The sequence below is a fragment of the Liberibacter crescens BT-1 genome (genome assembly GCF_000325745.1).
In the GTDB taxonomy this organism is placed as follows: domain Bacteria; phylum Pseudomonadota; class Alphaproteobacteria; order Rhizobiales; family Rhizobiaceae; genus Liberibacter; species Liberibacter crescens.
In genome coordinates this window covers 330,001-791,373 of sequence record NC_019907.1, presented here as the reverse complement: position 1 = coordinate 791,373, position 461,373 = coordinate 330,001, and the positions used below count along the sequence as shown (strand labels likewise).

Genomic DNA, 461,373 nt, shown 5'->3' with positions numbered 1-461,373 from the left:
GGGGAACGCATGGTAAGACAACAACAACTTCATTAATTGCAGCCTTACTGGATGCAGGTCGTATGGATCCGACTGTCATTAATGGTGGTATTATTAATGCTTATGGCACGAATACCAGAATGGGAGAAGGTAAATGGATGGTTGTTGAAGCTGATGAATCCGATGGAAGTTTCTTGAAATTGCCTGCTGATGTTGTCGTAATAACGAATATTGACCCAGAGCATCTTGATTATTACGGTGATTTTAATGCGGTTCGTGTAGCTTTTCGCCAATTTGTTGAAAATATCCCATTTTATGGTTTTGCAGTGATGTGTCTGGATCATCCAGAAGTAAAAAAAATTATTCATTGTGTTGAAGATCGTAAAATCATTACTTATGGTCAAGATCCTCAAGCTGATGTATGTTTTTCTAATATACGTATGAGTGCTGGTCATTCTGTTTTTGATATAAAAATTCGTCATCAGAAAGATCAGGAGTTTTTGTACCTTAAAGACCTTGTTTTACCTATGTTAGGGCGTCATAATATTTCAAATGCTGCTGCTGCTATTGCAGTAGCGAACAAGCTTGGTATTTCATCGGAAGATGTTATCAAAGGGTTTTCAATGTTTGAGGGAGTTCGACGAAGGTTTACTCTTGTTGGGCTTTGGGAAGGTGTGTATATTTTTGATGATTATGGACATCATCCAGTAGAGATAGAAGCAGTCCTTAAAGCTGCTCGTGAGGTTTGTAATGGCAAAATTATTGTTATTCATCAACCGCATCGCTATTCTCGTCTTTCCAATCTTTTAAATGAATTTTCTTCTTGTTTTATGAATGCTGACATTGTTTTTATTGCACCAGTTTATGCGGCAGGAGAAGAAGCTATTGAAGGAATAAATTCTGAAGAATTAGTAAGGAATATTGCTAAACATGGACATGAAAATGTCCATTATTTAAGTTCATTTTCTTTTCTTATTCCTAAAATAGTTGATATTGCTAAACCTGGAGATTTTGTTATATTTCTTGGTGCAGGCAATATTACTCAATGGACTACATCTCTGGTTAAAGGGCTTGAGACTTTTACCATGCAAAGTGTATCGTGTGATATATGAATCGTCATCAATGGATTGAACAGTTTAATACTCACTTCAAGACATTACGAGGTAAGCTTATAGAGAATGTTTCTATGAATAAGTTTACCTGGTTTCGTACGGGTGGTCATGCTGATTTAATGTTTCAACCTTATGATATTGATGATCTTGAATCATTTTTAAAGCTTCTTTCTCCAGAAACGCCTTTGACTGTTATTGGTTTTGGTTCAAATATTCTTGTACGGGATGGTGGTATTTCTGGTATTGTTTTAAGACTTTCAACGCATGGTTTTGGTTGGGCAAGGGTAGAGGATAATTGTCGTATTGTTGCTGGTACAAGCTGTTCAGGGAAATACATTGCTCATTTGGCTTTGAATCATAATATTGGAGGATTACATTTTTTTTGTGGAATTCCAGGTTCTATTGGAGGTATCGTCTTTATGAATGCTGGTGCCAATGGCAGAGAAACTTCTGAGTTTGTTGTTGAAGTTCATGCTATGGATCGCAAAGGATGTCGGCATGTTTTCTCTAATGATGATATGGGTTATGGATATCGTCATTGTAAAATGAGTGATGAGTTTATATTTACACATGTCGTATTTGAAGGTTATCCAGAAGATCAAGCGATCATTCGTCAAACTATGGATGAGGTATTGCATCATCGTGAAGTTGTTCAGCCAATAAAAGAAAAACCGGAGGGTCTACATTTAAGAATCCTTTAGGGCATTGTGCATGGAAATTGATTGATCAGGCTGGATGTCGTGGTTTAATGATTGGTGGAGCACAAATATCAGAATTACACTGTAATTTTATGATTAATACAGGAGATGCCACGGCATATGATCTTGAGTGCCTTGGTGAAGTTGTTCGTAAAAGAGTTTTAAACTCTTCAGGGGTAGATCTTGAGTGGGAAATAAAACGCTTGGGTTCTTTTGTACCTAATCATGTTATGAGCAAATTTTTTGCATAGGAAGATAGATGAAAGCTTTGCTTGTTATTGATCTCCAAAATTCTTTTATTTCTGGTGGAAGCCTTCCGGTTCCTGACGGCGAATCAATAATACCCATTGTTAACAGTTTAATAGAAAAAGGCGGCTACGACATTATTGTGGCGTCACAGGATTGGCATCCTCCTCATCATGGTTCATTTGCTTCTCAACATCCAGGGAAACAACCTTTTCAGATAGGCGAACTTTCAGGTAAACCGCAAATGCTTTGGCCAGACCATTGTATTGCAGGGAGTTTTGATTCAGAACTCAGCTCATCTCTTAACATTAAGAAAATTGATTATATCCAAAAAAAAGGTCAAAATCCCTTCGTTGATAGCTATTCCGCATTTGCCGATGCAGAAGGAGTTTCAACAGGTCTTGCTGATTATTTGATTTCAAAGAAAATAACACAACTTGATTTATGTGGCCTTGCCATTGACTATTGTGTAAAATTTTCAGCGCTTGATGCTGTTAAAAAGCTTCCCACAATAAAAGTCTTCTTCATTAAAGATGCGAGTCGTGGTATTAGTGATAAAGGCACACAAGCTGCTATTCAAGAAATGCATGAGAGTGGAGTAGAAATTATCAATACTCGCGATAGAATCAAGACGATATGAAATATTTTAAGAAATTTTATACGATTACATAAAAAAGGGAGCATACATGAATATGCTTTCAATTGCTGATGAAAAATGGTTTCATTCTCCTGAATTAACGCAGCTTCTTAGATTATTGAATACCCAAGGAGGAACAGCTCGTATAGTAGGAGGAGCTATTCGGGATAGTTTAATGAATCTGGAAGTCAAGGATATTGATATAGCCACAACTCTTTCCCCTAAAGATGTTATGCAACGTGCTCAAAAGGCTGGTTTGAAAGCTATACCAATCGGTATCAGTCATGGTACAGTGAAAGTGTTCTCTCATAAAAGAATATTTGATGTTACAACTTTAAGAAATGATCTTGTCACTGATGGTCGACATGCTCAAGTTGTTTTTATTGATGATTGGTCTATTGATGCCCATAGAAGAGACTTCACAATAAATGCTTTATATGCTGATTGTGATGGTAGAATCATTGATCTTGTAAATGGTTTGGCTGATATTCAAACTCGTACTGTACGATTTATTGGTAATGCAGATGAGCGTATTTCTGAAGATTATTTGCGAATACTTCGATTTTTTCGTTTTTTTGCGCATTATGGAGGAAAACGACCTGACTTTGTGGGGTTGCGTGCAGCAATACGTGCTAAAAATAACCTGAAAAAGCTTTCTGCTGAACGGATTTGGCTAGAAATGAAAAAGCTATTGGAAGCCGCTAATCCTGTTCAATCTATTTTTTGGATGTGTCGTAGTGGTATTGCAGAAAACATTATACCTGAAAGTAGAAGTTTCCTTATAAAGGATCACTTGATAAGGCTTATCGCTGAAGAACATAAATTCGGTTGGCAACCTGATCCGCTTTTAAGATTGGCCGCTATCATTCCTTCTCATGATGTTGTGAGGGTTACAGAACTTGCAAAAAGACTGCGTTTTTCTTCTAAAGAAAAGGTATATCTTTTTTTATGTCAACAACCTGTTACTATTACTCAAAACACCTCTATTACAGAGCTGAATAAATTACTGTATCAGCATGGTAAACATGTTATTGCAGCAAAATTGAAAATATTTCTGGCAACAACTGCTGTTCCTTTGAATGATAAAGATAAGGCTAGAATAATCTTTCTTTTAGAAGAAACTTTAAAGTGGGTAAAACCTGTTTTTCCTTTAAAAGGCAGTGATATATTGGCATTTGGGATTTTACCTGGAAAAAAAGTAGGAGAAAGTCTTTCTTTCCTGACAGAAGTTTGGATAGATTCAAATTTTCAGCTCTCACGTGAAGATCTTTTAAAATATGCTCATGATTTTAATATCTTTAAAAGATAAAGCAGCAGACTGCGTAAAGATTTTTTGGTTATTTGCATTCTAGAGTTGTAACTCTCCCTTTCTAACCCTAGATTGTCTCTTCAAGTGAAACTATTAACCGGTTGGATTTCACCAAAATCTTGTAGTAATTCCCAAATAGACGCTGGTTGGATTTAATCTCTAATCAAGCTCACCGCTTTCAACTTGTTTGAGCAGCGTAGGAATGTGAGGTCCATATTCAACCTTTTCACGTCCTGAACGAATGCCACTGCCGACTTTGCGGGCTTCGGCTGAATACAGTGTTTTGGCCCGGATTATCTCGTAGCTGTAGCCTCGTCCTAAACGATTCGATATTTTGATCAAACCATTTAGCCCTTCGGTATAGTTATTAGTAATGCGTAATGGTGCATCCCAATAGGCGAAAATGTCGTCGTAATGATTGTGAACCGTTTTCACCAATTTTCTGAAAGGCTCCATGCTTTTATCTGGTAAGCTGTTTTTCCACGCTTCAAAAGCATGTTTAGCCTGTTGTTTATCTGGCTCGTCATAGATGGCAAAAAAGCTTTCTTTGAAGTCATAAGCAACAGCGAGTGCCGGGATCTTTTCGTGAACGATTGCCAACGCTTCTTGTTCTGCCGGGGTCAGGTTGTTTGGGCGTTTCAATGTCATCCAGCGAATTGACTTTTTGACTTTAATCCGTTCATCTTTGCTCAGTTGAGCCTGATACTTTTTACGCTCTTCTTCCAATGCCTCAGACGCCATTTTCACTACGTGAAACTTATTGATCACCAGCTTGGCGTTGGGGAGAAATTCAGAAAAAGAGTGCTTGAATGGGCGCCACATATCCGTGCAAACCCACTCTACCTTTTCACGGTCAGGCAGCGCCCTAAAGAACGGCTTCAGATGATCCTGAGTACGCAGTTCCAGCACTTCAAACACGTTGTTTGTCGCAAGGTTGGTAATGACGCAACGATAACCGCCCGCGAGGTTCACCTCGTCAATCCCCATGATAACCGGGGTTTCGTAGCGAACGGTCTGCTCAAGCTGCTGAATCAGGTCATGAGCGATATTTTTAACCGTATTGACCGCAACGCCGGTTTGATCAGCCAGCGCACGAAAGGTCATACCAAGACACTGTTGCCGGATAACGTCCACCAGACGCCGGGTTGCCCGACGTTTATCATCCAGAAAACTCATCTCCTGCATGAACATTTTCCCGCAACTTTCACACCGAAAGCGCGGTCTCTGAACTTCAAGGCGAACGGGCCGCATATGAAGTGGTGTATCCGAAAACTTGTTTTTTCGGGTGCCGTGCTTGTGCATCGGAATTTTGCAAGCCGTGCATACTGGCGTAGCGGTATCATCAGCCTCTGCGACAATAATGAGCGCCTTGCTCTCCGTGTACATATCGACAGGCTTGATGCCCGGCAAATTTAATAGATCGAGCATCCGGTTAGTCCGCGTCCAGGTCTATGTTTGTAGCGCCACGCAGCAGGTCATAAATCACATCGACCAGAGCTGACATACCCTGTCGGTCGGATTTAAGCACTTGCGTAGCAAGTTTCTGATGGCTGGAAAGAGCACGAACCACAGCCTGTTGCACCGCTCCGGGCAGGTTGCCTTTCATGGCCTGCTCGCGGGTGTTGCTTTCCACCTGGGCCATTACCACATCACTTTCGCCAGTAATTGAGGAAATCTGATTGACGAAGGCCACCTGATCCTGAATCGGGGTAGCTTCACCAAACAGGCTGTTGAGCCGTTCGATAATCTCTTTGACGAATTTCGGCTTGTCACCTGCGACGCCACCGCCTCCTGCACCTGTAGGTTTCAGTACCGGGGCTTCACCTTCGTCCTCGGTTTTGTCCTGGCGAGCATTGATGTCAAAGCCGGTGAGCACCAGACCGGTCAAATCCACGATTTCCGGTGCTTCATGCAGTAGGCGTTTTTGCAGCAGCTTGGCAAAGGCAGCGAAGTTCTCCAGCTCAGGGTCGCCAAAATCAATCAGTTGGGCGATATAGGAATAGGTACGACAGAAATGCCCCAAATCCGACTTGAAGCCTATCAGCGTCTTGATCTGCTTGGCGTATTCGTCCTGATGGTGCTCGGCAGACTTCATGCCCGCTTCGTCGCCCTTGGCGTAAGCCTTCTCAAAGGCAGCTTCCCAGGTAGCCATGCCATCGCGGAGCATTTTCAACTTGTCATTGTACAAGGCAGTCGCCCCAGCGGTAGCGGCGTACAGCGCTTTGTGCTGCGGAGATTGGGTATGGGTGATGTCGCGGATCGTCTTGAAACGGGCTTCCTTGAACGCGGCCAAGTCCTTCTCGTCATACAGGTCATGTTCGTCCAGACGCGCCTTGATCTCATAGACCACGTTAAGGTCTTGAATTTCATCAATGTGGGCGCCGTTGTCGTAGGTAGCAAAGGCTTTGCGCACGTTTTCCGGGTCGTTTACGAAGTCGATGATAAATACCTCATCCTTGCCCGGTGCGATCCGATTCAGGCGAGCGAAGGTCTGCACGATCTCCACATGGTTGGCGATCTTCTTGTCGACATACATAGCGACCAGCTTGGGCTGGTCAAAGCCGGTCTGGAACTTGTCGGTCACCAATATTACCCGGTACTCAGGACGGTCAAAGGCAAAGCGCAGATCCTGACCGTGCAAGTCCGGGTTCATGCTCTGCTCGGTGAATACATCATTCTCATCAACGATGAATACATCATTATTGAACTCACCATCGTCCTGGTGTATCACCTGCTTGCCGGTCATCTTGCCAGAGAAGGCTATAAGTGAGTGAATAAAGCCGTATTCGCTATGCTGTTCTATATAGCGATCAAACGCCTTCTTGTAGCGAATAGCTGCAGCACGGGAGCTGGTCACCACCATCGCTTTGGCCTTGCCATCCAGCCGGTGGGCGACGTTCTTGGTGAAGTGCTCGACGATAAACTGCACCTTCTGGGTCACATTGGTGGGGTGCAGGGACATCCACTGTGCCAGAGCGCGTTTTGCCGCCTTGCCGCTTACCCGCTTGCTGTCCTCAACCTGCTTGGAGAGGTTGAAGGCCGTTTTGTAGGGCACATAGCCTTTCAGCACATCGAGAATGAACTTCTCTTCGATGGCCTGACGCATGGTGTACAGGTGAAAGGCTTTCGGCGGGTTATCGTCCGAGGCCGGTTGGCTCGGATCGATCGGACGACCAAACAGCATCAGGGTGGAATGCTTTGGTGTACCGGTAAAAGCGAAGTAGCTGATATTGTTCGGGCGAGCGCGGGACTTTTGCAGTTGCTCCAGTAGCTCATCCACCGTCATGGTAGACATCTTGCCTTGCCCACTCATCCCCAACGCTGCTTGTAGCTTGGCAGCGGTAGAGCCGGTCTGCGAGTTGTGCGCCTCATCAATGATCACGGCGAAGTTTTTCCCCTTCAGAGCCTTGTCGGTGATGATGGCTTCCATTGCGTAAGGGAAGGTCTGGATTGTGACAATGACAATCGGCGTACCAGCCAACAGAGCTTCCGAGAGCTGATTGCTCTTGGGCTTGGACGACTTTTGCCGGTCAATAGCGGCGATCACACCAAACTGGTGGTCAATCTGCTTCACCGCGTCCTGAAGTTGCCCATCGAGTACGTTGCGGTCGGTGACGATAATCACACTGTTAAATACGGCATCGCCATTGTCTTCACGCAGCTTCACCAAATCATGGGCCGTCCAGGAAATGGTGCTGGTTTTACCCGAACCGGCGCTGTGATCACACAGGTAGGTCATACCTGTGCCGTTCTGGCGGGCATCGGCCAGCATCTGGTTCACTGCCGTCCACTGGTGGAAGCGTGGGAAAATCAGGGTCTCTTTCTTCAACCAGTTTCCCTGAATATCCACCACGTCCTTTTTCTCGATGTAGACAAAGCTATGGAAAATCCGTAGCCAGGCATCCGGCTGGCAGACCGACTCCCAGAAGTACGCTACCGGATATTCCTGGTTACCGTCCGGCTTGATGTCGCCGGGCGGGTTGCCTGCATGGACGGTCCCGCTTTCGTCCTTGCGCCCCTTGTTGAACGGCAGGAAGAAGGTGTTTTCCCCGTCCAGCTTGGTTGCCATCATGATTTCGGAATCCGACATAGCGAAATGCACCACCGCACCACGCTTGAAGGCCAGCAATGGCTCCCGACGTTTGGTCTTGGAGTCATATGGTAGGCGGTCATTGCGGTATTGATCCATGGCGGCTTCGCAGGACTGGGTGAAGTCAGTCTTCAATTCGACCGTAGCCACAGGCAGGCCATTGATAAACAGCACCAGATCAATGGCAAATTCCTGCGCCGGGTGATATTTCAGCTCGGGCACCACGCGCAGGATATTAGCCTGATAGCGCTCAATGATCAATGCATTGCGCTGGTCTTCCGGCGCGGCCTCGGTCATCTCGATCAAGCCACAACCGGCAATAGAGAATCCCTGGCGCAGCACCTTAATGGTACCTTGCTTTTCCAGCGCCTTAACCAGCCGCGCTATCAGCACTTCAAGGGTCTTGGCTCCATTGAGCCGTTCCAGCTTGTCCCACTTTTCCTGCTGGCCGCTGGTTTTGATCCAGCTTTCCAGGTCTTCGGGGTACACCGCCCGCTCAGTGTCATAGAACTTTGTATCACCGAGCTTCCAACCCTGGTCTACCAGACGGTCGATGATGTATTGCTGGAAGTGTTTTTCCTGATGTGCTGATGCTCGCATTTATTGTTCTCCTCGCAAATCAATCTGGCCGGTCACAGCGGCAGTAATAAAGGCGGCGCGGCGTTCTTTGAGCAGAGTGATACTTTGCTCCGTTTTGCCAATCAGCGCATCAATCCGGGCGGTTTCGCGGTCGAGGGTGGCTGCGATGGCGGCTTGTTCAACTAGTGGAGGATAAGCCATTAGGTGCGCCCCCAACGAGGTTTGAGTCATGCTAGGCAACGCTGTATTTGTTGAGTAGTACAAGAAGGGAATGGTAGTGGCCGCGTAATAACAAAATTTTCCATTTGCATTGGGCAATATTTTTGTCCAATAGATAGTATCTACTGTCCAGAATTTATCATTCACATACATAGGGCGATCAATCGTACCCTTCCTGCCGAGCAACACCGATTCACCTTCGTGCATGTAATTTGAGGCATATGCGAATTGCCCCCCTGATCCATAAACAGGGTAGCCTTCATCCGTTTCAATCGCTTTGTGGTCACTACCATTCTGAATTGAAACTAGCCTCTTAAGTTGAGCTATTTTCCAATGTTCCGGCACCTGCCCAATCCACTCAACGCCGGAATCCTTGTACGCAGGATACGCTTTGTACTGGCTCATTCGCTTGCCACCTCTGCCAATAATTCGGCAATCTCGGCTTCTACCTGCTTCAAGTCTTCGTCAATGGCGTGCAGCTTGCGCGGCGGCTGATACTGGTAGAAGAAACGGTTGAAGTTGATCTCATAACCGACCCGGCCTAGTTGACCATCTCGGGTATCGGTAAAGCTCTCGTCCAGATAGGCGTCCGGGACGTAGGGCAGCACCTCGCGGGCGAAGTAGTCCTTGATGCTTTCCAGATAGGGGACGTTCTCGTAATCGGTCAAATCGGTGTCGGGCACCAGATTCCTATTGGCATCGGTGACTGGTTCGGCTTCAGGGGATTTGTGACCAAAGGCATTGATCAGCGCAGTGATCAAGGTCTTGTTAGCTTTAACTTTGAGTGTATTGGCCTTGTCAGACTTGATAGCACCCCTGGCGAAAGTTTCTGCCCAGCCATAGGTCTGCGTTTGTCCGAGCAGAGGCTTGAGGGCTTCCTGCCAGAATTCTTTATGCTCGTCAGAGAGCTTAACCCAAGCGGCTTCAGATTCAAGGCGCTTCATGCCTGCGTTATCCAGCTCCAGCGTCATGCGTAGCGGGCGCAGCACCTTGATGCGACGATAGCCAAAGGTTCGATAGTCCAGCATCCGGGAAAGCTCATTGGTTTCCCCAGCGGCGTAGACCTCCAAAATCTGGGCTCGTTGGTCATCACTGACAATGCGGCGTTTTTTACCTTCGTTACGGATTGAAGTCCACAGGTCAGTGGCGTTGATCAACTGCACCTTGCCCTTACGCTCCTCCGGTTTCTTGTTAGACAGAATCCACAGATAGGTAGCGATATTGGTACGGAAGAACAGATCCGTTGGCAGCGCCACAATGGCTTCAATCAGGTCGTTTTCCAGCAACCAACGACGAATTTCCGATTCACCAGAAGCTGCTCCACCATTGAACAGCGGTGAGCCGGATAACACGATAGCGGCACGGCCACCGCCATTGATCGGCAGTTCCAGCTTGCTGGCGAGGTGCATCAAAAACAGCATAGAGCTATCGCTGATCTTCGGCAGGCCTGGCCCGAAGCGGCCTAGTTCGCCTTTTTCATACTCATCCTCGACGGCTTTTTTGTCCTTCTCCCATTTCTTGCCGAAAGGCGGATTGGACAAGCAGTAATGGAAGCGCTCACCGGCAAACTTATCGTTGGAAAGCGTGCTGCCTTGCCAGATATTTTTGGACAGGTCACGTCCCGGATCGGACTCTAGACGGCGAATCAGCATACCTGCGACACAAACGGCATGGGTTTCCGGCTCCAGCTCTTGCCCATGCGGAACCAGTACCGGGGGAATCTTGTAATGACTGCCATAATCGGCAACGTGATTCATCGCATCAGTCAGGAATCCACCAGTACCGCATGTCGGGTCATACAATGTACGGATCAGGCCGGGATTCTCTTCAAACAAGGCATTGTCAGGGTCAAGCAACAGCGCTGTGGCAAGATGCACGATGTCACGAGGCGTCATGAAATCTTCCGCGCCTTCATTGACCTCTGCGCCAAAGCGCCTAATCAGCTGTTCATAGATGTTGCTCATCACGCGGTCTGGAACCACATCGGGATGCAGATCGATAGCTGCGAAATTTTTGCAAATAGTATAGAGGAGCCCGACTTTATCTAAGCGTACAACCGTGTTAAAAAACTCGAATTCTTCAAAAATTGCTCTAGCGTTATCCGAAAAAAGAGCGATGTAACCTTCAAGGTTGCGTCGTGTCTTAGTACTACCAAGTGTTGAAAGAGAATATTCGGAAGTGTTGTAGAAGGGATAACCAGCCGTCTGGCGGAGAATCGTATCAAGCTCAATGCCCGAATCCCTGTAAGATAGATAAGCGTTTCTGACATCCTCCCGCGTTGACTCTAAGGCGCACTCCAATCTGCGCAGCAACGTGAATGGCAGAATAATCTTGCCGAAATCTGTGTGTTTAAAGTCACCCCAAAGGTCTTCCGCATTCTTCCAGATAAAATCAGCTTGTGATGCAGCCGAACCTGCGAACTCTGTCATTTTGATATCCAACCATATTTTGCACAAAGCGGTATCTTATGTATGATGTGCCTGTCAACCAATTTGTGCACAAAACAGAACGGATTTCATTTTAATCTATTTTTGATGTTCCAACCTCAGAATGCAAATAGCCGATTTTGAACTTCGCATGCGTGTTCTGAGGAGCCTGGGTATGCCCTTATAGTGATTCTAATGAGCAAATAATTCTCATTGATACTATCAATTTTCTATAAAAACTGGATAATATATGTTGTTGTTCTGAAGTTGCTAGAAAAGAGCGAAGAAATAATTTAAAAAGGACTTAAATACTATGATATTGATTATGATGAGGAGTGGTGAGGTAAAGAAATAATATCATATCCTGATCTTATGCGCTATAATTTTAAAACATAATCAATATCAATGGATATAAGAGATGAAATCTTATTCTGTAAAAGAAATTTTTTTGACCCTTCAAGGAGAAGGTACATATGCGGGGCGTGCCGCTGTTTTTTGCCGATTTTCTGGATGCAATCTTTGGTCCGGGAGAGAACAGGATCGTATTACTGCGCAGTGTTATTTCTGTGATACAGATTTTGTCGGTATCGATGGGAGCAAGGGAGGGAAGTATAGTGCTGAAGGACTTGCAGATGCTATTCTCTCAGAGTGGAAAGGCGGTGAAAGTGAAAGGTTCTGTGTTCTCACAGGAGGGGAACCTTTGCTACAAGTTGATGTTCCATTAATAAAAGCCTTAAATCAGCGTAATTTTGAAATTGCAGTTGAAACTAATGGCACAGTAGAAGCACCGGATGGTCTTGATTGGATTTGTGTGAGTCCTAAAGGAAACTACGATCTCAAAATCAAGAAAGGACAAGAATTAAAACTTGTTTTTCCACAAAAAGAATCTCCACCAGAACGATACCTTTCTCTTGACTTTAAAAGATTTTTATTGCAGCCAATGGATGGTCCAGATATTCACAAAAATACCGAATTAGCCATTGATTATTGTTTATCTCATCCGAAATGGCGTCTTAGTGTACAAACACATAAGTTTCTTGGTATTAGATAAAAATTTAAGCATATATATACATTAAATTATATCCTCAAAAAATACTACAATAAATTAATCTTCATTGGTAATACTATGAAATCATATAGGTTGAAACCGAAACGAGATACAACGCAACGCGTTGTCTATTCTCTTGGTGTAAAAGATCAAAAAGGCAGCAGAAATGTTTTTATACCGATAATTGGTAAAGGAAGTTATGTAATTTTAGTGTTTCCATTTCAAAAGTTACATTTTGCTAGTCAGGATTTTTTTATAGAAACAACAACATTGCTTGAAAGTTTTTTTATTTTTTTACGTGTATGCTTTACGTCTATAAAATACAAAAAGTTGTGTTTTGAAGGATTTTATGTGCTTCCATCAGGTTCGCGGCAAGAAAATTCTTTTTTCAGGAGTATAAACCGCTTTATGACGAAGTCTCTTATGCCTTTTGATAGTAAACAATTTACCTATATTCCTCATCTCTTTGAGGGATGGCAAACGCTTTCTTCTGAAAATAATTGCAAAAAAATAGATTTAAATTCTAAAGTAGTCATAGTAGTTCATGTGTTTTATGCAGAAAGATGGTTTGAAATTGCTCATCTGCTTTCGGGATTAAATTTCTTTTTTGACTTAATGATTACAACTGTTGAAGAAAATAGGTTTCTCGAGCCGGAGTTTTTAAAACTTTTTCCTTCTGCTCATGTCTATTTTATGGAAAATAAAGGTCGTGATATAAAGCCTTTTTTGACTTTGCTTGAATCTGGGAAACTCGATCAGTATGATTATATTTGCAAGATTCATGGCAAGGAGTCGAGACATCAAAAGCGTTCTCCGATTGAAGGAACCTTATGGAGACGTTGGTTATTTTATGATCTTCTTGGAGCACCAAATACAGCGGTTCGTATTATTGAGACATTTAAAAATAATCCTTCTATCGGGATGATAGGTTCTCGTAGATATCGTCGACGAATGCCTTATTCACGTTTTATCAGGAGGCAGGAAAAGAATACTCGTGTTTTTTCTTTAACAAAAAGAATGAACTTTCCGACTAAAAACCTGCAGCTTGATTTTTTCTTTGGAACAATGTTTTGGGTTCGCCGTATTTCTTTAGAGCCCATAAAAAAATTGGAGCTTTCCAAAGAATTTTTACCTGAATCGGGGCTTTTAAACGGTGCACTGGAACATTCAGTAGAGCGTGTTTTTTCAATTTCGGTGATGAAAGCAGGTTTTTGTATTCATGATGTTGATGCTGTTGATGAAGCAAATCATTGAAAAAGTATATTTTTTATGACAGGTTTTTTCAGATGAAGAAAGAAGATTTTTCTTTCACAGCGGATATTTTATCATTTTTAAACAGAGAAAATTTAAACACTGAATATGAGTGAAATTCGTCTTTATATACAAGATAAAAAGAAAAGGGTTGAAGAGTTTTTTGAACTTTTATCTTGTTCTTTTTGGGAGAGTCATTACGCTATTTCCACTGTAGAAATAAATGAAAAGTCTGATATTTCCGAAATATCTCTCTATGTAAACTCCCATGAAGAATCTGATATCCGAACTCGACTTGTTTCTCTTTTGCAGGACATTAACTTTAATGGCCTTATTCATAAGGAAATTTTACCAGAAATTGACTGGATTTCGAAATCAATATCAGAACTGAAGCCAATCCATGTTGGACGTTTTATTATTCATGGAGCACATGATCGGCACAATGTTATCAATGCCCATAACTTTACCATTGAGATTGAGGCAAATCAAGCTTTTGGCACAGGTCATCATGAAACAACTGTTGGATGCCTTGAGTTTATTGATCAATTAACAAGATTGCGAACATTTAAAAATGCCCTGGATCTTGGTACAGGAAGCGGTATTCTTGCGATAGCGATAGCCAAGAGTGCAAAAATTTCTGTTTTTGGTGTGGATTCGGATCCAATAGCCATTCGTATAGCTCAAGAAAATGCTGTTTTAAACCATGTGAGTTTAAAAACAAGTTTTGATGTATCTACAAATTTTGAAGCAAGAACTTTTCATAGAAAATCAAAATTTGATTTAATTGTTGCAAATATTCTTGCTGATCCTTTAATAAAGATAGCACCACAATTGGTGAGGCATTTAAACCCCAAGGGTTTTGTTATTCTATCAGGAATTCTTGATTCTCAATGCTGGAAGGTAATTGCATCTTATAGGAGAGAAGGAATGATATATCGTCGTATGATTTTAAATAATGGGTGGGTAACCCTTCTTTTTAAAAAAAAGATACTTTATAAACCATTATTTCTAGAAAAATTATTTTTTGATATTGATATAAAAGATTTTTTTATGCATGAAATTTGTAGTTATTGATAATATTGTATATTGGCTTATACTCGTAATAAATTTTAAAGAATAACCTTATAAATTATAAGGTGTTTCCTGATTTGATGAATTGATTTATTTATGTGTTTTATCTTAAATCAAGTTTTTTGGTTGAACTATGACAAAACTATTGTTTAAAGAAATAATTGTCTCATGATTGATTCTTCAAGCAGAGATTTCCCTCTTTCTTTTCCTGTTCTTCTTGCTGATATTGGAGGAACAAATGCCAGGTTTGCTGTATTACCGGATAGAGATTCAGAGATGGTCCTTTTCCCTAAGGTGAGTACACTAAACTTTGACACTTTAGAGCAAGCTATTCAACAGACAGTTCTTGAGAAAGTATCCTGTCAACCTAGTTCTTCTATCCTTGCTGTTGCTGGACCTGCTGGCGGTCCTAATGTTAAATTAACAAATTATAAATGGTCTATTGAGCCAACAACATTATTTACCCAGACATCCCTTGAAGATATTCTTGTGATTAATGATTTTGCAGCACAGGCATTGGCGATAGCAGATATTTCTGAAAAGAATTATGCGCCTGTTGGTCATTGTAATGTTTTTGATATAAAAAAGAATAATTTTGCATCCCGGGTCATTCTTGGCCCAGGAACAGGATTGGGTATTGCCGCCTTGATACGGAGTAAGAATTGTTGGATTCCAGTTTCTGGAGAGGCAGGACATATTGATATTGGGCCACGTTCAAAACGTGATTTTGAAATTTTTCCTTATCTTGAAAAGATTGGAGGACGTATTTCAGCTGAACAATTGCTCTCTGGAAGGGGGCTTATGAATATTTACAAGGCTATTTGCGCTGCTGATAAAATTAAAGACATAACATGTCCTCAATCTCAGGAAATTACTGCCTCCAGATCCCATGATCCTGTTGCTTATGAAACAATAAAACTTTTTTGCCAGTACCTTGGCAGGGTTGCTGCTGATATTGCGCTGGTTTTTATGGCGCTTGGGGGTGTTTATCTTTCTGGTGGCATCCCTGAAAATATCATAGAAGCCTTGTCCGAGGATGACTTTGAGGTATCCTTTAAAGATAAGGCTCCTCATCAGGCTTTTATGAGCAAGATACCTACGTATAGAATAACCCATCCTTGTATTGCTCTCCTTGGCATGGCTTCCTATGTTCGTAATTTCAATAATTACTCTTTGATAGAAGGAGCAAGTCAACGCTGGTTTCGTTAATTATTGAATAAAAAATGATTAACACGATATTGTATTGCTGATAATGTCTATTGAAATAATCAGCTTTGAAAGAGAGAGTAATGACAGTCAAGCCGATGAGAATCGCCATTGTTGGTGCAGAAGGAAGAATGGGTAGGGCTGTAATAAAGGCTCTTTTAACAATTCCTTGGTTGAAGCCTCATATTATTTTACAGGAAGCTATTACTCGACATATTAGTGACAGATTAGGAGAAGATATCGGCTTGATGGCTGGAGAAGAAGAGATTGGTGTTGCGCTCTCTGATGATCCGGTTTCTGCTCTTCAGAATGTTGATGGCGTGATTGATTTTTCGTCACCAGGGAATACTATAACTATAGCACAATTATGTGCTGAGAGGAATCTTGTGCATGTTATTGGTACAACTGGTTTCTCTAAGAAAGATGAGACAGAAATTCGTGTTGCAGCTTTGAATGGCGCGTGCATTGTTAAATCAGCCAATATGAGTATTGGTATAAATCTTTTAAGCATAGTTTCTAAAATTGCTGCCCGTGCTTTACCTTCAACACATTGGGATGTTGAAATTTTTGAAATGCATCATCGTCATAAAGTGGATACTCCTTCAGGAACAGCCTTATTACTTGGTCAAGCAGTGGCAGAGGGGCGTAACATTTCATTGCATGACAATTCAGCTTTGCTTCGTACGAGTGAATCTGGCCCTCGTAAAGAGGGTTCTATTGGTTTTGCAACATTGCGTGGAGGATCCGTTGTTGGAAAGCATTCAGTGATCATGGCCGGAGAAAATGAAACGATAACTTTTTCTCATAGCGCGACGGATCGTTCTGTTTTTGCGAATGGGGCTATCACTGCAGCGCTTTGGGCACATTCTCAGCCACCGGGGATATATTCAATGATTGATGTTTTAGGGCTAAGAGGACTTGTTCCGGAAGGTACAGAGGAAAAAAATGAGTGGTTTACTGGTATTGGTGCGTCATGGTCAAAGTGAATGGAATCTTAAAAATCTTTTTACAGGTTGGCGGGATCCTCAACTAACAGAATTAGGAATCCATGAGGCCAAAACAGCAGGACAAAAACTTTCTAAATGTGAAATAACCTTTGATTATGCCTTTAGTTCCTGTTTAATACGAGCTCAGGAAACCTGCAGGATTATTCTTGAAGAAATTAAGCAAGATGATCTGAAACCAGTTTTTTCTCAAGCGCTGAATGAACGCGATTATGGAAATCTTTCTGGTATGAACAAAGATGAAGCAAAAAAAAATGGGGAGAGAGGCAGGTTGAAATTTGGCGTCGCTCTTATGACATCGCACCACCGGAAGGAGAAAGCCTCAAGGATACCGCGGCTCGTGTCTGGCTCTTCTATATGACTTCCATTTTGCCAAAAATTCTTAAAAACCAAGATATTCTAGTTACAGCGCATGGGAATTCCTTGCGCTCACTGGTTATGCTTCTGGACAATCTTAATGAGAACGAGATTGTTGATCTTAACATAAAAACAGGCGTGCCAATAGTTTATAGATTAAAAGAAGATTCAACCGTTTTTTCTAAAAAAATCCTCTGAATAGATACTCAAAATATATTCATAATTAAAGGATAGCTCCTTTAAATAATCATATCATTTTTGTTATATTTATGACATCTCCTTTGAGATCAAAGGATAAAATGCATAAAAACATATTATATCTATTTGAGGATAGCTCTTTAGTCTCTTTATTTTTAAATTATGACAGCCTTTTAATATGTGCAAATATCAATCTTATGAACTTTTTGGAGGTATATTATTTATTGGTTCAGAAAGATGTGGTGGAGCTTCATGTGTTTCCCGCCCAATTTCATTTTTAAGATAACAAAGATCCATAAAATTATCAGCTTGTCGACGCAAATCATCAGCGATCATTGGTGGTTGTGTCAACATAGTTGAAACAATTGAAACTTTACGACCTTTTCTTTGAAGTGCTTCAACTAAAGTTGTAAAATCTCCGTCTCCAGAAAAGAGCACCAAATGATCAACCGTTTCAGATTGCTCCAAGGCATCAATTGCCAGCTCAATATCCATATTTCCTTTTATCTTACGTCTACCCATAGAATCAGTAAACTCTTTAGCAGGCTTAGTGATAACTTTATATCCATTATAATCCAGCCAATCAATTAAAGGACGTAATGACAAAAATTCATTATCCTCTATGAGTGCAGTATAATAATAAGCCCGTAATAGATAACCACGTTTTTGGAATGCTTTAAGAAGCTTTCGATAATCTATATCGAAGCCAAGGGCTTTAGATGCAGCATATAAATTAGCTCCATCAATAAAAAGAGTAATTTTTTCGCGAGGGTCAAACATTTTTTTAATCATCCATTTTATTTTAATGGTATGCAAAAGATACAACCTTTTGCATTCTTGTATTATAGAAAAAATTAAAAGAGCAGGTTTATATATCCTGTCTTAGGTTTAGAGCTTATAGAAATAAAAACATTACCACTCCCAACGAGCAATGCGTATATATGTCAATATTGAATATATATGAAAGGTGCAAGATATGTATAAAACCCTTTATCACTAAAAACTTGAATATTAAACAATTTTATCGTATCTATATCCTTAATTATAGCTTATAAGTAGATAATTTTAGATATTTATTAAATCTAAAAAAACTTTTAAAGGAATTTCAATGGCTCGCATTACAGTAGAAGATTGTATCGACAAGATAGATAATAGGTTCGAACTTGTTTTGCTCGCAAGTTATCGTGCTCGTCTTATATCACAAGGATCACATATCACTGTTTCTAGAGATAACGATAAAAATACCGTTGTATCTTTACGTGAAATTGCATGTGGAGGTATAGCTGTTGATGATTTGAAAGAAGATTTCATACATTCTCTTCAAAAACATGTTGAAATAGACGAACCAGATTATTATTCAGGCCCTCGAGGTGGTTCTGATTATCGCAATGATACAAATGTTCCATTAGAATCAATTTCTTTTGATGAAATTTCTGAAGAGGAACTCTTGGCAGGTATTGAAGGAATCGTTACTCCAGAGAAAAATGATGATTATTAAATTCTAGAGTCGAAAGGGACTTATTGGTTTAGTTATAAAGTATATACGTGTTGTGTTAAGAGTAATTTCAGTATATAATAGAATATTTTTATTTATAAAAATATGGCAGTACAGCTATGATAAGACAGTATGAGCTTGTAGAGCGTATTCAGTCTTATAACCCAAATGTTAATGAATCTCTTCTGAATAAAGCATATGTTTATGCTATGCAAAAGCATAGTCAGCAGAAGCGTGCAAGTGGCGATCCCTACATTTCTCATCCAATTGAAGTTGCAGCAATTCTCGCTGATATGCGTTTGGATGAATCTACTATAGTAGTAGCATTATTACACGATATACTTGAAGATACAACAGCGACGCGAGCCGAAATAGATGAGCTCTTTGGTCCAGAAGTTGGTCATCTTGTAGAAGACCTTACAAAAATTAAAAAAATAGAGATTGTTTCGTTTAAAACAAAACAGGCTGAGAATCTGCGTAAATTACTTTTGGCAATCTGTGATGATGTAAGAGTATTGCTTGTCAAGTTGGCAGATCGTCTGCATAATATGCGGACTCTTGATTATATGCCTCTCGATAAACGAATCGTCATTTCTAAAGAAACGATGGATATATATGCTCCGTTAGCTGGACGCATGGGCATGCAAGACATGCGTGAAGAACTGGAAGAACTTGCATTTAGTTATATTAATCCTGAAGCCTATAAAACAATAAAAGACCGGTTAGAGGAACTTTCTAGAAGAAATGGAAGTTTGGTTTTAAAAATTGAAGAAGAACTGAAAGAGCTTCTTGAGGAAAATAAAATTTTAAACGCTTGGGTTAAAGGAAGACAAAAGAGGGCTTATTCTATTTTCTGCAAAATGCAATCGAAATCATTATCATTTGAACAACTTTCTGATGTCTATGGTTTTCGTATTGTTGTTGAAGATATACCAAGTTGTTATCAGGTTCTTGGAATAATACACACACGTTGGAGAATTGTACCGGGTTATTTTAAAGATTATATATCAACAATGAAGCAGAACGGATATCGTTCATTACATACAACAATTATTGGACCTTCTTATCAACGTATAGAACTACAAATTCGTACCATTGCTATGGATGAAGTTGCTGAATATGGTGTTGCTGCTCATACCCTTTATAAGGATAGACGTACTAAAGATGATATTGAAGTTCTTTTGAGTGAAACAAGTGTCTATCTATGGCTTCGTCAGACTATAAAATCCCTGGCAGAAGGAAACAGCTCTCAAGAATTTCTGGAACATGCGAAATTGGAGTTATTTCAGGAGCAGGTTTTCTGTTTTACTCCTAAAGGCAAATTAATTGCTTTACCTCGAAATGCGACTCCTATTGATTTTGCTTATGCAGTACATACTAATATTGGTAATAGTTGTGTCGGCGCCAAAATAAATGGTAGAATAATGCCTCTTTTTACCCTGCTTAATAACGGGGATGAAGTGGAAATCATTCGTTCAAGTTGTCAAGTCCCACCTTCTGCCTGGGAAGAAGTCGTTGTTACGGGGAAAGCACGTTCTGCTATTCGCCGTGCTACGCGGCTGGAAGTTAGAAAACAATATTATAATATTGGACAGAGAATTCTTGAAAAAACTTTCAATAAGGCTGGCAAGGAATTTTCTGATACTCAACTTGAATCTGTTGTATCTCATCTTGGACAAAAAGAAGTAAAGGATTTGATAGCTTCTGTTGGTAGAGGGGAAGTATCTCCTGGTGAAATATTAAGTATTCTTTGGCCTGAGTTTAAAGAATATAAGACTCATACGGAAGACGATAAACGAAAAAAAATTGTCAAAACAACTTTATTGATGAAAGGCAAAAATCTTAAAAATGATATTGGTGCTTTGCCAATTAGAGGCCTTCCTGCCAATATACAAGTTATATTTTCTCAAACTGGTGCTTTACCGGGCGATCGTATCGTTGCTCTTATGCGTGGTAAAAAATCTATGGCTATCTATCCTATACAGTCTCCAGCGCTCCAAAAATTTGAAGATAAACCAGAACGCTGGGTGGATGTACGCTGGGATTTAGAAGCAACTGAAATTTACCGTTTTATATCCCATATTCGAATCAACGCCGTTAATACTCCAGGAGCACTCAAAATTATAACAACATGTATTGCCGATCTTAATATTAATATTCACAACATTCATACACCAAGAACTGCAGAAGATTTTACAGAAATACGTTTAGATGTTGAGGTTTTAGATGTTCAGCATCTTAGTGATTTAATTAAATGTCTTAACGATCTTGAGTGTGTGGCTACAGCATGTCGCGTTTTTGAATAGATTATGATATTTTTATCAGAATATGAAGCATATATGTTAAATTTTTATATAACCTTATCTCTATAAGGAATTACTAAAGTTAAAAGAAGAAACAATCGATTAAAAAGAGCGTTTTTAATGGTATAAAATTTTATGTATATAGTCTTAACTTTTGATAGTTTTTCTTTTTCTTATAAAGAAGAGATAAAGTCTATCTTTACAAGAAAGAAAGATTCCTTATGATTATAGGAATAGGCGTTGATATTATTGACATTCGACGCATTAAAAAGTCGATACAACGTTTTGGTGAACGGTTTACAGAACATTGTTTTACTAAAGAAGAAAGAGATAAATGTAATAGTTCTCCAGATCCTGCTGCTTCTTATGCTAAACGTTTTGCTGCCAAGGAAGCTTGTTCCAAAGCTTTAGGAACAGGGCTTGCACAAGGTGTATCCTGGAAAGATATGAACATTATTAACAGTGCGGGAGGCAAGCCGTCTATAGTATTATCAGGTGGTGCTAAAAAACATCTTTCTGCGATTATTTCAAGTCAATTCAATCCAGTAATTCATTTGACAATAAGTGATGAGTTTCCTTTTGCCCAGGCATTTGTAATAATAGAGGTTTGCCATAGTCCTTCATAAAGGCTGATGAAGATTGTATCTTAATCATTTAAATGAATTGAAGCAGATTAGTGGATTTTAAATATAAGGAAAATTGAATGACAAAAAAAGAAGTCAAAAAACAAAACATTTTTTTTGAAAATATAAAAGTTATTTTACAAGCTCTTATTTTGGCAACCGTTATTCGTACTGTCTTTTATCAACCTTTTACTATTCCTTCCGGATCAATGATGCCGACACTGCTTGTTGGAGATTATATTTTTGTAAGTAAATTTTCTTATGGTTATTCAAAATATTCTTTACCTTTTTCACCTAATCTTTTTAAAGGGCGTATTTTTTCTAGGGCACCACATCGGGGTGATATTGTTGTTTTTCGTTTACCAAGTAATCCAAAAATAGACTATATTAAGCGATTAGTAGGGCTTCCAGGTGATAGTATACAAGTTAAAGAAGGTATTTTATACATTAATAAACAGGCTATTCCTCGAAATCCGGATGGATTATTTTCTTCTGATTACAAGTTAAATCCTGGATTTAATATTCCGGTTTTTCGTGAGAAACTTGAGAATTCTGTGAGTTATGACATCCTTGATCAATACCCTTCATCGCCTGGTAATAACACTCAAGAATTTATAGTGCCTGCAGGTCATTATTTTATGATGGGAGATAATCGAGATAATTCACTTGATAGTCGATTTGATGTTGGTTATGTCCCTGAAGAAAATTTAATAGGTCGTGCTGATATTATATTTTTTTCTCTTGGTAATGATACTTCATTCGGTCAATTTTGGCTTTGGTTATCAAACATGCGATGGAATAGACTATTAAAGGTTTTATAATGTCTTATTCCAAGAAACAGTCTTATGCTTATTTTTTAGAGATAGAGTCTCACATAGGATATATTTTTTCTAATAAAGATCTTTTAAAAAAAGCTCTTACTCATTCAAGCATGAATAGGTTTTACGAAGAGAATTATGAGCGATTAGAGTTTTTAGGAGATCGTATTCTTGGTTTTTGTATCGCAAAACTTTTATTTGATAATTTTAATTTAGCCAAAGAGGGTGAACTTTCTGTGCGCTTTAATCACCTTGTTAGTGCTGAAACCTGTTCTCAAGTGGCAGAAGAATTACAGTTACATCTTTTTATTCGTGTTGGTTCTGATTTAAAGAAAGTTTCTGGAAAACCTATCGTAAACATTCAGGCTGATGTTATAGAAAGCTTGATTGCTGCAATTTATCTTGATGGTGGCTTGGAAGCTGCCAGTTCCTTTATCATAAAAAACTGGAAAAAACGTGCTCTTAAGACAGATGCTGCTCGGCGTGATGCAAAAACTGAATTGCAAGAGTGGGCACATGCAAAATTTGGCGTAACTCCTAAATACAAGGTAGATTCTCGTTCCGGGCCAGATCATGATCCACGTTTTACAGTTACTGTTGAAATTCCAGGAATAGATCCAGGTGTAGGTATTAATTGTTCAAAACGTGCTGCTGAACAAATTGCTGCAGCAGATATTTTAAAACGTGAGTTTATTTGGGAAGAAAATAAAAATGAAAGAAGTTAACGAAATAACTTCTGAGAGTGATCAGTTACAAGAATATAATAATACACCTTCTTTGCAAAAACGTTCAGGTTTTGTTGCTGTAATAGGGGCAACAAATGCAGGAAAATCGACACTCATTAATCGCTTGGTTAATGCAAAAGTTTCAATAGTTACGCATAAGGTTCAAACAACACGTTCAATTGTTCGTGGTATTACTATCTATAATAAAGTGACTCAAATTGTATTTATAGACACGCCAGGTATTTTCAACCCAAAGAATAATATTGATCAATCAATGATCAATGCAGCCTGGAAAACTCCTAAAAATGCTGATATAACATTTCTTATTATTGATAGCAAACGGGGTTTACAACCTGATGTTTATACTATCCTTGAAAGAATTTGTAAAACTCCTTACAGAAAAGTTCTTGTCCTCAATAAAATTGATTGTATAAAGCCTCACATTCTTCTTGAACAAGCTAAAACCGTCAACGAACTTTCAGATTTTGAGCGTACTTTTATGATATCTGCATCTAAAGGATATGGTTGTCAGAATATATTGGATTATCTTGGTTCTTCCTTACCAGAAGGTCCATGGTATTATCCTGAAGATCAAATCTCTGATATGCCAATGGCTCAATTTGCCGCTGAGATTACGCGTGAAAAACTATTTTTACGCCTTCATCAAGAAATACCATATTCTTCTCATGTTGTTACAGAAAAATGGGAAAATAGAAAAGATGGTTCAGTTTTTATACGACAAGTGATTTATGTAGAGCGTGAAAATCAAAGGAAGATAGCTCTAGGTAAGAATGGAGAGATTATAAAACTTATTTCTTTGGAATCTCGTAAAGAAATATCAGGCATTGTAAAAAAACCTGTTCATCTCTTTCTTTTTATTAAAGTACAAAAAATAAAAATGATCACTAAATTCATATAGAATCAAATCAATATCAATCGTATTTTTGAAGGGGAATTTTATGAAGAAAAGTTGTCTTGCTATTGTTCTTGCAGCAGGAAAAGGCACTCGCATGAAATCTTCTAAATTTAAAGTATTACAAAAAATTGCCAATCATCCTATGATTTCTCATGTTATGGAAGCAATATCAGATTCAGGAATTCAACATGTTGCATTGGTTGTTCCGCCTCATGCAGAAGAGATTTGTTCTGCCGCTTCCTTAAAAGGATTGGTTATCGAACATTTCGTACAACATGAACAAAACGGTACGGCACATGCTGTATTAGAAGCAAGAACTGCGATAGCACGTGGTTATGATGAAATCATTATTCTTTATGGGGATGTACCCCTTATTTCCAGTAAAACTATCCAATTAGCACGCGCCAAACTTTCTTTAAAGGATTCTATAGTTGTTATGGGTTTTGAAGCCAAGGATCCCAAGGGATATGGACGTTTATTGTTAGAAAATAATGAATTGATTGAAATTCGTGAAGAAAAAGATGCTACTGAAGATGAAAAGAAAAACTGTTTTTGCAATAGCGGTCTCATGATCATTAAAGGTACAAAAATACTTGATTGGCTTTCAAAGATTACCAATAATAATAAAAACAGAGAATATTATCTAACCGATCTCATTAAAATATGTCGTTTATCAGGAGAAAATGCTATTGCAGTCAAAGTCCCAGAAGATGAAGTTTTAGGTTGCAATAATTTTCTTGAACTTTCTGTTATTGAAAATATTTGGCAATCTCGTCGTCGTAATCAATTGATGTTATCAGGTGTAAACATGATTTCTCCAGAAACAGTTTTTCTTTCATATGACACTACAATTGAGCAAGATACAATTATTGAACCTAATGTCATATTTGGTTGTGATGTTGTAATAGAACAAAATGTAAAAATTCGTGCATTTTCATATCTAGAGGGAGTCTATGTAAGTTCAGGGGCTGAAGTTGGTCCTTTTGCACGTTTGCGTCCACAATCTAAGATAGGGAAAAACACTCGGATAGGAAATTTCTGTGAAATTAAGCAAGCAAATATAGGCGAGGGAACAAAAATAAATCATTTGAGTTATGTTGGTGACACTTTCGTGGGAAAAAACGCTAATATTGGTGCTGGTTCCATTACTTGCAACTATGATGGCACCAAAAAATATAATACAACAATAGGAGATAATGCTTTTATTGGTTCCAACTCAGCTTTAATAGCACCAGTTTCAATTGGAAATAATGCTTATGTGGCTTCTGGTAGCGTTATTACAAAAAATGTTCCTGAAAATGCCTTGGCGTTTGGAAGAATGCGTCAAACTATAAAAGAAAATCGTTCGTTATTAAAACAAAAGAAACAAGATTATACAATAGAAAAAAACTTTAAATGTATTTCCAAACAATAAACTGTAAAAACTTTTAATGAGTATACTCATTCAGAGAATTACAGGGAAAAATTCTTTCAGCTATGATAACAAAGGATAAGTTTTTAAAATGTGTGGAATCGTTGGCATTGTTAGTAGAAAGCCTGTAGTTGAACGTCTTCTAGATGCCTTGAAACGTCTTGAGTATCGTGGATATGATTCTTCAGGAATAGCCACTATTCATAATAAGAAAATCAATCGTTGCCGTGCTGAAGGTAAGCTCTCTAATTTAGAACAACTTCTAAAAGTGACACCATTGGAAGGTTCTACAGGTATAGCACATACTCGTTGGGCAACACATGGTCTTGCTAATGAAATAAATGCTCATCCTCATTGGGTTGATGGTGTTGCTGTAATACATAACGGTATTATTGAAAATTTTTCAGAGATAAAAGATAAACTTCTTCTCTCAGGGATTACATTTTCTAGCCAAACAGACACTGAAGTTATTGTTCAGCTCTTGGCAAAATTTAAGCGTGATGGCATGAATAGTAGAGATTCAATGACAACAATGCTAAAACATATTACGGGTGCATATACAATTGCAGCAATATTTGAAGATGATCCTTATACAATTTTGAGTGTACGAAATGGTCCTCCCTTGATCATTGGTCATGGTGAACAAGAAATGTTTCTTGCTTCTGATGCCGTTGCACTCGCACCATTTACAAATAAAATGACATATATTGAAGATGGGGATCTTGTTATACTCAAACCTTCAAGCTTTTGTATTCTTGATTTTAATGGCACAAAAATAGAGCGTCCAAGTAAAATTTTACAACCATCAAATTTTTTTGTTGAAAAAGGTCTTCATCGACACTTTATGGAAAAAGAAATTTATGAACAACCAGAAGCAATATCACGTACACTGAGTCATTATGTAAACTTTACTGAAAAGACAATTATTCCTGATATCTTTCAATTTGATTTCGCAAAACTTTCTGGTTTAGCTATTTCAGCTTGTGGAACTGCGTATTTATCTGGATTAGTTTCTAAATATTGGTTTAATCGTTTTGCAAAATTGCCTGTTGAAATAGATGTTGCCTCTGAATTCCGATATCGGGATCTTTCATTTCCATCTTCTTGGGCAGCTCTATTTATCTCTCAGTCTGGGGAAACAGCAGATACACTAGCAGCATTACGTTGTATACGTGCACAAAAATTAAATATTGGTTCAATTGTTAATATTATAGAATCAACTATTGCAAGAGAATCTAATTTCAGTTTTCCAATTTTAGCTGGGCCTGAAATTGGAGTAGCTTCTACAAAAGCTTTTACTTGTCAATTGCTGGTTTTAGCAATGATGGCTATTTATGCGGGTAAAATGAGAGGGGTTATTACTGAAACCGAAGAAAAAGAGTTTGTAAGTCATCTTATTGAGATACCTCGTATTATGTCTCATATTATCAATAACATTCATTTAAAAATAGAAGAGCTTTGTCGGGAAATTTCAAAATGTCTTAATGTCTTGTATATTGGGCGTGGTACAAATTTTCCTTTAGCTCTCGAAGGGGCTTTGAAGCTTAAGGAAGTTTCATATATCCATGCTGAAGGTTATGCTGCTGGTGAACTAAAACATGGTCCTATTGCTCTTATTGATGAAACAATACCTATTATTGTTATTGCTCCTTATGATAAGTGTTTCGAAAAAACAGTTTCTAATATGGAAGAAGCAGCAGCACGAAGAGGGCGCATTATTATGATTACAGATCAAAAAGGAGCATCAAGTACCAATTTACAAACTCTTGCAAAAATTGTTCTACCCAACGTACATGAACTTATTGCTCCTATAGTTTTTTCTTTACCTATCCAAATGATTGCCTACCATACAGCAGTATTTATAGGGACTGATGTGGACCAACCACGAAATCTAGCAAAGTCTGTAACGGTAGAATAGTTTTCATACTTTGAGAAGATAAAAAATCTGAAAGTTTAAAAATAGAAAGAATTTAATAATGGATAAGCGAACTTATTCCTCAATTATTATGATGAATATAAGAAACAATTTTCTGACAGGTCTCATTGTTTGTGCTCCAATAGCAATAACCATATGGTTAACATTGTCATTGATTAATTGGGTTGATAATTTTATTAATCTTTATATTCCAGAACGATATATGTATTCTTCTATTCCTGGTTTTGGGTTACTGATAGCAGTCATAGTCATCAATCTTGTTGGTCTTTTGGGAAGAAATCTTATTGGGAGATCCATTGTTAATTTTGGTGAAGCGATTATCAATTATACACCACTTGTAAGAAGCCTTTATAAGAGCAGTAAGCAAATCATTCAGACCATTCTAAAAGATAAAACAAATTCTTTTACAAAAGTTGGCTTGGTTGAATATCCTGGGCCTGGTATTTGGTCACTCTGTTTTATTAGCACGGATGTTCAAGGTGAATTAAAAGAGAAATTTTATGAAAAAAATTTTGAAGATATGGTCACCGTTTTTATCCCACCAACACCATTACCAACTGCTGGTATGTTATTATTTATCCCACGAAATAAAATAACTATACTTGATATGAGCGTTGAAGATGCTTTAAAATTTCTTATATCTTGTGGTCTGATAACACCTGAAAAAAAAGATAAGCTTTTATCAGATAATTCTAAGATATAATCTCAAAAAGATCCTGAATATGATGCAACCAATACTGGTATCATGACTTTAAGAAGGATATTCTAGATTCCTTATAATAGCTTTAGGGGGTGATTGTTCTATTTCTTCTATTGTCCAGCTATGGAAACCCTTTATTTTCAGGGAAGGGCGGGAAATAACGATAACAGGGTTTTTATGAATCAATTCATTTGTCTTTGTCCATTTAAAAAGCGGGGAGATGGTCGTAAGAAAGTGACTGGATTGATATATAAGACAAAAAATAAATGAAAGATCTGTATAGGATTTTTAAAAATTTATTTTTTGTTTTCTAAAAATGAACTTGACTTTTCTCTTTTTAGTTGAGACCTTAGGATAAGTTCATGTTAAAAAAGAACTTTTTTTTGCATTTAATTGGTTTCATAGATCACGTCAACAATACCATTACAATAAACCAAATTTGATTTAACATAGGATAAAGATAACTAAGTTCATAAGAAATTAAAATTCAACTAAAGAATAGCTGGCCTTTTTGTTTTTTTAAATTTCAAGGCAAGGAGAAAGTTAATTTTATAATGGATATTGCTTCTGAATATGAAGAATTGGCAAGAGAAACTGAAGTGTTTCGTCATGAATTACATCAATTCCCTGAGCTTTCTAATGAGGAATTTCAAACAACTTCCAAAATTCGCAATTTTTTACAAAGGTATCAAATTAGAATTCTTGATTTGCAATTAAGAACAGGAATAGTTGCTGAGGTTGGCCCTGAAACAAGTGAATTTTTGGTTATCTTACGTGCAGATATTGATGCGTTACCAATTACAGAAGAAAATGATGATATTTATACTTCGCAATATAGAGGTGTCATGCATGCATGTGGACATGACTTTCATACGTCAGTAGTTTTAGGGGCGGCAGTTCTACTCAAGAAAAGTGAAGCACAATTAAAAGGTTGTGTCCGTATTTTATTTCAGCCTGCAGAAGAGATAGGAACTGGCGCACTAGAGCTGGTTGCTGCTGGTGCATTAGAAGGGGCGGCGGCTATTTTTGGAATTCATAATGATCCAACTTTGCCTGTAGGTGTAATTGGGAGTAAGGAAGGTGCTCTTACAGCGTGTGTTGATCGTTTTAAAATTAATATTCATGCAGAAGGGACACATGCTGCGAGACCTCAGGATGGGAAGGATCCTGTTATTATTGCTGGTCAAATTATCAATGTAGTACAAACATTAGTGAGTCGTAGTATTGGCTCAGATCAAAATGCTGTTGTTTCTATAACGCAGGTTCATAGTGGGAGTACATGGAATGTTATTCCCAATAATGCATATTTAGAAGGTACAGTACGTACTTTTAATCAACAAACACGCTTTTTAATTGAGAAAAAATTTCGTCAACTTTTGCAAGGTCTGGCTAGTGCTTTTGAAGCCATCATTGAATTGGATTGGCAAGCAGGACCTCCATCTGTAGTCAACGATATAAAATGGACAGATTTTTCATTGAAGGTTGCAAAATCAAGTGGCTTTGAAACTTGTGTTGTAGAACCAACTCCTATTGGTGAGGATTTTGCTTTTTATCAGCAAATAATTCCTGGTGCGTTTATGATGATTGGTTCAGGTGGGCCATACCCTTTGCATCACCCTAAATTTAAGGTGGATGATAAAGTTTTATTTCCGGCAGCACGGTATCTTGCAAATTTAACCACTGCAGCACTTATTGATTTAAGTAAAAATGCATGACATCGTTGGCTATGCTCCTTCGTGGCTGCATAGTTACTTACTTCACTGCGGATACTCTTGTTACGATGATCTCTACAAGGAAAAAAGTTAACAAAAAAGTCTTACCTTTTTAGCTGTAACTAAACACAAGAAAAAATCCATTAAAATCAAGAGGTTATAAAAGAGTTTTCGATATCATTATAACGATAAAGATATAATAAATTACAGATAGCTTTTCCTCGTGTAGTTTTTAGTTTTGGATCCATCTTAATCAGAGCATAAGCATCTTTACGGGCTATCTCTAGCAAATCTTGATGTATTTCAAGATTTGCTATCAGAAATTTTGGAACACCAGATTGTTTTATGCCGAGGATTTCTCCTTCTCCGCGTTGCTTTAAATCTTCTTCTGCAATTCGAAAGCCGTCTTCTGTTTTACGTAAAATTGATAATCTTGAATATGCATGTTTTGTTAATGGAATGCAATAGAGCAATATACAAGTAGAAGGTTCTTCACTGCGTCCAATGCGTCCTCTTAGTTGATGCAGTTGAGCAAGCCCAAAATTTTCAGCATGTTCTATAACCATAATTGAAGCATCTGAAACATCAACTCCGACCTCAATGACTGTGGTAGCAACCAATACACTAATGTCACCTTTTTTAAAAGCTGCCATAACAGCTTCCTTATCCGATTCACTCATGCGTCCATGAATTAATCCTACTTTTTTTCTTAAAAAATTACTGAGTTGTTCAAATCTTTGTATTGCTGAACCAAGAAAAGATTGATCATTTTCTTCGATTTTTGGACAAATCCAATACGCTTTTTTCCCTTCACTCAATACGCTATTTAACCTGTCTATCACCTTATCGATTTTTGTTATTGGGATTGTAACAGTTGTTATTGGCTTTCTTCCAACTGGTTTTTCTGTTATTTTTGATACATCCATATCACCAAAGGCAATCAGAACCAAAGTACGCGGAATAGGTGTTGCTGTCATCATCAATATATGTGGTGATATTCCCTTATCAACAAGCTTTAAACGTTGATGGACACCAAAACGCTGTTGTTCATCAATAACAACCAATATCAAATTATGATACTGAATTGAATCCTGAAATAATGCATGAGTTCCAATAATAATTTGTGATTTTCCAGAAGCAATACGTTCTAATGCTTCGAAACGTTTAGTTTTATTCATATTTCCTGTCAGGATTTCGATTCCAATGGTATCATCTTGAATTGATTTTCTAATGAAATCATAATGTTGCTGCGCTAAAACAGAGATAGGTACCATTATGACTGCCTGACCACCTGCTTCTATAGCTGCTGCCATAGCTATTAAAGCAACCAATGTTTTTCCTGAACCTACATCCCCTTGGAGCATACGCAACATACGCTCATTATTTGACATATCGTTAAGGATATCTTCGATTGCATTAATCTGACTTTTTGTAGGAACAAAAGGAAGTTTTTTAAGTATCTTGTGAATAAGATCACCCTTGACACGTACGGGAATCCCAACTTGTTTTTAAATTTTTGACGAACCAAGAGTAAAGCAATCTGATTGGCGAGTAATTCATCATAAGCAAGACGTCTTCGGGCTGGAGATTGTAAATCCAGGTCTGCTTTATCACGTGGTTGATGAAGTCTTTTAAAGGCATCTATAAAAGAAGGAAAATTTTGTTTTTGTAAAAATATGGCATCAAGCCACTCAGGTAAAGAAGATAATTGAGATAATAACGTCGCAATGACTTTTTGAAAAACTTTTCCTGAAAGACCAGCAGTAAGAAGATAAACAGGCTCAAGAAGAGGAAAATTCGCATCTTGTGTATGACACACACTACATTGAGGATGGATCATTAAAAGTTTTCCATTGATTTTTTTTATCTTTCCAGTAACTGTAACTTCATTTCCATTTGGAAAAAGTTTTTTGAGCCATTGAAATTCACCACGAAAAAACATGAGTGTTATTTTACCGGTTTCATCAGCAATCAAAATCTTGTAAGGAACATTTTTACGAACAATCGGAACATGATGATGAATAACAAGACCTTTAACTGTGACGAGCTTTCCTATAGGGATTTGAGAAATTTTGAAATGACAGGTACGGTCAATGACCGATGATGGCAGATGAAACAATAAATCAATGACACAAGTCTCTTCTGATTTCTCAGATGTAACAAGTTTGGATAACAATACGGTTAGCTTTGGACCAACTCCAGGAATGGAGGAAATAGAAGAAAAAAAAGGATCAAGAAGAGATGGACGCATTATAATTTAAAATGATACAAAAGATATCACAGATATACACAAATATATATGAAGGAAATAGACTTTTTATATGAATATTTCATTATTTACGAGTGCTCATTTCGATTCTCGTCGTCGCTGTATATTTTATCGCTGTTGGCGACGTGGTATGCGTGAAATAGATCTTATTTTAGGTTCTTTTATAGAAAAAGAGATTCTTGATCTCAGTGAAGATGAGCTTGAGGAGATTGAATTACTTTTAGCAGAAGAAGATAGTCACCTTTTTCAGTGGTTTATGGGAATTGTATCAGTGCCAGAACATCTAAACACACAGCTTTTTAAACGTATTTGCAATTATTGTCCTCCAATGAATCTACTTTAGGAAACATTCCCAATGGTTTCTGGTCTCAATTTTGCAAAACTGGATGATAACTCATATACAAAAACAACTATTGCCAATGCACCTTCTGGAATAGAAGCATTTTTACTGGCAGAAATAGTCCAATACAAAAATTATGTTGCTTATATTTCTTCTGATGAACGACAGTTAACACATCTGAAGAAAATTCTTTCTTTTACTGCTCCTGAGGTCCAAGTACTCACACTTCCAGCCTGGGATTGTCTTCCCTATGATCGAATATCACCTTCAAGGCATATTTCTGCAAGCCGTTTGTCAACGTTTTTTCATTTACTTTCCTATAAAAAAAACGCAAAAACCCATTATTGTGTTAACAACAGTTAATGCTATGATGCAAAAATCAATATCTCCTGAAATTGTAAAAAATTGTCAGTTTTCACTACGACGTGGCGATCAGATTAATCTGACAAATATTGCAGAAAAACTGGAAAAATATGGTTTTGAAAATGTAAATATTGTACGCGAAGCGGGTGATTATGTTGTACGTGGAGGCATCCTTGATATTTATATACCAGGAACAGAATGTCCGGTAAGACTAGATTTCTTTGGCAACACCTTGGAAAGCTTGCGTTGTTTTAATCCTCAAAGTCAACGTACATTTAAAGAAATATCTTCTATTGAGGTTTATGCCCTCAGTGAAGTTATATTGACACCTGAAAAGATTAATCTTTTTCGTAAAAAATATCTTTCAAATTTTGGCGCCGTTATCCAGGAGGATCCTTTTTATCTTTCCATATCTGAAGGACGTCGCTATCCTGGAATGGAACATTGGTTACCTTTATTCTATGAAAATTTAGAAACCACTTTTTTTTATCTGTCAGATTTTTATCTTGTTACGGATTCTTCTATAAAAGAAGCGGCGGAGGAACGTTCTAACCTCATTTATGATTATTTTGAAGCAAGACGTCACTTTAATTTTACTACTAATACTAAAAAAGACAGCATTCCATATAAACCAATTTCTCCAGAAGATCTTTATCTGGATAATCAGCAATTCAACTCTATACTCAATAATACAAAAAATACAACGCGTATTACAGCTTTTCATGAAGAAGAAAGTAACGATCATAAAGTTATCTCTTTGAAAGCAAAACCAGGAAATCGTTGGACTCAATTGATATCAGGAAAACTATTGTCGACAAAAGATACAGAAACATCAGGAGTGATTGATCAGCTCATAGAATATATTAATAAAAAGAATCCCTCTGAAAAAAAAATATTGATTTGTGCTTGGTCAGAAGGTTCTCTTCAACACTTTTTAGACATCCTGAAAAAACATGGAAACAAAAAAATAGAATCTGTTAATTCTTGGAGTGCTCTGAAAACTTTAAGAAAGGATATCATTGGAGCAAGTGTTCTGCCTCTTGAAGCAGGATTCGAGACAGAAAATCTTCTTGTAATTAGTGAAAAGGATGTCTTCGGGGATCGTATGATCCGTCGTTCTCGACGACAGAAACAAACATCTCGTTTTATTTTTGAAGCAACTGATATAGAAGAGGGAACAATTGTTGTTCATGCTGAACATGGTATAGGTCGTTTTATCTGTCTACGCACTATACAAGTAGCTGGAGCATCACATGCGTGCCTCGAATTGCTTTATGCTGATGATAACAAACTATTTCTTCCTGTTGAAAATATTGAACTATTATCTCGGTATGGTTCCGAGGATTCGACAGCTGTTCTTGATAAATTAGGAGGAATATCCTGGCAAAATCGTAAGGAACAACTGAAGAAACAACTCAGGGATATAGCACAAGGCCTGATAGATGTAGCTGCCAAACGACTTCTTCGTGATGTTAAAGCACTTACGATTCCACAAAATATCTATGAAGAGTTTGTTTCTGGTTTTCCTTATGATGAAACAGAAGATCAACTGAATGCTATTGAAGCTGTTCGAAATGATCTTGCCAGCGGTCGACCTATGGACAGATTAATTTGTGGAGATGTTGGCTTTGGAAAAACTGAAGTAGCATTACGGTGCGCCTTTATTGCTGCGATGAATGGCTTTCAAGTAGCAATGATAGCACCGACAACACTTTTAGCACGTCAACATTTTCATACTTTTTTAAAACGGTTTAGTAATTTTCCAATCAAAATAGCCAATGTTTCACGTCTTGTAAGCATAAAAGAGCTTACTTCTATAAAAAAAGAAATAGCAGAAAACAAAGTGGATATTGTTATTGGAACTCATAAGTTATTAGGCCATACGATACAGTTTTCTAATCTTGGTCTTGTTATTATTGATGAAGAACAACATTTTGGTGTAAAACATAAAGAACGACTTAAAGAGCTAAAAAATGATGTTCATATATTAACTCTTTCAGCCACACCAATTCCCCGGACATTACAATTGGCTATGACAGGGGTGCGTGACTTATCCCTGATCACTATACCTCCAATCGATCGTGTACCTATTCGAACAACAATTTCAATTTTTGATTCCTTGCTTATCCGTAAAACTTTAATGCGTGAACACTACCGTGGTGGTCAAAGTTTCTATGTCTGTCCACGCCTTTCGGATTTAGAAGAGAACTATGAGTTTCTTCAATCAGAGATGCCAGAACTTAAAGTAATAATAGCGCATGGGAAAATGCCTTCTAAAAAATTAGAAGATGTTATGACTGCTTTTTATGAAGGTGCTTATGATATTCTTCTTTGCACTTCTATTGTTGAATCCGGACTGGATTTACCAACAGCGAATACGATCATTGTTTATCGGGCAGATATGTTTGGATTAGCTCAGCTCTATCAGCTACGAGGCCGTGTTGGGCGTTCAAAAGTACATGCTTTTGCTTTATTTACTCTTCCAACAAATCAACTTTTAACGGCAGCTGCAGAAAAAAGGCTCAAAATTTTCCAATCCCTTAATACACTGGGGGCAGGATTTCAACTTGCCAGTCATGATCTTGATATTCGTGGAGCAGGTAATCTTCTTGGCGAAGAACAATCTGGGCATATAAAGGAAGTTGGTTTTGAACTTTATCAAAAAATGCTTGAAGAGACTGTGGCAGAGATACAAAATAAAGAGGAAATTATTAATGCGGACTGGTCTCCACAAATTTCTATAGGTGTTTCTGTTTTGTTTCCAGAAGAATATATCCCCGATATAAATCTACGCCTTCAGCTGTATCGTCGTCTTGGAAATATTTCTGATAGTGCAGAAATAGATCTTTTTAATGCAGAAATGATTGATCGTTTTGGACCATTACCTGTTGAAGCAGATCATTTACTTAAAATAGTTTATTTGAAATCACTGTGTCGGATAACGAATGTTGCCAAGATAGAAGCAGGCCCGAAAGGAATTGTTATACACTTCAGGAATAAGAAATTTGCAAACCCTCAAGCACTTATTGAATATGTTCACCATAAACAGAACAAGATTAAGATTCGTCCTGACCAAAGTGTCTTCTTTTCATATGCTTTATCAACAGCAGAAAAACGACTGACAGCAACACAACGGATTATGCTTGATTTATCCAGGTTAATCAAAACATAATTGAGAACACTGCCAGGAAACAACTATTTTAGAGATCAAAAAAATTTCCTGATCCTGAAAAAGAAGATGTATAGTTTCGAACACTCTCATAGCGGTGTAAAGCGCTTAAGAGCTATTAATTATAATTATTATGATTTTTTGGATACTGATTATAGGAAACATGTAAGAGATGCTTTTAGGTATACTTTTTCATCTCTTACTCCTTATGATTGTGGATTTTTGTATGGGGCTCTTGTTGTCTCAGACGCCATCTTTGTTCATAAATGTATTTTAAAAGTTCATAAGATAACAAGATATCAGATAGAATGCCCAAATAACGGAAAGAAGACAAAAAACGACTAAAAGAAAGACCTTTAGACGTATCAATAAAAATTCCTTGCGTGAATAACATAACGGACTAAACTTGCCAAAGGGTATTTCCTCAGGAAGGATAGTTGTTGAAAAAATAGGAAACCTCCTCGGTTTCTGTATCGACGAGACAAGACGTATATATTCCTTTTTAAAATAAGACGGAGAATAAGCAGGCGTATACATAGTTATTCTCCTTTCTGTGTCTGACCTAAATACACACCTAAGTTGCAATATGCAAGAAAATTCTCATAGGTATCGTAAACAAATGGTTGATTTGTTTCTGGTTGATGTGGGTGTGTTTTAGGAGTCAATGACTTCACGTTAAGAGTATTACAACTCTCACTAGGACTTAAGGTCGTATTATTATACTTACCATATGACCTTGAGGCTCGTACCCTCACTTCAAGGATTTTTACTAGATATTTGCAAACGTACCAGCCAACTTTACCAGAACTTTGTTTTTTAACAAGTTTCGCATGGACAAAACCATAATTCCATGCAGAAGTAAGCTCTCTATATTTGACAGGCTTATCGGGACTTTTCTCATGTACCAAATAATGCATATGTGGTAATCCCGACTGGTGACGTTCACATACGATAAGATAAGTTAGTTTGGCAATTGCTGTATTATTTCTCCTATAATTTTTTCTTTACCAATTCAGCTCATTGCTTATCATAGAGCAGTATTTATGGGGACAGATGTAGATCAACCTTGAAATCTGGCAAAGTCTGTAACACTTGATATTATCACACAAAAATGAGTAAAATTTATTATTTTTCTTGACTCTTTTTCCTCATTCCTCCATGTTTCCCTCATAAACGCACAAGCCGAAAAGAACGCCGTAAAACCCCGTCGTTCAGGCGTGGATATAAGGTGAAAAAGCCTCAATGATTAGTAGGAATAAATTATGTAGCGTTGGCGTGGTAATAAGAACTAAAGATCGGGCGGTTTTATTACGACGAGCGCTAGAAAGCGTGCAACAATCAACATACGAGAATTGGAAACTTGTCATTATTAATGATGGAGGTGAATCCGAAGATGTAGACTGGTTAGTGAGTAAAATTTTTTGCGGAGATACCAGGGTGCAAGTAATCCATCATCCTGTTTCCCTAGGAATGGAAGCGGCTTCAAACGCTGGTATTGCTAAACTTGACACGAAGTACGCTGTGATACACGATGATGACGACAGTTGGTCACCGGAATTCCTTTCTTCCATGATCTCTACCATAGATCGAAAGATTGCGATTTTTCCCTCCATTAAAGGGATAGTTAGTTTTACCAATATTGTTTACGAGACAGTTTCTGGTAACGGAATCATTATTGATAAAGTAAAACCGTTTCGCTCTGACATGATAGGAGAAGGATTTTTGAATGTTCAAAAGATGCTGATAAAAAATCAGTTTCCACCAATCGCTTTTATGTTTGACTTAGAAGAGGCGAGGGCTCTTGGATTGTTTAACGAAAGCCTTCCGGTTTTAGGTGACTGGGATTTTAATATGCGTTTCATTTTGAAACACGATATTTGGGTGCTACCGGAATATCTCAGTTTTTATCATCACCGAACATCAGCCTCTGGTGCACTCAGTAATACAATCTATTGTGGCCATAAACAGCATAAACTGTATACTCAAAAAATTCGAAACGATCTTATTCGGAAAGCTGTCGGAGAAGACGGCCGTTTTACATTTAATATGACTGTTCTCAGTGAAATTCAAGAACTATTAGACTGGTCGATCCATAACAGAAGTGTTGAGCAACCTAAATGGCGAAAGAAACTTTCGACTGTATTTAGACGCGTTCGCAATTTTTTATTGAGACGAGGCAACTAAAAATGAAGAAATACAAGTTGGTGACCTTCGACATTTTTGACACGTTGCTGCATCGTAGGATTCGCGCTCCTGTTGATATTTTTGAGGCTGTTCGACTGGCCGTCATGCAAAACAAAATTGCCTTGCTCAATCACAACACATTGATGTCTTTTACCCACGATCGGATGCGGGCCGAGTCGGAAGCCCGGCAGCACCTCGAAAAAATAATCGAAGCAGAAGGCGAAGTCAGTTTTAGCGAAATTTACGATCGCTACGAAGACATGACGGGCTGTGAACCAGAGTTACGAAATTTGCTCGAGTCTAAAGAACTAGAGCTTGAAAAGGCCTTTTTGTTCGCGAGTGATACAGGCCTCAAGGTTTTCGATGAAATGAAGGGCATGGCTGAACAAGTAGCCTTCATTTCAGACATGTATTTACCCAGCGACTGGCTGAGCACCATTCTGGAAGAGAAGGGATTTCGTGGTGCGTCAAAACTGCCAATTTTTGTCTCAGCAGAGTATAGGAAAAGTAAGTGGCGTGGAACTCTCTATCAGGAAGTTGCGCAGGCACTCGGTGTTACTCCTTCTGCCGCCTGGCTTCATGTGGGAGATAATATTCACTCTGATATATCCCAAGCCAGCAACCAATCTATAAGCACACGATTTGCAGATTGGGCCAAAGTTGACAATCGGCGAATCCCAACGACTGCAACGCATACGGAATACTTGGTAAGAAGTATTTTGGATTTTATTGACCTGCCTCAAGCTCGCCACTTCTTACCCAGTGATGGATACAGCAGCATCGGCTATAGGCTGTTTGGTCCGCTTATTTTTGGTTTCATGATGTGGGTGATGGCGAGAACAAAAGAAGCGAAGCTGAATAAATTGGTATTCATTGCGCGAGATGGACAATTGCCCCATCAGCTTTTCGAAACACTCAAGACCCAGTACGGACTGAGTCAGGTTTCCACCTCGTATGTATATTTCTCAAGAAGTGTTGGTTTACAGTTCGGATTAAAAGAATGGGATGTCGACCAACTTTTGACTGTATTGGGGTCGGGGAGGATTCATAGATCAATCGAAAGTTGCTTAGCGATGTTAGGTTATGACGCAAATTTGATGCCTCCGTTGCTTGAAAGATTTGGCTTCAAAATTGGTGACATTGTAAGCAAAAATAGGCGTTCGGTTGCTCATCTTTTATTCACAACTATTTTCGATCACACTTTGCGAACAAATAGATCGCAGCGCGAAAAATTCAAAAGATACTTTGACACACATTTTTCACCTGACGAAAAAATCGGCTTGGTTGATATAGGTTGGAACGGAAACATTCAGCGTTATCTTATTAGTACGCTTGACTCTCGTTACTCTAAAGATCAATTCCTTGGGCTTTATTTGGGTCTACATTCCCCGGCACATTATAACAGGGAAAGAGGGTTTAACATGGAGGGCTGGGTGTCTAATTATGGTCAAGTCCTGCATGTCCAAGAATACCTGAACTCCGGTGGAGTCGAGCTGTTAGAGTTTGCTCTAACCGCTGACCACGGCACAGTCATCGGCTTTAAGGACGATGACCTCGGCAATATCTCGCCTGTCCTAGAGGAACCATTTCCTGAAGAAATATCCTATCGAGAAAAAGCAATGAAAGTACAGATGGGCATAAGACAATTTGTCAAGGATCATAAATATTTGCTTGACTATTACTCTCCAGGTATACTGAGCTGCACAGCTTGGTCTGCGCCGTTCGAGAGATTAGTCACAAGTCCAACTCCTGACGAGATCCATCTATTAGCGGGATTGTCGCATTCAGATATAGCCGGGAATACAGCCTCTAGATTAGTTCTTGCTGCACGACAAGACAACAGGACACGAAAGTCAAAACGATTGATGGCGATTGCCAGAGAACAAGCTTTCTGGAAAGCTTGTTTTGACAGGTTGAATTACAGTTGATCGGCAACGCTAGCTGAAAGCCGCTGTCGCCTCCGCTCAACCAATGAATTCGCCAGGAGAGGCTGAAGAAATTTTGGCCTGTCCTGGCGTCTTTAGATTTGTGCCTGGTTGTTCCTCTCCAGAAAAGATTCCTAGATTGTAGGGAACTTCAAATAGTTTATAAATGCAGCGTGAGTGGTGGATACTGTTAATTTTTCTCTATGAGTGCTACGCTAGGAAGATCGATAGGATCAAGATCTGGAACACGAATAGGAGCTATAACTTCTGGTTCTATTCTTTTACAATTTCCTTACGAATTTTACGAATACGCCTTTCAATAACCTTTTCAGAAGGACTTCTGAAGCCAGGAAAGATACGAGAAGGACTACTACTAGGGTATGGAAGCCTCTCACGTGGAGGCATCCAAGACGGAGGTTTTGAAGAAACAATTTTCAATTCTCCTCTTCTTAAGTGCTCTACACCGCTGTGAGAGTAGGGCGGTTGCGCTATTCTCGTTGGATAAGCAGGTCTGGACATTAGTCATCCTCCTCTCGTGTCTGACCTAAATACACATATAAGTTGCAATATGCAAGAAAATTCTCATAAGTATCGTAAATATACAGCTACTTCTCCTGGTCTTCGTATTTTATAGCATATGATTAATACTTATGATGGTCTTCCATGGTAATTGACGCGTTGGAAAGGTGGTGATGGTAAAAATAGGCCCCGTCGTTTTGTCGCTCATTCGGGGTGAAGCAGAAGAACGTCAACGTCGGCCGACTAATTGTCGCATAATATATATTATGGAACTATATATTTGGTTTAAGTCTGTCTGCCCGTAAACTTGTCGCGAGGTTCTAATTATGTCTACTAAAGTTATATCAGAATATACTACTGAGTTTATTGTTTCTTAATCTAATGAAAGAATTAAAACGATCTTTTTGTTTACGATACTTATGAGAATTCTCTTGCATATTGCAACTTAGGTGTGTATTCATGTCAGACACAAGAAGAGGATACCTAATGTTTAGACCTGCGAGAATAGCGCAACTGCCTTACTCTCACAGCGGTGTAAAGCGCTTAAGGATGCATTCTTATTATAATAAGGATTTTTTAAATGTTCCAAAGTTTTCTAAAAATCTTTTCGTATCCAGACATCCCTTTTAATTGGATAGTTCTGCCCTTGCCCTCGCTGAGCTTGGTTATGTTTCTTTTGTCCCGTTTTCGTTTTTCTCGCATGAACCTTCTAGGTTCTTATTATATTCTCGTTTGGCTTCTCGTCTTTTGTATCTCGCTGGTCTTCTTTAATTATCTGTTCCTGTAATAGTTTATCTCTATAAACAAGGTTATTTCGATCATTTTTTGGAACAGTTATTCCAGCTTTGGTTCATGCTACGCGGTTATATTTAGGAAGTTATGAATTAGTTTTGTGGTAGTCTAACATCCTGTTTGGTTTGCTCCAACGGGTTATATGGGTATGTTAAAGGTGTTTTATCTGTTCCTGATATGGAATGCTTTACGTAATGATTCTTTTTATCCGTTATTTAGTTGTATTCTCTTATCTGAAAAGGTTTTTTTAATATAATAATCTTAATATAAAAAAATGCCTTATAAATAAATTTTATAAAAATAATATTAAGAAGGTATAGTAGTTTATGCATAGAAATTATCTCTATTATCAAATAGTTAATCTAAGCATACAGAATAGAATCATACTAGCTGGTTCAATAACAATATTATTAATGTGCTTCTTTGCATTTAAAACAGCTCGTATATTAATCATATTATTAGCGCTAATTACTATATCATTCTTTTTTCAATAAACTATTGCTTAATGGATTAAGAGAACTCTTGGATTAGAAACCATGGATGATTTAATCATATTAAAAGCATGCTCAAGGTCTACTCTGCTAGGTGCTTCATAATAATCTTGAATAGAAAGAACACATTTTTTTAAAAAATTTGATCCTTGTATGGTCGGATTTATCATAATAATGAATATTCGTATAGAATCTTTCTTTGCCTTAGAACATACCTCAAGGGTTTTCTGATTACTATCATAATAAGGATTATAACTATTAACACCATCGGTTACAAAAATAATATTTTTATCATATGTTAAATGATGTTTTGACATATGAGCTCCTTTCTCTTGTACAGAGATAAGATTATTATAGGCTTTTGACATCGCAGGAAAAGAATTTGTAAATGAATACGTTGTCAAGTTCTTAATATGATATTTTAATTTATCTGTTGTCCATGAAGATTCGCTTTCGCCGACCACGTATTGTGAAAACTCAACAGAACCTACGCGATAAGTAAATAAATCAAAGTGATCCAAGTAAGTCAGTATAGACAATACTTCATCCTTGATTAAATTAATTTTTTTTTCCGACGTATAAATAAGATAAGGATATTCCGTTTTACAATCCCTTGTGACTAATTCAGGAGGTGCATCGATTGCGCAACTCATAGAACCAGAAACATCAAGAACAAATTGTAAAGAAAAAGGATTAACTTTCTCTGTACCAGAACTCGTAACTGGTTGTGCTAATGCAGTACTAGAAACTCTTATTATCAGAGGATTGAGATATTCTTGAGAAAAATCCTTTAAAATATAAGGAATCATTTTATAGCTTGTTATCACTTTTATAACATATGATAATATACCGTCCTTATTCACAGAATCTATTGAAATAACAGCAGAATTTATTATTTTCTGTACATCTTCTCCAGGAAATCCCTGCCCCAAAAGCTCTGTTTTCAGACTATTCTTAATTAATTGAATTTCATGCTCTAATGTTGTACTTTGCTTTTGAATATTTTCTGTAATATTATTACTTACTATAAATTCTGCGCCAGCTAAAGCAGCAGCATCACTTGATTCTTGCATCGATAAATAAATATATACACGGTCAGTTATGTTCATAACCAAGCCAGAAGAGAGGCAGAATATAGATATTAACAAGGCAGTTAACAGTACAAAATTTCCATTATTATTTATACAAACATGCCTTAAATGTTTTTTTAATTTAAGATATATGTTGACTAACATCATGTAATATTATTTATCTTGAATTTATAAAAATTTAAACCAATAATTATGTAATAATATATTTATGGTTTATATCGGTGTAATTATTAAACTTATATCCATGACATATTATTTTTACAAGGATCTTATATATAATATATAATAAGTACCTTTATTAATAAGTAGCTTAATCAATGATTAGAAAAATACCTACAAAGCCCTACCAAGATCAAAAGGCTGGCACTTCAGGGCTCCGCAAAAAAGTTCCAGTGTTTCAGCAAGAACATTATGTTGAAAATTTTATACAGTCAATTTTTAACGTAATAAAAAACTGTAGTGATGAAGTGCTTGTTATCGGTGGCGATGGCAGGTTCTATAATCGAGTCGTGATACAAAAAATTATCAAGATGGCTGCAGCAAATAAATTCGGAAAAGTATTGGTTGGCAAAGGAGGATTGCTCTCGACTCCTGCTGCTTCTCATATTATCCGCAAATATAAAGCTGCTGGAGGAATAATTCTTTCAGCTTCACATAACCCTGGTGGACCTCTGGAAGATTTTGGCATCAAGTATAATGTAAGCAATGGTGGACCAGCCTCAGAAAAAATTACAGATGATATCTTCGAAATATCAAAAAAATTACTTTTTATGAAATTTTAGAAGCAGATGACATCGATATTGATCACATCTGTACCCAAGAAATCTCTGGAATGATTGTCTCAATTATTGACCCTATTGAAGATTACACAGCATTGATGGAACAACTCTTTGATTTTACAGAGATCAGTAATCTGATTAGCTTTGGTTTTCATCTACAAATAGATTGTATGAACGCTGTTACCGGTCCTTATGCAAAAGAAATTATTGAAACTAAACTTGGAGCTCCTCTTGGTTCAGTGCATAACTTTGTTCCATTGGAGGATTTTGGAGGACGTCATCCCGATCCAAATCTTATCCACGCAAAAGCCCTTTACGATGATATGATGCACGAAAACGGTCCTGATTTTGGAGCTGCTTGTGATGGGGATGGTGATCGTAATATGATCCTTGGAAAAGGTATGTTCGTAACTCCTTCTGATAGCTTGGCAATTATAGCAGCTAATGCTGCTTTAATACCTGGATATTCTTCTGGATTAAAAGGTGTAGCGCGTTCTATGCCTACTAGTACTGCTGTTGATCTTGTCGCTGAAAAAATGGGATTTGACATTTTTGAAGCTCCAACTGGATGGAAGTTTTTTAACAACCTTCTTGATAACGATAAAGTAACAATTTGTGGAGAAGAAAGCTTTGGGACTGGTTCTAATCATTTGCGGGAAAAAGATGGGTTATGGGCAATATTATTTTGGCTTAATATTCTAGCTGTTCGTGGAGAAAGTGTTGCAGAAATTGTACGCAAACATTGGGCTACTTATGGAAGACATTATTACTCAAGGCATGATTATGAAGAAGTAAACATATCATCTGCGAATCAATTAATGGAAAACCTTCGTAATAAACTGCATACTCTTAAAGGGTCTACGTTTTATGAAATGACAATAGCAAAAGCTGATGATTTTCAATATCATGATCCTATTGATCAAACGATAAGTAACCAACAAGGGATTCGTATTATATTTGAAGGGCATTCAAGAATAGTATATAGACTCTCTGGAACTGGAACTGATGGAGCAACACTTCGCATTTACATTGAACATTACGAAATTGATCCAGGCAAGCATTCCCAGGAAACTCAAAAAGCGCTTTCCAAACTTATAAATATTGCTAACGAGATTGCATCTGTAGAACAATACATTAAACGAAGCAACCCTACGATTATAACTTAATAGACAACTCTCTTACAACCCCTTTATTTTCAAGGCTTTCAGAATCTTTTTAGTCGAACCTAAAAAAGGTAAGACCTATTTTGTTGACTTTTTCCCTTGTAGAGATCATCGTAATCTTATGAATACAAAAATGACCTGAAAAGGTAATCATCCCTTCGCACTGATATGCTGAATATCAAAGTAAGCATTATAGAAGCTGTTGATAGCAAACTCAGCAAGGAAATAGCAAAGGTTACAACCGAAGTTGCCGAGGTAAAAATTACCTTGTCGTGGCATCATATGATTATCAAAGCTTTTATAGCCCTCTTCCCTGCATATAAAAAATAACAGAAATAAGACTCACTGCAATAATCCAGAAAATCAGTTGAAGCAATAGCTTTCTGTTTCCAATGAAAGAAGAAGACGTTGTCTTACGGTTGTTCTGATGAGAAGTCGTTCCGTGACTATTTTTTACTGGGGCTGGTTTGCCGGCATGCATTGTCTGTAAAACTGTCTTATTATTCATGATTGTCACTGATGGAATTGCATTCATTAATTGCAATACTTTTTGGTTACGAGAGGTTGGCGTGGCTACTGCTGATAGGGTTGCATACGTTTGCAGTTCATGGCTTCTACTCTTTGTAATTATTCCAGAACCACGTGTTGCGGAACCCGCCAGTCTGAATTTCGCTTCTTTTTCGGTTATCAAGCGAAATTGATTGTTTTTCTCAAGGGTAATACTAAGATGAAAAATATCTTTTCGGCGGCTGATATAGCGTGGCGGCTCCATGAGGCCGATGACAGTAATCCACTGTCCTACCCAGCTTTGATCAGGCTTGTTCGTCATAGCATTTAATCTTTTAGGCCAGATGTTTATCTTGACGATATTCCCTTGCCAGTGACCAAAATTAATAAAAACATAAGTTTTTCCCTGTTTTGTTGTACCTTGCTTGACCTCGACAATTTGTCCAATAAGTTCAATTTTATCACCAATATGGAGAAAACATGAGTCGTAGTTTGTTGCATCAAGAACAGGAAAGGCAGCAAGGTACCGGACTGGTGCTGTATGTGTTGAACTGGAGATGCGGATGGAAGCTTGCGGAATATTCCTCCTGGCCAGGAAATCTTCAAGCGTTGGCGTTTTGTCAAAAGCAGAACGACAAATAGTGGAGAAATTTTTGGCGTCATCTACAAACAACGGCTTGTTCAATAATAAGCTAAAAATAGATGACTGTGCAGGATCAGCAAAATCATTTGCCTTGAAGAGAATTGAATCCCCATCGGATTGGGTCTTGTTCCAGAATTCCGGGTGCACAATGAGAACACGCAGGGCCAGATCAATTGCAATAAAAGAAAATCGATCAAGGGATGCACTCCATGTCACATGAGTACGCCCAGGATGCTGAAAATTCCGGTGACCTAATTCTGCGCTCCCCAATGTATATAGCTCCTCGACATAAATTCCATCGTAATCAATGAGCTGGACTTTCCTTCCGTCATCAGCAACCATGACGTTTCCTGGTTGAATATCTCCATGTGCCATTTTCTGCCCTTCGAGATATTTCGCCAGAGTACGAAAGGATTGTACCAGGTTTTGAAGAACTGTCGCGTTTCGGTAGTTTAGTTCAAGATACTCGCCAAGCGTTGTCCCTGTTGTCCAGATCATCTTGACAATAGGAAAAACATTCCCGCCGACACGGATGCCTGTTGGCTGAAATTTAAAGTCTACAAAATAAGATGATTTGAGGCTTTTTAAACGTGAAGAAATCGCACTATATCGTTTCTCAAGCGCATTTGATGGCTTATGAAAGCAGCGAACGGCGTATTTTTTTTCTCCAGACGTAATAGTATAAGTCAAGGCAAATCCCCCACATAAAGCAAGAGGCAAGCCTAATCCTGTCGTTTCCACTGAACCCTTTTTGAGCTCAGGATCAATGAAGACAATCTCAGGAGCCTGCAGAGCCTCAGCGTATTGTTCAAAGGAGGGATATTTCATGTCCTTTCACCATGTCAAATGAGATGATAAGCAAGGTGACATCATCAACGCGCATGCGTTTATTGGCACGTTCGGTTAGCACAACGTCACGAAACAGAGCAGGATCAGACATTTCTCGCAGGAAGTGCCATTGGGAATTTCCCTGTGCAGCATGACGTAGCGCCCATTCACCAAGCGCATCGGTCATACACATCAGCAATGGACAAACGTATTTTTCAAGATTCCAGGTCTTGCGATGTTCCAGGGAAAAATTCGGATGAAGAAAAAACGTGTTGTCTGATAAATGCGTACAGAACAATAGCGGTTTTTGCCGAAATTCTTCTGAATTTTTGTAAGGGAAAGATTCAACGAAATCCACATCGTCCAGAAGAATAGCCAGACTATCCCCAACAGTTACAATGTCAACGGCACGACGATCAGCATCTTCTTCCACACCGAGGAGCGTTGCAAAGCTACCTCGTTCAAAGGCCTCCTGTTTCGACCAGCTCAGAGAAGAAAGGTCGAAATTCGATTTATATTTTTGCATAATCGTCGTTAACCAGAATTCATCAAGAGTGGAGTTTTCAACAAACTGGCAAGCGATTAGCCTTGCCCAGGTTTGTGAATCAAATGATTCTGAAGCACCATCGCTAATAGCAATCCGGTTTCCTCTATCCGAGATTGCAACCGCATCTTCATTAGCTTCGGGATACTCGGTATCTTTAGGCACCTGCCCCTGAAAAAGCACTTTCATCAGTTTCCTGCTATCGAAGCTGTGAAGCACGGGTGCCAATATCAAAGAAATCGACAATTTGTACAACATCAGCGTTGAATATAAAACCACGGGATTCCGTGTTTACATTGAAGCCCTTTTCTTGAGCGAAACGAACCAGGTGATCCGGCAATTGACTGGACATGTGAAACAAAAGTTTTGAATAACTATCATGGAGATCGGACTCGGCAGCTGGAAATACCACTGGATTCACCTCGGGAAGAGTACTTAAATGCAAATTGAACATCAGTATTGCACCGTCGTTAGTCTCAATCTGACGTAATTGTAATGAAAGTTGTTCGGGATCTCCATCTGTGGATTCGCCATCAGTGATGTGGAGAACTGTGGGAGGGTAGCAATCCGGATGTGTGTCACACCAAGCTGCCAGTTCTTCTGCAGTTTTTGTGATTGCTCGACACATAGGAGTTCCACTTCTCGCTTCAGGTTTAAACCAAACAGGAAATTTAATGGATTTTTCGACGATTCCTCCAGCCCCATCATCGACTTTCTTTTTTCTCTCCTCAATAACAAGCGGCGAGGATTCGATTATGGAAATTGGACAAAATATTGAGCTGCCAAGCTTTCCCTGAAAGCCGTTATAAACGTCTGTGCCACCATAGCCGATAACACCAATGTCAAAGTAATTTCTGGTCCCTTCAGATTTTGTACATCTCGTAATGAGTGTCGCCAAAGTCCGATTGAGTACGTCAGCAACCTGTTGTGCCTTTGAATGCCCGGAGGACATCTTGTCTTCCATCGAACCGGATTGATCGATGAGAAAAAGAAAGGCAGTTGGGTTACTGCGACTGATTTCGGCTGTATAAGGCATTTTGAATTCCTTCTGTTGCGGCAAGATTGAGGATATTCTCTGTTCAATAACTATTGTAAAAATAGAATTTTTCTTGACAAGATACCTATTTAAAATAGAAAAGAAAACAATTTTCTGCTTCTTCCAGGGTATTCTTTTACTCTCCTGTAACGAGTGAATAAAGATACTATTTAAAACTTTTGAGTGTTTACTTTGCACAAAATTTGTCGATAAAATCACTTATTTAAGAATGATATGCAATTTTAGGTTTTAAGAAAGTTTTCTTATAGACTCAAAAATTCTTTTATACTATGCTGGTGACTTATGGTGTATATCTAAATAAGATTTTAGAGGAAGAAATGATCAGGATTCCTTTTTTAAACATCGATGTGGCATTTGATGACGCTGTGAGTTTCGATCCTGCTGACGGATTTAAGACAACAACAGTTCAGGCTATTCACAATCTCTATCGGCGTTTGTAGAAATTAACCGTATCTCTATATATGCAACTTATTTAGCCTTACCGTTGCCTGGATGTGGAATGCATCCGCTCCGTGATGCCTGTCCCCTCTCCCTGATAAAAGATTTTCTGAAAGAAGCATCATCATGAAAAAAGTACTTGTGCTTCCTGGCGATGGTATCGGTCAAGATGTCTGTACGGCTGCCCTGCCCGTTTTTGATTTTCTAAAACTTCCCATAGAGTTGTTGTTCGGTGATATCGGCTGGCAATGTTGGTGTCAAAATGGCGATCCCGTTCCAGAGGAAACCTGGAAAAAAATAAAGCAATGCGATGCCGTCCTTTTAGGAGCCATCACCAGCAAGGGAAAAGTAGCTGCTGAGCAAGAACTACATCCTAATCTCCAGGGTACAGGACTTCGATATGTTTCACCTGTTATTCAACTGCGACAACAATTGGAATTATTTGCCAATATACGCCCCGTTTGGCATTTGACGGGTCCACATAAGCCTTTCCATTGTGTTGTCATTCGAGAAAACACAGAAGGATTGTATGCCGGCATGGATCGTAAGGGTATTCCACCTTTCATGCAAGAATGGATACAGCATCCGAATATTGAGCGCAGTGGCAATGACGAAGCAGCGATTAGTGTACGATTACAAACGCGTTTTGGTTTGAAGCGCTTATTCCACTATGCATTCAATTATGCACGCGAGCATGAATTGCAACGGGTCACTTTTGCTGACAAACCTAATGTGTTACGAGATAGTGGTCAGTTTGCTGCTGATCTATTTCACGAGATTGCAGCTGATTATCCTAATATTCATGCGGATATCCAGAATGTTGATGCCGTAGCATTATGGTTAGTGCGCCGTCCGGAAATTTTCGGCGTAATTATTGCCGAGAATATGTTCGGCGATATTTTGTCAGATCTTGCGGCAGGGGTGATGGGAGGACTTGGCGTTGCTCCCAGCGCCAATATTGGAAGTAGCATGTGTTATTTTGAGCCTGTTCATGGCAGTGCTCCAACCATGGCAGGAAAAGGACGCGCTAATCCCGCCGCCATGTTTCTGAGCATAGCCTTGCTTCTAAAGCATCTGGGTTTTCAGGAAGCCGCTGCGCGCATTGATACTGCAGTCCGCCAAACGATTCGTATCGGTCATCATCTTACTTATGACTTGGGTGGAAATGCCACTACAGAAGGAATGGCACAAGCTATTCTGCAAGCAATCCAGAAACCACAATCCATCCAGCATGCCAGCGTATTATGTATTGGCAATGAATTATTGGACGGACGCGTCGTGAATACCAATGCTACCGAAATTGGGAAACATTTGATTGAAATTGGCTATTCAGTCAAACTGCAAATGAGTTGCGAAGATCGATTGTCTTCTATACATTCAGCTCTTTATAGTTGCATAGGATGTTCTGATTTTATCGTCATAAGTGGTGGGTTAGGACCAACGTCCGATGACGTGACCCGAGATGCAGTGGCAGAAACTTTGGGTTTACCTTTACATCTTGACGCCAATGTTATGCACAACATCAAACAGAGGTTGAGCGGTTTTGGACTACAAATCAACCCACTCAATCACAAGCAAGCCTTCTTTCCAGAAACGGCAACTATTTTGCATAATCCCAATGGGACAGCACCAGGCTTCTCCATTGATTGGCGCGGTCGTCGGTTTTTGGTATTACCAGGTCCCCCGCAAGAATGTTTGCCAATTCTGGAAACATTCTTGCAACATCAGCCAAGACTATCGCATGGTATTCAGTACCGTTGGTTACTTTTAGGCGTCGTGGAAGCTGATATTGCTGATACAATCGAGAAAAGCATAAACTCTTTTAAAGATCAGCTTTCCATCTCGTATATATGGCGTTATCCCTATGTAGAAGTGCTGATTACAGGATTACAAGACGGTACGTTATCCTGGTTCGATACCATCGATCAGCTGCTTGTCCCATATCTGGTCAGCCGCGATGGTCGCACCGCTTTGGCCCAATTGCAGAAGATGTTGGTGGGGAGAACCTGGCTCCTGAATGATACCATAGCTGGTTCCAGCTTTTCTGGCAAATTGCCAGCATCAGTTGCTAATGCTGATGCTAATGCTGACAAAGATGTTATCCAGATTGAGGCAACAGTTAATCGCGCATTGGTTCCTCCCTGGCAAGGTGTACTGGAAATACAATGCAATATTCAGATTGGAAACAAAAATCGGGAATATCAGATAAAAGTACCGCATCGTGGACCGGAAGTTATTGATTATGTCCATGAATTCCTCGCGTGGTGCGTTTTGCGCAGTTTAAACGCATAAATATTGATCTCTAAATCAACACAGCTTAATCTTCAAAAAAGAGGATGACATCATGTCAGATACAAAAATAAATCATCTATTTCTACTGATTGTCATTACGATGATGTCTGTGATTGGATTGATCGCGAGCGATATCTTTCTTCCAGCAATTCCTGACATTATGCGGCATTTCAAGATAAATGCCGATCAAATTCAATCCATGTTGAGCTCTTTCCTGTTTGGAATTTCCTTTATGCAATTATTTTATGGACCTCTTTCTGATAGTCTGGGACGACGTCAATTGCTTTTGGGTGGACTGATCCTGTTCACACTCTCCTCTGTTGCCATCATATATACGCATAACTTTTATCAGATACAAATCTTGCGGGTCATACAGGCAATAGGCGCTTGCGCAGGAATTACTCTTGGGCGAGCAATTGTTGGAGACCTTTTCAGCAAGGAAGATGCCAGCAAAATATTTCTTACTGTTTTCCCCTTTATTGGTATGTCTCCAGCTATCGCTCCACTCATCGGTGGACAGTTAAATAATGCTTTTGGCTGGCAGGCCTGCTTTGTCTTTTCTGTAGTGTTTGGTACTGTTTTAATCGGTTTGATCCTATGGCAATTACCAGAGACTTTGCCTGTCACGAAACGACGTAGGTTATCATTTAGACAAGTCTTTCAAGCTTATTATACCTTGTGAACAACGCTAAATTTCTGGCATTATGCAGTGATACCATGTTGCGCATATTCTGTTTATTGGTCCTACATAGCTGAATCAAACTTTCTCATGCAGGTTCAAGGTGTTCTTCAGTATTTAATCGGTTATTCCTATATAAGCCTTTCAGTTACCTATGTTGCCGGTAATCTTCTTGCACGAAAATTAATGCAGGGTGGGCGTAGTAGTGATGAGATATTATATTTAGGATATAAACTTGAGGTACTGGGAGGAATTCTGCTGTTACTGGGTTCTATTCTGTTCCCACGCTCCTTCTTTTCCTGTATTAGTGCTGTTTCGCTTCTCACCTTGGGCAATGGTTTTTTGCTTCCCTTAGCGACTGGTGGAGCCATTACCTCTGTTCCTGGCCTGGCTGGTTCTGCTTCTGGTTTTATGGGAGCTTTACAAATCGCTTCTGCAGCAGTGACAACTGCCTATATTGGTCAGTTTTCTCACCATCAGCCTGGCAGATTCGGAATAATAATATTTATAATTGTGATAATTGGCTTTTCAATTTTTCAATTGACGTGCATAATGACGAGAACAACACAAGGCGGTTGATAAATCATATATATTTTTAATCTGGACAATAATACGTTAGAAAGAACTCCCTTAAAACACAATAACTTATAATATAAGGTTATAATTATAGACAAAATCCAGAAACTTAAAATATAACGAGTTGTAGGCTTTATATTATAAAAAGCCTACAACTCAATAAAATCATAATATAACGTTTCTATTTATTCTACGATTATGATTACATACCATTATTTGCATTATTCATTTTTCCAGCAAGTTTATTGAATGTGTTACTTATAGAACCCCCTAGAGCTGTTGCACCAACAATCAAGGCTACAGAAACAAGAGCAGCAATCAAACCATACTCTATAGCAGTAGCGCCAGATTCATCTTTTTTAAAAAAATCTTTTATCATCACATAAGTCATCGGATAGCTCCTATTTTTCTAGATATGTAACATTCCTAAAGAATAAAACATGTACCATAAAATATTTCAAGTTAAGTTAGAAAAAATAGTAAAGTTTTATAAGAAAAAATATAATCAAAGAGTTTTTTAAAAAACTAAAAAAAATTGTTGATTAGAAAAATACCGTAATAAACAAAAAAATTCATTGAGGAGCAGCAATACGTTCTTTCTTAAGCATTCTCTCAGAAGAAGACTTTAATTGACCACATGCAGCCAGGATATCACGCCCCCGAGGAGCACGAATAGGAGAAGAATAACCTGCCCTTTTTATAATATCAGCAAAAAGATTGATTTTTTCCGGATCAGAACATTGATAATTTGAACCTGGCCAAGGATTAAATGGAATAAGATTAATCTTTGCCGGAATTCCTTTTAATAATTTAATCAATTCTATAGCATCGTTACGACTATCATTGATATCTTTAAGCATAACATATTCAAAAGTAATACGTCTTGCGTTAGAAAGAGATGGATAATTGCGACATGCCTCCATTAAAGTGGCAAGAGGATATTTTTTATTAATTGGAACAAGGATATTCCGCAAATCATCACGAACTGCATGTAAAGAAACAGCAAGCATTACTCCAATTTCACTACCAACACGTGACATCTGAGAAACAACCCCAGAAGTAGAGAGCGTAACACGACGCTTGGAAAAAGATAAACCAGAACTGTCGGTAGCTATCAGCAATGCCTGTTTAACATTTTCAAAATTGTAAAGAGGTTCACCCATACCCATTATAACAATATTAGAAATTTTCCTCTGTTCTGACTGGACCAAAACCTCAGTATTGGTTTTTAATTCAACAAAATCATTCAATAGATTACGTGCTACAAGAATTTGTAAAAGAATCTCTTCTACTGTCAAATTGCGAACCAACCTCTGTGTACCAGTATAGCAAAATGAACACGTAAGAGTACATCCAACTTGACTGGAAACACAAAGAGTGCCACGATCTTTTTCTGGAATATAAACTGTTTCTACTTCTACTGGACGACCAGCACCACCTGCAGGAAACTGCAGTAACCATTTCCTTGTTCCGTCTTTAGAAATATTCTCGCTCATAATTTTTGGATATACAATACTTAAACGTTCATCAAAAAAATGACGCATCTCTTTAGAGATATTTGTCATCCCTTCAAAATCACGAGAACCTCTTACATAAACCCAATTCCATAATTGAGATGCACGCATCCTAACATGCTCACGAGAGATACCAATTTCTTGCAAAAAATTTTCTAATTGCTCGCGTGTTAATCCAATTAAAGACTGCTTTTCCAAAGATATATTAGCCTAAAAAAACTTCGATAAAAGTATGTTTAAACAATTATCCTTATAAATCAAGAAATTTATCCCCGCCCCTGTTCTATAATTAAAGAAAATGCCTTCCGCTCTCCATAGACTGAAATCATTTCCTTAAACTGGAGAAGGCGATTCTGAACTTTTAACCATTCTGCAGAATCGCCTTCAGATTTCATAAACAAGTACGCTTGAACAGGATTTTTTTATTTAAAGATGACCGTAAGCTATTCTTGCCATCTTCTTATCTAGTGCAACTCATATCTTCTTTTAATCTTAAAATTAATTAATCTTTTTTAAAAATGTCATCCATATGGCAAAGATTGTGTACGCAAATAACAACTTATACTTAGTCTATCTACATTTTACGTTATCAAAAGCCATAAAATAAAAGGTATCTCCTTTTAGAACATCTTTAGTAATTTTTGTAAAAATCTTGTACGAACTCCTCCTTGATCAAAAGGAGTTTGGTGAGAAGCATGCCGATTAAAAAAATAACCTGTCAAACGAAATGCAGCCTCTATGTCAAAAGCAGTAATATTTTCGGTTTTGTCGTCATAAAGAAAAGAAGGCAATACCAGCATCTTTTTAGCATAAGCTTGTCCTATTGTACGTGAAATAGCACAACCAGATTTGGGAGAAACCCAAACAAGATCATTTTTTGTGCCTGTAACGGCACATTTTGTTAAATCCAAGCCAAAGCCAAGATTCTTAAGAACAGCAATCTCAAATTGTATAAACAGTTTTCCAATTACTTTTGAATTGTCAAGATACTGAATAATGACTGTAAACATTTCATAAACTTCTGGAAAAGAATCTCTTTCAGGTAAAAGACGTAATAAAAGAATAATGCTTTGCAAACCGTATAAAGAAAGAGCACTGCCCATCAAACGTGCAGCACGTTGCTCTAACATTTCAACACGAAATTCTCCAAGACTATTTATTAATCTGGCACGCCATACCACACTAACAAGATTCCCAGGTTGTAATACTGCTTTCATAAAACGTGATTGCCCAGAACGAACCAAGCCAAAATGACGTCCATGATGAGATGTTATCACCTCTAAGATAATACTTTTTTCTCCATAAACACGTAATCCAAGAATTATTGCATTATCCTGCCATTGCAAATTTTAACCCTCTTTTCCCTTTTAATTTTCAACTATAGTAATAAAGATTTCTACAATAGCTAAAAATAAAAAATTCTTGTCTGTTTATGCCTTAATTGTAGTATTTGCATTAACTAAATAGCGTAAAACTATATTTTTTAAAAGATTTTTCAGAATTCATTTGGACTGCTATACAAAAAACAATAAACAATTCTAGATTATATGAGCTACTCTTCATTGTACTGAATCTTATATAAAAGGTTTTTATTGGTTTTAAGTCTCTTCTCAATACCTAAATTTACCAACAAAGCCCATCATTTATACAACTATCTTTAGTTCAATTTTAAAAATTAAAATTTTATAATTACACCTATGAAGAAGTATAAATTTATGATAGTCACTATAAAAATTTTGAATTTTATAAGAATAATATAGGTAAAAGAGATATAAATATTCCTCCTTGATTTTCCTTTGTCCTATTTTTTGTTTGACATGGTTTTTGTTAAAACTACTGTCCATTTCTGGGTAAAAACATGAACTTTAACAATAAATTTCTTTATTATCGAGCTGAGATAGGAAGTATTACCCTCTCAATGCTTGTTTCTCTTTATATTCTAGGAATTATGAACAGAACGTTCTTTTCCAAAATGTATGAAAATTTCCATCATAGTATTTTGTTAACAGCCATTTTAGCAATTATATTGTTTTGCCTTTTTACGGCCTTTACTACAATGCTTTCAGTCAAATATATTATAAAGCCAATATTCATATTGCTGATTTTGATTGGAAGTGTAACTTCCTGGTTTACTGATAAATTTGGTGTCATTATTGACGAAGATATGATCCGTAATGTTTTAGAGTCAACACATGCAGAAGTAAAAGCTCTAGTTACCGTTCCTTTCTTGATATATGTGTTTGTAACAGGTATTATTCCATCAATTTTATTTTTCTTTTTACGAGTGCGTCACCGTAATTGGTGGCCAAAAGTAGCATATAATGCTGCAATTATAATCTTTCTTCTTGTAGTCTCTGTTGTTACAACTTTTTCGTTTTCAAAACAACTTATCCCTACAATCCGTGCGTACCGGTATGCTATGCATACAATTAATCCTTTTACAGCCATTATAAGCGCAATCAAATATAAATTTTCTTATAAAAATATAAATAATATCGTTGTAATGCCAATAGGGACCGATGCAAAAGTTGATGGTGTACCATTGATAAATCATAATCCTCGTGTTCTTATTGTTGTTGCAGGAGAAACAGCACGGGCAAATAATTTTTCTCTTGGCGGGTATAAAAAGGAAACAAATCCAGAGCTTTCAAAACGTAATGTGCTATATTTTGATAACACTAATAGCTGTGGAACCGTGACAGAAGTATCTATTCCATGTATGTTTTCTATATATCCAAAATCAGAGTACAGCTTCAAGAAAGGACGTACAACAGAAACTCTTCCTGATGTTCTTCACCATGCGGGTATTTACGTTGAGTGGTGGGATAATAACACAGGCAGTAAAGATGTTGCTAAACGTATAAAGAACGTTCTTTTTTTTAAATAGCAAATCTCCTCGTTTCTGCAATGAAGGTGAATGCCAAGATGGAATTATGCTCGATAAAATTGGAGAATGGCTTGACAACGTAAAGACAGACAGCGTTCTTTTCCTTCATCAGCTTGGTAGTCATGGACCTGCTTATTACAGACGTTATCCAGATAATTTTCGTCATTTTCAGCCGGAATGCAGAGAAAAAGATTTTAATAACTGTTCTATGGAAGCAGTCAGAAATGCCTATGATAACACAATTCTTTATACTGATTATTTTCTAAGCAAACTTATTGATGAACTTGTATTACGCTCACAAAAAATGAGTGGAGCAATTTTTTATATGTCTGATCATGGTGAATCACTTGGTGAAGGTGGGCTTTTCCTTCATGGAACGCCCTATATGTTTGCTCCTAGAATGCAAACACATATCCCTTTTGTTATATGGATGTCTCCTGATTTTTCAAAAACTGCTTCTATTGATCAAGAATGTATTAAAAGAACTAAGCTGCATAAAGAACATTCTCATGACAATCTCTTTCATTCTGTTTTATCAATGATGAATGTTAATACTTCTATAAAAAATAGAAAACTTGATATATTCGCAGACTGTAAAGAAAACAACAATATTAAGTAAAAGCCTTTTTAAATGAACGTCAATACATCATTATTTTCTTTTCAACTCCATAAAAAAAGTTTATAATTTATGCTGTCAAAAGAAATTATATCTTATGACTATAGCAATAAATATTCAATATAATAAACCAATTGGACTCGGGGGCAGTACCCGGCGCCTCCACCATAACCTTTTAAAATTGTTTAATATTAAATCAATATAATGGGGGCGAAACAGGATCGACAAGGGCGTAAAGATTGAAAGTTTGCTCGGTATTGTACCACCGTTATCGGGCTAAAATCTAGTTGCAAACGACAACTATGCTGAAGCACGTCTCGCTGCTTAATTGCGGTGTGACACTTCAACTCAAGTCCTGATGGGTTGCACCATTAGGCGGGGCCCGAAGGCGCCTGGCAACAGAAGCCTTCACTTTAAAAGTTTTAACGTATAACAGAGAATAAATCATATTGTGAAGTTATCTAATAATCTTTTATAATGATTTTCTATATAAAAAAATTAATAGTATCTTTTCAGAGTTATCAAAATAATTAAGTATTTCTGTATTAAAGTAGAAAGAGTAAATAATGAGTCAGGATCACATTCGTTATGACATTCTGGCAAAAGATGCCCTCCGTGGTGTCATAAAAACTGTTATTTCTGAAGTTGCTGCAACTGGTCGTCTTCCAGGAGATCATTACTTCTTTATAACTTTTTTAACAAATGCTCATGGAGTACGTATTTCTCAAAATCTAAAAAAAATCTATCCCGAACAGATGACTATAGTCATTCAAAATCAATTTTGGGATCTCAAGGTTTTGGAAAGCCATTTTGAAATAAGCTTATCTTTTTCTGATGTACCAGAAAGGTTAACTGTACCTTTTAATGCTATTCGTGGCTTTTATGATCCATCTGTTAATTTTGAATTAGAATTTGATGTCTCTATTAATGAAATAACTACAGAAGAAGAAAAAAACGCGCCTATTCTTTCAAATAATGTAACTAAAAAGATTTCCTTAAAAATGATCCCATTAAAAATAAAGAGAATAAAAAGCCAGCTTCAGTAATATCATTGGATACTTTTAGAAAAAAATAAGCAAATTATTATCAAATTTCTGAGTTATACAGGAAGTTATAAGATTCTCTATGAGAATAGTATGGTATCAATAAAGTATAATAGCTGTTATACTTTATTGATACCATTGCAAATAATAAATTTAGCATATTTAATGATATGTTTTATTATCAAAAGAATAAAATATTGCCTCACGATGCAAAAGATTTTTTTCTAGAATATGTGATTGTAAGCGTTCAACACGTCGTCTTTTCTGTTCATAAGAACGCATAGATATATAATTTATAATTTCAACAGCATCAATACGCCGATGTATTTTTCCGAATGGACCATAAAATTCCAACTTCAACGTAGGCGAACCTAAATTCATATTTAATTGACTTTGTTGAAACCTGATCTCAAGTGAAGACTGGTATTTTGAATTCAAAAAATCAATATTTGCATTAAAAGCTAAATTAGCATTATCCTGTTCAATGTTTACATTATGGATTTTTAGATTCCCGGAAATAACTTGAAACGGCATAACGACAGGAACCAATTTTGTTTTACTATTCTTCAACAACTCACTAACAAGATAACGAATATTTTCATCCTTTATATCTTCCTTCATAACATCAATTTTTGAAATTAAAGATTGAATTAAATTCAAATTTAACTCATTAATTGAGGTTTCAGGAAGGTTTAATTCTCCCATTCCTATCATACCTTTAACAATTTCAAGCAAATTCTTCCCTGTGCTTTCTAAATCAAGCTTTAAATTAAACTTCCCTGATAATAAAGGTTGATTGGCATTATCTACTCCTTTAAAGGTAGAAAGATCTAAACCGTCTGCCTGAAGATTCATTTTCCAAAATCCAAAGCCATCATTATTATCAAGCAAGATGTTGCCTTTTATTTGCCCTTCTTTCCAAAGACCATGAATATCATTTAATTGTAGTTGCCCGCCATTATAAAGAATATTAGCATTAACATCATGAATGAATTCCTTTAAAGGTGTATCAAATATTGCTGCATGTAATTTTAATTTTAAATTCAGACCTGAAAAAACAGGTTTGATAAATGTAGCATTCCATCCATTTTCAGAGAAAAAATTTGTTAAAGGGCCATAAACTGCAGATATTAACCAATCAAGATCTATAGTATTAAATGTTAAATCACCTTCAACTTTAGGATGATTAACGAATGGGTTAATCGTTAAGCTACCTGAAAAGCTTTTTTTTGCTACTTCGCCAACTATATTTGATAAAACTATATTCTTAGAATTAACTTCTGCTTCGGCTTTCAATTTTATAGGTAAACCCGTACCAATATTCGGAAGAGCTACTCCATACATGAGAAGATATGGATCCAAATCAACTGTTTCCAGTGAAAGATTTGCTTTACCCAATAAGAAATTTTCTGTATTAACACCAACCATTCCTTTTGCAGTAAAAAAACTATGATCTGTTGCGAAAGTGAGCTGACTTTCTAGCAAAGAATTAAGAGCGCCTTTCGCAGTAACAGTTAATCGTGCATTTGTATCAGCCTTAACATCTATAGGTAATGTTTCCACACCAGCCTGCCCAAGAAGAATAGATGTATTTTGATTTTCAATGGTTGCTTGAAATTTTATTTCTTTTTGATGATATATATCAGATATACGATAATCGACATTAAGACGGCTGCCATTACCAACACCAGCCATAGTCACTGTAATACTCTGTTCGTTGGTTTCTTTAAGATTTATAGATCCACGCAACGCTGTATTATTATACCAACGAGCATTATTAAAAAGCTTCTTTAAAAATGGATGAGGCCCAAAAAGTCCATTCACTAATGCAAGAAATGGAGAAGGATCTGCCGCCTTAAATGTGAACTCTCCTGTTCCGTTCCATGTATTAGAAATACGTGATGCCTGACCTGAAAGTGTCATCTCAGCACCAGCAACATTAACCAGAGACAAGCGATTAATATGAACATTATTATTCTCAAGAGTAAACCATATGTTTAAAGCTCCTGCTTTAACATTAGAAATGAACACATTATCGGTTTTTAACTCTACAGTAACATGATTGCTCAAAAGAGTAGAACTTATTTCAGGTTGCATAAATATATTTTGTAAAGCATGAATAGTATCAATATCCAATTGATCACCAACCAGAGTTGCACTAACAATAGATGGATAACCAGAAACAACCTGTCTTGCTGCATGTCCTTTAAAAGTTGATGAACCAATATCTATTTCTAATGAATCAAATAATTGCGATTCCCGTGATATAATAATATCTGAAGAAAATCCTATAGACATCATTGGATAACGTTGAGAATTAAATTGTGGATATATCCACGATAAAAATCCTGAAGGTTGAGTAGATGCCAAAAGAATATGACCTTTAAATAATGGCTGTCCTTTAAAAAGAAAATCTCCTTTTGCTTCTAGTTTGGTATTTCCCGGAAGAGTAGCAATAGCTTTGTCTATACGCCATCCTGTTTTTGAAAATAATAAATCAAGATGAATATCTTGCAATGATACCTTTTCAGAAATAACAGCAGGAAGATCAATACTTGCCCGTCCTTGTATCGAAGGAACAGGAAGACGAGATGAAATAGCCATAATTATGCTGATCCAGTCATTATTAAAAACAATAGGATTCCTACTCGTTTTTCCTTCATGTTTTTCCTGAATAATGTTTTTAATATTAATTTTTTGACCATGCGCAATTAAAAAAAATTCTGGATTAAAACCCATTTCTAAAGTTGCTTTTCCTTTAACAACATAAGGATTTTCTTTAATATTTCCTAATTCAGCTTGGTACTGCGGTATTTTGATACGCTGATTCGTAATTTCAATATCTCCTGAAATACGAGGTTTTTCTTTTAATTCCTGTATTCCTAAATTTTTTAACGGATCTGTTAAAGCCATAAAAGAACCACGATAAACAGGCTGCTGTTTATCTAAATAAAGCTGTCCATTTATATCAATGACGACCGGATAAAAATCAGGAGAAAGTTTTAATTTCAGAGGTATTATATTTCCTGATTCAGGAAATTCTACAAATAGACCAAAAGCACTACGATTATCATCAAAAATCCCACTTCCTTCAAGCCGTAAAGCTCCTCCCAAAGAGCTCTTTAAAAGATTATGAGTATTAGAAGCATGAGCAGACATCTCTGCATCAAGATCAACAATATAATGATGACGCCCTAACTGTTGATCAAAGAAGTCTACTTCTCCTCCTTTAATATGTACATTTTCCAAAATAATACTATGCATTGGAATTTTTATTTTGTTTTCTTGAAACCAGTCAAAACCACCATCCTTTAAAAGCTGGATTTTTAAATGTGGTTGTTCAATCCGCATGTCAAATATGCGAATTTCACCAGATAAAAAAGGAGCAAGTTCAGCATCCATTGAAAATTTATCAATTTTTAACTGAACATCTTCACCATTATCTTTACTGATACGTACATCATACAGTGTTACTGATGGAAACGGCAAAATACGGGCACTAACATTCCCATGGACAACAACTCTTTTACCAAGGATAATGCTGGCCTGCCGTTCAAAGTTAGATCGAAAATCTGTTCCATCTATGAACATCGGAGCAACTAATACTCCAATAAGAACAATAGTTAACAATAAACCGAAAAAAATCAGTATTCGTCCGAGCAAAACAGTTTTCTCCGTTTAAACCCGTTAGTATAGTATTGCCATGCACAGCAACAGTAAGATAGCATCAAGAATTAAAACTTTCTTTATTATAAATCAACAAAGTTTATTATACTAATATAAAAATCAAATTAAAAATAATTTATCTAAATACGCTGCACCATATCGAAATAAATTAGTTTCTCTATTTGCAAGATAGCATTCTACATCAATTCAAATATTTTTTAGAATCGCCTCTTTTAACTCATAAATCTTAAATGAATTTTATCCATTATTTAAAGAAATATATACTCAGTCAAACATTGATATCAATTCTTGAAAAGAGTACAATAAGCCTTATTTCCATTTACTTAAAAAGATTAACTGTTAATAGGAGCTATTTTAATTTCTACACGTCGATTATGCTGACGACCTATAGCAGTTGCATTCGTATCAATTGGTTGATTAGGACCAAAACCCATAGCAGAAACCCTGCGCATCTCTACCCCTCGAGAGGAAAGGTATTCAGCTACTGAATTAGCTCGCTGTTGAGAAAGCCACTGATTATGTTCAAGAGAACCGGTAGAATCAGTATGACCATTAACATCAATCATTGTACGATCAAATTTTGCAAGGACAATTGCAACGGAACTCAATGTCGGGAAAAAAGCAGGATTTATATCAGCACGATCAATTGGAAAAGTGATATTAGATGGCATATTTAATACAATCCTATTACCATAACGACTCACTGATACCCCTGTCCCTTGTAATTGAGCACGCAGCTCTGCTTCTTGACTATCCATATAATTACCAATAGAACCTCCAACAAGAGCACCTACACCAGCACCAATTAAGGCCCCATTAATACGCGATGATTTAGAATTTCCTAAGGCCAAACCACCGATAGCACCTGCTGCTGCACCTAACAGGGCGCCAGCAGAAGCGTTTGATGTTTGTTGTTCACCAGTATAAGGATTTGACGTTGTAGTTGCACATCCAGTAATCATGCTTATTGTAATTACAGAAACCACTGATTTCTTTATCATCACAACCAATTTCCCTTTATTTTATCGTTAAGTATATTATTATAAATAAAATTTAAACTACATTATACAATATATAATAAAACTCTATCTTTGTCCTCTTTTTATTTTTGTCTTCTTGCTATATATTTTTTTATTAAATTATTTGTTGATCACTTCTGATCGATGGTTTTATCTAAAGAAAATCTTGTTTAAATTAAAAATAATACCGCATATTTTTTCTTGAAATCCCGCAATACTATGATAGTAGAAGAATTAAATCCCCAGCAAACAAAAGCAGTCACAACAATTGACGGCCCTCTCCTCGTGCTTGCCGGCGCTGGCACAGGAAAAACAAAAGTACTAACAACACGTATAGCGCGTATTATTTGTGAACAAAAAGCTTATCCCTCTCAAATCCTGGCCATGACCTTTACCAATAAAGCAGCTCACGAAATGAAAGAACGCGTTTCAACCATTATTGGAGATCAAGTATATAGCATACCTTGGCTTGGAACTTTCCATTTTATTGGGGCTAAATTTTTACGTCGCCATGCAGAATTAGCGGGTTTATCATCCAACTTTACCATTCTTGATTCCGATGACATTCTACGACTCATCAAGCAGTTGCTGCAGGAAAAAAATATTGATGATAAACGCTGGAATCCTCGGGCATTTGCTAACCTGATTGATCAATGCAAAAATGAAGGCCTCAATCCGGAAGATACCCTGAATACCGAAATGCAAATGTTTGCTGACCATAAAGGAAGCGAATTGTATGCGTGCTATCAGCAGCGTTTACAGAAACTCAATGCTTGTGATTTTGGCGGATTACTTCTCAATCCAATCAATATTTTTCGAAAAAATGATGATATTCTTAAAGAGTATCATCATAAATTTCGCTATATCATGGTTGACGAGTATCAAGATACAAATGTCGCCCAATATATGCTTTTGCGATTATTAACTCAAAAAACAGGAGAAAATTCTAGACAAAAAGTCAATATATGCTGTGTAGGCGACGATGATCAATCTATCTATGCATGGCGTGGCGCAAAAGTTGAAAATATTCTCCGTTTTGCAAAAGATTTTCCTGATGCAACAGTCATCAATCTTGAACAAAATTACCGTTCTACTTCTCCTATTTTAAAAACGGCAATACACCTGATCTCTCATAATGAGAATCGACTGCATAAAACCCTTTTTACAAAACAAAAAATAGATGAAGAACAAAAAGTTCAAGTCCATGTTGCCAGAGACTCAACAGAAGAAGTACAAGCAATTATAAATGAAATTGAATGTCTGCGCTATAAGGAGCATCCCTTGAGTCGTATGGCAATCCTCGTGCGTGCTTCTTTTCAAATGCGTGAATTCGAAGAACATTTTTTGAAACATCAGATCCGTTACAATATTATAGGCAGTCAGCGTTTTTACGACCGCTTGGAAATACGCGACAGTATAGCCTATTTTCGTTTGGTCTATCAGGCCAATGACAATCTGGCTTTTGAACGTATCGTCAATACTCCAAAACGCGGTATTGGCAATACTACTTTAAGTCAATTGCGTCATTACGCTCAATTACATAATCTCTCCATGTTGAATGCTGCCAAAGACATGATCGAAACTGAAGAGTTACCAAAGCAACGTAAGGCTCCTCTAGCCAATCTCCTCGAAAATATCAATCGTTGGAGTGAATTGCTCACTGAGATGCCGCATACAAAAGTTGCTGAAATCATTCTTGAAGAAAGTGGCTATATGGCGATGTGGCAAAATGATAAATCTCCAGAAGCACAAAGTCGTCAAGACAATCTTAAGGAGCTTCTACGCGCTATGGAAAGCTTCGATTCAATAGGAGAATTTCTTGAAAATGTATCGCTTGTAGCTAATTTAGGTCAAAATAGAGAAAATACCGATGCTGTACAAATGATGACCTTGCATTCAGCTAAAGGTCTGGAATTTGATACTGTCTTCTTGCCGGGTTGGGAAGAAGGACTCTTTCCTCATCAACGTTCGATTGATGAGGAAGGTCTCTTTGGACTAGAAGAAGAACGTCGTCTCGCATATGTTGGCATTACAAGAGCCAGGAAACAATGCCATATCTGGCTCGCAGCCAGAAGACGTATCCATTCTGGATTTTGGCAACCTACCCTACCTTCACAATTCCTGAAAGAACTGCCATCAGATGAAATAGAATTTCTGGATGGTGATATCAATTATCAATATACAGCGCATTATTCTAAAAATACATGGATTGATTCCTATAAAGAAAGTTCAGATCCTCTATTTAAAGAAGATAATACTCCTCTTTCACATAAAAAATATGCATTTACAATTGGAGATAAAGTTTTTCATATAAAATTTGGTTATGGAAATATCATCGCTATTGAAGATCAAAATTTAACCATTGATTTTGATCATTCTGGGCAAAAATGTATTCTTGATAGTTTCATAAAGCCCATAAAATAATTCAAATGTCGACTACTGAATCTCAACAATGCGCTATGCTATGACTCAACCTATGTTAATCAATTGGGTTGCTATAGCATAAACACAACCTTGATTTGAAGCTATTGATTGGTGCCTTATCATTGAAGGAAGATAGATAACATCTCCAGGCCTACAAATTTTACTTTTGTCTTTGTAAAAGAACTCTAACTCTCCTTCAATAATTAATAAAGTCTCACTATTCTGATGCTGATGCCATAAATGCCCTTTATTGGGAGCATCACGCTGAAATTCAATGCAGCCTTGTTCAGGAAGGAGTTTATAAAGTAAATCGTAAATAACATGTTTTTCAGAAACATCAATATGAGAAAACTCAACTATCATCTTCTTTCATCTTCGTTTTATCAGGATTATTCTTTTGCATTTTACGAAATGGGCAACATATTTTTTTATCTTCACCATCATCAAGGAAGTATTGCATCCACTCTCTATTATGAGGGTCGCCATATTTTCCTAAAAATGGAGATTTTGAGGCGATATCGTATGGTTCCAATCTTTTTGTCACCGTAGCGAATGCATTATTTGCTTTAATTTCAGTATCTAAAAGATCATCAAATACCCACCTTGGTTGTATTGTTAGCATAAAACCTGGGCTACGCCTGCTCAATCTATTAACATGAGCTGGTGTATTACAAACTATAAACATAGCTTCACCATGAAAACAAAATTCCCATTCAGGATGATCCAAACATTCTGGTATATTGGCAGGCCAAGAATTATTATCTAACCTGCTCAAGTCATTTAAAATATTCCAGAACTTTACTCTATATTCTTTAATGGTTTTAATAGGCAATGGCTGCTCAAAGACCACAAATGATGTTTGTTTACCATATGATTGGTAATTTTCGCAGAACTCACAAAGATCATCCCGAAGTGCGGCTGCTTTGATTTCTTCATAAAACGAAAATCTGAGCATATCTTTCTTATATCCATTTACAGCGAATACGCATGGAAATGGTCTGTCTTTATTATTAATAACGGCATCAAAATCTGCAAAAACCACTTGTTCCCATTTTTTTAAAGTAACGTTTCCATTTTTAATTTCACTGGCAGAGTACATTTAAAGCTCACTTCATTGAAAAGTATCACGAACCGTTTTCTCTAAAAGATCTAATTCAACGTCTCTATCAGCAATCAAAGACACAATGCCTGGGCAATTACCTAAATCAATCGTTAAAGGAATTATTTCATTATTATTTATAAATAATTTTACATGTTCAACACCATGAATTGCTTTTATCTTATCTTGTAAGGTATTAATGTCTGGAATTTTAACGTTTTCGTTTTCATTGATCAGGAAGACAATTCTTGCTTTGTTCTTTAATGTTGAAGGAGCAGTATTAAATTCCTGCGTTAAGACATCTACAAAGCTTTGCAATAGTCCAGGTGAGTAGCATTTTTTAAATACAAGAGGTGCAATTCCACCATGAAGCCTTGCCCCAAGTTCTATCAGAGTAGGCCCTTTTTTCGTATTCATAATTTCCAAATGAGCTAAACCAAATTCGACACCAAGAACAATTGAGGCGTTTTTGGCATACTCCACAAGAGCGATATAGTTTGGATCGTTTACATCAAGAACTTCAAGACTTTCGTAGACAAAATGACTTCCGTTATGGAGCCCCTTTTTATACTTGCATAAAGTGCATACTTTTATTCCTTTCTTGTCAGCAACCAAATCTACAACAAACTCTTCACCATCAATTTTTTCTTGCACCAGATAAAAGTCATTTCGCGCACCTATAATATTCTTTTTCTTCCAATCTATCTGAGATATCCACTTCACTGCATCCTGCTTACTATCAACGAATACGACACCATCTGTTAGACATGAGTTATCCGGCTTAATAACATAGCCAGTGCTACTGTTTAAATCATCGATGCTTGTATTCTCCTGGCTTATCCTCTTTGACAATATGCTGTTTAATCCAGCTTCGACTAACTTCTCTTGCATCACACTTTTCTTTCGTCTCCAATCAGTCGTGAGATGATTGTTGCGCTTTACATTATAAAAAGCAGATAGCTCTTCAGTGCAATAAACGCCTGTTTCTGTTCCTGGGACAACGGCAAGCACATTTTCAAAATTAATGTGATTTTTTATTTCTTCAGCGCTGTACAGAATTTTATCGACAAAACCTTCAGATGTATATGATTTTAAAAATCTATCAGGGATATCATCTGATGATATTACCGCATAACATTGAATACCTTTTTTTTCTAATTCAGGTGCGATCAAAGTACCTGCTAAAAAAGGATCGACAATTATGACTGTGTCTTTTGACATTTCTGGTTTATTCCTCGTTGCATGAAAAAAATAAAGATAAAAATACTAGACCCAACTACAGGAAACAAATACACAGAGGAATTGACGCCTAAAAGAATATTACTTGTTAATAAACCGAAGGCTAAAGGGCCAATTGATTGTGAAAAAGTATAAATTGTTGCGCTATATTTTGAAACACTATCCGCTTCAATTTTTGTTGTTGTTTCATCAATAATTTCTTTTCTTATGTTAATTCTTATCGTATTGATGGAGAAACCAATAAAAAAGCAAACTAACACTGCTAGTAATGGTATGTTAGTCTGCGTAAAAATTATATCAGCAACACTTAATATAAGCGACGGAAGTAGGAAATTGAATTTCTTGATATTAATGAATGCAGCAAGAAAAGCTCCCACACCCGCTACACCACTGCAGGTACCATAATAATTAGCACTTAAGTTTTTTACATTCTGGAAGAGTACTGGGGTTAGTGTATTAAAAGCACAGATATGTAAGCCAATTAAACCAATAGCTATGCTTAAATATTTAAGTTTTTTTGATATTATTACGTCTTCCTCTTCAATCACTTCACTGTCATCTTGTGTAAAATGATCCTTTTTTTCTGTGTATAAAAGATTGCCAAAAAGGCTAACAACAATATCAAAAATGCAAAGACAGGTGATGAACTGATTGTAATTTATCTTTGTTAAGAAATATCCACTCGTCAAGGCGCCAAAGAAGGAGCCGATTTGAACTAATGTTTGCATGATTCTTGATGCACTGTAGGACGAAATATGATTATCTAGAACAAGTTTTGAGTTACTCGACTCAAGAGTACTTAAAGTTATAAGAGATAAATAACCAATGCTTAAAGAGGTTATTATAAACCCAAACTTTGTGTCAGAGTAGTTTAAAACTGAACTGACAAAAAGTATGGAATATATAATCACTCTTCGTTTATATAATTCACTTATGTCTATAAATTTTTTTATTTTCATAAATTTCAACCTCCTTAATAAAAAAGGTAAAGCTGAACCTACTGAAAGAGTAACTCCAAGAAAAACAGGGGATGATGTAACTTTTAATGAAGACCAGATATTGCTAAGTAATAAAACCATATCTGAAAAATATAGAAGAACTAATAAAGAGTAAAATTTTATAGTAGACGTGTTCATAGTTCTAAACTGGATTATTTAAACTTGTTTAATAAAGAATTTTATACTTTAAATAGCAATATCTTTCAAGATATTGCCTCCCGATTCTAACTGTTTTTTAGGCAGTATGAAATCGGGAAAGAACACATGAATTATTTGTGTTGTTAGCTTTTTGAAAATCAGAGAACAACCGTTCTAATGCGTTTATCGTTTCCTTTATGTATAGCCCTTCACAATATAGGTTACGAAATACGTACTAAAAGGCTTTTCGTATCATGAAAATGATTTCTGATATTGCCTCAACCATTGCATTAACACTGGAAAGACTTCTACAAAAAGCTGGCACTTTTAACATATACAGGATAGAAATATCTCGTAGCTGATCTAAAAATAGAATCATTCTTTTCTCTTCTTTTTTATGACTCCTATCAATCTCATTAACTCATAAAGATTTTTAAAATGAGGCTTGATGCTTTGGAAAAAAATAGCTATGGTCTTTATTAATAATTTTTATGAAAAAACAATCAATAAAAAGCTATGCAGTCTCTTATTATTTCTTTTCCAGATGATTGGCATCTGCATCTTCGTGACGGAGAAATATTAAGGAGTGTGATTACTGATAGCAGCCAGCATTTCAAACGTGCACTCATCATGCCGAATCTTATCCCTCCTATTATTACGATCTCTGACGCAAAAGCTTATAAGAAACGTATCATTGATTGTCTTCCTGATAATCATCACTTTGAACCCTTATTGACTCTCTATCTTACTGAAGAGACAAACCCAGATGATATGGAAGAAGGAGCTCGTGCAGGAGTGATTCATGCAATTAAACTTTATCCTGCAAACAGCACAACAAATTCCTTTCATGGTATACATAATATCGATAAGATAATGCATCTCCTTGAGCGAATGGAAAAAATAGGCCTTCCTCTGTGCATACATGGTGAGATAGTCAATACTGATGTTGACATCTTTGATCGGGAAACTGTATTTATTGAAACTGTATTAGATCCTCTGCGCAAACGTTTTCCAGGTTTAAAAATTACTCTTGAACACTTAACAACTTCTAATAGTATTGATTATATTTTAAATTCTAAAGAAAATCTTGCTGGATCAATTACCGCACACCATCTGATCATCAATCGCAATGCTCTTTTCATAAATGGAATTAATCCTCATTATTATTGTTTACCTATTGCTAAACGTGAAAAAGATCGTTTGGCTCTTCGAAAAGCAGCCGTTTCAGGTGATTCTCGCTTCTTTTTTGGGAGTGATTCCGCTCCTCATATTGATTCTATGAAAGAATGTTCATCTGGTTGTGCAGGGATTTATACAGCAATAAATGCCTTAAGTTGTCTTGCCCAGGTTTTTGAACAAGAAAATAAACTTGAAAATTTGGAAGCTTTTATCTCTTCTAATGGAGCTTCATGGTACAAAATGCCATTAAATACAGAAAAGATTACTTTAGTCCGACATCATTCCCCTATTGATTTCCCTTCTAAAAAACAAACAAATATGGGATCTATAACTGTATTTAATCCGAATATGCCACTCTATTGGAAGGTTAAGAATTAATTATATACTTTTTTCTGGTTTTAAGAAAACCTAATACGTATTGTGAGCATCCAACCGTGCCTTCAAAAGGATATTTATGAATGATTTATAGCAGCTTTTCTGAACCAGAAATAATAACAGAATTAATGGCTAAAATGTTATTTGAAGTGCAAGCCGTAAATTTTTCTCCAGATAAACCTTATAAGCTCTCATCAGGAATTATGAGTCCTGTTTATATTGATTGTCGGAAGTTAATCTCTTTTGTACGTATTCGCTCAGCAATAATTGATTTTGCAGTAACGACAATATTACGAAACGCTGGTTTTGAATGTATTGATATCATTGCAGGTGGTGAAACAGCAGGTATTCCTTTTGCAGCTTTTTTGGCTGAACGTCTTAGATTACCAATGATCTATGTACGCAAAAATCCTAAAATTCATGGGAGCAAGGAGAAAATTGAAGGTTATATGCCTAAAGGAGCCCGTGTTCTGGTAATAGAGGACCTCACCACATTAGGAGGTTCAATGTTTAATTTTATTAATACTATCCGTGATGCTGGAGGCATAGTCGAACACGGATTAAGTCTTTTTTTCTATGGAATTTTTCCTAATGTTGAGGCATGTTTCAAAGAAAAAGATATAAAACTTCACTATCTTATTACCTGGAATGATATTTTTAAAGTAGCTCAAAAATTAAAAATATTTGATAAGCAAACCTTGTATCAAACTGAAAATTTCATTAACAATCCAATGCAGTGGTCAGCTCATAACGGTGGTATTTCCTGTCTCTAGAATTTTAATGATAAATCCTATTGAATACAGGATTGATAATCATGTTTAAGAGCAACAGGTATAAATAATCTTGATAATTTTATCACTAGAAATAGAAACTTTTTCAGAATCCTGTATATCTATACTTATATCAGAGTAAAAATATTTAAAAACACTGCTATAAATTAATGGATTATAGTGTATATGTGTTTTGATTAAATATACAATAGGAAGCGTAGAAAGATTCTGTACAGAAATACTAGTTGCATTAATAATTTGTTCTATATTTTCAGTGGAAAATCCTTGGTTTATAGCGAGATAGTTAGTTATTTTAACTTTAATAAGCTTACTTATTACGTCTAGAGAAATGTTTCCTGATACTTGATTAATAGAATCGTTAGCGGCAGTACGAGTAACTTCTTGCAGCTGATTTTTAATTGTCATTAAATTTATAATATCATAAAAAAATACACCTGTTATCATAAAAACAGGAAAAATAATAGCACTAATCAAAGAAAAATTTCCATGACGTAACTCATGAAATTTAAACCAATGTTTATTGTAAGATACCATTCTTAGCTCAGTTTGATCATTATTAATAATTAAACTAATAACTAAATGTAATAAATTTTAAATTGGTTAAATTTAAAATTTAAAATTTATTAAAATTTTTCATCTTTAAGATGTAAATAGAACTTAAAAATAAGATATAAGAAAACAGCTTGAGCCTTTATCTTCCAGAATAAGGTAACAGTACACTTAAAGAAGCATCTTAAAAATTAATATCTTCTTTTAAAAAATCTATTAAATTTAAGATACTCTCTACTTTATAAATCTATAAAATTATATTTCTTGGCCTTCTCATAGTCATCTATAATTCCGGAAGCTATATCTTGACTGTGTGCCGTTACCGAGTTAGTACCAGAATATTCAACGTTATAGTAATGACCATCAGATGCACATTGCTGCAAAACATTCATGACCTCCAGATCGAAATCCAACATTACAGAAATGATTTCAATACCATCTTCATGAAGCGCCATACAATATTTTTTTGTATCCTCCAAAGTTTTTTCAGGACCACCAGCTGGCAAATGAGCTTTATTTTTTGTAATAGGACCCATAAATAGGATAACATACCTTTTATAAAGATTGTTATTATTACAATCGGAACAGTTTAACATCTTCTTGGCTTTATCAAGAGCCTTCGCAGGACTATCCCATCCCATTTCATATTTAACATTTAAGTTCTTGGAAAATTCTTTTGCTAGCTTCCAATCAGAACTAAGTTCGCTGCTAATAAAAGGTAAGGATTTTATGGATTTTGCATATTGAATTGCACCCATTAAAAGATGTCTTTTTTTAGAACGTAAAAAGTGATCATGTAGATGATCAAGCAATTTCATTGCCATAAGTCTTTCAAACGTTATGCCATGTGGTGGGGGTTTTATCTTTCCTTTTAAAAAACGTCCTAAGTTAGCATTACTACTTAAAACCATAACCACTTTAACAATAGGTAAAGAAAGATTAATAGCGTTATTAGAATTAACAGGCATCTTCTGATAATCAAGCGTATGCAGAGCAAACTTTAACAAAGTACTATAAATGAATACATCATGCTTCAAATATGTCTTAATAGTATATTTAAGAGGTTTATGTTTAGGAGTGTCTTTTTTGGGATCGGAGATCTGAATAAAAGCATTATCAGTGATTCTTTGTATCTCTTGATCAGAAAACTCTTTTTTGAGATACAGATGATTTTTTATATTACCCTTGATTATTTCTTTAATCTCTTGGTGAGATTGGGAAGACAATTTTTCTAAAATTTCATTCATACAATCTTGAACAGCCCCATAGCTTGAATCTTCAAGCAATTGTTTGATGCGAATTACATTGACAATATCAAAGATACATGTCCCTGAATCCAATAAAACTGGGAAAAGAAGAGCAGTAATAATCGCAATCCCTGCATGATTCGATTTATTAAATTTAAATAATAATTTTTTTATAAAAAACATTTTGGTTCAATTCAATATAAGTATTAAGTATTTTTGAAAATTAAAATTTAAAAAATGATTATAAAGTGTATCATAAAGAAGAGAAGTAATAACCCCAATCCCTGCATGATTCAATTTATTAAATTTAAATAATAATTTTTTTTATAAAAAATATTTTTGTTCAATTCAATAGAGGTATTAAGTATTTTTTGGAAATTAAAATTTAAAAAAATGACCTTAAAGTGTGTCATAATGATTAACATTTCACTTTATATCAAAAAATATAATTTTTTATACTCCAATTAATGATCGAGTATTTTATATCTTAAATAGAAACTTAATTTCTTTATAAAATAAAAGTTTTCTGTCCTCTATCTTGACAAAATACAGTTTTCTTCCTAGTTTATAAGCCGAAATCGATTTTTGTTGATGAATGGTTTGAAATGGTAGCTATCCCAAAGGGTTGTGGTTTTATTGATAGTCCTTTATGCAAATTCGGTTACAAATCCTCAAACAAAAATTATTTGCATGATAAGGAGTAAATCATGGAAACTGGTTTAATAAAATGGTTTAGCAATGAAAAGAGATATGGATTTATCCAACCTGAAGATCCTAATGAAAAGGATGTTTTTCTGCACATATCAACAGTTGAACGTGCTGGAATCTCTGAACTTAAAGAAGGTCAAAAAGTTTCTTATGAATTAGTGAAAAATAACCGTACTGGAAAGCTTTCTGCAGATCAACTACAACTCATTCCTTGAATTAATATTCATTATCATCTCAATCAGATCCAAGTTAGTGAATGTATTAAAGGTTATTAAGTTAGTTTAGTAAAAACAAGAATATGCAACTTAAAAAATTATTTGTGATGTTTTATTTTAATTGATTAAAAAAGTATTTGTATTTTTTTATCAAAAATAAAAGTTATTTATTTAATTATTTTAAAATACAAGTGTTTCATCAATTGTTTATAAGTAGTTTTAATTTTTAATAAGGTTATTAACTCTATGTAAGTTTCAAAAAAATATAAAATATTATGCGCTTGATTGTTTTATCATGTTCGTAAAAATATAAAAAATTAAATCTAAAACGATGGTGAGTACTATTTAGCGTATTTTTAAAATTGCTAATATTACTTGCTTCTTAGATAAGTTTCATATGAATGCAAATTGAGAAGAGCTTTAATAATTAGCTTTTTTCATTGTGTTTTTTGATAGACAGGATTACAAAAGAGCACTCATTCTATGTCCTCCGATATAAATCTGATATTTCCTGATAATTCTATTAAAAGCTTTCCACCTAAAACAACAGGGTATAATGTAGCAGAATCAATATCGATTTCTCTAGCAAAAAAAGTGCTTGCTTATACAATTAATGGTAAGGTTTATGATCTTAATGACCCTATCCATGACGGTAAAATTGAATTAATAACACGTGACGATACAAAAGCACTAGAGTTAATTCGTCATAGCTGTGCACACGTTATGGCTGAAGCAATCCAAGAACTTTGGCCAGAAACAAAATTAGCAATTGGACCTGTGATAGACAATGGTTTCTATTATGATTGTGAAAAAAAAGAGCCTTTTACTCCAGAAGATCTTCCCAAGATTGAAAAACAAATGCGCAAGATTATCGAAAGTAACAAGTGCTTTCGTAAAGAAATCTGGTCTCACCAAAAAGTAAAGAATTTTTTCTATGAAAAAGGAGAAATCTATAAATTAGAAATCCTGGAGATGATACCTAAAAATCAAGATATTTCAATCTATTTTCAAAATAATTGGTTGGATCTCTGTCGTGGCCCTCATGTTGCATCAACAGGACAAATTGGTACAGCTTTCAAATTAATGAAGATAGCAGGAGCTTATTGGCGTGGAGATAGCTCTCGTCCAATGCTTACCCGTATTTATGGCACAGCTTGGGCATCTCAAAAAGATCTTAATGAATATTTAACATTTCTTTCAGAAGCTGAAAAACGTGATCATCGTAAAATTGGAAGAGAAATGGATCTATTCCATTTTACTGAAGAAGGACCAGGTGTTATATTCTGGCATAATAAAGGCTGGAAAATGTTTCAAACACTCATGTCTTATATGCGTAGAAGGATTCATGATGATTATGAAGAGATCAGTACACCACAAATTCTAGATAAGTCACTTTGGGAAGAATCAGGTCATTGGGATTGGTATAAAGCTAATATGTTTTCTGTCCATTGTGCTGATGAAAAGGCAGAAGATTTACGTTCTTTTGCCTTGAAGCCTATGAATTGTCCTGGACATATAAAAATTTTCAAATACGGTATTAAATCTTACCGTGAACTTCCTGTTCGTCTTGCTGAATTTGGTTCAGTACATCGCTATGAACCCTCTGGAGCATTACATGGACTGATGCGTGTTCGTGGATTTACTCAAGATGATGCCCATGTTTTTTGTACTGAAGAACAAATGGCTGATGAATGTCTTAAAATTAATGACCTTATTATGTCAGTTTACGAAGACTTTGGTTTTAAAGAAATAACTATAAAACTTTCTACTCGACCTGAAAAATATATTGGTTCAGATATCCTTTGGGATCGTGCTGAAAATATTATGAAAGATGTTTTAAACATTATTGAAAAATCATCAAAAAGACAGATTAAAACAGGTATTTTAGCAGGAGAAGGAGCTTTTTACGGACCAAAATTTGAATACATACTCCGAGATGCCATAGGTCGTGATTGGCAATGCGGAACAATTCAAGTTGATTTTAATCTTCCTGAGCGTTTTAAAGCTTCTTATATTGATCAACATTCACATAAATGCCAACCAGTTATGATACATCGCGCCATATTTGGATCTATGGAACGTTTTTTAGGAATTTTGATTGAAAACTGTTCTGGAAATATGCCTCTTTGGATTTCCCCTATACAAATAATTATTGCAACTATCACTTCCAAAGAGAATGATTATGCTCAAGAAGTTGCACATTTATTGCGTAAAAATCACTTATATGTTGAAACAGATCTTCGTAATGAAAAAATAAATTATAAAATTAGAGAACATTCTACAAAAAAGATTCCTATCATTATGATTTGTGGCAATAAAGAAGTTGAAGAACGTTCTGTTAATATTCGTCGATTTGGTTCACAACAACAAATAAAGCTTAATCTTGATACGGCTATAAAAGAATTAATAATAGAAGCAACACCACCTGATTTAAAACGATTATCAAAGATTGATTAATATTGCCTATAATAAGGAAAGTTATTAACTTTTTATCCAGATTTTTTTATTGATTGTGAATTTGCAAAAAGCTTTTCTAAGCTAAATTGTTTTCCAAACATAAGATCATATTGCAAAAGTTGCCAGCTTGATATTATTGGAGGAATTTTTCTTTTAATCCAACTAGAAGTTTCCTCATTATGAGAAGAAAGTAAAACATTTCGATCAATAACAGAATAGTTGTTCACTATTTTACCTAAAAATTCAGTATAATAAGGATGTTCATATCCCGCTAATTTTAAAATATAATACGATAAAAGTGATGGGCTTAGTGTATTAAGTTGTACAGATCCCCCCCAGGATGACCAGAGAACCAATGGTGTTTCATGTTCTTTTTTCATTATTTCAAATGGAGCTTTTCTTTGTGCAACTGGAGTTTTCATATATCCTGAAACAACATAAACAGAACTTAAAGGTGGTAAATGGTCACCAAATAACACAATTATTGTATCACGCTTGCGTTTTTTAGCCCAGTTAATTAACATCTCAAAGCTTTTATCAGCTTCATATACTCCTTCTATATAACTTGAAAGAATTTCCTTTTCTTTTTCAGGAAGACCAAGAATAGATATTCTTTCATATGGATAACGATGTGGACTATAAGGACCATGACCTTGGAGTGTAACTGCAAAAAAGAAAACAGGTTTATCTGTGCTGTGATCAGCTTCATTCATAATGACCTTGATAAAGGCTTCATCAGATGCGAATACACCGTGCTTTTCCAATGGAGGCAAAATTTCTTTAGATAAAAATTTCTCAAAACCAAAATTTTTATAAACTTCAGAACGATTCCAAAACCATCCTTCGTAAGGATGAAAAGCTTCTACTTTGTAGCCTTGTTTTCGAAAAAAATCTGCTAAAGAAGGTATCGGCGATCTAATATTTTGATAAGGAACATTTCCATATGGAAGAAAAGCATTCGAAAAACTAGTAAGAAATTCAAATTCAACATTAGCTGTCATTCCACCAAATTCAGGAGAAAAAACATATCCTGAAAGATTGGAACGGATAAATTCCATAGGATCTGGAGTAAGAGTAATCCCTGAAAGCCGATTTGGATCCCATAAAGATTCGTTCATTATAGCAATAATATCAGGGGTCCGGTCTGATTGAGAAATCTTTGTTTCTTTTGTAACATCAGAAGATCCATATGCAACTGGTGCAACCATAGAATTCAAAAGCGTAGTTGCAGCAAAAAGAGAAGAATTTAATAAAAATTCACGCCTTTTCATACTATTGCTCCTTTGCAAATATTGTATCAACAATATCATTTATGCTTTGCTTATTATAATTTTTGGGCTGTTTTATATTTGATATCGGTATATTTAAAGCAAATGCAATAATAAAGCCATTTCGACGATAATTCGAAGCCTGATCCCAAACTTCAGGAATTATTCCTAAAGTATCACGCATTCTAACCAATGAAGGTGAATTGTGTTCTAAATCTATGATATAATAGAACATTGTGAATAATGGTATACTAATCGCTACACACAGAATTCTATAAATGAATTGAATTCGTGGTAAAATACGCCAAATTATCTTAATAAAAAAAATGAAAATAATAAAAAAAATAAGAAGACCAGCTCCAAAAATAACAATAGACCATATTTGCTGAAAGAATATACTTTCTACAAGCTTTGAAATCTGAAGTCCAAAAAGAATATCATAAGGAAGTAATGGGTCCGGTAAATAACTCTGCTTTTGTTGTGATAGAAAAGCCAAACCTAATATAAGCGGATACGCAACTATAAATGAAATAAAAGCTATTCCAAAAATGGCATCTATAATTAACATATTTACTAATACAATCAACACTGTTATAATTGCTGGTTTATGTAAAGAAAAAAAGAAATCTCCTAGATTTGAAGAATCAATACGAGCAATTTTTTCAGTTAAAAAAACAAGAGCAAAAGCAAAAAATAAAACCACCAAAAAATATCGAATAAAATACGTTTTAATTGACTTTTTGCAAGGAGGTTTCTTAGTCAAAATTATCTCCATTTTTGTTGAACATATACAAGCGGTTTAACTTTTAACTTATAAAGTCAATTCTTTATTTATTTTATTGACAGTAACCTGTAGCCCCTGCTCTCTTAAATAACAAGAAGAATAAAGGAGGAAATCAATAATTCTTTCCTTGCAACTGGAATTTATTATTTATGCCAATGGGTTAGTCAGCAAGTACGTCTCAACTTATAGAAAGCTATGCTAAAAAATAAAAAGTCTCTAACAAGGAGCTAAAAAAATGAAAATTGAGATTAAAAGATTATAACTTCATTGTAAAAAAATAAAATAAATTCAATTGTTTATAGCAACTATAATATAGTGTACATTATAATTACACGATTATACAATAAGTTTCTTTTATTAAAGAAAAATCAACCTTCATTTTTATATTAATATAAAAATTTAAAAGCATATAAAATAAGTTTTAAATAACTTCTTAATGGTATAAGGAATTCATTATCCTTTAATAACGCAGTTATATTATAGAAAAAGTAAATTATGTTATTAATTTATATTTAAGTCATTTGTCTAATATAGGGGGGATTTCTTTCGAAATTGAGTTTTTTAAAGTGATTCATTAAAAAAGAAATATAGCTGAAGCACTCACGCTATAGGGATGTAGTATAAATAGTACAAGTAATGAAGTGAGTTCCATTTTGCGAGTAAAATGGGATAACTGGTTACGAGGCGTAAAGCTTATGGCTGATAATAAACAGAATGAAGTAATTTATAATAAGGCATTTAAAGCACTCAAAGATGCCTTGAGTTCAGATTCTGATTATCTCCATGCTGATTCCGAACAGAAATATATTACAGCATCTACAAAAAATGATGATTCCAAACCAAGTTCTCAACAGAGTGATGCCAGTAAGTTTTTTTCTTCCGCACTATCCCCTGCTAACGATATTTCTAGTAATAGTATTACTCACATCCTAAAAAACATCGATAAAACTTCAATTAGTACTGCATTGCGTAATTCAACAATAATTTCATTCTTTTGGGTTCTTTTTGGCTTGATTGTAGCAATCAAACTATACCGAGTATCTGAAGCGCAATCTTTTTATGACATAGTAAGTCAGCCAGGATCCATGATGTTGCTTATGGCAATTATCTTTCCTGTTATGTTATTTTTTTCTTTCTCTATCATGATCGCTCGTGCACAAGAGATGCGAAATGCTACACGTTCTATAGCAGAAGTCGCCCTTCGTCTTGTAGAACCAGAAACTGTTGCTTCTGAACGCGTTGTTTCAGTTGGACAAACTGTACGCAGAGAAGTTTCAGCCATGAGTGAAGGAATAGAACGTAGCATTGCGCGTGCAAGTGAGCTGGAAACACTTGTTCACTCTGAAGTTAATGCACTTGAACGTAGCTATGCTGATAACGAAATGCGTATGCGTAACCTTATCGAACAATTAAGCGCAGAACGTGAATCAATATTCAATCACGCAGAGAGAATTCGCTCATCTATTGTTGAAGTTCATAACCAAATTAGAGAAGAATTATCTCTTACACATGAAGATATTTCACTTCGTCTTTCAACTTCAGGTGAAGCATTTGCATCAATGATTGATAGCCGTATATCTTCATTAACAGAAAAAACGTATCTTTCAATAGAATCATTGGTAAATACAATGTCTTCTAAAACTAGCCAATTACTTCAAACATTGAGTTCAACTGGCTCTTCTTTAAACAAAGAATTTGATGAACGTTTGTTATCTTTATCAATTGTTCTTAATGAAAGTGGACGTAATTTTCTTGATCATTTTGGCACACATGCATCAACATTAAATGATAATACAGAAAAATTGAACCTTATATTAGACGAACGAGTCAAACAACTCAATAAAATGTTGGTGGATCGTACAGATGAGATATCTGAAGGCTTTTCCTTGGGTGAAAGTTCAATAAAAAATTCTCTCCATAATGCTTTGAAAAATTTTAATGCTTCTCTAGAAGAACAGCGTATCAATTTTCATAAAAGTCTGCAATTAACTTCAGATGAAGCAATCATGGATATTGATCTCCGGGCTGGTCTGGTTGAAGATAGACTTAAAGCTACTGTTGAAAAGGTTTCTACAGTTTTTGATAATAGTATTGCTGAATTTACGGATGCTTTTGACAATCGGTTTGGAGCTTTAGATACGAAGCTGGTCGAAAGTTTAGCAAGTATAAACGGACAGATATCTAGCTCTTATGGAAATATAGAAAGCCTTGTATTTTCTAATGTTCAAGGTATTAATTCATCACTTCAAGATCATGCTTCAGTTTTATCAGAAGCTTTATCCAGCGGGCAAAAAGGAATTGAAAATGTTATCAACAAAGGTAGCGAAGAAATAGGCAATACTTTAATAAATAATATAAAGGATATTGCGCTTAATTTAGAAGAAAAACGTCAGCAAATTAATTCTGATCTTAATGGACGTTCAGAAGCAATAAGTTCTTCTATTAAAGGAGCTTATCAAGAAATTGATAATATGATAACAGAACATAACACCTCTTTTATTAACTCTTTAATAGAAACCCAATCAAAGTTTGAAAAAGTCCTTTCAGATCGTCCTCAGGTTATTGTCGATAGTCTTTCAAAAGATATTGGGAAATTAACCGAAACATTATATGACAAGACTATGGCATTGGCTATTGCTCTTTCAGAGAGTCAAAAGCTCTTGGAAGATACCCTTGAGAGTCATACAAATAGTATTGTAGAGAAAATTTCTAATGCTGAAAATGAAGTAGCAGAAAACTTTAGTAAAAATTCAGAATCTATATACACTGCTTACGATAATAATCATAAGAAACTACAAGAAACTCTACAAAACCACGCAAAGTCCTTGGCAAATATATTCCATAGCAACGGTGAACAACTTGACCATGTCTTCGGAAGTTCTACTGAAAGAATGGGTTCTCTACTTTCTAATAATTCTTCTCGAATAGAAGAGATTTTAAATGGTGGTAGCTCTGGGATTGACCTGGCACTTTCGACAGCACATAAAAGGTTTAGCCAGACATTAGAGAAAGGCGCAGAATTAATTTCAACAACAATAGAAGAAAAACATCAAAAGATTGATTCAAATATTCTAAAACATTCAGATAGAATTGATACGATCATGTTCGAGCACAGCAATGTTTTTATTCAGGCTTTATCAGAGAATCAATCAAAATTTGAGTCAAGTATTGCAGAGAAACCTCAGTCTATTGTTGATTCTATATCCAAGGATATCGGAAAATTAACTCAAACAGTCTATGAAAAAACTATGGCTTTGGCTGTTGCCCTTTCTGAAAGTCAACAACGTCTCGACACTACATTAGAAACTCATACAAATATTGTTGTAGAAAAAATTTCCACTACTGAAAGTAAAGTTAATAAAAATTTTGGAGAGAGAATAAATTCTATTTGTACAGCATATGCCGACAATCATAAAACTCTAGAAACAAAACTTTCCAGTCATGCAAAATTATTAGAGAACCTCATTACAGGCGGTGGAGGAAAACTAGGAAGTATTATTGAGGTTTCTTCTAATATTGTTAAGGATCTTCTAGATGATAGTTCATCCCGTATGGAAAAATTGTTAACCGGAGGAGTTGACGATGTTAATACAGTTTTATTAAATGCCCATCAAAAATTTAATGAAACCTTAGGAAACAGGGCAGAAACAATTACGGCTGTTTTAGATGAAAAATGTCGTTATCTTGATAGCAATATTTCTGAAAAAGCCTCCTATATTGTAAGCGCTGTTACTGAGAGTACATCTATGATGGAAACTTCTCTGAAAGATCGAGAGCTTTCTATTCGTCAGACTTTTAATGTTTCTGTAGATTCCTTTGAAAAACTCTCCAATAATGTCGAAAGACTATCAGAAAAATTAAATAATGTCGTCAATGATGTATCGCAATCTGCTTATAATATTTCTTCAAGTCTAGAGACATCCATTACTGATATAAGTACAAAAATTTTTGAAACTGATATCCATTTTGAAAAAAATATTTCTACTTTTGAAAGTCGAATATCAGGTGTTGTCGATGAAGTATCTGAAATTATAGATGTTGCAGGTCAAAGTATTAATCAAAAAACAGAGACTATGTCTGATGTATTACGATCTGAAATAGATAACGTCTCTAATGTTCTAGCTAAAAAAGCTATACAAGTGACCAATGATTTATCACAAGTTAGCGAAGGATTCTTTGAAACTTTAGAGAAAGGAACTCTTTCTTTAGCAAATAGACTGGAAGAGCATTCCAACAAAATAGTGTCTCAAGTGAATGACACGCATAATTTTCTTACTGTTGAAGCTGATAATGTTGTAAAGAGCTTTGAAGATGCTGGCATTTCAATTGCAACCAAGGTAGAAGCAGCAAAAGGAATTATGAGTGAAAATATAGAATATTTTTCTGGAAAAATCGATGAAGCAAGTAAAATTTTAGAAGTTCAAGGAGAGAAAATACACTCTGATCTTATTACCTCTAGTAATAGTATTATCAAAACTCTTGAAGAAGCTGATAAAGTAATCTCTTCCCGTTCAGGCACAGTTTGTTCTACGATAGAAAAACAAACTCACAGTATAAATGAAACTTTATTGAATGTTGATCGTACATTAGAAACACACAATATTGCTATCCAAACTAATATCGAAGAACGAACAAAAGAAATAGAATCCAGTATTTTAGAAGTCGATAAGGTTTTAAAAGAGCGAAGCAGTTCAATTAATATAGCTTTTAATGAACGTACTCATGCTTTGGATTCTTTACTTACCAGTCGTTCAGTTGAGTTATCACAGGTTATTGAAGAAAAAACAAACCGTATTATGGAACAATATTCTAACATAGGAGATTCTATCTCTCAGCGTATCACGGCTACTGTATTGACAGGTGTTAAAGTTTTTGGTGAAAAAAATTCTCTAATGCTTGAGGCCATTGATGAAAGGGTTCGCAATTCTGCTAATGCACTTAGTAAAGTAGAAAGTATTCTTGTTCGTAATGTTGATAAGCTGATTTCTCGTATTAAAGAGAGCAATGCAGATATATCTTCTGTTATCAATAATGCCACTAATGATCTTTCAGAAATAGATAATCGTTTACACAAAACAACAGATAATGTTGCAGAAACAGCAAATCAGGTAAAAGGAATGCTTGTTGCTTCATCAAAATTATTTGAAGGAAAGGTTGATGAGCTTTATAAAATTTCAGGGCATACTCTTTCACAAATAAATGATATTGTAAATAAATTTGATGAGCATGCCCGTGTTCTTTCCCAAACTCGTGATTTATTATTAGATGCACAATCAAGTACTGCTTTAACATTGGATGAACGTGCAAAAGCTTTAACTGCGCTAACAGATGGTCTTGAACGAAAATCTACAGAAATTGAAGAATCGATGACACTTCTTACCAAAAATATCAAAGAAGTTTTTGATCAAACTGAATACCAATCAGAGAAGATAATCTCTGGTATACAGAATAATATTGAAACATCTTTCACAGAAATTGGGCATGCGTTATCTAATATTGAAGATCGTGCAGAAAAGTCAACAAATGTAATTAATAACAATCTTATTCATTTTAGTTCAACTTTTGATTCTGTAGAAGAACGTGCACACAGTTTTTCAGATCTTTTACTGAGGGATCTTGCTTCTTCGTTTGCTAAAATTGAGCATATTTTTTCTGAAATAGAACAGAAGTCAGATCAGGCCGTTCGATTACTTCTAGATACATTACAGGAAGCAATTGTTTCTTCTGTAAGTCGTTTTTCTGAAGCAAGTGAAGATATACGTCGTTCTGCAAGTACGATTAGCCAAGAGTTAGAAATAACTCGTAGTGAATTAAGAAATGGTTCAATGGAATTATCTGAAGAAGCAAGAGAAAGTATTAATTTTATGCGCCGTGCTATTGGAGATCAGATGAAAGCCTTACAAGAATTAGCACAAGTTGTTAACTATCAACCAAATCAATTGAATATCTCAGAATCTGAAAAAGATCCCTCTCTGCCTTTACCAATGGCAGCAGGAAGAAATCCAACTTCGATGCTTTCTAATCCATTAAAAAACCTTCGTTCTAATCGTTCTGATAATTATCAGGATAAGTTTGCAAAAAATGATGGTTGGTTAAGTGATCTTTTGCATGCTGCCTCAAGTAATGAAGAAGAAGAACTTATGGAAGCCCCACGAAGTCAAGACAAAAGATTTGAGAAACCAACAGCTAAGTCTAAAAAAGAAATTAATAATTCCATAGATCCTGTTAACTCTCTTGCATCAGATATTGCGAAGTCTGTTGATCATGATGCTTTTATTAATTTATGGAAACGTTATACACGAGGAGAACGAAACATTTTTACTCGGCGTCTTTATACCTTGAAAGGTCAGCAACTATTTGATGAAATTAAACAAAGATATGAAAATGATTATGATTTTCGTGTTGCTGTTGACAGCTACATAGCAGACTTTGAAAAAATATTATCTGATGTTACATATTCAAACTCTGATCCTTCTATAACTCAAAGCTATATTATGTCAGATAGCGGAAAGGTTTATACAATGCTGGCACATGCTTCAGATCATATGATTTAATAAAATGATAAAGTATTTTTATTTTAAAATTAAAAACCTGTTATCTAAGATTTTTTTAGGTTACTTGATAAGTTTTTATAGCAATAGCTCTATTTTCTCTTGTTAAGAAGTTGAGTTAATTTTAATTAAAACCGTCTTTTATATAAAGTATACATCATATGCCATTGACGCAACCATTGAGGAATAATTTGTTGCCTATCAAGGATATCTGCACCATTACTTTTAGCTTTTTTTAAAATAGACTCTGTAATACTAACAGGAATAAAAGCTGATAGTATTGGCATAGAAATATTTTGAATATTTTTTCTTGCTTTTAAAAGATGCTCTAAGCCTAATTCAGAAAAAGCATTAATAGCAATTGATATACGTTGCCGATCTTCTCCTAATAAAAAAGTTTCACGATTAAGTCCAGTAGCTACAAGGATATCCAACGGTAAATATAATTGGCCACGGCTACGATGTAAACCTGCTAATAAAAGTAAGCCACCAATAGATTGAGCAATTCCGGCATGTATTATCGCTTTCATTAAAGAAGGTACTTCTTCTCGATTTAAAATAAACACAGCAAGTTGAATAATGTTAGAGGCAGTTCTGGAAGCATAGAGCTCTAACTGTTGGGAAGTATTCATAGGTGCATCATATAAATCAAAAATTCGAGCTTCTATAATATCTAGAAAACATTGAAAAGGAAGATTATATTTATTAATAGCTTCTAAAACTTCCTTTGAAAAAGATGAGTGTTCTGTTTCTATATCGTTAGAATTTTTCTGAAAAAGATTTTTCCAAAATTGGAAGCGTATTTCACCGGTCAATGGATTAGTTACCATATCTCGTACACGTGCTAATTCAGCATTAAATCTATAAATTGTCGCTAGATTATTACGGACTTCTTTGGGAGAAAGTAAGCAGGCAAGATATCGATCCCGGTCAATATCTCTTAATATTTCAAGAGAAAACCTCTCAATATTAGATTTTTTTTCATTCATCCTTAAATTTTTTTCCTCATATAGAGATCAACATTGTTTCTATTCTTGGATATGAATGAACAGTAAGGATGTTATTCAGGATTTACGGATGCAAAACCTCTTATTTAAAGAATAGACCATATAGATAATTACTTTATAGAGTAATTTCTATTAACCCTATTCTTCTTTCACTGATAGTATCAAAATACTCAATATTTTCTTTTTTATAACAAAAAATAGCTTTTAGAGTAAAGAACACAAAACATTCCTTTCCTCTTCAAGCAATCACTAATCCTGTACTTAACTTAATAAGTGATATGAACAACTTGATATTCTTTATTTTACAGGTTCAGTTTTAGAACGAATGTCAGAGATAAATGATCTAATAACACGTACCCGTATACCTTCAGCTATTTCCACCTCAATTTCAGTATCATCAATAACTTTTGTCACTTTAGCTGCTATACCACCGCCTGTGATAACATAATCACCTCTCCGGATACTTTTAAGCATTTCGGCTCTTTGCTTAATTTGCTGGCGCTGTGGACGAATAAGAAGAAAATACCAGACAAGCATCAAAGGGACAACCAACACGAACATTTCCATAGCCGAACTTAAGCTATTAGAGCCTACCGTGGCTGTTTGCGTGGAAGCCTCGGTAAAAAACATAAAAAAACCCTCCAAAAATTAATAGTTAGACAAGTATATACTGAGTCTATTAAGGAAATACAATAACAGCTTTTATATAGCTATTAAAATTATTACATCTCCATATTATTTAATAATTTAAAAAAATTTTAGAGAGATGCTTTTGCAATATATTTATCTATTATGTTATATTAGCCTTAAATCAGTTAAGGATTATGATTTTTTATATTTTTAATTTTAATTTCGAAAGACAGAAAAATGGTTTCTTCTGACGTCCGTGTACGTGTTGCCCCTTCTCCAACAGGAGAGCCACATGTTGGTACTGTCTATACAGCATTGTTTAATTATCTTTTTGCAAAAAAAATGGGAGGAGAGTTTATTCTAAGAATTGAAGATACAGATTCTGAACGTTCCACAAAAGAATTTGAAGATAATTTAATAAATGCACTTAAATGGTGTGGTTTGAGTTGGATTGAAGGTCCTGACGTAGGGGGACCTTATGGGCCTTACCGCCAATCAGATCGAAAACATATATATAATCCATATGTTCAGACACTGATCAATAAAGGTCATGCTTTTCGCTGTTTTTGTAGTGTGGAAAGACTCAAGGAAATGCGTAAAGAGCAACTTCAAAAAGGAATTTCATCGCGATATGATGGATATTGTCTGAGATTATCTGAAGAAGAGAGCAATCGATATAAAAATTCTGGTAAACCATATACCGTTCGTATGAAAATACCAGAAAGAGGTTCATGCACGTTCAAGGATAGAATCTACGGCAATATCGAAATTCCTTGGAGTGCCATTGATATGCAAGTTTTATTAAAAGAAAATGGTATGCCTACATATCACATGGCAAATGTTGTTGATGATTATCTTATGAAGATTACCCATGTAGCACGTGGAGAAGAATGGCTTCCTTCTGTTCCAAAACATATCCTGATTTATGAATATCTTAATTGGAAAAAGCCTGAATTTATCCATTTGCCATTAATGAGGAATATAGACAAATCGAAGTTATCAAAACGAAAAAATCCAACTTCGATTTCTTATTATTCAGCACTTGGTTATCTTCCAGAAGCGCTTATAAATTTTCTTGGATTACTTTTTATACAAAATGGCACTGATGACGAGTTAATGGATATTGAAGGGTTATCAAAAAAATTTACTCTTGACAATTTTTCAAAATCAGGGGCTATTTTTGATCTTCAAAAACTCGATTGGTTAAATGGTCGTTGGATCAGAGAAAAACTTTCGCAAGAGGAATTTATTAACCGTGTATTTCGATGGTCGATGGAAAAAAATTCTTTAATTGAAGGATTAAAACTATCCCAATCTCGGATTACACATTTTGGTGCATTACCTGATATAGCAAGTTTTTTATTCAAATCAAATATTTGTTTAACTCCGCTATCTTTTTCAGATTTATCTCTTTCTTCACAAGAGATTTTTGAAATCCTAGATAAAGTACAAGAAGATTTAGAGAAATTAAAGGAATGGAAAAAGAAAACAATTGAAGAGCAACTAAGAATTACATCTAAAGAATTAAATAAAAAATTTAAGATTGTTTTAGCTCCTTTATTTATTGCTATATCTGGTTCAAAACGTTCTCTACCACTTTTTGATAGCATAGAAATCCTTGGACGTTCTGTCGTGCGTCAGAGACTTAAAGTAGCAAAAGAACTCGTAATATCAATTTCTACGGATTTATAAATAAGGAATAAAAATGTCCCAAGACAGTTGTTCAGTATCTCTATCGTCTGACGTTACCGAAGTACGAGAACAAAAATTAAATCTTCTTAAGAACTTAATAAAAGAAGTCTATCCTGCTCATTTTCATCGTACCTTTACAAATGCTCAATTAATAGAAAAATATAATTATCTACAACCTGAAGAACAATCAACCGATATTGTTATCTCTGCTGGTCGTATTCATTCTTCACGCAATTCAGGGATGTTCATGGATATTCATGATAGCAGTCATAAAATCCAAGTATTTACACACAAGAATATTACTCTTCAATCCTCCCAAGAATTGTTACCAATGATAGATCTTGGAGATATTATAGGCGTGAAGGGTTATATGCGTCGTACCAAACGAGGCGAATTAACTATCAATGCAGAAGAAATTACGATATTGGTCAAATCTCTTCGTCCAATGCCAGAAAAATATCATGGTCTCTCTGATATAGAACTCCGCTATCGTAAACGTTATCTTGATATTATCAGTAATGAGGAATCCAAATTACGCTTTCAACAACGTAGTCATATTATTTCTTCTATCCGTCAAATGATGCAGGAAGAAGAATTTATGGAAGTAGAAACTCCTATGCTGCAGCCAATTTATGGAGGAGCTACGGCTGATCCTTTTAAAACACATCATAATATACTGAAAACTGATATGTATTTAAGAATTGCACCAGAGTTATATCTTAAGCGCCTTCTTATATCAGGCCTAACAGATAAGATATTTGAGCTTAACCGAAATTTTCGTAACGAAGGTATTTCAACTCGCCATAATCCAGAATTTACCATGATGGAAGCTTATTGGGCCTACACCGATTATCACGATATGATGTGTCTTGTTGAAAAGATATTTTCAACTCTTGCTATTAATATGTATAAAAATACCGAATTTGCTTTTGATGAAAAAATTATTTCTTTTAAAGCCCCTTTCCCACGAAAACCTATGCCTGATTTAGTAAAAAATGCCACAGGAATTGATTTTAGGTGTTTGAAAAATAGTTCAGAAGCTCAATGTGCAGCAAAGGATGCTGGATTTGAAGTTGAAAAAGATGCAAAATGGGGTGAAATTTTAATTTTCTTTTTGAAGAATTGGTTGAAAAAAACCTTATACAACCAACACATGTTACACATTTTCCGAAAGATGTTTCTCCCTTTGCAAAAGAACTCCCTGAAGATAATCGATTTGTAGAACGTTTTGAAACTTATTGTAATGGCTGGGAAATATGCAATGCTTTTTCTGAACTTAATGATCCCAAAGAACAACGTATACGTATGACAGAGCAGCTAATACAAGCGCATCAACGTGGTGAAAAAGAAAAAATATTGGATGAAGATTTTCTTGAGGCAATGGAACATGGAATGCCCCCTGCTAGTGGTCTTGGCTTAGGAATTGATCGGTTAGTAATGCTTTTAACCAATGCACCTTCAATCAGAGATGTTATTCTCTTTCCGGCACAACGAATTAAGATAACTTAATTACAAAGAATATTTTTTATATAAATTCCTTTAAAGAAGGAATTCTTTGCCAACTCTTATCAAGCTGATTTCTAAACCAGGTAATCTGTCTTTTCGCATATTGACGAGTTGCTATAACCCCTCTTTCTAATGTTTGTTCATAACTTATTTCGTTTTTTAACATCAAAATGATATCACGCACACCTATCGCTTTCATAGCAGGTAAATCTGAAGATAATTCAAAATTTACTAATTTCTGAACTTCCTCTACAGCTCCGTTATCCATCATGTATTTAAAACGATGCTTAATATTTTTATTGAGTTCATCACGTTCAGGTAAAATAAGCAACTTAAGTGGAGATAAACTTGACATTGATTGTTCTTTAGATTGTTCCCAAAATTGTGTAATCGATTTTCCAGATGACATAAAGATTTCAAGCGCTCGAGCAATTCTTTGCCCATCACGACTTTTTATCTTTTGAGATGCAGGGAAATCAATAGAAGCCAACTTACTATAAAGTGCCTCTGTACCATATTGATGCAACCATTCACGTACAATTTTACGAATTGAATCCGGAACATCAGGCATTTCAGAAAAATTTCCAGTTAATGCACGAAAATAAAGGCCTGTTCCACCAACTACTACAGGTAAATGTCCTCGTTTTTGTATATCAAAAATCATTTTTTTAGCACAACGCAACCACTCCCCTGTAGAATAAGAATCTCCGGGAAATATATGTCCATAAAGGTGGTGTGGAATACCTCTCATATCTTGTATAGACGGACGAGAAGTTAATATCTGAATGATATCATAAACTTGCATGCTATCAGCATTAATAATCTCGCCATTGTATTTATCTGCCAATTGTAAAGCAAATCCTGACTTGCCGCTTGCTGTTGGTCCCGTTATTAATATAATATTAATATTTTGTGAAAGGATAACCATAATGCCTCTTGTTGCCACGCTTATTACTAATCCTTCAACTCCTCTGCTTAATATTTCGTTGATAAAAAAAGCTTCTAAAGTCGTAAACGGCTCAAATATTAACTGGCTTGCAGAGAATATCGCTTGCGATATAATTCTTCCTATTGAAGCAAATATTGATATTTGTCAAAAAGCACTAAAACTTTTTATTGGTAATGAAAAAATTGATATCGTTATCCAAGAAATTGAAAAGAGACGCAAACATCTCCTCATTGCTGATATGGATTCTACCATGATTCAACAAGAATGTCTTGATGAATTAGCAAAAGAAATAGGATTAAGCGATGAAATTTTAGATATAACAAGGCGTGCCATGAATGGTGAAATAGAATTTAATACTGCACTTCGTCAAAGAATGCATTACCTGAAAGGAATATCAACAAAAATTATCAATACTGTCATAAAAAATCGCATTACATTTACCCCTGGAGGAAGAGAACTTATTTCTACTATGAAAAAAAATGGTGCTTATACCGTACTTGTTTCAGGTGGATTTACTGTCTTTACCAAAATTATTGCTCATGCTCTTGGATTTGATGAGCACTATGGAAATAGTCTTATAGAAAAAGATAATCTTTTTACAGGAGAAATAGTAGAACCCATCTTGGATTCAAAAGAAAAATCAAAAATTCTCTTAAAAACAGCTGATATGCTCAATATATCTCCTCAAGAAATTTTAGCTGTTGGAGATGGAGCAAACGATGTAGAAATGATAAAATTAGCAGGATCAGGAGTAGCTCTGCACGCAAAACCTATCTTGGCAGAGCAAGCAAAAATACGCATTGATTATAGTGACCTTACAGCTCTTTTGTATATTCAAGGATATAAAAAAGATGAATTTATTATGTAAATTAATGTCTACTACACATAATTATCCTATTTGTTTTGTGTATCTATTTATTTTTAATAATAGAAAGTCATAAAGCAATCTACTTATATTAAAAAAACTAAATAATTGAGAATTAAAACATTAATAATTATTACAGGCTCAACAAAAAATTTAAAATCTTACATTTCATTAATCTTTAAACTTAGAAAGTGAAAGAGGTTTTTTACTTTCTGATGGAACATTTAAATATTTAAAAAATTGAGAATTAGGAGAAAGAACAAATGAAGTTTCAGAAGAGGAAAGTGCATTGATATATGCTTTCATCGAACGATAAAAATCAAAAAAAGCAGGATCTCTTCTGAACGCATCAGAAAAGAGTCGGGTACGTTCAGCATCTCCTTGACCTCTATTTATTTCTGAATCACGCTGAGCATCAGCGATGATTTCAATAGCTTCTCGATCTGCTATAGACCGATAACGTTGACTTTTTTCTTTACCGCGAGAACGAATGAATTCTGCTTCAGCAAGACGTTCAGCCTTCATACGATCATAAGTTTGTTGAGATACTTCCTGTGTAAGGTCAGTACGCCGTATACGTACATCCTCAATCATCAATCCCAATTTTTCTGCATCTCCAATAATATCATTACGGACATCAATCATCATGTCACTACGTTGTTTAGATAATGCCACTTCAAATTTACGCAAACCATAAACACGTCGCAAGGCAGAATCAAGACGTGTGCGTAAACGAGATTCTGCTGCATTACGATCACCAGAAACAGATTCACGGAATAGACGCGCATCCGCTATACGATAAACTACAAAAGCATCAACCTCATAAAATTTACCATCTGAAACTTGTACACGCATATTATCAAGATCTAGACGCAAAACCTGCTTTGGAAGATATTGTATATTATCAGCATCCATAAAAGCAAAAGGCATTTTAAAGTAAATCCCTGGCTCTGTCTTAACTGAATATATTTTTCCAAATCTTACAATAATAGCCTGCTCGCGAGGATTAATAATGAATATTGATGAATACAACAAAAAAGATGCGGTTAGTAAAAAAATAATGAAAATAGCAGGAAGTCTATTCAACATTACGTGTACCTCCTTCTACTTTTTTACGAATTTGAGGGAAAACTTCATTGAGGGGTAAATAAGGAATAACAGATTGATTATTATCAATAATTATTTTATTTGATTTCTTTAAAACCTCTTCCATAGTTTCAATATAGATACGTTGTCGTGTTATATCAGGAGCTTTCAAATATTGATTATATATTGATATAAAGCGCTCCGCTTCACCTTCGGCTTCCTTAACAACCCTATTCTTATATGCAATAGAAGATTCGCGTATACGGGCTGCCTCTCCTCGAGAAAGACCAAGTTTCTGGTTTTTATACTTATTAGCCTCTTCAACAAAACGATCTTCATCTTGTTCTGCACGCTGCACTTCATCAAAAGCATCTGCAACCTCACGGGGAGGAGCAGCATCTTCAATAGAGACTGCATTTATTAAAATTCCAGATTTGTATATGTTAAGAGTATCTTGAATTACGTTTTTTACTTCTAAAGATACCTGCTGTCGGTTCGCACGAAAAATATCAAGAGCTGGACGTCTTCCTACCACTTCTCTCATGGCACTTTCTGCTACTTGCTTCAATGTTTCTGTCGGATTTTCTACATTAAATAAATATGCACGTGGATCATTAACCATATACAAAACAGAAAACTGAACATTCACTATATTTTGGTCGCCTGAAAGCATTAACCCTTCTGTTGAATTATTCTTTCTCTCTCCACCTATGTTTTTCTGTCGTTCTATAACTTTAACAATTTCAACATTATCAATAGGCCACAACATTAAATGAAGGCCTGGCATATAAATATCTTTTTTTGGCTTACCAAAACGCATTTCAACAGCCCGCTCGTCAGGTTGAACAGTATATATAGACTGACTTCCCCAAAAGATAAGAAAAAAAGCAATAATAAGTAACGGAACTCCTCCATTAAAACCAAAAGGAAAAATTTGTTTAAACTGATTCTTTATACTTTTTATAATTTTTTCTAAATCTTGCTGCGAAACATTCCCATGCGGATTGCTTGGCTTATGAGAACCCCAAGGCCCTCCATTATCGCCACTTTGATTGCTCCAAGGCATTAATACCTCTTAAAAGTTTACTTCATTTAATATTGATAATCGTTAAAATAATTAAATAAAGCACGTATAACATCTAAATTTTAAAACATCTAGACGAAAACATAGATCACATAAAAATTTCTTCATTTCTATGTACAGCATCTTTTATATGTTGTAAACCTTGTAGGATAGGAATCATCTTTTCCTACAGGGAAAAAAAGCTCTTCTATTTTTTGCCAACAATGTGGGTTAATCGGAGGAAAGAATACATCACCCTGAATATCAGAATCTATATATGTGATTTGTAAAACTGTTGCGATATCTATAACCTGAGCATATATTTGTCCTCCACCTATAATAAATATTTTATCTGTATCTTTTTTAAACGCAATATCCAAAGCATCTTTGATAGAAAAAGCAATTTCTATATCCTTAAGGATTAAAGATTGATTACGTGTCACGATAATATTATGTCTTTCTGGCAAAGGCTTTCCTATGGATTGTAACGTCTTGTGTCCCATAATAATTGGCTTACCAATGGTAAGAGACTTAAACCGCTTCATATCAGTGGAAAGTCTCCAAGGAATCTTTCCTTTTTGACCAATCACTCCATTACGTGCCACTGCAGCTATGATTATAATTTCTGGAAAGTTATTCATACTGATACCACTGCAGGAATAGCTCCTTGGGGTCTATAGCCTTCTAAGATAAAATCTTCATATTGAAAATCAAAAATGTTTTTAATATCAGGATTAAGTTTCATAATTGGTAAAGAGCCAGGAAGTCTAGAAAGTTGCAACCTGGCTTGATCAAAATGATTTTTGTACAAATGGGCATCACCAAGTGTATGAATGAATTCACCTAGCTTTAATCCTAATACATGCGCCACCATGATTGTTAACAATGAATACGATGCTATATTAAATGGTATTCCAAGAAAAATATCCCCTGAGCGTTGATAAAGCTGACAAGATAATTTATTCTGATCAATATAAAATTGAAACAAACAATGACAAGGAGGCAAAGCCATTTTATTTAGTAATGATACATTCCAGGCAGACACAACATGACGACGTGAATACGGATCGGTTATTAAATTGTGAATCACAGAAGAGATTTGATCAATAGTACCATTACAATAATCAGGCCAGGAACGCCACTGAACTCCATAAACAGGGCCAAGATCACCAGTCTCATCAGCCCATTCATTCCATATGGTCACGCCATTCCTTTTAAGATATTCAATGTTACTGTCCCCTTTTAAAAACCACAAAAGCTCATAGATAATAGATTTGATATGAAGCTTTTTTGTAGTTAGCAAAGGAAATCCTTGTGATAAATCAAACCGCATTTGATAGCCAAAAATACCACGTGTACCAGTAGAAGTACGATCCAAACGATCGGAGCCATTCTCAAGTACATAACCAAGAAAATCAAGATACTGAAGCATATCAGTTACCTTCTTTTGATACCACAAAGATTTATTTTATCCAGAAATCTGTTTTTGTTCTTTTCAAGAATCTAATTTATGATTCCTGCATAAGAGGACATTTTTACTCTTATCTTTAAATATACGACGCGGCATAAGTTTTCACATATATTTCTCTAAAAGTTTCTAAAAGCTTACTGAAAAGTCATAATTAATATTTACTTAAATTTTGTGAGATATCAGGACGTTTTAATGGAATAGGAGCATTTGTTACTAGTATAGGAAAATTATTAGCAGCTAAACTCGAAAATTTATTTGGTAAACCTACATTGAAATGATGACTTAACTCTTTTGGCAAGGAAAGTTTGATTGAACCATTATTCTTCTTGAAAGAAGATAAAAGAAATTTTTTATCTTTTCCATCCAATCTAGCCTTCCCTAAGTATGTCACACGCATCATACCAACACCTTTATTTTGTATGCTAAGCAGTTCTGCTGCCTTATGAGAAAGATCAATTATTCTTCCTCTATAATATGGTCCGCGATCATTAACACGAACAATTAGAGATGAGCCCGTTTCAAGACTTGTAACACGAGCATAACTGGGTAAAGGAAATGTTGGGTGTGCAGCAGAAGGATAATTTTTATCATAAATTTCTCCATTTGCTGTTAAGCGACCATGAAAGGATTCTCCATACCATGAAGCCATACCTATTTTATCATAGTTTAAATCTTCGTGAGGTTTATACCAAATACCCCTGATATTATATGGTTTTCCAACCATATGATACCCTCCTCCTTTAGGAATATTTCGTCCATAATATACACGCTCACTTGGCTTCACACCATATTCCTTAGAAGAAAAGTATTCTTTACGTGCTATTTTTTTTCTTTGCATGTATGTTGAAGAACAAGAAGTAATACTAAAAGAAATAAAAAAATAGTAATTTTTTTAAAAAAATTAATAAAAGAAGCAGATACTTTCAATTTATTCTCCTGCATTTTATTAAAAAATTGATTTTTGAATAAAATTGTTAATATTTATTTAAAATAATTTACTTATGGTTGAAAATATTGTTGCTTTTTCCAGTATCCTATGGTAGCATTAGGTTAATAAGTAATTAACGCTTTATAAAGTTTCTTTTTGTAGAGCTTTTTAATATGTTATGTGCATGTTTTTTAAACTGTGTATAAAATCAAGCTTCATAAGTGAGCGTCATTTGCTTTAGTAAAAGTTTTAAGATTAACTTTATTCAAACTCGTTTTATATTGTATATAGATTAAAAACGTACTAAATAAAAACGGTAACTTTTTCTACTCAGAAGTCTTTTTGATAGTGGTGTTAACAGCAATTAAATTCAATAACTTTAATCTTCGATCTTACTTCATACACCAGCCTTAAAGGGCTAAAATGTAATATAGATTGTGTCTTTTTTATGATTAAAAAGAAAACGTCACATTCATTATCTGGGCACATACACATAAAGAACGGTTTATTTTTCTTCTCAGATTGTTATTTATACTTTCTATTTCTTTGAACGTAACTCTTCCAACATATAGACAACATCGTTTCTTACCTTGCAAAGATCAACTCTCATATCATGAAAACAGCCAATAGCAGGATAAAGATTTTTTTCTTCCTTTCGAATGAGATACGCAATCCCAGAAGGGATAGGAATAATACCCCTATCTATACATGATTCATTGCTATATAAATCATTAATAAGATCTTCTGTAACCTTTACCAAAGCTTCAGAAGATAATTCTTGAAGACAAAAAAGATATCCTTCTTCAATCTCACTTGAATTTAGTTCTATAAGAGTTTTAGAAATACTCATGCCAGATACGATCATTTCTCTGAGACAATCTTTAATAATTGTCTTGCAAATTTTAGGATTTTTCTGTCTTAGGAAATTTATATCCTTATCCAAATCGGTAATCTTTTTATTAATGTAGTCAAATGTCTTTTGTAGACTTGCAATGTTCTCTTCCAGTCCAGGTTTGACTGTTTTTTTAAAATAGGAATTATAGTCATAATCATATCCTTTTAAATGCCTTGCATTTAAAATGCTCCTGTAATGAAACATATATCTTCTCTATCTGTTTAAAATATGGAATGTCGATGAACTATATTCATCTGGTTCTTTATATGAATATAGTTTTCCCTTATTTATGCCGAAACAATGTTTAAAGGTATTAGACAAGAAGAGTTTTAGGAGGATAATTTCAACACGCAACCTGATTAATACAACAATAGTTCTCTAGAGAAACTGCATTTACTGTTGTTCATATCCAATGGATCCATGAATTGTTTTCTTAAAATTCATTTCTGTGATAAACGGCTTATAATCATATTGATCCCATCTTTGAAGTAAAAACCATATTCTAAAAATTCTGAAAAGATGATACAATTTGTTTTGTATATCACCATCATCAAGCCCGAAATGATCTTGTGCCCAGAAAGAAATGTTTGCAGCAAAACTCCTTTCTGTTATATCAAGAGATTCTATTGTTATACGCAAGGACCATATGTCATGAATGCATATTGCCAAGCCATTAATAAAATCACATAATCTATTAAAATGTGGAACATTGATCTGTGAAAGAGAAGAGATTATTTTGTCTTTCTTATCTCTCTCTATAATTTTTTTCTCCCAATTAATGTTTTCACAAATTGTTTGTTCTATTTTTTGTAATATCAGGGATATCCCTTGGTGTTCGCTTAATCCCTTGTTTATCAAAGGATCTGTAAAAATAGACTGGGTATTTTCCTCCATATGATCAATCATTTTAAGAATGATCTGTTTATATTTTCCGTAAAACGAAAAAAAATGCGAAAGTTTACGAAATTCTTCGAATAAAATCTTAGCGCTGGCAATTTTATCTTCTGTTAAATACGGGTTGATCTTTCTTGAGAAAAAAATCAGCCTATAATTTTCTTTCATCTCCTCTTCGCTGATATCTCCATGCTTCATATCGTCAGCATGATAATCATTCATTTTCTCCTGAGTACTAAAAATTAAAAAGGGAAATTTTATTATACTATCCATCTCTTTTTTCTTTTCAAGAATCCATAATTAGAGCATTTGTTGCATGATTAATTTTTATATATTAATATTCTTTCAATTAAAACCCCTTGATTTTCAAGGCTTTCATCATCTGTTTAGTCGCACCTAAAAAGGTAAGACTTTTTGGTCATTTCCCGCATCCTTTATTGTTATCAGAGAAGGAAGCAGGAAATGGTATAATTCTTAATCTTTTACAGCCTTGATCATCCAGAAGTCGCTACAAATCTTCGTGTCAAGGATATAGGCATAAGGCATATAGAAGTATCCTTTTTCACCTATATTTTCTCCCCATGAGTTGCGGAACTTGAACAGTTGCTTTTTATTGTCATAGCCCACACAGAGAACAGCATGTCCACCAATAATTTTTGAATCCGAGGCAGGAAGAGGGATAACAGTTGCAAGAGGTTTCCTGTACCAGTTATCAAAAACGTTAAACCCAAACGTGAATGGATGACCAGAAGCCAGACAGGATTGCAGATGATAAAGGTTCTGCTTCACACGACTGTAACTGCTTATCTCGTATTTTCTGGCATCCTTATAGGCTTGTGCAGAAGGTTGGGTTACCGGTTTTGAGCCCGCAAGAACCAATCCTGCCTTAATCGTAAACCGGAAACGGGATTTTGATTTCTATTTCTTCAGGAAGAACCTTCAGTGTTTCCAGCTCACGAAGTTCCTTTTGAAGAAGCTCTTCCGCCTGCTCTCTGGTAATCGTGGTAAAATGTTCTCCTGGCTTTATCAGATGACCATAGCCAATGGTTAGAAGACCTGCAGTGTCCTTGTAGACATGTGCATCAAAGCCCTTCCAGTGATTTGATTGACTCCGCCGTATGATCCTGAAGACCCTGAAAGATAATCAATCCATCGCCTGGAGTCTGTATACGATCCCGAAAAACCTTGAAGCCGTGTTTTGCTCCCAATCCAAAATCAACAAGCTTCTTCTCAATCAGACGTTTCGCCGATTGTTCAAGTGACTTCTGAACCTCTCGAACACAAACAGATAAAAGTCCAGGGGTTAATAAATGATCCTCAACCAAAAGCTCTGCAAAAAAATGTGACTTCCCTGAACCACGTCCCCCATAAATACCCTTATACGGCGCAGGCGCCAGCAATGCTTTAAAAGCCTCAGCCGTCTTTATGCTCAGGTTTGACAACTATTCTCTCTATCCTGTGAATATGCTTTATGGCAGAACCATCTTCGTCTCCAGAAACCTTTAAAATGGCAGGAACCAACGAGGATATAATCTTCAGGTATCCTTCTGGTCTTTTATTCCTAACCTTCTCAATGCTTTTTATTCGGATAGCAAACGTACGTACTGAAATAGCAGAAGTCAGAACCGAAATCTCTCATGTAGAGAATCGTTTATCCAAGGAAATTTCCAGTACCAGAAATGATCTACTCACCGAGATGAAATATAATCTCATCCTTACCTTCGGTGCTCTCATCGCTGTCGCCCTTGGTCTGGCTGGACTCATGGCAAAAGGCTTTCATTGGATTTAAACCTTACGCACTGATGCAATCCCTACCAGTCACTTTTGGCGTACAAACAAAAATTCATACCACCACCCAGTTATCCAAAACAATCGTGCGTGTACAGTAAGATTTTACTCGATTTAAAGTATATAATAATCAATATTACATACAAATATTAATTACTACTACATGAAAAATATTGAACTCAATAAAAATTCTCTTTTTCATATGTTTTTATATATTAGGAAACATCTATTATGCAAAGAAAGTTAAATCACGATACTCAAAACGGCTCAGCCGTTTACTCACCGCTAACCTTGAAAATATACGACTGGTGGGTGCTCGGGTTTTCTAATTCGTACGTATGGCGGTGTCCAACAAGTTCAGTGTTACTTCCTTTCTTCCAAAAATACCTCAGTGCAAACCATCTCGATGTAGGAGTCGGCACTGGCTATTATTTGGCACATAGTTTCTTGTTCAAAGAACAAAAGATTGCTTTATTCGACTTAAACTACAACAGCCTTGAGGCAACACGCAACCGAATTAAGCATTTTCAGCCTTTATTAATACAAGAAGATATTCTTAATCCTACTGAGAAACTAGGAAATCAAAAGTTCGAATCCATTTCTCTTTTCTACTTACTCCACTGCCTGCCAGGCAATATGCCTATAAAAGCAGCAGCGGTATTTGATTTTCTGCGTCAACACTTAACTGCAAACGGTACGCTATACGGCGCTACCATTCTTGGAGACCAAGTTATCCATAACTGGCTAGGCTGTAGATTAATGAATCTTTATAATAAAAAAGGAATTTTTGATAATCAGCACGATACGTTAGCTGATCTTGAAGCAACCTTATCTCGCTTTTTTAAAAAAATTAGCGTAAGACAACATGGAAAAGTAGCAATGTTTACTGCCAAGCTACCAACTTAGTCGGTTATCTGTTCTTTATTCTAGGCTGATGGCTCTTCTTCTCACAAACGAAACAATACCCTGAAAACGCATACCATGACCTCCGCCTTGTCCCTGAGCCACATTTTTATGCCTGTTACAAGAGAAGGCTGTGTAATAGAAACACCTACATAATCAGCATTTCCTATAGCTTCTCCATAGGACTCTAATACATCCTGCGCCTGTTCTAACGATAAGACGATAACGTTGACAGGTATTGTTCTGAAGTGTCTTTGTTATCTTGATCAGGCCCAAAGATGTTGGGGGCGAAGCTCGTGTATCGATTATTCGTAACAAATATTATTCTTTAAGTATAAATATAAAGTCAACACCTAAAGCATAATATTTTATGCATAATGTATATTATAGAAAATTTAAATGATGTTGGAAAAAGGCTTAAAGCTGCAAGAAAATACGCAGGATACAACACTGCAAGAGAAGCATCCGAAGCTTTAGGTATTAAATATCAGACATACGCTGCACATGAAAATGGTCATCGTGGAGTAGTAAGAGCTTGCGAGATATATTCGAGAAGATACAAAGTGTCTTTAGATTGGCTCTTGCGTGGATTAGGTAAAGGACCTGGAAACTTTAATAGCCCTCTGGATTGTAAATTTGATGAGTTTTTAAAGCTTTATGAAGTATCTGATGATCGATCTAAAGCTCAAGCATTAAGAAGTGCCATAGCTATTCTTTCAGAGGAACCAATAGATACCACACATTCAACTGCTTTTAACAATTCAACACCATCTAAAAGCAGAAAAATAACTGCCGCCAACCTTACAAAAACCTCAAAAACACTAGAGGAAGTTAAACAAGGAGGAATAATGAGTGAGGAGAATGCGGTTGAGAAAAACAGCAAAATTTTTAGCAATTAATTATAAATAAAATTTAATTCATTATAGCAATTTATAACAGAGTTATCTGAGATAACTCGAATACCTATGCCTTTATTGTGGGTTTTGGCTATAAATCGTACTATAGTTAACTTTAGAGGTTCCGTGGCATAAAAGTTGTTAACAAGAAAATTTTTAGGATTGCAAGAAATCCTCATTCTAATCGTGAAAAGTAAATAACAGGCTTAACAGGAAAATATAAACTTCTTTAATATTTCCTTGAAGGCTTTAGTTTAAGTATTGGTTTTTCTATGTAGTTGTATGAAAGAAAAGAAAAAACAATCGTTAATAATAGTGATAATAAAAAATTTAAGGAGAAAGAAATTTTTGAACCATACAAGGAAGAAATAGTTTGTTGAACTGGGAACCCATAAATATATACTCCATATGACAAGTCGCCTATATATTCTTTTATTCTAAAAAAGAATGGTATTTTATAAATACCTAAAAGTAAAATACAAGGAGGTAAAGACATTTCGAATATTAGGTTTTGGTACCCTATTTTAAAAAATATAGCTGAGCTAATAAAAAAGAACAACATAACGTATATTGGTTTTTTTGTTAACAAATTTATATTATAGAAAAAGAATAAGCCGTATATAAATTCAAAAATAAGCCACTTAGTTCTTGATAAAGGTTTTACAACATGAAGAATTATTGAAAAAATCAAAAGGATAAATATTCTTGAACGTTTTTTAAAGAATCCAAAAATACCAAATACCATTACTAAAATGTAACAGTATATTTCTGCTGGTATAGTCCATATACTACCATTTACAACTTTAGGAAAAGGGTTTTTTATAAAAACACCTGGTAATTCACTATGATACATTTTCAGGATAAGAGGAAAAAAATATTTTATAAAAATAATATTAACAAAATAATGATGTATTTTATAATTTGTTAAAAACGGGCCAAGAATAAAAGCTGTGATTAACAGCATAAATATTATGGGGGGGGTAAACCCGAAGAAATCTTTTTAGGATAAATCTTATCCATGAGGGGTCTTTCTCCCAGCTTTGTGAAATTAAAAAACCGCTTATCGAAAAAAATATAACAACCCCTAAAAACCCAAAGGTTTGGTTTGGGAAGATAATTGGTTCATGAAACCCATCTAAAACAAATTGGTGGCTGCAAAAAAACCATAAGCGCAGCAAGAAGACGTAAAAAATCGAAATTATTTTCGTAATCTTTGGTGTCGTTGCTACACATTCTTACGTCTCTAACTTACAATACAGAAATCTGTAATATAATCAATTAATAGGAAAATGCTTAGTAGGTTTTAAAAAATACGATATCCCTGCAACAACTATTGCTGTTACAAGAGGCATTAAATAAGTAGATATATAACGTAGGGTGACCAAAGTTGACTTCAGCTCAATAAAATTGTTCTCTTGTTTGTTTATTTTATCAACGAGACTGCTGTTAACGGTGTTTACCTTATCGGCAAGGGCATCAAATTTAGCTTCAATTTTGTCAAACTTGGCATCAAGTTTATTTTCTAGTTTATCAAAACGGTCGTTCAGGCCTTTAAAACCTTCTTCGAGATGCGTTACCCTGTTATCTAAAGATATTTCTGACATTTTCTCATCCATTAAGAAAAAGCTATCCTTTTTATGTGTCTTGTGGAAAGCATTTTTTCTTGTGGCATCCAAAATTTTTTTTGCTATATCTTCTGGATTATTAGGACGCAGAGGAATCACATTTTCGTAAAATTCATTAGACATTGAATAACCACTATGAATTAATATTGTCATCTATTGATGATAAGTGCTGTATAAGCAGCGTCATACAGCTATGGGTGTAAAGAATTTTTTTTAAACGTTCAACTGTTTGATGGTCTTGTTGAGTTACGGATAATAACGCTAGAGTGGTTTCGAATGAAAAATCCCTCAATGCATTTAATTAAAGCTAAAATTTTTAGATATTCTGTACGTGTTACATACTTCGTTTTATCTTCTTCGCTCATTCCCTTGCAATCTTTCAGTTGTACCCTGTAATGCTTCTCTTTATAGAATCACTACCTTTGATTAAAAGTATCAATTCTATCAACAAAAGAGTCAATGAATTTTACACGGATGCTGTGGAAATTTCCTGCTTGACCTTTGTACGATGGCAGAGAAACGCGAGGGGTTTATGAGGATTAAATCTTGTGAAAACCTTTGGTCATTAATCCAGACAACCCAACGATTCTTGCAATCAGTAAGCCAAATATAAGATATGAAATGTTGTAGATTTTATCAACTAACCGTTTCTCAACTGTGGGTATCCCCGTTCTCGTCTTGGTTAATTTCTATAGAAGAACAATATACATTCAACATATTTAAACTTTTAGTTAAAAAAATTTTAAAAGCTGCAAGAATATCATATACATTTTTAACTCGAATCATATATGGGTAGGAATTCAATTAAGGGAGAGTGAAAAATGAAAAGATTTTTAATGCTTTCATTGTTGGCAAGCACTGCAAATTTTGCTTATGCCGCTGACGCCGTGAATAATGTAGATAATATTCCTCATGCTGCGTCACAGCCCACGGGTTCGAATTCTGGTAATTTCTCTTGGGAAGGCGCATACGGCGGTGTTCTAGGTGGTGTTAGCGCAGCAAGATATAAAGACCCAGTCACAAGTACGTCTAATGAGCCAGAGAAATTAAATATCACCAGCCCGGCTATTGGTGGTTTCGCAGGTTTTAATTTCCAACAAGAAAATATTGTTTATGGCGTGGAAGGCGACCTTGGTTATGCTTTTAAAAAGAAAAAACTTAGTTTCACAATAGATGGTAGTCCTACAATAAACGTCAACGCCAAGGGAAGTACAGAACTTTATGGTTCTATAAGAGCCCGCTTAGGATATTCACTTGATAGGGCCCTCGTATATGCTACGGCTGGGTGGTCTTTTAGCAAGGCCAAGTTCACTCAGGACATTAATTCAGTGATCAATAAGAAAACATTCAACGGGCCGACAGTAGGCGTTGGTGTTGATTATGCCATTACCGATAATATTTTTGCCCGCGCAGAATACCGTTTTGCCTCATTCAGGAAGAAAGAAAGTACTAAGGCTCAGCAACAAACACTCCTTGCTGGAATCGGTTACAAATTCTAAAGTTTCGTTCTCCTTATTAACGAACCACAAAGCTGTCATCGTCAGATGACAGTTAGGGGTCTTCCTCTTTACTCTCTTTCCTAACTCCTCCAGTTCATTTACTAACCCGCCCTTAATCGTTACAGCGGTGGGCTAGTAAGCCACACGGGGTACCCCCCTCACCGCTGCAACTAAACTCTATGAAATATTTTCGGGGGTGTAAAGGAAAAATATACGTAAAGAATATTTTTATTCTGACAATTAAATATACATTAAGAATATTAATCCCATCACCCAACCCTGAGGTCTACACCAGAGCTGCCGATAAAACACGGCTCGCTTATCAAGCTGCAAAAAAGCTCTCAAAAGGAATTTAGGTAAGACTAGGCCATAAAGAAAACTCAGCAAAATCAATGGGGCGATTTTGATCGCACCTTGGCTAAAACCCTTGGTTTTCAGGGTATGTATTTTTTGTTCTTGAACCTAAAATTGACTATAAAAGAAATCTCTCAAAAATGGAGATAAAACCAAAAAATAAATCATTATTTATTGAAATCAATAAAGTGATTTATGTTTTACCTTATCATAAGGCATTGATTTTAATGCTTTATAAGAGTAAGATATAATAAAATAAGTTGTTTCTTATGTGATATTCTTCTGTAAAAGAATTTATGATAGCAAAGGTCTGATGATGTTTATCATCGCTGGTCTCGGTAATCCAGGTTATAAATATCTTGATAATCGTCATAATATTGGTTTTATGGCTGTCAATGCTATTCATTCTGCCTATGATTTTTCTCCTTGGAAAAAAAAATATTCTTCAGAAATATCAGAAGGAAAATTGGACGGCATAAAAACCTTTCTTTTAAAACCACAAACTTTTATGAACTGTTCTGGTAAAGCCATTGAAAGCCTAATGCAATTTTATAAGCTATCCATAAGTAATTTCCTAATCATTCATGATGACCTTGATTTACCTTCTGGCAAGGTACGTTTAAAAACTGGAGGAAGTGATGGTGGACATAATGGATTAAAGTCTATTAGTAGCATCTGTGGCAACGATTATAAACGCCTACGTCTTGGTATTTCTCATCCAGGCTCAAAAGAACTTGTTGTTCAATATGTTTTAAGTGATTTTTCAAAAGACGAAAAAACTTGGTTATATCCTTTGTTAAAATCTATTTCTTGTCATATTCCATTACTTGTAAAAAAAGAAGATTCATTATTTTTAAACCGACTTTTATCCCCCTTTACTCCACCAAACACCCCCTTATTGCAATTCTGAGCGTATATCTTTAACCTTCATAAGAAATAATAAGATTGATTTAAAGTAGGTGTTGATTAAATATAAATACCAAAATACTTTTGACCTTATTATCTGGCTTTGTTTAATAAAAGACTATAAAAATTATTATAAAAAGGTTTATCTTATGGGTTTTAAATGTGGCATTGTAGGACTTCCCAATGTTGGTAAATCAACACTTTTTAATGCACTAACACGCACCGCAATAGCTCAAGCAGAAAATTATCCATTTTGTACAATAGAACCAAACACAGCTGAAGTCGGAGTACCTGATGCACGCATGCATATACTTGCAAAGATAGCAAGCTCTAAAGAGTTGATTCCTGCTCGTATCTCCTTCGTAGACATCGCAGGCTTAGTACGTGGTGCATCAAAAGGTGAAGGTCTTGGAAATCAGTTTCTTGCTAATATCCGTGAAGTTGATGCCATTCTACATGTACTGCGTTGTTTTGAAGACAAAAATATTGCCCATATAGAAAATCGCATTGATCCTGTCTCTGATCTCGAAACTGTAGAAACAGAATTAATGCTGGCTGATATTGAAAGACTTGAGCGTCTCATTGAAAAGACACGTAAAAAAAGTGGGAAAAATATTCAAGACTTACCAAAAATGCAATCACTAATTGATTCATCTTTAAAATTTTTACATGACGGGAAACCTGTACGAAACCTATTAAAATCCCTGGATGCTGAAGAATTGAGTATGCTAAAAAGCTTCAATCTTTTAACATCGAAACCTGTTCTCTATGTCTGCAATGTATCAGAGAGTGATATATTGATAGGTAATGCCTATACGAAAGCTATATCAAGCCTGGCATCAACACAATCAACAAATTCAATAATTGTATCTGCTGCAATTGAATGTGAAATAGCGCAACTTCCTGAAGAAGAAGCTCTTCTCTTCATGAAAGAATTAAACTTTTATGAGTCAGGACTCGAAAGACTCATTCGCTCTGGATACCAATTGCTCAATTTAATAACATATTTTACAGTAGGCCCTAAAGAAACACGTGCTTGGACAATTCCTAATGGAACAAAAGCACCACAGGCTGCAGGTGTTATTCATTCTGATTTTGAACGCGGTTTTATACGTGCTTTGACGATTTCTTATGAAGACTATATCTCTTTAGGAGGAGAAAATGGTGCTAAAGAAGCTGGTAAAGCTCGTGATGAAGGAAAAGAGTACCTGATTCAAGATGGAGACATTATTCATTTTAAGTTCAATACTTAAAAATGATAGTTAAATCCCGTATCCAAAATAAGATACGAGAGTATAAACAAAAAATTTTATTGATTACTTTATCATAATAAAACCATATCATTCCCATTGATAGCCAATGAAACTCCATATCTGTAGTATTGCATTTATTGCAGAAAAAATGTTTTATTTACAATTCTTAATGTTTTTTAATGCTGCTGAAATACCTTCTAAAGAATATGAATATGTTGTCGTAGTTCCACGCCCTGATTTTGCAGAAATATTCATTTTTTTACCCGTTTTCATAGCATTAATTAACTGAGGTTCTTCAGCTGCATTTTCAAGCCATGCACCTTTATCACGTGTAAACATTATAAACTTTTTACTATCAATCTGAACAGTTACTTTTGATTTACTATATAAATTATAACCTGCCATTAATTGAGGTTCGTATGAAACCTTATTTCCAGGTTTTTGAGAAACAATAAAAAAGTTTTTCCCATGATCCACACTAGCAGGCGCTTTTTCGACAGGAACTGAAACTATATAACAAATCTTACCTTGTTTGGAATTATAATAATATGAACCCCACGCCTGAAACTGTTGAATAAAGGTAGGTGCTTCAGCATAAGCAATTTTTGTACTGATTATAATTATAAAAAAGGCAAGAATACGTGCTATGATATTAATAAACATTAGCTTACCCACTTTCTATTAAGAATATTTGGACTTGATAAAAATCCAATCTACTAAATACGTGATATTAATATTAGTTAAAAAATCTTTAGATTTATTAAATAAGTAATAATTTTTTATAAAATTTTTAAACAATTTTTCATGACTACCGTAAATATCTCATTACTCTTTCATAAAAGCTATACTCTAAAATTATTTTATATCACGAAATAACATTTTCATTAAAAATTTCTGATGAATCCTTTTAAATATTTTATATATTCTAAAATAAAAATTACTTTAATATCATCATGGCTATGACCGTTTTATAAATTATTGGTCTGAAAATAAAATATGACATCAACAATGAAATCAGAAATATCTTGCAATTTCAGTATTCTTCTTAATGGAGATCTTGTTATAACAAAACGTCTTTTGGATTTCATAAATGGGCGCCGTGTTATCGCAGTCGATGGAGGCATACGACATGCAGATACATTAGGTATTATACCGGAATTATGGATTGGAGATTTTGATTCTTCTAATGATACCCTTCTTGAAAGATGGAAATTCATAGAACGGGTCTCCTATATCCCAGAAAAAAATAAAACAGATAGTGAAATCGCTATAAATAAAGCTTTAGAAATGAATGCAAAAAGTATTTTGCTTATAGGAGCTTTCTCTGGTCAACGCTTTGATCATGCTCTTCAACATTTAATGCTATCTATGTCATTGATTAATCGCAATATTCAAATCATATTAACTTCAGGTAATGAAGAAGCTTTTATCCTTACTCCTGGAAAACAGAGCTTTGATTTACCTCCTGGAAGTTTATTTTCTGTGATTGCTCTTTCAGATATAGAAGGTCTTACTATCTTTGGTGCACGATATCTCTTAAATAATTTTTTTTACCCTTTGGTTCATCCCGTACTCTTTCAAATAATGTAGAAAAAGAAATTACTATCATGATTAAAAAAGGTCATGCCTTTCTCCTTTGTCGCCCTTACGATTATTTAAATTAATGACGTTACCTCTAATAAAACTTGATAATATTAATATAACAATTGGTGGTGTTCCTTTATTAAGGGATGCTTGTTTACAAGTAAAATCAGGCGAACGTATTTGCCTGATTGGACGTAATGGTTCTGGGAAATCTACTTTATTAAAAATTGCAGTTGGAGTCTTAGAGACATACTCTGGTGAAGTTTTTCGTCATCCTTCTGCCACTATCGGATATCTTGAACAAAACCCTGATTTCAGTAATTTTTCTACTGTAGATGATTATCTGAATATTAGCTCAATACATCATAACTCTGATTTACATCGTATAACTTTCTTACTTGATTTTTTTGTTTAACAGGAAAAGAAATCTTAACGAATCTTTCCGTTGGACAAATGCGTCGTGTATGTCTCATTAAAATTCTTTCTGTCCATCAAGATATCTTGATTCTGGACGAGCCAACAAATCACCTGGATATTTATACTATTCAGTGGCTTGAAGAAGAGCTGATTCGTATTGGTTCCGCATTAATATTTATTTCTCATGATCGTCGATTCTTAGAAAAAGTCTCTACGAAAACAATTTGGCTACACAATTCTAATCTGTATTCTCTTGATGAAAACTTCTCCTATTTTGAAGAATGGCGAAATAAAATTATAGAAGAAAAAAAAATCCGTACTCATAACTTAAAAAAGAAAATTGAATCTGAAAAAAACTGGTTACGATATGGCGTCACTGCACGACGTAAACGAAATGTGCGTCGTGTAAAAGAACTCAATGAAATGCAACAACAACTTCGCAATAATAAATCTTCCGAAAGGAAATTACAATCTGACTTCCAGAATACAACAACTTCGGGTAAACTTGCTATAGAAGTCAATGATATTATCAAAACTTATGGTTCTTATCCTGTTATAAACAATTTTTCTCTACGGATTTATTTTGGTGATCGTATTGGCTTTGTTGGACAAAATGGTATAGGGAAAACAACCCTCCTACAGTTAATTACAGGACAGATTCCTCCAGATTCAGGTTCAGTAAGATTGGGGTTAAACGTAAAAATTGCTATTATTGACCAAAAAAGAGAAATTCTTGATCAAGATACAACTGTTTTTTCTTATCTAACAGGTGGGCTTAAAGATACTTTGATGATTAATGAACAGCCACGCCATGTCATGGGTTATTTGCAAGATTTTTTATTTCAACCTGATCAAGCACATACACCAATCCGTAATCTCTCTGGTGGAGAAAGAATGAGATTAATCTTAGCACGCATGATGGCTCAACCTTATAACGTGTTAATTATGGATGAACCTACAAATGATCTTGATATGGAAACTATGGATTTTTTACAAGAAATCATAAATCAATTCACAGGCACAGTTTTAATTGCAAGCCACGATCGAGATTTTTTAGATCAGACAGTCAAATCAATTATTACCCCTGCTCATCCTGAAAATCTGAATGGCCATTGGATAAAGTATGCTGGAGGGTATTCAGATATGCTTATACAGAAGCAGAAAAAAACGCAATTATGTCAAGAATCTCTTTCAAAAAAATTAAATAAAATTCCTTCAACAACACAAGAATCTAAACCTTCTCAAAAACAAACCAAGCTTGCATATCATCAGAAATTTCTCCTAGAAAAGTTACCTGAAGATATTGAACATATAAAACAAAAAATCCTTATATATGAGAAAAAACTATCTAATTCATCACTCTTTTCAGAACAACAATCAAAATTCAATCATTTTGTTGCTGAACTTGAATTATTATACAAAGACCTGGAAGACAAACAAGAACAATGGCTTGAGCTTCAGATATTGCATGAAGAATTAACATCTTCAAAGGATGATAGCTCTCATTTTAAATAATTATCTTAATTTTTAGCACGCTCAATGTAAGAACCGTCCTCTGTTAATATAACAATATGATCACCTACATTAATATGTGGAGGCACTGTAGTACGTATATTATTTGATAGAATAGCGGGTTTATAAGAAGCAGAAGCAGTTTGTCCTTTAACAGTTGGCTCTGTTTCAATGACTTCAAGCGTTATACTACGAGGCATTTCTACTGACAAAGCAATACCTTCATAAATTGATATCGTAACAATCATTCCTTCTTGCAAATACATCTTTTGGCTATCCATTACTTCTGGACTAACAACAACCTGATCATAAGTTTCCGGATTCATAAAATGGAAGCCTTCAGTGTCTTCATATAAAAACTGGAACTGGATATCTTCAACAAAAGCCCTCTCTACTTGCTCTGTTGTGCGCCAACGTTCAGATACTTTGATGCCATCAGAAATACGACGCATATCAATTTGAGTGATAGGGGTTCCTTTTCCTGGATGAAAATTTTTAGCAGTGAGTACAACATAAAGCCTACCCTCTACATCAATAACGTTACCTTTACGCAAAGAAGAAGCAATAACTTTTACCATATATTAGAATTCCTTGTAACTTTCTGTTTTTAATGATAGTTAAATTGAATTTTTATAAGTACTTTAATTTATTAATTGAGTTTGAGTAACTTAAAATCAATTAGAAAACCATAGTATCCTTTTAAAATTAATAGAAGAAAATTTTATAATGTATAAATCATCTGATTTATGTTGGTGGAACCCAGATATTCATTTAAATCGCCGACTATTTCTTATCGAACGTAATAAGATTAAAAATTCTATACGTACATATTTTATAGAAAAAAAGTTTACTGAAATTGATTCTTCATCTCTTCAAGTTTCGCCTGGCAATGAAACACATTTACAAGCCTTTTCTACACAAATAATTACCGCCGATCAGCAAAAAAAACTCTTTATTTACAGAGTTCTCCAGAATTTTCTTGTAAAAAGCTTCTGGCCGCTGGAGAAAAAAAAACTTTTCTGTTTTGAACATGTCTGGAGGAATGGTGAATATAGCACCATCCATCATCCAGAATTTACAATGTTAGAATGGTATCGTACAGAAAAATCCTACGAAAAATTGATGGATGATTGCATGGATATTATACGTATCGCAGCAAAAACAACTCAAACAAAGCTGTTCTCTTTTCAAGGAATCTCTTGTGATCCATTTAAACCACCAGAACGTATACATGTTGTTGACGCTTTTTCCCGCTATGCCAATATTGATCTTGTTTCCACAATCAATAATTGTGGCGATGTCGATCAAGATCTTCTTGCTTTACAAGCAAAAAAATCAGGAATACATGTAGCAAATGATGATACTTGGTCTGATATTTTTTCTCGCGTCCTCGTTGAAAAAATTGAACCAAATCTTGGTATAAAATGTTGTAGCATTCTTGATCGTTATCCTATGGTAGAAGCTACGTTGGCAAGAACTTGTCCTGATGATCCACGTTTTTCAGAACGTTTTGAACTTTATGCTTGTGGAATTGAATTAGGAAATGCTTTTGGAGAACTTACTGACCCTATTGAACAACGTTGTCGTTTTGAAAAAACAATGGCAGAAAAAAAGCGTATTTATAAAGAAATTTATCCAATTGATGAAGATTTTTTAAAGTGCTTACCATTAATACCTTCTCAAACAAGTGGTATGGCTGTAGGATTTGATCGTCTTGTAATGCTCGCAACTGGGGCTTCAGATATTAAAAAAGTACTTTGGAGCCCTTTAAATTAAAGAGAAGAATAATTTATTAATGAAATCCTCTGATAGACGAATTTGGACAGCAAAACAATTAAAAAATGCTGATCTTATCAGTGATAATGAGATCGATATTATTGATCAAATATCAAAAAGATATGCTATTGGCTTAACCTCAACTATTGTTAAGCTTATCAATCGACACGACCCTCATGACCCTATAGCACGTCAGTTTATTCCACAAGAAGCAGAATTAAACATTATGCCACAGGAAAGAGAGGATCCTATTGGTGACTCTGCTTACAGCCCTGTTGAAGGTATTATTCATCGTTATCCCGATAGGGTATTATTAAAAATAGTTCATATATGTCCTGTTTATTGTCGGTTCTGCTTCAGAAAGGAAATGATTGGCCCTCGAGGTAACGGAATATTATCACAAAAAGCTTTAACTTCTGCTTTTTCTTATATTCAAGAACATCCTGAAATCTGGGAAGTTATTTTGACAGGCGGAGATCCTTTAATTCTATCCCTAGATCGTATAAAATCGATTATAGAAAGTCTAAAAAAGATACAACATATCAAGATTTTAAGATTTCATACCAGGGTTCCTATTGTGATCCCTGAATATATTAATTCCCATTTAATTAAGTGTCTTAAAAGTTCAGATAAAACAATCTATATTGCTATCCACGCTAATCACCCACGTGAATTTTCAAAACAAGCTCTTGCTGCTCTTGCACGCCTTGCTAATTCTGGTATAAGCCTTGTCAGTCAATCAGTTCTTCTTAAGGGAGTTAATGATGATCCAGAAGTACTTGCCTCTCTCATGCGAATCTTTGTAGAGGCACGTGTTAAGCCTTACTACTTACATCACCTGGACTTGACACCTGGAACCAACCATTTCCGTATAAGTATTGAAGAAGGTCAGAAAATTGTTTCAGCCCTGCGAGAACGATTATCAGGTCTATGTCAACCGTCCTACATATTAGATATCCCAGGAGGACATGGAAAAATTAATCTAAATGGTTCTGATATAAAGAAAAATACAGGTGACTCTTATCATATAAAGGACTATAAAGGATTCATACACACTTACCCACCTAAAATTTAGAGTATATTTAGGTTTATAAAAAACTTCTTTGAATTTTGTAGAAAATATTTTATAGCTTGATTAATTAAATGAACAATATTAAGAGCAGAAAAATGGAAAAAATAAGAAAAAGGAATGTTATTTCAAAAATAATTATTTCGGGTGTCTATTTTCTTGCTTTATGTAAATTTATAACTGTACCAAGTTATGGTGAAGAAAATATAAGGCCAAAAGAGAGCACTGTTCTTAAAATCGGTCTCGAAGGAACTTACCCTCCTTATTCTTTTCATGATATTAATGGGACCTTAACAGGTTTCGAGGTTGCAATTGCTACTGAAGTAGCCAAGCGTATAGGCGTAAAAGCACAATTTATTGAAGGTAAGTGGGATGGTCTTATCGCCGGTATTGATACAGGTCGTTACGATATTATAGTTAATATGGTAAACATTACACCAGAACGAGAAAAGAAATATACTTTTTCTTCTCCTTATATAAAATCTAAAGCTGTTTTAATTGTTAGAAAAGATAATACATCAATAAAGAGCTTTAATGATCTTAAAGGGAAAAAATCTGCTCAAACAATAACTTCTAATTTTTCTGGATTAGCAAAAAATGCTGGAGCGGATTTAGTACTAAGCGATGGATTTGAACAATCTATACAACTCATATTAACGGGACGTGCGGATGCTACTATAAATGAAAATCTCTCCTTTCTTGATTTCAAAAAGCATAAACCAGATGCTCCTTTAAAGGTTGTTGATCAAGAAAAAGATGTTGTTTCTTGTGGTATATTAATGGCAAAAGGCAAAAATACTTTAAAAGCTCAGATTGACAAAGCTCTTTCCGAAATAAAAAATGATGGTACTTATAAAAGTATCTCAATAAAATATTTTGATGTTGATGTTTCTCAATAAAATATCCTTTTTATTTAAAAAAGATATTTTTAATATTAACAAAAAATATATTATGGAATTTTTTTATGCCAACCTGGTTAAGTCTTATGCAGGAATCTTTGATTCCTCTTCTTAAAGCAACTCTTTTTTATACTTTACCCATTACTTTTATTTCTTTTATATTAGGCTTGGTATTGGGATTATTAACAGCTCTTTTTCGTTTGTTTTCTATTGGGCCTATTGCCGTTATTTTCAATTTTTATGTATGGATTATCCGTGGAACACCACTGTTGGTACAGTTATTTGTTATATTTTATAGCTTACCAGGTATAGGAATTGTTTTAAGTGCATTTACTTCTGCAATTATTGGATTTACCCTTAATGTTGGAGCCTACACATCAGAAGCGATACGTACATCTATCACAGCAATACCAAAAGGACAATGGGAAGCAGCATATTCCATTGGTATGAGTTGGAAACAAGCAATGATTCGTATTATTTTACCACAAGCAATAAGAACGGCTATTGCGCCAACATCCAATAGCTTTATTTCTCTTTTAAAGGATACATCTCTTGCAGCTTCTATTACTCTTCCAGAACTTTTTCAAACAGCACAACGCATTGTAGCTACTACCTATGAACCACTCATCCTCTATATTGAAGTAGCAATAATTTATCTTTTATTTAGTTCAGTACTATCTTCTTTACAAAAAAAATTAGAAAAATTCTCTATACGTTATGAATAAGCTTTATACCTATCATGGATCTCCCATAGTTTAATTAAACAATTTCAAATATTCATCACCACCATTTTCTATTTTTCCAGCATCTTATTGCAACAGCATATTCATCGAAATTAAGAATTTGAATAACAAGGCTGCAAGAAATATTTCTATTGTGAAGAGCCATGATTGATTTCGAAGTTGGCATACATTGCCTTTCTAGTGTGTCTCGTCCACTTGTTGTTACGTAACTTGTCCAAGGAAAAAACAAATTCTTCTTTTCTCTTGAAGACCTGTCTTATTTTGTTGACAAGATTTCTATCTCTTCTTATTAACGTTATATTATAACATATCAATATTGCAAGGAGAATTTTTTTGATGCTTGAGAGCAACTCACTTTTGTTGTGTGTAGAATATCTGAATGTGGAGCTTCCTAATGGAAAAAAACTTCTAACCAATATTCATTTCAAGGTTGCAATTGGGGAATTCTTGGTAATTATTGGTCCAAATGGTAGTGGAAAATCTACTTTATTGCACGCTCTTTTAAACGGTATCCAACCGAAAACAGGCAATATATTGTTTAATAATACGCCACTAAAACAACTTTCAAGAGTTGAAAGAGCAAAACGAATTGCTTTTATGTGTCAAAACGATTCCCCCAATTTAAATTTAATGGTAGAGGAATACGTAGAACTCGGCTGCATACCTCATGCAAACGAAATATCATTGTCAACACAAAAGAGTATTGTAAAACAAACATTAAAAGATCTTGATCTTCTGGAATTGCGAAAATGTCGACTTATAACATTGTCTGGCGGAGAACGACAACGGGTGTTTCTAGCACGTGCATTGGCACAGCGTCCAGAACTATTATTGCTAGACGAACCAACAAACCATCTGGATCCCGCTAGACGCAAGGAACTACTGACATTGGTCCAACAACGCGGTATCACCGTGGTGGCAGTACTACATGATCTATTTCTAGTAGAAGCATTTGCTGACAGAGTCCTGGTACTGCATGAAGGAAAACCAGTAACTTGTGATATTCCTTCACGTGCACTTTCTAGTGATTTCCTCTATCCAGTCTTCGGTCTTTATAGCTCCACAGTTCTTCATCCTGAGACTTCTCGTCCTGTGCGTATTTTTGACGTACCTTCCAACACCTCCATGCTCACCAATAAAGAGGAAAGCTTATGAAAATATTAATAGATTATTTACTATCTATCATTTGTGTTGTTGTTCTTAGACTTTTAGCTTTTTTCTTGGGGTTTGGAATTTTGATGTCTGCACAGGCATCAGAATTCCCTGTTACTGTACAGAGTTGTGGCAAACCGCTCACTTTTACACAGGCACCTAAGCGCGCCATTATCAATGATCTTAACATGTCTGAGATGATATTTGCTTTGAATTTAAATTCAAGAATTATAGGATTAACTGGCATCAGTGGTTGGTATAAAATGACACCGGAATTCCGTAAGAAAATGGGAACGATTCCAGAACTCTCACCTAAATATCCATCATTGGAAACTCTGCTAGCTGTTAATCCCGATTTCTTCTTTGCAGGATGGAACTATGGCATGAAAATCGGAGGAGAAGTAACGCCAGATACGCTAGCAAAATATGGTATCAAAACGCTAGTACTAAGTGAAAGCTGTGTTTTTGAAAATCATGCTTATCAACACGCTAGTATGGATCTTTTATACAATGACATATTAACACTAGGAAAAATTTTTGGTTGCGAAGAAAAGGCACAAATACTTGTAAAGCAGTGGAAAGAAAAACTTGCATCAATACCTAAACTATCGTCTAGCCATAATCCACCTAAGGTCTTTGTGTATGATTCGGGTGAAGACAAACCTTTTACCAGCGGCGTGTACGCAATGCCAACTGCAATTATTGAAGCAGCAGGTGGGCGTAATGTCATGGACAATATGATGTCTAGCTGGAGTAGTACTTCATGGGAAATAGTATCAGCAGCAAATCCGGATGTAATCATTCTATTGGATTATCAAAAAGGAAATGACTCTATGATGTTGCAGCATTTCCTGGAAAAACACCCTCTCATGAAATATACAACTGCAGTAAAAAAACAACAATATCTAAAATTAAAATATAGTGAACTCACACCAGGACCTGAAAATATCTCAGCAATAGAAAAATTATCTCGTACGCTTTATAAAGTTGCAACTCCATGACATCACGGTACAATTATTTTCTTATCTGCTTTTTGGCATTAACGATGCTATTCGTGATAATGTTGTTAAGTACAACATTCGGTGCAATCAGGATTCCACTAAAGCAATCTTTAATGATGCTGATGTCAAATCAAGACGAGGTACCCGATACTGTACGTCGTATCGTCATTGAATTACGTCTGCCTCGCATTCTGCTCGGAGCCATTACTGGCGCCTGTCTGGCAATGGTTGGTGCACTGCTGCAAACTACTACTGGCAATGATTTGGCAGATCCATTCCTTTTCGGTCTTTCTTTTGGCGCATCAACAGGAGCAGTATTGGTTATCACCCGCTTTGGTGAGTGGTTGGGAACCCTTACATTACCAGTATCAGCTTTTTGTGGTGGCATTTGTTCTGCACTGGCTGTAACGTTGCTATTTTTTCTACAACGGAAACGACAGGTAGAAAATCTGGTGATTTGTGGATTGGCTATTTCATTTCTCTTTAATGCTCTTACCAACTACCTGGTGTTTAGTGGTGACCAGCGCGCAGCCAGTTCAGTACTATTCTGGTCGCTAGGAGGACTAGGGCTGGCGCGTTGGGAAACGCTACCAATCGCTCTGGTTAGTTTTCTATTATTGTTTATATTTCTATTAAAACGCTGGAAAGCTCTGGACAGTTTACTGGCAGGAGAACAGACTGCTTTGTCTCTGGGTGTTCATGTTACCCGATTACGTATTGAGGTGTTTTTATGTTGTGCAATAGCAACAGCGCTGCTTGTATCATTAACAGGGGTAATTGGTTTCGTAGGACTGATGGTACCCCATTTATGCCGTCCATTGACTGGATTACGTCACCAGCGATTACTTCCTTTATGTGCTCTAATAGGAGCGATCATGTTATGTAGCGGTGACATTTTAAGTCGAATTTTATTACCTTTACAGGAATTGCCTATAGGTATTGTCACGGCTGGGCTAGGAAGTAGCTTTATAATAGCAATGCTAGTAAAACGTTAAATTTTCTTAATTACCACACGATTTGACATTTCTTATGAAATGGATTATTATTCTTTTGATACAAGGATATATTATTTAAAGCTCTATGTAATAAAATTCATATTTTATACTTCGAATGTCCTTCCTTTAGTCCTGAGAAGGTAAAAAAAATGAGCGGTGTGATCTCAATTATGTGTTTTCCTTGCTGTTGTTCTAGTCTTATTATGAAACGAATGAGATTAAAAATATTAATACGAATCTTTAAGATTTTTTTATAACCAGATTAGGAAAGCCTACAAACGCGGTCAATATAATTCCTTGAAGGATCATGTGCAGATTATCAAAATGAAGAGAAGATAGATTTCAAAGCTATATCACCACAGTTACATTGGTAATTCTCTTTATAATTGTAAAAAAGCTACAGGAGTAGTAAAAATCTTTTTTATTATATGTCCTATTCAAAAAATTTAATGGGTTGCAAATACACAGAATATAATCGAAATACATGATAGAAGTTATAAATATCATTAAGAAATTTGATACTCTCTTGGCTTTAGATGATGTAAGTGCATCATTTAAAAAAGGCAGTGTTACTGTGCTTTTAGGAAAATCTGGAAGTGGCAAGAGTACTCTTTTGCGTTGTATAAACTTATTAGAAATTCCCTCTTCAGGAATGCTCCGATTCATGAATAAAAAAATATTTTTTAATTCAAAATTAAAAATACAAAAACATGAGATCAATCAAATTCGTATGCAAATAGGTACAGTTTTTCAAAATTTTCAACTTTTTCCACATTTGACAGCGATTCAAAATATTATAGAAGGGCTCATCGTTGTTCATAAATGGCCAAAACCTAAAGCATATTCTAGAGCAATAGAACTTCTCAGAAAAGTTAGTTTATTAAATAAAGCAGATAGTTGGCCTGCTCATCTTTCTGGAGGACAACAACAAAGAATAGCGATTGCTCGTGCTCTAGCAGCTTTTCCTAGCGTATTATTATGTGATGAACCAACTTCAGCACTTGATCCAGAGCTGTCAGCAGAAGTAATAAAGGTTCTTTTACTTATTGCCCATGAAGGTACTTCTATGGTAATTGCTACACATGACCTAAAACTAGCTAAAAGCATTGCTAATTACATTATATTTTTAGAAGAAGGACGAATTATAGCACAAGATACAGCACATAAATTCTTTTCTTTTCCTCAAGGGGATCCTATAAAACGTTTTATATCTAAAAGAATGTTATAAAGGGATTCTATATTTACTTGTAAGTTATTTAAAAAATAACTCAGGTATTTTAAAAGTTAATATGCGGTTATATAAGATGTCATTCCCTGTATATGTCATTAGTCTACCTCGCTCTGTCAGAAGACGTGAAAGATGCTTCCTTCTTCTTTCACAATTTGGTTTAGATTTTTCTTTTTTTGATGCAATAGATGGAAATAATTTAACTTATGACAATATTTCATCAATTTATGATGAAAAAAGAAATCAAAAAAAGTTTAAACGTCCACTGTCCTTTCCTGAGCTTGGTTGCTATATAAGTCACATAAATCTTTGGGAAAAAATTGCAAATTCAGATAAGCCAGGTGCTATTGTCCTAGAAGATGATGTAGAATTTGTCAGTGAATTTATGGATGTTCTTTTATATTTATCAAAATGTGATATTAGTAATCTTTTGATAAAGTTTAATAGTCTTTCAAATAAAATCAAAACAAAAAACCATGTATGTACATTACCAGGTGGCTTCTCTCTTATACAACCTAGAATCATACCATCTCGTACAACTGGTTATTTAATTGGTAAACAAGCGGCTGCTGATCTTTTAAACAGTCGAAAAAAAATATTTCGTCCTATTGATAATGATCTCAAGCATTGGTGGGAATATAATATATCTACTTTAGTAATAAATCCTAGCATAGTGTATCAATTTTCAGATATCAATTCTAGAAGCTCTATTGAAGAAAGTCGCAAGCAGAAAAAAAGTTCTTTATCTTTAATACGATTTTTAAATAACATGCATTATCAACTACTTTTTAATTATGAAGCTTGGACACACCATCGACATCATATAGCAACTACAACTTTTCCAGCACTATAAGATCATTCAGAAAAACTGAACTCAAGGAGCAGAATAAAAATTCAAGTCTATCCCTCACCTTTTGACTATTAATAGAACTCAAGTCTCTATGCGCAAGGAAGTCTATTTCCCCTTACTTATCAAGATCAATGCCTATTCAAATCCACTGATATGTGTTCAGCAATGGAAAAGAAGATATTCGATACAAAAAACTGATTTTTGAAAATCAGTCAGCAGAGCATTGAACTGCAGGTGCAGTTCCTAGCAGAGGAATATATTTAGTTTACAATATATATTTAAATGAATAACGATATTATCAAGGTATCGAATCAAGGTTAATTTATGTTGATTACAAACTCGTCAAAAGAAAGAAATGAAGTCCTCTCTTTAAAAGCAGTATCTAAATTCTATGTTGACATAATTGCTATACGTGATCTGCATCTTACAGTTAGAAGGATTCCATGAAATTAACTTCAAACAAAATTTTTGCTGTTAGGAAAACTAATCCATGATTTTTTCAAATAGAAATTATACTTATTTAACTAAGATTATAATCTCCATATTATTTTTATGGGCATTCATAATTGAACACGCATCAGCTTCTATGCTAGATGTTATTAAAAACAGAGGGTTTATTAAATGCGGTGTCAGTACCGGTGTTCCTGGTTTTTCGCAGCCTGATTCATCAGGAAACTGGAAAGGTTTTGATGTCGATTTCTGCAAAGCCATAGCAGCCGCAATTTTTAACAATCCTTCTAAAGTCAAATACCTGCCTCTCAGTACTATAGAACGCTTTATAGCCTTACAATCTGGTGACGTTGATATATTGAGCAGAAATACAACTTATACATTAAGCAGAAATACATCTCTCCATCTTAGCTTTCATCCGATTACCTATTACGATGGTCAAGGTTTTTTAGTAAAGAAAAAATTAAATATTAAATCAGCACTCGAATTATCTGATGTGTCGATATGCACTTGGTCTGGCACAACAGATCAATTAAATGCATCTGATTACTTTAAATCGCATAATATAGCGTATAAAATATTCGCATATGATAAGGAAGAAGAAGCAATTTCTGCCTATGAAGGAGACCGCTGTGATGTTTATACAACCGATCAGTCTGCATTGTATACTTCGCGTCTTACTCTAAAAAAACCAGACGAACATATTATCCTTCCAGAAATTATCTCTAAAGAACCGCTTGCTCCTGCTGTTTTAGAAAACGATACTCAATGGATTAACATCATTTCTTGGGTTCATTTCGCTCTTGTGAATGCGGAAGAATTCGGCATAACAAAAGAAAATGTTGATAAAATGCTCAATTCTGATGAGCCTGCTATAAAACGTTTTTTAGGTCGCGAACCCAGAAGCAATCTCGGGAGTGGTCTTGGATTAACAGAAGATTGGGCATACAGAATTATTAAGAGTGTAGGCAACTATGGTGAGATCTTTGAATCTAATCTCGGTTCAGGTTCTCCTTTTAAAATTCCACGCAATTATAATAATCTATGGAAAAAAGGTGGTCTTCAATATGCACCACCCGTTCTTTAATCTTAAAAGGAGTATTATTTCAAAAAAATTTCTTTTTAGTAAAAAATTCCACAAAATGCAAAGGTAATGCAATTGGGAAAGGATTATAAAAGAGAAATACGGTTTCCCTAATCCATAGAATAAAGTTTTGTATTAACAAGACTTCATTTTATTTATGAATAGGTTACTGTATTTCTCTTTTTGATGAGTAGCCGGTATCAAAGGGAAAGAAACTAGATGTACTGTTATTGCTGTATAGATAGTAATAGACGCGCTGTTTCGATACCCAAGATCATTTTTAAATGATGCTTGAGTGCATATTTTAACTTCTTATATCAAGATTGCATTAATAAACATGACATTGCTTTAGGTTAGTAGAAAATCCAGGTATAGGTTAATAAAAAAGCAAAGGATGAGTATAAGAAATATTATAGAAAACAAGGATTCATACTGATATAACCAGGGCTTTAAAACACTGATTAATAATCAATAAGCCATATTTCAAGGAAAATACAAATGAGTGTTATTACCCAGAAGGATAATAACCTTATTATATTATCAAGGTATCGAATCAAGGTTAATTTATGTTGATTACAAACTCGCCAAAAGAAAGAATAGACATCCGCCATATAGCTCAACTTGCTCATGAAGCAGGAATCTTATGTGCTGTGGTAATACCTTTTATCGCCTATATTACAGCACTTCATTGAGCTTGGTAGGGATAAACGCCTAAATCTATAGAAAAGATGCGGGATCTAAGTAAAAAATATAATAAAATCAATGGATTAGGAAATAATCATCTAATCAGATAAGATAGAATTAAAAGCATCTTTAATAATTGTAGGCATCACTTCTGGTTTAATAGCTTCAACACCGAGAATTCGACGATAACGCTGTACGCCAGGAAAACCCTGAAATAATCCAAGCATATGACGAACTACTTGTCTTAACTGACCACCTGTATTCAAGTGTTGGGAAGCATATGAAATCATAGACGTACATACTTCATCCCAAAAATTTTTATCGAGCGCTTCGCCAATAACAGGATGAGAACCTGTTAAAGGATTTATAAAATATTGATCAACAGAAGTTAGTATTGTACTATTCTGATATGATGCCCGGCCTAACATTACTCCATCAACATGAGGCAATACTTGAAGGGTATGTTGAACATTTTTAAGACCACCATTTAATCCAATAAACAAATCTGGGTTTTCACGTTTTATTTCATAAATTATTTCATAATTCAAAGGAGGAACTTTACGATTTTCACTCGGTGACAATCCTTTTAAAAAAGCCTTGCGAGCATGAATCCAGACAGCGTCAACACTTGCTGCCTTCACAGACTTTATTAAATTACGCAACGCAAGCTCAGGAACTTGATCATCTACACCTATACGACATTTAATTGTAACAGGAATAGAAACCACTTTCTTTATTGCATAAACACACTCCATAATATGTTCTGGTAATAACATAAGACAAGCACCAAAAGATCCAGATTGCACTTTATTTGATGGACAACCAACATTTAAATTAATTTCATCATAACCAAATTCTTCTCCTATCTTGGCTGCTGTAGCAAGCGTAACAGGATTGGCTCCCCCAATCTGCAAAGCTAAAGGATGTTCTTGTGGACTAAACGATAATAAGCGTTGCTTATTACCTTTTAAAATTGCATCTGCAACAATCATTTCTGTATATAATAAAGCATTCTTGCTTAACAGTCTTGCAAAGAATCGATAATGACGATCTGACCAATCTAGCATTGGTGCAACTGCAAAAACCTTATATAGATACGATGAAGTATTTGCTTGATCAGAGTGTTTAACTTCTTGATATATAAACATACTTAAGTATCTTTCTACTTACCTTATTGTAGAGATTAAAGATATTGTTTTTTCAAATTTCATACAAGATGAATACTGCTTGAAAAAATATTGCTATTCAATATCAGCCTAAAAATAATATTTATCTACTCAGGAATATGTAGAGAGCCTTTTTATACCTTACTCATAAAATTTAACCATTAACCATTATTGTAATTTCTCTAATCTCCACCCAATTCTTCCTGCTGCTCTAAAAAAATCTGATCAAATGGCTTTTTACAAGAGAGAAAAAGCTCAAGGATTATAATAAGACAAGGAGTTAGAAACGTGTTTAACACTCAAGGGATTGATTTTAGGCATACTTCATAGTAACTCATTGATTTTGTTAGTATATTATACTACCCAGCTGAATAAGTTCGTTATCTATATAAATAAGTATTTTATGTGTGTGCACAAAATATCTGATTTTTGATTATCAAGATCAAAAAACGCGGAGATTATTCTCATGGAAATTCTGTTAAACATCTTATTTTTTTTTCATCATCAGATAATAATTAAGCCAGCGTTCATGCTAGGAATGATTTCTTTTTTAGGCTATTCTCTTCTTAAAAAAGATATTGCATCAATTATTAAAGGCACTATTAAAACTATCGTAGGCTTTTTAATTTTAAAAATAGGCGCAAATATTCTTGTAGATACTACTAAGCCCATTATTGACCAACTTTCAAAAGCATACAAAATAAATGGAGCAATCATAGATCCTTATGTATCTATGATATCCACTATAGATATGATAGGCAAAAATTATAGCTGGGTAGGCTATACAGTACTATTAGCATCTCTATTAAATATTCTTATGGTATTTTTACACCGCATCACAGGTATACGTACTATTATGCTTAGCGGTGAAGTTATGTTTCAACAAACAGGATTAACAGTAGCATTCTTTCATTTAACATTACAAACTGACTTATGGAAAACAATTATTTATTCATCAATTTTAATGGCGCTGTATTGGGGTATTGGCTCAAATATAATGTACCAACCAACTCAAAAAGTTACTAAAAACAGTGGCTTTTCTATTGGTCATCAACAACAATTTGCTTCTTGGATCGCTTTTAAACTAGCTCCCTATTTTGGCAATAAATCTGAAGATATTAATCATATTCAACTTCCTGGATGGCTTAATTTATTTAACGATCATACTGTAGCAACTGGAATAATTATGACTTTTTTTTGGGGAGTTATATTATTAACTTTAGATTTTAATACTCTGAAAGAAATAGCACAAAAAAAACATTGGAGTATCTATATCCTGGAAACAGGAATGATGTTCTCTGTGGCAATTACTATCATAGTTGAAGGAGTAAAAATGTTTGTTTCAGAGCTTTCTATTGCATTCCGAGGAATTTCTCAACGCCTTATTCCAGGTGCGATATTAGCTATTGATTGTTCTGCAATTTATGGCTTTTCTCCTAATGCTGTATTATGGGGATTTATATGGGGAGCTTTAGGACAGTTATTTGCAATTATTGTATTGTTTCTCTTCAATTCATCAACTGTAATTATCCCTGGCTTCATTCCAATGTTTTTTTCAAATGGAACTGTAGGAGTCTATGCTAACCATTTCGGTGGCTGGAGAGCTGCATTAAAAATTTGCTTCATAATGGGGTGCATAGAAATTTTTGGTAGTTTATGGGCTATGAAATTAGCGGGTATGAACAGTTGGATGGGTATGGCAGATTGGGCAATCTTAGCCCCTGTTACCATGCAAGCCTTTAAAATAAGCCAACTTTCTATTATCGCACTTGTTGTATTGGTTATTATTTATATGTATTTTGCAAGTTATAAATTACGTCTTGAAAAAAATACAATAACAGATAATTAATATCCTCAGGATAGTTGATAATTCATAGGTTTTTTCTTAAATTTAAAACCTACAAGTAACTAACATAACCCCCTGCTTTATTTGTAAAACAAGCATAACCCTCAGCAGCATGACCTGCTGCTTGATCATCTCGAACAAGAACATGTTATTATCCTGTTGGATAATTTCATTATATATATAGAAATAATATTAAAATAATTTGGTATGTTTCTTAAAAAAGAAACATCTTATCTTCTAAAAATATAAAAAATATTTGACTTATTGTTAAAAAAAATCTATTATTAAGTGTATTTATAAGTAGGAGTGGCTATAAGAAAATGAAAAATATCCTTCTATTCTTTTTATTAACATTAATGGCTATATCTACTTCTAACTTTTCCTTTGCCTGTGAAGAACACGACTATTACAATAAAAAAATAAGTAAGTAATACTATATTTTTTTGTCCTTTATGAAAAGTGAAAATATTTATTCATATTTTGTGATTTAAACAAAAAAAATCCTTAAAAACCAAACTGAAAAGCATAATATAAAATCTTACTGTCGATAAGTAAATTTAAAAAGATTTTTTAATAAAGTCTATCCATTGCTGTTCATTGATAAGAGATATTCCCAAAGAGTTTCCTTGTAAAACCTTTGAGCCAGGATTTTTTCCAACGACGATAATATCTGTTAGTTGTGATACACTAGAAGATACTTTTGCTCCTAATTGTATTGCCTTTATTTTAGCATCCTCACGGTTCATTGTTTCAAGAGAACCTGTAAATACGATTGTTTTACCTGAAAGAGCGCTTTTTTTCTTAAAAATATCCTGGTTGTTATCTTTTAAACTAACTTCTTGCAACAGTAAATCAATCACATTAAGGTTACCAGGCTCTTTATAAAACTCTATAATTGAATGAACAATCACATCGCCAACCAACGGAACGGATTTTAACATATTACATGCATTTTCTTCTTTATAAAGAACTTGTTTTATAGAACTTTCAAAATTTTTATAAGAACCATAAGTTTCGGCTAGACATCTAGCTGTTTCTATACCGACATGACGAATACCAAGAGAAAAAATAAATCTGTCTAAAGAAATGCTACGTCTCTCATTAATAGCATCATAAAGCTTATTTACGCTAACTTTGCCAAAGCCAGAAATATTTTCAAGCTTGGTTATTGATTCTTGCTGCCGATGTTGCAAAGTAAAAATATCTGGAGCATTTTTAATATATAAAGAAGGATCTTCAGAATGAAAGAAAAATTCTATTTGTTTATCCCCTAAACCTTTGATATTAAAAGCATTACGAGAAACAACATGCTTCAGACGTTCTAGACCTTGAGCAGGGCATATAAAACTTCCCGTACAACGACGTACAGAGTCTATTTTTCCTGTCTTACTATCAATATCTCGAACAGCATGACTCTTGCAAACAGGGCAAAAAGATGGAAATCTAAAAGGTTGTATATCTGGAGAACGTTGATCAAGAACAACATCTATAACCTGTGGAATGACATCACCAGCACGATTTACAACAACAATGTCTCCTATTCGAATATCACGGCCTTCACGCAGTAATTCACCAGAAGCTCCTAAACCTTTAATATAATCTTCGTTATGTAAAGTAGCATTCGCAACTACAACTCCACCAATAGTAATCGGTTCAAGACGTGCTACAGGAGTAAGAGCTCCTGTACGCCCAACCTGAATTTCAATATTCAAAAGACGTGTATAAGCCTGTTCTGCTAAAAATTTATGCGCAGTAGCCCAACGAGGAGAACGAGAACGGGAACCAAGTTTTTTTTGTAATACAAAATCATCAACTTTATAAACGACTCCATCAATATCATAATCCAAACGAGGTCGTGATAAATCAATTTCATGATAATAGGCTAATATATCCTTTAAATTATAAAATTTCTTCAGCCATTGATTAATAGGAAAATTCCATGAACGTAATTTTTGCAATGCTTCATATTGGCTATCAACAAAATCCGTAGAAACTTCTCCCAACCCATAAGCAAAAAACTGCAACCGACGACTTGCAGTAATTTGTGCATCAAGCTGACGCAATGAACCAGAAGCTGTATTTCTAGGACTTGCATAAGTATTTTTTCCTTCAGAAATCATCTGTTCATTGAGTAACAAGAAATCACTTCTTGCCATATAAATCTCACCTCGTACTTCCAAAATATCTGGTGCTTGCTTTGGTAAAATTTTAGGAATTTGTTCAATCGTCAAAACATTTTTTGTAACATTTTCACCGACAAGACCATCACCACGCGTTGCAGCTGTCACCAACTGTCCTTTTTCATAGCGAATGGCAATAGAAAGACCATCAATTTTGGGTTCAACAGTGAAGGCAATACTATTATCAACAGGTCTTCCTAAAGAACGATAAATACCTGAAATAAAATCCTCAATGTTTCTATCTGAAAAACTATTATCTAACGATAACATCGGTTGAGAATGAACAACACTTGCAAAAGTTGAAGATGGAGTAAAACCTACTCTATACGAAGGACTATCATAAAACACAAGATGTGGAAAATAAGATTCAAGAGCAAAATAACGTTGCTTTAATGTATCATATTCAGCATCAGAAATTTCAGGAGCAGAATCATTGTAATACAGTTTATCATGATGGGCTATCGCTGTTGATAAAAATGATAGCTCTTGTTTTGCCTGCTCTTCTGTTAAATTTTGAACAGGATATACTTCCATTCTTATCATCAAAGATATTCCGATATAATCGGCCTTGTAACTTGAAATTACCAAAAATTCTTTATATGTCTTCTTTTAAAAGCCTTGCCGCTGCAGCACGAGCCTCTTCAGTTATATAAGTGCCAGCCAACATTCTGGCAACCTCCTCGCAACGTTCTTTTTCTGTCATTGTTGTAACATGTGTTACCATCCTTTGATGATCGGTAGATAAAGGTGTTTTCGTAATAAGAAAATGTGTATCAGCACGAGCTGCAACTTGAGGTGCATGAGTTATTGCAAGAACCTGAACATTTTTAGCTAACCTCTTAAGTCGAAAACCAATTGCATCAGCAACAGCACCACCTGCTCCTGCATCAATTTCATCAAATACTAAAGTCGGTGCTGATCCTCGATGAGCAAGAACTACTTTAAGCGCTAATAAAACACGAGATAACTCACCACCTGAAGCCAGTTTCATCAATGGTCCCGGACGTTCTCCAACATTGGTCTGAACATAAAATTCTACTCTATCAATACCCTCTGGAGAAAAATTTTCTTGATTGGATACTATTTCTACCATGAAACAAGCCTGTTCAAGTTTAAGTGATGGAAACTCTGTCATCACTTCTTTTGTCATAGCTTCCGCAGCGTTTCGTCTCTTGTCAGAAATATTTTGTGCTGTGGTATAATAGGCAGTTTGTGCAGATAAACATTCTTTTTCAAGGCGACACAACTCATCAACACTATCATCAAAATAAGCGAGATCAGCAGTCATTTTTTTTGTCAAAGAAGGTAATTCGACAACCGATACTGAATATTTACGACTTGCAGCACGCAATAAAAACAATCTTTCTTCTATATCCTCCAGTTTTTTAGGATCATACTCAAGCCCGGATAGAACTGTTTCTATCTCCATTTGCACAGTTTCCAGTTTTTCTAATGCTGCATCCAAAGAAGAAATAATTCCATCAAAAGAACTATTTAGATCTGATTTTTTACGCTCCAAACGACGCAATATAGAAGTAATAATCGTTATTGGTGATGAAGAAGATCGATTAAATTCTTCATAAATTTCATTTAGATCAGATAATTTACGCTCTGTTCTTGCCATATTTGCACGAACTTCTGCCAATATCGTTTCTTCTTCTTCTTGTGCGGCAAGATTTTGTAGCTCTTCTACAGAAAGACGTAAATACTCAGCATCACGCAAATAAATATCGCGTTTTTTTTACATTCCACCACTGCACTCTCAGATTTCTTCCAGTAATCATATAATTTCCGAAGAGAACAAAGCTCTACTTCAAGACCAGCATATATATCCAGTAAATTTCGATGCATAGAAAGATCAAATAACCCATGATCTTCATTTTGACCATGATTCTCAACCAAAAACCGACTTGCTGTACGCATAAACTGAATGCTTACCGGTTGATCATTTATATAAGCTTTGGTACGACCATCAATGAATTGTAAACGACGAAATATCACATTACCTTCATTATTTATGCCACCTTCATTTAAAAAATTTCTGACAGGATGACGCTCTTCTACATCAAAAACAGCAATAACTTGACCTCGTTCCTTACCATGACGAACAAGATGACCGTCACCTCTCCCTCCAAGAGCCAGGCATAAACTATCTAATAAAATAGATTTCCCTGCTCCAGTCTCACCGCTTAAGATAGATAAGCCTGAAGAAAAACGAAGATCTAAATTTTCAATTAAGATAATATCACGTATTAGAAGATGTATTAACATTGTTTATTTGTGGACGATGATTTAAAAGAGCATTTCTTACTAGCTTTGGAAATCCATGAAGAAAATTTATCATCTGGCTGCAAACCAACAGATTTTAATAACTTTAAAATATCAGCATACCAAATACTATTTGGATAATTCTTATGAAGGACTGCAGCTGCAACTTGTACTTCATTCATAATACCCATTGCATAATAAGCTTCAGCAAGTCTAGCAAGAGCTTCTTCTATCTGATTTGTAGTAGAATATTTTTCAACCACAACTCTAAACCGTGAAATTGCTGCAAGATACTCTCGACGCTCGAGATAATAACGACCAACCTGCATTTCTTTACCAGCAAGTTGATCCTTGGCAAATAATAATTTAGCTTTCGCATCTTTAACATATTCAGAATCAGGATGATCATTGATAATCTGCTCCATAGCCTGAATTGTTAAAATTGCAGAACGTTGATCAAGTGTTACATCATTAATTTGATTATAATAACACAATCCAATAAGATATTGAATGTATGCAGCATCTTGAGAACGAGGATATTGTTTAATATAAGAATTAGCTGTCGTGATAGAATCATTATATTTTGCGTCCTTGTATTTAACAAAGACGCTCATAACAAGAGATTTTCTAGCCCATTCAGAAAAAGGAGAAATTCTATTGACAGCATCAAATTTTCGTGCTGCTTCTGGTAAATTTTTAGCCTTAATATTTGCCAATCCCTGATAATATAATTTTTCAGGTGATTCCGTTTCTATGCCAAGCTTACTTATATCAATATCTTTTTTCTGCGAACAACTTGTAAGAAAAACAGATACAGCTAAAGATAAACCAAAAAAGAATAATTTATGGAACACACCATCCAACACAAAAAACCTCACACTAATCTTACAAGTATATAAAGACTAACTAAAAATTATTATTTCGAAATCAATCATAATACCTCATATATAAAAAACTCTAATTTTAAAATACTGAAAAATACATTTTATAAATAAGTGATGCTTCATAAAAATTATAATCTAAATAAACAAAGGTATAATAATAGCAAACCTCCTAAGAAAAAACATTTCTTTATAAAAAGAAAAATATCAGTTACGCAATGCAAAAAGAAAGTTGTCTTTCTTGTGTAGAAATAAGATCCTGTTTTTGTAAAACAGAAGTATTAACTACTTCATAAGAAGTGGGATCAGCAAACAAAGCTTTCAAAGCAAGAGAATTCATTTTATGCCCTCCCCTGAATGAACGATAACAACCTATAAATTGAGCACCTGCTAAAGCTAAATCTCCAATAGCATCAAGAGTCTTATGCCTGACAAATTCATTACCAGGATAGCGTAAACCTTCAACATTAAGAATTGTGTCATCATCAGAAATAACAACGGAATTCTGCAAAGAAGATCCTAAGGCGCATCCATTAGCCCAATAACGTTTTACATCTCTCATAAAACCGAATGTACGCGCACCACACAGTTCATTACAAAAAACATCTGTTGTTAAATCACCTTCCCATTTTTGATAACCTATCAAAGAAGTATCAAATTCAATGGCAACTTCAAAACGAGTTCCCTTATAAGGAACAAACTCTGCCCATGAATTATTATTCTGAACACGCACTTTTTTCTTAATTCGAATATACCGACGTTTAATACCAAATGATTTTATACCGGCTTTCTTTATTGCCCTAACAAAAAGTAAAGAACTACCGTCCATAATTGGAATCTCAGACCCATTTACCTCAACAATAATATTATCAATACCAAATGCATATAAAGCAGCCATAATATGTTCTACTGTGGATAGAGAATTTTCATGAGATTTTCCAAGAACAGTACAAAGATCAGTATTAAGAACGTTACACCATGATGCAGGAAACTCTTTTATACTACCATCATCTTCTAAACGATGAAAAATTATACCAGTGCCAATTTCTGCTGGATGAAGCACTAAATCAACAGGTTTACCTGAATGAACTCCAATTCCTGAAAGCTTTATTGAAGAAGAAACTGTATTCTGACACCCTAAAAAATCAACCTTCATGTAAAAATAACCTTTTTAATCAGAGCTTTTTAATTCTTGAAGAATAAAAAAACTCGCAAGGAAACTATATTCCTCATTACTTGAAAAATATCCGAGAATCATTCTCTAGGAAACAACATATTAATGATTACGGAATATTTCAAATCACTGTTTTTTTCAGATTGTTACATACTTAATATTTTTTTAACTGCATTTAAACAGAAAATTCTGAATTCAAATACATATGAAAAACAAAAAAATTCAGAACCACTGAAAAAAACCAGAAGTTCTGAATTTCAAAAAATTCTTGCTTTAACTAGACTGACGGCGCAGAAAAGCAGGAATTTCTAACTGATCATCCTCATACATAGCAGATGATTTTAATTCTGATTTATTGTTTTCACTTTTATAAGTATTATGAGAAGAATAAATATTAGGCTCTTTCAATTCAGAAGAACTCCTGTATGAAGAGTCATTAAAAGTATCGGAAGAAGAAATATTAAGTGAACCATCCTCACGACGTCCTAAAGAATTAGCAAGTCGCCTAATAAGACCCATTGGTCCACGATCTTCCATGTTTACTGCCGTTGATCGAGAATGATTATCTATCTCTGCTTTCATTAACGGAGGGAAATCTTCTGCTTTAGGCATTCTCGATTCAAAATTAAGATGAGAACGTTTAGAAGGAGATGCTCCTGAAAAAACATTTTCTTGAGAGAGAATGTTTTTTTCATCAGAAAAGTTTGTACCAATATTCTCTGCAGGAATATCTTTTGTAGAACCTTGATCTTTAAAGCGATGTAATTCATCTGAATGATCTATATATGAGCGTAAACCCTGAACAGGAAGGTCTACAAGTTTTGATTGCTTTTCTGTAGAAGATACTATCTCCAATGCCCTCGCTGAATCAGAACGTACAGAAGACTTTACATCCTGATTTTCTGACCGAAAGTCTTTCCCTAAATCGTCATGAAGGTATGAACGATCAATACCAGTTGCAACCACAGAAACACGAATAATGCCCTCTAATGCTTCATCAAAAGTTGCTCCAAGAATAATATTAGCATCAGGATCAACTTCTTCACGGATACGTGTTGCAGCTTCATCTACTTCAAACAATGTTAAGTCGCGACCACCCGTAATAGAAATTAATAGACCTTGCGATCCTTTCATTGAAGTTTCATCTAACAACGGATTAGCAACTGCTGCTTCAGCCGCCTGCATAGCTCTACCTTGACCAGAGGCTTCACCAGTTCCCATCATGGCTCTTCCCATCTCACGCATTACGGAACGCACATCGGCAAAATCAAGGTTAATTAATCCCTCTTTAACCATAAGATCGGTAATACAAGCAACCCCTGAATAAAGAACCTGATCAGCCATTGCAAATGCATCTGCAAAAGTTGTCTTATCGTTAGCAATCCTAAATAAATTCTGATTAGGAATCACAATCAAAGTATCCACACATCTCTGCAATTCCTGAATACCCGCTTCTGCTAAACGCATACGACGTGCACCCTCAAAATGAAAGGGCTTCGTGACAACACCAACAGTCAAAACACCCTTGTTGCGTGCTGCCTCTGCAACAACTGGCGCAGCGCCTGTCCCTGTTCCACCACCCATACCAGCTGTTACAAAACACATATGCGTATTATTGAGATGTTCCATTATTTCATCAATACACTCCTCAGCAGCAGCACGACCAACATCAGGTTGAGAGCCTGCCCCGAGGCCTTCAGTAACATTAATGCCCAACTGAAGAATGCGCTGAGCTTTAGTCATCGTCAGCGCTTGAGCGTCAGTATTGGCTACCACAAAGTCAACCCCTTGAAGACCCGCAGAAATCATGTTGTTTACAGCATTGCCACCACCTCCACCTACACCGAACACAGTGATACGCGGCTTTAGCTCGGTAATATCCGGCTTTTGGAGTTTTGTTGTCATTGTACTCGTTCCTCTTTCTCTCTATCCACTTACCGAATTAATGAAATTTAATCATTAACTTTAGATACTTCTGTTAAAAACTTTTTCTTAACCATTGTCCTACCAATGAAAACTTATTATTCTGATTCCCAAAAGAAAAATTCTTATTATCTCCAATATGAGTTTCCATCGTAACAACCTGTGGATAAACCATCAAACCTACTGCTGTTGCAAAAGCTGGTCCTTTTGCGGCTTGTGGTAAGCCTGATACTCCGACGGGTCTACCTATACGTACATTACGTGCTAATATTCGCCGCGCGAGATCTGGCAAGCCAGTAATCTGACTTGCTCCACCAGTAAGTACTACTCTCTTACCCACAAGAGAGCTAAATCCAGATCTTTGTATACGTTCGCCAATTAATTCTAATGTTTCTTCAATACGCGCCCTCACAATATGAGAAACCAAAGCTCTTGAAACTTGAACAGGCTGATCATCAACATTATCTCTAATTGGATTAATAGAGATAACCTCATACTCATCTGAAGAACTAGCAATAACACTCGCATGCATCACTTTAAGGCGTTCTGCATCATCAATACGAAGCGACAAACCACGGGCCAAATCAGTTGTTATATGATGCCCACCAATGGCAATAGCATCTGAATGCACTAATCTTCCTTCTATAAAAACTGCAACTGTTGTTACACCTCCCCCCATATCAATGATTGCACAACCAAGTTCAATTTCATCATCAACAAGACATGCTAAACCACTCGCATAAGGAGTAGCAACCATTCCTTCAATAGAAAGATGAGCTCTGTTAACTGCCAACTCAAGATTTTTAAGAGCTGTAAGCTCAGCACTTACTACATGTATATCAACTCCTAGTTTCTCACCAAACATTGACAAAGGGAAACGAATACCACGTTCACCGTCCAAAGAATATCCAACTGCCATGGAGTGCAATATAGCATGATCCTTCCTTATAGATTGTTGACACGCAACTGATAACACTTTACGGATGTCACTGGCTTCGACCTCTTGTCCACTCAAATCAACGCTAGCACTATAGACAGAAGAAGAAAGACGTCCTAAAGATACATTTACAATAAGACTATCAACAGTCAATTCTGCCATACGCTCAGCAACCTCAACAGCTTGACGTATAACAATTTCTATAGCTTCAAGATCAACAATTACTCCTGTTTTAACTCCTCGTGATTTCTGATACCCTATACCAATAATCTCAATGCTATGTGTTCTAGCAGGAAAGATTGAACTTGCATTGTTGGGCGTAAGTTTGCCAATGACACAAACAACCTTCGTTGATCCTATATCCAAAACAGAAACAATATGCGAACGCTTAGATGATAAAGGCTTTATGCGCGGCAAACCAAAACGAGAGCTTCTTAAAATACTCATGTGCCGTGATACCCCTTATTTTTTATTCTTTTACGTTCATCAATAACTGCTTGACGACGCACAAGAGCATCTGGGGTAAGACGAACAGTCATACGATCAGAAAGTCTTAAGTCAACAACAGAAATATCTCGTTCTAAAATATTATATTTCTTTTCCATTTCTAAAAGTCTAAGTAATGCCAAGTCAACTCCATCTTCAGGTAATTTTATAATAATACCATTATAAAGATAAAGATCCCAACGCCTACTGGCAACCCAAACATATGCCTTAATACGCTCTTTAATTGCTGGCCAAATTATAAATTGTTTATCAAAAGAAGAAATTGTTTTTTCAGCATCACGACCAACCAACACAGGAAGATTCATAAACCTTTTATCAGTTAATGGTACAATTAATTTTCCTGTTTTATCTATTAAAGAAAGATTAGAATCATATTGCCATATCGCAGAAGCCGTACGTTCTGCGATACGAATTTCGATAGTATTTGGATAAACCTTACGTACCTCAATATCTTTAATCCAAGGCAACATAGATAACTTCTGTCTGGCAACAGCAACATCAAATTCTAATATTGATGTTAATTCATTAAGGCTTAAAAGTTGCAAAACATCAGACTCAGACGTTTCAATGTTACCAGAAACCTTTATATTTTCAATAAAAAGACCTGTATAAGAAGAAATCGTCTTCATCACAAGTTTTTGATGTCCTCCTAAAGACATGCCATATAAACCAACTCCAATATAAAAAAATATCGCTGATATCAACCCTGTAGACGATGGAATATGATATAAAACAAAGTTTATCAACAGTCGTAAAAAACGCTTTAATGTTTTTTAAAAGAAACCCAAAACACTAACATTTTAAAACCAAAAAAGGAACAATGAACCTTATTATAGAATTTCTCTCCATTAACGTAAACATGAAGCATCCTTTAATATCCATTGAAGCAGTTCTCCAAAAGAATATCCTGAATGTAATGCCATTTCTGGTATAAGTGATGTTGGTGTCATTCCTGGCTGAGTATTAATTTCTAACCAGATTATTTCTCCTGTAATATTATTAAAAATAAAATCTGACCTACTGATACCTCGACAACCTATAATTTTATGGGCTTTTAAAGATAATGTTCTTATTTTTTCATAAATATCCGAAGGTATTCTTGCAGGCAGAATATGCTTACAATTATTTTCTTTATATTTTGCATCATAATTATAAAAATCCTGCCCTACTGGAACGATTTCAACAACATCGAGAGCCTTATCTCCCATCACTCCACATGTGAGCTCAATGCCATCGATATATTTCTCAACCAGAATTTCATCTCCATAATCCCATTCTGGTGAATTTATAACATGCAAAGGAACAGCATCTTCTTTCCTAACAATTAAAACTCCCAAGGAAGAACCTCCTTTTAAAGGTTTAATCACATAAGGTGGAGGCATAACATGTTCAGAACACATAAAACGACGATTCACCACAATTGATGGAGCAACAGAAATACCTTGAGAAGAAACTATCTGCTTTGCACGTACTTTATCCATAGCTAATGCTGATGCCAAAACACCAGAATATGTATATGGAATTTGCAAATACTCTAATATGCCTTGCAAAATACCATCTTCACCAAAAGCACCATGCAAAACATTCAAAGCAATATCTGGTTTAAGATCAACAAGAACTTCTGCTACCGAACGATTAACATTGACTCGGCTAACTTCAAATCCTGCCTCTTCAAGAGCTACAGCACAAGTTTCTCCTGAAGAAAAGCTTATTAATCTCTCTGAAGAAAAACCTCCCATCAGGATTGCTACATGCCTGATTTTCATTCAACGTACCTCATCAAAAAATAATCGTATTCCACAAGAAACATTCATCTCCAAGATGATCATTGTTTCCAATAGAATTACCGTTATTTAAATAACATTAAGGTTAATGAAGTGTTCATTCTTATTAATTTTTTTTTAAATACATCAAAAAAAATAATGAATCTATTATACAGATTTCAACATAACAACGTACACGACATTATCAATTAATATGAAAATTATTCTCAGAAGGAGATGTTATCTGAGTAAGAGAAGAATCTCTATAAAGACGCCTTTTCTTTGAAGAACTGGAAGAGCCATTCAAGATCTCTCTAAACCGAGCAACCCGATTGCGACCAGATCTCTTTGCAGCATAAAGTGCTTTATCTGCATGTCGGACAACTGTAGTAATTAATTCTTTTTGAAAACGTTCTGCTACACCTGCTGAAAGTGTTACACGAATAGACTTTTCAGCAGTAACTTGTATATCAGAATTTTCAATAAGAGAAAGAAATCTTTCAGCCAAAGCAGCAGCCTCTTTTTCTGAATACCCTAAAGCGGCTGCAGCGAATTCTTCTCCTCCTAATCGACCTACAAACATCGGCTCAACAAATACGAATCTTAATTTCTCAGAAACAAAAGAAATAACATTATCTCCGCCAGCATGGCCAAAGGTATCATTAATATTCTTAAAATGATCAATGTCAAAAAAAATGACAGAAAAAATTTCTTTTTTAGACTTAAGATTTTTAATAAAGAAAGAACGATTGAGTAATCCCGAAAGAGAATCGATACGGCTTAATCTAGAAATTTTATTATAAGAAATGAATAGCTCCTTTAACAAAATACCTAAGATATAGCCTGCAACCAATGCTATACTTCCAGTAATAAAAATCAATATTAAATTTTTTAAAAGAAGATATTTGAAAGTAATAAAAGATAAATTTCCAATGTAATACAACAGAATGTAGGATAATAAATTAACTACTATAATAACACTTACTATACTAAAAGAAAAAAATCCCATAAAGAATCTTGGGGAAAAATTTTCCAAATTCTTTTCACATTGAAGCCATATATTAAATGTAGCTTTTAAAAAGCTAATCAATTTACTCTCCTTCTTATATTTCAAAAGTGTTTTTAAACACTCTTTTTTTAAAGAAGACATACAAAAAGCCTACACCAAATAATATTAACTACTATTTTAAATGCCTTTATATGAATTTATACGTTTTTTATTCCGATTAAGATATAAATTAGGTTTTTCATATAAAAGACCTTATCTCACATACAGCATAACCAAACTATTTTCAGATTATGAGTTGTTTTATCTATATTTATCAACAATAGTTTTTAGTATAACCTCAAACTATTTGTAATTTCTTAAATCGTAATGATGCAGTTTACATTCTCTAATTACGTCTAAAACAACAATATAATTTTCAATCCCTTCAAAGATTTTTTACTTCTCTGCTTTTCCACGATTCAGAAATTTTCATATCATAAATATTTTTCCGCAGACATTTATAATTCAGACTAGAAGATTGGCATAAGCGCTATTTTCAAAACAGTATCAAAACAGTAACAGTAACTTGCAAGTAGGAATTAGCCTGAAAAAATATAAAAAATAAAATTTTCTGAATGTAACTTAAAACCATTAATTACATTAGAATTACTCTTCTTATTATAATTGCAAGATCTCTTTATCTTTTATGTTATTTTATTTTTTTAAGGACCCTATTGTGCACCATATTAATAGGTGAATAACGGTAATGGCTTCTTGATTTAAGTAAAGAAAAGTGCAAAATAAATTAAGTGGTTTATACTTTAAAATATATTATAATTTAATATTTTAAATCCACACTAATGATAATTTTGATAAAATTTTAGTCAAGAGTCGTGAATATTTATAATGTATATAGCCTTCACATGTCACGAGAAAACAAAAATATAAATCCTCTCGTTTTTTTACCAGGACTGCTTTGTGATCAATATCTGTGGCAACATCAAGCTCAAGCCTTATCTGATGTTATAGATACTTTTATTGCTGATCTTACACATGATGATACTATTGCTGATATGGCAAGACGGGTGTTAAAGATTATTCCTCATCATTTTTCAATAGCAGCATTTTCTATGGGAGGATATGTTGCATTTGAAATCTTACGCCAAGCTCCAGAAAGAGTAACCAAGCTTGCCCTATTTAGTACAAGTGCTGCGCCCGATAGTGAAGAACGTGCTCTTCAGAGAAGATCGACTATTACTTCTCTTGAACTTGGAAAATTTAAAGGTATTACATATCGATTTCTTCCAAAACTTATCCATATTTCCTGTGTTACAAATTCTTTAGGAGAAGAATTACAAGCTATGTCAATACGCGTTGGTAGCAGCGCTTTTCTAAGACAACAAAAAGCTATTCTAAATCGTCCAGATTTTCGTCCAATATTAAGAAACATTACGATACCAACTTTAGTAGCAAGCGGATATGAAGACACAGTCATACCTGTTTCTGAAGCATTAAATATTCATCATAATATCCCAGGTTCAAAATTTTATTTATTTACGCAGTGTGGGCATATACCTCCCTTAGAAAAACCACAGGAAACAAATGAAGTTCTACGACAATGGTTTTATCCTGTTTCACAAACATAACCGCTGACTTGGCGGATCAATTCATAACTTTAAATTTGAGCGTAACTATATCATCCATCAATTAGACTTCTCTCGACAAAACATCTTTCTTCTGAATGCACAGAATAAAAGTACAAGAATTGATATTTTCGAGGATGCTTATATCGGTTTTCATCGAAAATAGCTGCTGATAGACATCAGCATTGAATGACTGGTAGCAGGAAAACGTCAATTGACAACGCTCTTTATCCCAAGCAAGGAACATGTATTATATGGTTACAGTAAAACACGTGATCATATTATTTTAAATATCATGAACTAAGACATATAATTTTTAAATATTTCTGACACCTTATTTCATTTTTTGTTTTCATCTCCGCAAATATACACCAATCGCACTTGAGATCATTATTTTTTGATCTTTTCAGGCATACCCGTCACTATGCTATAAGGTGGAACATCATGAAGAACAACACTTCCAGCTGCTATACGAGCCCCTGTACCTATTTCGATATTGCCAAGGATTATTGCAGCTGCGCCAATGATAACTCCTTTACGAACCTTTGGATGACGATCTCCTCGCTCCTTGCCTGTACCACCCAAAGTAACACCATGGAACATGGAAACGTGATCTTCAACAACAGCAGTTTCACCGATTACAAGCCCTGTTGCATGGTCAAGCATGATACCGCTACCAATCTTTGCAGCTGGATGAATATCTACCCCGTACAGTATACAACTGCGACTTTGAAGGAGCAAGGCATCATCCTCTTCTCCAGCTAGCCATAAAACATGCGCCAAACGGTGAGTTTGCAGTGCATGAAATCCTTTAAAGTACAAAAATGGAGTTAACTTGTCTTTAACAGCAGGATCACAGGACATAACGGCATCCAGATCATGAATAGCTTTCAATATAAGATCCGGATATTTATCATAAAGATCCAAAAACCGTTTTTCTAAAGCTTCTTGAGGAATAAGTGAATTGGTTTTTTGATAGGTTAGTATACGACTTAATCCTTGAACCAAGTCCTGACTATCCAAAACAATCTCTTTAATCAAAAATGAAGATAATAAGTTGGATTGCAACCGCTCCTTTGCAACAGAGCAAAAACCTTCCCAAAGATCATTCACAAGAGACAACAAAAAATCTTTCTAGATTCAGGAAAAATTTCATAAAGTTACACACATCATTACAAGATGCTTTTGAATTAAAAGTATATTTGTATTATCTTTAAATTTCAACTATATTGATATAAATCATGAATATATTTCAAAGCTTGTTCATTATTTTTTGTAAAGTCACATTTGAATTTTAAATGATTCAACTGCTGATATGTCGATATTGCAAAAATCATTTATCAACATAACAGTATTTTTTCTTGTCATTAGAGTTTCTTTATTTAAAGAGGAGAAAGATTGCAATGTATAATGAAAAAACCCCTGGTCGAGGTAAGATTTATGATTCAATAATTGATACTATTGGCAACACACCTCTTGTTCGTCTTAAAAAGTTAATGCATGAAAAATCAGTAAAGGCTGACATTCTAGCAAAATTGGAATTTTTTAATCCTATTGCATCAGTGAAGGATCGTATAGGAGTGGCAATGATCCTAGCCCTTGAAAAAGCTAGAAAAATAATACCTGGAAAAACAATTCTTATTGAACCTACATCTGGAAATACAGGTATAGGGCTAGCATTTGCTGCTGCATACAAAGGATACAGGCTTATTCTTACGATGCCCGAAACTATGTCTCTTGAGCGTCGTAAAATGTTGGCCTTGCTCGGAGCTGAACTTGTTTTAACTGAAGGTGCCCAAGGTATGAAAGGAGCTATTACCAAAGCTGAAGAACTGGCAGCTACCTTGCCTGATAGTGTTATTCCACAACAGTTTGAAAACCCTGCCAATCCAGAAATTCATCGCCAAACAACAGCTGAAGAAATTTGGAATGACACTCAAGGTGAAGTTGATATTCTGATATCTGGAGTTGGTACAGGTGGCACGATAACAGGTGTTGGACAAGTTATCAAACAGCGCAAACCATCCCTACAAGTTATCGTTGTTGAACCTGAAGATAGTGCTGTTTTGTCAGGGAAACCACCTGCTCCTCATAAAATTCAGGGAATAGGTCCCGGCTTTATTCCTAAAATTCTTGATACAAGTATCTATGATGAAGTTTTCAGAGCTACTCATCAGGATGCATTTGAAATTTCCCGTCTTGTAGCTCGGCTTGAAGGAATCCCGGTTGGCATATCCTCTGGGGCTGCTTTAATGGCTGCAATTAAGGTTGGTCAGCGAGAAGAAAACACTGGAAAGCAAATTGTGGTTATTATCCCTTCATTTGCCGAACGCTATCTTTCAACAGCTTTATTTGAAGGATTAGGCTATTGATCTTGGCAGCGTGATCAATATAGGAAGTTTCTTTTTGTTCATTGGATAAGGTCAACAATTCTGTACGCTACTTTTACAATTTGGTGATACTTTCAGGTAATGGATAATGCATAGAAGTAAAACATCAAGATCTTTCTCAAGCCATAAAGAAAACCAGTATCTTGAATACAAAAACAAGGGAGATAAAAAGAAAAAATAATATCCACCAATACACTTTCTCTCAAAATCTATTTCTTTCTTAAGCTAGATATATTCCTTTTATTTCTTAAACACTGTATTCAAATGCTCTTCCAATCGCTTGAAATCATTTTCAATCTCTGGGTTCTTTACTACATCGTAGCAAGAAAATGTTGGTAATGGTTCCATAGCAAAAAAACGGAAGTTCATGTGATAAGGATAGAACAAATCATCAACACTTTTACCCTGGAAAAGATATTGTGAAGGATCATCAAATGCTTCTTTGGGGGCGTTGAATGTTAACGAAAGCATATATTTTTTTCCTATAGCACAACCGCCACCTCCATAATTATCCTTGGGCGCTTTAGAGCTACGACCATCATGTTTACAAAGAATTCCATCCACACCTGCTGTATACACTTCATCCATGTATTTTTTTGCAAGCCACGGAACACCCATCCAATACACTGGTGTTTGCAAAATGATAACATCCGCCCAGAGATGTTTATCCAGCTCTTCCTTCACATCATATTTATCCATAACATGAGTATGAAGTATCTCAAAACCTTTACGCTTAAAATGCTCATCTATATGATGAATAATCGCAGCATTCAACTTACCTGATGAAAAGCCATAATATTGATGCGCATTTAAAATAAAAACTTTGTTCATAGTGCATTCCTTTCTTGAATTGGAATTTTGCATAAATTTTATTGATTATAAAACCATTACAAGTATTAATAAAATTAATAAATTATAGGTTGTATTAAAAAAAACAACTTATAATTAAAATATTTTCCTTCTTCATAAAAAGAAGAGAATTTCTAGAAATAAATTCATATAAAATTAAAATCTCTTGCTAAAAAGCAAAAATAATAAAATTTATCTGATTAAAAAAATCTTGTGTAAAAAAATATTTTTCTAAGAAGCATCAGAAATCATATTCAAAGCACGCAAATAGGTATCCAGAATGGCCTCTTCTTCCATACGTTCTTGTTCATCCTTTTTACGCAAGGAAATAACTTTTTTAGAACCTTAATATCGAAACCGCCGCTTTTGGCTTCATGATAAATATCCTTTATACTATCAGCTATTGTCCTTTTCTCTTCTTCCAGACGCTCAATACGCTCGATAAAAGCCAAAAGTTGATCTCGTGCAAAATTTTGAATACTGTCAGACATTGGATTGCTCCTTAAAAGATAACCTAAACCGTCAGAAAATAGATTATCCTTACTGATAACATTGACTCCCAGACGAGCCTTCTTTCTTAAAGGATAGAGATCACCTTTGCAAAGAAAAATCTTATCTCTATAAAAAGATACTCAACACTTTTAGAAAATTTCTAAATTAAGTTAGAAATTTTCTTCTGGAACTATGTATCAACATAGTTTCTCAAGCAGCCTGATATCATTGATCCTCAGAAGGAAAATTAAGAATACGTATCAAGAAGAAACAGGAAAAGCAATTCGTTAAGAATTTTCCGTGTTTATCATATTGTCGTAATATTTTTAATATATTACAATTGTTTTGATGAAAAATTACTGTCTATCAATAGAAGAGTTCTGCATATATCGCAATTATAATCTGTGTTTTACAGGGTATTTGAATACCTGACTACAGAAATAGCTAGGAAAAGGCTTCAAAAAGGCCAACCACAGTATTAGCATTGATTATTTGAAAGAGGTGTCTAAAAGGGTGGTTATGTCTTATGATTACGATCTTTTTGTAATTGGAAGTGGTTCAATAGGTGCAGCTACGAGTTATTATGCTGCACAAGCAGGACTTAAGGTTCTAGCATTTGATACCACTCATCCGCCGCACACACAGGGTAGTCATCATGGGAAAACCCGTATTATACGTTATGCCTATGCTGAAGGAGAAAAATATGTGCCTATGCTCCTTCGTGCGCGAACACTCTGGAAGAAAGTCATGCATGATAGCGGCGAAAAATTGCTCCAAGAATGTGGGCTTTTGCATATTGCTCCAAAAGCATCGAATTTTATAAGCCGTATGCAACGAAGTGCTAAAATGTTTTCGCTTCCTGTTGAATTTCTTGAACGAGAAGAAATATTGCAGCGTTGGCCGATGTTCAAGATCCCATCAGGCTACATCGGAATTTATGAAGCAAATGCAGGTTTTTTGTATAGCGAAAAAGCGGTTACAGCCTATATTCGCCTTGCAAAGCAAGTCAATTGCCAACAGCTATTCCAATGCACTGTCAACAACTTGATACCTCTCTCAGAAGGCGTGGAAGTTACAACATCCTTTGGTCGTTTTCGGGGACACAAAGCAGTAATCAGCACTGGAACATGGATAAAATTTCTTCTTCCACAATGGCCTATTACAGCGATTCGCAAGGTATTCACCTGGTATCAAGCAAATGAGGATTACAGTATCGATAATCATTTTCCTGCATTTATCATCGAAGCACAAGATGGTTGCCATTATTATGGCTTTCCTGCGGATAAACATGGATTAAAAGTTGGCAAGCACCAAGGGGGTCAATTGATCACTTCTCCAGAGCAGTGCCAACCGTTTGGCAATCTAGAGAGCGACCGACAGGAAGTTTCTGATTTCCTTCAATCTTTCTTGCCTGATATCCAGGTCTTGCTCCACGGAGAATCGTGCAGTTACGAGCTCAGTCCTGATGAAGATTTTATTCTGGATCAGTTAACAGATCAAATCATGGTTATCACCGGGTTAAGTGGACATGGCTTCAAGTTTTCTAGTGTATTAGGAGAAATCGCTATGAAATTTTCTCAAAACAGCCTTACTGAATTTGATCTTTCTCCCTTTTCTCTCAAACGCTTTTCCTAAATATCTCAAGCTACCAAACGAGAATCAAGAACGCCATGAAAAGGGATACCTATTTGTATAATATAGTTTTAGAAAGCCTAAGTAGCAATAACGATGGTGGATTAGAAGACCATAACTGTTGATTTTTTTGAATGGTCAAGTTTTTAATCTTCTATTTTAAAACTAAATCATGACAAATAATTCAATGCTCTATTCTTCTGATAACTCTAATCACAAGCTGAAAATTGGGCTGATACATTTTTTAATTCTTCGATTGATAATCCAACGATGGCTTTACATAAACGATTATCTCGTAACAACCGCTCTTTATTGATCATTTTAAACCGTTATTTTTTAAGTTAAGAGCCTTTCTATTGTAACAAAAAATTTAAGGCTTTACTAAGAAACTAGTTTTATAATCTTTTTATTCCTTTATAATAAAGAAAAATTCCTATGAAAAAAAACCTTTTTTTATCCGTAACGCTTGCCGCTATCGTCGACAGTTCATGTGTTTTTGCCAGTAGCTCTTTGAGTAAACATGAAGATAAGAATAAAAATACGACATTATTCATTCACTTTGAAAATCAAGAAGCTAAAGAAATTTATAAACATCTGGAATATGCTCAAAAATTAAATGGATATATTGTATCTGAAGCCGGAATGAATAAGAACTATCTGTCAAGCCCGTCGATTACCTGCAATAAAACTGATCCAAGTGTGTTAGACAGAAAACCAGATGATGATTCACCGGATTTGTATGATTGTCATCTCAACATTACGGCTAGGGGCCTAATAGAAAATCCTTAGATCATATTGCTCCGTATCATTCTGTGTTAATGACACAGGGGGCCGTTGAAAAACTTTGATGACCACAATCAGGGTAACAGCGATGCTGACTAATCCGGCTCTCGATAACACATTTCCTGTAGCGTTTCTATTCTGCTATTAAGCAACAAGCTTAATATTCATTACTCATCAACTATCCTGAACAATAAAATTGAAAGAAAAGTTCTCTTTCTTATAGACATCAGAATTTATAGGCTTTCATAAAATTAACAGCTGCGCCTGTAAAATGAGAAGAATCAACAGAGGTGTTAATAGATGAAAAACCTCCAACGTACACCATTGTTGGTTTTTGGGCTACTTTCAAGGTTGAAAATCGAACGGGTTGTATCCCGTCTTTAAAAGCAGAAATTTTCTGCTTATTAAATGCCCATTTTGCACGTATTCGTACTCTTTTATCCAGGTTAATTCCTTTTAAATTCTCGACATTTGCATAAGAAGAAGGATTCAAAGAGGCTACCTTGTTTTCAGGAGGACGTTTTTCTTCGTTTTTTTTCTGAAAAGAATGATTTGAGGAATCTTCTAATTGGTGTTTCTTTATTTGTTCTTCGAGCAATTTTACCATTTCAGGGGTTAATGAAACATCAGTCTCATCTCCATTTTGCTCTTCGGTATTTGAACTTTCTAAGGAGTCTGTTTGCAATGGACGCGTAACAGGAGTCGGAACCATCAAATCGTGCATACCTAATTGTTCAGCATAAGCCATCACAATACCCTGATTATTATCATTTTGGCTTGGGCGTTCTAGAAATGCAGGAATAGGAACATTATCAGACAACAATGAGCTAGAAGAATTATTCAATTTTTCAGAAAGAATAGATGAAAATATTTCATCAGGATTAGAAGATACTGATGGAGATGCCTCATTAAATGCCATGATTTTTTCTTCTTGTACAGCATTTGAACGATACTGCGGAATAGGAATACCCGATAGGCTAGCCTGCTGCAGGTTTTCCTGATCTTTTTTCTGATCAATAGCAATCGTAGGAGCAGAATTTTCATCAGTATCATGTTTTGCAACAGAAACAGGTGTAGAATATATTTTCTTTGCAAGCTGCAAGCTGTCCTGTTTATCCGATTTATAATTTCTTCTACTTTCCTGTTTTCTAGAACTGAATAACATTGCCATAAGTGTAAGAGGGTGTTCAGAATTGGAATTATTTCTTTTTCCGATCTGCGATTGATAATTGACCATATGATTTTTATAATCATTCAATGCCTGCTGATAACCAGGCATTGGCTTTCCATCAGAAGGAAGATGCATCGTCTTTCCATCAGGGAAAAGACGTGCCAACTCATAACGCGTCATCCGTGGCCAGGCGCGTACTCCACCAACATCCAGATGAACAAAAGGAGATGCTGATTCAGGATAATATCCAACACCCCCACCTTGCAATCGCATTCCCACCTCACGCAGCTTCTTTAATGGGACACCAGGAATGTAAAAATCCATAGCTTTTCCTAAAATATGCTGGCTATTTTCAGCAACTTTGCTGCTCTTTAAACGCAACATGTAATTGGTCTGTCGAGAACGAAATCCACATAAAACATGGATATATTCATTCGTATTAACCTGACGATAAACATTCCAAATCAGGTCAAACAACCTTGGATCCATCATGACCACTTGATTTCTTCTCCAATCACGCAAGGCACGACTTAACTTCAACAAACCGGCATGGTCATATTTACCATTTCTCTTAAAAGTAACTACAATTTTTTCTCCTGTATGCACAAGATACAACTTTAAAGTTCGTATTTCAGGAGATGCTTGCAACGGATAATCTATCGCTATCGGCAAAAGTAACAGGAAAACTGCTAACCAAGGAAAAGATTTTTTTAAAAAATTAAATACAGCTTTTAAAAATTGTAACAAAAACAACATATTTTTATAATTACAATTTAATATTATAAAAAAATTTTTTTTATACTCAAATATAATAAATTAAAAATTAAATACAACATTAATCCTCATTTAAAAGTTCTTCAATCATCAATATTTTGATAATTGATTACGGTGACATAGAGGCAAAAATATCACATGTCTTTTCATAATTTCATAAATTTTTTCAAGAAATTTATGTATTCATCAAATTTTACGAGAACATCATTCTCTTTTCTATTGAAAAGATATGATGCCCTAAATCTTAAAATTTCTTTAAAAAATTCTTTAAAATACTAAATAATATATTGCTTCTATATTTCTATAGACGAGGAATCCGTATTCTTTGCATACTCAGTCATATCAATGTTATATTCTTTAATTTTACGGTAAAGAGTAGATCTTCCTATCCCTAACCTTCGTGCTACTTCACTTATATGGCCTTGGTATAATTTTAAAGCTAGTTCGATCATTTCTGCTTCAACTTCAGAGAGGCTACGAAGTTGACCCGTCAACTCATTAACAGGAAAGATAGAATTGCTAGAAGAAGATGTTTCGGGTTTACAGACAAGAGATAGTGCAGGATTATTAATATTTTGATTAATATAAGAAAAATCTTTTGATGTTAATTCAAAATTCTTACTTAAAACAGCTGCACGAAATACTGCATTTTCAAGTTGTCGCATATTTCCAGGCCAATTATATGCACTAAGAAAAGCTAATGCATCAGATGAAAAATAAAGAGGCCCTGTTCTGTTTTGCACGCAAAAATGTTTCAGAAAAGTTCGAGCCAAATAAGGAATATCTTCTCGACGCTTACGCAATGCTGGAACAATAATAGGGAAAACATTAATCTTATAATAAAAATCTTCACGTAAGCGACAATTTGCTACTTCTTCTACAAGATTTTTATCTGTAGAAAAGATACATCGTACGTCAACCTTGCTTGACAAATATGAATCCGCTGTTTCAATCTCAGATGATTCGATAGCCCGTAACAATTTTTTTTGCGTTTCAAGGGGCAATTCACTGGGTTCTTCAATAAAAAGCGTTCCACCGTTTGCCTCAATGAATTTTCCAACATATTGGATAGTCTCTCCTCGCGTTGAGATCTCACGATACCCAAACAAAATTTTTTCAATATACTCCCGATTAATAAGGCGACAATTGACAACTATAAAAGGCGAGGAAGAATGCAATCCAGAAGCATGTATGGCTCGAGCAAGCATCTGTTTTCCAACGCCTGATTCCCCTTCAAGGATAACAGGAATAGAATACTCAGAAGCTTTTTTTGCAAGATTAATAACCCGGATCATATCATCATTCATTGACACGAAACGATCGAGATTTATTATGTTTTTATAAAATCTTGACATGGGATGTAAATCTATATTTTGATTAATAGTTTCTTTTAACGAAAAAATTAGTCTTTCTTCTGACAAAGGTTTGAATAAAAAATAAAACGCCCCGACTTTCATAGCCTGGTCAATAGCATTAACATCATCACGACGCAAAAAAACAATAACAGAAATAGAAGAAAATTTCTTTAAAATTTCCTGCAATAACTCTATACTGTTCATTGAACAAATAGTCCAGTCAATAAAAATAACTTCAATCTTAGAAGAATCCAAAACCGCAAGTGCTGCCTTTAAATGTGTAACAAGAAAAACTTCATATCCATAACTTTTTAATACTGTCTTAAGAAATTTGCGTTGTTCATAATCCTTATCTATAATAAGGATATTCATAACTTTATATATATCTGTTTTTTTTACCATGTACTCTCCTAAGTTAGCATTTATTGAATAAGTGTACTAAACCCAATTGAATATTATCTTTGATAGAAGACTCTAATTTTACAAAACTAGTAATTGTATTATTAGAAAATAATACTCAAGAGAGAGAGATTTCAAAGAAATTATTGTTTTATGAATGAAGTCAATTCACATTCAACTAAACTTGACAGGAAAGCAAAAATGTCTAGAACGCTTTACAAAAAAAATCATTTTCTTCAGATCCTTTTTCAAAGAAATCTTGCTGATTCGGAGCATAGAAAATTCAGCTGTTCCGAAAAGGATTTAGGTATTTTGCCGCAATGGAAACTAGAAGATCTTTATCCCTCACCTGACAGTAAAGAATTTACCAATGATCTTGACTATTTTAATAATGAAACAGTTTCTTTTGAAAAGCGTTGGAAAGGTCATCTGGAAAATGCAGCGAATAGCAGCGGCCAAGAAAGCCTGGGAACAGCTATTTCTGAATATGAGAAACTCTCAGAACTTGGTATCAAAATCAGTTCCTATGCGCAATTAAATCATTACTCCAATCTTTCTGATCCTGTTCTTGGAAAATTTTATGCAGATACCATGGCACAGTTAACAAACATAAGCAGTCGACTTATCTTTTTTGATTTAGAAATCAATAAACTTGATGATGTTCTTCTAGAAAAGATATGCGGTATAGATCCTCTTGTTGCACATTACTTTCCATGGATAAAAAATATCCGAAGATATAAACCTCATTTGTTGGATGGCACTCTAGAACATCTCTTTATGGAAACATCGCAAACAGGAAATGAGGCATTTGTCCGCCTTTATGATGAAACTTCAGCATCTCTACGTTTTGAAGTGGATAATGTAGCTCTGACCTTGGGAGAAGTATCCCATCGTTTGCAAGAATCAGATGAGCAAGTTCGTAAAACAGCAGCAATGTCCATGGTTAAAACATTTAAGGAAAATGCACGCCTGTTTTCATTTATTACGAATACGCTTGCTAAAGATAAAGAAATTTCTGATCGTTGGCGGAAATATCAGGATCCTGCTGACAGTCGACATCTATCCAATGATGTAGAACGTGAAGTCGTTGAATCCCTTGTAGCTGCTGTAAAATCTTCTTATTCAAACCTGGCACACCGCTACTATAAACTGAAAAGCCAATGGCTGGGTATGCAGCAAATGAATTTCTGGGATCGTCTGGCTCCCTTACCAGATACACCTCAATCAATAATTCCGTTCACCAAAGCCAAGGATATTGTTCTCTCTGCCTATGACGATTTTTCGCCAAAAATGAGCAAAATTGCTGAAATGTTCTTTACAAATAATTGGATTGATACGCCTCAGAGACCTGGAAAGGCATCAGGAGCTTTTGCCCATCCGACTGTTCCTTCTGTACACCCTTATATTCTCATAAATTATTTAGGAACACCTCTCGACGTAATGACATTAGCACATGAAATAGGACATGGTATTCATCAAGTACTTGCCGCAGATCAGGGAATTTTAATGTCAGGAACCCCCTTAACAATGGCAGAAACAGCTTCTATTTTTGGAGAAACACTAACTTTTCAGGCCTTATACAAACAAATATCCAATTCACAGGAGCGCAAGGGCCTGCTGGCTCGTAAAATTGAAGATATGCTTGCTACTGTTGTTCGTCAAATTGCATTTTATGATTTTGAGTATCAAATTCATACTGAACGACGCAAAGGGGAACTTCCTATAGAACGCATTTCTGAAATATGGAAGTCAACCCAAACACAAAGCCTTGGTCCGTCAGTAAATCTTGATCATGGGTACGAGACTTTATGGATGATGATTCCTCATTTTATACACTCTCCTTTTTATGTTTATGCATATGCTTTCGGAAATTGTCTGGTAAATTCATTATATGCGATTTATGAAAGTGGACAGCTTAAAGATTTTCAGGAAAAATATTTAACGCTTTTACGTGCAGGTGGCTCTCAGAACTACTCCAAGATGCTCAAACCCTTTGGTATCAATGCAACTGATCCCTCTTTCTGGACACAAGGATTAAAAATCATCGAAAATCTAATTGATGATCTCGCAACCATGGATAATAATAACCCTATATTATAAAAATCTTGAGATAAAAACTTTGGTATCTTTAAAGCTCGATAAAGATCCTTTTATTCTGTTATGTGATGATTGGAAACGAAAAAACCTGTTATTTACAGAACCAAAAGAGATAATTTGTGCCAGAAATGAAGAGGATTTATGGAAAGCATTTTCATATCTTGAAGAAGCTCGGCTGGCTGGGAAATGGCTGGCCGGTTATATTTCTTATGAAGCAGGATTCCTATTTGAGAAACGACTAAAACCTCTTGCAAGCTTCAACCGTAAAACACCTCTCTTGTGTTTCGGGATATTTGATAAACCTGTTTTCCAAAATTACAACCAACAGCTTCTTAAATATAGCAAAGAGGTTCTAACAGAAAGCTTTCTGAAGGATCTGCACGTTACCTGGAGTTTTGATGTTTATCAGAAAAAATTTCAGCAATTTCATCAAAGTCTGCAACGTGGAGATTCTTTTCAGGGAAATCTTACAATGCCCATAACAGCATCCTGGACAGGAGATCCCCTTGCTGTATTTTTCTCTCTCATCAATTATCAACCTGTACCTTATGGTGCTTTTATAGCAATGGAAGAACCGCTTATCTTATCACGTTCCCCAGAACTCTTTTTTCGTATTGATAATAACCTCCAGATTGAAACACGACCTATGAAAGGAACGATGCCACGTGGAAAAACAATCTCTGAAGATCAGGAGATTATTGAAAATTTACGTACAGATGTTAAAAATCTTGCTGAAAACCGTATGATTGTAGATCTTCTACGTAATGATATTTCTCGCATTTCTTTGGAAGAGACACTACAAACACCAGATCTTTTTAAGATAGAGACCTACACCACTGTTCATCAGATGGTAAGCAGCGTTCGCGGACAATTAAAGAAAAATTTATCTATAAAAGATATTTTTTCTGCATTGTTTCCCTGCGGTTCCGTAACAGGAGTGCCTAAAATTCGAACAATGGAATTACTCCATGGAATAGAAGAAGAACCACGTGATGTTTATTGCGGTGCCATCGGCTTTATTTCACCACAAAATACAATGTGTTTTTCAGTTGCTATCCGCACACTGAGTCTTTTCAGACAAAACAAAGCGGTTTTGAATGTTGGTAGCGGCATTGTCTATGATTCCAATGCCTGGCAAGAATATCAAGAATGTCTTTTAAAAGCCCGTTTTGCGATGATGAACAAAACTTCTGATTGCTCTTATCCTGATGACTTTTTTCAATAATTTCAAATAAAAGTTCGAAGCAATAATTTATAAACTAGAAGATCAATGAAATTTAATGTTCAAAAATAAAATCAATTTCATGAATAATAGAAAATTTTACATTTTTTTGCCTATCTTTTTGATCATAGAATCTCTATACATCCTAAAAAAATAGTTTATTATTTCCTTTTAACTATATATATATTAATAATAGTTTCCGTTATTAGGAATAATTTACAAAGTACTTGAAAGGGGATATGCTTAAATGAAAGTACCAACTCGTGTTGTGATGACTACTTTTGCTTTTGCAGTCACCGCTTGTTCTTCTTTAAACAATAATCTACAACAACATTCTTCTGTTCATAAATCCTTTATAGAAGGAATCTGGGAAGATCAAAATGGAATAATTTCTACTTTTCAATCAGATGGAACCTTCAAGACTCATTCTACTGATGGCTCCAATACTACATTAGCAACAGGTTTCTATCGTCAAACTTCTGCAACAGAAGTAGATATTGATATGACATCATTAGTTAGAAATAGCTTGCAACGTATTCATTGTTCTCTAGTAAAAGAAGAGAAATTGAGCTGTACTTCTGAAAATAATAGTCACTTTTCTCTTTCTCGTTCGAAGTTTACCCCACCACCTAATAATCCGCTATCCCTTTCCTCTCCGCAAAACCCACCGCAAGTGTCTCAAGATACAACGCAAATCTTATCAAGCGGTACACAAACCACACAAACCACACAATCATCACATGGAATACCAACGGCTCCATCTCCTGACATGCCACCGCCTTCACAATCACAAATCGAAGACTAAACCTTGTTAAAAAGATAATCTGTAAAAAATTATAGTGTATATATTTTTTATGGCTTCTGATTAATGAATCCCTTGTCAATAATATATTCTGTATTAAAAGATGAAAAAAGATACGGTTTGTTATAGTATAAAAACAACTTTTAATACCCTTAAGGAACATGTTTTTTTTAAAACAAAAGCCACAATAATTGTTAAAGTCTGAAACTGATCAATTTATGAAATCATCATTATCCTTACCTACAAATCATCCTGATATAAAATATGGGAAAATCGGTGTTTTGATTGTCAATCTCGGAACACCAGATTCCACAAAATTTTTGTCAATTCGCCGTTATCTGCAGGAATTTTTACTTGATCGACGTGTTGTTGAGCGACCACGTTGGCAATGGTATCCTATCCTGTTTGGCATTATCCTTAATCTACGTCCTCAAAAAGTGAGTAAAGGCTACAAACGCATTTGGAATATCGAACAAAATGAAAGCTTTCTTCTCACGCATACGCGCAACCAGGCGTTTGATCTTGGCAAAAAACTGGAAGATCACCCTTCCCTGATTGTTGAATGGTCGATGCGATATGGAAAACCTTCAATAGACGAGAAAATAGAAAGTTTAAAAAATCAGGGATGCGACCGTATCCTTTTATTTCCTCTTTATCCACAATATGCAGCAGCAACAACAGCCTCGGTCCAAGACAAGGCTTTTCAAAAATTGGCCCGGATGCGCTGGCAACCAACAATACGGGTTGTTCCTCCCTATTATGATGATCCTGACTATATTAAAGCACTTGCGAATTCAGTCCGCTCACATATGAAAAAAATGGACTGGGAACCTGAAATGCTGATAGCTTCTTTCCATGGTATTCCTCTATCCTATTTTCAAAAAGGTGATCCCTATCACTGCCATTGCCAAAAAACAGGCCGTCTTTTACAAGAAGCTCTTAAACTTTCTTCAGAATATTTCAAAATAACTTTTCAGTCTCGTTTTGGACCTTCAGAATGGTTAACTCCCTATACGGCCCAAACCATTCAACAACTCGCCAAAAACGGATTAAAGAACTTGGCAGTGATTACTCCTGGATTTGTATCTGATTGTTTAGAAACTTTGGATGAAATTGCTAATGAAAGTCGTGAAATTTTTATCCACAATGGCGGTAAAAAATTTACGTATATCCCTTGCCTTAATAACAGCATATCAGGCATACTCCTTTTAGAAAAAATTATACGCCGTGAATTAATGGGATGGATTTGAAATCCAATCAGTGCAGTGCGTAACCTATTTATAAAAAGGACAGTATAATGACTGACATAAACATAATATTAATTATAACCGCTACTTTTATCATTTTAATGTTATTTATCAGTATCAAAATGATCCCTCAAGGTGAACGTTGCACTGTTGAACGATTTGGTCGCTATACCCGAATTCTGGAGCCTGGTTTCAACATGATTTTTCCAATCATTGAAAGAATTGGAAAAAGAATGAATGTTATGGAAAAAGTCCTGAACGTACCAACACAGGAAGTCATCACAAAAGACAATGCCTCTATCTCTTGTGATGCTGTTGCCTTTTATCAGATTTTGAATGTTGCAAAAGCTTCATACCAAATAGATCATCTAGAAAATGCTATCCTTAATTTAACTATGACCAATATTCGTTCTGTTATGGGATCTATGGATCTTGATGAACTCCTTTCTAACCGCGAATCAATTAATGAAAATCTGTTAAGAGCTGTTGATGAAGCTGTAACACCCTGGGGCGTTAAGGTTACACGAGTAGAAATCAAGGATATCAGTCCACCCAATGATCTGATTGCAGCCATGGCGCGTCAAATGAAAGCAGAGCGAGAAAAAAGAGCACAAGTCCTTGAAGCAGAAGGCTTGCGTAATGCACAAATTCTAAGAGCAGAAGGAGCGAAACAAGCTGCTATCTTGAAGGCAGAAGGTCAACGGGAAGTTGCTTTTCGTGATGCTGAAGCACGTGAACGCCTTGCAGAAGCAGAAGCTATTGCTACACGAATGATCTCTGATGCTATTGCTAATGGCGATATACAAGCATTAAATTATTTTATTGCCCAAAAATACATTCAAGCTCTAGCTAATATGGGCATAGCACAAAATTCAAAGCTTGTGTTAATGCCCATGGAGTTTTCTTCTATTATAGGATCACTAGGAGGAATATCAGCAATTATGAATGAAATTCAAAGTACTACAAATATTGATTCTAAAAAAGAAACAAAAAAACAACAAAGAGACGAATCACACATACAAAATAATATCCCATCTTCTGCTCCACGGACACAACGCAATCCATGGATGCATAATTCTACACAAATGCAAGTACATGATCCCTCTATTTCTGTACCACAAACTGAAATTAACTAATATGATAATATCGTGGAGTTTTCTTCCAGGACCTTGGTTGTGGTGTGTAGCTGGTTTCTTAATGATACTTGTTGAGTTATTAATCCCAAGTTTAATTATTATTTGGTCAGGATGTGCAGCTGTGTTGGTTGGAATAATTTCTCTCCTCTTACAGGAAACCCTCCTCTGGAATTGGCAAATACAAACATTGCTATTTTCTATATTATCAATTGCACTTACCATTATTGGCCGTCACTGGGCTAAAAATAATAAAAAAAGTGATGAACCTTTATTAAACCGCCGAGCAGAAAGCCTTATTGGTCGGACAATTTTTCTGACAAAAACACTGGACAAAGAATCTTCCTTTATTTCTTTAGATGGAACGATGTGGCGTATTTCTAGCCCTTATGTTCCTAAAAACACCTGTGTATTAGTAACAGAAGTCAAAGATAATGTTTTATATGTTACTCCTTTAAACAATACCAACTCTTAAAAGATCTAGAAAATGCAAAATTCCAACAGGACGTCGATGAGGATCAACAACTATCAAAACTGAAATATTATATTTTTGCAATAAACTCATTGCTATTGTTGCTAAAGTATCCACCATGACTGTTTTAGGATCTTTAGACATAAGGTCATCTACAATTAATTTCGTAAGATCTTTTTCAAAATTTCTAAACACATCTCCTTCTGTCATAATGCCGACAAGCTGACGATGATTATTAATAATCGCTACACAACCAAATTTCTTTTCTGAAAGAATCTGAATGGCTTCTGATAATTTTGTACCGAGTGGTACAAGAGGAATACGTTCACCACTATGCATAACATCAACAACACGACGTAATAATGAACCCAGTTTACCACCTGGATGAAAAACACGAAAATCATCTGCACTGAAATTATGTGCTTCTAAGAGAGCAACAGCGAGAGCATCACCAATTGCTAATTGCATCATTGTAGATGTTGTAGGTGCTAGCCCATGTGGACAAGCTTCCTGTTCTTTTGGCAAAATTAATAGGATATCTGCATGTGCTGCTAATGTTGATTTTTCACCAGAGGTAATGGCAATCAACGGAATAGAAAAACGTTTTGAATAGCAAAGAATTGCTTTCAATTCATCAGTCTCACCACTCCAAGACATAGCAATAATAACATCATCTTGAGCAATCATACCAAGATCGCCATGATTAGCTTCTGCAGCATGAACAAAAAAAGCGGGTGTACCTGTAGAGGCCAATGTAGCCGCAAGTTTGGCACCAATATGACCACTTTTCCCTACACCTGTAACAATGACCCTACCACTAATCTTGCTGATAATCTCAACAGCTTTACTAAAAGGCTGAGCTAACTTTTGACTTAGAGCTAACTCTAAAGAAAGCAAAGCATTCCTCTCTATTGAAATACTACGAATAGCTGACTGAACTGCTGTAGTCATCATAAAATAAAGTATCTTTTCTGATAAAGTTTTTATAACTTTTTAGCTATATTATAAACGTAAGTCCAGCCATTGATGATTGATTTTCATCATAAAAACTCTGATATGCAGAGCTTCGAAGTTACATTTTTTAACCAACACGTTATCTCTTATCATATAAAGAGCTCAAAATAGCTATTCATGAAGTCTTATTGCTTTGTTAACTTTATTCCCTTTTTATCAAGAAGCTCGAGATATTCTTTAAAAAGTTGCTGTTTTATTTTTTCATCTTCTTTATCTTGAATAAGGCCAAGCTCACAATCCATCCTAATCCTATCTTTTAAAGGTAACAAACTCTTTAGAACTTCATCTATTCTAGAGAGTAATTCCAGTGAATTTTCGTTCACAAGCTTTGAGATTTTAGGATTCTTTTTTCCTGCTTCCTGTTCAGAATCTTTAATAGATTGAATATTACCAATAAAAGAATTCACACAAAAAGCAACACTTGATATATTTTTTTCCAGAGAATCCATAACAGAAACAGCTGTTAACCCTATTCTGCAAAGACGACGAATAGCTTGTGCTTTATTTTTAACAGCATTCCGCATTCCCCATTCATCAATAGCTTTATTTTCAGCATAAGAGATAAAAAGATGAATTATTTTTGACTCTTCAGACACGCTATTTTCTCCTGAGAATGTCTGTAAAAGCAACCTATACACAAATTGCGATCAAACTGATCAATCATAAAATACTTATCCCTAATTGCTAGAATTGCCCTTTATATTATCCTTCTCAGATAAAACAGATCTACACAAGAAACTATGATGGCTGCATATTGTACATTTTAGAAATTTAAACTAAGAAAAGACTTCTGATCAAAAAAATTACATCTTCCTAAAAGGATACAACATCAATATTCAATAGTTCACACAGAGCTTTTAAAGCTGTTACAGCTCATAACTTACTTGCCAAACGCGTTAACACACAACTAATAACAATACTGCATTTATCGCCAAAAATGCTTCTAAGCAAGGTATTCAGTTATAAGCTGACAATAGCTAGTTAGCAAGAGAAATTTTTAAAGAATTGCAATGCTTTTTTAAACAATTTGCTTTTTTATAAAAAATTCTCACTATCAGAAACCATAGCATCCTGATTTTCAATATTCTTAATTTCCAACTGAATGTGATTAAGCCTATTTAAAAGAGATACAATTTGCTCTTCTTCTTCTCTTTCAGTAGCTTCAGCAATCTGATTCTCAAGTTCTACTTTCTGTTGATATAAGAACCGTGAACGTTTATAGAGTTTAAGAGCTTGCTGGTACCCTTGACGTGCATCAACAAGGTCAGCATCAGATGTAATTGACCACAAACCAACCTTCCGAATCTGTTGATCAAGACTTTGAAGTAAAGCTGTAAAACCACGTTCTTGCAATTTTTCTAGAAGTTTTTCATGTGAAAAACTTTGGGCTACAACAAATTCACTAATCAAACAGGACCATAAATTCTGCAAGTCAGGATTTTGATAAGTAACCTGCAAAAGCTCATCATAATCTTCTACTAAAAGTTGTGGATGATTAATAAGTGTTAACAGAAGAACTGTTTCACGTAAAGAAGGTTGCTGCGATTTCGATCCTTGTACAAGTTTTGATTTCTGCAAACGCTCGGAGGCCAATAATTTGACAGAAGAAAAGCGATCAGCAGAGGGATGATATCTTTGAGACTTCTTCTGAGAGTGTTGATATGAGGAATTTTTCTGAAATAAAAAATAAAGACGCTGTCGAATATCCTGGAGATAATGATACCGTAATGTTTTATGGTTAATACGTTCAATGGCTTGTTGAAGACGTGTTTCCAAAGCAGCTTTCATTTCAGGAGTTTTAGCCTCATCACCAACTGTTTCTCGTTGCCAAAGCATAGCAACGAATGGTAAAGCCTGCGCGATGAGAAGCTCAAACGCCTCTTTTCCTTCTTCACGAATAAAGCTATCCGGATCTTTTCCATTAGGCAAAATAATAAACGATAAACTCTTTTCTGGCTGCAAATAAGGCAAGGCCAGATCTATGAGTCTAGAAGCAGCACGAAATCCAGCTTCATCACCATCAAAACAAACAACAGGATGTAAAGATAATTGCCAAAGCAACTGCAACTGCCGTTCTGTTATTGCCGTTCCAAGAGGAGAAACAACGTTCTGAATACCTGATTGATGCAAGCTAATGACATCCATATATCCTTCAACGAGTACAACTGTCTCTCTACTCTGAGGTTGTACTCCTTTTCTTTTAGAAATCTCTTCAGGTAGAATCCTTTTTAAAGCATTACGCGCACCAAAAAAATTATAAAGTAACTCTCCTTTCCGAAAGAGAATTGTTTCATTCGAATTAAGATATTTAGCAGCAATATCTTTTGAAAGAGCCCGTCCTCCAAAAGCAATAACCTTGCCAGCAGCAGAAAAAATAGGAAAGATAATACGGTGCCGAAAACGATCATAAGAAACAGGAATATCAGATCCATGAACAATAAGACCACTGGCTTCAATCTTCTCTCTGGGAACTCCACGTTCAGTAAGATATTCTGTCAAGGCATGGCGATTATCCGGGGCATACCCTAATCTGAAAATTTCAATAGAACGACTGTTGATTCCTCGTTGATTCAAATAACCACGTGCATATTCTGCTGATTGGTTTTGTAAGGAATTCTGGAAAAAAAGTGTTGCCATCTCAATTATAGAGATTAAAGTTTCTTCTTCAGTCTTATTTGATTTCTGTGTTTGTAAATCACTACGAGGAACAGAAACACCTGCAATATCAGCAATCTGTTGTATAGCATCTGCAAAACTAAAACCCTTTATTGCCGACAAAAAAGAAATATGATTACCGCTCGCATGACAACTGAAACAATAATAATAGCCCTTATTATTGTTACAATGAAAACTTGGTGTTTTTTCTTGATGAAAAGGACAGCAGGCCCAATAATCTCCTCGTACGACATTGGTCTTTTTTTTATCCCAGGTAACATAATTACCAATTACTTGGGAAATTGAAACACGAGCTAAAAGATCATCAACAAAAGAATTGGAAAAACGCATTATTAAATCCTGTAAGGACTGAACCCTTAACACTTAGCACAGGTAAGCAAAAAAGATCAATCATTTCCTCAAGGATAATTTTTCAGAAAAAATAAAACACACTGAGCATATCAGCCGCCCGATGTAACACAGAAAATAAGCAGCGTGCATCTTTGATTTACAGGATCTGAATGACATCAACAATCCCCTCCAGCTTCTGTATAGCCCAGATAATTTCAGGAGAAACCCTATACTTATTTGGCAAGACTATCTCCACTTCACAATAATATTGCGGTTTTTTAAATAATAAAAAGACAGAGCTTTGTCCTCTTTCTCCTTCCTGTAGATATTTCTGAATATTATTGAGTACTGCTCGATCCCGAATGCGGATTTTAATTGCTTTGAGCATTTGCATAGACTTTTTTTCTAGCGACTGAGCGACCTGTAATCGAAGCCCTCCCATTTCAAAACGTGGATCTACTTCTAATGTAATAAAGAAGGATTGGCCTATCTCTAACAGATCATAATATTTCTCAAAAGCTTCTGCGAATAAAACCGTCTCAAACTGATTATGGAGGTCAGAAAAAGAGACAAGACCCAATTTATTTCCTTTGCGGCTTTTCTTTTGTTTTTTGGCGACAACTGTTGCACCTAGTTGCCCAACACGAATACCCTTTTTGAGAGCATTATTAAAACTTTCAAAAGTCTGAACATGCATTTTGGCGAGTATCGGTTGATAAATTTCTAAAGGATGTGACGTCAAATAAAAACCAAGAACCTGAAATTCACGATGCGCATGTTCAGAAAGAAGCCAAGACTGAACAGATGGCAACGAGATCTTTTCGACAACAACATTTTTAGCAGTAAAAATATCTCCCTGACCACTGATCCGATCTTCTTCAGCACGTAATGCATACCCATGAATACGGTCCACGGCAGCAACAAGCTGCTCACGATTATGTCCAAAACAATCAAAAGCACCCGCAACAATAAGATTCTCCAACATCCGGCGATTTAATTGTTTGGCACTAATTCTAAGACAAAAATCCTCTAAGCTTTCAAAAGGCTTGTTACCTCTGACTGTAACAATATGCTCAACAACTGCGCTCCCTATTCCTTTAATGGCTGCCAAAGAATAATAAATACAATCTTGGCCTGTTTCAAATTCCCTGAATGAAGTCTGTAAAGAAGGTGGAATAACCTTAATTCCCATGCGTGCTGCATCTTGCAAGAAATCATTGATTTTTTCAATATTTCCCATATCCATGGTCATCGACGCTGCCAAAAACTCAACAGGATAATGTGCTTTCATCCAGGCGGTCTGATAGGAAATAATTGCATACGCTGCAGCATGTGATTTATTAAAACCATAATTAGCAAATTTGGCTAATAATTCAAAAATGTTTAAGGCCTGTTGTCTGGAAACATTGTTTTTCATTGCCCCACTAATAAAACGTGCCTGCTGTTGATCCATCTCTTTCTTAATTTTCTTACCCATGGCTCGCCGCAAAACATCAGCCTCACTCAATGAATAGCCTGAAAGAGACTGGGCAATCTGCATCACTTGTTCCTGATAAATGATCACGCCTTGGGTTTCCTTGAGCAAGGGGTCAATTAATGGATGAATAGAATCTATTGTATCAAGACCATTTTTACGAGAATTATAAACAGCAATATTATCCATCGGACCAGGCCGGTACAAGGAAACTAGTGCAATAATATCTTCAATACAATCTGGATTCATTCCCATCAATGCCTTGCGCATACCAGAACTTTCCACCTGGAATACACCCACAGTTTCACCACGTGCCAATAGTTGATAAGTCTTCTGGTCATCAAAAGGAATCGTTAACAAATCAACATGGATGCCCTTCCGGGCTACAAGATCAATCGCTTTTTTAAGCACTGTTAATGTTTTCAAACCCAGAAAATCGAATTTGACAAGTCCTGCTTTTTCAACCCACTTCATATTAAATTGCGTCACTGGCATCTGGGAACGCGGATCAAGGTACATGGGCACCAATCTTGATAAGGGACGATCACCAATCACAATACCTGCAGCATGAGTTGAAGCATGGCGATATAATCCTTCAAGTTTCTGGGCAACTTCGAGAAGCCGCGCTACGCCGGGTTCTTTTTCCATCTCCTGTTGTAAACGTGGTTCCTCAACAATAACCTTAGCCAACGGCATTGGGTGAGCTGGATTATTAGGTACCAACTTGCAGATACGATCAACCTGTGAATACGGCATCTGTAACGCACGCCCAACATCACGCAAGGCTGCCCTAGCCTGCAATGATCCAAAAGTAATAATCTGGGCAACCTGTTCATGACCATATTTCTCCTGAACATAGCGAATAACCTCATCACGACGATCCTGACAAAAATCAATATCAAAATCAGGCATAGACATACGATCTGGATTCAAAAATCGCTCAAAAAATAAAGCAAAACGCAAAGGATCAACATCAGTTATTGTCAAAGCATATGCTACGAGAGATCCTGCCCCGGAACCACGTCCTGGCCCTACAGGAATTTCATGTTTTTTTGCCCATTTAATAAAATCTGCCACAATCAAAAAATATCCAGAAAATTTCATTTTCTGGATAACATCAAGTTCAAAAGTTAACCGTTTTGAATATTCTTCTTTGGAATAACCTGCAGACATCCCTGAACAGGATAAACGTGTCTCTAATCCTTCAACAGCTTGCGTATATAATTCTTGTGCTTCTGCTTCTTCAACACTCGTCCCCCCCTTACCTGTCTCTAAAAAACGTGGCAAAATAGGTGCGCGCGTTTCTAAAACAAATGAACAACGTCTTGCAACTTCTACGGTATTTTCTAATGCTTCAGGAAGATCAGAAAAAAGTCTCACCATTTCAGAGCGCCGCTTCAGATAATGTTCAGGAGTCATTCGCGGACGATCATCTTCTGCAACAACTGTTGAATAGGCAACAGCCATCAGAACATCATGCGCTTCATAATCATCACGGGATAGAAAAAAAGCATTATTTGTTGCTACTAGTGGTATATCATAGTCATATGCCAGCTTCACCATTTTTGCTTCATGATAACGATCATAATTTCCATGGCGTTGTAATTCTAAATACAAACGATCACCGAAAAGCTTCTGCAATATCAGTAATCGTTCTTCTGCTATATGAGCATGACCCTCCTTTAAAGCCATATCTACAGGACCAGTAACAGAACCCGTCAAGGCAATAAGCCCTTCTGTACCCTGTTCCTCTAACCAGGAGCAGCATACATGAATAGCTTTCTGTTCCTGTTTTTGAAGATACATTCGACTCACTAAATCGACCAGGTGTTCATTACCTTGCTCATTGGCTGCGAACAGCACAATAGATGGAAACTGAACGAGAGAAGATTTTTTGTGACGTTCTTCTTCGAATTTATCTTGTATATCCAGATCAATTTGACACCCTATTAATGGCTGTACTCCGTATGCAAATGCTACCTGTGAAAATTCCATGGCAGCAAAAAGATTGTTGGTATCTGTAACAGCAATTGCAGGCTGTTGGTCTTCAACAGCCTGTTCAAGAATTTTTTCAAGAGGTAAAGCGCCTTCTAACAAAGAATAGGCTGAATGAACCCGTAAATGGATAAACTCTGGAGAGGTATACTCTGAACACAAATTGATATTCTTTGGAATAACCACTTGTTTTTTCATGTTTTATGATACTTTCATGAATCTTGTAAAAATTTTGATCCTACTTCTTTCACTATCTTTGAAAAAGGTTTTTGTAAGGATGATCAATTTGTTTTTGTACAAAAAACCCTTCGTGGGTCTTTAATCCTTAACAAGAATACGTATGCATAACGATATCATTATCTGCTGTTTCTAAAATTTTTGACAGTAGGTAATTACTTTTTCTTCCCATGAATCTTCATGAATTGAAAGAATTTTCTTTTTTCTTCAAGAATAAAACATCAAGTTATGAAAAATTTCATAAATAAATACTCGTATCTATTTTTTGACAATTTCTTCTAGTTAACATTATTACTCTATCGACAAAATAAAAGATGTTTAGCACCACTAGAAAGAACGAATAAATCTATGGATGTTTAAAATTAACTTTATTTATCGAAATTTTATACATTAAGTTGCTTTTCTTGTGTCTTAATTACAAATATAAGATGTTTTACCCATGAACTCATTGTCAACATTTCTTAGAAACAATAATTCTGAAGAAAGCAGCGTGGATGCTTTAAAAATGAACTCATCGTCAACTTTTGTTAGAAAAAGCGAAACGAAAGAAGCTCCTAGTGCCATTAAAGAGGCATTTAAATATTTGGCAACAAAAGATGATGTTTCCAATGCGGTCAATGATCTTAGGATAGAAATAACTGCCGTCAATCTCAGCCTGAATGCTGTACTGAATAGTAATTTAAGTAAGGAAATTTCTGAAATTAATGGTGTCAATACAAGACTGAATCAAGATATCTCGGCGATGAAAATGAATTTCCGCCAGGATATAACAGCAGTCAGTGCTAATCTCTTGCAAGAAATAGCGACTGTGAATAACAAGTTTACTCAAGGAATAAATTCTTCAAAAACAAGTTTTAGTCAGGATATAACAAATATAAGCAGCAAGTTGAGCCAGGAGATTGATAATATTAATGTCACTCTCAGCAAGGAAATTGATGCTATAAGCAACAAGATTAGCGAAGAAATAACAAGCACAAGTAATAAAGTCAATCAGGACATTTCTGAAATAAAAGCTAATCTCCATCAAGACATTGTCGAATTAAATGAGAAAATCTCCCAAATGTTTACCATGTTTCAGATAGGCGGTGGTATTCTGATATTGTTTTTTATCATTACAATTGTATCATTTTTCATGATACGCCATTTAATCTTTTAATTTTTATTTAGGACGATCCTTTTTATTCATTATTTTTTGATAATAACTTAAAAAAGTTTTTTAGTTTATTCTTATTGCATGTTCTTGATTACCTATGCTTCAATCAATACCGTATATAAAATCTATAAAAATCAAAGAAATTATTCGACAAGTTTTTTCTATTCCTGATTTGTCCTCTTAATCTTCCATTCCAAAAGACCTTTTATTATAAACTTAATGATTTATTACTTTTTAAAATTAAAAAGTTTACTTTGTTGTATAAAAACTATAGATTTTTATATGCAATACATGTCATGATTGACATGTGCATGTTAAGTAAATGTACAAGGATGTGGTAAAACGGATGCGGGAAAACCTGTAACTGAGGAATCACAAAATGCAAAAATTAATTTTTATACTATTTTTATTAACTTCATCAATATCTGCAATTGCAGCAGATGCAGTTAATTATAGTGATGTACCTGCTTCTCCCAATAATTCTGGAAGCAATTTCAGTGATAAACAGCTATGGTCAGGACCATATTTCGGTGTTAATACAGGAGTAAATTTTTTCAAATATGAAAACATGTTAAACTATACAGGACAGGGTATGAATAACAACTATTCTAATACAATAAGTAAAAACGCTCCTGTTTTGGGTGGTTTTGGCGGATTTAATTTGCAAAGCAACAATATTGTATATGGTGTAGAAGGTGACGTAGCCTATTCTTGGAACAAGGCCAATTCTCAATTTTGGCTTAATAATGCTTTTAATGTAAAAACAAAAAATAAAATTAGTGCCTCTGCAAGGCTACGTGCCGGTTATGCTTTTGATAAAGCTTTAATTTACGGAACAGTAGGATGGGCAGTAATGACTACTTCAACAGAAGGAAGTGCAGGACCATTGGGAGCAAGTTCAATTACCAAGAATAATGCCTTTAACTCTGTTACGTTTGGAGGAGGGATAGATTATGCTATCACTGATAGTGTATTTACACGTGTTGGATACCGATATACTCCCTTCCAAGGAAAAAATTTCGATATAAACCAAGATATCCATATGAGAATCAATCCTAAGAGTCACTTGGTGACAGCTGGATTAGGAGTGAAATTCTAATATTGTTTCTTTATATAAAAACTCATAAAAAAGAAGCTCAAAGATATCAACATCTTTGAGATTCTTTTTTATTTCGATGAGTTATTTTTAAAATATTTGATTTAAGAATAAACTTTCTATTTTTTTAAAGCCTATATTTACTTTTATCCAACACAATTAAAGTAGGTATTTAAGATGGATATCTCCTTGATTAAATATCTTGCCTTCTCTGACGATGCCTTATTATTTCCTCCTATAGCTCGGGTTTCCAGTCAGAGAAGGTTTTTTTGATAAAAACAAAATAACCACGCCAAATCAACATCATCTTGAATCAAATTTCCTTATTTTATATAGAGTATATGTAATTTATGGAGATATTGATGATTCTTAGTATAATGTTATTCCTGCTTATTTGTCCTATTGCTTTAAGGTACCTTAAATACTATAAGGTCAGTTATTTATTTTATACCTGTTTCTTTATCTTTTTTTTCGCAATTGGTTGCGGCCCTATACCAAGTTTTCTTCTTAATAAATTACAATCCTATTATCGTATACAGCCAAAAGATGAATGGAGAGATCATAACAAGATCATTGTATTAGGTGCTGGTACAACAGTTGTAAAGAATCTTTCCACTATCAATCTTGAACCATCAATTTTTGCCTACGGACGCATAGTTGAAGCTGAAAAGCTTTATAAAAGCTGTAAAAATTTAAAATCCGATTGCAAGATTATTATCATCGGTGGTGATCCTCAGAAAAACGGGTTTTCTGAATCAATGATTTATCGTAATACGCTGGTAGAAATGGGTCTTAACCCTGATGACATAAAAATCGAAGAGAAAAGTTTAAATACTTTTCAAAATGCTCAATTTGTTAGCAATATCTTACAAGAGGATCGCTCAGATTTGATAATTTTAGTATCATCAGCTGTGCATTTAAAACGCAGTCAATTGTACTTTAAACACTTCGGAATTCATGCTACAGCAATGCACGGTGACTTTCTAAATGTGGTTATGACGCCTATTCCCATATCTTATAATTTTACTCTGACAGATATCGCTATTCATGAATATCTTGATATTGCCCGTTATTATGTATATAACTTTTTAAAATTAAATCCTCCCAAAGTTATATATCAAAGATTATAAATAATGCCAAGATATAGTATATTTTCTACTATAAATAGAAGCAACCTAAGCTCTGGCTAAATAAAGTTTTTCTAACTGAAAGGCTTTGTTACTGAATTATAATTTATTATTGATAATCTTCTTAAAAAGGTACGATAATGTATGAATTAAAATCGGATTTTTTAAAAATTCTTTGTGAACGAGGATTTATACATCAAATTTCTCATGAACAGGAACTTGATAAGCTTTTATATACAACACGCATGACTGCCTATATAGGCTATGATCCAACGGCGTCTTCCTTGCATGTTGGACATATGATGCAATTAATGATGCTCTATTGGTTACAAACAACAGGCCATAAACCGATTTCACTAATGGGAGGAGGCACTGGCCTGATAGGTGATCCGTCTTTTAAAGACGAAGCACGCCAATTGTTAACAGTTAATACTGTCCAAAGTAATATTTCCTCTATCCAGCGTATTTTCTCACAATTCCTACAATATGGCGACGGCGCTACTGATGCCCTGATGGTCAATAATATTGAATGGCTAACACCTATAAAATATCTTGACTTTCTGCGAGACATTGGTTGTCATTTTTCTATAAACCGCATGCTGTCTTTTGATTCTGTGAAATTACGTCTTCAACGTGAACAATCATTATCTTTTTTAGAATTCAACTATATGATTCTGCAAGCTTATGATTTTGTAGAACTTGCTAAACGATATGACTGTCGTTTGCAAATGGGAGGATCAGATCAATGGGGAAATATCATTAATGGTGTTGATCTTGGTCATCGTCTAGGGCTTTCGCAGCTTTTTGCCTTAACTTCACCATTGCTTGTTACCTCAAGTGGTAAAAAAATGGGCAAAACAGACTCAGGAACAATATGGCTCGACCAGGATCTGACTTCTATATACGACTTTTGGCAATATTGGCGTAATACGGATGATGCCGATGTTGCTCGTTTCCTAAAAGTATTTACCACTTTATCTCTGGAAGAAATTAACAGACTTTCAAAATTAAAAGGCTCAGAAATAAACGAAGCAAAGAAAATTCTAGCAACAGAGATTACCGCTAAAGTCCATGGGCGGAAGATGGCTGAACAAGCTGCGGAAGCTGCTTTTAAAGTCTTCGAAGAAGGTACTCTTTCTCATGGGTTACCCACCATTAATATTCCCATGGATGAGTTTAACGTTGGGATAGGACTTCTAAATCTCATTGTTAGATCAGGATTAGCGCCTTCAAATAATGAAGCACGTCGACAGGTAAAAAGCAATGCTGTAAAAATAAATGACCAGCTTATTGTTGATGATCGACTTTGCCTTGGGCCTGATAATTATAATCCTAAAGAAACCATTAAACTATCGGTTGGAAAAAAACACCACGTTATCATTAATTTTTATTAAGCTCAGATACTAAAAAATTTTTCAAGGAAATTTTCTATTGATATGCAAAAATTTTTCTGAAAACTCCAGGTGCTATTAATGACAAAGGATTAACAGATAATTTTGGCAAATCAGAATCTCCAGATAACTTAAATGTTATCCCTATGAGACCATGATCCTGACCATTTCCAAGAATGGTACCGATTAAAGGAACTTTAGAAAATAATTGGTTGAGCCCATAAATAGGCATAAAAGTTCCTGTCATATCTATTTTATTACTGACATCTCTCAAGGTTCCTTGAAAACTTGCCCCTACAAGAGAACCTCGTAGTATACCATTTTTAATAATAACATTGCCTTCACCAGCATTAAAATTAACAAAAAATTTCTGAAAATCACCTGAGCTAATATTAATATCTCGTTTGACAGCACCATTAAGACTACGACCATTCTGATCTACAGGTACAGAAACAAGAAATTGCAGATTTTTTTCATCAACCAATGAAAAATTGCTTACCTCTAACTGTCCATTTATTTGTTTTCTACTTTCAATATCAACTCTTAAATCAAGGCTTCCCCCTTTCATCCTCCGATAACAATCAAAAAACTTTGCAAGGATTCCTGCATCATTGCTGTTAATAATTAATGTTTTTTGATCCTTTTCTTTATTAGCTGTAACAAGTTTACCGTTCTGCATATTACTGGAAAAACCAGCCTTGAGAAAAATTCCTTTATTCATGACTAGAGAACCACGAAAACTATTTAAAAATTGATCATTAAAACCAATTACCTTATCAATATTAATATGCAGGGCTACAGATGCATAATCTTGAAAATCATTATTTTTCTTATAACGTAGTTGATTAACTAAAGACCTTACATCCAGTGCTTTACCGTTTAAGATTATATCCCATCCTTGTTTACTCTGATTAAGATTTAAAGAAAAATTATCCTCTGATGAAAAACGTAGCTTAGAAAACTTCATAACTAACATTTTTTTGTTATCAAAGCTTATATCTCCAAGAGCAATTGCTCCTCCACTTTCAAAACGTATATTACTTAATTGTATTGCAGAATCGTTCATCAAATCAAATACAAGATGAGCAGACCGACCAAAAGGTTTATACCAACCAAACCAAGGAATAAACATTGTTGCACGGATAAGATCAATATTTACTTTCTGCCGTTTTTCATCTATATTCTGCATTTCTATTTTCATAGATCCGCCAATATAATTTTTTATATCCTCAAAAACATTCTTTTTCCTGTTATTTCTTGATCTGATTGTTAACAAGATTATTCGTTTTTTTGAATAATCATTATCAATAGGTTCATCTATTGAAATTTCAGAATCTATCTTGTTTATTTTTCCTGTAGCATTAAGGTGTATAATTCTTGAATCCCCGTTAAAAGATCCTTTCAATTGTGTAAGAGGCAACCAAGGAAACTGTAATAATTGAACATCATGAAGCTGAAAATTGACTTTATAAGTTGATTTTTCTAATAAAGATTGATCAGCAAGATAAACCCGTGCCTCTATGTCTGCCTCAATATGTCCAGAAATATTTTTGAAACCATAACGACCTTGATACCTCTGGAAAGGCTTGTAAGAAAGAAGCTCTGACATGGTATCAACATCTCCTGAGAGAGAAAATCGAATCTCTGACATTAACGGTTTTTCATAGATAGAAGGCATAACAAAAGATCCCCCAACTAAAGAAATATTATGTCCTGAAAGGAAATAAGCCGTGCCTTTCTTAATATTAATATTAACAACGGATCCTAAAAGATCAAAATGCGCAATAGTATCTTTTAGTGGTGGTATATCTTTAATTATATTTAGACTTGTTTTTTCTATATCAAAACTGATTTTTAATTCTTGTGGTGTAAATTGTAATTCGCTGAATGATTTGTTGTTTAATCGTCCCTGAGCAATAAAAATAGAGATAGAAGCATCAGAAACAGTTCCTCCATAAAGATTCTGTTCAACCCAGTTATGTACATCAGGAGTAACCCAGAATGGCCAGAACTGTTTTATGGCTGCAGTTTTTATACTCTCTGCATGCCCACCAAAAGAAATTTCTGGAGAATTTTTCTGATCATAACGGATTTTTAATGAACCAAATATAGCGCCCAATGGACTGGATAAGTCTAAATTATCCATATAAAGTTCCTTTTCAACAGGAGAATATTCTCCAGAAACCTTTACATCAAAAATCAATGAATCCTGATCTAAAGCTTTTTCTTTAAACTGTCCCCCCTTGAGCAAAATATCAATACCTATGCCTTCATTGAATTTATGCTTCACTTTAGAATCAAGGCGCTCAAGATCAATAAGTAACCCACTGAAAGGCAAAGATAGGTTGCTTAGAAGAATAATTGATGGTCTGATATTCATCGCATGACGATTATTATCATATTCTAATTCAAGACGTGCAGATCTCAGCTTTTCAGAAATCCCATAATAATACATTGTACCTTCATGAACATTGATTATGGTTGAAAAGGATGGTTTTTTTTTATGATTAGCACGCTGTACAGAAAAGGTAATAACAGAATCAGCGTCTAATCCATGATTGTGATTATATTCAAGCGTCAACTGGCGCAAAGGAACATCAGAAAGAGTACCCTTAAAAGACATAATCTTACTATTTTGCTTATTAGCAACCAACATTAAATGTACTTTTTTTCTATTTAATAGAATATTACTTTCTATCAACATTGAACTGGCTTTTTGATCGTATATAAGTAGATTTTCAATTCTGATAACAAAAGGCGATGATCGATGTTGATCATCAACAATAGTAAAAGAAAGACCACTTAAACGTGCTAACGCATCTTGAGCTACGAATACTGAAAATTTATCAAAAAATTTAAAAATACACTCTATATAATCAGGGAAAGCATCAACTCGCCAACGAGAAAAACCAAAGAATGGCTCTTTTTCCTGTAATTTTTGTTTGAATACAAGACCAGAAACATCCACCTTAGTAATAGCAACCGAACCTACCAAAAAATACCAAGGATTAAAGCTTATTCTTATATTTTTAATATCACACGGTATTGAATGATTAATTGATATTAATTTAAAGTCTTTGATTTCTACTCCTAATTGACCTCTGGAATCAAAATTAACAAGACTTGAGCCAATTTTAACATGGTATTGCTGAGAAAAAGTTTGATTCAATACATTGGTAATATGTGCTTTAATTTTCTGATTAAACATCTGAAGGTTGAAAATACAAAACAAACCAATAAGAATAAAAAGCAACATTATTGCTATCAAAAAAGAAACTCTAAACATCAATGAAAAGCTATTATAGCGAAGACTAGAAGAAAATACAGTATTCATTTTTCGAGATTCGGCTTCGGGCAATGATCACTCCTACTACATAGCTATAAATATCAATTTATAAGTTCTTTTTTATAAATGAAAAACTGAATATATCTGAGCTTGTAATGATTTTATTTCATTAGAAGAAAGTTTATTACCTGAATTTCTTAGTATCATATGCCTATTTTAAGGCAGAAAAACCCCAAAAATAGATCAAGAAAAATAAACTATAAATTTAAGACATGTTTCTCTAAAAACATAGCAATGCTCTCTTTAAAGGTTTAAAATCTATAGTTTCATTAATGATTCAATAAAATAGGTTACAGTTAGGCTTTTTTATTCTGATAAAATATCTAAATTATAATAATTTCATGCTCATTACGGTATTATTCTGTATCGAAAAGAAAGGATTGTTAACATGAATGCTCTTAGCATAGATTCTCCTGCTCCTGATTTTGATCTACCCTGCAATAATGGTGAACGTATCAGTCTGGCTAAACTAAAAAATTCAAAAGTAGTTTTGTATTTTTATCCCAAAGATGATACTAGCGGATGTACAATGGAAGCAATAAATTTTACAGCCTTGAAAAACGAATTTCAAAAAGCAGAAGCAACAATTATTGGCATATCACCGGATAGTGTCACGAGTCATGAAAAATTTTGTAAAAAACATAACCTATCAATACTTCTTGCTTCTGATGAAGAAAAAACCGTAGTCAAGGCTTATGGTGTCTGGAAAGAAAGAAGTATGTATGGAAAAAAATTCATGGGAGTAGAACGAACAACTTTTCTGATTGATAAAAATGGTATTCTTCGCAAGATCTGGGAAAATGTTAAAGTTCCAGGACACACACAAGCCGTTTTGGAAGCAGTAAAATCCTTGCAATGATTCTTAAAAGAAAAGAAGCTGATATATCTAAAAAACATAAGCCAACATCCCATAAAAAGCCATTCAAGCAGATAAAAAATCTGCTTGAATTCTCTTAAAGAATTTCTGTAAAAGAAAAAACTTTATGACCTTGTCAACGGTTTATAGGTCACACGCTTTGGATTGACCGCATCAGCACCTAGACGCCGGGTTTTATCTTTTTCGTAATCAGCAAAATTTCCTTCAAACCATTCAACATGACTATCCCCTTCAAAAGCCAGAATATGCGTTGCCAATCGATCAAGAAACATACGATCATGACTAATAATAACGGCACAACCAGCAAAATTTTCTAAAGCATCTTCAAGAGCAGAAAGTGTTTCTGTATCAAGATCGTTAGTTGGTTCATCTAAAAGAATGACATTACCACCACTTTTAAGAATTTTTGCTAGATGCACCCGATTACGCTGACCACCAGATAACAACCCTACTTTTTGTTGTTGATCTGAGCCTTTAAAGTTAAAAGAACTACAATAAGCCCGTGAATTAGTTTCATATTTACCAAGCTTGATAATATCACTACCACCAGAAATTTCTTCCCATACAGTCTTATTGGGATCTAGAGCATCACGACCTTGATCAACATAACTAAGATGCACGGTTTCACCAATTCGAATAACGCCTGAATCTGGCTGCTCATAGCCAGTAATAATCCGAAATAAAGTGGTTTTACCAACACCATTTGGACCAATAACACCAACAATACCCCCAGGTGGTAAAGTAAAGGAAAGATTATCAATTAATAAACGATCACCATAGGACTTAGATAGATTCTGAACTTCAATAACCACGTTTCCTAAACGTTCTCCAATAGGAACGACAATTTGTGCATCACCAGGACGACGTTCATCTGCTGCTGCAAGAAGTTCTTCATAAGAACGAATACGAGCTTTAGATTTTGCCTGTCGAGCTTTTGGAGAAGACGCAACCCACTCTTGCTCACGCTCCAAGGCTTTTTGCCGAGAAATCTCCTCGCGACCTTCCTGAGCTATACGTTTTGCCTTTACCTGCAAATAAGCAGAATAATTACCTTGGTAAGGAATACCACGACCACGATCAAGTTCTAAAATCCAACTTGTTACCCCATCAAGAAAATATCGATCATGGGTAATCATCAAGACAGCACCAGAATATTCTCGCAGATATTTTTCCAACCAGGAAATTGTTTCAGCATCAAGATGATTTGTAGGCTCATCAAGTAATAACAAGTCAGGCTTAGAGAGCAATAACCTGCATAACGCTACACGACGCTTTTCTCCACCAGAAAGTTCTTGTACACCTGCATCACCAGACGGACAGCGTAAGGCCTCCATAGCCATTTCCAGCTGACTATCCAAATCCCAAAGATTCTGGCTATCAATAATATCCTGCAATTTAGCACTTTCTTCTGCTGTTTCATCAGAATAATCCATCATTAAGGCATTATAGCGATCAAGAATAGCCTTCTTACTTGCAAGACCTTCAAGAACATTCTCCTTAACTGTTTTAGAAATATCTAGCTGCGGTTCCTGAGGCAAATAACCAACTGTTGCCCCTTCAGCCAACCAAGCCTCACCAACATATTCCTTATCAAGACCTGCCATAATCCTCAGGACTGTCGATTTTCCAGCACCATTAGGACCAAGAATTCCTATTTTAGCATCCGGATAGAAAGAAAGATGAATATTTTCCAAAACCTTCTTATTTCCGTAAGCTTTACTTAAACCGTCCATATGGTAAATAAACTTACGTGCCATATAATTACTCCATATAAAGAAACATTATTAATCACCTTTAATATCAATTAGCAATTACCAAAAATAATTTGCTGACAAGATTTTTTTATGATCTCTTAATCTTTATCCGAGAGGATAAGTGAAAGAAAAAACAGGATAAGGCAAGAATGTCACAACAAATACAATGGCTAGAAACACCCACAAGAGCCCAGTTAGCCTACCGTTGCTACCAAATACATAAAAATCCTCGTGCTGTCGTTTTAGTTTGTCACAGCCTAACAGAACATTCTGGTCATTATGAAGCCTTCGGTCGTTATCTCGCAGAAGCAGAGATTGCTGTTTACGTTCCTGATTATCGTTCCCATGGACAAACAAAAGCTCCTGACAACCCTCCTGGGTATTTTTCTGTCAAAAAAGGTGCAAAAGCTATCATTGATGATATTTTAGCACTACGGGCTATAATTGATATTTCCTATGAAGGAATCCCCGTTATCCTATTTGGGCATTCTTTTGGAAACATTATAGCACTTGCTACCCTTCAAACATCGCCAGGACATTTTTCAGGGTTAGCTCTCTGGAATACAGATATAAGTTCCTGTAAATATACAACTCATTTTATGCGATTCATGCTAAATTTTGAAAAAATGTTCAAAGGTTCTGATGTTTCCAGTCATTTTATGCGTCAAGTAACAAGTAAATTATTCTACAGGAATCAAGAAATATGGAAACATTTTCTCTATGACGCATCTTCAGATCAGCAAGTCATTGATAATAAATTTCAATATGAAAATAAAGAATATAGCATTTCGATTTCTATGTGGCTCGATATTATATCAATGCTTAGAGATATTAATAACGAATCTGCTTTCAATGCTATTCCAAGAAAAACTGCATTTTGCTTGCTAGGAGGAGGAAATCCTGTTCCGTTTCAGGAAGATATGTCTCTCCTCTATCATCTTGCTAATCGACTTTATAAGGAAAATTTTTCTCGTGTTACTGTCATGACCTTTCCCTCGATTTTCCAAGAGGAACCCTTCATCAATAATCCTCCAGAACCAATTCAAGAATTCCGAAAATGGATAAGTAATATCATTCCAAAATCTCTTCCTCTTCTTTCTTATAATCCTGAACACTAAAAAATTCGCTTCTTTTAAAGCTATATAATCATAATTATCCTGCTGCTTATTCATAACGCAAGGCTTCTATAGGATTGAGATACGCTGCCTTACGTGCTGGAAAATACCCAAACAGGACACCAATAGCAGAAGAGATACCAAACGAAAGAAGAATAGTAAAAAAATCCAGAGAAAAAGGAAGACCCATAAAAATTGTAAACAGATAAGACAATATCAATCCTAAAAGAATTCCAATGGCCCCTCCTGAAACTGATAATATTATAGCTTCAATCAAAAACTGCATTAATACTTGTCTTTCTAAAGCTCCAATAGCAAGACGAATACCAATTTCACGCGTCCGTTCTGCAACTGAAACCATTACAATATTCATGATTCCAATTCCTCCGACTAATAAACTTACCGCAGCAACTGCACTCAATAAATTAGTAAGCAAACTCACTGTATTTTGAGTGCTGGAAATAACCTCTGCCATATCCCTGACGATAAAATTATCAGGATACCCTGGTAATATATGTCGTTGTTCCCGTAATAGTATTTCGATTTCACTCTTTACTTTAGAAGTAGAAATTCCATCCCTGACAGAAAGAACTATAGACGGAATCTCATTTTTTTTACCAATCCTTTGCTGATAAGCATTAAAATTCATGAGCACAACATCATCCATATCTTCCCCTTCAAGGGACTGACCTTTAGCTTCCAGAATGCCAATAACATTACATGCTGTATGACCACCAATACGAATGTATTTACCAAGAGGATTTTCAACATTAAATACCTCATCTTGAACGGTCTTACCAATTACACATACATTATTGAGGCCTCTTTCCTCTTCCTGGAGAAATTTTCTTCCTTTAAGGATCTCTAAATTATTGGCAATAAGATATTCGTTATTAGCTCCAACAACCTCAGTTAAATGATTATGATTTGTATAAACAACTGTCAGAGATGATTTTGCAGTGGGTGCAATAGCACGTAAACCACTAATCTGATTCCTAATCACCTTAAAATCTTTATTTGAAAAACGTTGCACGTTATCACGTGATTTTCCTGGAAGATGTGGACGCAACATAATGAATAACTTATTCGTGCCAAATTTTTCCATATTAGCCGTAATCTGATGCTTAACTCCATGACCAACAGTCATCATGATCATTACTGCAGCGATACCAATAACAATGCCAGTAATAGTCAAACAGGAACGCAAAACATTACGACTAATAGCAAGCAAGGCTAGCTTGAGCGTTTCAAGAAACATGCTTTTTATCCTTGTTTTTCGTTACCAATTTACCATTTACAGAATAGATTATCCTATCTGCACAAGCTGCAATAGTATCGCCATGGGTAACAATAATAACTGTCATTCCATTCTCACGATTCAATTCCGTAATCAGCTTCATAATCTCATTGCTTGTTGTCATATCCAGATTGCCTGTTGGTTCATCAGCAATCAGCATGATTGGCTGAGTAACAATTGCACGAGCTATGGCAACACGCTGCTGCTGACCTCCTGATAATTGACTGGTTTCATGATATTCACGCCCTGATAAACCAACACGCGCTAAAGCGTCCATGGCAAGTGTATGCCGCTCTGCCAACGTTTTATGCCGATAAAGCAAAGGTAATTGAACATTTTCTAAAGCAGAAGTACGTGGTAAAAGATTAAAATTCTGGAAAACAAAACCAATCATATACCGACGCATCAACGTCAATTGCTCTGAAGATAAACCTGATGTTGGAATACCCTGCAAAAGGTATTCACCACCAGAAGGCCGATCAAGACACCCCAAAATATTCATGGAAGTGGATTTTCCAGAACCACTTGGACCCATAATTGATACGAATTCTCCTGAATGGATAACCAGATCAACTTCATCTAGAACTTTTATAATTTCACCAAATTGGATGTATTGTTTGGATATTTTTTGAAATTCGATAAGAGAAGAAGAATGCATTGGATATTTTTTAACTCTTTTCTAAGGTATTATCAACAATTACAGCATCTCCTTTCTTGAGATCTCCTTCCTCCACTACAGTAAAGAAACCATCGGTAGCACCTGTTTTAATAAAAACATTTTTGGGATGATTATCTATCAGCATCCAGACAGATTTTTTATCGTCCGATGACCGTACCAATCCTTGATTGTTAGATGGCCTTCTTGGCATGATAAGCAGTTTTTTCCAAAAGCTAGTATTTTTAGTTTTAGCTGATTCTGGCAAATTATAGCGTAAAGCTGCATTAGGAATGAGCAACTTATTCTGTACTTTATTAATGGTAATATCCGCTGTTGCCGTCATCCCAGGACGTAATAAAAGAGCAGAATTATCAACAGAAAAGATAGCCTGATAGGTAACAACGTTAGAAACAGTAGTTGCAGAATAATGCACTGCATTAATCACAGCTGGAAAACGAATTTTTGGATAAGCTGCGACTGTAAAATGAGCCTTCTGACCTTTCTTAATTGTGCCAACATCGGCTTCATCTATTGCGGCTTCAAGTTGCATATATTTTAAGTCACTAGCAATAGAAAATAATGTTGGCGCAGACAAGGAAGCAGCAACAATTGCACCCGGATCAACATTGCGTTGCAAAACCATACCATTGATTGGCGAAATAATTCGAGTTTTATTGAGATTAATTTCAGATAGCTTAAGATCGGCTTGTGCAGCCTGTACTGTTGCTTTATTAGCGCGTTCCAAAGCAACGGCTTCATCATAAGCATATTGAGAGATATCAAGATCTTCTTTGGAGATATTTTGGGTTTGCATAAGTTCTTTACGCCGATTAAGCTTCTTCTTTGTTAACTGGGCGTCTAACTGAGATTTTAACAAATTGGCTGCGGCTTGATTTAATTTTGCTCGCATAGCATGAACATCAGCCTGTATCTTCTGTGTATCAATTTGGGCAATAACCTGCCCAACATGGACAATATCATCAGCTTCAACATAAACTTCGAGCACTTTTCCAGAAAGTTCACTCGAAATACTGACCTCTTTAGTGGGCGCCAAAGAACCTGTAGCGGTTACAATTACCTCAATATCACCTTGCTTTACATTTTCTGTAATATAATCATATCGTGATTTATCTGCTCCTAAATTTATATAGAACAAGATCATACTCATAATAATGAACATGATTGCCGTTATAAAAAGCAAATGACGCTTGTATTTCTTTTTGATACGAGAATCAATCAAATCCTCAGATAAGCTCTGTAAACTCTTATTTTTAAAATCTGTGTAATTTCCTGTGGCAACCATTTAGATAATTCTGTGTTAATAAATTATTTACCCTTACCAGATACGTTCCCAATTAACTTAAAAACTTTCAATATGTTAATCTCAAGGCATATCTTATAAAAATATAGGAAAAGAAAATCTATATTAGATGTTATTTTTAAGTTGACCATAAACTATTACCTAAATATGCTGAGTATATATAGGGAAGATTTTTATGGAATGTCTCCTAGAGAGCGTGTAGCTCAGCCGGTAGAGCAACTGACTTTTAATCAGTAGGTCCTGGGTTCGACCCCCAGCGCGCTCACCATTTATTATTGCTAATAATAGCAGTATTATAAGTGGTTTAATTAATATCTTTCCTATGTAATTCTATATATGTTATATGACTTGAATCTGTACCTCTGCTTCCTAATATTGAGGTTAGCACTAGGTCGAAATGCGGGAAATAAAGCGCGCCATTAATGGCCCTATTATCAAAATAGTTAACAGACGCAAGCTCTGCATTGCCATCACAAAACCGGAATTAAGCTTGCTGCCAGTGAGGATAATTGCCACGGTATCCAGTCCGCCTGGGCTGGTAGCTAAGTAAGCTGTAAGCATATCAACTGGCAAAAATAGCGTCATCAACCATGCCATAGCCCCACATATCAACATCAAAGCAATAATTGAAGCCAGAATTTGTGGTAGCGTTTTCAGTGCTAGCAACACAATTGCAGGAGTAAAACGTAAGCCAATGCTCCAACCAATGAAAGCATAAGCGAGCGCCAACAACCACTCTGGAACTTGCAATGTTACAATATTAGCAGTATTCAACACCGCACCAATAATCATTGGCATCAACATTGCACCAGCTGGAATACGAAACCGACGACCAAGATACATTCCCATGATTGCCACTACAAGCGTAGCGACGAAACGGTGATCCAGAGGTGGAAACCAGGAGATGGTATTAAGATATACTTTATCATGATTACCAAGAACAATACGGACAACCACCGCAGCCATTGTGACAACGAACAAAACCCGCAAATACTGCATAAAGGCCACCAAGCGCATATCAGCACCAAAGTCACCAGACATCAATACCATTGCCGACGCTCCACCTGGCAATGATCCCCAAATACCAGTAGAACCAGGCAAATTGCTGAATCTGAACAGCAACCATCCTGATAGACCACTGGATAGCAAGGTCATCACCAGTGTGAGCGTTATAAGAAACCAGTTATCAATCAACACTGACAAAACTGAGAAAGAGAGAGTACCAGAAATCATACATCCTATAATTGATTGACAGGACATAAAAATCTGAGGAGCGATTTTGATACGAGCACCGCACAGTGCCATTACTAACCCTACTACCATCGGTCCCACAAATAAGGCAGCAACAACATGGTGATACTGTAAAACAAACCCTAATGCTAACGAAACAATCAGAAGTATAAGCCATTGAAGTAAAATTGGAAAAGATTGCATTTAAAAACATTTTCCTTAAAGATATCAAATTCATATCTTATATATCAGTGCCGCAATAATAAAAACTTTTATAGTCATTATGTTTAGAAAACCAGTGCAATGATCATCCGGCTAGAGCCTATATAAGAACCCGTTTATATTCTTATACAAGATACACCATCAATCCATCTTTAATCATCAAAATAATAGATTGATTTTTAAAAATTTTAAAGCAAATTAAGTAATTTTATTTTTTAAGTTTCTTAATGAGAAGAATTATGCCATACACCTATATATAGATTATATATAGATTACGTTTTGTTCAAACGATAAGTTTTCAAACTCTATAGGAGAAATACAAATGATAAATACTATGGGTTCTAGAAAGAGTGATGACAGCAATAAAATGCATTTAAAAGTTTACGTATTTATACTTTTTTTTGTCTTTGGAGGCATAACCAGTTTAAATGATATTTTAATTCCAAAACTGAAAGAATTGTTTAGCCTTTCATATTCAAAAGCCATGTTAATTCAATCAGCTTTTTTCGCGAGTTATTTCTTTATTTCTGTCCCTTGTGGTCTTCTTGTTCGTAAGTATGGCTATATGCGTAGCGCTTGTGTAGGCCTCTCTATCATGGCTGTTGGATGTTTGTGTTTTATTTTAGCTTCCAAATCAGTCTCTTTTTTCTTATTTTTATTTGCCTTATGTATTCTTGCTTCTGGAATCACAATGGTACAAGTTGTTTCAAATCCTCTTATTTCCTTGCTCGGAGATCCTCTAACAACGGCCAGCAGACTCACATTTGCACAAGCCTTCAATTCCCTAGGAACAACAATAGCGCCTTATATTGGTGCTATAATCATCCTGAACAACCTGTCTAACGTTGATGTTTCATCAATGTCAGCAGAAGATTTATATCAATACCGGATTTACGAAACATCAATTATCTCCGACACCTACTTTATAATTGCAACTGTATTACTAGGGATTAGCTTGTTAATTTGGTTTCAGCGAAATAGTCTCTCTGAAAAAAATCTGGAGGCAGTCAGCTTTATAAAATCTCTTGAACTCCTAAAAAATTTTCGTTTCCTGTTTGGTTCACTTTGCATTTTCTTATATGTCGGAGCTGAAGTAAGTGTTGGAAGTATGATGGTAAACTATCTGATGCGTGAGGATACGTTATCCCTGAATGGAGTCAGTGCTGGTAAACATGCTGCCATGTATTGGGGAAGTGCAATGATCGGCCGATTTATTGGTTCTTGGTTTCTTACGCATCATTCAGCAGGCAAAATTTTAGCTTTTACAGGCAGTATGGCTTCTCTTCTCCTATTAATTTCTGCCTCTTCCTATGGCTGGATATCCGGATGGTCATTAATTGCTATCGGTTTGTTTAATTCAATCATGTTTCCAACAATTTTTTCCTTGGCTAATTTTGGTCTTGGTAGCCGCGCTCCAGAAGGATCTGGTCTGATCTGCATGGCAATCGTCGGAGGAGCTATTGTCCCACTTATTACCGGGTATGTCGCCGATATCAGTAATTTAAAAGTCGCGTTGCTTGTTCCTGTTTTCTGCTATCTAAACATCGCTCTATATGGCTGGTTGTCAAAACAAATCTTTGCAAAAACTTAAGGTTAGATCAGTGTTTTTTTTGTATTTTCTTTGAAAGGAAAAATTCTCTCTTTTCTTGCAAAGGGAGAGTATTTCCAATCATCATGCAGTAAAAGGCCCGTGCGTGTAACCAACTGGCGAAGCGGTTTTATTTTTTCAAGCGAATGAAATGTTGTAACACGCAAAAGATTGAAAAATATTCCTTGTGATAACAAAGAACGGTTGAATAAATCAATAGCAACTGTTCTTCCGATAACACTTCCTCTTCGAAGCTTATGGAAACGATCTCCTGCATCAGAAAAAGAATAACGATTATTTTCCAAAACTTTTAAGAGAAGAATAATATCGCGCATAGATATATTAAATCCCTGAGCTCCTATAGGAGGCAAAACATGTGCAGCTTCACCAACGATAGCCATTCGACCTTTCCCGAATTGGTGCGCAACCATACCTGATAACGGCCAACATTGGACCCCTTCTAATACTTCAATTTTTCCGAGCATAGAATACATGTTTTCTTCTATCTTCAAAGAAAGTTTGTCCAGAGGCATCTCTAGGTATATACGCGCAACATCAGGATTCATAACCCAAACAAGACTGGATTGGTTGCCCAACAAGGGAACCTGTGTAAAAGGACCTGGAAACAGATGAAATTCAATACATTGTCCATAATGTGGAAAATCATGTTTAAAATTAAGTACCAATGCTGTTTGAAGATACGACCATTGCTTTTCACCAAAACCTAGCTGTTTTCGGACTATGGAATTTCGTCCATCACTACCAACAACGAAATCACTATAAAGGATTTCTCCTGTTGAAAGGATTAAACAAACTTTGTCTTTATTAACAAAGATATGCTCAACAAGGCTTTCAAAGAAACTAATCTGCAGACTTTGTGCAACTGCCTGATCAAGAGCCTTGATAAGAATGTCATTTCGGAAATTATAACCCAAGACATCAAGACCGATTTCAGAAGATGAAAACGTAACGGTCGGTGCTGTTACGAAATGATCACTCGTATCAAATATTTTAATCTCTGAAACAGGAGCTGCCGCATGTTGAACTTCATTCCAGACATCAATATGTTTTAAGAAATAAACACCTTCATCCATCAACATCGTTGTTCGCCAGTCTTTTGGATGACGTAGAGAAACAAGTGCTACCTTGAGACCCATTTTTGCAGCACCAAGAGCAACCATATTCCCGGCAAGGCCAGCTCCTATTATTACGATATCAAAATGCTTCATAATGCAATTTCCGTTAATATTATTAATAAAATTTAATCATAAATATTCTTTAAATCCATTCATCCTATTGAAAATTTTGAAAAATCTCTTAAAAAAGCTATGATCATCTGAATTTCTAAGGTAATAGTTACCGTAAAGTTAAAGTGCTTTGCTATAAAAATATACAAATTTGATAGAATATTAAAAGATGAAAAAATTAAAATATAAAAATTTACCTTACCAACAATTTCGGGCTTTTTCCGTACATATTTTCACTGCTTCTGGTTCTTTTCTGGCCTTTCTTGGTGTTACAGCAGCAGCTGAATATAGATTTATTGATATGTTTTTGTGGATTGGTCTCGCTCTTGTTATCGACGGCTTTGATGGCCCTATCGCCAGAAAAATGCGTGTAAAAGAAATTCTACCAAACTGGTCAGGAGATATGCTTGATAATATTATTGACTATCTCACTTATGTCCTCCTACCAGCCTTTGCACTTTACCAAAGCAATCTTCTTGGTACTTCCTGGTGTTCATCCCTGGCGGCAGCAATGATTGTGATATCAAGTGCTATATATTATGCCGATAAAAACATGAAAACAGAAGATTATTTCTTTTGTGGCTTTCCAGCAGTCTGGAACATGATTGTTTTTACTCTCTTTGTTATCCAAACCACTCCGCTTATCTCAATGAGCTTGATTATCCTTTCAGTAATTCTTACCTTTATGCCTATCCACTTCCTTCATCCGATACGCGTTGTCCGACTGCGCCCTTTAAATATCTTTATTTTTATATGTTGGTCTGCTATAGGGTGTTACTCTCTTTTTTCCCATTTTCAGTTACCATTGTGGTCTTATATCGCCTTTATAATTTGCGGAATTTACCTTTATACAATTGGGTCCATTTTACAATTTTTTCCTAAACTTGGTCAAAAGAAAATTTCTTCATAAAAAGGATTATTGATAACCTTATAGGTCATTCCAAATTAAGAATGGCTGGAATGTGTGATTTGAACAAGACCTCTTGTTACCGTATCTTATTTTAACGAATTAGACGACACAGTGCACAAGCAAAATCCTTTGCCACCGATTTAAATATTATTTAGAATAAAATTATGATTGGTTTTGATACGATCTCGTTTCCAAAGAAACTTTTAAACTTTCACTATACATTAAACGCTTCCTTATTTTCCAAGATGGAATAAATATCTTCCTTCATTCCATAGATAAAATAGCCTGAAATCTAATGCTATAATTTAAGAGAAACAACAATGGCTGGGGCGCCTGGATTCGAACCAGGGATCGCGGTACCAAAAACCACTGCCTTGCCGCTTGGCTACGCCCCAAAGTAAAAAATAATATTAACGCATCAATTCATGCATTAGACCTTGCATAATATGCTGAATTACTCATCCCCTTAAGAATGTTTACTTAATGATATTTTTTATATCTAACAAGAGGAAACCCTAATAACAAGGATTTTATATAGTTAATACATATTATGGTAACCTCGAATTTCTGTTAAATCAATAGATTTCAAAATTTATTTAATCCTTAGAACAATATTTTCATAATGTACCTATTTTAATCTCTTAACCCTTATACTATACTTTATCCCTAGTAATAACAAAAAAATTTTATACTCAGTTACAATTTTTATTAATTGATAAAAATTTCTATTTCTATAAAGGAATTCTCTTTAATGTATTCAAAAAAAGTTTTACTATTCAGCATGATATCTATTACATCTATACTGCTTTCAAGTTGCAAAACGATAACGCCGGAAGAACAACGAGCCTATGATCGATCAAAATGCAGTTCATATGGCTTTAAAGAAAGAACGGAAAGCCTTGCTTCATGTATGATGAATCTTGATCTTAATCGTAGTTCAGATGATCGTGTTCAACGCATTATTTCTGCTGAAAGGATGAGAAGGCCTGGTTATCGTTATCATGGGCCTGGTGATCATGGGTATGGATTTGGAGCAATGACTCCTGAGCCTGCTCGTGGTTATAATCGTCCATATTACTACGATCCTAAATACCATCCATACCATCCTAAACGTATTATTTCTTCTTCAGGTATAAGTATAGGAGGTTCTTGGTGATATGGAAGAATAGGTTTTTAAAATAATATCTAACCCGTGAAAAACTTTATTGAAATTTGCACAAGAATTTCTATTTCTATAAAGGAACTCTCTTAAATGTATTCAAAACAAGCTTTACTATTCAGCATGATGTCTATTACATCTATACTTCTTTCAAGTTGCAAAACGATAACGCCGGAAGAACAACGAGCCTATGATGAATCAAAATGCTATTCATATGGCTTTAAAGCAAAAACAGAAGGCTTTGCTTCATGTATGATGAAGCTTGACCTTGATCGTCGTTCAGATTACCGTGCTCAACGCATTATTTCTGCTGAAAGTATGAGAGATCCTTTTTATGGATATGGAAGAATGGGTTTCTAAAATAATGTTTAACCAGTGAAAAATTTTATTGAAATTTTCAGTAGAAGTTGATTGATTTATCCTATTAAGGAACATACACTTATTTTTCTATAAAAGCATGTTACTTCATCATGATAAGCGTTGCCCTTGTAGCTCAGATGGTAGAGCGCCTGATTTGTAATCAGGAGGTCACAGGTTCGAGACCTGTCGGGGGCACCATATAATGATTAAAACTTTGATTTTACTGGGTTTTTCCTTGATTTGGTCGCATCTTAAAAAAGGTAAGACTTTTTTACTTCCCTCTCCTTCCTGTACCATACCTTTCTATTCTGCTGCTTCCTTGGAGAGCTTCCAGAAATATTAAGTTTCTTTTTCCTGACGGTTGAGCACACCTACTATTCGATATACCTGGTGATGACAGTTGTTTTTTTGAAAGGGGCTGTGCAGTGAAGGAGCCTTAAGAAGGCTCTCTTTGAATAAGAAAGCCCTCCTTGAGTGAGATCCAAGCTCTTATGCAATCATTGCATCATCATGGAACATTTCTGATGATGTATGCAGAAGATCATCCTGTTGTTCATCCTGCTCATAAGAATTCTTGCCATAACTCTTCTGAAATTCACGATCGATCACAGTATCGATATAACCGTCTATTTCTACTGCTGAGTACTTGTCCCAACCGTATAAAAGCGAATGCACCTCTGTATCGCCAACAGATCCATGCTCTGTTATCTTTATGAGATCGGTGACCAGATCTTTTTGGTACTTCTTGTTTGAGCTTTCATAGCGCTCACAATAATACGGATCAAGCTTCTTCATATAAGACCCATAGCTATCTTCTCCGTCTGGTTTAGGATAGTTGTCACCATCAAAGAAATTAATATCCTTTTTGTCTATTCTTGAACAGACATGATCCACATGCTGATCGAAGTCATAGGGATAATGCAGGTGCTGAGGGGCTGGCGCCGGGGGAATTTCTTCTGTATCAGGACTGCTGGCAATGGTAGCATCATCAGTGACCGCTGGCTCAGAGGAAGTGGCTTCTTCTTCTTTCCCAAAATACTGATCCATATCTTCCTGAACCACGTCGGCTCTTACTATATTATATAAGCAGACGTCCGATAAACTCCATATATGGAAACCTTTTTCCATGTTTTTTTTCTGGCAAGCCGTAGGAAGCTTCAATTCCAGATAATTCTTTTGTTTGATACGTAAAAGAAGCATAGGATCAAGATCAACCTTCAATTGATCAATATCTTCCTTCGGAAGGAGGCTCGATAACGATACTGTGGTGTCCTGATTATTAAAACGGATTTGCAGGTTTTGATCTTTAATGTCTCTGGCCACAATCGTCTCCCCGGTCGACTTGATCTGTATAATGGCTGTCGTGCGGTGCAGCCTTGGGACAAAGACTGCCACATCGGATGAATCCGTATCAACAAGATCCAGGATATAACCATTCTTGCGGCTTTCAATAAAATCATGACCATCTCCTTTGTGGAAAACAATCCTGACATTCTCATCACGTGTTGTTTCCTTGAGAAAGATAAGATCATTGCCTTTACCCGCATCAATCACCGCATGGGTATGATGGGATCCATGGAAGAAGATCTTGTCATTGCCCTCACCGCCATAGAGATGGTTCATGCTTGTACCAAGATCCTTATGACCGCCGGCGATGATTTTGTCTTTTCCTTCACCGCCATAGAGATAATTGACGCTTGTACCCTTTGTACAATGCGCAATCAGCTTATCATTGCCTGGTCCACCGATCAATGTGTTACTGCCATTTCCTGTTTTGAGACAGTCACGTCCTTTACCACCGATGATCAGATCATCGCCATCACCACCGGCCAGTTTATCCTTATTGTTGCCGCCGATGATCAGGCAGTCTTTTTTGCCTGCCTTGACATGTTTTTTATTGATGGCAAACAGCATGCGCTCCGGAGTATAGTCATTGACACGTTTGAGCATATCCATATCAACTGTGTCACAATCGATCAGATCATCATCCGCATCGCTTGCAGCATCCTCGCCAGGTTGACTGACTTTCGGTGCAGTAATCATGGAAGAGATCATCTGCCATTTTGCTTCATCAGGTTTTTTGTAACTTTCCAACATCATCCCCTGCTTGATGGTTGCCAAGGATCCTTCCGTCTCAAAATATTTTTTTATTCTTTCGTAATCCATCTTGATACGGCTCGGTTTCTCCTGAACCGCTTTCTTTATGATGGAGCGGATATCAGAATCAAATTGATAAAACCCATATACTAGGTCTAAAACCAAATCTTCAGCTCCATTTAAAACCATTCCTAGAGGATGAGACTCTTGATATTTTTTGATAAAATCAAAAAATTCCTTTGGGAATTTATTCAATACCTCTGCAATTTTACTGTCCGGGTTATTGAGCGGGTACGGTATACCTTCCCAAGATTCTTCCAGAGATTTCCAGATGACGCCATCACCTTTTTCCCAGCTAGAATGTGACCACTCTGGGCCCTTGCGTCCATCCCAAACAGATAGGCGCATATCCTGAAGCCATTCAAAATAATGGCGATATTCTGGTGACTGGGGATCTGATTGCAAATGTTTGCTTGCCATTGACCAGTAAATCTTAACTCCACCCCAGAACCCATCTTTTCCCACCCAGCTTTCGGATCCGAGTACTTTGCTGAGATGATAGGCTGTCCAGGCTTCTTCTGCTTTTGAAGCAGGGCCGTAAACCTGTTTAAAAACATCCGTGTGATATTGCGCAATGTCTGCACCACTGAGCTTCTTCAGGTGACCATCTTTCTTGTCTTTGCGCGCCTCATAGTCTGCCATGGCCAGGCCTTTCCAGATTTCTGGTACGTGGGAAGGATAATCCAGCCCAAGATCATGGTTCAGCTTGTTATAGGCATAATTATTGGCCGTAATAGCGCTTAATCCTTTATCTTTAATAACATCCTGGGCCATTGTGGCATACCATTCGTCAACAGGCTTGATAGAGTCGTAATACTCCAGGGCCAGAGATTTAATCTGTGCACGATCTGTCTTCGGAGTAGCCGCGAGTTTCGTGTAAAGACTGTTTATTGTGGTCAGCTGTTCAGGCGATAAACTCATGATTAAAATCTTTCGTAATAAATTAAATAAAATTTTATTAAAAATTGAATAAAACAGGTTAAAATAACAACAACTGTAAGTTTATAAGTCAAACATGAAGGAAGTTTGTATTATTTTATACATAAACCATTTCCTTAAAAAGACAAGAGCAAAAATCAATTTTACTTAAAAAATATGATGATTCTTATCTTGTTAATGCTTTATCCTGCTCAAGGATATCGCCATTATGAAATCTTTCATAACAACTATTAAGAAGATCATCATCACCATAAGATTTCTCAAAACATTTATGATAGCGCGGCATATTATTTCCCAACATCGCAAAACCTCCAATAAGACCTGTTACCAAGAACGCCACCAAAAGGTTTCTTGAAACTTTTACGATCGGGCCGCATATTTCCCAGGATGGAATGATAGGTAACAGCTCTCTATCATCGTCCTCTAGATCTTTGTAGTATAGGAGACAATGTCTCCAGAGATTATAGCCCAATATTGGCCCAGGAAAGAGGCTACAAATAACAGTGAACCTGGTACTAAAGAGCGGCTGAAGGGGGTAAATAAGACAGAAGATCAAAAGGGTAGTCAAGAGCGTATAATAAACAATTGTGCCCCATCGATTGGTATTCAGGAAGAGATTGCTAAGACAAACCGGGATAAAGAAGAATAAGAGAGCAACTGTCATTGCGGGAAGTAATATTATATATAGGCAGACAAAACACATTAGTAAGCGTAGAGACAATAGTTCAGGATAAGCCATCAGAGGGAGTATCAAGAGCGTATAATAAACAATTGTGGCGCATTGATTGGCATTCAGGAAGAGATTGCCAAGACAAACCGGGATAAAAAAGTCAATAGCCTTTATTATTACGCATTGAAATATTATGCCCACGTAGAAAAGGAACAATATTAAGCTTAAAATGAATGTTTCAAGAAATGAGAAATTAATTGTTTCTGTCATGTCAAGTATAAAAATATCATACAGTGCTTCTGCGATGCACACAGTCAGGCTAGCAAAGAACAGGCCATTCAGGGTAGCGAGAAAATTGATCCTCCAAAAGGTAAGACTTTTGAAACGGAAACATATTTCTTTCCAGGGAGCAATAAAATTCATTTAAAATCTTTTGGTGTTTAAAATTCTTAAAATAAAAGGAAATTTGTATTTTTTATACAAAACCATTTCCTTAAAAAGACAAGAGAAAAAATCAATTTTACTTAAAAAAATATGATGATTCTTATCTTGTTAATGCTTCATCCGCTCAAGGATATCGTAAAAATTACAATATAATATGTTACCAAGACCATCACCAGAAGGTTTCTTAAAACATTTATGATAGGGCCGCATATTTCCCAGGATGGAATGATAGGTAACCGTTCTCTATCATCGTCCTCTGGATTTGTGTAGTATAGGAGACAATATCTCCAGAGGCTATAGCCCAATATTGCTCCAGGAAAGAGGCTACAAATAACATTGAACATGGTATTAAAGAATGGCTGAAGGGGGGAAAGAAGACAGAACATCAAAGGAGTAGTCAAGAGCGTATAATAAACAATTGTACCCCATCGATTGGTATTCAGGAAGAGATTGCCAAGACAAACCGGGATAAATAAGAGAGCAACTGTCATTGCGGGAAGTAATGCTATATATAGCAAGACAAAACACATTAGTAAGCTTTGAGACAATAGTTGAGGATAAGCCATCAGAGGGAGTATCAAGAGGGTATAATAAACAATTGTGGCCCATCGATTGGCATTCAGGAATAGATTGCCAAGACAAACCCGGATAAAAAAGGCAATAGCCTTTATTATTACGCATTGAAATATTATGCCCATGTAGAAAAGGAACAATATTAAGCTTAAAATGAATGTTTCAAGAAATGAAAAATTAATTGTTTCTGTCATGTCACATATAAACATATACAGTGCTTCTGTGATGCTCACAGTCAGGATAGCAAAGAATATGCCATTCAGGGTAGCGAGAAGATTGATCCTCCAAAAGGTAGGACTGTTGAAACGGAAACATATTTCTTTCCAGGGAGCAATAAAATTCATTTAAAATCTTTTGGTGTTTAAAATTCTTAAAATAAAAGGATAACTATTTTTAAATAAAATAAGAATAAAGGAATCTACTTTATTTGCAAAGCGATTTGTTTGGGATCTGTTGGATATTTCAGACAGGAATTCACTGCTACCGCGTAATGATAAGAAAAATCCTATCTTGTTTCTTTGAGAAGCCTACTTTTTTGGCGATCCCAGTCGCGTTGTTTTTCTGTTTCACGCTTGTCATAATTCTTTTTACCTTTTGCAAGCGCAAGATCAAGTTTTGCCCGTCCTTGATCATTAAAATAAATTTTTATAGGAACAAGCGTCATACCTTCACGCTTGACAGCAGTATGTAACCGGAAAATTTCTCTTTTCGATAGCAAAAGTTTACGCCGACGCCGTGGTTCATGATTGAAACGATTCGCCTGAAGATATTCAGGAAGATAAGCATTTACCCACCAGACTTCTTCATTTTCACAAATAGCGTAAGATTCTGTAATATTAGCCTTGCCAACACGTAAAGATTTTACTTCCGTCCCTGTTAGAACGATTCCAGCTTCATATGAATTTATAATATGATAATCGAAACGCGCTCTCCGATTTTCAGCAATGATCTTCCTAGCTTTAGGTTTTTTTGCTTTAAGATTCATATACTGCCTCTACTACCTCCAAAAGAGAAATTCTTTTAAAACTTTTTCTAAATTGAACTCGGCATGTCCTATGACAAAAGACCGGCATGATCAAGAGCTGCATCAATAGCAGCAATGGTCTCAGGCTCAAGGTGAGCAATCATAGGCGAACGCACTGAAAAACAGATCTTTCTTCCTAAACGTGATAAAGCATACTTTACACCACATACACCAGGCTCGATGAACAAAGCTTTATGAAGGGGCAGAAGTCGATCTTGATACTCAAGTGCCTTATGATATTCTCCTCTTTGCATCGTTTCTTGAAATTCAGAACAAAGTCGCGGTGCTACGTTTGCTGTTACCGAAATACACCCAACACCTCCATGTGCATTAAACCCAAGAGCTGAAGCATCTTCTCCAGACAACTGGACAAACTGAAGACCACATAACATACGTTGTTCTGATACACGATCAACTCTACCAGTAGCATCTTTTACCCCAACGATATTAGAATGAGCCTTAACCAGTTCAGCCATAATATCAGGAGTCATATCAATCACAGATCGTCCAGGAATATTATAGATATAAATAGGCAATTTCACGGACCTGGCAAGAGCGCTAAAATGTTCTATAAGACCTTTTCTATTAGGTTTATTATAATAAGGAGTAACACTTAATATAGCATCAACGCCAACTTGTTTGGCGTATTGTGCTAATTCGATAGCTTCCTTGGTGTTATTGGAACCAGCGCCAGACATAATCGGAACACGACCAGCAGCAACTTTAACACAAATCTCAACAACCCGATTATGTTCATCATGTGATAAAGTCGGAGATTCACCAGTTGTACCAACGGGAACAAGGCCGCTCGCTCCTTCACAAATTTGCCACTCGATATGATCACACAAGGCATCCTCATCAACAAGTCCAGTACTTGTAAATGGCGTGATAAGAGCAGGAATCGATCCTTTAAACATATACCATCCTCATAATCGATCAATGTATCTTTTAATATTCTGTAATAGCATTTTCTTTTAAGATCAATAATTTAGTATTCCGCATCCTATATTTATAGTCTATGGATTTTATGAAGAAATTTTCAGCCTATCCCTCACACCTTATTTATTAAAAAATAACTTATTTTTTTAAGTAAAATTGATTTTTTCTCTTGTCTTTTTAAGGAAATGGTTTTGTATAAAAAATACAAATTTCCTTTTATTTTAAGAATTTTAAACACCAAAAGATTTTAAATGAATTTTATTGCTCCCTGGAAAGAAATATGTTTCCGTTTCAAAAGTCTTACCTTTTGGAGGATCAATTTTCTCGCTACCCTGAATGGCCTGTTCTTTGCTAGCCTGACTGTGTGCATCGCAGAAGCACTGTATGATATTTTTATACTTGACATGACAGAAACAATTAATTTTTCATTTCTTGAAACATTCATTTTAAGCTTAATATTGTTCCTTTTCTACGTGGGCATAATATTTCAATGCGTAATAATAAAGGCTATTGACTTTTTTATCCCGGTTTGTCTTGGCAATCTCTTCCTGAATGCCAATCAATGCGCCACAATTGTTTATTATACGCTCTTGATACTCCCTCTGATGGCTTATCCTGAACTATTGTCTCTACGCTTACTAATGTGTTTTGTCTGCCTATATATAATATTACTTCCCGCAATGACAGTTGCTCTCTTTTTCTTCTTTATCCCGGTTTGTCTTAGCAATCTCTTCCTGAATACCAATCGATGGGGCACAATTGTTTATTATACGCTCTTGACTACCCTTTTGATCTTCTGTCTTATTTACCCCCTTCAGCCGCTCTTTAGTACCAGGTTCACTGTTATTTGTAGCCTCTTTCCTGGGCCAATATTGGGCTATAATCTCTGGAGACATTGTCTCCTATACTACAAAGATCTAGAGGACGATGATAGAGAGCTGTTACCTATCATTCCATCCTGGGAAATATGCGGCCCTATCGTAAAAGTTTCAAGAAACCTTTTGGTGGCGTTCTTGGTAACAGGTCTTATTGGAGGTTTTGCGATGTTGGGAAATAATATGCCGCGCTATCATAAATGTTTTGAGAAATCTTATGGTGATGATGATCTTCTTAATAGTTGTTATGAAAGATTTCATAATGGCGATATCCTTGAGCAGGATAAAGCATTAACAAGATAAGAATCATCATATTTTTTAAGTAAAATTGATTTTTGCTCTTGTCTTTTTAAGGAAATGGTTTTGTATAAAAAATACAAATTTCCTTCATGTTTGACTTATAAACTTACAGTTGTTGTTATTTTAACCTGTTTTATTCAATTTTTAATAAAATTTTATTTAATTTATTACGAAAGATTTTAATCATGAGTTTATCGCCGGAACAGCTTACCACAATAAACAGTCTTTACACGAAACTCGCGGCTACTCCAAAGACGGATCGTGCACAGATTAAATCTCTGGCCTTGGAGTATTACGACTCTATCAAGCCTGTTGACGCATGGTATGCCACAATGGCCCAGAATGTTATTAAAGACGAAGGATTAAGCGCTATTACGGCCAATAATTATGCCTATAACAAGCTGAACCATGATCTTGGTCTGGATTATCCTTCCCACGTACCAGAAATCTGGAAAGTCCTGGCCATGGCAGACTATGAGGCCCGCAAAGACAAGAAAGATGGTCACCTGAAGAAGCTCAGTGGTGCAGACATTGCGCAATATCACACGGATGTTTTTAAACAGGTTTACGGCCCTGCTTCAAAAGCAGAAGAAGCCTGGACAGCCTATCATCTCAGCAAAGTACTCGGATCCGAAAGCTGGGTGGGAAAAGATGGGTTCTGGGGTGGAGTTAAGATTTACTGGTCAATGGCAAGCAAACATTTGCAATCAGATCCCCAGTCACCAGAATATCGCCATTATTTTGAATGGCTTCAGGATATGCGCCTATCTGTTTGGGATGGACGCAAGGGCCCAGAGTGGTCACATTCTAGCTGGGAAAAAGGTGATGGCGTCATCTGGAAATCTCTGGAAGAATCTTGGGAAGGTATACCGTACCCGCTCAATAACCCGGACAGTAAAATTGCAGAGGTATTGAATAAATTCCCAAAGGAATTTTTTGATTTTATCAAAAAATATCAAGAGTCTCATCCTCTAGGAATGGTTTTAAATGGAGCTGAAGATTTGGTTTTAGACCTAGTATATGGGTTTTATCAATTTGATTCTGATATCCGCTCCATCATAAAGAAAGCGGTTCAGGAGAAACCGAGCCGTATCAAGATGGATTACGAAAGAATAAAAAAATATTTTGAGACGGAAGGATCCTTGGCAACCATCAAGCAGGGGATGATGTTGGAAAGTTACAAAAAACCTGATGAAGCAAAATGGCAGATGATCTCTTCCATGATTACTGCACCGAAAGTCAGTCAACCTGGCGAGGATGCTGCAAGCGATGCGGATGATGATCTGATCGATTGTGACACAGTTGATATGGATATGCTCAAACGTGTCAATGACTATACTCCGGAGCGCATGCTGTTTGCCATCAATAAAAAACATGTCAAGGCAGGCAAAAAAGACTGCCTGATCATCGGCGGCAACAATAAGGATAAACTGGCCGGTGGTGATGGCGATGATCTGATCATCGGTGGTAAAGGACGTGACTGTCTCAAAACAGGAAATGGCAGTAACACATTGATCGGTGGACCAGGCAATGATAAGCTGATTGCGCATTGTACAAAGGGTACAAGCGTCAATTATCTCTATGGCGGTGAAGGAAAAGACAAAATCATCGCCGGCGGTCATAAGGATCTTGGTACAAGCATGAACCATCTCTATGGCGGTGAGGGCAATGACAAGATCTTCTTCCATGGATCCCATCATACCCATGCGGTGATTGATGCGGGTAAAGGCAATGATCTTATCTTTCTCAAGGAAACAACACGTGATGAGAATGTCAGGATTGTTTTCCACAAAGGAGATGGTCATGATTTTATTGAAAGCCGCAAGAATGGTTATATCCTGGATCTTGTTGATACGGATTCATCCGATGTGGCAGTCTTTGTCCCAAGGCTGCACCGCACGACAGCCATTATACAGATCAAGTCGACCGGGGAGACGATTGTGGCCAGAGACATTAAAGATCAAAACCTGCAAATCCGTTTTAATAATCAGGACACCACAGTATCGTTATCGAGCCTCCTTCCGAAGGAAGATATTGATCAATTGAAGGTTGATCTTGATCCTATGCTTCTTTTACGTATCAAACAAAAGAATTATCTGGAATTGAAGCTTCCTACGGCTTGCCAGAAAAAAAACATGGAAAAAGGTTTCCATATATGGAGTTTATCGGACGTCTGCTTATATAATATAGTAAGAGCCGACGTGGTTCAGGAAGATATGGATCAGTATTTTGGGAAAGAAGAAGAAGCCACTTCCTCTGAGCCAGCGGTCACTGATGATGCTACCATTGCCAGCAGTCCTGATACAGAAGAAATTCCCCCGGCGCCAGCCCCTCAGCACCTGCATTATCCCTATGACTTCGATCAGCATGTGGATCATGTCTGTTCAAGAATAGACAAAAAGGATATTAATTTCTTTGATGGTGACAACTATCCTAAACCAGACGGAGAAGATAGCTATGGGTCTTATATGAAGAAGCTTGATCCGTATTATTGTGAGCGCTATGAAAGCTCAAACAAGAAGTACCAAAAAGATCTGGTCACCGATCTCATAAAGATAACAGAGCATGGATCTGTTGGCGATACAGAGGTGCATTCGCTTTTATACGGTTGGGACAAGTACTCAGCAGTAGAAATAGACGGTTATATCGATACTGTGATCGATCGTGAATTTCAGAAGAGTTATGGCAAGAATTCTTATGAGCAGGATGAACAACAGGATGATCTTCTGCATACATCATCAGAAATGTTCCATGATGATGCAATGATTGCATAAGAGCTTGGATCTCACTCAAGGAGGGCTTTCTTATTCAAAGAGAGCCTTCTTAAGGCTCCTTCACTGCACAGCCCCTTTCAAAAAAACAACTGTCATCACCAGGTATATCGGACGGATCACAAACACTCCCCCCCCCTTTGCAAATAAAGTAGATTAATACTCTTACCTTATTTAAGACAATGCCAATCTTTTTTGAGACCGCAGAATCATTTCTTCTTGCAAGATTTTTAGCTTTCATAACGATAGTAACACTAATAGCTATGTACATAGTAATATTAGAATTTATATTTTTCTTATCCATAAAAACTATTGTTCAGAAACTGCACGACGAAAATAGGTCATTCAATGGAACTAAACACATTAATTTGATAAATTTTAATTGCAAAAATTGCCAAAAAATAATCAATATTTACAGACAAAGACTTTAATAAATTTTACAACATAAAATTCTTATAGCATACTTGAGAATGCGCCTATTATAAAAAGGATGTTATGATCTGATGAATATAAAAATCAAAATATTCCTTATTATCGGAATTATGTTGATAACATCTTTTATAAATGAGCCAAGCAATGCTCAGGATGATTCTACAAAAAGATTTTCACAACAATCAAAAATTCTTGTTATACCCCTGAAAAATCCGAAGGAAGAAAGCATTCCCTCTAAAGAAATAAGCAATGTTTTTCCTATCGACAACCCAATAAAAAATGATGTTTCTAAACAAGAAAATATTCCTGAAAAAGATGCTCTTAGATATGGACTTGAAGCATTAGAGCATAATGATATCCCCAAAGCAATCTTGATACGCAACAGGATAACAAAAACTCTTTTTGACAGGAAGATATTAACCTGGGCAATCGTTATTTCAGGACGAACAGAGGTACCTTCTGCAGAAATTATTGATGCAAAAAAAGAACTCATCGAATGGCCTTATGCCAATAAATTTTGGAGTTTTTTAGAGCGAGCTCTCTTTTATGAGCATTCTCCTGAAAATCAAGTTTTTCATGTTTTTCAGGAGCATTCTCCTGTAACTCCTGAAGGAGCTATACTTTTAGCAAAAATATTTTTAAAACAAAAAAGTCCGGAACATGCCAAACATCTGATACGTCTTATCTGGAGAACACGAATATTCGATACATCTATTGAGGATAATATTCTCCAAAATTTTTCATCTCTGCTCACTGCTGCTGATCACAAGGCACGTATGGATTATCTTCTGTTTCATAATAAAATTAATCAGGCACAACGTTTTGCCAAGATGGGAAAAGCGCAATCTCTTTACGATGCATGGAAAGCTGTGAACAGCCGATCAAAAACAGTAGTCGCTCTTCTTCATAAAGCTGATAAGCAATGGCATCATGATCCTGATTATTTATTGATCCAGATCAAGAATTTTCGTCTTCAAGAAAAATATAATGATGCTGCTTATTTGCTTGGAAAAAGACCTCGAGATCCTGAAAAACTCATTAATCCTGAATTTTGGTGGACAGAACAAAGAATTATAAGTCGTGCCTTACGAATAAAGGGGGAATTTCAGGCTGCTTATAACCTTGTTATGGATTATGCTGCTACTGACAATAAAAGTATTGTTGATGCCGAATTTAATGCCGGATGGTATGCATTGCAAACACTACACCAACCTGTAATTGCAACAAAACATTTCAATAATATTATGAAAATTTCCAATAGCCCCTTATCCATTTCACGCGCTTTCTATTGGCTGGGCAGAGCTTCTGAATTAAAAGATAAAAAGCAGGCAATCCTTTATTACAAACAAGCATCATCGTATTCTACAACTTTCTATGGACAACTTGCAGCGATGAAAATAGGTCTTCATCAAATTATTGTGACAAAAAAGACCCCTACTCCTGCAGATTACGATCATTTACTTTTGAATCCAATCTTCCAAGCTATCCTAAGGCTTGAAGCTATTAATTGTTACAAACAAGCAGATGATCTCTATAATTTTTTGGCTGAAAAACTTGTAAAACCAGAAGAAATAGCAATTTTGGCCAATCTCGCCGAAAAAAATCACAGGCAGAAACTTTTATTACAAATAGGGAAAATAGCCTATAGACGAGGAATGAACATGACAGCTATTGCTTTTCCTCTTGGTATCATTCCTGAAAAGATACAGATCTCTAAAAACGAGAAAGCGCTGGTTTATGCTATTTCAAGGCAAGAAAGTGAGTTTGATCCTCAAGCTATATCCTCTGCTGGTGCTCAAGGATTAATGCAGTTATTACCTTCAACTGCCAAAAAAGAAGCAAACTCTCTGAAACTGGAATGGAACAAAGATAGACTCCTTAACGATACAGGCTATAATATTAGCCTCGGATTGAGTTACATAAAAAGACAGATCAATCATTTTAATGGCTCCTATATTCTAGCTATTGCTGCCTATAATTCTGGACCAGAAAATACTTCCCGCTGGATTGTTCAATATGGTAATCCGAGCCACTTGCCTCTTGATAAAGTCATTGACTGGATAGAACAAATCCCATTTTCTGAAACACGAAACTATGTCCAGCGTGTTATGGAAAATTACGAAGTTTACAAGTCACAATTTGGAGAGCCAGTTAATATAGAACAAGATATCATGCACTCTTTTTCTCCTTAACAAGCCTTATTGTATCAAAAATTAAACAAAAACATGAATATAAAATAAAACTCTTGCAAAAATACGATAACAGTCCTTTATATTAAATATTCTATTTTATTATAAATTTTTAAGTTTAAATATGATTTCAAGAGTTTCTACAGTTGCATTTCAAGGCATAGAAGGAGTGGCTGTCGACGTTCAGGTAATGATTTCTCCTGGAAAAGTTGGTATACAAATTGTTGGTTTACCAGACAAGGCAGTCGCAGAAAGTCGTGAACGGATACAAGCAGCTTTATATGCCTGTGGACTTGCCCTCCCTGCAAAACGGATTACAGTCAATCTTGCACCAGCTGATTTACCCAAAGAAGGCTCTCATTTTGATTTGCCGATTATTTTAGCCCTGATGAGCTCTATCCAAGCGCTACCTTCAGAAAGCCTGGCACATTATTTGGCTCTTGGAGAACTGCACCTTGATGGCTCCCTTGGCCCTATCAATGGTGTACTTCCGGCAGCAATTTGCGCAAAAAATTTAAACAAAGGGCTTATATGTCCTAAAAGCTGTGGTTCTGAAGCTGCCTGGGCAAATGAACATCTTGATATTCTGGCACCTGACACTTTGATCGAGCTGACCAATCATTTCCGAAAAACCCAGATATTGTCCCGACCTCAGCCAGCCAAGAGATCCCAAAACCTTACCCTTTCAGATCTTTCAGATATCAAAGGACAGAAAGCTGCCAAGAGAGCCCTGGAAATTGCAGCTGCTGGTGGTCATAATCTGCTGATGATGGGTCCTCCAGGTTCAGGTAAATCTCTTCTTGCTTCCAGGCTTCCTTCAATACTTCCTCCCTTGTCAACGGCCGAACTCCTTGAAGTTGCAGCAATTCATTCAATGGCAGGACAATTGAGCCATGAACAAAATCTCTCCCAATATCGACCTTTTCGCTCACCGCATCATTCTGCAACAATGGCTGCATTGGTCGGAGGTGGAACACGCGTACGTCCTGGAGAAGTATCTTTAGCCCATAACGGCGTTTTATTTATGGATGAATTCCCGGAATTTTCTCCACAAGCTCTCAATGCACTTCGTCAACCACTTGAGACAGGCGAATGTATTATTGCACGAGCTAATCGCAGTGTTCGTTATCCTGCACGTATTCAACTGGTTACTGCCATGAATCCCTGTCGATGTGGTATGGCTGGAGAAGGTGATACCAGCTGTATTCGAGGTCCACGCTGTGCAATTGATTACCAAGCCCGTATTTCTGGTCCACTTCTAGATCGAATTGATATTCGGATAGAAATGCCCGCTGTATCAACAACAGATCTTCTGATGCCCAGCAACGCAGAATCAAGTCAATCTGTTGCAGAACGTATCTTGAAAGCGCGTCAATACCAGCAACAAAGAATGGAGAAAATGGGGATCTCTTCTGTTACAAATAACGCGCATTGTTCTGTAGCCCTTATAGAACAGATCGCGGTACCTGATTCACAAGGAGTTTTGCTTCTCAACGAGGCTGCTGAAAAAATGCATTTTTCAGCACGCGGTTATCATCGAATTCTGAAAGTAGCCCGCACGATTGCTGATCTTGATCAATCAGAAATCGTAAAAAGCATTCACCTTGCTGAAGCAATTGCCTACCGTATACCCAGTGAATCTTTTACAAAAATTGCTTAAAGAAAAAATACAGCATTATGTGTTTAAAGAGTCCCTGTAGACCCAAAACCACTATCATTTCTATGTGTTATTTGAAGTACAGGAACAGCAGTAATTTCAACACGAACACATGAAGCTATAACCATCTGCGCAATACGCATTCCCCGTTTGACGATAAAAACATCCGAACCAAGATTGATTAACAAGACTTTCAATTCACCACGATAATCACTGTCAATAGTTCCAGGAGAATTAAGGCATGTAATACCATATTGAAGAGCCAATCCAGAACGAGGTCTGATTTGTCCTTCATAATCAGAAGGAATTGCCACAATAATACCAGCAGGAACCAAAACACGCTGACCAGGTATTATTTTGAGATTCTCATTTTGAGAAAGCGCTGCGCGCAAATCCATACCTGCTGCCCCTTCTGTTTGATAGGAAGGCAAAGGGAGGCCTTCTGCATGCGGAAGGCAAACAATTTCAAGAGGAATCTTTATCATCGGACTTCATATAAACCCATGAATAAAGTATAAGTCAATATTCTTCTCTGTAAAAGTAAAAATATCTTTACTGCCGATAAAATTTGATTTGTTATATAAATATTGTTATAATGTTCGCTAAATATTTTATATTTATACACTTAATGTTCTTTTTATGTTTTTTTATTTTAACCTTTAAAAACAATGAAGCATCTAACAGAGATCACAAACAAATCGCTTTGCAAATAAAGTAGATTCCTTTATTCTTATTTTATTTAAAAAGTGTTATCCTTTTATTTTAAGAATTTTAAACCCGAAAAGATTTTAAATGAATTTTATTGCTCCCTGGAAAGAAATATGTTTCCGTTTCAACAGTCCTACCTTTTGGAGGATCAATCTTCTCGCTACCCTGAATGGCCTGTTCTTTGCTAGCCTGACTGTGAACATCGCAGAACCACTGTATGGTATGTTTATATCTGAAATGACAGGAATAGCTAATCTTCCATTTCTTAAAGTATTCATTTTCAACTTAATATTTTCTCTTCTCTACGTAGGCATAATATTTCGATTCGTAGCAATACAGACTATTGCCTTTTTTATCCGGATTTGTCTTTGTAATCTCTTCCTGAATGCCAATCGATGGGCCACAATTGTTTATTATACTCTCTTGATACTCCCTCTGATCGCTGATCCTACCTTGCCTGAAACCTTACTATTGTTTTTTGTCTTCCTAATATTAGGAGTTCTATACGCAATGAAAGTTGCTCTCTTATTCTTTTTTATCCCGGTTTGTCTTTGCAATCTCTTCCTGAATACCAATCGATGGGGCACAATTGTTTATTATACGCTCTTGACTACCCCTTTGATATTCTGTCTTATTCCCTTCTTGTATCCGTTCTTGAGTACCAGGATCACTGTTATTTATAGCGTCTCTCCTGGACCAATATTGGGCTATACACTCTGGAGATATTGTCTCCTACACTACACGGATCTAAAGGACGATGATAGAGAACGGTTACCTACCATTTCATCCTGGGAAATATGCCGCCCTATCATAAATGTTTTAAGAAACCTTCTGGTGATGATGATCATGTTAGGAATTCTTATGAAAGCTTTTATGATATACTTTATCGGATGAAGCATTAACAAGATAGAAATCATCATATTTTTTAAGTAAAATTGATTTTTGCTCTTGTCTTTTTAAAGAAATGGTTTTGTATAAAAATACAAATTTCCTTTATTTTTATTTTATTTAAAAAGTGTTATCCTTTTATTTTAAGAATTTTAAACCCGAAAAGATTTTAAATGAATTTTATTGCTCCCTGGAAAGAAATACGTTTCCGTTTCAACAGTCCTACCTTTTGGAAAATAAATATCCTTGCCACTCTCAACGGTATGTTTTTTGCTGGCCTGACTGTGTGCTTCGCAGTAGTAATGCATATACTTATACGTGACATGACAAGAACAATTAATTTTTCCTTTCTTCAAGAATTCATTGTAATCTTAATATTTTCTCTTTTCTACGTGGGCATAACATTTCAATGCGTAGTAATACAGACTATTGCCTTTTTTATCCCGGTTTGTCTTTGCAATTTCTTCCTGAATGCCAATGGATGGGCCACAATTGTTTATTATACTCTCTTGATACTCCCTCTGATGGTTGATCCTCTAACATTTTCTCTAGCCTTAATGATGTTTTTAGCCTCGCTAATAGTAGGAGTTCTATACGCAATGATAGTTGCTCTCTTATTCTTCTTTATCCCGGTTTGTCTTTGCAATCTCTTCCTGAATACCAATCGATGGGGCACAATTGTTTATTATACCTTCTTTACTTTTTTGATGTTTTATCTTATTTATCCCCTTCGGCCGTTCTTGAGTAGCATGTTCACTGTTATTTGTAGCGTCTTTCTTCCTGGAGCAATATTGGGCTATACCCTCTGGAGACATTGTCTCCTATACTACACAGATCTAAATGACGATGATAGAGAACGCTTACCTATCATTCCATCCTGGGAAGTATGCCGCCCTATCATAAATGTTTTAAGAAACCTTTTGATGGTGCTCTTATTAATACCTCTTATTGTAGCTGTTATAATGACGCCATCCTTGAGCAGTATAAAGCATTAACAAGATAAGAATCATCATATTTTTTAAGTAAAATTGATTTTTGCTCTTGTCTTTTTAAGGAAATGCTTTTGTATAAAAAATACAAATTTCCTTTTATTTTAAGAATTTTAAACCCGAAAAGATTTTAAATGAATTTTATTGCTCCCTGGAAAGAAATACGTTTCCGTTTCAACAGTCCTACCTTTTGGAGGATCAATCTTCTCGCTACCCTGAATGGCCTGTTCTTTGCTAGCCTGAATGTGAGCTTCGCAGGAACACTGTATATATTTATAACACTTGACATGACAGAAACAGGTAATCTTTTATTGCTTCAAGGATTCATTTTAAGCTTAATATTTTTCCTTTTCTACGTGGGCATGAATGCCAATCGATGGGCCACAATTGTTTATTATACTCTCTTTATACTCCTTCTGATAGCTTATCCTCAATTATTGACTCTACGCTTACTAGTGTTTTTTGCCTTCCTAATAGGATTATTTGTATACACAATGACAGTTGCTCTCTTTTTTATCCCGGTTTGTTTTTGCAATCTCTTCCTGAATACCAATCGATGGACCACAATTGTTTATTATACGCTCTTGACTAACTTTTTGATGTTCTGTTTTCTTTCCTTCTTTCAGCCGCTCTTGAGTAGCATGTTCACTGTTATTTACAGCGTCTTTCTTCCTGGAGCAATATTGGGCTATAACCTCTGGAGACATTGTCTCCTATACTACACAAATCTAAAGGACGATGATAGAGAACGGTTACCTATCATTCCATCCTGGGAAATATGCCGCTCTATGATAAATGTTTCAAGAAACCTTCTGGTGATGGTCTTGGTAACAGGTCTTATTGGAGGTTTTGCGATATCCTTGTTTGATAATATACTTGATCGGACGAAGCATTAACAAGATAAAAATGATCATATTTTTTAAGTAAAATTGATTTTTGCTCTTGTCTTTTTAAGGAAATGGTTTATTTCTAAAATGATACAAACTTCCTTCATGTTTGACTTATAAACTTACAATTGTTGTTATTTTAACCTGTTTTATTCAATTTTTAATTAAATTTTATTTAATTTATTACGAAAGATTTTAATCATGAGTTTATCGCCGGAACAGCTTACCACAATAAACAGTCTTTACACGAAACTCGCGGCTACTCCAAAGACGGATCGTGCACAGATTAAATCTCTGGCCTTGGAGTATTACGACTCTATCAAGCCTGTTGACGCATGGTATGCCACAATGGCCCAGAATGTTATTAAAGACGAAGGATTAAGCGCTATTACGGCCAATAATTATGCCTATAACAAGCTGAACCATGATCTTGGTCTGGATTATCCTTCCCACGTACCAGAAATCTGGAAAGGCCTGGCAATGGCAGACTATGAGGCCCGCAAAGACAAGAAAGATGGTCATCTGAAGAAGCTTAGTGGTGCAGACATTGCGCAATATCACACGGATGTTTTTAAACAGGTTTACGGCTCTGCTTCAAAAGCAGAAGAAGCCTGGACAGCCTATCATATCACCAAAGTATTCGGATCCGAAAGCTGGGTGGGAAAAGATGAGTTTTGGGATGGATTATGGAATATTTACCTGCCCATGCAATGGGGAGCAAAGTTTTCAAATCCAAAAGCTCCTGAGTACCGACATTACTTTGAGTGGATTCAGGATATGCGTGCATTTGCCTGGGATGGACGCAAGGGGTGGTTTGAAAAAGGCGATAGCGTCATGTGGAAATCTCTGGGAGAATGTATGAAGGACATGGATCCTAAGCTCGAGGATATGATAACAAAATGGCAAATCATGTTAAAAATAGGAGTAGAGGCGAATATTCTTGAAGAATATTTTTTGCACGTACTCCATGGATATAGCGAAACTCTTTCTAAACCTTTGTCCAGAATAAAAAATTTCATTCAAAAGACAGCAAGCCGTATCAAGATTGAGCATAAAAAAATCAACAAAATTCTTGATGCTGAAAAATCCTTGACCTCTGTCAAGCAAGACATCATGCTGGCCAGTTACAAACAGCCCGACGAACCAAAATTGGAATTAATTGCTTTTCTGACCACACCTCATGTACCAGAAATCAGCAAACCTGTCCAGCTTGCCTCCTTGAACCCTGACCTGCTATCCTTACCAACTCTAAAAAAATCCTTAAGCAAAGCAGCCCGGAATGAAGAAAAAGTCTCCGGCGAGATGCTCAAGCTGATCAATGAATATACCCCGGAAAAAATCCTTTTCGCCATTAATAATAAACATGTCAAGGCAGGTAAAAAAGACAGTCTGATCATCGGTACACAGGGCAACGATAAATTGGCCGGAGGCAATGGCGATGACCTGATCATTGGCGGCGAGGGTAATGATACGCTGAAAGCAGGTGACGGCAATAATATCCTCATCGGCGGACCAGGCGCGGATAAGCTTATTTCTTACAATACAGAAGGAATGCTTAATTATCTCTATGGTGGTGAAGGTAATGACAAAATCATTATTACTTCTCCAGCGGAGATGCACGACGATAAAAGATTTATGCTTGAAAATCAGAAATTTATTGTTGAAGGGGGTAAGGGAGATGATATTATTACAGTCAATGATCGTTTCTTGGATCCATTGAAAATATCTTTTTGTTGTAATGAAGCCCCTCCGAGAAATGTAACATTTGTTTTGCATAAAGGAGATGGTCATGATTTGGTTCATAATTACAGTATCTACTTTTGTACAAATAACATTACAATCTACTTTCCAGATATTGAGGATCTATCAGATCTTTCTATAAAACATTATTGTATAGAAAAAGATGACCAATATGATAACGAATATTCGGTATGTACTCAACCATTTAACATATTAACTCTGCAAATTACCTCAACAGGTGACAGCATTAGTTTTTCAGAATTTTTTTGTTTTGACAAAATAAGTCTGAAATTTAAGGATAAGATGATTGATCTGCCACCTCAGAAAGAACAACCAATTACTCGAGAGATGTATAATAACTTTATTCGTACAGCAGAGAAGAAATATGATCAAGAACGCCATGCTCCCACTGGCGAAGACAAAGCTTTAATACGAACAGTCAGGGATGTGATGACCGATATCTCTTCTTCCGAAACTGTTGAGGAGGACCTGTCTGCCCCTTCCTTCCAGGAAGCCTCTGCAATCCTTGAACCTGCAGTCTTATCCTATCAAGATCTTCAAAGACACGATATTGATAATCCATTGTATCATCTCCAGGATGAACAACAGGATGATCTTCTGCATACATCATCAGACATGCATCATATGTTCCATGATGATGCACTGGTTGCATAAGAGCTCTTAGATCTCACTCAAGGAGGGCTTTCTTATTCAAAGAGAGCCTTCCTTAAGGCTCAATCACTGCACAGCCCCTTTTCAAGGAAAAGCAACTGTCATCACCAGGTATATCGAACAGAAAGTGAAATATCCCTTGAAAAATGAATTTGATCCTATAAAAACTAAAAACAGAACTGATATGCGCTAGATTAGCTTTTTATTTTAAAACGCATCTCGAAAGAACACTTTATCCGAACAAATTTATTCCGCATTAACATTATTTAATGCAGAATAAATTGTAATTGTAATCATGTTGTTAACATTAAATTATTAGTTGTTATAATAATTTCGCAATGCCAAGAATCAACTATCAGTGATAGAAATAATGTGTAAAAGAGTGTCTATTAAAAATAAGTTGTTCATCACTTCCTATATCGAAGAACAAATGCAAACCCATGACTTTTTGACAATCTTCAAAACATTATTTTTAATCTCTTGCTCAAAGGAAGGGATTGTTAATGAGGTTTGTTGCTTCAACTCATGAAATCAAGTTTCGCTTTACAAATAAACTTTTCTGGAAAAGAACCCTGACTGCAACGTCCATAGGTATACTCTTTTCTATATTTGTTACCGGAGTAGCGGTATCCATAATACACACGGCAATATCTTTAAGCTCACATATAATCAATTATTATACTTTAAAAAGAAGTTCTGGATTTTATTCTATTCTAATGTTTGTTATGATCAGTGGCCCTTCTCTTGTTCTTTTGGCTTCCTTCAAAACAATTCTTGCATCCATGTTTCTGATCGTTATATCCAATTTTTTCTTGAAGACACATTTCTTCTCCACGATAAGTTATTATTTTCTTTTCATCCTTTTGTTCTTTTCTTCTATTTCTTATTATCTGTACAATCAAAAAATTGCGGAGCTAACCGCCATTTACAGCGCCATAGCTGGACCAATATTAGGTTATATCATATGGGAGATGTGTTTAAAACATTACGTAGATCATAGCAAAGCTCTGCTTTCAAAATCATCTTTAGAGGCGGATTGGCAATATTTGATAGTATTTATTGGTATAATGGCCTTAAGTACACTCTTGATATTTTAATAGTGCTATGTTTTTACAATAAAACATTACATATTTGAATAAAAAGGCCCTTCCCCTCCTTGCGGTGGCACCCAACAAATATTTTGATTAGGGTCCTTGATAACACATGTCTTGCAATGAATACAATTCTGAGCATTAATAACATAACTCATTTCGCCATTTTGTTCTATCCATTCATAAACTCCTGCCGGACAATAGCGTGTTGAAGGACCAGCATAAATACCTAATTCTGATTTTTTCTGCTTCAAGGAATCTTTCACCAATAAATGGACAGGCTGCTGATCACTATGATAAACATTTGATAAAAATACCGATGACAAACAATCAAAAGTCAATACCCCATCTGGGTTAGGGTATTCTATCTTTTTATGCTTTGATGCCGACTCAAGAGCATTGGAATCCTTACCTGTATGATTCATGGTGCCAAACAAAGAAAAATTCCATAAACTATTACTCCATACATCCAAAAAACCAAGTGGTATTCCTAATAATGAACCAAAGCGTGACCACAAAGGCTTAACATTTCTGACAGGCCAAAGATCCTTACCTATATTTGTTTGACGCCAATTCTGTTCAATTTCTACAGGTTCATCATGCATCCGTCCTGCAGAAAGAATCTCTATGAGATTATCTGCTGCGAAAATCCCTGATAACATAGCATTATGAGATCCCTTGATCCGTGGCAAGTTAACAAAACCAGCAGAACAACCAATCAAAGCACCTCCCGGAAAAGAAAGCCTGGGAACAGACTGCCATCCCCCTTCAGTAATAACACGTGCACCATAAGAAATACGTTCACCTCCTGAAAACATTGATTTGATATTTGGATGTGTTTTAAATCGCTGAAACTCTTCATATGGAGAACACCAAGGATTACGATAATCAAGATGAAGAACAAACCCAATACTGACCAGATTACCGTTAAAATGATAGATAAACCCTCCTCCTCCTGTTTTTTTATCAAGTGGCCAACCTAAGCTATGTACCACCAGCCCCTCATGATGTCGTGAGGATTCAATACGCCACAACTCCTTAATTCCAAGACCAAATTTCTGAGGCTGACGACCTTCTGCCAAATGATACCGAGCAATTAACTGTTGGGTCAAGGATCCACAAGCTCCTTCTGCAATTAACATATATTTGCTTAACAACAACATAGGAGCAACATAATTTTCACCTTGCGAACCATCGCGGTTTTTTCCCATTTCGCCTGCAAAAACGCCGATTGCTGCACCAGTATCGGAATAATGAATTCCTGTTGCAGAAAAACCGGCATAAATTTCAACTCCAAGTTTTTCTGCTTCTGTAGCCATCCAACGACAAACTTCTCCAAGGGAGACGATATAATTTCCTTGATTATTCATTAACGGCGGCATGAGCATTTGTGGTACACGCACTGAATACCGGGAACTTAAAAACAGCATTCTATCTTCACGTACCTGAGTATAAAATGGATGCCCTTTCTTTTTTTCCCAATTAGGGAAAAGAGTATTGATACCTACCGGATCAATAACCGCACCAGATAGAATATGTCCTCCCACTTCTGCTGCCTTTTCAAGAACAATTACAGATAATTCAGGATCTTTCTGTTTAAGACGAATTGCAGCTGAAAGACCTGCTGGTCCAGCACCAACAATAAGAACATCACATTCTATTGTTCCTTGCACAGAAAACTCATAATTCTTACTCATAGCGATTGCTCTCTTCATTTAAGCATGTAAAAACTAGCAACAGCACATTTAATTTTACTCTGCCGAAATCATTTTTATTGTATCCAATCTCTAACTTTGTATAGGTCTTTTTAAAGTTTTACAAAATATTGGAATGACATGAAATTCCCGCAGACAAAGATAAAAGGAATCACAAATGAATAAATTTTATAGACTGTTGGATCTCTTTTCTCATATTCTGCTTATCTTTTATATATTCCAAAACGATGCTTTAGCGAATAATCAAATAATTGGTGTCGTTGCCCCTAAAAATGGACAATATGCAGTTCTTGGTAAACAAATTTTTCAAGCTGCACAATTATTTTCTAAACAAACAGGAAACAAAATTATCGAAATAGATGAAACCTGTACACAGGATAATGGTCAAAAAATTGTCCAACCGCTTGTCAATGCAAACGCAATCGGTGCAATTGGCTTTCTTTGTTCAGAAACGCTTGAAGGAGCTTTACCAGAAATGAAAAAGGCTCATCTACCTGTACTGACCGTGTCTGTACGTTCCCGAGCACTGATGGAAGATGCCTTGCAAAATGATTGGCCATTTTTTCGCCTTGCACCTTCATCAGAAGATGAAAGCAACTATGCTGTGCAAATGATTATATTATCCTGGAAAGGAAAAAAAATAGCTCTCCTGGAAGATGGCAGTCTTCAGGGGCATGAATTGGTAACAACTATTGGTAATACACTCATTAATCAGGGAATCAAACCTGATGTCATAGAAGTCTTTAAACCGCAACAGGACCAACAAGTAGCTTTAATCAAAAAATTAGTGAAAGCAAATATAACGCATGTATTTTTAGCAAGTGAACGTTCTGATGTTGCGATCATCGCACATGATGCTGCAAGGCTAAAAACAAAAATGACCTTTATGATGGGTGATGCCATTCGTAATAAAGATGATAAAATGCCATTACCTGCAGGAATATTATCAGTATGTTTACCTGACTATAGCGCATCTTCGAGTGCAAAAGAAGTGATGAAAATTTTTAATAAAGCATCTCTTCACCCAACAGGTTACAGTCTTCCAACCTGGGCAGCACTACAAATTCTTGTGAAAGCGAATGAAAATGCTCAGAAAATAGGCTCAAAAACTGAATCAAACATAGCGAAAAAAACATTCCAAACAGTTCTTGGACAAGTAACTTTTACTGCAGGTCATGCAATGCAAGAAAATCCATTCCGTCTGATGTTATGGGATGGGAAAAACCTTATTGAAAGAGATTAATCAATGATCTATTGTAAACTCATAACATAAATGTTACATTTTGAAAATATATTATTGGGCAGTGGCAAGGATATATTAATTTATGAATTTACCCATTCGGATTGTTCCTTCTGTTCTTGCTGCAGATTTTTCACGTTTAGGCGCAGAAGTTCGTGATGTAACCTTAGCGGGTGCAGAACAAATTCATCTTGATGTTATGGATGGTTCTTTTGTTCCAAACATTTCTTTTGGCGCCAGTGTTATTAAATCTCTTAGACCTTATAGTAATGCTCTTTTTGATTGCCATTTAATGACCTCATCTTTTGATCAATATATTGAAGAGTTTGCACATTCTGGTTGTGATATTATTAATATTCATGCTGAATCCCATATTCATCTACACCGTTCATTACAAAATATTCGTAAATTAGGTAAACAGGCTGGTGTAGCTATAAATCCTGCAACACCTTTATCGGTATTGGAATATATCCTGGAAGAGGTTGATCTCATCATTATTATGACTGTCAATCCTGGTTTTGGCGGACAAAAACTAATTCCATCAATGATCGACAAAATTCGTCAAACAAAAATTCTCATTGGAGATCGACATATTTCCATAGAAGTAGATGGCGGCGTGAACGCTGAAAACATTGGTACTCTTGCAAAAGCTGGTGCGAATATCTTTGTAGTAGGATCCGAGATATTTAACAATAAAAATAAGCTATCCTATACAGAATCTATAAAAATCCTCAAAAATAATGTATTGGCTGCTTTATAAAAGTTTAGAAATCAGTCCTCATAACAAAATATTCCTGTCATTTATGCAAAAAATAATGTTTATACCTTGATGCAGGCTTTCTCATGTTTTAATAATAATAATATACATTATACATTATTATTTCAAGATAAAGGTCGCTTTTGAAGGCTTCCTGACTTGTTTTATTATTGACTTTTCAAATATATCTTTAAAAGAATTCTAAAGGAAAACTATGATACCACGCTACTCTAGACCTGAAATGAATGCTATCTGGTCCAGCGAAACAAAATATAAGATATGGTTTGAAATTGAAGCACATGCTTGTGATGCATTAGCTGAAATCGGTATTGTTCCTAAAAGTGCTGCTCAAGCAATTTGGGCAAAAGGGAAACATGCCAATTTTGATATTAACCGTATTGCTGATCTTGAAAATCACATCAAACATGATGTTATTGCTTTCCTCACTCATCTTGCTGAAATTATCGGTGCAGATGCACGGTTTATTCATCAAGGAATGACATCCTCTGATATCCTTGATACCTGCTTTAATATCCAGCTCATGAGAGCTACTGATCTTTTACTGACAGATATTGATCAACTGTTAGAAAATCTTAAACGACGTGCATTCGAACATAAAAACACGATTACCATAGGACGGTCTCATGGCATTCATGCCGAACCAACAACTTTTGGGCTTAAACTTGCTGTAGCCTATGCAGAGTTTACGCGCTGTCGCCAACGTCTTGTTAATGCGCGTCAAGAAATATCAACTTGTGCTATTTCCGGTGCTGTTGGCACCTTTGCACATATAAATCCTTATGTTGAGCAATATGTTGCCAATGCAATGGATCTCATACCGGAACCGATTTCTACACAAATTATCCCTCGTGATCGCCACGCTATGTATTTTTCTACCCTTGCAATTATTGCTTCTTCTATTGAACGCCTGTCTACAGAAATCCGACATCTACAACGCACTGAAATTCTTGAAGTAGAGGAATTGTTCTATCCAGAACAAAAAGGCTCTTCAGCAATGCCTCATAAACGCAATCCGGTACTAAGCGAAAACTTGACAGGACTAGCTCGTATAATACGTTCCTATGCAGTACCTGCTATGGAAAATGTTGTTCTTTGGCATGAAAGAGATATTTCTCATTCTTCTGTTGAACGAGTAATTGGTCCTGACGCAACAATTCATCTTGATTTTGCATTAACACGTTTAGCCAATGTTATTAATGAAATGCTTATTTATCCTGATAACATGACAAAAAATCTTGAGCAATTTCGAGGACTTATTCATTCACAACGTATTCTTTTAGCGTTAACACAGTCAGGTGTATCTCGAGAAAAAGCTTATGAACTCGTTCAGCGTAATGCTATGAAAGTCTGGGAACAAGGGAAAGATTTTTTAGAAGAATTACTTGCTGATACTGATATACAACAGATCTTATCAGAAGAACAAATTAGAGAAAAATTTGATCTTAGTTATCATACTAAACATATAGACACAATTTTCCAACGAGTTTTTAGTTAAAAGGATATTAAGTAATGATTCTTATATCTTGCGAAAAGATTATATTATAGGATATGAGAAGAAAAGAATGCTTTAAAGTAAAATATTATTATAAGAAAAACATTCAAAAAATATTACCAAGAACGGTCAAAGAGCTTATATCTTGCACATTTTGAAATACAATGTATGTTAAATTTTTCCTAAAAAATGAAAGAGACTATTATGATTAAGAGGTATAAGAAAATCTTTGCAAGATTATCAATGGTGTTCAATTCTATAAAATAGAGAAAAGCTTATGAAGCGTCGTCATCGTATTTACGAAGGCAAGGCTAAGATAATTTATGAAGGCCCTGAACCAGGTACTCTTGTTCAGTTCTTTAAGGATAATGCTGTATTTTTAAACAAAGAACATCACAAAATAGTTAATGGAAAAGGTGTTTTAAATAACAGAATATCAGAATATATATTTGTCCAGCTGAATAAAATTGCCATTCCAACACATTTTATTCGTAGACTAAATATGAGAGAGCAACTAATAAGAGAAGTGGAGATGATTCCCCTGGAGATAGTTGTTCGAAATATTGCCGCAGGGTCATTAACAAAACAGTTAGGAATTGAAGAAGGTTTGGTTCTTCCACGTTCGATAATTGAATTTTACTATAAGTCTGACAATCTCAGGAGGCCTATGGTTTCAGAGGAGCATATAACAGCTTTTGGCTGGGCAAGTCAGTCTGATCTAGAAGAAATGACAGCCCTTGCTATACGAATGAATGATTTTATGACTGGCCTTTTTTTAGGGGTAGGAATTCAGCTTGTAGATTTCAAGATTGAATGTGGACGCCTCATTGATGGGGATGTAGTACGTATTATACTGGCTGATGAAATATCTCCTGATTCCTGTCGACTATGGGATATTGAAACAAAAGAAAAGATAAACAAAAAACGCTTTAGTCATGATACAGATGGATTAATAGAAGCTTATTCTGAAGTAGCAAGACGCTTAGGTATTCTCAATAAAAATGAACCAGTAATCGAAAATTTTCTAATTCCTTTTAAAAGACTGTAATACGAATGAACCTTTTTAAAGCTCGTGTAATTGTAACAATTAAAGATAGTATACTTGACCCTCAAGGTAAAGCTATAGAAGGAGCTATTGCTAATACAGGGTTTAAAGGAATTCGTAAAATACGCCAGGGAAAGGTTTTTGATATAGAACTTTTCTGTGATAATCAGTCGAGTGCTGAACAAGAATTAAAAAATATGTGCGAAAAGTTACTCGCAAACACTGTGATTGAAAATTATGATATTACAATCGATTTACCTTAAAAAGAATACCTTTCAAGAAAGATCAAGATATTTCTTGATCTTTCTTTTAAGAATAAAGAATCATCCTTTAGGTGTCCTTTGTCTATAAAAACTGCTGTTATTCAACTTCCAGGCCTCAATCGTGATCGTGATATGATTGTCGCATTGGAAAAAATTTCAGGGATAACCCCTCTTCTTCTCTGGGAGACTGATACCGATATTCCTAATGTAGACCTTATCGTTATTCCAGGTGGTTTTTCCTATGGTGATTATATGCGGTGTGGAGCTATTGCTGCCCGAACACCTGTGATACAATCAGTAAAGAAAAAAATAGAGCAAGGTATAAAAGTTATAGGAATTTGTAATGGTTTTCAAATTCTTTTGGAAGCAGGCATCCTTCCAGGTGCATTAATGCGTAATGCTTCCCTAAAATTTGTATGTAAAGAAGTCCTTCTTGAAGTAACCAATGCCGAAACCAGCTTTACACGAGCATATACTAAAGGTCAAATTATAAGGTGTCCTGTTGCACATCATGATGGCAACTATTTTGCTGATGAAGATACGTTACACAAGCTAAAAAGCGAAGGTTTAATAGTTTTTCGTTATGCATCAGAAACGAATCCTAACGGGTCATTATATGATATTGCCGGAATTATTAATTCACAAGGCAATGTCTTGGGAATGATGCCACATCCAGAAAACATGATAGAATCTGCTACACATGGAGGAAAAGACGGATATGGTATTTTTGATTCTGTACTTAATATGATATTAACATAATTTATAATCCATAAACTAAAAAAGATAATGAGTTCAATTTATGTCTAATTCCCGCTTTTCTTCTAGGATAGCTATTGTTCTATACACTGGCATGGCTTTTCTCATGTGTGCTTGTGGTTACCGCAAATCCTCTACGAATATAACAAATAATCAATCCCTTTCTACTTTAGAAAATATCGCTATATCTGCACAAAAATGTTGGTTCAAATCAAAAGATCCAACATTTTCTGCTTATCGACTTGAACCAGAACTCGATTCGTTTAGTAATAAACCACGACTCCTTATTGTTCCTAAAAATAATCCTGAAGACCTTCCTTTACTCGTTGTACAAGGAGAAGGATCTCCTCTTCGTTTAAGTATTTTTGGGCCTTTAATGAGCAAGAACATATCTTATCGAATATCTAAAGACATACAACGATGGTCAACTGGTAAAAAAGAATGCTAAATTAGCTTGATTTTAGTATTTTTTAAAACATTCTTCTTATTATTATATCCGAAACAAGTTAGAAAATTATTAAAATTTAAGTCCCATGACTATTTCTTCTATATCTATTACACCAGAACTTATTGCAGCCCATGGTCTTAACAACGATGAGTACGAGCAAATACTCATTTTGCTAGGAAGACAACCCAATATAACAGAACTTGGTATTTTTTCAGCAATGTGGAATGAACACTGTGCCTATAAATCATCAAAAAAATGGCTAAGGTTACTTCCTACAAAAGGACCATATGTGATCCAAGGTCCTGGTGAAAATGCAGGAATAATCGATATTGGTGATGATGATTGCCTCGTTTTCAAGATGGAGAGTCATAATCACCCATCCTATATTGAACCTTACCAAGGAGCTGCAACAGGTGTAGGAGGGATTTTGCGTGATATTTTTACTATGGGCGCTCGACCTATTGTTCTTTTAAATTCATTACGATTTGGAGAAGTGAATCATTCTGATACTAAACGCCTTGTTGCAGGAGTAGTTTCTGGTATTGCTGGCTATGGCAATTCTTTTGGTGTTCCAACAATAGGAGGAGAACTTGAGTTTTGTTCTTGTTACAATGGCAATATTCTTGTTAATGTTTTTGCAGCAGGTCTTGTTAAAAAAGATGCAATTTTCTTTTCGAAAGCGGAAGGTGTTGGCCTTCCCATTATATATTTAGGCGCAAAAACAGGGCGTGATGGAGTAGGTGGAGCCTCTATGGCTTCAACACAGTTTGATGAAACTATTCATGAAAAAATGCCAACTGTACAAGTTGGTGATCCCTTTACAGAAAAATGCCTTTTAGAAGCGTGTTTAGAGCTAATGGCTACTGGAACTGTTATTGCAGTCCAGGATATGGGGGCAGCAGGCTTAACTTGTTCAGCAGTAGAAATGGGTGCCAAAAGTAATTTGGGTATAGAATTAAACCTTGATGCCGTCCCTATTCGTGAGTCAAAAATGACAGCATATGAAATGATGCTCTCGGAGAGTCAGGAACGTATGCTTATCATTGTCAAGTCAGGAGAAGAAAGCAAAGCAAAGCAAATTTTTCAGAAGTGGGGCCTTGATTCTGCAGTTATTGGTAAAACAACAAATGATCTCCGTTTTCGTGTATTTCATCATCATCAAGAAGTAGCCAATTTACCTATTAAAGAACTCGCTGATCAAGCACCTGAATATGATCGTCCATCATCCGAACCAATAGCATCCGTCCCTGTGGACTTTGAAATATTGCATAACCATAAAGAGCGTTACAATGATATGCTTGTGCGCCTTATCGGTTCTCCAAACCAATCATCCAGACGCTGGGTTTATGAACAATACGATACAATTATCCAAGGAAACTCTCTTCAGCTTCCAGGAGGTGATGCTGGCGTTGTCCGTGTTGAAGGCCATAAATCCAAGGCATTAGCTTTCTCTTCTGATGTAACACCACGCTATGTAGAGGCTGATCCATTTGAAGGAAGTAAACAGGCCGTTGCAGAATGCTGGCGTAATATAACAGCAACAGGGGCCTATCCGCTTGCAGCAACTGATAATCTTAATTTTGGAAATCCTGAGAAAAAGGAAGTAATGGGACAATTCATTGCTTCAATAAAAGGTATTCGTGAAGCTTGTCAAATACTTAATTTCCCTATTGTGTCAGGAAATGTATCTCTTTACAATGAAAATAATGATGCCCGAATATTTCCAACGCCAACAATAGCTGGTGTTGGCATTCTTCCAGATTGGAGCCTCATGGCGCGAATTAATAGTGCAAACGAAGGCGATTATGTCTTGATGATAGGACAGGATGGTTCACATCTTGATTGTTCGAGTTATTTAATAGAATTAACAGGATATTGCAAAGGACCTCCTCCTAAAGTTGATCTTTTGGCTGAACAATCTCATGGAAATTTTGTTCGTTCACTCATCTGTAAAAAACAGGTTACTGCTTGCCATGACATCTCTTCAGGTGGACTTGCTATTACTTTAGCAGAAATGATAATATCTTCTGGAAAAGGAATGGATCTTTCTTTTGAGACATGTCAAGGATATCCAATCTCTCTTCTTTTTGGAGAAGATCAGGGTCGTTATGTAATTACTGTCCCTGCTCATATAAAAAAACACGTCTGTCTTGAAGCAAGTAAACAAGCCATTCCATTACGATCTCTTGGAAGAATAGGAGGAGATTCTTTAATTATTAAAGAAATAATATCCATTCCTATTATCAAATTACGTCAAGCCTATGAAAATTGGTTCCCCGGATTCATGGATAATAATGTTGTTTATGCTACTTAATAATAACTTATCTTAGAGGAGAAATTTGAATGCCAATGAATATACGTGAAATAGAAGAAATGATAAAAAAAGGAATTCCAGACGCAAAAGTTACTATTCGTGACACAATGGGCGATGGTGATCATTATGCAGCAGAAGTTGTTTCTGAAACATTTCGTGGGAAGACTCGTCTTCAACAACATCAAATTGTTTATAATGCCCTTCAAGGGAAAATGGGAGGAGAGCTGCATTCTCTTGGTTTGAAAACAGCGCTGCCATCATAAGGATTTTTCAAGATTTATTTTGTTATTATTGTTAAATGACAGTTTTGTTATCATAAGAAGGGTTAATATATATGACAGAGGTTCAAGATTTTATTGCGAATGAAATAAAAAATAACGACGTTGTTTTATTTATGAAAGGAACTTCTGAGTTTCCTCAATGTGGGTTTTCAGGTCAGGTTGTAAAAATTCTGGATTATCTTGCAGTTCATTATAAATCTATTAATATTCTTGAAAATGACGATCTTCGTCAGGGAATAAAAGATTATTCTAATTGGCCAACAATTCCTCAGCTTTATATAAAAGGTGAATTTATAGGTGGTTCTGATATTATACGTGAAATGTTTCAAGATGGTGAACTACAAAAACATTTTAATCAAAAAGGAATAAAAGTCCATATGCCCTCTTCTTAATAACTTTAAACAGTTATGATATTAATTATTTTTAGAAATTTTTTTTGCGGCTTTTCTCAAATTGTATTCTAGCCTTCAGAAAGTTTTTAAATGGCAAAGCATATTTTTCCAAAAAAATTAAAGCAAGCAAATATGAGATCCGCAGAGTTTATAACTCTTATGGCTATGTTAATGGCTATGAATTCTCTTGCTATTGACATAATGCTTCCTTCTCTACCAGAAATTGCAAAGACTTTACATGTTGTGAGCGAGAACGACCGTCAACATGTTATATCTTTTTATCTTATTGGCTTTGGAATAGCACAATTATTCTATGGCCCCTTTTCTGATCGTTTTGGCCGCAAAGTTGTTATATTAACTGGCCTTTATATATATATGCTATCTTCTATAACAGTTTTGGCTGTTGATTCCTTTACTGAACTGCTTATTTTACGGTTTATTCAGGGGATTGGTGCAGCAGCAACTCGGGTTATCACTGTTTCTATTATCCGTGATCTTTATCATGGGAAAGAAATGGCCAAAATCATGTCAATTACAATAATGTTATTTATGGCGATGCCAATCCTTGCACCGGTCATAGGCCAAAGTATTATCCTTATAACCAATAGTTGGTATTGGATTTTCATCAGCATGGCAATTATAATTTCCATTTTAATATTATGGTGCTCTTTACGTCTTCCTGAAACCTTAGATCCAAAAGATAGACGACCACTAAACTTTATTTCTGTTGCTGAAGGACTGGTTTCTATTTTCAAAAATCGTCTTGCCATTTTTTATACACTTGCCAATAGTTTAATTCTGGGATCATTATTAGGCTTCGTTAGCACCTCACAGCAAATTTATACTGAAGTTTATGATTTAGGGGTCTTGTTTCCATTAGCTTTTGCTATTGGTGGAGTTTCCATATCTATTGCTTCTCTTATAAATTCCCGTTTAGTAGAACATTTAGGTGCACGCCTTGTTTCACATCTTGCGATGATTAGTTTTGTCGGTATTACAAGTTTATGGTTTTTAATACAAATATCAGAACCTACACCGATGAATATTGTCATTTTTATAAGTTTCTTCTTTTTAGCTACTTTTAATTTCGCTTTGATGAATTCAAATTTTACCAGTATTTGTATGGAACCTTTTCCAAATTTAGCTGGCATGGCAGCTTCAATATTTGGTTTTATAAATACAATCGCAAGCACAATTATTTCTGTAATAATTGGTCAATTTTACAACAAAACAACTCTCCCTATTGTAACCAGCTATTTTATTATATCAATTATTACACTTTTTTTAGTTTTGTTTGCCGAGAAAGGAAAGCTATTCAAACATTCGAGATAAACTCTTTTAAAGAACTTTAATCAGAATATCTTCTTTTTCAAGAAATCTCAGATATAAGAAAAAAGAAAAGTTATTTTCTCTTTTTTATTGTTGCCATTATAAAAAACAGCAAGGACTATTATATCAGTATACAGATATTTATCTCTCATTTTCCGCAATGAAAGAAATCAAAAAATGAATTTCAGGGATAGATTGATTTCATAAATCTCATAAACAACAAAAAAAGCCTCATTTTGAGGATATTAATCATCTAATAGCCTACGAAATCAAAATTCTTTAAAAGATTGTTACTACTAAACCCATAATCATTGGAGATATTTTGATAAAAAACTCAGGGTTCAAAAACAGACCAACCTGTTTTATGAGTTAAAAGTTCAAGAGCCATTTCGCCAACAAGAGAATTTCCTACTTCGTTCAATCCAGGGGACCATACAGCAATAGATGCTTTTTTCGGAGCAATAGCAAGAATACCCCCACCGACACCACTTTTTCCAGGTAAACCAACACGATATGCAAAATCACCAGAATTATTATAATGGCCACAAGTAAACATGATTGCATTAATTCGTCGCGCTTGCTCAGGAGAAATGACTCTCTTACCCGTTATCGGGTTATAACCTTGAACAACCAAATACAAACCCGCCTTTGCCAGTTGTATACAATTCATCGTCAAAGCACATAAATGACAGTAAACATCCAGAACATCTTCAACCTTATGAATAATATTTCCATAAGAACACATAAAATTAGCTAAAGCAAAATTACGATATGTTGTAGAAAACTCGGAAGCAGCCACAATATGGTCAATATAAACAGACTTATCTAATGTAATATTATGCACAAAACTCAAAAAATCATCTATTGCTTCTGCTGGTGTTTTATTCACTAGGATTTCATCTGTAACAACTATAGCGCCAGAATTCATAAAAGGATTACGTGGAATACCCTCCTCATTTTCAAGTTGCACTATAGAATTAAAAGAAGAGCCAGAAGGCTCACGCCCAACGCGCTTCCAAAGCTTTTCACCAACTCTTTTGAGAACAATTGTTAAAAGAAAAACTTTTGCTATACTCTGAGTTGAGAATTTGATACTTGCATCACCAGCTTTAAAAACACTGCCCTCAGGAGTAGCAACTGCGATACCAAATTGATGAATATTTACTTTCTCTAGTTCTGGAATATAGGTAACAGAACGACCCTTACCAATATGAGTGCTTAATTCTTGATAAATATCATCAACTATTGATTGTAAATCCACACTTTATTCTCCTTGGTAAAATCCTTTCAAAGAAAATTTAGCGAGAATAAAACTCAACAATTAGATTAGGTTCCATGATAACAGGATATGGCACTTCAGATAACTTTGGTACACGCAAAAACTTTGCTGTCATATTCTCATGGTCTGCAATAATATAGTCAGGGACATCGCGTTCGGCCAGCTGAACAGCTTCCAGAACAGAAACTAGTTTCTTTGATTTTTCACGGACTTCAATAACATCTCCAACTTTACAACGATAGGACCCGATATTGACTCGTGAACCATTCACCATAACATGACAATGATTTACAAACTGGCGAGCTGCAAAAACTGTAGGAGTAAATTTAGAACGATACACTATCACATCAAGGCGGCATTCGAGTAAACCGATAAGATTCTCAGAAGTATCCCCCTTACGACGACTTGCTTCCTTAAAAATGCTATGAAACTGTTTTTCTCGAATATCTCCATAATAACCCTTTAATTTTTGTTTAGCAAACAACTGCAAACCAAAATAAGATAATTTTCCTTTACGACGCTGGCCATGTAACCCAGGACCATAGGAACGAATATTCACAGGTGACTTTGGACGCCCCCAGATATTCTCACCCATACGACGATCTATTTTATATTTAGATGACTCACGCTTACTCATCGCATTTCCTTTAATTTAATGATTTCATAACATTAACAAGACGTATCTCAAGGAAACGCGCCCTCCTTTGACATGATCTCTCATTTCTGACAGGCCACTAACCTTTTGACAGGAATGACCACGGGACACGTTTAATAAACAGGAAACATACCAAAAAGGTAAGTTATATCCTAATATACCTTAATTCTATTAACAAGATTTATCTTTAAACATGATCTGCTTCCAGGTCAACGGTAAAATAAAAAACATCTTTATTTAAAGATAATACTCTCTTGATTTAAGAGTCAATACTATTGATAGAGTGTTTTTTCTTAATATTAAAACCAAATCCTTGCATGAAACGTTGTACAGAAAAATCCGGAATTCCTGAAGTAAATAGTGCAATCTCCCTACAGGATGTTATTTGTTCACTAGCGATTCTTGGTAAGAGTGATCGTACGCGGCGTGCTATAGCATCTGCTGGATCCAGCCAATCAACAGGCCAGAAAGCAAGACGACGTAAAATGTTGATAATAAAAGGATAATGTGTACAGGCAAGTACAATAATATCTGTTCGACATTTTCCTTGTTCAACGAAACAATCATGGATTTCAGATCTAATCTCTTCATCGTCAATAGGCTTACCTCGTATAAAATCTTCAACTATAGAGGCAAGATTTTTAGAACCAACAAGCTGAACATTGCATTTTGAAGCAAAAGACTGGATTAAATCATGCGTATAGGCACGCCTGATTGTTCCAGCTGTTGAAAGTACAGAAACAAACCCAGATAAAGTTCGCTCGGCAGCAGGTTTGATTGCTGGAACTGTACCAACAAAAGGTATTAATGGAAATTTAGCACGCAAATCAGCGCCAACAAGTGTAAAAGCAGTATTACAAGCAATAATGCATAGTACTGGGTCATATTGTTCAAAAATTTTTGAAAAAAGAGAGATAAGATGTTGTTTTAATTGATCATCTTCCCATTTTCCATAAGGAAAAGCACTATCATCAGCAATATAAATAAAATTATAGTCAGGAACAAGAATCCGCACTTCTTTAAATACAGTTAACCCACCAATACCACTATCAAATATAAGAACTGGTTTCTGGCAATCAGGTTTTATTATCAATAGATGTAATCCTTATAATCTTCTGTCTCCTCGTGGAAAATTTTCAGAAAAACGATCCAATGAAGAAATTACTCCCCGTAATACAGTAAGCTCTTCATGTGTAAATCCAGGTCTCATCAAGACAGCCCGTAAATTATCAATCATTTTTTCCTTTTTCTCAACAGGATAAAAATAACCCCTAACCTCTAAAGCATGCTCCAAATGCATAAATAAATTAAACAGTTCATCTTTTGTTGCCGGCTTGTTATTATATTTTAAAATGTTCTTTTCAGAAACATTTTTCAAATTAATTTTCATGAATTCCCATGCCATTAATAAAACTGCCTGAGAAATATTCAAAGAAGACGATGAAGAATTGACAGGAAAAGTAATGATTTCATCAACAAGTGTTAATTCCTTATTGGTTAATCCCGAACATTCACGACCAAAAACCAAACCAACAGCCTGATGCGAAAGTATTCTCATTTTTAAAGCAAAAGCAGCCTTTTCTGGTGAATCAACAGGCTTAAAGCTATCCCGATTCCGAGCTGTTGTAGCATACACGAAATTAAGATCAGCAATCGCTTCCTCCAAACTGGTAAAAACACACACATTATCAATAATAGAACCGCCTTTAGATGCAGTAACGCGCGCTCTTTCATTGGGCCAACCATCACGGGGATTAACAAGACGCAATCTCGAAAGAGAAAAATTTGACATTGCCCGTGCTACCATACCAATATTTTCACCAAGCTGGGGCTCAACAAGAATAACAACTGGCTGATCAGCATAAAAATACAGCTGGTTACGAGCACTCAACATCCTGATTATAAATCCCTTGCCGCCTTAACATAAACAAAAAACTCTCTCTCAAAAAAGTTTAAAAATATTCTTTATCTTTTCGTCAAGGAATATTTGTAAATCAGAAAAAAAATATTAAAACTATAAATATTTTAAAATTTTAATAAAATCTTTATTTTTTAATCTAGACAAGACGAATCAGCTCTGATTCATTGAACATGATTCGACAAGCGTTAATGATACGAATCAATCACGAGGATTTACTTTCAAGGCGACTTACATGACAAATGCACAGGATGCAGCATCATCCTATAGCTGGTTACAATCAAAGCTTCATCAACAGGGATTAATCTCTTATGGGCACATCTTGTCTAAACTAAGAGTTATTCCCATATCTATCTGCTCTTTTGCTCAATTACTTTTAAAAAGACTAATCCCTATGTTGAGCGTTTCTTTCCTTATATTAATAGCAATCGCTAATGTTATAAGAATTACTTCTCATCATATACAAAGAGAAAAAAGCATACATCAAGAATTAATACTCTCAGCAACAGCAGCTTCTGCAGCCTTTTCTAATACAAACATAAACTTTGATATCAATTCTCGTACACAAGCTGAAGCAATTCTCGAATCAATAATTCCTCAAAGTCAATTACCCCCTGAAAGTTTCATTTTGCTCATTCAAGCAGATGGCTTGATATTTGGTTCATCGGTATCGGGTATTTCTCATGTTGGAAAAAAAATTGGCCAAATTATGCCAGAACTACTTTTTTTTAAGAAATTTGGCACCCGTGCTGGAATCCTAGAATCTGTTCTTGATAAAGAAATGTATTACGTATCATTGGTAAGAGCAACTCAAAATGGAGGGTTTGTTTTAGCAGCTAATCCTCAAGCACCCATTATACGTCTTTGGCGTGAGGAAGCAACGTCCTGTGTAACACTGTTTGCACTAACATCGTCTATTTTATTTTATATCCTGTATAATTACTATATACAACTTTATAGAGCAAGAACAACCAATGACAACTTTCTTGAGTCAAATATACGTGTAGAAACAGCTCTTTCTCGCGGAGGATGTGGTATTTGGGATTTTGACTTTGTAAACAGGCAATTTTACTGGTCACAATCCATGTATGAAATACTTGGAATTCCCTATTCAAATAAAGCACTGTCATTTGGGGAAATTGCGCGCCTTTTTTATCCGAAAGATAGAACTATTTACGATATCGCCCGATCCATAGCACGGGGAACTTCTGTTCAGGTTGATAAAATTTTTCGTATCCGTCATTCTCAAGGACATTATGTTTGGATGCGCATACGTGCACAGGTCATGAGAACTTTATCAGGGCATATGCATATCATTGGTATTGCCATGGATGTAACCGAACAACAACGTCTGGAGCAATATTATGTAGAAGCAGGTCAACGTCTAACAGAAGCAATAGAATGCACATCAGAAGCTTTTGTTCTATGGGATAAAAATGATAAACTTGTCATGTGTAACGTTCATTATCAGCAAGCCTATGGATTGCCTGATGATATTCTTGTTCCGGGAACTAAACGTTCAGCTGTTAAATCCAAATCAATTCGACCAGTAATAGAACGCCGTATTCCTAGTGTATCTAGCCGTCCTGGACAAGCGATCACAACAGAAGTACAACTTGCTGATTTACGATGGCTACAAATCAATGAATGGGTAACCCGTGATGGTGGTTTGGTATCTGTAGGCACGGATATTACACAATTGAAACGTAATCAGGCAAGACTAAAGGAATCAGAACGACGGCTTATGGCCACCATCAATGATCTTTCTGCTTCACGCCAGATACTTGAACGCCAGAAATCTGAACTATCAATTGCTAACGCAAACTACCAAGCTGAAAAAGAGCGTGCGGAAGCTGCCAACAAGGCAAAATCAGAATTTTTAGCGAATATGTCTCATGAACTTCGAACCCCTCTCAATGCTATTTTAGGTTTTTCTGAAATACTCAAAGATCAAATGTTTGGACCATTAGGGTCAACAAAGTATAATGAATACGCCAAAGATATCCATGATAGTGGGAAACACCTCTTAAATGTTATCAATGATATACTGGATATGTCAAAAATTGAAGCTGAACATATACGTATTGAAAGAAAAACGATTGCCCTTCATTCTCTTATTGAAGAAAGCTTGCGTTTTATTGCAATTCCTGCTCAGAAAAAAAACATTCTTGTAGAGGAAAAAATTGCTCATGAATTGATATTTAATGCTGATCGACGTGCCATGAAACAAATTCTGATTAATTTGCTATCCAATGCAGTAAAATTTACTAACAACGGTGGACGAATAGTGGTGCGTGCTCGTAAAATTAGAAACAAGGTTATTATAACAATAGCTGATACAGGGATTGGTATTCCCAAACTAGCTCTCAATAAAATTGGACAACCTTTTGAGCAAGTTCAAAGCCAATATGCGAAAAGCAAAGGAGGCTCAGGTTTAGGTCTTGCTATTTCTCGTTCCCTTATTTCCCTTCATAACGGAACCATGAAAATCCGTTCAAGAGAAGATATCGGCACGGCTATTTCAGTACGAATTCCTGATAATCCATGTATGGTTATAAAAGAAACAACCTTATTTTCTAATTCTTTTGCAGCATAATTTATATAAAATAGTTAGAAAAGATCAAATCCTTAACAAGGAAGCTCTTAAGTTGATTATCCTTCTATTGAAAGTATAATCAAAATTACAACCCCTTGGTTTTCAAGGCTTTCAGCGTCCGTTTAGTCGCACCTGAAAAAGGTAAGACCTTTTACCCTCCTTTCCCTGGCTTTTTCCAGCATCCTATAGTCACACCATATCGGTCATGATTGAGGATTTGTAAAGCCAGTTCTCCAGAAATATTTTCATTTTTGGGAAGCATGATTGGCTTCCATCCTGTACAGGTTGCCTCTCTAGTGGCCAGTCCATCCGTCCTTGCGCAGCTCGTCAAGAGCAGTAGAAGGACTATTCCCGCTTTCAACTTTCTTCCTCTGCTCGGCTTCTTCATGCAAAACCCTTTCCGTTTCTTTTTTGTCCGCTTCCTGTGCTGAGGCCTTTCCCTTTCTATGCCCTGCAGCAAATGCCGAGAAAAGTGCCAGAATGACTCCCAGAATCGCATAAAGTAATGTCATGATGTTTCATCGCCTCCGTCATCCTTTCCGCTGTGTACGCCCTGTGTCGTCATAAGACGCAGCATCACACCCGTTACAGGCAGAACAAAAGCCAGAACCCTGAACAGATGATCGCCAACAAGACCGTTGAGCCTGTCAACGTTGTCGGCAATCGTACAGACAAAAAGAACTCCTGTATTGAACCATATCGTTTTACTCCGCCACCATGCTTTTCTATGCTGCTTCATGAACCTCTCCCAGAAACATAAGCCTCTCCTCTTTCCTGCGCTTCATTAATCCAGCAACGGGAACAAGTTTGCCGTTCCTGTGATCATTGCCCCAGCGCAGAAACTGTTCCGCTGCAGCTTCATACTGACCTTCATTGACAAGATGCAAAAGGGTAGAGCCATAAAAAGCAGAACAGCCAAGATTGTAGACAAAGCTCACCAGAGCATCGAACTGGCTTTGGGTAAGAGAAACCGTAACATGGCTGTTCACTGCTGCTTCTGCCTCACGAAGTTCCTTTTTAAGAAACTCTTCCGCCTGCTCTCGGGTCATCGTGGTAAAATGCTCGCCTGGCTTTATCAGATGACCATAGCCAATGGTTGGAAGACCTGCAGTGTCCTTGTAGACATGCGCATCAAAGCCTTCCTTCTCCTTGATAAAATCAATGCCCTGCTGTGATGTTTTAAAATTGTTTTTGCTGTTTCCAGACATAATTTCTTTCCCTCTCCTAATAAGTGTGGTATAAAAATCATGCACCAAGCCGATCCGTTAACGCGGGTCGGTTTACTGTTTCCAGTGCGGAAACTGTTTTATAACGGCGAAGATAGCCAGAATGGCACCTCCAAGCACAGTAATAACCTTGGAAAAACTATAAAGGTTCTTCCCTGTCTTCCACGCACTGGCCATCTCCTGAAGGACATCGTTGTTCTGGTCAATCTTGATTTCAAGACGCTTGACATTCTCCTGAAGACATTTGATCTCTTCCTGAAGACGCCTGAAATCCTCATAGGAAACATAGTGGCTGTGACCCCTGTCACCCATCAGGATATCCTTCTGAAAAGGGTCGTGCACGGTGTGACGGAAGAAGGATCAGTATAGGTATATCCGCAGCATTGCCATACTCCATCAAGCGATAATCCTTCCATTAACTATAAGGTTGCCAGTAACATTAAGGTTGCCAGTAATATTAACAGTTCCCTTTGACATATCCAGCTTCGTTTCTATTGTTTTGCCATCGGGTGAGCGTTTCTCAATCACAAGAAAGTTCCCTGTTGGATCAAAATAGATAACGGCTCTATTAGCTCCTGTGTTATCCTTGAACACTATCTGCCAGTTACCACCAGATGGCCCTTGTTGAACGATAAGGTTAACAGAGCCAGAAAGATCACCCTTTGATATTATGGATCCTAAAACCGTCAAAATGCCGTTGATTGTTTCGTTGCCTGTGACGCCAAGATTGCCGTTCACTGTTTCGTTGCCTGTAATAACAAGATCACCCTTTGATATTATCGCTCCTAAAACCGTCAAAATGCCGTTGATTGTTTCGTTGCCTGTGACGCCAAGATTGCCGTTCACTGTTTCATTGCCTGTAATAACAAGATCACCCTTGACCGTGCCGCCTGTAATCGGAAGAACATCGCCAATGGCAGGAACATTCAGGTTCTTGCGGGCTTCCTCAGCGGTACTCGCTCCTGTGCCACCTGCATTGACAGGCCTTTTGGCATTCTGTGCCTCTGCCAGATCTTCAGAGGTGTTGTTCCAGGAGTCAGACCTGACAACATCGCCTGATTTTGCCTTTGTCCCCGCGGGAAGAGAATATATATTTCCAGTATAAGGCATGGAAACCTCCTTGCTTAAATAGAGAGTGATTTTGTGGCTATTGATTCAACCCAAGGGAAGCACGAATTGCAGATATCGTTGCGGGTGCAATTGGCCCAACGGGAGGTAAGGAAGGAACAGGAGCGGCCTTAACTCCACCGCTGATAATCAGCTTGCGCAATGCATCAATGCTTTCTTTCGTCATTGATTCCGACAGATTTTTGGCCCCATAACCAAGAGCAGGAAGAGCTACCCCAAGCATACCTCCTACGGTTGGCCCCATAGTAACACCAGCTGCCAAGGATGGGAACCCTGCTTTTAAAGCAAACCCTGTCATATTGGTCGGCGCAAGAGCACCTATTCCTCTGATAAAATTTTGTCCAGTTTTTCCATAAGCAACCGTATCGGCTGCAGCTTTTTCATCAGGTGTAAAACCCCTGCTTTTTACAGCGTTGTTTAATAAACCTTTTATCTTCTGTCTTGCTGCCATTTCTGTATTCCTCGAAACAGAAGCACCTGCATTGCGATCACTCTCTTCAAGAAGCCTGTCTACAGTCTCAAGTTTTCTCATCCTTCCCCAATAATCACGTGCTTCCTGAAGAGATGAAGAAGCCTGGGAACTGTCACCTGTTAAAACATCTCCTTTCTGAGGATTTGAAACAAGATCGTCAATCCTGTTCTTTATCATATCGGTAAGCATGTTGTTGGATGGATCATCTCTCCGATAGGCGTTGCCAGCAATCTTCCTGGCAATATCAAGATCATTCAGTGTTGCAGCATTTCCTCCCAAATCCTGTATATGACCAAGGGCTACTTTTGCCCCTGTTTGCAACTCAGGATGATAGCCAAAATTCCTGAATTCATCTCCCAAACGATCCGCCAGACCTTGCGTTGCCTTTGGAGAATATAAAACCCCCGCATCACGTGCCTTTCCATAGGCATTATCGGCAAGAGCACGAAGGTCATCAGCACTGGCAGGGCCAGATGTATTTCCTGTAACCCCTGGAATACGTGATGTTATAGCTTGCGAAACCTTTCCAATTCCCTTGCCCAGAACAGGAGCAGCAGCACCTCCAACAGCGCCCAATCCCCCTTCGATAAGGGCATTTTTGGCTGAGTTCCACAAATTCGCAGTATCAGAACCTGTAAAATAATCCGTTATCTTGTCCTTTATGTAGTTTGCTGTGCCATCGGCTAATCCCAGACCGCCATAACCTCCTGCCTGTTTCAGCATATTTGCACCAAGAGACGCTGTCTTGTCGCCCATCAGAAAAGGAGCCGTTACAGGTAGCATAGCACTCAGGCCCATAGTTCCTGCAATGGCTCCTCCCATATTTCCTGCACCATTTGCCCATGGATGATCCTGTTTATTCTGATCCCAGCCCTGCGAAACACTCTGGTAGTCTTTGGAAAAGTTATCAATCGGATGTCCTTCGTAAGCTGCCTTTCCCTCTGCTATGGCTCCCTTTACAACAGGGGCTAAAATATGCCCCGCAATAGGAACTCCTTCAGCAGCACCTTCTCCCGCGGATTCAAGAGCTCCAAGAGCACTTTTCCCGTACTGAGAAATCGTATCTGCCCATGAGGAAGGAGTTTGTTGCTGTTGCTGGAAATCTTCCCAAGGCTTACCATCCGTTGTCCCATTCTGGAAATCTTCCCATGGATAAGTCGTCATTACTGAATCCTTTCCCAACTTTCTTTTCTTGAGGGATCACCACCTTTAAATCGATGTCCCTTAGACACAAACCCAATAGGTGGAGCAAGTATTGTGCTTCCTGTTCCCCCCGTCTGCGTCTGCGGTTGTGCTCCATGGGGTTGTGATAGAGAGCCAGAACCTCGTAAGTTATTAAGCCCAAGATTGCTCTCGAGAGTTCTTATCTCCCTGAAAGCATCCGCAGGGCTATATTCATTGCTCAAAACATGCGAAGCTATGTCAGCCCTTCCCTGTCTGTATTGTACAGCCTTGCGTAAATTATCGATAATAAGCCTGTTGCCTTCAGCAGTATTGAGCAGATTAGGAAGAGACCTTAGGAATGACTGCCATTCAAGATTTGAGATACGGCCCATACCAGCAACACGCTGATGAGGAACAAGGACATTGATAAGTGCCTGCGCTGCCTGATAATTGCTTGTTTCAGGGCCTGTTTGTATGCCGTATTGCGCAAGTTTGCCTTTTACGCCGTTCCAGAAGCCCCCTTTATCACCCAAAAGACCTTCAAGCTCGTTAAGGCTCTGTGCAGCCAGATCAGCCTCCTTGCCATCCAGATAGTCCTTCTTGAAAAGATCCGCATTTGCACCAGCCAATTTAATGTCTGAAGCTTTTTCTCCTGCTGTGTAAGGGGTTTCTCCCTCTCCAAATTTCATCTCGGTTGGTGGGCTACCATCATTCCACTGTTGATATACATGGTGATCTCCATGAGCATCTACGGTCTCAACCCTTCCAAGAGAAGCTTTCGGAAGAGGTTCATTCGCCTTGCCTACTTTTTCGATATTGCCCAGTGGGATATTGACGGATCCGCCACCATCCTTTCTTACAAGAATGGCATATTGCTTTCCATCTGTTCCTTTTCCAGTTTGTGGTGGGAAATATATATCAGAAGACTTCCCCGTAAGAGCCTTGATAGCTTCCGCTTTTTCGTTTGTCGCCTTTGCCTCTGAAAGGGAAATAGCCGCCTGTCCCTTGGAAAGGTCAAGTCCGTATGAAGGTTCATCTACCTTGATCAAGTTGTCGATAGCCGCATTAGCTCTATTGAGGTCATGAGAAGAAGCCGCCGTCTGTAGATCAAGAAGATAGTCTTTGAAATTTGCCATTTGCGAAAGTGGTACGCCGTTTATAGGCACTGAAGAAGCATTGTACACGGGCGTCTGTCGTGGCTGTACCTGCGTCTGAGGCTGCGAAACAGGAGCCGCTGCATTATTTGCCTGCACAGGTGCCTTGAATGTGTAAGCAGGTGTGCCCAGAGCCTGCTGAACCTGTGACCCCTGTTGGCCCGCAGAAGGCAACATCGGATTGTTCTGAAGAGCAGACATGAGTGCAGCTTTCGGATCAAGGCTTGCAAGCTGGTTGCCAGAATTTTGCAGGTTGTTACTGTTCTGATAATACGCAAGCCTGTTTATGGTGTCATTGATACGTCTTTGCGCTTCACCGCCAGGTTTGTTATAGCCTTTAAACCTCTGCTCATAGTTTATAATGTTGGCTGCTTCCTCAGGAGATTGCGCATTCGCAAGCCCTTTTATCGTATCGGGGTAGGATTTCATAAAATATTCCGCTTCGGTTTCAGGAGAAATATTTGTCGTTGGTTCACCTTTCGAAGCCGCGTAGTTTTTAAGTCCTGTCCAGTTTGAGGCACCACCACCATCATGATTCTGGAAAAAACCACCTGAAATACCGTTAACATCCCACTCACCGTTGTTATATTTCCCACCGCTTTCATGCATGATCGTGGTATGAATGGTGGCAAGAGCATTGGGATTATTGTTGACGGATGGCGCCATGGCTGTGATAATACGCCTGATATTGTCTTCGGCATCTGAAGAAACATTCGCTGGTTGAACGGATGACATGGAAGATGGTGTCGCTATTCCCTGTCCGCCTGAAGATGGTGTTGGCAATCCCTGTCCACTGGCAGGAATGGCTGGCTGTGGCTGTGACAGTCCCGATAATCTTTGCTGAATTCTGTTCTGATCGCTCTGGTATGCCTGATTATTAATATCCACCCTGCGATTGTTCAGCTGGTTGATCCTTATGCCGTTAAACAGGTTACCAATACTACTACCTATGCCCGCCCATGATGAGGTATTACCCTGATTGATGTTGCCGATCTGATCCATGAGCTGTTTTTTATAAGCATCAATATCGCCCAGTGTATTGATATTCTGCGGATCGGGGCCGCCAAAAAAAGATAAAAGTCCCATTTTTAATATTCTCCCAATTCAAACAGACGACCATAATGAACACGCTTCAGGCCCTGATCGTCCACAGATACCGCTTCGGGACGAATATGTTCAATCTCCTGTGCCATGACACCAATTCTTCTTTTTTCAGGAGGATCATCAAGATACCGATACTCATACAATGTCCCTACAGGCTGAATATCTGTCTTGGCCCGTACATCAGAAAGAAGACCTAAACCAAAGCCAGCCCATTGAAGCGCGTTATCCTGTCCATTCTTCCATCTGGCAACCTGATCCGCGTAGCTGTTCTGCGCTATATTGCCGTAATTGACATCGCCAACATTCCTTGAAGGCGTGCCAATAAAGCCAGGATTCTGATTTTTGGCAATGTTCATCAGGGCATTGAGCTGATTGATACGGCTGCTGTTCAGATCACTGACGCGGTTCTGTTCCTGTCCTGCATTGAGAATGGCGGCCATATGCGCGTCATTCTCCTGCCTGTCCGCTTCATCCATCGCCCGATTGTAAGCTACAGAGCCAGGTTGCAGTCCCTGATTGGCAAGCTGTGTCTGCAACTGCTGGCGTCTCTGGTCAAGAAGAGGGTTCATACGCCCGAACAGGGCATTGGCATAATCCTGCGTATTGCCCGTGTCCAGCTTCAGCGAGCCTGCCCCCTGACTGGCAACATTGCCCAAGGTCTGCCGCGTTTGCGTATTCGTGTTATAAATTCCCTGTTCCTGCGGCGATAATGTCTGTGTCGCTGTATATTGGGGAATGCTGATCTGTTTCCCCGTATAGGGATCTGTAATGCTTGTCATTCCTGTCTGGCTATAGTTCAGTGTGCCATAAGGCGTCACCTGATTGACATTGCTTAAGGCAGATCCCGCCATTCCCGAGGCAATATTGCCTGCAAACTGCGCTCCTGCTACCTGATTGGGGTCAGGCGGTTTTGGTTGATGCTTTCCCATTCACTTTTTCCTTATTGAATTTATTATTCATCCATGCTTCGCGTGTGATTACATAAATATTCTCCGCTGCATTTCTTCCGCGTAAACGGGGTATGCGATAGCGGACACCTCCCAGAAGAGGAAGCCAGCGATGCTGCTGATCATCATCAGGAACACGATGCACAACCGCCTGACACTGCAATTCATCCCATGGATAATGATAAATAGCCTGTAAAATAAAACGGTTCAGCCAGCGGCGGTCATCGGATGCCCCCGATAATTCAATCACCTGTGCCAGAGGGCAGTAATTATGGTAAATAACCCCTGCAACAAGCACATCATCATTGACAATTCCCATGCTGGTAAAACGCTCCCATCCTCCTGCGCAGGCAGGAACGCGTTCCATGACAAAATGTGCAATCGCATGATTGATCTCTGGTGCTCGCTCTCCGCCCCAGATCATTCGCTTCATGCACTGCCTCCCTCAACAACAAGACTTGCTGCGCCAATTTCAATGTTCAATGCAAAATCCCCAGATGAAACAAGCACACAACCCACTGCAAGACGTCTTCCAGTCGCAAAGACATTCTGTCGTATTCCATACTCAACAGGCAATGCGCCTATGCTGTCAAATCTTGAAACGTCCCACGTGGCATTGTCCCACGTTCCCGAAGACTGCTTTATCTGATTTGCAGTGGTGTATAGCGGTACAGTTTCGTTTCCGTCTGATCGCGCAAAAAGTTTTACATTCGGTCTTTCAACTGATTTAAACAACATATGTGCGCTACAGGCACGTTTCACTCCCTCTGGATTATCCCCATAACTGAAAGAAGAAATGTAGGCCGCTGAAAAAGAACGTCCATCGTCTGTTCCTGATACATCAGCATGCCAAAAAGTCCCGCTATCATCCCCAAAATAAAGATTGCCGTCTGACTCGGCAAAGGATGTGGAATACCAGTTGGTGAAGATAGACCAGCTGTTGGTGAGAACGTTTAATACGAAATTTGTATACGGTAAAATATGACCGCTAAAGGATATAAGAAGACAATTTCTTGCTGGCCAGGTGATCATTGACCAGTTTGTTGAGTTAATGGAAACAGCCCTGCGCCATTCCCTTTCAATAGGACGGGATAAAAAGGAAAGTTGTGACGTATCCTTACGCCCCTGCAACAAAACCTGGCTCATCGCGATAAGACCATCCGATGTCGCAATCCATATGTCACTCCCGACATCTGCCAGTGCATTCCTGCCAAGAGGGCGTGCAATCTGATAAATCCCTTTCAGGGAAAAATCAGTGGCAACATCAGGATTATTTCCTGCATAAACAGCAATCTCTCCCTCGGTTGACAGAAAAACGCATAAGGCAGAAAGACCATCACCACTCTCAATCGACCATGAGAAGCCTGCAAGGAGTGATCCTCCCAACTGGAATATTCCTCCCAGAGGGAAAACATGCGCTGCTCCACCAGCGGCATCTGCATCAAGATACCAGGCGTCCATTGTCCCAGCCCCAACATACCATTGACGTCTTTTAAACAGCCAGCCGTAGAGAAGGCGAGAAGAACTCATCGTGTATTTTGTGTCAAAGGTTATGGCAGGAATATTGGCGCGCCATTGGGTACCATCATAAACCTGTCTTTCATCACGACCATTGACAGCAACAAGAAAAAAATTACCCACGATATTATGCTGAAATACGCACCATTCCCCTGAACTGAGACCCGAAACAGAAGCCGTTGTCGGATTGGGAAGGACTGCCGCCGTGGACATATCATAAATTGCCGTGTTTGTTGCTGCGAATATTTTTCTGATATCCCCTTTTTTATAGACAAAAGTTGAAACAACAGCACCGCCATCAGCCAGAAGAGCTTTTCTTATGGAACCTCCCCGTATGGAAGCTCCATTGACAGTTGGCCAGAAGTTTCTGAGAACCCGAGCCGATCCCGCTGTGCCATCCTGAAAATCCTCTACAGTAACCAGACCTTTTACAGGCGCAGGAAAGAGTGCAGGTGACGACAATACATTCGATCCCCTGTTATTGACAGGAGAAGTTTTTCTCCATTGCCTTGTTGCCATCAGGAATCCTCAAAAAGTGATGTCTCAAGAGCCAGAGATCCCTCAAATTCCTGCAGTTCATCCTGAAAGACCAACCCTTGCGAACGCCGCCATCGCCAGAGAACATTCTTCACCAGCAGATGTTCAGGAAAAACAGGAACATCATCATCAAGGGATATCATCGCCTTGTTCTTTCCGTCACTCCCGAGAATCCAGTGATATGAAATGTAAAAAAACGTCACGGGAGAAGAAAAAGACGAGAGTCTGAGTGTCTTGCCATCCAGAAAATACCAGAGGGAAGAGGAGGATTTACGGATAATTTCCCATGATGTCGCTGCCATGACAGGACGTGCAAAAGAGCCATCGGCCATCATCACAGCCCCTTTTCCATAAACACGCCTGAAGTCAGGGGGAACAATAAACGTGTCACTGGTCACTGGCACCTGTCTTATAAGAGAAGGCCACTCCGCACGGAGACTGATTTCATTGCCGCCTTCTGTCAGTAATGTCATCAACAGGGCACAAGTGTCATCGTTATTGCCATAAAACTTGTCAAAGCGGGATAAAGCGGCAAGATCGCAGACTTCATTGACAATGGAAACAATCGTCATGGTGTTGGGCCTCCAACAATAATTCTTTTGCCGCTGTTCCGAAACCTTGTATCTGACCGCTGCAGGGATTGAACCGCTGCATCATACAGCTTCATTGCCGAAGTCACCTTATCCGTATTCTGTTCCCACAATCCGATCTCGCGAACCACACCGTACAGGTAAATGTCGTAGCCCTGATCCAGAAGCCAGTTTTGAGGTGCAACAACAGACAGCGAAGGGAGCCGCCCATAATAGGTTATGGTTATTTTGGCAGCAGAAGGAAAACCAGAAACACGGATAGTGCCCGATAAAAGGATAGTGCCCCTGCGTCCCTCGTTAAAGGCATCAAGGGGAAGACAGACAAGAACACAATTCCTTTCGTCCCTGATCTGAATGATCTCAAGACAATCGTTTGGCACTGATACCATACCGTCGACAAGAGCAAGAGAAGTCTGCTTTTCCATTCCTGACAGACGCAAGTCACGGTTCAGAACAGACTCAACACGCCTCAGAAAACCAGGAAAAAGAGGGATAATATCTCCCTTATCCGAATAATGAACCGCATCGGCAAGCAAGGTGCCATAATCATACGCGCTCAAACAGAACCCTCCGATGTTCGAAACGCACGATTGTCACTGTCGTTCATCCATCTTCTGACCCATGTATGATCTTTATTGTCAAAGGCTTCCATCAGCCCGCAGTCATGAGCAAGATTGGCAGGAACATCGGCAACAAGCCTGAAATTATCATTCAGACCATATCTTGTATTCTTGCGACTTTCCTCATTTCTTGCCAGCAATGCCTCCACGGGACAATCAACACGAAAAATGTCGTATGTGCCGTCATTCATATACCAGGTAGAAACGCCTGTCTGTGGATTCCAGTCAAATAGAACCCAATCACCATCACGAACAGGAGACATTACGTTTCTCCTGAAATAATTCTGGCAGTTCCTGAATTAACGTATTCCTCTCCAAGAGATTGTGGTATTTTTATCTTCTTTCCTGCATCAACCTTCTCTCCATCAGGCCCGCACCATGAATCACGGTACAGCTCAACCATAACGACAGGCTCTACAGGTGCAGAAGATTTAGTCCTGCCATTCCCATTCTCCTTGCCAGTGACATCAGCATTTTCTGTATTGATTTCATCAGCCATTTCTATTTCTCCTTTAACATCAGGTTCCGCTGAGATCAGCAATCATGCCGATACCTTTTTCATTCTTCACCTTTAATGCTCCCTCACAGACAACGGCAGCCACTTCACCATCCGCATTCGATGTCACTTTAGGATTTGGCGCGATCGGGCGAAGATTAAGCCACTGCAACATTTCCTTATCAATAAAGAAAGCATTTGTTCCCAACGAAGGATTTCTCATAACCCTGTTAGCCTGTGCCCTTATCGGGCCATACTGACCTTCAAAGAATTTTACGGAAGACGAAATCGTATTTCCTTTACCAGGTGTTACCTCGCTCCTTAAAGGAATAATATTACTGTCGCTTTTAAGATGAGAAAATGACGTAAAAACACCTGGAGACATGACAATATCGCTGAAATTTGCTCCATTCTGATAGCCAAGCTGCATGACGTTTTCGAGTTGGGAAAGAGAAATAGTCCTTGGCGTTCCTGCTTTTGGTGCCGTTGTAACACCACCAGAAAAACCGCCACTCTGCCCACCTGTGCCACGATCAACATTACTGGTAAGCCATGTTGGAAGTCCACCACTCCTGCGAACAGTTGCACTTCCATTCGCAGAAGGAGTTGACGCGACAATAGAATATTCAATATCCGTCTTGATCTCTTTTAATACCTTCATCATCTGGTATTTTGGTGAATATTCATCATCGGCAGTATTAACTGCAATTTGGGTATTTGATATGCTGAAGGTTTTAATAAAAATCTGCGTATAATTGCCATATCTTTGAACGACAAGCGGAGTGTTATAAGTGAAAACTTCTGCTTCAATATGGGCATTATCGGCAGGTGGATTTAAGGTGTCTACTGCCCATTCAGGATGAATAGAGTTTGTTTTACCTTGCCCTATCATCGTCAGAATGGGTGTATCAGAAGGGGCTATATTCGATATTCCCTTATCCAGCTCCTCACGGTTTGTGTTCGACATGGAAGTGATAAAAGTTTGTAATTGTGTTGCCATTTCATTTCTCCTTTATGAGGCATTTTTTTCTATTGCATCAAGAAAAGCCATTGCTGCTTCATGCGTCTGTTCCTTTGCCAGCCTTTCGTTCGCCCGTTTTATAGAATGACTTTTATCCTTTATGACTGTACCTTTCTTGCTCATACTCACAGGCGGTGCCTTTACAGCTTTCTGTGCTGCTTTTTTCTCCGCTTCCTCCATCTTCAGACCTTTCATGGCATAATGTGTGAGGACGTAATAGCGATGGTCAGAAAGCAAAGAGGGAATCTCATTGTCCGTAACACCGATATCTTTCGAAAAACGCACGGCATTGTTGCGAAAGGTCTCAAGCTTTGCCTTGTCATTCAGTTCAGGAAGCCATTTAACAAGTTTTGAATATTCCTCCAGATTTCTTTGCTTTTGCTGATCACTGTCCGTTTGCTTCTTGTGTGCCTCTGCTTCCTGACTGATCTTCTGGGCAGGAGAAGCGATATTCAGAAGGTTCTGGAGTACACCCATCCAGTTATGATAAGCCACATATTGCTGATTATAGGCTGATGGATCAGTCTGCTGGAGAGATGCATTGGGTGCAGGAACAATGTCACTCAGCAATTTAACGATATTCTGTGTAACCTGTGCAAGATGGTTGGCATCGGCGGCGACCTTGTCCCGAAGGCCAATAACATTATGCGCTGCCTCGGCTATATCGCCATATTCCTTATAATTGTTTTTTAGCTGGCTGAGCCTGACCTTCCTGCCTTCGGCAATCTCGAATTCGGGGTCTTCCTCTTCACCTTCACCATCGGATGATCCAGCGGGTTCAACTCCTTCGCCTTCGTCTTCACCTTTGTTCTCTTCAACATCTTCGTCCTCCTCCTGTTCTTCATGATCCTGTGTATCAGCAACAGCTGCTTCCACGTTGGCTTTTTCCTTCACAGGGAAATTGACAACTTTTTCATCATCTGCCTTGGCTGAAGCGACAAACTTCCCATCATCGCCACGCTTTCTTTCCTTGATGACTGGTTTTTTTATTTCCTCTACAGGAACTTCATTTGAAGGAGTTGTTTCAGTACCCAACTCTTTCATGAAATTCCCGAAGCCACCATCATCGTGAGGCAAAGAATTCTCATTCCCGCCCTTGGGGCTGGTCATTTCTTCCATATTTTATTCTCCTTGTATGTTCAGGCTTTTTTAGCCAGTTTTTCAAGATACGCATGAAAACTGCGTATCCCTCTTGCTTCCGCTGCCGCTTGTGCCCGTCCTTCGTGATCAAGCCATGCTGCATGCAAACAACGATCAACGGCACTTGTTTCAAGATCCTCAAAAAAGCTGTTGAAAAGCGGATGGGCCAGAAGATCGCGTGCCATGGCGATCTTCTCTTCCTCGCGCAACTCTGCTCTTTTTAAACGAAAACCTGAGCTCATCCTGGTTGCCCTCCAAAGTGCACACTTCCAGACATGCCTGAAGGAGCCAGGGCGATCTTGTCCGCCTGTTCCATATCAAGCTGTTTGTTCTTCAGGGCTGTTTCTGTTGCAAATTTCTGCTGCTCAAAAGCCAACTTCTGCTGACTGTCTGCTGCCCTCTGCTGGCGATCCAGTGCTTTTTCGTTTGCCTGTGCCTGTGCCTTTGCCTGTATCTTTGCCGTTTCTGGATCAGTTTGCCCGGCTGCTGCCTGCAAGCGTTGCTGGATCATCGCAGGATCGGGATGTGTAAAATACTGCTCAACATTCCTGATCCCTGCCGCTTCAACAAGTTTAACAAGCGCGTTCCAGATATTCTCGGAGGTCAGGAAAGGATTGTCAGGCCCGAACATGCTGTATAATGTCTGCTGTAGCTGCTGAATATGACTGATCACCATCATGTCGCGCTCTTTTGTGCCACTCCCCAATCCCGTATTGACTGTCACATCCATGTCCGTATTCCAGACACGCGGATCAATCTTGACCCACTGTTTGCGAAGCCTTACTGTTCGCGGCTTGTCCTGATGCTGGGTGATCAGCCTTAACACGCCACGAAACATCGCCTTCAGCCCATGCGCCAGTGTTGCAACCATCAATTCCGTTTGTCCGATACCACCCTGATTGATCAGGGCCGTGGCCGTGGCCGTCATATTCTGCAAGGCTTCAGGATCAAGTCCGCTTGATGCGTCCGATATCCCTGTGCGGATCACCAGTTCACGATCAAGATACTCCATAAAGGGAAATGACTTATCGGCAACCATCGGTACAACATGCGTATCAACTGCCTGCGAAGGGAGATAACCGCCCTTGATAAAAACAGGTCTGTCGATGTCCTGTTCAAGAAACTCATCAACATTTTCAAGAACATCAGGATTTACGATCGTCCGTGGTATATTCTGTAAATAAAGGTTGTCAAAAGACTGCCTCAGAATAACCGTTTTCTGCTCCTGAATATCGAAAACATCATCATAAATACTTTCACCTTCGAACCTGTGCGGATAACGCCTGCAAATGAGAGAGGCAAAGGGGGCTTCGTCCCAGGGCTCATTCTCCAGAATATTCCCGGCACTTCTCCCTCCCGCCATCACCACACGCCGAAGTTCGGCAATACCGTCATCATCATCATCAATCCGTACATACAGCTCGTAATAATCAATTTCCTGTAATGACCGATCGCTATAGCTCATCCCGTCAAACGTCTTTTTGTTCTCTACGCTATCACCGAGAGGCAACGCGTCCACAACATCACGATCATAACCCATCTCAATCAGATCAGAACGCCTGAGCTTTGTCTGTCTCCCGACAAGAACCGCTTCCTTAATTGTCACGGCTTCAGGGGATATCAGAAACTCCTCAGGTGGCACCGCTTCAATACGGACACGGCTATCAACATATGTCCTTCGTATACGCACATCATGCAAAACTTCTTCTGAACCATCAGGCATCTTCTGTGGTTGTTCGCTGTGCTCCAGCACATCAACATCGTCATTTGATACCAGCATCACAAAAGCCGTTTGATCCAGCCCCGTATACAAATCCGTTTCGGTTTTCTTCCTGCTCTCATATCTCCACGTCAGAAAACCATTTCTGAGAAGAAGCGCATCATGCAAGGCTTCCTCAACCGCTTCGTAGCCGTGTGATTCAGGAAAAACAATCTCATTGACATAATCTGTTGCCTGATCTGCCTCGCCCTCGTCCTCTGGGCCTACAGGCTGATACTCGACAACCTTGTCGCTTCCTATCAAAACACGTCGTAATGATGGTAAAATCTTCGCAATCACTCCACGAATGTCCCGGGAAACAGCATGAGATCGACCCTGTTTTGTCACCGCATCAATCGCTTTCATAGTACCATCATAATACGCACTGGCCTTTGTTCTATAAGAGCTTCTCTCCGTATTCTGTTTTTTGGCATCGTCAAGCAGTTTTGAAACCTGCGAGGCAAAATCATCATCGCCCATCGTAGACACGATTAGTAAACTCCTGTTGATTTATAGGATGAAACTCTTGTTGCGCGTGGTGTTTCATAAGCCACGGCCATTAATCCAAAAGCATCGGCAGCATGGCTCGACCAGTCATGTTCTGGCCCAAGGCCATAATTCCGTTGTTCATCACGTTTCTCATGATACCAGCCCAAAGCCTTTAATCCTGCTTCTGTTGTTGCTTCATTGAACCACATCATTGGAAACAACCGCCGCACTGCCTCTATCCGTGCAGCAGCTGCACCCTTCCCCTGATTGGGAATAACCGTCACAACATAGCCTGCTTGCCGCAAGGCACTCTCATACGATACGTTGTAGACTCTATCCTGTGTCGCTCCATCGTGAGGTAGCCATATCTGCGCCCGTTCAGGCGTATAGCCCTTCGAACGCAACCAGTTCACATGCGTTGCCAAAGGTTGTCCCTGTGCCTCGTAATAATCAAGAACACGGATCTCACGACCCACAAACTGGCACACCCATAAGGCAAAGGCATCAGAACGTGCGCCTGTGCCGCCAATGTCAACAAACAGGCGCAAGCTCATCAGCGGGTCAGCACCCACCTTGCCAATGCGCTGCTCTTTTCGTGCAACGGCAAGACAGCCTGCATAATAAGCTCCTTCGGCGATGCTAATATAGTCGCCTTCCCAGATATGTGCGTAAAGATCAGGCTGCTTATGCAGACAATCCAACCGCTCCTGCTCAAGTTTCGCAGGAAAAAAAGAATTATCGTTCCAGTTCGCACGAACAACAATCGCGCCCGTAGGTAACGCTGGGCCACGTAATAAAACATCTATCGGATCATTCTCATGCCTTGGGTTCCAGCTTGCCCAGATCTCCGAGCTCTCCGCACGTATTGTCGGACGGAGTAATGTCAACGATTGCCTCGATAACGTTTGCGCTTCCTCAATCCATGCGCGACCAAAGCCTTCCAGTGATTTGATACTCTCCGCCGTATGATCCTGAAGACCCTGAAAGATAATAACCCCGTCCCCAGGCGTTTTAATCCGATCCTTGTAAACCCGAAAGCCGTGTTTTACTCCCAATCCAAAATCAGCAAGCTTCTTCTCAATCAGACGTTTCGCCGATTGTTCAAGTGACTTCTGAACCTCTCGGACACAGACAGATAACAGTCCTAGGTGTTGATAGATGATGCAAAAGCAAAAGACTGGCAAAAAAATGTGACTTTCCTGAACCACGTCCACCATAAACACCCTTGTAGGGTGCAGGAACCGTCAGGGGACGAAAAACCTTCGGAATATCAATCCCGATCAATCAACAAACCTTACAGTCACATTCAGGGAAACAGGAGAGCCTTCCTCGTCTCCTGAAACCTTCGTCACAGAAGGCAACAAAGACGCAACAATCTTCATATATAAACCAGGAGCTTCTTCACGAACACGCGCAATAACCTGTATGCCTTCCGTTTCAAAATCACAGCAAAGAGCGTTGATAAAATCATCGCAAATCTTGTTCCTTGAACCTTTAGTCCTCCCTTTTGGATTGCCAGATTCTCCAGGCTTAAAACGCGTATCCCTGTTCTTTTCTTCCATCGCCATAACAATAAAAAAACCGCCCAAAAAGGCGGCTCAAAAACATATAAAAAAAGCACTACACACCCTCAGGCATGCAATGCTGCACATAAGTGTCAAGTAGGCATTTGGGTAAACCAAGTCAAGAGGCTGTCAATAAAATATTAAACGTCCTTACTCTTATATCCCCAATAAATAGCTAAATCTTCAAGACAGTTCTTAATATTGGATGCAATTATATTTTTCTCATGTTTTGTATGTCCCATATCCGATATCGCCTTTCCCTGCCCTGCGACTGCAATCATCAGTCCATAAGCCCGAACGCCCAAAAGATTACGACAGGCAACAAGCTGCTGCAACGCTGACATACGATTCTCCGTTATCCCGTCATTCCTCGCGCCACCATCAACACGAATCCCATCAAGGTTCACGCTTACATAGTCCATGCCGCCCGCAGCTTCCCATAAAGCACGAAATCGTACCGCAGCACGCGCCTGACAGGCATCAATATGGCCGCGTACCGCCAATGTCGTTATCGCACTCTCTCCAACGTTAACATGTGCCATAATATGACGCGGATTGGTGACGCTCTCCCCATGCGATGATAAATACAGCGGGTTCTCAACCTCTACACAAACAATATCATTCTTCCTGTGCTTCAAGGACAAACTCCAAAAACAAAACCTGCTATTCCTTTACCATAATAACACAAACCTTGAAACCCCTCAAAATCCTGCCTTTAAACAAAACAAATCCATGTTTTTTGGCCTACAAGTTGGTCGAAAAAATCAACATGGATTCTTCTCAAGTGTATTTTTCTTTCGTAATTCAAATAAAGCATATTGCTTTGAGGCTTATACAAAGCTAAGATAACCATGTTTATCTTTGATAAGTTGATAACCTTTTTTAGGATATATTATTGCTTTTATTGGAGAAGATTGATGTCTTACAGTGTCAAAGGTAAGGTACTTGGGGGTTCACCTAACATTAAAGTTAGCGATAGAATCTATGAATTAACCCAGTTAGAAGTTGAAAAGCTTACTAAAAACATTAGTGAACCACCGGTACCAGTAGAGTCGATCGCCAATAATCTAGGTATTGAAGTTCGTTATAGCCCCATGGGACATGAATATACTAATCTTGTCTCAGGTGTAATACAGCTTGACGAACCCAGAATAGTTGTAAATATGATAGATAGTAAAGAGGATATAGCTTTTACTATTGGACATGAAATTGGACACTGGATTTTGCACAAAAATTTTTCCGATCCTGATTCTACAAAACACGATAAAATGTTGCGGCTCAAGACAGATAAAGAAACGATATTGGAAGCAGAAGCCGACTTTTTTTCTTTAAATCTTCTTATGCCGTATAAGCTTCTTATGCCTATTGTTATCAAAGGAATAAATATTTCTAGTCTTGCATCCATTTTTTGTGTTTCTAAAGAATATGTACAAAAAAGATTAGAAAATATTGATGCTGAAGTAGAAGATTATCTTGACGCTATTGATATTAAAGAAATCATGGATTCTTATAAGAAAAACCCAGACAAATGGGTGCGTGGTAAACAACTTGAAGAGAGAATCCAACGCTTAAGGTATTTATGACCATATGTTTTTCTATCGCCTATTCAGAAGAATCATTAAAATACCTTGAGAATATCCAATCCAAAAACAGGAAACAAATAATAAATAAAATAGCTTCTTTGGCTTCCAATCCACGTCCTTCTGGGGTTAGAAAAATTAGAGGCATGTCAGAGATCAGCAATAATCCAGGTTACCGTAAAAAGGTTGGAAAGTATCGTATATTGTATTGTATTAATGAAAGCCGTAACGAAATATTTATTTTCAAAATACAAACCAGGGATAAGGTATATCTTAATATCAAACACCTAGAGCTATGACCCTGAAAGATCCAGGAGAGATAAATTGTTCTAATTTCTCTTTCGCTTTCTCTCCGTTAATGCTTAACAAATCAACAACATTCTCGTAACCTTTTAAAGAATAACTTATCAATGCCATAACCAAAAAAACCAACAAGAGTTATCATTAAAAGCGACATTAATACCATCAAAAAACCTTGAATAGCCATAGAAACATATATGTAGAATAGCATCAGTTAACCATGTATACTATCATCAGGTAGCCAATTACCAACTCTACCAATATCACCATTAATGCAGACACCACGATAGCATAGAATACAACTTGACTCTTCAACCCTCTTCATCCACAATATCAATATGTCTACACCTGCAGAAAAAAGAGAAACGCCTCCGAAGAGTTCAATGGAAGCAAGAGTCGTACGTCTGGAAACAGGCTTCGAATATCTGGCGACAAAAGCCGACATCGCTAATGCCGAAAATCGTTTGAATGATCGGATAGCAAACGTACGCACTGAGATAGCAGAAGTCAGGACTGAAATAGCACATGTTGAGAAACGCCTGACTGATAAAATCTACAACGTATCGTATCTTATATTTGGTGCTCTTGCTGCCCTCGCAGGACTTATAGCCAAAGGCTTTCACTGGATCTAAATTTTACGACAAACTCAACCCTTGACTCTTCAACCCTCTTCTTTCATAATCAACCCATGTCAAACACCGCTGAAAAACGTGAATCATACGACCGCACAAATGATCATGAAGTGCGTATCACCCTCCTTGAGAGAGGGCTCGAGAATATTGATAAACGTTTCGATAAACTTGAGGCGAAGATAGATACGAGTATAGCCGCTCTCAGCAAGGAGATAGCAGCTGTTAATACAAACCTCAGTGCGAAGATAGAAGTGCAAGGCAAGGAAATAGCCGAGATAAAAGGTAAAATCCTTGGCATTGAAGGAAAGCTAACCAACATACCTACCACGATTCAGATTGTAACGATTATCTTTGTTGTTATGGGAGCCAGCTTTACTTTACTCAGGTTTGGAGCACCTTTTCTAGGGCATTGATTCAGCGTCCGCCTGTCACTTTTGGAGCACAAATTCATTTGCCAGTCACTTTTTGAGGGCAAAAAAATCAGCCTATATCATTGCATTTCGGCCTGTTCATCTGCTTCGGCAGCCAGCTCAACAACATAGATCCATAAAAAAGCCTCAATCAACGACAGAGCGTATTCCCTACCGATAGGCAACATATCTGCTTTTAGCAGATGGTTATCAATGTAATCCTCTGCACTCCAAAGTTTGCGAGTCAGCTCTGGATTGAAAGGCTCTATCCGTAACATGACTGTTTCAAAAACCTCGTTTGCCCTTTCGATGAAATCTATTCGATCCTCTTCACTTAATGGAAGCGATGTAATTTGTACATCTTGGTGAGCATTTAATGTTTTCATCTTTTAAAAATTTCTTTTATACAAGGAAACGTCTACCCTAAGTTGCTATATTGAGATGCTCAAAAAATATTTTATTTCTTTCTTCAGCGTCTTGAAGAAGATCATCCCACCCTATTATTTCAATCGAGCCTTTAGCAATACCCGAAAGTGGTGTATATCTACCTCTTCCGTTTAAAGTGGTCATCCAGAGAGTATCTACCTCTTCCAAGAGGTCGCCTATAATATCAGCTATAATATAGCATCTAAATTTTACGCTATTTCTATCTACTACTATCGGTCTTCCATTAATATCAATCGCTTTTCCATCTATAATATTTTTGATATATTTATTTATCTGTTTGATCACAGACATTTCATATTTAGTACGTCCTGGTTTTTTAAATTCAGCAAGAAGAATTTCAGAATTATTACCATTATAACTCAAGCCATAAACACTATCAAAAACAACAACATCTGCTCTGGTTTTATCTCCTGCAGCTTGAGTTATTTTTTTGGTTTCTATATCAGAACAAAAATATTTCGAGTAAGTCATCCGCTCATCAATAACCCATAAATTATGAGAAACAGCTTCAGCTTTTTCAGAAGTTCCTTGAATGTTAAAAAGAGAGTTTGATTTTCGGGGACAAATTATATCGTGTAAAAAGCGTTCATCTACATAAGTGAATTCGCCATCATTCCTTTGTTTAACACGCATTAAAATGGTTTTTAAAATCTTCAAAATACTTTTGCGATGCACAACATATTCAGCAAGGGATCTTGTTTCAGATTCTGAAACAGATTTGCTTAATGAAGATACCTCTTCTTTTAAGAACTCAATATTAAATTTACTATTATTTAATGTCTTTAATACTTCTTCTATTTTTTCTCTTTGTTTTTTATCAACTCTAAACTTCTCAACAGAAAGTGCTTTATAAACACCTTCTTTATTGTTTGCGTCATTGGGAACTTTTTCTAACAAATAGTCTAGAGAAGCAAACCCATATGATGGGCTACTCTGAATGATATCTATAATAAAACCCTTTTGTTTCTCTCGATGTTTTTTGACAGCATCTTCAATAAAAAAATTAATTTTTTCTATGCACACATCGTTTATTATTTTATGTTTGGTCTCTTTACCAAACATAAACATCGTTCTATCTTGGTTTACATTTTCATCTAGGTAAGAACCTGTAATTATACCGTGTAAAACTTCGTTTTCGTTTTCCCCAAAAGCCCCAAATCCTAATCTGTTATCTAAACTTTGAGAAAGTACAGTCCTTTCGTTGGCTATAAAATGCATATGGTTTGCAGAGGAAAAATTAGTACTTGTTTCTGCTTTGCATCTAAATAATTGTAAAGAAAAATCTCTCCCAAAAGAAGACTTCAGAGATTGAAATTCTCGGCGCTCAATAATATTTTTTTCTATATATTTAGGGAAAACAGCAGTTTCTTTATTAAAGTGTAAAACAATATTTGGGACATTGTCTTGAACAAATGTAGTAATAAAATGTGAGGAAAAATGCTGGAATATATCTTCAAAAGACATAGGAAACTTATCTCTATACTTTCCTTTTAACCCTTTAAAACTTATAATTACACCAGTTTCTTCCCCAGAAGTTTCTTTATCTTCTTCATCTTTTATTTGGTTTTCGTTGGAAAGAACAAATTTAAATTTTTTGATTCGTAAACTATTATCTGTTAAATATACACTTTGAATATCAATGCTCTCAAAACAATCAAGCCACGATATACGTCCTATACCTTTACCTCCTATTTTTTTCTTATGATCTGTATCAAGAGTACAAAATGCATGGTAATTATCTTTATCAAGCCCTATACCATTATCTGTAATTGTCGCAGAAAATGATTCATTATTATGGTTTATATCAATAATAATCTTACCTGATTCTTTAACTCTATCCCCATATTTTTCTTTTGTAGAATGAATAGAATTACTTACCGCTTCAAACAACGGCATAAGACTGTGCGGAATAGTGTTTGGCTTAGGAAGTCTTGCTACTCGGCTAATAAAATCTGATCTTAAATTTGCCATGAAATGACTACCATAAATAGAGAATCGATTAGTCATTACTAAATCCTTTGTAATAAATAATAAAGTTTCTTCTTTAAAAAATAAAAAATAATATGTTTTTTTAAAAAATAGTTTTCAGAAAATGGGCTTTCCTTATTCAAGGATTCTGCTCTAACCCTGAATAACAGGTGTGTTAATCTTCTCATCAGAACGGCTGTCAACGGTGATCCATAAACACACAATTTGTCGGCGGAAACGGGACGACAAATCATTTTGTCGGCGGAAACGGGACGACAAATCATTTTGTCGGCGGGTAAAGTGTTAATTTATTCAGAAGCACCAGAATACTGATTAGTTTCCTGTAGTATCTGATAAAATTCTGGGAAGATATACAAGGCTGGCTTGTTTCCTGATGCATTTTGCTTTTTTAGAATAATACCCGCTTTTTGAAAAATCTTTAGTATATCCTTAGCAGTAGTCTCTGAAAGGTTGGTTTTTTCACGTAACTGGGTAGAGGTGAAAGCAGGTTTTTCAAAAATGAAATCCAGTGTTCTTATCCCGTTAGGGGATTTTATTATTCCTAAAACTCTTTCCTTAAGACTACCGTATAAATCCCATATCTTGCGGGCTTGCCTAAAATTCTCTTTTCCCTGAAATTCTACTGCTTTCAAAAAAAACTCAATCCACCCCTGCCAATTACCATCTCGTGATACTGACAGCAAATTTTCGTAGTACATATCTCTATTCTGTTCAAGATAGGCACTAATATAAAAGCAGGGAGACGTAATAAGACCGTAATAAAACATGATAAGAGGGATAAGCAACCGCCCAAGCCTTCCATTGCCATCCAGAAAGGGGTGAATACATTCAAACTCGGCATGTATAATTGCCAGTTTTATATAATCGGCGTAGGGAATTCGGTCGGAGTTTATATATTCTTCCAATTGACCCATCGCATCTTCTATTTCTGGCCAGTTACAGGGAATAAACTTGGCGTTTTCCAAAATTATATCGTTACCTATCCAAACGGGCTCCCGCCGATATAGCCCAGGAGATTTATTGCGCCCACGAACACCTTGCATCAAAACTTTATGCGCCTCGCGCATAACCCTGCCACAAATTGGCAGCTTTTCTTCCAATATTTTATCTGTTGATAATATAAGAGCGTTACGATAGTTTATAACTTCTTCATAGTCAGGGTTAATGCTTTTGTCTTTTTCTTCTGCTTCGAACTCAAGGACTTCGTCTATTTCTGCCCGGGTTCCTTCTATACGCGTAGAAAATATCGCCTCTCGAGTCGTTAAACTGAACATAAAAACCACAGGATTTGGTAAAACATGTAAAAAACCATCATACCTTGATACAGACGCAGCAGCTCTTTCAGCCAAAATAGAAAGGCGAAGGATATCTATGTTTTTTGGAGGGAATCCCTGTTTTCGGTAATGAACTGGGGGCATATAAAAATATTTTCCTATGGCTCTCATAAAGAGTATTGTTTTATAGATAATTCTTAATTCTTCAGCTGTTAAGAATCTATTGACTTTTTTTATTTTCTTTTCATCCCACCCCTTCTTTCAATTCAAGACCATAGACTTTCATCAGAACGGTATGTCATCGTCCAGCTCCTGCTCGTAGCTGTTATGCCCTGAACCGATCATCGTGCGTTTGTCATCAGGATCACGCCTGATGCCACTCTCCCTTGTGCGTACCGTGCCGTAATCATCCTCACGAACCGATGAGCCAGAGCCCTTCTCCTTCACATCCTCAAGTGTCAAACGACCATCATAGGGACGCAAGACAATCTCCGTTACAGAACGTTCAATGTTGTTTTTATCCGTATATTTCCGCGTCTCAATAGAGCCTTCAATACCGACCTTGCTGCCCTTCTTCACGTAGTTTCTTACAACATCAATAATATGCTGGTTAAAAACAACGATCCGATGCCAGTTGGTGCGTTCCTTCCTCTCTTTCGTATCCTTGTCCGTCCATCGCTCGGAAGTCGCCAGATTAAATTGCGCAACATTCGTGTCATTGTTCAATGTCCTGATCTCAGGATCACCGCCAACATGGCCCAATAATATCGCCCTGTTAATGCTCATTGAAAATACTCCTGTCATAAAGCCATTTCATGCTGCTTTCCAATCCTTTTTCGGACATAATCCCGTAGCAAGTTCCCAACTTCCTGTCTTTCCTTCTCCCTCTCTTCACGCGTTTCCTCTTCCCTGACAAGATCAAGCCTCGTAGCCAAAATATTACTCCTCTCTTCAAAAAGCCTGCCAAGCCTGCTCTTTAAAACTTCAAGAACGCCAATAAAAACCTCCGCCTCTTTCCTTACAAGAGAGGCCAAAACAGAAGGAAGAGGAACAACTCCCTTAAGAATTTCCCTGTTGCTGGAATACATCCCAAAGACAAGATTATCCGTAACTTTTTGCAAGGCCCATGAAGGTAATCCCTGAAGCGAATGAAGATAAACATCAAGGTATTCTTCCTCAGGAATCTTCAGGGGAAAAGACATAAAAGCCTTATAAAATCTTGAAATACAGGCATGAACAGCATTCCTGTCAATGGAAGGGTTGTCCTTCTTCATGCAATAAATCTCTTCCTTCGTTTCCTCTATTTTCCTGTCGATCAATGTAATGGACTTTTCCAGACTGGTAATCTTCTCGGGAAAGCTCAATCGTGTTCTTGTACTCATCATTTCCTCCATCAAGCGACAAATCCAGTTTTCTTAAAAATTCCTTATGTTCACGAATAGCAGCCTCTTTCCTCGAAGGCGGATCATGACCTTGCAAAACAGGCTTGACTTTTGGTGTATAGCCATTCCTGTACCCTTCAAACAGCCCATCACTGATAAAGCGGCACATGTGCTTCACAAAATGATCGGTTATATCATTGTCCCTGCAATAGCTCACAAAATGTGGAATAGCCTTTGAACAAGCCTCTTTCTCTTCATCGTCAAGCTTCTGCCAATTCGCAAAAGCCTGCTTCTTCGACATGTTCGGATGGGTCGGATAAGCTTGCCATGCCTCCTCAAAAGCAGCTGGATAAACAAGCTTCTTCTTCGGTTTTTGATGGGCTTTGCCACCGTTTTGTTGAGGTTCTTCTCCTGAAATTGCTGCTGAAAAAACCAGACTTTGCCCAGCGTTTGCTATGCATCTGCTTTCGTTTTGATCAACGTTTGTTGAGGTTTTGATATCAGTGTGATTGTCAAAATCCTCAAAATCAGAAACCGACAAATCTGAACGAAGTGAAGATTTATTATTTTTATTTTGGTTATTGGTTATTGGGTTATGGTTAGTTGAACGTTCGTTAAGCGAATGCTCAGCGACCGTTGAACGTTCTTCATGAAAATGATCAACATCATTATCATCATTCAAATGAATTACTTTTGATTGACGTGAAGCAACTGAAGCAGCGGCTGCTGATTTTGCCTTCTCGCTTTTAGCGTAAAATTTCTCTATATCTTCTTCACAACGGCTATTATACCAACCGTCATCTCTTTTATCGAAAAAAAGATCAAGAATTTTATAAACTGCATCGAATTGTTTCTTTGTCTTTGCTCCTATTGAAAAACATATCTCTTTTACATCAAGAGGCAGACATTTCTCTCTCATATAATATAGATCTATCATTTCACGATAGGCTGCACGATAATCCCATGGAAGATTAAACGCATCCGTGCGGTAGTCTCCAATATGGAACGAATAATACTTCATGATGATCTCACCACCTCCACATCGATGTCATACATCGCCTTCACACATTTACGCTTCAGTTTGCTGATAGGCGTGTCATATCCCTTGACATCAACAACACGAAAACGCTGATCATGAACATCGTAAAATGAAAAATCCGCACGATAGGTAAAGACCTTTATCCCGTTGATGATCACAGGATAGGAAGGCTGAAGAACAACTTGCGAAACCTCTCCTGACTTCTCAAGCATCTTTAAACGTCCGTAATAGTCCGCTTCGGCTTTACTCGCAAAACAAGTGCCGTCACGTGTCGTTCTCACAGAACCGTACTTCGTTCTCCTCCACGTCCCAGAAACACTCAATCCAGACATCATATTTTCTTCCTGCCTATTCTTGACTTCACCCACTGAAACAGCCGCTTCAGGTCATACCTGCCCGCTTCTGTACCGATAAAGACAAAGACAAGCACAGCTCCAACAATCTCAAAAAACAACATCGGCTTCTCCTCCATTATCCTGTCAAACCAGTCTCTTAAAAACTCCTCGTCACAAAGCATCGCCCTGAAAAGATCAAACTCCATTTCCCTCAAACAATCCTCGGGGATCATTGAACCCTCTCCATCGGGATACGAAAACCTTTTCCACGGACTCTCTCTATATTAATATCCAGTGGAGCAAGACGCCTACGGATACAAAAAATGATATGGAATATCCTCGCGCTCGTTATGTGACGCCCTTTTTCTTGTCCATAAATCCCGTCGATAAGTTCCTGTAATGAAACTATGTGAGGTCTGGCGTTCCACAGGAGAATAAAACATGGAAATATGGAGGTACTCGATTTTTGGAAAGATACAAACCGTTTGCCATTTCCTATCTGTCTCATTTTGGTATCGACAGTAATACAGGCGACCAGAACACTCATCGCTCACCCTCCCTCTCCTTTAATACGTAGCTGCCTTCCCATGCGCATTTTTGAATTTTCGACAAGTTCAAGTTCACTCATAGCTCCTCAACTTTCTTATATGGACGAGGAGCTTTAATATGGATCCAGAAAGATATTCTGTATAAACCAGTTCAGAATAATTATTCGGGCGTAGAGTATCGATCTGGTTGCGCAGGGCATCTACTTTAATTTCCAGATCTTTCAGTTCTTCCGTTGCAGGATGATTAAAAAATTCGGTTTCGAAAGATTGCATCCTTGCAAGATAAGTTTTAAATGTTTCCATGATTATTTTTCTCATTGTCAGGTGGTTCAGATGGCGCAGGCCCAAAAATGTCGGGGTGGTTTTCAATCAGATTAATCATTTTTAAAGCCGCACCGTTGGGACGGGTAAGCCCCCGTTCCCATTTAGAAACTGTAGCTTGATGTACACCAATAATTCTGGCTATACTTTCTTGGCTTAGATGAAGTCGAGTTCGCATATTTTTAAAAGTGTTAAGCATAAACAAATAATGCCATTTGCATTATACTTTGTCAATGCCATTCGCATTATATAATCTGTTATGCTGTTAGCATGACAGATTATATAGATTTTGGTGAGCGTCTTAGATTGGCGCGTATTAGGTCCGGGTATCCTTCGGTAAAAGAGGCTGCAGAGGCTATAGGAGTGCCATACTCTACGTATGCGGGCCACGAGAACGGTCATCGAAGCCCGTATGACTATGCAGTCAGGTACGCGAAGTTTTTCAAAGTTTCTTTGGATTGGCTTTTCACAGGAAAGGAATCAAACTATAAAGCTTTTGAAATAGAAGATTCAACGGGCGTAGAAAAACTGTTAGATATATATGTGGGTGTTGATAAAGTAACAAAAGAAAAGCTTTTAAAAATAGCTGAAATTTTAGCTCTTGAGTCTGTAAACGAAGCATCTCAAACATTATCGTACGTTAGCAACACCCCCGACAACCTCTGCACGATGGAGGAAAAGAGAAAGAAGAAACGTATGAGATAGTTCTGTCAGTTTATATGACACCGACTTTACATCAAAAGTTGTCAACATAAAAATTGCTATTCACGCAAAAACATTTTCCATATAGTCAAAATAAATTAGTAAGTAGAATCCCTTGAGAAAATTAAGCTTCTTATGATGCCAGTCTTCTAAAGCTATAAGAAGATAAAATGTATTATCGCTATTCTTTTGTTATATCTTTCTACGCAATTGAGGATTGAAAAAATATGGAAGAAGAAGAACTATTACAATACGAAAAAGTTTTGAAGAAAAGAGGAGAGCTAAGAGGTTTCTCAGAATTAGCGGGACAAGATCTTTTTGATACACGCTTTCAGGAAATTTTGTCATATCTGGAAGTATCCGTTATACCTATACAAGAATTATTAAATATTACAGGTAAAACAAGAAAAGAATTAATGTCCGATATCTTTTCTGTATTCAACAAATTGTATGTAAAAGGAAACACTTTTGTTGGATTTAGAAATCCAGAGTATATTTCAGACTCTTATCACTATAACATATTTAGTAACAATTTTTTATCCTTAACAAAAAATAGGGAATATGATGATCCAGAATTTTTAACAAACGATGAAGTATTAGTCTTAGCCTCAAAATATCCCCCAGAAATAGAATTAAGGATCCTGAAAAAATGTGAAGAATTACATATAAAAAATCTAGAAAATCTTAAGAAAATAAGAAAGAAAAATAGAATTAAAGAATTAGCACTACCATGGCAATGGATTACGATATTTGGGATGTGTTTCTTAGGGTACTATAACTATATACCTTTCACAATAGTTTTTATCTTCTACTGTCTATTTATAATTTATTCTTTTATATTAAAAGTTTCTGAAAAGGTAGATAATATCGAAAAAGATGTAAGTATGATATGCTTTAAACATGCAAAACTTGAGAGGTATATTGATAAATACATAGTAGATATTAGAAGAGCTCTATTTTCTAAACCGGAAGAGAGAGAGAGTATTCTCGATCATAATAAACTAGAAGACGAATCTCCTAACACTACATACACAAAAGAAGATCGTGTCAAACATGAACTATATCTTAAAAATAACAAAAGTTATGGAGGCTATCGAAGAGATGGAGAGCTTTATTAGTTATATACTAAAGAAACTGGTTAAATACTTTATTTTACCTTGCATTGTTGTCTTTGGACTTGGTTTTTCTGTTGCTTATCTCGGACTGACGAATGTTTTGCTCATTCTTATACTGCTCATGCTTTCCGCTGTTTTGCTAAATTTGCGGGTGATTGCGCGTAATAGGTAAGGAGAGAAACGATTATCCTCTCTTACTACTCTTCCACTTCACATTTCTAATTTAAATCTTTCTTCACCCCAACCCCTCGAAGACAAACCCACAGCATGCATTCATCGGATAGGGAAAAAGCACGCGGGAGGCAAGAGGTGAACTACCACACCCCAACCCCACGAAGCATCACAAACACTAGAGGAAGTTAAACAAGGAGGAATAATGAGCGAGGGGGAGGATAAAGCTTTTAAAAAAATTAAGCAAGAAACCTACATAAGAACCATCACTGGAGTAATTTCAGCTATAGCAATAGGAATTTTACTTTATTTTTATAACAAAATATTAGATTATTATAACAAAATATTATATGCATTTAAAGCAACACCATTCGAGGGTAAAGTTTTGATAATCATTCTTTTTATTCTTCTTATTCTTGCCTGTGCTGTTATATTTCGGCAGCGAATAAATAAAGGATTTATATTTAAAAAAAATGAAGATTTTATCAAAATAGAAAAAGAACGCGATGAACTTTATATAAAGCTTTCCGAGGCAAAAAACTTTAAATTAAAAGCTAAAAATCTGGGTCAAAAGATGCTTGAAGATTCTCAATATCCTTCTATGAGTAAAAAAGATCTTGAAGAATGCATTCCAAGTATGCTGGACTATTATTATTTTGTTTGTGAAAGGCTCGCCGATATAGGAATTCCTCAGCCATATAAGGAATGGAAAGAGACGGGTTACGATCTTTTATTAAAAATGGAAAAATATATGCATAGAGTTGGAAGTCTTCTTTCGGAAGGTGATGTTGATAACGCACGCAAAAAAGCAGAAGAAATGACATAATAGATATTGCATAGTTTACTTATATCCCCCTCTCCTGTTCCTTTCTACAGCTTATATTTTCGCAACCACGCAAGATGAGAAGTGCCCTTACCTGCACGGGAAGCTTTCCTGCCAGTAAGAGGATGGGGTGTGTCTTCTTGGGGGGGTTAGTGGGTGACTGGGATTAGATGCACTAACTGAAATACAGTATATATAATACCTAATATAATACCAGTAGAAACTATAGTTATGTGCACTCCGCCTATTTTGCCTTTTAACTCTGCAAGTGAGATGCCTTGGGCGTTTATCTTTTCGGTAATGGTCTCAAGTTTATTTCTATTTTCTTTAAACTCGGAATCAATTTTACCTTCAAGCCTGTCAAAACGGTTGTTCAGGCCTTTAAAACCTTCTTCGAGATGCGTTACTCTGTTATCTAAAGATGTCTCTGACATTTCTGGATAATCCTCATACTCCCTTCTTTCTACTCCTTTGGACATATTTTTGTCAATAGAACTATCATTTGGACGAAACTTAAGTAAGGTAGCAGTAGCTGTGGAAGAGAAACGTGGAGATCAGGAATGAAACCGCTATCTAGTGCTCCAGAAAAGGCGCACCAAACTTCAGCAAGGTAAAACTTGCAGTCATAACAGCAAGCACAACTGTAATGATGATGCCGATTAACTGAAATGTCGTAGGCATCTGCGATATCTTGCCTTTCACCTCTGCTATTTCCTTGCCCTGGGCTTCTATCTTGGCTCCAAGGGTAGAAATACTCGCATCTATCTTCGCCTCAAGTTTATCAAAACGTTTATCAATATTCTCGAGCCCTCTCTCAAGGAGGGTGATACGCACTTCATGATCATTTGTGCGGTCGTATGATTCACGTTTTTCTGCGGCGTTTGACATAATCCTATTATCGAGGAACAAAGAAGAAGAGTCAAGGGAAGAGAAACGCGAGAAGAAAAAGCGTAGAGGGTGAAATTGGCTGATAATCAAGCTCTTTTCATTGTACATGAAATGATTTTCATAGACTTAAAGTAGCATATATCCTATTATACATCATAAAAAAGAAAACGCCCTGTCACATTCGAATTAACAGGGCATTTGAATAATAGAAAGTTAGGAAACTATTATGATGAATAATATAGCAGAAGAAAATGAAAAAAGCAAAATTAAATTTCTACAAAAGTTGTTTTTAGATTGGATTATTGGGAAATTTATCGACACGATTTTGGATAATATCTTTGTAAAAACAGGTTTTATAAAAGGAGTATCGGTTCCATTTTTTCTGACATGTTGTATTTTATAGAATCCTCTTATTTTCGTATAATTTTATTTGTATTCCACATATTGTTGGTAATGTGCTTGTTACGTATTATTTTTAGAGAAAATAAAAAAGCAGAAGAAAATGAAAAATTGTTTAAGGAAAAAGAAGAGTCCTTGATCAAAAGAATAGCATATCTGGAAAAGAGAATGGAAGTAAAGCCTCTTCTCAACATAGAAAGAATACCTTTCTCATCTTCTTTAGGCTTTCTTTCTTTTATAAAACTTGAGATTTCAAACCCAGGTTCTGAAGCAATTATTATAAGCAATTTGAAAATAAAATCCCCCGCATATTTTTGTGCGCTTGTTGGTTTACTGGATATCACACCATGGAAGCATCCAAAAGACATCAACAAGTGGTACCTGTCAGAAAAGAAAGCTGCCAAAATATTCTCTCTCTTTGATGAAGAAGGAAGAAAGAAAATAGAAAAAGAATTAAAAATATCGCAGGAAATAGAAGTTAACTCGTTTATTAAACCCTATGACAAGATACAGCTTTTTTATGGCTTATACCACCCCCAGGAAGAAATCGAAAATATTAATAATGTTCTTCGGGATATAGGTATAGTCAGCAATGAACAAGCCTTAAAACCAATAACTAAAGTAGTTGATGAGAACGCCTGGCCTCCTGAATATAGGAATGCTTTGGATTCTTTATTACCAGCTTGACCTTTGCACTATGAAAGCATTTGACTCGGGTAATCACGCTGTATGATGATCTAAATCATAAGTGGTGATTCTTGGGGACGCATTTTATGTCAAGATTTTTATTTTTATCTATTCGATGCTTACTGATTTCAGCTTTTCTTTTCTCTTGTACAACACAAAAACCAAAAAACTATAAAACAGCAATACCCATAGTCCCCTGTTGCAAAAAGCCATAAACTGGAGACGGGAGATGACTTACTGTACTCCCCCAACAACCTCGCACGATGGAGGAAACGTGAGGGGGTTTATGAGGATTAAATCTTGTGAAAACCTTTGGTCATTAATCCAGACAACCCAACGATTCTTGCAATCAGTAAGCCAAATATAAGATATGAAACGTTGTAGATTTTATCAACTAACCGTTTCTCAACTGTGGGTATCCCCGTTCTCGTCTTGGTTAATTTCTATAGAAGAACAATATACATTCAACATATTTAAGCTTTTAATTAAAAAATTTTAAAAGTTGCAAAAATATCATACACATTTTTAACTTGAATAATATACTGGTAGTAATTCAATTAAGGGAGAGTGAAAAATGAAAAGATTTTTAATGCTTTCATTGTTGGCAAGCACCGCAAATTTTGCTTATGCCGCTGACGCCGTGAATAATGTAGATAATATTCCTCATGCTGCGTCACAGCCCACGGGTTCGAATTCTGGTAATTTCTCGTGGGAAGGTGCTTATGGTGGTATTCTAGGTGGCGTTAGTGCAACAAGATACAAAGATACAGACCCAGTCACAACTGCCGAATTTGGAACTATAACATATACGTCTAATGAGCCAAGTAAAGTAAATATCACCAGCCCGGCTATTGGTGGTTTTGCAGGTTTTAATTTCCAACAAGAAAATATTATTTATGGTGTGGAAGGTGACCTTGGTTATGCTTTTAAAAAGAAAAAAATTAGCTACAATTTAATTCCTGATGATGGTAGTGCTACAATAAACGTCAACGCCAAGGTAAATACAGAACTTTATGGTTCTATAAGAGCCCGCTTAGGATATTCACTTGATAGGGCCCTCGTATATGCTACGGCTGGGTGGTCTTTTAGCAAGGCTAAGTCCACGCAGGACGTTAGTAATGGTGATTCAGTGACCACTAAGAAAACATTCAAAGGGCCGACAGTAGGCGTTGGCGTTGACTATGCCATTACTGATAACATTTTTGCCCGCGCAGAATACCGTTTTACCCCATTCAGGAAGGAAGACAATATTAAGGCTCAGCAACACACAGTCCTTGCTGGAATCGGTTACAAATTCTAAAGTTTCGTTCTCCTTATTAACGAACCACAAAGCTGTCATCGTCAGATGACAGCTTTAGGGGTCTTCCTCTTGACTCTTCTCCCTAACTCCTCCACACTCTCCCTATGAACGCACAAGCCGAAAAGAAAGAATCTCAACCGAAAAATACCCTCGAAACGAGAGTAACAAGACTGGAAACAGGCTTTGACTATCTCGCAACAAAGGAAGATCTGGCAAATGTGCGGGCTGATCTTAAAGAAGATATCGCGAATGTGGAAGTTCGCCTGAACGACAAAATACATACTGAGGTGTCTGAATTACGAAAAGCAGCGGATAGAGATTTTCGTATTCTGTTTGGCGCACTTATCGCGTTGGGTCTTGGCCTTTCTGGACTCATGGCAAAAGGCTTCCATTGGCTGTAAACTTCCAAATTTAGCCTAGAAACACTTTTTGTGATATTCCTATTGGTTCCGGTTATCCCCCCCCACAGGAAGATAATTTTTTGTCTGTATGAACTGTTTTGAACTATTTTATCGGTTTGTGTTGACCGGTATTTGAAGCAATGATATGCTTTAAAGTTGAAAAATAATAAGGATACTCTCCCCCATGAGAAACACAAGAATAGAAATAAGAATAGACGAAGACCTTTTACACCGTGTTGATAATTTTCATAAAGAATTCAATGGTGGATTATCGAGAGCACATGTACTTCGTATGCTTATTGAAGCTGGTCTGGAGAATAAACAAAAGGCTTAATTGAGCGATGGCGAAAAGATCGTTATCGCCAAGCTTGACGAATTGGGCAAAAGGCTTAGCGTTCATGTTTAACATGAAGGAGGCATTATATGGAAAGGATATGAAGCAGAGTATACTAAAAACTGTAAACTAAAAAGGCCTGCTAGTAACAGACCTTTTTTTAAAAAAAGTTTATGCCGTCATAGAGAAAACTAAGGCATAAAATAAGGATGTAACACGAAAATTACATTCATAGTGTATCTCAAAGTTACATCCTTATCAAGAAAAAGTTTTCTCATAATCCTTAAATTATAAAGGAAAATATTATGAGTAAAAAAGAAAACAAAAAAACTAGCGATAAGATTTCAACTCTCGCCGCTAAAGTACTAAGTGGTAGCATTAAACCTACACAAAAACAAAGTAAACAACTAGCTGGAAGTGCTTTGAGCCAAGATACGACTAAAGGCCCCAACAAGCCTAAAGGTCACAGTAACTAGCCTCTTTATCGGCTATTGCTGATACTTTGATGACAGCGCTCATTGGTATATGGATGACCCCAGACCCTTGAGCGTTGTCTTTTTTGCTGTTGCCCACATTGGGAACAAGAACAACTGTTCTTTCTGTATATTTCAACAACCAGCCTACAGACTTTACTTCTGCCACGTCTATACCCATTTTTTCGGAAAAAAGAACCCAATCTGATATGGGTTGGCAGCTATCTTCCCATTCCACAAGTACCAGTTTCTTTTCCAGATGCTTTAAAGATTCATGGATATATTCTTTAGCCGCCGTTTTACTTTCCGCCATCCTCTTTAATCCTCACTCAATTATTACTACCCTGTCTTTCATAATTACATCAGCGAGTTCGCTACGATAATGAGTCATTCTCTCTTCCCCTACTCTTCCAGTAAAACCAACGGCTCTACAGAAGACGGTTTTTTCTGCGCCAAAATAGCATCAGCCTCCTGTCTTATTCCAGCTGCAACAGAAGTTAAAAGAGAGCTCGTATCAGTCTCGACCTTGTTGACAATATCCGATACATCATATGTAAACCTTAAAAAAGCCCTGGCTTTCTCGTCCACAATAAACAGATCTTCTAATGTCTGTGCCTTCTCAAAATCTCCCCTAAGCTGTTCTACTGCATCTTTCAAAGGTTTTAATGAAATCGTTACTGTCATAAAATTCTCACCCTAAAGTTGATTTTTCCCTGTTCTTTTCCTGTTCTTGCAGGAGACACTCATTTACATATTTACATTCTCAGGTTGTTGTTTCATCTGTCATTGGTTATCTCCTTGTGTAGTTTATTAATTGTTGACGATATCCATTGTGGTAGCTTCATGGGTTTGTTCTATTCTTCCTCAAAAAAATCAAGAACCTCCAAAATACGATAAATAACTATCTTCCCGCCATTAACTCTTGCTTCAAGATTAACAATAAACGTGCACTTCAGAGGGTTCTTAGGTATCTCAAGAATTATTCTCTTTACTTCCTCGCTGATAAACTGAAGCTTGACTGGCTTATGAGATATTTTCTCAACAATCCCTCTATCACCAGTCTTGGAGGCGGCATTATTCTTAACTTGCTCTATTGTCATAAGCTGGTCTGTAAAAATACCGTCAACTTCAGGTTCTTTCCTAAGATGTTCACGAGCCATATTTTGCAAGGCATTGGCATTATTTGAATTGATATAAATATTTACAGGAGCATTGATATTAACAGTACTCAATATATTCGTAATCCTTAGTTCAGAATTCAAATCCTTTGCTACAGGACCAACAAGCTTCGAGATCATTTTTGCTTGCTTGATATTCGGAACAAAGCCTTCTTCAGACTTTGAAAACAGAAAATAATCAATTATCTTTTTAAGTAATTTGGTAAATCCTACAATTGTAGGAGTATATACAGGTAATTGATCAACAAAATCCTTTATCAAGTCTATAACAATACTTCCTTCGCTTATCGTTTTTATATACAAGCGAGCATCATTGTGTGGAGAAACTTCATACTCTCTAAAGCCTTCTGCCAATGCAGTAAGACTTATTGTAAGATCAATAAGCTCAACAGGCTTTTCATGCTTAAACTCAATCCTGAGCATCTCGTCATCTTCCATAAATCTATCCTCCTGATCTTCCTCTGCCAAAAGGATAGATTATAAAATTTTAAAGTGTAAAACAGTTCATATCTCTACTTATTAGAAAATATTTACCCCTCTCTCCTTCAGTTCTTTCAGCGACACGAAATGCGCCCCTGCAACAACTCTACGAAATATTCTCGGGGGTGTAAAGGAAAATAATGCAAACTGCATTTTTATTATTGACTTTAAATAATGCAAATTGCATAATAACCCTTGTCTAGATTAGTACTCCAGACAACAAAGGATCACCTGAACGGGTTATTAGCTGTTAATTTTTGCTCTGTTCAGGTGATCACCCCGAGGCACGAAGACGGGCAACCAGATCTGCCTTGGGAAACGAAACAGGGAAAGAGACACGGAAATGACAGAGGTTACAAATCCCGTCAATACATTCATAACACAACTCCGCAGGTTCGATAGCGAATATCAGGATATCAGTACAGGCATCTCCTGTTACTCAAACGAGCATAGCACTTCTTTTCAGGGGATTATAGAAAGCTTTTCGTCCTTCCTCGTACTCTACGCCAAAATCCACGCTCCCAAAGCTGATTTAGGCAGGATGGAAGATGATCTTGGTTATGCCCAGAGCGAAGTAAGCGATGCTTTCCATGCTGCATGGAAGGAAGAGGCAGCAGAAGAAAATGAGGATGATCGATATGACCCAAGGGAAGAGCATTTTGACCAAAGAGATTATCTTTAGCCCAGATAGGCCAGAGGTCCTGGGAAGAAACCTTACCTGAACAAGCACAGAAACAGAAGATTAAAGGAAACCGCCAGGAGCGGTAACGGGGGAGGCTTTTTGTTCCTTTCTCTGGCCTCCCCGCCAGAAACAAGGGAAAACGCCGATGCTTGAGCTCAGCAAAAATTGTTTACGGATCAACAATGGCAGGACTTTCATCAGCATTGAGCCTGTAGGAGATAACGGAAAGGAATATTGTCTTACTGTCATCGATGAAGAAACGGGGCACGTCGTTAATGCTTTCGTGCCGCCTGATGACCTACGCGCGATATCAACAATAATACCATAAGGAGAACAGGAATGAACAATATCGTCGAACATAATACTGAAACAATGGAAATTATGCCAGCAGGAACTTCTGCAATCAGGACAACAGAAGAACACGAAATAACAAGAGAATTGACGCCTGTGGAATTGCTCCAGATGGCTATAAGGGACAGGGTCAATGTCGAGATTATTGAACGGCTGATGGAATTAAACAAACGATGGGAAGACAACAAGGCATGCAAGGCATTTTATGAAGCAATTTCTGATGCACGTGCTGAAATCCCTGTCATCTTCAAAAATAATCAGGGCCATAACTATAAATATGAAGACATTGCAAGCATAGCGGCAACCATTGATCCAATTCTTGCAAGACATGGACTTTGCTACAGGTTTCATACCGAGTCAACAAAGGAACTGGTCACGGTTACCTGTATCATTTCTCACAAGGATGGGCATCGTGAAAGAAACAGCCTTTCTGCTCCTCCTGATGAAGCCATGGGCAACAGAAAAAATTACAATCATTCTATCGGCTCTACAGTTACCTATCTTTCACGCTACACCCTCAGGGCAGCATTGGGATTGGCGGCTTCTGCTGATGATGATGGAACCTATGCAAGATATAACAATGGTCAGGCTTCAGCCATTGCCAATGACAACGCTCCTGTAAATCCACAGCAGTTGCTGCAAATCAAAAAACTCATGGCCGAAGCCAGTGTGAGCGAGGAAAGAATTTGCAGCATATGCAAGGTAGATAATATCGAAAATATTCCTTCCCGCTTCTTTAACAGCGTTATTGCCAAACTGAACCAAAGCCTTCGTTTGCAAATGGAACAACAGCAGAAGGAAGCAGCCCATGTCTGAGATCATCCAGAGGTCAGAGGAATGGTATGCCTTGCGTTGTGGAAAGGTCACCGCATCCAGAATTGCCGATGTCATTGCCAAAATAAAATCAGGTTGGGGAGCTTCAAGAGCCAACTATAAAGCCGAACTTGTTTCTGAACGTTTAACAGGAATAACAGCGGAAAGTTTCATCAACAAGGAAATGCAATGGGGCATTGATCATGAACAGGAAGCACGGGAAAACTATCAGTTCATCGTCAACGAGGATGTTCAGGAAACAGGCTTTGTTGTTCATCCCGATATTCCTGACAGTGGTGCTTCTCCTGATGGGCTGACAGGCAATGATGGCATGGTTGAGATCAAATGTCCCAATACCGCTACCCATATTGAGACACTGCAGGGCGAAGGATTAAAACAGAGATATATTTATCAGATGATGTGGCAAATGGCCTGTTGTCAAAGGCAATGGTGTGACTTTGTCTCCTATGATCCGCGTATGCCTCCTCACCTGCAAATCTTCATCAAACGTATTGAACGGGATGACGAAATCATTGCCATGCTGGAAAAGGAAATCAAGGCCTTCCTGCAGGAAATAGACGATGTCATTACAAGCCTCAATACCAGATATCAAAAAGATGCAGCATGAGCCGTGCCCTGATTGTTCTGCATAACACTATGGATCGTCAAAAGGCTATGCACTGGGTCAAAACAGCTCCTGCCGAAACAAGGATAGAGTTCAGGAAACCCTTGCGCAGTCTGCCGCAGAACAATCGCATGTGGGCAATGCTCACCGATATCGCCACACAGGCAAGGCATCATGGGACAAGGCTTGCTGCCGAGGACTGGAAGCTGATCTTCCTTGATGCCCTGCGAAAGGAAATGCGCATTGTTCCCAATCTTGAAGGAAATGGCTTCGTCAATCTTGGACGTTCTTCCTCAAATCTCACAAAAGAGGAAATGAGAGACATGATTGAGCTTATGCATGAATGGGGAGCACGCAATAAAATCATCTTCCATGATGGAGAACAATCATGACAAAAACTGCCTTTATCAGACAGCTTGATCTGCAGCGTATTGCCAGGGTGGCAAAAGAAGAACATGTCATGTGCGAGCTTGTCTCTGAAAACATGACCCTGCGCGTCTACCCTGAGTTTATCGTACCTTCGCTCGAAACAAAGAAGGAAGAGGAGGATTTTATTCTGTAGCCTATGCCAAAACGCCGTTACCCTCACCTCTCTCACGAAACAACACGGCACGGTAAAAAAGTCTGGTACTTTAAAAAAGATGGTAAACGTATCAGGCTTCCTGATTCATACGGATCGCAAGAGTTCCTTGAAGCTTACAAAAATGCTCTTGTCGGAGATAGAACAGAAAAAAGAAAAGCAGGGGTATTAAAACAGGGAACATTGGCATGGCTGATAGAGGAATACAGGAAAAGCTCTGCGTATAAAGTATTACGCCCAACAACAAAAAATTCTCGCAACAGCGTATATAACAAAATTATTACAGAATCAGGAACAATACCTTTCGCAAGAATTACCAAAAAGCATATTCAGGATGCCGTAGACAGAAGAGCAGAAAAGCCTTCAGTTGTGATGTCCTTTCTTTCGGCCGTATCCACCCTGTTCGTATGGGCATTATCAAATGGGCTGGCTACCCAAAACCCTGTTACTGGCGTTTCAAGGATTCCTTTTAAAAGTGACGGACATCATGCTTGGACAATAGAGGAAGTGGAACAATATCGTTCACATCATCCTATCGGCTCAATGCCGAGATTAGCTCTGGAACTGATGCTCTTCTTTGGTCTCAGAAGATCAGACGTCATTCATGTTGGGCCACAACATATTAAAGACGGTGTCTTGTCCTTTAAAACACAGAAGACAGGAGCATGGGTTTATATCCCTGTTTTTAAACAACTACAAAAGTGTATAGATGCAACAGAAAAAACAGGAGAGGTTTTTATCTTATCAAATAAAGGAAAAGCATTTTCTAACCCAGAATCTTTTGGGATGTGGTTCCTGAAAAAATGCAGGGAAGCAAAACTCCCTGCCCACTGTACAGCACACGGCTTACGTAAAGCAGGAGCAACCATTGCTGCAAATGCAGGAGCCAGCACACAGGAACTTATGGCCATGTTCGGGTGGTCAAAAATAGCTATGGCTGAAACATATACAAAAGAAGCAGACAAGACACGCCTTGCTTATCAGGCTGCAAAAAAGCTTTCTAAGGAAATTTAGGTAAGACCAGGTCATAACGAAACCCCAGCAAAACCAATGGGTTGATTTTGGTCGCACCTTGGCTAAAACCCTTGATTTTGCGGCATTCATATCCTTCTATTGAAACAATATAAAATGCTTCACACATCTTTACACTACCTTTTTCTATCCTATCATTTGGGATGTTCTTTCTGAACAAGATCTGATCTCCTAAAGATTTATTAAATTTGAAGATATTTTTTTCTTTCATTACCTTTTGTGTTATTAACATATAGAAATGCTTTTCTTTATTAAAATTGAATGCTATATCCTGTATAAGTTTTCCATGATTAATAAAATCTGGTGAGGTGGTCTGTTTAATGAAAAAGATTAAAGTTGATAATCCTGTCGTGAGTATTGATGGGGATGAGATGACACGTATTTTATGGAGGTTTATTCAAGAAAAGCTTATACTTCCATATCTTGATCTCAAAATTGAGTATTATGATTTATCAATACAAAATCGTGATAAAACAGATGATCAAGTAACAATTGATTCAGCAAATGCAATAAAAAAATGTGGTGTTGGCATTAAATGCGCAACCATTACACCTGATGAAGAACGAGTTAAGGAATTTAATCTTAAAAAGATGTGGAAATCCCCAAATGGTACTATTCGTAATATCCTTGGTGGCGTAATTTTCCGTGAACCTATAATTTGCAATAACATTCCTCGTCTTGTTCAAGGTTGGTCAAAACCAATTATTATTGGTCGTCATGCTTTTGGCGATCAATATCGTGCAACTGATTTTAAGTTTTCAGGGAAAGGAAAACTTTTCACAAAGTTTGTTAGCGATGATGGACAAATTATTGAAAAAGAAGTTTTTGATGCTCCTGAAAGTGGTATTGTAATGACCATGTACAATTTAGATGATTCTATTCGTGAATTCGCTCGTGCCTCAATGCAATATTCCCTGATGCGAAAGTTTCCACTTTATTTTTCAAGTAAAAATACCATTCTTAAAGCTTACGACGGTCGTTTTAAAGAAATTTTCGAAGAAATTTTTGAAACTGAATTCAGAAAAGAGTTTGAAAAACTTGGACTGACTTATGAACATCGACTTATTGATGATATGGTTGCCTGTGCTCTCAAGTGGTCTGGTGGATATGTTTGGGCCTGTAAAAATTATGATGGCGATGTACAATCAGATATCATAGCACAAGGTTTTGGCTCTCTTGGCCTAATGACATCAGTGCTTATGACTGCCGATGGAATAACTGTCGAAGCAGAAGCAGCACATGGAACTGTAACAAGACATTATCGTCAACACCAGCAAGGACAAGAAACTTCTACAAATTCGGTAGCGTCTATTTTTGCTTGGACACGAGGATTGGCTCATCGTGCTAAACTTGATAAAAATGACGATTTGAAGCGCTTTACCGAAATACTTGAGCATGTATGTGTTGCAACTATTGAAAATGGTTTCATGACAAAGGACCTAGCTTTGCTAGTTGGACCCGCACAAAAATGGCTATCAACAATAGCATTTCTTGAAAAAATTGATGAAAACCTTAAAAAAGCTTTTCATTAAGCTCTCATGAGTACATAAGTTTATTATTTTATAATAGTGTTTTTATAAAAAAAGAATGTGAAACACTCTTTTTAAGAATTAACAATTCTTAGAGTTTTAATTGCTATATGTTTTTTAGATTTTATCAAAAATTATATTCTGGTTAACATTAATTAAACCCACAGTAAGCCCCCCTTTTATAATTAAAAATATCTTAAAAACTAACTTTATATTATAATAACTGATCCTTGAACAAAACTGCAGCGGCAATAAAGCTTTTAAATAAAGGATGTGGGTCCAAAGGACGACTTTTTAACTCAGGATGATACTGGACACCTATAAACCAAGGATGATCAGCATATTCTATGACCTCAAGAAGAATATTATCTGTTGAAATTCCTGAAAAAATTAATCCAGAATTTTCTAAGATTTTTTTATAATTGATATTAACCTCATAGCGATGACGATGCCGTTCTGTAATCATAGTAGAATTATAAATTTTAGAAACCAATGATCCTTCTTTTAGAAGAGCACTATAAGCTCCTAAGCGCATTGTTGCCCCAAGATCACTCATAGGAGAGCGCCTCTCAATTTCTTTTCCTTTCATCCACTCATCAATAAGCGCAATAACAGGTTCAGAAGTTTCACCAAATTCAGTAGAAGAAGCATTTTTTATACCAGCAATATTACGAGCTGCTTCTAAAACAGCCATCTGCATACCAAAACAAATCCCAAAATAAGGAATATGTTGTTCACGAGCAAACCTTGTAACATTAATTTTTCCTTCGGAAGCCCGCTTACCGAAGCCACCTGGAACAAGAATAGCATGAACATTATGCAAATGATGCGAAGGATCTTCTGTTTCAAAAATTTCTGCTTCAAACCACAATAATTTTACATTCACCTGATTACTGATACCACCATGACGTAACGCTTCTACAAGTGATTTGTAAGAATCCTTAAGAGAATTATATTTCCCGACAACAGCAACAGTCACCTCATTTATTGGAGAACGAATACGCTGACAAACATTTTTCCACGCATCAAGATTAGCCTCTTGAGGCTGATTAATACCAAAACAAGATAAAACCTCACTATCAAAACCTTGATTATAATAAGCAAGAGGCAAATAATAAATATCATTAACATCAAGAGCTTGAATTACTGCTGAAAGGGGTACACTACAAAATAAAGAAATTTTGCGCCGTTCTGTTTCAGGAATCGTACGATCAACTCGAACTAATAAAATATCAGGATGGACACCCAATGCTTGCAATTCTTTAACGGAATATTGAGTAGGTTTTGTTTTTAATTCCCCTGAAGATGAAATATATGGCATAAGCGTTAAATGAACGTACACAGAAGCGCTACGTGGTAAATCATTACCAAGCTGACGAATAGCTTCTATAAAAGGCATAGCTTCAATATCACCAACAGTTCCACCTATTTCACAGATAACAAAATCAACGTCATTATTATTGCTTATAATAAAATCTTTTATCTCATTTGTTACATGCGGAATAACTTGAACAGTCGCCCCAAGATAATCACCCCGACGCTCTTTATCAAGAATATTTTTATATATACGACCAGTTGTAATATTATCTGCACTGGTTGCCGAAATACCTGTAAAACGTTCATAATGCCCAAGATCTAAATCAGCTTCTGCACCATCGTCCGTAACAAAAACTTCGCCATGCTGGATTGGACTCATCGTCCCAGCATCAATATTAAGATAAGGATCTAGTTTACGTATCCTCACCTTATAACCACGAGATTGCAACAATGCAGCTAAAGTAGCAGCTGCTACGCCTTTACCAAGAGAAGACGCTACACCACCAGTAATAAAAATATACCTGACTATGGGAGAAGACATTCACAAACTCAAATTTCTATTATCAAAGATACCATAAATTAAAAATCCAATCACCACTCAAACACCAAAGCAAAAATGCTTTCCTTACGGATTAACAGGTATATCTGAACTGTTTTGTAATGGAGAAACTGCCTTTCCTTCTTTTCCAGGAGAATGAGAAGAATTAGGAGGAGATAATGAATCGAGTATACCAGAATTTTTCTCAGAATTTTTTGGAATTCGATTTATAATATCTTTAGCATCATAATCGTAACGCAACAAAATTCCAAGAACAATAGAGGTTATAAAAAAAAGACCTGCAAGAATAGCTGTAATACGTGTCAATGCATCAACAGCACCTCGAGGAGAAAGAAATCGTGAACCATCACCCATTCCCAAAATACCACCCTCTGAACGCTGTATCAAAACAACACCAACCAATGCAATAACTACTACAAAATGAACGATAATCACAAATATTTGCATTACAACATGTTCCACAAAAAATATTTTAACTTGGCAAAGACTATTCTTTAACAAAACAAGAGATTTATTAAAAAATACCCTAATTAGGGGAAAAATCCCTAAAACTCTTAATAATATCTAAAAAACTACTTGACTTTAAACTAGCACCACCGACAAGAAGACCATCCAGATTATTAACTGATATAAACTGTGAAGAATTATTAGCATTTACTGAACCACCATACAGTATCCGAATCTTCTGTCCTATATCTGAAAAACGACTAACCAAAATACTCCGTATAAAAGTATGTACCTCTTCAAGATTATCAAGAGAAGGAACACAACCTGTACCAATTGCCCAAATTGGCTCATAAGCTACAACAAGATCTGCAGCTTCAATATCATCAGGGAGGCTGTACTCTAACTGTCTCTGCAACACCTGATAGGTTTTTCCACAAGAATATTCATCTGCTGACTCACCTATACATAATATAGGCTTAAGCCCTGAAAAACAAACTGTTTTAATCTTTGAACAGATGATATCATCTGTTTCTTGATAATGAAATCGACGCTCGGAATGACCAATAATGACAAAATCAGCTCCACAATCAACTAACATTTTTGCTGAAATATCACCTGTATGCGCTCCAAACTCGTTTTTATGACAATCTTGTCCTCCTATCAACAACGAAGAACCTTTACAAAGCTGTGCTGCCAAATACACTAATGTTGCCGGTGGACATATCACAACATCAACGAACTTATCAAAAAGTGATAGAGCATCAACAACTACTTTTACATGCTCAAGAGAAGCACGAAGGCCATTCATTTTCCAATTACCGACGATAAGCGGAAAAATATTTGGAGTCATTCAATGCCTCCCGTTTCAATGATCTCTATGTTCAAGACAACACTCATTTATGTTAACGATTTTATACAAATACCCTATAATTAGCAACCGTACCAATCCTATGCATAATTTACAAGGCTTGGCTACAATAACTTTTTTGAGTATCTTTCAAGCCAATTTATTATATCTTTATCGTTATAACGACAATAAAAAATAATCAGATGTCTTGTTATTAATAACAGTTAAGCTTGCTTTTCAGATAATTTAAAATTACTGGTATTCTCTTAGAGATTTTTTGATATACTAATATCAAGTTATTGACATTAAATATAGATTTACCGCAAGCGCGAATACATAGTTAATATGAGAAAAAATAGACCTCATAACCTTAATGATCTGATTAATAATAGAAACGATCTTTTTCTAACAGAAGAAACACATCAGACAATCCTTTCTCTAAGCTCTAATACAGAGCAAACATCAGAGATAAATGCTACAATTGATACATCATCTGATTCCCCTACTAATTATGATGCTTCATCAATTCGTATTTTAGAAGGACTGGAACCTGTACGCTTGCGTCCAGGGATGTACATTGGAGGTACAGACGAGAAAGCTTTACATCATCTTTTTTCAGAAGTGATTGATAATTCAATGGATGAAGCCGTAGCCAGTCATGCAAATATCATTGAAATAATACTGGAAAGAAATGGATTTCTTACTGTGACTGATAATGGACGTGGTATTCCGGTAGAAAATCATCCACAGTTCCCAGAAAAATCAACACTCGAAATCATTATGACCAAACTGCATGCCGGTGGAAAATTCGGAGGAACTGCTTATGAAACATCAGGCGGACTCCATGGAGTAGGTATTTCAGTTGTAAATGCTCTTTCAAGCAATATGCAAGTTAAAGTTGTAAGAAACCATCAACTCTATGAACAAAAATTTTCTCGTGGTATACCGCTTGGATTACTTGAACACCTTGGAAAGGTTCAGAAAAAACAGGGAACAAGTATCAAATTTCTTCCTGATTCACAAATTTTTGGTGAAGACGCCAGATTTGATGCAAGCAAGCTCTTTAAGATAGCTCAGTCAAAAGCTTATCTTTTTGGCGGCGCAGAAATACGTTGGTACTGCGATGAATTTTTAGCACAAGAAGCGAAGATTCCTGAAAAAGCCATCTTTCATTTTCCTGGCGGATTAAAAGAGTATTTGGAAAAAAAAATTGAGAACCGCAGTCTTGTCACCAGTGAAATTTTTTCAGGGAAATCGGAAAAGAAAGGCCATGGAACTGTTGAATGGGCTATAGCTTGGTGTGAAGAAGAAGATACCCTATTATCCTACTGTAATACCATTCCTACACATGAAGGAGGTACGCACGAAGCCGGACTCCGCATTGCTCTGACCAAAGGCATTAAAAACTATGCTGAATTAACACAGAACAAACGAGCCAATGCTGTTACCACAGAAGATGTGATGCTTTCAGCTGTTGGTATACTATCTATCTTCATACGTGAACCAGAATTTGCAGGACAAACCAAGGATAAGTTATCCAGCACAGAAGCTCATCGTATAGTAGAAAATGCACTCCGAGATCCCTTTGATCACTATATGGCTGGCAACCCTGTTGAATCAGCAAAATTATTGGATTGGATTATTGAACGTTCTGAAGAACGTATGAGACGAAAAAAAGAAAAAGAAATAAATCGTAAAACAGCAGTACGTAAACTGCGGTTGCCAGGAAAATTAGCGGATTGTTCGCAAAACATTGCAAAAGGCGCAGAAATTTTTATTGTCGAAGGAGATTCAGCAGGCGGATCTGCAAAACAAGCAAGAAATCGTACCAATCAAGCCATTCTTCCACTACGAGGAAAAATTTTGAACGTAGCCAGTGCTGGAGCAGAAAAACTTTCTTCCAATCAACAGTTGCTTGATCTTGTTCAGGCTTTAGGGTGCGGTACAAGATCCAGATATCGCGATCAGGATTTGCGTTATGAACGTGTTATCATCATGACGGATGCTGATGTTGACGGAGCTCATATTACAGCTCTATTACTGACTTTCTTCTATCAAGAAATCTATGATCTGATAAAAAAAGGACATCTTTTCTTAGCTGTTCCTCCATTATATAAAATTACACAAGGCTTAAAATCTGTTTATGCTCGTGATGATGAACACAGGATAGAACTTATGAAAAATTATTTTACAGGAAAAGCAAAAATTGAAATCAGTCGGTTTAAAGGACTAGGAGAGATGCTTCCAACTCAACTGAAAGAAACAACGATGGATCCGCAAAAACGAACTCTTTTACGTGTAGAGATTAATGAAAATGCTTTACAAGAAGAACAAGTTTCTATTAACCAGCTTATGGGAATAAAGCCTGATGCTCGCTTTCGATTCATCCAAGAAAGAGCTGCCTTTGCTGAAAGCCTGGATATATAATTAAGGATACATGATAATCACCTTTAAATAATATCAACAAGCCATGGTATTTTTTAATATTGTTCTTATTATATAATATAAAAAATAAAGGTCATGTTATTTGAGTTCTCTAGAAAATAAAAATTCTCATAGTTTTGAAACGCAGGACAAGCCACGGTGGATTGGAGCAATCCCATCTTTTAAAGAAGCTATTTTACGCCCGCTTGTTATAGCTCGATGGATTATTATTCTTATAGTCTTAGGCGCCGTTTACTTTTTTCAAGGGTTTTTTGTACCAATCCTCACAGCTCTTGTTATCGGCATTGCAAGCTGGCCATTACATAAACGTATTGTGATAAAAACTGGAGGTTGTTCTAACATTTCTTCTGTAATTTCTCTCTCTCTGATTTTTATCATCCTTATTATTCCAATAAGTTTTATGATATTCCATACGGTGATCGAGTTACAGCAATTAATACCCTTAATGATTGAAGCCAATAGCAAGGGTCTCCCTACTCCAGAATGGTTTTCATCCCTTCCAGTTATTGGTTCCTGGCTGAATACACAATGGAGCAATCACTTAACAAAACCTGGAGGATTAGAAGAAATTTTTGCTATTTTTTATAAAGGAAACATTCAAAACATTTATAATTTTAGCATTAATCTTACATATAATGCGTTTGAAATGTTTCTAGGAATAATTTTTACGTTCATCGCTTTATTTTTTATATATCGTGATGGCGATACTATGATAAATCAATTCGATATTCTAGGAAAATGTATTCTTCCTTCCCAATGGCAAAGACTTTCAAGAATTATACCTGCAACAATTAAAGCAACATTTTTAGGCATGACAGCGATCGCCATCGGCGAAGGGATTGTGCTTGGCATTGCATATTGGATGGCAGGTGTTCCTTCTCACACAACTCTTGGAATTCTGACAGCAATTATGGCAATGGTTCCAGGAGGAGCACCTATTTCTTTTACACTTGTATCACTTTATCTGGCCTTGAGTGGCCATGTTCTTAATGCTCTATTATTATTTAGCTGGGGAACGATTGAGTTATTTATTGTTGATAAGACCTTAAGACCTTTTCTAGTAGGAGGTCCGATTAAATTACCTTTTCTTCCTACTTTTTTTAGTCTGATCGGTGGTGTTAGAACTATGGGATTACTTGGCTTATTTATTGGCCCTGTTCTCATGGCTTTATTGGTTGCTATATGGCGAGAATTTATTAAAGAAGCCAATTTAATCTCATCAAAAGAAAATACACGAACCTCTGATTAAAAAGAAAAAATATCTATATACTTTAAGCTGCTACCAGAGCATTTCCTGAAGTGATAGCACGAACAAGTCGTCTATTCTCGTTAATATATAATTTTTCGATCATATCTAACAACTCCGCAGCAGGAGAATTTAAATCTACCTTACCCTTTAATCGTTGTAGTAGTTTTTCAGCAACTATTCCTGGCTCCACTATAACAGCATACGACGCAATTTCACGCCAAAGTATTGTTGCCTCAACAAAAATTCCGCTTATTTCTCTACCAAGACCGACAGCCTCATAAAGAGCACGCACAGCATGAATACCCCCAGAAACAAGAATAGAACGTACTCGATTTTTATTATTTTCCATCAGATCTTCAAGCACTGCTGCGATAAAATCAATCTTTCCCATTGTCAATGCCCTCATAAGAAAGGCTGGTGTTAATTGTCCATTCCGACGCAAATCATGCACAAGAGTAGGAAGGCTAGAGAAATCTGTTCTTGCTATAATTTCAAGTGTTCCTGTATCATTACTGTCTGCTACGATATAACTTGCACGACGAGAACCAATAACTTCATTTACTAAATGACATTCTAATAAAGATTTGCTAACACTGCGCATCAATAAATAACGCGCTCCTGGTGGCAAATCTTGACGAAATATTAATAAACAGCGTATTTTAACACAACTGTTAAAACGTTCAGTTATCCGCATTAAAGAAGTGCGAGAAAATTTTGCAGATTGATTTTCAAGTAAAGCAATGATATCAATTTCGCAACCAACTTCAGCTAAAGCTGCCGATACGACATGAGATAAATTTTGCCGTGAAGCAACAAACAATCTTGCCACATTGCTACCGCGTCCAACAATATCCACTAGATCACTATCTGTAAGAACAGGAGAGTATAAAATTACATTTCCAGCAATCTCTGATTGATCTTCACTCAATTCTAAAATAACATGTCGTGGAACTTTATAAGAATGGGATATTTGCTTTACAAAAGCTAATCTTACAGCAGGAACAGGATCATCTAAAAGATGCATCATTATTAAAAGCAACTCATCCCTATCCCTTTTTTTAAACTTCTCTTCTCTCCAGACTTCTCCTAAAGCATGAGCAAACCAAACTCGTTCTTTTATTTTGGCTTTTTTTGCCCATTGTATAAAGGTTTTTACACTCATGCCAAACTCCAAAGCAAATCATATGCTATTATCATTAAATTAAAAATAAAGGTTAATATTTAAAAGTTAATGGTTGATGCAATATGAACAAAAAAATAAAAATTTTTGGTGATATCTTCTGGCTAACAAAAAAAAACGATACCACTATCGACTTACTTTGTAGTAGCCAGGTCAGTAATGTACTTCTCAATGCCAATCAGCATTCTTTCCTAAAGAAAGCTATTCAAAAGTTACGTGATGCAGGAAAAAAAATATTCTTATTTATAAATGAGCATACACTTGATGTGGCAGTTGACTTAGACGTAGATGGAGTTTTTGTGGCAGTCGTTTCAGGAAAAGATTTAGAAAAAATTGATGTTTTTCTTACTGTAGCTGAAGTCTCTTTAGGAAAAATTCAGGGTATTACAAAAATTATTGCTGTCTTCGAAGAGTCAAAAGCTTTATTAAATGCTGCCAGTTTTCCTGAAAAATCTCAACGTTTCTGTGCTTTAGCTTTCATGCCAAATACAAAACTCCATAGTAATCAAACAAATCTAGAAATAATATTATTGATCGCAAAAAGCTCTCATGTTTCTGCTTTTCTTATGACTCCTGACATACATGGAACAGATTCATGTTATAATCAAAAATATCTATATGGTTTTGATGGAGTTATTGCTCCTCAATCACCTTTGCTTGCAATACCAAAAAAGAAATCTACTTGAGTATGATCTTTCTCTTTATCTCTTATCCTGTTAAAAAAGGAAAACTCAAAAATCCTATTTTTCCAGTTTTTAATAAAAACCAATTTCCAATAGTTCATCTGATACTATATTAATTAATATCCATATGAAAAAACTTTTATATCTCATTAGTATTATCATTATTTACATGCAATACATGAATGTATATCAAGCTTATTCCAAAGAACAAATTAATTCCTTGAACAATCTTTATGTTTCTCCTAAAACATCCCGACCTACAGCTTCTGAACAAAAGGCAGATCCTAAATCTTCTAATATTTTACGAGAAGTCGTTCTAGAAGCACGCTTAACAGCTAATGGTAAACCAATCAAAAGAAAAGTATTCTGGCATGTCTTCAGTTCTATTCTGAATACAGAAGGAAAATTATCTTTAATAGCGACTGCTGAAGGAGGTCATACTACCTTTAAACTCATTCCAGGAAATTATTTTATTAATGCTTCTTTTGGTCGTTCTGGCATAACTAAAAAAGTGCATATTCCAATGACCGGAAATATTGAAAAACAGATTTTTATTCTTAAATCTGGAGGATTGCGTCTACATGGAGTATCTAAAAATAATAAAGAAATTATAGACAATCAACTAACATTTTCTATTTATTCTCTAGAACCAACTCTCAATAAAAAGCCATACCTTATTATGGAGAAACTAAAAGCAGGTACGATAATCCGCTTGAATGCAGGTATCTATCAAATTATTTGTCAATATGGAAATTATAATGCAGAGGTCAATAGCCATATTAAAGTAGAAGCTGGTAAATTAATTGATGTCAGTATTGAAAATCGAGCAGCAAAAATAACATTTAAACTTGTTTCAGAAAAAGGTGGAGAGGCAATTGCTGATACAGCCTGGTCAATAATAAACTCAAGTGGTGATACTGTTGCTGAAAGTGTCAGCGCATTCCCCTCAATAGTTCTTGCTGAAGGTGAATATGTTGCAATCGCACACAACAAGGATAAAATTTATCAGCGAGAATTTTTAGTAGAAGCTGGTAAGAATACTGAGATAGAATTACTTCTAAAAGAAAAACGACTTAACCTTAAAAGCATAACAACCACACCTGAGATGGATTAGATAATCATAATAAGAAAAAATGTATATTTCATATATCTATCCGTGATTTTGTTATCTTATCAAAGGCTTTATTAACATAATCATCTCTTTCATAAATATCTTGAAAATACTCAATAACACCTTGTTTATTAGGCCAAGCAGTAAAGTAAGAAATATAAACTGGTATTTTCTCTGAAACAGACAAAACTTTGTTTTTCCCTTTGCTGGCTTTAATCTCATTATTAAGATCCTCAATTTTATATCCCAATATGGCAGCAGCCATCGCTCGTGGATCAGATAAACGAATACAGCCATGGCTTAAAGCCCGCATAGATCTCTTAAAGAGATTTACCTGTGGCGTTGCATGCATATAAATAGCATGTCGATTTGGAAAGAGAATTTTTAATTCACCGAGAGCATTAAAAGCAGAAGGTGGTTGACGAACTGCTATGTTGCTTGTCGAACCATACCAGTTAACTGAAGAAGACGATATCCGCTTTCCTTTCAACTCAACCTGATATCCCATACGATCAAGATACGACGGATCAGAACGAAGTCGAGGTAACATTTCATTTATTATAATTGATTGAGGGACTCCCCAATAAGGATTCAACTCTATAATCTGAATTTGACTATTAAAAAAATTGGTTTGATGATTCTTAGAACCAACAACAACTGGCATAGAGAGTTTTTCTTGGCGATTATCAATATAATACGCCATAAAAGCAGGTTGATTAATAAAAACATAACGCGAACCAAGATCTGCAGGAAGCCACCGCTCTTGTTCCAAAGAAACAATTAATTTCGAAATTTTTTCTTTAAGTTTCTTATCAGATATAATCGCTTTTATTATCGTATGATTAATAATACCATCTGGTCTTAATTCATTATCTTTCTGAAAAGATTTAATGATATTTATTGCATCACCATCATAGACAAAATTCTCTTTATAATGAGAAAAGAAATTCGCATACTGATCTCTAACATTTTTTGATAACTGTAATTCAACTGCCTGAATAACATGAGGCAATTGCGAACTGCTCATTCCAGGTTTGATAACACTACCATCAAGAGCTAAAATAGAGGATTCATAATCCTTTTTAAACTTTTGCAATTTCAATAAATGTTCTAATTCAGCTTGAAGAATATTAAAATGCGTATTAGACGGTGTAAAACTTACAAGATATTTTGAAATATCATGCGTACTACTTGCCAATTTCAAAAATGATGAAATATCTACTTTTTTACGCGTAAAATCATAATACCCTGAAATTCGATTTGGATCAACACGTCCACGTTGATTATCTTGAACATAGGCAAGAACCTTAGCTGAAAGCAGTAATTCAAATCGCATTAAAGCATGCGCACGCTCTTTAGCATCGATATTCTTAAGATCAGGAACCTTGACAAAATAATCAGCAGGCTCAAGACCTATATTATTAACCTTTGAAAGAAAATCTATTGCTTCAAATGCTTTTTGATTAATAATTCCTTCCAAGGATACCCAAATCAAAAAATCACCTTTACCGTAATAACTCTCTAATGCTTCGGCGATATCAACAGGCGCTTTAATACTAACAGATGCCATAGCTGAATTTAATAGATTGTGAGAAACAACAATAGCAGCAGAAATATCAATAACAGACCCTTTATTAACTTCCTTTGTAACAACATTGGCAACATCAGCAATAATAGGATCGACAACCAAAGGAATATTTACAATCCTCTGAATATCAGGCTTATACACATAATAACGATACGAGGTTATTATATCTGTTGATTCTTTTATTCGTCTTTTATTTTTTTTACTAACATGCCTTGAGCTAATTTTTTCTGTTGATTCAACATTTCTTTCTACAACCTTAGACCTTCTACTTAACAATATAGAATCTTTAGTATTCTCTTTACGATTTTTTATAATCTCTATAAGAGTTGTAGCGTAAATAAAATTTGGCATAAAACAAAAAATGCCATAAAAACAAATAACTAAAACGATAAACTTTTTCGGAAGAATCATCTAGAAAATCCCGTACTCACAAAGGCATCACAATTAATTACATATACAACTTTAACAATATATATTATATGCATTACCTGAATTTAATATATATTCTATTAAAAATAGGTTTAACTTTCAATAAAATTTAAATCTTTCAGGGAGATGTTATAAAATAATATCAAATTACTCTTTATAATTTTATATCAATCACAGAAATAATATTTCTTCATTTTGTTAGCATTGACTTTTTAAGTCTTGAAAAATAAAAATAACAAAAAACCTTACTAAGGTTTATCTAACAATAAAAATACCGCTTAAGACAGGGATATGATGACTAATACTCGCACTGAAACAGACAGTTTTGGCTCCATTTGCGTAGAAAAAAATCGTTATTGGGGTGCACAAGCGCAACGATCTCTTGAAAATTTTAAGATTGGGCAAGAAAGACAACCTTTACCAATTATACGCGCTCTTGGTATTGTAAAACAAGCTGCTGCACGTACAAATATAGAACTTAAACGCCTTGATCCAGTGCTTGGGGAAGCAATTATTAATGCTGCTCAAGAAGTTATAATTGGAAAACTTGATGATCATTTCCCACTTGTTGTCTGGCAAACAGGCTCTGGTACGCAATCAAACATGAATGCCAATGAAGTGATTAGCAATCGTGCAATAGAGATGCTGGGTGGAACTATAGGTTCAAAAAAACCTGTCCATCCTAATGACCATGTCAACATGAGTCAATCGTCTAATGACACCTACCCCACGGCATTGCATATTGCCTGCGCAGAACAGATTTTCCATCGCCTTCTTCCTGCTCTTCGAGGCCTATACCAAGCCCTTTTAGAAAAAGTTATCACATTTGAAAATATTATAAAAATTGGACGAACTCATACCCAAGATGCAACACCGATAACTTTAGGACAAGAGTTTTCAGGATATGCCACACAGGTTCAATCATCTATCAAGCGTATTGAGTCAACTTTATATGGCCTCTATGAATTGGCTCAAGGAGGGACAGCTGTAGGGACCGGTCTTAATGCACCAGTTGGATTTGCAGAAAAAGTTGCTAAAAATATCCAGAAGATTACTGGACTTCCTTTTGTAACTGCACCTAATAAGTTCGAAGCACTTGCTGCTCATGATGCCATCACATTCAGTCATGGAGCGATTAACACTACAGCAGCATCCCTTTTCAAAATTGCCAATGACATCCGTTTTCTAGGATCTGGCCCACGTGCTGGACTAGGAGAATTGATATTACCAGAAAATGAACCGGGCTCTTCTATTATGCCAGGAAAAGTCAATCCAACTCAATGTGAAGCATTAACCCAAGTTTGTATACATATTTTTGGCAATCATACAGCAATTACTTTTGCTGATAGTCAGGGACATTTTGAACTAAATGTTTATAAGCCAATGATCGCTTATAATTTCTTACAATCAGTACAACTTTTAAGTGATGCAGCAATATCATTTACAGATCACTGTATAATTGGTCTTAAGGCTCATGAAAATAATATTACTAATTCATTAAACCGATCTCTAATGCTTGTTACCGCCTTAGCACCTAAAATAGGATATGATAATGCAGCTAGCATTGCTAAAACAGCGCATAAAAACGGTACAACTCTCAAAGAAGAAGCTCTCGCTAGCGGATTTATTTCTGAAGAAGATTACGATACCCTTGTCAAACCCGAAAAAATGCTTCATCCTATGTAAACATCAAGTTTGTAATGTGGCTAACAAAAAAATAGTACAAGACAAGATCTTTTAAGTTGCATAAAATTTAATTATTTGTTTTGTTTCTATCTAAAGAAATACTAGATTTTTCTTTTAATAATCATTCAGAAAAAAGATCCTAATATCCTTATTTTATAAAAATATAAAAACCTTTTTCTATAAGTTGTCTTATTTTTTATTCTGTTCTTCCAAGAATTTTATAACTTCTTCTATAGCTTTCTTTGCATTTTTCCCATTAGGCCCTCCAGACTGAGCCATATCAGGACGCCCTCCTCCACCTTTACCTTCCATTACTCTTGCTGCTAATTGAACAAGATAAATAGCATTAAACTTACTGATCAAATCCTGCGTTACAGCAATAATAACAGAAGCTTTGTCTTCTTCGGAAAGAGCTATAAGCATGATAATTCCTGATCCTATTCTTTTTTTTCTCTCGTCAATTAATTCTCTAAGATTTTTAGGATTTATATCGGTTACCACATGACCAATGAAATTAATACCCGCAACTTCGCGAACAGAAGAATGACTATCTCCAGCTACTAATTTTTTCTTAGCATCAGCAAGCTGGTATTCAAGTTTACGTTTCTCTTCTCTCATCTCCTTTACACGTATCAAAACCTCAGATGATTGTACCTTCAACAATGCAGAAAGTGACTTCATTTGTTCATCCTGATTAAGAAGATAGGCACGCGCTACCTTTCCTGTAATGGCTTCAATACGACGAATACCGGCACCAACAGCGCTTTCAGATAGAATATGAACAAGACCAATTTCTCCTGTAAAAGAAACATGTGTACCACCACATAACTCAAGAGAGTAAGAGTTACTCTTATTCAAGCCTATGGAAACAACACGGACTTCATTACCGTATTTTTCTCCAAACAAGGCTGTAGCTCCAATCGCTATAGCCGAATCAATATTCATAATGCTTGTTGTGACAGGTAGATTTTGCAAAATAACCTCATTCATCATATCCTCAACAGACTTTATCTCTTCAAGAGTTATCGGTTGTGAGTGTGTTACATCAAAGCGTAATCCTTCATGCGTAATCCGAGAGCCTTTCTGGACTACATGAAAGCCGAGCACTTCATGTAACGCCCAATGCAAAAGATGCGTAACTGAATGATTGATACTTAATAATCGACGATTCTGGGCATTAATTTTTAACGTGACAGACATCCCTGTGCGCAATGTACCGTGTTCAACCACAACACTATGAACCCAAAGATCATTTCCTTGCTTCTTAGTATCAATAACTTTAAGCTGAACTCCTTCACCAGTAATGGTACCCGTATCACCTACTTGACCACCAGATTCAGCATAAAAAGGTGTTTGATCAACAATAATAAAAACCATTTCTCCTTCTTTTGCAGAATCAACAACTTTACCTTTATCAATAATGGCTTGCACCATAGCTTCAGCCTGATCTGTGTCATAACCCAAAAACCTTGTAACACCATGTTTCTCTTTGAGAGAAAACCAAATTTTTTCTATCGCTTTTTCCCCAGAACCAAGCCAATGCAATCTTGCTTCAGTTTTCTGTCGTTCCATGGCCTGATTAAATTGGGAAACTTCTATGCCAGCAAAACCACGCGCATGCAAAATATCTTGCATAAGATCAAGTGGAAAACCATAGGTATCATAAAGCTTGAAAGCAATATTACCATCCAAACGCTCGTGCTTCTCCAAACCCACTGAAACTTCATCAAGCAAGACAAGCCCACGTTCTAATGTCTTACGAAATCGCACTTCTTCCTGTTTTAATACATCAATAATCAAAGATTCTGCTCGAATTAATTCAGGATATGCAGTGCCCATTTCTGCAAAAAGAGCAGGTAAAAGACGCCACATAAAAGGCTCTGAAACTCCAAGAATTTGCGCATGGCACATAGCACGACGCATAATACGTCGAAGAACATATCCCCGTCCTTCGTTTCCTGGTAAAACACCATCTGCAATCAAAAAAACCGATGAACGAAGATGATCAACAATAATGCGATGACTCACTGCGTGTCTTCCAACAGAAGGAACTCCAGTAAATTGTTCAGAAGCAGAAATAAGAGCCCTAAAAAGATCTATATCATAATTATTTTCTTTGCCTTGTAAAACAGCAGCAAAACGTTCTAATCCCATCCCGGTATCTATAGATGGCCGTGGTAATGCTATACGTTCTTTATTGCTGAGTTGCTCAAACTGCATAAAGACAAGATTCCATATTTCAATATAGCGTTCACCATCCTCTTCAGAAGAACCAGGTAAACCTCCTGAAAACTTGTCGCCACGATCAAAAAAAATCTCAGAGCAAGGACCACAAGGACCTGTATCTGCCATTGACCAAAAATTATCATTGCTACTAATACGAATAATTCTGTCATTTGGTAATCCAGAAATTTTTTTCCAAAAATTAAAAGCATCATCATCGTTATAATAAACCGTTACCAGAAGTTGATGACGACTGAGACCAAATTCACGGGTGAGAAGCTGCCAGGCAAAGTCAATTGCCTGTTCTTTAAAATAATCACTGAAAGAAAAATTTCCTAACATTTCAAAAAAAGTATGATGCCGAGCAGTACGGCCAACATTATAAAGGTCATTATGCTTACCACCAGCACGCACACATTTTTGTACAGTTGTAACTATCTTATAAGGATATTGTTCTTGTCCTGTAAAAACATTCTTGAACTGAACCATACCCGCATTAGTAAACATCAATGTTGGATCATTACTAGGAATAAGTGTAGATGATTCTACAACCTTATGGCCATTTTTCTTAAAAAACTCTAAGAATGTTGATCGGATGCTATTTACACTGCTCATTATCAGAGCTTTCTATTATTTATTTAAAAACCAATTTATTTATAAGTTTAATAACTTAATTTTTATACCAAAACATATTTACCTGACCATTTATTACGCCAGACATATTATAATTCCAGACAAAACAGAAAATATAAAAAATAAATAAGACTAAAACGTACAGATTTATTAAATCACTGATATGTTTTATAATACTTTTATCTTGCTACACTTTTAACTTCTTTAGTTGCATCTTAAAATAGGAAAAAACTTTTATCAACCTTTCTTTATTTTTTTAACATCTTATGGAAATGCTTAAGAAGCTGTACAGACAATAATTGAAGAATTTCTTATCCCCCTATTTTCCTTCCTTTTGAAAAGCTTTTCTATAAGATGGGTAACGTAAATCCTGAAAAGGAAATGGATTGGTGTGAATATGCTAAGATAGTTATTGTTTTCAGCTTGGGTGGATTCTTTCTTCTATTTTAAGATGCGTTTCCTCTTAATATACAAGGAATGATTGGTTTAATGTCTTATTTGGCCTTCAATACTGCTGTGGGTTTCATCACTAATACTGACTGGCAAAACTTTGGTACGAATACAAGAACAAGGTGCTAATCCTAATTTCACACTGCTCGGCATTGATCAAACAATAAGTGATATGCAACCAGGCGGTAATTATATAACTTATTGAGTTTACTTATTCTTGTTAAATCTCAACAGCCTCACTTTCCACATCAACATTCTGTAAAAGGCTATCAGCAATAAGTCCAGCATTCTGACGCAGAGAAATTTCAATATCTTCTGCAATATCGCTTTTTTCACGCAAGAAAGTTTTGGCGTTTTCGCGTCCTTGCCCTAACCTTTGACTCTTGTATGAAAACCAGGAGCCAGATTTTTCAACAATACCAGCCTTCACTCCCAAATCAACAAGTTCACCCATGCGAGAAATACCTTCTCCATACATGATATCAAATTCAACTTGCTTGAAAGGAGGAGCCATTTTATTCTTAACTACTTTAACTCTTGTCTGATTACCAATAATTTCTTCTCTTTCTTTAACTGAACCAATACGGCGAATATCAAGGCGTATAGAAGAATAAAATTTAAGCGCATTTCCACCAGTTGTTGTCTCTGGTGAACCAAACATAACACCTATTTTCATTCGCATTTGATTAATAAAAATCAAGATACAATTGGAGCGAGAAATAGAAGCTGTGAGCTTACGTAACGCCTGACTCATCAATCGTGCCTGCATTCCTGGTAAATTGTCTCCCATTTCTCCTTCAATCTCAGCACGCGGCGTTAAAGCAGCAACAGAATCGACCACAAGAACATCTACTGCTCCTGAACGTATTAATGTATCCGTTATCTCTAAAGCCTGCTCGCCTGTATCTGGCTGTGAGACCAACAAATTTTGCAAATCAACACCAAGTTTCTTGGCATAGAGAGAATCAAACGCATGTTCTGCATCTACAAAAGCACAAATCCCAGATTTTTTCTGCGCCTGAGCAATAGTATGAAGAGCTAAAGTCGTTTTTCCAGAACTTTCTGGACCATAAATTTCAGTAATACGACCCTTGGGTAAACCACCAATTCCCAGAGCAATATCCAAACCTAAAGAACCTGTAGAAATCGTTTCTATCTCAACAACATTTTCTTTTGAACCGAGTCTCATAATTGATCCCTTGCCAAAAGAACGTTCTATCTGTGATAGAGCAGCTTCTAATGCCTTACCTTTATCCACAACTATAATCTCCTATAAACCTAAAAGAGTTCCTTCATACTGTTTTACTCGTAAGTAATGACATAATAACCAGAATTCTTATTGATAATCTTATTTGCCAAGTCTTTCTTATCAAAAGACTGCTCCCCAAAAACCTCTTCATTCTTTTTAAAAACGTCTTATCTAAATATCAAAATAAAAGACAAGAAAGGTTATATCCTGTTTTAAACATTAAATTGTTGATCTGTTTACATTAGAGATTTGTAATTCTGCTAAACGTGTATAAAAACCACCACGCTCCATAAGACTGTCATGAGTTCCTTCTTCTACCAAACAACCATTGCTCAAAACAAGGATATTATCTGCTTTCTGCACAAGAACAAATCGATGTGAAATGACAATAGTTGTACGCCCTCTACGTAATTCTTCTAATGCTTTCCAGACTAATATCTCATTCTCAGCATCCAAACTTGATGTTGGTTCATCTAGTAATATAACAGGAGATTCTTTAAGAATAGCTCGAGCAATAGCAATACGTTGACGTTGTCCTACTGACAAGATCACTCCACCTTCTCCTACCGTTGTATCGTAACCTTTTTCTAATTTAGCAATAAATTCATGTGCCTGGGCAGCAATAGCTGCTTTCTTCACATCATCGCGCGTTGCTTCTGATTTTCCCATCGCAATATTATCATGCAAAGAAGCCATTATAATCAATGGATCTTGAGGAACAAAAGAAATAGATCGACGAACTTCTTCAATAGGAAGATTTCGAAGATCTATACCATCTAACTCTATACAACCACAATCAGGATCATAAAAACGAAGAGCTAAAGAAGCTATCGTACTCTTTCCAGCTCCAGATGATCCAACAATAGCAACAGTTTCTCCTGAATTAACTATAAAACTTAAGTTATGTAAAGCAGTCTTGCAAGCAACTTCTGCTGAGTGTTGAGAATAAGAAAAAGACACCTTATGAAAAGCTAATTGTCCTAATATCGGTGAAGTTAATCTCACAGGAGCAGCGGAAGAAAGTAAATTTGACTCAAAAACAATAATATTACGTAACCGACCAATTGCCAAAACAACCTGAGACACTTCTCCCCAAATATCTGATAAGAGACTTATAGATCCTGCAGCAATAATTGAATACAACATAAACTGGGTTAATGCTCCTCCTGACATTGTCCCAGATATAACTTTCTGCAAACCAAACCACAAAACGACAACAACACCAGAAAACACAAAAGAAATAGCAAAAGCAGTTAAACAAGAACGTATAAAAACAATCCGAATTGTTTTTTGATATACCTTCTCCACTTTCTGCTTATAGCGGCAGATTGTCTTATTTTCAGCTACAAAAGCCTGCAACATTCGTACAGACTTAATAGAATCGAATGTAAATTGTGTTAGCTGGTTTATATGCTTCTGTCTACTATTAGAACGTTTGCGCATAATTTTAGAAAAACCTGCTAAAAAAAGAATAACCAGAAAAACTATTCCCATAACAAGAGCAGAAAGTCCAAAACTACTGACAAGCATCATAAATATCGCTCCTAAAAACATCAAAAGATTCCGAAGCGCAATTGATAGACTTGTTGATACCATTATTCTGATCTTTTCAGTATCTGTCATTAATTTTGTAAAATTTTCACCAGAATTATAGCTATCAAAAAAAGATGGAGATAATTTCATTAATCTAGAGAAAACATCTATACGCAAATCAGATGCAACTCGTTCCCCTAACAATGATACACAATAATAACGTAGAGAACTGACAACGGCCAGCAAGAGAACCATAACAATAATAATCATAAAATAATAATCTGTCTTTACTCTATCACCGTTGTGGAGGCCATAATCAAGAAGATGACGCGCTGTCAAAGGAATTTCCAAGGTAATACAAGCTGCCAGAACAAGAGAAAACAAAGAACCAAGAACAAATGGCCAACATCGCATAAAGTATGGCAGCATAAACTTTAATGAGGAAATTATACCCCATTGTTCTTGATCTCTATCTTTGATTTCCATATATATGAAACTAACTGGATTATGTTATAATAATCAATCTTGTTATTAAACTCGTTTTCATGTACTTATGAAATTCTTAACTTCAGGCACAAAAACTGTCTGAAGTTTTATTTCATATGCTATTTAGTTACAAGAGACTTGCAACAATAAATTTATTATACCAAGGAAACCATCATGAAACCCGATATCCATCCTGATTATCATTTTATAAAAGTTGTTATGACTAATGGTACTGAATACGAAACACGCTCAACCTGGAAATCAGAAGGATCCTTGATGAGCCTTGATATTGATCCTTTTTCACATTTTGCATGGGTTGGTGGAAAACAACAAATTACAGATCGTAAAGGACAAGTTTCAAAATTCAAAAAACGATTTGGTGCTTTAGGGCTATAACTTAATAAATATCTCTTTCTTTGTAAAAGCGATATCGTTATGTTTAAGACTATTGTTTGTAGAACATCAATCAATGATGTTAATATGTGCTGATGGCTGGTGTATAGTAAAAAGTATCTTTAATCATAGAATGTACAATTACTAACTTAAACAATAAAAATGACTTTTAAAAAAAAAATATCTAAAATCCAAGGGGGACTGCATAAAAAAATTGCAGTCCCTTTTGATTAAAACTCTTATAGGAAATTTATGAAGGCATAAACTGTGCCTTAAGTTGTAATGCTGAAACAAAATAACACCTAAAACACTTACTCAGATTCGAGTTTAAATCACTCCCTGATAAACTAATCATATTTCTCAAATGATCTTTATCATAAAACATTATACATATCTTCTTTATAACATATTCCTATTCCTCATAAAAAATTATATATTGAAAGAACAACAGCTAATGTGATCTTTGAATAAGATTTTCTGTATCCGGATGAATTTCAACAGCTATCAGACCTTTTTTAGTATGACCAAATCGAACCAGAACTGTTTGTTTTGGATAAATCCATGTCAAGCCAAATTGGCGAAGTACTTCCATATGTATAAAAATATCCTCATTATGTTCAGAGCGTGTTAAAAATCCAAATCCTCTTACACGATCAAACCATTTAACAGTAACACGTTCTATTTCACTCTTTGGAACAATATTAAGAAATGTAGAATCTACTTTAGAAAGAGAAGATGGCTTTATAACATTAGACCTATCTGCAGAAAGAATTTTAAAGGCCTGATAGCCGCGTTCACGTTTATAAACCAAAGCAACTATACGTGTTCCAGCCAAAATACTCTGATACCCATCACGTCGAAGACAAGTAACATGCAATAAAACATCTTTTGAACCATTATCTGGTACAAAAAAACCATATCCTTTAGAAAGATCAAACCACTTAACAACTCCAGTAACCTCAACAAGATCAGATACGTTAGTTAATGAACTATTAATATTTATAGTCTCTTTTGAAGAAATCCCGTTCACCATTTTTATCCCCTTGATTCCTTGAACCGATTCTTAAACTTTTAGTTAATATTTTGCTAACCATTTAACACAAGTAGTATTCTGAAAAATTTATCAAAATTTTCATCTTTTTATCTTCAATGCTTACAATTTAGATCAAATATCTTGATAATATAAAATATAATTGCATTATAAGAAAATACAATTTTAACCATTAAAATTATTTGGGAAAAGATAAATGAAATACTTACATACTATGGTACGTGTTAAAGACCTTGAGCATTCATTAGAATTCTACACCAAAATTCTGGGTCTCTATGAAGTTGATCGTCTTGAAAATACAAAGGGTCGCTATACTCTGGTTTTTTTAGCCGCTCCAGAAGACTTGGAAGCTGCTCATCAATATAGGGCCCCATGTCTTGAACTCACTTATAACTGGGATACTGAAGACTACACAACAGGTCGTAACTTTGGACATATTGCTTACAGTGTAGATAATATTTACTCAACCTGTGAAAATTTTATGAAAAATAACATTACGATCAATAGACCGCCTCGAGATGGAAAAATGGCGTTTATTCTCTCTCCTGATAAAGTTTCTATTGAAATTCTCCAGAAAAATAATCCTCTAGAACCCAAAGAGCCATGGCTATCCATGCCTAACATAGGAACCTGGTAAAAAAGTTTTCTCATTTTATAGAGAGCGAATTGTAAAAATTACATGCTCTACATAAGCATATTAGTGCATAATAAGCTTTTATGGATATATTTACAAAGTTGAGTTCTGTGCCTTTTTTTGCTCTCTATAAGAAAATATGTATATTGAGTCTTTCTATTTGCGGGTTTTTAATGATGGGTTGCAAAAAGCTAGAAACCCATACTATCAAGAAACAGAACCCTCATCTCTTATCATCCTCTCAAAAAACTGATATCACTCCTGACATATCACAAATTATTGAGTCCCTCCCTGAAAATCCTGATCTACATGATCAAGATTCTGTAACAACGATAGAACAGCAAATAGACCCAACCATAACGAATGAAGAAAATAAAATGCTCTTTAATGCCAATCATTATAGTATATTTTCTAGCATTGTCAGTTCTTTAATGACTTCTCAATCACAAGCTATCATCTTCTCTCATGATTCTAAACTGTCTGAAAAACAAAAAACCCGCGATACCATAACTTCAACTGTTCTCGACCAGGAGCATATTGCTAACAGCATAGCACAAGTTGAACAACCTCTATCGCTTTATACCTCTAAAACAATACCCCTAAAATAGATTTGCCATTTTAAAGCATAGGTAAATATCTCATTGCCTAACATTTGTACTTCTTTATCAATAAATAGAATATAATTTTTTTTAAAACTTTCTTAAGTTTCTTGTTACAAAAACACTAAAAATAATACAACTTAAAGAGATTTAAGAAAAAAAATCTTTTTAAAGTAGATAATTGTTATATCTTTCACAATATTTTTTAAAAAATATGTAAATGGTGCTTGCGATATGACTCACTCCCTAATACAAGATTAGTAAGATGATACGCGCCCTTCGTCTATCGGTTAGGACATCAGATTTTCATTCTGAAAAGAGGGGTTCGATTCCCCTAGGGCGTACCATTAATACTTGAGTGCCAGTTTATTATCACTAATGGTTAAACAAGTTGATGACCAGGAATTATAAAATTCTATGATGTCATCATTGCTTGATGTTTTACAACAATGTCTTTTTTATAAAAAATAGCTGCTCACTAAGTGAACCTGCTATCAATCATTAAAGTCAATAATCAGTTTTATAATATCAAATATTTATTTGTTTCATATACACGCAGCAGCATCTTTTATATGTAACTGTACCTGCTTTCTGCCTTTCCAATAATCCATAGATAAATAACCAGCAATATGCATCCACTTGCCGCGCGATTTCATAAGGAAATTACCCAACGGAGTGTCAATAACATAAAAAGCAATACCTTCAATAGAAAGAGAATCTTGGTTTTCAAAAATGACTTTAAGATGTGAAGATCCTATAGGATAGAAGTTACATAACTTATGTCGAGGGAAAACAAATAAAGGTTTTGGATTGCATGAACCATAGGGACCAACACATTCAAGCATATCAAAAAGTTCTACGGTAGCCCCCGCAGCACTTAATGCACCATCTATTTTCAGTAATTTAATCGCAGCTAAATTTATACCTGCATTGTGCACATACTCTTCAAAAAAAATACGTAATCGATCAATATTGCTATGCTCTACGGTCAAACCAGCAGCCATAGCATGACCACCACCTTTCAGAAGTAAACCTTCCTCGAGAGCTGCGCGAACCATTATACCAATATCAAAACCAATGACAGACCGACCAGAACCAATACCTTTACCTGTAGTATTGTCAAAAGCAATCGCAAAAGCTGGACAGCCAAATTTATCTTTTAAACGAGTTGCAAGCAATCCTACAATTCCAGGATGCCAACTCTCTCCTGTAGCAACAATCACCAACGCCCCTTTAGTATCACCATATTTAATGATTACTTCAGCTTCAGCCTGTTGTAACATAGTCGCTTCCATAAACTGACGATCACGATTGAGACTATCCAACTGGGCCGCAATAGTCTCAATTTCAGAAAGATTATCAGATATTAATAGCCGACTTCCAAGATTAGAATCTCCAATACGTCCCCCAGCATTAATACGTGGACCTATCATAAAACCAAAGTGATCATATGTTATAGGCATAGGACGTCTCATCAGTTCCATCAATGCTTTAATACCAGGATTACCTTTATGACGAGCAACAATAATACCTTTTCTAACATATGCTCTATTCAAGCCTGTCAAAGGCACTGCATCACAAACAGTTGCAAGAGCTACAATATCCAGAAAAGATAATAAATCTAAATCTTTTATCTGTATGTTATACTCTGCCCGTAAAATACGAGTAATTAAAACAAGCACAAGAAAAACAACTCCTGCTGCACATAAATGATCTTGTAAGGATAAATCATCCTGGCGGTTTGGGTTGACTAATGCATATGCACAAGGTATCTCTGTTCCTACCTGGTGATGATCAATGACAATGACATCAACATTTCGAGATGCTGCAATCTCAAGAGATTCATGGCTTGTAGAACCACAATCAACAGCGATAATAAGTTGGGCACCTTCATCTATAAGCTTTTTTATGATAACTGGGTTAGGGCCGTATCCCTCAAGAATTCGATCCGGGATATAGATACGAGTCTTAATGCCAAAATGGTTTAGGAATCTTGCTATTAAAGCTACAGAAGCAGCTCCATCTACATCATAATCGCCTAAAATAGCAATATTTTCAACCTGATAAATCGCTTGAATAATACGACGAGCTGCCTTATCGCAATCCACAAGGGTATCAGGATTCGGCATTAAAGAACGAAGAGTAGGATTTAGAAAATCCATTGCCTTTTCAATGCCAACTCCACGCCCGGCTAAAATACGAGCAACCAAATCAGATATCCCATGAATCTGAGCTATTGCAAGAGCATGATTAACACCAGCTTGGTCAAGAAGAGATACCCAACGAAATCCAGAAACAGAATGCTCTACATCTAAAAAAGCTTGTGAATTGGCAAATTCTTTCAAAATTAACTATATCTTTTTATATTTTATAACTAATTGATCTTATCATCATTTTTATCTTGTTGAGTCGCTCTCTAAAATAAATAAGACGTTCTACATCATTTTTCTGGCTTTTTCTACAATCCTATAGAAATTCCATAATGAATACGCTTCTAAAGGAAAAATCTCAGGGTAAAAACCATTACTATATTCCCATTGTACCATTGCCAAAACTTCTTTTAATAGTTATGCCACAATTTCAAAGGGTTTCTAGAAAGCTCAGCAGCCTTCTAGTGTCTATTTAGGATAGAGAAACTGTGATCCTGAATTTCCTCATGCGAGCCCAAATTAAGATGTAGAAGATCGTGCTTGCTGGCCAGAAGAACGAATCATCCGATAATAACACCAGCGCCATGCCATATTCTCCCATCGCTGCTGCCGCATCTTTACTGAAAGATAAATCAAGTACTGTGAATACAACGTTTATCCCTTACTGTTTAATTAAGACTAACTTGCGATAAGGATAACCTGAGGTTCCCCAATAAGAGGGATTTCTTTTTGAATGGCTTCTACAGCCTTGTAAACAGAAACTTCTAAATTATTATAGGTTATCATTACAATATTCTGTTCATCAACAAAGGCTTGATGAGAAGAATGAATAACAGATTGTAAGGAAACTTCATATTTAGCCATTTGCGCAACAACCAAAGAAAAAATAGCACTAGAATTAACTGCCTTTAAGCGAATAAAATAAGAACCTTGACTTTGATTAATCTTGCTTTGAGAGTAAAACTCCATATTGCTCGCTGAATGACCAAAAGCTAAGAAAAAATTCTTTTTCTTAGGACTTTTAGCGATATCAACAATATCTCCAAGCACAGAAGAAGCTGTCGCGTCTCCACCAGCACCTGGACCAATCATTAATAATTCTCCTACAATATCTGATTCAACAACGATTGCATTCATCACTCCATTGACCTGAGCAATCATGGAATCACGTTTCACTAGAACAGGACGAATATATTGCTCAATACCATTATCAACACGTTGAGCAATTCCCAAAAGCTTGATTCGATAACCAAATTCAGCTGCTGCCTCTATATCTTCAAGAGTAATTTTAGAAATACCTTCAAAATGAATTTCCTTGGAAGAAATAAAAACTCCAAATGCCATAGAAGCGAGTATTGCCAATTTATGTGCAGAATCAGCGCCGCTAATATCAAAAGAAGGATCGACCTCAGCGTAACCAAGTTGTTGTGCTTCTTTTAAGCAATCCTCAAATGGCAATTTTGTATTCTCCATCTGAGAAAGAATATAATTACACGTCCCATTCAAAATGCCATGAATACGGAGAACTGCATTTCCTGCCAAAGAATCTCGCAAAACCTTTATAATAGGTACCGCACCAGCAACTGCTGCTTCAAAGTTGAACAAAGCACCATTATTCTCTGCTAAAATAGCCAAATCAGCACCATAGACAGCAAGAAGAGCCTTATTGGCCGTGACCACGTGACATCCTCTTAACAAAGCCATACGCACTGCATCATGCGCAGGGTTACCTTCTCCTCCTATGAGCTCTACAAAAACATCAATATCGGCTTCTCTGGCCATAACAACAGGATCATCAAACCATTGCGTCATCGTAAGGTCGATCCCCCTATCAAGGTCGCGATTACGAGCACTTACTGCTGAAATTACGATAGGCCGACCACAAGCAGATGATAAACGATCTGCATACTGGTTAATAATCCTAATAAGAGAGGTACCCACTGTACCGAGCCCTGCAATACCAATTTTAAAGGTATCTTCCATTTATTCAACTCGAATATACTATAATTTTTATTTAAAACATTAATACCAATGACATTTAAACTACTTTATTAAGAAAAATTTAAAAGGTTATCAGATTTGAAAATTACTGTTAGATTCAGAAAAAAAAATCTTTAAATTACGAGCGGCTTGACGAATACGATGTTCGTTTTCAACTAATGCAATACGAACATAACCATCCCCCTGCTCTCCAAAACCAATACCAGGAGCAACAACAATGTCTGCTTTTTTTAGCAATAACTTGGAAAATTCTAATGACCCTAAAGAAGAAAATTTTTCAGGAATTTTTGCCCATACAAACATTGTAGCAACTGGTAATGGCACATTAAAACCTGCTTTTCTAAAACTGTTGACTAAAACATCTCTACGAGCTCGATAAACATCTCTTACTTTTTCAACTTCTACACTATTGTTATTAAGAGCATGTGCAGCTGCTACCTGAATAGGAGTAAAGGCGCCATAATCCAAATAGGATTTAACACGCGCCAAAGCAGCTAGCAAATTTTCATTACCGACGGCAAACCCTATACGCCATCCGGACATAGAAAACGCCTTTGACATCGTTGAAAATTCCACAGCAATATCAATTGCACCAGGTACTTGTAGAATAGACGGAGGAGGCACATGATCAAAATAAATTTCTGAATATGCCAAGTCTGAAAGCAAAATAATTTCATACTTTTTCGCAAAAGTTACAATATCCTTATAAAAATCTAATGAGGCAACACATGTGGTTGGATTCGATGGATAATTAAGGATTAACGCTAATGGTTTAGGAATTGAATGCCGAACGGCATGCTCTAAAGAAATAAAGAAATTTTTATCAGGATAAACAGAAATTGATCGTAAAACACCACCAGCCATTAGAAAACCAAAAGCATGGATTGGATACGTCGGATCAGGACACAATATAACATCTCCTGGAGCTGTTATGGCTTGCGCCATGTTCGCAAATCCTTCTTTAGAACCAAGAGTTACAACAACTTGATTATCCGGATTAATTTTTACTCCAAAACGACGAGCATAATATGCTGCTTGTGCCTTTCTTAATCCCTGAATGCCTTTTGAAGCAGAATAACGATGTGAGCGAGGATCTTTTATAACTTCACAAAGTTTATCTACAATACTCTGTGAAGTAGGCAAATCAGGATTTCCCATACCAAAATCTATTATATCAGAACCAGCTGCACGCGCAGCAGCTTTTAAACGATTAACTTCTTCAAAAACATATGGAGGTAATCGTTGAATCTTATAAAAATCTTCCATTTTAATCATCTTGACATGAAAGTTATATGTCATCTTCTTATTCATAAATTAAAATAGTCATATTTTTTCTTTAAACTTTCTATGACACTAACACTATAAATACGCAATAAAATACAGCATTCTATTCTGTTTCTTTTTTATAAATGATATGTCATTTTATAATTCACAGTAAAACTCTTTGTATAAACTATAATACACTAACACATAGAAAGAAAAAACAAAAGATTTCAATTAAAATAACAAAGCTTACTTATATGAGTGAGTTAAAGCTCTAAATTTTTTTTGCATTTCAATAGCTTCATTATCACTAATCTGAACATTCGCAGCTTTAAGTGGCCGAGAAAACGTTGGATAAACATTAGACGCTTTATTTAAAGAACATGACGATAAAACAACTGCTAATATAAATTTCATCACTATACAACTTAAGAATTGAACTCTTTTCATAAATTAAAATCCTAAGGAGGGATTGTAGTAGATTTATTCATTTGAAAATCAGGAATTTTTATAGCAATGAATAAAAAATACATCCAATATGTCAATAATGACAAAACATTTATTATTTAAGAATAATAAGTTTGTATATACTTTTATCTTTAAAATGTATATGTTTACTACTGATTGTATTTTTATACAATAATTCCAATCTTAAGTAAGAAGGATGAACAATGTGTTGGAATGGGAAAGCCTCAACAACATTATCTATTATTGGTTTCATAGGATGTAGCATTTCAGCGTATAAAAAAGACAGTCCTGTTTTATGGGGTTGCTTGGCTTATTTCTCTTTAATGGAAGTTCTACAAGCTTTCACATATAACGTAATAAACTCTTGCTTTGATCTTAGAAATCAAGTTGCCACATCTTTAGGCTACCTGCATATTTCTTTACAACCTTTTTTTATAAATGCTATTTCAATGTATTTTATACCTAAAGAGGCACAAAAGAAAATAGCAACACCTGTCTTTATGATTTGTTTTATTTGCTTCATAGTAATGTTCGTACAAGCATTTCCTTATCATTCATTTTCTCTTATTCCAAAAGCTGCTGCACCAATGTGCTCAGACAGGCTGTGTTCTGTTTCAGGAAATTGGCATATAGCTTGGGAATTCCCTATAAATAATATTTTCAACCTTAATGCTCCTATTTCATTGTTTGGAATTCCTCTTTCCTTTGGAAATATAGTTTGGGCTCCGTATATCATCTCTGCTTTCTTGTTACCTATTGCCTATGGGTCTTGGAGATTTACTTTATATCATTTTTTAGTCGGCCCTGTATTGGCAAGGTTAACAACATCTAATATAAACGAGTTTCCGGCTATTTGGTGTTTATTCTCTATAGGACTTTTGTTAATTGTTATTAAAACAAGAATAAGGAATATTCTTTTTATTAAAAAATTATGGTGGTTTGATCAGAAAATGAGGTTTTAGTTATTGCTAAAAAAAGTTGATGAGAGTTATTCAAGACTTACAAAATTAAACTATATAAAAGTATTGTTTTATATTAACCATTATTTTAGATAAAACTTAATACGTAAATACTAAAAAAGAAGATAAAATCTTCTATAAAGAATAAAGCTTTTACTCAAATGAAATCTTTTGAGATTCTAAAAACTTATGCTTTTTTATTATTCCTTAAAAAAGAACGTTCAAAAAGTATTTTATATCACCTCCTTTACAAACAGATACATAACTATTCAGAATTACTGCATAAAGCCAAAAGAAGATAAATTTTTAAAAACTTCAGATTCATTTTAAATTAAAAAACACATACATTCAGAGAAAATGATATAAAAATGTCTCATTATCTTTTAAAAAAGACAAACCCCATAAAATTATATACTCCAGAAGAATTCCAAGGCGTACGCAATGCATGCCAAGTAACAGCTCGGTGTCTGGATTCTTTAGTAGAAATTGTTAAACCAGGAATTACAACCAATGAAATTGATTATTTTGTATTTAAATTTGGAATAGATAACGGTGCATTTCCTGCAACTCTTAACTACAGAGGATATAAAAAATCAACCTGTACTTCAATCAATCATGTTGTATGTCATGGTATTCCAAATGATAAGCCTCTACAAAACGGAGATATTGTTAATATTGATGTTACTTATGTTTTAGATGGCTGGTATGGTGATGCCAGTCGCATGTATCCAATAGGAAAAATTAAGCGTTCAGCAGAACGGCTTTTAGAAGTTACTTATGAAGCACTCTGTAGAGGTATTGCTACTGTCAAACCTAACGCACCTATTGAATCTATTGGCCAGGCAATACAAACATACGCTGAAAAAGAACGCTGCTCTGTTGTAAAAGCTTTTTGTGGTCATGGAATTGGTCATGTTTTTCATGATAAACCAGAAATTCTTCATTACAGTGATCCAACTTTACAATCTGAAGGGAATTTTCAAGAAGGAATGATCTTTACTATAGAACCTATGATTAATTTAGGGCTCCCTGATGTAAAAATGCTATCAGATGGCTGGACAGCTGTCACACGAGATCGTTCTTTATCAGCTCAATACGAACATACAATAGGAGTAACAAAAACTGGTTATGAAATTTTTACATTATCACCAGCTGGCTTAGAACGACCAGGTTTTCCTCACAGTCAAAAAAAATATACCTAAAACTAAGAGAAACAAAACCTATGAATAATTCTATTTCGCCTGCGGATATGAATGAACTACATTATATTGGCCATCGCGATCGATTACGTGATCGTTTGCGGAAAAATGGTGAAATGGCATTGGCTGATTATGAAATTCTCGAATTAATTCTTTTCAAACTGATTCCACGTCGCGATACTAAATCTGTTGCTAAAGCACTCTTAAAACGTTTTTCAACTTTAGGAGGAGTTTTTGGGGCGCCATTACATTTACTTCAAGAAGTCCCTGGCATTGGAGAGACCGTTGCTTTTGAATTAAAATTAATATCAATAGCTACACAACGCATGCTAAAAGCCGAAATAAAAGATACTCAAATACTTGACTCTTGGTCAAAAGTTCTTGATTACTGCAATGCAACTATGGCTCATGAGGAACGTGAACAGTTTCGAATACTTTTTCTTAATAAACGTCATGTTCTTATTTCAAATGAAATCCAAAGTAAAGGAACAGTTGATCATACACCTGTTTATTTGCGTGAAATAGTCCGTAGGTCTTTAGAACTTTCAGCAACTTCTATTATTCTTGTCCACAATCATCCGAGTGGTGACCCAAGTCCTTCACGTGCTGACTTAGAAATGACACAAACTATTATATCTACAATATTACCCCTTGGAATTACTGTCTATGATCATATTATAATAGGAAAAACAAATTATATTAGCTTTAAAGGCTTAAAATTAATATAATATATTGAATACAAAACATAAAATACATAAAATACATAATTATTAAATTTTTAAAATGAAAATCTGATGTTTAAAAAAAACTTTAAAAAGAAAATATCTATAACTCTACTCATGATAATGCTTCTTCCTGCTTTTTATGTAGGAAGTCATGTAGCAGTTAATTATTATAATAACAACTTTCATGAAATTATTACAGGAGAGCTCTATCGCTCTGCCCAACCAGATTATCAACTCATAACATATTTATGGAAAAATTATAAAATAAAATCTATTATTAATCTCCGTGGTGAAAGTAAAGAACAGCCATGGTATCAGGAAGAAGAACAGATTACAAAGAAATTAGGTATTCATCTTATGAATTTTCGTATGTCGGCTTTCAGAGAATTAACAACAAAAGAAATAAATACACTTATAGAAATGATGAAAAATTCTCCAAAACCCCTACTTATACATTGCAAAGGAGGAGCAGATCGCACAGGATTAGCATCTGCGCTCTATTTAATGACAATAGTATCAGACAGTGCTTCACAAGCTGAAAATCAACTTTCCTTTATTTATGGATACCTTCCATTACTTTATCCAAAAAAACAAGCTATGCAGTCAACCTTTACAAAAGTAAAAAAACTATATACCAGATCAGAACAACAAAAAATTTCCTCAATTATAACTGAACAGAGTTCTAGGAATACTATAAAAAATAAAGAACTTTTCTAACAAAAGATTAAATTTTTGATTAATAAACGCTTCGCTACTTATATCGCCTTTCCCTAAAGGAATGGTACCCACTTCTTGATTAGTAAGAATAAGTTACGATTTTTTTTATTTCGTTGAAAACGATAAACAAAGCTTTATCAAATGAGAAAACTACATTGCCTTAAGTATTAATAATACGCCTATGCTGTTATACAAAAGGGTGTTATTAAAAAAACATCGATTGTAACTATTTCTCTTTACCTTTTAGTAAATAATACATACCAAAAACGCCAATGGCAGAAAGTTACAATTCCTGTTAATATCACTATCCTATAAACAACACTACAAAAAATTAGAGAATTTGTATATAATAAAGCTAAAAAATACGGTATTTTTAAATAAAAAGACGAATAAATACCCAAAAGATATTAGAAAATTGCTTCTTACTCCATAAAAAATAATAACAATAACCAATCACTACATATTATCGTCATGTTATAAAAAAGATAACAATACTTAAAGATAGTAAATATAAAAAAATTTAAAAAACAGCATAAAATATAATTTATAATAGTACCATAAAATTATATCAGTAATTTAATTATCAAAAAACAAATAGAAATCACAAAGATATTTCTTGATTTTTTATTCTATCCCTATCAACGGCACCTTTAGAAGATACATCACGATCAACAAATTCAATAACAGCCATAGAAGCATTATCTCCATAGCGGTACCCTAGTTTCATAATACGTAAATAACCACCATTACGATTAGCATAACGCAAAGCTACCTTATCAAAGAGCTTAGTAACAACATCTACATTTCTTATTTTAGATATAGCTTGACGCCGAGCATGAAGAGTTCCTTTTTTAGCTAATGTTACAAGCTTTTCAACAACTGGACGTAAATCCTTTGCTTTTGGCAAAGTAGTAATAATTTGCTCATGGGTAATAAGTGATATTGCCATATTAGAAAACATAACCTTACGATGGCTAGAGGTCCTATTTAATTTTCGCCTATCTATAGAATGTCGCATGATCTTATTTTCCTATATTTAAAGATTCTTTGTAAATCAATCAAATTATTAATAATGATCTTCATATCTCTTAGCTAAATCTTCAATATTATCAGGTGGCCATATAGGTATATCCATACCAAGGTGTAAACCCATTGAAGCAAGAACTTCTTTAATTTCGTGTAAAGATTTGCGACCAAAATTTGCTGTACGTAGCATTTCTGCTTCAGTTTTTTGTATCAAATCACCAATATAAACAATATTATCATTCCTAAGACAATTAGCTGAACGAACAGAAAGCTCTAACTCATCAACTTTTTTCAATAAAGCAGGATTAAATGCTAGCTCTGCTACATGTTCATCTGCTGCTTCTCTTTTTGGCTCATCAAAATTTACAAAAACGCTAAGTTGATCCTGAAGAATACGTGCTGCAAGAGCAACTGCATCTTCACCAGTAATAGAACCATCAGTATCAATTATCATACTTAACTTATCATAATCAAGAACTTGTCCTTCTCGTGTATTTTCAACCTTATAAGAAACCTTTTTGACCGGTGAATAAAGACTATCAACAGGAATCAAACCAATTGGAGCATCTTCAGAACGATTCTGTTCAGCAGGAACATAACCTTTCCCATTATTTACAACTAATTCCATACGTATTTCAGAACCGTCATCAAGATTACAAATTACGTGATCTGGATTAAGAACTTCGATATCGCCTGAAACTTGAATATCTCCTGCTGTTACTTGCCCGGGACCTTGCTTACGAACAATCATTCGTTTAGCCATATCACCTGACATTCTCAAATCAATTTCTTTAACATTTAGAACTATATCTGTAATATCTTCTCGAACTCCAGATATAGAAGAAAATTCATGTAAAACACCGTCAATTTGGATTGCAGTAACAGCAGAGCCACGTAATGACGATAATAAAATACGACGAAGCGCATTACCAAGTGTAAGGCCAAAACCTCGTTCAAGAGGTTCAGCCACTAAAATTGTTCTCGTTCTTCCATACGATGTAAACTCAACCTTATTTGGTTTAATTAATTCCTGCCAGTTCTTCTGGATCATATTACTTGCCTTTTGTTAGTCGCCACTATCCAATCGTAACGACCAAGCTCTAAGAGACTTGCCTTTAAAGCGAATAGTTAATATTTTACAAAGAGATGATTAAACTCGACGTTTTTTACGTGCACGACAACCATTATGGGCTATCATAGTTACATCCCGAATACATGTGATAGTAAAACCGCCAGCCTGTAAAGCACGCAAAGCAGATTCACGACCTGCTCCTGGACCACTAACCTCAACCTCTAACGATTTCATACCATGTTCCTGAGCTTTACGAACACAGTCTTCAGCAGCAACTTGGGCAGCAAAAGGACTGCATTTTCTAGAGCCAGAAAAATTATTTACTCCTGCAGATGACCAAGCAATAGTATTACCCTGAACATCTGTAATTGTAATCATAGTATTATTAAATGTAGAATTCACATGAGCTACACCAGAGGTTATGTTCTTTCGCTCACGGCGCCGAATACGTACAACCTCTTTAGCCATTTATAGCCCTCTCGTCGACTTTTGTTATTAAAATAAAATCAAGCTCCAAACCAACTCTCCCACATATAACATATTATAACATAATTTTTGAAGATTGTAGAAAAAGCTTCAAAATTTATACTAAAAAACACACTACTTCTTTTTCCCTATTCCCCCTTTATCTGCCCTCTTTCTAGTACGAGCATTAGTATGTGTACGCTGACCTCGAACAGGGAGATTGCGCCTATGACGAATTCCACGATAACAGCCTAAATCCATTAAACGTTTTATATTCATATAATTTTCTCGACGCAAATCACCTTCAACTTGATAGTTTTGATCAATAAGCTCACGAATTTTAATAACTTCTGAATCTGTTAATTGATTAACACGACGATCAGAAGATATACCAAGCTTGTCACAAAGCTCTTGAGATAACTTTGGACCAATACCATATATATAGCGAAGCGCTACAACAACTCGCTTTGCACTCGGTATATTAACGCCAGCGATACGTGCCACGCTTAGTTCTCCTTCTCCAAATTTTTAAAAAGATCAACAGTAAACCAAAAACATAAAAAACCTATATTTTCAAAAAATCAGTAGCATTATGTTGTTATTTAACAAAAAATATTTGAAATAATCAACACCTACAAATAATTATTTATCTTTTAAAAAAATAGAATTAATTTGTTCAGTTACACTATCTACATCTAACATACCATCAACACAATATAAACACCCAATAGAATGATAATAGTCAGAAAGCAAGGCTGTTTTCTTACGAAATTCTACTAACCGATTTAAAAACGGCTTATAATTATCATCAGCTCTTACATGTTTTCCAACTGCCATCGTTTCTGCTACACGACTCTCTATCCTCTTTAACATTGCATTATCATCAACTCTTAATTTAATAACAAAATCAATACAAGACGAAAGCTCAGAAAGAGCTACATCAAGTTGCTTAGCTTGTTCGATATTCCTAGGATAACCATCAAGTATAAATCCATTTGCACAATCAACTTTCCTTATTCTATCAATCACCATCTTATTAACAACTTCATCTGAGACAAGATCACCTGCTTCCATAAGCTGCTTTACCTTTCTCCCAACTTCAGTGTCATTCATAACAGACATACGAAGCATTGAACCCGTTGATAAGTGAGGAATTGCAAACTTTTCAGTTAACCGCTTTGCTTGAGTTCCCTTTCCTGCTCCTGGAGGTCCAAGAAGTATAATCCTCATCGCCTTTTCTTCCCACTTCGTAACTTTGATTTCTTAATAAGACCTTCATATTGCTGTGCGATTAAATATCCCTGTATTTGAGCAACAGTATCAAGTATAACACTAACAACAATTAAAAGAGATGTACCACCTAAAGCGAGAGGAATACCCGTATGAGAAACAATTACTTCAGGTATAATACAAACAAAAACAAGATATATAGCTCCAAGAACAGTTATACGTGTTAAAACATAATCAATATACTCAACAGTACGTTCACCTGGACGAATTCCAGGTATAAAACCACCATGTTTTTTTAAGTTATCAGCAGTATCCTTTGGATTAAAAACTATTGCTGTATAAAAAAATGAGAAAAAAGCAATTAATATCCCATATAATACCATATAAAGAGGATGTCCATGACCTAAAGAAGAAATTATCCTACTTAACCAATCTGGCATTGAAGCAGCACTAACAAAACCTGAAATGGTAGCAGGTAAAAGCAGCAATGAAGATGCAAATATTGCAGGAATAACACCAGCACTATTAAGTTTAAGAGGTAAATGAGACACATTATCTTGAAAAATACGATTACCAACTTGACGTTTTGGATACTGAATTAGCAAACGACGCTGTGCACGTTCAGCAAAAACTATAAGAGCAATTATAAAAACAGCGAGTATAAAAATTCCAATAATTAAAAAAGTAGAAACACTTCCTACACGACCCAATTCAAGAGTATTGATAAAGGCCGAAGGAAGACCTGCAACAATACCACTAAAAATAATAAGAGAAATACCATTTCCTACACCTCGAGAACTAATCTGCTCTCCTAACCACATAAGAAACATAGTACCGCCAAGAAGGGATAAAACAGTAGAAAAAATAAAAAAACCTCCCGGAAATACAACAATACCGTTACCACTCTGCAAACCAATTGATATACCATAGGCTTGTACTAGCCCTAAAACAACAGCACCATAACGAGTATATTGATTAATTATCTTACGTCCTTGCTCACCTTCCTTTTTAAGGATTTCAAGAGAAGGTATTAAAGAACTCATAAGTTGAACAATAATCGATGAAGAAATATATGGCATAATACCTAAAGAAAAAATAGCCATACGCTCTACTGCTCCACCAGAAAACATATTAAATAATCCAAATATACCACCAACCTTACTTTGAAAAGCCTTTGTATAGGCAATTGGATTAATGCCAGGCAAAGGTATATGAGTACCAAGACGATATATTAAAAGAGCGACAATAGTAAACAAAAGCCTCCTTTTTAAATCATCTGCCTTGGCAAAAGTAGAAAAACTTAAATTAGAAGCTAAATTCTCCACTGCAGATGGCATAAACAACTCCAAAGATTAAAGACATAATAAAGAGCTTAAAATTCATCATAACACTTAACCATGCTACGCTAAAAGTTGTATTAAAAAATTATACATAAAATTAAAAGAAAAATACCGAAATCTTTAAAAAACTCATGGAGAAAGAGTCACTTCTCCATCCATTTTTTTAACTTTTTCAATTGCAGCCTTAGATGCCCCACAAACCTGAAGCATTACCTTTGTATTTAAACTACCATCAGACAAAATACGAATACCATCATTACATCGACGAATAATTCCAGCTGATTTCAAAACAACAGCATCTATAGTTAAAGAAGGATCAATTTTTCCTTTATCTATAGCAGATTGTAAACATCCTAATGAAACAAGAACAAATTTACGTTTAAATACATTAACAAAACCGCGCTTAGGTAAACGCCGATATATAGGCATTTGACCACCTTCAAAACCATTAACTGCAACACCGGACCTTGATTTCTGGCCTTTAACCCCCCTACCAGCAGTTTTTCCACTACCAGAACCAATACCTCTACCTAAACGCTTACGTTTTTTAAAAGCTCCATCAACACAAGCAATTTCGTTCAACTTCATTATAAAATCCACTAATTTAATCTACAATACGAACAAGATGCTGAACTGCACGTATCATTCCACGAACAGATGCTGTATCTTCTAATAAACGACGACGATGCATCTTATTTAAGCCCAAACCAATCAATGTCTGACGCTGAACAAAACAACGGCGAACTGGACTTCCAATCTGTTCAACAACAATTTTATTTATACTTGATTTGTTTATCATAAACTTCTCACTTTTTCAAAGTATTACCTGATAACATAGCCTGTCTAGATTGAAGAACTGAAACCTTTATACCTCTTTGAGATGCTATATCCCTAGGATGAACTTGGGCTTTAAGAGCATTAAAAGTAGCACGGACCATATTATAAGGATTAGATGAACCTGTAGATTTAGCAACTATATCATGAATACCAAGAGTTTCAAATATTGCACGCATTGGACCGGCAGCAATAATACCTGTTCCAGGCTTAGCAGAACGAATTAAAACTTTACCAGCTCCATGACGTCCTTTGCAATCATGATGCAAAGTACGGCCATCACGCAATGATATATATATTAAAGAACGCTTTGCGGAATCTGTTGCTTTTCTAACAGCTTCCGGAACCTCACGAGCAGTACCATGGGCAAAACCTACCTTATTCTTCATATTACCGACAACAACCAAAGCAGCGAAACCAAAACGACGACCACCCTTTGCAACTTTAGCAACACGATTAACAGCAACAAGCTTATCTACAAACTCATCATCTCGTTCTTCACGATCTTGACGATGCTCACGCTGAGAGCGCTCTTTTTGAGCCATTTTTATATTCCTTCTTTACTTTAAAGCGCTTTTTCTTAAAAAAATTAAGATTAAATCAAACTAGAAACTTAAACCACCTTCACGAGCTGCTTCTGCAAGAGCCTCAATTCTACCATGGAAAATAAATGCGCCACGATCAAAACTAACTTCTTTAATACCTAATTGTACAGCACGTTCTGCAATTAACTTTCCTACCACAGAAGCAGCAAAAATATTAGAACCATTATTTAAAGAATTACGAATATCCTTATCTAAACTAGACGCAGAAACAAGGGTACAACTCGAATTATCATCAATGATTTGAGCATATATATTTTTAGAAGATCTATAAACACTTAAACGCAATCTTCCCTTAGACACCAACTTTAAGTTACGGCGCACACGACTAGCACGACGTTCAAGAATTTCTCTCCTACTAGCCATTTAAAACCCCTACTTCTTCTTACCTTCTTTACGAACAATCACTTCATTAACACGCCTTATACCCTTACCTTTATATGGATCAGGACGGCGATATCTACGAACTTCTGCAGCAACTTGATTAACTTTTTGTTTATCTATGCCAAAAATTAATATTTCTGTTGGCTTAGGAACAGAAATATTAATTCCCTCAGGAGGGTGATAGAGAACTTCGTGAGAAAAACCTAAAGAAAGATTCAAGCTACTACCTGAGATAGAAGCGCGATAACCAACACCACTAACCTCAAGTTTACGCTCATAGCCTTCCTGTACACCTTTCAAAATATTTGCTAATATAGTACGAGACATTCCCCACTTAGACAGAGCTTTGTTAGATTTATTAATAGGATTAACAATTACCATACCATCTTGGATATTAAAATTGATTTCATTATCAGCAACAAAAAACAGCTCACCTTTAGGCCCTTTAGCCGTAATTTTCTTACCTTCAAGCTTAACCTCAACATTAGACGGAATTTGAATAGGTTTTTTACCAATGCGAGACATCATAAACTTCCAAAAACTAAAACACAAAATAAATGTTTAACTTTAAAAAATAGAACACAAGACCTCTCCTCCAACATTACACTTACGAGCTTGATGGTCTGCCATCACTCCTTTTGAAGTAGAAATTATTGTAATCCCAAGACCATTAAAAACTTGAGGAATATCCTTAACAGCGACATAAATACGCCGACCTGACTTAGATATCCGTTTAAGATTACGTATCACTGGACTAGCCTTATAATACTTAAGTTCTATCTTTAACTCATATTTACCTTTTCCACATTCAACTCGAACGTATCCATTAATATAACCCTCTTCTTGCATAACATCCAAGACCTTAGAACGAATAACAGAATATGGCGCTAAGACAAACGACTTACGCCGAGCCAATGCATTACGAATACGTGTCAACATATCTCCTAAAGGATCAGTCATATATTATCTCCCTTACCAGCTCGACTTAACTAAGCCAGGTATATTTCCTGAACTTCCTAACTCTCGAAGAGCAACACGTGACATTCGAAACTTACGATAGTAAGCACGAGGACGACCCGTTATTTCACAACGATTACGAATACGAACTTTAGAACCATCACGAGGAAGAGCTGCTAACTTCATCATTACTTTAAATCTTTCTTCTATAGCTACATCTTTATTCATAACTATTTTCTTTAATTCTTCACGCTTAGCAGCTTGACTAGCAGCAATCTTACGGCGACGCTTATTCTTTTCAATCGCGCTTTTCTTTGCCATTACAAAGCTCCTTTTAATAGTTTATTTTTTTAATTTCTCACTGACGAAAAGGAAAATTAAATTGCTTTAATAAGTATCTAGCTTCTTCATTGTTCTTAGAAGTTGTACAAATAACTATATCCATACCCCAGATACAATCAACTTTATCATAATCAATTTCAGGAAAAACAATATGTTCCTTTATGCCAAAAGCAAAATTTCCAAAGCCATCAAAACTCTTAGAATCCAAACCACGGAAATCACGAGACCTAGGTAAAGCTATATTTATAATACGATCTATAAATTCATACATTTTTTCACGACGCAAAGTAACCTTTACACCTATAGGCATACCTTCTCTAAGCTTAAATCCAGCAATAGAACGACGTGCATATGTAATAACAGGCTTCTGACCAACTATTAAAGACAAATCATGAGCAGCAGCTTCTGGTTTTTTAGAATCGATTACCGCTTCCCCTACACCTATATTCACAACTACTTTTTCAAGCTTAGGAATTTGCATCTCATTTACATAAGAAAATTTTTCTTTCATAGCGTATCTAATACGACTTACATATTCCTTTTTAAGACGTGGCTCATATTTTAGCTCATACATCAATAAAATCTCCAGAACGCTTAGCTACACGAATCTTTTTACCATTAACAAAAGAAAAACCAATTCTTATAGGCTTACCATCTTTATTAATAATTGCTATATTAGACAAATGTATAGGAGCTTCTTTTAGGAAAATACCAGCCTGTTTATTAGCAGTTTGTTTCTCATAACAACTAACAATATTTATACCTCGCACAACAGCGCGCCTCTTTGATAAGATAACTTTAAGAACCTCACCAACTTTGCCCTTATCTCTACCAGCAAGAACAATAACCTTATCGCCCGTACGTATCTTCTCCATATTATAAGCCTCTTATATCACTTCTGGAGCCAAAGAAGTAATCTTCAAATGACCTTTTGAACGCAACTCACGCGGCACAGGACCAAAAACACGCGTTGCAATTAAATCTTTTTTATTATCTACTAAAACAACAGCATTCGTATCAAAACGTATAACACTCCCATCAATACGACGAATGTCTTTAGAAACACGAACAACTACTGCTTTAACAACTGCACCTTTTTTTACTCGTGCACGAGGTATAACCTCCTTAATTGCTACAACAATTACATCACCTACAGAAGCATATTTACGTTTTGAACCACCCAAAACTTTTATACATACAACACGACGCGCACCAGAATTATCAGCAACATCAAGACTTGTTTGCATTTGAATCATCTTACAAAGCTTTCTCTATCAAGGAATTCTTGATCTACCATTATAAGTTTTACACCAATTTTATTAAATAAAAAAATATATTCAAAGAAAAAAACTAATAACTTACACCCACATACTACACAAAAAAATATCTAAAGCCATAAAAAAAACCACATAAACCCTATTCTTTTAATGAACGAAGCGCCAACCAACACTTTTCTTTAGAAATTGGAGCACATTCTTCAATTGAAACAATATCCCCCACCTTAAACTTATTGTGCTCATCATGAACCTTATACTTCTTAGAATAACGAACTGTCTTCTGCAAAAGAGGATGAGAGAAGCGCCTCTCAACCTTTACAATTACAGTTTTATTACTTTTATCACTTACAACAACACCTTGCAAAACCCTTTTAGGCATTTTTATATCTTTCTCTCAATATCTTTAATACGTATTAAAGTTTTAACACGCGCTATATCACGACGAACCTCTTTAATACGAGAAGTCTTTTCGAGCTGCCCTGAAGCTTTTTGGAAACGCAAATTAAACTGCTCTCTTTTAAAAAGCAATAATTTCTCCTCTAGCTTAAGAACATCCATATCTAAAAAATCAACAAATTTCATAAACTTAAAACCTTTATTCTGCAATTCGCTGAACAAATCTTGTAGAAACTGAAAGCTTAGAAGCACCAAGACGGAGAGCTTCTCTTGCAATTTCTTCGGTAACACCATCAATTTCAAACATTATACGACCTGGCTTAACACGACAAACCCATTTTTCTACAGAGCCCTTACCTTTTCCCATACGAACCTCTGTAGGCTTAGAAGTCACAGGAACATCAGAAAATAATCTAACCCATACTCGACCCGTTCTCTTCATATAACGAGTTATAGCACGACGAGCAGCTTCAATTTCGCGTGCATTAACACGATTAGGCTCACGCGCTTTAATCGCAAATTCACCAAAAGCAATCCTTGATGCACCCTTTGCTACACCTTTTATACGACCTTTAAACTGTTTAGGATACTTAGTACGCTTCGGTTGCAACATGCTCTACTCTCCAAAAACCTATATAAAAAAAACTACGACTTATCTCGAACACGCTTACGACTAGAATTATTAACTTGATTATCACTCTCCAAAGGACGTTGATCAGAAACTATCGAATCACTTTCAAGAACTTCACCCTTATAAATAGATACCTTTATACCACAAATCCCATAAGCAGTTTTAGCCTCTGCTACGCCATAATCAATATTAGCACGAAGAGTCTGAAGAGGAACTTTTCCTTCAAGATACCATTCAGTACGAGCAATTTCAGCTCCACCAAGACGACCCGCACAAATTATTTTTATCCCTTCGGCACCAAGACGCATAGCAGATTGAACGGCACGCTTCATACAACGACGAAAAGCAACCCTTCTTTGAAGTTGTTGAGCAATCGACTGAGCTACTAAAACTGCATCAATTTCTGGTTTTCGAACTTCAACAATATTTAAATGCAATTCTGAATCAGTCATCCTAGAAAGCTCTCGACGCAACTTATCTATATCTACCCCCTTCTTACCAATAATGAAACCTGGACGAGCAGAATATATAGTAACACGACACTTTTTGTGAGGCCTCTCAATAAAAACTTTAGAAATACCTGCTTGCTTTAAATCTTTATTAATATACTCACGTATTCTTAAATCTTCATGTAAAAGCTTACCATATTCAGAACCACTAGAAAACCAAAGACTATCCCAAACACGATTAATACCAAGACGAAATATTATAGGATTAACTTTCTGCCCCATTTTATACAGCCCTTTCTTTATTTTTGACTTCCTGAACTACAACAGTCAAATGAGAAAAAGGTTTATTTATACGGGAACTTCGATGCCGACCACGACAATGAAAACGCTTCATAACAATAGACTTACCTACATAAACTTCTGATACTATAAGCCGATCAACATCAAGAGCATGATTATTTTCTGCATTAGCAACAGCAGATCGAAGAGTTTGCTTAACTGAAACCGCAATACGCTTACGAGAAAACTCTAAGTCTGCAAGAGCATGAGCAACCCTCTTTCCACGAATCATAACGGCAACAAGATTTAACTTCTGAGGGCTAACACGAAGCATACGTGAAATAGCATTAGCTTCATTATCTTTTAGCTGACGCTCAGCTTTTAATTTGCCCATTAATTACTTCCTCTTACTTTTTTTATCAGCCCCATGCCCTGGACAGAAACGGGTTGGAGAAAATTCACCAAACTTACACCCAACCATTTCTTCAGTAACAGAAACAGGTATATGCTTATTTCCATTATACACACCAAATGTCAAACCAACAAACTGTGGTATAATAGAACACTCACGACACCATATCTTTATTACTTCATTCCGACCTGATTGCCGAGCTTTTTCTACCTTTTTTAACAAATAGCCATGAACAACTGGACCTTTCCATACCGCACGAACCATCAAAAACAAACTCCTTTATTTCTTATTTTTATGACGCGAACGAACGATAAACTTATCAGTAGATTTACTTGAACGAGTCCGCTTACCCTTTGTAGGCTTTCCCCAAGGACTACATGGATTACGCCCACCAGAAGTCTTACCTTCTCCACCTCCAAGAGGATGATCAATAGGATTCATTGCCACCCCTCTAACACTAGGACGTCTACCACGCCAACGAGAACGACCAGCCTTAGAATCATTTATATTAATATGATCGGCATTTGATACTGCACCTATTGAAGCCAAACAAGAAGAATAGACCAAACGCTGCTCCCCAGAATTAAGACGCAAAAGAACCATACCCTGATCACGACCAATAATTTGAGCATAACTACCAGCAGAGCGAGCTAACTGCCCTCCTTTTCCAAGTTTTATTTCAACGTTATGTATTATAGAACCAACAGGAATAAATTGTAATGGCATAGCATTACCAGGCTTCACATCAACTGCATTCGCAGAAGAAATAACTATATCTCCTTTAGATAAGCGTTGAGGCGCAATTATATATGACTTTTGCCCATCGGAATAAGATATTAAAGCAATAAATGCTGTTCTATTAGGATCATATTCTATACGCTCCACAACAGCTTCAACATCAAACTTACGACGCTTAAAATCTACAAAACGATAAGAACGTTTACTTCCTCCACCCCGAAAACGAGTTGTTATCCGACCAAGATTATTTCGTCCACCCTTGGAATTCAAACCTGCCGTCAAAGCCTTTATAGGCTTACCTTTATACAACGAAGACCTATCAACGACAACAAGCTGACGCTGACTAGATGTAACTGGATTAAACTTCTTTAACACCATAATACTCAATCCCTTTATCAAACTAGATAAAATTAAAAACTAGCTGATATATCAATAGAATGCCCTTTAGCTAAAGTCACTACTGCTCTTTTAACATCTTTACACAAAACATATAAATTACGACCTGATCTCATCGGTTTTTGCATTATAGCAAAACTACGAACACGCCTTAATTTACCTTTACGCCTTAAGGTATTAACAGATAGAACCTTCACACCAAACAAAGCTTCAACAGCTATCTTAATTTCAGATTTAGAAGAATCTTTCCTTACATTAAAAACTATCTGATTATTTTCAGACATTGCAGTAGATTTTTCTGTTACTACAGGAGAAAAAATTACATCATAATCTCTAAGAGCAATCATTTTAAGCGACCCTCCAAAGCCTTTACAGCAGAAATAGAAAGAACCAACTTTCTACGACGCAAAATATCATAAACATTTATCCCTTGTGCAGGAAGAAGATCTATATTGGGAATATTTTGACTAGCAAGCTTAAAGTTTTCATTAAGCTGAAACCCATCAACAATAAGAGCATTATAAAGCTCAAGACCTTTAAAAAAACTGGCTATATATTTAGTTTTAGCTTCCTGTGACACCAAATTATCAATTATTAAAACATCTTCAGATTGTATTTTTGAAGATATTGCATGACACAAAGCAAGAGAACGAACCTTCCTAGGAATAGTATACTCATGATCAATAACTACAGGACCGAATGCTTTTCCACCACCACGAAACTGTGGAGCCCGAGAAGAACTATGCCTAGCACGACCTGTTCTCTTTTGAGCATACATCTTAGAACCTGTATAAGAAATTTCAGAACGACTCTTTGATTTATGCGTACCACTTCTTCTACGAGCCAACTGCCAACGAATAACAGCAGCTATTAAATCCTCTTTAGGGCTTAAGCCAAAAATAGATTCAGAAACAGAAATCTCCCCAACATTTCTACCATCAAGAGATTTAACATTTAATTCCATCATAGAGCCCTTATTTCTCTTTTTTTACAGCCTTGAATGCATCTCGAATCAAAACCCAAGAACTTTTATATCCAGGAACAGCACCTTTAACAAGAATTAGACCTCGATTTTCATCCATAGAAACAACTTCTAAATTTTTAATTGTTACACGAGATTGCCCCATATGGCCAGCCATATCTTTATTTTTAAAAACACGCCCTGGATCTTGTCTACAACCTGTTGATCCTGGCGACCTATGTGATAAAGATACACCATGTGTAGCACGTAAACCACCAAAATTATGCCGCTTCATAACACCGGCAAAACCCTTACCTATAGTAAAACCCGAAACATCAACCAACTGCCCTAGAGCAAAATGAGAAGGAGACAATAGATAACCAATTTTCAACAACTGATCCTGAGAAACACGAAATTCTACAACTTTTGCTTTAGGCTCTACATTGGCATTTAAAAAAACACCCCGCATAGATTTTGATGTATTCTTTACTTTAGCAAACCCAGCACCAAGCTGAACAGCAAAATACCCATTTTTTTGGAAAGTACGATGAGCTATTACCCTACAATTATCTATATGTAAAACAGTAACAGGTATGTGCTCACCTTTAACATTATACACACAAGTCATACCCAACTTTTGCGCAATAACACCTGAACGCATCAACCTGCCCCCAATCCAAAAATAATTAAAAAAATTAAAGCTTGATTGCTACATCAACACCAGCAGCAAGATCAAGCCTCATCAAAGCATCAACAGTCTGTGAATTTGGCTTCACTATATCAAGAAAGCGCTTATAAGTACGTATCTCCAACTGATCTCGACTCTTTTTATCTATATGAGGAGACCTATTAACAGTAAATTTCTTTACACGACTCGGAAGAGGAATAGGACCTATAATGATTGCACCAGTTTGCTTGGCAGTTAACACAATCTCCCGCACAGAAGCATCAAGAATATGGGAATCAAAACCCCTAAGACATATACGAATATTCTGGTTATTCATCTAAATTATTCCTTACCCACAAACTTTTATTAAATCTAACAAAAACTACTCAAGAAAATAAAAAGTTACAAATCCAAGCCACTAAAAAATACTCCCTGAAAAACTATAATTAACTAAAACTTAGGAATATTTAATCACAAATGACTTTTTCAAAGAATACGATAAAAGAACCTATTCAAGTATTTCTGATATAACACCAGCACCAACAGTCTTTCCACCCTCACGAATAGCAAAACGCTGCTGAAGCTCCATAGCAATAGGAACAATTAACTCAACATCAAGAGCTAAATTATCCCCCGGCATAACCATCTCTACACCGTCAGGAAGCGTTACTACACCAGTAATATCCGCTGTACCCAAATAAAATTGCGGACGATAATTCGAAAAAAATGATGTATGACGACCACCTTCCTCTTTCGTCAAAATATAAACCTCAGCTCTAAACTTCTTATACGGATTAACAGTATTCGACTTACATAAAACCTGACCACGCTCAATCAAAGAACGGTCAACTCCTCGCAACAAAAGACCAACATTATCTCCAGCTTGTCCCTCAGATAAAATCTTCCGGAACATCTCAACTCCTGTACATATCGTCTTAACCGTACCCCTTATACCAACAATCTCTAATTCATCGCCAACCTTCACAACACCACGATTAATACGACCAGTAGCAACTGTACCACGTCCAGAAATCGAAAAAACATCCTCAACAGGCATCATAAACGGCTTATCTATCAATCGCTTCGGTGTCGGAATATAATCATCAACAGCAGCCAATAACGAACGAATCGAATCCTCTCCTATCGACTTATCCCGATCCTCAAGAGCTGCAAGCGCAGAACCCCTAATAATAGGAATATCATCCCCAGGAAATTTGTAATAAGACAACAATTCCCGTATCTCAAGCTCAACAAGATCAATCAACTCAGGATCATCAACCTGATCAACCTTGTTTAAATAAACAACCATCGCAGGAACACCTACCTGACGAGCAAGAAGTATATGCTCCTTCGTCTGAGGCATAGGACCATCCGCAGCAGAACAAACAAGTATCGCACCGTCTACTTGAGCAGCACCAGTAATCATATTCTTAACATAATCCGCATGACCAGGGCAATCAACATGAAAATAGTGACGCTTACTCGTACGATACTCAACATGTGTCGTCGAAATCGTTATACCTCGAGCCTTCTCTTCAGGTGCGCTATCAATCTGATCATAAGACTTGTATTCGCCATAATACTTCGTAATCGCCGCCGTTAATGTCGTCTTCCCATGATCAACATGACCTATCGAACAAAGACCAACATTATCCTGATCTCGTATAAACTCTTCCTTTGCCACCCTGAGCTCTCCAATATAATATTTACTTAATTATCCCAAATATAGAAAAAAATCATTACGCTATTTACTTAGTAGAATATTTAGACTGTATCTCTTGCGACACATTTGCAGGAACCTGAGCATAATGATCAAAAGTCATAGTGTACTGAGCCCGTCCCTGAGACATAGAACGCAAATTATCAACATACTTAAACATATTAGCAAGAGGAACATGAGCATCTATAACAATAGCTATAGAACGACTCTCTTGGCCTTGAATTTGACCTCTACGTGAATTTAAATCACCGATCACATCACCAACATACTCCTCTGGAGTTACAACCTCAACTTTCATAATAGGCTCCAAGAGCTCTACACCCATTTTACTTGCAGCTTCCCTAAAACAAGCACGAGAAGCTATTTCAAAAGCAAGAACAGACGAATCCACATCATGATAAGCACCATCAATTAATGTAGCCTTAACCCCAAGCATAGGAAAGCCAGCCAAAGGCCCCGAAGATAGTACACTTTCAAGCCCCTTTTGAACCCCAGGTACATATTCCTTTGGTACAGAACCTCCAACAATCTTACTCTCGAAAACAAATTCCTCTCCATCAGGATTAGGCTGAAACAGTATCTTCACTCTCGCAAACTGACCTGCACCTCCAGATTGCTTTTTATGGGTATACTCATGCTCATATACCTTAGTAACAGTCTCACGATACGCCACTTGAGGAACACCTACATTAGCTTCCACCTTAAACTCACGCCGCATTCGATCAACAATAATATCAAGATGCAACTCACCCATACCAGCAATAATAGTCTGACCAGACTCTTCGTCTGTCCTTACCCTAAAAGAAGGATCCTCAGATGCAAGGCGATTTAAAGCTAGCGACATTCTTTCTTGATCTGCCTTCGATTTCGGCTCAATAGCAATCTGAATAACAGGATCAGGAAACTCCATACGCTCCAACACTACAGGATTTAAAGGATCACATAAAGTATCACCTGTAACAACTTCTTTTAAACCTGCCAAAGCAACTATATCACCACAATAAGCCTCTCCAATATCTTCACGAGAATTAGAGTGCATTTGCAACATACGCCCAACCCTCTCACGCTTATCCTTTATTGTATTCAAAAGAGAAGAACCTTTAGCTAATTTCCCTGAATAAATTCTACAAAACGTAAGAGAACCAACAAAAGGATCTGACATTATTTTAAATGCCAACATAGACAAAGGCTGATCATCGGAAGCAAACCGCTCAACATCTTTGCCAGTCCGTGAGTCTACACCCTTAACTGGAGGTATATCAACAGGAGAAGGCAAATAATCAACTACCGCATCAAGAAGAGGCTGAACGCCTTTGTTCTTAAAAGAAGAACCACAAAAAACAGGAAAAAACTTTACACCTATAGTTCCAGACCGCACCAAAGAGCGTATCTGATCATTATCTGGCATAGAACCACCAAGATAAGCATCCATAGCCAACTCATCTATATCTACAACAGATTCTATCATTTTTTCACGGTACTCTTGAGCAGAAGCCATCATATCCTCTGGAATATCCACCACATCCCACTCAGCACCAAGAGACTCATCTCTCCAAACAAGAGCCTTCATCTCAATTAAATCAACGACACCCTTAAAATCACTTTCAGAACCAATCGGCAACTGCATAACTATAGGCTGAGCACCAAGACGAGACTTTATCATTTCAACAGAACGATAAAAATCCGCTCCAGTTTTATCCATCTTATTACAAAAAATCATACGCGGAACATTATATTTATCCGCTTGACGCCAAACAGTTTCAGTTTGAGGCTCGACCCCAGCATTAGCATCTAAAAGAGCTATAGCACCATCAAGAACCCTAAGAGATCGCTCAACTTCAATTGTAAAATCGACATGACCAGGGGTATCAATAATATTAAACCGCCTTACCCTACCATCACGCCCTGCCCAAAATGTTGTGGTGGCAGCAGAGGTTATAGTAATACCACGCTCTTGCTCTTGCTCCATCCAATCCATCGTAGCAGAACCATCATGCACCTCTCCAATCTTATGAGACTTTCCAGTATAATATAATATCCTTTCAGTTGTAGTAGTCTTTCCAGCATCTATATGCGCCATTATACCAAAATTGCGGTAATCTTCTATTTTATACTCTCGTGTCATTCTCTAAACGCCTTTATCGATAGATTACCAGCGATAATGCGAAAATGCACGATTAGCATCAGCCACCTTATGAGCGTCTTCACGCTTTTTAACAGCGACACCACGATTATTAGCAGCATCAATAATCTCAGAACTTAACCGAGCAATCATAGTAGTCTCATTACGCTTACGAGATGCCTCTATTAACCAACGAATAGCAAGAGCTTGACGACGCTCTTGACGCACCTCGCCAGGAACCTGATAAGTTGCCCCACCTATACGACGAGAACGAACCTCAATATACGGACCAACATGATAAATAGCCTGATGAAACAAGACTACAGGATCCTGTTTTACTTTCTTTTGTATTAATTCGAAAGAATCATAAACTATTTTTTCTGCCACAGATTTTTTACCATGCAACATAATAGCATTCATAAACTTAGCCACCACAAAATCTGAGAACTTCGGATCAGGAATAATCTCACGTGCCAATACCTTATGACGTCGGGACATAACTTTTAGTCTCTACCTTAATTTCTGTATAGCTTAAGACATGAATGACAAACAAGCCAAACAATCTAAAAAATACACTACATTGTTAATTATTTAGGACGCTTTGCCCCATACTTGGAGCGCCCCTGCTTACGACCCTTTACACCTTGCGCATCAAGAACACCTCTAACAACATGATACTTAACACCAGGAAGATCTTTTACACGACCACCACACAACATAACCACGGAATGCTCCTGAAGATTATGACCTTCTCCAGGAATATAACCAATAACCTCAAAACCACTTGTAAGACGCACCTTAGCAACCTTACGTAAAGCAGAATTTGGCTTCTTAGGAGTTACCGCATACACACGAAGACACACACCCCTCTTCTGCGGATTACCTTTAAGGGCGATAACTTTACTACGCTTAACAGAAACCTTACGAGGCTTACGTATAAGCTGATTAACAGTAGGCATATAAACCCCTTATAAACATCTTAATTACCTTTTACCAGCATCAAAATAAAAACTTATATTTTATACCCATACCAAATACAACTCTAATAAAAAACATAGCACGTATCAATTTTTAATACTACACACAAACAACAAAAAAAACACTTAAAATAAAAATTCGAATAGATTTAAAAACCTATATACGACAATAATTGTTCTTTTGCTAATATTTTCTTTTCTCTACGTCAAGATCAATTCTCTAAAAATACAAAAAGGCTAACAATTAATTTTAGTAATCTTTGTTATTTTGTTGCAAGATTTTTCTTATCTTTCCTTCTTTGGTTTTAATAAGTTCTATGAGCACATCATATTGATCACAGTTTAAAAAATGCAAAAGCGTTGAACAAACGACGTTCCAATAAATTCCTCACTAAATCAGAAAAATAATATTATTTATTATAGTCAATGTCTTTTATTAACCACAATACTGTGTAGATGCAATATTTTAAGTTAAATTTTCTTATCTTCGGGTACTGCCAATCAAGAATCAAGCTTTGTAAAAAAAATACAAGGAAAACGTTAGGTTTGACTGAGAATTATATTTAATAGCTGTTTTTATAAATCACTACACTGTTCCAGGAAACAATAAAAAGCAATAATCGCATGTGATATGCTTAAAAAACAATAAGAAAAGTTTTAATATTTTAATTTAAAAATTGAAAATATACAATATTTTTAATATACTGTTCTTTTATAAAAAAATAATCCATATTTAAAAAGTAATACATGTAATTTTAAAATTTATACCAACAAAGATATAAAATCTTTAAAAAACATCATTTTTTAGAGGAAAAGTTTTTATTTTTCTTGACTAGAGATATAACTCTATAAATGGAATACAATATTAACTCATAATCCTATTAAGAGATACAAAAATGTATGTTGTAGTAGTGGAATCGCCTACCAAAGCTAAAACAATTAGCAAATACTTGGGATCAGATTATAAAGTTCTATCATCTTTCGGGCATGTTCGTGACTTACCCGCTAAAAATGGATCAGTAATTCCCCAAAAAGACTTTGAAATGACCTGGGAGGTAGATAAGTCTTCTAAAAAACATATGGAAATGATCGCCAACGCGGTGAAGTCTTCTGAGAGTTTAATCTTGGCAACTGACCCTGATCGAGAGGGAGAAGCTATATCTTGGCATGTATTAAGTCTTCTCCAGAACAAAAACATTACAGATAACAAATCTATTAAAAGAGTTGTTTTCAATGCGGTTACCAAACAAGCGGTTCTTGATGCCATAAAACATCCACGTGATATTGATTTAGCACTTGTTAGTGCCTACCTGGCACGACGTGCATTAGATTATCTTGTTGGCTTTAATCTTTCACCTGTATTATGGCGGAAATTACCTGGAGCTCGTTCAGCAGGACGCGTACAATCAGTAGCCTTACGACTCATTTGCAATCGAGAACTTGATATCGAGCGCTTTATCCCAAAAGAATACTGGCTTTTATCTGTATTATTGGAAACACAAAAAGGTGAATTATTCGAAGCACAATTAGTAAGTGTTAATAGCAAGCGTATTGAAAAAAACTCTATCTGCAATCAACACGATGCTAACGTTTTAACATCGCTTCTCACAGGCGCTTCTTATAAAGTAGAAAAAATAGAAAAGAAACCTATAAAACGCAACCCCAGCCCTCCCTTTACAACATCTACTCTGCAGCAATCAGCCTCATCTCGATTAGGCTTTTCTGCTTCAAAATCTATGAAAATAGCACAAAAACTTTATGAGGGAATAAACCTTGATGGAGAAACTGTAGGACTCATTACCTATATGAGAACTGATGGGGTCCAAATAGCCGCAGAAGCAATTGAGGCTGCTCGTCACTCTATAAAAACACACTTTGGTGATCAGTATGTTCCTGAAAAACCAAGAGTATATTCAACTAAAGCTAAAAACGCACAGGAAGCGCATGAAGCGATACGTCCCACAGACTTTAATCGTTTTCCAAATAAAATAGCAAAATTCCTAGAATCAGATCAATTACGACTTTATGAATTGATTTGGAAACGCAGTATAGCCAGTCAAATGTCTTCAGCAGAATTTGAACGTACCACAATTACTATCCAGGCTAAAAATAATCATGATGATACAGCTATTCTACGTAAAAGTGGATCTACTCTGTGTTTCGATGGTTTTCTTGCGAGCTGGAAAGATTATACTGATACTGAAAAAGACGATGATGAAGATACCCTCTTACCTTATATGAAACAAAATGAAGTCTTATTGGAAAAGAAAATAAATGCTTCACAACATTTTACAGAACCGCCACCACGTTATTCTGAAGCTTCGCTCATCAAAAATCTAGAAGAACTTGGCATTGGGCGTCCATCGACTTATACAGCAATCTTAACAACGCTTTGTGATCGTGATTATATCGTTATTGATAAACGTCAATTATTACCACAAAATAAAGGAAGATTGGTAACGGCATTTCTAGAGAGTTTCTTTCGTCAATATGTAGAATACGATTTTACAGCTGAACTTGAAGAAAAACTTGATATGATTTCTTCTGGAGCTTTAAATTGGAAAGATGTTCTTCGTGAATTTTGGCAAGAGTTTATTATAAAAATTGATAACACTAAAAAGTTATGTGTTTCTGATGTTATTGATACTTTGAATAATCTGCTTGCACCTCTACTCTTTCCTCAAAAAGATGACGTCATTGATTCTCGTAAGTGTCTCGCTTGTAATACCGGTCAACTTTCGCTTAAATTAAGCAAATATGGAGCATTTATTGGATGTACCAATTATCCTAAATGCAATTATACACGCCTGTTTTCTTATGAAAACCAACTCTTAACAGCTCCATCAACAACTATTGAACCCAAAATTCTTGGTTCAGATCCACTAACAAATGAAACGATAACTCTCCGTTCGGGAAGATTTGGCTTCTATGTTCAACGCGGTGAAGAAAAAAACAAAATGAGCCGTTGTTCTCTTCCAAAGAGCTGGAATGCTAACGATGTTGACTACGAAAAAGCTGTCGCCCTCCTATCTCTTCCTCGAAGTGTAGGAACACATCCTGAAACTGATAAGATAATCTCTACTGGTATCGGCAGATACGGACCTTATCTAAAGTATGACGATACTTATTTCAAATTACAGTCAATAGAAGAGGTTTTTAATATCAGCATTGACGATGCTACTGTCATTATTACAGAAAAACTAAAACAAGGAAAAAAGAAAAGTCGTTCATCTGCAAAGAAACAAGAATTAGGAGAACATCCTAAAGGAGGAATGATTACCCTACGCAATGGACGTTATGGTCCTTATATAAACTGGGGAAAAATTAACATTACCTTGCCTACAGAAGAAGATGTGCAGTCCATTAATCTCGAGCATGCATTACAATTACTCTCACAGAAAAAAACAAAATCAAAATAATGCAAGAAAAAATTGTTTATTTTTAAAATATCCCCCAAAAGTATACTATACAAAGATTATAACCATCCTCAAAAGGATGGGAGGATATTATAAAATTAATATCTCCCTCTGATAACCTGCTCTCTTTTCTCAGAATTTTTAAAAGATAATCCTATATCAACTGTTTCAAATAAATTTTTATCAGGAAACTCCTCTGGTCCATTTTCTAAAAAAATTACTAAAAGTATCAAAAAGCCAAATATTTTTCTAATTTGACAGCAATTTCTAATATAAATAAGTCCTTACCAGGCAAGCCATCTATAGAAAGTCCAACAGGCAATACTCCCTTGGAAGCAACAGGAATAGTAACACTAGGCATAGCCAGATTGCTTGCTGGATCAGTATTACGTATACAATTGGTAAAATTAATATCTTCATCGGCCTCTTTTAAAGAAGGTACCTGACATGGTACAGTTGGATATACAATGGCATCAAGGTTATTTTGGGAAAATATCTGTGCTACTTCCTTCTTTAACCTTTGCCTAGCTAGAAGACCTTCAACATAATCCTGATAAGAAAATAGTCCTTTTTCTATCTGATCTTTTATTAATTGTTTAGCATGATGATCACTGATAAGATTAATGATACTATCAAATTTATCAATAATATTCTGCTCCTGCAGATAATATGTAAAGTTTATAAAAAACTCATAAATTGGAACAGAAAATTTAATTTTTTCATTTAGTTCTTCAATGATCGAATCATCAATTTTTATTAATTCAATTTCATTTTGTCGTATAAGATCAATAGCAGCGAGGCTATACTTTTTTACATGAGCATCAAGTTTTGACCATAAAAACTTCTCAGGAATACCAATTCTGATTGGTTTCTTTTTCTCTAAAAAAACTGATGTCTCTTTAACATAATGAGAATGAACATAAAGACAATCCTGTGCTGTACGTGTGATTAATCCAACCGTATCTTTGGTATGAGAAATAGATAAAATACACTGATGAGGATAACATCCCTTCGTTGGTTTAAACCCAACAACCCCACAAAATGATGCCGGAATACGAACGGATCCACCTGTATCCGTTCCTAAAGCACATGGAACAATGCCAGCAGCTACAGCAACCGCACAGCCACTACTACTTCCTCCTGCACTATACGATGGGTAATGTGGATGGATAACATTGCCAAAAGTTTTATTATTTGATTTTACACCAAAAGACAGCTCATGCATATTATTTTTACCAACAATAGATACTCCAAGCTGCTGAAAGCAATTAACAACAGGTGCACAACGAACAGGATAAAAATCTCTTAAACCTAGTGTTCCAGAAGTAGTAGGCATACCCACTACATTAATATTATCTTTAAGGGATACAGGAATACCAAATAATGGCAACCGAACACCCTTTGGTTGAATAGAATATTGAGAATATATTGGCTCATTAAACGTAATGAAACTTCTAAGAGACTTAAATTTGTTATATTTTAGGTGTAAATTATGATAATAATCATCTATCTTAATAGATCCTGAATAAAAAGATTCAACCAGGTTTTGAATTGTTATATTCGTATACATGATATCAATGACTCTTAAATAAGAAACTACTGATAGTGCTATCAAAGGTACAAATTATCGAGAGGATTTCCAGAAACAAGAGAACCTCCACAACTTCTAATAACGGAGCATACACTATTTAAGGCTGTTATTATTGCCCCCTCAATCCACCCTCCATGAAATGAACAGCTGCAGCCAGCTAGATAGATACCTTTATCTTTTTCTGGAAAATTCGCTGTTTTAAATTGAAAAAACAATTCTTCTGTATAATGGTCTCTACCAGGATATTGAAGTTTAAAAGCACCCAAAGAATACTCATCCATCAACCAATCATAACAGATAATATAACGCTCATAATCATCATTTACTGGACGAAGATATTTAGAAAAATATGGCGCAACAATTGCAAGATCATCGACAAGTGTTTTAAAGCGCCTGACCTTATCCTTCACAGAAAGAAATTTATATGAATCCTCTTCCCATGTATAATTCAAAAGAACAACTCCATATGAAGAATCATCTTCAGGAAGGTAATCCAGACAATAAACAGCCTTTACCAATTGATCACTTTGAATAGTCTGAGGCAGACCATATTTTTTCCAAAATTTTTCTTGGCACAAAATAAAAATTTTCGAAGAAGAAATCATATGCGATTGATTAATTGCTGTTATGACAGACGAATTGAATAACTTCCTCTTATCTCCTTTGAGACCAACTTGCATAGCACGAGGTGTCACAGTTATGATCACTCGATCATAACTTTCTTTTATACCATTTTCTAAAATTAGAACAATATTACTCTCTGAACTTCTGTCTATAGCAACTACTTTTTGATAACATACTCTCTCCCTTAAACAAATACCATTGAAAGATTGATCAGCAATACATTCTACTAATGAAGATATACCCCCATTAATTAAAAGTTGATCAACTTCGAAACCACTTACTATAATACACAAAATTTCAATAAAGGAGACTTGATAAACAGAAAACATCCCTCCTGTTCCAATACCTAACAATCCAAAAAGATCAAAGTCTTCTGGTATGGACCATTTTTCCCCTCCTGGAGGAGTATCATTTGTAAAAATCATCACTAAAGCATTGTAAAAAGATACTGAACTAAATATATCAATATATTTTTTCCACTCTTTTTCTAAAGCATCATGTTTTCTTTGCTGAGATAAATTGCGCATAACTTCCGGACCTGCAAGGAATACACCTCCAATCTTTACTCCTTGGCGTAAAAACGCAGTCCAGCCAATATAAAGTTTTTCAAACATAAGTGGTGGAGCTTCACCTTTCTTCCAAGAATAAGCATTTCCTTGATAATGAATTTCTGTATCCACAACACCAGGATTAGGAAACATTTGATTTGTAGAAATATTAAATTTTTCAAGATAATGAAATAAACAAACTTGATTTCTTGAAAACCGCATGGCCCCTAATTCTGCAATATAGCAAGGATGGCTCTCGATAAATTTTTGTGAATAACATCGGCCTCCTAAACGCTCCTTACAAGCCTCAAATATCGTGACCGACTGCATACCACTTCTCAACAATTCATAAGCAGCCACAATTCCACAGATACCTCCACCTATAATAGCAACACTTTTATGCCTTTTTGATTGAGGTAAATAACCCAGTGAAGACGGGGAATTTCGCAAAAAATCATCATAATTATAGGAAAATATGCTCAATTTTTTAAACCATTTTCACAGTTTTTGATATCTTTTTAGAAGTATTCTCACTTAAGTTTAAAAAAATGATAATAAATATCAATTAAAATTATACTTACTAAAAAACGAATTATTTAGTTTATTGGCCTATTAAATAAAGTAGAAATTATATCAAAATACAAAAAATTTAAAAAGACTTCTATAGTTCTTTAGATGTATGGTTTTTATCAACTGTGGATCGATGATTTGCTTCATTCATAAGAAAATAAAAATAATAAGATTTATGATCTATCACAAAGCATCTTCATTATTTTGTACTTAATGATAAGCAACTACTGCTTCCTTTAATAAAAAGATATTTAAATGTTTATTAAACAACCTGAAGAGGAATTGTATTTGCCAAACCACTCATATTATTATGTTCATTAAAATAAACAATTTTAGGATTATGATTGTAGATATCTTTAGCTTCAATTTGAACATAAGAACAAATAATTAATCGATCGCCAACAGCTACCAAGCGTGAAGCTGCACCGTTAACAGAAATAATCCCTGAATCGCATGCAGCAGCAATCGCATAAGTTGAAAATCTCTGGCCATTTTCAATATTATAAATATCAATAGCTTCATATTGCAATATACCTGCGGCATCCATGAATTTTTGATCAATCGCACAAGAGCCTTCATAGTGAAGGTTTGCTTGTGTAACTTTTACTCTATGTAACTTTCCTTGCAACATAGTGCGACGCATTATTGTAGCCCTCTATTATAATAAGTTGAATAAAGAAATTTTAATAAGTTGTAATCAATTATTTTTCATCATAAATCAAGCACTCAAAAAGATTACCATGGACATTTTCTGTATTGTTCCATTCAATAATTTAAAATGTATCACACATATTTTTATACTGTATGCAATACCTATTATCGTAGTTAATTTCATCTTTTTAAGAAGATTATAATCTTATGAAAGAAAGACAATACTATTCAATAGTTTGTTTTGTATCTAGATATATTCACTTGTAAATTATCAATAAGTCGTGTTTTTCCTAAAAAAGCAGCCATTAAAATCACTGCTTTTTCACTTTGGTCTGTTAAAGGTTGTAATGTTATTGCATCCCGAATAAATAATGGCTCTGGCATAAATCCAGCATGACGTAATTGATCACTCGCCTTGGTCAAAAGAAATTCAATATTAAAGTTACCTGAGGTGAATTCCCTACTAATACTTGTCATCACCTGATAAAGTTTAGGAGCAATTTTTTTTTCTTCCTGAGAAAGAAGTGTATTTCGTGAACTTAATGCTAAGCCATTGTTATCACGTACAGTTGGTATTGAGATAATTTTAATATCAAATTCAAGATCTATCACCATTCTCCGAATAAGATGAAGTTGTTGGAAATCTTTTTCTCCGAAAAAAGCAACATCAGGCTGAACTAAATTAAAAAGTTTACTTACAACAGTGGTTACACCTCTAAAATGTCCTGGTCGACTGGCACTGTCAAGAATATCTGAAAGATCAGGAACTTCTACATAGGTTTGATATTGCATACCTTTAGGATACATTGTATCAGCAGAAGGAAAAAAAATAATATCAACATCAAAATATTTCAGCTTTTCACAATCTTCTTGTAAAGTCCGCGGATATTTTTCAAAGTCCTTTAAATCATTAAACTGCATAGGATTGACAAAAATACTAACCACAAGACGATCACTTATTTTTTGTGCTTCTTTTATAAGTGTCAAATGGCCTTCATGAAGATTCCCCATTGTAGGCACAAAAGCAATACGTTTTCCTTCATGACGCCAGCAACGGATTTCATGACGAAGAATAGGAACTGTCTCAATAATCACTGCAATACTCTTATTTTTTTCATTGCATTATTATTTTTTTATTCAAATGAATGCAATACGTCAGGATAAGTTTTATCTTCGACCTGTTTTATGTAGAGACGAATAGCATCCCGAATATCACCACCAGTTTCGGCAAGAAAGTTCTTGGTAAATTGAGGTGCATTCCGAGTAATACCCAGAATATCGTGCATCACGATAACTTGTCCATCTGTTTGATTGCCTGCACCAATACCAATAACTGGAATAATAAGCTCTTTAGTAATCTTTGCAGCTAATGCCGCTGGCACGCATTCTAACACCAACAATTGCATTCCAGCTTTTTCTAACAGAATTGCATCTTCTATAAGCTGATTGGCATCTTTGTCATTACGCCCTTGAACTTTATAACCACCCAATATATTCACCGCTTGTGGAGTCAGACCAATATGACCACAAACAGGAACTGAACGTTGCTGAAGCATTTCAATTGTATCACACAACCAATGCCCTCCTTCTAATTTAATCATATTAGCACCAGCTTGAATGAATTTTGCAGCATTTATACAAGCCTGTTCCGGTGTAGCATAAGTCATAAATGGCATATCTGTGATAATAAAAGCATTAGGCGCACCTTTACGTACACAACGTGTATGGTATACCATTTGTTCGACAGTGACAGATAAAGTTGTTTTTTCTCCTTGAACAGTCATACCGACTGAATCACCAACTAACATAACATTAATGCCTTGTTCTGAAAAAAGGCTTGCAAAGCTTGCATCATAAACTGTTATAATAGCAAATTTTGTGTTACATTTTTTTAGTTGATTTAGCGTTTCTATTGTTGTTGTTTTCATTAAAGTAATTCCTAAAAAATCAAACTCAGCTAATTTATTAATGTTTAAACTTATTATTTTTTATATAGGGAATCCACTGTAAATTGAGATAAGAATCCTTTTTAAAATTATTCTAAAGTCACCGCTATAATAATCCATGATAATATCGATAAAACAGACTAAATCTTTGTAATATAAAAAATAAACTCCATAATGATTGAAAATAGAAAAAACTTTGCTTGATTTCTTTCCTAGAACATAAGAAATAATATAGAGTAAGATTTAATAAATAAATTTGTTACAAAAGTCTGCGGTCAATATATTTTAGAATAAAGAAAATTATACTCCTATAGGTGCAATATCAAAAAAGTAATATTTTAAATATATATGGCTCCGTTTCGAAGAAATCATTTCAATTCCAATACAGCTTAGAATGAAAATGTACTTACAAAAAACGAAGTTTTCTAAAATTAATATAAAAAATTTGGGATACTGTGGTAACTTTTCTATCATAACTGCATTTTTACTTCCATGCTTTATAGCTATAGCTGGTTTAACAATTGATTTTACACGCATTTCATATAATAAAGTCGTTCTTAATACTTCTAGTGACGCGTCACTGGAAACCGGCCTCAATGCTCTAATTCATAACGACAATTACAACTCAGAAAACATACACCAATTCATTCAGAACGATTTTAAAACTAGACTAATAAGTAATAATTTTAATGCTAAAGATGCAGAAACAATAGCCAACAAAGCTCAAATAACAATAGAAAAAACTTCTAATAGCTATAGAGCTGAGCTTATATCGAGCTATGATATGCCATTAAACATTTTTTCATTGATTTATATTTCAAGAGAGCCAACAATAAATCTAAAAATTGAGAGCACGATAACCAGAAAACTTACAAAAAATGATACTATTATTATTTTGGCGAATCCTCAGGCATGGAAACTCCACGAGAATGAAACAAGTAATAGTAATAATCAAGAACAATGGGAGAAACGCAATACATTAGTCGTGAACAGTTTAAATACACTTGCCCAACAGAAACATATCCTCTTTGCAGTCATTAACGGTAACATTACTGACTCTGGAAAAGGAAATATAAGAAATTCTTTCTATAAAGTTTATAATCAACTGAATTTTCCTTATTATATAGGATTAGGATCAAGAGAATACCAAGAGAATATTGGAAATTGCATGAGTTTTGACACTTTGCAAACATCGTCTAAAAACGGATGTGCTTTTGATGCAATCAATGATATAAGTTGGACACTAGAAAATACGTATTATTCAACCCTATTTAATTTTAGAAAAGACGTTATACGAGAAAAAAATATTACACCCTGGTATCGTCCAAATGAACATATTATTCAAGGGAGTTTGAATTATTCATGGGATACCAACGATATCCATTTCATTCAAATGCAAAATCATCCTTTCTTTAAAGAACAATTCGATGATGAAACCTTTTTTCCTCAATTTTCAGTATCTATTTATGCTTCAATAACTGATACCGGCCCTTCTTCATGGCTCAAGAATGATTTAAAAACGGCCGCTCAAAACAACAAAAAAGTCTTCTTAACCATGTATGACGCCTATTCAAGCAATATTATCAACAACGTAAGCTACCAACAAAAACAATATATGCGAGAGCTCATCCAACAATACAAGATAAAAGCAATATTCGCCGGTTCATCAAATAAAGTAGAAGAAGGCTACGCGAGCTATATATATAACAATGCCCGCATTTATAACGCTGGTCTGGCCTATAAAGGTGATTATCTCGTCCTGGAAAGAATAAATGATAACACATTATCTGTTACAGCCTATAACGGAGCTTCCGGAAACCCTGTCGTCGTCAAAAAAATGTCAGACATTAATCTGCAATAAAAGCCCTCTTTCCTGTGATATCGGAGCAATCCTTGACAGCTTCTCTTGAAACAAAAGAATGGCATCTTCAATATTCTTATAAACGAATGAACCATAAAGGTACATTTAGCTATAAATTGAGTGTTATTTATAAAAAAATTCTCAGCTTTTCATCTGTAAGATCTCTATTTCTCTAGAATCACTATGAAGATAGTAACCCATGATCTCAAAAATAATCCTGCAATTTAAGTCTATCATCAAAAAATCATCTTCCGGAAATTTTGCCCTCATAACAGCGTTTCTTATTCCCTTTATCTTTGCTGCTGTTGGTATAAGTATTGATGTTGCACGCATTATGTACAACAAAAACCTTATTCAATTATCCAGCGATGAGGCACTGGAACAAGGTCTTGATACCCTGATTTCTAATAATCAAAATAATAAATATACGACAGAAACCATAAAAACATTCATCAAGAACGACTTCAAAATCAAACTTATGAACGGTTTTAATGACACGGAAGCGACAGATATCGCTAACAAAGCCCAGATCACAATAGAACAAACTTCTAGCGGATATTCTGCCAAGCTCATATCAAGCTATAATATGCTCGTAAACCCTTTTTCTGCGATTAATCTTTCTAAAGATCGCTCAGTACCCTTAAATATTACAAGCATTATCACCAGAGCCTCCAAGAAAAATGATACGTTTATTGTCATGGCTAATCCCGAGTTATGGGTAACACATTATCCACAAACCTCTGTAACGGAATGGACCAAGAGGAATAATTTGATGATAAATAGTTTTAATACCCTTGCTAACACTAAAAATATTGCTTTTGCAATTATTAATGGCAATATGACCAGTATGTTCTATTTTGATGATGATCCTATGAATTTTGATACTGTTTACAATGCATTACCATTTAAATCTATGATTGGACTGGGTGAAAACGATTACAGCTTTTACTATGATTTTAGATTGCTAAAGCATACACTCACTCATCTAAATCTTTTTAATAATCTGATAAACAAGTATCAGAATACACTACCCTTGTTTAGTCAAGATCTATACAGAAATATCACTAATACTGTTTTTAAATATTCTGGGACTATGGATTATTCATGGGATTACCAAGATCTCCATTTCATTCAAATGCACAATAGTCCTTTCTATGAAAAATACTTTCATATTTCCTTAAACAACAAATTATATGATATATATATCTATTATATAATAGCGGATGGAATGATTTCTCCATGGCTCGAAAATGATTTAAAAACGGCCACTCAACGTAATAAAAAAATCTTCTTAACCATGTATGACGCCGATTTAAGAAGCGCTAACAATGTAGCAACAACCGGACAAAAACAAAATATGCAAAATATCATCCAAAAATACAAGATAAAAGCAATATTCTCCGGTTCAGCACATCAACAACAAGAAACCTTCTCGAGCTCCTTATATAACAGCGTCCGCATTTACAATGCTGGTGAAGCTTCTCAAGGTGATTATCTCGTATTGGAAAGAATAAATGATAACACATTATCTGTTACAGCCTATAACGGAGCTTCCGGAAATCCCGTCGTCGTCAAAAAAATGTCAGACATTAATCTGCAATAAAAACATGCTCTTCTTTTATAAAGACTATCAAAAACTATTTTGTATAGATATAAAAGAAGAGCTCTTGTATTTAAACAAGATTTTTATAATATATCTTTCTATAAAGAATAGTCTTATAGTTACCATAATAATTCAATAATATGTGTTATTAATATTATTTATAGAAAAATATCGCTTAAAATATATCATAAGTTCAAGATACTTTAAAATGAAAAATCCTCTATCTATACGTGGGGTTAAAAGCTGGCACGAAGCATCCAAGTGGTTGAATGATTGCGGCATTGAAGACATAGAGTGTATTACTCCGGATCTTGCTGGAGTTCCACGAGGAAAAATGATGCCGTCATCAAAATTTACCTCTAATACATCACTGGCTCTACCCTCAGCAATCTATCGTCATACTATTTCTGGAGAATATATGGACTCCATAAAATCCTTTCATCATGAACAAGGAGATGGCGATCTGAAATTGGCTCCTGATCTTTCTACCCTCAGCGTTGTCCCTTGGGAAACAGATCCAACAGCACAAGTAATATGTGATGTTATTGATTATAGCGATAAAGAAGTTCTCTATACACCACGTAATGTCTTAAAGCGTGTCCTAGAACTTTATAAAAAAAATTCTCTTAATCCCATCATTGCTCCAGAAATTGAGTTTTATCTTATTGCAAAAAATGAAGATCCTGATGATCCTTTGCATCCACCTAAAGGCCGTTCCGGACGCTCCATACTCGGAGGGCAAAGCTATTCAATTGCAGGTATTAATGAATTTGATGAGCTGATTGATGACATATGGGATTTTTCAGAAAAACAAGGCCTTGAAATAGATACTCTCATTCATGAAGAAGGCCCAGCTCAATTTGAAATAAATTTACGCCATGGAAATCCACTAATACTTGCTGATCAAGTTTTTTTACTGAAACGAACAATCCGGGAAGCAGCACTTAAACACAATATTTATGCCACTTTTATGGCAAAACCTATGCAAAATCACCCTGGATCAGCCATGCATGTACATCAATCTGTGTTAGATAGTAATGGGTACAATATCTTTTCAAATCAAGATGGTTCCGAAACAGATATGTTTAAATATTTTATCGGAGGTATGCAACGATATATGCCCAATGCTTTAGTCATGCTTGCTCCATATGTTAATTCTTATCGCCGTTTAACACCGGATATGGCTTGTCCAGTAAATACCGCTTGGGGTTATGATAATAGAACAACGGCTTTTCGTATCCCCTTTTCTGATGCTACAACAAGAAGGATAGAAAACCGGCTTCCTTCATCGGATACAAATCCTTATTTAGCCCTTGCTGCTTCACTAGCATGTGGATTACTTGGTATATTGCAGAAAGTTGCCCCGACTGCTCCGACAAATACTTCTGCTAATCGAGGCGCCATAGATTTACCACGCGGGCTCCTAGAAGCAGTTGCGCTTTTAGAAAAAGAGCCCTATTTAAAAGAAATATTTGGTTCAGATTTTATTAATATTTATGCTGAACTTAAACGGAGTGAATTCGAGACGTTTATGCAAGTTATAAGCCCTTGGGAAAGAGAATTTTTACTCTTGAATGTTTAGGATTCATTAAATCTGTAAATCAGTACAAGAACTTATTGAAGTTTAAGCGAGTATCTCTATCTAGTAATAAAATATTAAAAAAAAGAAGGATATATTTTGAAATTAATAAAAAAGTTATCCTACTAAATCTGGTTGGAGCTACAAAGTTATATGAAAAGTCAGATCATTCCTGTTGAACCATTCGACTATGTTGTTTTTGGCGGCACAGGTGATCTTGCAACACGCAAGCTTCTTCCTGCATTATATAACAGACAAGCTGAAGGTCAAATAACAAGTCCAAGTCGAATTATTAGTGTATCTAGAACACCGATGAGCACTGATGAATACCGCCAGTTTGCTCATGATACTCTTCAAGAATATCTCAAAGAAAATGAATATAATACAGAACACATAAAACAGTTCCTCCATATTTTACAATATGTGGTTCTAGATGTCCAATCTCATCAAAACTGGAATGTTTTAAAAAATATTCTCGAAGAAGGAAAAGATTGGGTTAGGGCTTTTTATCTAGCAGTCTCTCCAGAGCTCTTTGGTACAATATGTGAGAAAATTCATGAATATGATCTTATTACTCATAAAACACGCCTTGTCATTGAAAAACCTATTGGTCATGATCTTTCTTCCGCAAAAATTCTCAATAAAACTATTGGAAAAGTTTTCAATGAAGAACAAATTTTCCGTATTGATCATTATCTTGGCAAAGAAACTGTACAAAATCTAATGGCGTTACGATTTGCTAATGCTCTTTATGAACCTTTATGGAATTATCATCATATTAATCATATTCAAATCACCGCAGCCGAAGAGATAGGAACTGAAAAACGCGTTAGCTACTATAATAAGGCTGGTGCATTACGCGATATGGTTCAAAATCACATGTTGCAACTTCTTTGTTTGGTTGCAATGGAAACTCCTGTATCTATAAATGCTGAATCTGTCCGTAATGAGAAGCTAAAAGTTTTGAGTGCCCTTAAACCAATAACACCAGAAAAAGTTGAATGTGTTACTATTCGTGGACAGTACCAAGATGGTATTGTTGGAGGTCAACATGTCAAAAGCTATCTTGAGGAACTGGGAACAGAAACATCTGATACAGAAACTTTTGTAGCAATCAAGGCAGAGATCAAAAATTGGCGCTGGGCTGGGGTTCCCTTTTATATCCGCACTGGGAAACGATTAACAAAACGTGTTTCAGAAATTATCATTTCTTTTAAAGCTATACCTCATTCAATTTTCGATGCGACATCTGGGCATATCATTGATAATAAGCTGATTATTCGTTTGCAACCTAATGACGCAGTTAAACAATTATTGATGATAAAAGATCCAGGTCCAGGTGGCATGCGGCTTAAACAAACTTCCCTTGATATGTATTTTGCACAAGCTTTCAAAGTCCGCAACCCTGATGCCTACGAACGCCTTCTTATGGATGTTATACGTGCCAATCAAACTCTCTTTATGCGTTGTGATGAAGTAGAGGCCGCATGGTCATGGGTTGATTCAATCCTTCAAAGTTGGGGAGAAACGAAACAACCTGTTAAAGGGTATGCTTCCGGTAGTTGGGGGCCAGAAGAAGCAATGCACATGATAGAAAAAGATGGGTATAAATGGCATGAAAAGGATTAAAAACTTTGAAATGGCAAATATAAACTTTCATACTTTTATAAGTAGGCAAGAACTAGCGGAAGCATTAGCAAAAAAAGTGGCTGAAAACCTCTCAACAGCAATTACTCAACGTGGAAAAGCTTATATTGCCTTATCTGGTGGTTCAACACCACAATTATTCTTAGAAAAACTCTCAGAAACAGATATAAATTGGGAAAAAGTTTCAGCAACATTAGTAGATGAACGCTTTGTATCACCAAATAATCCACGATCAAACCAAGCCTTGATTAAAGAAAATCTTTTAAAAAACAAGGCTCACAGTTTACATTTTATTCCTCTATATTATCCATCAGAAACAATAGAATCTGCAGCGCAGTTAGCAAATGAAAAACTTCAGTCTATTCTCATTGATCCATTCGATGTCATTGTCTTGGGAATGGGAACAGACGGACATACAGCCTCTTTCTTTCCTGGAGGAGATGCTCTTACTACTGCACTTAATATAAATACTGTTCGTTCTGTTATTCCAATGAAAGCAAAAACCGCTAACGAACATCGCCTAACTCTCAGTTTATCTGCACTTTACAATGCACGGTTCTTGATTTTACATATTGAAAATATAGATAAAAAATTGACTCTAGAAAAAGCCCTATCAGGGTTGGATGAAATGACAATGCCTATTCGTGCAGTTTTAAAACATGCTCTTTCATCTATTGAAGTTTATTGGACTTCTTAGGCTGGCTGCAGAAATACTTTCATACAAGAAATTGATGTATATATCATCAATAATACTCAAAATTTTGGGGCTTCAATACCAGATAAACGGTATGCGGCTGTAATTGTATTTACCATCAGCATTGCAATTGTCATGGGCCCAACTCCACCTGGAACTGGAGTAATAGCACCTGCAACATCCCTACATTCGTGATCAACATCCCCAATAAGAACACTGTCCCCTGTTTTAGAAACAATTCTATTGATACCGACATCTATAACTGTAGCGCTCTCTTTGATCCAAGAAGCTTTCACCATATTAGGCTGGCCAGCAGCCACTATCAGAATATCAGCCTGTAGGCAAATATTCGGTAAATCTTTTGTTTTCGAATGTGCCATTGTTACTGTAGCATGAGACGCAAGTAATAATTGTCCCATCGGTTTTCCAAAGAGATTAGAACGTCCAATAACAACAGCATGTTGTCCAGATAGATCAAAACCCTTTACTTGCTCGATTAACGATCTTACTCCTGCTGGAGTACATGATATGAGACCTGTTGCAAAATCTCCTGTCATGAGCTTTCCAGCATTGACGACATGTAACCCATCTACATCTTTTTCTGGTATAATCGACTGAATAATGGGTTCAGACATCAAAGGTAATGGAAGAGGAAGTTGAACAAGAATACCATGAATAGAAGAATCTGCATTCAGAGTTATAATCAGTTTTTCTAATTCAATTTGAGAAGTATTTTCAGGAAGACTGTATTGAACAGAATGGAACCCACAGCGTTTTGCCATACGCGTTTTAGCCAAAACATAAGAATGGCTAGAAGCATTATCCCCAACAATAATAACCGCAAGCCCTGCTTTTATACCAACCTTCTGTTCCAAATTAACGACTGCTTTTGTAACCTTCTCAGTAAATACCGAAGCAATTTTTTTCCCATCAATTAATATTCCCAACTAAAAAGCTCCTTATAATTCCTGTTTTATTTAGAAAAAATAATACAAATGAATTTTATTGCTCTAACATAAAAATAGCAGATTAATGATATCAATAATCATCTACTATCACACATAAATCAAAACTTAATTACTATTTATGTAATCAAGGATGCTGTTGGGGAACAGGAATATTATTATTTATGTTTATATTGATCAATTGATCAGAGGAGCTACTGCCCACTTCTACAGGTTTATGCTTGTTTTCACCTAATTTGGAATCTATCAACTCATATGCAAGCTTTGCTCCTCTAAGAGTGCGCTCTTTAAGGGAAAAAAATGCTTGCACACCTTTCTTGCAAATATCAGGTTTTTCAATACAGATATTGCTTACATAATGAAAAACACCGCTGGCTGCAAAAATTGCACTGCTTAGATCTTCGCTTGCATCTATTGCTTCTTTCGTCGGATTCTTTGTAGAAAAAGTTGATATAACTACCAGTATCAATGATATAAACAAAATTTTCTTGAGAAGAAACCACATTTCTGCTCCATCCTTTACTAGCTAAATACAGAATGGTATTCGGAAGATCTTAACAATATTTTTCAAATTAGTGAATAACAACATTATTATGTTTAATGCTCATAGAATATCATTTTTTTATTAATAGCTATTATATTTATGCTCCTTTTCGCAAAAATGGGAGCAAGATTCCCTCTTCTGCATACCCAAAAAGCATTAACGCAATACTTGTGAGAAAAATTCCAACCATCAATTAATTCGTCAACTGGATGATAAATACTCTCTATGAACCATAGTATAAATCTACCTTAATCGCATTATACAGTAAAACAGCTGCTGTTTAAATAGTTTTTACTGCCTAGCATAAGCATTTTTCTATAAATAACTTTAAATAGGAATCTAGCGTTTGCAAGGCTCCTCTAAGATTATTGAGCATTAACTCATAACTTAAACAAGCTTTTCAAGCATGCTCTTGTATCTAATTTTAATAAACAAAATATTACTATAAGTTCATATCAGAACTTATTACATCATCAAAGGAAGAAATCTCTGCTTTTTTAGGTTTGAAGTCATTTATTGGGTTATCCTTATAAGGAAGTGATGCATTTGAAAAAAATGCCCTTAAAAAGGGTTGCATATGACAGAAGAAGATATTAGGGTGGCTATAGGGGAGCTATAGCGTTATTAATTTTTGAGACTTTTCTTACATTAAAATCTCATAAATTAAACAAATAATAAAAACAACTTCAAGAAAACTTTATAATGCTTAATCTTCAATAAAGATTAGGCTCTGATCCTACAACATATATTTATCATATATCAGACAAGAAAATAGAAGGTAGGAAGCAAGGGAAAAAACCAATATTTTAATGTTAAAGGATTCCAATGATTCTTTCTGTATATTCTGTATCACCATATATTGCATTGTGTATTTTGATTTATTTTTTGGCTAGAAAAATAAAAAAGTTATTCTCAAGGCTTTATTCTCGTTTTAAAAAATACAAGGCTTTTACAAAAAATATCGATAACCTACTAAACCTATATAATAATTACGATGACCGGTTTAATCAGATGGAGAATCGGTTATCTATTTTCGCTAATCGTTTAATTCTCCAAAAAGAAATTCTTGAAAAACATGAGGAAATTCTTTCATCTCATGAGAATTTCTCTTCGAGAACATCAATTGATGTATCAGATAATTTGATGCAAAAATAAAGAAAATTACAACAATAAAAAAGAAAGGTCATCATCAACAAGCAAGGCAAGGTTAAAGAACAAAATGAATACCCTACAGAAATCAATTATCTCTCCGGATTACCTTTACGATTTAGATGATAAAGTTTCTTTTTTGTTAAAGCTTAGAGATATTAAAAAAATACGTTCAACAAAAAAACAAATAGTAGATATTATTATCCCTGTTTATAGAGGCTACTATGAAACCTTAAAATGCATATATACTGTACTTAAGGCACCACAAAAAACAGCTTATAACTTAATTGTTATAGATGATCACATCCCTGAAAAAAGATTACGAAATGAGATTTATCAACTTCATGCACGTGGTCTTATCGAAGTGTATATAACAAAGCACAACATGGGTTTTCCCGGGGCTTGTAATTTAGGAATGAGCATACACCCTAATCGTGATGTCGTTCTTCTTAATTCTGATACTGAAGTATACAATGATTGGTTAGATCATATACGTGACGCTGTTCTTATGTCCCCACGGATAGGAACGGCAACCCCTCTTACCAATAATGCAGGAATATTTAGTTATCCCTATAATAAGGATAATGATATAATACTTGAGATATCAGATAAAGACCTGGATTTGCTTGCCCGTAAAGTAAATCGCAAATCATCAATAATCACCCCAACAGGAGTAGGATTTTGTTTATACATACGCAGAGAATGTTTAGATAGTGTGGGTTTATTTGACGAGAAAAATTTTAATAAAGGTTATGGAGAAGAAAATGATCTTTGTTGTAAAATAGAAAAAGCAGGATGGCATAATATTTTCCTCCCTAGCGTTTTTGTCAAACATCATGGTGCTACTTCATTTAAAGATAGTAAGCCTGAAAGGATAAATAAAGCTATTAAAATTGTTGAGAAGTTGCACCCAGACTATATCCGTAAAATTAACAAATTCATAAAAAGAGATCCAATTTACCCATATAGAGAAGCTTTAGACGTAGCACGAGTAACAAAGCGCATTCGTAATCAAGGTGCTATTTTAATGATTTCCCATAATTGGGGAGGTGGAACTGAACGGCACACTAATGACCTGGCAGCTATTCTTGAAGAAGCAAGTATACCCGTATTTTTTCTTAGAAATGATAAAACACAACATGATTCTTTTTTTATCTGGGATCCGCACGTACAACACATACCAAATTTAGGATGTTTTAAACTATCTCGAGATCTAGAAGGGTTTTCTAAAGTATTAAAAAAACTGAAAATATTTCATATACATATTCATCATTTTATAAGTTTTCCTGACAATATTGGTGATTTCTTACGATTAGTTTGTGAGAGATTAAAAATTACATATGATGTAACCATTCACGATTACTATACTGTTTGTCCTCGTATAAATATGACTGATAAAGAGGTATACTGTGGAGAGCCAGATATCTCTTCATGTCAATCATGCATTGATCTCCTTGGATCTCATTTTGGTAAACCTCCTGTTTGGGAATGGAGAGAAAAACATCATAGAGTGCTGAAAGGGGCAAGAGTTCGTTTCGTTCCTGATCTTGATGTCTCTCAACGATTAAAGAGATATTTCAGAGACTTAGATTTTACGGTTAAAGAACATCCCTTCATAAATTTATATGATGAAGATACGATCACAAAAAAAACGATACCTTTTTTAAATAATAAAAAAACTGAAACAAAAAATTTAAATATACTTATTATTGGTGCAATTGGTCCGCATAAGGGTTCTAAAATTCTTCTTCAATGTGCCAAAATCGCAGCAAGAGATAAGCTGCCAATCTTTTTTTCAATCATTGGGCATACAGACAGAGATGAAAAATTTTTAAAACTTGGGAATGTTTCTATAACTGGTCCTTATTTAAAGGAAAATTTATCTCATCTTATAAAAAGAGCAAAGGCGGATTTCGTTTTCTTTTCATCCATATGTCCTGAGACATATTCATATACTCTTTCTGAAGCCTTAAGAGAAAAGATTTATCCTGTAGCTTTTTCTATAGGAGCAATAGCCAGACGTCTCACAGAATTACAGTGGGGAACTATTTTACCTCTTGAACTTATAAAAACCCCAAGACTGTTAATTAATGCTCTAATGGAAGTGAAGTGTTCTCCTGCTCCAGATTTTATCTTAGAAACGATGAGCAAGCAAAGATACAAAGATCCTCTTCACAGCTATTATGGATTCTAGAAGTTTTCCTTATTTGATAATCATCGCTATCTTTTACGTGTACTAAACGCAATATCTATCAACTCTTTAAGAAAGGTATCAACTGGAAAAGGTTTGAAACTGAAGTATATTTAATCATTTGTCAATGATTATCTAATTTAGCTCCATGATACACATATTCAGATTAATTTATACTTGGCAGCTAGAGCAAAAGCTACAGGACGTGGTGTAAAAGCAGTGATATTACCACCCATTTTAATGATCTGACGCACTACATTAGATGTTATATGTCGCGACAATTTTCCAGCAGGCAAGAAAATTGTTTGAATATCTGGTGAAAGGCAATTATTCACACTGGCCATATGCATTTCATAATCAAAATCAGTATTATCTCGCAAACCACGGACTATAACTTTTGCTTCCACAGTTTTTGCTGCTTCAATAGCCAATCCTTTAAATGACATCACAGAAACTCTTGAAAAAGAATCAGAAATTACTTCATCAAGAGCTTGCATAATTAATTCTGAACGTTCTTCGAACGTAAGAAAACTACTTTTAGAAGAATTCAACCCTATGCCAACAACTACATGTTTAACAAAAGAAAGTGCTTGTATAAGTACATCCATATGGCCATTTGTAAATGGATCAAAAGATCCTGTATAAATTGCTTTCTCTATCAAAAATTCAAATGCTCCTCTTTAGATTACCTTTAAGGGTTTTCCTTTTAAAGCTTTAATTCTCTAAAAGATGAATAGAAGATGAATTCTTTGTTCAAGATCCTTTCATCTTGAAAATGATTATATCTCTAATGTTATGATTCATTTATAATAAAAAACATTAAAGGAAACAACTCATGATTAAAAAAACAACGATTATAAATCTTACATGGTCAGTGATTTTATGCTGGTTAATGACTGCAACTTTTATATCATATAAACAATCTTACTCTCCAAAAGAGCAATTTTTGGTAAATAAAGAAACATTTCACCAAGTAAAAAATTTATAAAAGCAATGAAAGTGAAAAGGTTAAACGATTATATGGTACTATATACTTCTTATTAAGAAACAATCGCAAAACAATTATAGTATCAAACGGTCATTACTGTGGATTAATACTTTAAGTGTTCTAACATATACATAAAATAAATACTCTAAAAAGATAAAAAGAAATGATATAGTGTATAATTTAAGACTGTTTATTCTGAACATTCTGTTTCAGAATCATCACTTTCAGCCAATCCAGATTCTGACTCGTTAATACATTCAACTGAAACTACCTTTTCATCCTTTGCAGTAAAGAAGATCATGACACCTTTCGTTGCACGGCTAGAAACTCTAATACCTTCTACAGGAACACGAATAAGCTGACCTCCATTAGAAACCAACATAATCTGATCCTTCTCTTTCACAGGAAACGCTGCAACCAATGCTCCAATTTCTTCTGTCTTTGAAAAATCAGTAACACGTATACCTTTTCCTCCACGCCCAGAGATACGAAAATCATAAGAAGATGATCTTTTACCAAAACCTTTTTCTGAAATAGTTAAAATAAATTGTTCACTTAGTTTTAATTGATTATAACGCTCTTCAGAAAGAATATTCCCTTCAGTTATTTCATCATTGTTGATAAAATCACTTTCTTCAACTTCACTGATAGAAGAACGACGCTCAGCTGCTACACGTTTTAAATAAGCACTACGCTCCCAAGGTTCAGAATCCACATGAGAAATGATAGCCATAGAGATAACACGGTCACCTTCAGCTAATGAAATACCCCTTACTCCTACTGAATTCCGTCCAGAAAATACACGCACATTAGAAACTGGGAATCGAATACACTGACCAAATTCTGTTGTTAGCAAAACATCATGGTCCTCAGTACAAGTTTCTACTGAAACAATCTCATCATTTTCCTCCAATTTCATTGCAATCTTACCATTACGGTTCACATGCACAAAATCAGATAATTTATTTCGCCGAACAGTACCAGGTGTAGTGGAAAACATAACATCAAGATTTACCCAACTTGCTTCATCTTCTGGTAAAGGCATAATTGTTGTCATACGTTCACCTTGTTTCAAAGGCAGAATGTTAATTAAAGCCTTGCCACGAGACTGTGGCATACCTACTGGTAAACGCCAAACCTTTTCTTTATAAACAACTCCTAAAGATGAAAAAAACAATACAGGAGTATGTGTATTGGCTATGAACAAACGCGTTACAAAATCTTCATCGCGCGTTGCCATACCAGAGCGCCCTTTACCACCACGACGCTGTGCACGATATGCAGAAAGAGGAACCCGCTTAACGTATCCTAAATGAGAAACAGTTACAACCATGTCTTCACGTGCAATAAGATCTTCATCATCCATATCAGGAGTATCATTGATAATCTCTGTACGACGTGGAGTACCTAGTACATCTCGAATCTGAAGAAGCTCATCCTTTATAATACCTTGTATACGCGATTGTGACGATAAAATATCCAAACAATTCTTAATTTCTTTGCTAAGTTCATTCAATTCTTCTTTAATTTCATCACGTCCAAGATGAGTAAGTCTTGCCAAACGGAGTTCAAGAATAGCTTTTGCTTGCTCTTCTGACAGATAATACAAACCATCTTCATTAACAAAATGGCGTGGATCATCAATTAATCTAATTAAACTTTCAATATCTTCTGCAAACCAACTTCTATTCAAAAGCTCTTTACGTGCAGAATCCGGATTAGGAGCCTGGCGAATAATGCCAATGATAACATCAATATTAGCGACTGCTATAGAAAGACCAACCAAGATGTGCGCTCGTTCACGCGCCTTATACAAGAGATATTTTGTACGTCTACTAACAACTTCTTCGCGGAAAACAAGAAAAGCTTTCAACATCTTTATAAGAGTGAGCTGTTCAGGTTTTCCACCACTTAAAGCCACCATATTAGCACTAAATGATGTTTGAAGAGGAGTATAGCGGTATAATTGGTTAAGAACAACATCAGAACTAGAATCACGCTTTAACTCAATTACAACTCGATATCCTTGCCGATTTGATTCATCTCGAAGATCAGAGATTCCCTGAATGCGTTTATCCCGAACCAACTCAGCTATCTTCTCAATCATCGCTGCTTTATTAACTTGATACGGAATTTCTGTGATAACTATTTGTTCCCGATCTCCTCTCATTTTCTCTACGTGAGAACGCCCTCGCATCATAATTGAACCCCGTCCGGTTTCATAAGCAAGCTTCGTTCCATAACGACCTAAAATTATACCTCCTGTAGGAAAATCTGGTCCAGGAATAATACGCATCAAATCAATTAAATCAATCTCAGGATTAGAAAGAATTGCAATACAACCATCAATAATTTCGCCTATATTATGAGGAGGAATATTGGTGGCCATACCCACAGCAATACCGCCAGCTCCATTGACAAGCAGATTTGGAAATTTCGCAGAAAGAACAATGGGCTCCTGAAGGGAGCCATCATAATTTGCCCTAAAATCAACCGTATCCTTATCAAGATCTTCTAGCAAAAAATGTGCTGACTTTTGTAAACGGCACTCAGTATAACGTTCAGCTGCCGGGGGATCTCCATCTACTGATCCAAAATTACCTTGTCCATCAATCAAAGGTAATCGCAGAGACCAATCCTGGGCCATACGAGCCAAAGCATCATAAATAGGAACGTTACCATGTGGATGGTATTTACCCATTACATCGCCAGTAACTCGTGCACACTTTACATATTTTTTATTCCAATCTATCCCTAACTGCATCATGCCATAGAGTATACGACGATGCACAGGTTTCAAACCATCACGCACGTCAGGCAATGCACGAGACACAATCACACTCATAGCATAATCAAGGTATGATCGTTGCATTTCTTCTATTATTGATACAGGATAAATGCCTTGTGGATATTTCTCACCACCGAGTATACTTCTTTCAGTCAATGGATTTCACGATCTTTAGATTTTATAGAAAAATTATCATAATTTGCAGAATGCTTGACTAAGATGTCATTAATCAAACTAAAATAAAACATCTATATACATCCGAATATATAGATAACAATAAAAAACATTATACCAAAACTCCAATATAATAAACCAGAAAACTATAAAAGAGTATTTTTGATACAAATAATATTAAAGAACTGGTATACTAAAATTAATATTTTAAACTACTAAAATGGTATCTCGTCGTCAAGTTCATTCGAAAAAATATCGTCTCTTCCTTCACGATCCAACGTACTGCCTCCATTAACAGAATTTTCTCCAAATTCATCATTACTTTTCATATATCCTGAACTACGATTTTTATTAAAGTTATTATTTTCCCCTCGTGTATCAAGCATAGTAAGAGTTGAATTAAATCCCTGCAATACAATCTCAGTGGTATAACGATCATTGCCATTTTGATCTTTCCATTTTCTAGTTTGCAGTTGACCCTCAATATATACTTTAGAACCCTTAGTTAAATATTGCTCGGCAATCTTACACAAACCTTCATTAAAAATAACGACATTATGCCATTCTGTTTTTTCACGACGTTCATTTGTATTACGATCTCGCCAAGTCTCTGAGGTAGCAATACGAATACTCACTATCATCCGTCCGTCTTGCGTGCGCCGTATTTCAGGATCTGCACCAAGATTGCCTATAATAATAACTTTATTTATACTACCTGACATCTCATAAATCCTATTTACAACTACGTACTATTCTATAATATCATATTCAATGAATATTACTCTATTACAATCTCATATCTTTTGCTAATCTATGATATATGTATCATTAGTCTTAATCTCAACTCTATATATTTATTGAATCAACTTCATATTACTTAACATTAACAATAATATTACATTTGAAACAATTTCCTTTATGAGCCAGATAAAAACTATTTCTATTCGCGGTGCCCGTGAACATAACCTGAAAAATATTAATCTCAATTTGCCACGCAATAAACTTATTGTTATCACCGGCCTTTCTGGATCAGGGAAGTCTTCTTTAGCCTTTGATACAATCTATGCTGAAGGGCAAAGACGCTATGTCGAAAGCCTTTCTACATATGCCCGACAATTTTTAGAGATAGTAAAAAAACCAGACGTTGACCGTATTGATGGTTTATCTCCAGCCATTTCTATAGACCAAAAAAATACTTCACACAATCCACGTTCTACTGTTGGTACGACAACTGAAATCTATGATTACATGCGATTACTTTTTGCTCGTATAGGCATAGCTTATTCACCTGCCACCGGACTTCCTATAGAAAGCCAAACCGTTAGTCAAATGACTGACCGTATCCTGTCACTAGACCATGGAACGCGTATTTATATACTTGCACCTATAATACGTAACCGAAAAGGAGAATATAAAAAAGAACTCTCAGAATTATCTAAAAAGGGATTCCAACGTGTTAAAATTGACGAACAATTTTACCAAATTGACAACGTTCCCTCTCTTGATAAAAAATACAAGCATGACATAGACGTAGTCATAGATCGTATCGTTATTCATGAAAATATTAAAGTCCGATTAGCGGATAGCCTCGAAACCTGTTTACGTTTGAGTCATGGTTTGGCTGTTGTCGAGTTTATTGACAACAAATCGTCTTATGATCAAATTAATAACAAAAAAAACCAATCTATTCTTTTCTCCGAAAGATTTTCTTGCCCTCTTTCCGGTTTTAATATTCCAGAGATAGAACCACGTCTTTTTTCTTTTAATAATCCAGCTGGAGCATGCAATGATTGCGATGGTTTAGGGAAGCACCAAAAAATAGAAGAAACTCTTGTTATCCCAGATCCGGAATTACCATTGAATAAAGGAGCTATTGCAGCTTGGCCTCAATCGTCATTGTATTACCAACAAACTCTAGATTCACTTGGAAAAGCTCTCAATTTCAAGATTGAGAGTAAATGGCGTGATCTTCCAGAAAAAATTCAAAAAAATCTCCTCTATGGAACATCCGAAAAGATCCCGTTTAATTATATTGATGAAGAAGGTTCGTATACAACTAGAAAAAAATTTGAAGGGATTATCCCTTTATTAGAACGTCGTAAAAAAGAAACTGATTCTCAGTCTATTCGAGAAGAAATTGAGCGTTACACATCATCAGCTCCTTGCTCTTCATGTAATGGTTATCGTTTGAAACCAGAAGCTTTGGCAATAAAGATAGACCAAAAACATATTGGCGAAATAGCAAATATGTCGATAAAAGAAGCTGTGTCTTGGTTTGACACATTAACAGAGAAATTAACAAAAAAACAATGTGACATTGCAGATTCTATTATTAAAGAAATTAAAAACAGATTAAACCTTCTTGATAAAATAGGTCTCAATTATCTAACCTTATCCCGCAGTTCTTTAATGCTTTCAGGAGGAGAAAGTCAACGTATACGTCTTGCTTCACAAATAGGTGCAGGATTAACAGGAGTTCTTTATGTACTTGATGAACCTTCTATAGGTCTTCATCAACGTGATAATGCGCGTCTTATCAAAATTCTTAAGCATCTCCGTGATATAGGAAATACAGTCATCGTTGTTGAGCATGACGAGGATACTATCCTTGCTGCCGATTATATTGTTGATATAGGCCCGGCTGCCGGCATAAATGGAGGTCAAGTGGTAGCAGCAGGTTCTCCCTCAACGATTATAGAGGAAGTATCTTCTATTACTGGACAATATTTATCTCGAAAAATCACTATTGAAGTTCCAAAGGATCGCCGCAAACCAGATCCAGGCCATACAATAAAAATCGTTGGAGCGCGTAGTAATAATTTAAAAAATGTTACCGCTTCTATTCCACTTGGTTTATTTACTGCTATCACTGGTGTTTCCGGAAGTGGAAAATCTACTTTTCTTATATCTACTCTTTATAAAATAGCTTCACGACATGTAATGGGCAGCCGAGATATTCCTGGTATTTACGATCAAATCACAGGACTCGAAAAGATTGATAAAGTTATTGAAATTAATCAATCCCCTATTGGACGAACTCCTCGCTCTAATCCAGCAACCTATGTTGGTGCCTTTACAACCATCCGAGAGTGGTTTAGCAATCTACCAGAAGCTAAAGCACGTGGATATCAAGCAGGACGTTTTTCATTTAATATCAAAGGCGGGAGATGTGAAATTTGCAAAGGTGATGGCGTCACTAAAATTGAAATGCATTTTTTGCCTGATATCTATATTACATGTGATGCCTGTGGTGGACAACGTTATAATCGTGAAACCTTAGAGATTACTTTTAAAGGAAAAACAATTTCTGAAGTACTGTCTATGTCTGTAGAAGAAAGTCTTGATTTTTTTTCATCTGTTCCTGCAATACGAAATAAGTTACAAACATTAAAAGATGTTGGGCTAGGTTATATTAAAATTGGGCAACAAGCCACAAGATTATCTGGTGGAGAAGCACAAAGAGTTAAACTTGCTAAAGAATTATCAAGATCTGCAACTGGAAGCACGCTTTATATTCTTGATGAACCAACAACGGGCCTACACTTTCATGATGTAGCAAAATTACTAGAAATCTTACATTCATTAACCAGTCAAGGAAACTCTGTTGTTGTTATTGAACATAACCTGGATGTTATAAAAACTGCTGACTGGATTATAGATTTTGGGCCAGAAGGTGGAAACGATGGCGGTGAAGTAATTGCTTACGGGAGCCCAGAAGACATTATTAATGAACCTCGTTCTCACACAGGCTTCTTTCTTAAGACGTTACTCAAAAAAAATGAATAAAAGCTTCAAAAAGAATTAAATTTTCTTTTTACTCTGGTAAACATTGGATAGATTGAATTAAATCCTCTGCAGTCATAGTTTTTCCTGCAAAATATGCTGCTTCACCATGTCTCCATACAGCAGCAGCAGCAGCTTCAAATGCAGGAACTCCTGTTGCAAGATGCGCTCCAATAATACCAGACAAAATATCTCCTGAACCAGCAGTTGCTAAATTAGAAGATGCATTGGTATTAATTAGAACACGCCCATCAGGTCCAGCAATTACTGTATCTCCTCCTTTATAAACAATAACAGCACCAGAACGTATAGCAGCAGCTTTAGCTTTATCAATTTTACCTTGGGAAGAAGCCGCAATATCAGGAAAAATTCTAGAAAATTCTCCTTCATGTGGTGTCATTACTAATCTTGTTGTTTGTTTATTAAAATAAGAGAACAATAATTCTGGACAATTCTGAAAAGCAGTAATCCCATCAGCGTCTAAAACTAAAGGATATAAGGATAATAATGCTACAAAACGCCGCGCTTTTTCTAGATCACCAAATCCTGGACCTAAAACAAAAGCCGATAATCGTCTTTGATCGCTTAACCAAACATTCAAATTATCTTCTGTATCAATCACACGTAACATTACAGCAGTAAGAGACGACGCATTAATATTGAGTGCAGATGATGGAACGGCTAACGTGACAACACCTGCCCCAGATTTTAACCCAGCTTGTGCAGCAAGACGCCCCGCACCCGAAGATGATTCTTTCCCAGAAAAAACTCCCAAATAACCACGCTGATATTTATGTATATCAGGCCGCAACTTTGGCATAACATCTTTCCATAAAGAAGGCGTGTTTTCACGTATTCCCTGCCAAGCTGACAACAAAAATCTATGTGGAATACCTATATTGACAATTTCAATGACACCACACAGATCTCGACCAGGCAATAAAACATGCCCTGATTTACGCGTCATAAACGTTATACTGTAAGAAGCACGAAAGGAAAATCCTCTTATTTTTCCTGTTTCTCCACAAACTCCTGAAGGAAAATCAACAGAAATTACAGGAATTTTATAACTTAAAGTCAATCTTACAACATTAACAGCCTCAGTAGGCATATCACGAGATAATCCACCGCCGAACAAAGCATCGATTACAACATCTCCAGGAACAGGATACCATTGATCCAATGGTAACGGTGTCACAGGACATATGGAGCGTGCATGTTTACAATCATCAGATAGTTTATCATGCCCCAATCTGTAAACAACCACAGGCATACCATGTTCAAATAGTATCTTAGCAGTGATATAACCATCTCCACCATTACCACCTGGACCACAAAAAATAACGTATCGACAAGCTTCAGGGAAAAGACGTAAAGCTGATTCAGCAACAGCTTGCCCAGCTTTCTGCATTAAAGTCCAACTATCAATATCACAGACACGAGCTGCTAACTGCTCTGCTTTCAACATTTCTGATGGAGTAAGAAAAATCTCTGAAAGTGAACCCAATAGAGTGCTCCCCCTCAACAAAAAGCAGCAAAGAGACTATAATTATATACAAGTATTCAAAATACTCAATAAAAAATTGCAAGCTTTTTATAAAGAACAATCATTGGAAGTATACACTCTGAAATTCAAATATTACGCCTTACTTTCAAAGTGTATAATGTTCTTCAATAACAATACCTTATAAAGGTTCTCTTTTGTGATTGATGTGATGCCACCAAAAAACAGCTATGCAAAAAAATAAAAATAATAATCATCAATAAAACAAATCTAGATAATCTATAATAACTTATCATTTTAAACTTTTTCATCCCTAAAATTTTTAAAAAATTAATTTACAAATACCAAAATAAAAAAATTGAAGATCGTATCTCAAAAAAAAAACACTTCTGAGATTATGCACTGAAATCCACATTCACTACTCAATATAATGTAGCATCTTCTTACGATCTTATATAGTTTTCTCTAGTCAAAAAGTCAAAGCTATTTTAGTCGTACCAAATGAAATAATCATTAAACAAAGAGATTGATATTTTGGCGTGAAAAATATTCAAACAAGAAAAGAAACAAATTTCAACGATTTTTCAAAGGTTAGTCCTCAAAAAGATGAAATTAAAATCATTTTAAAACAATCAATTCTGTTTAGTTTCCTAAAAATAAAATTTACAAAAAATTATCTTTAATAACAATATTTTTCAACACTCATTGCAGGCCTTAATCAAGTTAAATATACAAATGTATTGACGATAGAGATTTTTCAAGACAAATTGAAAGTACAGCAAAAAATAGAGGAAATATCGTAGACACTACCTATACAAAAAAATCTAAAATTCAGTATTACATTATCAAGTCAACATGAAAAGAGGATTACCATGACTTATAGTGCTTCTGATCTTATAAATCAGATAAAAGAAAATGACGTAAAATTCTTAGACCTACGTTTTACAGATATGAAAGGCAAGTTTCATCATATCACTCTAGATACTTCTATTATAGATGAAGAACTTTTATGCAACGGAATTGTTTTTGATGCTTCATCAATTTTAGGATGGAAAGATATTAATCAGTCTGACATGTTGTTAAAGCCTGATATCAAAACAAAACATCTTGATCCTTTCTTTGCTCAATCAACTATGGGCATTATTTGTGATGTGTACGATCCATCCTCTAATACTCCTTATAATCGTGATCCTCGTTATATAGCAAAAAAAGCTGAAGATTATCTAAAAAATACAGGTATAGGAGACGTTTTTTTTGTTGGACCAGAAGTTGAATTCTTTGTATTTGATACCATAAAATACAACGTTACTCCTTATAGTTCTGTATTTAAGATAAATTCTTCAGAATTACCGATTGATATTGACGATGACAGCTCTAGAGAAAATTCAGGTCATCGACCGACTCTTAAAGGCGGTTATGTACCCCTTTTCCCTCAAGACAGCTTACACGACATGCGCTCTGAAATGCTAACGTCCATGAAAAAAATGGGACTGTGTGTAGAAAAACATCATCATGAAGTCAGTCCTGCACAACATGAACTTGGATTAAAATTCGATACACTTTTATGTACTGGTGATCATGTACAGATATACAAATATATAGTCCATCAAGTGTCCAATTGTTATTGTAAAACAGCAACCTTCATGCCAAAACCTATATCATCTACCAATGGCTCAGGTATGCATATAAACATGTCAATCTGGAAAAAAGATCAACCTGTTTTTGTTGGAAACCAAGAATGTGGTCTTTCTGAAACTTGCCTTTATTTTATAGGAGGTATCATCAAACACGCTAAAGCTCTTAATGCATTTGCCAATCCTTCAACGAACTCTTATAAACGTCTGGTATCAGGCTATGAAGCACCTGTACAATTAGTGTATTCAACACATAATCGCTCTGCTGCCTGCCGTATTCCATTTGCAACACATTCCAAAACAAAACGTATCGAAATCAGATTTGCTGATCCAAGTGCTAACCTTTACTTAACAGCTGCAGCAATGTTAATGGCTGGCCTCGATGGTATAAAAAATAAAATACATCCTGGAAAACCAATAGATAGGAATATTTATAATATGCCTCCAGATGAGATAAAAAATATTCCTCGAGTTTGCAACTCATTACGCGAAGCTCTTGAGAGCCTTAACAATGATCGGGAGTTTCTCAAAAAAGGTAATGTTTTTGATGACGATCAGATTGATTCCTTCATTGAACTTAAAATGGAAGAAGTCATTCGTCTAGAAATGACACCACACCCTCTGGAATTTGAAATGTATTATTCATCTTAACTTTCATAAACCTCTCTTTAGACGCATAATAGGTCATCTGTAAATTACAAAGATACTTATTATGCGTCTTTTTTTAATTTATGAAACAATAAAATATTAACCTTAAAAGATTTTAAATAAGATTGGATGTAAGAATATTAAATCAATAAGAAAGGCATATTCATATGAAAGTTCAGGAATTTGGTGATAACCTTAAACCAAATAACAAACTTTTTAAAAAATGTCCAAAGCAATGTATCATTATATTTGCTAGCAACAACAAAATCAGTCATATGACAGTATATCCCTGGATGATCAAGATAAGCTGTTGCTTACTCACGGCACTAACAATTACATTTCTTATAACAATATCTTATCTTATTTTACACGATGACCTAATGGCTGCTATTACAGCTCATCAAACACAAGTCGAATACGACTATGAAGATCGTATTGCGGCTTTAAGAGCACAAGTAGATCGTATTACTTCTCGCCAGCTCATGGATCAGCGTTTAATTGAAGAAAAAGTTAATACCCTTATAGCCCATCAAGATGCTCTGAATGCACGTAAACCTATTCTAAAAAATATGCTTCTTTTAAAAGAAACAAATAATACAGATAAGGATCTATTAAAATCTAAACTCGCTGACATTATTAATGATAACAATCATTCTCCCTATATTCTCAATCAAGAAGAAACAGTTGGAAACCGTATTGATTACAAATTTTCTAAATTAACACTTTTTCTTAAAAAAGCAGAACAACAACAAAATAAAGAAATTGAGCTCTTTACCAAAAAAACAGAAGAAATGACACATGACATTTTTTCTATTCTTGAAAAAATTGGATTAAACACTGAGTTTAGAAAAAGCTCTAGTGCTGTTGGTGGTCCATTTTTAATTCCTGAAGAGGATCAACCTCTATCCCCTTTTGAAAAAAAGAAATTTCATAACCTTGATCACGCACTCCAAGAATTCTCAAAAATACAAACTCTTCTATCCCCAATGCCACTAGAGCATCCTGCTGAAGGAAAGTATATTACCAGTGGCTTTGGAAATCGCATTGATCCTTTTTTTAAGAGAATAGCAATGCATTCAGGAGTAGATTTTCTTTTTCTGAAAGGAGAACCTGTAATTGCTACCGGTAATGGAAAAATCATTTTTGCAAATCCTTCAGGAGGATATGGAAATCTTGTAGAGATAGAACATGGAGCAGGAATTACAACACGCTATGGACACTTATCTCGTATTCTTGTTAAAAAAGGAGATATAATTAAAGCTAAGCAAATTATAGGACTGGCTGGCTCTACAGGACGTTCAACTGCAACGCATTTACATTATGAAGTTCGTATATACGACAAAGCGATTAATCCCTTAGAGTATATTAATGCAGGAATAAAATTAAGAAAATATTTGAACCCAATCATTCAAGTTTTTTAAAATTAAAAAAACATATTGATTTTAATCTTTTTTCATATACACTGGAGTTTTATTATTTGTTAGGGTGTAAGTAAAACCCTTATCGTTCATGAAGTTTTCTGATCTTGGTTTAAGTCTTAAAGTTATTAGTTCTATTGTTGATTCAGGGTATGTTAATCCTACTCTTATTCAAGAAAAGGCTATTCCTTTGATATTACAAGGTCATGATGTTCTAGGGTTAGCACAAACAGGTACTGGCAAGACAGCATCTTTTGTTCTTCCTATGTTAACTATCCTTGAAGAATCGCGTGCACGTGCACGGATGCCACTTGCTCTTATATTAGAACCAACTCGAGAACTCGCTGCACAAGTCGCGGACAGTTTTGAAAAATATGGAAAAAATCATAAGCTAAATGTCGCATTACTAATCGGAGGTGTGTCCTTTGAAGAGCAAAACCGTAAATTAGAAAGAGGTGTTGATGTTCTAATATGTACGCCAGGACGAATGCTTGACCATTTCGAGCGTGGAAAACTGCTTATGAGTGGTATTAAAATACTCGTTATAGATGAAGCAGATCGAATGCTTGATATGGGCTTTATTCCTGATATTGAAAATATTGTTAGAATTATATCATCTACACGACAAACTCTTTTATTTTCAGCCACAATGTCTCTAGAGCTGCAAAAAATTTCTAAAAATTTTTTAAGAAATCCAAAAACAATTGAGGTTAATCCTTCTTCATCTGCTGCCAAAACTGTAAAACACTGGTTTGTTGCTGCACATTCAGAATCTTATCAAAAAAGAGTTGTATTACGCAAACTAATACGCTCTCAAGATGATCTAAAAAATGCAATTATATTCTGCAATCAAAAAAAAGATGTCACAAGTCTCTTCCGTTCCCTTAATCATCATGGATTTTCAGTATGTGCTATTCATGGAGATATGAATCAAAGAATGCGTATGAAAATACTGGATAACTTTAAAGAAGGAACTATCCAGCTTATGGTGGCTTCTGATATAGCAGCTCGTGGCCTTGATATTCATGATGTAGGACATGTTTTTAATTTTGATGTTCCAATTCATGCTGAAGATTATATTCATCGGATTGGGCGTACAGGACGAGCAGGACGCCATGGTAAAGCATTTACTCTTGTAACACATAAAGATATAAAATATTCTGATGTAATTGAAAAATTAATAAACGAAAAAATTGAATGGTTAAATGGTGATCTATCAACCCTTATAATGCCTTCAGATTCAGAAAAAAACACTCCTAAAAATATATTTTCAAAAAAGAAAAATAATATACATGAAAGCTCTCAGAAAAATCACTTAGAAAATTCAAAAATTGAAGCAAGTAATGTACAAAATATCTCATCAAGAAAAAAATATAAAAACGAAAATAAGCAAAAAAGTGATATTTTTTATCAAAAAAACGAAGACACACCTTTAGGTTTTGGAAGTGATATTCCTGCATTCATGTTAATTGTTCCTAAAAATTGAATTACTGTAAATCTACCTTAATTATTCATAAATTAAAGAATATCATTATGTATTTTAAAGTAAGTTGATTTAAATATAAACTTCTATAATAATCTTTTTAGATTGAGACTTTTATATCAGGACTTGAATAATTTGAAGTCATCCTTTCCAAAAGCTAATCTCAAATGCGTATATAGTCAGGAAGATTTAAACGAAATATTCCAGCGCTTCTCTATAAAATGGCCAAATCCAAAAGGAGAGCTTTATTATACCAATTCTTTTACTCTTGTTATTGCAGTAATGCTTTCAGCACAGGCTACAGATATAAGTGTTAATAAAATAACACCTGTACTATTCAGTGCTGCTGACACACCTCAAAAAATGCTACAACTTGGTGAAGATAAAATACGTAACTACATAAAAACTATTGGTCTTTATCATACAAAGACAAAAAATATTATTAATTTATCAAAAAAAATAATTGAAGACTTTAACAGCGAAGTACCTAAAACAAGAGAAAAACTGATGTCCTTGCCTGGTGTTGGACGAAAAACAGCCAATGTTGTTTTATCGACAGCCTTTGGAATTAAAACTATTGCTGTAGACACTCATGTCTTTCGTATTTCTAACAGAATTAATCTTGCAAAAGGAAAAACTCCTGAAAAAGTTGAAGAAAAACTGATGCATATTGTTCCTGAAAAATACATATACCATGCACATAACTGGCTTGTTTTACATGGACGTTATATTTGTAAAGCCCGCAAACCAAATTGCAAGTCTTGTATCATTGCAGATATATGCAAATCTCCAGAGAATGTATCAACACTATTAACATAAGTCATCATTAAGCAGTATAATTTGTTATACTGCTTGATTGTATAATAGCTATCTTAAAAAGGATTATATTATCCACTAAAGCAACAGAATGATCAATATGACCTAAAATCGCCATGGCCTTCATCATGATAGTCATCAAAATCTTTTGGACTAGTACTATCATCATAATCTTTATTATTAATACTTTCTGTCTTTTCTTAGAAAAGAACCAAAAATATCAAGACAACGCTAGATCTTTAAAAAAAAATGAATCAGGAAGCATAAATACCTTATACTTCCTGATCTTATTTCATTCAAAAAATTATTATTTGAATAGGGTTAATACATGTCATGCAGCATGCAGACCATCATGAGCATGCAGACCATCATGAGCATGCAGATCATCATGAGTATGCGGTACACTCTCATCTTCTTTGAAGTAAAGATTATTATGACTTTCTCCAGAAGAACCATAATTCAGAGGTTTATCAGGGTTAAAACCATGCTGCCCTTCATTTTCATCAGGACGAGGAGGAAGATGATTGAGATGGTCTAAAGCATCCTGCAAAGATTGTTGAGTATACGGCTTATCAATAAGGTCAATCTTCCTACCAGGGTCAAGTGTAGCTTTTTTATGCTCGCTATCAACTCCGCTAGTATGAGAACCTAGGCCCGCACCATCGCTAATAGGAGTTTGAGGCTGAACAGAAGGCTGCTCAGATTGTTGCTGCTGAACAGGAGTCCCCTCAGATTTTTGCTGCGGAACAGAAGTCCCCAAACCTGTGTCCGTAGCGCCGCTAGGAGGAGTTTGAGGCTGAACATAAGGCTGCTCAGATTGTTGCTGCTGAACAGGAGTCCCCTCAGATTTTTGCTGCTGAACAGAAGTCCCCAAACCTGTGTCCGTAGCGCCGCTAGGAGGAGTTTGAGGCTGAACATAAGGCTGCTCAGATTGTTGCTGCTGAACAGGAGTCCCCTCAGATTTTTGCTGCTGAACAGAAGTCCCCAACCCTGTGTCCGTAGCGCCGCTAGGAGGAGGTTGAGGCTGAACATAAGGCTGCTCAGATTGTTGCTGCTGAACAGGAGTCCCCTCAGATTTTTGCTGCGGAACAGAAGTCCCCAAACCTGTGTCCGTAGCGCCGCTAGGAGGAGTTTCGACCTTAACAGAAGTCTCCCCAGAATCTTGGTTCTGAGCATCCTTTTGTTGATTTCCACTCACTTGTTGTTCAGTAGAAGATATTAACTTAATACGAGGAGGTTTATCAACGTCAATCACGACTTTTTCATGCTCACCACCAACGTTACCAAGAGGAGAACCTGTGCCCGTACCAGCGCCTTTAGGAGGATTTTGAGGCTGATCAAGAGTTTTGGTCGTACTATCGCTATTAGAAGAAGCTTGTGCCGCAACAGAAGACTCATCTGAATTAATAGTAGAACCTGGGCCTGTACCAACGCCTTTAGGAGGATTTTGAGGCTGATCAAGAGTTTTGGTCGTACTATCGCTATTAGAAGAAGCTTGTGCCGCAACAGAAGACTCATCTGAATTAATAGTAGAACCTGGGCCTGTACCAACGCCTTTAGGAGGATTTTGAGGCTGATCAGGAGTCACCGCAGGTTTTTGGCTCTTATCAGAAGTCTCCGTAGAAGCAACAACTTCGCTAGGAGGAGTTTCGACCTTAACAGATTTATCCGCAGAATCTTGCTTCTGAACAGTATCCTTATCAGAATTTTGGTTCTGCTGAACAGGAGTATTCTCAGAAGTTTGGGCCGCAACAACTTGGCCAGTAGCAGAACCTCGTTTCTCTAAAATATAGTCTAAAGCAAGCTGTTCATTTAATGCATTTCCCTGAAGATTATCATACTTAGCCTCACCCTCATGCTTTTTAAGATATCCCTTAAAATCAAAATTGATCTTCCTATGCTCTTTATGACCATAGTTATTATAATGCCAAATACCATAATCAGAAATGGCTTGTTTAGTAGAATGACCTTTATTCAAAGCATCTGCTATCAAATCCGAATGAGATGCAACATATTGAATAACATTATCTGCATTGATAGCAGCATCTGGTTTCTCTAAAATATAATCTAACGCAAGCTGTTCCTTTAATGCATTTCCCTGAAGATTATCATACTTAGCCTCACCCTCATGCTTTTTAAGATATCCCTTAAAATCAAAATTGATCTTCCTATGCTCTTTATGACCATAGTTATTATAATGCCAAATACCATAATCAGAAATGGCTTGTTTAGTAGAATGACCTTTATTCAAAGCATCTGCTATCAAATCCGAATGAGATGCAACATATTGAATAACATTATCTGCATTGATAGCAGCATCTGGTTTCTCTAAAATATAATCTAACGCAAGCTGTTCCTTTAATTTATTTTTTTCCGCGATTACTTTAGAGTAAAAGTCTTTGTTTAAAAGGGTTTCTTCTCTTAAAAGGCTTTTTTCTAATCTGTCCATATTTGTCACAATATTAGCATACTTAGCCTCACCCTCATGCTTTTTAAGATATCCCTTAAAATCAAAATTGATCTTCCTATGCTCTTTATGACCATAGTTATTATAATGCCAAATACCATAATCAGAAATGGCTTGTTTAGTAGAATGACCTTTATTCAAAGCATCTGCTATCAAATCCGAATGAGATGCAACATATTGAAGAGCATTATCTGCATTGATAGCAGCATCTGGTTTCTCTAAAATATAGCTTAAAGCAATCTCTTCCTCTAATTTATCGTCCAATTCACTCATGGCTAATTCTTTAGTGGTCGAGGTGCTGTCTGTAGATTGCATCACTTTTTTAACAACAGCATTACACTTTTCCATATAGTTTTTCATATACTTATTATAATCAAAATTGATCTTCCTATGCTCTTTATGACCATAGTTATTATAATGCCAAATACCATAATCAGAAATGGCTTGTTTAGTAGAATGACCTTTATTCACAGCATCTGCTATCAAATCCGAATGAGATGCAACATACACAAGAGGATTAAATTTTTTCAAATCAGGCTGATCAGAGGCAGTCACCTCTTTGCCACCAACATCGCCAGGAGAAGAAGCTTGGGTCGTAACACCTTCGTCAGGAGAAAGAGTTTTGGCATTAACAACTTCGCTAGGAGAAGTTTGGACATGAACAGGAGTCACCACAGAATCCTGGTTCTGATCAGGAGTCACCACAGAATCCTGGTTCTGACCAGGAGTCACCACAGAACCTGCGCCTTTACCAGCGTCTCCAGTAGGAGAATTTGTGTCCGTAACACCTTCGCCAAGAGAAGTAATTTTGGCCGTAACAACACCGCTAGGAGAAGGAGCTTCGGAATTAACAATTTCGCCAGCAGAACCTGGGCCCGTATCAACTCCGCCAGTATGAGAACGTTGTTCGTTATTTTTTTGTCTGCCAGCAAGAGAAGATTGCTCCGTGACACCAACTGGATGAACATCAGTCTCAGGCAACATGCCTTGATGATTGCCGCCAACATTTCTTTTAACACGTAAAGAATTATGCTTCTGGTTATAACCATAATCGGTATACATTTATAAAAATCCTTTAAAAAATAACTCATATATTAATAAGATTATAACTATCTTAAAAGGATAAAATTATCAAGCATCCAATGACATTGAATTCCATAATAAAATCTTGCAGATCAAAATACACAAATTAATTTTTAAAAAAATAATAAGCTAACACATTAAAAGCTTATAAAAATCCAGAAATTGAAAAAATAAAATTATCAGGAAGCATGATTACCTTATACTTCCTGATCTTATTGCATTCAAAAAATTATTATTTTAATGGGATTAATGCATGTCATGCAGATCAGCATGAGTATGCAGTCCTTGCGATATAATCATATCTTCTAATTCGAAGTCAGTATCAAGATTTTCTTCATAAGAACTATAACTCAGAGGTTTATTCATAGGGTCAATTTTACGACCTTTATCAACATTAGATCCAGGAATCATGCCTCTATGACCGTCACCAATGTCGCCAGAAAAAGTTAAGCCCATAGTATGAAGGTTATCACTACAGACTTCATCTAAAGATTTTATAAATCTCTCCCTTTGCTGCGAATGACCAAAACGCACATAATGTTTGTAGCCGTAATCCTCAATAGATTCATGATCTTTATAATTTTCATTATAATCTTTGAGTAAATCAGGATTCATTTCAACATATTTCTTAGGATCTAATCCTTTACTCTTATAACCCTCGTACAGAAAATGCTTCGTGAAATATGCTTCGCAGTCCTTGGGATCTAAAGGCCTTTTTATAGAATTACATACAGTATCAGAAAGTGAATCCATGTACCTCTTATAATCAAAATTCTTAAAATCATTGTGAAGAAAATATTCCACAGCATATTTTTTAATAGCATTGATATCTTTACCCTTACATCTCTCTATCAAATCTTGATGAGATGCAAGAAACGCAAAAGAATCAAAGGTAACTTCTCTTCCTTGCTTAAAACCATACGCAAGAAAATGCTCCTTACCAAATTCAGCAATAGCCTGAGAATCCCTAAATTTACACGCCTCTATCAAATCTGGATGAGATGCAACATATTCTCCGCCATCAAAAGCATCATGACGATACCCTTTCTTATAACCTTTATTAATATGATATAAGGAAACGTAATCATTCAGTTTCTTTAAAGCGACTGGATTATCACCACTTGAATCAAAAGATTTTTTAAAATCCGGATCTTCTTTTAAAAATTTATTTTTTAAAAATTTATTGCCCTCAAGATATAAAGGCACATTAAAATTGATCGTCCTAAACTCTTTATACCCATAGTTAGTATAATGCCAAACAGCATAATCAAGAATAGCTTGTTTATCAGAAAGACCTTTCCTCAAAAAATCTTCTATCAAATCCGGATAAGAGGCAACATATTTAAGAGCATCACCTTCACTGAGAGTATAACGTGGCCCACGAGACTCTAAAATATAGTCTAACGCAAGCTTTCTGTTTAATGCATTTTCCGTCGCGATTACTTCAGAATACCAATCTTTGCTTACACTTTGTTTTTCTATTTTTTTCAAAATATCAGTATATTTATCCCGATTCTGTTCAAAATATAAACGCCCATTAAAATCTATCGTCCTATTCTCTTGATGCCCATAGTGAGTATAATGCCAAACACCATAATCAGAAATGGATTTTTGATCAAAATGACCTCTATTCAAAGCATCTGCTATCAAATCCGAATGAGATGCAACATATAAAAGAGCATCATCTCCATCGAGAGTATAACGTGGCCCATGAGCCTCTAAAATATAGTCTAACGCAAGCTTTCTGTTTAATTCATTTTCCGTCGCGATTACTTCAGAGTACGTGCCTTTGCTTACACTTTGTTCTTCTATTTTTTTCAAAATATCAGTATACTTATCCCGATGCTGCTCAAAATATAAACGCCCATTAAAGTCTATCGTCCTATGCTCTTGATGCCCATAGTGAGTATAATGCCAAACAGCATAACCAAGAATATCTTGTTTATCAGAAAGACCTCTCTTCAAAACATCTGTTATCAAATCCGAATGAGATGCAACATATAAAAGAGCATCATCTCCATTGAGAGTATAACGTGGCCCATGAGCCTCTAAAATATAGTCTAACGCAAGCTTTTCATTTAATTCATTTTCTTTCGCGGTTATTTTAGAGTACGTGCCTTTGCTTACACTTTGTTCTTCTATTTTGTTCAAAATATAAGTATACTTATCCCGATGCTGTTCAAAATATAAACGCCCATTAAAGTCTATCGTCCTATTCTCTTTATGCCCATAGTGAGTATAATGCCAAACACCATAATCAAAAATAGCTTGTTTATCAGAAAGACCTTTACTCAAAAAATCTGCCATCAAATCCGGATGGGATGCAACATATAAAAGAGGATTAAAATCTTTCAAAGCAGGCCGATCAAGCTTGCTTCTCTCTGATCCATTGAGAGTATAACCTGTATTCTCTAAAATATAGTCTAACGCAAGCTTTTCATTTAATTCATTTTCTTTTATTTTGTTCAAAATATCAGTATACTTATCCCGATGCTTGTTAAGATATCTCTGAAAATCAAAAGTGATCGTCCTATTCTCTTTATGCCCATAGGAAATATAATACTGAGCAGCATAATCAGAAATAGCTTGTTTATCAGAAAGACCTTTTTTCACAACCTCTGCCATCAAATCCAGATGAGATGCAAGAAACGCAAAAGAATTAAAGGTAATTTCTCTTCCTTTCTTAAAACCATGCGCAAGAAAATGCTCCTTACCAAATTCAGAAATGGATTTTTTATCAGAAAGACCTCTCTTCAAAACCTCTTCTATCAAATCCGGATGAGATGCAACATATTCCAGTATGGATATTACCGGAATATCCGATAAATTAATCTCTTGATCAGAAAATTGCACCCTCTCAATGTCATATAACGTATCAATATCCTGTCCATCATCACGAGCGACAACTACATTTGTTGCAAAACGATATATTTTGTTTTGAGATCTGGAGGATTTATAACGTGCTGTATCAATCCCCTCATGACCATAAAGTATATCGTTTCCTGCTCCACCTTCCATAATATTATCTGCATTATTGCCAATAATAATATCAGATTTTGGGCCTCCGATCACATTTTCAATAATCGCCCCTCTGGCAATAGAGAGATTTTTTTTTCGGCCACCAAGATCAGAGAAAGCCTCTGGAATAAGACTAATCCGCTGATTATAATCACCAAGTCCGCTGACATCCAAAGTATCAACACCATCACTATCGTTAATAGTTTGAATAAAGAAGCGATCACCTTCTCTGATAGAAACTTTATAATCTGTATTTCCTAGATTAACACTAAGAGACCCATATAATTTCTGAATAGCAAGTATATCAGCAATCATTGGTGTAGCACACTTACCAAAACTAGCACCAGTATTAGGGTTCTTATCTGGAGAGAAATAAGACATAACACTTGTTAAATAGGAATCATTGACATAATCATTATCAATACCATAGGTTGGGTGTTCACCATAATTCCCTGCATGATCAAGACCCAAGGCATGCCCAATTTCATGAATATAATTATGAAAATTATGACTTCCTTTCTTGTCCCCCAATTTTGGTATCTCTTGCTTTCCAATATTTATACGAGCCTTTTGTCCAGGAAGAGAATAACAGATCCATCCAGGGTTTTCGTCATCGAAAAAAATATCTGCATTACCACGAGAAGCCTGAATAAATTTAAAGCCTGTAACTTTTGACCATGCCTCAAGCGCACCAAGTGCCATCTTTTTTCCTGTATCATCAAGCTGATGTATGTTAACATAAATTACTTTATTAGGCTTTAGCTTTAAAATACCATGCTTACCAATAATTTTATCTCTGATCTGATCCAATGTAAAAACAGGTTTATTATTATTTGTTGACACCGAAGAAGATCCGAGAACACCTCTTGCCTCAGAGGCATAAGATAAATCAAATTTAATGGACATATTAACCTTATAATATATATTTAAATGAAAAAATTTTTATTTATAAAAAAATATAGCTATACTAGTAGCTATAGTAATATTTTCTAAAAAATCAAATTATTGTTATTATATCACAATTTCTAAATGTTAAAGTTAATATAATTTTTTAATTCTAATTTTATAAATCTAACTCAGGCCTTTTCAATGTCTTATATGAAATATATCTCCGAAATAAACAAATTATCTTCTTCAAGATTTTTGATTATTATGCTTCCCAGTTTTTTTATAAATATTTTTTATCTCATTAGCCCCATCTATATGATGCACATTTATGACAGCGTCATTGGCACACAAAGTGAAATAAATCTTGTTGCTATAAGCACTATAGCTCTCTTTTTTTACATACTTTTCTTTAGTTTTGACTTGATTCGCTCTCGGATGCTCATAGAAGTTTCTCGTTTTTTGGAGCAATCTTTTAAAAGCTACATACATACAGTATTGAAAAAATATGACCCAACTGAACAAACTTTTGCTTCAACAGCAAATGCTCTTGATAAATTTAAGCAATTTGTTACCTCTCCTATAATTCCTGCCTTATTTGATCTACCCTTTACACCTATTTTTATAATATTAAGTTTTGCAATTCATCCAGTGCTTGGATTATTAACAATTATTAGTGCAGTAATTTTAATAACAATCACTCTCTTTTTTAGCTTTCATAATGAAAATCTTGCACGCAAATTTGAAGTGGCGAAACATACAGAAATTGGATTTGGACAAGCGATACTCAAGCAAAAAGAATATATCTGCACTTTATCAAATCGTGATTTTTTATTAACACAATGGGAGACAAAACGTCGTTTAGCTCAAGAAAACCAGCTACATGTTTCTAAAATTTCTACATTTGGTTCTGTCTTCACAAAAACCCTACGAATGATTTTACAATCAGCTGTCTTGGGATTGGGGGCTTGGCTTGTTCTTCGTCAAAGTCTATCTTCTGGCTCCATTATAGCGGCTTCTATTGTAACTTCACGAGCCCTTGCACCTTTAGAACAAATTGTAAACGCTCGACAGGTGCTAAGAAATGGCTGGAAATCATTAGAAACTTTAATAAAGCTACGCAGTGATATCAAAATAGATTCTTCTTATACGAAGAAAAAAAATCCAGAAGAACTTTTGCCTAATAATAAAATTACTGTAAGAAATCTGACTTTACATTACACCAATACACCTCGCCCTATTTTTCAGGATCTATCATTTTTCTTACCAGAAGCAACATGCTGCATTATAACTGGTCCTAATGGATCCGGAAAAACCAGTCTCCTTCACTGTATGCTCGGCTTAACTACATCCAAAAGCGGTGGCATATCATTTGGCAATATACCAGTAACGCTCAACACAATAGAGCGTTTTTCTTCCAGTATTGGCTATCTTTCACAAACATGCACTTTATTCCCTATCAGCATAGTAGAAAATATTGCAATGTCTAACGACATTGACTCATTCGAAATTGCAAAAAAAGCAGCAATATTTGTGGGTTGTCATGATACGATTTGCTCCCTCAATGATGGATACGCCACAAATCCAATTTCCCAACGCATGTCTCCTGGTCTTATACAACAGATATGCCTTGCACGTACTATCTGCAGACATCCTAAAATTGTTCTTATGGATGAACCCCTACGAAATCTAGACAGTACTGCAATGCAAGATTTTTATACAACCATTAAAAAACTGAAAGAGCATGGAACAACTGTTATTATAGTCTCCCGAGATACTCGAATTATCAATATGTCAGATTTACTTTTAATGTTCCATCCTTCAGCAGGACCTTTATTTGGCCCAACACATGAAGTGATCAAAAAACTTCAAGCCATACCTTCCAATTGATTTGATAAGAATGTAAAAATATGATGAAAATATTTTATAGCCCACTTAAACTGATTGCCATATTACTTTCTATTGGAACGATTTCCTTAATAGTATTAACAGTAGTATTACCTATAGAAATACGAGTTTCTGCTCCTGGAGAAATCCTAAATGATGAAGACATTGTTGAAATTAAAGCGCCTGTTTCAGGAATAGCAAATAATTTTTATGTTAAAAACGGTGCAAGAGTTAAAAAAGGCGAATTATTGATTAAATTAGATGACCTTGAGATACGTGATCAGATTGATATCATCAAAGAACATATTGCTAACCTTACATGTCATATTAATAATACTTATACTGAACTTAACCTTCTTAAACAGGAAAAAACAAAGATAGAAAAAGCTATTTCTACATACAACAATGAATTACTACTACCACTAAAAAATTATATACCTGAATGCAAAGAGAAAATCTCTAATTATGACATGCTTTCTTTATTTGAATTAACAAATTTAAAAATAGTACAAATGCGCAATATATTTTCTGACTACAGGAATATGCACTCTCAAGAGTCTCTATCAAAGATACTCCTTGAGTCTCAAGAAAAAGATCTTAAAAAGATGCAAACCCTTTTTACAAAGAATCTAACAAGCGAGACAAATTTACATCAACAAGAACGTCAAGTTCATACAAGTCGTATGAATTTAATGGACTATATAAATAAGCAAAAAACTATGCTGGGACGATTAAATGAGCTCTATAATGAAGCAACTTTAGAAGTCGCAAACTATAAGAAAAATAAATCCCATGAACTTTACAAAAATCAACGTATGCTAGCAGATGAAAAATCTAAACTTATAAGTTTAGAAAAAAACTTACTTCAGCATACAATCCGATCACCAATAACAGGAACTGTTATTTATACGAATAGCTTCATTACTACAAATTATACTCAACAATCACAACTACTCATGAAACTGTCTCCTCATACCACTCTTAATTATATTAGAGCAAAAGTTGCTCCTCATCAAATTCAGAATGTCAAATCTGGTGAAATAGCAACAATACGCTTCCCTACTTATTCAAAACTAAGAGACTCGAATTTTAAAGCATTAATTGATACAATCAGCCCTATTATTTCACAAGACAAAAACAATTATTACAATCAAAACTATTATGAAGTCATCTTGAAAATTAGTGATCCCAGTTACGATACAAAAAAAACAGATCTTTATAATGGTTCTCCAGCTGAAATTCTCTTCTCTGCAGAAAATACAACTCTAGCTTCTGTAATTATGCACCCAATTACAAAAAACTGGCCAAAGATATTTGAACGTTAAACCTTAAAAATCTCCCGATTAAAAAATATAAACTATTTTTCTATAAGTTTAAATTAAAAAGTTAAGTATTGATCATTGATTTTTATCAAAATGTATGTAAGTAATTATCGTTTTAATGATTATTGGTAGTAAATTATGATTATAATGTCTCAAGCTAATATCCAAAAAAAAATTTGGAAAAATCTATATTTACAAGTCGTTATAGCAATAATCATAGGGATATTACTTGGGTGTTTTTATCCAAAAGTAGCAATACAATTTAAAATATTCGGTGATTTTTTTATAAAACTTACAAAAATGATTATTGCTCCTGTAATATTTCTTACTGTTACTACAGCAATTGCACGCATGATAGATATTAAAAAAGTTGGAAATATTGTTGGCAAGTCAATGATTTATTTCTTTTTACTATCAACATTAGCATTAATAATTGGAATTATCGTTGCAGATGTCATAAAACCTGGTGCTGGAATGAATGTAGATGTATCATCTTTAAACGTTAAGGATATTTTTACATACACTCAAAAGGCTCACGAACAAAGCATATCTGCGTTTCTTTTAGATATTGTTCCCGACACTGTATTTAGTGCATTTATATCAGGCAATATCCTGCAAGTTTTGCTTATTGCTGGCCTTTTTGGTATATCTTTGGTTCTAGCTGGAGAAAAAGCACACCCTATTAAAGAGTTTCTAGAAGATATTACTCTCCCCTTGTTTAAAATGGTTAATATAATTATGAAAGCTGCTCCTATAGGTGCATTTGGAGCTATTTCATTTACAATAAGCAAATATGGATTGGCTTCTATAGCTAATCTTGCCCTTCTTATAAGCTGCTTTTATATAACTTCAATATTATTTGTTGTGATAATTCTTGGGGCTATTGCATATTACAATGGCTTTTCAATTATAAGATTAATTCGTTATCTTAAGGAAGAGTTATTACTTGTTCTGAGTACTTCTTCATCAGAATCTGCTCTTGCCAGCTTGATGCAAAAAATGGAACAAGCAGGGTGTAATCGTTCAATTGTTAGTATTGTGGTTCCTACAGGCTATTCTTTTAATCTTGATGGAACTAATATATATATGACTTTAGCTTCTTTATTTATAGCCCAAGCAACAAATACTCATTTAACATTTACAGACGAAATAATACTACTTTTAGTTGCCATGATATCTTCAAAAGGAGCTGCTGGTGTTACTGGTGCAGGTTTTATAACCCTTGCTGCTACTTTATCTGCATTACCAACAATTCCTGTTGCAGGGATGGCATTAATTTTAGGAATTGACCGCTTTATGTCAGAATGTAGATCCCTAACTAATTTTATTGGTAATGCAGTTGCTTGTGTTGTTATCTCACGTTTGGAAAATGCTATTGATGAGAAAGAATTTTCAAAAACTTTAGGAAGATCTAAAACGATTGCATCTAAAAGCTATGCATAATAACAGAAACTATATCCTCCAGATATCTTTGTGCTGACCAAAAAATATTAACCCTGTCTTCTTATATCGCTTACTATTGGTTTCTATGTCTTTAGTTTTATTTTTCTATACGTTTAATATATTTTTTTTCAAGTTCAGTCAAAATTCCTCTTTATAAATCCAAGCGGAGAATTATAACTCCTTACTTTATGAATCATAACGCTTATAACGGTGCATTACCTAGAGGTAAAGCTTACGAAATCGCCCAAAATTTTAGAGCTAATGGCTTTTTAAAGAAAATACTCATTTTTTTAAGAATCCAGACAGTACATTTTTAAATAAAGCAGTTGGACGACCGATAACACTGCTTAAAGTTTTACTATCATCAAACAAACCTCCCTTAGAAGCCCCGATATCAGAAGAGACAACAATATCAACTACCTCAATTGGTAACCCAACTTTAATAAGAGCTTCTTTAAAACTTTTTTCTGGGAGATCTTGATAAACTATGTTTTTAGATGATTGAGCACTAACTTCAAAGGCAAATTCTGCTAGAGTGTAAGCTGTATCCCCAGCAAGTTCATAAATCTTTCTTGTTTTACTTATATCATTAATAAGGATCGTTGCTGCAGCTTCAGCATAATCAATACGTGGAGCAGAAGAGAAATATCCATTACCAGCACAACCCATTAACACCCCATGCTCTAAAGCTGAAGGAATACTCATCAAATGATTTTCTAAATACCAACCGTTCCGCAATAAAGAATACGGAATACCAGAAGATTCTAAAATCGCCTCAGTTTTTCGATGTTCAATAGCAAGAAGTAAAGGTGACGTATCAGCATGAAGTATGCTTGTATAAGCAATGAAACCAATATCAGCTTCTTTTGCAGCATCAATTACAGCTTTATGTTGTTCTACTCTTCGGCCGACTTCGCTAGAAGATATTAATAATAGCTTTTTTATATCTTTAAATGCTTTTTTTAAAGTCTGAGGACGATTATAATCTACTTCACGAACTTCAATTCTTTTATTATCAAATGATGCCTTAGACACATCTCGAACACCAGCAATAAAATTTTCAGCTGACATGCTTTGTAAAAGACGATGCATTACTAAGCGACCTAATTGTCCATTCGCTCCTGTTACTAAGATTTTTGACATTTCATATTCCCTCTTACATTTTAGTTTTATTCAATAACACATAATATTTTTATAAAAATTACATGAATTAATGCAACAATTTTAAATTATAAATGTGTATTATTTCTAGTAATCATATCCTTACTCTATATATCAACATTAAAACATAAATACTTTTCAAGGCTATTGAATATTATTTCTCTAATAAAAAATATTGTTACTAAAAAGTCATTGAAGTATTATTGGAATGACAGGAACTTAATAATGAGCCTCCAGGATAAAAATTATCTTTTTAAAGTAGAATTAACTTTTCAACCAAATTCAAAAAAAAATCCTGATTTTGAGCTAGAAAAGCAAGCAAAAATCAATAATTTTTGGCCAGTTGCTGGTGTTGATGAAGTTGGACGCGGAGCCCTTGCAGGGCCAGTAGTAGTAGCTGCAGTTATCTTGAATCCAGAAAGAATTCCTTCTGGAATTAATGATTCGAAGCGTCTTACTCATAAAAAAAGAGAAACTCTGTATGAAGAAATTTGTAAAGATTCTATCGTTGCAATCGCTTTGTCTGAACACGATCAGATCGATCAAAGTAATATTCGTAAAGCAACTCTTGATGCTATGCATCGCGCTATATTAGGATTAGCAATACAGCCAAAAATTGCGCTCATAGATGGACGTGATATCCCTGAAGGTCTTCCATGTCCTGCTCTTACGGTTATAAAAGGTGATTCACATTCGTTATCAATTGCAGCAGCATCTATTATTGCAAAAGTAACTCGTGATCAAATTATGAAATGCGCTGATCTAGAATATCCAGGATATGGATTTGATATCCATGTAGGATACCCAACATCAAAACACTTAGAAATTCTCAAAAAGAAAGGCCCAAGCCAAATTCACAGAATGACATTTCGGCCCTTATTAAATCAAAATAGAAAGTAAATTATAAATTGATAATTTAGTGATTATCCTTGTAGTTCAAGACTTTGAACGCCGCATCTTTTTGTTATCTTGTATGCTTGAAAAGTCAAGCATACAAGATATAAAAGAGTTTTTACGCTTTTACACAATAAATAACAAATGGGTCAAATACGAGATCTTTACCCAGCATATAGGCATAAGGCATATAAAAATAACCCTTTTCTCCTATATCTTCTCCCCAAGAATTTCGAAATTTGAATAATTGTTTCTCGTCATCATAGCCTGTGACAACTACAGCATGACCTCCATTCAGTCGGTCAGAAACCGAAGGCATCGGGATAATTGTAGAAGGATTTCCTCCTTTTCCCTGGAACCAGCTGTCATAAACAGCAAAACCAATAACAAATACCTGACCAGAAGCAAGACATCCCTTTAACTGGTTCAGACTTTGATGCAATCGTTCGTATCTCGTAATCTTATGAGGAATAGCATCTCTATACGCCTTATCCGATGGTCTGGTAACAGGCTTGCTTCCTGAAGGAAAAAGATTTGTTGTTGGATCCGCAGGCGTATCATCGTAAGTCCATTCATCTTCAGGACAAACACCTTTCTTGTGTAACGTCTTAATACCACTCAGCATTGATGAACCAGCATCACTGGCTACATTGTTCTCAAGTTGACGTTCATTATAATAAATAAACAGCCTTGACGGGATAAAATCAGGTTTCTCCTTTGCTTTTATACGCTCAAACTGAACCGCTCCTGCAAAAGCATTGCCTGTACAGGAACCAATTTTTCCCTGATCATAGACAGGAAAAGAAGGACAATTATCAATTTTTGGTGGTAAAACCTGTAAAACAGATAAAGAAGCACTATAATAAAGATCACGATGATCAGGAAGACTGGGGCGCACTTTTAAAATAGATTTAAATTTAGACATGGCTGTTCCTTTTATAGCTGTAATTATGATAATTTTAATGAGAAGTTATGCAAAAGGTTTAATTTCCTTTCTTAATCGATTTTTTTATTATCATCCTATAGTAGCAAGAATAACTATAACAACGTATATAAATCACAGATTTAAAAATGCAAGGCCGTATAAAAAATGCATACAAAAGAGTAGACAGAATAAACTTAGGATTAAAACATCAAAACTTTTAGCATTACGTGCTACATGTGCATTTAAGATACGTTTTTTTAAAACACCAGAGGCTTTAAAAGTCATCACTCGACGCTTTAAAATGATTAATTCTTCACCTGTTCTTGGATTGCGACCAACTCGCTGATTTTTTTTGCGTATCTGAAACGTAGCAAATGAGGAAAGCTTTACAATGTCCTCTCGAATAATGGCATTACAAATTTCATCAATCATAAAACCCACAAGATAAGAAGATTCATTCCTAGATAAACCAACCCTTTTCAACACAGACGTTACCAAACTTAATCTGGTTACAGACTTACCCATTATAGATCCTTGCCTATATTATTCAACCTTGAAACATCTGAAGAAGAAGTTGCTATACACAGAAACCCTTATAAACTTATTGTTAGAAAATTCATATACACTCACCAACGCATAAGAATAGCACCTGAAGTAAAACCTCCACCCATAGCTTCTAAAACAAGAAGATGGTTTTTCTTTATACGCCCTTCTGAAACTGCAACTGATAAAGCCAGAGGAACAGAAGCAGCAGAAGTATTACCATGTATATCTACTGTAACAACAACTTTTTCTAAAGGAAAACCTATTTTTTTTGCTATACTATTAATAATACGTTGATTAGCTTGATGAGGAATAAACCAATCAATATCTGAAACTGTGAATCCAGTTAAAGAAAAAACTTCATCTATTACTTCCGTTGCCATTTCTACTGCATACTTAAAAACTTCTTGTCCTTTCATTTGTAGTTTTCCCACACTAGCAGTAGTAGAAGGCCCTCCATTAACGTATAATTTATTAACATGACTACCATCAGAACGAAGATACGTAGCTAAAATTCCAGAATCTAATAAAGAACCTTCAGACTGTACTCCCTCAAGAATCAATGCTCCCGCACCATCACCAAAAAGAACACAAGTAGACCGATCAGACCAATCAACTATGCGTGAAAATGTATCAGCTCCTATTACCAAAACACGACGCACCACCCCAGAACGGATATAAACATCTGCTGTTGACAATGCATAAATAAATCCTGAACATACCGCTTGCATGTCAAATGCAAATCCTCTTTTCATACCCAATCTATTTTGAATATCTACAGCAGTAGCAGGAAAAGTGTAGTTTGGTGTAGATGTAGCTAAAATGATTAAATCAATATCATCTGCTTCCATTCCTGCATGAGATAAGGCATTACGAGCGGCAACTTCTCCCAACGAGGCACTCGTCTCATTTTCTCCAGAAATATGTCGTTGACTGATACCTACACGCTGCATAATCCAATCGTCAGAGGTATCAACTATCGTTTCCATTTCAGAATTACGTAATATTCTTCTTGGAAGTGCTGACCCACAACCTCGCACTATAGAACGAATCATTATTGTTATTTCCTGTTTCTTAAAGTTTCCTCTTTTCCTTTTATCTTAGAGATAGTAGGAGCAGATTTACTTAAATCAGATTTAATCTGATCTATAAAACGATTACAAGAAATATTATATGCAATATTAATTGCATTAACTACAGCTACAGAATCACTACTGCCATGACCTTTGACAATCAAACCATCCAACCCAAGGAGTAAACCTCCATTAAATTTACGAGGATCAAATTGTTTTTGGATATCCTTGAAAGCTTTACGTACTAATAAATATCCAATCCTTGTGAGGATTGTATTCTGCAAGGCTTTATGTAAAGCTCTAGATATTTGATTTCCGGTACCTTCTGCAGATTTAATTGCGATGTTCCCAGAAAACCCCTCGGTAACTACTACATCAACCAAACCATGAAAAATATTGTTTGCCTCGATAAATCCGTAATATTTAAAACTGTCAATACTTTCTTCACGCAGTATACGCCCTGCCTCACGAAGTTCGTCATATCCCTTAGTTTCCTCGATTCCCATATTAAGAAGTCCTATAACAGGCTGTTCTATTTTTAATAAAACACGGGCTAACGCACTTCCTATAATCGCTAACTGAACTAATTGAAATGACTTAGCTCCTACACTTGCACCAACATCTAATATAATACTTTTCCCTTTTAGTGTTGGCCAAAAGGCAGCCAAAGCTGGACGATCAATATTATCAATCTTATTCAAACATAATCGTGCCATAGCTATTAATGCACCAGTATTGCCAAGACTAACCATAGCAGCCGCATTATTTGCTTTAACAGATTCCATAGCACACCACATACTGGATACATTGCGACCACGCCTCAGAGCACTGGAAGGCTTCTCATCCATAGAAATCGAAACATCACAATGATAAAAAGAACTTTTATTCTTAAGCTGCGTATGAGCCTCTAGAAGAGGCCGACAAACATTTTCATCTCCATACATCAGAAAATTTATTTCAGGATAAATTTCAAGGCACTTAACTGCACCTAAAATAATAATATTCGGACCTAAATCACCACCCATAAGATCAAGAGCAATATTAACACTATTATTCACTCTTACTTATCCTTCTACTCATTTTATTTCCCTCTTAATTATTAATTAACTTGAATCCCTACTGATCTAGCAGCACAAGATAATTTTTCTAAAAATGCAAATTTAATAATATTAATGCCTCTTCCAATTCTTAAGCGCTTCGAAAGATGAAACTTTTCTATTATCAAAACTGTCATAATCATTCACAAAAACCGCTCCTTCTTTTTTAGGATATAGATTAATTGCTAATGCTACCGATTCAGAAATGATTACTCCAACATCAATGACTCCATCCTTTGAAAAGGTAACAATATCTGGTTGCCACCCAGAAGCAACGTCGTCTACATTATCTGTTAAAGTATCTAATAATTTAGAATACTCTGGAACAAAAATATATTCCAACGTTTCTTCTATTAAAGAAATTACAGGCTCAAGTGTTAAAACACATGTCTGTATAATTTTAGCGTACACAGTACCTACAGCTCGAACACCATTTTTTTCCCAAGGAACGAGTTGAAGCTCAGCATGTAAATCTTCTACTAGGGGAACATTCCAAAGCTGTGCTAACTTTTCACGTTCTATACAATTTGCTTTTAATTTTAAGTCAATTTGACGACTTACAGCAGATTTAACTTTAACAAGATAGGAAAACGCTTCTTCACTATCTAGATTTTTGTCCATTAAGATTTCCTTTATCTTGATCCCAACAATAATATATAAATGGAGCTTCCATATTGAAGAATCTACAATCAGAGGCTAACCTTTGACATAGATTTTGTATAGGAATACACTGAAGTTATATAATATTGCCTTTTTATGCTTATTAGCATGAGACTTGACACAAATTATAATAATTTAACTATCATATATTTGTCATATTTATTAAAAGTATTTACAGTGACAGGCCAGAATTCTATCTATAACATAATTAAGTTTAATCAACAATATTTCATACCCGAGTGCCAAAATGACCTCTAAATCTAAATCATTAAAAAGCAGGAAACAAACCCTAAGTATATCCAGCATAATGCTTTTATTAATATCTTCAATTGCCCTGATAAGCTGCACAAGTTTTAATAGCGGATATATTGTTGACGAACAATCTTTACAACTTGTTTCTAATGGATCCTCGCGCGAACATGTTCTTGCTTCTCTTGGAACTCCCTCAACTACAGCTACTTTTGATACAGAAGTCTTTTACTATATATCTCAAAAACGTTCACAACCTTTAGCTTTTATGAAGGCAAATATAAAGAATCAAAGTATACTTGCTATTTATTTTAATAATAGAGGTGTTGTAACCCAAATTTCTAGATATACTCTTAAGAACGGCAAAGTCTTCGACATGATCTCCCGAACAACACCTACTGGTGGTAAAGATTTAACTTTCTTACAGAAATTTTTACAACTAGGAGAGAACAAATCATTCGGCAGTGGTATACCTGGTAGCAACATCAACAATAACTGGAGAAACGATATGTAAACATTAATTGATAGCCTATACTTCAAAATTACTGAACTATTTAATCTTAGAAAACATTTTTACCAGTTGATAAATGACTTTTCTTAAAAGAAAGATCTGTCAATAAACTACCTAATCCTTTGCTTTTATTTATAAGGAAAATAAAATAAAACTTAACGGAAAAACATAGAACAACTACACAAAAAATCATTTAAGATGATTGATCTAAAAAATATTCGCAGATTAAGTATAATCGTCGAAATCTCCCCCATCGAAATCTCCGCCGTCATCATAATCAACACCCACGTTATTATCAACATCATCATTTGATACTGGTTGAGTGTCGACACTGTCTTGAATAGGAAGACTCGTATGGGTGCTTACTTCAGAATGATGTCCTCCAGAAAAAAGATCTTTTATTCCTTCTGCCAACAACATACCTCCTGCAACACCAGTTGCCGTAGACATAGCACTAGCTAAGAAACCTCCTCCTCCAAAACCCTGTTGCACAGGAGGAGGATTCATCTGAGGAGATGCATATGGCTGTCCCCAAGGAGATGAATAACTGCCAGACGATGGACTCCTCACAGGAGGCGGACTCGCAGGAAGAGCAGAAGGCATTGATGGAGATGAAGGCGGTAAAGAAGTATTTGAATTTCCAAAAAGAGAACCAAAGCCACTTAAAAAACCTCTTGATTGAGATTTTTCTGAGACAGCTGAATTTTCATTTTGTTCTATACGTGCTTGTAGATCTGTTATTTTTTGGTTAGCAATTTTTAAAGCTTCTTCTTGCACAAGAGCTAATTGCACAAGATAATAAGGCGCAGAGGGATTAACCCGCACAGCATTATTGATCATCTCTTCTGCATTGGAATCCCGTGGACCATCAGCGCTGCGAATACGCCTAAAAAGATCTTCTATTAAGCGACGCTCTTCATTATTTATAGAGGACATTCTAGCTATCTTCCTTTTCTTTGAACTTTGTAAAAGTATTCTATAATTCACTTTTTTATAATTCTTATCTTTAGATAAGAAGCGAACTGAGATCTTACAAGATTTTTTACGCAGTTAATTCTTGATAGGAAGTCTAGAAGACTTTAATATAATATGAAAAATTATTGTAAGTTACAAAATACAAAAAATATCTACAACAAAGAAAGCCTAAAAATGGATACTGATGAAAAGAAAGCTTTATTGCCTCTTGACAAAGATACAGATGCCTATCTTTTCAAATCACGATCAATACTGATCTATGGCGTAATTAATTCTGAGCTAGCTCAGAGAGTGTGTTCACAACTTTTAGCTTTATCTACAGAAAGTGATAAAGATATTCGTATCTTTATAAATTCGCCAGGAGGGCATGTAGAATCAGGTGATTCTATTCACGATATGATCAAGTTTATTAAACCTAAGGTTCTGGCTATTGGTACAGGCTATGTTGCATCGGCTGGAGCATTAATCTTTGTGGCTGCTCATATAAGTCGACGATTTTGCCTTCCCAATACCCGTTTTTTATTACATCAACCTTCTGGAGGTATACAAGGCATGGCCTCTGATATAGAAATACAAGCAAAAGAAATTATTCGCATGAATGAACGCCTTAATCAAATTTTTGCTAAAGCGACTGGACAATCCATTGAAAAAATTACTAATGACACAGATCGGGACTGCTGGTTGTCCGCTAAAGAGGCAAAGCTATACGGACTTGTATCGAATATTATAACAACCTATAATGAGATAGCTTCTTCGATATAAACGTTCGCAAAGAAATAAAAAGTGTATAAGTCGTATTATCTGTTAATACTTATGTTTATCTTTGTGTAATATATCGTTGGACTTTAATAAGATAGAGTATTCTAAAATACTTAAGAGTCTATTTAATAATTAAACTGAAAGAGCTAATATTTAGTGTGCATAATTTGGGTAAAACGAAGTATTATATATGCTTTTAGTTATGGTGTTATGTCTAATTTAGGGAAGTAAGTTATGCTTTCTTACTAGATATTTTTTAAGAGTTTTCTGAATGTGGGAGTTTAAAACATTATGTGTTCAGCTATTCTTTCTGGGAGTTATAACACGTCAGATAAAAATTCGTTTTCATCTTTATCCTCAAACATAAAACCTGTTATAATAGAACGAGGGTTTCAAGTGATTCGCCGTAATGGTGCAGTTACACCTTTTAATCCCTCAAAGATTAGCTCAGCCCTAACAAAAGCTTTCATTGCAGTAGAAGGAAAGAGTGCAGTTGAATCAAGGCGTGTACAAAGTACTATTTCGGACTTGACTGAAAAGATTGTAGAAAACTTAGCACGTCGAGCAAGTATTAATCAGACTTTTCATATTGAAGATATTCAAGACCAAGTAGAGCTATTTTTAATGCGAAGTGACCATTATAAAGTAGCTAGGGCATATGTTCTTTATCGTGAAGAGCGTGCAGAATTACGAGCTGCACAATCGCAATCAAAAAATTCCTTGGAAACGACACAAGCATTAAACATACGACTAGAAGATGGAACTCTAGTACCACTTGATTCAAAAAGATTAGAAGATATCATTCAAGAAGCATGCACAGATCTTCATGACGTATCCCCTGCTGTTATTCTTTCTGAAATTAAACGTAATTTGTATGATGGCCTTAGTGAAGCAGAGTTAGAGCTTGCATCTATACTTGCTGCACGTACTCTTATTGAAACAGATCCAGAATATACAAAAGTAAGCGCAAGGTTGTTGCTTGATAAATTGCGTCTTGAAGTTTTAACTTTTATTTATAAAAAACCACAAAAAGCCACACAAGCAAAAATGACAGAATATTATGCAGATTATTTTCATAACTATATAAAGGTAGGGATTGATGCAGAATTACTTAATCCTTCCCTCTCTAGTTTTGATCTTGATTCTTTAGCAGCATCCCTTAAACCTGAGCGCGATTTGTCTTTCGAATATCTTGGTCTTCAAACACTATATGATCGATATTTATTACATGTTGACGGTATTCATTTTGAAATGCCACAAGCTTTCTTTATGCGCGTTGCTATGGGGCTTGCTTTAAATGAAGATAACCAAGAAAAAAGAGCTATAGAATTCTATGATCTTTTATCTTCTTTTTCTTTTATGTGTTCTACCCCAACATTATTTAACTCTGGCACACTCCGTCCGCAGCTTTCTTCTTGTTTTCTTACAACCTTTCCAGATGATCTTGATGGAATTTTTAAATCAATCAAGGATAATGCTCTACTTGCAAAATATTCTGGTGGAATTGGAAATGATTGGACACGAGTACGTGGGCTTGGAGCCCATATTCGAGGTACTAATGGTAAAAGCCAGGGATTGGTCCCTTTTTTAAAAGTTACCAATGATACAGCAGTTGCAGTAAATCAAGGCGGGAAACGTAAAGGGGCAGTTTGTGCGTATTTAGAAACATGGCACATTGATATTGAAGAATTTTTGGATCTTCGAAAAAATACAGGAGATGATCGTCGTCGTACGCATGACATGAACACTGCAAACTGGATTCCAGATCTTTTTATGAAAAGAGTAGAAAATAATGATGTGTGGACATTGTTCTCTCCGGATGAAACTCCTGATCTTCATGAACTATATGGAAGATCTTTTGAAAATGCCTATAAGGCTTATGAAGAAAAAGCTCTGCAAGGTAAGATAAAGATATTCAAACAAGTCCAAGCTGTTAACTTATGGCGCAAAATGTTGACAATGCTCTTTGAAACTGGACATCCATGGATTACTTTCAAAGACCCATGTAATATTCGTTCACCACAGCAACATATTGGTGTAGTCCACTCTTCAAACCTTTGCACTGAAATTACACTAAATACATCTGATGATGAAGTTGCCGTCTGTAATCTTGGTTCCATCAATCTTGCTGCCCATTTGCTGTCGGATAAGCTAGACTATGATAAACTTGCCAAAACTATTTATACAGCAATGCGAATGCTTGATAATGTCATTGATATTAATTTTTATACTATTAAAGAAGCACAAAACTCCAATTTGAAACATCGACCTATAGGAATGGGTATTATGGGCTTTCAAGATGTATTACATGCCCTACGTATTCCATATGCCAGTAACAAAGCTATAGACCTTTCTGACGAAAGTATGGAATACATCTCTTTTCATGCTATCTCAGCTTCTGTAGACCTTGCATTGGAACGCGGACCATATGCAAGCTTCCAAGGATCTCTCTGGTCAAAAGGTATACTACCAATTGATTCTCTACACCTTTTAAAAGATAATCGTGGTGAATTAAATGTTGATTTTTCTTCCAAGTTAGACTGGAGTATCCTTAGAGATCGAGTAAAATCTATCGGTATTCGTAATTCAAACTGTATGGCTATTGCACCAACAGCAACTATTTCTAATATTTGTGGTGTATCACAATCTATTGAACCTGCTTATCAAAATCTTTTTGTAAAATCAAATATGTCTGGTGATTTTACAATAGTAAATGCTTCATTAGTAAGAGATCTCAAGGAACGAGGCCTTTGGGATACTGTCATGGTCTTTGACCTTAAATATTATGATGGTAGTATAGGAAAAATAGATCGTATTCCAGATGATCTTAAAGATCTTTATGCGACAGCTTTTGAAATTGAACCAATCTGGTTAATTGAAGCAGCAGCAAGAAGGCAAAAATGGATTGATCAAGCTCAATCTCTTAACATATATCTTTCTAATCCAAGTGGCAAAAAACTTGATTTTATATACCGCAAAGCTTGGGAAAAAGGTCTTAAAACTACTTATTATTTACGTTCATCTTCAGCAACTCATGTTGAAAAATCAACCCTTAACAAAGTTGATGGGAAATTAAACGCAGTTTGCCCTATAAATTCCTCATATACAAAAGAATATGATTCTGAATCTTCAACTTGTGAAGTTTGTCAGTAATAAAAAAGGAAGTAATTATGATGTCTGCCAATAAATCACATTCTTTATCTTTTGAAGATTCTTCCATGATTGATCAAGAGATAAATACTAAAGGTTTAGGACCAGTCGAACGTGGTGCTTCACGAATCAAAGTAGATGAAAAACGAATACTTAATGCACGCTCTGATGTAAACCAGCTTTTACCTTTAAAATATAAGTGGGCTTGGGAGAAATATCTTTGTGCGTGTAATAATCACTGGATGCCTACTGAAGTATCTATGCAAGCAGATATTGCTCTCTGGAAATCAAAAAATGGATTAACAGATGATGAACGACGGATGATTAAACGAAATCTCGGATTTTTTGCATCATCTGAGAGTCTTGTAGCTAACAATATAGTTTTAGCTATCTATAAACATCTTTCTAATGCAGAGTGTCGTCAATATCTTTTGCGCCAAGCTTTTGAAGAAGCTGTTCATACACACACTTTTCAATATATCGTTGAAAGCCTTGGACTTGATGAAGGCGAGCTTTTCAACATGTATCGCGAAATTCCATCTATTACCAATAAAGCAGTTTGGGCTTTAAAATATACACAAAGCCTAAATGATAAGAATTTTATTACTGGGACTCCTAAAGCTGATCAGGATTTTTTGCGTGATCTTATTGCTTTCTATGTTATATTTGAAGGAATGTGGTTTTATACTGGTTTTGCTCAAATCTTGTCCTTAGGAAGACGTAATAAAATGGTTGGTATTGCAGAACAATATCAATATATCTTAAGAGACGAGTCTATACACCTTAATTTTGGTATTGATGTGATAAATCAAATTAAGATTGAATGCCCTTATTTATGGACTCCTTCTTTTCAAGAAGAAATACAAACAATGCTTAAGGAAGCTGCAGTCCTTGAAGCTGCTTATAGTAAAGATACTATGCCGAGTGGGTTATTAGGAATTAACACTGAGTCATGTCAACAATATATGTATTTTATAGCTAACCGTCGCTGTTCACAACTAGGCTTAGCTCATGTTTTTGAAGATACTGATAATCCATTCCCTTGGATGAGTGAATCTATGGATCTCAAAAAAGAAAAAAATTTCTTTGAAACACGGGTTATAGAATATCAGAATGGCGGTGCACTTGAATGGGAATAATATTTTTTATATAGATGAATAGTATTTACATTAAGGAATAAATTCTTATTTATGCTTTATCTAAGATTAAAATATTTATTTTAATCATTAAGAATGTTTTTTAAAAACTTTTTTCCTAAAATCTATATTTTTATTAATGCCTTAAAATTTTATAAGAAACTTAATGATTTACTTAAGATTTCGAGATGGGACATTAGAAGCTTTTTTACATCCTTTTAACGAAATATCATATATTGGGTGTTCAATAGCATTCAATGCAGGGCTATCAGCAAACATCCATCCCATGAAGATTCGATGCATTTTTCTATCAAGAGTAATCTCATCAACTTCAATAAAAGTGTCAACTTTTTGCATTTCATTGTAATCTCTTGAATAACAAACTCTAGGTGTAACTTGCAATGCACCGAATTGTACAGTTTCATTCATATAAACATCAAAAGTTGTTATACGGCCCGTAATTTTATCTAAACCAGAAAATTCAGCAACCTTATTGCTAATTCTTGCTGCAAATACAACTTTAAAACTTATAGTTGTTATTAAAAAAGCTAATCCTATAATTTTTCTATTTAACAGCATTTTTTTCATAAAGTTTTCCTGATATAATTATTAATAGTCACCGCAAACCCTTAATTTCTTTTTCTAAAAAGAATTCAAGCATCTGGTGTCCAAGAATTATAATCACCAGTGGCTTGAAAATTTTTATTTTCTAAATTCTGTGAATATTTGGGACGATACGCATGTGGAGAACCTGTATAATTTATGTGATGTGGTTTCTGCCAACTCAAAACATTACTTTTATCTTGTGCTAAAGGAATATCAGAACGATGGTGTATCCAGCCATGCCATTCAGGTGGAATAGAAGAAGGATCTGCATAACCTTTATAAATTACCCACCGATGAGGTAAACCATAAGAACTCTTATGACCTTCATAATAAATATTACCAAACTGATCTTGACCTACACGTTTACCAAAACGCCAAGTAAAAATCTTTGTTCCTATAGTTTGACCATTCCACCAAGTCAATATTTGTAAAAAAAAATTTTTCATACTCTTTTCCTAATACATTATAAGATCTTTTCATAAGATTCAGAATACATAAAAATTACTTTTTATATTCTATATATTAGTAGATATATATAAACATGTAATAACAATTCTATCCTTATTTATAAAACTAGATTTTTTTTAGAAAAAGATTCTAAATATTAATAGAATGAATAACATCAACTAAGTCATTAACGATATTCTCAATCCTAGAATAGTCATCACCTTCTGCCATAATGCGAATAAGAGGTTCTGTTCCAGAAGAACGAACCACTAAACGACCTACACCTGACAGCTGTGCTTTTGCATCAGAAATAGCTTTAATAACAATCTCATTATTAAGATGAGAGCTATCCGTAATTCGGATACTTCTTAAAACTTGTGGTACCGCTTCAAAACACCGACACACCTCACTAACAGGCTTTCCTCTTCTTTGGATACAACTCAAAACCTGAAGAGCAGCGACAAGACCATCTCCAGTGGGACCATAATCTGATAACACTATATGACCAGATTGTTCGCCTCCAACATTAAAACCACCATTTCGCATACATTCTGTAACATAACGATCACCAACTTTAGTACGCTTTAAAGATAGCCCTCTTTCTGAAAGGAATCTCTCTAAACCAAGATTTGACATTACAGTAGCAACAATACCACCACCTCTTAATAAAGAATTTGCATTCCATTCTTCTGCGATAAGAGCCATAATTTGGTCTCCATCTATGATAGATCCCATCTCATCAACAATGATAACACGATCTCCGTCTCCATCTAAAGCTATTCCTATATCAGCACGTACCTCATATACCTTTTTCTGTAACGCATTTAAATGCATAGAGCCACAATCAAGATTTATGTTAGAACCATTGGGATCAGCTCCAATGACGACCACATCTGCTCCCATTTCCCACAATGCTGCCGGCGCAACTTTATATGCAGCACCATTGGCACAATCAACAGCGATTCGCAAACCTTGAAGTGTAACATTGCGTGGTAAAGTACGTTTTGCATGCTCAATATAACGATCATGAACACCGTCAATACGTTTAGCATGACCAATATTGTCATATGAAGCAACGTGCAACATTAAATCTTTATCTAACATCTCCTCAATACGATCTTCAATATCGTCAGATAATTTATAACCATCAGAACCAAAAAGCTTTATTCCATTATCTTGATATGGATTGTGGGAAGCAGAAATCATAACACCGATATCTGCCCGCAAAGATCTTGTAAGCATAGCAACAGCAGGAGATGGAATTGGTCCAAGTATAAAAGCATCAGAACCTGCAGCAGTGAAACCTGCAACTAAAGCATTTTCAAGCATATAACCAGATAAACGAGTATCTTTTCCAACTACAACTCTATGCCTTCGTCCTTTACATCTAAACAAAAAACCAACAGCAATCCCAACACGCATGACTACATCTGGAGTCATAGGAAATGTATTGGATTGACCACGAATTCCATCGGTACCAAAATAACAACGTTTCATATCACTCCCTGATAAATTTTATATGAAATTAAATTTTCAAAATCCTTAATATAAAGAACAGAATCTATCTAATCTATAGAAAGATAAAAGATCTAATACTTCTAGAAAATTAGAATTTTTAATACTTGATTACGAATTTTATATTGATTAATAAAAAGTTGTTTTATCTATAAATCTGATACCTATATTTCTGAAACAGAAAAACTTTAAGCCAACAAAATTATACTTCATCTTCATTATTCTTTATAGAATCCTCATTGCTTGAATCAATTGTACTTGTATTATTAACACCAGTTCTTGGAATAGATGACCCTTGCGGAGGTATTGTATCATCTCCTAAAGATCTATTCAGCTTTTCCCCTCTTAGAAGAGCATTTATATCATTCCCAGAAAGCGTCTCGTATTCAAGCAATCCTTCTGCAATCGTAACAAAATCATTATGCTTTTCGTTAATGATAGACACCGCTTCAGCATAGGCATTATTGATAAGACGCAAAACCTCATTATCTATTTTTTGTGAGGTTGCCTCAGAAATATTTTTAGATTGAGATACAGAATGACCCAAAAAAACTTCCTGTTGTCCTTCTCCATAAGTAACTTTTCCTAATTCATCAGAAAAGCCCCATTGTGTTACCATAGCACGGGCTAATTTAGTAGCATACTCAATATCAGAAGCAGCTCCAGAAGTGACATTTTCCTTACCAAAAGTAATTTCTTCAGCCACGCGCCCCCCCATTAAAATTGCCAAACGCGATATCATCCATTTATAACTTGTAGAATAACGATCTGACTCAGGAAGCTGCATTACCATACCCAAAGCTCTCCCACGTGGAATAATTGTTGCCTTATGCAAAGGATCAGCTACTGGAACAGTAAGAGCTACAATCGCATGACCAGCTTCATGGTAAGCTGTAAGTTTTTTCTCAGCCTCTGTCATAGCTGAAGAACGCCTCTCAGCCCCCATAAGAATCTTATCTTTTGCATCTTCGAATTCCTGCATTGTAACTAACCGCCTATTACGACGAGCTGCCATTAACGCAGCCTCATTTACAAGATTCATCAAATCAGCACCTGAAAATCCAGGTGTTCCACGAGCGAGAGTCCTTAAATCAACATTAGGAGCTAATGGAACATTACGAACATGAACTTTAAGAATACACTCTCTACCACCAATATCAGGATTGGGAACAACAACTTGCCGATCAAAACGACCAGGACGTAACAATGCAGGATCAAGGACATCTGGACGATTTGTTGCAGCTATAAGAATTACACCTTCACTTGATTCAAATCCATCCATCTCAACAAGTAACTGATTAAGAGTTTGCTCACGCTCATCATTACCTCCTCCCAAACCTACTCCACGATGACGACCAACAGCATCAATCTCATCAATAAATATAATGCAAGGAGCATTTTTCTTAGCTTGTTCAAACATATCTCGAACACGAGAAGCACCTACTCCTACAAACATTTCTACAAAATCTGAACCAGATATAGTAAAAAAAGGAACATTTGCTTCTCCAGCGACAGCACGCGCTAAAAGTGTTTTACCTGTACCCGGTGGACCAACCAAAAGCACCCCATGAGGAATACGCCCACCTAAACGCTTAAACTTCTGTGGATCACAGAGAAATTCAACAATTTCTTGCAAATCTAGCTTTGCTTCATCAACACCTGCAACATCCTCAAATGTTATACGTCCATTTGCTTCGGTAAGTAATTTAGCTTTGGATTTTCCAAAACCCATAGCTCCACGCGCTCCTCCCTGCATCTGACGCATAAAGAATAGCCAAACTACTAATACTATAAACATTGGAAATAAATTACTCAAGTAATTTAAAAATCCTGATGATCCATCACTCACAGGACGTGCAGAAATATTCACATCCTTTTCTTTCAATTTTTCTATAAGACTATCATCTATAATAGGAGCATATGTCTGAAAAGAAGCTCCCCTTTCAAGATAATAACCAGATATACGTTTCCCTACTATGGAAACATCTCTGACACGTCCAGAATCTAAATCTTTAAGAAATTGTGAGTAAGAAAGTTCTTGTACGCTTCCTTGTCCTGTTGAACTCTGGAACACAGAGAAAAGCGATATCAAAACAAGAGCAATCATTACCCAAAAAACGAAATGCTTGAAATTAGGGTTCATAAAACTCCCCGAAATATTGTAATAACTACTACCTATTAAAAACTTTAAAACTAATCTCTCCTAACATAGGATCAAGAAAACAATTTTCCAAGACAATCAATAATAATGTATACATTTTAGATTACGAAATGGACTTTTTGGAAAAGGAAATAATCCAAATGCAGCATAAAAAGCACATGTTAAAGGAAAATCAAACCCTACTAAGAAGCGAGAAAATAAAGCTATTGATGGTTCACCCTCGATATCACGTGGAATACTAGCACATGCACGCTTTTTTATACTATTAGGCAAATCTGTCTTAAAGTTTGTATCTAATCCAGGACATATATTTATAGGAACTTTATCAGAATTAATAAATCTTAATCGTCCATCCCAAACGACAGATTCACCAGGGTAAAGAACTCGTATAGGAGGAATATTACGTAGTGCACGTGTTATCCATAAAGTATCTCGACGTAAATCAAGCACTGCATTCCCAACACTTATACAACCTAATTTATTTTCTTTTAAAAAAAGCATAACCTTATTCATAGCTTGATATCCAGGCAAAAAGGAATATCCGCTACAAATTGCAGCAGAAACTCTGATTAAATGAGCAACCAACTTGTGATCAACCGAAAATACTTCTCGAGAGATCGAAATTACTGACTTTAAGTGAACTCTTAAATACTTCGTAACAAGATTAGCACACTGTTCCCCTAAAAAAATACGCGAATATTGGGCAATATCTATTCTTTTAGATATCATATCAAGGCTTTCTTCAGAATAGGATAAACGAAACCGAACTCTTTCAAATTTACTATCAAAATTACTTGAATCATTACACCAAATTATACCTTTTTCTTTTAAAAAAGAACGTATACTCTCCCGACGACATTTTAAAAACGGACGACAAACCCATAAGCTCATATTGTAAAGCATTATATCACAAATACCTGCAAGACCAATACCCTCACCTAAAAGATCACGTGTAGAACGCATACGAACCGTTTCCAACTGGTCATCAAAAGTATGACCCACAACAACCAATGAAGCTCCTATACTACTCGCATACTCAGATAATAACTTATAACGTGCTTCCCGAGCAGCAACCATTAATCCTGAGTGAGGTTTTGCCTCTTTCCACACAACAACTCTATGAGCAATATTTAATTCATAACAAAGACCAGAAACATATAAGGCTTCATTATGCGCTTCCTTTCTTAAACCATGATTTATTGTGACAGCAGATAATTTAATTTCTTTAAAAGAATTCCCTGAAAGAACAGAATGTAAAGCAACCAAAAGACCAACCGAATCGGAACCACCAGAAACAGCTACCAGAATGTGTAGAGGAGGCATAATATTATTTACAAATAAAAGTGCAGCCTCTATAGGTGAAAGAAAAATCAAAATAATATAACTCAACAAGATAAACGTTTTTGTTCAGATAAGCTCTTACTCTTAATACTATTAGAAGCTTTAGGATATTTTTGGTCAATGGCTTTAAAACTAGCACAAGCTGCTTTCTTCTCATCTAGAAAAACCAAAGACACCCCTAATTTAAGCAACATTTCAGGAGCACGTTTTGAGTTGCCATAAGTTTTATAACCTGCAAGAAAAATTTTAGCAGCTTCATTATATTTTTTCTGAGCTAAAAGAGATTCTCCCAAGTAAAATGTAGCATCAGATGAATTTGGACTCTCTGTATACTCAGAGATATATTTCCGAAAATTTTGTTCAGAAAGCGCATAATTTCCAGCAGAAAAATAATTATATGCATCTTTATACAATTTATCATCACCTTCAGAATTCTCTGAAACAACTTCTTTATCGGAAGAATCTTTATTAACAGTGTAATTAATCGGATTGCCTTCATTATCAAACCGTAAAGAGCCAAGATTAGAAGGAGGCGTTCCAAGAGAAGATAATACCTTTTTAGAAGGATTTTCTTTGGTATCAGAATAATTAGAAGATTGTTTTTTAATAGGATTACTCTCTCCAATATCTGATTTCGTAGACTTTACTTTATCCTTTTTTGAGTCTTGAAGTTTTTTTTCGATCTCTTGAAATCTAAATTCATTATCCTGCTGAGTCTTGCGTACACTCTCCTGCATTTGCAACAATTGGAAACTCATCTCTTCAATACGACCATTTAATTGACGCAAATCAGACTCAAGCTGCTGTATTTTTATAAACTGATCACCAGCTGAATAATTACCTTCCATCCCAAAAGATGACAGATTAAAAAGACCCAAAAAAGCTACTATCAAAAAAGGAATAATAGAAAAGCTTTTAAAAGCAAATTTCTTCATTTTCGTGTCCATTTCAGTAAAATTTCTTATAATAGATCACTAATATGCTCATGCCTCAAAAATACAAAATTACTCAAGAAAATTTATAGGAAACCCCATAAAAATTCTCATTCCAAAAATAAAAACAACTATTTACAATCATCTCAAAACGGTGACGGCACGGCGATTCTTTGACCAAGAAATTGTATCATCGCCTATAGCAACAGGTTTTTCCTTGCCATAGGAAATAATTCTTACACGAGAAGAGGAAATCCCTTGAGAAACAAGATAAGAACGAACTGCTTCAGCACGCCGAGCACCTAAAGCAAGGTTATACTCACGTGTTCCTCGCTCATCAGAATGACCCTCTACAACCACAGAGTGAGGATAATGTCTAAGCCACTGAACTTGTCGAGCAAGAGTCTGAATACCATCAGGGCGGATTGAAGACGAGTCTGTATCAAAAAAGACACGATCACCGACATTAACAGTAAACTCTTGCAAAGAACCGGGCTGAACAGATCCTATTGATCCTGCTCCTCTACCAAAACCAATGCCATTATTTATATCATTCTTTTTATTAGAACAACTCATTAACGCAAAAGTTACAAAAAAAGTAAATATTAAAGATTTATTTGCGGTTGAAGCACAAAATACCTGATTTGAATTAGAGACATGACTCTCTTCCATTATGTGTCTCCTTGAACTTTATTTCAGTTTTTCTAATCTTATGATAATTAGGTTAAAATACAAGATCTTTTAATACAACACCCTCATTATCATGTTTCACAAACACTCAAAAAAATCAATAACTTTACCTACTCTAACGATGGAGACCAAGCTGGATCAGAAGCATAACTAGGAGTTGATATATGTACTTCATTATAACCAGTAAGATCAATAGAATAAAGTTGTGGACCTCCAGCTCCGGCATTTTGTCTAAAAAACATTAAAGCACGCCCATTAGGAGCCCATGTAGGACCTTCATTATGGAAACCACTCGTAAGAATACGTTCTCCTGAACCATCTGACTTCATAACACCAATAGAAAATTTACCACTTGATTGTTTTGTAAAAGCAATAAAATTTCCTTTTGGTGACCAAACAGGAGTAGAATATGATCCCTCACCAAAAGAAATACGGTGTTGCCCTGAACCATCGGCATTCATCACATAAAGCTGTTGTCGTCCTCCTCTATCACTTTCAAAAACAATCTGAGAGCCATCTGGAGAATATGAAGGAGAAGTATCTATGGCATCCGTAGAAGTAATCCGTGTTGTAACACGAGAACGCAAATCCATTGCATAAATATTAGAGTTACCTTCTCTTTGAAGACTCATAATGATACGCTGACCATCAGGCGAAAAACGAGGTGAAAAGGTCATCCCTGGAAAATTACCAACTATTTCACGCTGTCCAGTTTCCAATTGCAGCAAATAAACTCGCGGCTGTTGTCCTTCATATGACATATACGTTATTTCTTGTCGATTTGGGGAAAATCGTGGAGTCAAAACAATATTATTTCCGGAAGTCAGCATACGGACGTTAAATCCATCTTGATCCATAATCCCCAATTGACGTTTACGATCAACCTTTGGTCCGCTTTCAGAAACAAAAACTATACGACTATCAAAATAACCTTTTTCGCCAGTAATTTTATAATAAATCTCATTAGAAATTATATGAGCAATACGTCGCAATTGATTCAGTTTGGCAGAAAACTGTTGCCCAGCAATCAAAACACCCCCAAAAGTATCCCACAGGCGAAATTCTGCACGTAAAAGACCGTCACTCTCTTGGACAACACGACCTGTAACAAGAGCTTGAGCATTGATAACTTTCCAATCCTCAAATCGTGGAGAACCAGAACCAATGTTTTTCTGAATAAAAGCATTCTTTGAGATAGGAGAAAACAAACCTGATCTTTTTAGATCAGCCGATACAACTTCTGATATTTTAGCGCCTAAATCGCCTGAAGATGTAAAATCAGTAACAGCAATAGGAAGTGGTGCAATATTTCCTTTATTTATATCTATTTCTACCACAGCTTTAGTTGGAGTAGCAAATCCAATTCCCAAACACAATAAGAGAAACTGAAGCTTCATCTTCATATTAATGACCTTTCAATTTAAAAAGAAGCAACAAAAGTACATTTTAAAAACCTCTCGACAAGCACCTAAACTGAATAAGTAAACACATAAAACATTACATTATGTCCGATGGTTGAAAATTTACTATGACATAACTCCAATCATCATACTTATCCGGAGGAAGATGAAATGGCTGTGATTTTATTATCGCCCGTCGCGCACCACTCGCCAATATTTGACGAGTTGTATCCACTCCACCTGTTGCTTCAACTTCAGGCTCTCCAATCACAAAACCATCCCGATCAAGATGAAACCGTACACGAATTTTAATTTTCTCCAATCCCTCTAAACCAGGGACAATATTCCAATTTTTTGCAATCTGACCGCGCAAAAGATCCATTTCACTTTGAGATAGCTTAGAACCTTTTGACTTTATTGTATTACCTAATGAAGGAGTTTCTGTAGAACGACTTGCTCCTCCCCCAGAAGAATCTTGTTTATTCAGCAATGCAGAAATTTGTTTGGCATCAAAATCACTTTTCTTTGGAGAAGAATCTTTAACTATTGTTTTTTTATCATGTCTCTTACCCTCTTTATTTGGGACCAAAGTAGATTTATCATTGGCCGTTATATTTTTTTTAGCTTCAGTTTCCTTCTCTACAGGTTTTTCTAAAGATGGTTTCATATCATCTCGGAAATTAGGCAAAGGAATGGTATCAGAAGGAATTTTTGCTTCTTGAGGTAAATTTTTTTGCGGTAAAGAGGCCAACTTTTGTTCCTCTTCCTTGCTTTCAGAGACAATTTCTTCATTTTTAGGTAATGGAACATCAGGAGATTTAGGGGGAGCGCTAGATTTAACCTCAACAGGATGCTGCAAATCTGTAGGAGGTGTCTCAAAATCCATACGATTATTACCAACATTCTTCGCATCAGGAACAATTGCTGGCGTATTACTTATTGGAGGAGATTTTGTTTCTTTAACAGGTGCATGCTTATCTCCCTTTTCAAGTTGAGTTGATTCTTGAACATTCACAAGTTCTACAGGAAGCTCTTCAAAATCATTGGCTTCAAAAGTTTTTTTGGGACCAATATTAACAAAAAAAAACACAAAAAATACCACATGTAGAACTAAGGATATAACAAAGCTACCCTTCATTTCGCAGTCTATTAATCCTTTTTCTGTTGTGTAACAAGAGCTATGTTTTTATAACCAGCTTCTTGAATACGAGCCATAACATCCGCTACAATTCCATAAGAAGACTTAGAATCACCTCTAACAAAAATACGCTCAGTATACCCTGTAGTTGCCACAGCCTTTAGTTTATCAGCAAGATCATTAATGGGAATTGCTGTTTCTTGCAAAAAAACAGAACCATCTACCTTAACAGATATCGTGATAGGCTGAGTCTGAGAATTAAGATTCTTAGCATTAGTCTTTGGAAGGTCGATAGGAACACCAACTGTCATCATTGGAGCAGCAACCATAAACACAATAAGCAATACAAGCATCACATCAACGAGAGGAGTGATATTTATCTCACTCATGACATTATTATGAACCCTTCTTTTCCTCGCTCTTTTTCTACGATTTTCTCCTTCCAAACCATTACCAATTCCTCCTACCATTCCCATAAACATTCTCCCATTTTCATTCAATTCATAAAGAACCCCTAATTATTTTTTTCATCAATTTGTCGAGAAAGAATAGCAGAAAATTCATCAGCAAAGCCCTCCATATGAACCAGGAACTTCGACGCATCTGATGTAAGTTTATTATACGCAACAACAGCAGGAATAGCAGTTATAAGACCAACAGCTGTAGTAAGCAACGCCTCTGCAATTCCTGGAGCGACAACAGCAAGATTTGTAGTTTTAGATCCTGCAATAGCCTGAAAAGAATTCATAATACCAACCACAGTACCAAACAAACCTACAAATGGCCCAACAGATCCTATCGTTGCCAGTGACCCTAAGCGTGCCAAAAGATTTTCTGATTCTCGAACTATTGCAACATCCATTACACGGTCTATGCGATTCTGAAGACCAATGGGAGAACGCGCTCCACGTTCAAAACTTTTTTTCCATTCACGCATAGCAGATACAAATATTGCTGCTAATCCGTAATTCTTCCGTTCTGATAAAGTCCTGTATAATTCGTCAAGAGGCTTACCAGACCAAAAAAGCTTCTCAAACTGCACAAACCTGCGACGCATAATTCCAAAACTCAATCGTTTATTAATTATAATCGCCCACGTCCAAACTGAAGATATTATCAAGCAAATCATAACACACTTGACAATCAACCCTGCCTGCATAAACAGAGAAACAAAACCGACATCTAACGCCGTATTAGCCAACCCAATGTCTTTCATTAATGCATAATCTCCGAACACAAATCCCTGACTTTTGAAGCAACCAATCCATATAGAAAAACAACATCCAATTACAACCTATATCATAAAAAAACACAGCAAAATATTAAATCTTTTGTATGATAAAAATTGTTATAGCTTTTACAACTTTATAGAAGCTTTAATAAAAATAAATTTTTTATTAAAGAATAATCAAAAGTTAAAAAATTCTTTTCTTCAATAGATGGTTTATACAACAAATAATCAAAAATCTCAATAAAAAGTAATTATTTCTTTATAAACAAAAAAAACTACCTTCACTCTCGTTAATAAACTCCAAATCCTTCAGGAGGAATAAGCCCTAGGTGATTCCAAGCAATAGCAGTTAAAATACGCCCACGTGATGTACGCTGAATAAAACCTTTTTGTATCATATAAGGCTCAATAATATCTTCAATAGCATCTCGTGGTTCAGAAAGACCTGCAGCAATAGTTTCTACACCAACTGGCCCACCACCAAAATTATGAGCAATCATTCTCAAATAACGCTGATCAAGCTGATCAAAGCCCATACTATCTACTAAAAGACGTGTTAAAGCCTCATCCGATACTTCTTTTGTAACAGATTTAATATGAGAAACCTCAGCAAAATCACGTACACGTCGCAATAATCTTCCAGCAATACGTGGAGTACCTCGCGCTCGCATAGCAATTTCATGTGCTCCTTCATCTGTCATAGACAACCCCATAATCGAAGAACCACGCTTAACTATTAATTCCAATTCCTCTATTGTATAAAAACTGAGCCTTATTGGTATTCCAAAACGATCGTGCAAAGGATTCGTAAGAAGACCTATTCTCGTAGTAGCAGCAACAAGTGTAAAACGCGACAAACTAATCTTAACAGAACGTGCTGCTGGCCCCTCCCCAACCATAAGATCAAGCTGGAAATCTTCCATAGCTGGATAAAGAATTTCTTCTACGGCAGGACTGAGTCTATGTATCTCGTCAATAAACAATACATCATGCTCTTCTAAACCAGTTAATAATGCTGCGAGATCACCTGTTTTCGCAATTATAGGCCCAGAAGTTGATCGAAAATTCACGCCTAACTCTTTAGCCATAATTTGAGCTAGAGTTGTCTTACCAAGACCGGGTGGGCCAACAAATAAAACATGATCAAGCGCTTCACCTCGAGCTTTAGCGGCCTTTATAAAAACCTTTAGATTTGCACATATGTCTGATTGACCTATAAAATCATCCAAAGTTTGTGGACGCAATAACGTAGAATCCACATCTTCTCTCTGGCTTTGATAAGAAAGCAACCCTTCACGCTCAACCATCCTTATAATCCCTATAAAATAGAATCTGAGAAAATTCTCTAGCGAGACAATTCCTTCAACGCCAACCGGATTAATTGAGAATCATCAACAACTCCATCAAGGCTCCTAAAAACAGAAGAAACTGCGATTGTTGCCTGATCACGAGTATACCCTAAATTAGCTAATGCCGATATCACATCTGACAACAATGCATTATCCTGATCTACATTCTGTTTAAAAGTTAAACATGTATCTGTTTTTCTTATGAGATGAGAAACCTTTTCTTTGAGCTCACTTACTATACGACCAGCAACTTTTTCTCCAATTCCAGGAGAACGGACAATTATTGTTTTATCTTGCAACACAATAGCATTTATTAATTCAACGGATGTTAAAGTCGATAAAATTGCTAATGCTATCCTTACCCCAATCCCTTGTACACTTTGTAAAAGAATAAACAAGTCTCGATCTAGTGTAGAAAAAAAACCAAATAATCGTATCTGATCTTGGCGTACGTGTGTCTCAATAAATAAAACACAAGAATCACCAGCTTTACCAATTGCCTTTAAAGTACGCGCTGAACAATATACAGTATAACAAACTCCTTGAACATCAAGCAACAAATAGTCTTCACATATTTCTTCGATATTTCCTTTAAGCTTGCCAATCATAATACTTAAAATTCCTACTACACAACATTATAAAAATCTGAAACTAATATTAATTCTTCATAAGAATTTTATAATAACCTGAAGTAACATGATATGCATGGCATAAAGCAATAGCGAGAGCATCCGCAGCATCAGATCCACTAAATTTTACTCCAGGCATTAAAATCGGAAGCATCTTATGAATCTGTTGTTTCTCACCATGACCAACCCCTATTATCGACTTTTTAATAGTATTCGGAGCATATTCAGATACAGGAAGCCCTTCAATAGCAGGCACCAACAATGCAATAGCACGTGCCTGACCAAGTTTGAGTGTAGCAACAGCATCCTTATTAACAAACACTTCTTCAACTGCAGCTTGTTCAGGATGCCAAGTCTTTACAACATGAGTTAATTCCTCGTACAATTTCCGCAATCGAAAAGCAAGGGAAGTCTTAACAGTAGACGAAATAGTTCCAGAAGAAACAAACTTCATATTTTGACCCATAATATCAATAACTCCCCACCCAGTTCGCTGAAGACCTGGATCTATGCCGATAATTCGAGTTACATTCTGCATCTGCTCCTTAATCCTTAATTACTTTAATTTATCTATTTTTTAATTAAATTATCTAAAATCAATAAGTCTTCTCAAAAGAAAATTATATCTATAAGTATTTAAATCTTATAGTTACTCATTATAGACTGGAAAAATAACATCTTATAGAATAAGAGCTTATTAAAATGAATGCATTTTATATTAATTGAATTGATGATCCCGTAGCTCAGCAGGATAGAGCACTAGATTCCTAATCTGGGGGTCGCGCGTTCGAATCGCGCCGGGATCGCCATATAATTCATAATCCCTTGATTTTAATTTATTCTTTCTTTAACCTAGGAGAAGTCTTTACAATAGATTTATCTCCCATTACTGGCATCTTAATGTTTGGGCTTGTGCAGCTCGGTGGCGGATATACATCGGAGGGATCTCTTTGACGGCTAATACTTTTATTATGAATCGATGCTTTCGTGTTTTGTCAAAAGGCCATGGCCAATTCTCTGGGGTCTGGGGTACGGTGGCGCTTGCCTTTTTAAATTTCATTACTCTCACATTTTCAAAATACCCTTAGAGATGATATGTAACATCTTCTTTTGGACTCTTAAGAAGAAAAATTATCCGAGCTTTTAGGTTTTGAGCATTGGCATTGGGCTTACTGAAAAAAGCCATTTTGATTACATCAACCAACTTTCTAAAAACTGGTAGCTAAAAAGCCTGCGCTAGTCGCAGCGCCTTTACGGGTCGATTTTACAAAACAAGGGAGGCTTATCGATGCATAAAAACAATTCCCATAACCGAATTCAGCTCATAAATGTAAAAAACCATTCTTCAGAAAACAAATATCTATTTCATAAACTATAAAGATATCCCGTGGCTGGTGAAAGAATGTGGAAAAAAATGAAAGTATTTTTCTTAAATCATTCGGTATATAAGGAAGATTAAGACAGGAAAAGCCTTCATGTAAGCATGTATCGTAATTAAGATATCTTTCAAAAATTGCATTTCATTATTAATTTCTCTTTACATTTTATGCTAGAATGATTACAACTTTAGAATGTACAAAAGAAAACCAAATATCGTTATACTCATGGCAGATCAGCTTTCTGCATCCGCTTTATCAGCCTATGGAAATAAAGTAAGTATTACACCAACCATTGATTGCTTAGCGACAGAAGGGGTGGTATTTGAATCAGCTTATTGCAATAGTCCATTATGTGCACCGTCTCGCGCATCATTCATGACAGGCCAACTTATTTCTGAAAACGAGGTCTATGATAATGCTGCCGAATTCCATGCCGATAAACCTACCTTCTGTCATTATCTTCGTGAACATGGCTACAACACTTGGTTATCAGGTAAAATGCATTTCTGTGGCCCTGATCAACTGCATGGATTTAATGAACGACTGACCACAGATATTTATCCCGCCGATTTCGGATGGACACCGGATTGGCAAGAACCGAATCAACGGCTGGACTGGTATCACAACATGAGTTCAGTGTTAGAAGCTGGAGAGTGTGTTCGTACCAACCAGATGGATTTTGATGACGAAGCGTTATTTTATGCGCGCCAGAGACTGTACGATGAAGCCCGTCATGGCAATGAACACCCCTTTTTGCTTCTAATGTCATTAACACATCCTCATGATCCGTTCACTATTCCGCGCCGCTATCTTGATCGCTACCGAGAAGAAGCAATTGATATGCCTAAAGTTACAGCAGCACAAGTGAGCAGCGATCCGCACTCAGATCGGTTGCGTGCCATGTACCAGCTAACCGATAACCTGTTAAGCGATGATCATGTGCGCCGTGCACGTCATGCCTATTATGGCGCCCTCTCCTATGTAGACGATTGCTTTGCGCAAATAATCACTACCTTAAAGGAAACAGCTCTATATACCAACACCATAGTGATCATTACTTCTGATCACGGTGAGATGCTGGGTGAACGTGGTCTTTGGTACAAAATGAATTTTTTTGAAGGAGCATCACGGATTCCATTAATTGTCTATGGACCAGCGTTATTTCCTTCCCGACGGATTAATGCTAACGTTTCACTGATAGACCTTCTGCCAACCCTGATCGAAATAGCTGCTGGAGACAATTATGCCAACTTCATGCCAGCCGCTCCACTGCACGGTGTCAGTCTAGTCGGACACCTAAATGGAAAAGACGGGCCGGATACAGCGTTCAGTGAATACCTCGCCGAAGGTGCGCTGGGACCTATGGTCATGATCCGCCGTGGGAAATGGAAATATATCTCCTCATTCAATGAACCGGCACAACTGTTTGATCTAGACAAAGATCCTCTGGAATTGCACAACTTGTCAGGTGACGCTGCAGTGATACAATATGAGATGGCATTTGCTCTCGAAGTTAACCAGCGTTGGGATTTGGCAAAGTTAGACCAGCGGGTAAAGGCTAGCCAATGTCGACGTCGTTTTCTCTCTAAGATAGCCGGAAGATCTTTCATACCCAAATGGGATTATCAACCTTTTCAGGATGCGAGCCAAAGGTTTATACGCAATAACCAAACTCTGGATGAACAGGAATCTTTTTCCCGTTATCCAAGAAAATAATGAAGTGTTTATAGCGTTTTACTAGCCATAGCAATAAAGATTGATCGCCTTAAGCTAAGAGGTGAATAAATTCATTAAAAACTTTAATATATGCACTGCGCTTAAAATCAACCACCATATCAGGGATCTCTTTCATAAGCTTCCAAGTCCAAGCATCAAACTCAGATTTATAACCATAAAGCTCTCTATTAACGCAGATTTCTTTTTCATCTCCTTCAAAACGAAAAGCAAACCACTTTTGTGTTTGACCCTTATATTGGTTTCTTTTTGCTATTCCTTCTGGGAAATCATAACTTATATACTGAAAGCTCTCTTGTAAAAAAGAAACAGATTTTATTCCTGTTTCTTCATATAATTCACGATAGGCTGCATCAATAGGCCGTTCTTGATTATCAATGCCACCTTGAGGCATTTGCCATAAAAAACCAACATCCTCTCTGATATTATTTTTTATACAACGACGCCCCAACCATATAAGCCCATCATGATTTAAAACCATAATACCAACACATTGTCGATATGGAAAAGAACAAATACCTGATGAATTAAATACTCTCTCCATATTCCCTATTGTTCATAATATTATACGATAATTAAGTTCTTTAATTGGTTAAATCAGCTAAATTTGATAAAGGTACAACTGAAATATCCCGGTTATATGACTCTTCAACCCATTTAGTAATAATATCAACACTCTCATTAAAAGCAACTGCAACACCAATAGCAGTGCCCTTTTGACGAGCAATTTTTTCTAAATCATCAAGATTTTTCAAGATAGATACACGATCAACATGATTATCTAAATAAAGATCGGCAACCAGATAAGGTAACTTCGTCAATGGTGCGAATTTTTTAGTAACTGCTGGTAATGATGTGCCATCATCAAAAAACAACAACCCACGTTTAGAAAGCTCATTAAACAAAATTTGCACAGATTGCGGATTAGATAAAAAACGACCACCAAGATAGTTCATAACACCAACATAACTATTCATACGTGCTAATGACTGATGTAACCGATCAACTAGTTGTTGAACTGACTGATTTACTGTCAAGGTATATAAATTATAATCTTTATTTGAAGAATCAAAGGCTTCCATAGGAACTTGCAAAAGAATTTCATGACCCGCCTTTCTTGCTTCTTGTCCCCAACGTTGCAGGCTATTCCCACCAGACGCAAAGGCAAGAGTGATATTTTCCGGCAATTGACTTATAGCGTATTGTGTTCCTGTCTGACTGATACCCAAACCAGAAACTACAATAGCAATACGTACACCTTTGGTATTTGACAAGGATCTAGCATAATATTTAGCAGGGCTTTTCCCATCCATACCACGAATAGGTAAACGTCCATAAACGCTATCTTCCATAAGATTTTCATTTGGAACGGCAGGAAAATATTGTTGTTGGTCCACATGAGAAGGACTCAATCCAGAAGAATTGGTACTGTGGTCTATAATCTTTGAAAGAATAGATCTTTTATCGCTCCCCATCTGATTAATATCTTCCTGAGGCTTAGAAAAATCTTGTAAAGATTTTATATTTGAATCTCGTATAGACAAAGGGGAAGAAGTCTTATTGCTGCTTAACTGATCATAATTAAGAATAACTCCTGTATCCCTTATATAGCCAGAAAATGCAGTATAAACTGAAAAGCCACTCAAAAATGACCAAACGAAAAAATTCAATACTACACTTGATGAAAAACGCTTACGTCTAGAATCTTTCCTAAAGGAAGGCTCAACCCCTAAAGGGCTATGTAAATCAACAGCCACAGATTTAGTCCATTTTTAATGATTATTGACGAGCAGCGTAATCAGAAGACTGAATAAGCTTCACGTTACTTTTAACATTAGAAGATATAGAAGCAGGATATTCTCTTTTGCCTCGTAACAAATCAAATGCATAATTTAATTGAACATCATCCTTTACATCTTGCGGGATATAAGAAAAAGAACCAGAACCTTTTTCTGTTTCTCTCTGACCTTTTATATGACCAACAAGAGCCGATTCTCCTATAGCAGAAAATTTTTCTTGAAGCTCTTTTGGCAATGGCTGTTTAACCAATATATCAGGATCAATCCCTGTTCCTTGAATTGATCTCCCAGAAGGAGTATAATAAAGCGCAGTGGTTAGCCGTAAAGCACCTTGATCTCCTAAGGTTATAATAGTTTGTACTGATCCCTTACCAAAAGAGCGTGTTCCAAGAATGACGGCTCTCTTGAGATCCTGAAGTGCTCCAGCTACAATCTCAGAGGCAGAAGCAGAACCTCCATCAATTAAAACAATCATTGGCTTTCCATCAATTATATCTCCAGGACTTGCATTAAAACGCTGAGTTTCTTCAGGTTTCCTACCCCGTGTAGAAACGATTTCCCCTTTTTCTAAGAAATAATCAGCAACACTAATTGCTTGATCTAGAAAGCCTCCAGGATTAAGACGAAGGTCAAGAACATATCCCTTAAGATTATCCGAAAGAACAGATTTTTTAATCTTCTCAACAGCATTACTCAATTGACTATCAACTTTCCCGGTAAAAGAAGTTATACGTAAATAGCCAATATCTCCATTATCAACACGATATTTAACGTTTATAATAGGTATAATTTTACGCTGTATTACAAATTTAAGTGGTTTATTTGCCCCCTTCCGTAAAACTGTAAGTGTTACTTTCGTGTTAACTTCACCATGCAATTTATTAACAGCTTCATCAAGTCTTAGACCACGAACAGACTTGCCATTAATCTCAGAAATAAAATCTCCAGAAAATATGCCAGCTCGAAATGCTGGTGTATCATCAATAGGAGAGATAACCTTAATAAGATTATTTTCTAAAGTAACCTCAAGCCCTAAACCACCATATTCTCCCTTAACCTCATTACTCATGCTAGCAACTTCTTCTGGCTTCATATAACCAGAATGAGGATCAAGGGAACTTAACATACCATCAATACCGCTTTCAATAAGCTTTTTATCATTAACAGGACTAACATAATTACTATGAATACGCTCAAAAACATCCCCTATAAGCTGAAGTTCTTTATAAAGAGAAGAATCCGCTGCAACTGCTGAAACTCTTGTCATAGATACAAGATTAAATAAAAAAGCTCCTATAAATATACCAGCCAAAACAAAAGAAACCCTACCTATCATCCTCTCCCTTTCTAAAAGCATTCTTGCTCCACCATGCACGTGAATCAATAGGCTTTCCATCCTTTCGAAATTCAATATAAACTGTTAACGCATCAGTTTCTAGCGCTAATGTATTAGCACTAACAAGTCTCTTAGTCCCTAGAGAACCAATTGGTTCTCCTGAAAAAACAAATCTACCTTGATCAATATTAAGCGTATCCATCCCAGAAATTAAAACATGATATCCAGCACTGGGACTAATGATTATCATTTTTCCATAACTACGAAAAGACCCCGAATAAACAACAAAACCATCCACAGGAGTAGTGACCATAGCACCGGGCATCGCAGCACAAGTTACACCAAACGTCTTATGCCCAAGGCTATCTGTATCTCCAAACCACTTCAATACCTTACAATCAACTGGCATTTCTAATTTTCCTTTTAAATCCGCAAAAGGACGCTCAAAAACTTGATGTTTCTCCTTATCAGAAACTACCCTATTGTTCTTTAAAAGAGAATTGTTTTGTTCACGTTTATTAAGCTCACGTGCTGAAGTAATCTGATTATCAAGATTAGATATTAATTCCTCAAGGCTCGTCGCACGTTCTGCTAATTTTTGAGTACGAAGACGTTCTTCTGAAAGAGAACGTGAATCCTGCTGATAAAGCTTATCATTTCCTGCAATTAACAATTCCATACGTCGTTTTTCTTCAATGCTCTTCTCTAATATAACCATAAGATTGGCTTTTTCAGCTTTTATAGAAACCTGCACCCCTTTAAGATTATTAAGATCAATAACAATTTTTCTTGTTTCATCTCTTATGCTCAACTCTGCTTTACTTAACAACATTGCACTCCTAATAGAGGCAAGAGCATCCTCTGGTGTTACCAACAATACAGGAGGAGGATTACTTCCTAATTTCTGCAATGCAGCAAGAACATTCGCTAATATAGTACGTCGTTCTTTAAGAGAACTCTGCAAAAAAATTTCTTGAAGACGCAATCTGGAAAGCTTATTTTTGCTTTTATTTAATTGTGTTTCTATACCTCTATTTCGCTTAGTAGATTGTATTAATGCAGCACGTAATGACTGGGTATTTTTTTTCAACAAAAGAATATTGTCTTCTAAAGCTTTGGATTTGTATGAAGAAAGCGTAATAGTCTTAGATAATTGCTCAAGTTCTAAAGAAATACGTGCCTTTTCTTCATTTAATTTGTAATCAATATTATCAGTTTCCTGACTTGCAGAAAAAGAACCCCAAAAAAGCAAAATTGCAGCAACATATACACCTAGCAATTTCTTCCATAACATTCGCTTACCAATTAACACAAATCTAAAATCCAGAATTGCATTACGTCCAAAACAAATTCATTTTTTATCAAATGCAAATATTCCTTAATCCTACAGAAAATTATCTTTATAGATTTCCCTTTCTTATTTTTTAAGTTATTCAGGATCAAAAACCGCAAAAGCACGCTATTTATTGCAACCTGAAATAAAAAATAAAATACCTCTGCACCAAATTTTCACTCTAAAGCTTTCTTCCATAAACTTTCAAGATCATATAACTCTCGTGTTTCTGGTCTAAATATATGTACAACAATATCTCCTACATCAACAACAATCCAATTGGCAGCCTGCTGCCCTTCAACTCCAAATACCTTAATTCCTTCATCTTTAAGATAAGACACAAGATTATCTGTTATAGAAAGAATATGCCTATCTGAGCGCCCGGAAACTATAACCATGTAATCACATAGAAAGCCACATATAAGTTTTATTTTAACAATATCCTCAGCCTTTGAGTTTTCAAGACTTTTTATAACCGCATCAAGACAAAAAAGAGAGGAAATTTTCATTTTTTTTAAATGTTGCGGTGTATTTTCCTTTATATTGATCAGTTTATTTCCTTTCTGTATTTTTTTTTAAAAAAGAGCAATCTCTAAATATTATATTACTAAACTCAACTTTTAAATCAGAATGTAAATTAATTATTGATTAAGTTAATTCTACCATAATCACCTCAATAATTTAAATATATATTATTCGTAAGTAATTAAAATGCTTTTTTTTAAAGAATATAAGCAAAAGTATGACTTTTAAAAAGTCAATAAAACATCATCTTTCATATAAGATATCATGATTAAGCAAAGCATTTTCACTAAAAATCTACCAGATAAAAGCAATATCATTAATAGAATTCTTATTCAAAACTTCGTATCATCCACCTTAAAATTTTTGAAAGAGCAAACAAGGTTAAACATTGATACTCTATACCCTCTCTATCAAACCGTCGCATCTTCTTTAAATAGAATAAAGAAACAAGTCCGTGGTATATTTGCTTACTTACCTCAAGAATCAAGTTATTGAGCTGTTAATAAATATTAATTTGAATACCTTTAACAGAAAATATGACTTTTTCTGCATTCAAAAACATAACAAGAAAGTGAGCAATCATACTTGATCCTACTCGAACACTAAAGCATTCAACTGAGAGAGTTAATAAAAAATAATCTTCCTAAATATGTACTTGATTTAATTGATAAAACATAAAAAGGCACCCTTAATACCTAACTTACCTAAACCGCCAAAGGTAACCTAGAAAATAAATTGCTAGATTAGATTTAAACTATATTGTCTTCTATACAAGAATAGTGTCTCTTTCTATAAAAGAAAGAGTTTTCAGTTAAAAAAACAGAGAGACACAAATGACCTTTTTCTGCACATAAAATCTCTTTTACCAAAAAAGCCATAGTAATTGACAATAAATAAAATTTATAATAAATTAAGTTTTTAATATTTAAATAACATTCAATATGAATAAAAAATAATTTAAATTCATGTACATTAATATTCCTAAAAATAACGCTAAAACAATTACAGGAATAATCTTTAATCTCTTATTTTTAGAATCAGGTACCTCATAATTTAATTTTCTTTGATTTTTAAGACAATATTGTCCATCCCAATAACGACGAATATTACGCATTTTCTTATCTTCCACAACAAGACTCATGCGAGCCTTAGGAATATAACATCTATTATTAGAATTCATTTTAAATTTCATTTAATCTAATCCATCCCTGATTTTATACAAAAAAATAAGCATAATATTTAACACAACTATAACAACTTGTACAGAAAAAAACAATCTAATCCATAAATATCATGCTTATTTTTGAAATTTTATTAAAGAGAATTATAAATTTTAATTTACTCAAATTTATTTCTTGATTATATTGCTATATTTAAACTATTAAAATTAATATAGTAAATTTAGACAAGAAAAAGAGATATAAGTATAAACATAATAATGCGGACGTGGCGAAACCGGTAGACGCAGCAGACTTAAATAATGTTGAGTGCCTGTAGAGAAATCTACAGAGTAGAACTGCTCAAAGTCGGGGAAAGCTAATAGATTTATCTAAAGCTAATCCCGAACCAAGCCCTTATAAAGGGAAGGTGTAGAGACTGGACGGGCGGCACCTTAGGCTTAAAAGTGATGGTGAAGGGACAGTCCAGACCACAAACGTCAAGTTGACGGCAACGAAAGTTGAAGTGGTAAGAAAATCTGCTTCTTTATTAAGAGTGCGGGTTCGAGTCCCGCCGTCCGCACCAAAACATGATTGCATGTTATATAATAGAATTATTTATACCTTTGATCAGTGTTAAATTTATAAAAAAATTCTTATTTATAATAACTTGAATTGATTGATTTTGTTATTTGTTGCGCATATTATTAATGTTGAAGATAGCATTTTATTCTATTTGTCTTGTATAAAACTTCACTCAAAAGATAGATTTGCACCTATACTATGAATTAACGAACTAGTGTTGTAATCATGGCGTTCAAAGAGATGAAAATCTTTAAGAATTTATCCTTTAGAAAGGATATTTGGATCAACAAATACCCTATCCATACCCACTTTAAAATTAGCTTGTGCGTTAATCGTAAAAGTTTTTTTCGTAATTTCAAAATTTATAGTTTTTAAAACCTGATATGACTCAAAAAACATCTTATAAATATTGACATTAACTTTCAAATTTCATTTGCAATAAGAAATTTTGTAGAAAAAGAACAAGCGGTTTATCAGCAAGCGGCATGGGAAAATTATATAAATCATGAGACTGTACCCACTGAATTTTCTGCCCTTCACGTCCATAAGGAATCCCTTGAAAAGAAACGCATCCAAATAAAGGCATAAGAAGATGAAAATCATCATATGCATAACTAGCAAAGGTTAATGGAAATAAACTTATTTCTTGGATAGTTATCGACAATTCTTCTATCAATTCACGAACCAACGCTTTTTCTGGAGTTTCACCAGATTCAACCTTTCCACCAGGAAATTCCCAAAGCCCTGCCTGCAATTTTCCTGCAGGACGCTGTGTGATAAGAACACTCCTATCATCACGAATAAGTACACAAGCAACCACTAAAACAAGTTTGTGTTTGTTAGAATTCACGAAAAATTACTCTCTTTTTTAAAAGTACTGTATTTATTCAGTATGGCACTCTAATACTATTAAAACACCATCTTCATTATAACTAAATATTTATATAACAAATTCACCAAAAATATTTGGGTGATTTAGAAAAATCATCAATTTTAACACTATACAAAGTTAATTTTATAGAAACAAAACCATCTGCCTCACCAACAAGTTCGCAGTACAGAACTTATATTTAATTAATCTTTAACTACATTTTATAAATTTTTTAAGGAGCAAAAAAACTTCACGATTGCAAGATTATTAAATACTTTGATCATTGAGATGGGAAAATAGACACTAGAGTGCCCATCATCTTTATTGAACTCATCATGGGCTTTGTCGCATAGGAATCGAAAAGTAGTGAAAAGGACATGTATTTTCTGTCAATACAAAAAAGATTTACTCAAACATTCAGTCAATACTGCAATTTAACTCCGATAATGACTATTAATCTTGACATATTCTTGCGTAAAATTACATGTCCAAACAGTTGCATATCCATCCCCAATACCAAGATCAACCTGGATAGGAATATCTTTTTGTTTCATAATTGAGGCAACTTTATCTTCAGAATAATCAGGATCTCGCTCTCCATTAACAGCAACACGAACATTCCCAAACCAAATAGATAAACGATCTCGATCCACCCTCTCACCAGATTTACCGACAGCCATAACAACACGTCCCCAGTTAGCATCTTCTCCTGTAATCGCGCTCTTAACAAGTGGTGAATTCGCTATAGAAAATGCTATCTTCTTGGCTGAAGAAGAACTTCTTCCACCTCTAACAATAATTTCAAGCATTTTTGTAGCTCCTTCTCCATCACGAACTATCTGAAGGGCTAAATCTTTTAAGAGATCAAAAAGAATCTCACGAACATGAGTTAATCGATGATCATTCATATGCTCAATACGTACACTACTTCTGGTCTTTGTCCCTGTTGAAAAAATCATTAGTGTATCTGAAGTTGACATATCACTATCAACGGTTATCGAATTAAAACTAGATTCAACACCAATAGATAAAAGGGACTGTAAAACGGAAGATGCAATATCAATATCTGTAAACACAAAAGAGAGCATAGTTGCCATATCAGGAGCAATCATACCAGAACCTTTTGCTATACCATTGATAACAAATTTTACTCCATCAATTTCAACAGTACGAGTTGCAACTTTAGGATAAGTATCTGTCGTCATTATTGCTTTAGCTGCCATAAGCCAAGAATCTTGGCTCGGATTACAGAGCATTTTATCAAAAACACCAGAAAATTTAGAAATATCAAGAGGCTCACCAATAACACCTGTAGAAGCAAGATAAACCTCACTTTCTTTACATCCAAAAGCGGAAGCAGCAGATTTTGCTATAAACATTGCTGCTTCAGAACCCTTCTTTCCTGTAAAAGCATTAGCATTCCCAGAATTTATAACGACAACCTTTGCAAAACCATATGATAAGTTACGTCGACAAAAATCAACTGGTGCCGATGGACATTGAGATTTTGTAAAAATTCCTGCTACCGATGCAGGCTTATCAAAAACTATCACCAATAAATCATCTCTATTAAGATACTTAATACCTAAAGCCGCTGTATAGAAGCTCATTCCTGCAATAGGTGGTAAAACAGGATAGATAGAAGGAGCCAACGGAGAAAAATTAATAGACATATCTACAACACTTAAGACAAAGACCAAAATTCTAAAATTAATTTGCTGACTTAGTCAGTATTTTCTTATTTAAATTCTGATATTCCTTATTTAATTTTTCATCTAAAATTGCAATCTTGGAAGATTTCTTGAGCTTATCAAGAAAGGCAATATATTTATCTCGTATAATTAGCTGATTAAGCTGAGATTCAACCTGTTTCATAGGAGGTATAGAAAGAGGTCTCCTGTTTTCCAACCGAATAACATGCCATCCATAAGGAGTTTGTACAGGTTCGTTTGTAATATCTCCTTCCTGCTTAAGAGCAAAAGCAGCTTTTTCAAACTCCGGATCCATAGTTCCTTGAGCAAAATACCCAAGATCTCCTCCTTTATCCTTATTGCTTGTATCAATAGATTTTTCTTTAGCTAACTCTTCAAACTTCTTTCCAGAAAGAAGACTTTTAATAATTGCCTTTGCTTCGTCCTTGCTTGTAACAAGAATATGTCTTGCCCTTACCTCTTCTTTTTTCTCTTTAGCCAAATTATCTGCTTCTTTTTCATAACGGGCTTTTACTTCTTCAGGAGTAACTTTTTCTAAAATCTCCTTCCGGAACAATTCATTATGCAATTCACGCTCAGATAAATAATTCATTCGCGTTTCATATTCAGGAGTCTTATTGAGACCCTTATCTTTTGCTTGCTGGGCAAGCAATTTTATATCAATAATTGAAGAAATAACAGCAAGTTTTTGTTGATCCTCTGGAAGTTGCGAAAGCTGCGGATCAATACTTGATAAAGCAGCATCTACCTCAGACTGATGTATTTCCTGCCCATTAACCTTAGCTATTAAAGCATCCTTTGCAAAAGCTAAAGGGTGAAACATATTCAGAGTTACAATACTTATAAAAGTTAGAGCTTTATATTTTGACATTATACTTTATTCTCCTAAAGAATTATCCGATACTTTTTTCGTCTGATTAAAACATCTTAAAAATAAAATTGTGACGATTATGTATCGCTACATCCCGTTGACATTAATAAAAGATATTCTTATTTACAACGTATCTCCTGTCTATATTAGATAAATATCAAATAATAGTTCTATAGGTAGTAATTTATAAAAAAGGAGATTTTTTTAAAACATGAGTGAAGGAAAGCTATAATTTATGCTCAATATAGCTAAGCTAACCCGTAAACTTTTTGGCTCTTCTAACGATAGACGTTTGCAAGCTTACTATAGCAAGATTGAGGAAATCAATACGCTAGAAAAATCTATTTCCGAGCTTTCTGACGAAATGCTTTCTCATAAAACAATAGAATTTAGAGAGCATCTAAAAACAGGAAAAACACTTGATGACCTGTTAGTGCCTGCATTTGCAGTAGCACGAGAGGCAGCGTGTCGTGTATTACAAATGCGCCCTTTTGATGTGCAACTTATCGGTGGTATTATCCTCCACGAAGGCTCTATTACTGAAATGAAGACTGGCGAAGGGAAAACCTTAGCAGCAACTCTTCCAGTATACTTGAACGCTTTATCTGGAAAGGGTGTCCATGTTGTTACTGTAAATGATTATCTTGCTCATCGTGATGCCGATATGATGTCTAAAGTATATGGATTTTTAGGTCTTTCAACAGGAATTATTTTACATGATATGACTGATGATGCACGTAAGGCAGCATATGCATGTGATATTACATATGTAACAAATAATGAACTTGGATTTGATTATCTTCGCGATAATATGAAATATGAACGTAGCAAGATGGTTCAACGTGGACATAATTTTGCAATTATTGACGAAGTTGACTCTATCCTCATTGATGAGGCACGCACACCTCTCATTATTTCAGGCCCATTGGAAGATCAATCTGATCTTTACAAAACAATTAATTTATTTATTTTAAGCTTACAACCTACTGATTATGAAGTTGATGAGAAGCAACATTCTGCTAATTTTTCTGAAGATGGTATTGAAAAAATAGAGAACATGTTGCGTCAAGCTAATCTTTTAAAAGGTAATTCTCTTTATGATATTGAAAATGTTGCTATTGTCCATCACATTAACAATGCTCTAAGAGCACATAAGCTGTTTACACGAGATAAAGATTATATTGTCACAAATGATGAAATAATCATTATTGACGAATTTACAGGACGTATGATGTCTGGAAGAAGATATTCTGACGGACAACATCAAGCTTTGGAAGCAAAAGAAAATGTAACAATACAACCAGAAAATCAAACGCTATCCTCTATTACTTTTCAGAATTATTTCCGCATGTATTCTAAGTTAGCAGGGATGACAGGAACAGCATCTACAGAAGCTGAGGAATTTTCTAATATTTATAATTTAGATGTCGTAGAGGTTCCTACGAATCTTCCTGTTATTCGCGTTGACGAAGACGACAAAATCTATAGAACGACTGATGAAAAATATAAAGCCATTATTACTGAAATATTAAAGGCTCATGAAAAACATCAACCTGTTCTTGTTGGTACAACTTCAATAGAAAAATCAGAATTTCTTGCCAATTTGCTTAGAAAAGAAGGATTTAAAAAATTCAAAGTTTTAAATGCACGCTATCATGAACAAGAAGCCTATATTGTTTCTCAAGCTGGAATTCCTGGAGCTGTAACTATTGCCACTAATATGGCAGGGCGTGGTACTGATATACAGCTTGGAGGCAATGCTACCATGCGTATAGAACACGAACTCTCTGATGTTCCTGAAGGAAATAATCGAGAAGAACGTATAAAAAATATCCATAAGGAAGTTAAAGATCTAAAAGAAAAAGTTATCGCTGCTGGTGGACTTTACGTTATTGCTACAGAACGTCATGAAAGCAGACGAATAGACAATCAGCTTCGCGGTCGCTCTGGTCGTCAAGGAGATCCAGGACGTTCAAAATTTTACCTATCTCTTCAAGATGATCTCATGCGTATATTTGGCTCGTCTCGTATGGATTTTATGCTCCAAAAATTAGGCCTAAAAGAAGGCGAAGCCATCTTTCATCCTTGGATTAATAAAGCAATAGAACGTGCACAGAAAAAAGTTGAAGCACGCAACTTTGAGATTAGAAAAAATTTATTAAAATATGATGATGTTCTTAATGAACAGCGTAAAATAATTTTTGAGCAACGGTTAGAAATTATAGAAACAGAAAATATTCTAGAAATGATTGCCGATATATTTTATGAAATGGTTGAAAGCATTATTATAAAATATATTCCTAAAAATTCTTATCCTGAGCAATGGGATATTGCAGAATTAAAACTTGCAATTAAAGACTTATTAAATTTAGATCTTCCAATTGAAGATTGGGTTAAAGAAGATAATATAGAAGAGGCTACTTTACATCAACAAATTTTGACAGCTGCTGATGCCGCTGCTATTGAAAAAGATAAGCAGTTAGGTGCTGATATAATACCATATGTTAAACGTACTATTATGCTTCAAACTCTAGATTCACTTTGGAGAGATCATATAGCTAAACTCGAACATCTGCGTTCTGTAATAGGTTTTCGTAGCTATGCCCAACGGGATCCTCTCCAAGAATATAAATCTGAAGCATTTGAGTTATTTAAAACACTGATTAATGAGCTCCGTTACAATGTAATTGCAAAAATTATGCGAGTAGAGTTTTTTAATCAACAAGAAGAGCCAAAACCCGCTAATATACAACCATTCCATATTAATCCTTTTACAGGACAGAATGAATTTAATATAGAATCTAAAGATATTCGATCTTTTGATGATCAAAAAAGCACGAAACGTATTAGACGCAATGATGCTTGTTCTTGTGGAAGTGGAAAAAAATATAAACATTGCCATGGTTCTTTAAATAAAAAAAATACCTAAAACATTCATCTTAATCATTTTCGTGATACCTTTGTAAAAGAGTCCTTCCTACCCTTTTTAAAAAATGATTGATTTTTTGAATGTTTTATCAAGAAAGCTAATACTTTCAAGAATCAGGAGCAGTTTTTTTAATTATAGCTTAAAACTCTAGAAAACTTCTTTTATTTTAGAATATAAATGAAGGTATTCAAGAAAGTTACGCAAATGTACTCAGAATTATTAGGAATAACTTCAAAAAGATTCATTGAGATCCCCATTCTGAATAGCCGTAAAGATAGAAAATTATCTATTTATCAATTAAATAAACTCCCTATCTTTCATAAAGAATTAACATTTCTTTTTAACCGATCTATTCACCAAAATATCTTCTTCTCACCACATTTTCTTGAATCAATAACATCTCCTGTTGCAGGTTATAAAAGCTATTTTGCTATACTCCACGATAAAGATAATCATCAATACAATCATTTACGATTCATGATGCCCTTTTTATTAGGCTACCCCAATACTTCTTCTTGCTTACCTATAATTAAAGCTCTATCCAATTCTTTTTCACACCTAGGGACTCCTATTATTGATTCTGAAGAACCAATATCTATCGTCAGAGATTTCCTGAATGGTTTAATGAATCAAGATATCATCGATTTGCCTTCTGTCTTGGTGATTCCAAATGTTAGACTTAATTCTTATTCAACACAACTTATAAAGGCTGTATCTATTAGATATGGCTTCCCAATAGAAGTAACATCAAATTATAGCAGGCCTATTTTACAGAATCAGAAAAAATCACATAATTATTTTACACAATCAGTTTCATCTAAAATATTAGAAGAAATAGACTACCAATGGCAAATTCTTCTTGAAGAAAAAGATAAAGTGTCTTACACAATAGCAAGAAAACCTCAAGATATTAGCTATTTTCTAGAAGAATTCCTTAAATTAGAAGATTTAAATAATCAAAACGAAAATAAAAATCTTTTAATAAATCATGATAATCCAAATATAATAAGAAAAATTGTAAAAAATCTTTCTCATATAGACTCAGTACGCATACATTCTCTTAACATCAATAACAAAAGTATTGCTAGTATAATTGTCTTTGTTATAGGAAATGAAGCTTCTATTTGGAAAAGTACTTACGATAAATCTTATGCTCAGTACTCGCCTACAAGGATATTATTAGGACAACTAACATGTTGGAATCTAGTTGATCCTAATATCACATTCTCTGATTCATGCTCTATCGCTTCTGATCCAACACTACAACAACTATGGACTGAAAAAGAACCCTTAGGATCAATTGTAATCGGATTAAGACAAAAAAATAACCAACAAGTTCGACAAGTTGCTGCCCAAATGCATTTGTATAATAATACGAAAACCACTTCTCAACTTATAAGAGAAAAAATTTTAAAAGATTTTGCTAAAAAACCACAAAAAATTAATGAACAGAATTTAAAGAATCCATCTGATTACTTATAGTCATACCAATATAATTTATAGAAAATATCGTTAATGAAATAATACAACCAGGGTATAATACCCTATAAGGATAAACTTGGAAGAAAGTAGTTCCATCATGTAAAAGACGTCCCCAAGTAGGAAAATCAGAAGGGAAACCAAATCCTAAAAATGAAAGTGCTGATTCAGTAATAATAGCTTCAGCAATACTAAGTATTGCTGAGACTATAATTGATGAAATAATATTGGGCAATAAATGCTTGAGAATAATTCTATGCTCACGAACTCCACTACTGATTGCAGCTATAATAAATTCTCTATTCTTTATAAAAAGTACATCACCCCGAACAATACGCGCTGTATTCATCCAGCTTGTTATTCCAATAACAGAAACTATCAATATAAAAACACCAAGTTCTGGACCACAGAATGCACGAAGAAGATCTCTAAACAACATCATGACAAGGAGTAATAACGGTAGCAATGGCAATGCTAAGAATAAATCTGTTATTCTCATCAATAATCCATCAAGCTTAGGATAATAGCCGGCACAAATTCCTACAATTATTCCTATGAAAACCGAAATCATCATTGAAACGATCCCAACTGCTAAAGAAATACGTCCGCCTATTAATAATTGTGCTAATATATCACGCCCAAGATTATCTGTTCCTAAAACATGCTTCCAAGAAAAATATTGATTTTTAGCTTTTATATCCAAAGCATACGGATCAACTGTATAAACATGTGGGCCGATTAATACTGCTATAAATATAAATAACAACAATATAAGCGCAATAAATGCGCCTTTATTTTTATAAAAACGCATTAAAAAACCCCAAAAAGGAGATGATGTAATATATGCTCTATCCATAACTAATCCTTGGATCTAAGAAAGCATATACTAGATCTGCTACCAAATTAAAAAATACAACAAGAATAGCAAAAACAAATGTTAAAGTCTGTACAAGAGGAATGTCTCCTGATTGAATCGCTATAATTAGTAATTGACCTAAACCATTCACAGCAAATATCTGCTCCAGAATAATTGCTCCAGAGAAAATATATGGAATTCCAAGGGTAATAATCGTAACAACGGGAATAAGACTATTTCTAAAAACATGCTTAAATAGAACAATCCTTTCTTTCAATCCTTTAGCACGTGCTGTACGAACATAATCTTGATTCAGATTTTGTAATACGGAGGACCGCATATACGGTACAATCTTTGATAAATTATAAAAAGTTAATACAAACACAGGCAAGGTAATTTGTTGTAGCTGCACAATAAAACTTTGATAATCTGTAACCTTATGGGTAGTATCATAAATTGATGGAAACCATCCTAAATATGTCGAAAAAATTAAAATTACGACCTCGCCAGTTACAAAAGTTGGTATAGAGAATCCAATAATAGAAACAAAATTTGTAAAATGATCAAACCATGAATACTGCCAATACGCGGATAAAACTCCTAATGGAAGAGCAATAACAACTGTAATAAAATAAGATAAACCAATTACCCAAAGCGTTTGAGGTAAACGTTCTATAATAAGATCTGCTACAGGAGAACTTGTCATCCAGGATCTTAACCTAATATTATTTTGTAATTCGAAAAACTTAAATCCTGTGATATTATTTAAAATACTTAACGGCTCATTAATAAAAAATTGATGAAGCCACTTTATATAACGAAATATCAATGGTTGGTTAAGGCCAAAAGAATCTCTAATTTGTTCTCGCACATCTGAAGGAACTGTTAAGGGTAAATTACTTGTTGGATCACCAGGCGCTAAAGCTAATATCAAAAAGATAATAAAACTAATTATTAATAACGTTGGAATAGCAATAATAATTCTTCTTGTTGCATAAATTAACACGTTTTTTATAACCCTCCAATTCTTGGATAAAAGAGGCATATCTTTTAAAAAAACTCATTTTTTATTATGGTATACCCTAAACTCAATCCATTCGTAGCTATTTACAACAGTTTCTAACGATGCCAATTCTCTATATTCCAGTAAGGAGTATCCCAACCATTTAACTCTATTCCCTGCAATTTATTAGAATAAGCATAAACCATTCCGCGGTGAACCAGAGGTATATGAATAACTTCTCCACTTAAAATGTCATTCAATTGCTTTGCAATTTCAACACGCTCATTAAAATTAATAGTCTTTTGATATTTCTTTACAAGATCATCATATCGCTGATTACAATAACGGGAAATATTTTCACCGTGCCAAGAAGTTGCAGGAGAAGGAATCTTTTCACAAGTCCATACTTGCATATATACTTCAGGGTCAATACCTGCAAACGTATCAGCATACATCTCAGCATCTGCATAAAATCTCTGAACCGTATCAGGACTAGAAGGGTCACTCCCAAAAAAAACAGACGAGTTAATATTCCGCAGTTCAGTTTCTACCCCTATCTTCTTCCACATATCTTTTATAAGTGATTGAGTCCCTTGACGTACAGAATTTACCGATGTTTGATACAACATAGATAAACGAACTCCATTTTTGGAACGAATACCGTCAGAACCCTTAACCCAGCCCGCTTTATCAAGAAGATTATTAGCTCCTTCAATATCCTGTTTCAAACACCAATCATTCGCTGTAGAAACATAGGCTTCTGGAGCCGGTAAAATATTGCACGTAGGACGACCACTCGGACCATAACCTTCATCCACTATTAATGAGCGATCTATCGCTATGGATAATGCTCTACGCACAGAAGGATCCGAAAGAAATGGATGCGGACCAGCTTCCTTTGTAGAACGTTTTGATCCCAATGAAAAATCCACAGCAAAAGGATTTAAGTTAATACGTTCAACGGTACCCCCAAAAGCAGAACCTATAACGCCTTTAACGCTTTTCTTGACTATCTGTTGAAGAACTTCAGGCTCAACCTGAATGTTTACACCAAAATCATATTCTCCCGTTTCCAAAACAGAACGAGCCGAAGAAAGAGAATCTCCACCACCTTTTAAAGTTACTTTAGAAAAAAACGGCTTTTCTGGATTGCGATAATAAGGATTTACTTCAAAAATAACAACATCATTCGCTTTAAAATCCTTCACACGAAAAGGACCTGTTCCATGCGGATTAAAATTGGCAGATGTACATTCAGAAGCCTTAACACCAAGACAATTCTTAAACTGTTCCTTATGAATTATAGGGGATACAAGAGATGTAAAAACACCATAACTGTATGCTCTCGGATTTTCAAAAACAATTTTAACCGTCAGGGGATCAATTGCCTCTACAGAACTGATTCCATTAAAATATGATTTTTGCTGGCAACCAATTCCAGGACTGGTACAATACTTCCAAGTAAAAACAACATCGTCAGCTGTTAAATTAGAACCATCTGACCATTTAATACCTTTTTTTAATTTCCATGTAATCGATTTCATATCGGCTGAAATACCACCATTTTCAAGTGTAGGTATATTCTCTGCCAGCTTTGCAACAAGCTGACCTTTTGAATTAAAACTAGCAAGTGATTCAAGGACAAGAGATGCAGCTTGCGCATCCTTATCTCCTCCTGAAAGATAAGGATTTAATGTCGAAACAGCTTGCCAAGATATCACTCTCAATTCACCGCTTTCACCCTGTTTTGCTATACCTAAATCTTGAAAAATGATAAAGATTAACATAGAAGTAATAAAAAAATATATCTTTCCCATACACAGTCCTCTCCTAACTCTATTATCAATATTTCATAAAAAAATAAAAATATACTATTTAAAGTAAATATACAATTATCTAAAACAATCAAGAAAGAACTTTAATGACTACTCTTAATCTAGAACCCAAAATAATAGATGAAGTCATAAAATGATTTTAATTAAAGAAAAAACAAGAACTCTTATGCAAGAGTGTAAAAAGGAAAATAAATCGTACCATGAATAGCAAGTCCTATAACGAGAATTCATCATTCCCTACTCTCTCTGTTCTTAACTTAACAAGTTCTCTGTATATAAAAGGAAAATGGAAGCCTATAATTCAAAATATCAATTTTGAAATTAAGCCTGGAGAAACTCTTGCTGTTGTAGGCGAATCAGGCTCAGGAAAATCTGTTACTGCCTTATCAATTATGCGTCTTTTGGAAGAAAGAACAAGCAAAATTACAGGTAAAATCCTGCTAGATGGACAAGATATATTATCACTCCCTTTAAAAAAAATGCACAAAATTCGTGGCAATAAAATTGGAATGATTTTTCAAGAACCAATGAGTTCTCTTAATCCCGTACTTACCATAGGGGAACAAATATCAGAAGTACTCATCTATCATAAAGGTATATCAAAAGCGCAAGCAAAAAAAGAAACCATTGAGCTCCTTGAAAAAGTTTATATTCCTAATGCAAAAAGGCGTTTTCATGAATATCCTCATCAATTTTCAGGAGGCATGTGTCAACGCGTTATGATTGTTATGTCTCTTGCTATGCATCCTAAATTATTAATTGCTGACGAACCAACAACCTCTCTTGATGTAACGATTCAAAATCAAATCATTAATCTTTTAAAAACGTTACAGGAAGAATATAATATCTCTATTCTTTTTATCACGCATGACATGGGTATCGTAGCAGAAGTTGCTGATCATATAGCTGTCATGTATGAAGGAAATATAGTAGAAAACGCACCCACTTCTAAGTCTCATCATTATAAACAAGCATTGTTATCAACAACGCCAAGATTAGGGTCTATGAAGAATAAAATATGGCCCCAAAAATTTCCTACCGTAGATATAACAACTGACACAATAAAAGAAGGAGTTTCTATTAAAAATACAATTAAAAATAAAGATGATCCTATCATTTCAGTAAAAAACCTAACAACATATTTTGATGTACAGTCTGGCTTTTTTAGAAGAAAAATTGGCTCTATATACGCTGTTCAAAATGTATCATTTGATCTCTATCAAGGAGAAACGCTCTCTATAGTTGGCGAATCTGGATCTGGAAAATCAACCACAGGACGTTCAATCATCCGTCTTATCGAACCAAATTCAGGATCAGTGATTATAAATGGATGTAACATACTAACCCTTGATCGCTCATCATTACGTACAATACGTCGTTCCATACAAATGGTATTCCAAAATCCACTTGCATCTCTTAATCCGTCTATGTCAATAGGAGCTTCCATCATTGAGCCCTTTCTTGAACATAAATTAGGAACGAAAATAGAAGCTATTGATAAAGCAGCAGAAATTCTTACACGCGTTGGGTTAAAAAAAGATATGATGAAACGTTTCCCTCACCAATTTTCTGGAGGGCAACGTCAAAGAATTTGTATTGCACGTTGTCTAATTCTTGATCCCAAAGTCATCATAGCAGATGAAAGTGTCTCTGCTCTTGATTCATCAATTAAAGTACAGGTATGCAATCTCCTCATGGAACTACAAGAAAGCCTTGGCATATCGTATATATTCATTACACACGACATGTCAGTTACAGAAAAAATTAGCCACCGTGTCGCAGTAATGCGCCTCGGAGAAATTGTTGAAATTGGATCTCGAGCTCAAATTTTTCAAAATCCTCAGCACCCTTACACCAATAAATTACTCATGTCTATTCCTACCTTTGATCTATCTCAACGCAACATAAAAAAGAATTTATTAGCAGATGAAATTGCAAATCCTATACGCCCTATTAACTACCAACCGCCAGAAAGACAACACAAGGAAGTAGAACCAGGACACATTGTACAACTAGATCATGCAACTGTATCTTAAAGATATCTATTTCAGGAACAAAACGTGCCCAATAAGACAATTCTTGTAGTCGGTGGTGCTGGCTATATTGGCTCTCATACCTGTTTGCGTTTAGCTGCAAAAGGTTTTTGCCCCGTTGTATTCGACAATCTCTCTAGCGGACATGTGGAATCTGTCTTATGGGGACCATTTGAATATGGAGATATTCGTGATCCAACATGTATCCGAGAAGTTTTTAAAAAATATAAACCTGTTGCTATACTTCATTTTGCTGCATTGATTGATATCAATGCATCTATTAAAAATCCCGTCCTGTTTTATGAAACAAATGTCATCGGCAGCTTGAATCTTATGCATGCTGCAAAAACTGAAAATGTGAAAATTTTGATATTTTCCTCTACCTGCGCCACATATGGAATACCTCAACAAGTATTGCTGAATGAAGAACATCCCCAAATACCGATCAATCCTTACGGACGTACAAAATATATTGTTGAGCAAATAATACATGATCATAATGATTATTGCGGGCTAAAATCAGTCATTTTAAGATATTTTAATGCTGCAGGAGCTGACTTCGAAAGTTTAATTGGTGAATGGCACAATCCTGAAACTCATGCTATTCCACTAGCAATAAAAGCGACTTTAAATCCCAAAGATGTATTTAAAGTTTTTGGCTATGATTATAATACCCATGACGGAACATGTTTACGTGATTATATACATGTAATAGATCTGGCTGATGCCCATATAATGGCTTTGGAATATTTATTGAATGGAGGAGAATCTACTGTTCTTAATCTTGGTACGGGAATAGGAAGTACGGTAAAAGAATTATTAATATCTATTGAAAAAATATCTGGGTGTAATGTTCCTACCGCCTATACAGAAAGACGTTCAGGAGATTCTCCTGCTCTCGTAGCTGACAATAAAAAAGCAAAAAAAATTTTAGGCTGGACACCAAAATATAATCTTGATGATATCGTTCTATCTGCTTGGAATTGGCATAAAAAATTATCATACAGCAAAGATGTAATTTTTTAAGAAAACACCATTTACATTGATATGTATTTTAAGAGTTATCACCACAGCAACATACTTCTACATTAAAGAACATAAATTTTTCTAAAAAATCTCTATAGCACAAAACATTTCTTTTAATATCAACAAAGTTTTGAAAAAAACAATGTATTTTTCAATATTGTTTTTTTAATTTTTTATCGGAAAAATTGCAAAAATCTTTGTCCTTGACGCTCTATTTCAATTTTCCAAGTACTAGGACCACTAGAAACTATTTTCTGTAAAGTTTTTGTTGAATTCACTGGCGTATTGTTAACAGTAATTATAATGTCCCGAGGAGAAAAACCCAATCGACTTGCAATAGAACCTGCTTTTAAATCAGTAACAACAACACCTACACTGAGATCTGAACTTATATTAAGTTCATCTAACAAGCGTGGAGAAATATTAGAAACAACAATCCCTGATAAAGGTCCCTCTTCTTTAACCACATAAGTATCTCGCGACATCGTTTCGGGAGCACGATCCACTTTAACTTTGAAGGTACGATCTTGCCCATCTATATCTCTGACTGTTAAATTAACAGTGCTTCCTAATCCTAAAGTTGTCATACGATAAATAAGTGCATCTGGATGCTCTATAGGTATATTATTAACAGCGGTTATTACTTGCCCTTTCTTTAAACCTGCTTTGTCAAATGGACTACCTTTTATAACTTTTACAATTAAAGCCCCCCAAGCACGTGGTAAGTCTATCGATTCTGCTATTTCTGAAATAATCGGCTCAAACTTCGCACCAGTATATGGACGATCAAATCTCTTTTCTCCTTTCTCTGCTGCCGCTAAAAATACCCTTACAAGATTAGCTGGTATAGCAAAACCAATTCCTTTCGACTCTCCATCTCTTGAAAAAATAACTGTATTAATTCCAATTAATTCTCCTTTCATATTGATCAGAGCTCCCCCTGAATTACCAGGATTAATAGATGCATCAGTCTGAATAAAAAATCCAAAATCGTTTTTTGTTACACGACTCCGTGCTAAGGCAGAAATAATACCATTTGTAACAGTCTGCCCTATCCCAAAAGGGTTGCCTATCGCCAATACTAAATCACCAACTTCTATAGAATCGGAATTACCTATTTGTAGTGAAGGAAACTGATTTTTTGCTTCAATCTTAAGTACAGCAAGATCAATACGTTGATCTCTGAGAAGAACCTTACAAGGAAATTCATGTCCATCTACAAGTGCAACACGAATGTCATCAGCCCCCTCTATCACATGATCATTGGTTACCACAAATCCAGAAGAGGTAAGAATAACTCCAGAGCCAAGTGTAGATTGTTTCTCTGTACGATTTGGTAACTTTTGACCAAAAAATTTTTCTATAAAACTATCCACATCATTCTGAAGATGAGGATTTACAATGCGTTCAGCATAAACGTTAACGACTGCACTGGCAGTACGCTTTACAAGAGGAGCAAAAGAAAGCTGTATTTCTTCTCTCGTTTGAGGAGAAACTAGATTTTGCTGTGCTAATGTTATAGAAAACATTCCTATAGATAGGATAGAAAGCCAAAAATTAAATATCAAACTAAACATAAATGCACTTCATTTATTTAATTAACATTTTTTCAAAATCAGGAGGAATATATCTTATGATATTTACCACACATTATTTTTAAAGCAAAACTCTTACAGCACCTTTATCTGCACTAGACACAAAATGAGCATACATTTTGTGTCTTCGAATAATCCCTGGATACCAGCCCTAGCATTTTGTTTAACACGGCTATTCATTAACCCCACTTTTTTGACTATCAATATGGGTTGCTAACATTAAGCCTTTTCCAGACAAATACAGCAATAATATAGCCTAATTCTCTGTGCTTTTAATAACATAATTTTATTTAAATGACCACGATCTCATCACTCATTAAATGATAGAAGAATCAATTTAACTACAATATTCTAATAATTATACTTGAAAACATCAAAATATATTTAAAATATTGTAGGATAGAATTTGCATATAAAAAACTTATAAATAAATAATTCATAAAAAGGTAAAATTATTAAAATCTTTCAAGATTTCAAATCCACTTGATTTTCAATAAAGAACATGTATAAACTTCACCACAGTTTTGCAGTTATATTATTTTAAGGAATAATGTTGTTATTAACCCAAAAATATCAGTAAATTGTATTTTAGACGCAAAGCATATGTTAATTTAAATTGAATACAGTGTTGACGACAGTGGGGAATGTTTGAAAAATAAAAAGGAAGGCAGCTTATAAGAATGGCTCTTTATGAACATGTATTTCTTTCACGGCAAGATATTTCTGCTCAGCAAGTTGAAGGTATAGCAGGACAATATAAGTCTCTAATTGAGCAGAATGGTGGAAAGGTTCCCCATATTGAACATTGGGGTTTGAGGCCTATTGCATATCGCCTTAAGAAAAATCGAAAAGCTTATTATGTTTTAATGAATATTGATGCTCCTTTTTCTGCCATTGAAGAGATGGAGCGTCAAATGCGTATTAATGAAAATATATTGAGGTATATGACTATTTCTGTCGATGCGCATGAAGAAGGCCCATCCATAATGATGCAAAAACGTGATCGTGAAGAAAAAAGCTATAAATCACCGAGAGAACACTCTAATGATCGCAAACGTGTTTATCGTGAAGAAAAACAAATATAAGGAATTTTATAAATGACTGAAGTTTCTTCATTCCCTGTACGCAGACCTTCTAGTCGCCGTCGTAAATTTTGCCCATTTTCAGGTTCAAATGTAGTTCGTATTGATTATAAGGATGTTCGTCTTTTATCACGTTTTTTATCTGAGCGGGGTAAGATAGTCCCTTCTCGCATTTCAGCTGTATCTCAGAAAAAACAGCGTGAGTTAGCGCGAGCTATTAAACGTGCACGTTTTCTTGGTTTGTTGCCATATGTTGCGGTTTAGGTGTAAAATGTAGTCAAATCTTATATTACAATATATACAATTATAGAAACAAGTATCTTGTGCTAACATTTTTATAACTCTATAGTTAGATCTATTTATCTAAAATATTGGATAAAAAGTAAGCAATATTAATTCAGGACTTTTTTCTAGACGTAGTTTTTTGTAGCCTTTTTGTTGTGATTTCTATAATAAAGCTCAGTTTATTGTGCAATTATTGTTTTATATTTTTGTATTAACATTAACCCTAGTTATTAGTTTAAGGTGGGGTTTATTTTGTTCTTTAATATTTTCAGGACTCATTTCTGTTCTTATTATTGTTGTATTTTCTTTACATGCTCATGTTATTCCTTATCTTGTTTTATTTTTCCCTACGGTAATTGTAGGTTACTTATCTTGTTTAGCACGCCCTGCAAATGAAATTGGTGGACCAGAAAAATTAATAGCTTGGTATCCGTTGGCCGATATCATGACGTATCTTTGCGGTATGGTGGCTATCAGTATATCTTTTATTACTTTAATCAACCTCAAAAATTATGCTGATGTTAATGAGAAGTTTACAAAAATATTAGAAAAAATAATCCAAAATTATCCTAAAACATTTTTTGACTTTACTAAAATTGAGAAGATAAAATATTATCTTATATTATATAAGACCTTCGTAATAAGTTTTTCATGGGTTTTGATAATTTTTACAATCTGGTATATTACAATGCATATCGTATCAAATTTAGGTTTAAGTCCTCGTCCTCGTGAAAATATCTCTTCTTCTTTACGCATGAACCGTCTTTCTATTCCTATCTTTGCTACTGCTGTTGCTACGTTACTATTCGGAAGTACCCCTTCAATAATAGCAGCAAGCACAACAGGAGCTTTTTTTTCTGGATTTTTACTCTCTGGATTTGCTCGTCTACACTTTGTAACACATGAAAAGAATCAGCGATTACTAATATTGTTGCTTGCTTATATTTCAATACTATTTATAATTCCTATGTTCGTTATAGCTGCATATGGTCTTACAGAAACGACACGGTCAATCATTATGACACCTGAATCGCAAAAAAAATCCAGAACAAAGTCGGATGTTTGATATCTGAAAGGGAAAAAATGGAAGTTATTCTTCTCCAACGCATTATAAATCTTGGTCAAATAGGAGAGATTGTTAAAGTCCGAGATGGATACGCACGAAATTATCTTTTACCGCAAAAAAAAGCCTTAAGAGCTAACGAAGCTAATAAAATTCTTTTTCAAAATGAACGACACATTTTTGAAACAAAAAATATTGAACTTAAAGAGCAAGCTCTAAACTTAGCTCAAATACTAGATAAAAAAGAATTTATTGTAATACGTTCTGCTGGAGAAGCAGGACATCTCTATGGTTCAGTATCAGCTCGTGATATAATTGATATTTTAAATAAAGAAAATTTTATTATAAATCGCAGCCAAATCAATTTAAATACACCAATAAAATCAATTGGATTACACGAAGTCACCATCTCTCTTCATCCTGAAGTTGATATTTTGATTAAGCTCAACGTTTCCCGTTCAGAAGAAGAAGCTAAATACCAAGCAACAGGAAAAAGCTTTGCTTCTCCTGAAAGCTATTATGTCTTTGATCAAGAAAGCTTAGAAGAAGAAAACTTGTCTGATTTTGAAAATGAGATAGAAGAAAAACCTGAATAACAACCTTCTAAAAATGTTATTCTGTAATAAAGAATATCATTTTAATTATTTTAATAAGATCCCATAAACAGAAGGTTACCAATCATGTTCTCTCTTTATATAGAGTAAATGATCTGTAGGATGTGAGGGGTATAAAATGACTGAAAAAAATCATAGTGTAACATCTTTATACCGTGAAGCTCCTAATAATGTTGAAGCTGAACAAGCATTACTTGGAGCTGTTTTGGTTAATAATGATGCTTTTTACCGAGTATCAGACTTTTTAAAACCACTGCATTTTTTTGAAAGACTTCATCAAAATATTTTTGAGATCGCTAGTAAACTTATCCATATGGGGAAAATAGCTAATCCAGTAACGATCAAAACATTCTTGTCTTCTGAAGAAAAAGTAGGAGACTTGACAGTATCACAATACTTAGCACGATTAGCTTCTGAAGCTGTTTCTATTATTAATGCAGAAGATTATGGCAAAACAATTTATGATCTAGCTCTTCGCCGATCTCTCATAGGAATTGGCGAAGAAATGGTTAATACTGCCTACAATTCCTCATTAGAGCTGTCTTCTAAAGAGCAAATCGAGAATACAGAACGACAGTTATTTGATCTCGCAGAGAATGGTCGTTATGATGGAGGTTTTCAGTCATTCACGAATGCGATAACTATTGCTGTTAATATGGCATCTCAAGCCTTCGAAAGAGATAGTAAACTTTCAGGAATTTCTACAGGCCTTCACTCTCTTGATAACCTTATAGGCGGACTACAAAATTCTGACTTAATTATTATCGCAGGCCGCCCAGGTATGGGGAAAACATCGTTAGCTACGAATATAGCGTACAATATTGCTGATTCATATGAATCAGAAGTGCAACCTGATGGTTCTTATCAGACAAAAAATGGGGGTATTGTTGGTTTTTATTCTTTAGAAATGTCTTCTGAACAACTGGCTACTCGTATTATCTCTGAACAAAGCGAACTTCATTCTTCCAAGATACGTCGCGGAGAAATAACCAAGGCTGATTATGATAAACTGATTGCATGTTCAGAAACAATACAAAAATTACCTCTTTATATTGATCAAACAGGAGGTATTTCGATTGCTCAGCTTTCTACCCGAGCCCGCCGTTTGAAAAGACAACGTGGACTTGATGTACTCGTAATAGATTATATACAACTTATGACAGCATCAAAAAGATCTGGTGATAGTCGTGTTTTAGAAATTACTGAGATTACTACTGGACTAAAATCCTTAGCCAAAGAACTCAATGTACCTATTATTGCACTTTCACAATTATCCCGTCAAGTCGAAAATCGTGATGATAAGCGTCCCCAACTTTCAGATCTTCGTGAATCTGGTTCTATTGAACAGGATGCGGATGTTGTCCTTTTTGTATTTCGTGAAGAATATTATCTCAAGAACAGAGAACCTAAAAAAGATGATGTAATCGCCCATGCAAAGTGGACTGAAGACCTCGAAAAAGTTAAAGGAATGGCAAACATCATCATTGCAAAACAACGTCATGGCCCAACAGGAACAGTTAATCTTGCTTTCCAAGCAGAATTTACACGCTTCTCTGAACTTGCTTATCATCATCATCAATATGATCGCTGAAAATAAGGCTTACGCTTCTTGATAGATTCAATCTCTTACACAAATCAACTTTTAAGATTCAAAGAAGCAGACCTGCGATTAAAAGTTGATCTTGTAGCTCTTGCTGATAACTGGAGAAGTCTGATACAGAAGTCAGGTACCGCTCGAACATCTGCAGTTATCAAAGCGAATGCTTATGGCTTAGGTGTGGAATCAATAGCCCGCACTTTATATAAAATTGGGGCAAAAGATTTTTTTGTAGCTACTGTAGATGAAGGGAAAAAATTACGCCCTTACGTACCACAAGCACAAATCTTTGTCTTGAATGGCATATGGCCAGGTGAAGAAACTTCCTTATTCAACTCAAAGCTTATTCCGGTTATTTCTTCGCAAGAACAGCTTGATTTTTATATGTCAATGCTTACTCATTACGGTCCCTACTGTTGTGCTTTACAAATTGATACTGGTCTTAATAGGCTGGGTCTTAGCTTAAAAGAAGCCACGGCTCTTTCTCAAAAATTATCTGATGAAAAAAAATCAACCTTGTTACTAATTATGAGCCATCTTGCTTGCGGGAATGATCCAAGCTCACCGATGAATATTGCCCAATTAGAGGCATTTCGTACCGTTATCTCTGCCTATCCAGGGATAGAAGCAAGTTTATCTGCTTCAGGGGGGATCTTCCTTGGGAAAGAATACCATTTTCAATTAACCCGTCCCGGAATTGCTATTTATGGAGGAAATTCCATAAAAAACCACTATAATATGAAACCTGTTGTCACAGCAGAAGCGCGAATTTTGATGATTCGAGAAGCAAAAATTGGGGAGACTGTAAGCTATGGCGGGAAAAAAAAATTAACTCGTGATAGTCGTATAGCAATTGCTTCTATTGGCTATGCAGATGGTTATCCTCTTTCTCTTTCAAGTGCTGATATCCATCCAAATACAAAAATTTTAGGAGGAAATGGTTTTATAAATGGACATATGCTGCCTATTCTAGGACAGGTAACAATGGACATGACAATGTTTGATGTAACCAATATTCCTGAAATAAAAATAGGTGACTATATTCAAGTCTTTGGTTCTGACTTAAAAATAGATGAAGTAGCTCATACAGCTGGAACAACAAGTTATGAAATGCTTCTCAGGCTTGGAAACCGTTATAAGAGGCTCTATTCATTAGAATAAAATAAACAAAAATAGACTGACATAAGAAAATTAATACAGTATTATACTTTTTTATAAATACAAAGATCTCTTGCATGGTAAAATATCGCAATCAATTTATATGTCAAAATTGTGGCAGCATCTATTCCCGATGGTCAGGGAAATGTGATGCATGCGGAGAATGGAATACTATTACTGAAGATAGCACAATTAAAGATATTCATTATCATTTAAATCAAAAATCTAAAAAAGGAACTCCGGTTTCTCTCATTATGCTCTCTGATACAATAGAAGAACAGCCGCGCATTGAAACTGAGATTTGTGAACTTGATCGTGTAATAGGTGGAGGTTTTGTCAAGGGTTCAGTTATTTTAGTTGGCGGAGACCCTGGAATTGGAAAATCCACATTATTAATGCAAGCAGCGGCAGCTTTAGCAAGAAATGATTATCGTGTCATATATGTCTCTGGTGAAGAAGCTGCAGGCCAAATCAGATTGCGTGCTCAACGGCTTGGTGCAAATGACAGTAATGTTGCCTTGGCTGTTGAAACAAATGTAGAAAATATTCTTGCAACTCTTTCAGAAGGGCAGCGCCCAGACCTAGTTATCATAGATTCAATACAGACATTATGGAGCGAAACAGCACAATCTGTACCCGGAACAGTAATGCAGGTACGTACAAGCGTACAAGTTATGATTCAATATGCTAAAAAAAACAATGTCTCTATAGTACTGGTTGGACATGTTACAAAAGAAGGACAAATTGCTGGTCCCCGTGTTATCGAACATATGGTAGATGCTGTTTTATATTTTGAAGGCAATACCCAATATAATTATCGCATATTACGTAGTATAAAAAATCGGTTTGGAGCCACAGATGAAATAGGTGTTTTTGAAATGTCTGATACAGGACTAAAAGAAATAGAAAACCCTTCTCAGCTTTTTCTTTCAGAACGCAATACCAAAGCTCCAGGAACAGCTGTTTTTGCAGGAAGAGAAGGTAGCCGCTCTTTATTAGTAGAGATTCAATCATTAGTATCCCCTAGTTCTTTTAGTATGCCCAGAAGGACTACCGTAGGATGTGATTCATCTCGCTTGGCGATGATTTTGGCTGTATTGGAAACTCACTGCAAGATAAAACTTAGTACTTATGACGTTTATCTCAATGTAGCAGGTGGTTATCGCATTTCAGAAACAGCTGCTGATCTAGCTGTTGCAGCAGCATTACTTTCTTCTTTATTTTCTCTTGCTCTACCCACTGACTGTATCTATCTAGGAGAGATAAGTCTTTCAGGTGCTGTAAGACCTATTGGACACACTTTACAACGTCTCAAAGAAGCAGAAAAACTTGGCTTTTCTTCTTCTGTTTTGCCAAATTTTTCTATAGAAGAGTTCAAAGTTGATTCAATTCATAGAAGCTATATTGATAACATAAACAGCCTTGCAAAAAAAATCAGCAATTTTCAACCTATACAAAAAATTTACTAAAAACCTCTGGAGTTTAGGATTTCATGGGAATAACCCTTTTCGACATTATTTTTCTTTCAGCAACATTATTTTCAGCTATTCTAGCAATGGTACGTGGTCTATCTCGTGAGATTTTATCAATTGCCAATTGGGCTTGCTCAGCTGCAGCTGCATACTATTTATACCATCCTTTATCGAATTACACGATGCAACATATATCGCATCAACAAGCTGCACTTTATATCACAGCAGGAGGAATATTTTTAATTACCTTAATTATAACTTCTCTGATGACTATGAAAGTAGCCGATATTATTATTGATAGTCGTATTGGTTTTTTAGACAGAACATTAGGTTTCTTATTTGGATGGGCTCGTGGATTACTTCTTCTAACAGTTGCTGCTGCTTTCTTGAATTTAATGGTTGATATAAACAGACAACCCTCGTGGATTAGCCATTCTAAATCAAAACCTTTTCTAGATATTATAATAGTACACCTTAAATCATTTTTACCAGAACAATTTACGAGTCTCTTTGAAGCCACAGTTCAACAGAAAAAAAATACCACAGAATCCCAAACTAGTGAGCCATAATAACAAACTCAATATTTATTAAATTTATAAAGAATCTTTGTATAAGAAAATAATATTGATATATTTTTTAGTTTTATATATTATTATATGATCATTCAAAATAAAAGTCCTAGAGTAATAGTGAAATTAGCCCTTGCAACCCAATTTTAAAAGATGGGCAAAAAGAATGAGTACTCCGTTTAAAATCTCTTACCCTGAAAAACTGGAAAAAAATCAACTTAACGAGAAATGTGGCGTCTTCGGCATTCTTGGACATGAAGATGCAGCATCTTTGACAGCAGTCGGTCTGCATGCCCTTCAACATCGTGGACAAGAAGCTGCAGGAATAGCCTCTTTTAATGGAGAAAATTTTTATTCTGAAAGGCATATGGGCCTAGTAGGCGATCATTATACAAATCAAAAAACCCTCGCACGTCTACCTGGTAATATGGCAATCGGACATGTCCGATATTCAACAACCGGAGAAACAATACTACGAAATGTACAGCCATTATTTGCAGATCTTGAAGTAGGTGGTATCGCGATTGCGCATAACGGTAACTTTACTAATGGCTTGGCTTTGCGTAGGGAATTAATTGCTAGTGGAGCTATCTTCCAATCTACTTCTGATACAGAAGCTGTCCTCCATCTTATAGCTCGTTCAAAATGTTCTTCTTCTTCTGCACGTTTTATTGATGCCTTAAAGCATGTTCAAGGCGCTTATTCAATTATAGCTATCACACGAACAAAGTTAATTGCCGTTCGTGATCCTATTGGTATTCGACCCTTGGTAATGGGAGAATTAAATGGTAAGCCTATCTTCTGTTCTGAAACATGTGCTCTTGATATTATAGGTGCAAAATATATTCGTGATATCGAAAATGGTGAAATCGTTATTTGTGAATTAAATAATAACGGCTCTATCACAGTCGATTCCCGTAAGCTTCCGAACCCTCCCTCAGAACGGATCTGTATGTTTGAGTATATTTATTTTGCTCGTCCCGATTCAATTGTTGGAGGAAGAAGTATATATGTTGCACGAAAAAATATGGGAATTAATTTAGCAAAAGAAGCTCCAGTTGATGCGGATATAATTGTTCCAGTTCCAGATGGAGGCGTACCAGCAGCTATAGGTTACTCACAAGAAAGTGGTATTCCTTTTGAACAAGGCATAATTCGTAATCATTACGTAGGACGTACCTTTATTGAACCAGTACAACAAATACGTGCTTTTGGAGTAAAACTCAAGCACTCTTCCAATTTAACAATTATTAAAGGATCTCGCGTAGCACTGATTGATGATTCAATTGTACGCGGAACCACATCAATGAAAATTGTTGAAATGATAAGAGATGCAGGTGCCAAGGAAGTACATCTACGTATAGCAAGTCCGATGATTCTATACCCTGATTTCTATGGTATAGATATTCCTGATCCTAGAGCACTGATTGCTAATCAATGCTCTTCTCTTAAAGAAATGTGTCAGGTTATTGGTGCTGACTCTTTAGAATTTTTATCTATTAATGGTCTATATCGAGCTATATGTAATGCACCTCGTAATCCTGATAAACCTCAGTTTTCTGATCATTGTTTTACAGGTGATTACCCAACTCCTCTTAAAGATCAAGAAACCAAAAACAACTTATATAAATTATCTTTGATGGCTAATAGTTAAAATTATTAGGTTAAATAATGGGTACTAGTTTAGAAGGCCAAATAGCTCTTGTTACCGGCGCATCGCGTGGGATTGGCTACTATACAACTTTAGAACTCGCTAAAGCAGGAGCACATGTCATCGCTTGTGCTCGAACAACCTCAAGTTTAGAAGCCCTTAAGAATGAAATCCAAAAGTTTTCACAAAAAATTGACGTATTGACACTTGACTTAGAAGATATGGAAGCTATTGATAACTTAAATCCTTATATAAAGAATCATTGGGGAAAATTAGATATTCTAGTTGTAAATGCTGCTATACTTGGACCGATTTCTCCACTTGTAGAAGTAGATGCGAAATCTTTTTCAGAGGTGATGACAGTAAATGTCATTTCTACTTGGCGTTTAATAAAAGCTCTTGAACCTCTATTAGTAAAATCAGACTGTAGCAGCTCTATCATTCTTTCTTCTGGCGCAGCTCATAAATGCCGTCCTTACTGGGGAGTATATTCTGCTTCCAAAGCAGCCGTTGAAGCGCTTGCTCGTACTTGGGCGAAAGAAACTGAAAATACCGCTCTAAAAATTATAACTCTAGATCCAGGAGCAACCCGCACAACTATGAGAGCTCAAGCTATGCCAAAAGAGGATCCTGCAACAGTGAAGCATCCAAAAGAGATCGCTAAGGTTATAACCTCACTTGTTTTTTCCCCAAAAAAAGTAACAGGTAAATTGTTTTCGGTTCAACAGAATCGCTTTTTAGACTAATATTTACCTCAATAATTTTTCTTAATCCAAGTTTTGAGGGTTTACTTATATCTCTATTACTTTAGAAGATCATACAGAATCACTATCTAATATAAATGATAGAAAAAATCCTTATTTAAAAGAATTGCAGAAAGAATTCTCGTATGCATGAAAGGTTAAAATTATACAATACTCTTACTCGTGAAAAATCTGAATTTCAGCCAATAGATCCTAAAAGCATCAAAATGTATGTCTGCGGTCCAACTGTTTATGATTTTATACATATCGGCAACGGACGGCCTATTGTTGTTTTTGATACCTTATATCGGTTATTACAACATATTTATGGAATAAAATCTGTAACCTATGTACGTAATATTACTGACGTTGATGATAAAATTAATGCACGTGCCTTACAAGACTACCCATCTATCCCTATTAATGATTCTATTCGTATTTTAACAAAAAAAAACGAAAATCAATTTTTCAAAGATACAATAGAACTAGGTTGCTTAGAACCCACATATCAACCACGCGCTACCGAACATATTGTGCAAATGATTGATACAATTAAGCTTCTCTTACTTCGAGGCCATGCTTATGAAGCTAATGGAGAAATATTATTCGATGTAAGTTCTGATCCAAATTATGGACAGCTTTCTAAGCGTAAGCTCTATTCACAAAAAACAAAAGCACGTGTGTTAGCTGAAAAACATAAGAAAAACCCTGCTGATTTTGTCCTATGGAAACTTTCGAGCGAAAAAGAGCCCAGTTGGCAATCTCCTTGGGGCAAAGGACGTCCTGGCTGGCACATAGAATGCTCTGCAATGAGCAGATATTATCTTGGTAACTTTTTTGACATTCACGGAGGAGGCCTTGATTTAATTTTTCCACATCATGAAAATGAAATCACTCAATCATGCTGCGCTTACAATATACAAAAAACAGCTAATGTTTGGATGCACAATGGATTTTTACAATTAGAAGGAAAAAAAATGTCAAAATCCACAGGAAATTTTATTACCATAAATGATCTTTTAATAACAAATAAATTTGGAGGACGTTCCTGGTCTGGCCTAGTATTACGTTTAGCTATGTTAATGACTCACTACCGTGATCCTATTAATTTTTCGATTAGACGTTTAGAAGAAGCAGAACAATTGTTATCTAAATGGCCAAAGATTGAAAGCTCAGAAGAACCTCCTGATCCTTCAGTTATTTCTCCGCTTCTTGATGATCTTAATACAGTAGAAGCTATAAAAGCGCTACACAAGTTAGCACAAACAGCAAATAAAAATCATAAGCTTCTTTCTATTTTTTCTTCTAGTGCTCGTATTTTAGGTTTACAACCTAAAGAAAAATTCTGCGATAGAGAACTTCTTGATAAAATTGAAGAATTAATAAAAAAACGCCTTAGATTTTTGGAATTAAAAAACTTTGTTGCTGCTGATCATATTCGTGATACTCTGAGACAAAAAGGCATTCTACTCAAAGATCATAAAGACCCAATCAATGGCCAACGATTTACAACATGGGAAAAATAATACACTATCAAGTTAAAAATTAAGAAAGTATTTTATTAAAAGACTAGTATTCACTATATAAAGTCACAAGATCTTTTTAGAAAGAAATGTAATTAATGCATGTTATGGCTAGCTAAATTAAGTTTATAAAGATAAGGCTTTATATAAAGGCAACCACTTAATATTGTTCTCTATTAATTTTGAAGCCATATTAATACCTTTAGGTTCATTACCATTACCATGGATTAAAACAATACTTCCTGGTTTAGGCTTTTCTCCTTTTGCTAGCCAAGCATCACTACCAATAGGAAGCAAACAAAGCTTATTTATTTCCTTTACTGTTAATTCATTTGAAACTAATCCAGGAAATCGAAAAAACACCGAAGGAATTTGATTATTCTGTAACAGAATTTTCTCTGTCATTAACACTTCATTCTTCATATCTACTTTGGGAGATAATAGAAAATTTTCATTAAGTGGTTTACTCTTATAATACGGATGACTGAAAGAATGGTTAACCCAAATAATATCGAGTTGATTTTTATGATTAATTAACCAGTTAAATTCTTTTTGATGATGAAGTATCCATAAACCACTTATCGCAAGTGATACAGGGAAACTGTTCCCTTCCTTACTTGATATTTCTAATAATTTTTTAAAGAAACTAATGTCAAATGGCCGAACCGAAGGACATAAATCTATGCTAAGAAATATTCCTTTAACATTATCAGAGTGAGTTAAACCATAATTCTGTATAAGATAGGGAGAAGAAGAATATTTTCTTAATGCTTTCAAATAGGGTATATCTTCTATCTCTCTAGATGTAAAATAATTTGATGTATTATTTTGTAATGGTTTCCTATGCGTAAAATTTATTGCCTTACCCGTTTCTGTAACAAGTGTTATCGGATTCACTAACAAATAATATTGTTGATTATTAGAAAAATAACTACGAATTGCTATTTTCATTTCCCCCTGTGAATTACTCACTGGTATGAAAATACTTTGGTAATCTTCAATAGAGTTACTAGCATAACTTTTTTGAAAAAAAAGGAAAAATATTATGAGTATAGCATGTATGTTAAGCTTAAAAGTCATATTTCATCTCTATTAAAAAACTTACGCTTTCTTTTTTTATCGCATATATTTTATGAGAGATCTATATGTTAATATACCATGTCAAAGAATAGCATGTGTTTCCATATTAATACCCCTCTTATTCAATCGCATCTACTCAGCACTATTTCCGGCCATAATATATGGCTTAAGATGGGTGCACTGCAACCATCTTATCATCTGTGGTGGTGTAACAACAACTTCGTATATTACGGCTCAATGTCTGAAAATCTATAACTCAACATGAAAGTGCGAACAGGATATCAGCTCACTTTAGCATGATTATGATGCTAATTTCAGCACTAATCAATTCACTGAAACAGTGTAAATTTCTTCTGTTATAGAAGCGATCTATTTATTATTTATCTGCAATATACAATTATTTTTTAAATCTAGAAATTTAATAAAAACTAAACTATTTACTTTCTCAGTTAATAGAAAACACCCAAGAAAATAATTGCATAAATTGTATATTAAAAGATATATAAAGAAAAATATCAGCGTGATATACTACGCTGACGATTAAATTTCGTTTATTAGAGTGTCCTATATAAATCCACAAGACTGAAACGAGCATTAACAGTACTAAAGAACAACTTATGAAAACATCATCTCTTAAGCTCTCCTACTACTCAACAGATAATTTTCTTGGACTTACTTATGGATTATCTGCTTATACTTGTTGGGGATTTTTGCCTTTATATATAAAACTTATGGATCATCTTCCTCTCCTTGAAGTTCTTAGTCACCGAATTTTATGGTCATTACCCATACTCTTTATCGTTATCGTATTCACACAATCCATTAATGAACTAAAAGCTTCCTTGAAAAATCTTCATACGTTAGCAATAACTTTTCTAACATCTATAATAATAGCATGTAATTGGGGCCTCTACATGTGGGGGATTACTTCAGGAAATACTCTCGATACAGTGCTTGGTTATTTTATTAACCCACTTTTTTCTATAGCTTTTGGAGCAATACTCCTCAAAGAAAAGCTAACGCGACTACAAATAGTAGCAGTAATACTAACATGCATCGCAGTAACAATCATAATTGTTAATATGGGAAGATTACCATGGCTAGCTTTAAGCATAGCAATATCATGGAGCTTGTATGGACTGTTACGAAAAGCTATACCTATAAATCCTAATCAAGGTCTCTTTATTGAAATTCTTATCCTCTCATTTCCAGCAGCCTTGATTGCCTCATGGTTTTACAGAACAGGGCAAAGCCATTTTTTATATAAAGGTGAATATGACACAATGCTTTTGATAGGCTTTGGTTTTATCACGGGTACTTTGCTGAGTCTCTTTGCTAATGCGACAAAATACCTAAAACTATCAACTCTGGGAATGGTACAGTATGTTTCACCAACTATTTCTTTTTTAATTGCAGTTCTTGTCTTCAAGGAAAAAGTTACTAGGATAGATATGATAACCTTTATTATTATATGGACTGCTATAATCATTTATATTACATCGAATTTTTTGGAAAAGAAAAATCTAGAAAAAAATAAAATTTAAATAGAACCTCTTTTTTTCTATTGCCCTAATTAGCGCTTGTCGACATCATACAAATAATGTTTCAACATATAAAATAACAATACTTAATTATAAGATAGTACATCTAAATACACAATAATCACATTTAAAACGCTGATATTATTCTTCCCAAGAAGAACTTTTTATCCTCAAAACCCATAACCGTTTTATACCAGTAATCTCCTTCATGACGGCTATAATAGATAACAAGAAATTGCGTAGGCTTATCTTAAAGAAAAGAAGGCTTCCCAAACCTTCTACTATAAAAGCCAAGATGCTTTCCTGAATTACAAGTAAATAACTGAAAATAAAAGCTTTTCATGATCTTGATAAACAGAAAAGGATATCCTACTTATTACAACGAATAATAGTATTTTTTATATGCAAAACTGACCATACCACTCACATAAAAAGAGAAATAGTTACAATTACATTTTTTATTTTTTTTCTGAATAAACAACACTTACAAGACAGAAAATTGAAAGAGAGGTTTCATGGATTTAAGTCAATTTTCTTCCCCTGAATTTATTATAAATCCATACCCTTTTTATGAGGAAGTACGATCTCTTGGTGCAGTTGTTCCTATATCTCCTCATATTGTAATCTCGGCACGTTATGAATCTGTACGAGAAATGTTGCATGACAGTAGAATAGGCAAGGATCATATACAAAGTATTAGGATCCGCTACGGAGAAGAAGCATCTCAAGGTCCGGTATTCCAGTCATTCAGTCGTATGATGCTTATGTTAGATCCGCCAGTTCATTATAAAGTTCGCAGTTTATTGACAAAAGCTTTTACTGCACAGCGTGTAGAATCTCTTCGTGAAACAATACAGAACATATCAAATCGTTTGATTAACAATCTAGTGAACCAGTTAAAGAAACACAAAGAAATTGACCTAGCAGCTGAATACGCTTTCAAACTTCCAGTAGAAATTATCTGCAAGCTGCTCAATATTCCGGTTCAAGATGGAGAAAAGTATGGAGAGGCAGCAAGAAAGAGCGTACAGGCACTGAATTTTACGCCTCTTACTGCTCAGCAGATTTCAGAAGCAAACGCCGCTATTTTATCTCTTGAAAATTATTTTTCGAAAGTTATTGCCGAACGACACAAAAAAACAGGTGATGATTTAATTTCTGCTTTATTGACTACTAAGGAAAATGACATTTTTTTGAGTGATGATGAAATCATATCCAATGTCATACTGATGTTCATAGCAGGACATGAGACGACTTCAAACATGATAAGTAACGCCCTTATTTCATTATACAAACAGCCAGAACAATTAAACCTTTTACGTAATGATTCATCTTTGATGCCAAAAGCAGTTACCGAATGCCTCCGCCTTGACAGTTCAGTGCAGATAGTGGGACGCGTAGCGCTAAATGACCTTGAAATTAGTGGTTTCCATATTAAATGTGGCACTATCATATTTCTAATGATTGGAGCAGCAAATCGTGATCCATAAAAGTTCCCTTCTCCTGACATCATCAATTTCAACCGTAGTAATCATACACAATCTCTTAGCTTTTCTTCAGGTATTCACTATTGCCTCGGAGCACGTTTAGCATCTCTTGAACTTGAAATTGCATTACATGACTTATTATTACGCTTGCCTTCGATGAAACTTGTTAACTTGGATTCAATTCAATGGCAACAAAAAAATGGAACAATGAGAGGAGTCCAATCATTAATAGTTAGCTTATAATTTGATAGAATTATCAAAAGTTTTTTAAGCCAAGAAATCAATTTTAAGCAGAACCCTCTCCAGCTCATGATTATACATAGTCATTCTGTTCTGCATGAATTATCGTATTTTGGATATTTTCTACTTGGCTATGAGAAAACGTTTTTTATGATTGAAATTTTCTTAAAAAGTCTTAGATAATTTTCAATAAAGGTCAATCACACATTATAGAATCGTATCATGACATCTCTTTTTTTCTCTCTTAATCTAGCAGTGTTTATACTTATCATTTTATTTATGGCGAGAGCGACTTATCTCAATGAGAATCTTACCAAAAAAATAATAGCAAGCCTGACGCTGGGAATATTATTTGGGCTTCTTCTGAATATGCTCTATAGTGAAAACAATCCAGCTCTAAAGGAATCTATACACTGGTTTGATGTTGTAGGTCATGGTTATGTACGCTTATTACAAATGATAGTTATGCCCTTGGTCATGATTTCTATTCTTAATGCCGTTGCCAAGCTGCACGATGTTGCTTCTCTTAGTAAAATTGGTCTATTAACCATTAGCAATCTTCTATTCACAACATTTATTTCCGCGCTTGTAGGCATTTTTATTGCTAACCTCTTTGGGCTCACGGCTAATGGGCTAATACAAGGAACACAGGAGACAAACCGCTTAATTTCAATTCAGGACAACTATATCAAGAAAGTAAGCAATTTATCCGGACCAGAACTCATATTATCATTTATTCCTCAAAATCCTTTTGCTGATCTAACAGGCACCAGTCCAACCTCCATTATCAGTGTTGTTATTTTTGCAGCGTTTCTAGGAATAGCAACATTACAACTTTTGAAGAAGAATCAAGAAAAAGGTCAGCGTGCAGTAACAGCTATTGAAACCCTTCAATTATTAGTAATGGAAACTGTACGGGTAGTTATGAAGCTGAGCCCCTACGGGATTCTTGCCCTGATGACGAAGGTTGTCGCTACTTCTAACCTGCAGGATATTTTAAAATTAGGTCGCTTTGTTATCGCTTCCTATGTTGCAATTATGATTATGTTTATTGTTCATGGCATACTCGTTATGATAGCTGGTGTTCATCCTTTGAAGTTTTTTCATAAAATATGGACAGTTATTACCTTTGCATTTATAAGTCGATCCAGTGCTGCAACTATACCTTTAAATGTAGAGGCACAAACTCGTCTTCTAGGAGTGCCAGAATCTATAGCTAACTTCTCTGCTTCATTCGGTGCCACAATTGGACAAAATGGCTGTGCAGGCTTGTATCCAGCAATGCTTGCAGTAATGGTTGCTCCAACTGTTGCCATTAATCCGCTAGATCCGACATGGATTGCAAAATTGGTAGGAGTTGTCACATTAAGTTCATTTGGAGTTGGAGGAGTAGGTGGTGGTGCGACATTTGCTGCATTAATTGTTCTCCCAACAATGGGTTTGCCTATAACTCTGGTTGCATTGCTAATCTCAGTAGAGCCTCTTATTGATATGGGACGTACTGCTCTTAATGTAAGCGGAGCAATGACAGCTGGTTTGATTACTAGTCAAATTCTCAGAAAATCAAAAAAAAGTTAATACATTAAAATTGTAAAAATTAATATAAGGTTTAAGTTTCGTGGTGTTTTATTCGCAATTTTATCAACAGCTATTACCCATTAAAGAGTAATCGTATTGAAACTAAGGATACATTTTGATTTAAAAAATCATATGCTTAACTCATAATATACTTTCTTACAAGCTGATTACTCTCTACAGAAAAACAATTCGAAAGAACATCTACAATTAAAAAAAACTTTCAATAGAATTTTATATTTATCAATATATTTTTTGGTTTATTTTTTCAGGTAGCAGAGAAATGAAAAAACTACGTAAAAACTTCCAAAAAAAATGAAGGAGAAAAATACTACTTCCACAAGAAAAAAGAATACATAGGATAAAGTTATGTATATTCAGAGATATTGATACTGTATAATACAAAATAATTGCTAAACAAAGAAATCCTGATAGAACTAGAAAAGGTCGATCGAATATAATCGCAGTAAAAATCAATAAAAAAGGAATCAAGAATATCATAAATACCTGTATTCTCAGGTTAAAAGAAATTTCTTCAAAAGAAATTCGATGTGGATATATAATATAGAAGAGAAATGCCAACAATATTGGAAGGGCAAAGGTATTTAAAATAAACGCGACTTCAGAATAAGAAGATATCCCAGAAAAACTCAGATAATCATAGGAAACGCTGATAATAAACAGAAGGAGTATCGTTCCAATAATCACATAGATTCCGTACTCTTCTATTGAATGCAATCCATTGAACTTATATAAGAAAAACAATAACTCAACTGCTATACCTGATATTGATATATAAAAAGCAAGAACCAAACTAACAACAATCTTATACCGCCAATAAAACAAATATAAAAAAATGCCAGCTTGGAAATAAAGGAACATAAATATTTTAATTAACAGAGATGAGATATCTGAAACCGGAAGAAAGGAAACGATATTAATATCATTTAAAATGTAGATTATAAAAGCTTGAAAATCATACAATATTCTACACAAACACAATATAAAAGAAATAAATAAAACTCTTAATACCCAAATTGATTTTGGTTTTCGAACAAAAATTTCTGCCAAACCTATGGTAATAAGCATCACAAGTCGTGTGGTATTTTCAATAGAAAAAATCCTGTTCCATACAAACAATAAAAAGCTATTTGCTAAAAATATAGCTATACTAGAAGCGATTAAGACATCGTCTCGTATCTCAGAAATTATTAACCTTTTTTTTTCTTTCAAAGCTAAAATAGCCTCCACAAATATAGGATAAAACTTCTCTAAATATTAAAAATTCTTCTTAGTAAAAAACTGATATCATATAACATCAATTATAGGATATAATCCTATAATTTGCATCTTCTATATCCTCTTCTCTCATTAAGAATTCTCCAATTAAAAATGCTGATATTCCTACTTCTTTTAAAGATTTACAATCATCATTACTTCTTATACCACTTTCATTTACAATAATATAACCAGAAGGCAACAAGGGAGATAGTCTCCTACTGTTATTTATATCTATCTCAAAAGTTCTCAGATCACGATTCGATTATTAATGCTTATCAATTTTGCTTTCCTAGTTAAAGCCCTCTCCAAATCTTTCTCATCATGAACTTCAATTAAAACTTGCATTCTTAATGAAAGCGCACAGTTTTCTATTTCTTCTGCTGTCTGATCAGCTACAATACTCATAATTAACAAAATACCATCTGCCCCGTAGCACGCGCTTCATATACCTGATAACAATCCAGCATAAAATTTTTTCGTAGAATAGGTAAACTACAAAGCTTTTTTGCCTGCAGAATATAATGAATTGATCCTTGAAAACTTGAAAAATCAGTTAATATGGATAAACAAGCAGCTCCACCACGATCATAGGCACTAACAACATCATAGAGAGAAAATCCTTTTCTTATAACACCCTTACTTGGACTTTCTGATTTAACTTCTGCAATCAAAGCATATTTTTTTCACATTCCTTTTTAAGGAGAGCTCCTATAAAATCACGAGGTGGAGATTGAGTTTAAGCCTTAGATTTTAAATCTGAAATCGAAATTAATTCTTTAGATATTGAAATTTACTGATATTTATAGGAAAAAAAATTTTAAGTGTATTGGTCATGGAATTAACTTAAACGCATAGATTTTTTTGAAAAGCAGCTACTTTGTTTAAAAGCATTTTTACTCTTCCTTTATCCAAAACCTCTTCCTGCGACAAGGAATGTTTATCAAAAATTTTACATAAAAAATTCTTAATCATACTTAAGCTTTCTAGACCATCACTGCATCCATTTTTTCATGAGCTGATAATTAAAATAAATTTTATACTTATTCTTAAGACTAGCAACAATCTCTTCTAGAAGATTCTGTCTTAAATTCTCTTCTAATAACTCCATAGAAAAAGATGGCTTCTTTGAAGTAACAACTTCAGATTTTATAACTCTAAAAATAACCTGCTCTGAATTTCCTTTAGTTAAAAAATTACCTGTTATTCCTAAAGGACCAGAAAAAACTGCTACTTCACCCTCATGCCCTAAGAAATTATCTTCTTGTTCACGCATAATACCAACTTTATTTTTAATCTCTAAATGAAAATTAGCAGCAATGTCTGAAAAATTACGCCCTTTTTTCACTTCATCTACTAAACTTCTAGCGCGCTCAGATAACGACTCCTGTTCTTTTTCATGTATCCAATCATTTATAACTTTAGATCGAACTTCTTCAAAACCTCTATCTCGATCAGGAACGATATCCTTTACCTCAAACCACATATAACTACCATCTGGAAATGATAAGGGATCACTTTCAACTCCTTTTTGAACTTCAAATGCTCGAGAAACCAAATCTTGAAAATAAGGAATATTCTTATAAATTTTCTGGCCATGAATATCAAGTCCAGAGGCGTCAACTGGAGATAACTCTTCTATATGAAGATTATTACTCTTTGCAATTTCTTCAAGACTTTTTCCTTCAGAAAGCAACTTATTGTATTTTGTATATGTTTCTGCAATTGATTGACGCGCCTTGATTAAACGTATACTTTGACTTAATTCTTCCTTGATTTCCTCAAATGCTTTTATCCTGTCCTTATTGATATGGGTAACTCTAACAATGACAGACCCGAAAGGCCCATTAATAACATCAGTTGTCCCCCCTTCTTCAGTAACAGCAAAAACAGGATCAACCAAAAATTGATTAGGCACCTGCTCTTTTGTAAAGGTTCCTAATAAAATATCGGCTGGTTTTTTCCCAGATTCTCTGATGAGATCATCAAAGGTTTTTCTTCCATCCTTGATTGACTTAAGAGCAGACATAGCAACTTTTTTATTAGGAAACAAAAGTTGTTCCAGAGTACGATTCCCTGGAATACGATATTCCTCTTTTCGCTTCTCATATTCTGCTCGTAATTCATCGTCTGTTAGTGAAAAAGTCTTTGCTTTTTCATTAACATCAAGAAATAAATAAACAATTTTACGATACTCAGGACTACGATAATTACCTCGTACTGTTTCAAACCACTTCTTAACAATTTCATCTTTTGGCGGAGATATCGGATCAATATTGTTCTTAGTCAGCACAATATATTCAATAGATCTCATTTCATTATAATAACGTAATAATTCATCAAAAAGTGCTTTAGGTGCCTTGACGCCACCTAATAGCAAATTAAACATCTCAGAGCGCAAAATCATTTGTTTATTAATTGTGATATATTCACTTTCAGAAATACCAGCATTAAGGAGCCGAGCTGCAAAAATTTTCTCATCAAATTTACCATCTGCTCCCTTGAACATAGCTTGCTGTGCAATATTTTTAGCCAAATAATCGCGAGAAACTCCCATATTTAGATCTTCAGCAAACTGATCAATCGCTGCACCTCCAATCAAATTCTCAGATATCTTTCGCTCAATCCCAAAAGCCTGGGCTTGCTCTGGAGTAATCTGAAAACCTAATTGCTGCGAGACAAGAGCCAGCTCCTGCTTCCAAACATTGCGGAAAAAATTAGCTGAAATCTTTTGATGTCCAACTGAAATAACCGTTGAAGAACCTGAAGAATGGAATATATCATTCGATGATATACCCCAAATACTAAAGGAAATAACAAAAAGTAATAAAAAACCCTTTGCTATCCAAGTACGAGAAACCTTTCTCATCATTTCCATCATATGAACATCACCTTATTTATACAAAGACTTCATCATCAAAAAGAAACCAGATCATCCTCACCAACCAGCCCTTTACTTCTTTAAACCCTATTTCCCCAAAATACTATTTTATATTTTTATTCCTAAATATAATAAAAATATTTCTTAAGCATGTTGTACCTTAAAATAGTCTATCCAAACCAAGATACCCGAATATATTTTCATGCGTTAAGATATAAAATAGATTCTTGTACAGTAATCCACAAAATCAAAGAAAATAACCACTGCTCCCATTTATAATTGATGAGCATCATAGATACGTTTCATAAAATACCAACATCCAAAAAGCATAAAAGGAAAGATCAAAAGTATGAAAACACGATTATTAATATTAATACCCACTTCTTGAAGTGCTGTAGATAACTCTTTTATGAGCATTAATAGATAATAAGCAACAGCAAAAATAGAAAAATTTTCTACAGCTCTACTTATTCTTGATTGTACATCTGCACGCCTGTCCATTGATTCCAGCAACGAATTGCTCTGACGCATTTTTTCAACATCAACCCAACTTCTAATAATAATAGTCACTCGTGAGAGCTTTGTTGAAAGGACTGATTGCCGTTTTTCAAAGGCTCGACAAGTCCGCATCGCAGGCGCCATACGACGCTCCAAAAACACACCCAATGTTTCAAAACCAGGAACGGCAATTTCAGAAATCATAGCTATACGTTCAGAAACAATTTCACTATATGCAACACTAGCCGCAAAACGTCGTATACTCATTGCTGCACTTGCCTCTAGCCTGACAGCAAGAGAGGTTATCTCTAACAACAAGGAATCAAAATTTTCACGAGCGTTTAAGGTCATATTTTGTGTAACACGTGTAAGATTCGTTTCAATTGACATAATTTCAGGAGAAAGCTTTTTTATTAAAGGCAAACATAACATTGATAATGTACGATAAACGTCAATATCAATAAGTCTCTGAACAAGAAAGCTTCTAGCCAGTGACGACATACCATAATCCACCACCAATATCCGAGTAAAACCTTCCTCATCCTGATGAAAATCAGTAATAACTTGCGCCTGATTATTAGCAACCATGGAACGGCAAAGACTAGTGGAATTAAATGTCTTAATTGCCTCATCAACCAAGAGACCAGGCGGCCGAACTTCAATCCTAGTTCCTGACATAAATAATCCTGGCAAAGGAATATTCTCTTGAAAAGGATAAATATCCGCCTTCTGCCCAAACTTTTCTGTAACAGGAGTGTTCCAAAACCAGGAAGAAAATTCCTTATGACGCTCCCAAAATAATGTTCCATATTCCCAGGGAATGGAATAACTGAGAGCATCGTCTGATGGCATAAAAAGATTATTATTGCCTGAAATTTTTCTAAGGATATCATAATGCTCCTCAAGAGAAGCTTCTGACATAATGGTCATTTGAAAAACGATGTCTGGCGAAGAAACAGGGAAAGAAGGACGAGCATGAATTTCATTTAAAGCAGCATCTCTGTCTGGATAAAAAGACAATTTCAAATTTTTAGAAACCATTCAACAACATCTCCTTAATTGAAGGCAATTTTAGATAGGTAAGAATATTATATATAAATCCTTAACGATATTGAAAATCCTTTCTAAACTCTTTAATGAACTCAATCTACTATACAAAAAGTTGTATTTTATACTAAAATAATTTTGAATTTTAAAGATATAATTTTTTGCTACAAAGAATCTTCCCCTTTGAGATTTTGACTGCCAAAAAAAATTGTACGTTGCAAAATTCCTATCAAGAAATCCTATGCAATATAAATACTGGAAAAAAATGATATCTCAAATTACGAGACATTTCGAAAATAAATACCACCATCTATGGTAAGCATTGACCCACAAGAAATTATGCAATAAAATTCTTGTAATATGCTAATAAAATTATCTAAAATAAAAAGTAAAATTATTCTCTTCTTTAACCATAAAAACACTTTATATTTCTTCTATAACTCTAAAAAATAATCAAATTCTATAGTTTACATCAAGACTGATATGGTTCAAAGGTCATTATTAAAACGTCTTTTTATTGAATTCCCTTTGCAAGCTGGAAAACAGGGAGCCGCTAATGAGAAACAATATCATTATATCAAACATGTTTTACGAATGAAGGAAGGTGAAGAGATTCTTCTTTTTAATGGACACGACGGAGAATGGATAGGCAATATTTCTTATCTATCAGGTAAACGCCTTATTTTTAATATTATTAAACAAATTCGACAACAAAAAAAGAGTGGAAATTTTGAATATCTTTTTTCTCTTTTAAAGGTCGAACGCCTTGATTATATCATCCAAAAAGCAGTTGAGATGGGATTTGCAACTATCCGACCAGTGATCACTGATCATACACAAGGGAAGATAACCAACATGAATCGTCTATTAGACTATGCTGTTGGTGCAGCAGAGCAATGTGGAATTTTAAGTATTCCACGAATTGAGAAACCTATTAAACTTACAACACTTCTTGAAAATTGGCCACCAAATAAACAAATTATTTTTGCAGATGAACGGCAAAAAACAAGAAATCCCCTGGAAACCCTTACGCAATTATCAACAACTTCTTTAGCAATCCTTATAGGACCAGAAGGAGGCTTTAGCATAGAGGAAAGACAAAGATTACAAGAATTGCCTTTTGTAAGTGCTGTTTCTCTAGGGCCAAGAATTCTTCGATCAGATACTGCAGCAGTAGCACTAATGGTTTTAGTCCAAGCATTATATGGTGACTGGCGTAATAACGATAGATAGAAAAAATTGTACTATTCACAGATAAATCAAAGAATAAACTGACCTATATTCTTACCACTGAAATTCTATTCATCCTTTTCAAGGAATATTCATGAATACTGATTCCCTAAACCAAATTATTGTAACATCTATTGAAGATCTCATTGAATATTTTTGCTCTGGCATTAAATTAGAAAAAGAATTGTCTATTGGTGTAGAACACGAAAAATTCATTTTTACGAAATCAATGCATACCCCTATTCCCTATATAGGAGAGAGAAGCATTTTAACTCTCTTACAAGCTCTCAAAAAAAATCTAGGATGGGAAACAATTACCGATCAGGGTCATCTTATTGGTTTATATAATCCGATTGATCATGCAGCGATATCTTTAGAGCCAGGAGGACAATTTGAGCTCTCAGGAGCACCTTTAAACAATCTTCATGAAACAAATCTTGAAATATATGGGCATATCACAGCATTAAAACAAATCACTGATCCACTTGACCTGGGAATGATCGGCATGGGCAGTAATCCAAAATGGACATTAGAAGAAACACCACGAATGCCCAAATCACGCTATAAAATTATGGCCGAATATATGCCAAAAGTCTGTAAAAACGGTCTTGATATGATGTATCGAACGTGTACCGCCCAAGTCAATCTTGATTTTTTAAGTGAAGCAGATATGGCAAAAAAAATGCTTATTGCCATGAAACTGCAACCATTGGCAACTGCTCTTTTTGCTGCTTCGCCTTTTACAGAAGGTCATCCTAATGGCATGAAATCATGGCGCAGCCAAATCTGGCGCAATACTGATTCTAAACGTACTGGCCTTTTACCCTTTGTCTTCAAACCAGATTTTGGCTTTAATGATTATATACAATGGGCACTTGATATCCCCATGTATTTTGTAATTCGTGACGAAAATTATCATACCTGTACTGATATCACATTTCGCCAGTTTATGAATGGCGCATTAAAATATAGAATAAAAGATTGGCAACCAACCCTTCAAGATTGGTCCAATCATCTTTCAACACTATTCCCAGAAGTACGACTTAAACAATACATTGAGATGCGTGGCACTGACTCAGGTACCCCTGATAAAATTCTTGCAGTTTCAGCTTTCTGGGTAGGTCTTTTGTATGATTCTTCAGCATTAGAAGCTATTGATACATTGACCTCCCAATGGTCTTTTGCAGATATCAACTTACTGCATATCAGCGTTCCTTGGCAAGGATTGGAAGCAACAATTAATAAAATACCTTTGAGTAAAATAGCATCTCAAGTTGTGGCTATCGCCAAGGATGGACTCAAAGCACGGGCTAAACGCAATTCTCAAAATGAAGATGAAACCACCTTTCTGCTCCCTTTGGAGAAAATGATCAATAGCCAAATGACTCTTGCCGATGAAATGCTAGACGCATACTATCGTTTATGGGGCAATTCTGTTGAACCCTGCTTTGAAAGCTATGCCTATTGATCTCTTATAGGTTTATCAATACAAAAATTATTTTGATTATAAAATGGTCATTGATAAGAAGGAATAGACTTTTATCTCATTCTTTAATTAAGGATAAACAATCATTTTTTTCCATTGACTATCTTCTAAATTATTACAGGAGAATACAATTCTTTCGTGTAATCGAGAAGAACGCTCGTTCCAAAACTCCATGAAAAGTGGACGAATACGAAAACCTGACCACCAAGAAGGTCGAGGAATATCTCTGAACGCATAGAGTGTTGTATATTTCATGACTTCTTTATCTAACACAAATCGACACGGTAATGGTTGTGACTGCTTAGATGCCCATGCAGAAATCTGATGCTCTCTTGGGCGTGAAGCATAATAGGTATCGGCATCAATATCATCAACTTTTTCAACAAGACCACGCAACCGAAACTGACGACATAGAAATTTCCAATGGAAACATACTGCTGCCTTGGGATTAGCAAGAAGCTCCCTACCTTTAGTGCTACTATAATTGGTATAAAATACAAAACCTCTGTACCCAAAATCCTTGAACAAAACCATACGGGCATTCGGCATTCCTGTCTCATCTACCGTAGATAGCGCTGCTGCATTCGGATTATTCGGCTCAGAAAGCTCAGCTTCCTTAAACCATTCCTGAAATAACTGAAAAGGTTCTTCCCTATCAACATAATCATTTTCAGTTACAGGCACATAATCTTTTGCAGTTGCCAAAATATTATCTTTCTGCATCTTGACACTCTTCATATCTTCAAAGACAATGAGATCCTAAAAGGATATTTTTAGTAATGGATTGACTTGTACAACAACTTATCCCATAAGAACAGTAGCTTAATTCATAAAAAATGATAAAAATAAAAATTACAGAAAAAAATATTTTAAAGTTCTGCATAATTTTTTATTAAAAAGTACAAATTTGGATAACCATGGATAATTACGCTAAGGTGATGCTTGAACCACTTCATAATCTATGCAATGTCACAAACTTCAACAAGGATTTTGTATAGGAATTGGATATGCCGATAACAAACAATCTGATGAAAAAGAAACGAGGGGTTATTTTTGGAGTAGCCAATAATCGCTCCATTGCTTGGGCAATTGCAAAAGCTTGTCATGAAGCAGGTGCTGAAATCGCTTTGACATGGCAAGGTAATGCACTAAAAAAGCGTGTTGAAGAGCTTGTTGAAGATATGGATGTTTTTATGGCAGGTCACTGCGATGTTACAGATGAAAAAAGTATTGAAGCTGTCTTTATGAATTTAGAAAAACATTGGGGAAAGATAGATTTCCTTGTGCATGCCATTGCTTTTTCTGACAAAAATGAGCTAACGGGTCGTTATATAAATACCACTCGACACAATTTTTCCAATACTATGGATATTTCTGTTTACTCGTTTACTGCTCTAGCAGCCCGTGCAGAATCGATTATGAACGATAAAGGAAGCCTTTTAACCCTTACATATTACGGTGCTGAAAAAGTCATGCCCCATTATAATGTTATGGGAGTTGCTAAAGCAGCGCTGGAAGCTTCAATTCGATATCTTGCTGTCGACATGGGAAAACGCGGGATACGTGTGAATTCTATATCTGCTGGACCAATAAAAACATTAGCTTCTTCTGGAATAGGTGATTTTCGGTATATTTTAAAATGGAATGAATATAATGCACCCCTAAAACGCAATGTATCAGCAGAAGAAGTTGGAAAATCAGCTCTCTACCTGCTCTCTGACCTTTCTAGCGGTGTGACTGGTGAATGTCATTATGTAGATGCAGGATATCATGTAATCGGAATGAAAGCTGAAGATGCACCCGATATATCAACAGTCCTGAACGGCGAAAAACTTCATGCAAAATAATGCTTTAAAAGACCCATGCCTTACATTATCATTCATTAAAAGCTAATGAATGATTTCTAGGTCATTAATCATTCTCTTACCATTAACGACTGTATATCGAACGATTACCTTGTTATTGACTTGCAAACCATCAAAATTAAATTCTTCTGATACTTGATATGTTTTCCCATCATCAAGAACAAGAGATAAACTATTCGGTTTAATCTCTCGTACATGAGCAGTAATATCCAAAGTTTCAGCTAATACTGATGTGATAGATGTACTAAAAAATAGTAACACTCCAAGAAATACTTTTATCATTTTATAATTATTCCAACTGTAATCTCTTAAAACATTTTCAGATATGAATATGGCAAAAATGAATTATAAAAATAATTTACTGAATTATGGTTAATAAAAACTAAAATTTAGCAATTTTCTTGAAATGTCAATATTGACATTAAACACACTAAAATATTAAAGGCCTTATCCTTCATTCGCGTCTTAAGTTTATAAAAATAATCGTGGAATGGAATTATTTTGATTTTATGAGATCCGACTAACCGATAGGCCAAAAAATCTTCTTCTCATCATACAACACTTATTAAGTTTAAGAATTAAATTAATATTTAAATGCTTGTAATTTTTCTAAAGGAATATTAACTTATAACTCTTTTAAGCTTTTATTAAAAGCTTAGCAACCAAATATTAGTTAGAAACGAGGTTATTAAACAATGTCATTTCCTAACCATACAAAAAATAAAACGACATACAATTTTCCTCTGAATAACAATCGTATTCTTGCCTTGTCAGCACTCGGAGGTGCTCTTGAATTCTATGATTTTATCATCTTTGTGTTCTTTACGCCTATTATCAGCAAGATTTTTTTTTCCACCTGATATTCCTGAATGGCTACGTCTGACACAAACTTTTGCTATCTTTGCCACAGGATATCTTGCACGTCCCTTTGGCGGTATATTACTTGCCCATTTCGGCGACCTTATCGGCCGCAAACGCGTATTTTTCTTTTCCATTTTTCTTATGGCCATTACAACACTTGGCATATCACTTATTCCAACTTACACATCAATTGGTGTTACCGCGCCAATCCTTCTCCTGCTCTTTCGGGTTGCCCAGGGCATCGCCATTGGCGGTGAGATTCCCGGTGCCTGGACCTATATCTCGGAGCATACGTCTTCCCGATATGTAGGCCGTAGCTGCGGTTTTGTGTTGGCTGGCCTGCTCAGTGGCATTGTGCTTGGATCGCTGATTACCACAATGATCGAATATTTTATAAGCAACGAACATATTCTTGGCTTTGCCTGGCGTATTCCGTTTATCATCGGTGGAATGTTCGGTTTTTTTACTGTCTGGCTTCGTCGATGGCTACAAGAAACACCTGTATTTCTAGAAATGAAAAAAATAGGTGCTTTAAATCATAAATTGCCTTTGAAAAAAGTACTGCGTGATCATCGGGAATCTGTTGTGATTGCAATAATCCTATCTTGGGTTCTATCTGCAGGCATCATTGTTTTATCGCTTATGGCCCCTACTCTTCTACAAACAATATACCATTATGACCGTTTAACAGCCTTATCTTCCAATCTCCTGGCGACAACATTTCTAGTCATTGGTGTATGTTGTTCTGGTTTCCTGATTGATCGTGTTAATTCTGGAATTTTTCTGCTGTTGGCAGGCATAGTATTTGCTATTACCAGTTTTACTTTTTATTCCTGGATCGGTGTATCCAAAACTTTTTTATATAGTTTTTACACAATCACACAGTTTTCTTTCGGAATGATTGGAGCAATACCTTATGTCATGGTTCGACTGTTTCCGTCGGTTATCCGTTTTTCAGGAATTTCTTTTTCCTACAATATAGCTTATGCTATTTCTGGAAGCATAACACCCATTGCCGTCAGTACGCTTGCAAAATTCGTACCAATGGCTCCAGCTTATTATATGCTCTTTATTGCTGTAGTAACAATAATAGTAGGCACGTATCTGAAATTTAAGACTACTCTTCTGAGAAAGAAATTTCGCTTGGAGGAATTGTTGATACAAGATTAAAAGCATCATACAGTTATTTCTGATAAAGCAGGCCGGGCAGAACTTTGTGTCTGATCTGGCCTGAAAAGTTATAAGTTGAAATAATCTGTTACAAAAATTAACCTATACTTTTAAAAAACAGATAATCCTTATCAATCCTGAAATCTCTTTTACATAAAAAAGAAATTTTTACTGAACATATGGGAAACAATACAATATCTGATTTAAATACCAAAATCCGTTCGTGTTTTTAAAAATGAAAAAATATCTATCAATCATTATTTGATTGTTCTCATCCTATTTTAATCTTGTATTACACAAAAATTTTCTGCATAGTATATTTAATGTAATAACTGTTAATTTTAATATATCAGGAAGGGTGGCCGAGTGGTTTAAGGCGCTGGTCTTGAAAACCAGAGATGGGAAACTATCCGTAGGTTCGAATCCTATCCCTTCCGCCATTTCATCGTTGATATAGCTTCAATATAATGAGTTTTTTGTTGTTTTCACGATTAAAGTTTTCTAAATAAATTGCCTTTATTATATTTACTATTGTTTATTTGAGTATTTACATTTCAAATGCATAATAATGTAATTTTTACATGAAGTATTCTTTCTTAGTAATCAACTTTAATTCTATGAAAACTAAATTAGTTTATCATAAACTAGATCTTTATCCTCTTTTTAAGACTTTTTTATTAACCTACCCTGAAAAATTAAAAAAAGAAGTTTATAATCTATATATTTTACGTAAATCTATTTAATCTTCTACAATCCCAGAGATTTTAATTTTCGATGAAGGGCTGAACGTTCCATACCAACGAATTCTGCTGTACGAGAAATATTTCTTCCAAATCTATTAATTTGCGCTATTAAATAGTTTTTTTCAAACATTTCTCTGGCTTCGCGCAAGGGTAAAGCCATGATACGATAATTATTATCTATAGAAATTTTCGGCAAAAATTCACTAAGGTCTGCAGGTAACATATCAGCAGTAATCTCTGATTCTGATTCTTCTCTGTTCGTAAGAATTATAATTCGCTCTAAATTATTTCTCAGTTCACGGATATTTCCTGGCCATTCATATGCTTGAAGAATAGCCATAGCATCATCATTGATATACCGAGATCGTATTCCTATTTGTTGGCAAATTTTTTTTATTATATTCTCTGTTAAAATAGGAATATCCTCTCTTCTTTCAATAAGAGCAGGAACTCGAATAGGAACTACTGCCAAGCGATAATAAAGATCCTCTCTAAACAGCCCTTCTGAGATACGATTTTCAAGATTAACCGCTGTAGATGAAATAATACGTACATCCACTTTAACACGTTTAACCCCACCAACCCGCTCAAATTGCTGCTCAACAAGTACACGCAAAATTTTATTTTGTGTCTCACGTGGCATATCTGCAATTTCATCAATGTAAAGAGTCCCCTGATGAGCCTCCTCTAACAAGCCAATCTTTCTTGGCCTTTCAGAAGAACCTTCTATACCAAAAAGTGCAATTTCCATAAACTCAGATGTTATATTTGCTGCACTTAAAACAATAAAAGATCCAGATCTTCTTGCAGATTTTTTATGAATAAGACGAGCAACAAGTTCTTTTCCAGAACCTGATGGTCCAAAAATCATAACTCGACTATTCGTTGGAGCTACTCGATCTATAGTTTGACGTAACTGTGAAACAGCTACGGAACTACCAATTAATTCTTCTTCTCCTATCTGCCTTCTTAATTGACAAACTTCTCGCTTGAGACTCGAATTTTCCAATGCTCTATGAACACTTACCAGCAATCGATCTGTTTCAAAGGGCTTTTCTATATAATCAAACGCTCCTCGTTTTATCGCTGAAACTGCTGTCTCAATATTCCCGTGTCCAGAAATCATGACAACTGGAATATCCGGATAATGATTCTTTATTTCATCAAGCAAAGACATACCATCCATAGATGAACCTTCTATCCATATATCCAATAACACAAGTTGGGGAACATGATTAGAAATTTCCATAAGAGCAGTATTGGAATCATGCGCAGTGCGTGTCGTATAACCCTCATCAACAAGGATACCAGATACCATCTCACGGATATCTTTTTCATCATCAACAATCAAAATATCAGCTTTCATCAATTTCTTTTCCATTATTACTAGAAGTTTTTATCTCCGTGATTTTTATGTATGGAAGACGTACACGAATCATCGCTCCGCGACCATTATCAAAATCAACAGGCGCATCGTTTAATTCAAGTTGCCCACCATGGTCTTCTACAATCTTTTTAACAATTGTAAGGCCTAAACCTGTACCTTCTTCGCGCATTGTAACATATGGTTCAAAAATACGGTGACGATTTTCCACAGGTAAACCACGACCATTATCAATAATATCAATAATGAAATAATCATGTTCCTTATCATAAATAGCAGATACAAGAATCTTTTTTTCACTTCTTTCTTCATGAGAATGAACAGTTCGGATTGATTCTACTGCATTTTTTATAAGATTACCAAAAGCCTGACCTAATAGACGTCCATCAAACATACCCTCCAAAGAAACATTACCTAAATCACGTATAAAAGTAATATCATCTGCTTCTATCTCACGAAGGAATATTGCATCATTGATAATAGTAGTTAAATCAATTAATTGTAAAGAAGGCTTAGGCATACGCGTGAAAGAAGAAAATTCATCCACCATTCGATCTATATCATTGACTTGCCTAATAATTGTTTGTGTGCATTGTTCAAAGATCTGTCGATCATTTGGATTAATTTGATTACCATAACGACGTTGAATTCTTTCAGCAGAAAGTTGAATTGGTGTGAGAGGATTTTTAATTTCATGTGCAATACGCCTAGCTACATCAGCCCAAGCATTAGAACGCTGTGCTACCACTAAATCAGTGATATCATCTATAGTAATCACATAAGACTTACCGTTATCTTCTTCGTTTGTAATATGAACAGAAATTGTATGTTCTGTATTATTATTTATGAAGCTAATTTGTTTACAAAAATCCTCACGATAACGTGTTTTTGCTTCTACAAAAACGGAACTAATTTCTGGAGAAACATCAAAAAGATATTTTCCTATGAGGTCTTTTGCCGATTTTCTTAGTAAGAGTTCACAAAAACGGTTTACAATAGTAATTTTTTGATTACTTTCAATGCCAATGACAGCTGCGTTTACTCCTGATAAAACTGCTTCAATAAAACGCCGACGGTTTTCTACCTCACTTTTAGCTTTAAGAATTTCATCCTGTTGTGAACGAATTTCTACAATCATTTTATTAAAAGTATGTGATAAATGGTTAATATCGTCATCTGAACCTTCTACAGGGACAATAACACTCAAATTACCAGAAGTAACACTGTTAGCAGCACTAATCAAAAGACGAATAGGTCTTACAAGACGATCCGCAACAGCAATAGCTGTCCAAATTGCAGAAACAAGAACAAATAATACAAAAGTAAGATAAACAACAGCAAAAGCAATTTGAATTGTTGTCCGATCTTTGTCCATTGTTTTATATTCTTCAATATTCCTTTCTGCGAGTTCTCTGGCTTGCATCACTTCAAAATCAACAATTCGCATTGTATAAAGAAAAGCTCCAGGTAAATTATTGAGTTTACAAATAGCTCCTACAAGATTTGTTATTCCTGGAGGAATAAGAGTTATTTTCCCTTTTAAAACAGATTCCCAGACATCTGAAGGTACAGCAGGAAGACGTTTTTCTGTTTTTATATTTGCTCCTATTATAACGGATCCATCACGTTTTACTAGAAAAGCTCCAAGTAAACCACGATTACGTGCTTGATTTGTAAGAATTTCAATAAATTTTTCACGATTGAGATTAAATAAAGAATGATTACGCTCAAGTTCTTCGGCCATTGTTTCAGTTTGACTCTGAAGATAAAAAGCATTTTGTTCTATATAGGCTGCAGCTACATCTTTAGAAAATTGAACTATTGATTGAGTACGGATAGAAAACCAACGATCCAAGCCAGTATTTAAAGTTATAAAGGCAAAAATTGCGACAAGAATAGCAGGAATTATTGCAACTAAAGAAAATTGCACTGCCATACGGATATGTAAGCGTGCAGCTGCACGACCATGCGATTTTTCTCTAAGAAGAGACCTAACTTCTCGAATAATTAATAAAATTAATCCTATAGAAAATATCGCGTTAATTCCTACAGAATAAACTATAATACCAGAATCTGTAGGAGAGATAGGAGTTAGACCTAATAAAATAATCAAAGTAGTGATTGCACACAAGAGAGCACCACCAGCTAGCATTGAACTACCAATTAAAGACCAACCAGATAATAAAAAAAATATGGAAGTTCTCAATATTTTTTTTTCAGATACAGTTTTTGAATTTTTCATTTCTATTAATAGATACAATATAGGAATGTGCCATTTTCTATTGTGTTTTATTAATAAACACACTTCTTAATAAAAGCTATAGCAGAATAAATAGAAAATTAGGATTTTCAAAGACACTTTCGTCTTTCTTTAATTTACAGAATATTCTCTCTATAATGAGATACATATTTCTGAAGTAATATTACATAAAATTCATGATCAATAATATTATTATAATTTATTCTATCACAGAAAAGTAGACATATTTACATAATTCAAAGAATTATTGTAATTATTAATCAGTTTCATATAGTTTATTAAAAAGAGAAAAATATCCAAATAAATAACGATATCATTATCAATATCTCTCATGGTTTCTGACTTTCAGGTGCATTGATATTATTTTTTCTTGATGTTAAGTAATATATTTAATGCTGAAATGGCAATAAAGTAGCTATCATTGTAAAAAATCAGTCGATAGTAGATGTATCATATAAGATACAATAACTATTCTATAAAAGGATTTTTAAAAATTATAAAAGAGATAGGAACACCAAGTATTTTTTCAAATGAACAGGACAAGGCTATATATAAAAAGACCCTCAACCGAGAATCTCAAAAAACCACAATTTAATTTTTTAAAAATCAACACTATTACAGTAAAGACACGAGAAAAAATATTCTGGATGTAAAAAATTCATCTATTTCCCTTAACATTACAAATAATAAAGCTTGGCACTCTATTATCTAATGAATACAATATAGCTCTTGGCTAAGGTAACATTAATGCATGAGTAATATTAATTATTTTATAAGTTCTCATTACGGAGTGTATTAATCCAGTTAGCAGCTAATTTTTTATCCAGACCAAGTCTTTCAGCAATCTCAAGCAATTCTTGTTCGTCTTGTATTTTGAATATTCCAGACTTTATCCAAAGACCAAAAGAACGTGCGCCGCTCTTACAATGCGCTATCACTGGTTGTGGACTGCTATTAATAGCATGTAAAAAATCATTTTTATTTACGTCAGTAATATTCATCCTGCCACTAATAGGAATGTGAGCATATTCCAATCCAATAGCATACGCAGCTTCTCTCTCATTTTCTGAAGTCAACTGCCCAGGCTCTTCATTATCACAACGATTATTAATGATCTTAACAAAACCTTTGCGTTTAAGTTCAGAAAAATCCGTTAATAATGGTTGAGATGAAATTGAAAATTTTTCAGTTATTTTAATAATATTCATAAATGACTCCCATTCAAGATCATAACTTCATTTATATGAATATTCAATCTGATACAAAAAAAATATTAGTAATAGTGTCTAGCATATTTCAAATATGCCTTGTCCACTGCGATAGAAGGGAAAAAGTTATATCTCCTATACTATCCGTATTGATAGTTATCTTATCTTAGTATTCAATAACAGTATATATTAAAATGAATGGCTATTGCCTTTTACTAATATTCATCACTACAAATGCATATGCCTCTATATACTTCTACCTAGATTTAATTGACTTGTGATGAAGTTAGAAGTATTGCGTCAAGGAAGAAAATTTTATCTTAGGCAATCATAGAATAAACCTAAAGCTTATACTCCACTTCTAAATTTTCTCTGGATTTCTGTTTTATAGCAAATCAATCTCTAATTATTTTTTAGCACTTTACAAGCAAAATTAATGTTTATTATTTATATAAATATCACCACTAATTATTTCTTGGTTGCAGCATCCTGAGCATCTTCAAGCTTTTTACGAACATCGTCGGCTTTTTTCTGCATGCTTTCTTGCATTTTACGTTGACTGTCTTCTAGTTCTGATTCTGACATTGGTGGACGACTGTATGTTTCTGCAAAACCTTTAAGTGATATCTTAATAGGATTTTCAACACGACGATAATTGACAGAAGATAATGTAATTTCATTACCCTTTTTAAGGCTATTCAACATAGAATCTGCAAGATTTATTTCAGTCATACACTTATCAGGCATACAAACTAAATAATCCATTTTTTGAGCTTTTCCATTATCAATCCGCATAGTAATCCCAGAACGAGTATACCTTGCAGATGGAACAGAAACCTGAATTAATTTCTTATTAACCTTACCTTCCACATATATAATACCAACAGCAGTCACAAGTTGACCTCCATCAGCAACAACAACATTTTGAACTATACAAATATCATTATTTTCTTGTTTATTACAAGTTTTATACCATCCTGTATGTGGCACACCACCATCTGCAGCAGCTACATCTTTTACTATCAATAAACACTGCACGGAAAAAACAACAAAAATAATAAAAAACTTCTTTATAAATGTCGTATTAATCATAACTTCTACATTTCTCCTAAAAATTTCCTTACTTTAACAAAATTCATAGGAATAAACAACAACGAAAATAATAAACTTATTAAAGTAATCTAAAATATTTTATTATTATCAGCTATTTTTATTGCCAGTTACCTGCTAAAGTTCTATTCCTTTATTATATTGAATATTTTTTTAACCTGGAGGAAAACAATGCCTTTCGAATTACCCGATCTCCCTTATGATTACGATGCACTTGAACCTTACATGTCACGTAAAACCCTTGAATGTCACCATGGCAAGCATCATAAAACATACGCTGAAAACAGTACAAAACTTGCAGCTGATTCTGGTATGTCTGATTTATCTATTGAAGAAATCATACTAAAATCCTATGGTCTGAATTCTGCACTTTTCAACAATATTTCTCAACATTATAATCATAAACTCTTTTGGACATTGATGAAAAAAGGTGGCGGCGGAAAGAAATTACCTAGCATTCTTCAATCTGCAATTGATTCAGATCTTGGTGGTTACGAAAAGTTTAAGTCTGATTTTATTACAGCAGGTACCACTCAATTCGGAGCTGGTTGGTGTTGGGTATCTGTTAAAAACAATAAACTAGAGATTTCTAAAACACAGAATGGTGAGAATCCTCTTTTACACGGAGCAAAACCAATTCTTGGTATAGATGTTTGGGAACATGCTTATTACTTGGATTATTATAACATGCGTACAAAATATTTAGAAGCTTTTGTAGATTACCTCATCAACTGGGAACAAGTTCTTGAACTCTATGAAAAAGCAATAAACCTATAGTCCCAATAACAACTACATCATAGTTAAACCAATAAATACCTTCTCCTTAATCGTTGTAAAAAGGACAAGGAGAAGACACTCAAAACTTAATTTATCTATCTTTTAAGTTAAAAAGGTAATTACAAATTCTATGTAATGACAACATCTTTGGAACCTTCTTTAGAAATATGAATTGTGGTTGCTTTAATTAGATTTTCTGTATTAATGCACAGACATGTAGAATAATAAAAAATGTCTTATAGACATAATAATGAATAAAGATCAATCAGAACTCATCCCAATTATTAAAAGAAAAACAACAAAAACCCTTGCAGTCGTCTCAGCATTAGCACACATTATCTATTTGATACTAATCATTTTTCTAACCTCAAGAAAGGCAAAAATCCCTTCACAAGATCAACAACGTTTTTGAGTGACGATCCTGACATACGAAGTAAAATGTTCTCTATCAATTTTTATATATTTTGATATGTTGGGTGATTTTTATTTTTTATACTTGGACCTTGGTTGCGGGGGCGGGATTTGAACCCGCGACCTTCAGGTTATGAGCCTGACGAGCTACCGGGCTGCTCCACCCCGCGATATAGATTGAGTTTTTTAAATGAACCATGATTACAAGTTTTCATGGATTGCCTTTTATAGACCTGGCAACGACCGACTCTTCCGCGTCTTAAGACGAAGTACCATAGGCGCTGGAGCGTTTCACGGCCGTGTTCGGAATGGGAACGGGTGCAGTCACTCCGCAAAAGCCACCAGGTCTATAAAGGGCAAAAAAGATGATAATAGTCAATGAGAACGATCAAGCCAATCGAGCTATTAGTACTGGTAAGCTTCACTGGTTACCCAACTTCCACACCCAGCCTATCAACGTGGTAGTCTTCCACGGCTCTGATAGGGAATACTCGTTTTCAGGTTGGTTTCCCGCTTAGATGCTTTCAGCGGTTATCCATTCCGTATGTAGCTACCCTGCTATGCCCTTGGCAGGACAACAGGTCCACCAGAGATACGTCCATCCCGGTCCTCTCGTACTAGGGAAAGATCCTGTCAATATTCCTGCACCCACGGCAGATAGGGACCGAACTGTCTCACGACGTTCTGAACCCAGCTCACGTACCGCTTTAATTGGCGAACAGCCAAACCCTTGGGACCTGCTTCAGCCCCAGGATGCGATGAGCCGACATCGAGGTGCCAAACAACCCCGTCGATATGGACTCTTGGGGGTCATCAGCCTGTTATCCCCGGCGTACCTTTTATCCGTTGAGCGATGGCCCTTCCACACGGGACCACCGGATCACTATGACCGACTTTCGTCTCTGCTCGACTTGTTTGTCTTACAGTCAGGCGGGCTTATGCCATTGCACTCAACAAGCGATTTCCGACCGCTCTGAGCCCACCATCGCGCGCCTCCGTTACTCTTTCGGAGGCGACCGCCCCAGTCAAACTACCCACCATACACTGTCTCGGATCCGGATAACGGACCGCGGTTAGACATCCATGTGGATAAGGGTGGTATTTCAAGGATGGCTCCACAAAAGCTGGCGCCCTTGCTTCAAAGCCTACCACCTATCCTACACATACCTACACAAATGCCAGTGTAAAGTTATAGTAAAGGTGCACGGGGTCTTTCCGTCTGACCGCAGGAACCCCGCATCTTCACGGGGAATTCAATTTCACTGAGTCTGCGTTGGAGACAGCGGGGAAGTCGTTACGCCATTCGTGCAGGTCGGAACTTACCCGACAAGGAATTTCGCTACCTTAGGACCGTTA

The 461,373-nt window shown here is 35.7% G+C and carries 394 protein-coding genes, 7 tRNA genes, 2 rRNA genes, 1 other RNA gene and 17 pseudogenes (2 of these 421 cut by a window edge); 185 read left to right on the top strand and 236 right to left on the bottom strand.

The annotated features are described in order from the left end of the window. The 4 genes and pseudogenes from murC to B488_RS03415 form a co-directional block, all read left to right on the top strand. Positions 1 to 1,091 carry the 3' portion of a UDP-N-acetylmuramate--L-alanine ligase gene (gene murC, locus B488_RS03430; RefSeq protein WP_015273129.1) on the top strand. The gene continues 337 nt to the left of window position 1, outside the view, so 1,091 of the gene's 1,428 nt are visible here — the last part of the coding sequence; its start codon lies beyond the left edge, outside the window; the stop codon is at positions 1,089 to 1,091. Continuing rightward, a pseudogene (murB, locus tag B488_RS03425) lies at positions 1,088 to 2,040 on the top strand (UDP-N-acetylmuramate dehydrogenase). The gene murC and the pseudogene murB overlap by 4 nt, the downstream one beginning before the upstream one ends. Positions 2,041 to 2,048: 8 nt before the next feature. Next, complete coding sequence (gene pncA, locus B488_RS03420; RefSeq protein WP_015273127.1) at positions 2,049 to 2,675, top strand: bifunctional nicotinamidase/pyrazinamidase; 627 nt, start codon at positions 2,049 to 2,051, stop codon at positions 2,673 to 2,675. Between the two features lie 52 nt (positions 2,676 to 2,727). Then, complete coding sequence (locus tag B488_RS03415) at positions 2,728 to 3,981, top strand: CCA tRNA nucleotidyltransferase (protein ID WP_041771081.1); 1,254 nt, start codon at positions 2,728 to 2,730, stop codon at positions 3,979 to 3,981. 159 nt (positions 3,982 to 4,140) lie between these two features. Here the strand turns inward: B488_RS03415 and B488_RS03410 are convergent, their stop codons facing one another. The 4 genes from B488_RS03410 to B488_RS03395 are packed head-to-tail and all read right to left on the bottom strand — an operon-like array spanning position 4,141 to position 11,298. Continuing rightward, complete coding sequence (locus B488_RS03410; RefSeq protein WP_041770677.1) at positions 4,141 to 5,409, bottom strand: ISL3 family transposase; 1,269 nt, start codon at positions 5,407 to 5,409, stop codon at positions 4,141 to 4,143. Between the two features lie 4 nt (positions 5,410 to 5,413). Then, on the bottom strand, positions 5,414 to 8,671 hold the full coding sequence (locus B488_RS03405; protein ID WP_015273124.1) for a type I restriction endonuclease subunit R: 3,258 nt from the start codon (positions 8,669 to 8,671) through the stop codon (positions 5,414 to 5,416). Beyond that, on the bottom strand, positions 8,672 to 9,274 hold the full coding sequence (locus B488_RS03400; RefSeq protein WP_015273123.1) for a restriction endonuclease subunit S: 603 nt from the start codon (positions 9,272 to 9,274) through the stop codon (positions 8,672 to 8,674). Then, positions 9,271 to 11,298, bottom strand: a complete 2,028-nt coding sequence (locus B488_RS03395; RefSeq protein ID WP_015273122.1) for a type I restriction-modification system subunit M — start codon at positions 11,296 to 11,298, stop codon at positions 9,271 to 9,273. Before B488_RS03395 ends, B488_RS03400 begins: the two co-directional genes overlap by 4 nt. A 415-nt stretch (positions 11,299 to 11,713) precedes the next feature. Here B488_RS03395 and queE point away from each other — a divergent pair, with 415 nt between their 5' ends. The 6 genes and pseudogenes from queE to B488_RS03365 all read left to right on the top strand — a co-directional run bounded on the left by queE (position 11,714) and on the right by B488_RS03365 (position 17,430). Next, positions 11,714 to 12,346: a 7-carboxy-7-deazaguanine synthase gene (queE, locus tag B488_RS03390; RefSeq protein WP_015273121.1), complete on the top strand. Its 633-nt coding sequence runs from the start codon at positions 11,714 to 11,716 to the stop codon at positions 12,344 to 12,346. Between the two features lie 75 nt (positions 12,347 to 12,421). Then, positions 12,422 to 13,597, top strand: a complete 1,176-nt coding sequence (locus tag B488_RS03385; protein WP_041770675.1) for a rhamnan synthesis F family protein — start codon at positions 12,422 to 12,424, stop codon at positions 13,595 to 13,597. Positions 13,598 to 13,702: 105 nt separating this feature from the next. Beyond that, positions 13,703 to 14,668 carry a 50S ribosomal protein L11 methyltransferase gene (locus B488_RS03380; protein WP_015273118.1) on the top strand — a complete coding sequence of 322 codons (966 nt, stop codon included), beginning with the start codon at positions 13,703 to 13,705 and terminating at the stop codon, positions 14,666 to 14,668. Positions 14,669 to 14,833: 165 nt separating this feature from the next. After that, positions 14,834 to 15,874, top strand: a complete 1,041-nt coding sequence (locus B488_RS03375) for an ROK family protein (protein WP_015273117.1) — start codon at positions 14,834 to 14,836, stop codon at positions 15,872 to 15,874. An 80-nt stretch (positions 15,875 to 15,954) separates the two neighbouring features. After that, entirely contained in the window at positions 15,955 to 16,857 is a 903-nt protein-coding gene (gene dapB / locus B488_RS03370; RefSeq protein WP_015273116.1) for a 4-hydroxy-tetrahydrodipicolinate reductase, read from the top strand. Beyond that, a pseudogene (locus B488_RS03365) lies at positions 16,817 to 17,430 on the top strand (2,3-bisphosphoglycerate-dependent phosphoglycerate mutase). The gene dapB and the pseudogene B488_RS03365 overlap by 41 nt, the downstream one beginning before the upstream one ends. A gap of 195 nt (positions 17,431 to 17,625) precedes the next feature. On the opposite strand, the gene B488_RS03360 reads toward B488_RS03365, so the two are convergent. Further along, on the bottom strand, positions 17,626 to 18,210 hold the full coding sequence (locus B488_RS03360) for a LabA-like NYN domain-containing protein (RefSeq protein ID WP_015273114.1): 585 nt from the start codon (positions 18,208 to 18,210) through the stop codon (positions 17,626 to 17,628). 328 nt (positions 18,211 to 18,538) lie between these two features. Here B488_RS03360 and rpoZ point away from each other — a divergent pair, with 328 nt between their 5' ends. From rpoZ to B488_RS03310, 10 genes are all read left to right on the top strand, one after another. Then, positions 18,539 to 18,928, top strand: a complete 390-nt coding sequence (gene rpoZ, locus B488_RS03355; protein WP_015273113.1) for a DNA-directed RNA polymerase subunit omega — start codon at positions 18,539 to 18,541, stop codon at positions 18,926 to 18,928. A gap of 116 nt (positions 18,929 to 19,044) precedes the next feature. Continuing rightward, positions 19,045 to 21,231: a RelA/SpoT family protein gene (locus tag B488_RS03350; protein WP_015273112.1), complete on the top strand. Its 2,187-nt coding sequence runs from the start codon at positions 19,045 to 19,047 to the stop codon at positions 21,229 to 21,231. Between the two features lie 218 nt (positions 21,232 to 21,449). Then, positions 21,450 to 21,854, top strand: a complete 405-nt coding sequence (gene acpS / locus B488_RS03345; protein WP_015273111.1) for a holo-ACP synthase — start codon at positions 21,450 to 21,452, stop codon at positions 21,852 to 21,854. A 77-nt stretch (positions 21,855 to 21,931) separates the two neighbouring features. Next, positions 21,932 to 22,672, top strand: coding sequence for a signal peptidase I (gene lepB / locus B488_RS03340; RefSeq protein WP_015273110.1), 741 nt, complete (start codon positions 21,932 to 21,934; stop codon positions 22,670 to 22,672). Beyond that, complete coding sequence (gene rnc / locus B488_RS03335; RefSeq protein WP_015273109.1) at positions 22,672 to 23,394, top strand: ribonuclease III; 723 nt, start codon at positions 22,672 to 22,674, stop codon at positions 23,392 to 23,394. Before lepB ends, rnc begins: the two co-directional genes overlap by 1 nt. After that, positions 23,381 to 24,313, top strand: a complete 933-nt coding sequence (era, locus tag B488_RS03330; protein ID WP_015273108.1) for a GTPase Era — start codon at positions 23,381 to 23,383, stop codon at positions 24,311 to 24,313. The genes rnc and era overlap by 14 nt, the downstream gene beginning before the upstream one ends. A 40-nt stretch (positions 24,314 to 24,353) precedes the next feature. Continuing rightward, positions 24,354 to 25,724, top strand: a complete 1,371-nt coding sequence (glmU, locus tag B488_RS03325) for a bifunctional UDP-N-acetylglucosamine diphosphorylase/glucosamine-1-phosphate N-acetyltransferase GlmU (protein ID WP_015273107.1) — start codon at positions 24,354 to 24,356, stop codon at positions 25,722 to 25,724. A gap of 88 nt (positions 25,725 to 25,812) precedes the next feature. Then, positions 25,813 to 27,639: a glutamine--fructose-6-phosphate transaminase (isomerizing) gene (gene glmS / locus B488_RS03320; protein ID WP_015273106.1), complete on the top strand. Its 1,827-nt coding sequence runs from the start codon at positions 25,813 to 25,815 to the stop codon at positions 27,637 to 27,639. 58 nt (positions 27,640 to 27,697) lie between these two features. After that, positions 27,698 to 28,360, top strand: a complete 663-nt coding sequence (locus tag B488_RS03315; protein WP_015273105.1) for a DUF502 domain-containing protein — start codon at positions 27,698 to 27,700, stop codon at positions 28,358 to 28,360. A 551-nt stretch (positions 28,361 to 28,911) separates the two neighbouring features. After that, a complete protein-coding gene (locus tag B488_RS03310; RefSeq protein WP_015273103.1) occupies positions 28,912 to 30,072 on the top strand; it encodes an amidohydrolase in 1,161 nt (386 codons plus the stop codon). A gap of 146 nt (positions 30,073 to 30,218) precedes the next feature. Here the strand turns inward: B488_RS03310 and recG are convergent. Next, positions 30,219 to 32,320, bottom strand: a pseudogene (gene recG / locus B488_RS03305) (ATP-dependent DNA helicase RecG). A 70-nt stretch (positions 32,321 to 32,390) separates the two neighbouring features. On the opposite strand from recG, the gene B488_RS03300 reads away from it, so the two are divergent. Both B488_RS03300 and mfd read left to right on the top strand, forming a co-directional pair. Then, a complete protein-coding gene (locus B488_RS03300; RefSeq protein WP_015273101.1) occupies positions 32,391 to 32,681 on the top strand; it encodes a succinate dehydrogenase assembly factor 2 in 291 nt (96 codons plus the stop codon). Between the two features lie 12 nt (positions 32,682 to 32,693). Next, positions 32,694 to 36,213, top strand: a pseudogene (gene mfd / locus B488_RS03295) (transcription-repair coupling factor). Positions 36,214 to 36,749: 536 nt separating this feature from the next. Here mfd and B488_RS03285 read toward each other — a convergent pair. Next, positions 36,750 to 37,163 carry a hypothetical protein gene (locus B488_RS03285; protein WP_425277617.1) on the bottom strand — a complete coding sequence of 138 codons (414 nt, stop codon included), beginning with the start codon at positions 37,161 to 37,163 and terminating at the stop codon, positions 36,750 to 36,752. 27 nt (positions 37,164 to 37,190) lie between these two features. Here B488_RS03285 and B488_RS07500 point away from each other — a divergent pair. The 3 genes and pseudogenes from B488_RS07500 to B488_RS03275 form a co-directional block, all read left to right on the top strand. Further along, positions 37,191 to 37,280 (top strand): annotated as a pseudogene (locus B488_RS07500) (SIS domain-containing protein); the annotation flags it as partial. A 205-nt stretch (positions 37,281 to 37,485) separates the two neighbouring features. Further along, positions 37,486 to 38,394: a glycosyltransferase gene (locus tag B488_RS03280; RefSeq protein WP_172792742.1), complete on the top strand. Its 909-nt coding sequence runs from the start codon at positions 37,486 to 37,488 to the stop codon at positions 38,392 to 38,394. A 2-nt stretch (positions 38,395 to 38,396) separates the two neighbouring features. Next, positions 38,397 to 40,322, top strand: a complete 1,926-nt coding sequence (locus tag B488_RS03275) for an HAD family hydrolase (RefSeq protein ID WP_015273097.1) — start codon at positions 38,397 to 38,399, stop codon at positions 40,320 to 40,322. Between the two features lie 270 nt (positions 40,323 to 40,592). Here the strand turns inward: B488_RS03275 and B488_RS03270 are convergent, their stop codons facing one another. Then, the gene (locus B488_RS03270) at positions 40,593 to 40,838 is read right to left on the bottom strand and encodes a hypothetical protein (RefSeq protein WP_041770668.1); all 246 of its coding nucleotides are present in this window, start codon (positions 40,836 to 40,838) and stop codon (positions 40,593 to 40,595) included. A gap of 630 nt (positions 40,839 to 41,468) precedes the next feature. On the opposite strand from B488_RS03270, the gene B488_RS07190 reads away from it, so the two are divergent. After that, entirely contained in the window at positions 41,469 to 41,609 is a 141-nt protein-coding gene (locus B488_RS07190; protein WP_015273095.1) for a hypothetical protein, read from the top strand. Positions 41,610 to 42,132: 523 nt separating this feature from the next. On the opposite strand, the gene B488_RS03265 is transcribed toward B488_RS07190, so the two are convergent. Next, positions 42,133 to 43,230, bottom strand: a complete 1,098-nt coding sequence (locus B488_RS03265) for a vWA domain-containing protein (RefSeq protein WP_172792741.1) — start codon at positions 43,228 to 43,230, stop codon at positions 42,133 to 42,135. A gap of 299 nt (positions 43,231 to 43,529) precedes the next feature. Between B488_RS03265 and B488_RS03260 the strand changes: the two are divergent. Then, positions 43,530 to 45,157, top strand: a pseudogene (locus B488_RS03260) (alpha-D-glucose phosphate-specific phosphoglucomutase). Between the two features lie 295 nt (positions 45,158 to 45,452). Here the strand turns inward: B488_RS03260 and B488_RS03255 are convergent. The 3 genes from B488_RS03255 to B488_RS03245 are packed head-to-tail and all read right to left on the bottom strand — an operon-like array spanning position 45,453 to position 48,712. Beyond that, positions 45,453 to 47,132, bottom strand: coding sequence for a hypothetical protein (locus B488_RS03255; RefSeq protein ID WP_015273091.1), 1,680 nt, complete (start codon positions 47,130 to 47,132; stop codon positions 45,453 to 45,455). Next, entirely contained in the window at positions 47,113 to 47,865 is a 753-nt protein-coding gene (locus B488_RS03250) for a hypothetical protein (RefSeq protein WP_015273090.1), read from the bottom strand. The genes B488_RS03255 and B488_RS03250 overlap by 20 nt, the downstream gene beginning before the upstream one ends. Positions 47,866 to 47,875: 10 nt before the next feature. After that, positions 47,876 to 48,712 carry a hypothetical protein gene (locus tag B488_RS03245; RefSeq protein ID WP_015273089.1) on the bottom strand — a complete coding sequence of 279 codons (837 nt, stop codon included), beginning with the start codon at positions 48,710 to 48,712 and terminating at the stop codon, positions 47,876 to 47,878. 338 nt (positions 48,713 to 49,050) lie between these two features. Here B488_RS03245 and B488_RS07425 point away from each other — a divergent pair, with 338 nt between their 5' ends. The 4 genes from B488_RS07425 (at position 49,051) to B488_RS06845 (ending at position 52,721) form a co-directional block, all read left to right on the top strand. Next, positions 49,051 to 49,173: a hypothetical protein gene (locus tag B488_RS07425; protein ID WP_015273088.1), complete on the top strand. Its 123-nt coding sequence runs from the start codon at positions 49,051 to 49,053 to the stop codon at positions 49,171 to 49,173. Between the two features lie 124 nt (positions 49,174 to 49,297). Next, positions 49,298 to 51,463, top strand: coding sequence for an isocitrate/isopropylmalate dehydrogenase family protein (locus tag B488_RS03240; RefSeq protein ID WP_015273087.1), 2,166 nt, complete (start codon positions 49,298 to 49,300; stop codon positions 51,461 to 51,463). Between the two features lie 52 nt (positions 51,464 to 51,515). Beyond that, the gene (locus B488_RS06850) at positions 51,516 to 52,145 is read left to right on the top strand and encodes an MFS transporter (protein WP_015273086.1); all 630 of its coding nucleotides are present in this window, start codon (positions 51,516 to 51,518) and stop codon (positions 52,143 to 52,145) included. 87 nt (positions 52,146 to 52,232) lie between these two features. Then, positions 52,233 to 52,721 (top strand): MFS transporter, encoded by a 489-nt coding sequence (locus tag B488_RS06845; protein ID WP_015273085.1) that lies wholly within the window; start codon positions 52,233 to 52,235, stop codon positions 52,719 to 52,721. Positions 52,722 to 52,920: 199 nt separating this feature from the next. Here B488_RS06845 and B488_RS03230 read toward each other — a convergent pair whose 3' ends face one another. From B488_RS03230 to recO, 4 genes are all read right to left on the bottom strand, one after another. Next, positions 52,921 to 53,109, bottom strand: coding sequence for a Flp family type IVb pilin (locus tag B488_RS03230; RefSeq protein ID WP_015273084.1), 189 nt, complete (start codon positions 53,107 to 53,109; stop codon positions 52,921 to 52,923). Between the two features lie 181 nt (positions 53,110 to 53,290). Beyond that, positions 53,291 to 54,436: a dual-specificity RNA methyltransferase RlmN gene (gene rlmN / locus B488_RS03225; RefSeq protein ID WP_051012113.1), complete on the bottom strand. Its 1,146-nt coding sequence runs from the start codon at positions 54,434 to 54,436 to the stop codon at positions 53,291 to 53,293. 62 nt (positions 54,437 to 54,498) lie between these two features. Continuing rightward, positions 54,499 to 54,627, bottom strand: coding sequence for a hypothetical protein (locus B488_RS07420; protein WP_015273082.1), 129 nt, complete (start codon positions 54,625 to 54,627; stop codon positions 54,499 to 54,501). Between the two features lie 225 nt (positions 54,628 to 54,852). Beyond that, complete coding sequence (recO, locus tag B488_RS03220) at positions 54,853 to 55,578, bottom strand: DNA repair protein RecO (RefSeq protein ID WP_015273081.1); 726 nt, start codon at positions 55,576 to 55,578, stop codon at positions 54,853 to 54,855. A 512-nt stretch (positions 55,579 to 56,090) separates the two neighbouring features. On the opposite strand from recO, the gene B488_RS07415 reads away from it, so the two are divergent. The 4 genes from B488_RS07415 to B488_RS03210 all read left to right on the top strand — a co-directional run bounded on the left by B488_RS07415 (position 56,091) and on the right by B488_RS03210 (position 58,781). Then, positions 56,091 to 57,119, top strand: coding sequence for a phosphoethanolamine transferase (locus B488_RS07415; protein ID WP_280109467.1), 1,029 nt, complete (start codon positions 56,091 to 56,093; stop codon positions 57,117 to 57,119). Positions 57,120 to 57,165: 46 nt separating this feature from the next. After that, positions 57,166 to 57,738, top strand: coding sequence for a phosphoethanolamine transferase (locus B488_RS07410; protein ID WP_280109466.1), 573 nt, complete (start codon positions 57,166 to 57,168; stop codon positions 57,736 to 57,738). Positions 57,739 to 57,772: 34 nt separating this feature from the next. Further along, positions 57,773 to 58,148, top strand: a transfer-messenger RNA (tmRNA) gene (gene ssrA / locus B488_RS07010). 153 nt (positions 58,149 to 58,301) lie between these two features. Then, positions 58,302 to 58,781 carry an SspB family protein gene (locus B488_RS03210; RefSeq protein ID WP_015273079.1) on the top strand — a complete coding sequence of 160 codons (480 nt, stop codon included), beginning with the start codon at positions 58,302 to 58,304 and terminating at the stop codon, positions 58,779 to 58,781. 159 nt (positions 58,782 to 58,940) lie between these two features. Here the strand turns inward: B488_RS03210 and B488_RS03205 are convergent, their stop codons facing one another. Next, positions 58,941 to 62,441 (bottom strand): AsmA family protein, encoded by a 3,501-nt coding sequence (locus B488_RS03205; RefSeq protein ID WP_051012112.1) that lies wholly within the window; start codon positions 62,439 to 62,441, stop codon positions 58,941 to 58,943. A gap of 356 nt (positions 62,442 to 62,797) precedes the next feature. After that, positions 62,798 to 63,466, bottom strand: coding sequence for a YiaD family glycine zipper/OmpA-like lipoprotein (locus B488_RS03200; protein WP_015273077.1), 669 nt, complete (start codon positions 63,464 to 63,466; stop codon positions 62,798 to 62,800). Between the two features lie 237 nt (positions 63,467 to 63,703). On the opposite strand from B488_RS03200, the gene B488_RS03195 reads away from it, so the two are divergent. Continuing rightward, on the top strand, positions 63,704 to 65,908 hold the full coding sequence (locus B488_RS03195; RefSeq protein WP_015273076.1) for an ATP-dependent helicase: 2,205 nt from the start codon (positions 63,704 to 63,706) through the stop codon (positions 65,906 to 65,908). Between the two features lie 45 nt (positions 65,909 to 65,953). On the opposite strand, the gene B488_RS03190 is transcribed toward B488_RS03195, so the two are convergent. The 5 genes from B488_RS03190 to B488_RS07185 form a co-directional block, all read right to left on the bottom strand. Continuing rightward, positions 65,954 to 66,271, bottom strand: coding sequence for a cupin domain-containing protein (locus tag B488_RS03190; protein WP_015273075.1), 318 nt, complete (start codon positions 66,269 to 66,271; stop codon positions 65,954 to 65,956). After that, entirely contained in the window at positions 66,261 to 67,007 is a 747-nt protein-coding gene (locus B488_RS03185) for a YqcI/YcgG family protein (RefSeq protein ID WP_015273074.1), read from the bottom strand. The genes B488_RS03190 and B488_RS03185 overlap by 11 nt, the downstream gene beginning before the upstream one ends. A gap of 12 nt (positions 67,008 to 67,019) precedes the next feature. Next, positions 67,020 to 68,228, bottom strand: coding sequence for an ATP-grasp domain-containing protein (locus B488_RS03180; RefSeq protein ID WP_015273073.1), 1,209 nt, complete (start codon positions 68,226 to 68,228; stop codon positions 67,020 to 67,022). Next, positions 68,207 to 69,205, bottom strand: a complete 999-nt coding sequence (locus B488_RS03175; protein WP_244422712.1) for an MFS transporter — start codon at positions 69,203 to 69,205, stop codon at positions 68,207 to 68,209. The genes B488_RS03180 and B488_RS03175 overlap by 22 nt, the downstream gene beginning before the upstream one ends. Positions 69,206 to 69,617: 412 nt before the next feature. After that, a complete protein-coding gene (locus tag B488_RS07185) occupies positions 69,618 to 69,761 on the bottom strand; it encodes a hypothetical protein (protein ID WP_015273071.1) in 144 nt (47 codons plus the stop codon). Between the two features lie 137 nt (positions 69,762 to 69,898). On the opposite strand from B488_RS07185, the gene pyrC reads away from it, so the two are divergent. Further along, the gene (pyrC, locus tag B488_RS03170) at positions 69,899 to 70,939 is read left to right on the top strand and encodes a dihydroorotase (protein WP_015273070.1); all 1,041 of its coding nucleotides are present in this window, start codon (positions 69,899 to 69,901) and stop codon (positions 70,937 to 70,939) included. A gap of 80 nt (positions 70,940 to 71,019) precedes the next feature. Further along, the gene (locus B488_RS03165; RefSeq protein ID WP_015273069.1) at positions 71,020 to 71,709 is read left to right on the top strand and encodes an orotate phosphoribosyltransferase; all 690 of its coding nucleotides are present in this window, start codon (positions 71,020 to 71,022) and stop codon (positions 71,707 to 71,709) included. A 45-nt stretch (positions 71,710 to 71,754) separates the two neighbouring features. On the opposite strand, the gene B488_RS03160 is transcribed toward B488_RS03165, so the two are convergent. Beyond that, on the bottom strand, positions 71,755 to 72,261 hold the full coding sequence (locus B488_RS03160) for a TadE/TadG family type IV pilus assembly protein (protein ID WP_015273068.1): 507 nt from the start codon (positions 72,259 to 72,261) through the stop codon (positions 71,755 to 71,757). Between the two features lie 254 nt (positions 72,262 to 72,515). Then, positions 72,516 to 73,706: a hypothetical protein gene (locus B488_RS03155; protein ID WP_015273067.1), complete on the bottom strand. Its 1,191-nt coding sequence runs from the start codon at positions 73,704 to 73,706 to the stop codon at positions 72,516 to 72,518. A 524-nt stretch (positions 73,707 to 74,230) separates the two neighbouring features. On the opposite strand from B488_RS03155, the gene B488_RS03150 reads away from it, so the two are divergent. Continuing rightward, on the top strand, positions 74,231 to 74,446 hold the full coding sequence (locus B488_RS03150) for a cold-shock protein (RefSeq protein WP_015273066.1): 216 nt from the start codon (positions 74,231 to 74,233) through the stop codon (positions 74,444 to 74,446). Between the two features lie 483 nt (positions 74,447 to 74,929). Beyond that, entirely contained in the window at positions 74,930 to 76,903 is a 1,974-nt protein-coding gene (gene thrS / locus B488_RS03145) for a threonine--tRNA ligase (RefSeq protein WP_015273065.1), read from the top strand. Positions 76,904 to 76,935: 32 nt separating this feature from the next. Here the strand turns inward: thrS and B488_RS03140 are convergent, their stop codons facing one another. Further along, positions 76,936 to 78,174: an LTA synthase family protein gene (locus tag B488_RS03140; protein WP_051012111.1), complete on the bottom strand. Its 1,239-nt coding sequence runs from the start codon at positions 78,172 to 78,174 to the stop codon at positions 76,936 to 76,938. A 1-nt stretch (position 78,175) separates the two neighbouring features. Beyond that, complete coding sequence (locus B488_RS03135) at positions 78,176 to 78,934, bottom strand: hypothetical protein (RefSeq protein WP_041770664.1); 759 nt, start codon at positions 78,932 to 78,934, stop codon at positions 78,176 to 78,178. Positions 78,935 to 79,650: 716 nt separating this feature from the next. Between B488_RS03135 and B488_RS03130 the strand changes: the two genes are divergently transcribed. After that, positions 79,651 to 85,509, top strand: coding sequence for an apolipoprotein A-IV repeat region-like domain-containing protein (locus tag B488_RS03130; RefSeq protein WP_015273063.1), 5,859 nt, complete (start codon positions 79,651 to 79,653; stop codon positions 85,507 to 85,509). Positions 85,510 to 85,634: 125 nt separating this feature from the next. Here the strand turns inward: B488_RS03130 and B488_RS03125 are convergent, their stop codons facing one another. Together B488_RS03125 and yajC are read right to left on the bottom strand one after the other, a co-directional pair. Beyond that, positions 85,635 to 86,495, bottom strand: coding sequence for a phytoene/squalene synthase family protein (locus tag B488_RS03125; protein WP_015273062.1), 861 nt, complete (start codon positions 86,493 to 86,495; stop codon positions 85,635 to 85,637). A gap of 315 nt (positions 86,496 to 86,810) precedes the next feature. Then, a complete protein-coding gene (gene yajC / locus B488_RS03120) occupies positions 86,811 to 87,143 on the bottom strand; it encodes a preprotein translocase subunit YajC (protein WP_041770662.1) in 333 nt (110 codons plus the stop codon). 237 nt (positions 87,144 to 87,380) lie between these two features. Between yajC and gltX the strand changes: the two genes are divergently transcribed. Together gltX and lysS are read left to right on the top strand one after the other, a co-directional pair. Beyond that, positions 87,381 to 88,835: a glutamate--tRNA ligase gene (gltX, locus tag B488_RS03115; protein WP_015273060.1), complete on the top strand. Its 1,455-nt coding sequence runs from the start codon at positions 87,381 to 87,383 to the stop codon at positions 88,833 to 88,835. A gap of 13 nt (positions 88,836 to 88,848) precedes the next feature. Continuing rightward, positions 88,849 to 90,344, top strand: a pseudogene (gene lysS, locus B488_RS03110) (lysine--tRNA ligase). A 16-nt stretch (positions 90,345 to 90,360) separates the two neighbouring features. Here lysS and miaA read toward each other — a convergent pair. Beyond that, on the bottom strand, positions 90,361 to 91,287 hold the full coding sequence (miaA, locus tag B488_RS03105) for a tRNA (adenosine(37)-N6)-dimethylallyltransferase MiaA (protein WP_244422711.1): 927 nt from the start codon (positions 91,285 to 91,287) through the stop codon (positions 90,361 to 90,363). Between miaA and serB the strand changes: the two genes are divergently transcribed. Continuing rightward, positions 91,271 to 92,158 carry a phosphoserine phosphatase SerB gene (gene serB, locus B488_RS03100; RefSeq protein WP_015273057.1) on the top strand — a complete coding sequence of 296 codons (888 nt, stop codon included), beginning with the start codon at positions 91,271 to 91,273 and terminating at the stop codon, positions 92,156 to 92,158. The genes miaA and serB overlap by 17 nt on opposite strands. Positions 92,159 to 92,326: 168 nt before the next feature. Here the strand turns inward: serB and hflC are convergent, their stop codons facing one another. The 10 genes from hflC to B488_RS03055 all read right to left on the bottom strand — a co-directional run bounded on the left by hflC (position 92,327) and on the right by B488_RS03055 (position 99,934). Then, entirely contained in the window at positions 92,327 to 93,244 is a 918-nt protein-coding gene (gene hflC / locus B488_RS03095) for a protease modulator HflC (RefSeq protein WP_015273056.1), read from the bottom strand. Beyond that, a complete protein-coding gene (gene hflK, locus B488_RS03090; RefSeq protein WP_015273055.1) occupies positions 93,234 to 94,307 on the bottom strand; it encodes an FtsH protease activity modulator HflK in 1,074 nt (357 codons plus the stop codon). Before hflK ends, hflC begins: the two co-directional genes overlap by 11 nt. A 128-nt stretch (positions 94,308 to 94,435) precedes the next feature. After that, on the bottom strand, positions 94,436 to 94,945 hold the full coding sequence (locus B488_RS03085; RefSeq protein WP_015273054.1) for a dihydrofolate reductase: 510 nt from the start codon (positions 94,943 to 94,945) through the stop codon (positions 94,436 to 94,438). Further along, the gene (locus B488_RS03080) at positions 94,942 to 95,736 is read right to left on the bottom strand and encodes a thymidylate synthase (protein WP_015273053.1); all 795 of its coding nucleotides are present in this window, start codon (positions 95,734 to 95,736) and stop codon (positions 94,942 to 94,944) included. The genes B488_RS03085 and B488_RS03080 overlap by 4 nt, the downstream gene beginning before the upstream one ends. A gap of 190 nt (positions 95,737 to 95,926) precedes the next feature. Then, positions 95,927 to 96,559, bottom strand: coding sequence for a septal ring lytic transglycosylase RlpA family protein (locus B488_RS03075; RefSeq protein WP_425277613.1), 633 nt, complete (start codon positions 96,557 to 96,559; stop codon positions 95,927 to 95,929). A gap of 682 nt (positions 96,560 to 97,241) precedes the next feature. Further along, positions 97,242 to 97,802 carry a hypothetical protein gene (locus tag B488_RS03070; protein ID WP_041770659.1) on the bottom strand — a complete coding sequence of 187 codons (561 nt, stop codon included), beginning with the start codon at positions 97,800 to 97,802 and terminating at the stop codon, positions 97,242 to 97,244. A 189-nt stretch (positions 97,803 to 97,991) separates the two neighbouring features. Further along, positions 97,992 to 98,765 (bottom strand): DUF3289 family protein, encoded by a 774-nt coding sequence (locus B488_RS03065; RefSeq protein WP_051012110.1) that lies wholly within the window; start codon positions 98,763 to 98,765, stop codon positions 97,992 to 97,994. A 201-nt stretch (positions 98,766 to 98,966) separates the two neighbouring features. Beyond that, complete coding sequence (locus tag B488_RS03060) at positions 98,967 to 99,383, bottom strand: C1 family peptidase (RefSeq protein ID WP_081583169.1); 417 nt, start codon at positions 99,381 to 99,383, stop codon at positions 98,967 to 98,969. Beyond that, positions 99,379 to 99,537, bottom strand: coding sequence for a lysozyme family protein (locus tag B488_RS07495; RefSeq protein WP_425277616.1), 159 nt, complete (start codon positions 99,535 to 99,537; stop codon positions 99,379 to 99,381). Before B488_RS07495 ends, B488_RS03060 begins: the two co-directional genes overlap by 5 nt. Positions 99,538 to 99,574: 37 nt before the next feature. After that, on the bottom strand, positions 99,575 to 99,934 hold the full coding sequence (locus tag B488_RS03055; RefSeq protein ID WP_015273047.1) for a phage terminase large subunit: 360 nt from the start codon (positions 99,932 to 99,934) through the stop codon (positions 99,575 to 99,577). 29 nt (positions 99,935 to 99,963) lie between these two features. On the opposite strand from B488_RS03055, the gene B488_RS03050 reads away from it, so the two are divergent. The 3 genes from B488_RS03050 to B488_RS06840 all read left to right on the top strand — a co-directional run bounded on the left by B488_RS03050 (position 99,964) and on the right by B488_RS06840 (position 102,082). Further along, on the top strand, positions 99,964 to 100,281 hold the full coding sequence (locus B488_RS03050) for a hypothetical protein (protein WP_015273046.1): 318 nt from the start codon (positions 99,964 to 99,966) through the stop codon (positions 100,279 to 100,281). 290 nt (positions 100,282 to 100,571) lie between these two features. Then, the gene (locus B488_RS03045; RefSeq protein ID WP_244422710.1) at positions 100,572 to 101,186 is read left to right on the top strand and encodes a class I SAM-dependent methyltransferase; all 615 of its coding nucleotides are present in this window, start codon (positions 100,572 to 100,574) and stop codon (positions 101,184 to 101,186) included. Positions 101,187 to 101,560: 374 nt separating this feature from the next. Then, on the top strand, positions 101,561 to 102,082 hold the full coding sequence (locus B488_RS06840; RefSeq protein WP_051012109.1) for a helix-turn-helix domain-containing protein: 522 nt from the start codon (positions 101,561 to 101,563) through the stop codon (positions 102,080 to 102,082). A gap of 911 nt (positions 102,083 to 102,993) precedes the next feature. On the opposite strand, the gene B488_RS07490 is transcribed toward B488_RS06840, so the two are convergent. Then, positions 102,994 to 103,278, bottom strand: coding sequence for an acyltransferase family protein (locus tag B488_RS07490; protein ID WP_425277615.1), 285 nt, complete (start codon positions 103,276 to 103,278; stop codon positions 102,994 to 102,996). 75 nt (positions 103,279 to 103,353) lie between these two features. Continuing rightward, a complete protein-coding gene (locus B488_RS03030; protein WP_144049196.1) occupies positions 103,354 to 103,857 on the bottom strand; it encodes a hypothetical protein in 504 nt (167 codons plus the stop codon). 668 nt (positions 103,858 to 104,525) lie between these two features. On the opposite strand from B488_RS03030, the gene B488_RS06835 reads away from it, so the two are divergent. From B488_RS06835 to ychF, 3 genes are all read left to right on the top strand, one after another. Beyond that, the gene (locus B488_RS06835) at positions 104,526 to 105,203 is read left to right on the top strand and encodes an outer membrane protein (protein ID WP_015273041.1); all 678 of its coding nucleotides are present in this window, start codon (positions 104,526 to 104,528) and stop codon (positions 105,201 to 105,203) included. 667 nt (positions 105,204 to 105,870) lie between these two features. After that, positions 105,871 to 106,467, top strand: a complete 597-nt coding sequence (pth, locus tag B488_RS03020; RefSeq protein WP_244422709.1) for an aminoacyl-tRNA hydrolase — start codon at positions 105,871 to 105,873, stop codon at positions 106,465 to 106,467. 145 nt (positions 106,468 to 106,612) lie between these two features. Next, positions 106,613 to 107,716, top strand: coding sequence for a redox-regulated ATPase YchF (ychF, locus tag B488_RS03015; RefSeq protein WP_015273039.1), 1,104 nt, complete (start codon positions 106,613 to 106,615; stop codon positions 107,714 to 107,716). A 153-nt stretch (positions 107,717 to 107,869) separates the two neighbouring features. Here the strand turns inward: ychF and B488_RS03010 are convergent, their stop codons facing one another. Beyond that, positions 107,870 to 108,379: an invasion associated locus B family protein gene (locus B488_RS03010; RefSeq protein ID WP_015273038.1), complete on the bottom strand. Its 510-nt coding sequence runs from the start codon at positions 108,377 to 108,379 to the stop codon at positions 107,870 to 107,872. A 345-nt stretch (positions 108,380 to 108,724) separates the two neighbouring features. Here B488_RS03010 and B488_RS03005 point away from each other — a divergent pair, with 345 nt between their 5' ends. Both B488_RS03005 and B488_RS03000 read left to right on the top strand, forming a co-directional pair. After that, positions 108,725 to 109,306, top strand: coding sequence for a thiamine diphosphokinase (locus B488_RS03005; RefSeq protein ID WP_244422708.1), 582 nt, complete (start codon positions 108,725 to 108,727; stop codon positions 109,304 to 109,306). A 73-nt stretch (positions 109,307 to 109,379) separates the two neighbouring features. Next, positions 109,380 to 111,232, top strand: a pseudogene (locus tag B488_RS03000) (ABC-F family ATP-binding cassette domain-containing protein). A 5-nt stretch (positions 111,233 to 111,237) separates the two neighbouring features. On the opposite strand, the gene efp reads toward B488_RS03000, so the two are convergent. Beyond that, the gene (efp, locus tag B488_RS02995; RefSeq protein WP_015273035.1) at positions 111,238 to 111,807 is read right to left on the bottom strand and encodes an elongation factor P; all 570 of its coding nucleotides are present in this window, start codon (positions 111,805 to 111,807) and stop codon (positions 111,238 to 111,240) included. Positions 111,808 to 111,955: 148 nt separating this feature from the next. On the opposite strand from efp, the gene epmA reads away from it, so the two are divergent. The 4 genes from epmA to B488_RS02975 all read left to right on the top strand — a co-directional run bounded on the left by epmA (position 111,956) and on the right by B488_RS02975 (position 115,698). Then, positions 111,956 to 113,005: an EF-P lysine aminoacylase EpmA gene (gene epmA, locus B488_RS02990; protein WP_015273034.1), complete on the top strand. Its 1,050-nt coding sequence runs from the start codon at positions 111,956 to 111,958 to the stop codon at positions 113,003 to 113,005. Positions 113,006 to 113,024: 19 nt separating this feature from the next. After that, the gene (locus tag B488_RS02985; RefSeq protein WP_015273033.1) at positions 113,025 to 114,080 is read left to right on the top strand and encodes a lysine-2,3-aminomutase-like protein; all 1,056 of its coding nucleotides are present in this window, start codon (positions 113,025 to 113,027) and stop codon (positions 114,078 to 114,080) included. Positions 114,081 to 114,172: 92 nt separating this feature from the next. Then, positions 114,173 to 114,973 (top strand): amino acid ABC transporter substrate-binding protein, encoded by an 801-nt coding sequence (locus B488_RS02980; protein WP_015273032.1) that lies wholly within the window; start codon positions 114,173 to 114,175, stop codon positions 114,971 to 114,973. A gap of 65 nt (positions 114,974 to 115,038) precedes the next feature. Next, positions 115,039 to 115,698, top strand: coding sequence for an amino acid ABC transporter permease (locus B488_RS02975; RefSeq protein WP_015273031.1), 660 nt, complete (start codon positions 115,039 to 115,041; stop codon positions 115,696 to 115,698). Positions 115,699 to 115,753: 55 nt separating this feature from the next. On the opposite strand, the gene B488_RS07405 is transcribed toward B488_RS02975, so the two are convergent. Continuing rightward, on the bottom strand, positions 115,754 to 115,882 hold the full coding sequence (locus B488_RS07405; protein WP_280109465.1) for a hypothetical protein: 129 nt from the start codon (positions 115,880 to 115,882) through the stop codon (positions 115,754 to 115,756). Between the two features lie 170 nt (positions 115,883 to 116,052). Between B488_RS07405 and B488_RS02970 the strand changes: the two genes are divergently transcribed. The 7 genes from B488_RS02970 (at position 116,053) to B488_RS07400 (ending at position 123,168) form a co-directional block, all read left to right on the top strand. Next, a complete protein-coding gene (locus B488_RS02970) occupies positions 116,053 to 116,871 on the top strand; it encodes an ABC transporter ATP-binding protein (protein WP_015273030.1) in 819 nt (272 codons plus the stop codon). Further along, complete coding sequence (locus tag B488_RS02965; protein ID WP_015273029.1) at positions 116,868 to 117,869, top strand: ABC transporter substrate-binding protein; 1,002 nt, start codon at positions 116,868 to 116,870, stop codon at positions 117,867 to 117,869. The genes B488_RS02970 and B488_RS02965 overlap by 4 nt, the downstream gene beginning before the upstream one ends. Positions 117,870 to 117,913: 44 nt before the next feature. Further along, entirely contained in the window at positions 117,914 to 118,864 is a 951-nt protein-coding gene (locus B488_RS02960; protein ID WP_244422707.1) for a FecCD family ABC transporter permease, read from the top strand. Between the two features lie 484 nt (positions 118,865 to 119,348). Beyond that, positions 119,349 to 120,092, top strand: coding sequence for an amino acid ABC transporter ATP-binding protein (locus B488_RS02955; protein WP_041770655.1), 744 nt, complete (start codon positions 119,349 to 119,351; stop codon positions 120,090 to 120,092). Positions 120,093 to 120,153: 61 nt separating this feature from the next. Continuing rightward, a complete protein-coding gene (locus tag B488_RS02950) occupies positions 120,154 to 120,945 on the top strand; it encodes a glycosyltransferase family 25 protein (protein WP_015273026.1) in 792 nt (263 codons plus the stop codon). A gap of 487 nt (positions 120,946 to 121,432) precedes the next feature. After that, positions 121,433 to 122,479, top strand: a complete 1,047-nt coding sequence (locus B488_RS02945; protein ID WP_015273025.1) for an amino acid ABC transporter substrate-binding protein — start codon at positions 121,433 to 121,435, stop codon at positions 122,477 to 122,479. Between the two features lie 563 nt (positions 122,480 to 123,042). Beyond that, a complete protein-coding gene (locus B488_RS07400) occupies positions 123,043 to 123,168 on the top strand; it encodes a hypothetical protein (protein WP_015273024.1) in 126 nt (41 codons plus the stop codon). A gap of 90 nt (positions 123,169 to 123,258) precedes the next feature. Here the strand turns inward: B488_RS07400 and dusA are convergent, their stop codons facing one another. Next, positions 123,259 to 124,308 carry a tRNA dihydrouridine(20/20a) synthase DusA gene (dusA, locus tag B488_RS02940; RefSeq protein WP_015273023.1) on the bottom strand — a complete coding sequence of 350 codons (1,050 nt, stop codon included), beginning with the start codon at positions 124,306 to 124,308 and terminating at the stop codon, positions 123,259 to 123,261. Between the two features lie 484 nt (positions 124,309 to 124,792). On the opposite strand from dusA, the gene B488_RS02935 reads away from it, so the two are divergent. Further along, positions 124,793 to 126,175: a PTS transporter subunit IIC gene (locus tag B488_RS02935; protein WP_041770651.1), complete on the top strand. Its 1,383-nt coding sequence runs from the start codon at positions 124,793 to 124,795 to the stop codon at positions 126,173 to 126,175. Between the two features lie 554 nt (positions 126,176 to 126,729). Here B488_RS02935 and ligA read toward each other — a convergent pair. The 9 genes and pseudogenes from ligA to B488_RS02890 all read right to left on the bottom strand — a co-directional run bounded on the left by ligA (position 126,730) and on the right by B488_RS02890 (position 138,685). Next, positions 126,730 to 128,886, bottom strand: coding sequence for an NAD-dependent DNA ligase LigA (ligA, locus tag B488_RS02930; RefSeq protein WP_015273020.1), 2,157 nt, complete (start codon positions 128,884 to 128,886; stop codon positions 126,730 to 126,732). 61 nt (positions 128,887 to 128,947) lie between these two features. After that, positions 128,948 to 130,623: pseudogene (gene recN / locus B488_RS02925) on the bottom strand (DNA repair protein RecN). Next, positions 130,617 to 131,483: an outer membrane protein assembly factor BamD gene (locus tag B488_RS02920; protein ID WP_015273018.1), complete on the bottom strand. Its 867-nt coding sequence runs from the start codon at positions 131,481 to 131,483 to the stop codon at positions 130,617 to 130,619. Before B488_RS02920 ends, recN begins: the two are co-directional and overlap by 7 nt. Positions 131,484 to 131,712: 229 nt before the next feature. Next, on the bottom strand, positions 131,713 to 132,657 hold the full coding sequence (gene lpxC / locus B488_RS02915; protein ID WP_015273017.1) for a UDP-3-O-acyl-N-acetylglucosamine deacetylase: 945 nt from the start codon (positions 132,655 to 132,657) through the stop codon (positions 131,713 to 131,715). A gap of 291 nt (positions 132,658 to 132,948) precedes the next feature. Continuing rightward, on the bottom strand, positions 132,949 to 134,580 hold the full coding sequence (gene ftsZ, locus B488_RS02910) for a cell division protein FtsZ (protein WP_015273016.1): 1,632 nt from the start codon (positions 134,578 to 134,580) through the stop codon (positions 132,949 to 132,951). A 73-nt stretch (positions 134,581 to 134,653) separates the two neighbouring features. Then, positions 134,654 to 135,982: a cell division protein FtsA gene (gene ftsA, locus B488_RS02905; RefSeq protein WP_015273015.1), complete on the bottom strand. Its 1,329-nt coding sequence runs from the start codon at positions 135,980 to 135,982 to the stop codon at positions 134,654 to 134,656. Beyond that, on the bottom strand, positions 135,979 to 136,788 hold the full coding sequence (locus B488_RS02900; RefSeq protein ID WP_015273014.1) for a cell division protein FtsQ/DivIB: 810 nt from the start codon (positions 136,786 to 136,788) through the stop codon (positions 135,979 to 135,981). Before B488_RS02900 ends, ftsA begins: the two co-directional genes overlap by 4 nt. 102 nt (positions 136,789 to 136,890) lie before the next feature. Further along, the gene (locus B488_RS02895) at positions 136,891 to 137,808 is read right to left on the bottom strand and encodes a D-alanine--D-alanine ligase (protein ID WP_015273013.1); all 918 of its coding nucleotides are present in this window, start codon (positions 137,806 to 137,808) and stop codon (positions 136,891 to 136,893) included. A 202-nt stretch (positions 137,809 to 138,010) separates the two neighbouring features. Then, positions 138,011 to 138,685 (bottom strand): GGDEF domain-containing protein, encoded by a 675-nt coding sequence (locus B488_RS02890; protein WP_244422706.1) that lies wholly within the window; start codon positions 138,683 to 138,685, stop codon positions 138,011 to 138,013. A gap of 1,031 nt (positions 138,686 to 139,716) precedes the next feature. Between B488_RS02890 and B488_RS02885 the strand changes: the two genes are divergently transcribed. Then, the gene (locus B488_RS02885) at positions 139,717 to 140,439 is read left to right on the top strand and encodes an alpha/beta fold hydrolase (RefSeq protein WP_015273011.1); all 723 of its coding nucleotides are present in this window, start codon (positions 139,717 to 139,719) and stop codon (positions 140,437 to 140,439) included. A 387-nt stretch (positions 140,440 to 140,826) separates the two neighbouring features. Here the strand turns inward: B488_RS02885 and cysE are convergent, their stop codons facing one another. Next, on the bottom strand, positions 140,827 to 141,549 hold the full coding sequence (cysE, locus tag B488_RS02880; protein WP_172792755.1) for a serine O-acetyltransferase: 723 nt from the start codon (positions 141,547 to 141,549) through the stop codon (positions 140,827 to 140,829). A gap of 290 nt (positions 141,550 to 141,839) precedes the next feature. Here cysE and cysK point away from each other — a divergent pair, with 290 nt between their 5' ends. Further along, positions 141,840 to 142,808: a cysteine synthase A gene (gene cysK, locus B488_RS02875; protein ID WP_015273009.1), complete on the top strand. Its 969-nt coding sequence runs from the start codon at positions 141,840 to 141,842 to the stop codon at positions 142,806 to 142,808. A gap of 258 nt (positions 142,809 to 143,066) precedes the next feature. On the opposite strand, the gene B488_RS02870 is transcribed toward cysK, so the two are convergent. Together B488_RS02870 and B488_RS02865 are read right to left on the bottom strand one after the other, a co-directional pair. Further along, positions 143,067 to 143,657 (bottom strand): NAD(P)H-dependent oxidoreductase, encoded by a 591-nt coding sequence (locus B488_RS02870; protein WP_015273008.1) that lies wholly within the window; start codon positions 143,655 to 143,657, stop codon positions 143,067 to 143,069. A gap of 249 nt (positions 143,658 to 143,906) precedes the next feature. Continuing rightward, positions 143,907 to 144,166 (bottom strand): annotated as a pseudogene (locus tag B488_RS02865) (DUF2312 domain-containing protein). Positions 144,167 to 144,686: 520 nt separating this feature from the next. On the opposite strand from B488_RS02865, the gene solA reads away from it, so the two are divergent. Continuing rightward, positions 144,687 to 145,802 (top strand): N-methyl-L-tryptophan oxidase, encoded by a 1,116-nt coding sequence (solA, locus tag B488_RS02860; protein ID WP_015273006.1) that lies wholly within the window; start codon positions 144,687 to 144,689, stop codon positions 145,800 to 145,802. A 432-nt stretch (positions 145,803 to 146,234) separates the two neighbouring features. Further along, on the top strand, positions 146,235 to 146,588 hold the full coding sequence (locus B488_RS02855) for a hypothetical protein (RefSeq protein WP_015273005.1): 354 nt from the start codon (positions 146,235 to 146,237) through the stop codon (positions 146,586 to 146,588). Positions 146,589 to 146,808: 220 nt separating this feature from the next. On the opposite strand, the gene B488_RS02850 is transcribed toward B488_RS02855, so the two are convergent. Both B488_RS02850 and B488_RS02845 read right to left on the bottom strand, forming a co-directional pair. Next, positions 146,809 to 148,509 carry a peptidoglycan L,D-endopeptidase MepK gene (locus B488_RS02850; RefSeq protein WP_015273004.1) on the bottom strand — a complete coding sequence of 567 codons (1,701 nt, stop codon included), beginning with the start codon at positions 148,507 to 148,509 and terminating at the stop codon, positions 146,809 to 146,811. Between the two features lie 311 nt (positions 148,510 to 148,820). Then, entirely contained in the window at positions 148,821 to 150,284 is a 1,464-nt protein-coding gene (locus B488_RS02845) for a sigma-54-dependent transcriptional regulator (RefSeq protein ID WP_015273003.1), read from the bottom strand. A gap of 198 nt (positions 150,285 to 150,482) precedes the next feature. On the opposite strand from B488_RS02845, the gene B488_RS02840 reads away from it, so the two are divergent. From B488_RS02840 to B488_RS02815, 6 genes are all read left to right on the top strand, one after another. Next, positions 150,483 to 152,381, top strand: coding sequence for a M3 family oligoendopeptidase (locus tag B488_RS02840; RefSeq protein WP_144049194.1), 1,899 nt, complete (start codon positions 150,483 to 150,485; stop codon positions 152,379 to 152,381). A gap of 19 nt (positions 152,382 to 152,400) precedes the next feature. After that, complete coding sequence (locus B488_RS02835) at positions 152,401 to 153,603, top strand: aminodeoxychorismate synthase component I (protein ID WP_015273001.1); 1,203 nt, start codon at positions 152,401 to 152,403, stop codon at positions 153,601 to 153,603. A gap of 244 nt (positions 153,604 to 153,847) precedes the next feature. Beyond that, positions 153,848 to 154,405 carry an outer membrane lipoprotein Omp10 gene (gene omp10 / locus B488_RS02830; RefSeq protein WP_015273000.1) on the top strand — a complete coding sequence of 186 codons (558 nt, stop codon included), beginning with the start codon at positions 153,848 to 153,850 and terminating at the stop codon, positions 154,403 to 154,405. A 215-nt stretch (positions 154,406 to 154,620) separates the two neighbouring features. Beyond that, positions 154,621 to 155,652 carry a ferrochelatase gene (gene hemH / locus B488_RS02825; RefSeq protein ID WP_041771052.1) on the top strand — a complete coding sequence of 344 codons (1,032 nt, stop codon included), beginning with the start codon at positions 154,621 to 154,623 and terminating at the stop codon, positions 155,650 to 155,652. 47 nt (positions 155,653 to 155,699) lie between these two features. Further along, entirely contained in the window at positions 155,700 to 156,785 is a 1,086-nt protein-coding gene (locus B488_RS02820) for an SPFH domain-containing protein (RefSeq protein ID WP_015272998.1), read from the top strand. Position 156,786: 1 nt separating this feature from the next. After that, positions 156,787 to 157,257 (top strand): NfeD family protein, encoded by a 471-nt coding sequence (locus B488_RS02815; RefSeq protein ID WP_015272997.1) that lies wholly within the window; start codon positions 156,787 to 156,789, stop codon positions 157,255 to 157,257. Here B488_RS02815 and B488_RS02810 read toward each other — a convergent pair. From B488_RS02810 to dnaE, 4 genes are all read right to left on the bottom strand, one after another. Next, positions 157,237 to 158,208 carry a KpsF/GutQ family sugar-phosphate isomerase gene (locus tag B488_RS02810; RefSeq protein WP_015272996.1) on the bottom strand — a complete coding sequence of 324 codons (972 nt, stop codon included), beginning with the start codon at positions 158,206 to 158,208 and terminating at the stop codon, positions 157,237 to 157,239. The two genes, B488_RS02815 and B488_RS02810, sit on opposite strands and share 21 nt — an antisense overlap. Positions 158,209 to 158,393: 185 nt before the next feature. Next, positions 158,394 to 158,864 (bottom strand): hypothetical protein, encoded by a 471-nt coding sequence (locus B488_RS02805; RefSeq protein WP_015272995.1) that lies wholly within the window; start codon positions 158,862 to 158,864, stop codon positions 158,394 to 158,396. Positions 158,865 to 159,303: 439 nt separating this feature from the next. Then, positions 159,304 to 161,274 (bottom strand): DNA primase, encoded by a 1,971-nt coding sequence (dnaG, locus tag B488_RS02800; RefSeq protein ID WP_015272994.1) that lies wholly within the window; start codon positions 161,272 to 161,274, stop codon positions 159,304 to 159,306. Positions 161,275 to 161,431: 157 nt separating this feature from the next. Continuing rightward, complete coding sequence (dnaE, locus tag B488_RS02795; protein WP_015272993.1) at positions 161,432 to 164,941, bottom strand: DNA polymerase III subunit alpha; 3,510 nt, start codon at positions 164,939 to 164,941, stop codon at positions 161,432 to 161,434. A 478-nt stretch (positions 164,942 to 165,419) separates the two neighbouring features. Between dnaE and B488_RS02790 the strand changes: the two genes are divergently transcribed. The 4 genes from B488_RS02790 to tyrS all read left to right on the top strand — a co-directional run bounded on the left by B488_RS02790 (position 165,420) and on the right by tyrS (position 169,750). Next, positions 165,420 to 166,136 (top strand): hypothetical protein, encoded by a 717-nt coding sequence (locus B488_RS02790; RefSeq protein ID WP_015272992.1) that lies wholly within the window; start codon positions 165,420 to 165,422, stop codon positions 166,134 to 166,136. 376 nt (positions 166,137 to 166,512) lie between these two features. Further along, positions 166,513 to 167,232, top strand: a complete 720-nt coding sequence (locus B488_RS06830) for an outer membrane protein (RefSeq protein ID WP_015272991.1) — start codon at positions 166,513 to 166,515, stop codon at positions 167,230 to 167,232. A 359-nt stretch (positions 167,233 to 167,591) separates the two neighbouring features. Next, positions 167,592 to 168,359 carry a YdcF family protein gene (locus B488_RS02780; RefSeq protein WP_015272990.1) on the top strand — a complete coding sequence of 256 codons (768 nt, stop codon included), beginning with the start codon at positions 167,592 to 167,594 and terminating at the stop codon, positions 168,357 to 168,359. Positions 168,360 to 168,496: 137 nt separating this feature from the next. Continuing rightward, positions 168,497 to 169,750: a tyrosine--tRNA ligase gene (tyrS, locus tag B488_RS02775; RefSeq protein WP_015272989.1), complete on the top strand. Its 1,254-nt coding sequence runs from the start codon at positions 168,497 to 168,499 to the stop codon at positions 169,748 to 169,750. 34 nt (positions 169,751 to 169,784) lie between these two features. Here tyrS and B488_RS02770 read toward each other — a convergent pair whose 3' ends face one another. Next, on the bottom strand, positions 169,785 to 173,105 hold the full coding sequence (locus B488_RS02770; RefSeq protein ID WP_015272988.1) for a DUF3971 domain-containing protein: 3,321 nt from the start codon (positions 173,103 to 173,105) through the stop codon (positions 169,785 to 169,787). Between the two features lie 376 nt (positions 173,106 to 173,481). Between B488_RS02770 and bcp the strand changes: the two genes are divergently transcribed. Beyond that, complete coding sequence (gene bcp / locus B488_RS02765) at positions 173,482 to 173,952, top strand: thioredoxin-dependent thiol peroxidase (RefSeq protein ID WP_015272987.1); 471 nt, start codon at positions 173,482 to 173,484, stop codon at positions 173,950 to 173,952. 122 nt (positions 173,953 to 174,074) lie between these two features. Here the strand turns inward: bcp and ettA are convergent, their stop codons facing one another. Then, positions 174,075 to 175,727 carry an energy-dependent translational throttle protein EttA gene (gene ettA / locus B488_RS02760; protein WP_015272986.1) on the bottom strand — a complete coding sequence of 551 codons (1,653 nt, stop codon included), beginning with the start codon at positions 175,725 to 175,727 and terminating at the stop codon, positions 174,075 to 174,077. Between the two features lie 146 nt (positions 175,728 to 175,873). On the opposite strand from ettA, the gene B488_RS02755 reads away from it, so the two are divergent. Continuing rightward, complete coding sequence (locus B488_RS02755; protein WP_015272985.1) at positions 175,874 to 176,842, top strand: alpha/beta hydrolase; 969 nt, start codon at positions 175,874 to 175,876, stop codon at positions 176,840 to 176,842. 46 nt (positions 176,843 to 176,888) lie between these two features. Here B488_RS02755 and B488_RS02750 read toward each other — a convergent pair whose 3' ends face one another. Genes B488_RS02750 through B488_RS02740 form a run of 3 tightly spaced genes read right to left on the bottom strand, consistent with a single transcriptional unit; the run spans position 176,889 to position 180,097 of the window. Then, positions 176,889 to 178,097 (bottom strand): ABC transporter permease, encoded by a 1,209-nt coding sequence (locus tag B488_RS02750; protein WP_015272984.1) that lies wholly within the window; start codon positions 178,095 to 178,097, stop codon positions 176,889 to 176,891. Next, positions 178,087 to 178,794: an ABC transporter ATP-binding protein gene (locus B488_RS02745; RefSeq protein ID WP_015272983.1), complete on the bottom strand. Its 708-nt coding sequence runs from the start codon at positions 178,792 to 178,794 to the stop codon at positions 178,087 to 178,089. The genes B488_RS02750 and B488_RS02745 overlap by 11 nt, the downstream gene beginning before the upstream one ends. Positions 178,795 to 178,804: 10 nt before the next feature. Then, positions 178,805 to 180,097 (bottom strand): efflux RND transporter periplasmic adaptor subunit, encoded by a 1,293-nt coding sequence (locus B488_RS02740; RefSeq protein ID WP_015272982.1) that lies wholly within the window; start codon positions 180,095 to 180,097, stop codon positions 178,805 to 178,807. Positions 180,098 to 180,307: 210 nt separating this feature from the next. Here B488_RS02740 and B488_RS02735 point away from each other — a divergent pair. After that, a tRNA-Lys gene (locus B488_RS02735) sits at positions 180,308 to 180,383 on the top strand. A 119-nt stretch (positions 180,384 to 180,502) separates the two neighbouring features. On the opposite strand, the gene B488_RS02730 is transcribed toward B488_RS02735, so the two are convergent. After that, a complete protein-coding gene (locus B488_RS02730; protein ID WP_015272981.1) occupies positions 180,503 to 181,549 on the bottom strand; it encodes an AbrB family transcriptional regulator in 1,047 nt (348 codons plus the stop codon). Between the two features lie 340 nt (positions 181,550 to 181,889). On the opposite strand from B488_RS02730, the gene B488_RS02725 reads away from it, so the two are divergent. Next, positions 181,890 to 183,158: a sugar MFS transporter gene (locus B488_RS02725; protein ID WP_015272980.1), complete on the top strand. Its 1,269-nt coding sequence runs from the start codon at positions 181,890 to 181,892 to the stop codon at positions 183,156 to 183,158. Positions 183,159 to 183,160: 2 nt separating this feature from the next. On the opposite strand, the gene B488_RS02720 is transcribed toward B488_RS02725, so the two are convergent. Continuing rightward, a complete protein-coding gene (locus tag B488_RS02720; protein ID WP_015272979.1) occupies positions 183,161 to 184,384 on the bottom strand; it encodes an FAD-dependent monooxygenase in 1,224 nt (407 codons plus the stop codon). A gap of 187 nt (positions 184,385 to 184,571) precedes the next feature. Here B488_RS02720 and pcsA point away from each other — a divergent pair, with 187 nt between their 5' ends. Continuing rightward, entirely contained in the window at positions 184,572 to 185,312 is a 741-nt protein-coding gene (gene pcsA, locus B488_RS02715; RefSeq protein ID WP_015272978.1) for a phosphatidylcholine synthase, read from the top strand. A 321-nt stretch (positions 185,313 to 185,633) separates the two neighbouring features. Here pcsA and B488_RS02710 read toward each other — a convergent pair. Beyond that, a tRNA-Gln gene (locus tag B488_RS02710) sits at positions 185,634 to 185,707 on the bottom strand. Positions 185,708 to 186,063: 356 nt separating this feature from the next. Between B488_RS02710 and B488_RS06825 the strand changes: the two genes are divergently transcribed. From B488_RS06825 to B488_RS02695, 3 genes are all read left to right on the top strand, one after another. Next, positions 186,064 to 186,468, top strand: coding sequence for a hypothetical protein (locus B488_RS06825; protein ID WP_051012108.1), 405 nt, complete (start codon positions 186,064 to 186,066; stop codon positions 186,466 to 186,468). A 96-nt stretch (positions 186,469 to 186,564) separates the two neighbouring features. Then, positions 186,565 to 186,831 (top strand): hypothetical protein, encoded by a 267-nt coding sequence (locus tag B488_RS02700; RefSeq protein ID WP_015272976.1) that lies wholly within the window; start codon positions 186,565 to 186,567, stop codon positions 186,829 to 186,831. Between the two features lie 122 nt (positions 186,832 to 186,953). Then, positions 186,954 to 187,029: transfer RNA gene (locus B488_RS02695), tRNA-Thr, on the top strand. 291 nt (positions 187,030 to 187,320) lie between these two features. On the opposite strand, the gene B488_RS06820 is transcribed toward B488_RS02695, so the two are convergent. Together B488_RS06820 and B488_RS07320 are read right to left on the bottom strand one after the other, a co-directional pair. Further along, positions 187,321 to 189,909, bottom strand: coding sequence for a calcium-binding protein (locus B488_RS06820; protein WP_015272974.1), 2,589 nt, complete (start codon positions 189,907 to 189,909; stop codon positions 187,321 to 187,323). A gap of 184 nt (positions 189,910 to 190,093) precedes the next feature. Then, on the bottom strand, positions 190,094 to 190,267 hold the full coding sequence (locus tag B488_RS07320; protein WP_244422705.1) for a hypothetical protein: 174 nt from the start codon (positions 190,265 to 190,267) through the stop codon (positions 190,094 to 190,096). A gap of 108 nt (positions 190,268 to 190,375) precedes the next feature. Between B488_RS07320 and B488_RS07315 the strand changes: the two genes are divergently transcribed. Beyond that, positions 190,376 to 190,576, top strand: coding sequence for a hypothetical protein (locus B488_RS07315; protein ID WP_041770642.1), 201 nt, complete (start codon positions 190,376 to 190,378; stop codon positions 190,574 to 190,576). An 813-nt stretch (positions 190,577 to 191,389) separates the two neighbouring features. Here the strand turns inward: B488_RS07315 and B488_RS07180 are convergent. From B488_RS07180 to B488_RS07310, 4 genes are all read right to left on the bottom strand, one after another. Then, positions 191,390 to 191,722, bottom strand: a complete 333-nt coding sequence (locus B488_RS07180) for a hypothetical protein (RefSeq protein WP_187287615.1) — start codon at positions 191,720 to 191,722, stop codon at positions 191,390 to 191,392. Positions 191,723 to 192,119: 397 nt separating this feature from the next. Further along, entirely contained in the window at positions 192,120 to 192,599 is a 480-nt protein-coding gene (smpB, locus tag B488_RS02675; RefSeq protein ID WP_015272971.1) for an SsrA-binding protein SmpB, read from the bottom strand. Between the two features lie 68 nt (positions 192,600 to 192,667). Next, entirely contained in the window at positions 192,668 to 193,555 is an 888-nt protein-coding gene (gene dapA, locus B488_RS02670) for a 4-hydroxy-tetrahydrodipicolinate synthase (protein ID WP_015272970.1), read from the bottom strand. 690 nt (positions 193,556 to 194,245) lie between these two features. After that, positions 194,246 to 194,473 (bottom strand): hypothetical protein, encoded by a 228-nt coding sequence (locus tag B488_RS07310; protein ID WP_041770640.1) that lies wholly within the window; start codon positions 194,471 to 194,473, stop codon positions 194,246 to 194,248. A gap of 108 nt (positions 194,474 to 194,581) precedes the next feature. Between B488_RS07310 and B488_RS07305 the strand changes: the two genes are divergently transcribed. Both B488_RS07305 and B488_RS06815 read left to right on the top strand, forming a co-directional pair. Further along, positions 194,582 to 194,755, top strand: coding sequence for a hypothetical protein (locus B488_RS07305; RefSeq protein WP_244422705.1), 174 nt, complete (start codon positions 194,582 to 194,584; stop codon positions 194,753 to 194,755). A gap of 182 nt (positions 194,756 to 194,937) precedes the next feature. Continuing rightward, on the top strand, positions 194,938 to 197,526 hold the full coding sequence (locus tag B488_RS06815; protein WP_015272968.1) for a calcium-binding protein: 2,589 nt from the start codon (positions 194,938 to 194,940) through the stop codon (positions 197,524 to 197,526). A 49-nt stretch (positions 197,527 to 197,575) separates the two neighbouring features. On the opposite strand, the gene B488_RS02655 is transcribed toward B488_RS06815, so the two are convergent. After that, positions 197,576 to 197,827 carry a hypothetical protein gene (locus tag B488_RS02655; RefSeq protein WP_015272967.1) on the bottom strand — a complete coding sequence of 84 codons (252 nt, stop codon included), beginning with the start codon at positions 197,825 to 197,827 and terminating at the stop codon, positions 197,576 to 197,578. A gap of 199 nt (positions 197,828 to 198,026) precedes the next feature. Between B488_RS02655 and B488_RS02650 the strand changes: the two genes are divergently transcribed. Together B488_RS02650 and B488_RS02645 are read left to right on the top strand one after the other, a co-directional pair. Then, entirely contained in the window at positions 198,027 to 200,147 is a 2,121-nt protein-coding gene (locus B488_RS02650) for a lytic transglycosylase domain-containing protein (protein WP_015272966.1), read from the top strand. 121 nt (positions 200,148 to 200,268) lie between these two features. Next, a complete protein-coding gene (locus B488_RS02645) occupies positions 200,269 to 201,804 on the top strand; it encodes a YifB family Mg chelatase-like AAA ATPase (protein WP_015272965.1) in 1,536 nt (511 codons plus the stop codon). Between the two features lie 23 nt (positions 201,805 to 201,827). Here the strand turns inward: B488_RS02645 and dut are convergent, their stop codons facing one another. The 4 genes from dut to B488_RS07165 all read right to left on the bottom strand — a co-directional run bounded on the left by dut (position 201,828) and on the right by B488_RS07165 (position 205,093). Next, a complete protein-coding gene (dut, locus tag B488_RS02640; RefSeq protein ID WP_015272964.1) occupies positions 201,828 to 202,286 on the bottom strand; it encodes a dUTP diphosphatase in 459 nt (152 codons plus the stop codon). Positions 202,287 to 202,589: 303 nt separating this feature from the next. Next, positions 202,590 to 202,787, bottom strand: a complete 198-nt coding sequence (locus tag B488_RS07175) for a hypothetical protein (protein ID WP_157058173.1) — start codon at positions 202,785 to 202,787, stop codon at positions 202,590 to 202,592. A 1,224-nt stretch (positions 202,788 to 204,011) separates the two neighbouring features. Next, positions 204,012 to 204,212, bottom strand: a complete 201-nt coding sequence (locus tag B488_RS07170) for a hypothetical protein (RefSeq protein ID WP_041770637.1) — start codon at positions 204,210 to 204,212, stop codon at positions 204,012 to 204,014. Positions 204,213 to 204,865: 653 nt separating this feature from the next. Continuing rightward, a complete protein-coding gene (locus tag B488_RS07165; protein WP_041770634.1) occupies positions 204,866 to 205,093 on the bottom strand; it encodes a hypothetical protein in 228 nt (75 codons plus the stop codon). A gap of 381 nt (positions 205,094 to 205,474) precedes the next feature. Between B488_RS07165 and B488_RS06810 the strand changes: the two genes are divergently transcribed. Beyond that, the gene (locus tag B488_RS06810; protein ID WP_015272960.1) at positions 205,475 to 207,688 is read left to right on the top strand and encodes a calcium-binding protein; all 2,214 of its coding nucleotides are present in this window, start codon (positions 205,475 to 205,477) and stop codon (positions 207,686 to 207,688) included. A gap of 1,120 nt (positions 207,689 to 208,808) precedes the next feature. Here B488_RS06810 and B488_RS02610 read toward each other — a convergent pair. After that, entirely contained in the window at positions 208,809 to 210,473 is a 1,665-nt protein-coding gene (locus B488_RS02610; RefSeq protein ID WP_015272958.1) for an electron transfer flavoprotein-ubiquinone oxidoreductase, read from the bottom strand. Between the two features lie 175 nt (positions 210,474 to 210,648). Here B488_RS02610 and B488_RS02605 point away from each other — a divergent pair, with 175 nt between their 5' ends. From B488_RS02605 to B488_RS02555, 11 genes are all read left to right on the top strand, one after another. After that, entirely contained in the window at positions 210,649 to 211,734 is a 1,086-nt protein-coding gene (locus tag B488_RS02605) for an ABC transporter substrate-binding protein (RefSeq protein ID WP_015272957.1), read from the top strand. Between the two features lie 82 nt (positions 211,735 to 211,816). Continuing rightward, positions 211,817 to 212,491: a ribulose-phosphate 3-epimerase gene (rpe, locus tag B488_RS02600; RefSeq protein WP_015272956.1), complete on the top strand. Its 675-nt coding sequence runs from the start codon at positions 211,817 to 211,819 to the stop codon at positions 212,489 to 212,491. Positions 212,492 to 212,702: 211 nt separating this feature from the next. Continuing rightward, a complete protein-coding gene (gene purB, locus B488_RS02595; protein ID WP_015272955.1) occupies positions 212,703 to 214,004 on the top strand; it encodes an adenylosuccinate lyase in 1,302 nt (433 codons plus the stop codon). 274 nt (positions 214,005 to 214,278) lie between these two features. Further along, positions 214,279 to 215,049 (top strand): phosphoribosylaminoimidazolesuccinocarboxamide synthase, encoded by a 771-nt coding sequence (gene purC / locus B488_RS02590; protein ID WP_015272954.1) that lies wholly within the window; start codon positions 214,279 to 214,281, stop codon positions 215,047 to 215,049. Positions 215,050 to 215,054: 5 nt separating this feature from the next. Further along, on the top strand, positions 215,055 to 215,309 hold the full coding sequence (gene purS / locus B488_RS02585) for a phosphoribosylformylglycinamidine synthase subunit PurS (RefSeq protein WP_015272953.1): 255 nt from the start codon (positions 215,055 to 215,057) through the stop codon (positions 215,307 to 215,309). An 84-nt stretch (positions 215,310 to 215,393) separates the two neighbouring features. Continuing rightward, positions 215,394 to 216,068: a phosphoribosylformylglycinamidine synthase subunit PurQ gene (purQ, locus tag B488_RS02580; protein WP_041771040.1), complete on the top strand. Its 675-nt coding sequence runs from the start codon at positions 215,394 to 215,396 to the stop codon at positions 216,066 to 216,068. A gap of 103 nt (positions 216,069 to 216,171) precedes the next feature. Then, a complete protein-coding gene (locus B488_RS02575; RefSeq protein WP_015272951.1) occupies positions 216,172 to 216,513 on the top strand; it encodes a hypothetical protein in 342 nt (113 codons plus the stop codon). An 85-nt stretch (positions 216,514 to 216,598) separates the two neighbouring features. After that, positions 216,599 to 218,827, top strand: coding sequence for a phosphoribosylformylglycinamidine synthase subunit PurL (gene purL, locus B488_RS02570; RefSeq protein WP_015272950.1), 2,229 nt, complete (start codon positions 216,599 to 216,601; stop codon positions 218,825 to 218,827). A gap of 29 nt (positions 218,828 to 218,856) precedes the next feature. Continuing rightward, on the top strand, positions 218,857 to 219,090 hold the full coding sequence (locus tag B488_RS02565; RefSeq protein WP_015272949.1) for a BolA/IbaG family iron-sulfur metabolism protein: 234 nt from the start codon (positions 218,857 to 218,859) through the stop codon (positions 219,088 to 219,090). Positions 219,091 to 219,161: 71 nt separating this feature from the next. Beyond that, positions 219,162 to 219,500, top strand: coding sequence for a Grx4 family monothiol glutaredoxin (gene grxD, locus B488_RS02560; RefSeq protein WP_015272948.1), 339 nt, complete (start codon positions 219,162 to 219,164; stop codon positions 219,498 to 219,500). Between the two features lie 90 nt (positions 219,501 to 219,590). Further along, entirely contained in the window at positions 219,591 to 220,832 is a 1,242-nt protein-coding gene (locus B488_RS02555; protein ID WP_015272947.1) for a multidrug effflux MFS transporter, read from the top strand. A 331-nt stretch (positions 220,833 to 221,163) separates the two neighbouring features. On the opposite strand, the gene B488_RS02550 is transcribed toward B488_RS02555, so the two are convergent. From B488_RS02550 to B488_RS02535, 4 genes are all read right to left on the bottom strand, one after another. Next, positions 221,164 to 222,090 carry a glutaminase gene (locus B488_RS02550; protein ID WP_015272946.1) on the bottom strand — a complete coding sequence of 309 codons (927 nt, stop codon included), beginning with the start codon at positions 222,088 to 222,090 and terminating at the stop codon, positions 221,164 to 221,166. A 37-nt stretch (positions 222,091 to 222,127) separates the two neighbouring features. Then, positions 222,128 to 222,745 carry a 30S ribosomal protein S4 gene (gene rpsD / locus B488_RS02545; protein WP_015272945.1) on the bottom strand — a complete coding sequence of 206 codons (618 nt, stop codon included), beginning with the start codon at positions 222,743 to 222,745 and terminating at the stop codon, positions 222,128 to 222,130. Between the two features lie 277 nt (positions 222,746 to 223,022). Continuing rightward, the gene (murI, locus tag B488_RS02540) at positions 223,023 to 223,856 is read right to left on the bottom strand and encodes a glutamate racemase (RefSeq protein ID WP_015272944.1); all 834 of its coding nucleotides are present in this window, start codon (positions 223,854 to 223,856) and stop codon (positions 223,023 to 223,025) included. 12 nt (positions 223,857 to 223,868) lie between these two features. Then, positions 223,869 to 224,657 carry an RNA methyltransferase gene (locus tag B488_RS02535; protein ID WP_015272943.1) on the bottom strand — a complete coding sequence of 263 codons (789 nt, stop codon included), beginning with the start codon at positions 224,655 to 224,657 and terminating at the stop codon, positions 223,869 to 223,871. A gap of 259 nt (positions 224,658 to 224,916) precedes the next feature. Here B488_RS02535 and B488_RS02530 point away from each other — a divergent pair, with 259 nt between their 5' ends. After that, positions 224,917 to 227,277, top strand: a complete 2,361-nt coding sequence (locus B488_RS02530) for a PAS domain-containing sensor histidine kinase (protein WP_015272942.1) — start codon at positions 224,917 to 224,919, stop codon at positions 227,275 to 227,277. Positions 227,278 to 227,570: 293 nt separating this feature from the next. Here B488_RS02530 and B488_RS02525 read toward each other — a convergent pair whose 3' ends face one another. The 7 genes from B488_RS02525 to B488_RS02495 form a co-directional block, all read right to left on the bottom strand. Beyond that, positions 227,571 to 227,789 carry a hypothetical protein gene (locus B488_RS02525; RefSeq protein WP_015272941.1) on the bottom strand — a complete coding sequence of 73 codons (219 nt, stop codon included), beginning with the start codon at positions 227,787 to 227,789 and terminating at the stop codon, positions 227,571 to 227,573. Beyond that, on the bottom strand, positions 227,786 to 228,016 hold the full coding sequence (locus B488_RS02520; protein WP_041770629.1) for a hypothetical protein: 231 nt from the start codon (positions 228,014 to 228,016) through the stop codon (positions 227,786 to 227,788). The genes B488_RS02525 and B488_RS02520 overlap by 4 nt, the downstream gene beginning before the upstream one ends. Continuing rightward, positions 228,003 to 228,485 carry a lysozyme gene (locus tag B488_RS02515; RefSeq protein WP_015272940.1) on the bottom strand — a complete coding sequence of 161 codons (483 nt, stop codon included), beginning with the start codon at positions 228,483 to 228,485 and terminating at the stop codon, positions 228,003 to 228,005. Before B488_RS02515 ends, B488_RS02520 begins: the two co-directional genes overlap by 14 nt. A 72-nt stretch (positions 228,486 to 228,557) precedes the next feature. Continuing rightward, complete coding sequence (locus B488_RS02510; RefSeq protein WP_015272939.1) at positions 228,558 to 228,815, bottom strand: hypothetical protein; 258 nt, start codon at positions 228,813 to 228,815, stop codon at positions 228,558 to 228,560. 84 nt (positions 228,816 to 228,899) lie between these two features. Beyond that, positions 228,900 to 229,613 carry a bactofilin family protein gene (locus B488_RS02505; protein WP_015272938.1) on the bottom strand — a complete coding sequence of 238 codons (714 nt, stop codon included), beginning with the start codon at positions 229,611 to 229,613 and terminating at the stop codon, positions 228,900 to 228,902. A 37-nt stretch (positions 229,614 to 229,650) separates the two neighbouring features. After that, complete coding sequence (locus B488_RS02500) at positions 229,651 to 231,267, bottom strand: hypothetical protein (protein ID WP_015272937.1); 1,617 nt, start codon at positions 231,265 to 231,267, stop codon at positions 229,651 to 229,653. After that, positions 231,267 to 233,087, bottom strand: a complete 1,821-nt coding sequence (locus tag B488_RS02495; RefSeq protein ID WP_144049192.1) for a hypothetical protein — start codon at positions 233,085 to 233,087, stop codon at positions 231,267 to 231,269. The genes B488_RS02500 and B488_RS02495 overlap by 1 nt, the downstream gene beginning before the upstream one ends. A 74-nt stretch (positions 233,088 to 233,161) precedes the next feature. On the opposite strand from B488_RS02495, the gene B488_RS07160 reads away from it, so the two are divergent. After that, positions 233,162 to 233,302: a hypothetical protein gene (locus tag B488_RS07160; protein WP_187287614.1), complete on the top strand. Its 141-nt coding sequence runs from the start codon at positions 233,162 to 233,164 to the stop codon at positions 233,300 to 233,302. A gap of 207 nt (positions 233,303 to 233,509) precedes the next feature. On the opposite strand, the gene B488_RS02490 is transcribed toward B488_RS07160, so the two are convergent. The 16 genes and pseudogenes from B488_RS02490 to B488_RS02425 form a co-directional block, all read right to left on the bottom strand. Next, entirely contained in the window at positions 233,510 to 234,454 is a 945-nt protein-coding gene (locus B488_RS02490) for a tail fiber domain-containing protein (RefSeq protein WP_015272935.1), read from the bottom strand. Continuing rightward, positions 234,426 to 234,905 carry a hypothetical protein gene (locus B488_RS02485; protein WP_015272934.1) on the bottom strand — a complete coding sequence of 160 codons (480 nt, stop codon included), beginning with the start codon at positions 234,903 to 234,905 and terminating at the stop codon, positions 234,426 to 234,428. The genes B488_RS02490 and B488_RS02485 overlap by 29 nt, the downstream gene beginning before the upstream one ends. Further along, entirely contained in the window at positions 234,902 to 236,509 is a 1,608-nt protein-coding gene (locus B488_RS02480; RefSeq protein WP_015272933.1) for a hypothetical protein, read from the bottom strand. The genes B488_RS02485 and B488_RS02480 overlap by 4 nt, the downstream gene beginning before the upstream one ends. Continuing rightward, positions 236,509 to 236,925, bottom strand: a complete 417-nt coding sequence (locus tag B488_RS02475; RefSeq protein WP_144049191.1) for a hypothetical protein — start codon at positions 236,923 to 236,925, stop codon at positions 236,509 to 236,511. Before B488_RS02475 ends, B488_RS02480 begins: the two co-directional genes overlap by 1 nt. A 170-nt stretch (positions 236,926 to 237,095) precedes the next feature. After that, the gene (locus B488_RS02470; RefSeq protein WP_015272931.1) at positions 237,096 to 237,677 is read right to left on the bottom strand and encodes a phage adaptor protein; all 582 of its coding nucleotides are present in this window, start codon (positions 237,675 to 237,677) and stop codon (positions 237,096 to 237,098) included. Further along, complete coding sequence (locus tag B488_RS02465; RefSeq protein WP_015272930.1) at positions 237,674 to 238,000, bottom strand: hypothetical protein; 327 nt, start codon at positions 237,998 to 238,000, stop codon at positions 237,674 to 237,676. Before B488_RS02465 ends, B488_RS02470 begins: the two co-directional genes overlap by 4 nt. Continuing rightward, entirely contained in the window at positions 238,000 to 238,236 is a 237-nt protein-coding gene (locus B488_RS02460; protein WP_015272929.1) for a hypothetical protein, read from the bottom strand. The genes B488_RS02465 and B488_RS02460 overlap by 1 nt, the downstream gene beginning before the upstream one ends. Before the next feature lie 19 nt (positions 238,237 to 238,255). After that, positions 238,256 to 239,233, bottom strand: a complete 978-nt coding sequence (locus B488_RS02455) for a DUF5309 domain-containing protein (RefSeq protein ID WP_015272928.1) — start codon at positions 239,231 to 239,233, stop codon at positions 238,256 to 238,258. A gap of 12 nt (positions 239,234 to 239,245) precedes the next feature. Further along, a complete protein-coding gene (locus tag B488_RS02450) occupies positions 239,246 to 240,373 on the bottom strand; it encodes a hypothetical protein (RefSeq protein ID WP_015272927.1) in 1,128 nt (375 codons plus the stop codon). A gap of 20 nt (positions 240,374 to 240,393) precedes the next feature. After that, positions 240,394 to 240,579 carry a hypothetical protein gene (locus B488_RS02445; protein ID WP_144049190.1) on the bottom strand — a complete coding sequence of 62 codons (186 nt, stop codon included), beginning with the start codon at positions 240,577 to 240,579 and terminating at the stop codon, positions 240,394 to 240,396. A 53-nt stretch (positions 240,580 to 240,632) separates the two neighbouring features. Further along, positions 240,633 to 242,633 (bottom strand): portal protein, encoded by a 2,001-nt coding sequence (locus B488_RS02440; RefSeq protein WP_210160720.1) that lies wholly within the window; start codon positions 242,631 to 242,633, stop codon positions 240,633 to 240,635. 11 nt (positions 242,634 to 242,644) lie between these two features. Continuing rightward, positions 242,645 to 243,196, bottom strand: a complete 552-nt coding sequence (locus B488_RS07300; protein WP_244422738.1) for a hypothetical protein — start codon at positions 243,194 to 243,196, stop codon at positions 242,645 to 242,647. Positions 243,197 to 243,352: 156 nt separating this feature from the next. Continuing rightward, positions 243,353 to 243,826: pseudogene (locus tag B488_RS07295) on the bottom strand (phage terminase large subunit); the annotation flags it as partial. Further along, a complete protein-coding gene (locus tag B488_RS07290) occupies positions 243,744 to 243,926 on the bottom strand; it encodes a hypothetical protein (RefSeq protein WP_244422737.1) in 183 nt (60 codons plus the stop codon). The gene B488_RS07290 and the pseudogene B488_RS07295, both read right to left, overlap by 83 nt. After that, the gene (locus B488_RS02430; protein ID WP_015272923.1) at positions 243,923 to 244,231 is read right to left on the bottom strand and encodes a DUF5681 domain-containing protein; all 309 of its coding nucleotides are present in this window, start codon (positions 244,229 to 244,231) and stop codon (positions 243,923 to 243,925) included. The genes B488_RS07290 and B488_RS02430 overlap by 4 nt, the downstream gene beginning before the upstream one ends. Positions 244,232 to 244,347: 116 nt before the next feature. Continuing rightward, the gene (locus tag B488_RS02425) at positions 244,348 to 244,845 is read right to left on the bottom strand and encodes a hypothetical protein (protein ID WP_051012107.1); all 498 of its coding nucleotides are present in this window, start codon (positions 244,843 to 244,845) and stop codon (positions 244,348 to 244,350) included. Between the two features lie 279 nt (positions 244,846 to 245,124). On the opposite strand from B488_RS02425, the gene B488_RS02420 reads away from it, so the two are divergent. Beyond that, a complete protein-coding gene (locus B488_RS02420) occupies positions 245,125 to 245,790 on the top strand; it encodes an ImmA/IrrE family metallo-endopeptidase (RefSeq protein ID WP_041770626.1) in 666 nt (221 codons plus the stop codon). Then, positions 245,787 to 246,086: a type II toxin-antitoxin system RelE family toxin gene (locus tag B488_RS02415; protein ID WP_051012106.1), complete on the top strand. Its 300-nt coding sequence runs from the start codon at positions 245,787 to 245,789 to the stop codon at positions 246,084 to 246,086. The genes B488_RS02420 and B488_RS02415 overlap by 4 nt, the downstream gene beginning before the upstream one ends. 71 nt (positions 246,087 to 246,157) lie before the next feature. Here B488_RS02415 and B488_RS07155 read toward each other — a convergent pair whose 3' ends face one another. Beyond that, positions 246,158 to 246,298 carry a hypothetical protein gene (locus tag B488_RS07155; protein WP_157058170.1) on the bottom strand — a complete coding sequence of 47 codons (141 nt, stop codon included), beginning with the start codon at positions 246,296 to 246,298 and terminating at the stop codon, positions 246,158 to 246,160. Positions 246,299 to 246,425: 127 nt separating this feature from the next. On the opposite strand from B488_RS07155, the gene B488_RS06805 reads away from it, so the two are divergent. Both B488_RS06805 and B488_RS02405 read left to right on the top strand, forming a co-directional pair. Next, a complete protein-coding gene (locus B488_RS06805) occupies positions 246,426 to 246,719 on the top strand; it encodes a hypothetical protein (RefSeq protein WP_144049189.1) in 294 nt (97 codons plus the stop codon). Positions 246,720 to 246,775: 56 nt separating this feature from the next. Continuing rightward, entirely contained in the window at positions 246,776 to 247,132 is a 357-nt protein-coding gene (locus B488_RS02405) for a hypothetical protein (protein WP_041770624.1), read from the top strand. Between the two features lie 77 nt (positions 247,133 to 247,209). Here the strand turns inward: B488_RS02405 and B488_RS02400 are convergent, their stop codons facing one another. The 11 genes from B488_RS02400 to B488_RS02350 all read right to left on the bottom strand — a co-directional run bounded on the left by B488_RS02400 (position 247,210) and on the right by B488_RS02350 (position 254,663). Further along, positions 247,210 to 247,515, bottom strand: coding sequence for a hypothetical protein (locus tag B488_RS02400; RefSeq protein WP_015272914.1), 306 nt, complete (start codon positions 247,513 to 247,515; stop codon positions 247,210 to 247,212). A gap of 37 nt (positions 247,516 to 247,552) precedes the next feature. After that, positions 247,553 to 249,547, bottom strand: coding sequence for an ATP-binding protein (locus B488_RS02395; RefSeq protein ID WP_172792740.1), 1,995 nt, complete (start codon positions 249,545 to 249,547; stop codon positions 247,553 to 247,555). Positions 249,548 to 249,852: 305 nt separating this feature from the next. Beyond that, a complete protein-coding gene (locus B488_RS02390; protein WP_015272911.1) occupies positions 249,853 to 250,983 on the bottom strand; it encodes a Fic family protein in 1,131 nt (376 codons plus the stop codon). Positions 250,984 to 251,124: 141 nt separating this feature from the next. Continuing rightward, complete coding sequence (gene ssb, locus B488_RS02385; RefSeq protein WP_015272910.1) at positions 251,125 to 251,625, bottom strand: single-stranded DNA-binding protein; 501 nt, start codon at positions 251,623 to 251,625, stop codon at positions 251,125 to 251,127. A 14-nt stretch (positions 251,626 to 251,639) separates the two neighbouring features. Continuing rightward, the gene (locus B488_RS02380) at positions 251,640 to 252,113 is read right to left on the bottom strand and encodes a hypothetical protein (protein ID WP_015272909.1); all 474 of its coding nucleotides are present in this window, start codon (positions 252,111 to 252,113) and stop codon (positions 251,640 to 251,642) included. Beyond that, complete coding sequence (locus B488_RS02375; protein WP_041770617.1) at positions 252,088 to 253,242, bottom strand: YdaU family protein; 1,155 nt, start codon at positions 253,240 to 253,242, stop codon at positions 252,088 to 252,090. Before B488_RS02375 ends, B488_RS02380 begins: the two co-directional genes overlap by 26 nt. Continuing rightward, positions 253,239 to 253,592 carry a DUF1064 domain-containing protein gene (locus tag B488_RS02370; protein ID WP_041771028.1) on the bottom strand — a complete coding sequence of 118 codons (354 nt, stop codon included), beginning with the start codon at positions 253,590 to 253,592 and terminating at the stop codon, positions 253,239 to 253,241. The genes B488_RS02375 and B488_RS02370 overlap by 4 nt, the downstream gene beginning before the upstream one ends. Continuing rightward, complete coding sequence (locus B488_RS02365) at positions 253,592 to 253,828, bottom strand: hypothetical protein (RefSeq protein WP_041770616.1); 237 nt, start codon at positions 253,826 to 253,828, stop codon at positions 253,592 to 253,594. Before B488_RS02365 ends, B488_RS02370 begins: the two co-directional genes overlap by 1 nt. Beyond that, entirely contained in the window at positions 253,825 to 254,142 is a 318-nt protein-coding gene (locus tag B488_RS02360) for a hypothetical protein (RefSeq protein WP_041770614.1), read from the bottom strand. Before B488_RS02360 ends, B488_RS02365 begins: the two co-directional genes overlap by 4 nt. Positions 254,143 to 254,215: 73 nt before the next feature. Beyond that, the gene (locus B488_RS02355) at positions 254,216 to 254,416 is read right to left on the bottom strand and encodes a hypothetical protein (protein ID WP_144049188.1); all 201 of its coding nucleotides are present in this window, start codon (positions 254,414 to 254,416) and stop codon (positions 254,216 to 254,218) included. A gap of 16 nt (positions 254,417 to 254,432) precedes the next feature. Continuing rightward, complete coding sequence (locus B488_RS02350; RefSeq protein WP_015272904.1) at positions 254,433 to 254,663, bottom strand: helix-turn-helix domain-containing protein; 231 nt, start codon at positions 254,661 to 254,663, stop codon at positions 254,433 to 254,435. Positions 254,664 to 254,734: 71 nt separating this feature from the next. On the opposite strand from B488_RS02350, the gene B488_RS06800 reads away from it, so the two are divergent. The 3 genes from B488_RS06800 (at position 254,735) to B488_RS02335 (ending at position 257,278) form a co-directional block, all read left to right on the top strand. Next, positions 254,735 to 255,169, top strand: coding sequence for a helix-turn-helix domain-containing protein (locus B488_RS06800; RefSeq protein ID WP_051012104.1), 435 nt, complete (start codon positions 254,735 to 254,737; stop codon positions 255,167 to 255,169). A gap of 224 nt (positions 255,170 to 255,393) precedes the next feature. Next, the gene (locus B488_RS02340; RefSeq protein ID WP_015272902.1) at positions 255,394 to 256,284 is read left to right on the top strand and encodes a hypothetical protein; all 891 of its coding nucleotides are present in this window, start codon (positions 255,394 to 255,396) and stop codon (positions 256,282 to 256,284) included. A gap of 373 nt (positions 256,285 to 256,657) precedes the next feature. After that, positions 256,658 to 257,278, top strand: coding sequence for a hypothetical protein (locus B488_RS02335; protein ID WP_015272901.1), 621 nt, complete (start codon positions 256,658 to 256,660; stop codon positions 257,276 to 257,278). 146 nt (positions 257,279 to 257,424) lie between these two features. Here B488_RS02335 and B488_RS02330 read toward each other — a convergent pair whose 3' ends face one another. Both B488_RS02330 and B488_RS02325 read right to left on the bottom strand, forming a co-directional pair. Next, positions 257,425 to 257,709, bottom strand: a complete 285-nt coding sequence (locus B488_RS02330; protein ID WP_041770611.1) for a hypothetical protein — start codon at positions 257,707 to 257,709, stop codon at positions 257,425 to 257,427. A gap of 139 nt (positions 257,710 to 257,848) precedes the next feature. Continuing rightward, positions 257,849 to 258,109, bottom strand: a complete 261-nt coding sequence (locus B488_RS02325) for a hypothetical protein (protein ID WP_144049187.1) — start codon at positions 258,107 to 258,109, stop codon at positions 257,849 to 257,851. 621 nt (positions 258,110 to 258,730) lie between these two features. On the opposite strand from B488_RS02325, the gene B488_RS02320 reads away from it, so the two are divergent. The 5 genes from B488_RS02320 (at position 258,731) to B488_RS07145 (ending at position 261,760) form a co-directional block, all read left to right on the top strand. After that, positions 258,731 to 259,249, top strand: coding sequence for a hypothetical protein (locus tag B488_RS02320; RefSeq protein ID WP_157058169.1), 519 nt, complete (start codon positions 258,731 to 258,733; stop codon positions 259,247 to 259,249). A gap of 601 nt (positions 259,250 to 259,850) precedes the next feature. Beyond that, the gene (locus tag B488_RS06795) at positions 259,851 to 260,549 is read left to right on the top strand and encodes an outer membrane protein (protein WP_244422703.1); all 699 of its coding nucleotides are present in this window, start codon (positions 259,851 to 259,853) and stop codon (positions 260,547 to 260,549) included. A 104-nt stretch (positions 260,550 to 260,653) separates the two neighbouring features. After that, a complete protein-coding gene (locus B488_RS06790; RefSeq protein WP_051012103.1) occupies positions 260,654 to 260,950 on the top strand; it encodes a hypothetical protein in 297 nt (98 codons plus the stop codon). Between the two features lie 184 nt (positions 260,951 to 261,134). After that, entirely contained in the window at positions 261,135 to 261,284 is a 150-nt protein-coding gene (locus tag B488_RS07150) for a hypothetical protein (protein WP_015272894.1), read from the top strand. 305 nt (positions 261,285 to 261,589) lie between these two features. Then, positions 261,590 to 261,760 carry a hypothetical protein gene (locus B488_RS07145; RefSeq protein ID WP_172792739.1) on the top strand — a complete coding sequence of 57 codons (171 nt, stop codon included), beginning with the start codon at positions 261,590 to 261,592 and terminating at the stop codon, positions 261,758 to 261,760. Here B488_RS07145 and B488_RS02305 read toward each other — a convergent pair. The 3 genes from B488_RS02305 to B488_RS02295 form a co-directional block, all read right to left on the bottom strand. After that, positions 261,741 to 262,070 carry a hypothetical protein gene (locus tag B488_RS02305; protein ID WP_015272893.1) on the bottom strand — a complete coding sequence of 110 codons (330 nt, stop codon included), beginning with the start codon at positions 262,068 to 262,070 and terminating at the stop codon, positions 261,741 to 261,743. The genes B488_RS07145 and B488_RS02305 overlap by 20 nt on opposite strands. A gap of 89 nt (positions 262,071 to 262,159) precedes the next feature. Further along, a complete protein-coding gene (locus tag B488_RS02300) occupies positions 262,160 to 262,441 on the bottom strand; it encodes a hypothetical protein (protein WP_015272892.1) in 282 nt (93 codons plus the stop codon). Between the two features lie 170 nt (positions 262,442 to 262,611). Next, positions 262,612 to 263,373, bottom strand: a complete 762-nt coding sequence (locus tag B488_RS02295) for a hypothetical protein (RefSeq protein ID WP_015272891.1) — start codon at positions 263,371 to 263,373, stop codon at positions 262,612 to 262,614. Between the two features lie 385 nt (positions 263,374 to 263,758). On the opposite strand from B488_RS02295, the gene B488_RS02290 reads away from it, so the two are divergent. The 6 genes from B488_RS02290 (at position 263,759) to B488_RS02265 (ending at position 267,480) form a co-directional block, all read left to right on the top strand. Next, a complete protein-coding gene (locus B488_RS02290) occupies positions 263,759 to 264,097 on the top strand; it encodes a hypothetical protein (protein WP_041770605.1) in 339 nt (112 codons plus the stop codon). Positions 264,098 to 264,436: 339 nt separating this feature from the next. Beyond that, positions 264,437 to 265,264 (top strand): ERF family protein, encoded by an 828-nt coding sequence (locus B488_RS02280; protein WP_015272889.1) that lies wholly within the window; start codon positions 264,437 to 264,439, stop codon positions 265,262 to 265,264. Further along, the gene (locus B488_RS02275) at positions 265,257 to 265,889 is read left to right on the top strand and encodes a lambda exonuclease family protein (protein WP_015272888.1); all 633 of its coding nucleotides are present in this window, start codon (positions 265,257 to 265,259) and stop codon (positions 265,887 to 265,889) included. The genes B488_RS02280 and B488_RS02275 overlap by 8 nt, the downstream gene beginning before the upstream one ends. Next, positions 265,886 to 266,278, top strand: a complete 393-nt coding sequence (locus tag B488_RS02270; protein ID WP_041770601.1) for a recombination protein NinB — start codon at positions 265,886 to 265,888, stop codon at positions 266,276 to 266,278. Before B488_RS02275 ends, B488_RS02270 begins: the two co-directional genes overlap by 4 nt. Next, on the top strand, positions 266,275 to 266,448 hold the full coding sequence (locus B488_RS07140) for a hypothetical protein (protein ID WP_015272886.1): 174 nt from the start codon (positions 266,275 to 266,277) through the stop codon (positions 266,446 to 266,448). The genes B488_RS02270 and B488_RS07140 overlap by 4 nt, the downstream gene beginning before the upstream one ends. Before the next feature lie 3 nt (positions 266,449 to 266,451). Then, positions 266,452 to 267,480 carry a tyrosine-type recombinase/integrase gene (locus tag B488_RS02265; RefSeq protein WP_015272885.1) on the top strand — a complete coding sequence of 343 codons (1,029 nt, stop codon included), beginning with the start codon at positions 266,452 to 266,454 and terminating at the stop codon, positions 267,478 to 267,480. Here the strand turns inward: B488_RS02265 and B488_RS02260 are convergent. Then, positions 267,467 to 267,709, bottom strand: coding sequence for a hypothetical protein (locus B488_RS02260; protein ID WP_157058168.1), 243 nt, complete (start codon positions 267,707 to 267,709; stop codon positions 267,467 to 267,469). The two genes, B488_RS02265 and B488_RS02260, sit on opposite strands and share 14 nt — an antisense overlap. A 109-nt stretch (positions 267,710 to 267,818) precedes the next feature. Here B488_RS02260 and B488_RS02255 point away from each other — a divergent pair, with 109 nt between their 5' ends. Beyond that, positions 267,819 to 269,030, top strand: coding sequence for an NADP-dependent isocitrate dehydrogenase (locus B488_RS02255; RefSeq protein WP_015272883.1), 1,212 nt, complete (start codon positions 267,819 to 267,821; stop codon positions 269,028 to 269,030). Positions 269,031 to 269,241: 211 nt separating this feature from the next. Here B488_RS02255 and B488_RS02250 read toward each other — a convergent pair whose 3' ends face one another. The 3 genes from B488_RS02250 to tpiA form a co-directional block, all read right to left on the bottom strand. Then, complete coding sequence (locus B488_RS02250) at positions 269,242 to 270,873, bottom strand: CTP synthase (RefSeq protein WP_041771023.1); 1,632 nt, start codon at positions 270,871 to 270,873, stop codon at positions 269,242 to 269,244. 96 nt (positions 270,874 to 270,969) lie between these two features. Further along, entirely contained in the window at positions 270,970 to 271,350 is a 381-nt protein-coding gene (gene secG, locus B488_RS02245; protein ID WP_015272881.1) for a preprotein translocase subunit SecG, read from the bottom strand. Between the two features lie 79 nt (positions 271,351 to 271,429). Next, positions 271,430 to 272,200: a triose-phosphate isomerase gene (gene tpiA / locus B488_RS02240; protein WP_015272880.1), complete on the bottom strand. Its 771-nt coding sequence runs from the start codon at positions 272,198 to 272,200 to the stop codon at positions 271,430 to 271,432. Positions 272,201 to 272,542: 342 nt separating this feature from the next. Here tpiA and parE point away from each other — a divergent pair, with 342 nt between their 5' ends. Together parE and B488_RS02230 are read left to right on the top strand one after the other, a co-directional pair. Next, positions 272,543 to 274,624, top strand: coding sequence for a DNA topoisomerase IV subunit B (parE, locus tag B488_RS02235; RefSeq protein WP_015272879.1), 2,082 nt, complete (start codon positions 272,543 to 272,545; stop codon positions 274,622 to 274,624). Between the two features lie 100 nt (positions 274,625 to 274,724). Beyond that, the gene (locus tag B488_RS02230; RefSeq protein WP_015272878.1) at positions 274,725 to 275,891 is read left to right on the top strand and encodes an AI-2E family transporter; all 1,167 of its coding nucleotides are present in this window, start codon (positions 274,725 to 274,727) and stop codon (positions 275,889 to 275,891) included. A gap of 22 nt (positions 275,892 to 275,913) precedes the next feature. Here the strand turns inward: B488_RS02230 and B488_RS02225 are convergent, their stop codons facing one another. Further along, positions 275,914 to 277,053 (bottom strand): DUF2336 domain-containing protein, encoded by a 1,140-nt coding sequence (locus B488_RS02225; protein WP_015272877.1) that lies wholly within the window; start codon positions 277,051 to 277,053, stop codon positions 275,914 to 275,916. 83 nt (positions 277,054 to 277,136) lie between these two features. On the opposite strand from B488_RS02225, the gene B488_RS02220 reads away from it, so the two are divergent. Together B488_RS02220 and B488_RS02215 are read left to right on the top strand one after the other, a co-directional pair. Next, positions 277,137 to 277,757 (top strand): hypothetical protein, encoded by a 621-nt coding sequence (locus B488_RS02220; RefSeq protein WP_015272876.1) that lies wholly within the window; start codon positions 277,137 to 277,139, stop codon positions 277,755 to 277,757. A 175-nt stretch (positions 277,758 to 277,932) separates the two neighbouring features. Beyond that, positions 277,933 to 278,868 carry a hypothetical protein gene (locus B488_RS02215; RefSeq protein ID WP_015272874.1) on the top strand — a complete coding sequence of 312 codons (936 nt, stop codon included), beginning with the start codon at positions 277,933 to 277,935 and terminating at the stop codon, positions 278,866 to 278,868. 28 nt (positions 278,869 to 278,896) lie between these two features. Here B488_RS02215 and B488_RS02210 read toward each other — a convergent pair whose 3' ends face one another. Then, positions 278,897 to 280,804, bottom strand: a complete 1,908-nt coding sequence (locus B488_RS02210; protein WP_172792738.1) for a L,D-transpeptidase family protein — start codon at positions 280,802 to 280,804, stop codon at positions 278,897 to 278,899. Between the two features lie 372 nt (positions 280,805 to 281,176). Between B488_RS02210 and fumC the strand changes: the two genes are divergently transcribed. Next, positions 281,177 to 282,568 carry a class II fumarate hydratase gene (gene fumC, locus B488_RS02205; protein WP_015272872.1) on the top strand — a complete coding sequence of 464 codons (1,392 nt, stop codon included), beginning with the start codon at positions 281,177 to 281,179 and terminating at the stop codon, positions 282,566 to 282,568. Between the two features lie 189 nt (positions 282,569 to 282,757). Here fumC and alaS read toward each other — a convergent pair whose 3' ends face one another. After that, entirely contained in the window at positions 282,758 to 285,406 is a 2,649-nt protein-coding gene (gene alaS, locus B488_RS02200; protein ID WP_041770596.1) for an alanine--tRNA ligase, read from the bottom strand. Between the two features lie 324 nt (positions 285,407 to 285,730). Here alaS and B488_RS07485 point away from each other — a divergent pair. Further along, positions 285,731 to 286,003: pseudogene (locus B488_RS07485) on the top strand (potassium-transporting ATPase subunit KdpA). 91 nt (positions 286,004 to 286,094) lie between these two features. Here the strand turns inward: B488_RS07485 and recA are convergent. Next, positions 286,095 to 287,148: pseudogene (gene recA / locus B488_RS02195) on the bottom strand (recombinase RecA). A 194-nt stretch (positions 287,149 to 287,342) separates the two neighbouring features. Next, positions 287,343 to 289,142, bottom strand: coding sequence for an ABC transporter transmembrane domain-containing protein (locus B488_RS02190; protein WP_015272869.1), 1,800 nt, complete (start codon positions 289,140 to 289,142; stop codon positions 287,343 to 287,345). Between the two features lie 174 nt (positions 289,143 to 289,316). Here B488_RS02190 and rpmE point away from each other — a divergent pair, with 174 nt between their 5' ends. Then, a complete protein-coding gene (gene rpmE / locus B488_RS02185; protein ID WP_015272868.1) occupies positions 289,317 to 289,538 on the top strand; it encodes a 50S ribosomal protein L31 in 222 nt (73 codons plus the stop codon). 448 nt (positions 289,539 to 289,986) lie between these two features. Here rpmE and B488_RS02180 read toward each other — a convergent pair whose 3' ends face one another. After that, positions 289,987 to 290,568 carry a cold-shock protein gene (locus B488_RS02180; RefSeq protein ID WP_015272867.1) on the bottom strand — a complete coding sequence of 194 codons (582 nt, stop codon included), beginning with the start codon at positions 290,566 to 290,568 and terminating at the stop codon, positions 289,987 to 289,989. Between the two features lie 214 nt (positions 290,569 to 290,782). On the opposite strand from B488_RS02180, the gene gloA reads away from it, so the two are divergent. From gloA to B488_RS02165, 3 genes are all read left to right on the top strand, one after another. After that, the gene (gene gloA / locus B488_RS02175) at positions 290,783 to 291,223 is read left to right on the top strand and encodes a lactoylglutathione lyase (protein WP_041770591.1); all 441 of its coding nucleotides are present in this window, start codon (positions 290,783 to 290,785) and stop codon (positions 291,221 to 291,223) included. A gap of 173 nt (positions 291,224 to 291,396) precedes the next feature. Then, positions 291,397 to 291,828: a hypothetical protein gene (locus tag B488_RS02170; RefSeq protein WP_144049183.1), complete on the top strand. Its 432-nt coding sequence runs from the start codon at positions 291,397 to 291,399 to the stop codon at positions 291,826 to 291,828. 263 nt (positions 291,829 to 292,091) lie between these two features. Then, a tRNA-Glu gene (locus B488_RS02165) sits at positions 292,092 to 292,166 on the top strand. 198 nt (positions 292,167 to 292,364) lie between these two features. On the opposite strand, the gene recJ is transcribed toward B488_RS02165, so the two are convergent. From recJ to B488_RS07075, 5 genes are all read right to left on the bottom strand, one after another. Next, entirely contained in the window at positions 292,365 to 294,164 is a 1,800-nt protein-coding gene (gene recJ / locus B488_RS02160; RefSeq protein ID WP_015272864.1) for a single-stranded-DNA-specific exonuclease RecJ, read from the bottom strand. A 324-nt stretch (positions 294,165 to 294,488) separates the two neighbouring features. Next, positions 294,489 to 294,620: a hypothetical protein gene (locus B488_RS07395; protein ID WP_015272862.1), complete on the bottom strand. Its 132-nt coding sequence runs from the start codon at positions 294,618 to 294,620 to the stop codon at positions 294,489 to 294,491. A gap of 27 nt (positions 294,621 to 294,647) precedes the next feature. Beyond that, positions 294,648 to 295,952 (bottom strand): homoserine dehydrogenase, encoded by a 1,305-nt coding sequence (locus tag B488_RS02155; RefSeq protein WP_015272861.1) that lies wholly within the window; start codon positions 295,950 to 295,952, stop codon positions 294,648 to 294,650. 90 nt (positions 295,953 to 296,042) lie between these two features. Further along, positions 296,043 to 297,236 carry an LL-diaminopimelate aminotransferase gene (locus B488_RS02150; protein WP_015272860.1) on the bottom strand — a complete coding sequence of 398 codons (1,194 nt, stop codon included), beginning with the start codon at positions 297,234 to 297,236 and terminating at the stop codon, positions 296,043 to 296,045. 246 nt (positions 297,237 to 297,482) lie between these two features. Next, positions 297,483 to 297,683, bottom strand: coding sequence for a hypothetical protein (locus tag B488_RS07075; RefSeq protein ID WP_015272859.1), 201 nt, complete (start codon positions 297,681 to 297,683; stop codon positions 297,483 to 297,485). A gap of 221 nt (positions 297,684 to 297,904) precedes the next feature. On the opposite strand from B488_RS07075, the gene B488_RS02145 reads away from it, so the two are divergent. From B488_RS02145 to B488_RS02130, 4 genes are all read left to right on the top strand, one after another. Then, on the top strand, positions 297,905 to 298,663 hold the full coding sequence (locus B488_RS02145) for a DUF5765 domain-containing protein (RefSeq protein ID WP_015272858.1): 759 nt from the start codon (positions 297,905 to 297,907) through the stop codon (positions 298,661 to 298,663). 365 nt (positions 298,664 to 299,028) lie between these two features. Continuing rightward, positions 299,029 to 299,862 carry a type I methionyl aminopeptidase gene (map, locus tag B488_RS02140; protein ID WP_015272857.1) on the top strand — a complete coding sequence of 278 codons (834 nt, stop codon included), beginning with the start codon at positions 299,029 to 299,031 and terminating at the stop codon, positions 299,860 to 299,862. A gap of 20 nt (positions 299,863 to 299,882) precedes the next feature. Beyond that, positions 299,883 to 300,587, top strand: coding sequence for a RadC family protein (radC, locus tag B488_RS02135; protein ID WP_015272856.1), 705 nt, complete (start codon positions 299,883 to 299,885; stop codon positions 300,585 to 300,587). Between the two features lie 66 nt (positions 300,588 to 300,653). Beyond that, entirely contained in the window at positions 300,654 to 301,301 is a 648-nt protein-coding gene (locus tag B488_RS02130) for a dual specificity protein phosphatase family protein (RefSeq protein WP_015272855.1), read from the top strand. Between the two features lie 601 nt (positions 301,302 to 301,902). On the opposite strand, the gene rplQ is transcribed toward B488_RS02130, so the two are convergent. From rplQ to rpsL, 31 genes are all read right to left on the bottom strand, one after another. Further along, positions 301,903 to 302,319 carry a 50S ribosomal protein L17 gene (gene rplQ, locus B488_RS02125; protein ID WP_015272854.1) on the bottom strand — a complete coding sequence of 139 codons (417 nt, stop codon included), beginning with the start codon at positions 302,317 to 302,319 and terminating at the stop codon, positions 301,903 to 301,905. A 48-nt stretch (positions 302,320 to 302,367) separates the two neighbouring features. Then, positions 302,368 to 303,378, bottom strand: coding sequence for a DNA-directed RNA polymerase subunit alpha (locus B488_RS02120; protein ID WP_015272853.1), 1,011 nt, complete (start codon positions 303,376 to 303,378; stop codon positions 302,368 to 302,370). A gap of 99 nt (positions 303,379 to 303,477) precedes the next feature. Continuing rightward, positions 303,478 to 303,867 carry a 30S ribosomal protein S11 gene (rpsK, locus tag B488_RS02115; RefSeq protein WP_015272852.1) on the bottom strand — a complete coding sequence of 130 codons (390 nt, stop codon included), beginning with the start codon at positions 303,865 to 303,867 and terminating at the stop codon, positions 303,478 to 303,480. Positions 303,868 to 303,999: 132 nt separating this feature from the next. Next, entirely contained in the window at positions 304,000 to 304,368 is a 369-nt protein-coding gene (gene rpsM, locus B488_RS02110; RefSeq protein WP_015272851.1) for a 30S ribosomal protein S13, read from the bottom strand. Positions 304,369 to 304,506: 138 nt separating this feature from the next. Next, the gene (locus B488_RS02105) at positions 304,507 to 305,094 is read right to left on the bottom strand and encodes an adenylate kinase (protein ID WP_015272850.1); all 588 of its coding nucleotides are present in this window, start codon (positions 305,092 to 305,094) and stop codon (positions 304,507 to 304,509) included. Next, positions 305,091 to 306,431: a preprotein translocase subunit SecY gene (gene secY, locus B488_RS02100; protein ID WP_015272849.1), complete on the bottom strand. Its 1,341-nt coding sequence runs from the start codon at positions 306,429 to 306,431 to the stop codon at positions 305,091 to 305,093. Before secY ends, B488_RS02105 begins: the two co-directional genes overlap by 4 nt. 132 nt (positions 306,432 to 306,563) lie before the next feature. After that, positions 306,564 to 307,022, bottom strand: coding sequence for a 50S ribosomal protein L15 (gene rplO / locus B488_RS02095; protein ID WP_015272848.1), 459 nt, complete (start codon positions 307,020 to 307,022; stop codon positions 306,564 to 306,566). A gap of 16 nt (positions 307,023 to 307,038) precedes the next feature. Then, positions 307,039 to 307,233 carry a 50S ribosomal protein L30 gene (gene rpmD, locus B488_RS02090; RefSeq protein ID WP_015272847.1) on the bottom strand — a complete coding sequence of 65 codons (195 nt, stop codon included), beginning with the start codon at positions 307,231 to 307,233 and terminating at the stop codon, positions 307,039 to 307,041. A gap of 7 nt (positions 307,234 to 307,240) precedes the next feature. Next, positions 307,241 to 307,813: a 30S ribosomal protein S5 gene (gene rpsE, locus B488_RS02085; RefSeq protein WP_015272846.1), complete on the bottom strand. Its 573-nt coding sequence runs from the start codon at positions 307,811 to 307,813 to the stop codon at positions 307,241 to 307,243. Between the two features lie 60 nt (positions 307,814 to 307,873). Continuing rightward, positions 307,874 to 308,236: a 50S ribosomal protein L18 gene (rplR, locus tag B488_RS02080; protein ID WP_015272845.1), complete on the bottom strand. Its 363-nt coding sequence runs from the start codon at positions 308,234 to 308,236 to the stop codon at positions 307,874 to 307,876. 9 nt (positions 308,237 to 308,245) lie between these two features. Then, positions 308,246 to 308,779 carry a 50S ribosomal protein L6 gene (gene rplF / locus B488_RS02075; protein WP_041770586.1) on the bottom strand — a complete coding sequence of 178 codons (534 nt, stop codon included), beginning with the start codon at positions 308,777 to 308,779 and terminating at the stop codon, positions 308,246 to 308,248. 42 nt (positions 308,780 to 308,821) lie between these two features. After that, the gene (gene rpsH, locus B488_RS02070) at positions 308,822 to 309,214 is read right to left on the bottom strand and encodes a 30S ribosomal protein S8 (RefSeq protein ID WP_015272843.1); all 393 of its coding nucleotides are present in this window, start codon (positions 309,212 to 309,214) and stop codon (positions 308,822 to 308,824) included. 12 nt (positions 309,215 to 309,226) lie between these two features. Beyond that, on the bottom strand, positions 309,227 to 309,532 hold the full coding sequence (rpsN, locus tag B488_RS02065; RefSeq protein ID WP_015272842.1) for a 30S ribosomal protein S14: 306 nt from the start codon (positions 309,530 to 309,532) through the stop codon (positions 309,227 to 309,229). A gap of 37 nt (positions 309,533 to 309,569) precedes the next feature. After that, positions 309,570 to 310,127 (bottom strand): 50S ribosomal protein L5, encoded by a 558-nt coding sequence (gene rplE / locus B488_RS02060; RefSeq protein ID WP_015272841.1) that lies wholly within the window; start codon positions 310,125 to 310,127, stop codon positions 309,570 to 309,572. Further along, entirely contained in the window at positions 310,120 to 310,428 is a 309-nt protein-coding gene (gene rplX, locus B488_RS02055; RefSeq protein WP_015272840.1) for a 50S ribosomal protein L24, read from the bottom strand. The genes rplE and rplX overlap by 8 nt, the downstream gene beginning before the upstream one ends. Positions 310,429 to 310,440: 12 nt before the next feature. Beyond that, the gene (rplN, locus tag B488_RS02050) at positions 310,441 to 310,809 is read right to left on the bottom strand and encodes a 50S ribosomal protein L14 (RefSeq protein ID WP_015272839.1); all 369 of its coding nucleotides are present in this window, start codon (positions 310,807 to 310,809) and stop codon (positions 310,441 to 310,443) included. Positions 310,810 to 310,969: 160 nt separating this feature from the next. Then, positions 310,970 to 311,209 carry a 30S ribosomal protein S17 gene (gene rpsQ, locus B488_RS02045; protein WP_015272838.1) on the bottom strand — a complete coding sequence of 80 codons (240 nt, stop codon included), beginning with the start codon at positions 311,207 to 311,209 and terminating at the stop codon, positions 310,970 to 310,972. Between the two features lie 2 nt (positions 311,210 to 311,211). Continuing rightward, the gene (gene rpmC / locus B488_RS02040; RefSeq protein ID WP_015272837.1) at positions 311,212 to 311,412 is read right to left on the bottom strand and encodes a 50S ribosomal protein L29; all 201 of its coding nucleotides are present in this window, start codon (positions 311,410 to 311,412) and stop codon (positions 311,212 to 311,214) included. A 13-nt stretch (positions 311,413 to 311,425) separates the two neighbouring features. Further along, on the bottom strand, positions 311,426 to 311,839 hold the full coding sequence (gene rplP / locus B488_RS02035; RefSeq protein WP_015272836.1) for a 50S ribosomal protein L16: 414 nt from the start codon (positions 311,837 to 311,839) through the stop codon (positions 311,426 to 311,428). Positions 311,840 to 311,871: 32 nt separating this feature from the next. Further along, positions 311,872 to 312,588: a 30S ribosomal protein S3 gene (gene rpsC, locus B488_RS02030; protein ID WP_015272835.1), complete on the bottom strand. Its 717-nt coding sequence runs from the start codon at positions 312,586 to 312,588 to the stop codon at positions 311,872 to 311,874. A gap of 1 nt (position 312,589) precedes the next feature. Continuing rightward, complete coding sequence (rplV, locus tag B488_RS02025) at positions 312,590 to 312,979, bottom strand: 50S ribosomal protein L22 (RefSeq protein WP_015272834.1); 390 nt, start codon at positions 312,977 to 312,979, stop codon at positions 312,590 to 312,592. A 3-nt stretch (positions 312,980 to 312,982) separates the two neighbouring features. Next, complete coding sequence (rpsS, locus tag B488_RS02020) at positions 312,983 to 313,261, bottom strand: 30S ribosomal protein S19 (protein ID WP_015272833.1); 279 nt, start codon at positions 313,259 to 313,261, stop codon at positions 312,983 to 312,985. A 15-nt stretch (positions 313,262 to 313,276) separates the two neighbouring features. After that, on the bottom strand, positions 313,277 to 314,113 hold the full coding sequence (gene rplB / locus B488_RS02015; RefSeq protein ID WP_015272832.1) for a 50S ribosomal protein L2: 837 nt from the start codon (positions 314,111 to 314,113) through the stop codon (positions 313,277 to 313,279). Positions 314,114 to 314,145: 32 nt separating this feature from the next. Then, a complete protein-coding gene (gene rplW / locus B488_RS02010) occupies positions 314,146 to 314,478 on the bottom strand; it encodes a 50S ribosomal protein L23 (protein ID WP_015272831.1) in 333 nt (110 codons plus the stop codon). Continuing rightward, on the bottom strand, positions 314,475 to 315,095 hold the full coding sequence (gene rplD, locus B488_RS02005; protein WP_015272830.1) for a 50S ribosomal protein L4: 621 nt from the start codon (positions 315,093 to 315,095) through the stop codon (positions 314,475 to 314,477). Before rplD ends, rplW begins: the two co-directional genes overlap by 4 nt. Before the next feature lie 10 nt (positions 315,096 to 315,105). Continuing rightward, on the bottom strand, positions 315,106 to 315,753 hold the full coding sequence (rplC, locus tag B488_RS02000; protein ID WP_015272829.1) for a 50S ribosomal protein L3: 648 nt from the start codon (positions 315,751 to 315,753) through the stop codon (positions 315,106 to 315,108). A 34-nt stretch (positions 315,754 to 315,787) separates the two neighbouring features. Next, complete coding sequence (gene rpsJ / locus B488_RS01995; RefSeq protein WP_015272828.1) at positions 315,788 to 316,096, bottom strand: 30S ribosomal protein S10; 309 nt, start codon at positions 316,094 to 316,096, stop codon at positions 315,788 to 315,790. Positions 316,097 to 316,267: 171 nt separating this feature from the next. Beyond that, positions 316,268 to 317,443 (bottom strand): elongation factor Tu, encoded by a 1,176-nt coding sequence (tuf, locus tag B488_RS01990; RefSeq protein WP_015272827.1) that lies wholly within the window; start codon positions 317,441 to 317,443, stop codon positions 316,268 to 316,270. 64 nt (positions 317,444 to 317,507) lie between these two features. Continuing rightward, entirely contained in the window at positions 317,508 to 319,604 is a 2,097-nt protein-coding gene (gene fusA, locus B488_RS01985) for an elongation factor G (protein WP_015272826.1), read from the bottom strand. A gap of 24 nt (positions 319,605 to 319,628) precedes the next feature. Next, positions 319,629 to 320,099, bottom strand: a complete 471-nt coding sequence (rpsG, locus tag B488_RS01980) for a 30S ribosomal protein S7 (protein ID WP_015272825.1) — start codon at positions 320,097 to 320,099, stop codon at positions 319,629 to 319,631. An 89-nt stretch (positions 320,100 to 320,188) separates the two neighbouring features. Further along, a complete protein-coding gene (gene rpsL, locus B488_RS01975) occupies positions 320,189 to 320,560 on the bottom strand; it encodes a 30S ribosomal protein S12 (protein WP_015272824.1) in 372 nt (123 codons plus the stop codon). A gap of 914 nt (positions 320,561 to 321,474) precedes the next feature. On the opposite strand from rpsL, the gene topA reads away from it, so the two are divergent. After that, the gene (topA, locus tag B488_RS01970) at positions 321,475 to 323,997 is read left to right on the top strand and encodes a type I DNA topoisomerase (protein ID WP_015272823.1); all 2,523 of its coding nucleotides are present in this window, start codon (positions 321,475 to 321,477) and stop codon (positions 323,995 to 323,997) included. A gap of 226 nt (positions 323,998 to 324,223) precedes the next feature. On the opposite strand, the gene B488_RS01965 is transcribed toward topA, so the two are convergent. From B488_RS01965 to panB, 5 genes are all read right to left on the bottom strand, one after another. Then, positions 324,224 to 325,564: an amidase family protein gene (locus B488_RS01965; RefSeq protein WP_015272821.1), complete on the bottom strand. Its 1,341-nt coding sequence runs from the start codon at positions 325,562 to 325,564 to the stop codon at positions 324,224 to 324,226. Positions 325,565 to 325,605: 41 nt separating this feature from the next. Continuing rightward, on the bottom strand, positions 325,606 to 327,240 hold the full coding sequence (locus B488_RS01960; RefSeq protein WP_015272820.1) for an NAD(P)/FAD-dependent oxidoreductase: 1,635 nt from the start codon (positions 327,238 to 327,240) through the stop codon (positions 325,606 to 325,608). A gap of 349 nt (positions 327,241 to 327,589) precedes the next feature. After that, positions 327,590 to 327,970 (bottom strand): aspartate 1-decarboxylase, encoded by a 381-nt coding sequence (gene panD, locus B488_RS01955; RefSeq protein ID WP_015272819.1) that lies wholly within the window; start codon positions 327,968 to 327,970, stop codon positions 327,590 to 327,592. A gap of 236 nt (positions 327,971 to 328,206) precedes the next feature. Next, positions 328,207 to 329,073, bottom strand: coding sequence for a pantoate--beta-alanine ligase (panC, locus tag B488_RS01950; protein ID WP_015272818.1), 867 nt, complete (start codon positions 329,071 to 329,073; stop codon positions 328,207 to 328,209). A 38-nt stretch (positions 329,074 to 329,111) separates the two neighbouring features. After that, positions 329,112 to 329,906 (bottom strand): 3-methyl-2-oxobutanoate hydroxymethyltransferase, encoded by a 795-nt coding sequence (gene panB / locus B488_RS01945; RefSeq protein ID WP_015272817.1) that lies wholly within the window; start codon positions 329,904 to 329,906, stop codon positions 329,112 to 329,114. Between the two features lie 418 nt (positions 329,907 to 330,324). Here panB and B488_RS01940 point away from each other — a divergent pair, with 418 nt between their 5' ends. The 5 genes from B488_RS01940 (at position 330,325) to pgl (ending at position 337,311) form a co-directional block, all read left to right on the top strand. Further along, entirely contained in the window at positions 330,325 to 331,785 is a 1,461-nt protein-coding gene (locus B488_RS01940; RefSeq protein WP_144049182.1) for a metallophosphoesterase family protein, read from the top strand. A gap of 199 nt (positions 331,786 to 331,984) precedes the next feature. After that, the gene (locus tag B488_RS01935; RefSeq protein ID WP_015272814.1) at positions 331,985 to 333,388 is read left to right on the top strand and encodes a hypothetical protein; all 1,404 of its coding nucleotides are present in this window, start codon (positions 331,985 to 331,987) and stop codon (positions 333,386 to 333,388) included. A gap of 208 nt (positions 333,389 to 333,596) precedes the next feature. Then, positions 333,597 to 334,970 carry a glutamine synthetase family protein gene (locus B488_RS01930; RefSeq protein ID WP_015272813.1) on the top strand — a complete coding sequence of 458 codons (1,374 nt, stop codon included), beginning with the start codon at positions 333,597 to 333,599 and terminating at the stop codon, positions 334,968 to 334,970. A 150-nt stretch (positions 334,971 to 335,120) separates the two neighbouring features. Then, positions 335,121 to 336,596, top strand: coding sequence for a glucose-6-phosphate dehydrogenase (zwf, locus tag B488_RS01925; RefSeq protein WP_015272812.1), 1,476 nt, complete (start codon positions 335,121 to 335,123; stop codon positions 336,594 to 336,596). Positions 336,597 to 336,606: 10 nt separating this feature from the next. Next, on the top strand, positions 336,607 to 337,311 hold the full coding sequence (gene pgl / locus B488_RS01920) for a 6-phosphogluconolactonase (protein WP_041771011.1): 705 nt from the start codon (positions 336,607 to 336,609) through the stop codon (positions 337,309 to 337,311). A gap of 56 nt (positions 337,312 to 337,367) precedes the next feature. Here the strand turns inward: pgl and folD are convergent, their stop codons facing one another. Beyond that, positions 337,368 to 338,255 (bottom strand): bifunctional methylenetetrahydrofolate dehydrogenase/methenyltetrahydrofolate cyclohydrolase FolD, encoded by an 888-nt coding sequence (gene folD / locus B488_RS01915; RefSeq protein WP_015272810.1) that lies wholly within the window; start codon positions 338,253 to 338,255, stop codon positions 337,368 to 337,370. 145 nt (positions 338,256 to 338,400) lie between these two features. Next, positions 338,401 to 338,778, bottom strand: a complete 378-nt coding sequence (locus B488_RS01910; protein WP_015272809.1) for a DUF5330 domain-containing protein — start codon at positions 338,776 to 338,778, stop codon at positions 338,401 to 338,403. Positions 338,779 to 339,642: 864 nt separating this feature from the next. Here B488_RS01910 and B488_RS07135 point away from each other — a divergent pair. After that, positions 339,643 to 339,972, top strand: coding sequence for a hypothetical protein (locus B488_RS07135; RefSeq protein ID WP_015272806.1), 330 nt, complete (start codon positions 339,643 to 339,645; stop codon positions 339,970 to 339,972). Between the two features lie 64 nt (positions 339,973 to 340,036). After that, positions 340,037 to 342,160 carry a glycosyltransferase gene (locus B488_RS01900; protein ID WP_015272805.1) on the top strand — a complete coding sequence of 708 codons (2,124 nt, stop codon included), beginning with the start codon at positions 340,037 to 340,039 and terminating at the stop codon, positions 342,158 to 342,160. Between the two features lie 158 nt (positions 342,161 to 342,318). On the opposite strand, the gene coaD is transcribed toward B488_RS01900, so the two are convergent. The 3 genes from coaD to B488_RS01885 all read right to left on the bottom strand — a co-directional run bounded on the left by coaD (position 342,319) and on the right by B488_RS01885 (position 346,829). Then, positions 342,319 to 342,816 (bottom strand): pantetheine-phosphate adenylyltransferase, encoded by a 498-nt coding sequence (coaD, locus tag B488_RS01895; protein WP_041771005.1) that lies wholly within the window; start codon positions 342,814 to 342,816, stop codon positions 342,319 to 342,321. 519 nt (positions 342,817 to 343,335) lie between these two features. Next, complete coding sequence (gyrA, locus tag B488_RS01890; RefSeq protein ID WP_015272803.1) at positions 343,336 to 346,089, bottom strand: DNA gyrase subunit A; 2,754 nt, start codon at positions 346,087 to 346,089, stop codon at positions 343,336 to 343,338. A gap of 233 nt (positions 346,090 to 346,322) precedes the next feature. Next, positions 346,323 to 346,829, bottom strand: coding sequence for a single-stranded DNA-binding protein (locus B488_RS01885; RefSeq protein WP_015272802.1), 507 nt, complete (start codon positions 346,827 to 346,829; stop codon positions 346,323 to 346,325). Positions 346,830 to 347,025: 196 nt separating this feature from the next. On the opposite strand from B488_RS01885, the gene uvrA reads away from it, so the two are divergent. Continuing rightward, positions 347,026 to 349,893 carry an excinuclease ABC subunit UvrA gene (gene uvrA / locus B488_RS01880; RefSeq protein WP_015272801.1) on the top strand — a complete coding sequence of 956 codons (2,868 nt, stop codon included), beginning with the start codon at positions 347,026 to 347,028 and terminating at the stop codon, positions 349,891 to 349,893. Positions 349,894 to 349,921: 28 nt separating this feature from the next. On the opposite strand, the gene B488_RS01875 is transcribed toward uvrA, so the two are convergent. Then, entirely contained in the window at positions 349,922 to 351,358 is a 1,437-nt protein-coding gene (locus B488_RS01875; RefSeq protein ID WP_051012153.1) for a bifunctional ADP-dependent NAD(P)H-hydrate dehydratase/NAD(P)H-hydrate epimerase, read from the bottom strand. Between the two features lie 908 nt (positions 351,359 to 352,266). On the opposite strand from B488_RS01875, the gene glnA reads away from it, so the two are divergent. The 4 genes from glnA to nth all read left to right on the top strand — a co-directional run bounded on the left by glnA (position 352,267) and on the right by nth (position 357,396). Beyond that, complete coding sequence (gene glnA / locus B488_RS01870) at positions 352,267 to 353,679, top strand: type I glutamate--ammonia ligase (RefSeq protein ID WP_015272798.1); 1,413 nt, start codon at positions 352,267 to 352,269, stop codon at positions 353,677 to 353,679. 164 nt (positions 353,680 to 353,843) lie between these two features. Continuing rightward, positions 353,844 to 355,097 (top strand): M23 family metallopeptidase, encoded by a 1,254-nt coding sequence (locus B488_RS07390; RefSeq protein ID WP_041770581.1) that lies wholly within the window; start codon positions 353,844 to 353,846, stop codon positions 355,095 to 355,097. A gap of 88 nt (positions 355,098 to 355,185) precedes the next feature. Next, positions 355,186 to 356,580, top strand: coding sequence for a DEAD/DEAH box helicase (locus B488_RS01860; RefSeq protein ID WP_015272796.1), 1,395 nt, complete (start codon positions 355,186 to 355,188; stop codon positions 356,578 to 356,580). Positions 356,581 to 356,712: 132 nt separating this feature from the next. Then, entirely contained in the window at positions 356,713 to 357,396 is a 684-nt protein-coding gene (nth, locus tag B488_RS01855; RefSeq protein WP_015272795.1) for an endonuclease III, read from the top strand. Between the two features lie 7 nt (positions 357,397 to 357,403). Here the strand turns inward: nth and B488_RS07130 are convergent, their stop codons facing one another. From B488_RS07130 to B488_RS06785, 3 genes are all read right to left on the bottom strand, one after another. Then, on the bottom strand, positions 357,404 to 357,559 hold the full coding sequence (locus B488_RS07130; RefSeq protein ID WP_157058167.1) for a hypothetical protein: 156 nt from the start codon (positions 357,557 to 357,559) through the stop codon (positions 357,404 to 357,406). A gap of 165 nt (positions 357,560 to 357,724) precedes the next feature. Then, complete coding sequence (locus B488_RS01850; RefSeq protein WP_041770579.1) at positions 357,725 to 360,922, bottom strand: hypothetical protein; 3,198 nt, start codon at positions 360,920 to 360,922, stop codon at positions 357,725 to 357,727. Between the two features lie 267 nt (positions 360,923 to 361,189). Continuing rightward, a complete protein-coding gene (locus B488_RS06785; protein ID WP_015272793.1) occupies positions 361,190 to 364,867 on the bottom strand; it encodes a M10 family metallopeptidase in 3,678 nt (1,225 codons plus the stop codon). Between the two features lie 183 nt (positions 364,868 to 365,050). Here B488_RS06785 and B488_RS01840 point away from each other — a divergent pair, with 183 nt between their 5' ends. The 3 genes from B488_RS01840 (at position 365,051) to dctA (ending at position 369,498) form a co-directional block, all read left to right on the top strand. Beyond that, positions 365,051 to 366,736, top strand: a complete 1,686-nt coding sequence (locus tag B488_RS01840) for a type I secretion system permease/ATPase (RefSeq protein ID WP_015272792.1) — start codon at positions 365,051 to 365,053, stop codon at positions 366,734 to 366,736. Positions 366,737 to 366,756: 20 nt separating this feature from the next. Beyond that, entirely contained in the window at positions 366,757 to 368,058 is a 1,302-nt protein-coding gene (locus B488_RS01835) for an HlyD family secretion protein (protein ID WP_041770576.1), read from the top strand. Between the two features lie 135 nt (positions 368,059 to 368,193). Then, the gene (gene dctA, locus B488_RS01830; protein WP_015272789.1) at positions 368,194 to 369,498 is read left to right on the top strand and encodes a C4-dicarboxylate transporter DctA; all 1,305 of its coding nucleotides are present in this window, start codon (positions 368,194 to 368,196) and stop codon (positions 369,496 to 369,498) included. A 282-nt stretch (positions 369,499 to 369,780) separates the two neighbouring features. Here the strand turns inward: dctA and B488_RS01825 are convergent, their stop codons facing one another. Next, on the bottom strand, positions 369,781 to 370,641 hold the full coding sequence (locus tag B488_RS01825) for an SDR family oxidoreductase (RefSeq protein WP_015272788.1): 861 nt from the start codon (positions 370,639 to 370,641) through the stop codon (positions 369,781 to 369,783). A gap of 243 nt (positions 370,642 to 370,884) precedes the next feature. Here B488_RS01825 and B488_RS01820 point away from each other — a divergent pair, with 243 nt between their 5' ends. After that, complete coding sequence (locus tag B488_RS01820; RefSeq protein ID WP_015272787.1) at positions 370,885 to 371,559, top strand: ribonuclease HII; 675 nt, start codon at positions 370,885 to 370,887, stop codon at positions 371,557 to 371,559. Positions 371,560 to 371,671: 112 nt separating this feature from the next. Here the strand turns inward: B488_RS01820 and B488_RS01815 are convergent, their stop codons facing one another. From B488_RS01815 to B488_RS01795, 5 genes and pseudogenes are all read right to left on the bottom strand, one after another. After that, a complete protein-coding gene (locus tag B488_RS01815) occupies positions 371,672 to 372,478 on the bottom strand; it encodes a C1 family peptidase (RefSeq protein ID WP_015272786.1) in 807 nt (268 codons plus the stop codon). A gap of 216 nt (positions 372,479 to 372,694) precedes the next feature. Next, positions 372,695 to 373,006: pseudogene (locus tag B488_RS01810) on the bottom strand (integration host factor subunit alpha); the annotation flags it as partial. A 98-nt stretch (positions 373,007 to 373,104) separates the two neighbouring features. Continuing rightward, positions 373,105 to 374,076 (bottom strand): beta-ketoacyl-ACP synthase III, encoded by a 972-nt coding sequence (locus B488_RS01805; RefSeq protein WP_015272784.1) that lies wholly within the window; start codon positions 374,074 to 374,076, stop codon positions 373,105 to 373,107. A gap of 5 nt (positions 374,077 to 374,081) precedes the next feature. Then, on the bottom strand, positions 374,082 to 375,152 hold the full coding sequence (gene plsX, locus B488_RS01800) for a phosphate acyltransferase PlsX (protein WP_015272783.1): 1,071 nt from the start codon (positions 375,150 to 375,152) through the stop codon (positions 374,082 to 374,084). Positions 375,153 to 375,263: 111 nt separating this feature from the next. Further along, positions 375,264 to 375,812, bottom strand: a complete 549-nt coding sequence (locus tag B488_RS01795; RefSeq protein WP_015272782.1) for a YceD family protein — start codon at positions 375,810 to 375,812, stop codon at positions 375,264 to 375,266. 286 nt (positions 375,813 to 376,098) lie between these two features. On the opposite strand from B488_RS01795, the gene B488_RS01790 reads away from it, so the two are divergent. Beyond that, entirely contained in the window at positions 376,099 to 376,614 is a 516-nt protein-coding gene (locus B488_RS01790; RefSeq protein ID WP_041770572.1) for an outer membrane protein assembly factor BamE, read from the top strand. Positions 376,615 to 376,836: 222 nt separating this feature from the next. On the opposite strand, the gene B488_RS01785 is transcribed toward B488_RS01790, so the two are convergent. Continuing rightward, complete coding sequence (locus B488_RS01785) at positions 376,837 to 377,547, bottom strand: DUF2076 domain-containing protein (protein ID WP_015272780.1); 711 nt, start codon at positions 377,545 to 377,547, stop codon at positions 376,837 to 376,839. A 213-nt stretch (positions 377,548 to 377,760) separates the two neighbouring features. Here B488_RS01785 and B488_RS01780 point away from each other — a divergent pair, with 213 nt between their 5' ends. The 3 genes from B488_RS01780 (at position 377,761) to B488_RS01770 (ending at position 382,634) form a co-directional block, all read left to right on the top strand. Further along, the gene (locus B488_RS01780) at positions 377,761 to 378,348 is read left to right on the top strand and encodes an ATP-dependent Clp protease proteolytic subunit (protein ID WP_015272779.1); all 588 of its coding nucleotides are present in this window, start codon (positions 377,761 to 377,763) and stop codon (positions 378,346 to 378,348) included. A gap of 288 nt (positions 378,349 to 378,636) precedes the next feature. After that, positions 378,637 to 381,498: a ribonucleoside-diphosphate reductase subunit alpha gene (locus tag B488_RS01775; protein ID WP_015272778.1), complete on the top strand. Its 2,862-nt coding sequence runs from the start codon at positions 378,637 to 378,639 to the stop codon at positions 381,496 to 381,498. A gap of 20 nt (positions 381,499 to 381,518) precedes the next feature. Next, positions 381,519 to 382,634 carry a ribonucleotide-diphosphate reductase subunit beta gene (locus B488_RS01770; protein ID WP_015272777.1) on the top strand — a complete coding sequence of 372 codons (1,116 nt, stop codon included), beginning with the start codon at positions 381,519 to 381,521 and terminating at the stop codon, positions 382,632 to 382,634. A gap of 168 nt (positions 382,635 to 382,802) precedes the next feature. On the opposite strand, the gene B488_RS01765 is transcribed toward B488_RS01770, so the two are convergent. From B488_RS01765 to ruvC, 14 genes are all read right to left on the bottom strand, one after another. Continuing rightward, positions 382,803 to 383,219 (bottom strand): DUF2155 domain-containing protein, encoded by a 417-nt coding sequence (locus B488_RS01765; protein WP_015272776.1) that lies wholly within the window; start codon positions 383,217 to 383,219, stop codon positions 382,803 to 382,805. A gap of 65 nt (positions 383,220 to 383,284) precedes the next feature. Then, entirely contained in the window at positions 383,285 to 383,683 is a 399-nt protein-coding gene (locus tag B488_RS01760; RefSeq protein WP_015272775.1) for an NADH:ubiquinone oxidoreductase subunit NDUFA12, read from the bottom strand. Positions 383,684 to 383,834: 151 nt separating this feature from the next. Next, positions 383,835 to 385,181: a phosphoglucosamine mutase gene (gene glmM, locus B488_RS01755; protein ID WP_015272774.1), complete on the bottom strand. Its 1,347-nt coding sequence runs from the start codon at positions 385,179 to 385,181 to the stop codon at positions 383,835 to 383,837. Positions 385,182 to 385,401: 220 nt separating this feature from the next. Beyond that, positions 385,402 to 387,342, bottom strand: a complete 1,941-nt coding sequence (ftsH, locus tag B488_RS01750) for an ATP-dependent zinc metalloprotease FtsH (RefSeq protein ID WP_015272773.1) — start codon at positions 387,340 to 387,342, stop codon at positions 385,402 to 385,404. A 96-nt stretch (positions 387,343 to 387,438) separates the two neighbouring features. Then, on the bottom strand, positions 387,439 to 388,734 hold the full coding sequence (gene tilS / locus B488_RS01745; RefSeq protein ID WP_015272772.1) for a tRNA lysidine(34) synthetase TilS: 1,296 nt from the start codon (positions 388,732 to 388,734) through the stop codon (positions 387,439 to 387,441). Positions 388,735 to 388,745: 11 nt separating this feature from the next. Further along, positions 388,746 to 389,636, bottom strand: a complete 891-nt coding sequence (gene ybgF / locus B488_RS01740) for a tol-pal system protein YbgF (RefSeq protein WP_015272771.1) — start codon at positions 389,634 to 389,636, stop codon at positions 388,746 to 388,748. Positions 389,637 to 389,774: 138 nt separating this feature from the next. Then, positions 389,775 to 390,305, bottom strand: a complete 531-nt coding sequence (gene pal, locus B488_RS01735) for a peptidoglycan-associated lipoprotein Pal (protein ID WP_015272770.1) — start codon at positions 390,303 to 390,305, stop codon at positions 389,775 to 389,777. 128 nt (positions 390,306 to 390,433) lie between these two features. Then, entirely contained in the window at positions 390,434 to 391,726 is a 1,293-nt protein-coding gene (gene tolB, locus B488_RS01730) for a Tol-Pal system beta propeller repeat protein TolB (RefSeq protein ID WP_015272769.1), read from the bottom strand. Positions 391,727 to 391,820: 94 nt separating this feature from the next. Then, positions 391,821 to 392,813 carry a cell envelope integrity TolA family protein gene (locus B488_RS01725; RefSeq protein WP_244422699.1) on the bottom strand — a complete coding sequence of 331 codons (993 nt, stop codon included), beginning with the start codon at positions 392,811 to 392,813 and terminating at the stop codon, positions 391,821 to 391,823. A gap of 59 nt (positions 392,814 to 392,872) precedes the next feature. Next, positions 392,873 to 393,337: an ExbD/TolR family protein gene (locus B488_RS01720; RefSeq protein WP_015272767.1), complete on the bottom strand. Its 465-nt coding sequence runs from the start codon at positions 393,335 to 393,337 to the stop codon at positions 392,873 to 392,875. 38 nt (positions 393,338 to 393,375) lie between these two features. Next, positions 393,376 to 394,077 (bottom strand): protein TolQ, encoded by a 702-nt coding sequence (gene tolQ / locus B488_RS01715; RefSeq protein ID WP_015272766.1) that lies wholly within the window; start codon positions 394,075 to 394,077, stop codon positions 393,376 to 393,378. Positions 394,078 to 394,382: 305 nt separating this feature from the next. Beyond that, on the bottom strand, positions 394,383 to 395,399 hold the full coding sequence (ruvB, locus tag B488_RS01710; RefSeq protein ID WP_015272765.1) for a Holliday junction branch migration DNA helicase RuvB: 1,017 nt from the start codon (positions 395,397 to 395,399) through the stop codon (positions 394,383 to 394,385). 38 nt (positions 395,400 to 395,437) lie between these two features. Continuing rightward, positions 395,438 to 396,049 carry a Holliday junction branch migration protein RuvA gene (gene ruvA, locus B488_RS01705; protein WP_015272764.1) on the bottom strand — a complete coding sequence of 204 codons (612 nt, stop codon included), beginning with the start codon at positions 396,047 to 396,049 and terminating at the stop codon, positions 395,438 to 395,440. Between the two features lie 49 nt (positions 396,050 to 396,098). Continuing rightward, entirely contained in the window at positions 396,099 to 396,608 is a 510-nt protein-coding gene (ruvC, locus tag B488_RS01700; RefSeq protein WP_015272763.1) for a crossover junction endodeoxyribonuclease RuvC, read from the bottom strand. A 194-nt stretch (positions 396,609 to 396,802) separates the two neighbouring features. Here ruvC and B488_RS01695 point away from each other — a divergent pair. Continuing rightward, positions 396,803 to 396,879: transfer RNA gene (locus B488_RS01695), tRNA-Arg, on the top strand. A gap of 762 nt (positions 396,880 to 397,641) precedes the next feature. Next, positions 397,642 to 399,165, top strand: a complete 1,524-nt coding sequence (gene betC / locus B488_RS01690) for a choline-sulfatase (protein ID WP_015272761.1) — start codon at positions 397,642 to 397,644, stop codon at positions 399,163 to 399,165. Between the two features lie 49 nt (positions 399,166 to 399,214). On the opposite strand, the gene B488_RS01685 is transcribed toward betC, so the two are convergent. From B488_RS01685 to B488_RS01645, 9 genes are all read right to left on the bottom strand, one after another. Continuing rightward, positions 399,215 to 399,727 carry an RNA pyrophosphohydrolase gene (locus B488_RS01685; protein WP_015272760.1) on the bottom strand — a complete coding sequence of 171 codons (513 nt, stop codon included), beginning with the start codon at positions 399,725 to 399,727 and terminating at the stop codon, positions 399,215 to 399,217. A gap of 40 nt (positions 399,728 to 399,767) precedes the next feature. Next, positions 399,768 to 400,940, bottom strand: coding sequence for a divergent polysaccharide deacetylase family protein (locus B488_RS01680; RefSeq protein ID WP_015272759.1), 1,173 nt, complete (start codon positions 400,938 to 400,940; stop codon positions 399,768 to 399,770). A gap of 22 nt (positions 400,941 to 400,962) precedes the next feature. Continuing rightward, positions 400,963 to 402,318: a S41 family peptidase gene (locus B488_RS01675; protein WP_051012099.1), complete on the bottom strand. Its 1,356-nt coding sequence runs from the start codon at positions 402,316 to 402,318 to the stop codon at positions 400,963 to 400,965. Further along, complete coding sequence (locus B488_RS01670; protein WP_051012098.1) at positions 402,308 to 403,630, bottom strand: murein hydrolase activator EnvC family protein; 1,323 nt, start codon at positions 403,628 to 403,630, stop codon at positions 402,308 to 402,310. The genes B488_RS01675 and B488_RS01670 overlap by 11 nt, the downstream gene beginning before the upstream one ends. A gap of 197 nt (positions 403,631 to 403,827) precedes the next feature. After that, the gene (gene rsfS / locus B488_RS01665; RefSeq protein WP_015272756.1) at positions 403,828 to 404,160 is read right to left on the bottom strand and encodes a ribosome silencing factor; all 333 of its coding nucleotides are present in this window, start codon (positions 404,158 to 404,160) and stop codon (positions 403,828 to 403,830) included. A 941-nt stretch (positions 404,161 to 405,101) separates the two neighbouring features. Then, positions 405,102 to 405,317 (bottom strand): hypothetical protein, encoded by a 216-nt coding sequence (locus B488_RS01660; RefSeq protein ID WP_015272754.1) that lies wholly within the window; start codon positions 405,315 to 405,317, stop codon positions 405,102 to 405,104. Positions 405,318 to 406,333: 1,016 nt separating this feature from the next. Then, on the bottom strand, positions 406,334 to 406,768 hold the full coding sequence (locus B488_RS01655) for a (deoxy)nucleoside triphosphate pyrophosphohydrolase (protein WP_015272752.1): 435 nt from the start codon (positions 406,766 to 406,768) through the stop codon (positions 406,334 to 406,336). Between the two features lie 455 nt (positions 406,769 to 407,223). Continuing rightward, entirely contained in the window at positions 407,224 to 408,462 is a 1,239-nt protein-coding gene (gene argJ / locus B488_RS01650; RefSeq protein WP_015272751.1) for a bifunctional glutamate N-acetyltransferase/amino-acid acetyltransferase ArgJ, read from the bottom strand. A 37-nt stretch (positions 408,463 to 408,499) separates the two neighbouring features. Next, entirely contained in the window at positions 408,500 to 409,372 is an 873-nt protein-coding gene (locus B488_RS01645; protein WP_015272750.1) for a peptidylprolyl isomerase, read from the bottom strand. A gap of 235 nt (positions 409,373 to 409,607) precedes the next feature. Between B488_RS01645 and secA the strand changes: the two genes are divergently transcribed. Then, the gene (secA, locus tag B488_RS01640) at positions 409,608 to 412,301 is read left to right on the top strand and encodes a preprotein translocase subunit SecA (RefSeq protein ID WP_015272749.1); all 2,694 of its coding nucleotides are present in this window, start codon (positions 409,608 to 409,610) and stop codon (positions 412,299 to 412,301) included. A gap of 204 nt (positions 412,302 to 412,505) precedes the next feature. After that, positions 412,506 to 413,783, top strand: a complete 1,278-nt coding sequence (locus B488_RS01635) for a GNAT family N-acetyltransferase (RefSeq protein ID WP_015272748.1) — start codon at positions 412,506 to 412,508, stop codon at positions 413,781 to 413,783. On the opposite strand, the gene B488_RS01630 is transcribed toward B488_RS01635, so the two are convergent. The 3 genes from B488_RS01630 to B488_RS01620 all read right to left on the bottom strand — a co-directional run bounded on the left by B488_RS01630 (position 413,743) and on the right by B488_RS01620 (position 417,456). Beyond that, positions 413,743 to 414,636 (bottom strand): ABC transporter permease, encoded by an 894-nt coding sequence (locus B488_RS01630; RefSeq protein ID WP_015272747.1) that lies wholly within the window; start codon positions 414,634 to 414,636, stop codon positions 413,743 to 413,745. The two genes, B488_RS01635 and B488_RS01630, sit on opposite strands and share 41 nt — an antisense overlap. Next, positions 414,629 to 415,642 (bottom strand): ABC transporter permease, encoded by a 1,014-nt coding sequence (locus B488_RS01625; RefSeq protein WP_041770973.1) that lies wholly within the window; start codon positions 415,640 to 415,642, stop codon positions 414,629 to 414,631. Before B488_RS01625 ends, B488_RS01630 begins: the two co-directional genes overlap by 8 nt. 113 nt (positions 415,643 to 415,755) lie before the next feature. Next, positions 415,756 to 417,456, bottom strand: coding sequence for a peptide ABC transporter substrate-binding protein (locus B488_RS01620; protein WP_015272745.1), 1,701 nt, complete (start codon positions 417,454 to 417,456; stop codon positions 415,756 to 415,758). Between the two features lie 218 nt (positions 417,457 to 417,674). Here B488_RS01620 and B488_RS01615 point away from each other — a divergent pair, with 218 nt between their 5' ends. Both B488_RS01615 and galE read left to right on the top strand, forming a co-directional pair. Continuing rightward, positions 417,675 to 419,510 carry an ABC transporter ATP-binding protein gene (locus tag B488_RS01615; RefSeq protein WP_015272744.1) on the top strand — a complete coding sequence of 612 codons (1,836 nt, stop codon included), beginning with the start codon at positions 417,675 to 417,677 and terminating at the stop codon, positions 419,508 to 419,510. A gap of 24 nt (positions 419,511 to 419,534) precedes the next feature. Continuing rightward, positions 419,535 to 420,533, top strand: a complete 999-nt coding sequence (gene galE, locus B488_RS01610; protein WP_015272743.1) for a UDP-glucose 4-epimerase GalE — start codon at positions 419,535 to 419,537, stop codon at positions 420,531 to 420,533. 173 nt (positions 420,534 to 420,706) lie between these two features. On the opposite strand, the gene B488_RS01605 is transcribed toward galE, so the two are convergent. Next, positions 420,707 to 422,062 (bottom strand): Do family serine endopeptidase, encoded by a 1,356-nt coding sequence (locus B488_RS01605; RefSeq protein WP_244422716.1) that lies wholly within the window; start codon positions 422,060 to 422,062, stop codon positions 420,707 to 420,709. Between the two features lie 746 nt (positions 422,063 to 422,808). On the opposite strand from B488_RS01605, the gene rpsF reads away from it, so the two are divergent. The 11 genes from rpsF (at position 422,809) to cysS (ending at position 433,888) form a co-directional block, all read left to right on the top strand. After that, on the top strand, positions 422,809 to 423,213 hold the full coding sequence (rpsF, locus tag B488_RS01600) for a 30S ribosomal protein S6 (RefSeq protein ID WP_015272741.1): 405 nt from the start codon (positions 422,809 to 422,811) through the stop codon (positions 423,211 to 423,213). A 12-nt stretch (positions 423,214 to 423,225) separates the two neighbouring features. After that, on the top strand, positions 423,226 to 423,474 hold the full coding sequence (gene rpsR / locus B488_RS01595; protein WP_015272740.1) for a 30S ribosomal protein S18: 249 nt from the start codon (positions 423,226 to 423,228) through the stop codon (positions 423,472 to 423,474). Positions 423,475 to 423,679: 205 nt separating this feature from the next. After that, positions 423,680 to 424,561, top strand: a complete 882-nt coding sequence (locus B488_RS01590; RefSeq protein WP_015272739.1) for a hypothetical protein — start codon at positions 423,680 to 423,682, stop codon at positions 424,559 to 424,561. A gap of 17 nt (positions 424,562 to 424,578) precedes the next feature. Next, positions 424,579 to 425,154 (top strand): 50S ribosomal protein L9, encoded by a 576-nt coding sequence (rplI, locus tag B488_RS01585; protein WP_015272738.1) that lies wholly within the window; start codon positions 424,579 to 424,581, stop codon positions 425,152 to 425,154. A gap of 136 nt (positions 425,155 to 425,290) precedes the next feature. After that, positions 425,291 to 426,763, top strand: a complete 1,473-nt coding sequence (locus B488_RS01580; protein ID WP_015272737.1) for a replicative DNA helicase — start codon at positions 425,291 to 425,293, stop codon at positions 426,761 to 426,763. An 18-nt stretch (positions 426,764 to 426,781) separates the two neighbouring features. Further along, a complete protein-coding gene (gene alr, locus B488_RS01575) occupies positions 426,782 to 427,930 on the top strand; it encodes an alanine racemase (RefSeq protein ID WP_015272736.1) in 1,149 nt (382 codons plus the stop codon). A gap of 74 nt (positions 427,931 to 428,004) precedes the next feature. Continuing rightward, positions 428,005 to 429,396, top strand: coding sequence for a DNA repair protein RadA (gene radA / locus B488_RS01570; protein WP_015272735.1), 1,392 nt, complete (start codon positions 428,005 to 428,007; stop codon positions 429,394 to 429,396). 23 nt (positions 429,397 to 429,419) lie between these two features. Then, the gene (locus tag B488_RS01565) at positions 429,420 to 429,968 is read left to right on the top strand and encodes a CvpA family protein (protein WP_015272734.1); all 549 of its coding nucleotides are present in this window, start codon (positions 429,420 to 429,422) and stop codon (positions 429,966 to 429,968) included. A 166-nt stretch (positions 429,969 to 430,134) separates the two neighbouring features. Beyond that, positions 430,135 to 431,622, top strand: coding sequence for an amidophosphoribosyltransferase (gene purF, locus B488_RS01560; protein ID WP_015272733.1), 1,488 nt, complete (start codon positions 430,135 to 430,137; stop codon positions 431,620 to 431,622). 17 nt (positions 431,623 to 431,639) lie between these two features. Next, a complete protein-coding gene (locus B488_RS01555) occupies positions 431,640 to 432,365 on the top strand; it encodes an SDR family NAD(P)-dependent oxidoreductase (RefSeq protein WP_015272732.1) in 726 nt (241 codons plus the stop codon). Positions 432,366 to 432,508: 143 nt separating this feature from the next. After that, positions 432,509 to 433,888 (top strand): cysteine--tRNA ligase, encoded by a 1,380-nt coding sequence (gene cysS, locus B488_RS01550; RefSeq protein WP_015272731.1) that lies wholly within the window; start codon positions 432,509 to 432,511, stop codon positions 433,886 to 433,888. 123 nt (positions 433,889 to 434,011) lie between these two features. On the opposite strand, the gene B488_RS01545 is transcribed toward cysS, so the two are convergent. Continuing rightward, positions 434,012 to 434,857 carry a polysaccharide deacetylase family protein gene (locus B488_RS01545; protein ID WP_157058165.1) on the bottom strand — a complete coding sequence of 282 codons (846 nt, stop codon included), beginning with the start codon at positions 434,855 to 434,857 and terminating at the stop codon, positions 434,012 to 434,014. Between the two features lie 725 nt (positions 434,858 to 435,582). Between B488_RS01545 and rarD the strand changes: the two genes are divergently transcribed. The 3 genes and pseudogenes from rarD to B488_RS01530 all read left to right on the top strand — a co-directional run bounded on the left by rarD (position 435,583) and on the right by B488_RS01530 (position 439,811). Then, positions 435,583 to 436,509 carry an EamA family transporter RarD gene (gene rarD, locus B488_RS01540; protein WP_015272729.1) on the top strand — a complete coding sequence of 309 codons (927 nt, stop codon included), beginning with the start codon at positions 435,583 to 435,585 and terminating at the stop codon, positions 436,507 to 436,509. Positions 436,510 to 437,021: 512 nt separating this feature from the next. Beyond that, a pseudogene (locus B488_RS01535) lies at positions 437,022 to 438,236 on the top strand (cytochrome P450). A gap of 219 nt (positions 438,237 to 438,455) precedes the next feature. Then, entirely contained in the window at positions 438,456 to 439,811 is a 1,356-nt protein-coding gene (locus tag B488_RS01530; protein ID WP_015272726.1) for an L-cystine transporter, read from the top strand. A 1,315-nt stretch (positions 439,812 to 441,126) separates the two neighbouring features. Here the strand turns inward: B488_RS01530 and B488_RS07385 are convergent. The 4 genes and pseudogenes from B488_RS07385 to B488_RS01510 form a co-directional block, all read right to left on the bottom strand. Continuing rightward, positions 441,127 to 441,291 (bottom strand): hypothetical protein, encoded by a 165-nt coding sequence (locus tag B488_RS07385; RefSeq protein ID WP_015272724.1) that lies wholly within the window; start codon positions 441,289 to 441,291, stop codon positions 441,127 to 441,129. 44 nt (positions 441,292 to 441,335) lie between these two features. Further along, positions 441,336 to 441,760: pseudogene (locus B488_RS07280) on the bottom strand (indole-3-glycerol phosphate synthase TrpC). Positions 441,761 to 442,080: 320 nt separating this feature from the next. After that, positions 442,081 to 443,964 carry a peptidylprolyl isomerase gene (locus B488_RS01515; protein WP_051012097.1) on the bottom strand — a complete coding sequence of 628 codons (1,884 nt, stop codon included), beginning with the start codon at positions 443,962 to 443,964 and terminating at the stop codon, positions 442,081 to 442,083. Between the two features lie 276 nt (positions 443,965 to 444,240). Next, a complete protein-coding gene (locus tag B488_RS01510) occupies positions 444,241 to 445,506 on the bottom strand; it encodes a DUF3422 domain-containing protein (protein WP_015272719.1) in 1,266 nt (421 codons plus the stop codon). Positions 445,507 to 445,995: 489 nt separating this feature from the next. On the opposite strand from B488_RS01510, the gene B488_RS01505 reads away from it, so the two are divergent. Together B488_RS01505 and B488_RS01500 are read left to right on the top strand one after the other, a co-directional pair. Beyond that, the gene (locus tag B488_RS01505; protein WP_015272718.1) at positions 445,996 to 446,745 is read left to right on the top strand and encodes a 16S rRNA (uracil(1498)-N(3))-methyltransferase; all 750 of its coding nucleotides are present in this window, start codon (positions 445,996 to 445,998) and stop codon (positions 446,743 to 446,745) included. Between the two features lie 91 nt (positions 446,746 to 446,836). Continuing rightward, positions 446,837 to 448,210 carry a glutamate--cysteine ligase gene (locus B488_RS01500; protein WP_015272717.1) on the top strand — a complete coding sequence of 458 codons (1,374 nt, stop codon included), beginning with the start codon at positions 446,837 to 446,839 and terminating at the stop codon, positions 448,208 to 448,210. 87 nt (positions 448,211 to 448,297) lie between these two features. Here the strand turns inward: B488_RS01500 and pdxH are convergent, their stop codons facing one another. After that, positions 448,298 to 448,951, bottom strand: a complete 654-nt coding sequence (gene pdxH / locus B488_RS01495; protein WP_015272716.1) for a pyridoxamine 5'-phosphate oxidase — start codon at positions 448,949 to 448,951, stop codon at positions 448,298 to 448,300. Between the two features lie 284 nt (positions 448,952 to 449,235). Here pdxH and fabI point away from each other — a divergent pair, with 284 nt between their 5' ends. Next, entirely contained in the window at positions 449,236 to 450,075 is an 840-nt protein-coding gene (fabI, locus tag B488_RS01490; protein WP_015272715.1) for an enoyl-ACP reductase FabI, read from the top strand. A 42-nt stretch (positions 450,076 to 450,117) separates the two neighbouring features. On the opposite strand, the gene B488_RS01485 is transcribed toward fabI, so the two are convergent. Then, a complete protein-coding gene (locus B488_RS01485) occupies positions 450,118 to 450,375 on the bottom strand; it encodes a DUF1344 domain-containing protein (protein WP_015272714.1) in 258 nt (85 codons plus the stop codon). Between the two features lie 413 nt (positions 450,376 to 450,788). Here B488_RS01485 and B488_RS01480 point away from each other — a divergent pair. After that, a pseudogene (locus tag B488_RS01480) lies at positions 450,789 to 452,124 on the top strand (MFS transporter). A gap of 352 nt (positions 452,125 to 452,476) precedes the next feature. Beyond that, positions 452,477 to 452,564 (top strand) — tRNA-Ser (locus tag B488_RS01475). Between the two features lie 307 nt (positions 452,565 to 452,871). Here the strand turns inward: B488_RS01475 and ntrX are convergent. From ntrX to B488_RS01455, 4 genes are all read right to left on the bottom strand, one after another. Further along, positions 452,872 to 454,233, bottom strand: coding sequence for a nitrogen assimilation response regulator NtrX (gene ntrX / locus B488_RS01470; RefSeq protein WP_015272711.1), 1,362 nt, complete (start codon positions 454,231 to 454,233; stop codon positions 452,872 to 452,874). Then, a complete protein-coding gene (locus B488_RS01465; protein ID WP_015272710.1) occupies positions 454,223 to 456,493 on the bottom strand; it encodes a sensor histidine kinase NtrY-like in 2,271 nt (756 codons plus the stop codon). Before B488_RS01465 ends, ntrX begins: the two co-directional genes overlap by 11 nt. 788 nt (positions 456,494 to 457,281) lie before the next feature. Next, positions 457,282 to 457,719, bottom strand: coding sequence for a protein tyrosine phosphatase family protein (locus B488_RS01460; RefSeq protein ID WP_015272707.1), 438 nt, complete (start codon positions 457,717 to 457,719; stop codon positions 457,282 to 457,284). A gap of 468 nt (positions 457,720 to 458,187) precedes the next feature. After that, the gene (locus B488_RS01455; RefSeq protein ID WP_015272706.1) at positions 458,188 to 458,811 is read right to left on the bottom strand and encodes an invasion associated locus B family protein; all 624 of its coding nucleotides are present in this window, start codon (positions 458,809 to 458,811) and stop codon (positions 458,188 to 458,190) included. A 189-nt stretch (positions 458,812 to 459,000) separates the two neighbouring features. Here B488_RS01455 and B488_RS01450 point away from each other — a divergent pair, with 189 nt between their 5' ends. Then, positions 459,001 to 459,606 carry a superoxide dismutase gene (locus B488_RS01450; RefSeq protein WP_015272705.1) on the top strand — a complete coding sequence of 202 codons (606 nt, stop codon included), beginning with the start codon at positions 459,001 to 459,003 and terminating at the stop codon, positions 459,604 to 459,606. A gap of 504 nt (positions 459,607 to 460,110) precedes the next feature. On the opposite strand, the gene B488_RS01445 is transcribed toward B488_RS01450, so the two are convergent. The 3 genes from B488_RS01445 to B488_RS01435 form a co-directional block, all read right to left on the bottom strand. Next, positions 460,111 to 460,187, bottom strand: a tRNA-Met gene (locus B488_RS01445). Between the two features lie 61 nt (positions 460,188 to 460,248). Beyond that, positions 460,249 to 460,363: ribosomal RNA gene (gene rrf, locus B488_RS01440) — 5S ribosomal RNA — on the bottom strand. A gap of 38 nt (positions 460,364 to 460,401) precedes the next feature. Continuing rightward, a 23S ribosomal RNA gene (locus B488_RS01435) occupies positions 460,402 to 461,373 on the bottom strand; it runs 1,829 nt beyond the window's last position.

Excerpts from the sequence above, each read along its gene's own strand:
- parE (WP_015272879.1), top strand. The coding sequence starts at position 272,543 with ATGAGAAAAAATAGACCTCATAACCTTAATGATCTGATTAATAATAGA.
- dnaE (WP_015272993.1), bottom strand. The coding sequence starts at position 164,941 with ATGAAAAAACAAGTGGTTATTCCAAAGAATATCAATTTGTGTTCAGAG.
- gloA (WP_041770591.1), top strand. The coding sequence starts at position 290,783 with ATGAAATACTTACATACTATGGTACGTGTTAAAGACCTTGAGCATTCA.
- thrS (WP_015273065.1), top strand. The coding sequence starts at position 74,930 with ATGTCCTCCGATATAAATCTGATATTTCCTGATAATTCTATTAAAAGC.
- B488_RS02655 (WP_015272967.1), bottom strand. The coding sequence starts at position 197,827 with ATGGATAAGAAAAATATAAATTCTAATATTACTATGTACATAGCTATT.
- rpsC (WP_015272835.1), bottom strand. The coding sequence starts at position 312,588 with ATGGGGCAGAAAGTTAATCCTATAATATTTCGTCTTGGTATTAATCGT.
- B488_RS07165 (WP_041770634.1), bottom strand. The coding sequence starts at position 205,093 with ATGTCTCCAGAGGTTATAGCCCAATATTGCTCCAGGAAGAAAGACGCT.
- zwf (WP_015272812.1), top strand. The coding sequence starts at position 335,121 with ATGAAAAGTCAGATCATTCCTGTTGAACCATTCGACTATGTTGTTTTT.
- B488_RS07400 (WP_015273024.1), top strand. The coding sequence starts at position 123,043 with ATGTTGATTACAAACTCGCCAAAAGAAAGAATAGACATCCGCCATATA.
- rplV (WP_015272834.1), bottom strand. The coding sequence starts at position 312,979 with ATGGGCAAATTAAAAGCTGAGCGTCAGCTAAAAGATAATGAAGCTAAT.
- hflC (WP_015273056.1), bottom strand. The coding sequence starts at position 93,244 with ATGTTGAATAGACTTCCTGCTATTTTCATTATTTTTTTACTAACCGCA.
- B488_RS02215 (WP_015272874.1), top strand. The coding sequence starts at position 277,933 with ATGAATGTATATCAAGCTTATTCCAAAGAACAAATTAATTCCTTGAAC.
- B488_RS02465 (WP_015272930.1), bottom strand. The coding sequence starts at position 238,000 with ATGTCTCCTGTTCGTGATGGTGATTGGGTTCTATTTGACTGGAATCCA.
- B488_RS02505 (WP_015272938.1), bottom strand. The coding sequence starts at position 229,613 with ATGCCTTATACTGGAAATATATATTCTCTTCCCGCGGGGACAAAGGCA.
- B488_RS03080 (WP_015273053.1), bottom strand. The coding sequence starts at position 95,736 with ATGCTTCAGTATCTTGATTTTCTTGGTTATGTACTTGAGAATGGCTCC.
- B488_RS01825 (WP_015272788.1), bottom strand. The coding sequence starts at position 370,641 with ATGTCAAAAATCTTAGTAACAGGAGCGAATGGACAATTAGGTCGCTTA.
- B488_RS02440 (WP_210160720.1), bottom strand. The coding sequence starts at position 242,633 with ATGGGCGATGATGATTTTGCCTCGCAGGTTTCAAAACTGCTTGACGAT.
- B488_RS02780 (WP_015272990.1), top strand. The coding sequence starts at position 167,592 with ATGATTCTTAGTATAATGTTATTCCTGCTTATTTGTCCTATTGCTTTA.
- B488_RS01605 (WP_244422716.1), bottom strand. The coding sequence starts at position 422,062 with ATGTTTTCTATAACATTAGCACAGCAAAATCTAGTTTCTCCTCAAACG.
- rplD (WP_015272830.1), bottom strand. The coding sequence starts at position 315,095 with ATGGAATTAAATGTTAAATCTCTTGATGGTAGAAATGTTGGGGAGATT.
- B488_RS01645 (WP_015272750.1), bottom strand. The coding sequence starts at position 409,372 with ATGTCAAAATATAAAGCTCTAACTTTTATAAGTATTGTAACTCTGAAT.
- B488_RS01935 (WP_015272814.1), top strand. The coding sequence starts at position 331,985 with ATGATCTCAAAAATAATCCTGCAATTTAAGTCTATCATCAAAAAATCA.
- B488_RS01675 (WP_051012099.1), bottom strand. The coding sequence starts at position 402,318 with ATGATAGGTAGGGTTTCTTTTGTTTTGGCTGGTATATTTATAGGAGCT.
- B488_RS02375 (WP_041770617.1), bottom strand. The coding sequence starts at position 253,242 with ATGAAGTATTATTCGTTCCATATTGGAGACTACCGCACGGATGCGTTT.
- B488_RS02745 (WP_015272983.1), bottom strand. The coding sequence starts at position 178,794 with ATGCATTCTTCTTCTCTTATCGAATTTCAAAAAATATCCAAACAATAC.
- B488_RS02605 (WP_015272957.1), top strand. The coding sequence starts at position 210,649 with ATGAATAAATTTTATAGACTGTTGGATCTCTTTTCTCATATTCTGCTT.
- B488_RS02450 (WP_015272927.1), bottom strand. The coding sequence starts at position 240,373 with ATGGAAGAAATGACCAGCCCCAAGGGCGGGAATGAGAATTCTTTGCCT.
- B488_RS02750 (WP_015272984.1), bottom strand. The coding sequence starts at position 178,097 with ATGTTTCTTGAAACGCTCAAGCTAGCCTTGCTTGCTATTAGTCGTAAT.
- ftsA (WP_015273015.1), bottom strand. The coding sequence starts at position 135,982 with ATGAGTATTTTAAGAAGCTCTCGTTTTGGTTTGCCGCGCATAAAGCCT.
- B488_RS07300 (WP_244422738.1), bottom strand. The coding sequence starts at position 243,196 with ATGAGCTTGCGCCTGTTTGTTGACATTGGCGGCACAGGCGCACGTTCT.
- fumC (WP_015272872.1), top strand. The coding sequence starts at position 281,177 with ATGACTAATACTCGCACTGAAACAGACAGTTTTGGCTCCATTTGCGTA.
- B488_RS01615 (WP_015272744.1), top strand. The coding sequence starts at position 417,675 with ATGAATAGCAAGTCCTATAACGAGAATTCATCATTCCCTACTCTCTCT.
- B488_RS02510 (WP_015272939.1), bottom strand. The coding sequence starts at position 228,815 with ATGGGTGACAGGGGTCACAGCCACTATGTTTCCTATGAGGATTTCAGG.
- B488_RS02395 (WP_172792740.1), bottom strand. The coding sequence starts at position 249,547 with ATGGCAAATTTAAGATCAGATTTTATTAGCCGAGTAGCAAGACTTCCT.
- B488_RS01775 (WP_015272778.1), top strand. The coding sequence starts at position 378,637 with ATGTGTTCAGCTATTCTTTCTGGGAGTTATAACACGTCAGATAAAAAT.
- B488_RS03265 (WP_172792741.1), bottom strand. The coding sequence starts at position 43,230 with ATGAACATAACTGACCGTGTATATATTTATTTATCGATGCAAGAATCA.
- B488_RS02700 (WP_015272976.1), top strand. The coding sequence starts at position 186,565 with ATGTATTCAAAACAAGCTTTACTATTCAGCATGATGTCTATTACATCT.
- B488_RS02290 (WP_041770605.1), top strand. The coding sequence starts at position 263,759 with ATGACAGAGGTTACAAATCCCGTCAATACATTCATAACACAACTCCGC.
- B488_RS07420 (WP_015273082.1), bottom strand. The coding sequence starts at position 54,627 with ATGAAATCTGAAGGCGATTCTGCAGAATGGTTAAAAGTTCAGAATCGC.
- dut (WP_015272964.1), bottom strand. The coding sequence starts at position 202,286 with ATGATAAAGATTCCTCTTGAAATTGTTTGCCTTCCGCATGCAGAAGGC.
- rpe (WP_015272956.1), top strand. The coding sequence starts at position 211,817 with ATGAATTTACCCATTCGGATTGTTCCTTCTGTTCTTGCTGCAGATTTT.
- B488_RS03200 (WP_015273077.1), bottom strand. The coding sequence starts at position 63,466 with ATGATAAAGAAATCAGTGGTTTCTGTAATTACAATAAGCATGATTACT.
- B488_RS02525 (WP_015272941.1), bottom strand. The coding sequence starts at position 227,789 with ATGACATTACTTTATGCGATTCTGGGAGTCATTCTGGCACTTTTCTCG.
- B488_RS03160 (WP_015273068.1), bottom strand. The coding sequence starts at position 72,261 with ATGGTATCTTACAATAAACATTGGTTTAAATTTCATGAGTTACGTCAT.
- B488_RS03360 (WP_015273114.1), bottom strand. The coding sequence starts at position 18,210 with ATGTTTGACCCTCGCGAAAAAATTACTCTTTTTATTGATGGAGCTAAT.
- B488_RS01770 (WP_015272777.1), top strand. The coding sequence starts at position 381,519 with ATGTCTGCCAATAAATCACATTCTTTATCTTTTGAAGATTCTTCCATG.
- B488_RS02480 (WP_015272933.1), bottom strand. The coding sequence starts at position 236,509 with ATGGCAACAAGGCAATGGAGAAAAACTTCTCCTGTCAATAACAGGGGA.
- hflK (WP_015273055.1), bottom strand. The coding sequence starts at position 94,307 with ATGCCTTGGAGCAATCAAAGTGGCGATAATGGAGGGCCTTGGGGTTCT.
- rpmE (WP_015272868.1), top strand. The coding sequence starts at position 289,317 with ATGAAACCCGATATCCATCCTGATTATCATTTTATAAAAGTTGTTATG.
- B488_RS06790 (WP_051012103.1), top strand. The coding sequence starts at position 260,654 with ATGAACGCACAAGCCGAAAAGAAAGAATCTCAACCGAAAAATACCCTC.
- ssb (WP_015272910.1), bottom strand. The coding sequence starts at position 251,625 with ATGAGCATTAACAGGGCGATATTATTGGGCCATGTTGGCGGTGATCCT.
- rpsJ (WP_015272828.1), bottom strand. The coding sequence starts at position 316,096 with ATGAATAACCAGAATATTCGTATATGTCTTAGGGGTTTTGATTCCCAT.
- B488_RS03255 (WP_015273091.1), bottom strand. The coding sequence starts at position 47,132 with ATGAAATATCCCTCCTTTGAACAATACGCTGAGGCTCTGCAGGCTCCT.
- B488_RS02820 (WP_015272998.1), top strand. The coding sequence starts at position 155,700 with ATGACTGACATAAACATAATATTAATTATAACCGCTACTTTTATCATT.
- B488_RS01940 (WP_144049182.1), top strand. The coding sequence starts at position 330,325 with ATGTACTTACAAAAAACGAAGTTTTCTAAAATTAATATAAAAAATTTG.
- B488_RS02225 (WP_015272877.1), bottom strand. The coding sequence starts at position 277,053 with ATGAGTGTAAAAACCTTTATACAATGGGCAAAAAAAGCCAAAATAAAA.
- B488_RS07160 (WP_187287614.1), top strand. The coding sequence starts at position 233,162 with ATGGTGTCGCTATTCCCTGTCCGCCTGAAGATGGTGTTGGCAATCCCT.
- secY (WP_015272849.1), bottom strand. The coding sequence starts at position 306,431 with ATGCCATCTGCAGTGGAGAATTTAGCTTCTAATTTAAGTTTTTCTACT.
- rpsN (WP_015272842.1), bottom strand. The coding sequence starts at position 309,532 with ATGGCAAAGAAAAGCGCGATTGAAAAGAATAAGCGTCGCCGTAAGATT.
- B488_RS01835 (WP_041770576.1), top strand. The coding sequence starts at position 366,757 with ATGATGAAAATATTTTATAGCCCACTTAAACTGATTGCCATATTACTT.
- B488_RS02180 (WP_015272867.1), bottom strand. The coding sequence starts at position 290,568 with ATGGTGAACGGGATTTCTTCAAAAGAGACTATAAATATTAATAGTTCA.
- B488_RS07075 (WP_015272859.1), bottom strand. The coding sequence starts at position 297,683 with ATGAAAAGAGTTCAATTCTTAAGTTGTATAGTGATGAAATTTATATTA.
- pal (WP_015272770.1), bottom strand. The coding sequence starts at position 390,305 with ATGGAAGAGAGTCATGTCTCTAATTCAAATCAGGTATTTTGTGCTTCA.
- B488_RS02305 (WP_015272893.1), bottom strand. The coding sequence starts at position 262,070 with ATGGCGGAAAGTAAAACGGCGGCTAAAGAATATATCCATGAATCTTTA.
- grxD (WP_015272948.1), top strand. The coding sequence starts at position 219,162 with ATGACAGAGGTTCAAGATTTTATTGCGAATGAAATAAAAAATAACGAC.
- tpiA (WP_015272880.1), bottom strand. The coding sequence starts at position 272,200 with ATGACTCCAAATATTTTTCCGCTTATCGTCGGTAATTGGAAAATGAAT.
- B488_RS06815 (WP_015272968.1), top strand. The coding sequence starts at position 194,938 with ATGAGTTTATCGCCGGAACAGCTTACCACAATAAACAGTCTTTACACG.
- B488_RS02855 (WP_015273005.1), top strand. The coding sequence starts at position 146,235 with ATGAAAAAAAACCTTTTTTTATCCGTAACGCTTGCCGCTATCGTCGAC.
- B488_RS02650 (WP_015272966.1), top strand. The coding sequence starts at position 198,027 with ATGAATATAAAAATCAAAATATTCCTTATTATCGGAATTATGTTGATA.
- topA (WP_015272823.1), top strand. The coding sequence starts at position 321,475 with ATGTATGTTGTAGTAGTGGAATCGCCTACCAAAGCTAAAACAATTAGC.
- B488_RS03240 (WP_015273087.1), top strand. The coding sequence starts at position 49,298 with ATGAAAAAAGTACTTGTGCTTCCTGGCGATGGTATCGGTCAAGATGTC.
- B488_RS06845 (WP_015273085.1), top strand. The coding sequence starts at position 52,233 with ATGCAGGTTCAAGGTGTTCTTCAGTATTTAATCGGTTATTCCTATATA.
- B488_RS02220 (WP_015272876.1), top strand. The coding sequence starts at position 277,137 with ATGAACAAAAAAATAAAAATTTTTGGTGATATCTTCTGGCTAACAAAA.
- B488_RS01885 (WP_015272802.1), bottom strand. The coding sequence starts at position 346,829 with ATGTCAGGTAGTATAAATAAAGTTATTATTATAGGCAATCTTGGTGCA.
- B488_RS03300 (WP_015273101.1), top strand. The coding sequence starts at position 32,391 with ATGAATATTTCATTATTTACGAGTGCTCATTTCGATTCTCGTCGTCGC.
- B488_RS02515 (WP_015272940.1), bottom strand. The coding sequence starts at position 228,485 with ATGTCTGGAAACAGCAAAAACAATTTTAAAACATCACAGCAGGGCATT.
- B488_RS03405 (WP_015273124.1), bottom strand. The coding sequence starts at position 8,671 with ATGCGAGCATCAGCACATCAGGAAAAACACTTCCAGCAATACATCATC.
- B488_RS03395 (WP_015273122.1), bottom strand. The coding sequence starts at position 11,298 with ATGACAGAGTTCGCAGGTTCGGCTGCATCACAAGCTGATTTTATCTGG.
- B488_RS01785 (WP_015272780.1), bottom strand. The coding sequence starts at position 377,547 with ATGTCCTCTATAAATAATGAAGAGCGTCGCTTAATAGAAGATCTTTTT.
- B488_RS02850 (WP_015273004.1), bottom strand. The coding sequence starts at position 148,509 with ATGTTGTTTTTGTTACAATTTTTAAAAGCTGTATTTAATTTTTTAAAA.
- B488_RS02455 (WP_015272928.1), bottom strand. The coding sequence starts at position 239,233 with ATGGCAACACAATTACAAACTTTTATCACTTCCATGTCGAACACAAAC.
- alaS (WP_041770596.1), bottom strand. The coding sequence starts at position 285,406 with ATGAGCAGTGTAAATAGCATCCGATCAACATTCTTAGAGTTTTTTAAG.
- B488_RS02720 (WP_015272979.1), bottom strand. The coding sequence starts at position 184,384 with ATGAAGCATTTTGATATCGTAATAATAGGAGCTGGCCTTGCCGGGAAT.
- B488_RS02420 (WP_041770626.1), top strand. The coding sequence starts at position 245,125 with ATGTCTTACAGTGTCAAAGGTAAGGTACTTGGGGGTTCACCTAACATT.
- dapA (WP_015272970.1), bottom strand. The coding sequence starts at position 193,555 with ATGTTTAAAGGATCGATTCCTGCTCTTATCACGCCATTTACAAGTACT.
- ftsH (WP_015272773.1), bottom strand. The coding sequence starts at position 387,342 with ATGAACCCTAATTTCAAGCATTTCGTTTTTTGGGTAATGATTGCTCTT.
- B488_RS01780 (WP_015272779.1), top strand. The coding sequence starts at position 377,761 with ATGGATACTGATGAAAAGAAAGCTTTATTGCCTCTTGACAAAGATACA.
- B488_RS07170 (WP_041770637.1), bottom strand. The coding sequence starts at position 204,212 with ATGTCTCCAGAGGGTATAGCCCAATATTGCTCCAGGAAGAAAGACGCT.
- B488_RS03380 (WP_015273118.1), top strand. The coding sequence starts at position 13,703 with ATGAGTGAAATTCGTCTTTATATACAAGATAAAAAGAAAAGGGTTGAA.
- B488_RS02490 (WP_015272935.1), bottom strand. The coding sequence starts at position 234,454 with ATGGGAAAGCATCAACCAAAACCGCCTGACCCCAATCAGGTAGCAGGA.
- rplR (WP_015272845.1), bottom strand. The coding sequence starts at position 308,236 with ATGGCTAGTAGGAGAGAAATTCTTGAACGTCGTGCTAGTCGTGTGCGC.
- rpsH (WP_015272843.1), bottom strand. The coding sequence starts at position 309,214 with ATGACTGATCCTTTAGGAGATATGTTGACACGTATTCGTAATGCATTG.
- rarD (WP_015272729.1), top strand. The coding sequence starts at position 435,583 with ATGAAAACATCATCTCTTAAGCTCTCCTACTACTCAACAGATAATTTT.
- B488_RS07310 (WP_041770640.1), bottom strand. The coding sequence starts at position 194,473 with ATGTCTCCAGAGATTATAGCCCAATATTGGCCCAGGAAAGAGGCTACA.
- queE (WP_015273121.1), top strand. The coding sequence starts at position 11,714 with ATGAAATCTTATTCTGTAAAAGAAATTTTTTTGACCCTTCAAGGAGAA.
- B488_RS02150 (WP_015272860.1), bottom strand. The coding sequence starts at position 297,236 with ATGGAAGATTTTTATAAGATTCAACGATTACCTCCATATGTTTTTGAA.
- B488_RS02960 (WP_244422707.1), top strand. The coding sequence starts at position 117,914 with ATGCTATTCGTGATAATGTTGTTAAGTACAACATTCGGTGCAATCAGG.
- B488_RS02950 (WP_015273026.1), top strand. The coding sequence starts at position 120,154 with ATGCGGTTATATAAGATGTCATTCCCTGTATATGTCATTAGTCTACCT.
- B488_RS02530 (WP_015272942.1), top strand. The coding sequence starts at position 224,917 with ATGACAAATGCACAGGATGCAGCATCATCCTATAGCTGGTTACAATCA.
- epmA (WP_015273034.1), top strand. The coding sequence starts at position 111,956 with ATGTATAAATCATCTGATTTATGTTGGTGGAACCCAGATATTCATTTA.
- rpsE (WP_015272846.1), bottom strand. The coding sequence starts at position 307,813 with ATGGCTCAAAAAGAGCGCTCTCAGCGTGAGCATCGTCAAGATCGTGAA.
- B488_RS01720 (WP_015272767.1), bottom strand. The coding sequence starts at position 393,337 with ATGGGAATGGTAGGAGGAATTGGTAATGGTTTGGAAGGAGAAAATCGT.
- B488_RS01820 (WP_015272787.1), top strand. The coding sequence starts at position 370,885 with ATGAGCCTCCAGGATAAAAATTATCTTTTTAAAGTAGAATTAACTTTT.
- B488_RS03150 (WP_015273066.1), top strand. The coding sequence starts at position 74,231 with ATGGAAACTGGTTTAATAAAATGGTTTAGCAATGAAAAGAGATATGGA.
- rplF (WP_041770586.1), bottom strand. The coding sequence starts at position 308,779 with ATGTCTCGCATTGGTAAAAAACCTATTCAAATTCCGTCTAATGTTGAG.
- B488_RS01760 (WP_015272775.1), bottom strand. The coding sequence starts at position 383,683 with ATGAAAAATTTTTTTTTACAAATATTGACTTGGTGGAATGGTCAAACT.
- era (WP_015273108.1), top strand. The coding sequence starts at position 23,381 with ATGAAAGAAGTTAACGAAATAACTTCTGAGAGTGATCAGTTACAAGAA.
- rplB (WP_015272832.1), bottom strand. The coding sequence starts at position 314,113 with ATGGTGTTAAAGAAGTTTAATCCAGTTACATCTAGTCAGCGTCAGCTT.
- B488_RS02485 (WP_015272934.1), bottom strand. The coding sequence starts at position 234,905 with ATGAAGCGAATGATCTGGGGCGGAGAGCGAGCACCAGAGATCAATCAT.
- B488_RS02965 (WP_015273029.1), top strand. The coding sequence starts at position 116,868 with ATGAAAATATTAATAGATTATTTACTATCTATCATTTGTGTTGTTGTT.
- B488_RS02330 (WP_041770611.1), bottom strand. The coding sequence starts at position 257,709 with ATGTCAGAGACATCTTTAGATAACAGAGTAACGCATCTCGAAGAAGGT.
- B488_RS03270 (WP_041770668.1), bottom strand. The coding sequence starts at position 40,838 with ATGTCCAGACCTGCTTATCCAACGAGAATAGCGCAACCGCCCTACTCT.
- B488_RS06830 (WP_015272991.1), top strand. The coding sequence starts at position 166,513 with ATGCAAAAATTAATTTTTATACTATTTTTATTAACTTCATCAATATCT.
- B488_RS06840 (WP_051012109.1), top strand. The coding sequence starts at position 101,561 with ATGTATATTATAGAAAATTTAAATGATGTTGGAAAAAGGCTTAAAGCT.
- B488_RS01555 (WP_015272732.1), top strand. The coding sequence starts at position 431,640 with ATGGGTACTAGTTTAGAAGGCCAAATAGCTCTTGTTACCGGCGCATCG.
- glmU (WP_015273107.1), top strand. The coding sequence starts at position 24,354 with ATGAAGAAAAGTTGTCTTGCTATTGTTCTTGCAGCAGGAAAAGGCACT.
- B488_RS03125 (WP_015273062.1), bottom strand. The coding sequence starts at position 86,495 with ATGAATGAAAAAAAATCTAATATTGAGAGGTTTTCTCTTGAAATATTA.
- B488_RS02275 (WP_015272888.1), top strand. The coding sequence starts at position 265,257 with ATGTCTGAGATCATCCAGAGGTCAGAGGAATGGTATGCCTTGCGTTGT.
- B488_RS02555 (WP_015272947.1), top strand. The coding sequence starts at position 219,591 with ATGGCAAAGCATATTTTTCCAAAAAAATTAAAGCAAGCAAATATGAGA.
- purS (WP_015272953.1), top strand. The coding sequence starts at position 215,055 with ATGAACCTTTTTAAAGCTCGTGTAATTGTAACAATTAAAGATAGTATA.
- B488_RS03155 (WP_015273067.1), bottom strand. The coding sequence starts at position 73,706 with ATGTTTTTTATAAAAAAATTATTATTTAAATTTAATAAATCGAATCAT.
- B488_RS02260 (WP_157058168.1), bottom strand. The coding sequence starts at position 267,709 with ATGAAAGAAAAAAATATCTTCAAATTTAATAAATCTTTAGGAGATCAG.
- lepB (WP_015273110.1), top strand. The coding sequence starts at position 21,932 with ATGACAAAAAAAGAAGTCAAAAAACAAAACATTTTTTTTGAAAATATA.
- B488_RS01465 (WP_015272710.1), bottom strand. The coding sequence starts at position 456,493 with ATGAAAAATTCAAAAACTGTATCTGAAAAAAAAATATTGAGAACTTCC.
- lpxC (WP_015273017.1), bottom strand. The coding sequence starts at position 132,657 with ATGAAGGTTGATTTTTTAGGGTGTCAGAATACAGTTTCTTCTTCAATA.
- B488_RS03375 (WP_015273117.1), top strand. The coding sequence starts at position 14,834 with ATGATTGATTCTTCAAGCAGAGATTTCCCTCTTTCTTTTCCTGTTCTT.
- B488_RS01850 (WP_041770579.1), bottom strand. The coding sequence starts at position 360,922 with ATGTATACCGATTATGGTTATAACCAGAAGCATAATTCTTTACGTGTT.
- B488_RS03310 (WP_015273103.1), top strand. The coding sequence starts at position 28,912 with ATGGATATTGCTTCTGAATATGAAGAATTGGCAAGAGAAACTGAAGTG.
- B488_RS07130 (WP_157058167.1), bottom strand. The coding sequence starts at position 357,559 with ATGATAGTACTAGTCCAAAAGATTTTGATGACTATCATGATGAAGGCC.
- pgl (WP_041771011.1), top strand. The coding sequence starts at position 336,607 with ATGGCAAATATAAACTTTCATACTTTTATAAGTAGGCAAGAACTAGCG.
- B488_RS07425 (WP_015273088.1), top strand. The coding sequence starts at position 49,051 with ATGATCAGGATTCCTTTTTTAAACATCGATGTGGCATTTGATGACGCT.
- rplE (WP_015272841.1), bottom strand. The coding sequence starts at position 310,127 with ATGTATGAGCTAAAATATGAGCCACGTCTTAAAAAGGAATATGTAAGT.
- B488_RS03030 (WP_144049196.1), bottom strand. The coding sequence starts at position 103,857 with ATGACAATATTAATTCATAGTGGTTATTCAATGTCTAATGAATTTTAC.
- B488_RS02130 (WP_015272855.1), top strand. The coding sequence starts at position 300,654 with ATGTTTAAAAAAAACTTTAAAAAGAAAATATCTATAACTCTACTCATG.
- B488_RS02370 (WP_041771028.1), bottom strand. The coding sequence starts at position 253,592 with ATGTCTGGATTGAGTGTTTCTGGGACGTGGAGGAGAACGAAGTACGGT.
- B488_RS03130 (WP_015273063.1), top strand. The coding sequence starts at position 79,651 with ATGGCTGATAATAAACAGAATGAAGTAATTTATAATAAGGCATTTAAA.
- B488_RS03185 (WP_015273074.1), bottom strand. The coding sequence starts at position 67,007 with ATGTACTCTGCCAGTGAAATTAAAAATGGAAACGTTACTTTAAAAAAA.
- secG (WP_015272881.1), bottom strand. The coding sequence starts at position 271,350 with ATGCAAATATTTGTGATTATCGTTCATTTTGTAGTAGTTATTGCATTG.
- B488_RS02445 (WP_144049190.1), bottom strand. The coding sequence starts at position 240,579 with ATGGCACGCGATCTTCTGGCCCATCCGCTTTTCAACAGCTTTTTTGAG.
- B488_RS02400 (WP_015272914.1), bottom strand. The coding sequence starts at position 247,515 with ATGAAAACATTAAATGCTCACCAAGATGTACAAATTACATCGCTTCCA.
- yajC (WP_041770662.1), bottom strand. The coding sequence starts at position 87,143 with ATGTTTTTTACCGAGGCTTCCACGCAAACAGCCACGGTAGGCTCTAAT.
- B488_RS03415 (WP_041771081.1), top strand. The coding sequence starts at position 2,728 with ATGCTTTCAATTGCTGATGAAAAATGGTTTCATTCTCCTGAATTAACG.
- B488_RS02845 (WP_015273003.1), bottom strand. The coding sequence starts at position 150,284 with ATGGTAAAAAAAACAGATATATATAAAGTTATGAATATCCTTATTATA.
- rpsF (WP_015272741.1), top strand. The coding sequence starts at position 422,809 with ATGGCTCTTTATGAACATGTATTTCTTTCACGGCAAGATATTTCTGCT.
- B488_RS03005 (WP_244422708.1), top strand. The coding sequence starts at position 108,725 with ATGAAATCAGAAATATCTTGCAATTTCAGTATTCTTCTTAATGGAGAT.
- B488_RS02810 (WP_015272996.1), bottom strand. The coding sequence starts at position 158,208 with ATGATGACTACAGCAGTTCAGTCAGCTATTCGTAGTATTTCAATAGAG.
- B488_RS03175 (WP_244422712.1), bottom strand. The coding sequence starts at position 69,205 with ATGAAAATAAAAAAATTTATAGACATAAGTGAATTATATAAACGAAGA.
- B488_RS02790 (WP_015272992.1), top strand. The coding sequence starts at position 165,420 with ATGAACTCATTGTCAACATTTCTTAGAAACAATAATTCTGAAGAAAGC.
- B488_RS07415 (WP_280109467.1), top strand. The coding sequence starts at position 56,091 with ATGAACTTTAACAATAAATTTCTTTATTATCGAGCTGAGATAGGAAGT.
- B488_RS02535 (WP_015272943.1), bottom strand. The coding sequence starts at position 224,657 with ATGTTGAGTGCTCGTAACCAGCTGTATTTTTATGCTGATCAGCCAGTT.
- tolQ (WP_015272766.1), bottom strand. The coding sequence starts at position 394,077 with ATGAAAGACATTGGGTTGGCTAATACGGCGTTAGATGTCGGTTTTGTT.
- B488_RS01900 (WP_015272805.1), top strand. The coding sequence starts at position 340,037 with ATGAATACCCTACAGAAATCAATTATCTCTCCGGATTACCTTTACGAT.
- B488_RS07135 (WP_015272806.1), top strand. The coding sequence starts at position 339,643 with ATGATTCTTTCTGTATATTCTGTATCACCATATATTGCATTGTGTATT.
- B488_RS02610 (WP_015272958.1), bottom strand. The coding sequence starts at position 210,473 with ATGAGTAAGAATTATGAGTTTTCTGTGCAAGGAACAATAGAATGTGAT.
- B488_RS02295 (WP_015272891.1), bottom strand. The coding sequence starts at position 263,373 with ATGGAAGATGACGAGATGCTCAGGATTGAGTTTAAGCATGAAAAGCCT.
- ftsZ (WP_015273016.1), bottom strand. The coding sequence starts at position 134,580 with ATGACAACAAAACTCCAAAAGCCGGATATTACCGAGCTAAAGCCGCGT.
- B488_RS01635 (WP_015272748.1), top strand. The coding sequence starts at position 412,506 with ATGTACTCAGAATTATTAGGAATAACTTCAAAAAGATTCATTGAGATC.
- B488_RS02320 (WP_157058169.1), top strand. The coding sequence starts at position 258,731 with ATGGAAGTAAAGCCTCTTCTCAACATAGAAAGAATACCTTTCTCATCT.
- rsfS (WP_015272756.1), bottom strand. The coding sequence starts at position 404,160 with ATGAAAATTTCCTCTCTTTTTTGTCTTGATGCGGTTATAAAAAGTCTT.
- dapB (WP_015273116.1), top strand. The coding sequence starts at position 15,955 with ATGACAGTCAAGCCGATGAGAATCGCCATTGTTGGTGCAGAAGGAAGA.
- dctA (WP_015272789.1), top strand. The coding sequence starts at position 368,194 with ATGATTATAATGTCTCAAGCTAATATCCAAAAAAAAATTTGGAAAAAT.
- B488_RS02335 (WP_015272901.1), top strand. The coding sequence starts at position 256,658 with ATGAGCGAGGGGGAGGATAAAGCTTTTAAAAAAATTAAGCAAGAAACC.
- B488_RS02270 (WP_041770601.1), top strand. The coding sequence starts at position 265,886 with ATGAGCCGTGCCCTGATTGTTCTGCATAACACTATGGATCGTCAAAAG.
- rpsQ (WP_015272838.1), bottom strand. The coding sequence starts at position 311,209 with ATGCCTAAAAGGGTTTTGCAAGGTGTTGTTGTAAGTGATAAAAGTAAT.
- B488_RS01840 (WP_015272792.1), top strand. The coding sequence starts at position 365,051 with ATGTCTTATATGAAATATATCTCCGAAATAAACAAATTATCTTCTTCA.
- purB (WP_015272955.1), top strand. The coding sequence starts at position 212,703 with ATGATACCACGCTACTCTAGACCTGAAATGAATGCTATCTGGTCCAGC.
- dnaG (WP_015272994.1), bottom strand. The coding sequence starts at position 161,274 with ATGCGTTTTTCCAATTCTTTTGTTGATGATCTTTTAGCTCGTGTTTCA.
- B488_RS02895 (WP_015273013.1), bottom strand. The coding sequence starts at position 137,808 with ATGAAAATCAGGCATGTAGCAATCCTGATGGGAGGTTTTTCTTCAGAG.
- betC (WP_015272761.1), top strand. The coding sequence starts at position 397,642 with ATGTACAAAAGAAAACCAAATATCGTTATACTCATGGCAGATCAGCTT.
- B488_RS02380 (WP_015272909.1), bottom strand. The coding sequence starts at position 252,113 with ATGAAGAAGGACAACCCTTCCATTGACAGGAATGCTGTTCATGCCTGT.
- B488_RS02500 (WP_015272937.1), bottom strand. The coding sequence starts at position 231,267 with ATGACGACTTATCCATGGGAAGATTTCCAGAATGGGACAACGGATGGT.
- B488_RS02565 (WP_015272949.1), top strand. The coding sequence starts at position 218,857 with ATGCCAATGAATATACGTGAAATAGAAGAAATGATAAAAAAAGGAATT.
- argJ (WP_015272751.1), bottom strand. The coding sequence starts at position 408,462 with ATGTCTATTAATTTTTCTCCGTTGGCTCCTTCTATCTATCCTGTTTTA.
- rplO (WP_015272848.1), bottom strand. The coding sequence starts at position 307,022 with ATGAAGTTGAACGAAATTGCTTGTGTTGATGGAGCTTTTAAAAAACGT.
- B488_RS07410 (WP_280109466.1), top strand. The coding sequence starts at position 57,166 with ATGCTCGATAAAATTGGAGAATGGCTTGACAACGTAAAGACAGACAGC.
- B488_RS02970 (WP_015273030.1), top strand. The coding sequence starts at position 116,053 with ATGCTTGAGAGCAACTCACTTTTGTTGTGTGTAGAATATCTGAATGTG.
- B488_RS03195 (WP_015273076.1), top strand. The coding sequence starts at position 63,704 with ATGATAGTAGAAGAATTAAATCCCCAGCAAACAAAAGCAGTCACAACA.
- glnA (WP_015272798.1), top strand. The coding sequence starts at position 352,267 with ATGACTTATAGTGCTTCTGATCTTATAAATCAGATAAAAGAAAATGAC.
- B488_RS06785 (WP_015272793.1), bottom strand. The coding sequence starts at position 364,867 with ATGTCCATTAAATTTGATTTATCTTATGCCTCTGAGGCAAGAGGTGTT.
- rpsR (WP_015272740.1), top strand. The coding sequence starts at position 423,226 with ATGACTGAAGTTTCTTCATTCCCTGTACGCAGACCTTCTAGTCGCCGT.
- glmM (WP_015272774.1), bottom strand. The coding sequence starts at position 385,181 with ATGAAACGTTGTTATTTTGGTACCGATGGAATTCGTGGTCAATCCAAT.
- B488_RS02755 (WP_015272985.1), top strand. The coding sequence starts at position 175,874 with ATGTCACAACAAATACAATGGCTAGAAACACCCACAAGAGCCCAGTTA.
- B488_RS02975 (WP_015273031.1), top strand. The coding sequence starts at position 115,039 with ATGCCAACCTGGTTAAGTCTTATGCAGGAATCTTTGATTCCTCTTCTT.
- B488_RS02840 (WP_144049194.1), top strand. The coding sequence starts at position 150,483 with ATGTCTAGAACGCTTTACAAAAAAAATCATTTTCTTCAGATCCTTTTT.
- B488_RS03085 (WP_015273054.1), bottom strand. The coding sequence starts at position 94,945 with ATGAATAACTTTCCAGAAATTATAATCATAGCTGCAGTGGCACGTAAT.
- B488_RS06820 (WP_015272974.1), bottom strand. The coding sequence starts at position 189,909 with ATGAGTTTATCGCCTGAACAGCTGACCACAATAAACAGTCTTTACACG.
- B488_RS02355 (WP_144049188.1), bottom strand. The coding sequence starts at position 254,416 with ATGCAATCTTTCGAAACCGAATTTTTTAATCATCCTGCAACGGAAGAA.
- B488_RS03245 (WP_015273089.1), bottom strand. The coding sequence starts at position 48,712 with ATGCCTTATACAGCCGAAATCAGTCGCAGTAACCCAACTGCCTTTCTT.
- B488_RS07390 (WP_041770581.1), top strand. The coding sequence starts at position 353,844 with ATGAAAGTTCAGGAATTTGGTGATAACCTTAAACCAAATAACAAACTT.
- rpoZ (WP_015273113.1), top strand. The coding sequence starts at position 18,539 with ATGGCTCGCATTACAGTAGAAGATTGTATCGACAAGATAGATAATAGG.
- serB (WP_015273057.1), top strand. The coding sequence starts at position 91,271 with ATGCCTCTTGTTGCCACGCTTATTACTAATCCTTCAACTCCTCTGCTT.
- B488_RS02985 (WP_015273033.1), top strand. The coding sequence starts at position 113,025 with ATGAAATCCTCTGATAGACGAATTTGGACAGCAAAACAATTAAAAAAT.
- B488_RS01485 (WP_015272714.1), bottom strand. The coding sequence starts at position 450,375 with ATGATAAAAGTATTTCTTGGAGTGTTACTATTTTTTAGTACATCTATC.
- B488_RS06800 (WP_051012104.1), top strand. The coding sequence starts at position 254,735 with ATGACAGATTATATAGATTTTGGTGAGCGTCTTAGATTGGCGCGTATT.
- purC (WP_015272954.1), top strand. The coding sequence starts at position 214,279 with ATGAAGCGTCGTCATCGTATTTACGAAGGCAAGGCTAAGATAATTTAT.
- B488_RS07180 (WP_187287615.1), bottom strand. The coding sequence starts at position 191,722 with ATGCGTAATAATAAAGGCTATTGCCTTTTTTATCCGGGTTTGTCTTGG.
- rpsG (WP_015272825.1), bottom strand. The coding sequence starts at position 320,099 with ATGTCCCGACGTCATAAGGTATTGGCACGTGAGATTATTCCTGATCCG.
- B488_RS01455 (WP_015272706.1), bottom strand. The coding sequence starts at position 458,811 with ATGATTAATACGACATTTATAAAGAAGTTTTTTATTATTTTTGTTGTT.
- hemH (WP_041771052.1), top strand. The coding sequence starts at position 154,621 with ATGAAATCATCATTATCCTTACCTACAAATCATCCTGATATAAAATAT.
- B488_RS01580 (WP_015272737.1), top strand. The coding sequence starts at position 425,291 with ATGACTGAAAAAAATCATAGTGTAACATCTTTATACCGTGAAGCTCCT.
- B488_RS03165 (WP_015273069.1), top strand. The coding sequence starts at position 71,020 with ATGATTTATAGCAGCTTTTCTGAACCAGAAATAATAACAGAATTAATG.
- B488_RS01930 (WP_015272813.1), top strand. The coding sequence starts at position 333,597 with ATGAAAAATCCTCTATCTATACGTGGGGTTAAAAGCTGGCACGAAGCA.
- B488_RS01765 (WP_015272776.1), bottom strand. The coding sequence starts at position 383,219 with ATGAAAAAAATGCTGTTAAATAGAAAAATTATAGGATTAGCTTTTTTA.
- B488_RS02520 (WP_041770629.1), bottom strand. The coding sequence starts at position 228,016 with ATGAAGCAGCATAGAAAAGCATGGTGGCGGAGTAAAACGATATGGTTC.
- B488_RS02145 (WP_015272858.1), top strand. The coding sequence starts at position 297,905 with ATGTGTTGGAATGGGAAAGCCTCAACAACATTATCTATTATTGGTTTC.
- B488_RS02190 (WP_015272869.1), bottom strand. The coding sequence starts at position 289,142 with ATGGAAATCAAAGATAGAGATCAAGAACAATGGGGTATAATTTCCTCA.
- rpmD (WP_015272847.1), bottom strand. The coding sequence starts at position 307,233 with ATGATAAACAAATCAAGTATAAATAAAATTGTTGTTGAACAGATTGGA.
- tolB (WP_015272769.1), bottom strand. The coding sequence starts at position 391,726 with ATGAAGATGAAGCTTCAGTTTCTCTTATTGTGTTTGGGAATTGGATTT.
- B488_RS02645 (WP_015272965.1), top strand. The coding sequence starts at position 200,269 with ATGATTTCAAGAGTTTCTACAGTTGCATTTCAAGGCATAGAAGGAGTG.
- dusA (WP_015273023.1), bottom strand. The coding sequence starts at position 124,308 with ATGTTTATATATCAAGAAGTTAAACACTCTGATCAAGCAAATACTTCA.
- omp10 (WP_015273000.1), top strand. The coding sequence starts at position 153,848 with ATGAAAGTACCAACTCGTGTTGTGATGACTACTTTTGCTTTTGCAGTC.
- B488_RS02725 (WP_015272980.1), top strand. The coding sequence starts at position 181,890 with ATGATAAATACTATGGGTTCTAGAAAGAGTGATGACAGCAATAAAATG.
- B488_RS01505 (WP_015272718.1), top strand. The coding sequence starts at position 445,996 with ATGGTTCAAAGGTCATTATTAAAACGTCTTTTTATTGAATTCCCTTTG.
- B488_RS07405 (WP_280109465.1), bottom strand. The coding sequence starts at position 115,882 with ATGCCAACTTCGAAATCAATCATGGCTCTTCACAATAGAAATATTTCT.
- B488_RS07175 (WP_157058173.1), bottom strand. The coding sequence starts at position 202,787 with ATGAATACTTTAAGAAATGGAAGATTAGCTATTCCTGTCATTTCAGAT.
- ybgF (WP_015272771.1), bottom strand. The coding sequence starts at position 389,636 with ATGAAGAAATTTGCTTTTAAAAGCTTTTCTATTATTCCTTTTTTGATA.
- pcsA (WP_015272978.1), top strand. The coding sequence starts at position 184,572 with ATGAAAAAATTAAAATATAAAAATTTACCTTACCAACAATTTCGGGCT.
- B488_RS03410 (WP_041770677.1), bottom strand. The coding sequence starts at position 5,409 with ATGCTCGATCTATTAAATTTGCCGGGCATCAAGCCTGTCGATATGTAC.
- B488_RS01460 (WP_015272707.1), bottom strand. The coding sequence starts at position 457,719 with ATGAATATTATTAAAATAACTGAAAAATTTTCAATTTCATCTCAACCA.
- B488_RS02730 (WP_015272981.1), bottom strand. The coding sequence starts at position 181,549 with ATGCAATCTTTTCCAATTTTACTTCAATGGCTTATACTTCTGATTGTT.
- B488_RS03400 (WP_015273123.1), bottom strand. The coding sequence starts at position 9,274 with ATGAGCCAGTACAAAGCGTATCCTGCGTACAAGGATTCCGGCGTTGAG.
- B488_RS07185 (WP_015273071.1), bottom strand. The coding sequence starts at position 69,761 with ATGATTCTATTTTTAGATCAGCTACGAGATATTTCTATCCTGTATATG.
- pdxH (WP_015272716.1), bottom strand. The coding sequence starts at position 448,951 with ATGCAGAAAGATAATATTTTGGCAACTGCAAAAGATTATGTGCCTGTA.
- B488_RS01965 (WP_015272821.1), bottom strand. The coding sequence starts at position 325,564 with ATGTATACGAATATAACAATTCAAAACCTGGTTGAATCTTTTTATTCA.
- B488_RS03275 (WP_015273097.1), top strand. The coding sequence starts at position 38,397 with ATGAAGAAATACAAGTTGGTGACCTTCGACATTTTTGACACGTTGCTG.
- B488_RS01565 (WP_015272734.1), top strand. The coding sequence starts at position 429,420 with ATGGGAATAACCCTTTTCGACATTATTTTTCTTTCAGCAACATTATTT.
- B488_RS02280 (WP_015272889.1), top strand. The coding sequence starts at position 264,437 with ATGAACAATATCGTCGAACATAATACTGAAACAATGGAAATTATGCCA.
- B488_RS07155 (WP_157058170.1), bottom strand. The coding sequence starts at position 246,298 with ATGCTATTCTACATATATGTTTCTATGGCTATTCAAGGTTTTTTGATG.
- B488_RS03210 (WP_015273079.1), top strand. The coding sequence starts at position 58,302 with ATGAGTCAGGATCACATTCGTTATGACATTCTGGCAAAAGATGCCCTC.
- B488_RS06805 (WP_144049189.1), top strand. The coding sequence starts at position 246,426 with ATGTCTACACCTGCAGAAAAAAGAGAAACGCCTCCGAAGAGTTCAATG.
- B488_RS02390 (WP_015272911.1), bottom strand. The coding sequence starts at position 250,983 with ATGCCCCCAGTTCATTACCGAAAACAGGGATTCCCTCCAAAAAACATA.
- ligA (WP_015273020.1), bottom strand. The coding sequence starts at position 128,886 with ATGGAAGTATATCCTGTTCAAAATTTAACAGAAGAGCAGGCAAAACAA.
- B488_RS03065 (WP_051012110.1), bottom strand. The coding sequence starts at position 98,765 with ATGGATAGTATAATAAAATTTCCCTTTTTAATTTTTAGTACTCAGGAG.
- B488_RS01530 (WP_015272726.1), top strand. The coding sequence starts at position 438,456 with ATGACATCTCTTTTTTTCTCTCTTAATCTAGCAGTGTTTATACTTATC.
- B488_RS01910 (WP_015272809.1), bottom strand. The coding sequence starts at position 338,778 with ATGTGGTTTCTTCTCAAGAAAATTTTGTTTATATCATTGATACTGGTA.
- tyrS (WP_015272989.1), top strand. The coding sequence starts at position 168,497 with ATGTATGAATTAAAATCGGATTTTTTAAAAATTCTTTGTGAACGAGGA.
- B488_RS03010 (WP_015273038.1), bottom strand. The coding sequence starts at position 108,379 with ATGTTTATTAATATCATAGCACGTATTCTTGCCTTTTTTATAATTATA.
- B488_RS02945 (WP_015273025.1), top strand. The coding sequence starts at position 121,433 with ATGATTTTTTCAAATAGAAATTATACTTATTTAACTAAGATTATAATC.
- ruvA (WP_015272764.1), bottom strand. The coding sequence starts at position 396,049 with ATGATTGGCAAGCTTAAAGGAAATATCGAAGAAATATGTGAAGACTAT.
- smpB (WP_015272971.1), bottom strand. The coding sequence starts at position 192,599 with ATGAATCTTAAAGCAAAAAAACCTAAAGCTAGGAAGATCATTGCTGAA.
- cysS (WP_015272731.1), top strand. The coding sequence starts at position 432,509 with ATGCATGAAAGGTTAAAATTATACAATACTCTTACTCGTGAAAAATCT.
- B488_RS03190 (WP_015273075.1), bottom strand. The coding sequence starts at position 66,271 with ATGATAGTTGAGTTTTCTCATATTGATGTTTCTGAAAAACATGTTATT.
- B488_RS03230 (WP_015273084.1), bottom strand. The coding sequence starts at position 53,109 with ATGACTTATGTGATGATAAAAGATTTTTTTAAAAAAGATGAATCTGGC.
- B488_RS02105 (WP_015272850.1), bottom strand. The coding sequence starts at position 305,094 with ATGAGGATTATACTTCTTGGACCTCCAGGAGCAGGAAAGGGAACTCAA.
- rnc (WP_015273109.1), top strand. The coding sequence starts at position 22,672 with ATGTCTTATTCCAAGAAACAGTCTTATGCTTATTTTTTAGAGATAGAG.
- B488_RS07150 (WP_015272894.1), top strand. The coding sequence starts at position 261,135 with ATGAGAAACACAAGAATAGAAATAAGAATAGACGAAGACCTTTTACAC.
- B488_RS06850 (WP_015273086.1), top strand. The coding sequence starts at position 51,516 with ATGTCAGATACAAAAATAAATCATCTATTTCTACTGATTGTCATTACG.
- rplC (WP_015272829.1), bottom strand. The coding sequence starts at position 315,753 with ATGCGTTCAGGTGTTATTGCGCAAAAGTTGGGTATGACTTGTGTGTAT.
- fusA (WP_015272826.1), bottom strand. The coding sequence starts at position 319,604 with ATGACACGAGAGTATAAAATAGAAGATTACCGCAATTTTGGTATAATG.
- ettA (WP_015272986.1), bottom strand. The coding sequence starts at position 175,727 with ATGGCACGTAAGTTTATTTACCATATGGACGGTTTAAGTAAAGCTTAC.
- purL (WP_015272950.1), top strand. The coding sequence starts at position 216,599 with ATGACTATTTCTTCTATATCTATTACACCAGAACTTATTGCAGCCCAT.
- B488_RS06810 (WP_015272960.1), top strand. The coding sequence starts at position 205,475 with ATGAGTTTATCGCCGGAACAGCTTACCACAATAAACAGTCTTTACACG.
- radA (WP_015272735.1), top strand. The coding sequence starts at position 428,005 with ATGGTAAAATATCGCAATCAATTTATATGTCAAAATTGTGGCAGCATC.
- B488_RS03140 (WP_051012111.1), bottom strand. The coding sequence starts at position 78,174 with ATGAAAAGGCGTGAATTTTTATTAAATTCTTCTCTTTTTGCTGCAACT.
- B488_RS01630 (WP_015272747.1), bottom strand. The coding sequence starts at position 414,636 with ATGGATAGAGCATATATTACATCATCTCCTTTTTGGGGTTTTTTAATG.
- ychF (WP_015273039.1), top strand. The coding sequence starts at position 106,613 with ATGGGTTTTAAATGTGGCATTGTAGGACTTCCCAATGTTGGTAAATCA.
- rplP (WP_015272836.1), bottom strand. The coding sequence starts at position 311,839 with ATGTTGCAACCGAAGCGTACTAAGTATCCTAAACAGTTTAAAGGTCGT.
- B488_RS02885 (WP_015273011.1), top strand. The coding sequence starts at position 139,717 with ATGTCACGAGAAAACAAAAATATAAATCCTCTCGTTTTTTTACCAGGA.
- B488_RS03180 (WP_015273073.1), bottom strand. The coding sequence starts at position 68,228 with ATGTCAAAAGACACAGTCATAATTGTCGATCCTTTTTTAGCAGGTACT.
- rplQ (WP_015272854.1), bottom strand. The coding sequence starts at position 302,319 with ATGCGACATTCTATAGATAGGCGAAAATTAAATAGGACCTCTAGCCAT.
- solA (WP_015273006.1), top strand. The coding sequence starts at position 144,687 with ATGTCTTATGATTACGATCTTTTTGTAATTGGAAGTGGTTCAATAGGT.
- radC (WP_015272856.1), top strand. The coding sequence starts at position 299,883 with ATGAATAATTCTATTTCGCCTGCGGATATGAATGAACTACATTATATT.
- rpsL (WP_015272824.1), bottom strand. The coding sequence starts at position 320,560 with ATGCCTACTGTTAATCAGCTTATACGTAAGCCTCGTAAGGTTTCTGTT.
- B488_RS03350 (WP_015273112.1), top strand. The coding sequence starts at position 19,045 with ATGATAAGACAGTATGAGCTTGTAGAGCGTATTCAGTCTTATAACCCA.
- B488_RS02575 (WP_015272951.1), top strand. The coding sequence starts at position 216,172 with ATGTGTGCTTGTGGTTACCGCAAATCCTCTACGAATATAACAAATAAT.
- B488_RS02340 (WP_015272902.1), top strand. The coding sequence starts at position 255,394 with ATGGAAGAAGAAGAACTATTACAATACGAAAAAGTTTTGAAGAAAAGA.
- B488_RS02980 (WP_015273032.1), top strand. The coding sequence starts at position 114,173 with ATGGAAAAAATAAGAAAAAGGAATGTTATTTCAAAAATAATTATTTCG.
- pth (WP_244422709.1), top strand. The coding sequence starts at position 105,871 with ATGATGTTTATCATCGCTGGTCTCGGTAATCCAGGTTATAAATATCTT.
- B488_RS01515 (WP_051012097.1), bottom strand. The coding sequence starts at position 443,964 with ATGGAAATGATGAGAAAGGTTTCTCGTACTTGGATAGCAAAGGGTTTT.
- B488_RS02120 (WP_015272853.1), bottom strand. The coding sequence starts at position 303,378 with ATGATCCAGAAGAACTGGCAGGAATTAATTAAACCAAATAAGGTTGAG.
- glmS (WP_015273106.1), top strand. The coding sequence starts at position 25,813 with ATGTGTGGAATCGTTGGCATTGTTAGTAGAAAGCCTGTAGTTGAACGT.
- B488_RS01860 (WP_015272796.1), top strand. The coding sequence starts at position 355,186 with ATGAAGTTTTCTGATCTTGGTTTAAGTCTTAAAGTTATTAGTTCTATT.
- B488_RS03050 (WP_015273046.1), top strand. The coding sequence starts at position 99,964 with ATGGCAGAACCATCTTCGTCTCCAGAAACCTTTAAAATGGCAGGAACC.
- efp (WP_015273035.1), bottom strand. The coding sequence starts at position 111,807 with ATGGTAAAAGTTATTGCTTCTTCTTTGCGTAAAGGTAACGTTATTGAT.
- rplI (WP_015272738.1), top strand. The coding sequence starts at position 424,579 with ATGGAAGTTATTCTTCTCCAACGCATTATAAATCTTGGTCAAATAGGA.
- B488_RS01790 (WP_041770572.1), top strand. The coding sequence starts at position 376,099 with ATGACCTCTAAATCTAAATCATTAAAAAGCAGGAAACAAACCCTAAGT.
- purF (WP_015272733.1), top strand. The coding sequence starts at position 430,135 with ATGAGTACTCCGTTTAAAATCTCTTACCCTGAAAAACTGGAAAAAAAT.
- B488_RS02360 (WP_041770614.1), bottom strand. The coding sequence starts at position 254,142 with ATGAGTGTTCTGGTCGCCTGTATTACTGTCGATACCAAAATGAGACAG.
- B488_RS01685 (WP_015272760.1), bottom strand. The coding sequence starts at position 399,727 with ATGGAGAGAGTATTTAATTCATCAGGTATTTGTTCTTTTCCATATCGA.
- B488_RS01875 (WP_051012153.1), bottom strand. The coding sequence starts at position 351,358 with ATGTTGAAAGCAGAGCAGTTAGCAGCTCGTGTCTGTGATATTGATAGT.
- bcp (WP_015272987.1), top strand. The coding sequence starts at position 173,482 with ATGAATGCTCTTAGCATAGATTCTCCTGCTCCTGATTTTGATCTACCC.
- B488_RS01500 (WP_015272717.1), top strand. The coding sequence starts at position 446,837 with ATGAATACTGATTCCCTAAACCAAATTATTGTAACATCTATTGAAGAT.
- ntrX (WP_015272711.1), bottom strand. The coding sequence starts at position 454,233 with ATGAAAGCTGATATTTTGATTGTTGATGATGAAAAAGATATCCGTGAG.
- B488_RS02495 (WP_144049192.1), bottom strand. The coding sequence starts at position 233,087 with ATGGCGCCATCCGTCAACAATAATCCCAATGCTCTTGCCACCATTCAT.
- B488_RS06825 (WP_051012108.1), top strand. The coding sequence starts at position 186,064 with ATGTATTCAAAAAAAGTTTTACTATTCAGCATGATATCTATTACATCT.
- rpmC (WP_015272837.1), bottom strand. The coding sequence starts at position 311,412 with ATGAAATTTGTTGATTTTTTAGATATGGATGTTCTTAAGCTAGAGGAG.
- B488_RS02210 (WP_172792738.1), bottom strand. The coding sequence starts at position 280,804 with ATGCCAAATTTTATTTACGCTACAACTCTTATAGAGATTATAAAAAAT.
- B488_RS01660 (WP_015272754.1), bottom strand. The coding sequence starts at position 405,317 with ATGAGTCTTGTTGTGGAAGATAAGAAAATGCGTAATATTCGTCGTTAT.
- B488_RS01620 (WP_015272745.1), bottom strand. The coding sequence starts at position 417,456 with ATGGGAAAGATATATTTTTTTATTACTTCTATGTTAATCTTTATCATT.
- B488_RS01815 (WP_015272786.1), bottom strand. The coding sequence starts at position 372,478 with ATGTCTAAATTTAAATCTATTTTAAAAGTGCGCCCCAGTCTTCCTGAT.
- pncA (WP_015273127.1), top strand. The coding sequence starts at position 2,049 with ATGAAAGCTTTGCTTGTTATTGATCTCCAAAATTCTTTTATTTCTGGT.
- rpsD (WP_015272945.1), bottom strand. The coding sequence starts at position 222,745 with ATGAGTAAGCGTGAGTCATCTAAATATAAAATAGATCGTCGTATGGGT.
- rplN (WP_015272839.1), bottom strand. The coding sequence starts at position 310,809 with ATGATTCAAATGCAAACAAGTCTTGATGTTGCTGATAATTCTGGTGCG.
- B488_RS02740 (WP_015272982.1), bottom strand. The coding sequence starts at position 180,097 with ATGGTTGCCACAGGAAATTACACAGATTTTAAAAATAAGAGTTTACAG.
- B488_RS03250 (WP_015273090.1), bottom strand. The coding sequence starts at position 47,865 with ATGAAAGTGCTTTTTCAGGGGCAGGTGCCTAAAGATACCGAGTATCCC.
- B488_RS02365 (WP_041770616.1), bottom strand. The coding sequence starts at position 253,828 with ATGATCCCCGAGGATTGTTTGAGGGAAATGGAGTTTGATCTTTTCAGG.
- B488_RS01805 (WP_015272784.1), bottom strand. The coding sequence starts at position 374,076 with ATGATTCGTTCTATAGTGCGAGGTTGTGGGTCAGCACTTCCAAGAAGA.
- B488_RS06835 (WP_015273041.1), top strand. The coding sequence starts at position 104,526 with ATGAAAAGATTTTTAATGCTTTCATTGTTGGCAAGCACTGCAAATTTT.
- B488_RS01510 (WP_015272719.1), bottom strand. The coding sequence starts at position 445,506 with ATGGTTTCTAAAAATTTGAAATTGTCTTTTTATCCAGACAGAGATGCT.
- pyrC (WP_015273070.1), top strand. The coding sequence starts at position 69,899 with ATGCAGTCTCTTATTATTTCTTTTCCAGATGATTGGCATCTGCATCTT.
- B488_RS02300 (WP_015272892.1), bottom strand. The coding sequence starts at position 262,441 with ATGACAGTAACGATTTCATTAAAACCTTTGAAAGATGCAGTAGAACAG.
- cysK (WP_015273009.1), top strand. The coding sequence starts at position 141,840 with ATGTATAATGAAAAAACCCCTGGTCGAGGTAAGATTTATGATTCAATA.
- B488_RS01795 (WP_015272782.1), bottom strand. The coding sequence starts at position 375,812 with ATGGACAAAAATCTAGATAGTGAAGAAGCGTTTTCCTATCTTGTTAAA.
- rpsK (WP_015272852.1), bottom strand. The coding sequence starts at position 303,867 with ATGGCTAAAGAGGTTGTACGTATTCGGCGCCGTGAGCGAAAGAACATA.
- B488_RS07145 (WP_172792739.1), top strand. The coding sequence starts at position 261,590 with ATGAGTAAAAAAGAAAACAAAAAAACTAGCGATAAGATTTCAACTCTC.
- B488_RS02415 (WP_051012106.1), top strand. The coding sequence starts at position 245,787 with ATGACCATATGTTTTTCTATCGCCTATTCAGAAGAATCATTAAAATAC.
- map (WP_015272857.1), top strand. The coding sequence starts at position 299,029 with ATGTCTCATTATCTTTTAAAAAAGACAAACCCCATAAAATTATATACT.
- B488_RS02170 (WP_144049183.1), top strand. The coding sequence starts at position 291,397 with ATGGGTTGCAAAAAGCTAGAAACCCATACTATCAAGAAACAGAACCCT.
- B488_RS02405 (WP_041770624.1), top strand. The coding sequence starts at position 246,776 with ATGTCAAACACCGCTGAAAAACGTGAATCATACGACCGCACAAATGAT.
- B488_RS07140 (WP_015272886.1), top strand. The coding sequence starts at position 266,275 with ATGACAAAAACTGCCTTTATCAGACAGCTTGATCTGCAGCGTATTGCC.
- gltX (WP_015273060.1), top strand. The coding sequence starts at position 87,381 with ATGGTTTCTTCTGACGTCCGTGTACGTGTTGCCCCTTCTCCAACAGGA.
- B488_RS02350 (WP_015272904.1), bottom strand. The coding sequence starts at position 254,663 with ATGCTTAACACTTTTAAAAATATGCGAACTCGACTTCATCTAAGCCAA.
- B488_RS02870 (WP_015273008.1), bottom strand. The coding sequence starts at position 143,657 with ATGAACAAAGTTTTTATTTTAAATGCGCATCAATATTATGGCTTTTCA.
- B488_RS02265 (WP_015272885.1), top strand. The coding sequence starts at position 266,452 with ATGCCAAAACGCCGTTACCCTCACCTCTCTCACGAAACAACACGGCAC.
- panD (WP_015272819.1), bottom strand. The coding sequence starts at position 327,970 with ATGCGTCGCACTATGTTGCAAGGAAAGTTACATAGAGTAAAAGTTACA.
- ruvC (WP_015272763.1), bottom strand. The coding sequence starts at position 396,608 with ATGCAGAATGTAACTCGAATTATCGGCATAGATCCAGGTCTTCAGCGA.
- ruvB (WP_015272765.1), bottom strand. The coding sequence starts at position 395,399 with ATGGTTGAGCGTGAAGGGTTGCTTTCTTATCAAAGCCAGAGAGAAGAT.
- rplW (WP_015272831.1), bottom strand. The coding sequence starts at position 314,478 with ATGATTGCTCTTAGAGATTATGATGTAATTTTTTCTCCTGTAGTAACA.
- B488_RS03070 (WP_041770659.1), bottom strand. The coding sequence starts at position 97,802 with ATGTTTCATTACAGGAGCATTTTAAATGCAAGGCATTTAAAAGGATAT.
- B488_RS02155 (WP_015272861.1), bottom strand. The coding sequence starts at position 295,952 with ATGGAAGATACCTTTAAAATTGGTATTGCAGGGCTCGGTACAGTGGGT.
- B488_RS02460 (WP_015272929.1), bottom strand. The coding sequence starts at position 238,236 with ATGGCTGATGAAATCAATACAGAAAATGCTGATGTCACTGGCAAGGAG.
- secA (WP_015272749.1), top strand. The coding sequence starts at position 409,608 with ATGCTCAATATAGCTAAGCTAACCCGTAAACTTTTTGGCTCTTCTAAC.
- B488_RS02255 (WP_015272883.1), top strand. The coding sequence starts at position 267,819 with ATGAAAAAGATTAAAGTTGATAATCCTGTCGTGAGTATTGATGGGGAT.
- B488_RS01450 (WP_015272705.1), top strand. The coding sequence starts at position 459,001 with ATGCCTTTCGAATTACCCGATCTCCCTTATGATTACGATGCACTTGAA.
- B488_RS03315 (WP_015273105.1), top strand. The coding sequence starts at position 27,698 with ATGGATAAGCGAACTTATTCCTCAATTATTATGATGAATATAAGAAAC.
- rpsS (WP_015272833.1), bottom strand. The coding sequence starts at position 313,261 with ATGGTTCGTGCGGTATGGAAAGGTCCAGTTGTTCATGGCTATTTGTTA.
- uvrA (WP_015272801.1), top strand. The coding sequence starts at position 347,026 with ATGAGCCAGATAAAAACTATTTCTATTCGCGGTGCCCGTGAACATAAC.
- acpS (WP_015273111.1), top strand. The coding sequence starts at position 21,450 with ATGATTATAGGAATAGGCGTTGATATTATTGACATTCGACGCATTAAA.
- B488_RS02935 (WP_041770651.1), top strand. The coding sequence starts at position 124,793 with ATGGAAATTCTGTTAAACATCTTATTTTTTTTTCATCATCAGATAATA.
- B488_RS02815 (WP_015272997.1), top strand. The coding sequence starts at position 156,787 with ATGATAATATCGTGGAGTTTTCTTCCAGGACCTTGGTTGTGGTGTGTA.
- fabI (WP_015272715.1), top strand. The coding sequence starts at position 449,236 with ATGCCGATAACAAACAATCTGATGAAAAAGAAACGAGGGGTTATTTTT.
- panB (WP_015272817.1), bottom strand. The coding sequence starts at position 329,906 with ATGAAAACAACAACAATAGAAACGCTAAATCAACTAAAAAAATGTAAC.
- B488_RS02955 (WP_041770655.1), top strand. The coding sequence starts at position 119,349 with ATGATAGAAGTTATAAATATCATTAAGAAATTTGATACTCTCTTGGCT.
- B488_RS07315 (WP_041770642.1), top strand. The coding sequence starts at position 190,376 with ATGTCTCCAGAGATTATAGCCCAATATTGGCCCAGGAAAGAGGCTACA.
- B488_RS03385 (WP_041770675.1), top strand. The coding sequence starts at position 12,422 with ATGAAATCATATAGGTTGAAACCGAAACGAGATACAACGCAACGCGTT.
- rplX (WP_015272840.1), bottom strand. The coding sequence starts at position 310,428 with ATGGAGAAGATACGTACGGGCGATAAGGTTATTGTTCTTGCTGGTAGA.